This is a genomic window from Roseicyclus marinus (assembly GCF_036322625.1).
GTDB lineage: Bacteria > Pseudomonadota > Alphaproteobacteria > Rhodobacterales > Rhodobacteraceae > Roseicyclus > Roseicyclus marinus_A.
The window spans coordinates 3,040,440-3,496,356 of record NZ_AP027266.1 but is presented as its reverse complement, the minus strand read 5'-3'; the positions used below and the strand labels follow the sequence as shown (position 1 = coordinate 3,496,356).

The 455,917-nt window shown below is 65.7% G+C and carries 431 protein-coding genes, 4 tRNA genes, 1 other RNA gene and 4 pseudogenes (2 of these 440 only partly in view); 220 read left to right on the top strand and 220 right to left on the bottom strand.

All coding sequences use genetic code 11. The annotated features are described in order from the left end of the window. On the bottom strand, positions 1-293 hold the 5' end (the start) of the coding sequence (locus AABA51_RS16855; RefSeq protein WP_338273258.1) for a KpsF/GutQ family sugar-phosphate isomerase. 673 nt of this gene lie to the left of the window's left edge; 293 of the gene's 966 nt are visible here — the first part of the coding sequence; the start codon lies at positions 291-293; its stop codon lies beyond the left edge, outside the window. Positions 294-388: 95 nt separating this feature from the next. Here AABA51_RS16855 and AABA51_RS16850 point away from each other — a divergent pair, with 95 nt between their 5' ends. Further along, the gene (locus AABA51_RS16850; protein WP_338273257.1) at positions 389-841 is read left to right on the top strand and encodes an NUDIX hydrolase; all 453 of its coding nucleotides are present in this window, start codon (positions 389-391) and stop codon (positions 839-841) included. Here AABA51_RS16850 and AABA51_RS16845 read toward each other — a convergent pair. Next, the gene (locus AABA51_RS16845) at positions 829-2,100 is read right to left on the bottom strand and encodes a PP2C family protein-serine/threonine phosphatase (RefSeq protein WP_338273256.1); all 1,272 of its coding nucleotides are present in this window, start codon (positions 2,098-2,100) and stop codon (positions 829-831) included. The two genes, AABA51_RS16850 and AABA51_RS16845, sit on opposite strands and share 13 nt — an antisense overlap. 153 nt (positions 2,101-2,253) lie before the next feature. Between AABA51_RS16845 and AABA51_RS16840 the strand changes: the two genes are divergently transcribed. Then, entirely contained in the window at positions 2,254-2,580 is a 327-nt protein-coding gene (locus AABA51_RS16840) for an Hpt domain-containing protein (RefSeq protein ID WP_338273255.1), read from the top strand. Between the two features lie 9 nt (positions 2,581-2,589). Here AABA51_RS16840 and ilvA read toward each other — a convergent pair whose 3' ends face one another. Together ilvA and AABA51_RS16830 are read right to left on the bottom strand one after the other, a co-directional pair. Continuing rightward, the gene (gene ilvA, locus AABA51_RS16835; protein WP_338273254.1) at positions 2,590-3,837 is read right to left on the bottom strand and encodes a threonine ammonia-lyase IlvA; all 1,248 of its coding nucleotides are present in this window, start codon (positions 3,835-3,837) and stop codon (positions 2,590-2,592) included. Between the two features lie 39 nt (positions 3,838-3,876). Then, positions 3,877-4,665 (bottom strand): hypothetical protein, encoded by a 789-nt coding sequence (locus tag AABA51_RS16830; protein WP_338273253.1) that lies wholly within the window; start codon positions 4,663-4,665, stop codon positions 3,877-3,879. A gap of 83 nt (positions 4,666-4,748) precedes the next feature. On the opposite strand from AABA51_RS16830, the gene AABA51_RS16825 reads away from it, so the two are divergent. Then, complete coding sequence (locus AABA51_RS16825; RefSeq protein WP_338273252.1) at positions 4,749-5,975, top strand: argininosuccinate synthase; 1,227 nt, start codon at positions 4,749-4,751, stop codon at positions 5,973-5,975. Between the two features lie 389 nt (positions 5,976-6,364). Here the strand turns inward: AABA51_RS16825 and AABA51_RS16820 are convergent, their stop codons facing one another. The 5 genes from AABA51_RS16820 to ilvD form a co-directional block, all read right to left on the bottom strand. Further along, positions 6,365-8,398 (bottom strand): FAD-dependent oxidoreductase, encoded by a 2,034-nt coding sequence (locus tag AABA51_RS16820; protein ID WP_338273251.1) that lies wholly within the window; start codon positions 8,396-8,398, stop codon positions 6,365-6,367. Positions 8,399-8,486: 88 nt separating this feature from the next. Then, positions 8,487-8,861: a hypothetical protein gene (locus tag AABA51_RS16815; RefSeq protein ID WP_338273250.1), complete on the bottom strand. Its 375-nt coding sequence runs from the start codon at positions 8,859-8,861 to the stop codon at positions 8,487-8,489. 14 nt (positions 8,862-8,875) lie between these two features. Then, entirely contained in the window at positions 8,876-9,649 is a 774-nt protein-coding gene (locus tag AABA51_RS16810) for a DUF6478 family protein (RefSeq protein ID WP_338273249.1), read from the bottom strand. A gap of 30 nt (positions 9,650-9,679) precedes the next feature. Then, positions 9,680-10,489: a hypothetical protein gene (locus AABA51_RS16805; protein WP_338273248.1), complete on the bottom strand. Its 810-nt coding sequence runs from the start codon at positions 10,487-10,489 to the stop codon at positions 9,680-9,682. Further along, entirely contained in the window at positions 10,470-12,203 is a 1,734-nt protein-coding gene (ilvD, locus tag AABA51_RS16800; RefSeq protein WP_338273247.1) for a dihydroxy-acid dehydratase, read from the bottom strand. Before ilvD ends, AABA51_RS16805 begins: the two co-directional genes overlap by 20 nt. A 147-nt stretch (positions 12,204-12,350) precedes the next feature. On the opposite strand from ilvD, the gene AABA51_RS16795 reads away from it, so the two are divergent. The 4 genes from AABA51_RS16795 (at position 12,351) to AABA51_RS16780 (ending at position 16,155) form a co-directional block, all read left to right on the top strand. Beyond that, on the top strand, positions 12,351-13,247 hold the full coding sequence (locus tag AABA51_RS16795) for a CPBP family intramembrane glutamic endopeptidase (RefSeq protein ID WP_338273246.1): 897 nt from the start codon (positions 12,351-12,353) through the stop codon (positions 13,245-13,247). Positions 13,248-13,389: 142 nt separating this feature from the next. Further along, entirely contained in the window at positions 13,390-14,307 is a 918-nt protein-coding gene (accD, locus tag AABA51_RS16790) for an acetyl-CoA carboxylase, carboxyltransferase subunit beta (RefSeq protein WP_338273245.1), read from the top strand. After that, a complete protein-coding gene (locus AABA51_RS16785) occupies positions 14,304-15,578 on the top strand; it encodes a bifunctional folylpolyglutamate synthase/dihydrofolate synthase (protein WP_425328823.1) in 1,275 nt (424 codons plus the stop codon). The genes accD and AABA51_RS16785 overlap by 4 nt, the downstream gene beginning before the upstream one ends. Positions 15,579-15,633: 55 nt before the next feature. Beyond that, complete coding sequence (locus AABA51_RS16780; RefSeq protein ID WP_338273244.1) at positions 15,634-16,155, top strand: hypothetical protein; 522 nt, start codon at positions 15,634-15,636, stop codon at positions 16,153-16,155. A gap of 4 nt (positions 16,156-16,159) precedes the next feature. Here the strand turns inward: AABA51_RS16780 and AABA51_RS16775 are convergent, their stop codons facing one another. Further along, a complete protein-coding gene (locus AABA51_RS16775; RefSeq protein ID WP_338273243.1) occupies positions 16,160-16,759 on the bottom strand; it encodes a HupE/UreJ family protein in 600 nt (199 codons plus the stop codon). A gap of 253 nt (positions 16,760-17,012) precedes the next feature. Here AABA51_RS16775 and AABA51_RS16770 point away from each other — a divergent pair, with 253 nt between their 5' ends. Continuing rightward, positions 17,013-17,870, top strand: a complete 858-nt coding sequence (locus AABA51_RS16770) for a DUF4394 domain-containing protein (protein ID WP_338273242.1) — start codon at positions 17,013-17,015, stop codon at positions 17,868-17,870. A 36-nt stretch (positions 17,871-17,906) separates the two neighbouring features. On the opposite strand, the gene zapE is transcribed toward AABA51_RS16770, so the two are convergent. Further along, positions 17,907-19,007 carry a cell division protein ZapE gene (zapE, locus tag AABA51_RS16765; RefSeq protein ID WP_338273241.1) on the bottom strand — a complete coding sequence of 367 codons (1,101 nt, stop codon included), beginning with the start codon at positions 19,005-19,007 and terminating at the stop codon, positions 17,907-17,909. 125 nt (positions 19,008-19,132) lie between these two features. Here zapE and AABA51_RS16760 point away from each other — a divergent pair, with 125 nt between their 5' ends. Next, positions 19,133-20,383 (top strand): MFS transporter, encoded by a 1,251-nt coding sequence (locus tag AABA51_RS16760; protein ID WP_338273240.1) that lies wholly within the window; start codon positions 19,133-19,135, stop codon positions 20,381-20,383. Positions 20,384-20,455: 72 nt separating this feature from the next. Here the strand turns inward: AABA51_RS16760 and AABA51_RS16755 are convergent, their stop codons facing one another. From AABA51_RS16755 to AABA51_RS16740, 4 genes are all read right to left on the bottom strand, one after another. Beyond that, positions 20,456-21,367, bottom strand: a complete 912-nt coding sequence (locus AABA51_RS16755) for an ornithine cyclodeaminase family protein (protein WP_338273239.1) — start codon at positions 21,365-21,367, stop codon at positions 20,456-20,458. Next, complete coding sequence (locus AABA51_RS16750; RefSeq protein WP_338273238.1) at positions 21,364-21,987, bottom strand: HAD family hydrolase; 624 nt, start codon at positions 21,985-21,987, stop codon at positions 21,364-21,366. Before AABA51_RS16750 ends, AABA51_RS16755 begins: the two co-directional genes overlap by 4 nt. Beyond that, the gene (gene fghA, locus AABA51_RS16745) at positions 21,984-22,823 is read right to left on the bottom strand and encodes an S-formylglutathione hydrolase (protein WP_338273237.1); all 840 of its coding nucleotides are present in this window, start codon (positions 22,821-22,823) and stop codon (positions 21,984-21,986) included. The genes AABA51_RS16750 and fghA overlap by 4 nt, the downstream gene beginning before the upstream one ends. Before the next feature lie 62 nt (positions 22,824-22,885). Further along, a complete protein-coding gene (locus AABA51_RS16740) occupies positions 22,886-23,836 on the bottom strand; it encodes an AEC family transporter (RefSeq protein WP_338273236.1) in 951 nt (316 codons plus the stop codon). A 101-nt stretch (positions 23,837-23,937) separates the two neighbouring features. On the opposite strand from AABA51_RS16740, the gene AABA51_RS16735 reads away from it, so the two are divergent. Then, complete coding sequence (locus tag AABA51_RS16735; protein ID WP_338276661.1) at positions 23,938-24,555, top strand: TetR/AcrR family transcriptional regulator; 618 nt, start codon at positions 23,938-23,940, stop codon at positions 24,553-24,555. A gap of 98 nt (positions 24,556-24,653) precedes the next feature. Here the strand turns inward: AABA51_RS16735 and AABA51_RS16730 are convergent, their stop codons facing one another. The 6 genes from AABA51_RS16730 to AABA51_RS16705 form a co-directional block, all read right to left on the bottom strand. Further along, positions 24,654-25,370, bottom strand: a complete 717-nt coding sequence (locus AABA51_RS16730; RefSeq protein WP_277825396.1) for an NYN domain-containing protein — start codon at positions 25,368-25,370, stop codon at positions 24,654-24,656. After that, positions 25,360-25,782: a hypothetical protein gene (locus AABA51_RS16725; protein ID WP_338273235.1), complete on the bottom strand. Its 423-nt coding sequence runs from the start codon at positions 25,780-25,782 to the stop codon at positions 25,360-25,362. The genes AABA51_RS16730 and AABA51_RS16725 overlap by 11 nt, the downstream gene beginning before the upstream one ends. Before the next feature lie 13 nt (positions 25,783-25,795). Then, positions 25,796-26,290 carry a GNAT family N-acetyltransferase gene (locus AABA51_RS16720; RefSeq protein ID WP_338273234.1) on the bottom strand — a complete coding sequence of 165 codons (495 nt, stop codon included), beginning with the start codon at positions 26,288-26,290 and terminating at the stop codon, positions 25,796-25,798. Between the two features lie 10 nt (positions 26,291-26,300). Next, a complete protein-coding gene (locus AABA51_RS16715) occupies positions 26,301-26,717 on the bottom strand; it encodes a hypothetical protein (RefSeq protein WP_338273233.1) in 417 nt (138 codons plus the stop codon). Positions 26,718-26,742: 25 nt separating this feature from the next. Beyond that, entirely contained in the window at positions 26,743-27,873 is a 1,131-nt protein-coding gene (locus tag AABA51_RS16710) for an S-(hydroxymethyl)glutathione dehydrogenase/class III alcohol dehydrogenase (protein WP_338273232.1), read from the bottom strand. Positions 27,874-28,226: 353 nt separating this feature from the next. After that, a complete protein-coding gene (locus AABA51_RS16705) occupies positions 28,227-28,547 on the bottom strand; it encodes a hypothetical protein (protein ID WP_338273231.1) in 321 nt (106 codons plus the stop codon). Positions 28,548-28,817: 270 nt separating this feature from the next. Here AABA51_RS16705 and rimP point away from each other — a divergent pair, with 270 nt between their 5' ends. From rimP to AABA51_RS16675, 6 genes are all read left to right on the top strand, one after another. After that, positions 28,818-29,351, top strand: coding sequence for a ribosome maturation factor RimP (gene rimP, locus AABA51_RS16700; RefSeq protein ID WP_338276660.1), 534 nt, complete (start codon positions 28,818-28,820; stop codon positions 29,349-29,351). 6 nt (positions 29,352-29,357) lie between these two features. After that, a complete protein-coding gene (nusA, locus tag AABA51_RS16695; RefSeq protein WP_338273230.1) occupies positions 29,358-30,992 on the top strand; it encodes a transcription termination factor NusA in 1,635 nt (544 codons plus the stop codon). Positions 30,993-31,020: 28 nt separating this feature from the next. Further along, a complete protein-coding gene (locus AABA51_RS16690) occupies positions 31,021-31,653 on the top strand; it encodes an RNA-binding protein (protein WP_338273229.1) in 633 nt (210 codons plus the stop codon). Beyond that, positions 31,650-34,136 carry a translation initiation factor IF-2 gene (gene infB, locus AABA51_RS16685; protein ID WP_338273228.1) on the top strand — a complete coding sequence of 829 codons (2,487 nt, stop codon included), beginning with the start codon at positions 31,650-31,652 and terminating at the stop codon, positions 34,134-34,136. Before AABA51_RS16690 ends, infB begins: the two co-directional genes overlap by 4 nt. 94 nt (positions 34,137-34,230) lie before the next feature. After that, a complete protein-coding gene (locus tag AABA51_RS16680; RefSeq protein ID WP_338273227.1) occupies positions 34,231-34,506 on the top strand; it encodes a type II toxin-antitoxin system ParD family antitoxin in 276 nt (91 codons plus the stop codon). Continuing rightward, positions 34,490-34,834: a type II toxin-antitoxin system RelE/ParE family toxin gene (locus AABA51_RS16675; RefSeq protein ID WP_338273226.1), complete on the top strand. Its 345-nt coding sequence runs from the start codon at positions 34,490-34,492 to the stop codon at positions 34,832-34,834. Before AABA51_RS16680 ends, AABA51_RS16675 begins: the two co-directional genes overlap by 17 nt. Here the strand turns inward: AABA51_RS16675 and tspO are convergent. From tspO to AABA51_RS16660, 3 genes are read right to left on the bottom strand one after another with little or no spacing between them, the layout of a single operon-like run. Next, positions 34,831-35,304: a tryptophan-rich sensory protein TspO gene (gene tspO, locus AABA51_RS16670; RefSeq protein WP_338273225.1), complete on the bottom strand. Its 474-nt coding sequence runs from the start codon at positions 35,302-35,304 to the stop codon at positions 34,831-34,833. The two genes, AABA51_RS16675 and tspO, sit on opposite strands and share 4 nt — an antisense overlap. A gap of 17 nt (positions 35,305-35,321) precedes the next feature. Then, positions 35,322-36,347 carry a 15-cis-phytoene synthase gene (gene crtB, locus AABA51_RS16665; RefSeq protein ID WP_338273224.1) on the bottom strand — a complete coding sequence of 342 codons (1,026 nt, stop codon included), beginning with the start codon at positions 36,345-36,347 and terminating at the stop codon, positions 35,322-35,324. Next, on the bottom strand, positions 36,344-37,897 hold the full coding sequence (locus tag AABA51_RS16660; RefSeq protein WP_338273223.1) for a phytoene desaturase: 1,554 nt from the start codon (positions 37,895-37,897) through the stop codon (positions 36,344-36,346). The genes crtB and AABA51_RS16660 overlap by 4 nt, the downstream gene beginning before the upstream one ends. A 133-nt stretch (positions 37,898-38,030) precedes the next feature. On the opposite strand from AABA51_RS16660, the gene crtA reads away from it, so the two are divergent. The 4 genes from crtA to bchO are packed head-to-tail and all read left to right on the top strand — an operon-like array spanning position 38,031 to position 42,332. Further along, positions 38,031-38,759: a spheroidene monooxygenase gene (gene crtA / locus AABA51_RS16655; protein WP_338273222.1), complete on the top strand. Its 729-nt coding sequence runs from the start codon at positions 38,031-38,033 to the stop codon at positions 38,757-38,759. Further along, the gene (gene bchI / locus AABA51_RS16650; protein ID WP_338273221.1) at positions 38,756-39,775 is read left to right on the top strand and encodes a magnesium chelatase ATPase subunit I; all 1,020 of its coding nucleotides are present in this window, start codon (positions 38,756-38,758) and stop codon (positions 39,773-39,775) included. The genes crtA and bchI overlap by 4 nt, the downstream gene beginning before the upstream one ends. Further along, the gene (locus AABA51_RS16645; RefSeq protein ID WP_338273220.1) at positions 39,772-41,481 is read left to right on the top strand and encodes a magnesium chelatase subunit D; all 1,710 of its coding nucleotides are present in this window, start codon (positions 39,772-39,774) and stop codon (positions 41,479-41,481) included. Before bchI ends, AABA51_RS16645 begins: the two co-directional genes overlap by 4 nt. Next, the gene (gene bchO, locus AABA51_RS16640) at positions 41,478-42,332 is read left to right on the top strand and encodes an alpha/beta fold hydrolase BchO (protein WP_338273219.1); all 855 of its coding nucleotides are present in this window, start codon (positions 41,478-41,480) and stop codon (positions 42,330-42,332) included. The genes AABA51_RS16645 and bchO overlap by 4 nt, the downstream gene beginning before the upstream one ends. 67 nt (positions 42,333-42,399) lie before the next feature. On the opposite strand, the gene AABA51_RS16635 is transcribed toward bchO, so the two are convergent. The 15 genes and pseudogenes from AABA51_RS16635 to bchF all read right to left on the bottom strand — a co-directional run bounded on the left by AABA51_RS16635 (position 42,400) and on the right by bchF (position 58,369). Next, on the bottom strand, positions 42,400-42,837 hold the full coding sequence (locus AABA51_RS16635; RefSeq protein WP_338273218.1) for a c-type cytochrome: 438 nt from the start codon (positions 42,835-42,837) through the stop codon (positions 42,400-42,402). 77 nt (positions 42,838-42,914) lie between these two features. Then, on the bottom strand, positions 42,915-44,126 hold the full coding sequence (hemA, locus tag AABA51_RS16630; protein ID WP_338273217.1) for a 5-aminolevulinate synthase: 1,212 nt from the start codon (positions 44,124-44,126) through the stop codon (positions 42,915-42,917). Then, on the bottom strand, positions 44,123-44,938 hold the full coding sequence (puhE, locus tag AABA51_RS16625) for a putative photosynthetic complex assembly protein PuhE (protein ID WP_338273216.1): 816 nt from the start codon (positions 44,936-44,938) through the stop codon (positions 44,123-44,125). Before puhE ends, hemA begins: the two co-directional genes overlap by 4 nt. After that, complete coding sequence (acsF, locus tag AABA51_RS16620) at positions 44,938-46,050, bottom strand: magnesium-protoporphyrin IX monomethyl ester (oxidative) cyclase (protein WP_338273215.1); 1,113 nt, start codon at positions 46,048-46,050, stop codon at positions 44,938-44,940. Before acsF ends, puhE begins: the two co-directional genes overlap by 1 nt. After that, positions 46,047-46,343: a hypothetical protein gene (locus tag AABA51_RS16615; protein WP_338273214.1), complete on the bottom strand. Its 297-nt coding sequence runs from the start codon at positions 46,341-46,343 to the stop codon at positions 46,047-46,049. The genes acsF and AABA51_RS16615 overlap by 4 nt, the downstream gene beginning before the upstream one ends. A gap of 3 nt (positions 46,344-46,346) precedes the next feature. Continuing rightward, the gene (gene puhC, locus AABA51_RS16610) at positions 46,347-46,838 is read right to left on the bottom strand and encodes a photosynthetic complex assembly protein PuhC (RefSeq protein ID WP_338273213.1); all 492 of its coding nucleotides are present in this window, start codon (positions 46,836-46,838) and stop codon (positions 46,347-46,349) included. Between the two features lie 5 nt (positions 46,839-46,843). Next, entirely contained in the window at positions 46,844-47,488 is a 645-nt protein-coding gene (gene puhB / locus AABA51_RS16605; protein WP_338273212.1) for a photosynthetic complex putative assembly protein PuhB, read from the bottom strand. A gap of 72 nt (positions 47,489-47,560) precedes the next feature. Continuing rightward, positions 47,561-48,346 (bottom strand): photosynthetic reaction center subunit H, encoded by a 786-nt coding sequence (puhA, locus tag AABA51_RS16600; RefSeq protein WP_338273211.1) that lies wholly within the window; start codon positions 48,344-48,346, stop codon positions 47,561-47,563. A gap of 28 nt (positions 48,347-48,374) precedes the next feature. Then, entirely contained in the window at positions 48,375-49,808 is a 1,434-nt protein-coding gene (locus AABA51_RS16595) for an MFS transporter (protein WP_338273210.1), read from the bottom strand. After that, complete coding sequence (bchM, locus tag AABA51_RS16590; protein WP_338273209.1) at positions 49,805-50,497, bottom strand: magnesium protoporphyrin IX methyltransferase; 693 nt, start codon at positions 50,495-50,497, stop codon at positions 49,805-49,807. The genes AABA51_RS16595 and bchM overlap by 4 nt, the downstream gene beginning before the upstream one ends. Beyond that, positions 50,497-51,420 (bottom strand): ferredoxin:protochlorophyllide reductase (ATP-dependent) iron-sulfur ATP-binding protein, encoded by a 924-nt coding sequence (bchL, locus tag AABA51_RS16585; protein ID WP_338276658.1) that lies wholly within the window; start codon positions 51,418-51,420, stop codon positions 50,497-50,499. Before bchL ends, bchM begins: the two co-directional genes overlap by 1 nt. 54 nt (positions 51,421-51,474) lie before the next feature. Continuing rightward, positions 51,475-55,038, bottom strand: coding sequence for a magnesium chelatase subunit H (locus AABA51_RS16580; protein WP_338273208.1), 3,564 nt, complete (start codon positions 55,036-55,038; stop codon positions 51,475-51,477). Beyond that, positions 55,028-56,607, bottom strand: a pseudogene (gene bchB / locus AABA51_RS16575) (ferredoxin:protochlorophyllide reductase (ATP-dependent) subunit B). Before bchB ends, AABA51_RS16580 begins: the two are co-directional and overlap by 11 nt. Beyond that, a complete protein-coding gene (locus AABA51_RS16570) occupies positions 56,604-57,887 on the bottom strand; it encodes a ferredoxin:protochlorophyllide reductase (ATP-dependent) subunit N (RefSeq protein ID WP_338273207.1) in 1,284 nt (427 codons plus the stop codon). Before AABA51_RS16570 ends, bchB begins: the two are co-directional and overlap by 4 nt. Next, positions 57,884-58,369, bottom strand: a complete 486-nt coding sequence (gene bchF / locus AABA51_RS16565) for a 2-vinyl bacteriochlorophyllide hydratase (RefSeq protein WP_338273206.1) — start codon at positions 58,367-58,369, stop codon at positions 57,884-57,886. The genes AABA51_RS16570 and bchF overlap by 4 nt, the downstream gene beginning before the upstream one ends. Positions 58,370-58,683: 314 nt before the next feature. Between bchF and AABA51_RS16560 the strand changes: the two genes are divergently transcribed. From AABA51_RS16560 to AABA51_RS16530, 7 genes are all read left to right on the top strand, one after another. Further along, positions 58,684-59,508 (top strand): cobalamin B12-binding domain-containing protein, encoded by an 825-nt coding sequence (locus AABA51_RS16560; RefSeq protein WP_338273205.1) that lies wholly within the window; start codon positions 58,684-58,686, stop codon positions 59,506-59,508. A gap of 13 nt (positions 59,509-59,521) precedes the next feature. Continuing rightward, the gene (ppsR, locus tag AABA51_RS16555) at positions 59,522-60,967 is read left to right on the top strand and encodes a transcriptional regulator PpsR (protein WP_425328849.1); all 1,446 of its coding nucleotides are present in this window, start codon (positions 59,522-59,524) and stop codon (positions 60,965-60,967) included. A 108-nt stretch (positions 60,968-61,075) separates the two neighbouring features. Continuing rightward, positions 61,076-61,999, top strand: coding sequence for a chlorophyll synthase ChlG (chlG, locus tag AABA51_RS16550; RefSeq protein WP_338273203.1), 924 nt, complete (start codon positions 61,076-61,078; stop codon positions 61,997-61,999). Beyond that, entirely contained in the window at positions 61,996-63,288 is a 1,293-nt protein-coding gene (locus AABA51_RS16545) for a BCD family MFS transporter (protein WP_338273202.1), read from the top strand. The genes chlG and AABA51_RS16545 overlap by 4 nt, the downstream gene beginning before the upstream one ends. A gap of 2 nt (positions 63,289-63,290) precedes the next feature. Beyond that, positions 63,291-64,472: a geranylgeranyl diphosphate reductase gene (locus tag AABA51_RS16540; RefSeq protein ID WP_338273201.1), complete on the top strand. Its 1,182-nt coding sequence runs from the start codon at positions 63,291-63,293 to the stop codon at positions 64,470-64,472. Next, on the top strand, positions 64,469-64,990 hold the full coding sequence (gene idi / locus AABA51_RS16535) for an isopentenyl-diphosphate Delta-isomerase (protein ID WP_338273200.1): 522 nt from the start codon (positions 64,469-64,471) through the stop codon (positions 64,988-64,990). The genes AABA51_RS16540 and idi overlap by 4 nt, the downstream gene beginning before the upstream one ends. A gap of 77 nt (positions 64,991-65,067) precedes the next feature. Beyond that, entirely contained in the window at positions 65,068-65,457 is a 390-nt protein-coding gene (locus AABA51_RS16530; RefSeq protein WP_338273199.1) for a hypothetical protein, read from the top strand. A gap of 3 nt (positions 65,458-65,460) precedes the next feature. Here the strand turns inward: AABA51_RS16530 and dxs are convergent, their stop codons facing one another. The 13 genes from dxs to AABA51_RS16465 all read right to left on the bottom strand — a co-directional run bounded on the left by dxs (position 65,461) and on the right by AABA51_RS16465 (position 78,596). Then, positions 65,461-67,380: a 1-deoxy-D-xylulose-5-phosphate synthase gene (gene dxs, locus AABA51_RS16525; RefSeq protein ID WP_338273198.1), complete on the bottom strand. Its 1,920-nt coding sequence runs from the start codon at positions 67,378-67,380 to the stop codon at positions 65,461-65,463. A gap of 169 nt (positions 67,381-67,549) precedes the next feature. Further along, the gene (pufC, locus tag AABA51_RS16520) at positions 67,550-68,650 is read right to left on the bottom strand and encodes a photosynthetic reaction center cytochrome PufC (RefSeq protein WP_338273197.1); all 1,101 of its coding nucleotides are present in this window, start codon (positions 68,648-68,650) and stop codon (positions 67,550-67,552) included. 3 nt (positions 68,651-68,653) lie between these two features. Continuing rightward, a complete protein-coding gene (gene pufM, locus AABA51_RS16515; protein ID WP_338273196.1) occupies positions 68,654-69,661 on the bottom strand; it encodes a photosynthetic reaction center subunit M in 1,008 nt (335 codons plus the stop codon). Positions 69,662-69,664: 3 nt separating this feature from the next. Continuing rightward, positions 69,665-70,564, bottom strand: coding sequence for a photosynthetic reaction center subunit L (gene pufL, locus AABA51_RS16510; RefSeq protein ID WP_338273195.1), 900 nt, complete (start codon positions 70,562-70,564; stop codon positions 69,665-69,667). 139 nt (positions 70,565-70,703) lie between these two features. Beyond that, positions 70,704-70,868, bottom strand: coding sequence for a light-harvesting antenna LH1, alpha subunit (gene pufA / locus AABA51_RS16505; protein WP_109666569.1), 165 nt, complete (start codon positions 70,866-70,868; stop codon positions 70,704-70,706). Between the two features lie 15 nt (positions 70,869-70,883). Beyond that, a complete protein-coding gene (pufB, locus tag AABA51_RS16500; protein ID WP_109666570.1) occupies positions 70,884-71,033 on the bottom strand; it encodes a light-harvesting antenna LH1, beta subunit in 150 nt (49 codons plus the stop codon). Positions 71,034-71,249: 216 nt separating this feature from the next. After that, positions 71,250-71,468, bottom strand: a complete 219-nt coding sequence (gene pufQ / locus AABA51_RS16495; protein WP_277825477.1) for a cytochrome PufQ — start codon at positions 71,466-71,468, stop codon at positions 71,250-71,252. Then, a complete protein-coding gene (gene bchZ / locus AABA51_RS16490) occupies positions 71,465-72,943 on the bottom strand; it encodes a chlorophyllide a reductase subunit Z (protein WP_338273194.1) in 1,479 nt (492 codons plus the stop codon). Before bchZ ends, pufQ begins: the two co-directional genes overlap by 4 nt. After that, the gene (bchY, locus tag AABA51_RS16485) at positions 72,943-74,514 is read right to left on the bottom strand and encodes a chlorophyllide a reductase subunit Y (RefSeq protein ID WP_338273193.1); all 1,572 of its coding nucleotides are present in this window, start codon (positions 74,512-74,514) and stop codon (positions 72,943-72,945) included. Before bchY ends, bchZ begins: the two co-directional genes overlap by 1 nt. A gap of 4 nt (positions 74,515-74,518) precedes the next feature. Then, on the bottom strand, positions 74,519-75,520 hold the full coding sequence (locus tag AABA51_RS16480; protein WP_338273192.1) for a chlorophyllide a reductase iron protein subunit X: 1,002 nt from the start codon (positions 75,518-75,520) through the stop codon (positions 74,519-74,521). Further along, positions 75,517-76,458 (bottom strand): chlorophyll synthesis pathway protein BchC, encoded by a 942-nt coding sequence (bchC, locus tag AABA51_RS16475; protein ID WP_338273191.1) that lies wholly within the window; start codon positions 76,456-76,458, stop codon positions 75,517-75,519. Before bchC ends, AABA51_RS16480 begins: the two co-directional genes overlap by 4 nt. Before the next feature lie 125 nt (positions 76,459-76,583). Then, positions 76,584-77,723, bottom strand: coding sequence for a methyltransferase (locus AABA51_RS16470; RefSeq protein WP_338273190.1), 1,140 nt, complete (start codon positions 77,721-77,723; stop codon positions 76,584-76,586). 3 nt (positions 77,724-77,726) lie between these two features. Continuing rightward, the gene (locus AABA51_RS16465) at positions 77,727-78,596 is read right to left on the bottom strand and encodes a polyprenyl synthetase family protein (RefSeq protein ID WP_338273189.1); all 870 of its coding nucleotides are present in this window, start codon (positions 78,594-78,596) and stop codon (positions 77,727-77,729) included. 116 nt (positions 78,597-78,712) lie between these two features. Here AABA51_RS16465 and crtD point away from each other — a divergent pair, with 116 nt between their 5' ends. The 6 genes from crtD (at position 78,713) to AABA51_RS16435 (ending at position 85,298) form a co-directional block, all read left to right on the top strand. Continuing rightward, positions 78,713-80,290: a 1-hydroxycarotenoid 3,4-desaturase CrtD gene (gene crtD, locus AABA51_RS16460; protein WP_338273188.1), complete on the top strand. Its 1,578-nt coding sequence runs from the start codon at positions 78,713-78,715 to the stop codon at positions 80,288-80,290. Continuing rightward, positions 80,245-81,117: a carotenoid 1,2-hydratase gene (crtC, locus tag AABA51_RS16455; RefSeq protein WP_338276656.1), complete on the top strand. Its 873-nt coding sequence runs from the start codon at positions 80,245-80,247 to the stop codon at positions 81,115-81,117. The genes crtD and crtC overlap by 46 nt, the downstream gene beginning before the upstream one ends. Before the next feature lie 99 nt (positions 81,118-81,216). Continuing rightward, positions 81,217-81,774: an ATP-dependent protease subunit HslV gene (hslV, locus tag AABA51_RS16450; RefSeq protein ID WP_338273187.1), complete on the top strand. Its 558-nt coding sequence runs from the start codon at positions 81,217-81,219 to the stop codon at positions 81,772-81,774. Continuing rightward, complete coding sequence (locus tag AABA51_RS16445) at positions 81,771-82,850, top strand: hypothetical protein (protein ID WP_338273186.1); 1,080 nt, start codon at positions 81,771-81,773, stop codon at positions 82,848-82,850. Before hslV ends, AABA51_RS16445 begins: the two co-directional genes overlap by 4 nt. Beyond that, on the top strand, positions 82,847-84,154 hold the full coding sequence (hslU, locus tag AABA51_RS16440) for an ATP-dependent protease ATPase subunit HslU (RefSeq protein WP_338273185.1): 1,308 nt from the start codon (positions 82,847-82,849) through the stop codon (positions 84,152-84,154). The genes AABA51_RS16445 and hslU overlap by 4 nt, the downstream gene beginning before the upstream one ends. A 22-nt stretch (positions 84,155-84,176) precedes the next feature. Continuing rightward, entirely contained in the window at positions 84,177-85,298 is a 1,122-nt protein-coding gene (locus AABA51_RS16435; RefSeq protein ID WP_338273184.1) for an alpha/beta hydrolase, read from the top strand. Here the strand turns inward: AABA51_RS16435 and AABA51_RS16430 are convergent. The 3 genes from AABA51_RS16430 to AABA51_RS16420 all read right to left on the bottom strand — a co-directional run bounded on the left by AABA51_RS16430 (position 85,295) and on the right by AABA51_RS16420 (position 87,598). Next, on the bottom strand, positions 85,295-85,900 hold the full coding sequence (locus AABA51_RS16430; protein WP_338273183.1) for a Smr/MutS family protein: 606 nt from the start codon (positions 85,898-85,900) through the stop codon (positions 85,295-85,297). The two genes, AABA51_RS16435 and AABA51_RS16430, sit on opposite strands and share 4 nt — an antisense overlap. Before the next feature lie 3 nt (positions 85,901-85,903). After that, a complete protein-coding gene (gene mltA, locus AABA51_RS16425; protein ID WP_338273182.1) occupies positions 85,904-86,872 on the bottom strand; it encodes a murein transglycosylase A in 969 nt (322 codons plus the stop codon). Positions 86,873-86,938: 66 nt separating this feature from the next. Beyond that, positions 86,939-87,598 (bottom strand): Tim44/TimA family putative adaptor protein, encoded by a 660-nt coding sequence (locus AABA51_RS16420; RefSeq protein ID WP_338273181.1) that lies wholly within the window; start codon positions 87,596-87,598, stop codon positions 86,939-86,941. Positions 87,599-87,727: 129 nt separating this feature from the next. On the opposite strand from AABA51_RS16420, the gene AABA51_RS16415 reads away from it, so the two are divergent. Further along, positions 87,728-88,201, top strand: coding sequence for an FxsA family protein (locus AABA51_RS16415; protein WP_338273180.1), 474 nt, complete (start codon positions 87,728-87,730; stop codon positions 88,199-88,201). Positions 88,202-88,284: 83 nt separating this feature from the next. Then, positions 88,285-88,803: a protein-export chaperone SecB gene (secB, locus tag AABA51_RS16410; RefSeq protein WP_338273179.1), complete on the top strand. Its 519-nt coding sequence runs from the start codon at positions 88,285-88,287 to the stop codon at positions 88,801-88,803. A 7-nt stretch (positions 88,804-88,810) separates the two neighbouring features. On the opposite strand, the gene dnaQ is transcribed toward secB, so the two are convergent. From dnaQ to AABA51_RS16390, 4 genes are read right to left on the bottom strand one after another with little or no spacing between them, the layout of a single operon-like run. After that, the gene (dnaQ, locus tag AABA51_RS16405; protein WP_338273178.1) at positions 88,811-89,515 is read right to left on the bottom strand and encodes a DNA polymerase III subunit epsilon; all 705 of its coding nucleotides are present in this window, start codon (positions 89,513-89,515) and stop codon (positions 88,811-88,813) included. Further along, positions 89,508-90,107, bottom strand: a complete 600-nt coding sequence (gene coaE / locus AABA51_RS16400; RefSeq protein WP_338273177.1) for a dephospho-CoA kinase — start codon at positions 90,105-90,107, stop codon at positions 89,508-89,510. The genes dnaQ and coaE overlap by 8 nt, the downstream gene beginning before the upstream one ends. Then, positions 90,104-90,940 carry a shikimate dehydrogenase gene (locus AABA51_RS16395; RefSeq protein ID WP_338273176.1) on the bottom strand — a complete coding sequence of 279 codons (837 nt, stop codon included), beginning with the start codon at positions 90,938-90,940 and terminating at the stop codon, positions 90,104-90,106. The genes coaE and AABA51_RS16395 overlap by 4 nt, the downstream gene beginning before the upstream one ends. Continuing rightward, the gene (locus tag AABA51_RS16390; RefSeq protein WP_338273175.1) at positions 90,937-91,545 is read right to left on the bottom strand and encodes a Maf family protein; all 609 of its coding nucleotides are present in this window, start codon (positions 91,543-91,545) and stop codon (positions 90,937-90,939) included. Before AABA51_RS16390 ends, AABA51_RS16395 begins: the two co-directional genes overlap by 4 nt. A gap of 524 nt (positions 91,546-92,069) precedes the next feature. Here AABA51_RS16390 and rho point away from each other — a divergent pair. Genes rho through AABA51_RS16360 form a run of 6 tightly spaced genes read left to right on the top strand, consistent with a single transcriptional unit; the run spans position 92,070 to position 98,832 of the window. After that, positions 92,070-93,341, top strand: coding sequence for a transcription termination factor Rho (gene rho / locus AABA51_RS16385; protein ID WP_338273174.1), 1,272 nt, complete (start codon positions 92,070-92,072; stop codon positions 93,339-93,341). Between the two features lie 13 nt (positions 93,342-93,354). Continuing rightward, a complete protein-coding gene (gene mnmE, locus AABA51_RS16380) occupies positions 93,355-94,629 on the top strand; it encodes a tRNA uridine-5-carboxymethylaminomethyl(34) synthesis GTPase MnmE (protein ID WP_338273173.1) in 1,275 nt (424 codons plus the stop codon). Positions 94,630-94,633: 4 nt separating this feature from the next. Then, a complete protein-coding gene (mnmG, locus tag AABA51_RS16375) occupies positions 94,634-96,508 on the top strand; it encodes a tRNA uridine-5-carboxymethylaminomethyl(34) synthesis enzyme MnmG (RefSeq protein ID WP_338273172.1) in 1,875 nt (624 codons plus the stop codon). After that, a complete protein-coding gene (gene rsmG, locus AABA51_RS16370; protein WP_338273171.1) occupies positions 96,505-97,131 on the top strand; it encodes a 16S rRNA (guanine(527)-N(7))-methyltransferase RsmG in 627 nt (208 codons plus the stop codon). Before mnmG ends, rsmG begins: the two co-directional genes overlap by 4 nt. Next, on the top strand, positions 97,124-97,924 hold the full coding sequence (locus AABA51_RS16365) for a ParA family protein (RefSeq protein WP_338273170.1): 801 nt from the start codon (positions 97,124-97,126) through the stop codon (positions 97,922-97,924). Before rsmG ends, AABA51_RS16365 begins: the two co-directional genes overlap by 8 nt. Further along, positions 97,924-98,832 (top strand): ParB/RepB/Spo0J family partition protein, encoded by a 909-nt coding sequence (locus tag AABA51_RS16360; RefSeq protein WP_338273169.1) that lies wholly within the window; start codon positions 97,924-97,926, stop codon positions 98,830-98,832. Before AABA51_RS16365 ends, AABA51_RS16360 begins: the two co-directional genes overlap by 1 nt. Here AABA51_RS16360 and hemW read toward each other — a convergent pair. The 3 genes from hemW to rph are packed head-to-tail and all read right to left on the bottom strand — an operon-like array spanning position 98,829 to position 101,309. Further along, a complete protein-coding gene (gene hemW, locus AABA51_RS16355; protein WP_338273168.1) occupies positions 98,829-99,995 on the bottom strand; it encodes a radical SAM family heme chaperone HemW in 1,167 nt (388 codons plus the stop codon). The two genes, AABA51_RS16360 and hemW, sit on opposite strands and share 4 nt — an antisense overlap. Continuing rightward, positions 99,988-100,596 carry an RdgB/HAM1 family non-canonical purine NTP pyrophosphatase gene (gene rdgB / locus AABA51_RS16350; RefSeq protein ID WP_338273167.1) on the bottom strand — a complete coding sequence of 203 codons (609 nt, stop codon included), beginning with the start codon at positions 100,594-100,596 and terminating at the stop codon, positions 99,988-99,990. Before rdgB ends, hemW begins: the two co-directional genes overlap by 8 nt. Further along, on the bottom strand, positions 100,596-101,309 hold the full coding sequence (rph, locus tag AABA51_RS16345) for a ribonuclease PH (protein ID WP_277825533.1): 714 nt from the start codon (positions 101,307-101,309) through the stop codon (positions 100,596-100,598). The genes rdgB and rph overlap by 1 nt, the downstream gene beginning before the upstream one ends. 82 nt (positions 101,310-101,391) lie before the next feature. Here rph and hrcA point away from each other — a divergent pair, with 82 nt between their 5' ends. Further along, positions 101,392-102,468: a heat-inducible transcriptional repressor HrcA gene (gene hrcA, locus AABA51_RS16340; RefSeq protein ID WP_425328848.1), complete on the top strand. Its 1,077-nt coding sequence runs from the start codon at positions 101,392-101,394 to the stop codon at positions 102,466-102,468. A gap of 29 nt (positions 102,469-102,497) precedes the next feature. After that, complete coding sequence (locus AABA51_RS16335) at positions 102,498-103,055, top strand: nucleotide exchange factor GrpE (protein WP_338273165.1); 558 nt, start codon at positions 102,498-102,500, stop codon at positions 103,053-103,055. Here the strand turns inward: AABA51_RS16335 and mutS are convergent. From mutS to dnaK, 3 genes are all read right to left on the bottom strand, one after another. After that, positions 103,052-105,688 (bottom strand): DNA mismatch repair protein MutS, encoded by a 2,637-nt coding sequence (mutS, locus tag AABA51_RS16330; RefSeq protein ID WP_338273164.1) that lies wholly within the window; start codon positions 105,686-105,688, stop codon positions 103,052-103,054. The genes AABA51_RS16335 and mutS overlap by 4 nt on opposite strands. 116 nt (positions 105,689-105,804) lie before the next feature. Beyond that, the gene (gene dnaJ, locus AABA51_RS16325) at positions 105,805-106,965 is read right to left on the bottom strand and encodes a molecular chaperone DnaJ (RefSeq protein WP_338273163.1); all 1,161 of its coding nucleotides are present in this window, start codon (positions 106,963-106,965) and stop codon (positions 105,805-105,807) included. Between the two features lie 74 nt (positions 106,966-107,039). After that, entirely contained in the window at positions 107,040-108,947 is a 1,908-nt protein-coding gene (gene dnaK, locus AABA51_RS16320) for a molecular chaperone DnaK (protein WP_338273162.1), read from the bottom strand. Positions 108,948-109,129: 182 nt separating this feature from the next. Between dnaK and AABA51_RS16315 the strand changes: the two genes are divergently transcribed. Beyond that, positions 109,130-109,765: an alpha-ketoglutarate-dependent dioxygenase AlkB gene (locus AABA51_RS16315; protein ID WP_338273161.1), complete on the top strand. Its 636-nt coding sequence runs from the start codon at positions 109,130-109,132 to the stop codon at positions 109,763-109,765. Here AABA51_RS16315 and AABA51_RS16310 read toward each other — a convergent pair. Next, complete coding sequence (locus AABA51_RS16310) at positions 109,732-110,553, bottom strand: ABC transporter permease (protein WP_338273160.1); 822 nt, start codon at positions 110,551-110,553, stop codon at positions 109,732-109,734. The genes AABA51_RS16315 and AABA51_RS16310 overlap by 34 nt on opposite strands. A 147-nt stretch (positions 110,554-110,700) precedes the next feature. Between AABA51_RS16310 and cysQ the strand changes: the two genes are divergently transcribed. The 8 genes from cysQ to AABA51_RS16270 all read left to right on the top strand — a co-directional run bounded on the left by cysQ (position 110,701) and on the right by AABA51_RS16270 (position 119,895). Beyond that, positions 110,701-111,483, top strand: a complete 783-nt coding sequence (gene cysQ / locus AABA51_RS16305; RefSeq protein WP_425328847.1) for a 3'(2'),5'-bisphosphate nucleotidase CysQ — start codon at positions 110,701-110,703, stop codon at positions 111,481-111,483. After that, positions 111,480-112,280 carry a 3-deoxy-manno-octulosonate cytidylyltransferase gene (locus AABA51_RS16300; protein ID WP_338273159.1) on the top strand — a complete coding sequence of 267 codons (801 nt, stop codon included), beginning with the start codon at positions 111,480-111,482 and terminating at the stop codon, positions 112,278-112,280. Before cysQ ends, AABA51_RS16300 begins: the two co-directional genes overlap by 4 nt. Then, positions 112,280-113,485 carry a glycosyltransferase family 2 protein gene (locus AABA51_RS16295; protein ID WP_338273158.1) on the top strand — a complete coding sequence of 402 codons (1,206 nt, stop codon included), beginning with the start codon at positions 112,280-112,282 and terminating at the stop codon, positions 113,483-113,485. The genes AABA51_RS16300 and AABA51_RS16295 overlap by 1 nt, the downstream gene beginning before the upstream one ends. A gap of 106 nt (positions 113,486-113,591) precedes the next feature. Next, positions 113,592-114,485 carry a UTP--glucose-1-phosphate uridylyltransferase GalU gene (galU, locus tag AABA51_RS16290; protein WP_338273157.1) on the top strand — a complete coding sequence of 298 codons (894 nt, stop codon included), beginning with the start codon at positions 113,592-113,594 and terminating at the stop codon, positions 114,483-114,485. A gap of 362 nt (positions 114,486-114,847) precedes the next feature. Beyond that, positions 114,848-115,735 carry a glycosyltransferase gene (locus AABA51_RS16285; RefSeq protein ID WP_338273156.1) on the top strand — a complete coding sequence of 296 codons (888 nt, stop codon included), beginning with the start codon at positions 114,848-114,850 and terminating at the stop codon, positions 115,733-115,735. Between the two features lie 12 nt (positions 115,736-115,747). After that, on the top strand, positions 115,748-116,758 hold the full coding sequence (locus tag AABA51_RS16280; RefSeq protein WP_338273155.1) for a glycosyltransferase family 2 protein: 1,011 nt from the start codon (positions 115,748-115,750) through the stop codon (positions 116,756-116,758). Next, a complete protein-coding gene (locus AABA51_RS16275; RefSeq protein WP_338273154.1) occupies positions 116,755-118,455 on the top strand; it encodes a beta-1,6-N-acetylglucosaminyltransferase in 1,701 nt (566 codons plus the stop codon). Before AABA51_RS16280 ends, AABA51_RS16275 begins: the two co-directional genes overlap by 4 nt. A gap of 3 nt (positions 118,456-118,458) precedes the next feature. Beyond that, the gene (locus AABA51_RS16270; protein WP_338273153.1) at positions 118,459-119,895 is read left to right on the top strand and encodes a nodulation protein NodH; all 1,437 of its coding nucleotides are present in this window, start codon (positions 118,459-118,461) and stop codon (positions 119,893-119,895) included. A 3-nt stretch (positions 119,896-119,898) separates the two neighbouring features. On the opposite strand, the gene AABA51_RS16265 is transcribed toward AABA51_RS16270, so the two are convergent. The 9 genes from AABA51_RS16265 to AABA51_RS16225 all read right to left on the bottom strand — a co-directional run bounded on the left by AABA51_RS16265 (position 119,899) and on the right by AABA51_RS16225 (position 127,938). Then, positions 119,899-120,363, bottom strand: a complete 465-nt coding sequence (locus AABA51_RS16265; RefSeq protein ID WP_338273152.1) for a PTS sugar transporter subunit IIA — start codon at positions 120,361-120,363, stop codon at positions 119,899-119,901. Between the two features lie 77 nt (positions 120,364-120,440). Further along, positions 120,441-121,016: a ribosome hibernation-promoting factor, HPF/YfiA family gene (hpf, locus tag AABA51_RS16260; protein WP_338273151.1), complete on the bottom strand. Its 576-nt coding sequence runs from the start codon at positions 121,014-121,016 to the stop codon at positions 120,441-120,443. Between the two features lie 224 nt (positions 121,017-121,240). Further along, a complete protein-coding gene (gene lptB, locus AABA51_RS16255; protein WP_338273150.1) occupies positions 121,241-122,002 on the bottom strand; it encodes an LPS export ABC transporter ATP-binding protein in 762 nt (253 codons plus the stop codon). Next, complete coding sequence (locus AABA51_RS16250) at positions 121,999-122,496, bottom strand: LptA/OstA family protein (RefSeq protein WP_338273149.1); 498 nt, start codon at positions 122,494-122,496, stop codon at positions 121,999-122,001. The genes lptB and AABA51_RS16250 overlap by 4 nt, the downstream gene beginning before the upstream one ends. 9 nt (positions 122,497-122,505) lie before the next feature. Continuing rightward, positions 122,506-123,102, bottom strand: coding sequence for an LPS export ABC transporter periplasmic protein LptC (gene lptC / locus AABA51_RS16245; RefSeq protein WP_338273148.1), 597 nt, complete (start codon positions 123,100-123,102; stop codon positions 122,506-122,508). A gap of 7 nt (positions 123,103-123,109) precedes the next feature. Further along, on the bottom strand, positions 123,110-123,721 hold the full coding sequence (locus AABA51_RS16240; RefSeq protein ID WP_338273147.1) for a ribonuclease D: 612 nt from the start codon (positions 123,719-123,721) through the stop codon (positions 123,110-123,112). A 154-nt stretch (positions 123,722-123,875) separates the two neighbouring features. Beyond that, entirely contained in the window at positions 123,876-125,990 is a 2,115-nt protein-coding gene (locus AABA51_RS16235; RefSeq protein ID WP_338273146.1) for a Hint domain-containing protein, read from the bottom strand. 281 nt (positions 125,991-126,271) lie between these two features. Beyond that, complete coding sequence (locus AABA51_RS16230) at positions 126,272-127,042, bottom strand: LytTR family DNA-binding domain-containing protein (protein WP_338273145.1); 771 nt, start codon at positions 127,040-127,042, stop codon at positions 126,272-126,274. A gap of 50 nt (positions 127,043-127,092) precedes the next feature. Beyond that, positions 127,093-127,938 carry a LytTR family DNA-binding domain-containing protein gene (locus AABA51_RS16225; RefSeq protein WP_338273144.1) on the bottom strand — a complete coding sequence of 282 codons (846 nt, stop codon included), beginning with the start codon at positions 127,936-127,938 and terminating at the stop codon, positions 127,093-127,095. 125 nt (positions 127,939-128,063) lie between these two features. Between AABA51_RS16225 and AABA51_RS16220 the strand changes: the two genes are divergently transcribed. After that, entirely contained in the window at positions 128,064-128,849 is a 786-nt protein-coding gene (locus AABA51_RS16220) for a helix-turn-helix transcriptional regulator (protein WP_338273143.1), read from the top strand. Positions 128,850-129,661: 812 nt separating this feature from the next. Continuing rightward, positions 129,662-145,006, top strand: coding sequence for a Hint domain-containing protein (locus AABA51_RS16215; RefSeq protein WP_338273142.1), 15,345 nt, complete (start codon positions 129,662-129,664; stop codon positions 145,004-145,006). Between the two features lie 341 nt (positions 145,007-145,347). On the opposite strand, the gene AABA51_RS16210 is transcribed toward AABA51_RS16215, so the two are convergent. From AABA51_RS16210 to AABA51_RS16200, 3 genes are all read right to left on the bottom strand, one after another. Continuing rightward, positions 145,348-145,434, bottom strand: a tRNA-Leu gene (locus AABA51_RS16210). A 73-nt stretch (positions 145,435-145,507) separates the two neighbouring features. Continuing rightward, entirely contained in the window at positions 145,508-148,762 is a 3,255-nt protein-coding gene (locus AABA51_RS16205; protein ID WP_338273141.1) for a translocation/assembly module TamB domain-containing protein, read from the bottom strand. Then, the gene (locus AABA51_RS16200; protein ID WP_338273140.1) at positions 148,762-150,543 is read right to left on the bottom strand and encodes an autotransporter assembly complex protein TamA; all 1,782 of its coding nucleotides are present in this window, start codon (positions 150,541-150,543) and stop codon (positions 148,762-148,764) included. Before AABA51_RS16200 ends, AABA51_RS16205 begins: the two co-directional genes overlap by 1 nt. A 182-nt stretch (positions 150,544-150,725) precedes the next feature. Here AABA51_RS16200 and AABA51_RS16195 point away from each other — a divergent pair, with 182 nt between their 5' ends. Further along, on the top strand, positions 150,726-151,715 hold the full coding sequence (locus AABA51_RS16195; protein ID WP_338273139.1) for a complex I NDUFA9 subunit family protein: 990 nt from the start codon (positions 150,726-150,728) through the stop codon (positions 151,713-151,715). On the opposite strand, the gene AABA51_RS16190 is transcribed toward AABA51_RS16195, so the two are convergent. After that, positions 151,706-152,509 carry an undecaprenyl-diphosphate phosphatase gene (locus AABA51_RS16190; protein WP_338273138.1) on the bottom strand — a complete coding sequence of 268 codons (804 nt, stop codon included), beginning with the start codon at positions 152,507-152,509 and terminating at the stop codon, positions 151,706-151,708. The two genes, AABA51_RS16195 and AABA51_RS16190, sit on opposite strands and share 10 nt — an antisense overlap. 211 nt (positions 152,510-152,720) lie before the next feature. Between AABA51_RS16190 and AABA51_RS16185 the strand changes: the two genes are divergently transcribed. From AABA51_RS16185 to gltB, 3 genes are all read left to right on the top strand, one after another. Beyond that, positions 152,721-154,157, top strand: coding sequence for an NAD(P)-dependent oxidoreductase (locus tag AABA51_RS16185; RefSeq protein ID WP_338273137.1), 1,437 nt, complete (start codon positions 152,721-152,723; stop codon positions 154,155-154,157). 111 nt (positions 154,158-154,268) lie between these two features. Next, on the top strand, positions 154,269-155,105 hold the full coding sequence (locus AABA51_RS16180; RefSeq protein ID WP_338273136.1) for a hypothetical protein: 837 nt from the start codon (positions 154,269-154,271) through the stop codon (positions 155,103-155,105). Then, positions 155,092-159,630: a glutamate synthase large subunit gene (gltB, locus tag AABA51_RS16175; protein ID WP_338273135.1), complete on the top strand. Its 4,539-nt coding sequence runs from the start codon at positions 155,092-155,094 to the stop codon at positions 159,628-159,630. The genes AABA51_RS16180 and gltB overlap by 14 nt, the downstream gene beginning before the upstream one ends. 215 nt (positions 159,631-159,845) lie before the next feature. Here the strand turns inward: gltB and serB are convergent, their stop codons facing one another. Continuing rightward, positions 159,846-160,721 (bottom strand): phosphoserine phosphatase SerB, encoded by an 876-nt coding sequence (gene serB / locus AABA51_RS16170; RefSeq protein ID WP_338273134.1) that lies wholly within the window; start codon positions 160,719-160,721, stop codon positions 159,846-159,848. 126 nt (positions 160,722-160,847) lie between these two features. On the opposite strand from serB, the gene AABA51_RS16165 reads away from it, so the two are divergent. After that, entirely contained in the window at positions 160,848-162,320 is a 1,473-nt protein-coding gene (locus AABA51_RS16165) for an alpha/beta hydrolase (RefSeq protein WP_338273133.1), read from the top strand. 69 nt (positions 162,321-162,389) lie between these two features. Here AABA51_RS16165 and AABA51_RS16160 read toward each other — a convergent pair whose 3' ends face one another. From AABA51_RS16160 to AABA51_RS16145, 4 genes are read right to left on the bottom strand one after another with little or no spacing between them, the layout of a single operon-like run. Next, entirely contained in the window at positions 162,390-162,926 is a 537-nt protein-coding gene (locus AABA51_RS16160) for a pyridoxamine 5'-phosphate oxidase family protein (protein WP_338273132.1), read from the bottom strand. After that, the gene (locus tag AABA51_RS16155; RefSeq protein ID WP_338273131.1) at positions 162,919-164,010 is read right to left on the bottom strand and encodes a lipocalin-like domain-containing protein; all 1,092 of its coding nucleotides are present in this window, start codon (positions 164,008-164,010) and stop codon (positions 162,919-162,921) included. The genes AABA51_RS16160 and AABA51_RS16155 overlap by 8 nt, the downstream gene beginning before the upstream one ends. Further along, positions 164,000-166,405: an FtsX-like permease family protein gene (locus AABA51_RS16150; RefSeq protein WP_338273130.1), complete on the bottom strand. Its 2,406-nt coding sequence runs from the start codon at positions 166,403-166,405 to the stop codon at positions 164,000-164,002. The genes AABA51_RS16155 and AABA51_RS16150 overlap by 11 nt, the downstream gene beginning before the upstream one ends. Before the next feature lies 1 nt (position 166,406). After that, a complete protein-coding gene (locus AABA51_RS16145) occupies positions 166,407-167,075 on the bottom strand; it encodes an ABC transporter ATP-binding protein (RefSeq protein ID WP_338273129.1) in 669 nt (222 codons plus the stop codon). 125 nt (positions 167,076-167,200) lie between these two features. Here AABA51_RS16145 and AABA51_RS16140 point away from each other — a divergent pair, with 125 nt between their 5' ends. After that, on the top strand, positions 167,201-168,013 hold the full coding sequence (locus tag AABA51_RS16140) for an alpha/beta hydrolase (RefSeq protein ID WP_338273128.1): 813 nt from the start codon (positions 167,201-167,203) through the stop codon (positions 168,011-168,013). Here the strand turns inward: AABA51_RS16140 and AABA51_RS16135 are convergent. Further along, complete coding sequence (locus tag AABA51_RS16135; RefSeq protein WP_338273127.1) at positions 167,998-168,432, bottom strand: MarR family winged helix-turn-helix transcriptional regulator; 435 nt, start codon at positions 168,430-168,432, stop codon at positions 167,998-168,000. The two genes, AABA51_RS16140 and AABA51_RS16135, sit on opposite strands and share 16 nt — an antisense overlap. 368 nt (positions 168,433-168,800) lie before the next feature. On the opposite strand from AABA51_RS16135, the gene AABA51_RS16130 reads away from it, so the two are divergent. From AABA51_RS16130 to AABA51_RS16110, 5 genes are all read left to right on the top strand, one after another. Then, positions 168,801-169,982, top strand: coding sequence for a phosphoserine transaminase (locus tag AABA51_RS16130; RefSeq protein ID WP_338273126.1), 1,182 nt, complete (start codon positions 168,801-168,803; stop codon positions 169,980-169,982). Positions 169,983-170,123: 141 nt separating this feature from the next. Continuing rightward, entirely contained in the window at positions 170,124-171,719 is a 1,596-nt protein-coding gene (serA, locus tag AABA51_RS16125; RefSeq protein WP_338273125.1) for a phosphoglycerate dehydrogenase, read from the top strand. 93 nt (positions 171,720-171,812) lie between these two features. Next, positions 171,813-172,286 carry a MarR family winged helix-turn-helix transcriptional regulator gene (locus tag AABA51_RS16120; RefSeq protein WP_338273124.1) on the top strand — a complete coding sequence of 158 codons (474 nt, stop codon included), beginning with the start codon at positions 171,813-171,815 and terminating at the stop codon, positions 172,284-172,286. 25 nt (positions 172,287-172,311) lie between these two features. Continuing rightward, on the top strand, positions 172,312-173,487 hold the full coding sequence (locus AABA51_RS16115) for an acetyl-CoA C-acyltransferase family protein (protein WP_338273123.1): 1,176 nt from the start codon (positions 172,312-172,314) through the stop codon (positions 173,485-173,487). A 71-nt stretch (positions 173,488-173,558) separates the two neighbouring features. Then, positions 173,559-175,385, top strand: a complete 1,827-nt coding sequence (locus tag AABA51_RS16110; protein ID WP_338273122.1) for an ATP-binding protein — start codon at positions 173,559-173,561, stop codon at positions 175,383-175,385. On the opposite strand, the gene AABA51_RS16105 is transcribed toward AABA51_RS16110, so the two are convergent. Then, entirely contained in the window at positions 175,354-176,364 is a 1,011-nt protein-coding gene (locus AABA51_RS16105; protein WP_338273121.1) for an asparaginase, read from the bottom strand. The genes AABA51_RS16110 and AABA51_RS16105 overlap by 32 nt on opposite strands. A gap of 161 nt (positions 176,365-176,525) precedes the next feature. Between AABA51_RS16105 and AABA51_RS16100 the strand changes: the two genes are divergently transcribed. Then, the gene (locus AABA51_RS16100; protein ID WP_338273120.1) at positions 176,526-177,056 is read left to right on the top strand and encodes an invasion associated locus B family protein; all 531 of its coding nucleotides are present in this window, start codon (positions 176,526-176,528) and stop codon (positions 177,054-177,056) included. 82 nt (positions 177,057-177,138) lie between these two features. After that, entirely contained in the window at positions 177,139-178,335 is a 1,197-nt protein-coding gene (gene rlmN / locus AABA51_RS16095; protein ID WP_338273119.1) for a 23S rRNA (adenine(2503)-C(2))-methyltransferase RlmN, read from the top strand. Between the two features lie 100 nt (positions 178,336-178,435). Here rlmN and AABA51_RS16090 read toward each other — a convergent pair whose 3' ends face one another. Beyond that, complete coding sequence (locus AABA51_RS16090; RefSeq protein WP_338273118.1) at positions 178,436-178,621, bottom strand: hypothetical protein; 186 nt, start codon at positions 178,619-178,621, stop codon at positions 178,436-178,438. A gap of 147 nt (positions 178,622-178,768) precedes the next feature. Continuing rightward, positions 178,769-179,365, bottom strand: coding sequence for a L,D-transpeptidase (locus AABA51_RS16085; RefSeq protein ID WP_338273117.1), 597 nt, complete (start codon positions 179,363-179,365; stop codon positions 178,769-178,771). A gap of 184 nt (positions 179,366-179,549) precedes the next feature. Between AABA51_RS16085 and AABA51_RS16080 the strand changes: the two genes are divergently transcribed. Beyond that, positions 179,550-180,107 (top strand): CAP domain-containing protein, encoded by a 558-nt coding sequence (locus AABA51_RS16080; RefSeq protein WP_338276652.1) that lies wholly within the window; start codon positions 179,550-179,552, stop codon positions 180,105-180,107. 6 nt (positions 180,108-180,113) lie between these two features. Here the strand turns inward: AABA51_RS16080 and AABA51_RS16075 are convergent, their stop codons facing one another. The 5 genes from AABA51_RS16075 to mtgA form a co-directional block, all read right to left on the bottom strand. Continuing rightward, positions 180,114-180,620, bottom strand: a complete 507-nt coding sequence (locus tag AABA51_RS16075) for a L,D-transpeptidase family protein (RefSeq protein WP_338273116.1) — start codon at positions 180,618-180,620, stop codon at positions 180,114-180,116. Positions 180,621-180,681: 61 nt separating this feature from the next. Next, positions 180,682-181,548, bottom strand: coding sequence for an SDR family oxidoreductase (locus AABA51_RS16070; protein ID WP_338273115.1), 867 nt, complete (start codon positions 181,546-181,548; stop codon positions 180,682-180,684). After that, complete coding sequence (gene queG, locus AABA51_RS16065; protein WP_425328846.1) at positions 181,545-182,519, bottom strand: tRNA epoxyqueuosine(34) reductase QueG; 975 nt, start codon at positions 182,517-182,519, stop codon at positions 181,545-181,547. Before queG ends, AABA51_RS16070 begins: the two co-directional genes overlap by 4 nt. Before the next feature lie 53 nt (positions 182,520-182,572). Next, positions 182,573-183,238, bottom strand: coding sequence for a glutathione S-transferase family protein (locus tag AABA51_RS16060; RefSeq protein WP_338273113.1), 666 nt, complete (start codon positions 183,236-183,238; stop codon positions 182,573-182,575). A gap of 55 nt (positions 183,239-183,293) precedes the next feature. Continuing rightward, positions 183,294-184,070, bottom strand: a complete 777-nt coding sequence (gene mtgA, locus AABA51_RS16055; protein WP_425328822.1) for a monofunctional biosynthetic peptidoglycan transglycosylase — start codon at positions 184,068-184,070, stop codon at positions 183,294-183,296. 223 nt (positions 184,071-184,293) lie between these two features. Here mtgA and AABA51_RS16050 point away from each other — a divergent pair, with 223 nt between their 5' ends. Continuing rightward, a complete protein-coding gene (locus AABA51_RS16050) occupies positions 184,294-185,199 on the top strand; it encodes a LysR family transcriptional regulator (RefSeq protein ID WP_338273111.1) in 906 nt (301 codons plus the stop codon). 103 nt (positions 185,200-185,302) lie between these two features. On the opposite strand, the gene AABA51_RS16045 is transcribed toward AABA51_RS16050, so the two are convergent. Genes AABA51_RS16045 through AABA51_RS16035 form a run of 3 tightly spaced genes read right to left on the bottom strand, consistent with a single transcriptional unit; the run spans position 185,303 to position 187,733 of the window. Further along, on the bottom strand, positions 185,303-186,313 hold the full coding sequence (locus tag AABA51_RS16045) for an OmpA family protein (protein WP_338273110.1): 1,011 nt from the start codon (positions 186,311-186,313) through the stop codon (positions 185,303-185,305). Next, on the bottom strand, positions 186,273-187,001 hold the full coding sequence (locus AABA51_RS16040; RefSeq protein WP_338273109.1) for a GNAT family N-acetyltransferase: 729 nt from the start codon (positions 186,999-187,001) through the stop codon (positions 186,273-186,275). Before AABA51_RS16040 ends, AABA51_RS16045 begins: the two co-directional genes overlap by 41 nt. A gap of 3 nt (positions 187,002-187,004) precedes the next feature. Then, entirely contained in the window at positions 187,005-187,733 is a 729-nt protein-coding gene (locus AABA51_RS16035; protein WP_338276651.1) for a competence/damage-inducible protein A, read from the bottom strand. 184 nt (positions 187,734-187,917) lie between these two features. Between AABA51_RS16035 and map the strand changes: the two genes are divergently transcribed. Together map and radC are read left to right on the top strand one after the other, a co-directional pair. Next, positions 187,918-188,730: a type I methionyl aminopeptidase gene (gene map, locus AABA51_RS16030; protein ID WP_338273108.1), complete on the top strand. Its 813-nt coding sequence runs from the start codon at positions 187,918-187,920 to the stop codon at positions 188,728-188,730. 35 nt (positions 188,731-188,765) lie between these two features. Then, positions 188,766-189,551, top strand: coding sequence for a RadC family protein (gene radC, locus AABA51_RS16025; protein WP_338273107.1), 786 nt, complete (start codon positions 188,766-188,768; stop codon positions 189,549-189,551). A gap of 28 nt (positions 189,552-189,579) precedes the next feature. Here radC and AABA51_RS16020 read toward each other — a convergent pair whose 3' ends face one another. The 4 genes from AABA51_RS16020 to secA all read right to left on the bottom strand — a co-directional run bounded on the left by AABA51_RS16020 (position 189,580) and on the right by secA (position 194,807). Then, positions 189,580-190,830, bottom strand: coding sequence for a phosphate ABC transporter substrate-binding/OmpA family protein (locus AABA51_RS16020; RefSeq protein WP_338273106.1), 1,251 nt, complete (start codon positions 190,828-190,830; stop codon positions 189,580-189,582). Between the two features lie 50 nt (positions 190,831-190,880). After that, positions 190,881-191,183, bottom strand: coding sequence for a hypothetical protein (locus tag AABA51_RS16015; protein ID WP_338273105.1), 303 nt, complete (start codon positions 191,181-191,183; stop codon positions 190,881-190,883). Beyond that, positions 191,180-192,001, bottom strand: coding sequence for a hypothetical protein (locus AABA51_RS16010; RefSeq protein ID WP_338273104.1), 822 nt, complete (start codon positions 191,999-192,001; stop codon positions 191,180-191,182). Before AABA51_RS16010 ends, AABA51_RS16015 begins: the two co-directional genes overlap by 4 nt. A 112-nt stretch (positions 192,002-192,113) precedes the next feature. After that, on the bottom strand, positions 192,114-194,807 hold the full coding sequence (gene secA, locus AABA51_RS16005) for a preprotein translocase subunit SecA (protein WP_338273103.1): 2,694 nt from the start codon (positions 194,805-194,807) through the stop codon (positions 192,114-192,116). 222 nt (positions 194,808-195,029) lie between these two features. Between secA and AABA51_RS16000 the strand changes: the two genes are divergently transcribed. Genes AABA51_RS16000 through mutT form a run of 3 tightly spaced genes read left to right on the top strand, consistent with a single transcriptional unit; the run spans position 195,030 to position 197,666 of the window. Next, complete coding sequence (locus tag AABA51_RS16000) at positions 195,030-195,869, top strand: peptidylprolyl isomerase (RefSeq protein WP_338273102.1); 840 nt, start codon at positions 195,030-195,032, stop codon at positions 195,867-195,869. Positions 195,870-195,880: 11 nt separating this feature from the next. Further along, complete coding sequence (gene argJ / locus AABA51_RS15995; protein ID WP_425328821.1) at positions 195,881-197,245, top strand: bifunctional glutamate N-acetyltransferase/amino-acid acetyltransferase ArgJ; 1,365 nt, start codon at positions 195,881-195,883, stop codon at positions 197,243-197,245. Positions 197,246-197,267: 22 nt separating this feature from the next. Next, positions 197,268-197,666, top strand: a complete 399-nt coding sequence (gene mutT, locus AABA51_RS15990; RefSeq protein WP_338273100.1) for an 8-oxo-dGTP diphosphatase MutT — start codon at positions 197,268-197,270, stop codon at positions 197,664-197,666. Between the two features lie 49 nt (positions 197,667-197,715). Here mutT and hemH read toward each other — a convergent pair whose 3' ends face one another. Together hemH and AABA51_RS15980 are read right to left on the bottom strand one after the other, a co-directional pair. Then, a complete protein-coding gene (gene hemH / locus AABA51_RS15985; RefSeq protein WP_425328820.1) occupies positions 197,716-198,792 on the bottom strand; it encodes a ferrochelatase in 1,077 nt (358 codons plus the stop codon). Between the two features lie 11 nt (positions 198,793-198,803). After that, the gene (locus tag AABA51_RS15980; RefSeq protein ID WP_338276647.1) at positions 198,804-199,658 is read right to left on the bottom strand and encodes a methyltransferase domain-containing protein; all 855 of its coding nucleotides are present in this window, start codon (positions 199,656-199,658) and stop codon (positions 198,804-198,806) included. A 57-nt stretch (positions 199,659-199,715) separates the two neighbouring features. On the opposite strand from AABA51_RS15980, the gene AABA51_RS15975 reads away from it, so the two are divergent. From AABA51_RS15975 to AABA51_RS15965, 3 genes are read left to right on the top strand one after another with little or no spacing between them, the layout of a single operon-like run. Beyond that, positions 199,716-200,441, top strand: a complete 726-nt coding sequence (locus AABA51_RS15975; protein ID WP_338273099.1) for a double zinc ribbon domain-containing protein — start codon at positions 199,716-199,718, stop codon at positions 200,439-200,441. Positions 200,442-200,480: 39 nt separating this feature from the next. Continuing rightward, the gene (gene grxC, locus AABA51_RS15970) at positions 200,481-200,741 is read left to right on the top strand and encodes a glutaredoxin 3 (RefSeq protein ID WP_338273098.1); all 261 of its coding nucleotides are present in this window, start codon (positions 200,481-200,483) and stop codon (positions 200,739-200,741) included. Positions 200,742-200,799: 58 nt separating this feature from the next. Continuing rightward, the gene (locus AABA51_RS15965) at positions 200,800-201,243 is read left to right on the top strand and encodes a MarR family winged helix-turn-helix transcriptional regulator (RefSeq protein WP_338273097.1); all 444 of its coding nucleotides are present in this window, start codon (positions 200,800-200,802) and stop codon (positions 201,241-201,243) included. 33 nt (positions 201,244-201,276) lie between these two features. Here the strand turns inward: AABA51_RS15965 and ubiG are convergent, their stop codons facing one another. Further along, entirely contained in the window at positions 201,277-202,023 is a 747-nt protein-coding gene (ubiG, locus tag AABA51_RS15960) for a bifunctional 2-polyprenyl-6-hydroxyphenol methylase/3-demethylubiquinol 3-O-methyltransferase UbiG (RefSeq protein ID WP_338273096.1), read from the bottom strand. Positions 202,024-202,092: 69 nt separating this feature from the next. Here ubiG and pip point away from each other — a divergent pair, with 69 nt between their 5' ends. Both pip and AABA51_RS15950 read left to right on the top strand, forming a co-directional pair. Further along, positions 202,093-203,082 carry a prolyl aminopeptidase gene (pip, locus tag AABA51_RS15955; RefSeq protein WP_338273095.1) on the top strand — a complete coding sequence of 330 codons (990 nt, stop codon included), beginning with the start codon at positions 202,093-202,095 and terminating at the stop codon, positions 203,080-203,082. A 101-nt stretch (positions 203,083-203,183) separates the two neighbouring features. After that, positions 203,184-203,588: a hypothetical protein gene (locus AABA51_RS15950; RefSeq protein ID WP_338273094.1), complete on the top strand. Its 405-nt coding sequence runs from the start codon at positions 203,184-203,186 to the stop codon at positions 203,586-203,588. Here AABA51_RS15950 and AABA51_RS15945 read toward each other — a convergent pair. The 5 genes from AABA51_RS15945 to gpmI form a co-directional block, all read right to left on the bottom strand. Continuing rightward, entirely contained in the window at positions 203,531-206,497 is a 2,967-nt protein-coding gene (locus tag AABA51_RS15945) for an error-prone DNA polymerase (RefSeq protein WP_338273093.1), read from the bottom strand. The genes AABA51_RS15950 and AABA51_RS15945 overlap by 58 nt on opposite strands. A 76-nt stretch (positions 206,498-206,573) precedes the next feature. Beyond that, a complete protein-coding gene (locus AABA51_RS15940) occupies positions 206,574-207,047 on the bottom strand; it encodes an RNA pyrophosphohydrolase (RefSeq protein ID WP_338273092.1) in 474 nt (157 codons plus the stop codon). A 4-nt stretch (positions 207,048-207,051) separates the two neighbouring features. After that, positions 207,052-208,386, bottom strand: a complete 1,335-nt coding sequence (locus tag AABA51_RS15935) for a S41 family peptidase (RefSeq protein WP_338273091.1) — start codon at positions 208,384-208,386, stop codon at positions 207,052-207,054. Positions 208,387-208,403: 17 nt separating this feature from the next. Continuing rightward, complete coding sequence (locus AABA51_RS15930; protein ID WP_338276645.1) at positions 208,404-209,534, bottom strand: murein hydrolase activator EnvC family protein; 1,131 nt, start codon at positions 209,532-209,534, stop codon at positions 208,404-208,406. Next, complete coding sequence (gene gpmI, locus AABA51_RS15925) at positions 209,534-211,060, bottom strand: 2,3-bisphosphoglycerate-independent phosphoglycerate mutase (protein ID WP_338273090.1); 1,527 nt, start codon at positions 211,058-211,060, stop codon at positions 209,534-209,536. Before gpmI ends, AABA51_RS15930 begins: the two co-directional genes overlap by 1 nt. Positions 211,061-211,125: 65 nt before the next feature. Between gpmI and AABA51_RS15920 the strand changes: the two genes are divergently transcribed. After that, positions 211,126-214,839, top strand: coding sequence for a glycosyltransferase (locus AABA51_RS15920; RefSeq protein WP_338273089.1), 3,714 nt, complete (start codon positions 211,126-211,128; stop codon positions 214,837-214,839). On the opposite strand, the gene AABA51_RS15915 is transcribed toward AABA51_RS15920, so the two are convergent. The 5 genes and pseudogenes from AABA51_RS15915 to AABA51_RS15900 form a co-directional block, all read right to left on the bottom strand. Further along, entirely contained in the window at positions 214,829-215,452 is a 624-nt protein-coding gene (locus tag AABA51_RS15915) for a calcium-binding protein (protein ID WP_425328845.1), read from the bottom strand. The two genes, AABA51_RS15920 and AABA51_RS15915, sit on opposite strands and share 11 nt — an antisense overlap. 15 nt (positions 215,453-215,467) lie before the next feature. After that, a pseudogene (locus tag AABA51_RS17165) lies at positions 215,468-215,803 on the bottom strand (calcium-binding protein); the annotation flags it as partial. Positions 215,804-216,165: 362 nt separating this feature from the next. Further along, a pseudogene (locus AABA51_RS17160) lies at positions 216,166-216,327 on the bottom strand (calcium-binding protein); the annotation flags it as partial. A gap of 1,251 nt (positions 216,328-217,578) precedes the next feature. Continuing rightward, positions 217,579-218,232, bottom strand: coding sequence for an ABC transporter ATP-binding protein (locus AABA51_RS15905; protein WP_338273086.1), 654 nt, complete (start codon positions 218,230-218,232; stop codon positions 217,579-217,581). An 11-nt stretch (positions 218,233-218,243) separates the two neighbouring features. Continuing rightward, positions 218,244-219,515, bottom strand: a complete 1,272-nt coding sequence (locus tag AABA51_RS15900) for a sugar transporter (RefSeq protein ID WP_338273085.1) — start codon at positions 219,513-219,515, stop codon at positions 218,244-218,246. Between the two features lie 182 nt (positions 219,516-219,697). On the opposite strand from AABA51_RS15900, the gene AABA51_RS15895 reads away from it, so the two are divergent. Continuing rightward, a complete protein-coding gene (locus AABA51_RS15895) occupies positions 219,698-220,426 on the top strand; it encodes an ABC transporter permease (protein ID WP_338273084.1) in 729 nt (242 codons plus the stop codon). A gap of 9 nt (positions 220,427-220,435) precedes the next feature. Here AABA51_RS15895 and rlmH read toward each other — a convergent pair whose 3' ends face one another. Both rlmH and rsfS read right to left on the bottom strand, forming a co-directional pair. Then, complete coding sequence (gene rlmH / locus AABA51_RS15890; protein WP_338273083.1) at positions 220,436-220,906, bottom strand: 23S rRNA (pseudouridine(1915)-N(3))-methyltransferase RlmH; 471 nt, start codon at positions 220,904-220,906, stop codon at positions 220,436-220,438. A gap of 13 nt (positions 220,907-220,919) precedes the next feature. Continuing rightward, positions 220,920-221,342 (bottom strand): ribosome silencing factor, encoded by a 423-nt coding sequence (rsfS, locus tag AABA51_RS15885; RefSeq protein WP_338273082.1) that lies wholly within the window; start codon positions 221,340-221,342, stop codon positions 220,920-220,922. Positions 221,343-221,653: 311 nt separating this feature from the next. Here rsfS and AABA51_RS15880 point away from each other — a divergent pair, with 311 nt between their 5' ends. The 4 genes from AABA51_RS15880 to mscL all read left to right on the top strand — a co-directional run bounded on the left by AABA51_RS15880 (position 221,654) and on the right by mscL (position 228,704). Continuing rightward, positions 221,654-225,109 (top strand): chromosome segregation SMC family protein, encoded by a 3,456-nt coding sequence (locus tag AABA51_RS15880; RefSeq protein WP_338273081.1) that lies wholly within the window; start codon positions 221,654-221,656, stop codon positions 225,107-225,109. A 72-nt stretch (positions 225,110-225,181) separates the two neighbouring features. Next, positions 225,182-227,590 carry a phenylalanine--tRNA ligase subunit beta gene (pheT, locus tag AABA51_RS15875; RefSeq protein WP_338273080.1) on the top strand — a complete coding sequence of 803 codons (2,409 nt, stop codon included), beginning with the start codon at positions 225,182-225,184 and terminating at the stop codon, positions 227,588-227,590. 78 nt (positions 227,591-227,668) lie between these two features. Beyond that, positions 227,669-228,118 carry a YtoQ family protein gene (locus AABA51_RS15870; RefSeq protein WP_338276643.1) on the top strand — a complete coding sequence of 150 codons (450 nt, stop codon included), beginning with the start codon at positions 227,669-227,671 and terminating at the stop codon, positions 228,116-228,118. Between the two features lie 157 nt (positions 228,119-228,275). Continuing rightward, a complete protein-coding gene (mscL, locus tag AABA51_RS15865) occupies positions 228,276-228,704 on the top strand; it encodes a large conductance mechanosensitive channel protein MscL (protein WP_338273079.1) in 429 nt (142 codons plus the stop codon). 60 nt (positions 228,705-228,764) lie between these two features. Here mscL and ald read toward each other — a convergent pair whose 3' ends face one another. Continuing rightward, positions 228,765-229,883 carry an alanine dehydrogenase gene (gene ald, locus AABA51_RS15860; protein WP_338273078.1) on the bottom strand — a complete coding sequence of 373 codons (1,119 nt, stop codon included), beginning with the start codon at positions 229,881-229,883 and terminating at the stop codon, positions 228,765-228,767. A gap of 115 nt (positions 229,884-229,998) precedes the next feature. Here ald and AABA51_RS15855 point away from each other — a divergent pair, with 115 nt between their 5' ends. Beyond that, the gene (locus AABA51_RS15855) at positions 229,999-230,481 is read left to right on the top strand and encodes an Lrp/AsnC family transcriptional regulator (RefSeq protein WP_338273077.1); all 483 of its coding nucleotides are present in this window, start codon (positions 229,999-230,001) and stop codon (positions 230,479-230,481) included. Between the two features lie 21 nt (positions 230,482-230,502). Here AABA51_RS15855 and AABA51_RS15850 read toward each other — a convergent pair whose 3' ends face one another. Together AABA51_RS15850 and AABA51_RS15845 are read right to left on the bottom strand one after the other, a co-directional pair. Further along, complete coding sequence (locus AABA51_RS15850; protein WP_338273076.1) at positions 230,503-231,552, bottom strand: ABC transporter ATP-binding protein; 1,050 nt, start codon at positions 231,550-231,552, stop codon at positions 230,503-230,505. Between the two features lie 17 nt (positions 231,553-231,569). Next, a complete protein-coding gene (locus tag AABA51_RS15845) occupies positions 231,570-232,358 on the bottom strand; it encodes an IclR family transcriptional regulator (protein WP_338273075.1) in 789 nt (262 codons plus the stop codon). Positions 232,359-232,505: 147 nt separating this feature from the next. Between AABA51_RS15845 and AABA51_RS15840 the strand changes: the two genes are divergently transcribed. From AABA51_RS15840 to AABA51_RS15800, 9 genes are all read left to right on the top strand, one after another. Then, the gene (locus AABA51_RS15840) at positions 232,506-233,759 is read left to right on the top strand and encodes an ABC transporter substrate-binding protein (RefSeq protein WP_338273074.1); all 1,254 of its coding nucleotides are present in this window, start codon (positions 232,506-232,508) and stop codon (positions 233,757-233,759) included. 155 nt (positions 233,760-233,914) lie between these two features. Next, positions 233,915-234,832, top strand: coding sequence for a carbohydrate ABC transporter permease (locus AABA51_RS15835; protein ID WP_338273073.1), 918 nt, complete (start codon positions 233,915-233,917; stop codon positions 234,830-234,832). Between the two features lie 12 nt (positions 234,833-234,844). Further along, the gene (locus AABA51_RS15830) at positions 234,845-235,693 is read left to right on the top strand and encodes a carbohydrate ABC transporter permease (RefSeq protein WP_277825760.1); all 849 of its coding nucleotides are present in this window, start codon (positions 234,845-234,847) and stop codon (positions 235,691-235,693) included. Continuing rightward, positions 235,690-237,030, top strand: a complete 1,341-nt coding sequence (locus AABA51_RS15825; RefSeq protein ID WP_338273072.1) for an alpha-glucosidase/alpha-galactosidase — start codon at positions 235,690-235,692, stop codon at positions 237,028-237,030. Before AABA51_RS15830 ends, AABA51_RS15825 begins: the two co-directional genes overlap by 4 nt. Beyond that, positions 237,027-237,791: an SDR family NAD(P)-dependent oxidoreductase gene (locus tag AABA51_RS15820; protein WP_338273071.1), complete on the top strand. Its 765-nt coding sequence runs from the start codon at positions 237,027-237,029 to the stop codon at positions 237,789-237,791. The genes AABA51_RS15825 and AABA51_RS15820 overlap by 4 nt, the downstream gene beginning before the upstream one ends. Beyond that, positions 237,788-238,711 (top strand): 2-dehydro-3-deoxygalactonokinase, encoded by a 924-nt coding sequence (locus AABA51_RS15815; RefSeq protein WP_338273070.1) that lies wholly within the window; start codon positions 237,788-237,790, stop codon positions 238,709-238,711. Before AABA51_RS15820 ends, AABA51_RS15815 begins: the two co-directional genes overlap by 4 nt. Next, positions 238,708-239,331: a 2-dehydro-3-deoxy-6-phosphogalactonate aldolase gene (locus AABA51_RS15810; protein WP_338273069.1), complete on the top strand. Its 624-nt coding sequence runs from the start codon at positions 238,708-238,710 to the stop codon at positions 239,329-239,331. The genes AABA51_RS15815 and AABA51_RS15810 overlap by 4 nt, the downstream gene beginning before the upstream one ends. Further along, positions 239,328-240,188 (top strand): SMP-30/gluconolactonase/LRE family protein, encoded by an 861-nt coding sequence (locus AABA51_RS15805; RefSeq protein WP_338273068.1) that lies wholly within the window; start codon positions 239,328-239,330, stop codon positions 240,186-240,188. The genes AABA51_RS15810 and AABA51_RS15805 overlap by 4 nt, the downstream gene beginning before the upstream one ends. 2 nt (positions 240,189-240,190) lie before the next feature. Further along, complete coding sequence (locus tag AABA51_RS15800; protein ID WP_338276641.1) at positions 240,191-242,110, top strand: beta-galactosidase; 1,920 nt, start codon at positions 240,191-240,193, stop codon at positions 242,108-242,110. Here the strand turns inward: AABA51_RS15800 and AABA51_RS15795 are convergent. The 8 genes from AABA51_RS15795 to AABA51_RS15760 form a co-directional block, all read right to left on the bottom strand. Further along, complete coding sequence (locus AABA51_RS15795) at positions 242,107-243,033, bottom strand: isopenicillin N synthase family dioxygenase (protein ID WP_338273067.1); 927 nt, start codon at positions 243,031-243,033, stop codon at positions 242,107-242,109. The genes AABA51_RS15800 and AABA51_RS15795 overlap by 4 nt on opposite strands. After that, positions 243,030-243,656 (bottom strand): NAD(P)H-dependent oxidoreductase, encoded by a 627-nt coding sequence (locus AABA51_RS15790; RefSeq protein WP_338273066.1) that lies wholly within the window; start codon positions 243,654-243,656, stop codon positions 243,030-243,032. Before AABA51_RS15790 ends, AABA51_RS15795 begins: the two co-directional genes overlap by 4 nt. Continuing rightward, positions 243,656-244,237 (bottom strand): NAD(P)H-dependent oxidoreductase, encoded by a 582-nt coding sequence (locus AABA51_RS15785; protein WP_338273065.1) that lies wholly within the window; start codon positions 244,235-244,237, stop codon positions 243,656-243,658. Before AABA51_RS15785 ends, AABA51_RS15790 begins: the two co-directional genes overlap by 1 nt. A gap of 156 nt (positions 244,238-244,393) precedes the next feature. Then, complete coding sequence (locus tag AABA51_RS15780; protein ID WP_338273064.1) at positions 244,394-245,806, bottom strand: FAD-binding oxidoreductase; 1,413 nt, start codon at positions 245,804-245,806, stop codon at positions 244,394-244,396. Beyond that, entirely contained in the window at positions 245,807-247,087 is a 1,281-nt protein-coding gene (locus AABA51_RS15775; RefSeq protein ID WP_338273063.1) for a cytosine deaminase, read from the bottom strand. Next, positions 247,084-247,947, bottom strand: a complete 864-nt coding sequence (locus AABA51_RS15770) for an ABC transporter permease (protein ID WP_338273062.1) — start codon at positions 247,945-247,947, stop codon at positions 247,084-247,086. The genes AABA51_RS15775 and AABA51_RS15770 overlap by 4 nt, the downstream gene beginning before the upstream one ends. Next, a complete protein-coding gene (locus AABA51_RS15765) occupies positions 247,944-248,738 on the bottom strand; it encodes an ABC transporter ATP-binding protein (RefSeq protein ID WP_338273061.1) in 795 nt (264 codons plus the stop codon). The genes AABA51_RS15770 and AABA51_RS15765 overlap by 4 nt, the downstream gene beginning before the upstream one ends. A 70-nt stretch (positions 248,739-248,808) precedes the next feature. Beyond that, a complete protein-coding gene (locus AABA51_RS15760) occupies positions 248,809-249,807 on the bottom strand; it encodes an ABC transporter substrate-binding protein (protein ID WP_338273060.1) in 999 nt (332 codons plus the stop codon). Positions 249,808-250,056: 249 nt separating this feature from the next. Between AABA51_RS15760 and AABA51_RS15755 the strand changes: the two genes are divergently transcribed. The 3 genes from AABA51_RS15755 (at position 250,057) to AABA51_RS15745 (ending at position 251,771) form a co-directional block, all read left to right on the top strand. Beyond that, complete coding sequence (locus AABA51_RS15755; RefSeq protein ID WP_338273059.1) at positions 250,057-250,473, top strand: RidA family protein; 417 nt, start codon at positions 250,057-250,059, stop codon at positions 250,471-250,473. Positions 250,474-250,530: 57 nt separating this feature from the next. Then, positions 250,531-250,607, top strand: a tRNA-Met gene (locus AABA51_RS15750). A 462-nt stretch (positions 250,608-251,069) separates the two neighbouring features. Beyond that, positions 251,070-251,771: a glycosyltransferase family 2 protein gene (locus AABA51_RS15745; RefSeq protein ID WP_338273058.1), complete on the top strand. Its 702-nt coding sequence runs from the start codon at positions 251,070-251,072 to the stop codon at positions 251,769-251,771. Between the two features lie 119 nt (positions 251,772-251,890). On the opposite strand, the gene AABA51_RS15740 is transcribed toward AABA51_RS15745, so the two are convergent. Further along, positions 251,891-252,556: a GntR family transcriptional regulator gene (locus AABA51_RS15740; RefSeq protein ID WP_338273057.1), complete on the bottom strand. Its 666-nt coding sequence runs from the start codon at positions 252,554-252,556 to the stop codon at positions 251,891-251,893. A 145-nt stretch (positions 252,557-252,701) separates the two neighbouring features. Between AABA51_RS15740 and dctP the strand changes: the two genes are divergently transcribed. From dctP to AABA51_RS15715, 5 genes are all read left to right on the top strand, one after another. Next, positions 252,702-253,688, top strand: coding sequence for a TRAP transporter substrate-binding protein DctP (gene dctP / locus AABA51_RS15735; RefSeq protein ID WP_338273056.1), 987 nt, complete (start codon positions 252,702-252,704; stop codon positions 253,686-253,688). Positions 253,689-253,789: 101 nt separating this feature from the next. Continuing rightward, positions 253,790-254,338, top strand: a complete 549-nt coding sequence (locus AABA51_RS15730; RefSeq protein WP_338273055.1) for a TRAP transporter small permease — start codon at positions 253,790-253,792, stop codon at positions 254,336-254,338. After that, entirely contained in the window at positions 254,338-255,651 is a 1,314-nt protein-coding gene (locus AABA51_RS15725) for a TRAP transporter large permease (RefSeq protein WP_338273054.1), read from the top strand. Before AABA51_RS15730 ends, AABA51_RS15725 begins: the two co-directional genes overlap by 1 nt. Continuing rightward, positions 255,651-256,910 carry a malonyl-CoA decarboxylase gene (locus AABA51_RS15720; protein WP_338273053.1) on the top strand — a complete coding sequence of 420 codons (1,260 nt, stop codon included), beginning with the start codon at positions 255,651-255,653 and terminating at the stop codon, positions 256,908-256,910. Before AABA51_RS15725 ends, AABA51_RS15720 begins: the two co-directional genes overlap by 1 nt. A gap of 22 nt (positions 256,911-256,932) precedes the next feature. Then, complete coding sequence (locus AABA51_RS15715; RefSeq protein ID WP_338273052.1) at positions 256,933-258,468, top strand: malonate--CoA ligase; 1,536 nt, start codon at positions 256,933-256,935, stop codon at positions 258,466-258,468. On the opposite strand, the gene AABA51_RS15710 is transcribed toward AABA51_RS15715, so the two are convergent. Continuing rightward, a complete protein-coding gene (locus AABA51_RS15710) occupies positions 258,465-259,526 on the bottom strand; it encodes a phosphotransferase family protein (RefSeq protein WP_338273051.1) in 1,062 nt (353 codons plus the stop codon). The two genes, AABA51_RS15715 and AABA51_RS15710, sit on opposite strands and share 4 nt — an antisense overlap. Then, positions 259,505-260,713 (bottom strand): acyl-CoA dehydrogenase family protein, encoded by a 1,209-nt coding sequence (locus AABA51_RS15705; RefSeq protein WP_338273050.1) that lies wholly within the window; start codon positions 260,711-260,713, stop codon positions 259,505-259,507. Before AABA51_RS15705 ends, AABA51_RS15710 begins: the two co-directional genes overlap by 22 nt. A 113-nt stretch (positions 260,714-260,826) precedes the next feature. Here AABA51_RS15705 and pncB point away from each other — a divergent pair, with 113 nt between their 5' ends. Continuing rightward, positions 260,827-262,119 carry a nicotinate phosphoribosyltransferase gene (pncB, locus tag AABA51_RS15700; RefSeq protein ID WP_338273049.1) on the top strand — a complete coding sequence of 431 codons (1,293 nt, stop codon included), beginning with the start codon at positions 260,827-260,829 and terminating at the stop codon, positions 262,117-262,119. Here pncB and AABA51_RS15695 read toward each other — a convergent pair whose 3' ends face one another. From AABA51_RS15695 to dapA, 9 genes are all read right to left on the bottom strand, one after another. Beyond that, the gene (locus AABA51_RS15695) at positions 262,120-263,160 is read right to left on the bottom strand and encodes a hypothetical protein (protein WP_338273048.1); all 1,041 of its coding nucleotides are present in this window, start codon (positions 263,158-263,160) and stop codon (positions 262,120-262,122) included. It lies immediately after the preceding gene. A gap of 515 nt (positions 263,161-263,675) precedes the next feature. Continuing rightward, positions 263,676-264,095, bottom strand: coding sequence for an alternative ribosome rescue aminoacyl-tRNA hydrolase ArfB (gene arfB / locus AABA51_RS15690; protein WP_338273047.1), 420 nt, complete (start codon positions 264,093-264,095; stop codon positions 263,676-263,678). Positions 264,096-264,403: 308 nt separating this feature from the next. Beyond that, positions 264,404-265,027, bottom strand: a complete 624-nt coding sequence (locus AABA51_RS15685; RefSeq protein ID WP_338273046.1) for a queuosine precursor transporter — start codon at positions 265,025-265,027, stop codon at positions 264,404-264,406. A 79-nt stretch (positions 265,028-265,106) separates the two neighbouring features. Next, complete coding sequence (locus AABA51_RS15680; RefSeq protein WP_338273045.1) at positions 265,107-266,282, bottom strand: aromatic amino acid transaminase; 1,176 nt, start codon at positions 266,280-266,282, stop codon at positions 265,107-265,109. 11 nt (positions 266,283-266,293) lie between these two features. Continuing rightward, complete coding sequence (locus AABA51_RS15675; RefSeq protein WP_338273044.1) at positions 266,294-266,860, bottom strand: GNAT family N-acetyltransferase; 567 nt, start codon at positions 266,858-266,860, stop codon at positions 266,294-266,296. Continuing rightward, the gene (sseA, locus tag AABA51_RS15670) at positions 266,857-267,708 is read right to left on the bottom strand and encodes a 3-mercaptopyruvate sulfurtransferase (protein WP_338273043.1); all 852 of its coding nucleotides are present in this window, start codon (positions 267,706-267,708) and stop codon (positions 266,857-266,859) included. The genes AABA51_RS15675 and sseA overlap by 4 nt, the downstream gene beginning before the upstream one ends. A gap of 174 nt (positions 267,709-267,882) precedes the next feature. After that, positions 267,883-268,356 carry an SsrA-binding protein SmpB gene (gene smpB, locus AABA51_RS15665; protein ID WP_338273042.1) on the bottom strand — a complete coding sequence of 158 codons (474 nt, stop codon included), beginning with the start codon at positions 268,354-268,356 and terminating at the stop codon, positions 267,883-267,885. A gap of 17 nt (positions 268,357-268,373) precedes the next feature. Then, positions 268,374-268,856 carry a TrmO family methyltransferase domain-containing protein gene (locus AABA51_RS15660; RefSeq protein WP_338273041.1) on the bottom strand — a complete coding sequence of 161 codons (483 nt, stop codon included), beginning with the start codon at positions 268,854-268,856 and terminating at the stop codon, positions 268,374-268,376. After that, a complete protein-coding gene (gene dapA / locus AABA51_RS15655) occupies positions 268,853-269,722 on the bottom strand; it encodes a 4-hydroxy-tetrahydrodipicolinate synthase (RefSeq protein WP_338273040.1) in 870 nt (289 codons plus the stop codon). The genes AABA51_RS15660 and dapA overlap by 4 nt, the downstream gene beginning before the upstream one ends. A gap of 152 nt (positions 269,723-269,874) precedes the next feature. Between dapA and AABA51_RS15650 the strand changes: the two genes are divergently transcribed. Continuing rightward, complete coding sequence (locus AABA51_RS15650) at positions 269,875-271,821, top strand: lytic transglycosylase domain-containing protein (protein ID WP_338273039.1); 1,947 nt, start codon at positions 269,875-269,877, stop codon at positions 271,819-271,821. 166 nt (positions 271,822-271,987) lie between these two features. Here AABA51_RS15650 and AABA51_RS15645 read toward each other — a convergent pair whose 3' ends face one another. Then, a complete protein-coding gene (locus AABA51_RS15645) occupies positions 271,988-273,658 on the bottom strand; it encodes a serine hydrolase (RefSeq protein ID WP_425328819.1) in 1,671 nt (556 codons plus the stop codon). Positions 273,659-273,924: 266 nt separating this feature from the next. On the opposite strand from AABA51_RS15645, the gene hemF reads away from it, so the two are divergent. Further along, a complete protein-coding gene (gene hemF, locus AABA51_RS15640; RefSeq protein WP_338273038.1) occupies positions 273,925-274,806 on the top strand; it encodes an oxygen-dependent coproporphyrinogen oxidase in 882 nt (293 codons plus the stop codon). Positions 274,807-274,838: 32 nt separating this feature from the next. On the opposite strand, the gene AABA51_RS15635 is transcribed toward hemF, so the two are convergent. Then, entirely contained in the window at positions 274,839-275,894 is a 1,056-nt protein-coding gene (locus AABA51_RS15635; RefSeq protein ID WP_338273037.1) for a glycosyltransferase family 4 protein, read from the bottom strand. A 216-nt stretch (positions 275,895-276,110) separates the two neighbouring features. Between AABA51_RS15635 and AABA51_RS15630 the strand changes: the two genes are divergently transcribed. Next, positions 276,111-276,704, top strand: coding sequence for an outer membrane protein (locus AABA51_RS15630; RefSeq protein ID WP_338273036.1), 594 nt, complete (start codon positions 276,111-276,113; stop codon positions 276,702-276,704). A gap of 3 nt (positions 276,705-276,707) precedes the next feature. Here AABA51_RS15630 and AABA51_RS15625 read toward each other — a convergent pair whose 3' ends face one another. Beyond that, positions 276,708-277,874, bottom strand: coding sequence for an NAD(P)/FAD-dependent oxidoreductase (locus AABA51_RS15625; RefSeq protein ID WP_338273035.1), 1,167 nt, complete (start codon positions 277,872-277,874; stop codon positions 276,708-276,710). 167 nt (positions 277,875-278,041) lie between these two features. Next, complete coding sequence (gene hemE, locus AABA51_RS15620; RefSeq protein ID WP_338273034.1) at positions 278,042-279,088, bottom strand: uroporphyrinogen decarboxylase; 1,047 nt, start codon at positions 279,086-279,088, stop codon at positions 278,042-278,044. A 106-nt stretch (positions 279,089-279,194) separates the two neighbouring features. Between hemE and hemC the strand changes: the two genes are divergently transcribed. The 11 genes from hemC (at position 279,195) to AABA51_RS15565 (ending at position 291,596) form a co-directional block, all read left to right on the top strand. Next, complete coding sequence (hemC, locus tag AABA51_RS15615; RefSeq protein WP_338273033.1) at positions 279,195-280,157, top strand: hydroxymethylbilane synthase; 963 nt, start codon at positions 279,195-279,197, stop codon at positions 280,155-280,157. Positions 280,158-280,285: 128 nt separating this feature from the next. After that, complete coding sequence (gene rfbC, locus AABA51_RS15610) at positions 280,286-280,858, top strand: dTDP-4-dehydrorhamnose 3,5-epimerase (RefSeq protein WP_338273032.1); 573 nt, start codon at positions 280,286-280,288, stop codon at positions 280,856-280,858. Next, complete coding sequence (rfbB, locus tag AABA51_RS15605; protein WP_338273031.1) at positions 280,855-281,895, top strand: dTDP-glucose 4,6-dehydratase; 1,041 nt, start codon at positions 280,855-280,857, stop codon at positions 281,893-281,895. Before rfbC ends, rfbB begins: the two co-directional genes overlap by 4 nt. Positions 281,896-281,898: 3 nt before the next feature. After that, the gene (locus AABA51_RS15600; RefSeq protein ID WP_338273030.1) at positions 281,899-282,588 is read left to right on the top strand and encodes a sulfotransferase family 2 domain-containing protein; all 690 of its coding nucleotides are present in this window, start codon (positions 281,899-281,901) and stop codon (positions 282,586-282,588) included. Next, the gene (gene rfbD / locus AABA51_RS15595) at positions 282,585-283,442 is read left to right on the top strand and encodes a dTDP-4-dehydrorhamnose reductase (RefSeq protein ID WP_338273029.1); all 858 of its coding nucleotides are present in this window, start codon (positions 282,585-282,587) and stop codon (positions 283,440-283,442) included. Before AABA51_RS15600 ends, rfbD begins: the two co-directional genes overlap by 4 nt. After that, positions 283,443-284,309, top strand: a complete 867-nt coding sequence (rfbA, locus tag AABA51_RS15590; protein ID WP_338273028.1) for a glucose-1-phosphate thymidylyltransferase RfbA — start codon at positions 283,443-283,445, stop codon at positions 284,307-284,309. A 47-nt stretch (positions 284,310-284,356) separates the two neighbouring features. Continuing rightward, a complete protein-coding gene (locus AABA51_RS15585; RefSeq protein WP_338273027.1) occupies positions 284,357-286,873 on the top strand; it encodes a glycosyltransferase in 2,517 nt (838 codons plus the stop codon). Further along, positions 286,870-287,691, top strand: coding sequence for a sulfotransferase family protein (locus AABA51_RS15580; protein ID WP_338273026.1), 822 nt, complete (start codon positions 286,870-286,872; stop codon positions 287,689-287,691). Before AABA51_RS15585 ends, AABA51_RS15580 begins: the two co-directional genes overlap by 4 nt. A gap of 90 nt (positions 287,692-287,781) precedes the next feature. After that, positions 287,782-290,229, top strand: coding sequence for a heavy metal translocating P-type ATPase (locus tag AABA51_RS15575; RefSeq protein WP_338273025.1), 2,448 nt, complete (start codon positions 287,782-287,784; stop codon positions 290,227-290,229). Beyond that, the gene (gene cueR, locus AABA51_RS15570) at positions 290,226-290,624 is read left to right on the top strand and encodes a Cu(I)-responsive transcriptional regulator (RefSeq protein WP_338273024.1); all 399 of its coding nucleotides are present in this window, start codon (positions 290,226-290,228) and stop codon (positions 290,622-290,624) included. Before AABA51_RS15575 ends, cueR begins: the two co-directional genes overlap by 4 nt. Before the next feature lie 51 nt (positions 290,625-290,675). Beyond that, entirely contained in the window at positions 290,676-291,596 is a 921-nt protein-coding gene (locus tag AABA51_RS15565) for a DMT family transporter (RefSeq protein ID WP_338273023.1), read from the top strand. 49 nt (positions 291,597-291,645) lie between these two features. Here AABA51_RS15565 and AABA51_RS15560 read toward each other — a convergent pair whose 3' ends face one another. The 3 genes from AABA51_RS15560 to nudC all read right to left on the bottom strand — a co-directional run bounded on the left by AABA51_RS15560 (position 291,646) and on the right by nudC (position 293,966). After that, positions 291,646-292,119 (bottom strand): hypothetical protein, encoded by a 474-nt coding sequence (locus tag AABA51_RS15560; protein WP_338273022.1) that lies wholly within the window; start codon positions 292,117-292,119, stop codon positions 291,646-291,648. Between the two features lie 18 nt (positions 292,120-292,137). Beyond that, entirely contained in the window at positions 292,138-292,872 is a 735-nt protein-coding gene (locus tag AABA51_RS15555) for a sulfotransferase family 2 domain-containing protein (RefSeq protein WP_338273020.1), read from the bottom strand. Between the two features lie 116 nt (positions 292,873-292,988). Beyond that, complete coding sequence (nudC, locus tag AABA51_RS15550; RefSeq protein WP_338273019.1) at positions 292,989-293,966, bottom strand: NAD(+) diphosphatase; 978 nt, start codon at positions 293,964-293,966, stop codon at positions 292,989-292,991. 157 nt (positions 293,967-294,123) lie between these two features. Here nudC and AABA51_RS15545 point away from each other — a divergent pair, with 157 nt between their 5' ends. From AABA51_RS15545 to ffs, 5 genes are all read left to right on the top strand, one after another. Further along, on the top strand, positions 294,124-296,040 hold the full coding sequence (locus AABA51_RS15545; protein ID WP_338273017.1) for a bifunctional 2',3'-cyclic-nucleotide 2'-phosphodiesterase/3'-nucleotidase: 1,917 nt from the start codon (positions 294,124-294,126) through the stop codon (positions 296,038-296,040). A 166-nt stretch (positions 296,041-296,206) separates the two neighbouring features. Continuing rightward, the gene (locus AABA51_RS15540) at positions 296,207-297,220 is read left to right on the top strand and encodes an ABC transporter substrate-binding protein (protein WP_416914703.1); all 1,014 of its coding nucleotides are present in this window, start codon (positions 296,207-296,209) and stop codon (positions 297,218-297,220) included. Between the two features lie 153 nt (positions 297,221-297,373). Beyond that, positions 297,374-298,198, top strand: coding sequence for an ABC transporter ATP-binding protein (locus AABA51_RS15535; RefSeq protein ID WP_338273015.1), 825 nt, complete (start codon positions 297,374-297,376; stop codon positions 298,196-298,198). Next, complete coding sequence (locus tag AABA51_RS15530; RefSeq protein WP_338273013.1) at positions 298,195-298,962, top strand: ABC transporter permease; 768 nt, start codon at positions 298,195-298,197, stop codon at positions 298,960-298,962. The genes AABA51_RS15535 and AABA51_RS15530 overlap by 4 nt, the downstream gene beginning before the upstream one ends. A gap of 44 nt (positions 298,963-299,006) precedes the next feature. Further along, positions 299,007-299,105, top strand: an RNA gene (ffs, locus tag AABA51_RS15525) — signal recognition particle sRNA small type. A 26-nt stretch (positions 299,106-299,131) separates the two neighbouring features. On the opposite strand, the gene AABA51_RS15520 is transcribed toward ffs, so the two are convergent. Then, positions 299,132-299,497, bottom strand: a complete 366-nt coding sequence (locus tag AABA51_RS15520) for a hypothetical protein (RefSeq protein WP_338273011.1) — start codon at positions 299,495-299,497, stop codon at positions 299,132-299,134. 109 nt (positions 299,498-299,606) lie between these two features. On the opposite strand from AABA51_RS15520, the gene AABA51_RS15515 reads away from it, so the two are divergent. The 6 genes from AABA51_RS15515 to AABA51_RS15490 all read left to right on the top strand — a co-directional run bounded on the left by AABA51_RS15515 (position 299,607) and on the right by AABA51_RS15490 (position 304,858). Further along, a complete protein-coding gene (locus AABA51_RS15515; protein WP_338273009.1) occupies positions 299,607-301,373 on the top strand; it encodes a DNA polymerase III subunit gamma/tau in 1,767 nt (588 codons plus the stop codon). 18 nt (positions 301,374-301,391) lie between these two features. Next, on the top strand, positions 301,392-301,745 hold the full coding sequence (locus AABA51_RS15510; RefSeq protein WP_338273007.1) for a YbaB/EbfC family nucleoid-associated protein: 354 nt from the start codon (positions 301,392-301,394) through the stop codon (positions 301,743-301,745). Positions 301,746-301,748: 3 nt separating this feature from the next. Further along, the gene (gene recR, locus AABA51_RS15505) at positions 301,749-302,348 is read left to right on the top strand and encodes a recombination mediator RecR (RefSeq protein WP_338273005.1); all 600 of its coding nucleotides are present in this window, start codon (positions 301,749-301,751) and stop codon (positions 302,346-302,348) included. A gap of 48 nt (positions 302,349-302,396) precedes the next feature. Beyond that, a complete protein-coding gene (gene trhA, locus AABA51_RS15500; RefSeq protein WP_338273002.1) occupies positions 302,397-303,053 on the top strand; it encodes a PAQR family membrane homeostasis protein TrhA in 657 nt (218 codons plus the stop codon). A gap of 117 nt (positions 303,054-303,170) precedes the next feature. After that, positions 303,171-303,932 (top strand): electron transfer flavoprotein subunit beta/FixA family protein, encoded by a 762-nt coding sequence (locus AABA51_RS15495; RefSeq protein ID WP_338273000.1) that lies wholly within the window; start codon positions 303,171-303,173, stop codon positions 303,930-303,932. Further along, positions 303,932-304,858, top strand: a complete 927-nt coding sequence (locus AABA51_RS15490) for an electron transfer flavoprotein subunit alpha/FixB family protein (RefSeq protein WP_338272998.1) — start codon at positions 303,932-303,934, stop codon at positions 304,856-304,858. The genes AABA51_RS15495 and AABA51_RS15490 overlap by 1 nt, the downstream gene beginning before the upstream one ends. A gap of 52 nt (positions 304,859-304,910) precedes the next feature. Here AABA51_RS15490 and AABA51_RS15485 read toward each other — a convergent pair whose 3' ends face one another. After that, a complete protein-coding gene (locus AABA51_RS15485) occupies positions 304,911-305,732 on the bottom strand; it encodes a DUF6473 family protein (RefSeq protein ID WP_338272996.1) in 822 nt (273 codons plus the stop codon). Positions 305,733-305,954: 222 nt separating this feature from the next. On the opposite strand from AABA51_RS15485, the gene AABA51_RS15480 reads away from it, so the two are divergent. After that, complete coding sequence (locus AABA51_RS15480) at positions 305,955-306,830, top strand: 3-hydroxybutyryl-CoA dehydrogenase (protein WP_338272995.1); 876 nt, start codon at positions 305,955-305,957, stop codon at positions 306,828-306,830. Positions 306,831-306,925: 95 nt separating this feature from the next. Here the strand turns inward: AABA51_RS15480 and AABA51_RS15475 are convergent, their stop codons facing one another. The 7 genes from AABA51_RS15475 to AABA51_RS15445 are packed head-to-tail and all read right to left on the bottom strand — an operon-like array spanning position 306,926 to position 312,435. Further along, complete coding sequence (locus AABA51_RS15475) at positions 306,926-307,825, bottom strand: lysophospholipid acyltransferase family protein (protein WP_338272993.1); 900 nt, start codon at positions 307,823-307,825, stop codon at positions 306,926-306,928. A 44-nt stretch (positions 307,826-307,869) separates the two neighbouring features. Continuing rightward, entirely contained in the window at positions 307,870-308,151 is a 282-nt protein-coding gene (locus AABA51_RS15470) for an HPr family phosphocarrier protein (protein ID WP_338272991.1), read from the bottom strand. Between the two features lie 3 nt (positions 308,152-308,154). Next, a complete protein-coding gene (locus AABA51_RS15465; RefSeq protein ID WP_277828123.1) occupies positions 308,155-308,544 on the bottom strand; it encodes a PTS sugar transporter subunit IIA in 390 nt (129 codons plus the stop codon). Continuing rightward, positions 308,541-309,473 (bottom strand): RNase adapter RapZ, encoded by a 933-nt coding sequence (gene rapZ / locus AABA51_RS15460; protein ID WP_338272990.1) that lies wholly within the window; start codon positions 309,471-309,473, stop codon positions 308,541-308,543. The genes AABA51_RS15465 and rapZ overlap by 4 nt, the downstream gene beginning before the upstream one ends. Positions 309,474-309,489: 16 nt before the next feature. Then, positions 309,490-309,981 (bottom strand): HPr kinase/phosphorylase, encoded by a 492-nt coding sequence (locus tag AABA51_RS15455; RefSeq protein ID WP_338272988.1) that lies wholly within the window; start codon positions 309,979-309,981, stop codon positions 309,490-309,492. Positions 309,982-309,990: 9 nt separating this feature from the next. Next, positions 309,991-311,703: a sensor histidine kinase gene (locus AABA51_RS15450; RefSeq protein WP_338276636.1), complete on the bottom strand. Its 1,713-nt coding sequence runs from the start codon at positions 311,701-311,703 to the stop codon at positions 309,991-309,993. Positions 311,704-311,733: 30 nt separating this feature from the next. Beyond that, complete coding sequence (locus AABA51_RS15445; RefSeq protein ID WP_338272985.1) at positions 311,734-312,435, bottom strand: response regulator transcription factor; 702 nt, start codon at positions 312,433-312,435, stop codon at positions 311,734-311,736. 319 nt (positions 312,436-312,754) lie between these two features. Between AABA51_RS15445 and AABA51_RS15440 the strand changes: the two genes are divergently transcribed. Both AABA51_RS15440 and AABA51_RS15435 read left to right on the top strand, forming a co-directional pair. Continuing rightward, positions 312,755-314,353, top strand: a complete 1,599-nt coding sequence (locus tag AABA51_RS15440) for a phosphoenolpyruvate carboxykinase (protein WP_338272984.1) — start codon at positions 312,755-312,757, stop codon at positions 314,351-314,353. Positions 314,354-314,372: 19 nt separating this feature from the next. After that, positions 314,373-314,918: a DUF3859 domain-containing protein gene (locus AABA51_RS15435; protein ID WP_338272982.1), complete on the top strand. Its 546-nt coding sequence runs from the start codon at positions 314,373-314,375 to the stop codon at positions 314,916-314,918. A 4-nt stretch (positions 314,919-314,922) separates the two neighbouring features. Here the strand turns inward: AABA51_RS15435 and AABA51_RS15430 are convergent, their stop codons facing one another. Then, positions 314,923-315,696 (bottom strand): sulfite exporter TauE/SafE family protein, encoded by a 774-nt coding sequence (locus tag AABA51_RS15430; protein WP_338272980.1) that lies wholly within the window; start codon positions 315,694-315,696, stop codon positions 314,923-314,925. A 178-nt stretch (positions 315,697-315,874) separates the two neighbouring features. On the opposite strand from AABA51_RS15430, the gene AABA51_RS15425 reads away from it, so the two are divergent. Both AABA51_RS15425 and thpR read left to right on the top strand, forming a co-directional pair. Beyond that, positions 315,875-317,560, top strand: coding sequence for an acyl-CoA dehydrogenase family protein (locus AABA51_RS15425; RefSeq protein ID WP_338272976.1), 1,686 nt, complete (start codon positions 315,875-315,877; stop codon positions 317,558-317,560). An 83-nt stretch (positions 317,561-317,643) separates the two neighbouring features. Continuing rightward, positions 317,644-318,183, top strand: a complete 540-nt coding sequence (thpR, locus tag AABA51_RS15420; RefSeq protein ID WP_338272974.1) for an RNA 2',3'-cyclic phosphodiesterase — start codon at positions 317,644-317,646, stop codon at positions 318,181-318,183. On the opposite strand, the gene recO is transcribed toward thpR, so the two are convergent. Beyond that, a complete protein-coding gene (gene recO / locus AABA51_RS15415) occupies positions 318,165-318,929 on the bottom strand; it encodes a DNA repair protein RecO (RefSeq protein WP_338272972.1) in 765 nt (254 codons plus the stop codon). The genes thpR and recO overlap by 19 nt on opposite strands. Before the next feature lie 65 nt (positions 318,930-318,994). On the opposite strand from recO, the gene AABA51_RS15410 reads away from it, so the two are divergent. Next, positions 318,995-319,612 (top strand): Pr6Pr family membrane protein, encoded by a 618-nt coding sequence (locus tag AABA51_RS15410; RefSeq protein ID WP_338272971.1) that lies wholly within the window; start codon positions 318,995-318,997, stop codon positions 319,610-319,612. A 96-nt stretch (positions 319,613-319,708) separates the two neighbouring features. Here the strand turns inward: AABA51_RS15410 and AABA51_RS15405 are convergent, their stop codons facing one another. Next, positions 319,709-320,038 carry a DUF1491 family protein gene (locus tag AABA51_RS15405; RefSeq protein ID WP_338272969.1) on the bottom strand — a complete coding sequence of 110 codons (330 nt, stop codon included), beginning with the start codon at positions 320,036-320,038 and terminating at the stop codon, positions 319,709-319,711. A gap of 3 nt (positions 320,039-320,041) precedes the next feature. Next, positions 320,042-320,947, bottom strand: coding sequence for a GTPase Era (gene era / locus AABA51_RS15400; RefSeq protein WP_338272968.1), 906 nt, complete (start codon positions 320,945-320,947; stop codon positions 320,042-320,044). A gap of 183 nt (positions 320,948-321,130) precedes the next feature. Between era and argC the strand changes: the two genes are divergently transcribed. Next, positions 321,131-322,045 (top strand): N-acetyl-gamma-glutamyl-phosphate reductase, encoded by a 915-nt coding sequence (argC, locus tag AABA51_RS15395; RefSeq protein ID WP_338272966.1) that lies wholly within the window; start codon positions 321,131-321,133, stop codon positions 322,043-322,045. Positions 322,046-322,047: 2 nt separating this feature from the next. Here the strand turns inward: argC and AABA51_RS15390 are convergent, their stop codons facing one another. The 10 genes from AABA51_RS15390 to folK form a co-directional block, all read right to left on the bottom strand. Next, a complete protein-coding gene (locus AABA51_RS15390) occupies positions 322,048-322,809 on the bottom strand; it encodes an NAD(P)H-dependent oxidoreductase (protein ID WP_338272964.1) in 762 nt (253 codons plus the stop codon). Between the two features lie 150 nt (positions 322,810-322,959). Further along, on the bottom strand, positions 322,960-323,643 hold the full coding sequence (gene rnc / locus AABA51_RS15385; protein WP_338272963.1) for a ribonuclease III: 684 nt from the start codon (positions 323,641-323,643) through the stop codon (positions 322,960-322,962). Continuing rightward, on the bottom strand, positions 323,640-324,425 hold the full coding sequence (lepB, locus tag AABA51_RS15380; protein ID WP_338272962.1) for a signal peptidase I: 786 nt from the start codon (positions 324,423-324,425) through the stop codon (positions 323,640-323,642). Before lepB ends, rnc begins: the two co-directional genes overlap by 4 nt. Before the next feature lie 180 nt (positions 324,426-324,605). Further along, a complete protein-coding gene (gene acpS / locus AABA51_RS15375) occupies positions 324,606-325,058 on the bottom strand; it encodes a holo-ACP synthase (RefSeq protein WP_338272960.1) in 453 nt (150 codons plus the stop codon). Further along, complete coding sequence (locus AABA51_RS15370; protein WP_338272958.1) at positions 325,055-325,543, bottom strand: hypothetical protein; 489 nt, start codon at positions 325,541-325,543, stop codon at positions 325,055-325,057. The genes acpS and AABA51_RS15370 overlap by 4 nt, the downstream gene beginning before the upstream one ends. A gap of 87 nt (positions 325,544-325,630) precedes the next feature. Next, positions 325,631-326,374 carry a pyridoxine 5'-phosphate synthase gene (locus AABA51_RS15365; protein WP_338272956.1) on the bottom strand — a complete coding sequence of 248 codons (744 nt, stop codon included), beginning with the start codon at positions 326,372-326,374 and terminating at the stop codon, positions 325,631-325,633. A gap of 32 nt (positions 326,375-326,406) precedes the next feature. Further along, the gene (locus AABA51_RS15360; protein ID WP_338272954.1) at positions 326,407-327,048 is read right to left on the bottom strand and encodes a DUF2062 domain-containing protein; all 642 of its coding nucleotides are present in this window, start codon (positions 327,046-327,048) and stop codon (positions 326,407-326,409) included. Between the two features lie 79 nt (positions 327,049-327,127). After that, positions 327,128-329,251: a RelA/SpoT family protein gene (locus tag AABA51_RS15355; protein ID WP_338272952.1), complete on the bottom strand. Its 2,124-nt coding sequence runs from the start codon at positions 329,249-329,251 to the stop codon at positions 327,128-327,130. A gap of 31 nt (positions 329,252-329,282) precedes the next feature. Then, positions 329,283-329,636 carry a DNA-directed RNA polymerase subunit omega gene (gene rpoZ / locus AABA51_RS15350; protein ID WP_338272950.1) on the bottom strand — a complete coding sequence of 118 codons (354 nt, stop codon included), beginning with the start codon at positions 329,634-329,636 and terminating at the stop codon, positions 329,283-329,285. Between the two features lie 47 nt (positions 329,637-329,683). After that, positions 329,684-330,346, bottom strand: coding sequence for a 2-amino-4-hydroxy-6-hydroxymethyldihydropteridine diphosphokinase (folK, locus tag AABA51_RS15345; RefSeq protein ID WP_338272949.1), 663 nt, complete (start codon positions 330,344-330,346; stop codon positions 329,684-329,686). Between the two features lie 105 nt (positions 330,347-330,451). Between folK and AABA51_RS15340 the strand changes: the two genes are divergently transcribed. Next, positions 330,452-331,021 (top strand): NYN domain-containing protein, encoded by a 570-nt coding sequence (locus tag AABA51_RS15340; protein WP_338272947.1) that lies wholly within the window; start codon positions 330,452-330,454, stop codon positions 331,019-331,021. A gap of 51 nt (positions 331,022-331,072) precedes the next feature. On the opposite strand, the gene AABA51_RS15335 is transcribed toward AABA51_RS15340, so the two are convergent. Then, positions 331,073-331,543 (bottom strand): c-type cytochrome, encoded by a 471-nt coding sequence (locus AABA51_RS15335; protein WP_338272946.1) that lies wholly within the window; start codon positions 331,541-331,543, stop codon positions 331,073-331,075. Positions 331,544-331,683: 140 nt separating this feature from the next. Between AABA51_RS15335 and ispH the strand changes: the two genes are divergently transcribed. From ispH to AABA51_RS15310, 5 genes and pseudogenes are all read left to right on the top strand, one after another. Next, the gene (gene ispH / locus AABA51_RS15330; protein ID WP_338272945.1) at positions 331,684-332,634 is read left to right on the top strand and encodes a 4-hydroxy-3-methylbut-2-enyl diphosphate reductase; all 951 of its coding nucleotides are present in this window, start codon (positions 331,684-331,686) and stop codon (positions 332,632-332,634) included. A gap of 55 nt (positions 332,635-332,689) precedes the next feature. Next, a pseudogene (locus AABA51_RS15325) lies at positions 332,690-333,304 on the top strand (LysE family translocator). A 39-nt stretch (positions 333,305-333,343) separates the two neighbouring features. Further along, positions 333,344-333,793, top strand: a complete 450-nt coding sequence (locus AABA51_RS15320; protein ID WP_338272944.1) for a DUF3429 domain-containing protein — start codon at positions 333,344-333,346, stop codon at positions 333,791-333,793. Positions 333,794-333,802: 9 nt separating this feature from the next. Next, positions 333,803-334,252, top strand: coding sequence for a ribonuclease HI (rnhA, locus tag AABA51_RS15315; RefSeq protein WP_338272942.1), 450 nt, complete (start codon positions 333,803-333,805; stop codon positions 334,250-334,252). Further along, positions 334,249-334,872 carry a trimeric intracellular cation channel family protein gene (locus tag AABA51_RS15310; protein WP_338272940.1) on the top strand — a complete coding sequence of 208 codons (624 nt, stop codon included), beginning with the start codon at positions 334,249-334,251 and terminating at the stop codon, positions 334,870-334,872. The genes rnhA and AABA51_RS15310 overlap by 4 nt, the downstream gene beginning before the upstream one ends. 69 nt (positions 334,873-334,941) lie before the next feature. Here the strand turns inward: AABA51_RS15310 and AABA51_RS15305 are convergent, their stop codons facing one another. The 4 genes from AABA51_RS15305 to def (AABA51_RS15290) are packed head-to-tail and all read right to left on the bottom strand — an operon-like array spanning position 334,942 to position 337,143. Next, entirely contained in the window at positions 334,942-335,208 is a 267-nt protein-coding gene (locus AABA51_RS15305; protein ID WP_338272938.1) for a hypothetical protein, read from the bottom strand. Continuing rightward, complete coding sequence (gene fmt / locus AABA51_RS15300; protein ID WP_338272936.1) at positions 335,205-336,119, bottom strand: methionyl-tRNA formyltransferase; 915 nt, start codon at positions 336,117-336,119, stop codon at positions 335,205-335,207. Before fmt ends, AABA51_RS15305 begins: the two co-directional genes overlap by 4 nt. Next, positions 336,119-336,595, bottom strand: coding sequence for a peptide deformylase (gene def / locus AABA51_RS15295; protein ID WP_338276634.1), 477 nt, complete (start codon positions 336,593-336,595; stop codon positions 336,119-336,121). Before def (AABA51_RS15295) ends, fmt begins: the two co-directional genes overlap by 1 nt. Before the next feature lie 23 nt (positions 336,596-336,618). After that, entirely contained in the window at positions 336,619-337,143 is a 525-nt protein-coding gene (def, locus tag AABA51_RS15290; protein ID WP_338272934.1) for a peptide deformylase, read from the bottom strand. A gap of 140 nt (positions 337,144-337,283) precedes the next feature. Here def (AABA51_RS15290) and AABA51_RS15285 point away from each other — a divergent pair, with 140 nt between their 5' ends. The 5 genes from AABA51_RS15285 to AABA51_RS15265 all read left to right on the top strand — a co-directional run bounded on the left by AABA51_RS15285 (position 337,284) and on the right by AABA51_RS15265 (position 341,802). Continuing rightward, positions 337,284-338,453 carry a MalY/PatB family protein gene (locus tag AABA51_RS15285; RefSeq protein WP_338272932.1) on the top strand — a complete coding sequence of 390 codons (1,170 nt, stop codon included), beginning with the start codon at positions 337,284-337,286 and terminating at the stop codon, positions 338,451-338,453. A 281-nt stretch (positions 338,454-338,734) separates the two neighbouring features. Further along, the gene (locus tag AABA51_RS15280) at positions 338,735-339,694 is read left to right on the top strand and encodes an L-malyl-CoA/beta-methylmalyl-CoA lyase (protein ID WP_338272930.1); all 960 of its coding nucleotides are present in this window, start codon (positions 338,735-338,737) and stop codon (positions 339,692-339,694) included. Between the two features lie 84 nt (positions 339,695-339,778). Continuing rightward, on the top strand, positions 339,779-340,267 hold the full coding sequence (locus AABA51_RS15275; RefSeq protein ID WP_338272928.1) for a hypothetical protein: 489 nt from the start codon (positions 339,779-339,781) through the stop codon (positions 340,265-340,267). 30 nt (positions 340,268-340,297) lie between these two features. Continuing rightward, complete coding sequence (locus AABA51_RS15270; RefSeq protein WP_338272926.1) at positions 340,298-341,260, top strand: acetyl-CoA carboxylase carboxyltransferase subunit alpha; 963 nt, start codon at positions 340,298-340,300, stop codon at positions 341,258-341,260. Continuing rightward, on the top strand, positions 341,257-341,802 hold the full coding sequence (locus AABA51_RS15265; RefSeq protein WP_338272924.1) for a CIA30 family protein: 546 nt from the start codon (positions 341,257-341,259) through the stop codon (positions 341,800-341,802). The genes AABA51_RS15270 and AABA51_RS15265 overlap by 4 nt, the downstream gene beginning before the upstream one ends. A gap of 124 nt (positions 341,803-341,926) precedes the next feature. On the opposite strand, the gene AABA51_RS15260 is transcribed toward AABA51_RS15265, so the two are convergent. The 5 genes from AABA51_RS15260 to AABA51_RS15240 are packed head-to-tail and all read right to left on the bottom strand — an operon-like array spanning position 341,927 to position 345,580. After that, the gene (locus AABA51_RS15260) at positions 341,927-342,703 is read right to left on the bottom strand and encodes a 23S rRNA (adenine(2030)-N(6))-methyltransferase RlmJ (RefSeq protein ID WP_338272921.1); all 777 of its coding nucleotides are present in this window, start codon (positions 342,701-342,703) and stop codon (positions 341,927-341,929) included. A 1-nt stretch (position 342,704) separates the two neighbouring features. After that, positions 342,705-343,304, bottom strand: coding sequence for a pyridoxamine 5'-phosphate oxidase family protein (locus tag AABA51_RS15255; RefSeq protein ID WP_338272920.1), 600 nt, complete (start codon positions 343,302-343,304; stop codon positions 342,705-342,707). After that, on the bottom strand, positions 343,291-344,016 hold the full coding sequence (locus AABA51_RS15250; protein ID WP_338272918.1) for a lysophospholipid acyltransferase family protein: 726 nt from the start codon (positions 344,014-344,016) through the stop codon (positions 343,291-343,293). The genes AABA51_RS15255 and AABA51_RS15250 overlap by 14 nt, the downstream gene beginning before the upstream one ends. Then, positions 344,013-344,915, bottom strand: coding sequence for a cell division protein FtsX (locus AABA51_RS15245; RefSeq protein ID WP_338272917.1), 903 nt, complete (start codon positions 344,913-344,915; stop codon positions 344,013-344,015). The genes AABA51_RS15250 and AABA51_RS15245 overlap by 4 nt, the downstream gene beginning before the upstream one ends. After that, positions 344,912-345,580, bottom strand: coding sequence for a cell division ATP-binding protein FtsE (locus tag AABA51_RS15240; RefSeq protein ID WP_338272915.1), 669 nt, complete (start codon positions 345,578-345,580; stop codon positions 344,912-344,914). The genes AABA51_RS15245 and AABA51_RS15240 overlap by 4 nt, the downstream gene beginning before the upstream one ends. 194 nt (positions 345,581-345,774) lie before the next feature. Here AABA51_RS15240 and AABA51_RS15235 point away from each other — a divergent pair, with 194 nt between their 5' ends. Next, entirely contained in the window at positions 345,775-346,674 is a 900-nt protein-coding gene (locus AABA51_RS15235) for a zinc-ribbon domain-containing protein (RefSeq protein ID WP_338272914.1), read from the top strand. 7 nt (positions 346,675-346,681) lie between these two features. Here the strand turns inward: AABA51_RS15235 and AABA51_RS15230 are convergent, their stop codons facing one another. Both AABA51_RS15230 and lysA read right to left on the bottom strand, forming a co-directional pair. Next, positions 346,682-349,249: a TIGR02302 family protein gene (locus tag AABA51_RS15230; RefSeq protein ID WP_338272913.1), complete on the bottom strand. Its 2,568-nt coding sequence runs from the start codon at positions 349,247-349,249 to the stop codon at positions 346,682-346,684. A gap of 37 nt (positions 349,250-349,286) precedes the next feature. Further along, positions 349,287-350,552: a diaminopimelate decarboxylase gene (lysA, locus tag AABA51_RS15225; RefSeq protein ID WP_338272911.1), complete on the bottom strand. Its 1,266-nt coding sequence runs from the start codon at positions 350,550-350,552 to the stop codon at positions 349,287-349,289. Positions 350,553-350,674: 122 nt separating this feature from the next. Here lysA and AABA51_RS15220 point away from each other — a divergent pair, with 122 nt between their 5' ends. Continuing rightward, positions 350,675-351,649 carry a quinone oxidoreductase family protein gene (locus AABA51_RS15220; protein ID WP_338272910.1) on the top strand — a complete coding sequence of 325 codons (975 nt, stop codon included), beginning with the start codon at positions 350,675-350,677 and terminating at the stop codon, positions 351,647-351,649. 80 nt (positions 351,650-351,729) lie between these two features. On the opposite strand, the gene AABA51_RS15215 is transcribed toward AABA51_RS15220, so the two are convergent. Beyond that, positions 351,730-352,035, bottom strand: a complete 306-nt coding sequence (locus AABA51_RS15215) for a DUF2834 domain-containing protein (RefSeq protein ID WP_338272909.1) — start codon at positions 352,033-352,035, stop codon at positions 351,730-351,732. Positions 352,036-352,121: 86 nt separating this feature from the next. After that, positions 352,122-352,442, bottom strand: coding sequence for a hypothetical protein (locus AABA51_RS15210; RefSeq protein WP_338272907.1), 321 nt, complete (start codon positions 352,440-352,442; stop codon positions 352,122-352,124). A gap of 377 nt (positions 352,443-352,819) precedes the next feature. Between AABA51_RS15210 and AABA51_RS15205 the strand changes: the two genes are divergently transcribed. The 3 genes from AABA51_RS15205 to AABA51_RS15195 all read left to right on the top strand — a co-directional run bounded on the left by AABA51_RS15205 (position 352,820) and on the right by AABA51_RS15195 (position 357,109). Further along, a complete protein-coding gene (locus AABA51_RS15205) occupies positions 352,820-354,472 on the top strand; it encodes an electron transfer flavoprotein-ubiquinone oxidoreductase (RefSeq protein WP_338272905.1) in 1,653 nt (550 codons plus the stop codon). A gap of 88 nt (positions 354,473-354,560) precedes the next feature. Then, on the top strand, positions 354,561-356,270 hold the full coding sequence (locus AABA51_RS15200; protein WP_338272903.1) for a tetratricopeptide repeat protein: 1,710 nt from the start codon (positions 354,561-354,563) through the stop codon (positions 356,268-356,270). Next, complete coding sequence (locus AABA51_RS15195; RefSeq protein WP_338272902.1) at positions 356,267-357,109, top strand: 4-(cytidine 5'-diphospho)-2-C-methyl-D-erythritol kinase; 843 nt, start codon at positions 356,267-356,269, stop codon at positions 357,107-357,109. The genes AABA51_RS15200 and AABA51_RS15195 overlap by 4 nt, the downstream gene beginning before the upstream one ends. Here AABA51_RS15195 and AABA51_RS15190 read toward each other — a convergent pair. Continuing rightward, positions 357,102-358,103, bottom strand: a complete 1,002-nt coding sequence (locus AABA51_RS15190) for a polyprenyl synthetase family protein (protein ID WP_338272900.1) — start codon at positions 358,101-358,103, stop codon at positions 357,102-357,104. The genes AABA51_RS15195 and AABA51_RS15190 overlap by 8 nt on opposite strands. Positions 358,104-358,179: 76 nt before the next feature. Between AABA51_RS15190 and AABA51_RS15185 the strand changes: the two genes are divergently transcribed. From AABA51_RS15185 to AABA51_RS15175, 3 genes are all read left to right on the top strand, one after another. Then, the gene (locus AABA51_RS15185) at positions 358,180-358,395 is read left to right on the top strand and encodes a DUF2007 domain-containing protein (protein WP_277828018.1); all 216 of its coding nucleotides are present in this window, start codon (positions 358,180-358,182) and stop codon (positions 358,393-358,395) included. Further along, complete coding sequence (locus tag AABA51_RS15180; protein WP_338272897.1) at positions 358,392-359,156, top strand: tRNA1(Val) (adenine(37)-N6)-methyltransferase; 765 nt, start codon at positions 358,392-358,394, stop codon at positions 359,154-359,156. The genes AABA51_RS15185 and AABA51_RS15180 overlap by 4 nt, the downstream gene beginning before the upstream one ends. An 87-nt stretch (positions 359,157-359,243) precedes the next feature. Next, entirely contained in the window at positions 359,244-359,408 is a 165-nt protein-coding gene (locus AABA51_RS15175; protein ID WP_338272896.1) for a YdcH family protein, read from the top strand. A 360-nt stretch (positions 359,409-359,768) separates the two neighbouring features. Here AABA51_RS15175 and phbB read toward each other — a convergent pair whose 3' ends face one another. The 3 genes from phbB to AABA51_RS15160 all read right to left on the bottom strand — a co-directional run bounded on the left by phbB (position 359,769) and on the right by AABA51_RS15160 (position 362,845). Continuing rightward, positions 359,769-360,491: an acetoacetyl-CoA reductase gene (gene phbB, locus AABA51_RS15170; protein WP_338272894.1), complete on the bottom strand. Its 723-nt coding sequence runs from the start codon at positions 360,489-360,491 to the stop codon at positions 359,769-359,771. A gap of 134 nt (positions 360,492-360,625) precedes the next feature. Next, entirely contained in the window at positions 360,626-361,801 is a 1,176-nt protein-coding gene (locus AABA51_RS15165; protein ID WP_338272892.1) for an acetyl-CoA C-acetyltransferase, read from the bottom strand. A gap of 153 nt (positions 361,802-361,954) precedes the next feature. Next, complete coding sequence (locus tag AABA51_RS15160; RefSeq protein WP_338272890.1) at positions 361,955-362,845, bottom strand: EAL domain-containing protein; 891 nt, start codon at positions 362,843-362,845, stop codon at positions 361,955-361,957. A gap of 110 nt (positions 362,846-362,955) precedes the next feature. Here AABA51_RS15160 and AABA51_RS15155 point away from each other — a divergent pair, with 110 nt between their 5' ends. Beyond that, on the top strand, positions 362,956-363,513 hold the full coding sequence (locus AABA51_RS15155) for a DNA-3-methyladenine glycosylase I (RefSeq protein WP_338276632.1): 558 nt from the start codon (positions 362,956-362,958) through the stop codon (positions 363,511-363,513). Between the two features lie 115 nt (positions 363,514-363,628). Here AABA51_RS15155 and AABA51_RS15150 read toward each other — a convergent pair whose 3' ends face one another. Continuing rightward, positions 363,629-364,183, bottom strand: coding sequence for a TlpA family protein disulfide reductase (locus AABA51_RS15150; protein WP_338272889.1), 555 nt, complete (start codon positions 364,181-364,183; stop codon positions 363,629-363,631). Positions 364,184-364,212: 29 nt separating this feature from the next. On the opposite strand from AABA51_RS15150, the gene argH reads away from it, so the two are divergent. From argH to AABA51_RS15130, 4 genes are all read left to right on the top strand, one after another. After that, positions 364,213-365,604, top strand: a complete 1,392-nt coding sequence (gene argH / locus AABA51_RS15145) for an argininosuccinate lyase (RefSeq protein WP_338272887.1) — start codon at positions 364,213-364,215, stop codon at positions 365,602-365,604. Then, positions 365,601-365,774 carry an argininosuccinate lyase gene (locus AABA51_RS15140; RefSeq protein WP_338272886.1) on the top strand — a complete coding sequence of 58 codons (174 nt, stop codon included), beginning with the start codon at positions 365,601-365,603 and terminating at the stop codon, positions 365,772-365,774. The genes argH and AABA51_RS15140 overlap by 4 nt, the downstream gene beginning before the upstream one ends. Positions 365,775-365,865: 91 nt before the next feature. Further along, positions 365,866-366,333, top strand: a complete 468-nt coding sequence (gene greA / locus AABA51_RS15135; RefSeq protein ID WP_338272885.1) for a transcription elongation factor GreA — start codon at positions 365,866-365,868, stop codon at positions 366,331-366,333. Between the two features lie 34 nt (positions 366,334-366,367). After that, a complete protein-coding gene (locus AABA51_RS15130) occupies positions 366,368-367,378 on the top strand; it encodes a hypothetical protein (RefSeq protein WP_338272883.1) in 1,011 nt (336 codons plus the stop codon). A 100-nt stretch (positions 367,379-367,478) separates the two neighbouring features. On the opposite strand, the gene AABA51_RS15125 is transcribed toward AABA51_RS15130, so the two are convergent. After that, complete coding sequence (locus tag AABA51_RS15125; protein WP_338272882.1) at positions 367,479-368,345, bottom strand: molybdopterin guanine dinucleotide synthesis; 867 nt, start codon at positions 368,343-368,345, stop codon at positions 367,479-367,481. A gap of 97 nt (positions 368,346-368,442) precedes the next feature. Here AABA51_RS15125 and AABA51_RS15120 point away from each other — a divergent pair, with 97 nt between their 5' ends. From AABA51_RS15120 to AABA51_RS15100, 5 genes are all read left to right on the top strand, one after another. Continuing rightward, positions 368,443-369,150, top strand: coding sequence for an AzlC family ABC transporter permease (locus AABA51_RS15120; RefSeq protein ID WP_338272881.1), 708 nt, complete (start codon positions 368,443-368,445; stop codon positions 369,148-369,150). Next, complete coding sequence (locus AABA51_RS15115; RefSeq protein ID WP_338272880.1) at positions 369,147-369,476, top strand: AzlD domain-containing protein; 330 nt, start codon at positions 369,147-369,149, stop codon at positions 369,474-369,476. Before AABA51_RS15120 ends, AABA51_RS15115 begins: the two co-directional genes overlap by 4 nt. Positions 369,477-369,569: 93 nt before the next feature. Further along, positions 369,570-370,619 carry a sodium-dependent bicarbonate transport family permease gene (locus AABA51_RS15110; protein WP_338272878.1) on the top strand — a complete coding sequence of 350 codons (1,050 nt, stop codon included), beginning with the start codon at positions 369,570-369,572 and terminating at the stop codon, positions 370,617-370,619. Positions 370,620-370,725: 106 nt separating this feature from the next. Then, positions 370,726-371,598, top strand: coding sequence for a LysR family transcriptional regulator (locus AABA51_RS15105; RefSeq protein ID WP_338272876.1), 873 nt, complete (start codon positions 370,726-370,728; stop codon positions 371,596-371,598). A gap of 304 nt (positions 371,599-371,902) precedes the next feature. Then, positions 371,903-372,391 carry a hypothetical protein gene (locus tag AABA51_RS15100; protein ID WP_338272875.1) on the top strand — a complete coding sequence of 163 codons (489 nt, stop codon included), beginning with the start codon at positions 371,903-371,905 and terminating at the stop codon, positions 372,389-372,391. A 72-nt stretch (positions 372,392-372,463) separates the two neighbouring features. Here AABA51_RS15100 and AABA51_RS15095 read toward each other — a convergent pair whose 3' ends face one another. Next, complete coding sequence (locus AABA51_RS15095; RefSeq protein ID WP_338272873.1) at positions 372,464-373,294, bottom strand: prephenate dehydratase; 831 nt, start codon at positions 373,292-373,294, stop codon at positions 372,464-372,466. Positions 373,295-373,400: 106 nt separating this feature from the next. On the opposite strand from AABA51_RS15095, the gene AABA51_RS15090 reads away from it, so the two are divergent. The 5 genes from AABA51_RS15090 (at position 373,401) to AABA51_RS15070 (ending at position 379,959) form a co-directional block, all read left to right on the top strand. Beyond that, complete coding sequence (locus AABA51_RS15090) at positions 373,401-373,928, top strand: c-type cytochrome (RefSeq protein WP_338272872.1); 528 nt, start codon at positions 373,401-373,403, stop codon at positions 373,926-373,928. 182 nt (positions 373,929-374,110) lie between these two features. Continuing rightward, positions 374,111-376,012 carry an extracellular solute-binding protein gene (locus AABA51_RS15085; protein WP_338272871.1) on the top strand — a complete coding sequence of 634 codons (1,902 nt, stop codon included), beginning with the start codon at positions 374,111-374,113 and terminating at the stop codon, positions 376,010-376,012. Positions 376,013-376,018: 6 nt separating this feature from the next. Further along, the gene (locus AABA51_RS15080) at positions 376,019-377,176 is read left to right on the top strand and encodes a microcin C ABC transporter permease YejB (RefSeq protein WP_338272867.1); all 1,158 of its coding nucleotides are present in this window, start codon (positions 376,019-376,021) and stop codon (positions 377,174-377,176) included. A 7-nt stretch (positions 377,177-377,183) separates the two neighbouring features. Continuing rightward, positions 377,184-378,356: an ABC transporter permease gene (locus tag AABA51_RS15075; RefSeq protein ID WP_338276630.1), complete on the top strand. Its 1,173-nt coding sequence runs from the start codon at positions 377,184-377,186 to the stop codon at positions 378,354-378,356. A gap of 22 nt (positions 378,357-378,378) precedes the next feature. Then, complete coding sequence (locus AABA51_RS15070) at positions 378,379-379,959, top strand: ABC transporter ATP-binding protein (protein WP_338272866.1); 1,581 nt, start codon at positions 378,379-378,381, stop codon at positions 379,957-379,959. Positions 379,960-380,241: 282 nt separating this feature from the next. Here the strand turns inward: AABA51_RS15070 and hemN are convergent, their stop codons facing one another. Continuing rightward, positions 380,242-381,597 carry an oxygen-independent coproporphyrinogen III oxidase gene (gene hemN / locus AABA51_RS15065; RefSeq protein ID WP_338272865.1) on the bottom strand — a complete coding sequence of 452 codons (1,356 nt, stop codon included), beginning with the start codon at positions 381,595-381,597 and terminating at the stop codon, positions 380,242-380,244. Positions 381,598-381,687: 90 nt separating this feature from the next. Here hemN and fnrL point away from each other — a divergent pair, with 90 nt between their 5' ends. Beyond that, the gene (fnrL, locus tag AABA51_RS15060) at positions 381,688-382,431 is read left to right on the top strand and encodes a transcriptional regulator FnrL (protein ID WP_338272864.1); all 744 of its coding nucleotides are present in this window, start codon (positions 381,688-381,690) and stop codon (positions 382,429-382,431) included. 67 nt (positions 382,432-382,498) lie between these two features. Here fnrL and AABA51_RS15055 read toward each other — a convergent pair whose 3' ends face one another. Further along, positions 382,499-383,338 carry a universal stress protein gene (locus tag AABA51_RS15055; protein WP_338272863.1) on the bottom strand — a complete coding sequence of 280 codons (840 nt, stop codon included), beginning with the start codon at positions 383,336-383,338 and terminating at the stop codon, positions 382,499-382,501. Positions 383,339-383,533: 195 nt separating this feature from the next. On the opposite strand from AABA51_RS15055, the gene ccoN reads away from it, so the two are divergent. The 9 genes from ccoN to ccoS all read left to right on the top strand — a co-directional run bounded on the left by ccoN (position 383,534) and on the right by ccoS (position 392,193). Further along, entirely contained in the window at positions 383,534-385,135 is a 1,602-nt protein-coding gene (gene ccoN, locus AABA51_RS15050; protein WP_338272862.1) for a cytochrome-c oxidase, cbb3-type subunit I, read from the top strand. Between the two features lie 14 nt (positions 385,136-385,149). Next, entirely contained in the window at positions 385,150-385,878 is a 729-nt protein-coding gene (gene ccoO / locus AABA51_RS15045) for a cytochrome-c oxidase, cbb3-type subunit II (protein WP_277827963.1), read from the top strand. Between the two features lie 13 nt (positions 385,879-385,891). Beyond that, positions 385,892-386,110 (top strand): cbb3-type cytochrome c oxidase subunit 3, encoded by a 219-nt coding sequence (locus AABA51_RS15040; protein ID WP_338272859.1) that lies wholly within the window; start codon positions 385,892-385,894, stop codon positions 386,108-386,110. After that, the gene (ccoP, locus tag AABA51_RS15035; protein ID WP_338272857.1) at positions 386,107-387,021 is read left to right on the top strand and encodes a cytochrome-c oxidase, cbb3-type subunit III; all 915 of its coding nucleotides are present in this window, start codon (positions 386,107-386,109) and stop codon (positions 387,019-387,021) included. Before AABA51_RS15040 ends, ccoP begins: the two co-directional genes overlap by 4 nt. Before the next feature lie 272 nt (positions 387,022-387,293). Next, positions 387,294-387,752, top strand: coding sequence for a hypothetical protein (locus AABA51_RS15030; RefSeq protein ID WP_338272856.1), 459 nt, complete (start codon positions 387,294-387,296; stop codon positions 387,750-387,752). A 180-nt stretch (positions 387,753-387,932) separates the two neighbouring features. Then, positions 387,933-389,354 carry a cytochrome c oxidase accessory protein CcoG gene (ccoG, locus tag AABA51_RS15025; RefSeq protein ID WP_338272855.1) on the top strand — a complete coding sequence of 474 codons (1,422 nt, stop codon included), beginning with the start codon at positions 387,933-387,935 and terminating at the stop codon, positions 389,352-389,354. After that, positions 389,351-389,836 (top strand): FixH family protein, encoded by a 486-nt coding sequence (locus AABA51_RS15020; protein WP_338272853.1) that lies wholly within the window; start codon positions 389,351-389,353, stop codon positions 389,834-389,836. The genes ccoG and AABA51_RS15020 overlap by 4 nt, the downstream gene beginning before the upstream one ends. A 7-nt stretch (positions 389,837-389,843) precedes the next feature. Further along, complete coding sequence (locus tag AABA51_RS15015; RefSeq protein WP_338272851.1) at positions 389,844-392,027, top strand: heavy metal translocating P-type ATPase; 2,184 nt, start codon at positions 389,844-389,846, stop codon at positions 392,025-392,027. Positions 392,028-392,034: 7 nt separating this feature from the next. Continuing rightward, positions 392,035-392,193 carry a cbb3-type cytochrome oxidase assembly protein CcoS gene (ccoS, locus tag AABA51_RS15010; protein WP_277827952.1) on the top strand — a complete coding sequence of 53 codons (159 nt, stop codon included), beginning with the start codon at positions 392,035-392,037 and terminating at the stop codon, positions 392,191-392,193. A 61-nt stretch (positions 392,194-392,254) separates the two neighbouring features. On the opposite strand, the gene AABA51_RS15005 is transcribed toward ccoS, so the two are convergent. Further along, positions 392,255-393,127, bottom strand: a complete 873-nt coding sequence (locus AABA51_RS15005) for a DMT family transporter (protein ID WP_338272849.1) — start codon at positions 393,125-393,127, stop codon at positions 392,255-392,257. After that, positions 393,124-393,804, bottom strand: a complete 681-nt coding sequence (mnmD, locus tag AABA51_RS15000) for a tRNA (5-methylaminomethyl-2-thiouridine)(34)-methyltransferase MnmD (RefSeq protein WP_338272848.1) — start codon at positions 393,802-393,804, stop codon at positions 393,124-393,126. Before mnmD ends, AABA51_RS15005 begins: the two co-directional genes overlap by 4 nt. 66 nt (positions 393,805-393,870) lie before the next feature. On the opposite strand from mnmD, the gene AABA51_RS14995 reads away from it, so the two are divergent. Next, a complete protein-coding gene (locus AABA51_RS14995; protein ID WP_338276627.1) occupies positions 393,871-394,905 on the top strand; it encodes an NAD(P)/FAD-dependent oxidoreductase in 1,035 nt (344 codons plus the stop codon). Here the strand turns inward: AABA51_RS14995 and AABA51_RS14990 are convergent. Further along, positions 394,902-395,441 (bottom strand): NADPH-dependent FMN reductase, encoded by a 540-nt coding sequence (locus tag AABA51_RS14990; protein ID WP_338272846.1) that lies wholly within the window; start codon positions 395,439-395,441, stop codon positions 394,902-394,904. The two genes, AABA51_RS14995 and AABA51_RS14990, sit on opposite strands and share 4 nt — an antisense overlap. A gap of 55 nt (positions 395,442-395,496) precedes the next feature. Here AABA51_RS14990 and AABA51_RS14985 point away from each other — a divergent pair, with 55 nt between their 5' ends. Next, complete coding sequence (locus AABA51_RS14985; RefSeq protein ID WP_338272845.1) at positions 395,497-397,119, top strand: thiamine pyrophosphate-binding protein; 1,623 nt, start codon at positions 395,497-395,499, stop codon at positions 397,117-397,119. A gap of 257 nt (positions 397,120-397,376) precedes the next feature. Beyond that, the gene (gene leuC / locus AABA51_RS14980; protein WP_338272844.1) at positions 397,377-398,780 is read left to right on the top strand and encodes a 3-isopropylmalate dehydratase large subunit; all 1,404 of its coding nucleotides are present in this window, start codon (positions 397,377-397,379) and stop codon (positions 398,778-398,780) included. Positions 398,781-398,841: 61 nt separating this feature from the next. Here leuC and AABA51_RS14975 read toward each other — a convergent pair whose 3' ends face one another. Together AABA51_RS14975 and AABA51_RS14970 are read right to left on the bottom strand one after the other, a co-directional pair. Then, positions 398,842-399,075 (bottom strand): Flp family type IVb pilin, encoded by a 234-nt coding sequence (locus tag AABA51_RS14975; protein WP_338272843.1) that lies wholly within the window; start codon positions 399,073-399,075, stop codon positions 398,842-398,844. A gap of 113 nt (positions 399,076-399,188) precedes the next feature. Continuing rightward, entirely contained in the window at positions 399,189-400,400 is a 1,212-nt protein-coding gene (locus AABA51_RS14970; protein WP_338272842.1) for an MFS transporter, read from the bottom strand. 148 nt (positions 400,401-400,548) lie between these two features. Here AABA51_RS14970 and leuD point away from each other — a divergent pair, with 148 nt between their 5' ends. The 8 genes from leuD to AABA51_RS14930 all read left to right on the top strand — a co-directional run bounded on the left by leuD (position 400,549) and on the right by AABA51_RS14930 (position 407,119). Then, the gene (leuD, locus tag AABA51_RS14965) at positions 400,549-401,154 is read left to right on the top strand and encodes a 3-isopropylmalate dehydratase small subunit (RefSeq protein ID WP_338272841.1); all 606 of its coding nucleotides are present in this window, start codon (positions 400,549-400,551) and stop codon (positions 401,152-401,154) included. Between the two features lie 209 nt (positions 401,155-401,363). Then, positions 401,364-402,209 carry a hypothetical protein gene (locus AABA51_RS14960; protein WP_338272840.1) on the top strand — a complete coding sequence of 282 codons (846 nt, stop codon included), beginning with the start codon at positions 401,364-401,366 and terminating at the stop codon, positions 402,207-402,209. A gap of 14 nt (positions 402,210-402,223) precedes the next feature. Then, positions 402,224-403,243: an endonuclease/exonuclease/phosphatase family protein gene (locus AABA51_RS14955; RefSeq protein ID WP_338276626.1), complete on the top strand. Its 1,020-nt coding sequence runs from the start codon at positions 402,224-402,226 to the stop codon at positions 403,241-403,243. A gap of 72 nt (positions 403,244-403,315) precedes the next feature. Beyond that, a complete protein-coding gene (gene leuB / locus AABA51_RS14950) occupies positions 403,316-404,419 on the top strand; it encodes a 3-isopropylmalate dehydrogenase (protein WP_338272838.1) in 1,104 nt (367 codons plus the stop codon). A gap of 1 nt (position 404,420) precedes the next feature. After that, complete coding sequence (locus tag AABA51_RS14945; RefSeq protein WP_338272836.1) at positions 404,421-405,164, top strand: SDR family NAD(P)-dependent oxidoreductase; 744 nt, start codon at positions 404,421-404,423, stop codon at positions 405,162-405,164. 42 nt (positions 405,165-405,206) lie between these two features. Next, complete coding sequence (locus AABA51_RS14940) at positions 405,207-406,169, top strand: DMT family transporter (protein WP_338272834.1); 963 nt, start codon at positions 405,207-405,209, stop codon at positions 406,167-406,169. Between the two features lie 66 nt (positions 406,170-406,235). After that, positions 406,236-406,312 (top strand) — tRNA-Pro (locus AABA51_RS14935). Between the two features lie 102 nt (positions 406,313-406,414). Beyond that, the gene (locus tag AABA51_RS14930) at positions 406,415-407,119 is read left to right on the top strand and encodes a ribonuclease activity regulator RraA (RefSeq protein ID WP_338272832.1); all 705 of its coding nucleotides are present in this window, start codon (positions 406,415-406,417) and stop codon (positions 407,117-407,119) included. Positions 407,120-407,272: 153 nt separating this feature from the next. Here AABA51_RS14930 and AABA51_RS14925 read toward each other — a convergent pair whose 3' ends face one another. The 4 genes from AABA51_RS14925 to AABA51_RS14910 all read right to left on the bottom strand — a co-directional run bounded on the left by AABA51_RS14925 (position 407,273) and on the right by AABA51_RS14910 (position 412,667). Then, positions 407,273-408,148 (bottom strand): dimethyl sulfoxide reductase anchor subunit family protein, encoded by an 876-nt coding sequence (locus AABA51_RS14925; protein ID WP_338276624.1) that lies wholly within the window; start codon positions 408,146-408,148, stop codon positions 407,273-407,275. A gap of 1 nt (position 408,149) precedes the next feature. Continuing rightward, positions 408,150-408,896: a 4Fe-4S dicluster domain-containing protein gene (locus AABA51_RS14920; RefSeq protein ID WP_338272831.1), complete on the bottom strand. Its 747-nt coding sequence runs from the start codon at positions 408,894-408,896 to the stop codon at positions 408,150-408,152. Next, the gene (locus AABA51_RS14915; protein ID WP_338272829.1) at positions 408,893-409,726 is read right to left on the bottom strand and encodes an alpha/beta fold hydrolase; all 834 of its coding nucleotides are present in this window, start codon (positions 409,724-409,726) and stop codon (positions 408,893-408,895) included. The genes AABA51_RS14920 and AABA51_RS14915 overlap by 4 nt, the downstream gene beginning before the upstream one ends. Before the next feature lie 115 nt (positions 409,727-409,841). Then, complete coding sequence (locus tag AABA51_RS14910) at positions 409,842-412,667, bottom strand: molybdopterin oxidoreductase family protein (RefSeq protein ID WP_338272828.1); 2,826 nt, start codon at positions 412,665-412,667, stop codon at positions 409,842-409,844. A 168-nt stretch (positions 412,668-412,835) separates the two neighbouring features. Here AABA51_RS14910 and AABA51_RS14905 point away from each other — a divergent pair, with 168 nt between their 5' ends. Continuing rightward, complete coding sequence (locus AABA51_RS14905; RefSeq protein WP_338272827.1) at positions 412,836-414,071, top strand: Coenzyme F420 hydrogenase/dehydrogenase, beta subunit C-terminal domain; 1,236 nt, start codon at positions 412,836-412,838, stop codon at positions 414,069-414,071. A 170-nt stretch (positions 414,072-414,241) separates the two neighbouring features. Here AABA51_RS14905 and AABA51_RS14900 read toward each other — a convergent pair whose 3' ends face one another. Continuing rightward, a complete protein-coding gene (locus tag AABA51_RS14900) occupies positions 414,242-415,429 on the bottom strand; it encodes a cupin domain-containing protein (protein ID WP_338272826.1) in 1,188 nt (395 codons plus the stop codon). 192 nt (positions 415,430-415,621) lie between these two features. On the opposite strand from AABA51_RS14900, the gene AABA51_RS14895 reads away from it, so the two are divergent. Next, positions 415,622-415,927, top strand: coding sequence for a hypothetical protein (locus tag AABA51_RS14895; RefSeq protein ID WP_338272824.1), 306 nt, complete (start codon positions 415,622-415,624; stop codon positions 415,925-415,927). 63 nt (positions 415,928-415,990) lie between these two features. On the opposite strand, the gene AABA51_RS14890 is transcribed toward AABA51_RS14895, so the two are convergent. Both AABA51_RS14890 and AABA51_RS14885 read right to left on the bottom strand, forming a co-directional pair. Then, entirely contained in the window at positions 415,991-416,692 is a 702-nt protein-coding gene (locus AABA51_RS14890) for a winged helix-turn-helix domain-containing protein (protein WP_338272822.1), read from the bottom strand. Next, positions 416,664-416,954, bottom strand: a complete 291-nt coding sequence (locus AABA51_RS14885; protein WP_338272820.1) for a hypothetical protein — start codon at positions 416,952-416,954, stop codon at positions 416,664-416,666. Before AABA51_RS14885 ends, AABA51_RS14890 begins: the two co-directional genes overlap by 29 nt. Positions 416,955-417,135: 181 nt before the next feature. On the opposite strand from AABA51_RS14885, the gene AABA51_RS14880 reads away from it, so the two are divergent. Together AABA51_RS14880 and AABA51_RS14875 are read left to right on the top strand one after the other, a co-directional pair. After that, the gene (locus AABA51_RS14880) at positions 417,136-417,753 is read left to right on the top strand and encodes a ribonuclease HII (RefSeq protein ID WP_338272818.1); all 618 of its coding nucleotides are present in this window, start codon (positions 417,136-417,138) and stop codon (positions 417,751-417,753) included. Positions 417,754-417,852: 99 nt separating this feature from the next. Continuing rightward, positions 417,853-418,956, top strand: a complete 1,104-nt coding sequence (locus AABA51_RS14875) for a site-specific DNA-methyltransferase (RefSeq protein WP_338272816.1) — start codon at positions 417,853-417,855, stop codon at positions 418,954-418,956. A gap of 185 nt (positions 418,957-419,141) precedes the next feature. Here the strand turns inward: AABA51_RS14875 and AABA51_RS14870 are convergent, their stop codons facing one another. Further along, complete coding sequence (locus tag AABA51_RS14870; RefSeq protein WP_338272814.1) at positions 419,142-420,098, bottom strand: L-threonylcarbamoyladenylate synthase; 957 nt, start codon at positions 420,096-420,098, stop codon at positions 419,142-419,144. Between the two features lie 135 nt (positions 420,099-420,233). Here AABA51_RS14870 and AABA51_RS14865 point away from each other — a divergent pair, with 135 nt between their 5' ends. The 4 genes from AABA51_RS14865 (at position 420,234) to AABA51_RS14850 (ending at position 423,851) form a co-directional block, all read left to right on the top strand. Continuing rightward, entirely contained in the window at positions 420,234-421,928 is a 1,695-nt protein-coding gene (locus AABA51_RS14865; protein ID WP_338272812.1) for an acyl-CoA dehydrogenase, read from the top strand. Next, positions 421,925-422,950, top strand: a complete 1,026-nt coding sequence (locus tag AABA51_RS14860) for an MBL fold metallo-hydrolase (RefSeq protein ID WP_338272810.1) — start codon at positions 421,925-421,927, stop codon at positions 422,948-422,950. Before AABA51_RS14865 ends, AABA51_RS14860 begins: the two co-directional genes overlap by 4 nt. Positions 422,951-423,057: 107 nt before the next feature. Further along, positions 423,058-423,204, top strand: a complete 147-nt coding sequence (locus AABA51_RS14855) for an aa3-type cytochrome c oxidase subunit IV (RefSeq protein WP_425328818.1) — start codon at positions 423,058-423,060, stop codon at positions 423,202-423,204. Then, complete coding sequence (locus tag AABA51_RS14850) at positions 423,204-423,851, top strand: hypothetical protein (protein WP_338272809.1); 648 nt, start codon at positions 423,204-423,206, stop codon at positions 423,849-423,851. The genes AABA51_RS14855 and AABA51_RS14850 overlap by 1 nt, the downstream gene beginning before the upstream one ends. 92 nt (positions 423,852-423,943) lie before the next feature. Here the strand turns inward: AABA51_RS14850 and rpsU are convergent, their stop codons facing one another. Further along, entirely contained in the window at positions 423,944-424,150 is a 207-nt protein-coding gene (rpsU, locus tag AABA51_RS14845; RefSeq protein ID WP_277827904.1) for a 30S ribosomal protein S21, read from the bottom strand. 117 nt (positions 424,151-424,267) lie between these two features. On the opposite strand from rpsU, the gene AABA51_RS14840 reads away from it, so the two are divergent. Both AABA51_RS14840 and AABA51_RS14835 read left to right on the top strand, forming a co-directional pair. Further along, positions 424,268-424,957, top strand: coding sequence for a COQ9 family protein (locus tag AABA51_RS14840; protein WP_338272808.1), 690 nt, complete (start codon positions 424,268-424,270; stop codon positions 424,955-424,957). 77 nt (positions 424,958-425,034) lie between these two features. After that, complete coding sequence (locus tag AABA51_RS14835) at positions 425,035-426,015, top strand: NAD(P)H-quinone oxidoreductase (protein ID WP_338272807.1); 981 nt, start codon at positions 425,035-425,037, stop codon at positions 426,013-426,015. Positions 426,016-426,114: 99 nt separating this feature from the next. Here the strand turns inward: AABA51_RS14835 and AABA51_RS14830 are convergent, their stop codons facing one another. Together AABA51_RS14830 and AABA51_RS14825 are read right to left on the bottom strand one after the other, a co-directional pair. Next, positions 426,115-426,720: a CDP-alcohol phosphatidyltransferase family protein gene (locus AABA51_RS14830; protein ID WP_338272806.1), complete on the bottom strand. Its 606-nt coding sequence runs from the start codon at positions 426,718-426,720 to the stop codon at positions 426,115-426,117. 57 nt (positions 426,721-426,777) lie between these two features. Further along, positions 426,778-427,482: an HAD family hydrolase gene (locus AABA51_RS14825; RefSeq protein ID WP_338272805.1), complete on the bottom strand. Its 705-nt coding sequence runs from the start codon at positions 427,480-427,482 to the stop codon at positions 426,778-426,780. A 92-nt stretch (positions 427,483-427,574) separates the two neighbouring features. Between AABA51_RS14825 and clpS the strand changes: the two genes are divergently transcribed. The 3 genes from clpS to AABA51_RS14810 all read left to right on the top strand — a co-directional run bounded on the left by clpS (position 427,575) and on the right by AABA51_RS14810 (position 429,833). Further along, complete coding sequence (gene clpS / locus AABA51_RS14820; protein WP_338276620.1) at positions 427,575-427,919, top strand: ATP-dependent Clp protease adapter ClpS; 345 nt, start codon at positions 427,575-427,577, stop codon at positions 427,917-427,919. 78 nt (positions 427,920-427,997) lie between these two features. Next, the gene (locus AABA51_RS14815) at positions 427,998-428,990 is read left to right on the top strand and encodes a class I SAM-dependent methyltransferase (protein ID WP_338272804.1); all 993 of its coding nucleotides are present in this window, start codon (positions 427,998-428,000) and stop codon (positions 428,988-428,990) included. 30 nt (positions 428,991-429,020) lie between these two features. Next, positions 429,021-429,833, top strand: a complete 813-nt coding sequence (locus AABA51_RS14810) for an SDR family NAD(P)-dependent oxidoreductase (protein WP_338272802.1) — start codon at positions 429,021-429,023, stop codon at positions 429,831-429,833. A 373-nt stretch (positions 429,834-430,206) separates the two neighbouring features. On the opposite strand, the gene AABA51_RS14805 is transcribed toward AABA51_RS14810, so the two are convergent. Then, positions 430,207-430,992, bottom strand: a complete 786-nt coding sequence (locus tag AABA51_RS14805) for a DUF1013 domain-containing protein (RefSeq protein WP_338272801.1) — start codon at positions 430,990-430,992, stop codon at positions 430,207-430,209. A 130-nt stretch (positions 430,993-431,122) separates the two neighbouring features. Between AABA51_RS14805 and AABA51_RS14800 the strand changes: the two genes are divergently transcribed. The 3 genes from AABA51_RS14800 to AABA51_RS14790 all read left to right on the top strand — a co-directional run bounded on the left by AABA51_RS14800 (position 431,123) and on the right by AABA51_RS14790 (position 432,977). Then, entirely contained in the window at positions 431,123-431,758 is a 636-nt protein-coding gene (locus AABA51_RS14800; protein ID WP_338272799.1) for a ribonuclease T2, read from the top strand. A gap of 188 nt (positions 431,759-431,946) precedes the next feature. Continuing rightward, entirely contained in the window at positions 431,947-432,480 is a 534-nt protein-coding gene (locus AABA51_RS14795) for a permease (protein WP_338272797.1), read from the top strand. Continuing rightward, positions 432,477-432,977, top strand: a complete 501-nt coding sequence (locus AABA51_RS14790; protein ID WP_338272796.1) for a hypothetical protein — start codon at positions 432,477-432,479, stop codon at positions 432,975-432,977. Before AABA51_RS14795 ends, AABA51_RS14790 begins: the two co-directional genes overlap by 4 nt. A 335-nt stretch (positions 432,978-433,312) precedes the next feature. Here the strand turns inward: AABA51_RS14790 and AABA51_RS14785 are convergent, their stop codons facing one another. The 4 genes from AABA51_RS14785 to AABA51_RS14770 all read right to left on the bottom strand — a co-directional run bounded on the left by AABA51_RS14785 (position 433,313) and on the right by AABA51_RS14770 (position 436,005). Continuing rightward, complete coding sequence (locus AABA51_RS14785; RefSeq protein ID WP_338272794.1) at positions 433,313-433,885, bottom strand: cob(I)yrinic acid a,c-diamide adenosyltransferase; 573 nt, start codon at positions 433,883-433,885, stop codon at positions 433,313-433,315. A 3-nt stretch (positions 433,886-433,888) separates the two neighbouring features. Beyond that, positions 433,889-434,095, bottom strand: coding sequence for a twin transmembrane helix small protein (locus AABA51_RS14780; protein ID WP_277827877.1), 207 nt, complete (start codon positions 434,093-434,095; stop codon positions 433,889-433,891). Between the two features lie 57 nt (positions 434,096-434,152). Beyond that, positions 434,153-434,974, bottom strand: coding sequence for an SDR family NAD(P)-dependent oxidoreductase (locus AABA51_RS14775; protein ID WP_338272791.1), 822 nt, complete (start codon positions 434,972-434,974; stop codon positions 434,153-434,155). Between the two features lie 80 nt (positions 434,975-435,054). Beyond that, positions 435,055-436,005 carry a tyrosine-type recombinase/integrase gene (locus AABA51_RS14770; RefSeq protein WP_338272789.1) on the bottom strand — a complete coding sequence of 317 codons (951 nt, stop codon included), beginning with the start codon at positions 436,003-436,005 and terminating at the stop codon, positions 435,055-435,057. A gap of 223 nt (positions 436,006-436,228) precedes the next feature. Between AABA51_RS14770 and AABA51_RS14765 the strand changes: the two genes are divergently transcribed. Continuing rightward, on the top strand, positions 436,229-437,329 hold the full coding sequence (locus AABA51_RS14765; RefSeq protein WP_338272787.1) for a porin: 1,101 nt from the start codon (positions 436,229-436,231) through the stop codon (positions 437,327-437,329). A gap of 383 nt (positions 437,330-437,712) precedes the next feature. Here AABA51_RS14765 and AABA51_RS14760 read toward each other — a convergent pair whose 3' ends face one another. Next, complete coding sequence (locus AABA51_RS14760) at positions 437,713-438,210, bottom strand: SH3 domain-containing protein (RefSeq protein WP_338272786.1); 498 nt, start codon at positions 438,208-438,210, stop codon at positions 437,713-437,715. A gap of 133 nt (positions 438,211-438,343) precedes the next feature. On the opposite strand from AABA51_RS14760, the gene parC reads away from it, so the two are divergent. Continuing rightward, positions 438,344-440,659 carry a DNA topoisomerase IV subunit A gene (gene parC / locus AABA51_RS14755; protein WP_338272785.1) on the top strand — a complete coding sequence of 772 codons (2,316 nt, stop codon included), beginning with the start codon at positions 438,344-438,346 and terminating at the stop codon, positions 440,657-440,659. 179 nt (positions 440,660-440,838) lie between these two features. Here the strand turns inward: parC and AABA51_RS14750 are convergent. Together AABA51_RS14750 and gndA are read right to left on the bottom strand one after the other, a co-directional pair. Further along, positions 440,839-440,914: transfer RNA gene (locus AABA51_RS14750), tRNA-Trp, on the bottom strand. Positions 440,915-440,972: 58 nt separating this feature from the next. After that, entirely contained in the window at positions 440,973-442,388 is a 1,416-nt protein-coding gene (gene gndA / locus AABA51_RS14745) for an NADP-dependent phosphogluconate dehydrogenase (RefSeq protein ID WP_338272784.1), read from the bottom strand. 120 nt (positions 442,389-442,508) lie between these two features. On the opposite strand from gndA, the gene AABA51_RS14740 reads away from it, so the two are divergent. Continuing rightward, positions 442,509-443,198 carry a lysophospholipid acyltransferase family protein gene (locus tag AABA51_RS14740; RefSeq protein WP_338272782.1) on the top strand — a complete coding sequence of 230 codons (690 nt, stop codon included), beginning with the start codon at positions 442,509-442,511 and terminating at the stop codon, positions 443,196-443,198. A gap of 155 nt (positions 443,199-443,353) precedes the next feature. On the opposite strand, the gene AABA51_RS14735 is transcribed toward AABA51_RS14740, so the two are convergent. From AABA51_RS14735 to AABA51_RS14725, 3 genes are all read right to left on the bottom strand, one after another. Then, on the bottom strand, positions 443,354-444,013 hold the full coding sequence (locus tag AABA51_RS14735) for a CatB-related O-acetyltransferase (protein ID WP_338272780.1): 660 nt from the start codon (positions 444,011-444,013) through the stop codon (positions 443,354-443,356). 165 nt (positions 444,014-444,178) lie between these two features. Continuing rightward, the gene (gene tuf, locus AABA51_RS14730) at positions 444,179-445,354 is read right to left on the bottom strand and encodes an elongation factor Tu (RefSeq protein WP_338272748.1); all 1,176 of its coding nucleotides are present in this window, start codon (positions 445,352-445,354) and stop codon (positions 444,179-444,181) included. Positions 445,355-445,482: 128 nt separating this feature from the next. Further along, entirely contained in the window at positions 445,483-446,220 is a 738-nt protein-coding gene (locus tag AABA51_RS14725; protein ID WP_338272778.1) for a hypothetical protein, read from the bottom strand. Positions 446,221-446,349: 129 nt separating this feature from the next. Here AABA51_RS14725 and AABA51_RS14720 point away from each other — a divergent pair, with 129 nt between their 5' ends. Then, positions 446,350-447,720 (top strand): cytochrome P450, encoded by a 1,371-nt coding sequence (locus tag AABA51_RS14720; protein WP_338272776.1) that lies wholly within the window; start codon positions 446,350-446,352, stop codon positions 447,718-447,720. Positions 447,721-447,757: 37 nt separating this feature from the next. On the opposite strand, the gene AABA51_RS14715 is transcribed toward AABA51_RS14720, so the two are convergent. Continuing rightward, complete coding sequence (locus AABA51_RS14715; protein WP_338272774.1) at positions 447,758-449,092, bottom strand: methyl-accepting chemotaxis protein; 1,335 nt, start codon at positions 449,090-449,092, stop codon at positions 447,758-447,760. A gap of 81 nt (positions 449,093-449,173) precedes the next feature. Continuing rightward, positions 449,174-449,926, bottom strand: coding sequence for an FkbM family methyltransferase (locus AABA51_RS14710; RefSeq protein WP_338272772.1), 753 nt, complete (start codon positions 449,924-449,926; stop codon positions 449,174-449,176). 142 nt (positions 449,927-450,068) lie between these two features. Between AABA51_RS14710 and secE the strand changes: the two genes are divergently transcribed. From secE to rpoB, 9 genes are all read left to right on the top strand, one after another. After that, entirely contained in the window at positions 450,069-450,260 is a 192-nt protein-coding gene (gene secE / locus AABA51_RS14705) for a preprotein translocase subunit SecE (protein ID WP_277822116.1), read from the top strand. A 208-nt stretch (positions 450,261-450,468) separates the two neighbouring features. Then, positions 450,469-451,002 (top strand): transcription termination/antitermination protein NusG, encoded by a 534-nt coding sequence (gene nusG / locus AABA51_RS14700; RefSeq protein ID WP_338272769.1) that lies wholly within the window; start codon positions 450,469-450,471, stop codon positions 451,000-451,002. Positions 451,003-451,185: 183 nt separating this feature from the next. After that, positions 451,186-451,638, top strand: coding sequence for a 50S ribosomal protein L11 (gene rplK / locus AABA51_RS14695; protein ID WP_338272768.1), 453 nt, complete (start codon positions 451,186-451,188; stop codon positions 451,636-451,638). Between the two features lie 3 nt (positions 451,639-451,641). Beyond that, on the top strand, positions 451,642-452,343 hold the full coding sequence (gene rplA, locus AABA51_RS14690; RefSeq protein WP_338272767.1) for a 50S ribosomal protein L1: 702 nt from the start codon (positions 451,642-451,644) through the stop codon (positions 452,341-452,343). Positions 452,344-452,608: 265 nt separating this feature from the next. Then, positions 452,609-453,379, top strand: a complete 771-nt coding sequence (locus AABA51_RS14685) for a hypothetical protein (protein ID WP_338272765.1) — start codon at positions 452,609-452,611, stop codon at positions 453,377-453,379. Positions 453,380-453,409: 30 nt separating this feature from the next. Further along, positions 453,410-453,760, top strand: coding sequence for a hypothetical protein (locus AABA51_RS14680; protein ID WP_338272764.1), 351 nt, complete (start codon positions 453,410-453,412; stop codon positions 453,758-453,760). 384 nt (positions 453,761-454,144) lie between these two features. After that, on the top strand, positions 454,145-454,657 hold the full coding sequence (gene rplJ / locus AABA51_RS14675) for a 50S ribosomal protein L10 (RefSeq protein WP_277822103.1): 513 nt from the start codon (positions 454,145-454,147) through the stop codon (positions 454,655-454,657). Between the two features lie 64 nt (positions 454,658-454,721). Next, positions 454,722-455,099 carry a 50S ribosomal protein L7/L12 gene (gene rplL, locus AABA51_RS14670; RefSeq protein ID WP_338272761.1) on the top strand — a complete coding sequence of 126 codons (378 nt, stop codon included), beginning with the start codon at positions 454,722-454,724 and terminating at the stop codon, positions 455,097-455,099. 256 nt (positions 455,100-455,355) lie between these two features. Then, positions 455,356-455,917, top strand: the start of a protein-coding gene (gene rpoB, locus AABA51_RS14665) for a DNA-directed RNA polymerase subunit beta (protein ID WP_338272760.1). 3,575 nt of this gene lie beyond the right edge of the window; 562 of the gene's 4,137 nt are visible here — the first part of the coding sequence; it begins with the start codon at positions 455,356-455,358; its stop codon lies off the right edge, out of view.

Below are 455,917 nucleotides of genomic sequence, written 5' to 3'. Positions count from 1 at the left end.
ATCGTCAGATCGCCCGGTGTGACCATGCCAAGGTCGCCGTGGCTGGCCTCGGCCGGGTGGACGAAGGCCGACGGCGTGCCGGTGGAGGCGAAGGTGGAGCTGATCTTGCGCGCGATATGGCCGGATTTGCCGATGCCCGACAGGATCACGCGGCCACGGGTGGCGAGGATCGCCTCGACCGCGGGGGCGAAATCATCGGGGAGCGCGTCGGCCATGGCGGTGACGGCTTCGCCCTCGGTCCTGAGGACGCGGGCGGCGGTGGCGCGGATGGCGGCGATCTGATCCTCGGTCATGGCGGTCCCTTAGCCCAAGGCGCAAGGCTTGGCGAGAGGGGGATAGGCGGGGGGCGCGGGGTCTGGCAGAAGGGGGCGAGAGAACGGAGAGCGCGATGAACCGACGTTTCGGAGACTGGCCCGAGCCGGGCCGCCCCTATGTGCCCCGGCCCGGCGTCTATGCGGTGATCGCCTCGGGCGACGGGATATTGGCGACATTCCAGGAAGAGCCCCGGCCCGAGCTGCAATTGCCGGGGGGCGGGATCGATCCTGGCGAGCAGCCGCTCAGGGCGCTCTATCGGGAGGTGCTGGAGGAAACCGGCTACGCGATCCATGCGCCGCGCAAGCTGGGGATGTTTCACCGCTACACCTACATGCCTGAATACGATCTGTTCGCGCTGAAGCTGTGCCATGTCTACCTGGCGCGGTTGGGTCCGCGACGGGGGGCCCCGAGCGAGCCGGGGCATACGGCGGTGTTCCTGCCCTGGGACGTGGCGGCGGAGCGGCTGGCGGTGTCGGGCGACCGGCATTTCCTGCGGGTGGCGCGGGCGCTGGTTCAGCCGCGATAATCGATCACCACGGCGGAGGCGTCATCGGCCAAAGCCTCGGTCCCGGCGAAGGCGGACAGGTCGCGGTCGAGCGCTGTCAGGAAATCGGGGCCGGTCAGCGCGGCGTGGCGCGTCATGAGCGCGGCAAGGCCCGGTTCATCGAGCGTCGTGCCATCGGTGCCGGGGCATTCGGTCAGGCCATCGGAATGGATCACGAGCCGGTCGCCGGGGGACAGTGTCAGCTCGAGGGTGGTGTAACGGGCATCCTCCACCAGGCCGATGGGCAGGCCGCCCGCGCCCAGAAGCGCGACATCGGCCCCGGCGCGCAGGAGCATCGGGTGGGGATGGCCCGCCTGCACCATCCGCATCCGGCCCGTGGCAAGGTCGAGAAAGCCGAGGCAGAGGGTGAAATACCGTTCCCCGCCCATTTCGCGCAGGATCATGCGGTTGAGCCGTTCGGCGGCGAGATCGGGGGACAGCGGCAGATAGCGGCCATCCGCGCCGCGCGTCAGGGCGATGTTCTGGTCAGGGGTGGCGGCGCTGAGCATGCCCGCGACACGGGCGGCGATCATGGCGGAGGCGACGCCGTGGCCGGCCACATCAAGGCCGAACACCCCGATCAGGCGGTCATGGACGGGAAACCAGCCCACCATGTCGCCGCCGATGGGGCCGGAAGGTTTGAGCCAGAGCGACACATCGGCCCCGGAAAAGCGGCGGAACCGGTCCTGCAACTGGGCCTGTTGCAGCCTGCGCGCCTCGTCCAGGTCACGGTCGAGGGTGGTGTAGAGCGCGCGGATTTCGCCCAGCGCCTCGGACAGGCGGCGGTTCTTGTCGACCATGTCGCGCTGCATGGCAACGATGCGCGCGCCCGCGTTCATCCGGGCGCGGAGTTCCGGGGCGCGGACAGGCTTGGTCAGGAAATCATCGGCGCCTGCGGCCAGACCTTCGGTCAGGGCGTCCTGTTCGGAGCGGGAGGTGAGGAGGATCACGTAGGCATAGCCTTCGCGGCGCATGGCGCGCAGGCGGCGGCAGAAATCGGGGCCGGTCAGGCCCGGCATCATCCAGTCGCTGAGGATGAGGGTGATGGAGGGGTCCATCGCCACATCGAGCGCGTCGAGCGCGCTGTCGCATTCCACCACCTGATGCCCCCAGCGCCGCAGGAGCGCAGAAAGCATCATCCGCTGGGCGCGGCTATCCTCGATCACCAGAACGCGGCCGGGCAGGGTGGAGCCCGGCGCGGGGGTGGCGGTGGGCCAGCTCTGGAAAGGGCCGTGGTGCAACGTGGTATCCTGCGCAAAGGCGACAGGGTTCCATGCGCGGCAAGTCCTTAACGGGGGATGAAGGACACAATCCGATCCATCGCGGATCGCGGCGGTAAGATTGTGTTAAGGATAGGGATCGCATCCTGCGCCGGTCGGCCAAGGAGCGCGCGCATGATCGACAGGGCCCGTCTGGACGGATTGCGGCAGGATATCGGGGAAGAGGATTTCGCCGATCTTGCCTGTGTCTTCGTGGCCGAGATGTCGGATCACCTGGACCGGCTGGGGGGCGATCCGGCCAGCGCCATGGCAGAGGATTTCCATTTCCTGCGCGGCAGCGCCGCCAATCTGGGGCTTGCGGCGATGGCCGATGCCTGTGCCCGGGCGGAGGCCGCCTGCAAGGCGGGGACTGCCCCCGATATCGCCGCCATCGCGGAGATTTTCGCCCTGTCGCTGGATGCAATCGCCCCCGATATCCCCGGTCTGGCCAGCGCGGCCTGAGCCGGGGGATCAGATCAGGAAATCGGCCAGAACCTCGTCCGCCGTGATGTCGCGGAAGCCGAACCCGCGCGAGGTGACGCGGGCGATCATCGGCTCGAAATTCGCGGCATCATTGGTTTCGATCCCGATCAGCACCGAGCCGAAATTGCGGCTGTTCTTTTTCAGGTATTCGAAGCGGGCGATATTGTCGTCCGGCCCCAGCAGATCGAGGAAATCGCGGAGCGCACCGGGGCGCTGCGGCAGGCGCAGAATGAAGTATTTCTTGAGGCCCTGCCAGTTCTGGGCGCGTTCCTTGACCTCGGGCAGGCGTTCGAAATCGAAATTGCCGCCGGAGGTGACGCAAACGACCGTCTGGCCCGCGATCTGTTCGCGCATCTGGGCCAGCACATCGACGGAGAGCGCCCCGGCGGGTTCCAGAACGATGCCCTCGATGTTCAGCATTTCCTGAATGGTGACGCAGATCCGGTTTTCGGGCGCGATCAGCACATCGGCGGGCGACAGTTTGCGCAACACCTCGAAGGTGCGGTCGCCGATGCGGGCGACGGCGGCCCCGTCGACGAAGGTGTCGGTGATCGGGATGGTCTGGGGCGCGCCGGTCTTGAGCGCGGCGGTGAGGCTTGCGCCGCCCGCCGGTTCCACCAAGGTGACCTGCGTCGCCGCCCCCACGGCATCGAGATAGGAGATCATCCCCGCCGACAGCCCGCCGCCGCCCACGGGCAGGATCAGGCGGTCAGGGGCCGTGCCCAGTTCATCGAGCATCTCGACCGCGACGGAAGATTGCCCCTCGATCACATCGGGATCGTCGAAGGGCGAGAGGAAATGCGCACCGGTGGCGTCGCATTCCGCCTTGGCCGCGGCCAGCGTTTCGTCGAAGAAATCGCCCGTCAGCACGATCTCGACCCGGCCCGCGCCGAAGGTCCGGGTTTTCAGGATTTTCTGTTCGGGCGTGGTGACGGGCATGAAGATGCGCCCGGTCACCCCGAAATGGGCGCAGACAAAGGCCACCCCCTGCGCATGGTTGCCCGCGCTGGCGCAGACGAAGCGCGAGGCCGAAGGATCGACGGCCAGAAGCTTGCGCATGGCGTTGAAGGCGCCGCGCAGCTTGTAGGAGCGGACCGGGGACAGATCCTCGCGCTTGAGCCAGATATCGGCCCCGAAGCGTTCGGACAGGTGCAGGTTGCGCTGCAGGGGCGTGGGCGGGAAGAGATCCCGCAGGGCAAGGGTCGCGGCGCGGGCGTGATCGGCGAAATCGTTCATGATCACCGGCCTGCCGGAAAGCCCCGTCCCTGTCCAGTGTCAGTTGAGCTGACGCCCCTCGACCAGATTGCCGTAGAGCGTGGTCATGAGCGCAAGATTGATAAGGAGCTGGAGCCAGGTGAGGGCGGCGTTGAGGATCTGACCGGGAAGCGACAGGATTGTCTGATCCTGCATCATCCCGAACATATGGGCGGTGACGGTTTGCCCGAACAGCAGCAGGACCAGCTGTTGCGCGATCCCCGCGACCAGCGCGATCACGATCAGCGGCAAGAGGATCTGGCTGGCGACGGGGCGTGTCACCGCCCAGCTTTCCCGCAGGCTCATGGGCGCGCCGAGCGCTGCCGCCGGCAGGACAAGGCCGATCCGCGTGGCGACCCAGGTGGCGAGAAAGACAAGACCGATGCCAAGGACAAGCGCCACGGCAGAGGATTGGGTGACAGCCGCGATCAGGCCCACGACCAGCGAGCCGCCCATCACGGCGAGGATCACCACGACCCCCACGGCGATGGCGCGCCCGAGATAGGACAAGATGCGGTCGCCGCGCCAGGGCGGGATCAGGCCATTGCCCATTTCCTCGAGCAGGACATAGCGGTGCCAGCCGACCGCCGCCCAGGCATAGGCGATGACCGTCCCGACCAGGAGAAGCAGAAGACCGATGAGCGTGCCGCCGCCGAACCCGTGGCCCATGCCCGCCGCCGTGCCGCCGGTGAGCGCGAGGAACCCCGCGATGGGCAGGATGAACAGGGTCAGCGTGAGCCGTGCCGCCTGTCGCAGGTTGCCAAAGACCTGCTGCACGACATGGCGCAACAATTGGTAGCCGTAATCCATCACGCCCTCCGGTCACCTTGCCCATGGAGTGAAAACCCGGTATCGCCCGCGCGGTCAATCCGAAAGCCGATGGAGCCTGCCCCATGTCTGCACCGAAGAAGGTCGTTCTTGCCTATTCCGGCGGTCTCGACACCTCGATCATCCTGAAATGGTTGCAGACGGAATATGGCTGCGAGGTCGTGACCTTCACCGCCGATCTGGGCCAGGGCGAGGAGCTGGAGCCCGCGCGCAAGAAGGCCGAGATGCTGGGCATCAAGCCGGAAAACATCTTCATCGAGGATCTGCGCGAGGAATTCGTGCGCGATTTCGTCTTTCCGATGTTCCGGGCCAATGCGCTCTACGAGGGGCTCTACCTGCTGGGCACCTCGATCGCGCGGCCGCTGATTTCCAAGCGGCTGGTCGAGATCGCGGCGATGAAGGGGGCCGATGCGGTCAGCCATGGCGCGACCGGCAAGGGCAATGACCAGGTGCGGTTCGAGCTGTCGGCCTATGCGCTGAACCCCGAGATCAAGGTGATCGCGCCCTGGCGGCTGTGGGACCTGACCTCGCGCACCAGGCTGTTGGAATTCGCCGAGGCCAACCAGATCCCCATCGCCAAGGACAAGCGCGGCGAGGCGCCCTTCAGCGTCGATGCGAACCTTTTGCACACCTCCTCCGAGGGGAAGGTGCTGGAAAACCCCGGCGAGGAAGCGCCCGATTACGTCTACCAGCGGACAATCCATCCCGAGGATGCGCCCGATCAGGCGGAGATGGTGGAGATCACCTTCGAGCGCGGCGATGCGGTGGCCATCGACGGCGTGGCCATGTCGCCCGCCACGATCCTGACACGGCTGAACGAGCTGGGCGGCAAGCATGGGGTGGGGCGGCTCGACCTCGTGGAAAACCGCTTCGTGGGCATGAAATCGCGCGGCATCTACGAGACGCCCGGCGGCACGATCCTGCTCGAAGCGCATCGCGGGATCGAGCAGATCACGCTCGACAGCGGGGCGGGCCACCTGAAGGACTCGATCATGCCGCGCTATGCGGAACTGATCTACAACGGCTTCTGGTTCTCGCCCGAGCGGGAGATGCTGCAGGCGCTGATCGACAAGAGCCAGGAGCACGTGTCGGGAACGGTGCGCGTGAAGCTCTACAAGGGATCGGCGCGGACGGTGGCGCGCTGGTCGGACCGGTCGCTCTATTCCGAGGCGCATGTGACCTTCGAGGAGGATGCAGGCGCCTATGACCAGAAGGATGCGCAGGGCTTCATCCAGCTCAACGCGCTGCGGCTGAAGCTGATCGCGGCGCGCAACCGGCGGCTCAAGGGCTGAGCCCCGAACCCGCCGCCCGTGGCAGGCTGCGGGAGCCTCCGGCGGGAGTTTTCCGGCCAAGATGAAGGGGCGGGCGCGCTTGCCCCTGTAAACCGCGCGTTAAGGTTAATGGGCGAGATTGGCCCTGCGCCGATAGCTGGAGAGCGATTCGGCGTCCAAGGTGAAGAAGCCCCGTGACCCGGACAAAGCGGTAGCCAATCCGCCAAGGCCGGGCGCGGGGTGACACCCTTCGCGTCCTTTTTCATCTTGGCAGAAAAACTCCGGGGGAGTCGCCCAAGGGGCGACGGGGGCAGAGCCCCCTCACTAAGGAATCGTCGCCTCTGGCGACTGGGGCAGAGCCCCCTCACTAAGGAATCGTCGCCTCTGGCGACGGGGGCAGAGCCCCCTCTTTACAGCGCCGCCGCGAGCCGAGCGCCCTGGTCGATGGCGCGTTTGGCGTCAAGTTCGGCGGCCACATCCGCGCCGCCGATGACGTGACAGGGGATGCCATGCTCGATCAGCGCATCGGCAAGGCTGCGGTTCACCTCTTGTCCCGCGCATAGCACCACGGTGTCGACCTCGATCAGGGTCGGGTTTTCGCGCGTTTCGCCGAAGGTGACATGGAGGCCCTGCGCGTCGATCCTTTCGTAATTGACGCCGGTGACCATCCTGACCCCTTTCATCTTGAGGCTGGCGCGGTGGATCCAGCCGGTGGTCTTGCCCAGCCGTTTGCCGGGCTTTTCGGCCTTGCGCTGGAGCAGCACGACCTGTCGGGCCGGTGCCTCGGGCCGGGGGCCTTCGGGGGCGAGGCCGCCGCGATGACGGGCGGGGTCGGCGACGCCCCATTCGCGGCGCCAAAGCTCGGGCGCGGTGGTCGGGCTGTCGCCCGAATGGACGAGGAATTCGGCCATGTCGAAGCCGATGCCGCCCGCGCCCACGACGGCGACGCGGGGGCCGACCGGGGCCTTTCCGGCCAGCACATCGACATAGGAGAGCACGTTCGCGCCATCCTGGCCGGGAATGCCGGGGTCGCGGGGGATGACGCCGGTGGCGATCACCACCTCGTCGAAATCGCGCAGGTCGGCGACACTGGGCGCGGTGCCGAGGTGCAGCGCGATATTGCGACGGTCGAGCATCGTGGCGAACCAGTCGACGAGGCCGATGAATTCTTCCTTGCCGGGAATGGTCTTGGCCATGTTGAGCTGGCCGCCGACCTCTGCCGCCTTGTCCCAGAGCGTCACGGCATGGCCGCGTTCCGCGGCGATGATAGCGGTGGCCATGCCCGCCGCCCCTGCCCCCACCACGGCGATGCGTTTGGGCGCGGGCGCGGGATCGTAGCGCAATTCGGTTTCGTGGCAGGCCCGGGGATTCACGAGGCAGGAGGTGAGACGCCCCGAGAAAGTGTGATCGAGACAGGCCTGGTTGCAGGCGATGCAGGGGGCGATTTCGGCGGCGCGGCCTGCCATCGTCTTGGCCACGAAATCGGGATCGGCGAGGAAGGGGCGGGCCATGGACACCATGTCGGCGCAGCCCGTGGCCAGAACCTCTTCGGCGATTTCGGGGGTGTTGATGCGGTTCGAGGTGATGACGGGGATGCCCACCTGGCCCATCAGTTTCTGCGTGACCCAGGCGAAGGCCTTGCGCGGGACGGAGGTGGCGATGGTGGGGATGCGCGCCTCGTGCCAGCCGATGCCGGTATTGAGGATCGTGGCGCCTGCCGCCTCGACGGCTCGCGCCAGTTGGACCACCTCGTCATGGGTGGAGCCGTCGGGGATCAGGTCGATCATCGAGAGGCGGTAGATGAGGATGAAATCGGGGCCCACGGCGGCGCGGGTGCGGCGCACGACCTCGACCGGCAGGCGCATCCGGTTCTCGAAAGCGCCACCCCAGCGGTCCGTGCGCTTGTTCGTATGGGTCACGAGGAACTGGTTGAGGAAATACCCCTCGGACCCCATGATCTCGACCCCGTCATAGCCGGCCTCGCGCGCGCGGGTGGCGGCGGTGACGATGTCGGTGATCTGTTTCTCGATCCCCGCCTCGTCCAGTTCGCGGGGCGGAAAGGGGGAGATGGGGGATTTGACCGGGGAGGGGCCGACGCAATCGGGGGAATAGGCGTAGCGCCCGGCATGGAGGATCTGCATCGCGATCTTGCCGCCCGCGTCATGGACGGCATCGGTGACGATGCGGTGATTGGCGATGTCTTGGGACGTGAAGAGGCCAGCCGCGCCGGGGAAAACGCCGCCCTCGCGGTTGGGGGCCATGCCGCCGGTCACGATCAAGCCGACCTGGCCGCGCGCACGTTCGGCGTAGAAGGCCGCGACGCGGGGCCAATCGCCGGTTTCCTCGAGCCCGGTGTGCATGGAGCCCATGAGCACGCGGTTCCTGAGCGTGGTGAAGCCCAGGTCGAGCGGCGCGAGGAGATGGGGATAGGTGGCCTGTGTCATGCGTCCCTCCCTGCGTGACGGATTGACGTGCAGGTAACCGGGATGCGGCGCGCATGTCACGCGGAACGCGGCGTCAGGGGGGTCCGGATCAGCGCCCTGCGGTATCGGCGCAATGGCGGCGGAAGGCGTGTTTGAGCATTTCGAGCTCGTCGCGCAGGAGCGCGAGTTCGGCGCGGATATCCTCGTCCAGCGCATCGCCGGACAAGAGCGTGATCCGGTCCAGAACCTGCCCCGATCCGGTGGCGCGCAGGGTGATGACCTGCACCCCCGCGCCCAGAACGGTGGCGGGCAGGTCGAGCATTACTCGATGGCGGTTCGGCACACCCTCTTCGGCGGAAAGTTCGGCCACGGCGATGATCTTGCCCTGGTGCACCGCTTCGAGGCCGGGGGGGCCGGCCGCGTCGAGAAGCGCCTCGTAACGGCCCCCCTGGAAACGGACGCGGGTCAGCAAGATGTCGGACATGGCTTTACCCGGTCTCAGATATCGGCGCGCGGGGCGCGGACCACGACCATGTCGAGGATCGCGATGCGGTTCATTTCCGGGCTTTCGAGGATCAGGTCGAGCCAGGCCTTTTCGATGCGCTTTTCATTGATCTTGGTATAGGCGAGATCGAATTCGGCGCGGCCCCTGTCCTCGTGGAAGGTGAGCTGGCGGACGATCTGTTCCTGGTTGGGGCCATGCTGGACGTTGAGCCGGGCATAGACCTCGATCGGGTGTTCGCGGGTCATGCGCAGGTCGACGGACAGGACATGGTGCCGGGTCAGGCCCTGGATGGCGCTTTCGGGCAGGTCCTGCACCAGCGAGATGAAGGAGCCGTCGAAGCGGTAGACCTCGAAGACGAGGGCGAAGAGCGGGCCGCGCAGGTCCGGCGGCGCCGGGTCCTGCCGCAAGAGGAGATCGGGGTTGGCCGCATCGTGGAACAGGGTCATCCCGCTGCCGACGGGATGGGGCGAGGCGGGGCGCAATTGCCCGCGCGGCGCGAGTTTCTGCCGCCAGGGGGCGGCGCGGGCGGCCCAGTCACATTGTTCGGGGCGGTCGATCCCTTCGTCGGCATTGCCGCGCAGCTGCAATTCGATCTGCGCGCGGGAGGCCAGCGTGTCGATGCGGTCGCGTGTCGTGACCATGTCGGCATGAAGCGTGGCGAGATCACGCGCCGGCAAGAGACCGGGCATCTGGAGGGCGCGCGCCCAGCGGGCCAGCGTTCGCGACATGCCGAAGCGATCCAGGAATCCGAAGCCTTCGTTGCCCATCACACACCATACTCGATACTGAACCAGACCTTATCCCAGAATGCGCCGAATCAGCCCGACGTTAAAGAGGCGTCTGCCCTCGGGCGGAACATCGGTGCCGGGGAGAGACGCCGGGGCGGCGGGAACGGGGGGGATCGCCTGCGGATCGCTGCCAAGGGCGGGCGGGATATTCGCCTGTCGGACGGCCGCCACGAAGCCGCGCAGGGTTTCGAGGCTTTCCTCGCGGGAGAGCGCGCGATCCTCGAGCGCGATGACCGAAAGCGTGGCCAGCCGGTTGCCGATGTCGAGATAGGCGCGCCAGTAATCGGGCTGCACGCCGTCGATGGCGCCTGCGCTGGTGTCGGTCGCATGCAGAAGGAAGACCTCGCCCTCGATCTGGGTTTCGAGGATGGTGACGCTTGCGGGATCGCCTGCGCGGCTGATCAGGCGCAAACCGTCCTCGGAGCGGAAGAAGGCATCCAGATCGGCCATGCTGTCGGCAAGCCGCCCCCCGCCAGAGGGTGCGGCGACAGCGGCGGTCAGGACGGCGGGGGTGGCGGGTTGCACCACCCGGCGGGAATTGGCGATGGCGGCGCAATTGCCCAGAAGGACGAAGCCCGTGTCCTCGCTGTTGCGGGTGGCGGTCGGGTCGACGCAATAGCCCTCGGGACCGGTGACGACGACCAGGTCCTGGGTCACCGCGACCTGGGTCGGGGCATTGGCCCCGGGATCGAGAAGAAAGCCGCCGCCGCAGCCCGCAAGGAGGGCCATTGCGACAAGACAGGCCGCCGCGCGGGCGGCCTGTCGGGGCCGGTCGGGGACCGGCCTGGGTTCGGTGCGATCAGAGATCGGCGTAGACATGTTTCTCGTGGGTGCCACCCGGATGGGTGACAGCGCCCTTGACCGCAGGGCCGACGAGCTGGGCGTATTTCCACAGCGCGCCGGTGGCGTAGATCGTTTCGCGCGGGCCGGCCCATGCCTTGCGGCGGGCGTCCAGCTCGTCATCGGACAGCGCCACGGACAATTCGCCGGTGATCGCGTTGATGGTGATCATGTCGCCGTCTTTCAGCAGGCCGATGGGACCGCCCACCGCCGCCTCGGGGCCGACATGGCCGACGCAGAAGCCGCGCGTCGCGCCCGAGAACCGGCCATCGGTGATCAGCGCCACCTTCTTGCCCATGCCCTGACCCGAGAGCGCGCTGGTGGTGGCCAGCATCTCGCGCATGCCGGGGCCGCCGCGCGGACCCTCGTTGCGGATGACGATGACCTCACCCTCCTTGTAGGCGCGGCTCTTGACGGCTTCGAAGGCGTCTTCCTCGCATTCGAAGACGCGGGCGGGGCCGGTGAAGACCTGCTGCTCGGCGGACATGCCCGCGACCTTCACGATGGCCCCGTCGGGCGCGAGATTGCCCTTGAGGCCCACGACACCGCCCGTGGGCGTGATCGGCGTGGCCGCGGGGTGGATGACCTTGCCATCGGCTTCGCGCTCGATCAGGTCGAGTTCCTCGCCCATGGTGCGGCCCGTGACGGTCATGCAATCCTCGTGGATCAGGCCGATCTTGCGCAGCTCCTTCATCACGACGGGCACGCCGCCCACCTCGTAGAGGTCCTTGGCCACGTATTGGCCGCCGGGCTTCATGTCGACGAAATAGGGCGTGTCCTTGAAGATCTCGCAGACATCGAAGAGGTCGAAATCGATCCCGGCCTCATGGGCGATGGCGGGCAGGTGCAGGCCCGCATTGGTCGAGCCGCCGGTGCAGGCCACGACGCGGGCCGCGTTTTCCAGCGATTTGCGGGTGACGATGTCGCGCGGGCGGAGGCCCGTGGCGAGCAGTTTCATCACCGCCTCGCCCGAGGCGATGCCGTATTGGTCGCGGGATTCGTAGGGTGCGGGCGCGCCCGAGGAATTGGGCAACGCAAGGCCGATCGCCTCGGAGACGCAGGCCATGGTGTTGGCGGTGAACTGGCCGCCGCAAGCGCCCGCGCTGGGGCAGGCGACGCGTTCGATGATCGCCAGCGCCTCGTCCGAGAGATTGCCCGCCTGATGCTGGCCCACGGCTTCGAACACGTCCTGAACGGTGATGTCCTTGCCATCGAGCCGACCCGGCAGGATCGAGCCGCCATAGATGAAGACGGAGGGCACGTTGAGCCGCACCATCGCCATCATCATGCCCGGCAGCGACTTGTCGCAGCCGGCCAGACCGACAAGCGCGTCATAGCAATGGCCGCGCATGGTCAGTTCCACGGTATCCGTGATCGCATCGCGCGAGGCGAGCGAGGAGCGCATCCCCTCGTGCCCCATGGCGATGCCGTCGGTCACGGTGATCGTGGTGAATTCGCGCGGCGTGCCGCCGGCCTTTTTCACGCCGACCTTGACCGATTGCGCCTGACGGCTGAGCGCGATGTTGCAGGGCGCGGCCTCGTTCCAGCAGGTGGCGACGCCGACGAAAGGCTGGTGGATTTCCTCGTCATTCAGCCCCATGGCATAGAAATAGGACCGGTGCGGGGCGCGCGCGGGCCCCTCGGTCACATGGCGGCTGGGAAGTTTGGATTTGTCTAGCTTGCCCGACGACATGGCTTGGGCTCTCCCTTTGGTATCTGCGTGAAGGCTGGCACGTTGCCCCCGGAATAGACGCGGGGGGCGGGCCAGACAAGCGCGATTGCCGCCGCTGCCTTGGCCATCTAAAGTGCGCCGCAGCAAAAGCCGCAAAAGGCAGGATCGATGCAGTACGCCGCCCATGCGGATTTCGTGGCCCCCGCACGCAGACATCCCGCGCTCTGGCGGCTTGGTGCCGGGCTGGTGCTGGTCACGGTCGTCTATGTCCTGGGTGTCGCGGTCATTTTCGGTCTTTTGGTCGCGGTGGCCGGGTTCGAGGGCGCGACGCGGTGGATGGGCCGGATGGCCGCCGCCGAAACCCCGACCGCGACGCTTCTGGTGCTGTCGACCTTTGTCGGCATGGGTCTTGGGCCGATGCTGGCCGCGCGGCTGTTGCATCGGCGCAGTCTGGCCTCGCTGTTCGGGCCATGGGCGCGGCTGTTGCGCCATTTCGTCATCGCCGCCCTGATCTGCGCGCTGCTGAACGGGCTGACCGCGCTGATCCCCACGGGTCTGGTGCCGGTCGAAAACCTGCAACCGGGGCTTTGGGCGGCGTTCCTGCCCTTGGCGCTGGTGAGCATCCTCGTGCAGACCGGGGCCGAGGAAATCCTGTTCCGGGGCTATCTTCAGACGCAGCTGGCGGCGCGCTTCGCCTCGCCCGTGATGTGGATGGTGCTGCCGTCGGCGCTGTTCGCGCTCTTGCACTATCAACCGGGGATCATGGGCGAGAACGCGTGGATCGTGGTTGGCGCAGTGTTCGTTTTCGCGCTCTGTGCCGCCGATCTGACGGCGCGCACGGGAACGATCGGCGCGGCCTGGGGCTTTCATTTCGCCAACAATGCCGTGGCGATCCTGTTCCTGGCGCTGGAGGGTCCGTTGTCGGGACTGGCGCTTTACACCCTGCCGATGGACAGCGTGCCCGCCGCCGAGCTGCGCCCGATGCTGGTCACGGGCATTGGGGTGACGCTGGCGATCTGGCTTGCCATCCGCTTTGCCACCCGCCCCCGTTTCTCCGTTTCGTAAATATCCCGGGGGAGGCACCCGGAACGGGTGACGGGGGCAGAGCCCCCTTGTCGGCAGGACAGCGCAAAGCCCGCGATCCGATTGCAACCCTGCCCCGTCTCCCTTATCTGACCCCCTGTCACGGAATGGCGCGGAGCCCCGCATGAACTGGATCACCAATTACGTCCGGCCCCGGATCAACTCGATCTTCTCGCGCCGCGAGATGCCCGAGAACCTGTGGACGAAATGCGACGAATGCGGAACCATGCTGTTCCATCGCGAATTGTCCGAGGCGCTGAACGTCTGCACCGGCTGCGGCCATCACATGGCGATCACGCCGCGCGCCCGGTTCCAGGCGCTGTTCGACGGCGGCATCTTTGCCGAGGTCGCGGTGCCCAAGCCCATCGACGACCCGCTGAAATTCCGCGACCAGAAGAAATATCCCGAACGGCTGCGCAGCGCGCAGAAATCCACCGGCGAGGCCGAGGCGATGCTGGTCGCCGAGGGCAAGATCGGGCGCACCCCCATCGTGGCGGCGGCGCAGGATTTCAGCTTCATGGGCGGGTCCATGGGCATGTATGTGGGCAATGCGATCATCGCGGCCTGCGAACGGGCCGTGGCGCTGAAACGCCCGCTGGTCCTGTTTTCCGCCGCGGGCGGCGCGCGGATGCAGGAGGGCATCCTGTCGCTGATGCAGATGCCGCGCACCACCGTGGCGGTGCAGATGCTGAAGGAAGCGGGCCTGCCCTATATCGTGGTCCTGACGCATCCCACGACCGGGGGCGTGACGGCATCCTATGCGATGCTGGGCGATATCCAGATCGCCGAACCCAATGCGCTGATCTGTTTCGCGGGGCCGCGCGTGATCGAACAGACGATCCGCGAAAAGCTGCCCGAAGGGTTCCAGCGCGCGGAATACCTGCTCGACCACGGGATGCTGGACCGTGTGACGCCGCGCGCGCAGTTGCGCGACGAGCTGATCACGATCACACGGATGCTGATGGGGCTGCCGCCCGCCGTGGCCGGTGACCTGCCCGCGCCCGACAGCGCGGACGCGGCACAGGTTGCGGTCAAGCCGTGAGCGCGACGGATTCGGGCATCCTCCTTGACCGGATGATGTCGCTGCACCCCAAGGTCATCGACCTGACGCTGGACCGGATGCATCGCCTCCTTGCGGCGCTGGATCATCCCGAGCGGCGGGTGCCGCCCGTGATCCATGTGGCGGGCACCAACGGCAAGGGATCGACCCAGGCCATGATCCGCGCGGGGCTGGAGGGGGCGGGGCTTACCTGTCACGCCTATACCTCGCCGCATCTGGCGCGGTTCCACGAGCGGATCCGGGTGGCCGGCGCGCTGATCGAAGAGGCGCGGCTGGTCGAGACGCTGGAGCGGTGTCTGGCGGCCAATGGGCAGGATCCGATCACGTTTTTCGAGATCACGACGGCGGCGGGCTTTGTCGCCTTTGCCGAAACACCCGCCGATTACACGCTGCTGGAGGTGGGCCTGGGGGGACGGCTGGATGCGACCAATGTCATCGACCAGCCCGCGCTGTGCGTGATCACGCCGGTCGACATGGACCATCAGCAATACCTGGGCGAGACGCTGGCGCAGATCGCAGGGGAAAAGGCCGGGATCATCAAGCGCGGCGTTCCCGTGATCGTCGGCCGGCAACAGGATGCCGCGCTCGAGGTGATCGAGGCGCAGGCGACGCGGCTGGGCGCGCCCGTCATCGCGCATGGCCAGCATTGGCATGTGCGCGAGGAAGCGGGGCGGCTGGTGTTCGAGGATGAAGCGGGGCTTCTGGACCTGCCCAAGCCCGCGCTGTTGGGCGCGCATCAGGTCGAGAATGCAGGCATGGCGCTGGCCGCGCTGCGCGCGCTTGGCATGGGAGAAGCCGCCTGCGAGGCCGCCATGACCGATGTGACATGGCCCGCGCGGATGCAACGGTTGCGCCACGGCCCCCTGGTCGCGGCGGCGCCGGGGGTCGAGCTGTGGCTTGACGGCGGGCACAATCCGCATGCGGCCGATGCGATCGCGGCCCTGTTGGCGGGATTGCCCGAACGGCCCACCCATCTGATCTGCGGGATGCTGAACACCAAGGATGTGACGGGCTACATGAGGCCGCTGGGCAAGGTGGCGCAAAGCCTTCATGCCGTGTCGATCCCCGGTCAGGCCGCGACCCTGCAAGCGACCGAGACCGCCGCCGCCGCGCGCCGCGCCGGGTTGGAGGCCCATGAGGCCGAGAGCGTCGCCGCAGCCCTTGCCACCATCACGGCCGAGGACCCGCAGGCGCGGGTGCTGATCTGTGGGTCATTGTACCTGGCGGGCGAGATCCTGAAGGACAACGGCTAGACATCCGTAAGGATCGGGGCTTGACGGAAGGGGTGCCCGGCTCGACCTTTGGGGCATGTTGAACAAGCTTGTCGCCCTGTCCGCCATCGCCCTTGTCGCCGCCCAGCCCGCTGCCGCGAGCGCCCGGTTCCAGTTCTGCTGGATCGGGGCGAATGGTTACACGATGGAGGGCCAGATCGAATTTCCCGAGGCGCTTCTGAACACCGGGATCATCAACGAGACGCAGGTGACGGGCTTTCGCATCCAGGGGTTTCGCGACGGTCTCCCCATCGGCTTCTGGTCGCTCGAGATGCTGACGCCCGAGACCTCGTGGGAGCTGCATTTCGACACGCGCAGCCTGATGTTTCCGACCGGGGGCAGCCGCAGCCAGCAGACCTACCAGGAATGGAACGCCAATGGCGAGGTCAACGATTGCGGCGCGGAGGGTGGTTTCGGCTTCAACGGCGGGAATTGGGCGCAGGATGTCTGCATCGACAACACCTGGATCGAGGCGAGTTCGATCGATCCCTTCACGCCCTTGCAAGCCTATGGGATGGACGTGCGGCTGAATTGCGACCCGTCCATCCCGGTCAGTTGAGGCCTCAGGCAGCCCCGAGAAGGAAAGCCGCGCCGGTCAGGGCGATGAGCCCACCCGCAGCGCGCATCGCCATCCGCCCCGCGCCCGAGCGCGCGGCAAGGCCCAGACCCAGCCCCGCGAGATGCAGGAGCATCGTGCCAAGGACGAAGCCCGCGCCATAGGCAAGCGGGCCATAGCCCCCCGGCATCTCGGTCCCGTGGGCATGGCCGTGGAACAGGGCGAACACCCCGACGAGCGCCACGGAGACAGACAGCGGCGCACGCAGGCCGAAGGCGACGAGCAATCCAAGCACCACGCCCGAGGCGGCGATCCCGGCCTCGACCCCCGGCAGGGCGATCCCCGCCATCCCGGCAAGCGCGCCCAGCGCCATCACGAGCGGAAAGGCGAGAGGCAGCGCGTACAGCGCGCGACCACCGAGCGAGGCCGCCCAAAGACCCACGGCCAGCATCGCGACAAGGTGATCCCACCCCAGCATCGGATGGAGGAAACCACCCATGAGGCCGGAATGACCGGCATGGCCGGTATGGGCCATCGCCTGCCCGGCAAGCGTGGCAAGGGGAAGGGCGAGGATCAGGGCGGATTTGAGGGAAACGGGTCGCGGCATCGGGCTCTCCAGCGTTCAGGTGGGTCGAGGCTACGCCGGGGGCCTACCCGGTCAAGACAGGCGCGGCGTGGGGGCTGGTGCAGCATCGGACAGGCGCATGGAAATTCATCGCAGCGCCGCATTTTTCCGCACCTTGGAAACCGAATTCTTTCGCGGGGCTGAAACCTCGGGCCGGTTTGCGCCGTGGTTGGGGTATCGCGGGGCGCGCAGAGGCCGTCCCGTTCCGATCCAGATGACCTGAAAGGATGACGTGATGACCCGACGCACACTCACCACCGCCGGATTGCTGACCGCGCTGGCCCTGCCCGCCCATGCCGATGGGCATATGAGCCTGATGGGCCATGCGTTGGCCAATGAGGGGGCCACGCTCTTGGTGATGGAAGACCTGTCGATGCCGGGCGAGGTGATGGCCCATGACCTTGCCATGCCGGTCGATGCCATCGCCTATCGTCCCGTGACCGGCGAGCTGTTGGGTTACACCAACGGCGCGGTCTACAGGATCGACCCGATGTCGGGCGCGATGACCGATCTGGGGGCGACCGTGATGGAGGGTGCCATGGTCGCGGAGGGCGCGATGGTAGGCTTCGATTTGAACAACGCCATCGACGCGGTGCGCGTGGTGTCCTCGGCGGGCGACAACCTTGTCTATTTCCCCGAAGGTTTCGGCGACAATGACGCCCGCGCCGGATCGCTGCGGCGGTTCACCGATCTGGCCTATGGGATGGGCGATGCCAATGCGGGCGCTGCGCCCATGATCTTTGCCAATGCCTATACCAATGCCATCGCCGGCATGACGGCATCGGGCACGCTGCAATATGCGCTGGATGCGGCAACCGATGCGCTGGTGACGCTGGCCAACAATGACGGGACGCTGATGACGGTCGCACCCGTCACGGTGGAGGGCATGGCCGCCGATCTGTCCGGCATGGGCGGGTTCGACATCGTGTCGCCCGAGGAAGGCACCGACATGGCCTATGCCGTGCTGCAGATGGAAGGCGGGGCCAATGCCGGGCTTTATGCCATCGACCTGTCCACCGGCGCGGCCAGGATGCTGGCCGATCTGGGCATGGGCGGCATCACGGGCTTTGCCGTATCCATGTCGGCGATGTGATGACGGCACGGGCCGGTTCCCGATGGGATCGGCCCATCAGCCCAGCGCGTCGCGCCCCGTGCCCCATTCGGCCCCCTGCATCTCGCGCAGGCGGCTTGCGGTGCGTTCGAATTCGAAACTGCCCGCGCCTTCGAGATAGAGGCGTTCGGGCACATCCTCGGCGGTGCAGATGAGCCGCACATGCCCCTCGTAGAGCGCGTCGATCAGCGTGACGAAGCGTTTTGCCTCGTTGAACTTGGTCGCGTCGAGCCGCGGGATGCCTTCCAGCACCAGCAGTTTCACCGCGCCGACAAGGGCAAGGTAATCGGCGGGGCCAAGCGGCTGGCCGCACAGATCCCAGAAGGATGCCCGCGCCATCCCCGCCCAGTAGCGTGGCAGACGCACCTCGCGGCCCTTGACCTCGAGGCACAGCTCCTCCTCCCGGCCGCCGGTCAGATCGCGCCAGATCTCGTTGATCCGCTCGGTCGCAGGCGCACCAAGGGGCGAGAAATAGACCGGTGCGCCGGACAGCCGATCCTGCCGGTAATCGGTCATCGCCTCGAGCTGGTCGACCTCAAGCCGATCCTCCAGAAGTGCGATGAAGGGCAGGAACAGCTGCCGGTTCAGACCATCCTTGTAGAGATCCCTGGGGTGACGGTTCGACGTGGTGACGATCACGACACCGGCGGCGAACAATTTCTCGAACAAGCGGCCCACGATCATCGCGTCCGCGATATCGGTGATCTGCATCTCGTCGAAACAGAGAAGCTTCAGGTTCTTGGCGATCCCCTCGGCCACGGGTTTGATCGCATCATCCACCCCGGTCTTGCGCGCCTCGTGGAGGGCGGCCTGCACCTCCTGCATGAAGGCGTGGAAATGGACGCGGCGCTTTTGCACGGTGGGGGCATGCTGAAAGAACAGGTCCATCAGCATGGATTTGCCGCGCCCGACCCCACCCCAGAGATACAGACCCTGCTTGCCCTCGGGCATTTCGACCTTGCGGAAGCGCGCGAAAAGACCCGTTTTCGGCTTTGGCAGGGTTTCAAGCCGGGCGCGCAGATCCTCCAGCCGCAACAGGGCGGCGCGCTGCGCGGGATCGGGGCGCAACAGGCCCTCGGCCACGCGGGTGTCGTAGATCGCTTGCAGATGCTGTCCCATGGCGCGTTGCCTACAGCCATTTCCGCGCGGGGTTAAGCACCTGTTGTCAGGATCATCACCCATCCTGAATTGACGCCGCCCGCCCCCCGTGCATCTTGCAGCACGCGACAGGGGAGCCGTGCCAGATGACCCGCCAGGACAGCCTTTTCACGCCGGTGCTGATCGGCGGATGCCTGATCATCATGATCGGCTTTGCCATCCGCGCCAGTTTCGGCGTGTTCCAGATCCCCATCGCCGAGGAATTCGGCTGGTTGCGCGCGGAATTCAGCCTCGCCATCGCGATCCAGAACCTGGCCTGGGGCATCGGGCAGCCGATCTTCGGTGCCATCGCGGAACGGTTCGGGGACAGGCGCGCCATCGTGCTGGGCGTCTTGATGTATGCGGCCGGGCTGGTGTTCTCGGCCTATGCGATCACGCCCGGACAGCACCAACTGCTCGAGATCCTCGTGGGCTTCGGCATCGCGGGCACGGGGTTCGGCGTGATCCTCGCCATCGTGGGGCGGGCGGCATCCGACAAGAACCGCTCGGTCGCGCTGGGCATCGCCACCGCCGCCGGATCGGCGGGACAGGTCATCGGCGCGCCCCTGGCCGAGGGGTTGTTGAGCGTCTTCCCGTGGCAAACGGTCTTCCTGATCTTCGCGGGCATGATCCTCTGCGCGCTTTTCGCCCTGCCGCTTCTGCGCGCACCCGCCCGCGCCACCAAGGCCGAGATCGAGGAGACGATGGGCCAGATCGTGGGCAAGGCCGTGCGCGACCCGTCCTTTGCCCTCATCTTCATCGGTTTCTTCTCCTGCGGCTACCAACTGGGCTTCATCACGGCGCATTTCCCCGCCTTCGTGACAGAGTTGTGCGGGCCCATCGACCCCGGATCGATGCTGGCGGGCATCGGGATCACCACCACCTCGGCGCTGGGGGCCTTTGCCATCGCGCTGATCGGGCTGGCCAATATCGCGGGCACGATCATGGCCGGATGGCTCGGCAACCGCTTTCCCAAGCGCTACCTGCTTGCTGCGATCTACGTGGGCCGGACGCTGGCGGCGGGGCTCTTCATCCTCTTCCCGATCACGCCCGAGACGGTCATCGCCTTTTCGCTCGTGATGGGGTCGCTCTGGCTTGCCACCGTGCCGCTGACCTCGGGGTTGGTCGGCTATATCTACGGGCTCAGATACATGGGCACGCTCTATGGCCTCGTCTTTTTCTCGCACCAGCTGGGCAGCTTCCTTGGCGTCTGGCTGGGGGGGGCGCTCTACGATGTCTACGGCGATTACACGGCGGTCTGGTGGATCGGGGTGGCGGTCGGCGCGCTCTCGGCCATCGTCCACCTGCCGATCCGGGAAACGCCCCTCAAGGATCGCGCCCCCGCTCTCGCGGCGTGATCCCCTTCATCTTTCCGCAAATATGCTCGGGGGTGCGAGGGGGCAGACAGCCCCCTCGAAAATCCCGATCCCTCAGCCCATGCAATCGAGGATGTAGCGCGCCACCATCAGGTCCAGATGCGCGCCGCCGCCGTTCTTGAACAGCGTGATCTCGTCCCCGGATCGCCGGGCAAACGCCCCGGAGGCCAGGTCGTAGTAATCGGCCAGAACATCGCCCTCGGTGATCGCGCCACTGGCCAGCGGGATCTTCAGCTCGCCGATATGGCCGATGGTCGTGTCCCGGCTGTCGACGAAGATGCGCGCGCGCTCAAGCGCCTTGTCATCGGCCTCGCGCATGTCGGGGCGATAGGCGCCGATCAGGTCGAGATGCTGACCGGGCTGCAACCAGTCACCGGAAATCACGGGTGCTGTCGCCATGGTGGCACAGGTGATGATATCCGCGGCCCGCACCGCCGTTTCCAGGTCGCGCACCTGTTCGGTATCCGGAAAATCCGCCACCATGCGCTCGGCGCTGACGGGGGTGCGGTTCCAGATCTGGAACCGCACCCCCGGAAAAGCCGCGCCATAGGCCTGCCGCAGGGACCGGCCCACCGTGCCAGCCCCCACGATCAGGATCACGCGGCTGTCAGGCCGGGCAAGAATGCGCGCGGCACACAGGCTGTCACCCGCCGTCTTCCACTTGGTCAGGAGATGGAAATCGACGATGGCCGCCAATGTCCCGTCCAGATCGGAATAGACCGCCGCCGACCCGTTCACGGCGGGCTTTCCCACGGGGACGTTGCCCGGAAAGATCGTCGCCGTCTTGACCAGCTGGCCCAAGCCGTCGATCCACGCCGCCCGGCTCAAGAGCGTGTCCTTGCCGCGATAGAGAAAGATATCCGCGATCTCGGCCCTTGGGCGCGCATGCCCCGCTTCGATCGCATCGCAAAGCGCCAACCAGTCGAGCCGCGCCTCGGCCTCGGGTCCGATCATCTGCACGCTCATGCCACCTCCTCCGTCTCGGGCAAGAGCCCCGCCGCGACCAGCCGCGCGGCCCAGCCTTCGGGCCCGTCGAAAAGATGCGTCTGCCAGCCCCGCGCCGCTGCCGCCGCGATATTGTCGGGCCTGTCATCGGCAAAGAGCAGCGCGCCGGGCGCGACCCCGGTGTCGCGTTCAAGCCTTTCGTAGATCGCCGCATCGGGTTTCATCACGCCCAAATGCCCCGAGATGAATTCGGCATCGAATTCTTTCAGGAAATCATAGACGCCTTGCGCCGTCGCATAGGTATCGACCCCGAAATTCGACAGGGCAAAGACCGGCACACCCCGCGCCCGGAGCCTGCGCAAAAGCGCGACCGAACCGGGGATCGCAGGGCTGCACATCTCGACCCAGCCCTCGCGCCAGGCCAGGATCTCGGCCCGCCACTCGGGATGGGCATCTGCCATCGCCGCGACCTCGGCGGCAAAGGGCGCGCCCAGATCGACGCGCAGGTTCATCGCGTGCAGATCGACTGCGGCGAACAGCGCCTTGCGCCGCTCCGGCCCGATCAGACGATCATAATGGCGTTCGGGGTGCCATTCGACCAGCACATTGCCGATGTCGAAAACCACGGCTGCAGGCGTCATGTGCGGACCCCGTAAAGCGCTTCGGCGTGAAAGGTCACGTGATCCTCCATGAAGCTCGAGACGAACCAATAGCTGTGATCGTATCCCGGTTGCAGGCGCAGGGTGGCATGCTGGCGGCGCGCCGCCATCGCCTCGGCCAGGACTTCGGTCCTCAAGAGATCGCCGAATTGATCCGCCGTCCCGGTGTCGATCAGGATCGGCCCGGCAAAACCGCGCTCGCGCATCAGCACGCTTGCGTCATGCGCCTCCCACAGGGCGGTGTTGGAACCCAGATAGGCGGTGAATTGCTTCTGGCCCCAATCGCTTTCCATCGGGTTGCAGATGGGCGCAAAGGCCGAAACGCTGGCGAAGCGGTCGGGGTGATGCATGGCGATGGTCAGCGCGCCATGGCCGCCCATGGAATGACCGGTGATCGCCTGCCGCTCTTCGTCGAGCGCGAAGCGGTGAAACAGCGCCTGCGGCAATTCCTCGGTGATGTAGCTCCACATCTGGAAATGCTCGGCCCATGGGTCCTGCACCGCGTTCAGGTAGAACCCCGCCCCCTGCCCCAGGTCATAGGCCGGATCGTCGGGCACGCCCGCCCCCCGGGGCGAGGTGTCGGGGAAAACCAGCGCGATCCCCTGTTCGGCGGCCCATTGCTGCGCGCCCGCTTTCTCCATCGCATTGGCATGGGTGCAGGTCAGGCCCGAAAGATACCACAACACAGGCACCGGCCCGTCCTCCGCCTCGGCGGGCAGGAACAGGCCGAATGTCATGTCGGTGCCCGTCGCCTCGGACGCATGGCGATAGACGCCCTGCGTCCCGTCGAAACACCGGTTTTCCGAGATCGTTTCCATCGCGCCCTCCTGTTGCGGCCCGCCCAAGGCGTAGCGCGGCCCAAGGCCCGACCGCAAGCGGATCAGCCCCCCGGCACGATCCCCGCCATGCCCGAGACCCAGGCGATCACGGCGGACACCGTCAGGATGCTGAGCGCCGTCGAGATCAGGATCGAGGCCGAAACGCGCTGCGGCGCGACCCCGTAATGCTGGGCAAGGATATAGACATTGCCCGCCACCGGCAGGGAGGAGGCGGCGATCATCACCGCCGCGTCAAACGTGTCGACCGGAAAGAGCCAGAGCGCGGCAAAACCCACGGCCAGGGGATGCAGGACGAGCTTGCAGAAACTGAGCCAGCCCGCGACCTGGATGCGTTCGGCCGATTTGCCCGCCAGCGATGCACCGATGGCAAAGAGCGCGCCGGGCGTGGCCGCCGCCCCCAGGATGCCCAGGAATTCGTTGACCGGCCCCGGCACGGCCCAGCCCGTCCCCGACCAGGCCAGGCCCAGCGTCATGGAGACGATCATCGGGTTCTTGATCAGCCCCATCCCCACGGTCTTGAGAATGCCGAGCGACATCCGCCCATCCCGGCTGCCCGTGATCAGGATCACGATGATCGAGGAAAACACGATCAGGTCGAGCGACAGGACCATCAGGACAGGACCCGCCGCCGCCTCGCCCAGAAGCACGATCAGCATCGGCACGCCGAGAAAGCCGGTATTGCCGATCACGGCGCATTGCGCCTCCACCGCCGCTTCCTCGATCGAGCGTCTGCGCAGGAACGCCACGGCGGTGGCGATCGCATAGACCACGAAACAGCCCCACAGATAGGCGGCGACAAACCACCAATCGAAGATCTCCGCGAGGGACAGGTTCGCGGCAAAGCGGAACAGCATCGCCGAAAGCGCGAAATAGAACACGAATTTCGTGAGATAGGCCGCAGCCTCGGCCGTGAAAAACCCGGTCCGGCAGGCCTGGTAGCCCAGCCCGATCAAGGCAAAGAACGGCAAGGTCTTGAGAAAGATCTCGAACATGGGCCTTGGCTAATCCGCGCCTCGATCAGAGTCCATGTGCGAAGTCCTTGCCGCAACTGAACCGGATGGTTTACATTGTCACGACAAGCGGGGGGACAGGGATGAACGCCGAGGCGCAGATCAAGAAGGGGCGCAAGTTCGACCAGGTGGTCGAAGGCGCACGCAGCGTCTTTTTGCGCGAAGGCTACGAGGGTGCCAGCGTGGACGAGATCGCCCGCGATGCCGGTGTGTCCAAGGCCACGCTCTACAGCTATTTCCCCGACAAGCAGCACCTGTTCCTCGCGGTTCTGGAAATCGAATGCGCGCAACAGGCCGAAATCGAATTCCTGATGGATGCGGGCGATCTGAGCGTCGAGGAAACGCTGCATGTGATCTGCAAGGCGCTGATCACCTTCATCCTGTCCCGCTTCGGGCAGGACATGTTCCGCGTCTGCGTCGCCGAGGCGCAGCGCTTTCCCGACCTGGGGCGCACCTTCTACGACAGCGGACCCAAGAAATGGGGCCGCAAGATCGCCCAATATCTCGACAGCCCCAAGGCGCGCGCCACGCTCGCCATCGAGGATAGCGCGCTGGCCGCCGACCAGCTGGCCCAGCTTTGCCGCGCCGACCTGATGCTCAAGGTGCTCTTCGGCATCGAAAAGAACCCTCAAGAGACGGAAATCGACCGCGTCGCCGCCGAGGCGGTGAAAACCTTCCTCGCCCGTTACCGCAGGGCCTGACCCGTCAACCTTTCATCAAGGTTAACGGCCCCCCTTCATCTTGGCCGAAAAACTCCGGGGGGAGGCCGCAGGCCAGGGGCAGAGCCCCCAACAACGCCTCAATCCAGACGACGCACCAGCAACTGGTTGCCCGCGCCGCGCTTGACCTCCAGCATCTTCAGGCTCTGCACCAGGTCCGACAGCTTGCGCTTGCCATAGGTCCGGGTGTCGAAATCGGGGTTGGCGGCGGTGATGAACTGGCCGATCTGGCCCAGCGAATACCAGTCGTCATCCTGTTCGATCCCGTCCATGGCGCGAAAGATCAGGTCGCGCGCCTCGGTCAGGGGGAGTTTGTCGGGGCTCTTGCCCTCGGATTTCTCGTCCTTGGGATCGGCGGGCAGGATGTTCTCGACAAAGATGAACCGTTTGCAGGCCCGGCGGAACGCCTCGGGGGTCTTTTGCTGGCCGATGCCGTAGACCTCCAGCCCCTGTTCGCGCAGGCGCTGCGCGAGGCGGGTGAAATCGCTGTCGGAACTGACCAGGACGAAGCCGTCGAACCGGCCGGTGTGCATCAGGTCCATCGCGTCGATCACGAGCGCGATGTCGCTGGCGTTCTTGCCCACGGTATTGGCGGGCTGGTGATGCGGCACGATGCCGAATTCGGCCTGGACCGCCGACCAGCCCTTCATGTGGGTCGAGGAGAAATCCCCGTAGATGCGCCGCACGCTTGCCTCGCCAAAGCCCGCGATCTCGTCGAAAATCGCGCGGGCATGCTTGTGGCTGGTGTTGTCGGCGTCGATCAGGACCGCCAGCAGCGGTGTCTTGTCATTGGCCATCGGGAAATACCTCCGGCCCCAGCCTGTCACATCGCGTCCGGCCCTGCCAGAGCGCGCGGAGCGCCTCGCCCCGGGCGGCATTCGTGTCGGGCAGGTAGAGGGTACCGGTCTCGTTCACGGCCGCGACCGATGTCTCCAGCATGGCATGGCCGCACAGGTGGATCCCAAAGGGTCGTCCGATGGCCTGCGCTGTCGTGGCCGCGAGCGTCTCTGCCGCCTCGGGGGTCAGGCGCAGGAAGATATCGGTGATCCCGCCGCTTTCGGACAATTCGACCGCCACGATGTCCCAAGGCCGAAGGATGATCTCTTGTCCGCCAAGCGTGTAGGTCACGACGGGATCAGGGGGATCGAGCGCGCGCAGGGTGTCGGAGGCGGTCTGCCCATGGGCCAGCGCTGGCAGGGCCAGGGCCACCAGGGCAAACGCCCTAGACAAGGGACCGGAACATGACGAGCGCATCGACATAGCCTTGGGTCGGGTGGTGAAAGGCGGCGGGCAGGCGGCCCACCGTTTCGAACCCGGCGCGGGTCCAGGTGTCGATGGCGCGGGTATTGGTCGAAACGACGAAATTGTATTGCATCGCCCGGTAACCCTGCGCGCGGGCCTCATCCAGCGAGTGGGCCAGCATGGCGCGGGCCACGCCGCGCCCGCGTGCCTCGGGGGCCGTGATGTAGCCGCAATTGCAGACATGCGCGCCGCCCCCGGCCTGATTGGGGCGGATATAATAGGTGCCAAGCGCGCGGCCCCCGGCCTCGGCCAGAAAGGCGGTCTTTTCCGGCGCAAGCCAATAGGCCACCGCATCCCCGGCCGAGATGTCGGGGTCGATCGTATAGGTGTCGCCCGCGCGGAAGACCGGCAAAAGCAGGTCTTCCAGCGCCGTGGCATCATGGCTGTCCGCGCGGCGGATCGTCAGGTCGGACAATTGCTGCGCCCTATTTGGTGGCGCCGCCCAGCGTGGTGCCGCCAAGGGTGGTGCCCCCGCCGGCGACGATCTCGTCCCAGATGTCGCCCAGCCGATCGGCGATCAGTTCCCGCGCATCGCTGTCGTCATCGGTGTTGTGCAGCACCATCAGGGGCGAGACCAAGCCGGCCTCGTCCACGCAGACGAAGAGGGCGTCGACAACTTCGCCGCGCAGGTCGTAGCCGCCGACCGTCCATTCCGAGCGCCCCGTGAACCCGGGCGCACCGAACCGGCTTCGGTAGGTCTCGATCGTCGTTTCCGCATAGTTCATGCAGATGCTACGGCTGTTGACCGCGTTGAAATCGATCACCGACCAACCTTCGGCAGAGGCTGCCGAGCCGATCATCAGGGCAAGGCAGACCCCGCCGCCCCATCGCTGTGTCATCATCCCCGTATTCCTTTCGTCCCTGTCATCAATAGATCACGACCGAGCGGATCGATTTGCCCTCGTGCATCAGGTCGAAGGCGGTGTTGATCTCGTCGAGGCTCATTGTGTGGGTGATCATGCTGTCGATCTCGATCTTGCCGTCCATGTACCAGTCGACGAATTTCGGCACATCGGTGCGGCCCTTGGCACCGCCGAATGCGGTGCCTTTCCAGACGCGGCCGGTGACCAGCTGGAAGGGGCGGGTCGAGATCTCGGCCCCGGCGGGGGCCACGCCGATGATCACGGATACGCCCCAGCCGCGATGCGAGCATTCCAGCGCATCGCGCATCACCCTCACGTTGCCGGTTGCATCGAAGGAATAATCCACGCCGCCGATCTGGTCGGCGCCCCGCTTGGTCAGGTTGACGATTTCCTGCACCACGGAGCCTTCGATTTTCGACGGGTTCACGAAATGGGTCATCCCGAACTTGCGCGCCATCTCGGCCTTGCTGTCGTTCAGGTCAACGCCGATGATCATGTCGGCCCCCGCCATCCGCAGACCCTGGATCACGTTGAGCCCGATACCCCCAAGGCCGAAGACGGCGGCGGTGGACCCGATCTCGACCCCGGCGGTGTTGATCACCGCCCCGATGCCCGTGGTCACGCCGCAGCCGATGTAGCAGATCTTGTCGAAGGGCGCGTCCTCGCGGACCTTGGCCAGCGCGATCTCGGGCATCACCGTGTGATTGGCGAAGGTCGAACAGCCCATGTAATGGTAGATCGGCGTGCCATCGAGCATGGAGAACCGCGTGGTGCCGTCGGGCATCAGGCCCTGGCCTTGGGTGTTGCGGATCGCGGTGCAGAGGTTCGTCTTGCCCGAGAGGCACGACGGGCATTGCCGACATTCCGGCGTGTAAAGCGGGATGACGTGATCGCCGGGTTTGAGCGTGGTCACGCCCTCGCCCACTTCCAGCACCACGCCCGCGCCCTCATGGCCGAGGATCGCGGGAAAAAGCCCCTCGGGATCGGCGCCGGAGCGGGTGAATTCGTCGGTATGGCAGATGCCGGTGGCCTTGATCTCGACCAGAACCTCGCCGGCCTTGGGACCGTCGAGATTGACCTCCATGATTTCGAGCGGCTTTCCGGCTTCCAATGCGACGGCGGCACGGGTGCGCATGGTGTGATCCCTTCCTGATGTCGTGTTTTGCAGCGACCTTGGGACAATCCGGGGTGCAGTGCAACGGAGGAAACACGAGGGATGAGGGGGAATGCCGGAGGCCCGCGCGCAAAAAACGATTCCGGGTCAAACACTTAGTAAATAATTGAATTTCTTGACGAAAGGCAGCGAAAGAGATACCTTTGAGCTACTCGGGGGATGCGGTGAAATATCTGCTGACCGTGACACCGGACTTGTCCGGGCGTTGATTGGGGGTGCTTAGCAGGCCCCTCCCCGAGCGGCCCTCCGGTCAACTGGGGGGCCTTATTTCTTTTGCAGACTGGACGAGCTTGCGCAGAGATGCCGGCCTGAGGTCATGCGCGCTGATCAAGAACAGGCGTTCGGAGTTGCGCACGTTCTTGAGCGTCATCTTGAAATGGGTCTGGCTTGCCGGGATCACGCGTGACAGCAGTAACGATATGGAAGCGTCCGGCGCGCTTGTCGCCGTAGATCAGATCGCTGGCAAAGGCCCACGACAGATCTTCGTATTCCGACAAGGGGATATCGGGGTGCCGTGCGTATTGCTTGAGCAGGGTTTCGCGGCTCAACCACACATGCGGATGACGCGCGCCGACACGCGCGGCATGACGCCTTGGCACCCGCCCAATCAGCACTGGTCCGACGATCTCGCCCAAGAGAAGCCTGACGATATCCGGGTGAGACGCGTGCAAAGCTGAAACTCGAAAAACACCGGTGGCAATTCAAGTCTATCGGTACCGGTTCGTCAATGCGCCCAGCCCTTGCGCCGCGCCCCGATTCCCCCTATATGGCCTTCAACAGCGGCGCCCCCGGGTCCAAACCGGATGGCACCACCGGACAAGTTCGACGGGCCGCGCGGCCCGTTTTTTCGTTTCTGGAGACCCCTTTTGTCGGAGCTGATCGCCAAGACCGCCATCGACCGGCGCATGGCCGAAATCCTGACCCCCGTGATCGAGGGTATGGGGTTCGAGCTGGTGCGCATCCGGCTGATGGGCGGTCAGACCAAGACCTTGCAGATCATGGCCGAGCGCCCCGGCGGCGGGATCGAGGTGGATGAATGCGCCGAGATCTCCACCGCCGTCAGCGCGGTGCTGGATGTCGAGGACCCGCTCGAGGATGCCTATACGCTGGAAGTGTCGAGCCCCGGCATCGACCGCCCGCTGACCCGGCTCAAGGATTTCGAGACCTTCGAAGGCTACGAGGCCCGGATCGAGACGACCGAGATGATCGACGGGCGCCGCCGCTTCAAGGGCGTGCTGGCGGGCGTCGAGGGCGAAGAGGTTCTGTTGAACATCGAGGAAGGGACCGTGGGTCTGCATTTCGACTGGCTGTCGGATGCGAAACTGGTCCTGACCGACGAGTTGATCAAGGAGATGCTGCGGCAGAGGAAGGCCGCGGGCATCATCGACGAAACCCAGTTTGACGATATCGAGGAAGAATCCTCGGACGCTGAGGAGTAACGCAAGATGGCCATCACGTCAGCCAACCAGCTGGAACTGTTGCAGACCGCCGAGGCCGTGGCCCGCGAAAAGATGATCGACCCGTCGCTGGTCATCGAAGCGATGGAAGAGAGCCTCGCGCGCGCCGCCAAGTCGCGCTACGGGGCCGAGCTCGACATCCGCGTCGCCATCGACCGCAAGACCGGCCGCGCGCGTTTCACCCGCGTGCGCACCGTCGTCGCCGATGACGAGGTCGAGAACGAAAAGGCGCAGCTGACCGTCGAACAGGCCAAGCCCTGGCTGGCCGATGCCAAGATCGGCGACACGATCATCGACGAGATCCCGCCGGTGGAAATGGGCCGGATCGCCGCGCAATCGGCCAAGCAGGTCATCTTGCAGAAGGTGCGCGAGGCCGAGCGCGACCGCCAGTACGAGGAATTCAAGGACCGCGCGGGCACCATCATCAACGGTGTCGTCAAGCGCGAGGAATACGGCAATGTCATCGTCGACATCGGCCGGGGCGAAGGCGTGTTGCGCCGCAACGAAAAGATCGGCCGCGAAGCCTATCGCAACGGCGACCGCATCCGCTGCTACGTCAAGGATGTGCGCCGCGAGCCGCGTGGGCCGCAGATCTTCCTGTCGCGCACGGCACCCGAATTCATGGCCGAATTGTTCAAGATGGAAGTGCCCGAGATCTACGACGGCATCATCGAGATCAAGGCCGTGGCCCGCGATCCCGGGTCGCGTGCCAAGATCGGCGTGATTTCCTATGACAGCTCCATCGACCCCGTTGGCGCCTGCGTCGGTATGCGCGGCAGCCGCGTTCAGGCCGTTGTGAACGAGCTTCAGGGCGAAAAGATCGACATCATTCCGTGGAATGAGGATCCCGCGACCTTCCTCGTGAACGCGCTGCAACCCGCCGAAGTGACCAAGGTCGTGATCGACGAGGATGCCGAGCGGATCGAGGTCGTCGTGCCCGACGAGCAGCTGTCACTGGCGATCGGTCGTCGCGGTCAGAACGTGCGTCTTGCCAGCCAGCTGACGGGTCTGGATATCGACATCCTCACCGAGGAAGAGGAATCCAAGCGCCGTCAGGCCGAGTTCGAGGAACGCACCAAGCTGTTCGTCGACACGCTGGATCTGGACGAATTCTTTGCCCAGCTCCTGGTCTCGGAAGGCTTCACCTCGCTCGAGGAAGTGGCCTATGTGGACATGGACGAGCTTTTGGTGATCGACGGCGTCGACGAAAGCACCGCCGAGGAATTGCAGGCCCGCGCCCGCGACTACCTCGAGGAGCAGAACAAGCAGGCGCTCGCAAAGGCCAAGAGCCTCGGGATGGAAGAGGCCTTGCTTGAATTCGACGGCCTGACCCCACAGATGCTGGTGGCGCTGGGTGAGGACGGCATCAAGACGCTGGAAGATTTCGCGACCTGCGCCGATTGGGAACTGGCCGGCGGCTGGACCACGGTGGACGGCGCGCGCGTCAAGGATACCGGTCTGCTCGAACCCTTCGACGTGAGCCTCGAGGAAGCGCAGAACATGGTCATGACCGCCCGCGTCAAGCTGGGCTGGGTGTCGATCGAAGAACTGGAGGCCCAGGCCGCGGCCGAAGCTGCGGAAGAGGGCGACGAAGAAGATCTCGACGAGGAGGCGGAGGGCTGAGGCCCTCCCCCTGGAGGACGCACGGGACATGGGCCGTGGCGGAGCACAGACAGACAGGGCCGATGGCCCGGAGCGCCGCTGCATCGCCACCGGCGAGGTTCAGCCCAAACACGGGTTGATCCGCTTTGTCGTGGGTCCTGACGGAATGGTCGTGCCCGATCTCGGCGAGAAATTGCCGGGACGCGGCATCTGGGTTGCCTCCGAACGCGCGGCGCTGGAACTGGCGGTGAAGAAGAACCTCTTTTCCCGCGCCGCGAAACAGCCTGTCACGCTGCCCGATGGCCTTGTCGATATCCTCGAGGCTGGGCTGGCACGGCGGCTGACGGACCTGATCGCGCTCAGCCGCAAGGCGGGTGAAGCCGTGGCCGGGTTCGAAAAGGTGAAAGACTGGTTGGCGACCCGGAAAGTCGCCGTCCTGCTTCAGGCCACCGATGGGTCCGAGCGGGGTAAATCGAAGCTGTGGACGCCCACCGGCGCCCGCTATTTCAGCGTCCTGACCGCCCGGGAATTGGGTTTGGCATTCGGACGCCAAAGTGTGATACATGGCGCGCTTGCCGCTGGCGGTCTTGCCCCTCGTGTTGTAGAGGGTGCCGCGAAACTGCAGGGCCTGCGCAAGGCAGACGGCGGAGTGACCGCCGGGAAAGACGAACGGAACGCATGAGCGACACGGACGGAAAGAAACCCCTTGGCCTCTCTGGTGGTGCGCGGTCTGGCCGCGTGAGCCAGAGCTTCTCGCGCGGGCGCACCAAAAGCGTCGTGGTCGAGACCAAGCGCAAGCGCGTTGTCGTGCCGAAACCCGGCGCGCAATCCGCGGCTGCGCAGAATGCCGAGGGTGGCAAGCGCGAAAAGTCGCTGCCCGATGCCGAGCTTGAACGCCGCCTGAAAGCGCTTCAGAACGCCCGCGCCCGCGAGGTCGAGGACGAACAGCGCCGCCAGCAGGAAGAACGCGAACGCGAAGAAGAACGCGCCCGCCGCCGCGCCGAGGCCGAAGCCAAGGAACGCGAGGATCGCGAGCGCGAAGAGATGCTGCGCGCCAAGGAAGAGGAAGACGCCCGCCGTCTTGCCGAGGAAGAGGCCCGCCGCAACGCGCCCAAGGAAGCGCCGAGCGACCCGGCAGCCGTGGAAGCGGCAGCCGCCGCCACACCCCGTGGCGGAGCAAGTAAACCCGCGCCGCAACCCGTCCGCCGCAAGGCCGAGGACGAGGATCGTGGCGGCAAGCGGGGCGGTGGCGAACGCGATGGCCGCCGCGCAGGCAAGCTGACGCTGAACGAGGCGCTCACCGGGGGCGAAGGCGGCCGTCAGCGCAGCCTCGCCGCGATGAAGCGCAAGCAGGAGCGCGCGCGCCAGAAGGCGATGGGCGGTCAGCAGGACCGCGAAAAGATCGTGCGCGACGTGCAATTGCCCGAAACCATCGTGGTCAGCGAATTGGCCAACCGGATGGCGGAACGCGTGGCCGATGTGGTCAAGGCGCTGATGCAGAACGGCATGATGGTCACGCAAAACCAGGTGATCGACGCCGATACCGCCGAACTGATCATCGAGGAATTCGGCCACCGCGTGCAGCGCGTCTCGGATTCGGACGTGGAGCATGTCATCGACTCGGTCGAGGACAAGGCCGAGGATCTGAAGCCGCGTCCGCCCGTCATCACGATCATGGGCCACGTCGACCACGGCAAGACCTCGCTCCTGGACAAGATCCGGCAGGCGAATGTCGTGTCGGGCGAGGCCGGCGGCATCACGCAGCATATCGGTGCCTACCAGGTGAAGACCGAAAGCGGCGCGGTTCTGACTTTCCTCGATACGCCCGGCCACGCGGCCTTCACCTCCATGCGAGCCCGTGGCGCGCAGGTGACGGATATCGTGGTTCTGGTGGTTGCCGCAGACGATTCGGTGATGCCGCAGACGATCGAGGCGATCAACCACGCCAAGGCCGCCAAGGTGCCGATGATCGTGGCGATCAACAAGATCGACAAATACGAGGCAGACCCCGACAAGGTCCGCGCCGAACTGCTCCAGCACGAAGTCATCGTCGAAAAGATGTCGGGCGAAGTGCAGGACGTCGAGGTGTCCGCCCATACCGGGCAGGGCCTGCCGGAGCTGCTTGAGGCCATCGCGCTTCAGGCCGAGATCCTCGAGCTCAAGGCCAACCCCGACCGCCCCGCCGAAGGCGCGGTGATCGAGGCGCAGCTTGACGTGGGCCGTGGCCCCGTGGCGACCGTGCTGGTCCAGAAAGGTACGCTGAAACAAGGCGATATCTTTGTCGTGGGCGAGCAGTGGGGCAAGGTCCGCGCGATGGAGAACGACAAGGGCGACCGGGTGAAGATCGCCGGTCCGTCGGTTCCCGTCGAGGTTCTGGGTCTGAACGGAACGCCCGAAGCGGGCGACGTGCTGAACGTGGTCGAAACCGAGGCGCAGGCCCGCGAGATCGCGGAATACCGGGCGCAGGCCGCCAAGGACAAGCGCGCGGCGGCAGGTGCCGCCACGACGCTCGACCAGCTTCTGGCCAAGGCCAAGGCGGACAAGAACGTGGCCGAACTGCCCATCGTGGTGAAGGCCGACGTGCAGGGCTCTGCCGAGGCCATCGTCCAGGCGATGGAAAAGATCGGCAACGACGAGGTGCGCGTGCGCGTGCTGCATTACGGTGTGGGCGCGATCACGGAATCCGACATCACGCTGGCCGAAGCCTCGGGCGCGCCGGTGATCGGCTTCAACGTCCGGGCCAATGCGCCCGCACGGACGAGCGCGAACCAGAAGGGCGTGGAGATCCGGTATTATTCGGTGATTTACGACCTGGTCGACGATGTGAAGGCCGCTGCTTCGGGTCTGCTGGGTGCCGAGATCCGCGAGAACTTCATCGGCTACGCGCAGATCCGCGAAGTCTTCAAGGTCTCGGGTGTGGGCAATGTCGCGGGCTGTCTGGTGACCGAGGGCGTGGCCCGCCGGTCGGCCGGTGTGCGCCTTCTGCGCGACGATGTCGTGGTCCACGAGGGCACGCTCAAGACGCTCAAGCGCTTCAAGGACGAGGTCAAGGAAGTGCAATCCGGGCAGGAATGCGGGATGGCCTTCGAGAATTACGACGACATCCGCAAGGGCGATGTCATCGAGATCTTCGAACGCGAAGAGGTCGAACGCTCGCTGGCGTGACCCTTTGGTCGTTTTCGGGAATCGGGTGCCTTCGGGCGCCCTTTTTCTTTGCGCCCCTCTCAGTTATACTACTCAGTAGCACCAAGGAGCCGCCATGACCGTAAAGACCTCCGTTTCGCTGAGTGATCAACAGGCCGCCTTTGCCCGCCAGCTGGTGGAAGAAGGCCGATATGCCAGCATCAGCGCCGTGATCCAGCATGGGCTGGACCGTCTGCAGATGGAACGCGAGGCCGAGATGGCCGACGTAGCGGCGCTGAGGGCGGTTTTGCAGGAACGGGCGAAGGGGCCATTCGTTGCCATGGAAACACCCGGAGAACTGACGCGGAAGGTCATGGAGCGCTGGCGGGCAAGGCGTGAACTACAGGATTGAGCGTCAGGAGGCCGTCGAGTCGGACCTCGTTTCCATATCGGATTTCCTGCTCCGAAGTTTTGAGGCTTTCGGTCATTCTGCCGAAGAGGCAGAAGCCATAGTCTTAGAGAGGCTCGAAGGATTCCTGCACGCTCTTCAAGGACTCGCCAAGGCACCATATCGTGGATCGTTGCGACCAGAAATGGGCTTGGGGATCCGCAACGTGACGATGGATCGGTTCATCGTCTATTTTGACGTGAACGAAGACATGCGGGTCGTGAGGATCCTCGCCATCTTCTACGGAGGGCAGGACCACACGCGCAGGATGCTGGCGCGGATGCTGCGTTAAGCGGCAGGTTCGCTCATCCCGCCCCGGTTCCGCATCCAGACGCTGCCGTTCAACGCGCCCGCGATGGTGACCCAGGCGAGGTAGGGCACGAACAACGCGCCCGCGATCCAGTCGAGTTGCCAGAAGGTGACCATGGTTCCCGCAACCGCGATCCAGAGACCCAGCATGACGACAAATCCCGCGCGGATGCGGTGCAGGCCGAAAAAGACCGGCGTCCAGAGCGTGTTGAAGGCGATCTGCATCGCCCAGAAAGCCATGGCATAGGCGCTGCCCTCAAGAGGGGCGACACGGGCCGCGGCAAAGGCCGAGGAGATGTAGAGGATCGTCCAGACCACGGGGAACACCCAATCGGGTGGGGTCCAGGATGGTTTGGACAGCGCGCGATACCACGCGCCCGGCATGAACATCGAGCCGGTCGTGGCCGCAGCCCCGCAGGCCGCCAGGAATATCGCGAACAAAAGCCAATCCATGATTGGCAGATAGGGCCTCAGGCGGTCCGCGCCAAGGCACCCTGCGCGCGATCGCGTGCTTCGAGTTGGGAAAGGACGGAAATGACGCTTTCGCCCCAGCCCGATTTCAAGGTGTCGGGATGGGCGGCGGCCTCGACCAGAAAGGCGGTCTCAGTCAGGGGTTTGGCGAAAAGCACGGGATTGGTCGGAAAGACCGTAACCAGACCGGCCCGCACCACGGACAAACCCAGAAGCCCGAGTTTCTGCGCGCGGGTCGTATAGGCGCGAGCGCTGACGCTGTCATGACCAGCCCGGGCAAGGTTCCGCCCGATGGCGTCGTAGCAATGGCGCGCGGCAAAGATGCCGGGGCGGGCCGACAGGGGCAGCGCGCCGATCCCGGCCTCGGACCGGAGGTAGAGGCGGTTCGCCTCGGCCAGAAGGCGGCGCACGAGGCGGCGCATTTCGGGGCCGGGGCGCGGATCGGCAAGGAAGGCGTCAAGGTCGAGCCCCGCCTCCTTCATCCAGTCGGTGGGGAGGTAGAAGCGGCCTGCGCGCGCATCCTCACCCACGTCGCGGGCGATGTTGGTCAGCTGCATCGCTACGCCCAGATCACAGGCACGCGCCAGCGCGCGGGGGTCGCGGACGCGCATCAGGACGCACATCATCGCCCCCACCGCAGAGGCGACGCGGGCCGAATAGCTGCGCACATCGGACAGGGTGGCATAGCGGCGTTCCATGCCATCCCATGCCAGCCCTTCGAGCAGCGCCTCGGGCAATTCGCGGGGCATGTCGAAATCTTCGACCAAGGCGGCAAAGGCGCGGTCGGCGGGCGCGTTGCGGGGGCGGCCCGCGTAGACCAGATCGAGCCTGTCGCGGAGCGCGAGGACAGCGGCAGGTTTGTTGGTGCCGAAATCGACCTCGTCATCCGCGACGCGGCAAAAGGCGTAAAGCGCCAAGGCCGGATCACGGACGCGGGCCGGCAAAAGCCTTGAGGCCGCGTGGAAGGAATAGGACCCTTCACGGATCGCGTTGCGGCACCAATCCAGATCGCCTGCCTGCATCATTCGGCGGCCACCTTGGTCGGGGCCACGACGTAGGGACGCGGCGCATCGGGAACGAGCTGGGTCAACACCTCGGACGAGGTGACGACCGAAGGGATGCCGGCACCGGGATGGGTGCCCGCGCCGACGAGGAACAGGTTGCCGAATTCCTCGGAAATATTGTGCGGGCGGAACCATGCGGATTGGAAGATGCGCGGCTCGAGGCTGAAGCCCGCACCATGGGGGCTGAGGTAGCGGGTCTGGAAATCGGTGGGCGTGAGGATATGGCTGGCCGAGAGATGATCCTCGAAGCCGGGGATCAGGTGATCGTTCAACACGCCCGCAAGGTTGCGGCGATAGGTTTCGCGCATCTCGTCCCAATCGACGCTGTCCGCGCCATGCAGGTTGGGAACCGGGCTGAGGGCATAGAATGTATCATCGCCCTTGGGTGCGACCGACGGATCGGTGACCGAAGGGCGGTGCAGGTAGATCGACATGTCATGGGCAAGGTGGCGCTTCATGAAGATGTCATTGAGCAGACCCTTGTAGCGCGGGCCGTTCAGGATCGTGTGGTGGCCCACATCGGCCCATTTGCCCGCCGTGCCCTTTGTCCCGAAATACCAGACGAAAAGACCCATCGACCAACGGGAGCGGCTGAGCCGCGCCTTGGTCCAGCGGCGCTTGGTCTGGTTGCGCAGGAGATGGTCATAGGTCGTGCCCGGATCGGCGTTCGACACGACGATATCGGCGGCAAGCCGTTCGCCATCCGCAGTGATCACGCCATCCGCGCGGCCCGCGGTCACGGTGATCTCGTCCACCTCGACCCCGCGGCGGACGGTGCCGCCCTGATCCTCGATCACGCGCACCATGGCATCGGCCATCGCCTGCACCCCGCCCATCGCGTAATGCACCCCGAATTCCTTTTCGAGGTGGCTGACGAGGATATACATAGAGGTCACATGTGTCGGATCCCCGCCGATGAAGAGCGGGTGGAACGACAACGCCATGCGGAGGCGCGGGTCGCGGACGCGGGCGGCGGCATGGCCATAGACGGACCGATCGGCGCGCAGTTTCACGAAACCGGGCAATTCGCGGATCAGGTCCATCAGCTTGTTCATCGGGCGGCGGCCCAGCCCCTCGAACCCGAATTGGTAGCGTGTCTCGCTGTCCTTGAAGAATTTCTTGTAGCCGGGCACATCGCGCGGCGAAAGGCGGTGCACCTCGTCGATCATCGCCTGCTCGTCCTGCCGGACGGTAAAGACGGAGCCGTCGCGCCAGCGGATCTCGTAATAGGGATCGACGGGGCGCAGATCGACATCCTTGCGGAAATCGCGGCCGCAGTCGCGCCAGAGCTGTTCGAAGACCTGCGGGACGGTGACGATGGTGGGGCCGAGATCGAAGCGATGGCCGTTCTGCGTGACGGACGAGCCGCGCCCGCCCACCCGGTCGAGTCGGTCCAGAAGCGTGACCTGGTAGCCCTTGGCCCCCAGCCGCATGGCGGCGGACAGGCCACCCAGCCCCGCCCCGATGACGATCGCGCTGGAGGGGCCGGAGGATTTCGGTCGGTCGGTCATCCGGGGCCTCAACTGTCTAGTCAGATTTACATTATGGCACAGAAGGCGGGATTGCCAAGACAATCCTGTGTCGCATTGCCTTTTCTTCTGGCCAAGAATATGTCAGACTAAGTTGACACATGGAGGACCGGCCATGCAATCCGTCACCTTGAGCCTGTATCGCTTCGGGCCCGTGCGCGCGCGCCTGTGGGCCTTGGCGCAGATGGCGACCGCACGATTCGCCCTGAAAGCGGTGCGCGACATCGGCACGGTGAAGCTTTGCGGTTCGGGCGTGGGCGAGGGGTTTACCCCCATTCCCGACACCTCGGTCTATGCGATCTTGGCCACATGGCCCGACCATGACACGGCGCGCCGCGCGATGTTCGGTACACAGGTGTTCCGTCGCTACGCGGAGATGGCCGACGAAAGGATGACGGTTTTCCTGACGCCAGCCTCGGCCCGTGGCCGGTGGGACGGCAAGGCCCCGTTCACCCCGCAGGACATCACGCTGGACGGGCCGGTTGCCGCGCTGACGCGGGCGACGGTCAAGCTGCGGAGCGCCGGACGGTTCTGGAAACAGGAACCCGCGATCTCGCGCGCCATCGGGCAGGACCCGAACGTGCTGTTCAAGATCGGCATCGGGGAATTGCCGCTGGTGCGGCAGGCGACATTCTCGGTCTGGCCGGATGTGGCGAGCATGGCCGCATTCGCCCGCGCCGATGGCCCCCATGCCAGCGCCATCCGCGAGGTGCGCGAGGGCAAATTGTTCAAGGAAGATCTCTACGCCCGGTTCCGGGTCGATGCGGTCGAAGGGTCATGGGGCGGCGTGACGCCGGACCTGACCCACCCCAATCCCCAAGAGATGAAGGTCGCCGCCGAATGAAGGATCTTGCACGCATGGGCCCGTTCCCCTTTTCCGCCATCGTGGGGCAGGAGGACATGAAACAGGCCATGATCCTGACCGCCATCGACCCCGGCATCGGGGGTGTTCTGGTGTTCGGGGACCGTGGCACGGGCAAATCCACCGCTGTCCGGGGTCTTGCCGCGCTGTTGCCACCGATTTCCGCCATCGCGGGCTGCCCGGTGAATTCGGAACACGAGGGGCAGATCCCCGATTGGGCCAAGGTCACAGACCGCGACGTGGTGGAAAAGCCCACGCCGGTGATCGACCTGCCGCTGGGGGCGACCGAGGATCGGGTGGTGGGCGCGCTCGATATCGAAAAGGCGCTGACGCTGGGGGAAAAGGCGTTCGAGCCCGGCCTTTTGGCGCGGGCCAATCGCGGATACCTTTATATCGACGAGGTGAACCTGTTGGAGGATCATCTGGTCGATCTGCTGCTCGACGTGGCGCAATCCGGTCAGAACGTGGTGGAGCGTGAGGGCCTGTCGATCCGGCATCCGGCGCGTTTCGTGCTTGTCGGGTCCGGCAACCCCGAGGAAGGGGAATTGCGGCCGCAATTGCTGGACCGGTTCGGCCTGTCGGTCGAGGTGACAAGCCCCAGGGATATCGACACGCGGATCGAGGTGATCCGGCGGCGCGATGCCTATGACCGCGACCCGGTGGGATTCGTCACGGAATGGCATGGGGCCGACATGGATCTGCGCGCCCGGATCGTGGCAGCGCGGTCTGCGCTGGGCCATGTGGAGGCGGGCGAGAATCGCTTGCGCGATTGCGCGGAATTGTGCGTGGCACTGGGGTCGGACGGGCTGCGCGGGGAATTGACGCTGCTCAGGGCGGCACGGGCGCTGGCGGCCTTTGGCGGTGATGGGCAGGTTACGCGGGACCATCTGCGGGCGGTTGCGCCTTCGGCCTTGCGCCACCGGCTGCGGCGCGATCCGCTGGACGAGGCGGGATCGACCACACGCGTGAGCCGCGTGGTGGAGGAGGTTCTGGGGTGAGCGGGGGCGAAGAGCGCTGGCAAAGGGTCAACCTTGCGCTGGCCTGCTTCGCGCTGGACCCCGCGGCCCTTGGCGGCATCTGGCTGCGCGCCCGGGTCGGGCCGGTCAGGGACCGGGTTCAAGATGCACTCCATACCGCCTTGCAGGGTCTGAATCTGCGGCGGATTCATCCCGGTATCGGGGATGATGCGCTGTTCGGCGGCGTCGATCTGTCGGCGACATTGGCCGAGGGCCGCGTGGTCCGGACCAGGGGTCTGTTGGGTGATCCCGCCGTTCTGGTGATGCCGATGGCCGAACGGGTGAAACCGGGGCTGGCGGCACGGCTGGCCGCAGCGCTTGACGCACGCAAGGGCCTGTCGCTGATCGCGCTCGACGAGGGGGCGGAGCCGGAGGAACGGCTGTCTTCGGCCCTTGCGGATCGGTTGGCGATTCATCTCGATCTGGCACAACAGGGTCTGACGGCCTCGCCCGAACTGGCGCTGGACATGGAGGCGCTGGCCGAGGCGCGGGCGCTTTTGCCCCGCGTGACGGTGCCGGACAGTGCCATCGCGGAACTGGCCGAGGTGGCGGCACGGCTGGGCATAGGGTCGCTGCGCGCACCCTTGCAGGCGCTGGCCGTGGCCCGCGCAAGTGCCGCGTTGTCAGGCGAGGATTGCATCGAAAGCGCCGATCTGTTGCTGGCGGTGGAGCTGGTTCTGGCCCCCCGCGCGACACAGATCCCCGAGACGGAGCAAAGCGCGCCCGAAGACAGCCCCGAGGATGCGCCTGAACCCCCGCCCGAGGCAGAGGACAAGCCCGAGACGGAGCAGGACGAGGACAGGATCGACCTGCCCCCCGCCGAGATGCTGCTGGAAGCGGCCAAGGCGATGCTGCCCCCCGATCTATTGGCGCGGCTGGCTGCCGGGCGCGCGGCACGGTCCAGCCCATCGGCGAGCGGGTCGGGGGCTGCGAAAAAGGGCAACCATCGCGGGCGCCCCCTGCCGTCGCGCGCGGGGCGTCCCGGTGGCGATGCGCGGGTCGACCTGGTGGCGACCTTGCGCGCGGCGGCGCCGTGGCAACCGATGCGCCGCAAGCTGGCGGATCAGCCTGACCGCTTGCATATCCGCATGTCCGATATCCGCCTGCGCCAGTTCGAGGAGACATCGGACCGCGCGATCATTTTCGTCGTCGATGCCTCGGGATCGGCCGCATTGGCGCGGTTGGGCGAGGCCAAGGGCGCGGTGGAGCTTTTGTTGGGCGAAGCCTATGCCCGGCGCGATCACGTGGCGCTCGTGGCTTTTCGCGGCGAGGGGGCGGAGGTTTTGCTGCCGCCGACGCGGTCGCTGGTGCAGACCAAGCGGCGGCTGTCGCAATTGCCGGGGGGTGGCGGCACGCCGCTGGCCGCCGGGCTGAAGGCGGCGCTGGAGCTGGCGCTTTTGGCGCAGGGCAAGGGGATGACGCCATCCGTCGCGCTCTTGACCGATGGGCGGGCGAATGTCGACCTGTCGGGCAGTGCCGACCGGGCGCAGGCGGGCGAGGATGCGACGGCCATGGCCCGCGCGATCCGGGCGCGTGGCTGGCCCGCGATCGTCATCGACACCGGGCTGCGGCCCACACGGGGCCTTGATGCCCTGGCGCGCGAGATGGGCGCACCCTACCTGCCGCTGCCGCGTGCGGATGCGCGCAGCCTGTCGGCGGCGGTGGATGCGTCGCTGACCCCGGCATGAAGGACGAGCTGCCGCCGCCCGATTGGCCGGGGCGTTCGGCCAGCCGGATCGTCGCCGCCAAGCCGCATCGCTGGCATGTGCAGGTGACGGGCGAGGGGCCCGATGTGCTGCTGTTGCACGGCGCGGGGGCATCCTCGCATTCCTGGGCGGCGCTGATGCCCCATCTGGCCGATCGGCATCGGGTGATCGCGCTGGACCTGCCCGGCCATGGCTGGACCCGCAGCCCGCGTGGGCGTGCGCGGTTGGGCGATGTGGCCAGCGATATCGCAGCGCTTTGCGTTCAGGAGGGATGGTCGCCCGATCTGGTCATCGGACATTCCGCCGGGGGTGCGATCAGTCTCGAACTGGCACGGCAGGGTCTGTTGCAACCCCGCCAGCTGGTCGTCGTGAATGGCGCGCTCGAGAATTTCCGGGGCGCGGCGGGCGTGCTGTTTCCGGTCATGGCCAAGGTTCTGGCGCTGAACCCGTTCACCGGGCTGTTGATCAGCCAGGGAGGGCGGTCGGTGCAGCAGGTGCGATCGATCCTGTCGAGCGCGGGCAGCACGCTCGATGATGCGGGATTGGCGCGTTACGCGCATCTGATCCAGCGCCGCGCGCATGTCGACGGGACGCTGGCCATGATGGCGCAATGGTCGTTGGACGATCTGAACCGCGCCCTGCCCGATATCGCGGTACCGAGCCTGTTTCTGCATGGCGAAAAGGATGGCGCGGTGGATCTGTCCGTCGCACGGCGCGCCGCATCGGTCATGCCGGCGGCGGAACTGATCACATTGCCCGGTGTCGGGCATCTGGCGCAGGAGGAAGTGCCGGACCGCGTCGCTGCCGAAATCCGGCGGTTCACGGACAGGTAATCTGAAAAAAGGAAAGGGCACCGCGAGGGTGCCCTTGTCCGATGTCATGCCGTCAGTTTGGGTTCGCTCACTCTGCCGCGAGCGACACGAGATAGGCGTAGAGGTTGCGGGCGTCTTCCTCGGAGCGGACGCGGAAGGCCATCGCACCCCGCGCGCCGTTGTCGCCGGTGGCTTCGCGGATGTAGCCGGTGGGATCCTGCACATAGGCGACGAAGCTTTCCTCGTCGATGATCACGCCGGCTGCGTTCAGAGCCTGCATGCCCGGCGACCAGCGGAAATCATCGCCGGTGGCCCAGGCTTCGCCTGCGATGCCATAAAGGTTCGGGCCGGTGCGGGCGTTGCGGCCAGCCAGCGTTTCGCCTGCGTCGTTCTGGACGACGTGGCAGGCCACGCACTGGCGGAAAGCGGCTTCGCCGGCTGCAGCGTCGCCGGTTGCGTCCTGCGCGAATGCCATCGGCGCGGAGAGGAGCGTTGCCGCCGCAGCGAGCACGAATTTGCGACTCATGGGGTATCTCCCTTCAGATTGGTCCCGGCGCACATAACTATGTCATTTCCGCCGGGGTCCAGTGCTTTTTGACGGATTTATGCCACGGCATGCGCGATTGCGCATTGTTTCCAAAGGGTCTTGAGCGCCATCACGAGGTATTCGATGTCCTCGTCGGTATGGAGCGGGCCGGGCGTGAAGCGCAGGCGTTCGGTTCCCTTGGGGACGGTGGGATAATTGATCGGCTGCACGTAGATGCCGAACTGGTCCATCAGGATGTCCGCAAGCATCCGGCATTTCACCGGGTCCTTCACCATCACGGGAATGATGTGGGAGGGGTTGCGCTCATGCGGGATGCCCTCGGCGTCGAGCCGGGCGCGCAGGCGGGCAACCTGCCGCTTTTGCAGGTCACGCTCATAGGAGCTTTCCTTGAGATGCCGGATCGAGGCGGTGGCGGCCGCGGCCACGGCGGGCGGCAGGGCGGTGGTGAAGATGAAACCGCTGGCGAAGCTGCGGATGAAATCGACAAGGGCATGGCTGCCGGTGATGTAGCCGCCGACGACGCCATAGGCCTTGCCCAGCGTCCCCTCGATCAGGGTGATGCGGTCCATCAGCCCTTCACGTTCGGCAACACCGCCGCCGCGCGGGCCATACATGCCCACGGCATGAACCTCGTCGATATAGGTCATGGCGCCGTGTTTCTCGGCCACTTCGACGATTTCGCGGATCGGCGCGATGTCGCCATCCATGGAATAGACGGATTCGAAGGCCACGATCTTGGTCGCGTTGGCGGGCAGCGCCGCAAGCTTGCGGTCCAGATCCTCGGGGTCGTTGTGTTTCCAGATGACCTTTTGGCAGCGCGCGTGGCGGATGCCCTCGATCATGGAGGCGTGGTTGAGTTCGTCGGACAAGATCACCGCATTGGGCAGGCGCGACCCAAGCGTCGACAGCGCGGCCCAGTTGGAGACATAGCCGGAGGTGAACAGAAGCGCCGCTTCCTTGCCATGAAGATCGGCCAGTTCCGCTTCGAGCTGGCGGTGGTGCCAGGCGTTGCCCGAGATGTTGCGGGTGCCGCCCGCACCGGTGCCGCATTCCTCGACCGTCTCGATCATCGCCTCGATCACCTTGGGGTGATGGCCCATGCCGAGGTAATCATTCGAGCACCAGACGGTGACTTCGTCCTGGCCGTGGGAATGGTTTTTCACGCGGGGGAAATTCCCGCACTGGCGTTGCAGTTCGGCGAAGATGCGGTAGTTCCCCTCCTGCTTGAGTTGATCGAGCTGGGCTTGGAACAGCTTGTCGAAGTTCATCGTACATCCTCGCTTGTCTTCATGGCTTGGGTATTGGGCGCGGGCGGCTCGGGGAGCATCCAGCGCCAAAGTTTCTGATCGGGAAGCGGGAGCACCATGAACCAGTGTTCCAGCAGGGCGAGCGCGGCCAGCGCGCCGAGAAGGGCGAAACCGATGACATCGGCCTGAGCCTCGGCGAACCAGACGCGTTCAAGGAAACAGGCGACCGCAAAGCTGAGGCCCGTGATGGAAAGCGGAAAGAGCCAGTTCATCCGCGCGATTCGGAAATGGCTGGGCAGGTGGTTCAGGTGTTCGGGGATGAATTCCACGTTGATCTTGCGGACCCCGAGGTAAAGGTTGAGCTTGGCCGAGATGCGGGCGGCAAAGAGCAGGGCAAAGGTCCAAATGCCAAAGCTGTTTTCCGCGCCGTAGCTGGCCACGATCATCGCCAGAAGCGTGAAGGCCAGGAGCATCTCGTGATAGGCGATGGTGCCCCAGGCGCGGATGAAACGTTCCCATTCGGGCACGCCCGCGCGCAGGGGTTGGCGCACCGGGCCGGTGATCACACCGGTCAGGAACGCCAGTTCGATCCAGCCCCAGAGCGCCAGCGCCGACAGGAAGGCGACATAGACACCCATGATCGACCCGTTGCCGAGCGTGTCGAGAAAGCCGAAGCCCCCAAGGATCAGGAAGGGCAGGTTCCAAAGCACGGCCCAAAGCCGCGCCTTGGCGCCTTCGTGATCGACACGGCGCACGGTCATCAGGATCGCCCCGGTGGAGAACCACCAGAGAAACAGGGCCACAAGGGCGGCGATCCAGGGCGAGGTGAGCATCAATAGGCGGGCTCCAGCCGGGTGGAGACAGGAACCTGATGCTTGACCGCCGGGATGGTGAAGAGCCCGACAAAGGCGATCGCCGCCCGCGTCGAGGCCGACACCCGCTTGAAGACATTCCCGGTCTTTTTCGCGTCAGCCAGATCGACATTGGCGCGCTGCAGCGCCTCGAGCCCCTTTTGCCAGCGCGGATGGTCGATATCGAGCGTGATCGGAAAGACCTGTTTCGAGATCGTCGAGGTCTTGGTGAAGACCTCGTGCGCATACCAATCGGGGTCGACGCCCAGCGCCTTGTGGAAGGCGGGCCGCTGGTGGTCGCGGACATACATCGTGGCATAGACGGCGGTCAGGAAGAACTTGATCCACAGCACGTTGACGCCGGAGGTCAGTTTCGGATCGGTCTTCATCAGAAGCGCGAAGGCTTCGCCGTGGCTGAACTCGTCGTTGCACCATTCCTTGAACCACTTGAAGATCGGGTGGAACCGATGCTCGGGGTTCGCCTCGAGGTGGCGGTAGATGGTGATGTAGCGGGCGTAGCCGATCTTTTCCGACAGGTAGGTGGCGTAGTAGATGAACTTGGGCCGGAAATAGGTGTATTTCTTCTTTTGAGTCAGAAAGCCGAGGTTCACGGCGATCCCCGCCTCGCGCAGGGCATCGTTGATGAAGCCCGCATGCCGCGCCTCGTCGCGCGCCATGAGCTGGAACAGCGTCACGATATCCTCGTTGTTGCCGCGCCGCTTCATCTCCTTGTAGAGAACGCAGCCCGAAAACTCGGCGGTGCAGGAGGAGACGAGGAAATCGATGAATTCGGCCTTGAGCTTGGGCTCCATGCCGTCCCAATCGATATGATCCCAGTCTTCGTTCTTTTTGAAATGGCCCTTGTTGGGGTCGCTTTTCATCTGGTCGATCAGCTTGTCCCAGTCTTCGCGCACGCCCGAGACATCGATGGCGTCCATCTCGTCGAAATCGGTCGTGTAGAAGCGCGGGGTCAAGAGCGTGTTCTGCATGGCAAGGGCGGTCGCACCCTCGCTGTCGACCACGCCCTGATGGTTGTCGGCGGCCAGCGCCTCTTCGACGGTGGCGGCGTCGGCGGAATGGGTCAGGTCTTTCATAGCGTGACCTCCTCGCTGAAGGAAAATTCACAGAGTTCCATGAACTCGAAATCGCCGGTCATGCGCGTCCAGAGCTGTTCGAGCTTGCTGGCGCGGGCGATGCGGGCGATGCGCTGTTCGCGCACGACCTCGCCATAGGGCGCCATGACGGGCGGGCCCTGAACCTGAACCTCGTCACCGGGGTTGATCACCGCCCCGTTCAGGAATTTCACATGCGCATGCAGGCTGTCGAAGCAGTGGCTGACCTCCACTTCGCAGGGCGCGGTTTCAAAGTCTTTCGTGAGCCATCCCATGGGTCATTCCTCCAGCAGGCGGGCAAAGACCGCCTCGTTGCTTGCCCCGAACCCGAACAATTCTGCCCGGAAGTCGGTCAGGTCATCCCGAAGCCCGATGCGTCCGTCTGAAAAACGCACCAACCGGATGGGCTCGGACGGGGACAGGCCGACGGCCCCCCGTTCGCGTTCCAGCACGCGGTAGATCCCGGCGACAAAGCCGCCTTCGGTGGGGCCCAGATCGGCGATCAGGGACCCGTCGACATCCAGAACGCGGGCGGACCCGTCCATCTGGCCGAAAATGCGGATGATCCGTTCCTGCACCACGGGCACCTCGGCCTCGCTGGGCGGCATCGCCTCGAGCGGGCGGTCGGTGAGACGGGCATAGGCCACGATGATCAGGACCGAGATGCACAGCGCGAACATGGCCCGCACGAGGATCGTGGGGACCATTTCCTTGTCACGTTCGACAAGCTTCTGTTCGGCCTTGGTGTAGCTGCGGGTGAATGTGGGCATGGCGCTTACTCCGCAGCGACCGGCCGGGCGGCCGGAACGCGTTCGATGACAGGCTCGGAAACGGCGGTTTCGGCCGCTTCGGACAGGATGGCTGCGACCTTGCGCGCGTCGGGGATGCAGCGCAGCGCGGGTTGCGTGTGCTTCATCTTCCACGGGCGGACATGCGGCCATGTCATGATGTAGGAGAGCCGCGCGCCGTCATCTTCCATCAGCTCCAGCGCGATGGAGCCATGCCCATCCTTGCGCAGCCCGAGCGACGCATTGGCAATCTTTCGGAAAGGAAGGTTAAGGGTCATCGTCAGCGCCGCCCCGATGCGCATGGCGACGCGACGGTTGGTGATGGTGTAGACCGTCGCCTTGGCCTGCATCACGGCGACGACCAGCAAAAGCGCGCAGACGATCAGCCCGAGAACCAGAAAGAACGATGCAGCGGTCGCGGCATCGGCCCAGGTTTCGGTGGCGGCACCGGCAACGGTGCGCCAGGCGAAGAGGAAGGTGAAATAGCCCGCAACCCACCAGAAGCTGAGGCTTTCGGTCAGAAGCGGCCACCAGGCAGGTTGACCCTGCCAGAGGATGTGTTCGCCTTCGGGCAGCGCCTCGGGGAGACCCCGGACGGGTTCGACGGCGAAATCGTCGTGATCATGCGGCATCGGTCGTTTCTCCTTCCTCGGTCGGTCGGTAGGACCGGCGCACGGGGTCTGGCCGCGCGCCGGGTCTTGGGGTCACAGGAGCGGATCGATCCGGTCTTGCGACGCGTAGAGGATGCCTGCTCCGTAGTAGGCGGAGATCTTCTCTTCCTCGAGCAGGGTGATCTGGGTGGACGACTTGGTGAGGGGAACAGCGGCGAAATGCTTTCCGTAGATCGCGTTGATCTTCACCTTGCCGCCCCAGATCCGGCAGAAATGGATAGGCACAAGGCGCGTGCCGCCACCATGATCCGCATCGAGTTCGATCTCGAGGTAGCGGACCAGCTGTTCGGGCGCGTCGACCCACATGTCGCTGATCGTGCCGACCACGGCACCGTCGCCCGCGACAACAGGCATGCCGCGCGGATCGCTGCCGGCCGAGACGCGGAAGCTGTCGGTCTGGCCCATCGGCACGATCTTGGCATGGCCGTGGCCGTCAAGCTCGGGCACGTCGCGGCGCGGGGTCCAGGCCCCCGATCCGACACCGGCCAGCATCGCATCGCCCACGGGCTCGTAGGGATAGCCGTTGCTGGCGTTATGCGCGGCCTTGGTCAGCGGCAGGTCGGCGCGGCGATGCGCGGCCTCGTTCTCGGGCGAGGGCACGGTGACCTCGCCCCTACCATGCATCAGTTTGAAGGTCTTGGGATCGGGAACCGGGAAGGGGCCCTGGTTGGGCGCGGCGGTCCCGTCCTCGTTCTCGAGCGGGTAGCCTTCGCGCATGTTCTCGGTCTGCAGGTAGTAGATCAGCAGGGCGAAGAAGATCCAGAACAGCCAGATCGAGAGGCTGGCGAGATCGAAGTTGCCGAAGAATGCGTTTTCCATTGGATGTATCCTCTTGGTCTCGGCGGTTTCAGGTGGGCAGGTCGGCGAGCCCGATCTTGCCGGCCCCCCCTTCCCTCATGTCGGTCGTTGCGGTGCGCACCAGCGGCCCGAGAGCCACCAGCGTGATGAAAAGGAACAGGATCTCGACGTGGTAGACGACCGAGTAGCCGGTCGCCGGATTGTCGAGGGCAGCGCCCAGATGCCCCTGGGTCGCGGCGGTATTCACAAGGTCGCGGATGCCGCCGCCGATGGCGGTGGACAGGCCCGCCGCCGTGGCCTGCGCGGCGCCCCATGCGCCCAGCGCGAGGCCTCGGCCCGCCTTGCCCGCAGGCATGGTCATGGCCGCCGTCAGCGTGGCGACAGAGAAGAGCCCGCCACCGAACCCGATCAGCGCGGCCCCGGCAAAGAACAGCGGCGCAGAGCCCCAGGGATTGGCGAAGATCACGGCGGAAAAGGCGGCAAGACCGGCAAGGATGCCGCGCGCGCCCATGCGGTAGGGGTTGATCCCGGAGGAGAGCCATTTCGCGGCCAGCGCGAAACCGACCAGCGCACCGGTGGCCCATGTCGCGGTCAGAAGCGTGGTGGAAGACACCGACAGGCCCAGGATCTCGCCGCCATAGGGTTCGAGCAGCACGTCTTGCATGTTGAAGGCGATGGTCCCGAGGAACACGACCGCCAGAAGCCGCCCGGCGGTTCCGCCCGCGGCGTAATCGGCCCAGGCATCGGCGAAGCTGGGGTCATCGGCTGCCGCGCGCTGGGCGCGGGTCATGGGCTGCACGCGTTCCTGTTTCCAGAGCGCGATGACGTTGAGGACGACGGTAACGACGGCGGTGGCCTGCACGACCTGGATCAATTCGATGGGCGTGAATTCCTGCAGGAACCAGCCGATCACGATCGAGGATACGGCCATGCCCACCAGCAGCATCACGTAAAGGAGCGCCACGACGCGGGGGCGCGTTTCATCGGTCGCGCGGTCGGCGGCAAGGGCCAGACCCGCCGTCTGGGTCATGTGCATCCCCAGACCCGTCATCAGGAAGGCGATGCCGGCGAGCGCCTCACCGGCGAAGGGGATGTCGTAGCGCACCTGCGTGACATCGCCGCCCAACACCAGAAGGGCGGCGGGCATGATGGCGAGGCCGCCGAATTGCCAGAGCGTGCCGAACCAAAGATAGGGAATGCGTTTCCAGCCGATGGCCGATTTGTAGGTGTCGGACTTGAACCCCAGAAGCGCGCGGAAGGGCGCGATCAGCACGGGCAGCGCGACCATGGAGGCGACGAGGAAGGCGGGCACCTGAAGCTCGACGATCATCACGCGGTTGAGCGTGCCGAGCAGCAGGACGGCGGCCATGCCGACGGAGACCTGGAACAGCGACAGGCGCAGGAGCTGCGACAACGGGAAGTCGTCGGACGCGGCATCGGCGAACGGCATGTAGCGGATCGAGATGCGCTTGAGCAGGCTCATGTCCGATACTCCAGACATGTCGAGATGTAGAAGCCGCGGCTGACGCGCTCGATCTCGGAAATCGATCCTGTTGCGCCGTTACGGGTCGCTTCATGCGACAGGCGGCGGGGGTTGTGCGGGATCATCGTGGGCGAGCGGTCCGAGCGGGGGAAGAGCTTGCCCAGGCCCCAGAAGGCCATGAGGAAGGCCGTGCGCGGGGCCACGGTGAAGACGATGCTGTCCGACACGCGCGGGCACAGATGCGCCAGCGCGCGGCCCAGATCGGGGGCCTCGTAATAGATCATCGAATCCATCGCCATCACGTGGTCGAAGGACCCCAGTTCGGTCGACAACATGTCGCCGGAGGTAAAGGTGACCTGCGGGGCCAACCCCTCGGGCAGGCGCTTGGCCGCGATCTCGACCAGCGCGGGAGAGATGTCGATGGCCACGACCTCGGCCCCGCGGCGGGCCAATTCCTCGGTCATGGCACCGGTGCCGCATCCGGCATCGAGCACACGCTTGCCGGTCAGATCGGAAGGCAGGCAGGACAGCATGATCGCCCTCATCCTGTCCCGCCCTTCACGCACGGTCTGGCGGATGCCGGACACGGGCGCATCAGAGGTCAACCGCTCCCACGTTTTCGTGGCGGTGCGGTCGAAGTATTCTTCGACCCGGTCGCGCGTGGCGCCGTATGTCGGCGTTGCGACCATCAATCGAACCCCAGCAATTCAAAGATGTGGCGGTCTTCCAGCGGCGAGGGCGAAAGCGGCTCTGTCCCGGCCCACAGGGTCTGTGCCAAGCGGATGTATTCGGCGCGGCACTGCACGATGTCCTCGTCGTCGGGCATTTCGAACAGGGTCTTTTTCTTGAGCCGCGAGCGGCGGATCGCATCCACATCGGGCATGTGCGCGATGCGGTTGAAGCCGACCTCGGCGCAGTAGCGATCCACCTCGTCGGTGGCTTTCGAGCGGTTGGCGATACAGCCTGCGAGCCGCACGTTGTAGTTTTTCGACTTGGCCTGCACGGCGGCGATGATGCGGTTCATCGCGTAGATGCTGTCGAAATCATTGGCCGTGACGATCACCGCGCGGTCGGCATGCTGCAGAGGGGCGGCAAAGCCGCCGCAGACCACGTCGCCCAGAACGTCGAAGATCACGACATCGGTGTCTTCCAGCAGGTGGTGCTGTTTCAGAAGCTTGACCGTCTGGCCCACGACATAACCGCCGCAGCCGGTGCCGGCGGGCGGGCCACCGGCCTCGATGCACATGACGCCGTTGTACCCCGTGGTCACGAAATCCTCGGGGCGGAGTTCCTCGGCATGGAAATCGACCTCTTTCAGGATGTCGATGACCGTCGGCTGAAGGTGGCCGGTCAGGGTGAAGGTGCTGTCATGCTTGGGATCGCAGCCAATCTGGAGCACCTTTTTCCCGAGCTTCGAGAAAGCAGCGGACAGGTTCGACGAGGTGGTGGATTTCCCGATCCCGCCCTTGCCGTAGACGGCAAAGACCTGCGCGCCTTCGATCTTCATCTCGGGATCGAGATGGACCTGAAGCGAGCCTTCGCCATCCTCGCCCTTTTTCAGGACGGGGGGTGCGCCAAGATCGCGTTTGGCCAGACCTGCGGCCTCGCGCATGTTGGCGCGGGCGGCGGGGGGCTGTCGTTCGTCCAGCATAATCTCGGTCCTTCCCTATTCGGCCGCCACGTTGAGACCCTCGAGCGTATCCTCGAGCTCGTCCGCGCCAGCCTGAAGCGCGGCCAAAGTGGCCTCATCGGGTTGCCAGTAATTCCGTTCGAACGCCTCGATCAGGCGGTTCGCCATGCGGGCGGATGCCTGCGGGTTCAGCGCAGCCAGACGGCGGCGCATGTCTTCGTCGAGGACGAAGGTTTCGGTCAGGCGCTGGTAGACCCAAGGGTCCACCTGGCCGGTCGTGGCCGACCAACCCATCGTGTTGGTCACCTGCGCCTCGATCTGGCGCACGCCTTCGTGGCCGTGTTTCAAGAGCCCTTCGAACCACTTGGGGTTCAGGCTGCGCGAGCGTGTTTCCAGCGCCACCTGTTCCTTGAGCGTGCGGACCTTGCCCTCGCCCCGGGTCTGGTCGCCGATGAACACCGGCGCCTCGACCCCGCCCTTGGCGCGTTTCACCGCGCGGGAGATGCCGCCCAGGGTGTCGAAATAATGATCGACCGTGGTGACGCCCAATTCGACCGATTCAAGGTTCTGATAGGCCAGATCGACATCTTTCAGCGCGGCCTGAAGCAGGCCTGCGTTCTTGTGCGCCTTGCCGTCCATGCCATAGGCAAAGGATTTCCGCGCCTGGTAGGCGTCGGCCAGTTCGTCCTCTTCACCCCAAGCGCCGCTATCGACCAGGGCGTTGACGTTCGAGCCATATGCCCCTTCGGCATTGGAAAAGACGCGTAGGGCCGCTTCCTGCATGGCCACACCCATCTGGGCGGCATAGTCGAGCGCATGGGCGCGAATGAAATTCATGTCGGTCGGTTCATCGGCGGTCGCGGCCTTGAAGGCGGCTTCGGCCAGCATCCGGGTCTGCAAGGGGAGCAGATCGCGGAAGATGCCCGACAGCGTCATCACCACGTCGATGCGCGGGCGGCCAAGTTCCGCCAGGGGGATCAGATCGGCCCCGCACAGCCGCCCATAGCCGTCGAAGCGCGGCTTTGCTCCCATCAGGGCGAGCGCCTGCGAAATCGGGCCGCCATCGGATTTGATGTTGTCCGATCCCCAGAGCACCAGCGCGACCGAGCGCGGCATCTCGCCGGCTGCATCGATCAGGCGCTGCGCCTGTTTCGCGCCATCCTGAAGCGCAAAGGCCGTGGGCATGCGGAACGGGTCGAAGGCATGGATGTTGCGCCCGGTGGGCAGAACCTCGGGCGAGCGGATCAGGTCGCCGCCCGGCACGGGTTCGATGTAATGGCCCGACAGCGCGCGCATCAGGCCGGTCAATTCCGTTTCCTGCCGCAACAGATGTTCGATCCGCTTGCGGGTGTCGGGGTCGGTCTCGGCCATGACGCGCAGGTGTTCCTGCAATTCGGCCTCGGCCATCGGGCGGCCCACGACATGCAGCCCGTCGGGGATCAGCGCATCCTCGGTTTCCAGCAGCGTCAGCCAGAGCCTGTCGGGATCGCGTTCGACCAGGTCTACGGCCTCGGCCTGGGTGGCGATGAGGGTGGCGAGGTCATCGCGTTCATGTGCATCAGGGGCAAGCGACCGCCAGCGCGTCAGGCTGTCCTTGAGCTCGGACAGACCCTTGTAAAGACCAGCTGAGGCCAAGGGCGGCGTCAGATGCGTGATCGTCACCGCGTTGGAGCGGCGCTTGGCCAGCGTCGCCTCGGACGGGTTGTTGGAGGCGTAAAGATAGACATTCGGCACCTCGCCGATCAGCCGGTCGGGCCAGTCGCGCGCGCCAAGCCCCGCCTGCTTGCCCGGCATGAATTCCAGCGCGCCATGCATCCCGAAATGCAAGAGCACATCGGCCCGGTAGGTGTTGCGCAGCCAGAGATAGAACTGGGTAAAGGCATGGGTGGGGGCAAAGCCGCGCTCGAACAACAGGCGCATCGGGTCGCCCTCGTAGCCGAAGGTCGGCTGGACACCCACGAAGACATTGCCGAACTGCTGGCCCAGGATGAAAACACCGCGCCCATCGGATTGCACCTTGCCGGGTGCGGGGCCCCAGACCGCCTCGATCGCCTTCAAGGGGGGCGTGTGGCGGACGATCGTGTCGGCATCGACATGGGCCGCGACATTCGCTTCCTGCCCGTATTGCTTGGCATTTCCCTGCAGGATCGCGGCGCGCAGGGCATCGACGCTTTCCGGAACCTCGACCGCGTAGCCATCGGCCTTCATCCTCGTGAGCGTGTTGAACAGGCTCTCGAAGACGCTGAGATAGGCGGCGGTGCCGATCGCGCCCGCATTGGGCGGGAAGCCGAAAAGCACGATCCCCACCTTTTTCTCGGCATTCGCCTTGCGCCGCAACAGCGCCATGCGACGGGTCTTTTCGACAAGGCTGTCGATGCGTTCGAGACAGGGCGCCATCGCCTTGGTGTCGGAGGTGCGGGGGCAATTGTTGGAACAGCCGTGGCAACCTTCGGCCCCGTGGCGACCGCCGAAAATGGTCGGGTTGGTCGCGCCGTCGATCTCGGGCAGGGCGACCAGCATGGTGGTTTCGACCGGCCCCAGACCGCCACCCGATTCGGCCCATTGGCCCAGCGTCTGGAATTCCAGCGCATGGGCAGCGATGTAGGGCAGATCCAGCCCCTTCAGCACCTCGACCGCGGCCGCGCTGTCATTGTAGGCGGGTCCGCCAATCAGGCTGAACCCCGTGAGAGAGACCAGCGCGTCGATGCGTCCGCCGGTGAAATAGGCATCAATGGCCGGACGCCCGTCGAGACCGCCGGCAAAGGCAGGGATCACGGCCATTCCCGCCGCCTGCATCCGCCGGATGACTCCGTCGTAATGCGCCGTATCGGAGGCCAGCACGTAGCTGCGCATCATCAAAAGCCCCACGGTCGCGACCGGGTTTTCCGGCTGCGGCAGGGCGGCGGCATCGGTGGTGATGCGATGACCGGGCAGATCGGGGTGATAAAGCCCCACCTCGGGGTAATCGATGGGAGCCGCGGCCTTGGCGCCCTTGAACGCGCGATCGGTCGCGTAGCTTCCGATCAGGAAACGCACCATCTGTTCGACATTGTCGTCCGACCCACCCAGCCAATACTGCATGGTCAGGAACCAGGCGCGCAGATCCTGCGCCTTGCCGGGAATGAATTTCAGGATCTTGGGCAGGCGGCGCAGCAGTTTCATCTGCTTTTCGCCGGAATTTGCCGACGGTTCCTTGGACCCGCGCAGCTTTTTCAACAGCTTCATCGGCCCGGTCGCGGGCTTCATCATGTCCAGATCGCCCATCCGGGTCAGCTGGACGACCTCGCGCGCGGAAATCACGCCGATCATCGCGTCACAGGCATCGCGGCGGGCCTGCAGATCGGGCAGGATCGCGGTGATATGTTCCTCGATGAACAAGAGATTGGCGACGATGATGTCGCCATGGCGCACGGCGATCCGCGCCTCTTCGAGTGCCGCCGGGTTCTCGGCCCATTCGGCGGCCGCATGGACAGAGACGTTCAGCCCCGGAAACTCGTCTGCAAGCCGCGCGCTCACCCGCGCCGCAGGGCCAGCCGCATGGCTGTCGAGCGTGACGATCACGACCCGGTAGCCGGGGATATGATCGCCGTCACCGCGCATAATGGGCCTTGGCCTCGTAGAGCGTATCGACGCTGATCTGGGTCACGCCCCGTTCGGCGGCGAATTTCTCGGTGTTGCGCTTGGCCTTGCCGCGCACGAAGAACGGAATCTTTTTCAGCTCACGCTCGGCATCGGCGAGCCAGACCATGACGTCGCTGCCGGTTTCCACCGGCGCGGGCGCATCCGTCTTTGCTTCCGAAATACTCCGGGGGGAGTCAGCTTCGCTGACGGGGGCTGGCCCCCCTGCGACGCGCGCGGCGCATGCCCACCGTGATGGCTGGCGCCGGCTTCGTCGTGAAACTCGAAATCCTCGCGGAACATCGACAGAAGATGTTCCTCCAGCCCCATGACCAGCGGATGGATCCAGGTGTCGAAGATGACATTTGCCCCTTCCCAGCCCATCTGGGGGGAATAGCGCGCCGGGAAATCCTGCACATGGACGGGGGCAGAAATCACGGCGCAGGGAATGCCAAGGCGCTTGCCGATATGCCGCTCCATCTGGGTGCCGAGGATCATCTCGGGGGCGGCATCCTCGATGGCTTTCTCGACCTCGAGGTAATCGTCGGTGATCAGCGCCTCGAGACCGAATTCCTTGGCCAAAGCCCGGATCGGCCGCGCGAATTCACGGTTGTAGCAGCCAAGGCCCACCACCTCGAACCCCATCTCGTCCCGCGCGATGCGGGCGGCGGTCTGGACATGGGTCGCGTCACCGAACAGGAAGACGCGCTTGCCGGTCAGATAGGTCGAGTCGACCGATTTCGACCACCAGGGCTGGCGCAGGCGGCCCAGGTCCTTTTTCGGCTCTACACCGCAGATCCGGGCCACTTCGGCGACAAAATCATGGGTGGCGCCCACCCCGATGGGCACGGTTTTCGTGAAGGGAATGCCAAGCACCCGTTCCATGTGGCGGGCCGCCGTTTCGGCATGTTCGGGATACATCAGGATGTTGATGTGGGCCGCGCCCAGCCGGGTGAGGTCATGGGGCGTCGCGTCGAAGGGGGCCACGACATTGATGCCGATCCCCATCTCTTCGAGGAGCGCCTTGACCTCTTCGATGTCGTCGCGATGGCGGAAACCCAAGGCCAGGGGGCCGATAAGGTTCGCGGTGACATGGGGCGTCTTTTCGACGGGACCGGCCAGCGCCTTGACGAGTTGGTAGAAGGTCTCGTCCGTGCCGAAGTTTTCCTTGCGCTGGTAGCTGGGCAGTTCAAGGGCGATGACGGGCACCGGAAGAGCCATGGTTTCCGCCAGCCCGCCCGGATCGTCCTGGATCAATTCGGCGGTGCAGGATGCGCCCACGATCAGCGCCTGCGGCTTGAAGCGGTCATAGGCGTCCTGGCAGGCCGTCTTGAACAGGCCCGCCGTATCTTCGCCCAGATCGCGCCCTTCGAAGGTGGTGTAGCTGACCGGCGGGCGATGGTTGCGCCGTTCGATCATGGTGAACAAAAGGTCGGCATATGTGTCGCCCTGCGGGGCGTGGAGCACGTAATGCAGACCCTTCATCGCGGTGGCGACGCGCATCGCGCCGACATGCGGCGGACCTTCGTATGTCCAGACGGTGAGTTTCACGCGCGCTCCTCCAGTTTCAGGAGGGCACGGCGGCGCAGCGGGCGGCTGAAGAGACCCGCCAGGTCACCGGCCTGATCGTAGAAATGGACCGGCGTGAAGACGAGTTCGATCGCCCATTTCGTCGTCAGCCCCTCGGCCTCGAGCGGGTTGGCAAGGCCGAGGCCGCAGACGGTCAGATCGGGGCGGGCGGCGCGCACGCGGTCGAGTTGTTTCTCGACATCCTGGCCTTCGGAAATGGTGGGGCCGGCCGGGATCAGATCCATGTCGGGGCCGACAAGACCCTTGTGGATGAAGGGCTGGCCGATCTCGACCGCCTCCATCCCGCATTCCCGTGTCAGAAAGCGCGCGAGCGGAATTTCGAGCTGGCTGTCGGGGAGGAAGAAGATCGACTTGCCGCGCAGATGTTCGGAGGCATTGGCGATGGCTGTCCGCGCGCGGGCACGGGGGGCCGCCGTCACGGCCTCGAAGGTCGCGTCGTCGACACCGAATTCATCCGCAATGGCCTTGAGCCAAAGCGTCGTGCCCTCTTCGCCGAAGGGGAAGGGTGCCTGGATCATGCGCGCGCCGCGCCGTTCGAGGGCCGCCGCCGTATCGCCAAGGAACGGCTGGAGGCAGGCAAAGACCGTGTTCGGGCCGACGCCGGGCGCATCGGCGCTGCGCGGGGCGGGCAGGACATGGATCGGGCCGATGCCCATCTTGGTCAGAAGATCGACGGCCTGATCCTCGACCACATCGGGGAGCGCGCCGACGAGCAGCAATTCGCGGGCCTGGGTCGCGGGAAGGACCGGGACCATGGAGGCGAGGCAAGCATCCTCCCCCTGGGTGAAGGTCGTTTCGATCCCGCTGCCGGAATAGTTCAACACGCGCACATGGGGGGCGTGTTCTTTCGTCAGACGCTCTGCGGCGCGGGCGAGGTCGAGCTTTATCACCTCGGACGGGCAGGAGCCGACGAGAAAGAGCTGCTTGATGTCGGGACGACGCGACAAGAGGCGCGCGACCTCTCGGTCCAGTTCGTCATTGGCATCTGCCAGACCCGCAAGATCCGTTTCCTCGAGGATCGCGGTGCCGAAACGGGGTTCGGCAAAGATCATCACACCGGCCGCCGATTGCAGGAGATGCGCGCAAGTGCGCGAGCCCACGACGAGGAAGAAGGCATCCTGCATCTTGCGGTGCAGCCAGATGATGCCGGTCAGCCCGCAAAAGACTTCGCGCTGGCCGCGTTCCTTTAGGATCGGGGCATCGCGGCAGGTGCTGGCGGGGATGTTGGCGGGTCGGTTCACAGGCGGCCCTCCGCGTCGAGGCGCGCCATGCGCAGTTTCCAGACGAACTGCGCCGCATTGATCACGTAGGCCGTGTAAGCGGCGAGCGCGATCCACATCTGATCGGCATGGGGCCAGCCCGCGACAAGCGCCCAGACATAGGTCAGGTGCAGCGCGATCACGAGAAAGCTGACCACATCCTCCCAGAAGAAGGCATGGGCAAAGAGATACTGGCCGAAGACGACCTTTTCCCAGATCGCACCGGTGACCATGATCGTGAGCAGCACGGCCGTCTTGGCGATGATCGACCAAGTCGCGGCGTCATAGCCTGCGCCGGTGAGCATGAAACGGATCACCAGGGCCAATGAAACAAGAAAGACGAGGAATTGAACCGGCGCGAGAACGCCCTGGACGGTCGTCCATATCGTCGCGTCGCGTCTGGCGCGCTCCTCGGCGGTGTAAAGTTGCCGTGACGGAGAAGATGTCAGGGTTTCGCTGGTCATGCGAATGTCGATTCCTCTGGGCGATAGGGAAAAACTAGCCCCCACAGCGGGAGAGTGTCAACTAAAACTTACACATCAAATGGACACCTGCAAAGACAGTCATGGTTGGAAACGGTGGCGTTTCGCCCCGAAATTCCCAAGAAATTTTGGCTTGTCGGAAGTTGGAAAGCGCCGACTGGCCCTTGAAGACCGCCTGCTGTCAATTTACTTTGACAGGAAGGCCGGTTTGCGCGACAGTTGCGCAGGCCAATTGCTGCCCGACCGACGCATGGCCATAGAAAGACGTCGGAGGGGGGCGCAAGCGGTGGCATCACATGAAAGACGACGCGCATAACAAGGCGACGACGAGCCTGGCGACCGACGGCGCCGAGGTGCGGCTTCTGGCGCGCCGCGCGATCGCCGTGCTGGCGGCCAATGGCAGCGGGCGCAACGACGGCTTGGCGCGGCGGCTCGAGCAGCTGTTCGACGCCTTCGTTTCCGCCGACGAGCAACAGCGCCACGACATGCTCTTGCGGCTCAGGCAAGATGGCGTGTCGACGGATGACATCATCGACCACATCATTCCGGCGGTTGCGCGCCTGATGGGCGAGCGCTGGGCCGGGGATGACATCAGCTTTGCGGATGTGACCATCGGAACCGCCCGCCTGCAGGAGGCGGTGCGCGCGTTGGGCTGGCATGACAAGAGCCGCCAGAAGATCCAGGAGACCGCGCCGCTTTTGTTGCTGATCATTCCGCGGCCCGAACATCATACGCTGGGGGCCTTTGTTCTGGCCGACCAGTGGCGGCGCATGGGCTTTCGCGTCGATATCGCGATGGACCAGCATCCGCGCCAGATCGCGGAGCGGTTGCGCAAGCGCCGCTATGCCATGATCGGGATCACCGCATCAGGGCGCAGGACGCTTGCATCGGCAAGGGAATTGGTGGACATAATCCGCGTTACCGTAGCGCGAGCGACGCCCATATTTATCGGTGGTTCCATTCTTGACCGGGACGTCGATGTTCTCGCCATTACCGGAGCAGACCACACCGCGCGCGACGCGGGAACGGCGTTGCGGAAATGCGGACTGGTAGACGCGGGGTGGGAGGCCCCGTCACTTGAAACGTCCGGGAATGTCGGCACCCGACAGGAACGGCGGTAGGGGCATGGATCGCATGAACACGCGCGGATCGGATTTTCTGGGTCAGCCGTCCGCTCCGGCCATCGGGCCGGAGCAGTTCAACGAGATCGTCACGACCGCAGCGGACCTCGCCATCGTGCTGGATACGCAAGGCACGGTGAAATCCGTGATCGTCAATCCGCTGAACCCGACGCTGGGGCGGCTGGACCACTGGAAAGACCGCGACATCCGCGAATTCATGGCCGAGGACAGCCTGTCCAAGCTGGAGACCCAGCTGGAAGCCTATCGTGCGGGCAAGAAGGGCGTGGTCGATGCCATCGAGGTCAACCATTACGATAACGCGAATTGGGAATTCCCGATCCGTTACACGCTGCACAATACCGGCAATCCCGACATCATCCTGATGCTGGGTCGCGATCTGCGCCCGATCGCGGAACTGCAGCACCGGCTGGTCAAGGCGCAGCTGGCGCTGGAAAAGGATTACGAGACCCATCGCGACTACGAAACGCGCTACCGGGTCATCATGGAGGCATCGCGCGATGCGCTGGTTCTGGTCGATGTCGCCTCGGGGCGGATCGTCGATCTGAACGCGGCGGCGGCGCAGGTTCTGGGCGCGGATGCCGATGCGCTGACCGGCAGCGCCTTTACCCAGGAATTCGACGGCCGCCGGAGGGGCGAATTCATCGAAGGGCTGGTTCTGGCCGCCACCGACGATTCAAGCGGTGCCGTGCCGGTCAAGACGCGGCGTGGCAAGCTGGACGTGGCGATCCATCCGATCGTGTTCCGCGCGGCGGGCGACAAATCGCTCTTGTGCCGGATCGAAACCGCGCAGAGCGCCGAGACGGTGGCTGCCGAATTGTCGAGCACGCTGGCACAGCTGTTCCGCGAAGGCCCCGATGCCATCGTCATCACCGATGCCATCGGCACGATCCGTGCGGTCAACGACGCCTTTCTGAACCTGACGGACGTTGGCAGCTCGGGCGAGGTGAAGGGCAAGTCCCTGTCCGAGTTCCTGTCGCGCGGCAGTGTCGACCTGAAAGTGCTGACCGACAACGCGACGCGCGCGGGCAAGATGCGGATGTATGCCACCCGGCTTGAGGGGGCCTTTGGCTCGCAATTGTCGGTCGAGATGTCGGCGACACACCTCAACAGCGGCGGCGTTACCGGCTTTGCCTTTGTCATTCGGGATACGTCGCGGATGGAGGTTGTCCGCGATCCTTCGGCTTCGGTCATTCCGGGGCCGGGGCCCGTGTCGGATGACGCGATGCGCAACGTGATGGACCTGGTGGGATCGGCCCCGCTGAAGGATATCGTGGCCGCAACCACGGATGTGGTCGAAAAGATGTGCATCGAGACAGCGGTCGAACTGACTGACAACAACCGTGTCGCAGCCGCCGAGATGCTGGGGCTGTCGCGGCAATCGCTCTATGTGAAGCTGCGCAAATACGGCCTGTTGAACAAGAACGATCGCGCCAACTGAGCCGCGAGCGACTTTCCGGATAATCCGTCCATCAACGGCCTGCGCTGCGGGGCGTCTACATTCCTTTACACTTGCCGACTCGCGGACTGTCAGGCTATGTTTACACTCATGAGTGTAACGACCGACCTCACCCCGCCGACATCCAACCGCAGCCTGCCCGAGCCGAGGGCGGTCCTGACGCTGCTGAAACCGATCACATGGTTTCCCCCGATGTGGGCTTATCTGTGCGGCGCGGTTTCAGCCGGGGCTTCGCCCGCCGGGCATTGGGTGGCGGTGATCCTTGGGGTCATCCTTGCCGGGCCGATCGTCTGTGGCATGAGCCAGGCGGCGAATGATTGGTGCGATCGGCATGTCGATGCGATCAACGAGCCGCATCGCCCGATCCCGTCCGGGCGCATTCCGGGGCGTTGGGGTCTGTGGATCGCCATCGCCATGTCTGCCTTGGCAGCTGTCGTCGGCCTGGCGCTTGGGCCGTGGGGCTTTGCCGCGACGCTCGTCGCCATCGCTGCGGCCTGGGCCTATTCGGTCGAGCCGATCCGCCTGAAACGGTCGGGTTGGTGGGGTCCGGGGCTGGTCGGCCTGTCCTATGAAAGCCTGCCGTGGTTCACGGGCGCCGCCGTCCTGTCGATGGGCGCGCCTAGCTGGCCGGTGGTCATCGTGGCGCTGCTTTATGGCATCGGCGCGCATGGCATCATGACGCTCAACGATTTCAAGGCGCTGGAAGGCGACCGGCAGATGGGCGTCAATTCCCTGCCCGTCACGCTGGGGCCGGAACGGGCGGCGAAACTGGCCTGTATCGTCATGGCCGTGCCGCAGGTGATCGTGTTCGGGCTGCTCTTCTTCGTCTGGGACCGCCCGGTGCATGGGCTGGCCATCGCCGTTTCCCTGATCGCCCAAGCCTATGCGATGCAGGTTCTCTTGCGCGATCCAAAGGGAAAGGCACCCTGGTACAATGGCGTGGGCGTCACGCTTTATGTGTCGGGCATGATGGTCACGGCCTTTGCCGTCCGCACACTGGAGGCTTGGCCGTGACGCTCAGCTGGCTCCAGATCATGCGCCTTGGCCTTGTGCAGATGGCGCTTGGGGCCATCGTGGTGCTGACGACATCCACCTTGAACCGGCTGATGGTGGTAGAGCTTGCCCTGCCCGCCGTTCTGCCGGGCGCGCTGGTGGCGCTGCATTACGGCATCCAGATCACGCGCCCGCAATGGGGCTACAAATCCGACACCGGCGGCAAACGGACACGCTGGATCATCGGTGGCATGGCGATCCTTGCGCTGGGCGGTTTGTCGGCGGCCTTGGGCGTCGTGCTGATGGAGATGCAGGCGACGCTGGGCCTGGTCGTGTCGATCCTCGCCTATGCGGCCATCGGGGTCGGCGTCGGGGCCTCGGGTACGTCGCTCCTGGCGCTTTTGGCCACGGCGACAGCACCCGAGCGGCGACCGGCGGCAGCGACGATCACATGGCTGATGATGATTTTCGGCATCGCGATGACGGCAGGCGTGTCGGGACAATTCCTTGACCCCTATACGCCGCTGCGACTGATGGAGGTTGTGGGCGTCGTCATCCTTGGTGCCTTTGTCCTTACCTGTCTTGCGGTCAGGGGGATCGAGCGCCGCGTCGTCGCGCGGCCCGAAGGCCCCAGCGCCCCCTTCCTCGAAGGGCTGCGAGAGGTCTGGGCCGAGCGCAAGGCGCGCATGTTCACGCTGTTCGTTTTCCTGAGCATGACCGCGTATTTCATGCAGGAACTGATCCTCGAGCCCTATTCCGGCCTCGTCTTCGGCTTCACGCCGGGGCAATCGACCACGCTGTCGGGGGCGCAGAATGGCGGCGTCTTCCTCGGCATGGTCGTGGTGGGCGTCGCGGGTACGGCGCTACGGCTCTTCACGCTCAAGACCTGGGTGGTGGTGGGCTGCATCGGGTCGGCGGCGGCGCTGATCGGGGTGTCGATGCTGGGCCAGATCGGGCCATCCGCACCGCTGTTGCCCGCCGTCATCGGCTTGGGCTTTTTCAACGGCATGTTCGCGGTGGCCGCCATCGGCAGCATGATGGCGCTGGCAGGCCAGGGCCGCGATGCGCGCGAAGGCACGCGGATGGGCCTGTGGGGCGCGGCGCAGGCCATCGCCGCAGGCTTTGGCGGACTGACAGGCGCGGCGCTGGTCGATGTCGCCCGCCTGATGATGGATGACGCCAGCGCCTTTGGAACCGTCTTTTCGATCGAAGCCGTTCTCTATCTCGCCTCGGCCCTGATGGCCCTGCGGGTGATGGAGGGCAGGATATCCATGTCGCCCGGGTCCCGCGCGACAGTACCGGGGGAATGACCATGAAATACGATGTCGTCGTCGTGGGAGGCGGCCCGTCGGGTGCCACCGCTGCCGAAGATCTGGCGCGCTCTGGCCACAAGGTGGCGCTGATCGACCGGGCGGGGCGGATCAAACCCTGTGGCGGCGCGATCCCGCCGCGTCTGATCCGCGATTTTCAGATCCCCGAGGAACAGCTGGTCGCCAAGATCACGACCGCGCGGATGATTTCCCCCACCGGTCGCCGCGTCGATATCCCGATCGAGAACGGGTTCGTGGGCATGGTCGACCGCGAGCATTTCGACGAATTCCTGCGGGTCCGCGCGCAGGAGGCGGGCGCTGTGCGCGTCACCGGAACCTATACCAAGATCACCCGCGACGACGACGGCACCCATGTGCATTACCGCGACAAGGCGAGCGGAGAGGATCGGCAACTGACCACCAAGCTTGTCATCGGGGCCGATGGCGCACGGTCGAACGTGGCCCGGACCGAGATCAAGGACGGCGACAAGATCCCCTACGTGATCGCCTATCACGAGATCGTCGAGGCCCCCGGCCCGCGCGGCGATTATCACCCCGACCGCTGCGACGTGGTCTATGACGGGCGCATCAGCCCGGATTTCTACGGCTGGGTGTTTCCGCATGGCAAATCGGCCAGTATCGGAATGGGCAGTTTCCTGAAGGAAGTGGATCTGAAGCAGGCCACCGCCGATCTGCGTGAGGCATCGGGTCTGGCCGATTGCAAGACGATCCGGAAAGAGGGGGCGCCGATCCCGCTCAAGCCGCTGGATCAATGGGACAACGGGCGTGATGTCGTGCTGGCGGGCGATGCGGCGGGCGTCGTGGCCCCGTCTTCGGGCGAGGGGATCTATTACGCCATGGTCGGCGGCCGCGTGGCCGCCATTGCGGCGGCGACCAAGCTTCAGACCGGGATGATCAAGGACCTGCAACTGGCGCGCAAGCTGTTCATGCGGGAGCACAAATCGGTGTTCAAGGTGCTGGGCGCGATGCAGAACGCCTATTACAAATCGGACGAACGCCGCGAACGCTTCGTGAGCCTGTGCCATGACATCGACGTGCAGCGACTGACCTTTGAGGCCTATATGAACAAGGAACTGGTCAAGGCGCGTCCGCTTGCGCATATCAAGATCGGTATCAAGAACCTTGCCCATCTGACGGGGCTGGTGGCCCCGACGCGCGTATGACCGACATGATCCCGGCCTGGGTGAACGGCACATTGACCCCGGTGGAAAAGCTGGAAGCCCATCAAAAGGGCATCCGGCACAAGGCGATTTCCGTCTTTTTGATGCGCGGGGACAAAGTGCTGCTGCAAAGGCGAGCGATGGGGAAATATCACACGCCTGGGTTGTGGGCAAATACCTGCTGCACCCATCCCCATTGGGGCGAAGCGGCCCTTGATTGCGCCACGCGGCGGCTCGATCAAGAGCTTGGGATATCCGGAATTCCGTTGGTTTTCCGCGATACCGTCGAGTATCGCGCCGATGTGGGCGGCGGCCTGATCGAGCATGAGGTTGTGGATATCTTTGTGGGCGAAATGCCTGCCGGGCAGGAACCCACGCCCAATCCCGACGAGGTGATGGATACGATCTGGCAACCCCTGCCGGACCTGATGCGCGCGGTGATCGATCGCCCCTCGGGCTTTACACCGTGGTTGCAGATTTATCTGCGCGACCACGCCGGGGTGATTTTCCAAAGCGCCTGAAGATCCGGGCTGGACCCTGCGCGCAAGCCGGGTCACCTTGCGCCCCGCATCGACACCGGTTTTCGCGGAGCCCGCACATGACCCGTTTCTGGATCGTCCTGATCTGCCTGAGCCTGTTTGCGCCCATGGCGCGGGCCCAGAGCCTGATCGCGGAATATTACACGCTCATCGGACCCGGTGATTTCCGGAACAGCTCGGGTGCGCCCCTGGGTGATTTTGGCGCGATGCTGCAACAGGACCGCGCCAACCTGCACCGGTTCGGCAGGCCGGATCGCGCGGATCAATGGGACCCCGTTTTCGGCGATGCCGCCAATCGCGCGCTGATCCCGCGGATCTGGCAGGTCGCGCCCGGGTTCGAGTTCATCCCCGGTTTCGTGATGTCGGGCCAGCCCCGGTTCCTGCTGATCCGGGTCTTTGGGTATGGCACCACGCCGCAGGTGATGGTGGTCTACGACGGGGCCGGTTGATCCTTAGGCCCGGGCCTTTTCCGACAGGCTGGCCACGCCCAGCGCCGACAGGGCGGCATCGGCGATTTGCTGCGCCGACAGGCCCGCATCCTCGTACATCTCGGCGGGGCTTGCCTGATCGATGAAACGGTCGGGCAGGTGCAGGGTGCGGATCGCCGCGCCATGATCCAGCTGGCCCGTTGCGGCCAGATGGTGCAGCACGATGGCGCCAAAGCCCAGCATGGCACCCTGTTCCACCGTGATCACGGCAGAATGGCCCGCCATCAGCTGATCGACCAAGGCGGTATCGAGCGGCTTGGCGAAACGGGCATCGGCGATGGTCACGCTCAACCCCCGCGCCTCGAGCGCGCGGGCGGCATCCGTCGCTTCGGCCAGATGGGCGCCAAAGGACAGGATGGCCACGTCACGCCCCTGTTGCAGGATGCGGCCCTTGCCGATCTCCAGCACCTCGCCCACATCGGGCATCGGCACGCCGGTCCCCTCACCGCGCGGATAGCGGAGCGCGATGGGGCCGCTGTCATGGGCGGTTGCGGTGGCCATCATATGGACCATCTCGGCCTCGTCGGCGCAGGCCATGACGGTCATGTTGGGCAGTGCCGCAAGAAAACCGATATCGAAAGCCCCGGCATGGGTCGGGCCATCAGCCCCCACCAGCCCTGCGCGGTCGATCATGAAGCGCACGGGCAGGTTCTGCAGCGCCACGTCATGGACGACCTGGTCGTAGCCACGTTGCAGGAAGCTGGAATAGATCGCGCAAAAGGGGCGCATCCCCCCGGCGGCCAGGCCTGCGGCAAAGGTCACGGCGTGCTGTTCCGCGATGCCCACGTCGAACACCCGCCCCGGCATCGCCTTTTGCAGGATGTTGAGCCCCGTGCCACCCGGCATGGCAGCCGTGATGCCGACCACCCGGCTGTCGGTTTCGGCATGCCGTTTCAGGCATTCGCCAAAGACATTGGTATAGGCGGGCGCGTTGGGGGTGGATTTCTTCTGCACCCCGGTCGCGACATCGAACTTGTTCACACCGTGATAGCAATCATCCGACAGTTCGGCGGGGGCATAGCCCTTGCCCTTGACGGTGACGGCATGGATCAGAACCGGCCCGGTCGCCCGCGCCTTGGCGCTGCGCAAGACGTTAAGAAGTTGGCCCATGTCATGGCCATCGACCGGCCCGATATAGGTGAAGCCCAGATGTTCGAACAAGGTTGCGGATTTCTGTTGGCCCGTGACCAGTTCCCGCGCGCGTTCGGCCCCCTGCCGCAGCGGCTCGGGCAAATGGGCCGCGACTCCATCGGCGATATCCTTGAGCGCGGCGAACGGCGAATTCTTGGCAAGACCGGCCAGGTAGCTCGACATGGCCCCCGTTGGTGGCGCGATCGACATGTCGTTGTCGTTCAGGATGACGAAAAGGCGCCGCCCGATATGGCCCGCGTTGTTCAGTGCCTCATAGGCCATGCCGGCACTGATCGACCCGTCGCCGATCACGGCGATGGCATCGCCCGTGGCCTGCCCCATTTCCCGCGCCATGGCAAAGCCCAGGGCCGCGGAAATACTTGTAGAAGAATGCGCCGCGCCAAACGGGTCGTAGTCGGACTCGGCCCGTTTGGTGAACCCCGACAGCCCGTCCTTTTGGCGCAGGGTGCGGATGCGGTCGCGCCGCCCAGTGACGATCTTGTGCGGGTAACATTGGTGGCCGACATCCCAGACGAGCTTGTCATAGGGGGTGTTGAAGACGGCATGGATCGCCACGGTCAGTTCCACCACACCCAGCGACGATCCCAGGTGCCCGCCGGTTTCCGACACGGCCGAAATCGTTTCGGCGCGCAGTTCGTCGGCGCATTGCTTGAGTTCGGCATCGGTCAGGCGGCGCAGATCCGCCGGATAGGTGACGCGGTCGAGGACGGGGGTGTGGGGTCTGTCGGTCATTTGTGCTGGTCCTCCCGAACCGGCGGTGGAGACGAAAAAACCGCGAGCAGGGTCTGAACCTGCCCGCGGCGAGGAACCTCACGAAGGGACGTAAGGAAAGGTCGAAACCGGGGGCGGGGCGTGGCCGCGCCCCCGGTCGGATCTGCTATGGGCCGGGGCCCGCATCGCCCTACTCGAAGGCCGAGTAGTCGGGCATGTCATCCACCACGGCCAGCTCGGGCCAGTTGTGGATCACGTTCAACCCGTTGAGCGGCTGCTGTTCGCCCTGGTGGCAGGTGCGGCAGGCCAGTTTGGGCCCATCCGCATAGACCGGGCCCAGCCGTTCAGGCGGCAGGACGGTTTCCAGCGGCAGGATGTACTGCTCCAGCGTTTCCTGAACCATCAGGATGCCCAGGCTGGCGGTGGCCCATTGCGGGGTCACCTGCGAGGGATCGTAGAAGGCGCGGGTGTTGTGGCAGAAGGTACAGTTCACCCCCAGCGAGTTGGCGAAGTAGTTCATCCAGGCATAGGTCATTTCGGCCTGCTGGATGAGCGGGCTGCCCGGCGGGTTTTCGGCCCGGCTGACAAGGTCATGGACCTGCGCCACACCATATTGCCCGTTCTCGTCCTGAAGCAGGAAATGCTCGAGGTAGGTCGAGGGCAGCGAGGTGAAGTTGGAGGTCATCGTCACCCGGTTCTGGATCGCGGGCCAGCCGGCAACGTTGGAATTGACCGGCCCGACGCGGAACCAGATGTTGTTCGGGACAGGCTGGCCGCGGTGGCAGGTGTAACAGGTCACCCCCACCTCGGCATTGGCCTGAACGTGACCCGCCCAGTTCTGGTTGATGTTCTGCGTCATCTCGATCATCGAGTAGGCGAGTGCGGTCTGGTAGCTGTCATTGCCCGGTTCCAGAAGGTCGGGAATGCCGGTCCAGGACCGCATCGCCTCGAGCAGGCGTTCGTAGTTTTCCACGGTGACATTGGCCAACGCGGGGGGAACGCCTTCGAGAACGTCGATCGCCATCTGCGAATCGGCGGTCGGAACCACCGGCTCTGAGGTGACGAAGCCATCCACATCCGGGTAGACGGCCAGGTCCGACACGAATTCCGACACATGCATGCCTGTGCCGCGCGGACCGGTCTGCATCTGATCCGTGGCGAAGGGTTGCCCCCAGGCCACGATCATGGCTGCAACAAAGATCGCCGATCCCGCGACACCCACCGCGATGGCGGGGCCGAAGATATTGGTCGGATTGTCCTTGTTCCAGTTGTCAAACCACTTGGGAAACATGGCTCAGTTACCTCCCGGCGCGATGCCACCGAAATCCGCATAGGTGCCGTAGGCTTCGTAGCCGTAAGCGCCCAGGTATTCGGGTGCGAAGTTGTGTTCGATGGCCCAGATGAACCAATTGTCCACGACAGTGCCGGTCAGAAGGATGCCGATGCCGCCAGTGATCGGGGTCAGGACCGCGAACCACCAAGCCCAACGGTGAATGCCTTCCATCGTGGCGTTGAAACCCATGGTCCAGCGCCAGAACAGACCCGCCCGCTCGGATGCCGTGCCACGGTCATAGATCTGCTCCAGTTCCCGGTCGCCACCATAGCGGGAGACGGCAAGGATGGTCGCGCCATGCATCGCAAACAGCAGGACGGAGCCATAGAGGAACACGATCGAAAGGGCGTGGAACGGGTTGTAGTAGAGGTTCCCGTAGCGGATCGAGAAGGCCGTGGTCCAGTCAAGGTGCGGGAAGATGCCATAGGGCACCGCCTCGCTCCAGGATCCCATCAGGACGGGACGGAACAGGCCGAGGACAAGGAAGAGCCAGATCGCCGCCAGAAAGGCCCAGGCGATATGCTTGCCCATCTTGTGCTGCGCGGCCAGGAGATAGGTCCTGAGCCACCAGCTCATCACCGAGATCAGCAAGAAGAAGCTGGAGATGATGTACCAGCCACCGTCATTGAGCGGCGGCATGGAAAGCCCGTATTCCGGTCCCGGAGGTTCGAGCGCCAGCCAGAACAGCTGCCGGACGAATTCGGGAATGGACCAACCAACCTGGCTCAGCATGTTGAGGCCAACGATGTTGAACCAGAGCGTGCCGGTGGCAAGGCTGATCAGCCCCGCCCAACCGAGGTAGATGGGACCGATCTGCGCGTTGCCGATCCAACCGATCAGGGTCGAAAAGGTCGCCTTCCTGGTCCGGTCGCCACCCAGGATGTTCTCGCCGGTCTGGGCCATGCCCATCTCGGGCTCGCCCTGCACCTGCACCTGGGTGAAGATGTTCTGATATTCAAAGTAAGCCATGGCTCAGTTTCCTCCCACGACTGCGGCGGCGTTGGAGCCGTAGGTCGCCATGCCCGTGCTGTCATAGACGACACCGGGGTCCGGCCAGATCGGCAGGGTCAACCACCAGTTCCACCATTCGGGCCAGCCGGAGGTCCAGACCGGGCCGGAGATGATGATGCAGACCGCGCTCCAGAAGCCCGCGTTCAGCGCCAGAAGCAGACCGACGCGGTGGATGCCCAGCGTGCCGATCGAATAGCCGATGAAATCGCGGAAGAACGTGTCCTCGTGATCCGGGGTCTTGGCTTCCTCGCCCTTCTCGGGGTTGGCTGCCGACAGGATCAGGCCACCATGCAACGCGAGCGCGAAGGTCGTCGCGAAGAAGAAGGTGACGGCGATCATGTGTGCCGGATTGTAGTGGAAGTGCAGGTAGGCATAGCCGACGTTCGAGACCCAATCGAGGTGGCTGAAGATCCCGTAGGGAAATCCATGACCCCAGGCGCCCATCAGCAGCGGGCGGAAGACCACCAGCGTGACATAGGCGAAGATCGCGAAACCGAAGGCAAAGGGCACGTGATAGCCCATGCCCAGCTTGCGGCTGATCTCCACCTCGCGCAGCGCCCAGGACACGAAGGCCCCGACCGCGCAGAAGGTGATGATCTGCCAAAGACCGCCCTCCATGAGCGGCGCGAACCCGAGCCCATAGCTCAGGTCAGGGGGCGCGATATTGATCGTCCAGGGGTTGAAGTTGCCATCCATGGCAGCTCCCCAGAAGATCAGGATCGTCCCCAACAAGGCGAAAAAGGCTGTCGTCACTCCGAAGAAGCCCACGTAAAACGGGCCCACCCAGAAATCGAACAGATCGCCGCCAATCAGCGTCCCTCCGCGGACGCGATATTTTTTTTCGAAGCTTAGCAAAGCCATGCGTCTGTCTCCGCGTTCGGCGGCGTCAACGGGCAGCGCCGGTCAGCCGTCAGTCAAGTCATTCGGATCGCTGCGGGCGAAGCGGTCACGGCACCGCCCGCAGCAGAGATGACCCGCGCCCAAAGGCGCGGGCAGCAGGTCAACCGCCGAAGCCAGCGGTTGCAGCTGCGGACTCGAACCAGTTCAGGCCCGACGACAGAACCACCAGGTGGATCATCGCCGCGAGAAGGAACAGGAAGACGCCCTGGGCCACGAAAACGCGGCGGGGGTCAAAAATGAGCCAGATCTTGTAGAACTTAGCCATGTTGTTGCTCCTTCCTCAGAACCAGGGTGCCCAGATGTACGTGGCGAGATGAGCCACCAGGGCGACGGCCGAGAACAGCCAGAGCCCGCTCATGTACACCGCGTGCAGCTCTTGCGCCTGCTCGTCGGTAAGACCCGTGAAGGACAGGTCGGAATTATCAGCCATTAACTTTCCTCCGGAACGTTAGACCGATGCCGCGAACCCCGCGGCCGGGCCCCGGCAAGGCCTCATTGCCCTGCCGGCCATCCACCCCACCCCGCGTTGCCCCGGGATGTGGCGAATTTCGTGTCGGCTCCGGTCGTCACGCCGAGTGTTTCGTGTGGCCCGTCCTTGCCCCCCTGTGGTCTGACGACAGGGTCTGTTGGGCAGGTCGGAGCCTTGTCAGGCCGAAAAGATCATCGGTGTGATGATCCGCGCCTGGCTCCAGGCGCGCTTGATCGGTCCCTTGTCGGTCATGTTGCCTGCGCGGATCGCTGCGAGCGCCCATGTGATGGTCGCCAGCGGCAGCGTCGCGAGGAAAATGATCCCGAAATAGATCATGAACTCGGTCTTCGGCGGTTTGTGCCGGCTGACCGGATGGTCAGAGGTGAAGTCCGTCATCTTTCCTCTCCCTCATTGAGATCGAAACCCGTAGGGGCGAGCGCCCGCACGGTATCCTTGACGACCCGCTCGGCCCCTTTCGCCAGCGCGGCCTTTTCGGCGGCGTCGCGCAGCGATTTGGCGGCGGAAATGCGGGTCAGAACCGGGTGTTCCTCGACGATGCGGTCGAGCAGCGCCTGCGCATCCGCATCCCAGGGGAAATCGCGGCGCAGCGTCGTCGGCGTGGCCTCGGCGGCATCCATCACGCTGCCCAAGGGCAGGATGTGGAAGAGCGCATCGAACAGGCTGTTGCAGACTTCTTGTATGATATAGGTCGCACCCGCATAGCCCATGAAGGGCGTGCCGGTCGCCCGCCGGATCGCAGCCCCCGGAAAGCTTGCCGGGATGAAGGCCGGTTTCGGCCCATGGCCCCCGGCCATCTCGGCGAGATACATCTTTTCGTTGATCGAGCCCATCAACACGAGGGGTCGCTTGCCATGCACCATGGCGCGAACCTCGTCATTGTTGGTCTTGCGCCCGGCGATCCGCGCCACGGCAAAAGCGCAAGGCAGGCCCATGTCGGTCTCGAGGAACTGGCGCACACCGCGGGCATAGGTTTCATTGGCCACGATGCCGAAGCTTGCCGTGGCAAAGAAATCCTGCGTCACCGACCGCCAAAGATCCCAGACCGGCTTGATCGTCGAATGCTTTTCGCGCGCGATGAAGGGCTCGGGGTCCAGCCCCAGCAATTCACCCAGCTTGCGCAGGAATTTCGTGGTGGATTCGATCCCGATGGGGGCTTGCAGATAGGGCTTGCCCAGAACCTCGGCCAAGCCGCGCCCGAATTCGCGATACATCACGATGTTGACGTCGGCATTCACGAGGTTGCGCATCTCGGCCAGGTGGCTGCCCAGGGGCATGACCATGTTGACCTCGGCCCCGATGCCTTCGACCAGACGCCGGATCTCGGCCAGGTCGGAGGGCATGTTGAACGTGCCATACATCGGCCCAAGGATGTTGACGCGCGGCGCGGCCCCTTCCTCGCGCTTTTTCTCGGGGGGCATCCGGCCCTTGGTCATGCCGAATTCGGTAAAGATCCAGGTCATGGCGCGGTCGGCGCTTTCCCATTGATCCTCGTCGATGGTGCGCGGCAGGAAACGCTGGATATTAGTGCCCATGGGCGTCACGCCGCCGCCGATCATCTCGGCGATGGAACCCGTCACAACGACCGAGGGAAGCGCAGGGTCCAGAACCTCCCACGCGCGTTTCATCGCGCCCTCGGTTCCGTCGCGCCCCAGTTCTTCCTCGCCCAGACCGGTGGTCACGATGGGCAATTCATGGGGGGGCAAGGCATCCGTATAATGCAGAACACTCGTCACCGGCAGATTTTCACAACCGACGGGGCCATCGATGATGACCTGCAGCCCCTTCACCGCGGTGAAGGCATAGACCGACCCCCAGTAGCCGCCGGCGCGATCATGATCCTGGATCAGCATCAGATCATCTCCTCGGCCTTGGCGGCGCGCGCCAGCTTGTCGAGTTTCTTCTGATGCTGTGCCCGGAAATCGGGGCGCAGGTTCGGTTCGCCTTCCCAGATGCCGGCGGTATCGCCTTCGCCCACACCGGCGAAGAACTCGCGCATGTGGTCCATGCGGTCCTTGTTGGCCATGGCGGCGTTGACGACCTGGCCAAGCGACCCGGCACCCGCCGGTCCCATCAGGGGACGTGCGGAAATCAGGTTCGTGAAATAGAGCGAGGGAATGCCCAGCTCCTTGCCCTTTTGCACCACGGGGGTGGTGCCGATGGCGAGATCGGGCTTGATCGCCTCCATCGCGGCGCAATCATCCTCGAGGCTGGCGCGGAACTTGACCTTGACGCCGCGCGCCTCAAGCCATGCCACATCGGGTGCCGACCATTTGGTCTTGGGGCAGGCCGAACCGACATAGGGAACTTCGGCGCCGCTTTCGATCAGCAAGCGCGCAACCAGCAATTCGGAACCCTCGTAGCCCGAAAGCGTGATGGTTCCCTTGATCGGGTTCGCGGCCAATCCCGCCTTGATCGCGGGCAGGAAGGCATTCTTGGCGGCGGCCAGCTTGTCCTCGGTCACGCCATAGGCGTCGGCAATCGCGTCAAGCCATTCGGCCGTGCCATCCAGACCCACCGGGGCAGATCCCACGATCGTACGCCCGGCCGCTTCGAATTCGCGGATGGCGGCGGTGTAGAACGGGTGGATGGCGGCGACGACTTGACTGTCGAGCGCAGAATAGAGCTCGCGCCACTCACGGCAGGGAACGACCGGACCTGCCGCCAGACCGAGTGGCGCGAGCATCCCTCCAATACCCAAAGGGTCTGCAGGGAACATTTCGCCCAACAGGGTCACTGTCGGACGATCGGATTTGCCCGAAACGGGGGCCTGGACGGGGCCAGCCTCCACCTCTTTGCGGGCATAGTTCAGCATCGCGCCGGCCAATACATCCTTGGCCTCGGCGTGTGTGGGGATCCCGAAACCAGGCACATCGATGCCCACGATCCGTACCCCGTTGATCTCATTGGGCAACAGCCGCAGCGGCACACCCGACGCGGTGGGCACGCACAGGTTCGTGACCACGATAGCGTCATACCGGTCAGGGTCGGCCATGTCGTGGACCGCTTCGCGGATATCCTCGAACAGCTTGCCGGTGACGAGGGTTTCCGAATTGAACGGCACATAGCCGACAGACCGGCGCGCACCGTAGAAATGCGACACGAAGGTCAGGCCATAGACGCAGCAGGCCGAGCCCGACAGCACGGTCGCGGTGCGGCGCATCCGCAGGCCCACGCGAAGCGAGCCGAAAGCCGGGCACATCGATTGCGGCTTGTCATGCGGGCCCTGGGGATAGTCCTTGGCGTATTGATCGAGGATCTCGGACTTGCCCGCCATGCGGGCAGCCTTTTCCATCTCGGCCGCCCCGGCATGACACCCCATGCCGTCGCCCCCTTGCGGCGGGTTGCCCGTGGCTTCGACACGCGCCTCGCCGCGGATGACCTCCACCTCGGCGCTGTCGTCGTATCTGATTTCCTCGGTCATCCGCTCACGCCTCGTCGTAGATGACTTCGAGGGACGGCTTGAGAACCGCATTCTTGCCACGCATGTCCGCGTCGCTTGCCGGTTCCAGCGTGATGCCCGCGCCCGTTTCGGATCCGTCGAACAATTCGAGCAGCTGGTCCTGCGTCAGGGCGATGGGCTTCATCGGTGGGGCAACGGCCACGTTGTCGCCAAGGGCGGCAAAGAGCGCGCCCCACTGGCTCTCGGCCGTGCCGACGATCTGGTAATTCGCGGATTTCTTGCGCAGGTCGTCATCTTGCGGAATCGAGGCCAGGACCGGGATGCCCACCGCCTCGGCGAAAGCCTGCGCCTCGCCCGAGCCGTCATCCTTGTTGATCACCAGGCCCGCGACACCGACATTGCCGCCAAGCTTGCGGAAATATTCGACCGCCGAGCAGACATTGTTGGCCACATACAGCGACTGAAGATCGTTGGAGCCGACGAGGATCACCTTTTGCGCCATGTCTCGCGCGATCGGCAGGCCGAAGCCGCCGCAGACCACATCGCCCAGGAAGTCGAGCAGCACGTAGTCGAAATCCCAATCGTGGAAGCCAAGCTTTTCCAGCAATTCGAAACCGTGGATGATCCCGCGCCCGCCGCAACCGCGACCGACCTCGGGCCCACCCAGTTCCATCGCGAAAACACCGCCGCGCTTGAAGCAGACATCGCCGATCTTCACTTCCTCGCCCGCCAGTTTCTTCTGGGTCGAGGTTTCGATGATCGTCGGGCACGCCTTACCACCGAACAAAAGGCTGGTGGTATCCGATTTGGGGTCGCAGCCGATCAACAGCACGCGCTTGCCCTGTTCGGCCATCATGTGGCTGAGATTGGCCAGCGTGAAGGACTTGCCGATACCGCCCTTGCCGTAGATCGCGATGATCTGGGTTTTCTTGGTCGGCTCGCCCTGCGGCACCTCGAGCGTCGGCTCATGGGCTTCTTCGCGCAACTTGGCATCATAATCGCGCAGGTTCGGAACATCGAGGCTCATGCGGCGTTCTCCCAGTTCAAGATCATCTTCAGGCAAGCCGGGTCTTCGAACGCGGTCTGATACGCACTCTCGGCCTGCTGGGCGGGGACGGTATGGGTGATGAGACCCGCAAGGCTCAGCGCCCCGTGGTCGATCAGGTCGCGAGTGGCGACCAGGTCTTCGCGTGTCCATTCGGCGGCGATGCGGAACCGCGCCTCCCGCAGGAAGGCGGGCGGAAAGGCGAATTGCAGCGGCTCGGGATAGAAGCCGGCCAGCACGATCTCGCCACCCTTGGCAAGGCGTCCGACCATCGTGTCAAGCAGCGATGACACGCCCGAGGCGTCATAGATGCAGCCATAATCGCGGCGTGGATCGTCGTCGGGATGGATGACATTGTAGCCGGTCGCGCCGGATTGGCGGTCGGCATTGATCTCCCAGACGGTCGGCGCATCGCCCCCTGCCGCAAGGGTCAGACGGGCCAGCAGACGACCAAAGACGCCGTGGCCGATGATCAGCTCGGGCAGCTTGGTGTTCAGACCCGCCAGCGCATGACGCGCCGTCGCGGCCAAGGCCAAAAGCGCGCCCTCGGCCCCAAGGCCAGCGTCGATGCGCACGACACGGTCGGCCCCCGTCACCAGCCGACGGGCAGCGCCACCGAACAGTCCCTTGACCTCGCCATAGCAATTCGCGCCGGGGACAAAGACGATATCGCCAGGCTTGTAGCCGGTGCCCTCTGCCGCCTCGACCACTTCGCCTGCGGCCTCGTAACCGGGGACAAGCGGGTAGCCCATGCCGGGAAAGGGGGGCATCTGGCCGGACCAGAACAGCTTTTCCGTGCCTGTCGAAATCCCGGAATGACGCACCTCGACCACCAGATCGCCGGCGGCGGGATCAGTCAGCGTCACCTCACCCAATCCTAGGGTTTTGGGGCCTTGCAAGATGACGGCGGTGGTTCTCAAGGTCGTGCGTCCCGGTGTTTGCAGGGAGGGATGTGAAAGAATCCCAAACCTGCGGCATTCTGACTGTCAGTTTAACCTGACACTCTGCTATGTCAATCTCAATAGACATAGCTGTCCGTTTTTCCTTACAGTTTCCGGCCCTCGACCACCGAAGTGATGAAGGGGCGGGCCGTCTTGCGGATACGGATGTCGGTGAAACCGGCAGCTTCAAGATGTCGGGCAATCTCGGCGGCGCTGCGCGCGCGACCGGTGCCCATGGCAAGGCAATAGAGACCGAAATAGGCATCCCCCGCCCGCGCCGGATGATCGCCGCCCGACATCGGCTCGCTCACGATGATCCGGCCATTCTCTGGCAGGGCGGCATGCGCCTTGGTCAGCAATTGGCGGATGGTGGCGTCGGTATGGTCATAAAGCACGCGGATCAGGCTGATCGCATCCGCACCCTGCGGCAGCGCGTCGGTCCGGAAACTGCCGCCGGTGATCTGCACGCGGTCGGTCAATCCGGCCTCGGCAAACCGGCGGTTCGCCGGATCGATCACCACGGGCAGGTCGAAAAGATGCAGGTTCAGGCCAGGATAGGCCGTGCCCACCGCAGTGAGAAAAGCCCCGGTTCCCCCGCCAAGGTCCAGAAGCGTGCCGATCCCCTTGAGGTCCAGCACGCGCAACGCCTCTTCGGCCACCAGCGTCTGGCTTTGCGCCATCAGTTCCGAATAGGTCGCGGCGGTATCTTGGTCGATCTGGCCACCCGCGCCAAAGACATAGGGCCAGAAAGCCGCCAGTTCTGTCGCAGGCGCGTCGCGGAAAAAGGCGACCGGATCGGCCATGTCGCGATACAGCACATCATGGTGTCGGATCATCTGAGCCAGCCCCGGAATACCGGGCAGCGCCGCGCCCAAGCGGCCCAGCGCATAGCGCCCGTCGCGCTGGCGTTGCATCAGGCCCAGCGCGGCGGCGGCTTGGCACAGAACGCGCATACGGTCGGGGTTGATCCCGGTGCGCAGGGCCAACCCCTCGACACTGCGCGGTTGTGTGGACAGGTGATCGGCCAGGTCCAGCTGGACGAAAGCCATCAGAACCTGACTGTGCAGGAAGCCTGCGACCAGATCGAACAGCGCCTCGCCATCCTTGCGGGCGATGCGCGCGGCGACCGGCGTCCGCGCGGCCCAGGATTGGAACCGGCGCGACCGCATCAGGCCGGTTTTCCAAGCATATAGCCTGTCCCGCAGGCGCGGGCGGTCAGGATCGGTGTGGTCGGCCAAGGCCATGCGTCACGCGATATGCTGAGCGGGAAGGACTGGCGTCAGCCGCTCGGCGGTCTTGCGCACCATGTCGCACAGCATCGCCTCACCCGGACAAGACGGGATGGAGGCGATGGCCCCCGACAAGATATCCTCCAACCGCCGGATCGCACCGCGCACACCCAGTTCGGACACGGCATTGGGCCGCCCGTTGATCTCGTCCTGATGGGCGGGCTTGCCCAGCGTCGCCTCGTCGTAAAGCGCGTCGCGCAGATCGTCGGCCACCTGGAAAGCTTCACCGATGCGCGCGCCCAGTTCGGTCCAGGCGTCTGGTTCCTCTCCGGCGGCGGCGGCCCCCATGCGGGTTGCAGCGGTGAACAGGGCGCCTGTCTTGGCGCGGTGATAGGCGCGCAGGTCGATCTGCGCCTCGCTTTCCCATCCCTGACCGGCGCAGATACCGCCGGGCATGCCGCTCGATTCCCCCAGGATGCGGATCAGCTCGATCGCGCGGGCGGGGTCCAGAACAGCGGCGCGCGCCAGAACCTCGAAAGCCATGATGATCAGGCTGTCCCCCGTCAGCAGCGCCAGGGGTTCACCATAGGCGCGGTGAACGGCGGGCTTGCCGCGCCGGATATCGGCATTGTCGAAACAGGGCATGTCGTCATGCACAAGGCTTGCGCAATGGATCAGCTCGATCGCGGTGGCGGCGGCATCGGCGACGCCGGGGCGGTCATCGCCACAGGCCAGCGCGACGGACAGGCAGATGGTGGGGCGGATGCGCGCGCCGCCGGGGCTGACCGCATAGTCCAGCGCCGAGGCAAGGCGGGGCGGCGCCGATCCCGCCTGACCCAGCCGGATGGCACCGGACATGGCGGCTTCGATCCGGGGTTTCAGGGACATGGGCACGCCTTTCCGCTATGAAAGAATCTGACCTGATGGACAGATGTGATGTAAACTAGAGTGGACAAACGCCTTTTGACTGTCAATATAAACTGACACTTGTTCGGGAGAATGCCGTGACACATGCCCCGCTCCGGGCCCCTCTCAGGGCTGTCGTGATCGGCGCTGGCATTGGCGGATTGTCCGCCGCGCTCCGGCTGTCCCATGCCGGGCTGTCGGTGACGGTCGTCGACATGGGCGACGGCCCCGGCGGCAAGATGCGCACCCGCGACAGCGTGGCGGGGCCCATCGACATCGGACCGACCGTCATGACCCTGAAAGGCGTGTTCGAGACGCTTTTCACCGATGTCGGCACCCGCCTCTCGGATCATGTGACGCTTGTTCCCGACGATATCCTTGCGCGGCATCACTGGCGCGACGGCTCCAGCCTCGACCTGTTCCACGACTCAGGGGAGAGCGCCCGGGCCGTCCGTGCCTTTGCCGGGGTTGAGGGCGAGCGGCAATTCCGCCGCTTCTCGGATCGCGCCCGAAAGCTTTACGAGGCTTTCGAGGGGCCGGTGATGCAGGCCGCCAAACCCAGCCTGACCGCCCTGACGGCCCATGTTCTGAAAAACCCCGCCCTGATCCCCGCGATGGCCCCGGGCCGAAGCCTTGCCGCGACACTGGCCGCGCAATTCACCGATCCGCGTTTGCAGCAATTGTTCGGGCGCTATGCCACCTATGTCGGCGGTTCCCCCTTCCAAAGCCCCGCCGTTCTGGGCCTGATCTGGCACTCCGAGGCCAATGGCGTCTGGCGGGTCCAAGGCGGGATGAACAAGCTGGCGCAAGCGATCTGCAAACTCGCGCAGGACAAGGGCGCTGCCTTCCGCTTCAACACCCGTGCCGACCGCATCGAACAACAGGCAGGCCGGGTCACGGCCGTGCATCTATCCGACGGAACCCGCCTGCCCGCAGATCTGATCCTGTTCAACGGCGATCCCAAGGCATTGGTGGACGGCCACCTGGGCCACGGCCCCGCCACGGCCGTTCCGCGCAAATCGGTGGCCGACCGCAGCCTCTCCGCCTTTGTCTGGGGCTTTGCCGCCGAACCCGCGGGCGTCGATCTGGCCCATCATAACGTGTTCTTCTGCGCCGATCCCAAGCGTGAATTCGACGATCTGGCCGCGGGCCGGATGCCCGAGGACGGCACGCTTTACGTCTGTGCGCAGGATCGGGGCGGCCCCGCCCCCACAGGCCCCGAACGCTTCGAGATCATCCTCAACGGCCCGCCCGGGCACCCCTCGACCCCGGAGGACGCATATACATGCCGCACACGTACATTCGAGACACTGGCCCGGATGGGGCTGAGGTTTTCCCCGACGCCGGACATCACGGCGCTGACGATGCCCGCGGATTTCGACCGGGCCTTTCCCGCGTCGGACGGTTCCCTTTACGGGCTTTCCCCACATGGGATGATGGCGACATTCCAGCGTCCGACGGCGCGCACGAAACTGCGCGGCCTCTATCTCGCGGGGGGCGGGGCGCATCCGGGGGCGGGAATTCCCATGGCCTGCCTCTCAGGGCAGCACGCGGCCGCGGCGATCTTGAGCGACCTTGCTTCGATCTCGACGTCCCGGCCGATGGCTACGCCTGGTGGTATGTCGACGGGATCAGCGACGATGGGGACCGCGCGATCTCCATCATCGGCTTCATAGGGTCGGTTTTCTCGCCCTGGTATCGCTGGTCGGGGCGCAAGAACCCCGCCGATCATTGCTGCCTGAATGTCGTGACCTACGGGCGCGGCGGGCGCTGGACGATGACGGATCGCGGGCAAGATGCGCTTGGCCTGTCGCGTGACCGGCTGCAGATCGGACCATCGGCCATGGTCTGGGCAGGCGATCACCTGCGCATCGAGATTGCTGAGATGTCGACGCCTCACGCCCAGATGGTGACGGGCGAGGTCATCGTGCGGCCCAGCGCCCTGACACAGGTGGAAATGGCCCTGACGCCGGACGGCGCGCATGTCTGGCGCCCCTTCGCGCCCAAGGCCGATATCGAGGTGCGGCTGAACCGCCCCGGCTGGACCTGGACGGGCCACGGTTATTTCGACGCCAATTTCGGCACCCGCGCGCTCGAGGCCGATTTCAGCTATTGGACATGGGGCCGCTTTCCGCTCCGGGATGGCGCGGCCTGTTTCTACGACGCCCAGCGCCGGGATGGGTCCGAACTGGCCGCCGCGATCGGCTTTGCCGAGGATGGAACGCCACGCGCGATCGATATGCCGCCCAAGGCGCGCCTGCCCCGCCCCGGCTGGATGGTCCGCCGCGAAACGCGGGCGGATGCGGGCCACCAACCGCGCCAGGTCAAAGCGATGCTCGACGCGCCCTTCTACAACCGCGCCGCCGTGCAGACCCGCATCAACGGCGAGGATACGGTCGGCGTTTTCGAGGCGCTCGACCTGGACCGGTTCCGGGGCCCGTGGCTGATGCCCATGCTGGCGGTCCGCGTTCCAAGGCGGCCGGGATGGCCGGGGTGGGTTTGAGGATGCCGGGCTGAAGCCCAGCCTACGGCGTTCGGCTCTCGGGTGGTTGCGGGCACAGGGTCCGCCCGCCATATAGGTCCAGACAGCGACGGAGGCCCCATGGCAGACAGCGATTTTCCCGGCTGGCACGGCACAACGATCATCGGCGTCCGCAAGGGCGGGCAGGTGGTCGTTGCAGGCGATGGGCAGGTCAGCCTAGGCCAGACCGTGATCAAGGGCAGCGCCCGCAAGGTGCGCCGCCTGTCCCCCGGCGGGTATGACGTGGTGGCGGGGTTTGCAGGCTCCACCGCCGATGCTTTCACCCTTCTGGAACGGCTCGAGAAAAAGCTCGAGGCGACACCGGGCCAGTTGCAGCGCGCAAGTGTCGAACTCGCCAAGGATTGGCGGACCGACAAGTACCTGCAAAAGCTCGAAGCGATGCTGATCGTCACCGATGGGCGCGAGCTCTACATCATCACCGGCGCGGGCGACGTGCTGGAACCCGAACATGATGTGGCCGCCATCGGATCGGGCGGCAATTACGCACTCGCCGCCGCCCGCGCGATGATGGACACGGAGAAAGACGCCGAAACCATCGCGCGCGATGCCATGGCGATCGCCGCCGACATCTGCGTCTACACCAACGGCAACCTGACCGTGGAAAAGATCGGCGGATGACCGGGATCACCCGCGACGACATCCGCGCCGCCGTCACGGCGGGCGTGATGACCGAGGCGCAGGCGGCGGCCCTTGTCGTCCTGTCCGAACAGCGGTCGGGCGTGCGCAAACATGTCGACGGGCTGGATGAACCCTTCGAGCTTTTCAAGGGGTTCAACGAAGTCTTCATCGTCGTGGGCCTCAGCATCCTTTACCTTGGCTTTGCCGGGGTCACGGGAATGACGATCCTTGGCACCACGCAGGGCTATATCCTTGGGATGGTCTATGCGGTGGTGGGCCTTGGCGGCACGGTCGCGCTGGCGCGGTATTTCACCATCAAGCGCCGGATGGTCGCCCCCTCCATCGCGCTGGCGGTCATTTTCGCGCTACTGGCCGCGCAGTTCGGCTTTGCCTTTGCCGCGATGCTGGACATGACGACGCCCGGATCGCTGACCACGGCGGCGGGGCTGTCGGCCCTGTTCCTGTCGACCTATTACGCGATATTCCGCGTGCCCTTCACCATGGCGCTGATCGCACTGTCGGTCTTTGCCACGACCTTCGGCTTTGCCACGCTGGGCGGGAATTTCCCCGCCGATCCCCGCGATATCTTCCTCTTGTCCGCCGATGGACCCTTTGCCGTGATGACCATCGTTCTGGGCCTGATCGGGCTGATCATCGCGCTTGGTTTCGACATGTCGGACCCGCACCGGGTGACGCGGCGCGCCTCTTCCGGGTTCTGGCTCCATGTCATCGCGGCGCCTGCGATCGTGAACACCGTGGCGCTCACGCTGTTCGACCAGGACACGCTGTTTGCCCAACTGGTGCTGGCAGGCTTTCTTGCGCTGATGGCGCTTTTCGCCGTCGTGATCGACCGGCGGTCCTTTCTCGTGGCAGGCGTCGGCTATGTCGTGGCGCTCGCCATCACCGTGGTCGAAGGGCAGGCGTTTTTCGTCATCCTGATGCTGGGGGCGGGTCTTGTCCTCCTCGGCGCGCAATGGGAGGCGCTGCGCCGATCCGTCATGCGCATCCTGCCCCGCTTTCCCGGCAAGGACCGCTTGCCGCCCTATGATCTCATGACACAGGAGTCCGCATCGTGACCGACCTGACCCCCCGCGAAATCGTCAGCGAACTGGACCGTTTCATCATCGGTCAAAAAGATGCGAAACGCGCCGTAGCCGTGGCGCTCAGGAACCGCTGGCGGCGCAAGCAGCTGGGCGATGATCTGCGCGAAGAGGTTTACCCCAAGAACATCCTGATGATCGGCCCGACCGGGGTGGGCAAGACCGAGATCAGCCGGCGCCTTGCGAAACTGGCGCGTGCGCCCTTCATCAAGGTCGAGGCGACGAAATACACCGAGGTCGGCTATGTCGGCCGCGACGTGGAACAAATCATCCGCGATCTGGTCGATGCGGCACAGGTCATGGTCCGTGACCTGATGCGCGACGATGTGAAGGCCAAGGCGCATGACGCCGCCGAAAACCGCGTGATCGAGGCGCTGGCCGGAAAGGATGCCCGCGACCAGACGCGCGAGATGTTCCGCCGCAAGCTGCGCGCGGGCGAGCTGGACGACACGATCATCGAGCTTGACCTTGCCGATACTTCGAACCCGATGCAGGGCCTCGAAATTCCGGGCCAGCCCGGCATGGGCGGGGGGATGATGAACCTTGGCGACATTTTCGGCAAAGCCTTCGGCCAGCGGATGGTGCGCAAACGGCTGACCGTCGCGGCCAGCTACGAACTCCTGATCGCGGAAGAGGCCGACAAGCTTCTGGATGACGAGACGGTGAAAAAGGCCGCGCTGGAAGCGGTCGAACAGAACGGCATCGTCTTCATCGACGAAATCGACAAGGTCGCCACCCGGCAGGACATGCGCGGCGGCGATGTCAGCCGCGAAGGCGTGCAGCGCGACCTGCTGCCGCTGATCGAGGGGGCAACCGTCTCGACCAAGCTCGGGCCGGTGAAAACCGACCATATCCTGTTCATCGCGAGCGGTGCGTTCCACATCGCCAAACCCTCGGATCTCCTGCCGGAACTTCAGGGCCGTTTGCCGATCCGGGTGAACCTCCGCCCGCTGATCGAGGGCGATTTCGTCCGCATCCTCACCGAAACCGACAACGCCCTGACCCGGCAGTACAGCGCGCTCATGGCGACGGAGGAGGTTACCGTGACCTTCACCGAAGACGGGATCGCCGCCTTGGCCAAGATCGCCGCCGATGTGAACCAATCGGTGGAAAACATCGGCGCGCGCAGGCTTTACACGGTGATGGAGCGTGTTTTCGAGGAATTGAGCTTCAACGCCCCCGACCGATCGGGCGAAGCGGTGGTCGTCGATGCGGGTTTTGTCGAAACCAATCTCGGCGAATTGACGCGCAGCACCGACCTCAGCCGTTACGTTCTGTGACATAAGCCTGTATCTGGCGGGCATGACCCATCCTGCCCTCCGTCCCCTTGCCGTTCTTGTCCTGCTTCTGGCGCTGGCCGGATGTGCGGGCCGTGCCATGGTCGCGCTTGTCCCCGATGCACTTGGCACGGGGGCCAGCGAAACCGTGCTCGTGGCCAGCACCCGCGTCTTCGAGAATGGCGATTGGGGCAGCGACCGGCTGGAAGGGCTCAGTTTCGTCGGCTTCGACGTGAACATCCCGCCCGACCGCGAACCGGGGCAGGTGGAACCGGCGCGTGACGGGCGTATCCCCGACCCGACCGAAGATTTCCTCGTGACACGGGCCGAAGCGCTGGATGGGCCCTCGGCGTTCCGCACCACCCTGCAGCGCGAGCTTGCCACCCGCCCGGCCAATGAACGCGAGGTCATGGTCTTCATCCATGGCTTCAACAACACCTTTGCCGACGGGCTCTATCGCACGGCGCAGATCCGGCATGATTTCGACATCCCGGGCGTTGCCGTCCATTACGCATGGCCCAGCGCGGGCAATGCGCTTGGCTATGCCTATGACCGCGACAGCGCGCTGTTCGCCCGCGACGGTCTGGAAACCCTCCTGCGCGAGATCGCGGCAAGCGGCTCGAACCGGATCGTGCTGGTGGCCCATTCGCTCGGTTCATCGGTGACGATGGAGGCGTTGCGCCAATTGCGGATCGGGGGGCGCGATGATGTGATCAGCCGGATTTCGGGCGTGATCCTCATGTCGCCCGATGTCGATATCGACCTGTTCCGCAGTCAGGCGATGCGGATCGATCCCCTGCCGCAACCTTTCGTCATCTTCACCTCGCAACGCGACCGCGCCTTGCGCATCTCGGCCGCCATCACCGGGCAAAGATCCCGCCTCGGCAATCTGGGCACGGTCGAGGATGTGGCCGATCTGAACGTCACCCTCATCGACATTTCCGAATTCCAAAGCGGGGCGCGCGACGGGCTCAACCATTTCACCGCCGCGAATTCGCCCGCCATGATCCAGCTGTTGCAGCAAGTCGCCGCCGTGGACCTGTCGCTTCAGGGCGATGCGACCCAGAACCTCGGCATTCTGCCCGGAACCGTCCTGACGGTGCGCAACGCGACGCAGATCTTCCTGCAACCACTAGTGCCGCGTTAACGAGATTTCCTGAGGTAGACGTAATAGGCACCGCCGCCGCCATGGCGCTGATGGGCCTCCCTTATGTCCAGCACCACGGCACCCAGCGGCGGATTGTGCAGCCACATCGGCACCTGGTGGCGCAACACCCCGCGCCGGATCGGGATCGGATCGGGTGTCTCGCGGTCCTTGCCCTTGCCGGTGATCACCAGAACCAGCCGTTTGCCCGCATCATGCGCATCGAGGATGAACCGCGTCAGCGCGGGATGCGCCTGCGACAGGGTCATGCCGTGCAGGTCGATCCGCCCTTCGGGCTTCAGCTTGCCGCGCGTCATCTTGCGAAAGGCGGCATGGTCCATCCGGACCGGCGCATGGGCCAGACGCTGCGACAGGTCGTGATCGGGGCGCGGGGGATGCGGTTTTTGCGTGGCCTTTTCCCCGATGCGGAATGCGGCAAGCCGTTCGCGGGGCAAAACCGGGTCGGGAATGCGCGTCTGGGCGGGGCTGTCGGGCTCCGCCAGCTTTGCACGAACGGGGGGCGCAAGCGGCGTGGCGCTTTGCGCGACCCTGTCCCACAATGCCTTGTCATCGGCGCTCAGGCCGCGTTTGCCGCGCCGGGGCATCGCTCAGGCGTCCGGGACGCGTTGATGCGCCATCTCGATCGGCAACAGGACTACCATCCGCCCCGGGTCACGGATCGTGCCGGCGGCCTCGCCTGCCGCATCGCCGAAACCAAAGAAAATATCGGCGCGCTGCGCCCCCCGGATCGCGCCACCCGTATCCTGCGCGATCATCAACCGATGCATCGGCGCCGCCCCGCCCTTTTCGATCCAGACCGGCGCACCCAGCGGCGTATAGGCCGGATCGACGGCAATGGTGCGCAAGGGTGTCACCGACCGGTTCATCGCCCCCAGCGGCCCAAGCGCCGGGTCGGCGATGTCGACCTCGCGGAAAAAGATATAGGACGGGTTGTGAAACAACAGCTCCCGCCCTGCAGCGGGGTTGCGCCTCACCCAATTGCGGATCACCTGCGCGGAAACCTGATGCGGTTGATATATGCCGCGGCGGATCAATTCCTGCCCGATGGACCGATAGGGATGCCCGTTGCGTCCATCATAGCCCACGCGAATGACGGACCCATCCGCCATGCGGATACGCCCCGATCCCTGGACCTGCAAAAAGAACAGTTCGACCGGGTCATCGACCCAGGCGATTTCCAGACCGCGCCCCTCCAGCAACCCGCCTTCCTCGATCTCGCGGCGGCTGACCCATTGCCCGTCGCGCGCCTCTTGCGGTGTGCGGTAGACGGGATAGCGGAACTGGGCGGTGGGCCTTGGCGATCCGTCCAGCTCGGGTTCGAAATAGCCGGTGAACAGCGCGCTTTCCTCGCCTCCGATCAGGACGGGGCGAAAGAACAGCTCGAAAAAGGTGCGCGCCTGCGGCGTTGTCTCGGCAATGGCGCAAAGCGCCTGCCAGTCTTCGCCCGGCATGTCGGCGCAGGTGTTCCGAAAAACGGACAGGGCCGCGGCGTGATCATCCTCGGCCCAGCCCTGCAGGTCGTCAAAGGACAACAGCGTGACGCTCTGTTCAGCCATGGCGGCACAGGTCCATCCCGTCAGGGCGAGCCATAGGCCCAGTATCGCGCCGCGGCCGGCCATCGCTCATCCGTCGGTAGCCACCAGTTCCCAATTCGGGTCCTTGGCGCCCATGTTGCGGGCAAAGGTCCAGACATCACGCTGACGCTTGATCTCGTTCGGATCGCCCTCGATCACCTCGCCGGCGGCATTCTTGACCACCGATGTCAGTTCGCCGACGAACCGCACCGTGATCTCGCCCACGCCGCTTGCCCGGTCGAACCGCGCGCTTTCCAGCGACAATTCCCGCACGCCGACAAAGGCCGCCTGGATCGTGAGGCCCTGTTCCTCGCGCTGACGAATGACGGCTTCAAAGGTTTCCAGCACATCGGCGGCAAGGAAAGGGCGCAATTCCTCGACGTCGCCGTTTTCGAACGCCATGAGGATCATCTCGTAGGCCCCGCGCGCACCCTGAAGGAATTCCGTCACGGTGAAACCCGGCTCGGCCAGCTTCATCGCGGCCAGCGCCTTGGCGCTGTCGCTGCCATCCTCGACGTGATCGGTGATGTCGCGATCCGGCCCGCCCTCGATCACCTCGAAATCCCGGCGCGGGTCGGGACGGCTTGGCGCACGGGCCACACTCGGTTTCTCGAACCCCTCGCGGGTGCCCAGAACGCTGCGAAGCCGCAGGATCAGGAAAATCGCGATGCCGGCCAGGACCAGCAGGGACAAAAGGGACGAATTCATCGGAAATCCTCAGACGGACGCGAACGGGGTTCTAACGGGGTAGCAAGCCACATATGTAAGGCAGGGGTAGGGTCAAGTCCATGACCGTGGGGGCGGCAATCCGCCCGTACCCCGAAAGGAGCTGATGCGATGTGGTTGTTTCTTGCCTTCCTTCTGGTGCCCCTGATCGAGATTGCCCTGTTCATCCAGGTGGGCGGCCTGATCGGGCTTTGGCCGACGCTCGCCATCGTGGTGCTGACGGCCATGGCCGGAACCATGCTCGTCCGCTCGCAAGGCGCCTTGGCCCTGTCGCAATTGCGCACCAGCTTTGAAACACTGAACGATCCGACCGAACCCTTGGCCCATGGCGCGATGATCCTGTTTTCCGGTGCGCTGTTGCTGACGCCCGGTTTCTTCACCGATGCGGTGGGTTTCGCGCTTCTGGTGCCCGCCGTCCGTGCGCTTGTCCTGCGCGAATTGCGCAAGCGTATCCGCGTCCAAAGCGTGGCACCCCGCGCGCCCTTCCGTGACCGCCCCCATGCCGAAGACGTGATCGACGGCACCTGGACGGTCGAAGAAGACAACCGCCGCCCCCCCGGTCCGTCCGGTTGGACACAGCGCTGAACCCCCGTACCACTTGGCATTGAGGCATGCGGCGCAGGCTGCTAGACCGCGCGCAACATGACCCGATCAATCCGGAGAGAGCGATGACCGAAACCAATGGCGGTTCCAACCCCGCACAGCCCGAAGGACAGGCCGCACAGCCCGTCCTGCCCAAGATGCAGGTGCTGGGACAATTCGTGCGCGACATGTCCTTCGAAAATATCGCGGCGCAAAAGGCGCTGAATGCCGCCGTGCAGCCCGATATCCAGGTTCAGGTCGCCCTCGACGCCCGCAAGCGCGAGGCCGAGGATCAATACGACGTCATCATGAAGCTCAAGATCGAGAGCCGCACCCGCGAAGAAACGCCCCAACCCATCTTCCTGATGGAAATGGACTACGGCGGCATCTTCAAGGTCGAGAACGTGGCCAACGAACAGCTGCACCCGTTTCTCTTGATCGAATGCCCCCGGATGCTCTTTCCCTTCGTGCGCCGGATCGTCTCGGACGTGACGCGCGATGGCGGCTATCCGCCCCTGAACCTCGATTCCATCGATTTCCTTGCGCTGTATCGTCAGCAGCTCGCCCAGCGCGCCGCCGCGACCCCGCGCAAGGCCGACGCCTGATCCAAGGTCAGTCGAACCGCGACCAGATCGCGCCGCCGCCCAGCTCCGCCACGAAAACGGCATGGGCGGCGCGGTCTTCCTCGCTCACCCGCGAGGGCAGGGGCGTGGGCCGTGGACGTGGACGCCAATCGGTCCCATCCGCCCGTGTCTGGGAATGGCCCTGCCCACCCTGCGCCGACAGGGCGAAATCGGGCTGACGGCCCCCCGTCAATTCCAGGTAAACATCCGCCAGGATCTCGGAATCGAGCAGCGCGCCGTGCAGCGTGCGGTTGGAATTGTCGATCCCGAACCGGCGACACAGCGCATCGAGCGATGCGGGCGAGCCCGGAAACTTTCGCCGCGCGATCATCAGCGTATCGACGGCCCGATCGCTTGGCAGGGGCGAAAAGCCGCACCATTCCAGCTCCGCATTCAGGAATTTCATGTCGAAACTGGCATTGTGGATCACCAGTTTCGCATCCCCGATGAAATCGACAAAGGCCCGGGCGATCTGCGCAAAACGCGGCTTGTCGGCCAGGAATTCCTCCCCGATTCCATGCACGGCAAAGGCTTCGGCGGGCATGTCGCGCTCGGGGTTGATGTATTGATGATAGGTGTTGCCGGTCGGAACCTGGTTCCACAATTCGACCGCCCCGATTTCCACGATCCGGTGCGCGGGCGTGTCGAAAGGGTCCAGACCCGTGGTCTCGGTATCCAGAACAATCTCACGCATCGCCATCTCCCCCGCCGCTCAACCGTTTCACCAGATCTGCCACGCTTGCGCGGGTCTGTTCCAGCGTCTTCGTCTCGATCACATGATCAGCCCGCGCGCGCTTTTCCGCATCGGGCACCTGTCGCGCCACGATCTGGTCGAACAGGGCCTCGGTCATGCCGGGTCGCGCCATGACGCGGGCGCGTTGCGTTTCGGGGTCGGTCGTGACCACCAGCACAGCATCAACGCCCGCCTGACCGCCGGTTTCGAACAGCAGCGGAATATCGAGAACCACAAGCGGTGCTTGCCCATGATCCCGGCAGAATTGCGCGCGGTCCGCCGCCACCAGGGGATGCACAACGCGTTCGAGCCTGCCAAGCAGCTCAGGATCTGTTTTCATCGCGGCGCGCAGCACGTCCCGGTCCACCGCACCACCGCGAATGGCCTCGGGCAGGATCGCGGCCACCGGCGCAACTGCCGCGCCGCCCTTGGCGTAAAGCCGGTGCACCGTGTCATCGGCATCCCAGACCGGCACGCCCAGCTCACGGAACATCGCGGCGGTCGTCGATTTCCCCATCCCGATGGAGCCGGTCAGGCCAAGCCGAAACGTCATCCCCCCAGAACCGCCTGCCGCAGCTCGTCATCGACCAATGGCGTATAGCCGAACCAGCGTTCGAACCCCGGCACGGCCTGATGCAGCAACATGCCCAGCCCATCCACCGTTTCGCAGCCCGCCGCGCTGGCCGCTTGCAGCAATTCGGTTTCCAGCGGCGCATAGACGATATCGGTCACGACGGTCGGCGGGCTCAACCGCGACAGGTCGATGGCCAGCGGTGGCTGTCCCGTCATGCCCAGGGACGTGGTGTTCACGATCAGGGCCGATCTTTCGACCAGATCGGGAATGCGCGTCCAATCCTGTGGCTCGACCCTTGCACCGAATTGTTCCTTCAACCCTTCGGCCCGCGCCCGCGTGCGGTTGGCGACGAAAACCTGCGGCGCGCCATCCGAAATCAGGGCCGAGATGATCGCCTTGGCCGCCCCGCCCGAGCCCAAAACCAGCGCCGGACCGGCCGATGCGGTCCATCCCGGCAATCTTTGCCGGATATTGGCCAAGAAACCCTGCCCATCCGTGTTGTCCGCCTGGATACGGCCATCACCCAGAAAGGTCAGCGTATTCGCCGCCCCGATCAGCGCCGCGCGATCCGTGACGGTCGAGGCCAGATCCAGCACATATTCCTTGTGCGGGATGGTGATGTTGACGCCAACGAAGCCCATGTCGGGCAGGATGCGCAACGCTTCGGCCAGATTGGCATGGGTGATGTGCAAGGGCACGTAATGACCTTTCAGGCCATAGCGGCGCAACCAATGCCCATGCAGCCGGGGCGACAGCGAATGCGAGATCGGATCGCCGATAACCCCGGCCAAGGGGATAGATGGGCGGATCATTCAAACCTCCAGCCACGCAGGCGCAAATGGGAGCAAAGCTCTAGTAACGGAAGACCAAGAACGCTGAACCAATCACCTTCGATCCGGGCGAACAACCGCGCGCCCAGCGCCTCGGCCTGGTAGGCGCCGACACAGCCTTCGACCTCGGGCCATGCGCGATCCAGGTAGCTCTCGATCTCGACGGCGGTCAGCTTGTGCATCGTCAAACGCGCAACACCCACATGCCGCCAGACTGGCTGCGCATCCTCGTAAAGAACCGCTGCCGAATACAGGTGATGGGTCTGCCCCGACAAACGACCAAGATGATCCGCAGCCTCCGCCCGGTTCGCGGGCTTGGCAAAGATCTCCGCCTTCAGCGACAGGATCTGGTCACAGCCCAGCGTCAGACCCTGACCGGCACTTTTGCGCGCCTTGGCCTCTGCCAGGGCATCCGCGACATCGCGGGGGGTCGCGCCATCAGCCACAAGAGCGGCTCGGATCGCGTCTTCGTCCACCCGCGCGATCTTCACGTCATGAGCGATTCCCACACGCGCCAGCATCTCGGCACGGATCGGCGACCCCGAGGCGAGCACCAGACGGTCGGTTGGCGATGAAAAGCTGTCCATGATCCTGTTGATAACGGAGGGGCGAAGGCCGGGACAATCCTGTTGAGAGCATCAACCCGCGCTTTTCTCACCACGATGCGCGCCGATCTGCACGTATCACGCAACACTCATGCACGGGGATAATCTGTTCAGACAGGCATCAGAGCAGTCAAAGCTTCACCCGATCATACAATCTTTTCCACAAGATCATCAAGCACCAGATCTTATCCAAGTATCTGGTTTTATTATTTAATTTTCTTCAATCCCCGATCCTGTGGCAAGAACCTGAACAGAACCATTCTTGTGCATCGCATCAGGGAAAAGATCGGGACATCCGGTTTTCCCGACTTATCCACGCCCCTAAGCCTACAATCACCTTTTCTTTCTTAATTCTTTTTTTAAGAAAGATTGGCCCGAACGCTCCTTGCTTGACAGACGGTGGCTTGACCCTTAGCTCTCGGTCAACCCTCGTCCGAGGGCTGTTTTTCCTTTCTTGCACAGAAAACGCGACTGCGCGCCTCGCTGTCCGTTTCCGGGATCTTTCCATGACAAAAACGACGCTGACGCTGGCCGAGCTCAAAGCCAAGTCGCCCAAAGACCTTCTGGCCATGGCCGAAGAGCTCGAGATCGAGAACGCCTCGACCATGCGCAAGGGTGAGATGATGTTCGAGATCCTGCGCGAACGCGCGGAAGAAGGCTGGGACATCATCGGCGACGGCGTGCTGGAAGTTCTGCAAGACGGGTTCGGTTTCCTCCGCTCGCCCGAGGCGAATTACCTGCCCGGTCCCGATGACATTTACGTCTCGCCCGACATGATCCGCCAATATTCGCTGCGGACCGGCGATACCGTCGACGGCGTCATGGTCGCGCCCAAGGACAACGAGCGGTATTTCGCGCTGGTCAAGGTCCAGAGCATCAACTTCGAAGATCCCGAACGCGCCCGCCACAAGGTCGCCTTCGACAACCTGACCCCGCTTTACCCCGATGAACGCCTGAAAATGGAAATCGAGGATCCGACGATCAAGGATCGCTCGGCCCGGATCATCGACCTTGTTTCGCCCATTGGCAAAGGCCAGCGTGCGCTGATCGTGGCGCCGCCGCGCACGGGTAAAACCGTTCTGCTGCAGAACATCGCGCATTCCATCGAAACCAATCACCCGGAATGCTACCTGATCGTCCTTCTGATCGACGAACGTCCCGAAGAAGTCACCGACATGCAGCGCAGCGTGAAGGGGGAGGTTATTTCCTCCACCTTCGACGAACCCGCGACCCGTCACGTGGCCGTCGCTGAAATGGTCATCGAAAAGGCCAAGCGCCTTGTCGAACACAAGCGCGATGTCGTCATCTTGCTCGATTCGATCACGCGCCTTGGCCGTGCCTTCAACACGGTCGTGCCCTCCTCGGGCAAGGTTCTGACCGGTGGTGTGGACGCCAACGCGTTGCAGCGCCCCAAGCGTTTCTTCGGTGCCGCCCGCAATATCGAGGAAGGTGGCTCGCTCACCATCATCGCCACCGCGCTGATCGACACCGGCAGCCGGATGGACGAGGTCATCTTCGAAGAATTCAAGGGCACCGGTAACTCGGAAATCGTCCTTGACCGCAAGGTGGCGGACAAGCGCGTCTTCCCCGCGATGGACATCCTCAAATCCGGCACAAGGAAAGAGGATCTGTTGGTCGACAAGGTGGACCTGCAGAAAACCTATGTCCTGCGCCGCATCCTGAACCCGATGGGCACCACCGACGCGATCGAGTTCCTGATTTCCAAGCTCAAGCAGACCAAGACGAACTCCGAATTCTTCGAATCCATGAATTCGTAAGGGGGCCACGGCGATGCACACGATTTTCGCCCTGGCAACCGCTCGGGGCAAATCGGGCGTTGCCGTGATCCGCATTTCGGGGCCTGACGCGCATCAGGTCGGTCAGGCCCTTTCCGGTACTCTGCCCGAACCCGGCCGTTTCGCGCTCAGAACCATCCGCGATGGGGTGGGGCTTGTCCTTGATCAGGCCCTGGTGCTGCGCTTCGACGCTCCGCACAGTTTTACGGGCGAGAACAGCATAGAGCTGCAACTCCACGGCAGCATTGCGGTCATCCGTGCGGTGGAACAGGCGATTGCCGACACAGGCCTTGCCCGCATGGCCGAACCGGGCGAATTCACCCGCCGCGCGTTGATGAACGGAAACCTCGACCTCGCCCAGGTCGAAGGTCTGTCCGATCTCATCGCCGCCGAAACCGAGATGCAGCGCCAACAGGCACAATCGCTCTTTTCCGGCGCGATGCGGGGTTTTGCCGATACCTGCCGCGCCGATCTCTTGCGCGCCGCCGCCTTGATCGAAGCCACGATCGATTTCGCGGATGAGGAAGTGCCCATCGATGTCTCGCCCGAGGTTGCCTCCCTCATCGACCGGGTGATCACAGCCATCGATGGCGAATTGTCCGGGTTTTCCGGGGCCGAACGCCTGCGCGCCGGGTTCGAGGTTGCCATCATCGGCCGCCCGAATGTCGGCAAATCCACGCTCCTGAACCGCATCGCCGGGCGTGAGATTGCCATCACCTCCGAGATCGCCGGCACCACCCGCGACGTGCTGGAGGTGCGCGTTGATCTGGACGGGCTGCCGGTCACCTTCCTCGATACCGCTGGCTTGCGCGACAGCGACGACACGATCGAAAAGATCGGTGTCGCGCGCGCCCGCGAACGGGCCGAGGGGGCGGATCTTCGCATCCTCCTCGATGATGGTCAGGATGATGCACAGGATTTCAACCTGTCCATCGATTTGCGCTACGCCACCAAATCTGACCTGACGGGGTTCGGCATCTCCGCCAAAACGGGGGAGGGGATCGATCAACTCCTCGCCGATGTCTCCGCCGCGCTTTCCAATCGCCTTGGAAATATGGGCATCGCTTCCCATGAACGCCATCGCCAAGCGCTTGTCCGCGCGCGCGATGCCCTGTCGCTTGCCCGCCGCAGCTTTGACACCGGTGATGGTGCCGAGATCTTGGCCCTTCACCTGCGCGATGGGGCGGCGGCGCTTGACTCCCTCATCGGGCGCATGGATGTAGAGAGCGTTCTCGGCGAAATCTTTGCGCAATTCTGCATCGGCAAGTGATGGAGTGTTTCACGTGAAACATGCCCCTTTCGACGTCATCGTGATCGGCGGCGGCCATGCCGGGGCCGAGGCGGCGCATGCCGCGGCCCGCGCCGGTGCCCGCACCGCGCTTGTCACAATGCGCCGTGACACCATCGGCGTGATGTCCTGCAACCCGGCCATCGGCGGCTTGGGCAAAGGCCATCTCGTGCGCGAGATCGATGCCATGGGCGGGATCATGGGCCTTGCCGCCGACCGTTCGGGGATTCAGTTTCGCCTCCTGAACCGCCGGAAAGGCCCTGCCGTGCGTGGCCCGCGCACCCAATCCGACCGCGTGTTTTACCGCGCCGCGATCCAATCCCTGTTGGCCGATCAACAAAACCTCACGATTCTGGAGGGGGAGGTTGCCGACCTCATCCTCACCGATGGCCGCATCGCCGGAATAGAACTGGCCGACGGATCACAGATTGGGGCAGGGGCGGTTGTCCTGACCACCGGCACCTTTCTGCGCGGCGTCATCCACATCGGTGACCGCAAGATGGAAGGGGGACGTATCGGCGACAAACCCTCCAACCGTCTGGCGCAGCGCCTGCGCGATCTGTCTCTGCCGCTCGGTCGCCTGAAAACCGGAACGCCGCCGCGTCTGCGGTCCTCGTCCATCGATTGGGCGCGGCTGGAACTGCAGCCTGCCGATGACGATCCGATGCTGTTTTCCTTTCTGTCGAACGCTCCGACCGTGCGGCAGATTTCCTGCGGCATCACCCATACCAACGAACGCACCCACGATCTGATCACCGCGAATCTGTCGCGATCCGCCATGTATGGTGGCCATATCGAAGGCGTCGGTCCCCGCTATTGCCCCTCGATCGAGGACAAGGTGGTCCGTTTCGCCGACAAAACCTCGCATCAGATCTTCCTAGAACCCGAGGGTCTGGACAGCGATGTCGTCTATCCCAACGGCATCTCCACCTCCTTGCCCGAGGATGTTCAACACGATTACGTCCATTCCATCGTCGGTCTGGAACAGGCGGAAATCCTGCAACCGGGCTATGCCATCGAATATGATTACGTCGATCCGCAAAGCCTGAACGCCGCGCTCGAATTGCCGATGCTGCCGGGCCTGTTCCTCGCCGGTCAGATCAACGGCACGACAGGTTATGAGGAAGCCGCGGCCCAGGGCCTGATGGCCGGCCTCAACGCCGCGCGGCAAGTAGCAGGGCAGGGGCCGATCACGCTTGGCCGCGACCGCGCCTATATCGGCGTCTTGATCGACGATCTGGTGACGCGCGGCGTGTCCGAACCCTATCGCATGTTCACCTCGCGCGCCGAATACCGCCTGTCGCTGCGCGCCGACAATGCCGATCAACGCCTGACGCCCTTGGCTGCCGATCTCGACCTGATCGACGATGCGCGCCGCCAGCTTTTCGACGCCAAACTCGACGCGCTCGCCACCGGTCGCGCGATGCTAGAGGGGGAAACCTTCACCCCCCGTGAAATCGCGGCGCAGGGCATTGCCATAAACCAGGACGGACAGCGCCGGACGGGCATGGATATCCTTGCCTTTCCCGATGTGACGCCGGACCAGATCGATCCGCTTTTGCCCGAATTCGCCGCGCTTCCCGCTGAAATCCGCACCCAACTGGCGATCGAGGCGCTCTATCGCACCTATGTCGACCGCCAGCAGCGCGATGCCGACGCCCTTCGCCGGGATGAGGCGTTGAGCATTCCCGAAACCCTGGATTACTCCGACATCGGCGGGCTTTCCAACGAATTGCGCGGCAAACTCACCCGCATCCGACCGCAAACATTGGGGCAGGCGGGGCGGATCGACGGGATGACGCCCGCAGCCCTGGCGCTGATTCTCACCCGCATCCGCCAGGACGAGCGCCTGCGCGCATGACCGAAGATGACGCAAAGGCGCGGATCGCCGCGGATGTTTCACGTGAAACGCTGGACAGGTTGGAGCTTTTCGCGTCCCTCCTGACGAAATGGCAAAAAACCATCAACCTGATCTCGCCCGCCACCCTGCCGCAGATCTGGTCGCGCCATATCCTCGATTCGGCGCAGGTGATCGACCACGCGCCTCCGGATGCCAAAACATGGGCCGATCTGGGCAGCGGCGGGGGCTTTCCGGGCCTTGTCTGCGCTGCCATCGCGGCCGAAAAAATGCCTGATCTGCGCATGAACCTGGTCGAGGCTGATTTGCGCAAGGCCGCTTTCCTGCGCGAAACGGCCCGGCAAATGGGCCTTTCCGTGGGCGTTTTCAGCCGCCGGATCGAGGATATGCCGCCCCAGGCCGCCGATATCGTCTCGGCCCGTGCCTTGGCCGCGCTCGATACGCTCTGCGGTTACGCCCATCTCCACCTGCGCCCCGGCGGCGTCGCCCTCCTCCAAAAGGGCGCGCGCCACGCCGAGGAACTTGAAACCGCGCGCCAGCGCTGGCAGATGGACGTGACCACGGTCCCCAGCGTCACCGACGCCGACGCCGTCCTGTTCCGTATCGAGAACCTGACCCATGCCTGACACCAAGCGCCCCCGCATTCTTGCCGTGACGAACCAGAAGGGGGGCGTGGGCAAGACGACCACCGCCATCAATCTTGGCGCGGCCTTGGCGGAACTGGGCGAAAAGGTCCTCATCGTCGACCTCGATCCGCAGGGCAACGCCTCAACCGGGCTGGGCGTCAGCGCCAAGGACCGCGAAAACACCACCTACGAACTGCTGCTCGAAGATGCCCCCCTGGCCGATGTCATTCGCCCCACGGGCGTTGACCGCCTCCATATCGCGCCCGCGACCACCGATCTCAGCTCCACCGATGTCGAGCTTGGCACACAGGAAAACCGCGTCTTCCTGCTCAAGGATGCCTTGTCCTCCGACGCGGCCATGGTCTTTGACTATATCCTGATCGATTGCCCGCCCTCCCTCAGCCTTCTGACGGTCAATGCGCTCGTGGCCTGCGATGCCGTCCTTGTGCCGCTCCAGGCTGAATTTTTCGCCCTTGAAGGGCTGTCTCAGCTGATGCTCACCGTCCGCGACGTGCGCGAAACCGCCAATCCCGGCCTGCGGATCGAGGGCGTTGTGCTCACCATGTATGACCAGCGCAACAACCTCAGCCAACAGGTGGAGGCGGATGCCCGCGCCACCTTGGGCGAATTGGTCCTGTCCACCCGCATCCCCCGCAACGTCCGGCTGAGCGAGGCACCGTCCTACGCCATGCCCGCGCTTGCCTATGACCCCCAATCCAAGGGCAGCCAAGCTTATATGGATCTCGCGTCCGAGATCCTGTCGCGCCACGCCAAACGCAAGGAACCCGCCTGATGGTCAAAAGACGCGAACGCAGCGGTCTGGGGCGTGGTTTGTCGGCGCTCATGGCCGATATCGAAACGCCGGCGACGACCAGCGCCGATGCCACGCCGCGCACCCCGCGCGACACGCGCCGCGTGCCCATCGACCGCATCCGCCCCAATCCCGACCAGCCCCGCCGCAGCTTTGCCGAAGGCGCGTTGCAGGAACTGGCCGCCTCGATCCGCGAAAAGGGCGTGATCCAGCCCCTGATCGTGCGCCCCGACCCGGCCAAGGCCGAAAATTTCCAGATCGTCGCGGGCGAACGCCGCTGGCGGGCTGCGCAACTGGCGCAACTCCATGATCTGCCCGTGATCATCCGCGATTTTGACGATACCGAGGTGCTCGAGGTCGCGATCATCGAAAACATTCAGCGCGCCGACCTGAACGCGCTGGAAGAAGCCCAAGGCTATCGTCAGCTGATCGACCGCTTCGGCCATACACAGGATCAACTGGCGCAAGCCATGGGCAAAAGCCGCAGCCATATCGCCAACCTGATGCGGCTTCTGGCGCTGCCCGACCCGATCCAGGACATGCTGCGCAACGGCGATCTGACCGCCGGTCACGCCCGCGCGCTTCTGACGGCCGATGATCCGCTGGCCCTGGCGCGCAAGGCCGTGGCCGAGGGATGGTCCGTCCGTGACGTCGAAAAGCACGCGAAATCAAAGGCTTCAACGGAAAGCACCACCCGGATCCGTGCCACGGTCGGGCGCGGAACAGACAAGGATGCCGATACATTGGCGCTCGAGGGTGATCTGAGCGCCACGCTCGGCATGCCCGTCAGCATCGACCACGACACCGCCTCGGGCGCGGGGCGCGTCTCGATCCGTTACGCCGATCTCGCGGCGCTCGACGATCTGATTGCCCGCCTGTCGCGTGGTTAACCCGCCTCGGCCAGCAACTCGCGCAGCACCGCGTTCAACACCCGCCGCCCATCCAGCGTCGTGGTGATCCGACGCTCCGTGACCTCGATCATCCCCAAGGATTCGAGCCTGTTCAGCACATCAGGGTCGAAATCCGCCCCGTTCATCGCCACGAACCGCGCCCTGTCCATCCCCTCGGACAGGCGCAGTGCCATCATCGCGTATTCTTCGGCCCGTTCGCGCCCGCTCACCGCATCGCGCAGCGTTTCGCCAGTCCCTTGCGTCTCCACCCGGCGCAGCCAGCCAAGGGGCGACAATTCCGTCTCGGTCGCCATCCGCCGTCCGCCCAGCGTGATCCGCCCATGCGCGCCCGGCCCGATCCCGGCGTAATCGCCACCGCGCCAATAGATCAGGTTGTGGCGCGATTGCGCCATGTCGCTGGCGTGGTTCGACACTTCATAAGCGGGCAATCCCGCCGCGTCGCACATGTCTTGGGTCAGATCATACATCGCGGCGGCGGTGTCATCCTCGACCAAGCCACCCAAACGCCCGATGGCATGCCGCTCGCCAAAGGCCGTGCCATCCTCGATCGTCAACTGGTAGAGCGACAGGTGATCGGCAGCCAAGGTCAGGGCTTCGGCCAATTCCGCTCGCCAATCCTCCAACCCCTGGTATTGCCGCGCATAGATCAAATCGAAACTGACACGCGGAAACACGTCGCGCGCGATCGCATAGGCGTTTCGACCCTCCGCCGCCGAATGGAGACGCCCCAGACGCTTCAGATCCACATCGCTCAGCGCCTGCAAGCCCATCGAAACCCGGTTCACACCCCCATCGCGAAAGGCGCGGAACCGTCCCGCCTCGACCGAGGTCGGGTTCGCCTCCAACGTCACTTCCAGATCATTGGCAACCGGCCAGGCCCGTTTGATCACCTCCAGCATGGCCGCGACCGTATCGGGCGCCATCAGCGATGGTGTGCCGCCGCCGAAATAGATGCTGGTCAGCCGCCTGCCCGGCAACTCGGCAGAAACACGTTCAATTTCAGATAGATAGGCGGATTTCCACCGCGCCTGGTCGATCTCGGCCGCGACATGGCTGTTGAAATCGCAATAGGGGCATTTCGCCTGGCAAAAGGGCCAGTGGATATAAAGACCGAAACCACCGGCCTCCCAATCTTCAGCCACCGAAGACCTGCTTCAGCTGTTCGACCGCCTTGGCGCGATGGCTGATCTTGTTCTTTTCCCAGCGATCCATCTCGCCAAAGGTCACGTCATAGCCTGCGGGCTGGAAAATCGGGTCATAGCCATGCCCCTGGTCGCCCCGCATCGGCCAGACGACGCAGCCCTCCATCACGCCGGGAAACACCTCGTCATGCCCATCGGGCCATGCCAGCACCAGCGTGCAGCAGAACCGCGCCGTGCGGGGGTGGGCCGCGCCCTTGGCCTCCAGCAGATCATGGGTTTTCCGCATCGCCATGACGAAATCGCGGCCATCGGGGGTTTCCGCCCAATCGGCGGTATAGACACCGGGCGCGCCATCCAGCGCGTCGATCTCGATCCCGCTGTCATCCGACAGGGCGGGCAGGCCCGTGGCCTTGGCCGCCGCATGCGCCTTGATCCTGGCATTTTCGACGAATGTCGTGCCGGTTTCCTCGGGCTCGGGCAGACCATGATCGGCGGCAGAGGACACGGTGATCCCGTAAGGCGCCAAAAGCGCCTCCATCTCCTCCAGCTTGCCGCGATTGTGTGTCGCGATCAGCAGATGGTCGCCCGTGAACCGCCGCATCAGGATGTCGCCGCCTTCTGCGCCTTGACCAGCGCCGCGATGCCGCTTTCGGCCAAGCCATACATCTCGTCGAATTGCCCGCGAGAAAACGCCGACCCTTCGGCGCTGGCCTGAACCTCGACCAGGGCACCGCTGCCCGTCATCACGAAATTCGAATCCGTCCCCGCCTCGCTGTCTTCAAGGTAATCGAGGTCCAGCACCGCTTGCCCCGCATAAATCCCGCAAGATACGGCCGCGATGTGATCCGTGATCGGGTCGCTGACGATATCGCCGGCCTTGATCAGCTTGTTCACCGCCAGCCGCAGCGCGACCCAACCGCCCGTGATCGACGCGCAGCGCGTTCCGCCATCGGCCTGGATCACGTCGCAATCGATGGTGATCTGCCGCTCGCCCAATGCCGACCGGTCAACGCCAGCGCGCAGCGCGCGCCCGATCAACCGCTGGATCTCCTGCGTCCGTCCCGATTGCTTGCCCGATGCCGCCTCGCGGCGCATCCGCGTATGGGTGGCGCGCGGCAGCATCCCGTATTCCGCCGTCACCCAGCCAAGGCCGGTATTCTTCAGAAACGGCGGCACCCGTTCCTCCAGCGTCGCAGTGCAAAGCACATGCGTGCCGCCGCAGCGGATCAGGCACGATCCCTCGGCATGGCGCGTGACACCCGTCTCGATGGAAATCTCGCGCATTTCGTCTAGGTTTCGGCCGGAAGGACGCATAAATATCTCCCTGATCTACCCCTGCGGGATAGTCCGCGCGCCGCCTCGGACGCAAGCCCGAATGGATCGAACGACCATGACGATGACCGACCGCAAGACCAGCAGCCAGACCGTGATGGGCGATCTCAACGACCGCTCCCGCGAGGTGTTTCGCCGCGTGGTCGAGGGATATCTCGAAACCGGCGCGCCCGTGGGCTCGCGCACCCTGACGCGCAGCCTCTCGGAACAGGTGTCGGCGGCCACGATCCGCAACGTGATGCAGGATCTCGAATATCTGGGCCTCCTGGACAGCCCCCATATCTCCGCCGGGCGCGTGCCCACCCAGCTTGGCCTGCGCATGTTCGTCGACGGGTTTCTCGAGGTGGGCGAGTTGGCCGCCACCGACAAGCAAAGCCTCGATGATACGCTCGGCTCCAACGTGGGCGATGTCGCGGCAGCCCTCGACCGGATCGGCGCCGCCCTGTCGCAGGCGACCCATGGCGCCAGCGTCGTTCTGGCCCCGAAACGCGAAGCGCCGATCAAGCACATCGATTTCGTCTCGCTCGCCCCCGACCGCGCCCTTGTGGTCTTGGTGTTTTCGGATGGCCATGTCGAAAACCGCCTGTTCCAGCCGCCCCCCGGCCACACCCCCAGCGCGATGCGCGAGGCGGCGAATTACCTCAACGCCCATCTGGCCGACCGCACCTTGGGCACGCTCCGCGCCGAAATGCAGCGCGAGGTGGATCAACGCCGCGCCCAGATCGACGAGATTGCCAACCACCTGATCGAGGCGGGCCTCGCCGTCTGGGACAGCGACGGCAACGATCAGGGCCGTTTGATCGTGCGGGGCCGCGCGAATCTCCTCTCCGACGCCGCCGAGGCCGAAGAGCTGGACCGCATCCGCCACCTCTTTGACGATCTCGAACGCAAGCGCGACATCGCCGAATTCCTCGAACTGGCCGAATCCGGCGACGGGGTCCGCATTTTCATCGGCTCCGAGAACAAGCTTTTCTCACTTTCGGGTTCCGCTCTGGTCGTCTCTCCCTATATGAACGCTGACCGAAAGATCGTGGGCGCGGTCGGGGTCATCGGCCCGACCCGTCTGAACTACGGGCGTATCGTCCCGATCGTGGATTATACGGCGCAACTGGTCGGCAAACTGATCGCCGACCGGGGATAAAAGCCGCAAGGAAGGGTGAAGAGGCACGCATGTCCGACGCGAAACAAGATCATGTCGCAGAACAGGAATACGCCGAAGAGGCCGCAACCGCCGAGGTCGATCTGACCGAGGATCTGCCGGTTGACGAAAACGACGCGCTGCGCGCCGAAAATGCCGAGCTCAAGGATCGTCTGCTGCGCACGCTGGCCGAATCGGAAAACGTGCGCAAACGCGCCGAACGCGACCGGCGCGAGGCCGAGAAATTCGGCGGCTCCCGCATCGTCCGCGATCTTCTGCCCGTCTACGACAACCTGCGCCGCGCGCTGAACAGCGCCAGCGATGCCGCGGGCGATGCCGACAGCGCGCTTCTCGAAGGGGTGGAACTGACGCTGCGCGAATTGCTCAAGGTGATGGACAAGCACGGCGTCACCCTGATCGCGCCCGAGGTCGGCGACGCCTTCGACCCCAATACGCACGAGGCGATGTTCGAAGCCCCCGTTCCCGGCACGAAAGCGGGCGACATCCTGCAAGTCATGACCGAAGGTTTCATGCTGCACGACCGCCTGATCCGTCCCGCGCAGGTCGGCGTGTCCTCCAACCCCGGCTAAGCCTTTTCCGCCAGATCCTTGAGATCATAGAGAATTTGCAGCGCCTCGCGCGCGGTCAACTCGTCGGGGTGTATCTCCTTGAGACGCGCCTCGACCGCCGATCCCTTCGCCGCTTTCGGCGCGGGGGCAGGGACGGCGGCAAACAGCGGCAGATCGTCGATCACCGCCTTTCGGTCGCCGCCTTCCCGCTCGCCCTTTTCCAGCGCCGTCAGCACGGTTTGCGCCCGCGCGATCACCCGCTCGGGCAGACCGGCCAGCTTTGCCACCTGTACGCCATAGGATCGGTCGGCGGCCCCTTCCCGCACCTCGTGCAGGAAAATCACCTCTCCCTCCCATTCGCGCACCGCAACCGTGGCATTGCGCAACCCCTCAAGCCGCGCGGCCAGATTGGTCATCTCGTGGTAATGCGTGGCGAATAGCGCGCGACAGCGGTTCACCTCGTGCAGATGTTCCAGCGTCGCCCAGGCGATGGACAGCCCGTCATAGGTCGCCGTTCCCCGTCCGATCTCGTCCAGGATCACCAGCGCCCGCTCATCCGCCTGGTTCAGGATCGTCGCCGTTTCCACCATCTCGACCATGAAGGTCGACCGCCCCCGCGCCAGGTCATCCGCCGCGCCGACCCGGCTGAAAACCTGGCTCACCAGCCCGATTTCCGCCCGCTCGGCAGGCACGAAACTGCCCATTTGAGCCAGAATCGCGATCAAGGCGTTCTGCCGCAGATAGGTGGACTTCCCCGCCATGTTGGGGCCCGTCAACAGCGTGACGGCGGCACCGTCGCCCATCGGCGACAGGCGGCAATCATTGGCGACAAAAGGCGTTCCGCCCTGCGCCAGCGCCGCTTCGACCACCGGATGCCGCCCGCCCACGATGTCGAAGGCGCGATCTTCCCGCATCTCGGGCCGGGTCCAGTTCCCCTCGACCGCCCGCCGCGCCAGGGCGGATGCAAGATCCAGCTCCGCCAGCGCTCGCGCCGTCGCACCCACGGCATCCTGGGCCGCCAGAACCGCCTCGCGCAGCGACTGGAACAGCGCGCGCTCGATCTCCTGCACCCGGTTGCCCGCATTCAGGATCTTGGTTTCCAGCTCCGACAGCTCCAGCGTGGTGAACCGCACCGCATTGGCCGTGGTCTGCCTGTGGATGAACCGCTCGGACAAAGGGGGCGACAGCATCTTGTCGGCATGGGTCGCCGTCGTCTCGATAAAATAGCCCAAGACGTTGTTATGTTTGATCTTCAGCGACGAAACCCCCGTCGCCTCAATGTATTCCGCCTGCATCGGCCCGATCACGCCGCGCCCCTGGTCGCGCAGGTGGCGCACCTCGTCGAGCTCCGCGTCATAGCCCTCGGCAATCGAGCTTCCGTCGCGCAACTGCACCGGCGGCTCTGCCACCAGCGCGCGGTCCAACAGGTCGGCCAAATCGGCATCTCCCGCCAAACCCTCGCGCGCCTCGGCCAGCATCTGCGGCAGGTCCTGGTCCCGCATCGCGGCCTGCAAGGCGCTCGCCCCCATCAACCCGTCGCGGATCGCGGCCAGATCGCGCGGCCCGGCCCGGTCCAGCGCCAGCCGCGACAACGCCCGATCCAGATCGGGGATACGCCGTAACCGACCCTCTATTTCGTCTCTAACCAGCCTGTCAGACACGAAATAAGACACTGCATCATGCCGCGCCCGGATCACGGCCAGATCCGTCGACGGCCCCGAAAGCCGCCGCTCCAACAGCCGCGCACCGCCTGCCGTCAGCGTCCGGTCGATCACCGACAGGACCGTATTTGCACGGCCCCCCGACAGCGCATGGGTCAGTTCCAGGTTCCGACGCGTCGCCGCATCCAGCTGCAAGACCTGGCCCGCATTTTGCCGCCGGGGCGCATGCAACAAGGGCAGGCTGCCCTTTTGCGTCAGCGACAGGTAATCGATGACGGCCGCCATTGCCGCCACCTCGGGGCGCGAAAAACTCCCGAACCCTTCCAGCGAGGCGACACCGAACACATCCCCGATCCGCCCCTCGGCCCGGCTGTCGAAACTGGTGGGGGCCAGCAGCGTCACCGCCGCGCCGATCTCTTCCATCGCGGCGATCCGTTCGGGCGGCATTCCGTCCGACACCAGCACTTCGCGCGGCATCAACCGCGCCAGCTCCGGTCCCAGCCGCACGGGCGGGCAGGGCATCACCTGGAAATCCCCGGTCGAGATATCGCACCACGCCAGCGCGCCCTCGCCCCTTATCTCGGCATAGGCGGCCAGGTAATTGTGCCGCCGCGCTTCCAAAAGCGTATCCTCGGTCAGCGTGCCGGGCGTGACCAACCGCACCACGTCGCGCCGCACCACGGCCTTGGACCCGCGTTTCTTGGCCTCGGCCGGGTCTTCCATCTGCTCGCAGATGGCCACCCGAAACCCCTTGCGGATCAGCGTCAGCAGGTAGCTTTCGGCGGAATGCGCGGGCACCCCGCACATCGCGATGTCCTCGCCCAGATGCTGGCCGCGCTTGGTCAGCGCGATATCGAGCGCTGCAGCCGCCGCCACGGCATCGTCAAAGAACATCTCGTAGAAATCGCCCATCCGGTAGAACAACAGCGCATCGGCATATTGCGCCTTGATCTCCAGATATTGCGCCATCATCGGCGTCACTTGGGCCGTCATTCCGTTCCCCCTTGCAAGCCTGCAAAGCCTACGCAAGCTGACCCTGGGATTGAAGCGCAAACGCATGAAAAAGGCCCCGACAGAGCGGGGCCTTTTCCTGTTTCCTGCCCGGTGCCTTACCCGGTCATCCCGTCCCAAAAACTCTTCACCTTGTCGAAAAACCCGGTCGCATTGGGATTGTTCGACTTGGCGCTGATCTCCTCGAATTTCTTGAGCAGCTCTTTTTGCTCTGCCGTCAGGCTGACGGGCGTCTCGACGGCCAGCTCGATATACATGTCGCCGATGCCGGGGCCCCGCAGCTGCGGCATCCCCTTGCCACGCAACCGCATCTGCCGCCCCGATTGCGAGCCTTCGGGCACCTTCACCCGGCTGCGCCCGCCGTCGATCGTGGGCACCTCGATCTCGCCCCCAAGCGCTGCGCGCGTCATCGACACCGGCACCCGGCAGAACAGGTCGATCCCATCCCGCTGGAACAGCGCATGCTCCGAAACCTCGATGAAGATATAGAGATCGCCCGACGGCCCGCCGCGCATCCCGGCTTCGCCCTCGCCCGACAGGCGGATGCGCGTTCCGGTCTCGACACCCGCCGGAATATTCACCGACAGTGCGCGGTCCTTCTGCTGACGGCCCGCGCCGCCACAGGTCCGGCACGGGTTCTTGACGATCTGGCCCATCCCCGAACAGGTAGGGCAGGTCCGTTCCACCGTGAAAAAGCCCTGCTGCGCCCGCACCTTGCCCATGCCCGAACAGGTGGGGCAGGTGGTGGGCTCGGCCCCCGCCTCGGACCCGGTGCCGTTGCACGACCCGCAGGCGACGGATGAGGGCACCGTGATCTGCTTGTTCAGACCCGCAAACGCCTCCTCAAGGCTGATCCGCAGGTTGTAGCGCAGATCCGATCCCCGGCTTGCCCGGCTGCGCCCACCGCCACCGCGCTGGCCGCCCATGAAATCGCCGAACAGATCCTCGAACACATCGGAAAAGGCGCTGGCGAAATCGCCCTGACCGGGCCGTCCGCCATAGCCGCCCGCGCGCCCGCCGCCCGCCATGCCCCCGTCAAAGGCCGCATGGCCGAACCGGTCGTAGGCGGCTTTCTTGTCGGCATCCTTCAGCACGTCATAGGCTTCGTTCACTTCCTTGAACTGGGCCTCGGCATCGGGTTTGTCGGCGTTGCGGTCGGGGTGAAGCTCTTTCGCCTTGGTGCGATAGGCTTTCTTGATCTCGTCGGCGGACGCGCCTTTCGAGACCCCGAGCACCTCGTAGTAATCGCGCTTTGCCATCTTGTCCCTTCCCTGGAACAGGCGCGCCGGCCAAGGTCGCCCCCGGCCGGCCGCAAGAGGGTCACATCACGCGATCACCCGCGCTTGCGGTCGTCGTCGAGATCTTCGAAATCCGCATCGACGATGTCGTCGTCCACGGGACGTGCCGCATCCGGGTCGTCATCTTCGCCCGCTTCTGACTGCGCCTTGTAGATCGCCTCGCCCAGACGCATCGCCGCTTCGGTGACGTTCTGGATGCCGCTCTTGATCTTGCCGGCGTCTTCCGTCTCCAGCTGCTCCTTCAGCGCCTTGATGGCCAGTTCGATCGCCTCGATCGTGGACGGGTCGACCTTGTCGCCATGCTCTTCCATCGACTTTTCGGTCGAATGGATCAGGCTTTCGGCCTGGTTGCGGGTTTCCACCAGCTCGCGGCGCTTCTTGTCGGCGTCGGCGTTCTCTTCCGCCTCCTTGACCATGCGCTCGATATCCTCGTCCGACAAACCGCCCGAGGCCTGGATGGTGATCTTCTGCTCCTTGCCGGTGCCCTTGTCCTTGGCGCCGACCGACACGATGCCGTTGGCGTCGATGTCGAAGGTCACCTCGATCTGCGGCACGCCGCGCGGGGCGGGCGGGATGTTTTCCAGGTTGAACTGGCCCAGCATCTTGTTGTCCGCCGCCATTTCGCGTTCGCCCTGGAACACGCGGATGGTCACGGCATTCTGGTTGTCATCCGCCGTGGAAAAGATCTGCGCCTTTTTCGTCGGGATCGTGGTGTTGCGGTCGATCAGACGGGTGAACACGCCGCCCAGCGTCTCGATGCCGAGCGACAGCGGCGTCACGTCCAGGAGGACCACGTCCTTCACGTCGCCCTGCAGCACGCCCGCCTGGATCGCCGCACCCATGGCCACGACTTCGTCGGGGTTCACGCCCTTGTGGGGCTCCTTGCCGAAGAACTTGGTCACCTCTTCGATGACCTTGGGCATGCGGGTCATGCCGCCGACCAGAACGACCTCGTCGATATCGCCCTTGGACAGGCCCGCATCCTTCAACGCGGCCGCACAAGGCTTCATCGACTTGGTGATCAGATCGCCCACCAGGCTTTCCAGCTTGGCGCGCGTCAGCTTCATCACCATGTGCAGCGGCTGACCGTTCTTGCCCATCGAGATGAAGGGCTGGTTGATCTCCGTCTGGCTCGACGACGACAGCTCGATCTTGGCCTTTTCCGCCGCTTCCTTCAGACGCTGCAGCGCCATCTTGTCCGAGGTCAGATCGACGCCGTTCTCTTTCTTGAACTCGTCGGCCAGGTAATTGACGATCCGCATGTCGAAATCTTCACCACCCAGGAACGTATCCCCGTTGGTCGATTTGACTTCGAACAGGCCGTCGTCGATCTCCAGGATCGTAATGTCAAAGGTGCCGCCACCAAGGTCATAGACCGCGATGGTGCGCGTTTCCTTCTTGTCCAGACCATAGGCGAGCGCAGCTGCCGTCGGCTCGTTGATGATCCGCAGCACCTCGAGGCCCGCGATCTTGCCCGCGTCCTTGGTCGCCTGGCGCTGGGCGTCGTTGAAATAGGCCGGAACCGTGATGACGGCCTGCGTCACTTCCTCGCCCAGGTAGCTCTCGGCGGTTTCCTTCATCTTGGTCAGGATCTGTGCCGAAACCTGGCTCGGCGAATATTTCTCGCCGCGCACCTCGACCCAGGCGTCGCCATTGCCGCCGTCGACGATCTTGTAGGGGACAAGCTTCTTGTCCTTCTCCACCTCCGCATCGCCCAGACGGCGCCCGATCAGGCGCTTGACGGCAAAGATGGTGTTTTCGGGGTTGGTCACGGCCTGACGCTTGGCGGACTGGCCGACAAGACGTTCATCTTCCGTGTAGCCCACGATGGAGGGCGTGGTGCGCGCCCCTTCGGAATTCTCGATGACGCGCGGCTGGCTGCCATCCATGATGGCAACGCAGGAGTTGGTGGTGCCGAGGTCGATACCAATCACTTTGGCCATGTCGGTCGGGTCCCTTTGCTTCAAGCGAACGGGCGGTGGCGGGTCCGTTATGGCCCCCGGTGCCGCCCTCGTGATGGTGTTGATATGGCCGGGGCTGCACGCCCGACCGGTTCGCTGGGTATATAGGGAGGTGGATTTGCCCCTGCAAGCGCTGGGCAGGGCCGGAAAACAGGGGAAAAACCATGCAAACCACGGTTGATCTGAACGGGGTGACGATATGGCCCGGTTGGCTGGCCCCCGATGAACAGGCCCGATTGGTGCAAGATATCCGCGCGGTGGCCGCCGCCGCCCCCTTCTTCACCCCCGAAACGCCGCGTGGGCAAAAGATGTCGGTGCGCATGACGGCTGCGGGCGATTATGGCTGGATTTCGGATCGCCGCGGCTATCGCTACGCCTCCACCCATCCCTCGGGACAGACCTGGCCGCCGATCCCGGCCTCCGTTCTGCGGGTCTGGGATGCGCTCTCGGGGACCGACCGCCGCCCGCAATGCTGCCTTGTGAACTGGTATTCCGAAACCGCCCGCATGGGCCTGCACCAGGATCGGGACGAGGCCGATCTGACCCAGCCGGTTCTGTCCATCTCGCTCGGCGATGACGCGCTTTTCCGGGTGGGCGGCACCGAACGCGGTGGGCCCACGCGCTCGATCTGGCTCCGCTCGGGCGATGTGGCGCTTTTGTCCGGCCCCGCGCGCCTGGCCTATCACGGCATCGACCGTGTGCGCCCCGGGTCGTCGACGCTGTTGCGCAACGGGGGCCGGATCAACCTGACGCTCCGCGTCGTCGATCAGCGCCCCGCGTTCCAGCTGTCGGATGCATAGCGCCGCGTATAGGCTTCGCCCATCATGCCGATCACCAGCAGCACCAGCGTGGCATAAACCGGATACTGCCAGTTCGAATGGTGCGGAAAATAATTCACGAATGTGAACCCCCGCGCCTGATCGATGATGTGGAACAGCGGGTTCCAGTCGAAAAGCCCGATGACGGCGGTGGGCATCATGTTCGCCACGAACATCTTGCCCGACGCGATCATGTTCGCCCGCACACAGACCTGCTGCAAGATACCGGCGAGATCCGGCACCCAAGGTTTCAGCGCCATGAACAGCAATCCGATCACACAGCCCGAAGCCCAGGACAGGATGAACATCAGCAAGGCGCCGGGCCAGTAATGGATCGTGATCGGCTGCAGCACCGTGTGCAGCAGCAACAAGATCATCAAAAGACTGACGGTCTGTGTGTATAGAACGCTCAGCGCCGAGGACAGGATCGCCACCAACGTGTTCATCGGCGCGTGCTGCATCAGGGCCGAGGTCGAATTTTCCGCGCCCGTGATCGCCTGCACCGACTTGATATGCGTGAGATACGCAAAGATGCCGGTCAGCAGGTAGAGCATGAAATCCCCGCGCACCGACGCGCCGCGCTGCCCGAGAAAGGTGAGCATTACGTAGAAAGCCGCAAGAAACAGCAGCGACTGGATCAGGCTCATCACGATCGCCATGATTGCGTAGCGATGCGTTTGCCGCACCTTTCGCGCCCCGGCGTGAAAGGAATTTTCCAGCATCGCCATGGCAAGGCTGAAGGTCGAATGACTGCGGCGGCTCTCGAACATGACGGTCTGCAACTCTTTAACTTGACCCGCTCTCGCGTGATCCCCCGCGCGGCCCGCTCTTGCCCCGGACCCTGCGCAGGAGGATAACGCCCCAAGCCAATGCCACACAATCGCGGCCAAATGGAGGCGAAATTGCAGTATGATCGCATGATGCGGGTTTTCCGCGCCGCAGCCCTCGAGGCGGGCGAGCGGATCTTGCAGATTTACGAGGCCGATGATTTCGCCGTGAAGGCCAAATCGGATCAAAGCCCCGTCACCGAAGCCGACGAAGCCGCCGATGCCCTGATCTCCGCCCGGCTGCGCGCCGAATTTCCCGATCTGCCCCTCGTGACCGAGGAACAGGCCGCCAGCCACGATCTGTCTGCCGACAGTTTCCTGATCGTCGATCCGCTGGACGGCACCAAGGAATTCATCCAGCGCCGGGGCGATTTCACCGTGAACATCGCCTGGGTGGACAAAGGCGTGCCCCTGCGCGGCGTCGTCTATGCGCCCGCCAAGGGGCGTTTGTTCTACACCGATGCCGATGGCACCAGCGTCGAGGAAACCGGCCCCTTCGATCCCGAAACCCCCGGTCCCGTCACCCCGATCCGCGTGGGCCAGCCCGACAATGCCGCGCTGATGGTCGTCGCCTCCAAATCGCACCGCGATGCGGCGACCGATGACTATATCTCCCGCTATGGCGTGGCCGATCTCAAAAGCGCGGGCTCCTCGCTCAAATTCTGTCTCGTCGCCACCGGCGAGGCCGATCTCTACCCCCGTCTCGGACGCACGATGGAATGGGACACGGCGGCCGGCGATGCCGTCTTGCGCGGCGCGGGCGGCCACGTGGTCCGCTTCGAGGATCATCAACCATTCGTTTACGGGAAGCCCGGTTTTGGTAATGGTTTCTTCATAGCCTTTGCCCCCGGCGTGGAGCTGAAACCGGCATGAGCACCGTCTGCATCATCCCCGCCCGCTACGCCTCCAGCCGCTATCCGGGCAAACCGCTAGCGACCCTGCGCGGCGCTACAGGGTCTGAAAAGACCCTGATCGAACGCAGCTGGCGCGCCGCCTGCGAGGTCGCGGATTTCGACGCGATCCATGTCGCCACCGACGACGACCGCATCGCCGATCACGCGAAATCCTTTGGCGCAAAGGTCCTGATGACCTCGACAGAGGCGCGCAACGGCACCGAACGCTGCGCCGAGGCGCTGGAACAGCTTGGCGATGACGTTGAAATCATTGTGAATCTTCAGGGCGACGCGCCCCTGACCCCGCCTTGGTTCCTCTCCGCGCTCGTCGCGGGCCTGCGCGCCGATCCCGATGCCGCGCTCGCCACGCCCATCCTGCGCTGCGACGGCGAAACCCTCTCCGCGCTCAAGGCCGATCGCGCTGCGGGCCGTGTCGGCGGCACCACCGCCGTGGCGGATGCCGCGATGCGCGCGCTCTATTTTTCCAAGGAAGTCATACCCTTCACCGGGTCCGCCTATGCCGATGACGCGCCGACGCCCGTCTTTCACCATGTCGGCGTCTACGCCTATCGCCCCGACGCCTTGCGCGCTTACCCCACCTGGCCGGTCGGTCCGCTGGAGACGCTCGAGGGGCTCGAACAGCTCCGCTTTCTCGAGGCGGGGCAGGTCGTGCGCTGTGTCGAAGTGGCCGCACAGGGTCGAAAATTCTGGGAACTGAACAACCCCGAAGACGTCCCCCGGATCGAGGCGATGCTGGCCGAGATGGGCCTTCCCTGATGCCAGCCCCGCGGCTGAGCGTGATCGTCGTCAGTTGGGCGCGCCCCCGCGCGCTCGCGCGCTGTCTGATCGCCCTGTCGCAGCTCCGCTCCACCCGGTTCGAAGTGATCGTCGTCGCCGATGAAGATGGCTTGGCGGTTGCCCGTGCCTTGCCCTTTTCGGAGCGGATAACCTATCTGGAACAAAAGGTTGGCAACATCTCTGCCGCGCGAAACCAAGGGATCGCCGCCGCTGCGGGCGAGATCGTCGCCTTTGTCGACGATGATGCCGTGCCGGAACCGGATTGGGCCGAGACGATCCTTTCGGCCTTTGCCGACCCCGGTCTGGCAGCCGTGACGGGACCCGTGATCGGTCGCAACGGCATTTCCTTGCAATGGGGCAGGATGGCCGTGGATCGCTTGGGCCGCGACCGCTGGCTTGCCGCAGGCGAGGCGCCGGGTCCGGGTGAAACGGTGAAGCTGCACGGCACGAACATGGCCTTTCGCCGCGAGATTCTGGCTCTAAGCGGCGGTTTCGACCCTGTTTTCCGATTTTACCTCGACGAAACCGACCTTGCCCGGCGTCTTGTGCAAGCGGGCCAATCGCTGCGCCATGTTCCGGGAATGCGCGTCCACCACGGTTTCGCCAAAAGCCCCCGCCGCCGCGCTGACCGCATCCCGACGGATCTGACCGATATCGGCGCGTCAAGCGTGATTTTCCTTAAAAAACATGCGCCTGATGCGCTAGAGGGTGCTGTTGACCACCTAATCGAAGATCAGCGTCTCCGCCTCATGCGGCTGGCCCGCGCGCGCAAGATCGGCCCGACCGAGATCCGCCACCTGACCCAAAGCCTGAGATCCGGCATCGATGAGGGGCGAACCCGCGATCTGCCATCCGTGGTCGCCATTCCCGCGACCTCTCGCAGCTTCGTGCCATTGCGTGACGACCTTCCGCCCCCCATGTCGTTTCATGACGGCTGGTGGCACAAGGCGAAGGCGCTGTGCGCTCAAGCGGCAGACCAGGTTGCCCAAGGGAACCCGACAGCCCTTGTTTTGTTGGAGCCGACACCCCGCAAGCATCGGATCGTCTTTACGGATGGTGGATGGTGGGAACAGTCCGGCGGGCTTTTCGGTCCGAGTGACCGCACGGAACGCCGGGTTCAGTTGTGGCGCTACCGGGATCGCATCGCGCACGAAAAGGCGCGCCTGTTCGCGCCCGGTGACTGACAACCGTGGGTCGCGCTGTATCTTTCGTTAACCGCCGATCCGGGTTAAGGGCTAAACATGGCTGCGATACAGGCGTAGACGTAGCAAGCTGAGAACAGGAAAAGACATGAAGCGGCGCGTAACGAAAGCGATTTTCCCGGTTGCCGGTCTTGGAACACGGTTCCTGCCCGCGACGAAGTCCATCCCCAAGGAAATCATGACCTTGGTCGATCGCCCGCTGATTCAATACGCCATCGACGAGGCGCGCGCCGCAGGGATCAAGGAATTCATCTTTGTCACCAGCCGCGGGAAATCCGCGCTTGAGGATTACTTCGATGCCGCGCCCGAGCTCGAAAGCTCCTTGCGCAAGAAGGGCAAGAAGGACCTCTTGGAGGCGCTGAAGGCGACCACGATGGAATCGGGGGCCATCGCCTATATCCGGCAGCAAAAGCCGCTTGGGCTTGGTCATGCCGTATGGTGTGCGCGTCGGTTGCTGGCGAATGAGCCCTTTGCCGTCATCCTGCCCGATGACGTGATCGCGGCGGAAACTCCCTGTTTGCAACAGATGGTCGAAGCCCATGCCGAGATCGGCGGGAACATGGTCGCCGCCATGGAAGTGCCGGCCGACAAGACCCACGCCTATGGTGTTCTGGACATCAAGGAAGACATGGGATCGGTCGTTTCAGTCAAGGGCATGGTGGAAAAGCCCGCTTCGGGCACCGCGCCCTCGAACCTTGCGGTGATCGGGCGGTACATCCTGACGCCCGAGATCATGAACAACCTGAACCGGATCAAGACCGGGGCCGGCGGCGAGGTGCAATTGACCGACGCCATCGCGCAGGAAATCGCGACCTCCGACAATGTGTACGGGTTCCGGTTTCGCGGACAGCGCTTTGATTGCGGGTCCAAATCGGGCTTTCTTCAGGCGACGGTCGCCTTTGGCCTCGCGCGGGAGGATCTGCGCGATGAATTCAAGGATTTCCTCGTCGATCTCGTCGCATCGCGCAACGCGGCGCAATAGCCACCTTCCGCAGGCCGGGCATGTCTGATCCGGGCGGGATCGCGACGTGGTTGGATGTGACCCGGCTGGTCAGTCGGGCTGGACGGGGCGTGTTGACTGGTGTCGACAGGGTCGAATTCGCCTGGTTGAAGCATCTGACCGCCGAACGCCGTGCGGACACCCGGTATCTTGTCCGCTCAACGCGTGGCTACTTGCTCCTCGATCATCGGGGGGCGGAGCGTCTTTTGTCTTTCTTTACCGGAAGCCCGCTTCCCGACCGGGGCGACCGTATTTCCCGTCTTTTGGGAAAAGGGTCTGATCCGCGGCATAGGGTCGAAGCGGCGCTTCGGCCCCTGGCGCTTGACCGGGCTTTGCCAGTGGGGTTGGGTCGCCTGATCGCTCGGGCGGGTGATGGCCGGTTCACCTATCTCAACCTCGGTCATTCGAACCTGTCGCGCGCCACTTTGGGCGCGTTCGCAGCCGCGCCTGCGGCGCGTGTTGCGGTTCTGATCCATGATCTGATCCCGATCACGCATCCCGATCTGGTGGCCGATGACATGCCGCGCCGGTTCGCCGCCCGGCTCGAGACCGTGCGGCGCCATGCCGATCTGGTCATCTGCAATTCGGAAGCGACCCGGAGCGATCTGGAGGATCATTGGCAGCGCTATTTGGCCAGCCCGCCGAGCATCGTCGCGCCCTTGGGTATCGAGCCGCAGAAGCGCTGCGAAGGGCCGCGCGATCCGCGCCATTTTGTCATGCTGGGCACGATAGAGCCGCGCAAGAACCATGCCCTGATGCTGGATGTCTGGGAGCTTTTGGCGCGGGACCTGCCGCAGGACCGGATGCCGGAGCTGCACATCATCGGCCCCACAGGCTGGAAGGTCGAAGATCTGATGGCCCGCTTGGCCCATCATCCGTTGCGCGGTCGGTTCCTTCACCTGCACGGCCCCCTGCCCGAGGCGGAGGTTGCCGCGCATCTGTCCCGCGCCGTCGCCCTGCTTTTTCCATCGCTTGCCGAAGGGTTCGGCTATCCCCCGATCGAAGCGGCCCTGGCCGGGGCGTTGCCCATATGCAGCGATTTGCCCGTGTTTCGTAAAACATTGGGCGATTGCGCCGTTTACCATGATGCCCGTGATGCGTATCTATGGTCGGAAACCATCAAAAGACACTGTCTTGGTATCGAAATATTACCTGTTTTGCCCCAACCACGGGTAAGCTCATGGGGTGAACATCATCAAACGGTAGCCCGTGCCTTGGCCGGGATCGCGTAAAAGGGGCAAGTGATGAAGGCGGTGAGACGGTATGCATTGCGCCTTGAGCGCAAGAAATACCTTGTCCGCGCCTGGCGCAAAAGCCGTTCGTTGCGTGTGGTCGCCGACCGGACGGATAGCATCGCGCCCAATGACGTTCTGTGTTTCTGCACCCTGCGCAATGAACGTGTCCGTCTGAAGTATTTCCTGAATTACTATCGTGATCGCGGGATTTCGCATTTTCTGTTCGTCGATAACGACAGCAATGACGGGTCGCGCGAATTCCTGGCGGAACAGCCGGATTGTTCGGTCTGGACGACCCCCGCCAGCTACAAGCGGTCGCGGTTCGGCATGGATTGGATCAACCGCTTGTTGCGGCTTTACGGGCATAAACGCTGGTGCCTGATCGTCGATCCCGATGAATTCCTTGTCTATCCATTCAGCGATACGCGGCCCATTCCCGCCCTGACCGATTGGCTTGACGCCTCCTCGATCAAGAGCTTCGGGGCGATGATCCTCGACATGTATCCCAAGGGTCCGCTTACGGCGCAGCCCTATTCCGACGGGCAGGACCCGTTCGAGATCGCTTGCTGGTTCGATCCGGGAAATTACGTGATCCAGCGCAACTGGGCCTATGGCAACCTGTGGATCCAGGGCGGTCCCCGCGCGCGGGCCTTTTTCCAGGAACAGCCTGCCAAGGCCCCGGCGCTGAACAAGATACCGCTCGTGAAGTGGCACAAGAGCTATGCCTTTGCCAGTTCGACGCACATGTTGCTGCCGCGTGGCCTGAACCTTGTCTATGACGAGTGGGGCGGGGAAAAGACCTCGGGCGTGCTGCTGCATGCCAAGTTTCTGGACACGTTCACCGCGAAAGCCGCCGAAGAGCTGGAACGCCGCCAGCATTATGCGGCATCGGCGGAATATCGGGCCTATCACGCGGGTCTGAACGAAAACCCCGATTTCTGGACCAAGTGGTCGGAACGCTACATCAACTGGCGCCAGCTGGAGATCCTCGGCCTCATGTCCAAGGGAAACTGGGCATGAGCAGTCTTGGCTTCATCATGCTGTGCCATACCGCGCTGCACCGGGCGGCGCAGGTGGCGCGGCATTGGGCCGAGCGGGATTGCCCCGTCGTCATCCACGTCGACAAACAGGTCGCGCGCGACAGTTTCGAGGCGTTTCGCAAGGATCTGGCCGATCTGCCCAATGTGCGGTTCACGCGCAGGCTGCGCTGCGAATGGGGCACCTGGTCGCTTGTCGCGGCATCGCAGGGCGCGGCCGAGATATTGCTCAACGAGTTTCCCGATGTGCGGCATGTCTATCTTGCGTCGGGGTCGTGCCTGCCGCTCAGGCCGGTCGATGAATTGCAGGCCTATCTTGCCGCGCGGCCGATGACCGATTTCATCGAAAGCGTCACGATCCGGGATGTCGACTGGACCGTGGGCGGTCTCAATGACGAGCGTTTCAAGTTCCGCTTTCCCTTTTCGTGGAAACGTCAGCGGTTCTTTTTCGACCGGTTCGTCGAAATTCAACGCCGGTTCAAGATGGAGCGCCCGATGCCCGAGGGCGTCTCACCCCATCTGGGCAGTCAATGGTGGTGCCTGACCCGGCAGACCCTGTCCGCAATCCTCGAAGATCCGCGCCGCCGGGAGATCGAGAATTTCTTCAAGCTCGTCTGGATCCCGGACGAAAGCTATTATCAGACCTTGGTGCGGAATTATTCCCGGTCCATCGAAAGCCGCTCCCTGACGCTGTCCAAGTTCGATTTCCAGGGCAAGCCGCATGTCTTTTATGATGATCACCTGCATCTGCTGCGGCGGTCGGATTGCTTTGTGGCGCGCAAGATCTGGCCCAAGGCCAACCGCCTGTATGCGACCTTTCTCAACGATGACGTGACCGGCACCCGCATGGCGGAACCCGCGCCGGGCAAGATCGACCGCGTCTTTTCCAAGGCGCTGGAGCGTCGGACGCGCGGGCGGCCCGGTCTTTACATGCACAGCCGCTTTCCGAACCCCGATTGGGAAAACGGAAAGACAGCCGCGCCCTATTCGGTGTTTCACGGTTTCAACGACCTGTTCGAGGATTTCGAGGGTTGGCTGACCCGGCGGATCGGCTCCGCCGTCCATGGCAACCTGTTCGATCCGATGCGCGTCCGATTTGCCGGCGATGTTCCGATCTACAACGGATGCCTGTCGGCCAATGCCAAGCTGCGCGACTACAACCCCGAGGCGTTCCTGACCAACCTGATCTGGAACACGCGGGGTGAGAGGCAGGTTTTCATGTTCGGACCTGCCGACAACCAGCGCCCGGGTGCCTTCATGGCCATCGACGCCAATGCCCAGATCTCGGTCATTTCGGGGGCGTGGGCGGTGCGGTTGTTCCAGTCCAACCGCAATTTCTCGGAAATCCGGGCGGAAGCGGCCTTGATGCAGCGCCGGGAGATCGAATTCGTCAACACGTTGCGCCATGTGCGCAGCCGCGCGGATATCCGCATCTGGACGCTGGCGGAATTCATCGAAGAACCGATGGAGAACCTTCAGGGCATCCTCGACGCGATGGAGGGCGCCAATGCCCTGCGCCTGACGGCTGCGCCGCGCATGGTCAACCTCAGTGGCTTCGGGACCTTTCTGCAAGCCCTGAAGAACCAGGGTCTGAACCCCGTGACGGTCGGCGATTTCCCGCAAAGCGATGGCACGCATCGCCCGCCTGCTGATCGAAACAGACCCTATCTGGTGCGTTGAACCATGGCCCGTCGCCGTTTTGATGCCTTTGTGCTTTTCGCCGAGATGCGGACAGGGTCGAACTACCTCGAAGACAGCCTGAACGCGCTGCCCGACATCACCTGTCACGGCGAGGTCTACAACCCCACCTTTCTTGGTCATCACAACCGGTTCGAGCTGTTCGGGTTCGACATGGCCCGCCGCGAGACCGATCCCGTGGGCCTGCTCGATGCGATGATCGCCCAGACGCAGGGCTTGCCCGGATTTCGGTTGTTTCACGACCATGACGACCGGGTGGTCGAGCGCATCCTGCCCGATCCCCGCATCGCCAAGGTGATCCTGACGCGCAATCCGCTCGACAGCTATGTGAGCCGCAAGATCGCAACGGCCACGGGCCAATGGCGGCTGACCGATGCCAAGAACCGCAAAGAGGCCAAGATCGTCTTTGACGTCGATGAATTCGCCGAGCTGATGGATCGGCTGGCGCGATTCCAGGATCGGTTGCGGCGCGGGCTACAGGTGACGGGCCAGACGGCCTTTCACATCCGTTACGAAGATATCAACGATCCCGATGTTCTGAACGGGCTTGCCGGGTTCCTCGGATCAGAGGGACGGGTGGACAGCGCCTCGAAAAAGCTCAAGCGCCAGAACCCCGGCGACCTGGCCGACAAGGTCGAGAATTACGACGAGATGGTCGAAGCCTTGCGCGATGTCGATCGTTTCGGCCTGACGGCCAGCCCGGATGCCGAACCGACACGTGGCGCGGCGGTGCCGGGTTTCGTGGCCCATCCGACGGCGGGGCTTTTGTTTCTGCCGCTCAAGGGGGCGCCGGAACAGGCCGTGCTCGACTGGATGGGCGAGATCGGCGGGGTGGGGCGCGACGCGCTTTTGCGCCGCCTGTCGCAAAAGGAATTGCGGCAATGGATGAAGGACCATCCCGGCTATCGCAGTTTCAGCGTTCTGCGCCATCCGGTGAAGCGCGCCTACAATACGTTTTGCCGGTTCATCCTGCCCGATGACCGCGCCGCGTTCGAGGATGCGCGCAAGGTCATGCGGCAACGCTACAACCTGCCGATCCCCGGAAAGGCCCCGGGCCCGGATTGGACCGTCTCCCAGCAAAGGGCGGCGTTTCAGGCGTTCCTCGAGTTTCTCAAGCCAAACCTCGATGGGCAGACCAGCGTGCGCATCGATGCGGCCTGGGCTTCGCAGGCGGCAATCCTTCAGGGGATGGCGCAGGTTCTGACGCCCCATGCCCTGATCGCCGAAGAGGATATGGCGAGCGCCTTGCCGGAATTGGCGCGCGCGGTGGGGGTCGCCGATACGCCCGCGCCCCGCGCCGAGGTGATTCCCGGCGCGATCCCCTTGGATGACATCTATGACGGCAAGATCGAAAAGGCGGCGATCGACGCCTACAGGCGCGATTACCTGACGCTGGGTTTCCCGCGGTGGAACCGGCGGTAGGTGTCAGGCGGCCTGGATAGATTCGTGATCGGTCAAAAGGGTATGCAGGGTCGCCGGATCGGCATTCGCCCGCAGCTTGGCGCACAAGGCCGGGTCGCGCAGCGTCCGCGATACCAGCGCCAGGGCCTTGAGGTGGTCCACACCGCTGTCTGCCGGGGCGAAGAGCGCAAAGACAAGATCGACAGGCTGGCGATCGGCGGCATCGAAATCGATCGGCCGCTCGAGCCGCAGGAATGCGCCGTGAACCTCTGTCAGGTCGGAGAGCCGCGCGTGCGGCAGCGCGACGCCATGGCCCACGCCCGTCGGCCCAAGGCTTTCACGTTCCTGCAGCGCGTCGAAGATCTGGCTGCTGGGCAGGCCGATCAGGTCATGCGCCTGATCGGCGATGGCCTGCATCAGGCGCTTCTTGCTGGTCACGTCGCTCAGCACCTTCACGGCGCGCGGCTTCAACAGCGATGACAGGTTCATCCCATCCCTTTCGAGACCCGCGATCCGGGGTCTGGTGCCGGCGGCGTGGGCTCACAAGCGCCACGCCGCCGAGGTGGTCATTCCATACGGGGGTCTACCCAGCCGACGTTTCCGTCCTCGCGCCGGTAGACGACATTCACCCCGCTGTGCTTTTCGTTCCGGAACACCAATACGGGCGACCCGGACAATTCCATCTGCATCACCGCTTCACCGACGCTGAGCGAGGGGATCTTTGTCTCCATCTCGGCCACGATGATCGGTTGCAGGTCGGCGGGCTCGTGATCTTCCTCGTCATGGCCCGACGCGGCGAGCACATACATCGGCGCGTCAAGGGTTTCAACGGGCTGCTGGCGATCCCGGTGATGATCCTTGAGCCGGCGCTTGTAGCGGCGCAGCTGCTTTTCCATCTTTTCGCTGGTGGCGTCGAAGGCGGCGTAGATTTCGTGCGCATGGCCCTTGGCCGAGGCCGTCAGGCCGGTGGACAGGTGGACGGTCGCTTCGCACACGAATTCCGGACCGGATTTCGAGAAGATCACGGTCGCATCGGTCGGACGCTCGGAATATTTGCCGACGGCTGCGCCGAGCGTGTCCTTCACATGGGTCTGCAGCGCTTCGCCGATGTCGATCTGTTTGCCACTGATTTGATAGCGCATGGGTCCTCCGCACCTCGGGCACGCGGGGTGCTGGCCCGATATGGGCGGCCTGCCCCGCGCGAAAGGATGTCCGGTCCGATTCGATTATGGTCGATCCAAGGGCCGGTTTCGCGGCCCCGCATCCGGGTTCCGGACGCATGGATCAGGGATGAAGCAAACGCGAACATCACCACCATTAGGCGACGGCATGGGGCGGGTTGTCAACGTAAAGCAGAAGCCACCCGTCACGAGATCCGGAAGCTCTGCCCAAGGTAGACACGCCGCACCGTTTCATCGCGCACAACCTCGTCGGCGGTGCCCGATTTGATGATCGTGCCCTCGTGCAGGATGTAGGCGCGATCGACGATTTCCAGCGTTTCGCGGACGTTGTGATCGGTGATCAGAACGCCGATTCCCCGCGTCTTCAGATCCTGCACGAGATGGCGGATATCGCCCACGGCAATCGGATCGACACCGGCAAAGGGTTCGTCCAGCAGCACGTAGCGGGGATTGGAGGCCAGGCAGCGCGCGATTTCGGCCCTGCGCCGTTCGCCCCCCGACAGGGACAGCGCCTGCGCACGGCGCAGATGCCCGATCGAGAATTCCGACAGCAGATCCTCGAGCCGGTCCTGCCGCGTCTTGCGGTCCGGTTCCACCACCTCGAGAATCGCCATGATGTTGTCTTCGACCGACAGGCCGCGAAAGATCGACATTTCCTGAGGTAGGTAGCCGATCCCGGCGCGCGCGCGGCGATACATCGGAAACAGCGTGACATCCTGCCCGTCGATGGTGACCGTGCCGCCGTCGGGCGTGATCAGCCCCGCAATGCAGTAGAACGATGTGGTCTTGCCCGATCCGTTCGGGCCCAGAAGCGCCACGACCTCGCCCCGGGCCAGCCGCAGCGACACGTCGCGGATGACCGGGCGTTTCCGGTAGCCCTTGCGCAGCTTTTCGACCACGAGGCCCTGACCGCCATCGGTCACCTTGAGATCCGGGCGCTCTGTCACTGTCCGCCTTCCAGGACGGTGCGCACGCGACCGTCGACTGTTCCGATGCCGGTGGTCATGTCGACCTCCATCCGGTCGCCCGCGACCGTGCTGGGGCCCTGTGTCACCAGAACATTGCCGATCATGGTCAGGTAGGCGGTCTGCACCTCGTAGATGGCTTCATCCCCCTCGGCGGCGTCGGTTCCGCGGGTCACCAGAACACCGCCTGTCGCCACCACATCCTCGACCTGTCGATTGCCATCCGTGACGGTGTAGATGACCTCGATCCGGCGTGCGACCATGCGCAGGTCACCCTGCACTACGATCACATTGCCCTCGAAAATGGCGTTACCGGTGGTTTCGTTCACGCGCAGCGTATCCGCCGTAACCTCGACCGGTTGCGATGAATCATGCGGAACGCCGCCGAAGCCCACCGCGACCTGTGCGCCTGCGGGGGCGGCAAGGGCGATGAAGGCGGCAAGAAGGGCCGGTCTCGTGATCAGGCGCGGCAACATGGCTTTTCCTCAATCTCCCGGTTCGTATAGCAGCCGAACGCCGCCGTTGAAACTCAGGAAAACCGCGCCTTCCGGGCCGACCATTTCCATCGCGCCCGCCTCGATCAAAAGCCCCGGCGCTGTCAGCACGACCGCCCCGGGCGCCACAAGATGCAGCGTGTCCATGGCGAATGTCGCCTGCGCTGTGTCCATCTGGTAGCCCTGCGTCGTCAGGGCATGCACCGACCCTTCGAGCACGACAAGTTGTTGGCCCATGAAGAAATCGCCCTGGTCCGCCGTCAGCAAAAGCTCTGACTCCTCGGACAGGATCACCCGGCTTTCGACGGCCGTCATGGCGATGGTGTTGGGGTCGTCGACTGCCGAGGCGGCGGTATCGCCCACCAGCGTCACCTCGCGCCCGTCATCGAGCGTTCCGGCAAAGCGCGGCCGCGACAGGCGCTGTTCGCGCAGCAATTGTTCGACATCCAGATCCGTGTAGGGCAGTGCCGCATCGGGATCGGGCGTGCGGGACAACAGGAACAGCGTCGACAAAAGCGCAAGCGCCGCGAGCGGCAGGGCCACCTTAAGCCAGGCGACGATCGTCGAATATGTGTTCGCCCCCGCCATCCGGACCCTAATGGGCGAAGATGTCGATCTCGGGCCAGCCCGCAAGATCCAGCTTGGCGCGGGTCGGCAGGAAGTCGAAACAGGCCTGCGCCATTTCGGTGCGGCCCTCCCGCGCCAGCATCGCGTCCAGCGCGGTCTTGAGCTTGTGAAGATAGAGAACATCGGACGCGGCATAGGCCTTTTGCGCCTCGGTCAGGGTCGCGGCGCCCCAATCCGATGTCTGCTGTTGCTTGGAAATGTCGACCTCGACCAGTTCCTGCAACAGGTATTTCAGCCCATGCCGGTCGGTGAAGGTCCGCACGAGTTTCGAGGCGATCTTGGTGCAATATACGGGTGCCGCCAGTGCACCAAAGGCGTGATACATCACCGCGATGTCGAAACGGCCGAAATGGAACAGCTTCAGAACCTCGGGGTCGCGCAACATGCGGGCAAGGTTCGGGGCCTCGGTCTGGCCCTTTTCGACCTGCACCAGATGTGCGTCGCCATCACCCGAGGACAGCTGCACCACGCAAAGCCGGTCCCGGTGCGGGTTCAGCCCCATGGTTTCGCAATCGATGGCAACGATGGGCCCGAGATGGAGCCCGTCCGGCAGATCGTTCTGGTAGAGGTGAATTGCCACGATGTCGTCCTTTTCAACCGCTGTCGGTGCATCCAAGGCCCGTTGGCGGTGCGTGTCGTGCCCGCAGGGGAGCCCCCTGCGCAAGATCACCCCAGATCGCATATCGAAAGGTTCAGGGCAATATCGCCGGGCCCGCGCCAAGCCGCGCCCGGGTTCACCCCGAAAGCCGACAGCCGACGAGGGGTTTGTTGTTCCGGATATGGCGGGCCACCAACCGGCGGCAGGCCGATCCCTTGGGCAAGGGGCGGGCGGGGATGGAACGGGGCCGCTTGCTTGCGCCGAGCTCTGGAAAGAGGGTGAAAAGCTCGTCGCGGCATTCTTGCGGGATCGCCTTCAGCGCCTCGGGTCCGGTGAAGAGCGTCTCTGCCTCCAGCCCTTCGGCACGCACGACCTCGTGGCGGTCACACATGAAATGCCAGTAGTCGACGCCACGGCCGTCTTCGATCACGTCGACCCCGTCCAGCTCCAGCAGCTGGCGTGCCGCGACCAGCACCTCGGGGCTGCCGAACATGCGCTGGGCTACCTTCGAGCGCACGAGAATGCGGTGCTGTGGCGAGACGATAAGGTCCCGGCGCGGCAGGTCGGGGCCCAAGACGCCCGCCCGGATGCGGATCGGGCGCAGATGGGGCGCGCCTGCCAGATCGCCCGCCGACAGACGCCGCACCGCAAGCCAACGCACCGGCTGCATTCCGTGATCGGCGGTCAGGACCATATCGCCGAGCCGCAGATCCTGCACCGGCACCTCGCCCCGTTCCGTCTGGATCAGCGTGCCACGTGCAAAGCAGATCACCCGCTCGATCTCGGTGAAGTTGACCGTCACCGTCTGGCCGCTGGAATTCAGATAGGTCAGCGTGCCGCTTTCGCTGCTCTTGTCGCCGCCGGTCCAGGTGATCGAGAAATTGGTCAATCCATCGAGGCTGAGGGCATCGCCGCCTTCATCCTCGTCGCTTTCGCCCCCGGTGACGCTGATGGCGGTGGTGCCGGACAGGGACGGATCGAAGCCGATGGTATCGTCGCCCGCCCCGGCATCGACGGCATCGCCCGCGCCCGCGATCAGCAGGTCATCGCCCGCTTCGCCGAACAGCGCGTCGTTGCCTGCGCCGCCGGTGATGACGTCATCGCCCGCACCGGCAAAGACGAAGTCATTGCCCGCGCCCGCGTCGATCGTGTCGTTGCCGCTGCCCGTGAAGATCAGGTCATCGCCGCCACGGGTTTCGACATTGATCCCGCTGGTCGCGAGGACCCCATCGATGGTGTCGTTCTCGTCCGTCGCGATGACGCGCTCAATCTCGATGAAGGTGAGATCGGTCCCGGTGTCGGTGTCGATCCCGTTGACCGTGCCCCCTTCGCCATTCGTGCCATAGGTGATGCGCAGCGCGTCGAGGCTGACCGACAGGTCCAGCACATCGCCCGAGGTTTCGCCCGTCTCGCCGCCCGCGATGGTCATGTTGTCGTTAATGCCGATGACGCCGGGATCGAGGAAGAACGTGTCGTCCCCTGCGCCGCCGAAAGCCGTATCGAACCCGTCGATGACGATCTGGTCGTTGCCGTCGCCCGCGTCGATCAGGTCGGTTCCGGCATTGCCCCGGAGCTGGTCATTGCCGGCCCCGCCGATCAGCGTGTCCGCGCCATCCCCGCCGACCAACAGGTCATTGCCGTCGCCGCCGATCAGGCTGTCGTTTCCGACGCCCCCGAACAGCGTGTCATTGCCCTCGCCGCCGCTGAGCGTGTCGTTGCCGCTGCCGCCGTCAAGGCTGTCGGTCCCGGTGCCGCCAAAGAGCTGGTCATCACCAAGCCCGCCCAACAACGTATCGTTGCCGCCGCCGCCCGACAGGCTGTCGTTGCCGCTGCCGCCGTCGAGCCGTTCGTTCACCGCGTCATTGCCGATCACGGTGTCGTTCTGGCTGCCGCCCACGACCACTTCGATGCCGGAATAGGTATTGCCGAACGTGTCCGTGCCGGTCTGAAGGTTGATGTTGAAGGCGAAAGCATCGACGGCGGTTCCGGCGATCTGGTAGGTGTCGATCCCATCCCCGCCCGAGAAGCTGTCGCTGCCGAACCCTGCAAGCAAGGTGTCGTTGCCGAAGCCGCCCAGAAGGGTGTCGTTGCCTATTCCGCCGTCCAGCAGGTCATTGCCCGCGCCACCGTCGACGAGATCCGCGCCATCTCCGGCCGAAACGACATCATTGCCCTCGAGCGCAAGGATCGTGTCGGCACCACTGGTGCCGTTCAGCGTGTCGTTGCCTGCCGTTCCGACGATAAAGGCCATTTATCGGGTCCTTTTTGGGCGCAGGATCGGGCTGGCGGTCACGGGATGTGCCGCATCGCTTTTCATCTGCTCCATGGCGCCACGCATCGTGCCGAATTCTCCACCCATGATGATGCGCGGACCTTTGGCCTTCGTCGTTCGCACGAGCGGGCGGGGGGACACGCGTTTCGGAGTTCACTAAATCGTCTGAATGGGGCGGAAATCAGGCGTATCGTTGACGGAAGGGATATAATTTTCCCCTAACGCAGGGGGCCTGCACGTTAACGGATGGTAAAGCGGATTCAGGTTTTTTCGCGTGCCACGAGCTGAAGCCAGTTTTCGAATTCCTGCTGGCGGGACCTGGCGACGGGCAGGCGTCGACCGTCCGGCAGAACCACCAGAAGGGTCCGATCCTCACGGATGACATTCGTGGCGACCTTGAGCGAAACCCAGACGGACCGGTGGATCTTGAACCCGAGGTCGACGGGCAATTCGGCGACCGCCCCGCCGAACCGGCGATCGACGAAGAGGCTTCGGCCGAGGCCGGTCACCTCGATCCCGTTGTCGCGGGCGGAGATCGTTTCAAGCTCTGACACCGGAAGGTCGGTTCCCCGAAAGAAGATCTCGAGCCCCGGTGCGCGGTCCGGCGCGGGGCTGGCGCTTTGGTAGACTTCGGGGAACAGGATGCGATCGGCCCATGCGATGTAGACATAGGCCCCGACCTCGAACAGCAGGAAGCAGAAGAGCGCGAAGCGGATGATCTCGCCGGCGTCAAGCTCGATGCCGAGCAGGAATGCGACCGGAACCAGGACGGCGCAGGATTGCACGGTGACGATCAACATGACGAGCGCTTCGCTCATCGTGCTGCGCTTCAGGCGCATCGAGGCCCGGAAAACCACGACAGTCCAGAAACTGTAGGCAACGCTGAAGACGACGAAGCCGATGGCCCAGAAGATGATCTGAACCGTGACCGGTGCCGCCGACAGGGCCGTTGCCGGATGCCTGAGTGCGGCGAGCACTCCGAACAGGGACATATAGGCGAGGAAGCGCGGGGAGCGCGTCACATGCGCCACGCGATCTTCACTGGTCGGGATGGATGGGCCCAGTATGTGCTTTGACCGGATCATCGCGCCCCGAGCCCCGCACGCGCGTCTTCGACCGCGGAGCGGCGGTCGCGTGCGACCGGCACCGTGTCGCCGGACAGGGTCTGCATGAACAGGCTGCGGCCCTTTCGCGTCACGGGTCCGAGTTGCCCGTAGGCGACCCAATGGCTGCGGTGGACCGCCATGCCATGCGTTTGCAAGGCGGCCTCGGCATCGCGGAACCGGCAATGGATGCGGAGTTGTTCCGTTTCCGTGTGCAGAACGACGAAATGATCGTCGCTTTCGGCACGCAACACGGCTGCGGGATCCACAAGCCGCGATCCGACCTGCACGCGCCCGGCGCTTTCGGCCCCGGCGTCGTCCGAAGGCGCTTCCGGCGCGTCGCGGTCGATGGCGGGCATCACGTAGAGCATCAGGATGTTCACGACGACTTCCCAAAAGACGATCCCGATCATCAGCTTCAGGGCGAGGTCCCGTTGGACAAGGATGCGGTCGCCGACAAGGACCACCGCCAGAGCCTCGGACGCGAGGGTCACGAGGATGGCCGTCGGGATCGTGACAAGGGGTTCATGGACATGACGCCAGCCCCGCCGGATCGCGAATTTCTGCGCCTCGGACAGCAGAGCCGGAAAGATGATGAGGAAGACCGCGACCGAAAAGGCATTCAGAAGGAGCCGGGCCCAGATCGGGATATGGCCGAGCGCCTGATCGCCTGCGTTGGTCGCCAAGAGCAGGGCCAGGATCATCAGCGTGGTCACGACCGCCTTGTGGTGGACCAGATCTGCCAATTCACGAACCGAGAGAGCGCAGGGAGACCCGTTCACGAAGCAAAGGGCCAGTTCACGGTCTGATGGTTCTGCTTTCATCGGCTGCGTGGTCCCTATTGCTTTACGCTGCGCAATCGCGCGGCGAAGCTTTCGTCACGTCCGTTAATGCCCGTTGACGCCTAGGGCAACGGTGTTGCGGCGCATTGTGTTAAGGATCGTGATTCATGGTGACGCGTTCAAGACGGTTCGGATCGGATGTCCCGGACCAGACTGTGAAGGTCGATGCGCCGTCGGATGATCTGTCGCCCTCGTCCCGTGTCCTGCTTGCCGTCGAGAAGATCGCGGCGCTTGGGCCCATGACCTACGAGGCGCTCAGGCGCGAGTTGGGGATTTCCAAGACGGCGACCTGGCGGCTTGTCGCGACGTTGAAGGAAAGCGGTTGGGTGCGGCTGCGGCATGGCGGGCGGGTGATCGAGCTTGATCATCGCCTGGATGACATCTTTGCCGCCGCGCATTTCGCCGATGCGGAATTCGCACCGCTGACCGATGCGATGACCATGGTCGCGCAAGCGCATGGCGTTCATGTCGACCTGTTCGCGACGGATGCGAAGGGCGCGATTGAGCTATACGAGACGACCCGCCGGATGACGGCGGCGGCCCATCCGATCGATACGGAGGACGAGACGCTTTGGCTGGCGGTGCTTGCGGCCATGACGGGACCCCAACTCGACCGATATCTGCAGCAGGCCAGCCATACGATGGACCCCGACGCCTTGCGCGGCTTGGCGCGGCGATACAGGTCGGGTGATCCGGCCCGCCTGTATTGGGGCGGGGATGGCCGGGTTCTATTCGTTTCTGTCCGTGGGTCCATGGGAACGCCTGCGGCCCTGAGGTTCGGGGCGCGCGGCGCAGGGGTGCGCCGAGAGGATCTGATCGCGGCATTTGATGCGTTGCGCGGGCAGGTGCCTGCGTTGGTGGGTGTTTCCAGGGAATCGACAGTCGGTGCCTAGCTGCGCCACAGCGCTGCGTCCCGGTCATCTTGACGGACAAGAGCCTCGATTTCTTGGACCGGAAACCGGAACCAAGCCGAAGATTTCGCAGCTGGGCGGAGGGTTCGCGGGCGGAATCCTTGTTCCGGTTTTCGGAACCGGTCTGCTCAAGCGGTGGATTTCCATAATCGCGTCAGACTATTTCCAGACCGGAAACCAAAGCGGCGGCAGTCATCGTGGTTAACATCTAACTATTTGTAAAAATTTTAGAAAATGTGTTTTCGTCCCTTGCCGCAGAGGCGTCTGTCCGGCCCCTCAGGGGCGACAGGACGCAGGTCAGGGCCGCTCGATCTGAATTCGGGAATGAAAACATTGGACTCGCGATCGATTGCGCGGCATCTCGAAAGAGACAAGGATTACACATCTCGATAGTCGTGGCGTTAGATTCGGTCTGAAGGACCTGAAAAAGCCAGAATCATCGGCGAGTGTTGATCCTTATCAAGTGAACCCGTCGCCAGGGTTGGGGGACCATGGCAGCGGGATGTGTGTGTAACCGGCTGCCCGGCCCTGTGCAGGAAGACATCGCAGGATGACCGTTATTCGTACTGGCCCCCGCGCCACCTTTGCCGATCGCTTTGCCCATGGTGCCGGAATGTCCTGGCCGGGCGCATGGATCGCATTCCCCTTTACCGGACAGTCAGCCTCTGCATCGCCGGCGCCACGCGCCGTATCCGCTCCCTTGCCGTGCGCCACCGGAACGCCCCGTCGTCCGGTCGCAGCGCCGGCCCTTCCCCCAATCGCAACGCTGATCTGCCAGCGCGAGGAGATCTGACATGGCCCTTTTGAATTTCATCTATGTCGGGAAATTCCTGGACCTCGACCCGTTTGAAGGCCTTGGCGACATCGCGGCCGAGAACCAGCAGCAGCTGACCGGACAGGTCTTTACGCCGCTTCAGATCACGACGCTGGACGCGACCGACCTGGGCACCGGGCAGCTGTCGATCGAGGGTCCTGCAACGGGCTTTGGCGCGCGGCCGCAGCAGACGGTCACCTACAACACGGGGTCGGGCACGGTCACCGAGCGGCTCGATTCGAACGTCGGCGCGGTCGATGTCGAGGTCACGCGCGCGGATGGCAGCACGGTTCTGACGCGCGCCTCCTTTGCGCAGATGACCAACGGGGACCTGTTCGTCGCCGATTGGCAGGGCGATGGCTCGATGTCGAACCTGGGCGAGATCACCTCGATCCGGGTTGTTCGCGTTCTGAACACGGCCCATGACGAGATCTGGTTCTACCAGTCGATCGAGGGGACGACCGTCGCCGCAGCACCGCCGCCGCCGCCGCCGACCGGGAATACGCCGCCTGCCTTCACCAACCTGGTGAATGGCCAGACGATCAACATCGCCGAGAACACGACATTCGTCGTGGATGCGAATGCGGCCGATGTGAACGGCGACACGCTGACCTTTTCCATCGCCGGTGGCGCGGATGCGGGCCGTTTCACCATCGACCCGAATACCGGCGTCCTGAGCTTCACCACGCCCCCCGATTTCGAGGGGCAGAACAGCGCCGTCGGCAATGACGACATCTATGACGTGACGATCCGCGTGTCGGACGGTCAGGGTGGCCAGCAGGAGGTTTCGCTGCTGGTCAATGTCCTGGACGTGGCCGAGGGCGGCGTGATCGGGGATGGGGTCGTCAACGGCACGGGCCTGCGGGACATCATGAACCCCGGCTTTGTCGATGCGCAGGGCGACATCATCGACGGTGCGGACGGTCTGAACGACACGATCTTCGGTGGGGCAGGTCTCGACAGCATCGACGGCGGCGCGGGTGACGATTTCATCAACGGCGGCGACAACACCGGTGGGGACAGGCCGTCGCCGGTCGTGGCCCCCTTCGAGGCGCTTTATGGCGGTGACGGAAACGACACCATCATCGTCGGGGCCGAAGACGCCGCCTATGGCGGGTCCGGCATGGACATGTTCATCGTCGACCGGACGCAGCTGACAAGCGCTGGTGGCAATGTCGGCGGCAGCCTTGTCGTCGGTGGCGAAACCGGCAACGATTTCGACACGCTTGACCTGCGGAATGCGGGCAACTGGCGGTTCGGTCAATTGACCACGAATGGCAACGGGCAGCCCGGCTTCAACGGGATCATCGACCTGCTGGATGAAAACGGGGTCGATACCGGCCAGAACATCCAGTTCTTCGAGATCGAGAATTTCCTCGGGACGCCGTTCGATGGCACGACGCCCCCCCCGCCCTCGCCGACCGGCGACGGTGTCGTGGATGGCACCTCCGCACGGGACATCATGAACCCCGGCTTCGTCGACGCCCAGGGCGACCAGATCGACGGCACCGATGGTGTGAACGACACGATCTTTGGCGGTGCCGGTCTGGACAGCATCAACGGCGGTGCGGGCAACGATTTCATCGACGGTGGCGACAACACCGGGGCAGACAGGCCCTCCCCGCTCGAGGCCCCGTTCGAGGTGCTGGACGGCGGGTTCGGCGACGACACGATCGTCGTCGGCGCCGAAGACGCCGCCTATGGCGGCGAGGGCGACGACACATTCATCGTCGATCGCACGCAGCTGGACAGCTTTGGCGGCACGACGGGTGGCATGCTTGTCGTCGGCGGCGAAACCGGCAACGACTTCGACACGCTCGACCTCCGCAACGCCGGCAATTGGCGGATCAGCCAGCTGACCACGAACGGCAACGGTCGACCGGGGTTCAACGGCAACATCGACCTTCTGGACGAATTCGGCAACGACACCGGCCAGAACATCCAGTTCTTCGAGATCGAGAACATTCTCGGGACCGAGTTCGGCACCAATGCCGCGCCGGTCTTTACCAACCTGGTGAACGGCCAGACGATCAACGTGGCTGAAAACACGACATTCGTCGTGGATGCGAATGCGAGCGATGCGGATGGCGATCCGCTGCAATTCTCCATCATCGGCGGTGAGGATCAGGCGCGCTTTGTCATCGATATCGGCACGGGTGAGCTGAGCTTTGTCACCCCGCCCGATTTCGAAGGGCAGAACAGCGCCAGCGGCGATGACATCTACCAGGTCACGATCCGGGTTTCGGACGGGCGCGGTGGCCAGCAGGATCTGGCGCTGAACGTCAATGTCACCGATGTGAACGAGGCCGTTCCCGATGGCACGGTCAACGGCACATCCGGCAACGACAACCTGCCCATCGGTTTCGTCGATGCGCAGGGCGACCAGATCGACGGCGCGGATGGTCTGAACGACCGGATCGAGGCGGGCGCTGGCGACGACACGATCCAGTATGGCGCGGGCAACGACACCGTCTTTGGCGGTGACGGCAATGACGTCATCGACGATGCGCCGGGCTTTGATTCCACTCCTGACGCAAGCTTCGTCGATGGCGGTGCGGGCAATGACGTCATCTTTGGCACGGCGGGCAACGACACCCTGCTCGGCGGGGCTGACAACGACTTCATCGGGGCTGACAGCGGCAACGATTCGCTAGATGGCGGCACCGGCAACGACACGCTGGAGGGCGGCAACGGCTCCGACACGCTGATCGGCGGCGATGGCCTCGATTCCATGCGTGGCGAGGCGGGCGACGACGATTTCCTTCTGGGTGCGGGCGACCGGGCCGAAGGGGGTCTGGGCGACGACGAATTCCGCATCGACCGCAACCTGCCCGGCACCGGCCAGATCACGATTTTCGGCGGCGAGGGCGGCGAGGATTTCACCGACCCGACCAATGGCGGCACGGGCGACGTGCTGGACCTGCGCGGGCTTGGCCCGGTCACGGTGACATTCACCGGGCCGGAATCCGGGACGGCGGTCTACACGAACAGCGCGGGCGAGCCCGTCTCCATCACCTTTGCGGAGATCGAGCGCGTTCTGACCGATCCGCAGCCCGACAACGTGGTCGACGGCACATCCGGCAGTGATTTCTTGCCGATTGGGTTTGTCGATGCCGACGGCGACCAGATCGACGGCGCAGATGGTCTGAACGACCGGATCGAGGCGGGCGCTGGCGACGACACGATCCAGTATGGCGCGGGCAACGACACCGTCTTTGGCGGTGACGGCAATGACGTCATCGACGATGCGCCGGGCCTCGATTCTACCGCTGACGCAAGCTTTGTCGATGGCGGCGCGGGCAATGACGTTATCTTTGGCACGGCGGGCAACGACACCCTGCTCGGCGGGGCCGACAACGACTTCATCGGCGGTGAAGGCGGCAACGATTCGCTTGATGGTGGCACTGGCAACGACACGCTGGAGGGCGGCACCGGGGCCGACGTTCTGACGGGCGGTGCAGGCAATGACAGCCTTTCTGGCGGGACGGGCAATGACACGCTGACCGTCGGCGCGGGGGATATTGCACTCGGCCAGGACGATGCCGACACCTTTGTCGTCGACCGGACGCAGCCGGATGCCAATGGCCTGACCGGCGCGAACATGACCGTCGATGGCGGCGCGGGCGGCGTGGATGCCGACGTGCTGGACCTGCGGAATGCAGGCAATTGGCGCATCATCAACCAGGTGCCGGATTCCGACGGGAATGGCACCAATGGGACGGTGGAATACCTGGATGGTGCGGGGACCCCGACCGGTCAGGTCCTGAACTTCACCAATATCGAGACGATCCTCGGCTCGCCCTTCGTCCCGGCCAACCAGCCGCCGGTCTTTACCAACGTGAGCAATGGTCAGACGATCAACGTCGCCGAGAACACGAATTTCGTGGTGGATGCCGATGCCACGGACCCCAATGGCGATACGCTGACCTTTTCCATCGCCGGTGGCGAGGATGCGGCGCGGTTCACCATCGATCCGACGACGGGTGCCCTGTCCTTCGTCACGCCCCCGGATTTCGAGGGGCAGAACAGCGCCAGCGGCGATGACATCTACCAGGTCACCGTCCGCGTGTCCGATGGCCGTGGCGGCCAGCAGGATGTGGGCCTGAACGTCAATGTCACCGATGTGTTCGAACCGCCGGCGAACGAGCCGCCGGTCTTTACCAACCTGACCAATGGCCAGACGATCAACGTGGCCGAGAACACGACCTTTGTCGTGGATGCCGATGCGACGGACCCCAATGGCGATCCGCTGACCTTTTCCATCGCCGGTGGCGAGGATGCGGCGCGGTTCACCATCGATCCGACGACGGGTGCCCTGTCCTTCGTCACGCCCCCGGATTTCGAGGGGCAGAACAGCGCCAGCGGCGATGACATCTACCAGGTGACGATCCGCGTGTCCGATGGCCGTGGCGGCCAGCAGGATGTGGGCCTGAACGTCAATGTCACCGATGTGTTCGAACCGCCGGCGAACGAGCCGCCGGTCTTTACCAACCTGACCAATGGCCAGACGATCAACGTGGCCGAGAACACGACCTTTGTCGTGGATGCCGATGCCACGGACCCCAATGGCGATCCGCTGACCTTTTCCATCGCCGGTGGCGAGGATGCGGCGCGGTTCACCATCGATCCGACGACGGGCGCCTTGTCCTTCGTCACGCCCCCGGATTTCGAGGGGCAGAACAGCGCCAGCGGCGATGACATCTACCAGGTGACGATCCGCGTGTCCGATGGCCGTGGCGGCCAGCAGGATGTGGGCCTGAACGTCAATGTCACCGATGTGTTCGAACCGCCGGCGAACGAGCCGCCGGTCTTTACCAACCTGACCAATGGCCAGACGATCAACGTGGCCGAGAACACGACCTTTGTCGTGGATGCCGATGCGACGGACCCCAATGGCGATCCGCTGACCTTTTCCATCGCCGGTGGCGAGGATGCGGCGCGGTTCACCATCGATCCGACGACGGGTGCCCTGTCCTTCGTCACGCCCCCGGATTTCGAGGGGCAGAACAGCGCCAGCGGCGATGACATCTACCAGGTCACCGTCCGCGTGTCCGATGGCCGTGGCGGCCAGCAGGATGTGGGCCTGAACGTCAATGTCACCGATGTCGTCGAAGGCCCCGGCCCGGATGGCGTCGTCAATGGCACGGCGGGTGCCGACAACCTGCCCGTGGGCTTCATCGATGCGCAGGGCGACCAGATCGACGGCGCCGATGGTCTTGATGACGTGATCGACGCGGGCGCGGGCAATGACACCGTCAATGCGGGGCTCGGCAATGACACGGTCGATGGCGGGCTCGGCAATGACACGCTCCTTGGCAACGTCGGCAACGATATCTTGCTTGGCGGTCAGGGCGATGACTTCATGGGTGGCCAGGAGGATAACGACAGCCTGGATGGCGGCGATGGGAATGACCGTCTGTTCGGCGGTTTCGGTAACGATACGCTGACGGGCGGCGCGGGCAATGACACCCTGTCGGGCGATTTCGGCGACGATACGCTCATTGTTGGCGCGGGCGACAGCGTCCTGGGCGGCGATGATGCCGACACGTTCATCGTGGACCGGACGCAGCCGGACGCCAACGGCCTGACGGCCGCGAACATGACCGTCGATGGCGGCGCGGGTGGTGTGGATGCCGACGTGCTCGACCTGCGGAATGCAGGCAATTGGCGCATCATCAACCAGGTGCCGGATTCCGACGGGAATGGCACCAACGGGACGGTGGAATACCTGGATGGTGCGGGCAATCCGACCGGTCAGGTCCTGAACTTCACCAATATCGAGACGATCCTCGGCTCGCCCTTCGTTCCGACGAACCAGGCGCCGCTGTTCACCAACGTGACCAATGGCCAGACGATCAACGTCGCCGAGAACACGAATTTCGTGGTGGATGCGGACGCGTTCGACCCCGATGGCGATCCGCTGACCTTCTCCATCGCCGGTGGCGAGGATGCGGCGCGGTTCACCATCGATCCGGCGACGGGTGCCTTGTCCTTCGTCACGCCTCCGGATTTCGAGGGGCAGAACAGCGCCAGCGGCGACGACATCTACCAGGTCACCGTCCGCGTGTCCGATGGCCGTGGCGGCCAGCAGGATGTCACGCTGAACGTCAATGTGACGGACGTGGCCGAACCTGATGGCACGATCGACGGTCTGAACACGGGCGAGAACATGCCCGTGGGCTATGCGGATGCGGATGGCGACCTGATCACCGAGGGGGCGGATTCGATCCTTGCCAATGGCGGCGACGATACGGTCGGCGCGGGTGGCGGCAACGACACGGTCGATGGCGGCACGGGCAATGACGTGCTCGACGGCGGCGCGGGCGATGACAGCCTGCTCGGCGGCGATGGCAATGACACGCTGGTCGGCGGGATCGGCGATGACGTGCTTGACGGCGGTGTCGGCAACGACAGCCTCGACGGGGGCGCTGGCAATGACGCGCTGACCGGTGGTGACGGCACGGATACGCTGGTCGGTGGCGACGGCGACGATCTGCTGACCGGCGGTGCGGGCGACGACGATTTCATCCTTGGCGCGGGCGATGTGGCGCAGGGCGGCGACGGCGACGTCCGCATCGACCGCAACCTGCCCGGCACCAACCCGATCCTCGTTTTCGGCGGCGATGGCGGTGAAGACTTCACCGACCCGACCAATGGCGGCACGGGCGACGTGCTGGACCTGCGCGGGCTTGGTCCGGTCACCGTGACCTTCTCCGGGCCGGAAGCCGGGACGGCGACCTATACGAACAGCGCGGGCCAGCCCGTCACCATCACCTTCTCGGAGATCGAGCGGGTTCTGACCGACGCCAACGGCACGGTCGACGGCACGCCGGGCAATGACAACCTGCCCATCGGCTTCACCGATCCGCAGGGCGACCAGATCGACGGCGCGGATGGTCTGAACGACCGGATCGAGGCGGGTGCTGGCAACGACACGGTCGATGCGGGCCTGGGCGATGACACCGTTGTCGGCGGCACGGGCAATGACAGTCTGCTCGGCAATGTCGGCAATGACAGCCTTTTGGGTGAAGATGGTGCCGACATCCTGATCGGTGGCGATGGCAGCGATACGCTCGACGGCGGTGTCGGCAACGATGGCCTTGAGGGCGGAGACGGTGCGGATACGCTGCTCGGCGGCGACGGTGCGGATACGCTCAGTGGCGGTGACGGGGCCGACTTGTTGGCCGGTGGCGCGGGCGACGACGATTTCGTGCTTGGCGCGGGCGACGTGGCGCAGGGCGGCGACGGCGACGACGAGTTCCGCGTGGACCGTACCCTGCCCGGCACCGGTGTGATCAGCGTGGTCGGCGGCGAGGGCGGTGAAGACTTCACCGACCCGACCAATGGCGGCACGGGCGACGTGCTGGACCTGCGCGGGCTTGGTCCGGTCAGCGTGACCTCCACCGGCCCGGAATCCGGGACGGCGACCTATACGAACAGCGCGGGCCAGCCGGTCACCATCACCTTCTCGGAGATCGAGCGGGTTCTGACCGACGCCAACGGCACGGTCGACGGCACGCCGGGCAATGACAACCTGCCCATCGGCTTCACCGATCCGCAGGGCGACCAGATCGACGGCGCGGACGGTCTGAACGACCGGATCGAGGCGGGCGCTGGCAATGACACGGTCGATGCGGGCCTGGGCGATGACACTGTTCTGGGCGGCACGGGCGACGACTCGATCTTTGGCAATGCCGGGAACGACTCGATCCTCGGCGGGATCGGGACCGACACGCTTTCGGGCGGCGATGGCAACGACACGCTGATCGGCGGCACGGAGGCCGACACGATCAACGGCGGGGCCGGCGATGACGTGACCTATGGCGACAACGCCACGGGTCTTGGCACGCTGACCATTCCGCAGCAGATCGCCGATCAGGATGGCGCGGGCGGGAATGACCTGTTCCTCGGCAGCCTCGGCGCGGACCAGAGCTGGGGCGAGGGCGGCAACGACACGATCGTGATCGGCAGCGCGGCGGATGGCGCGGGCGACGTGGTCGTGGGCGGCAATGGCCCGGATCAGAACACCGACAATGACGTGCTCGACCTGCGCGGCGCGGGTCCGGTGACGATCACGGCGACGGCGGATGCGACCGATGCGGGCGCACAGCAGGGCACGGTCACCTTTGCCGATGGCTCGACGCTGCAGTTCTTCCAGATCGAGACGATCCTGCGCGATGGCGACGGCGTTGTGGATGGCACGCCCGGACCGGATGCGCTGGTTCCCGGCTTTGCGGATGCGCAGGGCGACGTGGTCGATGGGGCCGATGGTCTGAACGACGTGATCGCCGCCGGTGCGGGCAATGACACGGTGGATGCGGGCCTGGGCGACGATACCGTCCTGGGCGGCACGGGCGATGACTTTGTCGCGGGCAATATCGGCAATGACAGCCTGTCGGGCGATGCCGGCAATGACACGCTTGCGGGCGGTGCCGGTGACGACACGATGTCGGGCGGTGACGATGCCGACGTGCTTTTGGGCGCGGACGGCAATGACAGCCTGTCGGGCGATGCTGGGCCCGATACGCTGGCCGGTGGCCTTGGGGCCGATACGGTCGCAGGCGGCGCGGGCGATGACGACATCGCCGTGGGCGGTGCCGATCAGGCCTTTGGCGGCACGGGCGACGATGTCTTCACGCTCGATGCCTCCGATACAGCGCCGGATGTGAATGCCACGATCGATGGTGGCACCGATGGCCTGTCGGGCGCGCCCGACGATGCGGCCAATGGCGATGCGGGTGACGTGCTCGACCTGTCGGGCGTGTCGGCACCGCTGACCGTGACGCTGGGCACGAACCCCGAGACGGGGACGGTCAACGGCCTTGATGCCGATGGGACGCCCGACATCACCTTTGCCGAGATCGAGCAGGTGCGGACCGGCACCGGCAATGACACGGTGAACGGGGCCGCGGCGACCGCGCCCATCGCGGTCGATACCGGTGCCGGCAATGACAGCGTGACCGGCGGCGCGGGCGATGACGTGATCGCGGCCGGCGACGGCAACGACACGGTTGCGGCTGGCGGCGGCGATGACATCGTCGATGCAGGTGCGGGCGACGACGTGGTCGACGGCGGCGCGGGCAATGACATCATCCTCGCGGGTGCTGGCGACGACAACGTCACCGGCGGCGATGGGGCCGATACGCTGCAAGGCAATGACGGGGCCGATACGCTTGCGGGCGGGCTTGGCAACGACAGCCTGTCGGGCGGTGCGGATGCCGATGTGCTGTCCGGCAACGAAGGCAATGACACGCTGGACGGCGGCACGGGCGATGACGTGCTCGACGGCGGCGCGGATGCCGATGTGCTGTCGGGTGGCGATGGCAATGACAGCCTGTTGGGCGGTGCCGGCAACGATACGCTGGCGGGCGATGCGGGCAATGACACGCTCGATGGCGGCGCGGGCGACGACAGCCTGGGCGGCGGCACGGGCAATGACAGCCTGGTCGGTGGCGACGGCAGCGACACGCTGTCGGGCGGCGACGGGTCCGACACGCTGATTGGCGGGGCCGGGGCCGATACGCTGGCCGGTGGCGCGGGCGACGACGACTTCCTGATCGGCGCGGGCGATCTGGCGCAGGGCGGCGATGGCGACGATGTCTTCCTCGTCGATCCGACGCTGGCGGGCACGGCGGCGATCACGGTGACCGGCGGCGAAGGGGCCGAAGATTTCATCGACCCGACCAATGGCGGGACGGGCGATGTTCTCGACCTGCGCGGCCTGACCGATGTGTCGGTGACCTATACCAACCCCGATCCGATCACCGGTGTGTCCGAGGCGGGGACGGCCACGTTCCGCAACACGGCAGGCGATCTGGTCACCATCCAGTTCTCCGAGATCGAGCAGGTTCTGACGGCCGCCAATGGCGTGGTCGACGGGACCGGCGGCGGGGACAACATGATCCCCGGCTTCACCGATCCGCAGGGTGACCAGATCGACGGGGCCGATGGCAATGACGATGTCATCGCATCGGGCTCCGGCAATGACACGGTCGATGCGGGCCTTGGCAACGATACGGTCGATGCAGGCGACGGCGATGACGTGGTCGCGGGCAATGTCGGCAATGACAGCCTGTCGGGCGGTGCCGGGGCGGATACGCTGCTCGGCGGCGACGGGATCGACACGCTGGCGGGGGGCATCGGCAACGACAGCCTGTCGGGCGGCGCGGATGGCGATGTGCTGTCGGGCGATGCCGGGGCCGATACGCTGGACGGCGGGCTTGGCAACGACAATCTCGACGGCGGGGCCGACAATGACGCTCTGTTCGGCGGCGACGGCAACGACACGCTTGCGGGCGGCGATGGCAACGACAGCCTCGATGGGGGCGCGAATGACGACCTTCTGACCGGTGGGACGGGCAACGACTTCCTGTCGGGTGGCGACGGGGCCGATGTTCTGTCGGGCGAGCTGGGCGATGATCTGCTGTTCGGGGATGCCGGGGCCGACAATCTCTCGGGCGGCGATGGCAGTGACGTTCTCTTTGGCGGCGCGGACAATGACACGCTGTCGGGCGGGATCGGCGACGACATCCTGTCGGGCGAGGCGGGCAACGACACGCTGCTTGGCGATGCCGGCAATGATGCGCTGTCGGGCGGCGATGGCGATGACAACCTGTCGGGCGGCGACGGGTCCGACACGCTGTTGGGCGATGAGGGCGCGGATATCCTTTCGGGCGGGAATGGCGACGACGATTTCCTCGTCGGCGCTGGCGACCGGGCCGAGGGGGGCGCGGGCGATGACGAGTTCCGCATCGACCCGAGCCTCAGCGGCACGGCCCAGATCACCATCATCGGCGGCGAGACCGGCGAGGATCTGACCGACACGATCAACGGCGGTTCGGGCGATGTGCTGGATCTGCGCGGCCTGACCAACGTGACGCTGACGCGGACCACGCCGGAAGCGGGCACCGCGACCTATCAGAACGCGGCGGGCCAAACCGTCACGATCCAGTTCAGCGAGATCGAGACGGTTCTGCTCGACACCAATGGCGTGATCGACGGCACCGCCGGGTCGGACAACATCACCCCCACCTCGGGACCGGGCGGCACGCCCTTTGCCGACAGCCAGGGTGACCAGATCGACGGTCTGGATGGCGACAATGACGTGATCGATGCAGGCCAGGGCAACGACACGGTCGATGCGGGTCTCGGCGATGACACGGTTCTGGGTGGCATCGGCAACGACAGCCTGTCGGGCAATGTCGGCAACGACAGCCTGTCCGGCCAGGATGGCAATGACACGCTGTCGGGCGACACCGGCGCGGATACGCTGGCTGGCGGTCTTGGCGACGATGTCCTCTTTGGCGGGGCTGACAACGACAGCCTGTCGGGTGACGAGGGCGCGGATACGCTGTCGGGCGGCGCAGGCGACGACACGCTTTCGGGCGGTGCGGATGCCGACAGCCTGTCGGGTGGCGATGGCAATGACAGCCTGTCGGGTGATGCTGGGCCCGATACGCTGGCCGGTGGCCTTGGGGCCGATACGCTGTCGGGCGGCGCGGGCGATGACGACATCGCCGTGGGCGGTGCCGATCAGGCCTTTGGCGGCACGGGCGACGATGTCTTCACGCTCGATGCCTCCGATACCGCGCCGGATGTGAATGCCACGATCGATGGCGGCACCGATGGCCTGTCGGGCGCGCCCGACGATGCGGCCAATGGCGATGCGGGTGACGTGCTCGACCTGTCGGGCGTGTCGGCACCGCTGACCGTCACGCTGGGCACGAACCCCGAGACGGGCACGGTCAACGGCCTTGATGCCGATGGGACGCCCGACATCACATTTGCCGAGATCGAGCAGGTGCAGACCGGCACCGGCAATGACACGGTGAACGGGGCCGCGGCGACGGCGCCCATCGCGGTCGATACCGGTGCCGGCAATGACAGCGTGACCGGCGGCACGGGCGATGACGTGATCGCGGCCGGCGACGGCAACGACACGGTTGCGGCTGGCGGCGGCGATGACATCGTCGATGCAGGTGCGGGCGACGACGTGGTCGACGGCGGCGCGGGCGATGACTTCATCCTCGCGGGTGCTGGCGACGACAACGTTACCGGCGGCGACGGGGCCGATACGGTTGCGACTGGCGACGGCAACGACACGGTCGATGGCGGCACGGGCAATGACAGCCTGTCGGGCGGCATCGGCAATGACAGCCTGTCGGGCGGGATCGGCAACGATACGCTCGTCGGCGACGAAGGGGCCGATACGCTTCTGGGCGGTGACGGGGGCGACAACCTGTCGGGCGGTGCCGACAACGACAGCCTTGATGGCGGTCTGGGCGATGACATTGTTTCGGGCGGGTCGGGCAACGACACGCTGGTCGCAGGTGCGGGCAATGACGCGCTTGCGGGTGACGATGGCGACGATCTCTTCGTGCTCGGCCCCAACTTTGGCAGCGACACGATCACGGGCGGCGAGACCGGCGAGGTCGCGGGCGACACGATCGACACCCGCCCGCTTGGCGAAGGTGTGGCGGTCACGCTGACCACGCCCGAGTCGGGCACGATCGCGGCCAGCTCCGGCACGGCGACCTTCTCGGAGATCGAGAATGTCCTGCTCGGCACCGGCAATGACACGGTCATCGGCTCGACCGGCGACGACACGATCGACACCGGCGCAGGCGATGACAGCGTCACCGCGGGCGGCGGCAATGACAGCGTGGTTGCGGGGATCGGCAATGACACGGTCGATGCGGGCGCGGGCGACGATACGGTCGATGCCGGTGCGGGCAACGACTCGGTCCGGGCGGGCGACGGCAATGACAGCGTCACGGCGGGCGATGGCAACGACACGGTCGATGCGGGCGCTGGCAATGACACGGTCGATGGCGGCACGGGCAATGACAGCCTGTCGGGCGGTGCGGGCAATGACAGCCTGCTCGGCGGTGATGGGTCCGACACGCTTGCGGGCGGTGTCGGGGCGGATACGCTGGACGGCGGCGCGGGCGATGACGTCATCGCGGTCGGCGGTGCAGACCAGGCCTTTGGCGGATCGGGCGACGATATCTTCAGGCTCGACCCGATCGATCTGGCGGGCGAAGTTGCCGTCACGATCACCGGCGGCGAGACGGGCGAGGATCTGACCGATCCGACGAATGGCGGCGACGGCGATGTGCTGGACCTGTCCGACAGCTTCGAGCCGGTTCTGGTCACCTTCGGCACCAACCCGGAAAGCGGCACGGTCAACGGGATCGATGTCGAGCCGGGCGTGGACATCACCTTTGCCGAGATCGAGAAGGTCATCACCACGGACCTCGACGATACGATCGATGGCGGAACCTCGACCGGACCGATCGATGTCGATGCCGGAACAGGCGACGACGCGGTCACCACCGGCAGCGGCAATGACAGTGTCGCGGCGGGCGACGGCAATGACACGGTCAACACCGGTGCGGGCAACGACACGGTCGATGCGGGTGCGGGCGATGACCTGGTCCGGGCGGGCGATGGCAATGACAGCGTCACCGCAGGCGATGGCAATGACACGGTCGATGCCGGATCCGGCGACGATACGGTCGATGGCGGCCTGGGCAATGACAGCCTGAACGGCGGCGAGGGCAACGACAGCCTTCTCGGCGGCGCAGGCAGCGATACGTTGACGGGCGGATCGGGACCTGGCAGCGACACGCTGATCGGCGGCGCGGGCGATGATGATATCGTCCTCGGCGCAGGCGACCGCGGCGAAGGTGGCGAGGGCGACGACGAGTTCCGGTTCGACCCGACCCTGCCGGGCAATACCGTGATCACCGTGATCGGTGGCACGGGGGGCGAGGACCTGACCGACCCGACCAACAACCCCGGCGGGCGCATCGGCGACGTGCTGGACCTGCGCGGTCTCGGCCCGGTCACCGTCACGAACACCGGGCCCGGTGCGGGCACGGCGGTCTTTACCAATGCTGCGGGCGATCCCGTCACGATCAACTTCAGCGAGATCGAGACGATCATCACCGATGCGGATGGCACCGTCGACGGTCTGGACACGGGCGAGAACATGCCCGTGGGCTATACCGACGCCGATGGCGACCAGATCACCAATGGCGATGATGTCATCAACGCCAATGGTGGCGACGACACGGTCGATGCGGGCGGCGGCAATGACACCGTCGACGGCGGTGCCGGCAATGACGAGATCCTCGGCGGCTTCGGCGACGACAGTCTTTCGGGCGGCGAGGGTGGCGACGACCTGCTGGGCGGCGCGGGCAACGATACGCTCGACGGCGGCGCAGGAGACGACTTCATCGTCACCGGCAGCGCCGGCGGCACCCTGCCGGTGGGCAACCCCACCAGCAACGATGGGCCGGGCAACGTCAACCTCGCCATCGGTGGCGATGGCAACGACACGATCATCGGCAGCGTCGGGCTCGATATCCTGTTCGGCGATGCGGGCAACGATCTTGTCTTCGGGGCCGGGGGCGATGACCTGATCTCGGGCGGGGCGGGCAACGATACGCTCGTCGGCGGCCAGGGGGCGGACAACCTGACGGGCGACGACGATCGGGACACGTTCATCGTGAGCGGCGGCGTCGAGGCGGCGGGCGACACGATCGACGGCGGCTCGGGCGGCGACGACTTCGACACGCTCGATCTGGGCTCCTCGCGCTGGCGCATCGTCAACCGTGTCACCGACAGCGACGGCAATGGTGAGGACGGGACGGTCAACTACCTGGACGCGGCCGGGAACATCACCGGCAGCCTGACCTTCACCAATATCGAGCAGATCATCTGCTTCACCCCCGGCACGCTGATCGCGACGCCGAAGGGCGAGCGCCCGGTCGAGGACCTGAAGCCGGGCGACAAGGTGATCACGCGTGACGACGGCATCCAGGAACTGGCCTGGGTCGGGGCACGCAAACTGGGTGCCGCCGAACTGGCCCAGTCGCCGAAACTGCGCCCGGTGCTGATCCGGGCGGGGTCTCTCGGCCATGGGTTGCCCGAGCGTGACATGCTCGTCAGTCCGAACCACCGGATGCTGATCTGCGGCCCCGAGGCGGAACTGATCTTCGACGAACACGAGGTTCTGGTCGCGGCCAAGCACCTGACCGGGATGCCGGGTATCGTGAACCAGGAGGTCGGATCGGTCACCTATGTCCACGTGATGTGCGAACGTCACCAGGTGGTGCTGGCCAACGGGTCCTGGACCGAAAGCTTCCAGCCGGGCGACATGGCGATGGAAGGGATCGACGCTGCACAGCGCGACGAGCTGTTCACGATCTTCCCCGACCTGTCCATGCCGGAAGGACGCGCCGCTTATGGCGCCGCCCGCAGGGTGCTGAAGGCCTACGAGGCACGGCTGCTCACCGCGGCCGGCCCGAACCGGGGCTGAGGTCCCGTTCGACCCCGCGGCTGGGGGGCTGGCCGCGGGGCAATCCGTTCGGCAAGGATTTTCCGGACGAAGAAGCGCCCGCCATTTCGTGCGGGCGTTTCTGCTTGCCTCATATGTCCATCATGGCTTTTGGATCGGGCGTGCCTCTGCCCGATCAACCCGCCGCGAAACGCATGCATTCGCGCACGTGCGAGACCCGTTCAGGGCCCGCGCGACAGGCACGGCACATCGAAACCTTGCGGCCATGCCGGGAGGCAGGTCGCCTGCTGTTCGAAACATCTATCCGGCGGGAAGATCTTTGACCTGTAACCCCCGGAAACCATCGTGTTTCTCGGGGATCTTGGTGCCCAGGAGAGGACTCGAACCTCCACGACCGTTAAGTCACTGGTACCTGAAACCAGCGCGTCTACCAATTCCGCCACCTGGGCAGGTGTCGTGAGGCGGGCTGATATAGCCGCGCCGAGGGGCTGTCAACGGCACAAACGCGTCAAAGATGGCGGATCAATAATCCCGTTCGAAAAACACCCCGAGCCGCGAGGTTCCGTCGCTTTCGAATGTGCCGCGCGCGGTGATGTCCGGGGTCAGATCGATGTTGAGCGACAGGCCGGTCGTGCCACCCTGGGTCACGGTCACATCGGTATAGACATTGTCCGACAGGTACCGCCCGGCCCTGAGCGCCGCATTCCCTGTCTCGTCTGTCTGAAGATCGAGGTCATCTACCCCCAATCCCTCGCGAAGCGTTGCGAAAATCCCGGATTGGCTGGACCCACCCGCCAAGGATGCAGCGGCATCGGCCATCTGCAACAGCTGCACGGGCGACAGGGCCGCGACGGACCGCCCGAACAGGAGTTGGGCCAGAACCTCATCCTCGGGCAGTGCCGGGCTGGAGGTGAAGCTGATCTGGGGGGCCGTCACCCGCCCGATCACGTTGACGCCGATGGTGTAGCCCCCGCTGCGCGAGCTTGCCAGAAGCCGGATGAACGGATCGAAATTCCCCTGAAGGCTGGCCGATCCATCGGTCAGGTCCAGCCGCGTGCCCAGAATGGACAGACGCCCCCGGATCAGATCGAATCGTCCCGAGGGGATGACATCTGCGGTTGTGCCGCCGATCCGCAAGGTGCCGCCCAATTCGGCGTCCAGCCCCCGGCCCCTGAGAAAGATGCGCCCGGGAGCCGTCATCGTCAGGTCCAGCGCGATCCGTTGTGATCCGCCCGCGCCGTCATCAATAGGCCCAAGCCCTGCGGCAATCCGCGTGCGCCGTTCGGGGCCGGTTTCCCCGACATGGGTGATCGGCGGTATGGGGGCCGCGCCGCCCAATCCGCTTTCGGGAATGCGCAGCTCCGTTTCGCCCAGCGTGACCGTGCCACCGACACGCAAGGCACCGGTCAAGGGACCGTCGACCGTGATATCGGCCGTGTCGATCAGCGCCGAATACAGGGTCGGATCGACAAGCCGCAGGGCGCGACCCGACAGGGTGATTTGTGCCGGGAAACCGGGCCCTGTCAGCGCGATGTTTCCGACGACGCCCAAGGTTCCGCCCGTGGCAAGGCTTGCATCGGCATCAAGGCTCAATCGCCCGCCCGAGAGCCTGCCGTTGACGGCAACCCCGTCAAGCGATGTCTGGAGAAGAGGCAAGGTGACGCGCGCACCATTTGTGCCGAGCTGACCGGTCACATTGGCAAGCGTCGGTGCACCGCGCAGCGCAAGATCGAAGCCCAGCGTGCCGTTGATGCTGCGCGGTGCAAGGGCGCGGTTGGCAAGGCCGAGCGGCAGCTGTCCCGTGGCGACAAGATCGACCGTGCCGGAATCGGGCGTGGCCGTGCCGGTGATCTCTGCGGCGATGCCTGCCGCGCTTTGGACCTGCGCATCGATCCCGAAGGGCGCAGCCGTCCCGACCCCGCGCGTGAGGGTCAGTGTCGCATCGACCGGCCCGCGCAGGGCATCGGTGAAAAGCCCGATATCGTTGAGCCGCGCCGTGGCGGAGACATCCGTGCCGCTGGCCGCCAACCGCCCCGCCGCATCCAGCGAAAGCTCGGCGTTGCCAAGGCGCAGGTCCCGCAGCGTCAGACCTGTCTCGTCCCGCCGCGCCGAGATTTCCAGCATTGTCTCCCCCGCCAGCAGCCGCGGCGGCAGGCCATCGGCCAGCATCAGATCGGTGCCCGTTCCCGTCATCGACAGGTCGAAGCCGCCTGACAAAAGCTCAACCTCGGCAGTCACGCTGGCGCGCAGGGACCCGGCCAGCGGCTGACCCGCCAGAGGGGCGAACCGGTCAACATCCGCCGCCGTGGCCCGAAGATCGGTCGAAAGGGTGAGGCGGTTCTCTTCCTGCAGGAGCGAGGCCATGCCCGTCAGAGCCAGATCGCCAGCTTCGGCCACCAGATCGTCGAGTGCGAGCGGCGCACCCTCGCGCCAGGACAATCGCGCCTCGAGCTGTGCGGCCGGACCCAGCGCCCTTGCCAGCGCGGGGTCGTCATGCGCGATCCCCATGATGTCGAGGGTAAGGGGTGTGTCGATCGTGACGCCCTGGTCCGTCTGAACGATGCGGCCACTTGCATCCAGCGCGATCCCGTCGATCTGCAGGGTCCCGAGGTCCAGATCATCGACGCCGATCTTGGCGGTATAGGTGTCGCGCTGGGTCGCATCATGGGTCAGGTGCAGGTCGACGGATCGCACCGTCACCGGGTCCCCGCCCAGGGGCAGGCGCACCATGTCGCCGCCAAGGGGATCGGCGATCCGTCCGGTCAGGTCGAAGTCGCGCGGCACGCCCCCGGGGGCAAGCGACAGGCTGCCCTCAAGCGTCATCGATGCGGCTGATAGCAACAGGTGATCCAGTTCGACGCCCCCATCGGCCAAAAGGCGCAGCTGGGTCTGCAACTGCACGTCGGGGCCGAAAAAGCCCCGGTATTCCGGCAAGAGCAGCGGGGTGATATCCCCCGCCAGATCGGCAGCGATCCGGCGTTCCCCGGTGTCTGTCGCCACGGCGGTTTCGATCTGCCCGGCAAGGCGCGGCTGGCCATCGCTTTGCAGCGCGATATCGGCGACGAAATCGTCTATCGGGCCAGCGCCTGTGACCGAAAGACGGACGGACGGCCCACCCGGCAATCCCAGCACGGTCGCAGCGATGCCGCCCGGATCCTCCTCGACCAGCAGCGCAAGCTCGAGATTGCGCGTCGCGTTGCCATAGGATGCGTCAAGATCGAAGACGCCGTGCGGACCGTCCAGCCGTTCGAGTTCGAGGGCCGCCGCGCCCTCCCCGCCGGACAGCCGGGCGCTGCCCGCGATCGACAGGGCGACGGGACTACCCAGGATGTCTTCGCCGAGCGTCACTTCCCCGATGGTGACCTCGTCAATGGCGATTCTGACCGGCAGGTCAGGCAGGGAAAATGGCTGTGCCTCTGCCGGGGGCAGATCGGGGCCGCTGTCGGGGCTGTCGGGGCGGCGTGCCACCTCCAGCCGCTCCGCGCTGAGCCGGTCGATCTGCAGGGCGCCGCGCAACAGGGCGCTGCGCGACCATGTCAGTTGCGCGTTTTCCAGTGTGAGCCAGATGCCGCGATCATCCGCGATGGTCAGCAGGTCCATCTCGGCCGTCGAGGACAGCGCACCGCGAAAGCCCCGGATCGAGACGGACCGGGCCCCATCCGACAATTGGTTTTCGAGGAAGCGAACGATCCGCGAGCGGTCGTCGTCTTCCTGCGCGTGACCGATGCCCGGCAGCGCGAAGCACATCAGAAGCGGAAGGATCAGAAGCCACCGCATCAGAACGCCTGCCCGATGCCGATGTAGAGATAGGCCTCGCGTCCGGCGCTGTCGCCGGAGGCAGGTGTGGCCAGATCCACCCGAATCGGCCCGAAGGGGGTTGCGTAGCGCAGGCCGATCCCCACGCCCGCATGCCAATCCGACGCCCCATCCCCCAGGGCGCCCGCGCTGATGTAGCCGGCATCGGCAAAGCCCACGATGCCGAAATCCGTATCGCCGATGTCGTGGCGCAGCTCGCCCGACAGGCCAAGGAACCCGCGCCCGCCGCTGGGCCGCCCGCCCTGGAGCGCGCCAAGCGACCGGTAGGCCTGACCGCGGACCGTGCCCGACCCGCCCGAATACAACAGGTCATCGGGCGCGATATCGACTAGATCGCCACCGAACAGCCCGCCGACCTGCACCCGTGCGGCAAGCCGCGTGCGCTCGGCCTCGCCGAAGCCGCGATAGCCGCGCCCGTCGAGCGTGACGCGCGCCCCGCCCGTGCCGGAGATCACCTGGAACGGGGTCAGCGTCAGCTCCGCATAGGCCCCGCCGCGCGGATCGACGGGATCGTCGCGGTTTTCATAGGTGGCGCTCAGGGGCAGGGTGAAGCGCAGGATGCTGCGTTCGCCCAAGCCGTCGTCGATCACCGAATAGCTCAGCCCGATACCGCCCTCGACCGTCACCGTGCGCGACAGCTGATGTGTCAGGGAGGATTCCAATCCGAACCCTTCGATGGTGTAGCGCGGTTCCTGCAGATAGATCAGCGCCGTTTCCACCGCCCATGTCGTATCCGGCGTGATCGTTGCGGGCCGTTCGAACCTGCCGCGCAATTCCGCGTCGATCCCGTCGCCTTCAAGTTCCTGGATCCCCGAGATCTCGAGATCGAAGCGCAGCCGTTCCGCCCCGCCCAAAAGGTTGCGATGCAGCCAATATGCGCTGAGCTGCAAGCCCTCGTCGCTGCCGACCTCTGCCCCGAAACCCAGGCGGCGCAGCGGGGCCTCGGCCAGAATGGCGTCGACATCGGAAATGTCGCCCGTGCGCGGCTGTTGCAGACGCAGATCGACGGCGGCGAATGTCCCGGTGTCGCGCAGCCGTTCCTCGGCGCGCTCGAGGGCTGCGGGGGTATAGACCTCTCCGGTCGGAAGCCCCGCGATTTCCACGATGCGGTCCATGCGCATCCGGTCCTGCCCTTGTGGCACCAGATCGCCGAAGGTGATGACCGGGCCGGGCGCCATGGCGATGGCGACATCAAGGATCGCGGCGGGATTTCGCGCCGTGATGCGCTGCGCGCCCACTTGGGCAAAGGCATGGCCGCGCGCGGCCCATCCGTCGATCGCTGCCCGCGTCGTAGCCTGCAACAGCGGCGTGGTCACCGGCTGATCCGGTGCGAATCCATCAGGCAGGATGGTGTTCTCGGCCAGCGGCCCGATCTCGGCCCGGCCCAGCCGGAACGGCGGACCGGTCTCGATCTCGATCTCGACACGCGCCACCTGCGCCGGTGCGGCAAAGGGCGAAATGTCGGATGCCTCGCGTCCATCAAGCCTGATCGCGATCACGGGCGCGAAATACCCGTGTTCGTAGAGAATGCCGATCAACCGCCCGTAATCGGCACGGGCCGCAGCGGTGATATCGTCGCCTGTCCGCTCTGTGCCCTCTTCGGGGCTGCGCAGCAAAAGCGCATTGGCCCGCAGGCGGTCGACCAGGTCCTCGGGGGCGCCGGGGGCGCGCAGCAACACGTCCTGGGCGATGGCAGAAGGCACAAGACCCAACAGGGCGACCGTCGCTAGGACGGCGCGCATCAGGGCAAGGGTCGGGCGTGGCAGCGCACTCAACATACCCCTGACCTAGCCTTGTTGGCCCATACTGGCCAGCCGCTTTGCAGGGATGCGACGAAACAGGCGAAAGACCGGGACGATTTGCGCCTTGTCGCTGCGCCGCCCCGCTTCTATCACCCGTTTAACGCGACCGAAGGACATCTGACATGTCGAAACTCGTCACCATTTTCGGCGGCTCGGGCTTTGTGGGCCGCTACATTGCCCGCCGCATGGCCAAGGAGGGTTGGCGCGTCCGCGTCGCCGTCCGTCGCCCGAACGAAGCCTTGTTCGTGCGCCCCTATGGCGTTGTGGGACAGGTGGAACCCGTTCTGGCCAATATCCGCGACGATGACTGCGTGCGCTCGGCGCTGCGCGGTGCGGATGCGGTGGTCAATTGCGTCGGCATCCTGGCCGAAAGCGGAAAGAACAAGTTCAACAACGTCCAGCAGCACGGTGCGGCCCGCATCGCGCGCATCGCCGCCGAAGAGGGCGTGGCGCGGATGGTCCATATCTCGGCCATCGGCGCGGATACTGGCAGCGACAGCGAATACGCCAAGACCAAGGCCAAGGGAGAGGCGGCGGTTCTGACCGCCATGCCGCAGGCCGTGATCCTGCGCCCCTCCATCATCTTCGGGGCCGAGGATCAATTCTTCAACCGGTTCGCCGGAATGACCCGTCTGGGTCCGGTTCTGCCGGTCGTGGGCGCCGACACGCGGTTCCAGCCGGTCCATGTCGACGACGTGGCGCGGGCGGCCGTGATGGGCGTTCTGGGTCAGGCCAAGCCCGGCATCTACGAATTGGGCGGGCCCGAGGTGGCAAGCTTCCGCCAGCTGATGGAGCGCATGCTGCGCATCATCCAGCGCCGCCGCCTGATCGTGAATGTCCCCTTTCCCGTCGCCATGCTGATGGGCGGTGCCTTTGACCTGTTGCAGGCCGCGACGCTGGGCCTGGTGCGCAATGGTGTTCTGACCCGTGACCAGGTCCGCAACCTGCGCCGCGACAATGTCGTGACCGAGGGGCGGATGGGCTTTGCCGATCTGGGCATTACCCCGGTCGCGATGGACCCGGTGCTGGAGGATTACCTGTGGCGCTTCCGCCCGGGTGGCCAATATGCGCAGATCAAGGAAACGGCCCGCCACCTGCGCGGTCAGGAATAGGCGATCCCCAAAAGCACCACGCCCAGGATCACGCGATAGATCACGTAGGGCGTGAAGCTGACGGATTTGAGCAGACGCATCATGACGACCAGCGCGGCCAGCGCGGCGGCAAAGGCAAAGACCGCCGCGATGGCCCCGTCGCGCGCGGTCTGCGCGTCGGCCGTGGCGATGACCTCGCCCCCCAGCAAGATGCCCGAGGCGGCGATGGTCGGGATCGACATCAGCATGGAAATCCGCGCGGCGCTTTCGCGGTCATAGCCCATGAAGCGCGCGCCCGTGATGGTGATGCCCGAGCGTGACGTGCCGGGGATCAGCGCCACCGCCTGCCAAAGGCCAAGGAGCACGGCATCGCGCAAGGACCATGATTCTGCGTGCTTTTCCTGTGGCCCGCGTTGATCGGCCCAGTAGAGCACGATCCCGAAGACCAGCATCGTCCAGCCGATCACGGCGACCGACCGCAGCGCATCGGACAGGCCCGTCACATGCAGGACCAATCCCGCGACGATCACGGGAACGGTGGCGATCACCAGCAGGAAGGCAAGCTTTGACCCCGCCGTGTCGATCCGACCGGTCAGCATCCGGGGAATGCCGGCAAGCCCCATCCGCACGTCGCGCCAGAAATAGAGGATGACCGCGCCCAGCGTGCCGACATGGACCGCAACGTCGATCACCTGTCCCTGGTCGGCCATGCCGGTGAGATTCGGCAAAAGCACCAGATGACCCGAGCTGGAGATCGGCAGAAACTCGGTCACGCCCTGGATCAGGGCCAGAAGCAACAGGTTCCAGAGCGCCATCACCAAAACCTCAACGAAAAAGAAAAAAACCTAAGGTTCTGGTATGACATGATAATTTTCTCGATAGGTCCGTTTTGTGACCTTGTTTAGGTCCAGATTTCAGGGCTTTTGCCTGGTGGTGCCCAAAGAATCTGCAAATAGGTAAGTATTGTTGTCTTTTTATCCCCGTGCGCTCTTTGTATAGGGGCGCAGCTAGGATGGGAGATGTTTCGTGGCCAAGCAACCCATGTTGAAATTCGTGACCGTCGACAAAGAGATGCCCGAGAAGCGTCCGCCGAATCTACGCCGGGAAGATTTCGGAGAAATTTACGGCGAATATGCGCGTGACAAGGCGTCGGAACAGGCGGGGCGGTGCAGCCAGTGCGGCGTGCCCTATTGCCAGTCGCATTGTCCGCTGCACAACAACATTCCTGATTGGCTCAAGCTGACCGCCGAAGGGCGGCTGCAGGAAGCCTATGAGCTGAGCCAGGCGACCAACACCTTTCCCGAGATCTGTGGCCGGATCTGCCCGCAGGACCGTCTGTGCGAAGGCAATTGCGTCATCGAGCAATCGGGCCATGGCACCGTCACGATCGGGTCGGTCGAGAAATACCTGACCGATACCGCCTGGGACGAAGGTTGGGTGAAGCCCATCGCGCCGTCGGTGGAACGCCCTGAATCCGTTGGGATCATCGGTGCGGGCCCCGGTGGTCTGGCCGCGGCCGACATGCTGCGCCGGGCCGGTCTGCAGGTCACGGTCTATGACCGCTACGACCGCGCGGGCGGGCTGATGACCTATGGCATTCCCGGATTCAAGCTGGAGAAGGATGTCGTGATGCGCCGCATCGCGCAGCTGGAAGCGGCGGGGATCGAGTTTGTCCAAAATTGCGACGTCGGCAGCTCGATCAGCTTTGACGCCATTCGCGGCAAGCATGATTTCGTGGTCATCGCGACCGGCGTCTACAAGTCGCGCGACCTGAACGCACCGGGTGTGGGCGCTGCGGGCATCGTGCGGGCGATCGACTATCTGACCGCGTCCAACCGCAAGAGTTTCGGCGATGAAGTGCCGGAATTCGAGAGCGGCGAATTGAACGCCAAGGGCAAGCGCGTCGTCGTGATCGGCGGTGGCGACACGGCGATGGATTGCGTGCGCACGGCGATCCGGCAGGATGCGGTCAGCGTCAAATGCCTGTATCGCCGCGACAAGGCGAACATGCCGGGAAGCCAGCGCGAAGTCGCCAATGCCGAGGAAGAAGGCGTTGATTTCGTATGGCTTTCCACGCCCAAGGGTTTTGCCGGCGGCGATGCCGTGGATGGCGTGATGGTGCAGAAGATGCGCCTGGGTCAGCCGGATGCGACGGGCCGTCAAAGCCCCGAGATCATTGAGGGCGCGGATTACGTCGAGGGCGCGGATCTTGTCATCAAGGCGCTGGGCTTCGAGCCCGAGGATCTTCCGACGCTTTGGGGTTGCCCGGAGCTGGAAGTGACGCGCTGGGGCACGATCAAGGCCAATTTCCGCACCCATGAAACCCAGATCCCCAATGTCTATGCCGTGGGCGATATCGTGCGGGGCGCGAGCCTTGTGGTCTGGGCGATCCGGGACGGGCGCGAGGCGGCCGAGGCGATCCTCGAGAAGCTGGCGGTCAGCGGCGCGGTCGCGGCGGAATGAGCGTTACGATCACGGCGTGCATCCGTAGGGATGCTGTCGTGATCGCGTAGTTACAGATGCACGACAGGCGCGGATGACCCGGTTCGGGATATGTCAGGAAGATTGACGGATATGACGACGAGAGCACAGCAGGGGACGACAGGCGCGATTTTCGCGCTGGCCTCCGGCTGCGCGCTTGCCGTCTTTACGCTTTCTTCACCAGAACCTGCATCGGCGCAGGGCGAGCCCGAGCTGTTCCAGGTGCCGCCCGGATGCACCGCCTTTCTGACGGTTCAGGCGCGGGGCTGCATGGTCAGCCATCACTGGACCTGCGAGGCCGATCCGCCGGGCACGCAGTGGCGCGCCTCGCTCGACGAGGACAGCGCGTTCTACCTGAGCTTTACCGATGCGGAATTCCGGTGGCTGCGCAGTTGGGATCTGCGCGGTGGCGGGTCCACCATCCTGGTCGAGCCCGAGGAAGACCCTGCAAGCCTGAGCGAATTGCTGGAAACCGGCAGCGACACGATGGTGTTCAGCACGGTCACGACCTCGAATTTCGGGACGTTCCAGCGCGATTACACCGGGTTCGACCGGCTGACCGGGGACGAGATCACCGTCGATGGCCGGACGCTGGCCGTGACCGAGTTTTCCTATCAATACCCGTCGGATGGGGGCACGCGCCGCGTTCAGGGCAACCAGTTCGTCCATGAAGGCTGGCGATTGTTCTTTGGCGGTCTGGAAACCGTGACCGACGCCAGCGGCGAAAGCTTCGAATACAACAGCAGCCCGATGGAATTCGCCGAACCCGGCGAGCCGGGCTTTTTGACGCTGCAACCGATCTACGATTGCGGCGAGATGTTCAGCGGCTTGCCCCGCTCTGACCAATCGATTTCCGACCAGATTTTCCGGGTCCTCGCGCATGAGGCGATGCCCGGCCCGAACGGAGGGACTGACCATGACGACCTATGACGCCACCTGGGTTGCAGCCGAGGAAGCCAAGCGCCAGTGGATGGCCGAGAACAGCCTGTACCGCGACGAGGATGAACATTCGTCCTGCGGTGTGGGGCTTGTCGTGTCCATCGACGGGAAACCGTCGCGCAAGGTCGTGGAAAACGGGATCAACGCGCTGAAGGCGGTCTGGCACCGGGGCGCTGTCGATGCCGATGGCAAGACGGGCGACGGTGCGGGCATCCATGTGCAGATCCCGGTCCAGTTCTTTTACGACCAGGTCCGCCGCACCGGGCATGAGCCGCGCAAGGACGAGCTGATGGCCGTGGGCCAGGTTTTCCTGCCGCGCACCAATTTCGCGGCGCAGGAAACCTGCCGGACCATCGTGGAATCCGAAGTGCTGCGGATGGGCCATTACATCTATGGCTGGCGCCATGTGCCGGTGGATGTGTCGGTTCTGGGGGACAAGGCCAATGCGACCCGCCCCGAGATCGAGCAGATCATCATCTCGAACGCCAAGGGCGTGGATGTGGAGACCTTCGAGCGGGAGCTTTACGTCATCCGCCGCCGGATCGAGAAAGCCGCCCAGGCCGCAGGGATCAAGGAATTGTACCTGTGCAGCTTTTCGTGCCGGTCGATCATCTACAAGGGCATGATGCTGGCCCAAGACGTGGCCGAATTCTATCCCGACCTGAAGGACGAGCGCTTCGAGAGCGCATTCGCGATCTATCACCAGCGCTATTCCACCAACACCTTTCCGCAGTGGTGGTTGGCGCAGCCGTTCCGGATGCTCGCGCATAACGGCGAGATCAACACGCTCAAGGGCAACGTCAACTGGATGAAGAGCCACGAGATCCGCATGGCCTCGACCTATTTCGGGGAGATGGCCGAGGATATCAAGCCGATCATCCCGCAAGGCTCGAGCGATTCGGGCGCGCTGGATGCCGTGTTCGAGGTGCTGGTGCGCGCGGGCCGGATCGCGCCCATGGCCAAGACGATGCTGGTGCCCGAGGCCTGGTCGAACACCGCGACCGAGCTGCCCAAGGCGTGGCAGGACATGTATTCCTACTGCAATTCCGTGATGGAGCCCTGGGACGGACCCGCCGCGCTGGCCATGACCGATGGGCGCTGGGTTTGTGCGGGTCTGGACCGGAACGGTCTGCGGCCCATGCGCTATGTCGTGACGGGTGAGGGGATGCTGATCGCCGGGTCCGAGGCCGGGATGGTTCCGGTGAACGAGGCGACCGTGGTGGAAAAGGGCGCGCTTGGCCCGGGCCAGATGATCGCGGTCGACATGACCGAGGGCAAGCTGTTCCACGACACCGAGATGAAGGACAAGCTGGCGGCCTCGCGCCCCTTTGGGGATTGGGTCGGCAAGATCGTGGACCTGGCCGCCGAGACCGAGGGCGCGAGCGAAAGGACGCTGTTCGAGGGCACCGAGCTGCGCCGCCGCCAGGTCGCGGCGGGCTATACGCTGGAAGAGCTGGAGCAGATCCTTGCGCCCATGGCCGAGGATGGCAAGGAGGCGCTGGCCTCGATGGGGGACGACACGCCGGCGGCGGTTCTGTCGAGCATCTACCGCCCGCTGTCGCATTATTTCCGGCAGAATTTCAGCCAGGTGACCAACCCGCCCATCGACAGTTTGCGGGAATACCGGGTGATGAGCCTCAAGACCCGGTTCGGCAACCTCAAGAACGTGCTGGATGAGGACTCGAGCCAGACCGAGATCCTGGTCCTGGAAAGCCCCTTTGTCGCCAATGCCCAGTTCGAGGCGATGGTGCGCCATTTCAACGCCGAGCATGTCACGATCGACTGCACCTTCCCGGCGGGGGGCAAGCCCGATGCGCTGCGCGAGGGGCTGGAGCGGATCCGCCACGAGGCGGAAGATGCCGTGCGGTCCGGCGCGGGTCACATCATCCTGACCGATCAGGAGCAGGGTGACGGGCGCGTGGCGATGCCGATGATCCTTGCCACCAGTGCGGTGCATTCGTGGCTGACGCGGCAGGGGCTGCGCACCTTCTGTTCGCTGAACGTGCGGTCGGCCGAATGCATCGACCCGCATTATTTCGCGGTCCTGGTGGGCTGTGGGGCGACGACGGTCAACGCCTACCTGGCGCAGGATTCGATTGCCGACCGGATCAATCGCGGCCTGATCGAGGGCACGCTGACCGAAGCCATGGCGCGCTATCGCGCCGCGGTCGATGCGGGCCTGCTCAAGATCATGTCGAAGATGGGGATTTCGGTGATTTCCTCGTATCGGGGGGGTCTGAACTTCGAGGCTGTGGGCCTGTCCCGTGCGATGGTCGCGGAATATTTCCCCGGCATGCTGTCGCGCATCTCGGGGATCGGGGTCAGCGGTCTGCAGAAGAAGGCCGAGGAGGTTCACGCCAAGGGATTCCTGCGCGGCGAGGGCGTGTTGCCCATCGGCGGGTTCTACAAGGCGCGGCGGTCGGGCGAAAAGCACGCCTGGGAAGCGACCTCGATGCACATGCTGCAAGAGGCCTGCAACCGCGCGTCCTATAGCCTGTGGAAGCAATATTCCGAGAAGATGCGGAGCAATCCGCCGATCCACCTGCGCGATCTGCTGGACATCAAGCCGCTGGGCGCGCCGGTGCCGATCGAGGAGGTGGAAAGCATCACCTCGATCCGCAAGCGGTTCGTGACGCCGGGGATGAGCCTTGGCGCGCTGTCGCCCGAGGCGCACAAGACGCTGAACGTGGCGATGAACCGGATCGGCGCGAAATCGGATTCGGGCGAGGGCGGCGAAGATCCGGCGCATTTCGTGCCGGAGCCCAATGGCGACAACCCGAGCGCCAAGATCAAGCAGGTCGCATCGGGCCGGTTCGGCGTGACCGCCGAATACCTGAACCATTGCGAAGAGCTGGAGATCAAGGTCGCGCAAGGGGCCAAGCCCGGCGAGGGTGGCCAGCTGCCCGGCATGAAGGTGACGGAACTCATCGCGCGTCTGCGGCATTCGACCAAGGGCGTGACGCTGATTTCGCCCCCGCCGCATCACGACATCTATTCGATCGAGGATCTGGCGCAGCTGATCTATGACCTCAAGCAGATCAACCCGCGCGCCAAGGTGACGGTGAAGCTGGTGGCATCGAGCGGCGTCGGCACGATTGCCGCCGGTGTCGCCAAGGCCAAGGCGGATATCATCCTGATCTCGGGCCACAACGGCGGCACGGGGGCCAGCCCCGCGACCTCGATCAAATATGCGGGTCTGCCCTGGGAAATGGGTCTGACCGAGGCGCACCAGGTTCTGGCGATGAACAACCTGCGCGACCGGATCACGCTGCGCACCGATGGCGGTCTGCGCACCGGGCGCGACATCGTCATGGCCGCGATGATGGGAGCCGAGGAATACGGGATCGGCACCGCCGCCCTGATCGCCATGGGCTGCATCATGGTGCGCCAGTGCCAGTCCAACACCTGTCCCGTGGGGGTCTGCACGCAGGATGAACGGCTGCGGGCCAAGTTCACCGGCAATGCGGACAAGGTGGTGAACCTGATCACCTTCTACGCGCAGGAGGTTCGGGAAATCCTTGCCTCCATCGGGGCGCGGAGCCTCGATGACGTGATCGGGCGCGCCGACCTGCTGACGCAGGTGTCGCGCGGGGCGGCGCATCTGGATGATCTGGATCTCAACCCGATGCTGATCACCGTCGATGGGGCGCAGAAGATCAAGTACGACCGCAACAAGCCGCGCAATGTGGTGCCCGATACGCTGGACGCGCAGATCGTGGCCGATGCGAGCCGGTTCTTGCAGGATGGCGAGAAGATGCAGCTGTCTTATGCGGTGCAGAACACGCTGCGCACCATCGGGACGCGGACCTCGAGTCATATCGTGCAGGCGTTCGGGATGCGCAACGCGCTGCAGCCCGACCATCTGACGGTCAAGCTGCAGGGGTCGGCGGGGCAATCGCTGGGGGCCTTTGCCGCGCCGGGGCTGAAGCTGGAAGTGACGGGCGACAGCAACGATTATGTCGGCAAGGGTCTGTCGGGGGGCACCATCGTGGTCAAACCCGTGCAGGACAGCCCGCTGGTCGCGCATGAGAACGTGATCATCGGCAATACGGTGCTGTACGGGGCGACCGATGGCTACCTGTTTGCCGCCGGTCGTGCGGGCGAGCGGTTCGCCGTGCGCAATTCGGGGGCCAAGGTCGTGGTCGAGGGCTGCGGGTCGAATGGCTGCGAATACATGACCGGCGGCGTTGCCGTCATTCTGGGTCGGATCGGGGCCAATTTCGGCGCCGGGATGACCGGGGGCATGGCGTATCTGTATGACCCCGAGGGGATCGCGCGGGTGAACATGAACCTCGAGACGCTGGTGACCTGCCCGGTCACGGTGGCGCATTGGGAGAACCAGTTGAAGGGTCTGATCGAGGCGCATCTGCGCGAGACCGGATCGCGGCGCGCGGCCGATATCCTCCAGCATTGGGAGATGGAGCGCGGCAATTTCCTGCAGGTTTGCCCCAAGGAGATGCTGGACAAGCTGTCCCATCCGATCACCCAGGAGGCGGCGGCCGTTCCGGCGGAGTAACCGCGCGCCTCATCGGCCATGCGGCCTTTTCGGCGGGGTCATCGCGTGGGTGCGATGGCCCCGTCGGCGTTCCGGGGGGAGGGTTCTTGCAAGGAGGCCGTTTGCTGGCAAGTCTGCCCGCAAACAGGCCTGTTCCAGCCTGTGCGAGTCGTCCAGCGCGTCAAGGACAAGCCGCCCTTGGCGGTGCCTGCGGCATCCTTGACCCGCTGGCCAACTCACGCGGTGACGAAATCGGTCTTTGCGTAGCCCTGGATATAGAGAAGCGTGGTCAGGTCGCCGTGGTTGATCGCATGGGCGGCCTGTGCCTGCACCACGGGTTTGGCATGGACCGCGACCCCCAGCCCTGCGCGCGTGAGCATGCCGAGGTCATTGGCCCCGTCGCCGATGGCGAGCACATCGCCCTCGGTGATGGCGAGTTTCGTGGTCAGATCCTCGAGCGCTGCGACCTTGGCCTCGCGGCCCAGGATCGGTTCGGCGACCGTGCCGGTCAGTTTGCTCTGATCGACATGGAGGGTGTTGGCGCGGTGTTCCTGAAAGCCGAGCTTTTCGGCCACGGCGGCGGTGAAGGCGGTGAAGCCCCCCGAAACAAGCGCGGCATAGGCCCCGTTGGCGCGCATCGTGGCGACAAGCGTCGCGCCGCCGGGCATCATGGTGATGCGGGTGGCCAGAACATCGGCGATGACGGTTTCGGGCAGGCCCGCGAGCAGCGCCACGCGTTCCTTCAGCGCCGCCTCGAAATCCAGTTCGCCGTTCATGGCGCGCGCGGTGATGGCCGCGACCTTTGCCCCGATGCCGGCGGCGGCGGCCAGTTCGTCGATGCATTCCTGCTGGATCATGGTCGAATCCATATCGGCCAGAAGCAGTTTCTTGCGGCGGCCCGCGCTGGGCTGGCAGACGAGATCGACGCCTTCGGCGCTCAGGCTCGCGCGGATCTCGTCTAGGTTCCGGGGCGGTTTGGGCAGGCTGAATTCGGCGGCGGAATTGGGGTCGAGCCAGATGGCATCGCCGCCGCCGAGCGCGTCGCGCAGCGCACGGACCAGCGCCGGGTCGAGGATCATCGCGGGATTCGTGACAAGCGTGAGGGTGAACATCGCTGGGTCGCTCCGGGGTTTCGGCGGCATAGACCATGAAGCGGCGACGCTGGCCAGTGGCTTTGGCTGTTGGCGGGGCAAGGCGTGCTGCTATGTGTCGGGGAGGTTGGTGTGACGGGTGGCGGCATGAAACAGGCGATCGTGGCAGGCGTGGCGGTGCTGTGCATCGCGCTGGGTCTTTGGGGGCTGGAAGCGCCGCGCGCGGGGCTTGCCATCTCGCAGGACCGCGTGGGCGAGACGCCCGTCACCGTGATGCGCCTGCCCGAGGCGGAAGGGCCGGTGGTGGTCATCGCGCATGGCTTTGCCGGATCGCGGCAGTTGATGGCCGCCTGGCAGCTGAGCCTTGCGCGGGCGGGGTTCATCACCGTCAGTTTCGATTTCGAGGGGCATGGCCGCAACCCGGTGCCGATGTCGGGCGATGTAAGCAGCATCGACGGGACGACACGGTTGTTGATGGCGGAAACCGCGCGCGTGACGGATTACGCGGTGGCTCTGCCCGGTGCGGAGCCGCATGTGGCGCTGGTGGGGCATTCCATGGCCTCGGACATCGTGGTGCGACAGGGGCTGGCCGATGCGCGGGTCGCGGCGATCGTGGGCATCTCGATTTTCAGCCAGGCGGTGACGGCGGAGGAACCGGCCAACCTGTTGATGCTGAACGGGGCCTGGGAAGGCGCGTTGCGCGGGGAAGCGCAGCGGGTGATGGCCGATCTGGGCGCGACCGAGGGGGAGACGGTCGGCACTCCGGGAGAGGGTTTCGCCCGCCGGGCCGAGGCCGTGCCGTTTGTGGAGCATGTGGGGGTGCTGTATGCGCCCGCAGGGATCGAGAGCGGCATCGACTGGATCGCGGCAAGTTTCGGGATGGTGCCGCAGGCGGGCGCGGTGGCGCTTGGCCCCTGGATCATCCTGACCCTGTTCGGAATCGTGCTGCTTGTCCTGCCTGCGGCGCGGCTTTTGCCCGAGGGGCCGGCGCCCTGGCACCCGGAGCGGGGGATGTTCTGGGCGCTGGCGGTGTTGCCCGCGCTGGTGGCACCGGGTCTGCTCAGCCTGTTCGAGACAAGATTCCTGCCGGTTCTGGTGGCCGATTACCTGGCGCTGCACCTGGCGCTTTATGGCGCGCTGGTGCTGGGTGGGGCGGCCTGGGCCGGGGGGATGCCTGTGCGGCGGGGGATCTGGCTGGGGCTGGGCCTGGCGGTTTACGGGATCGTCGTCTTTGGCGGGATCATGGATCGCTACGTGGGCAGTTTCGTGCCGCATCCGGGCCGGTTGGCGGTGATCGCCGCGATCTTGCCGGGGGCGGTTCTGGCGATGCTGGCCGATGCGGTCTTGTCGGAGGCGACGCGCGCCGCGCTGTGGCGGCGGGTGGTGGCGCGGGGGATGTTCCTGATCTCGCTCGGGATCGCGGTGGCGCTGGATTTCGAGCGGTTGTTTTTCCTGATCCTGATCCTGCCGGTGATCGGCTTGTTCTACCTGAGCTACGGGATGATGGGGCGGTTCCTGGGCAAGCGGACCGGATCGGTGGTGGCGGTTGGTGTCGGCCTGGGGGTGATCCTGGGCTGGGCGCTGGGCGTCACATTCCCGATGTTCGACCCGGGTGTGTGAGCGGGGAAAGGGGGCTCTGCCCCCGCCCCTTCGGGGCTCCCCCGGGATATTTTTGAAACAGAGAAGAGATCAGGGGGCGATCCATTGGCCCTGCCAGTCGCTGTCGGCGCGGTAGCGGGCGCGGCGGTGCGGATCGGTCAGGAGAAGCGCGTCGATGTCCGTCAGGTGGCAGAGGATGCGGGTGAAGCGCGCGGGATCGCCGGTGCCGGGACCCGTGTCGCCGGACAGGGGCGTGCCGGGGGCAAGGCCGCCGTAATTCGTCTGAGCCTCGGGCGGGAGAGTGGCGAAGATCGCGGGATCGCCGGGGGCGAGCCTGGCCATGGTACGGGCGCGGATCTGGAGCCGGGCCTTGGGCAGCCAGACATGGAGGGCGGCACGGGGGTCGGCCGTGATCTGCGCGGCCTTGGGGCTGGCGGCATCGGTGTGGAGTTCGAGAAGGCAGGCCGCCCGGTCGATCCGGCGCAGGACGAGAGTGCGCAGCTCGGGCCCCTCGGGGCCAAGCGTGGCGAGCGTGGGATGGCGCGCGGGGTGGTGGCGGTCGGCGATGCCACGGGCGAGATGTTGCCAAACCGTCTCTAACAAGCCGTGCAGGGTCTGATCATTCATATCCCGTCATCTCCAGGTAGCCGCGGCCGGGGTGTGTGCCCTGCATCCGGATGGGTCCTTCCCAATAGGATACGGAGACATCCATCCAGGATTGCGGGTTCAGGGCGGTGGTGGTCACATCGAGGCCGCGATCGGGCAATGCGATGCGCCATTCGGTCGGCACCTGCCGCCCCGCGACTTCGCTGGTGGCAAGCGGCGTCATCGTCAGCGCGCCGTCAGGATAGCTTTGGCTGGTGCCGTCGGGGTCGATCCATGTGGCGGCGGTATAGGCCGAGCCATCGGTCTGGCGCAGGGTGAAGCCCATCAGCCGCGCGCCCGTGTCGAATTGGAGCGAGACCCAATCCCAGCCTTGCTGCTGTTCCGACAAGGGTTGGGAGGACCATTCGCGGTCAAGCCATGCGGAGCCGGTGACGGGGATATCCCCCTCGGGCAGGGAGAGCGTGCCGGTGACGCTGTAGAAGGGTTGCGAATAGTAATAGCTGGCCTGTCCTTGGGCGGATTTCACGGAAAAGCCGCCCTCGCCATGGAACACGAGCGGGCCGTTGGCGACAAGGTCGAGCGCATAGGCGAAATCATCGCCGCGCGCGGTGACCTGCAGGGCATCGAGCGCATCGGCGGCTTGCACGTCGGTCGCGGTCATCTGCCAATCGTCGATCCATGCGGAAAAGGGCGCGGGCTGCGCCCCGGCCTGACCGATGCCGCCGCGCGCGAGGCGTTCGGCGCTGAAATGCGCCCGGGGCGTGGTCAGGCCCGCGTGACCCATCCAGAGCTGCGGAGCCTCCCACCCCTGCGCGGTGCGCGGGGCAAGGGCGGAGCGGAAGAGCGTCCATTGCACGCCGTAATCGGTGCCGTCCGGGCCGGTCAGGGTGGCGGTCAGGTACCACCATTCGATGCGGTAATCGGGGTGCGGTCCGTGATCTTGCGGAAAGGTGAAGCTGGCGGGGCGCTGGGGCACGGCGAAGCCATCGGCGGCGGTGCCGAGCCCGGCGAAGCCCTGCGCCCGGAGCGGAGAGGCGAGAGCGACGAGGGCGGCAAGGGCTGCAAGGCAAAGGGCCTGCGTTTTGGCGTGGATGCTAGCGTTCATGGGCAAAGACCTTGAGCAGGGTTGCGGGCGCCGTGCGGGACAGCCGCCATGCCGGCAGGGCGGCGGCGAGGGTGGCGGCCAGAAGCGCCAGACCGAAGAGCCGAAGCCAATCGCCGGGGAACAGCGACATGGGCAGGCGCCAGCCGAAGGCTTCGACGTTCACGATGGCCAGAAGCACCCAGGCAAGGCAGAGCCCCACGGGCAGCGCCAGGACAAAGGTCAAGGTGGCAAGGATCAGGCTGCGCAGGATCTCGAACCGGGCAAGCCGCGCCCGCGTCAGGCCAAGCGCCCAGACCGGGGCGAGTTGCGGCAGGCGCATCCCCGCCAAGGTCAAAAGGCTGGTCAAAAGCGCGAAACCCGCCACGCCGAGCGTCAGGATGTTGAGCGCATCGGTGATCCGGAACGTCTGTTCGAAGACCTGAAGCGAGAAACGCTTGATCTGGGCCTGGTTCACGACCGCTTCGGTCGGCAGGCCGAAGTCTTCCCGCAGGGCGGTGGCCAGCGCCGGGGCGCTTTCGGGGGCGATGCGCAGGGCAAAGCGGGTTTGCGGGACGTCAGGAAACGTGTCTGCAAAGCGGTTCAGACCCAGAATGGCCTGGGCTGCCGGGTTGCCGTAATCGGAATAGACACCGACGATGGGCAGGGTGAGGCCGGGGGCGAGCGCCAGGTCATCGCCCAGCTCCAGATCGGTGAAGCGGGCGAGTTGTTCGTTGATCAAGACGCCCGTGCCGGCCGCGAGCCTGTCCCAAGTATCGGGGAGGGCCTGCAACAGGGGCCAGTTTTCGCGGAAGGTGGCATGGTCGGCCTGGCCGAAGATCTCGCCCGGGCGACCGGCGAGGGGCTGGTCGATGCTGGTGATGGGCAGGATCGCCGTGACCTGACCGTCGAGAAAGGCGCGCAGGCGCAGGCTTTCCTCGGGCGTGGCGGTGGTGACGTAAAGTTCGGGGGCAAGGCGCTGGTCGAGCCAACCGGTGAAGGTGCCGCGAAAGGACCCGACCATGGTCGAGACGCCGATATTGGCGGCCAAGGCCAGCAAGAGCGCCATCAGGGCAAGGGACAGGCCCGGCAGCTGCTGGCGCGTGTCGGCAAAGAGCCATTCGGCCAGCGCGCCCCGCGCCCGGTGGCTGGCGAGCCGCAGGATCAGACCAAGCGTTGCGGGCAGGATCAGCGCGGCCCCCAGCAAGAGCGCCGCGAGCGTGGCAAAGCCCGCCAGGAGCGAGCCGCCCCAGAGCGCAAGGCCAAGGCCAAGCGCCAGCAAGGCCAGCGCCGCGCCCGCCTGCCTGCGCATCGCGCGGGCTGATGCCATGGCCCAGGCGCGGGGATTGGCGGGGGCAAGGATGGGCATGGCGGCTGTCCGCCGCAGCGCCTGCGCGCCCGCGAAACCCGCGCCCGCCAGCGTCATGCCAAGGGCGGCCAGGGCCCAGACAGGGTCGAACCCAAGTGTTCCGGGGATTTCGGCACCATAAAGCCCGCGCAGGGTGCCCGCGACGCCCGGCATCAGCGCCGCCGCGATGGCATAGCCGAGGACGAGGCCCAGAAGCCCGGAGAACAGGGCCAAAAGCGCCAGTTCGACACTGAGCGCAACAAGGGTCGTGCGCAGCGGCAGGCCAAGGGCGCGGAGCGTGCGCAGGGTCGCGCGGCGTTGTTCGAAGGCAAGGCCGATGGCGGCATGAACGATGAAGAGACCCACGGCAAAGGACAGGAGGCCGAAGGCGGTCAGGTTCAGGTGGAAACTGTCGGTGAGGCGGCTGATGTCGGTGGCGCTGTCGGGGGGCTGCAGCCGGAGGTTTGACGCCTGTTCCAGCGGGGGCAGGCCCGCGGGCTGGGTCGGGGCCACCAGCAGGTAGCTGGGATCGTCCTGCCCCAGAAGGCGCGCGGCGGTCGAGATGTCGGTGATCGCGGCACCGGGCGGAATGCCCCCGCGCGTCACCTGCGGCGGCAGGCCGGATGGCAGCGGGCCGGATGCCGTCTCGGGCGAGATGAGCAAGAGGCCCGGCGCGGTGAAAAAGGCGGCCAGATCGAGTGAGTCGTCCTGCAGGGCGGGGGCGGAAGCCTCGGGCGGGGCGGTGAGGGGGTCGATGCCCAGAAGGCGCAAGCGCGCCTCGGTGCTGCGCAATTCGCCCGAGATCACGGGAGAGACCAGATAGCCCGCGCGGCGCAGGGCGAGATAGGTCTCGAGCGGCAGGGGGCGGCCATCCTGGGTCACGAGGCGCGCAAGCCGGTCCTGTCCCAGCGTGGCCGCAGCCTCGGCATAGCTGGCGCGGGCCTCGGTGTTGATGGCCTGCACTCCGGACCAGAGTGCGGTGGCGAGCGCGAGGCCCGCGATCAGCGCGGCAAGCTGGCCGGGATGGCGTCGCCAATGGGAAAACAGGGTCGAAAGAGCCGTGTAGAGCATGTCACGGACCCGGTGGCGGGTCGGTCAGGCGGCCCCGTGACAGGTGCAGGCGGCGGTCGAGCCGCGCGGCGAGCCGGGTGGAATGGGTGACCATCATCAGCGCTGCGCCGGTTTCGCCGACGAGCTCGAGCAGCAGGTCGAGCACGGCATCGCCCGTTGCCTCGTCCAGGTTGCCGGTCGGCTCGTCGGCAAGGATCAGCGCGGGGCGGTTGGCAAGCGCGCGGGCGATGGCCACGCGCTGTTGCTGGCCGCCGGACAATTCCTCGGGGTAGCGGGTGGCAAGCCGGTCTATCCCGAGGCGCTGGGCCAGCATGGCGCAATGCGCGGGGTCGTGGCGGCCGGACAGCCGGGCCTGAAAGGCGATGTTGCCCGTCACGGTGAGGGAGGGGATCAGGTTGAATTGCTGGAAGACAAGGCCGATACGGTCGCGGCGGATGCGGGCGCGGGCGGCATCGTCCAGCGTGGTGATATCCACACCGTCGAGCGCGATGCTGCCCCCGTCCGGTTGGTCGAGGGCTGCGGCCAGGTGCATCAGCGTGCTTTTGCCCGAGCCGCTTTCGCCCGTCAGCGCGAGCGTCTGGCCAGCGTCGAGCGCAAGGGACACGCCCCTGAGCACGTCGATCGGCCCATAGGATTTGGTCAGTTTGTCGATGGTCAGCAAGATGCCCATGGCGGTCTACCTAGCAGCCGTGCGCCCCAGTGAAAGGGTCGGATGCCTGCGGCAAACAGCCGGTCGGGAGTGTTGCATCCGGGCGCGGCTTCGGCCTTGGTAGCGGCAAGAGGGAGGGAACCGCCATGAAGATCACCGATTGGGACGATGCCTATGCCAATGCCGCGCATATTCCGGGGGCGGAGCGGTTCCTGAGCGAATGGCCGGTGCGGACCGAAACCCTGCGCGCCAAGGTTGCGCCGGTGATCCTGCACTATGGGGAGGGGGCGCGGCAGGTGATCGATCTCTATCGACCCGAAAGTGCCGTGCAGGGTCTTACGATCATCGTTCACGGTGGCTACTGGATGCGGTTTTCACCCGATGAATTCGGCTTTCTGGCCGAGGGGCCATTGGCGCATGGGCAAGCGGTGGCGATGGTGCGCTACACGCTCGCCCCCGAGGTGCGGATCGCCGAGATCACGGCCGAGGTCGCCGCCGCCGTCGCGGTCGCGGCACGGGAGGTTCCGGGCCCGATCCGGCTGACCGGGCATTCGGCGGGTGGGCATCTGGTGACGCGGATGGTCTGCGCCGATGTGTTGCCCGAGGAATTGGCGCGGCGGATCGTGCATGTCGTGTCGGTGTCGGGGGTGCATGACCTGCGCCCGCTTTTGCGGACACAGATGAACGCGACCCTGCGGCTTGATCCGGCGGAGGCCCTGGCCGAAAGCCCCGCCCTGTTGATCCCGCGCGAGGGGATCCGCGTGACCTGCGCCGTGGGTGGGCAGGAGCGGCCGGAATTCATCCGCCAGAACGATCTGCTTGCGAATGTCTGGCAGGGGCTTGGGGCCGATATGGGGGCGCTGCATCTGCCGGGGGTGCACCATTTCGACGTGATCGACGCGCTGGCCGACCCCGACGGGGTGCTGACCCGCTGTCTGCTGGATCAGAGCCGGGCGTAAAGCTCGCCTATGGCGGTCTTGAGGCAGGCGCGATCCTCGGGGCCGAGATCGTCGAGAATGGTTGATTCGACATCCCGTGCGGCGACGCGCAGGCGCGCCACTTCCTCGGTGCCCTTGTCGCTGAGTTGGACCACCAGCCGCCGCCGGTCCGCCGTGTCGCGGACGACGTGGATCATGTCGAGGTCTTCCAGCCGCCGCTGTGCCCGGCTGACCCGGGCGGCATCCATCGCCGTCAGGCTGCACAATTCATGGCTGGAACAGGGTTGATGCGCGGGCAGCGCCATCATGATGCGCCATTCCGGAACCTGAAGGCCGGTTGCCCCCATGATGCGCTGAAAGGCGCGCGAGGCGATGACCGACATCTGAAAGGGCAGGAAGTCGGTCAGGTCGAAGGAAAGGGTTTGGGCCTGGTCTCTCACGCGCCTACCGATTGTGCCGGAGTTAGGTCTTACATCTTTGAGTTTAGCGCGCCGTCATGTCGATCGGCAAGCATAATGTCAGACTTGATGGACATCTAAGCTGTTTGATCGACTGGACAGTGACAACTACCTACGGTTGCAACGTGTACAGAAGACTCGCCGACAGGCCATGGACGCGATGCCGCAGGCGCGCAAACCGGCGCTCTGTCGCGCAAAGTTTCCGATGGTGAACGGGCATCGCCGCATCCGGTCGGAAACCGACCATTCGACCGCATTTTCCGTCTTGTCGCTGTGTCGCAAGCCCCGTATGTGCGGCGGTGGGACACCCCTCCCCAACGAGGGGCGTATATCTGTGAGGGTATCACATCATGGCACTTGAACACTCGGCGTCACACGGCGCCGTGCGCAAACCTGAACACCGGCCGGTCAATCCGCGGTTTTCTTCTGGACCCTGCGCAAAACCCCCCGTTTATTCGTTGGACCTGCTTGCCGATGCGCCGCTTGGGCGCTCGCATCGCGCGGCTGTCGGCAAGGCCAAGCTGAAGGCCGCCATCGAGCTGACGCGCGAGATCCTGGGCGTTCCGGCCGATTACCGCATCGGGATCGTGCCCGCGTCGGATACGGGTGCCGTGGAAATGGCGATGTGGTCGCTGTTGGGCGCACGGCCCTGCACTATGATCGCATGGGAAAGTTTCGGCGAAGGCTGGGTTTCGGACGCGGTCAAGCAGCTGAAGCTGGATGCCAAGGTGCTGAAGGCCGACTACGGCCATATCGTGGATTTCGCCGAGGTCGATTTCGACACGGATGTCGTGTTCACCTGGAACGGCACGACCTCGGGCGTGCGGCTGCCGGGTGGCGATGCGATCCCGGCGGATCGCGCGGGCCTGACCATTTGCGACGCGACGAGTGCGGCTTTTGCGCAGGATCTGCCGTGGGACAAGCTCGATGTCACCACCTTCTCCTGGCAGAAGGTGATGGGCGGCGAGGCTGCGCATGGCATGCTGATCCTGAGCCCCCGCGCGGTGGAGCGGCTAGAAAGCTACACCCCCGCATGGCCGATGCCCAAGATTTTCCGCATGACCAAGGGCGGCAAGCTGATCGAGGGGATTTTCGTCGGCGAGACGATCAACACGCCCTCGATGCTCGCGGTCGAGGATTACCTGGTCGCGTTGAACTGGGGCAAATCCATCGGCGGTATGCCGGCGCTGATGGCGCGGGCCGATGCCAATGCGAAGGCGATTTTCGAATTTTGCGCGGCGCGCGACTGGATCGACAACCTGGCCGTTGATCCGGCGACCCGGTCCAACACCAGCGTTTGCCTGAAATTCACCGATCCCCGGATCGCGGACGGCGCGGCATTCGCCAAGGCGGTGGCCAAGCGGCTGGAGGCCGAGGGCGTGGCGCTGGACGTGGGCGCCTATCGCGACGCGCCTCCGGGCCTGCGGATCTGGTGCGGGGCGACGGTCGAAACCTCGGATATCGAGGCGATGCTGCCCTGGCTTGACTGGGCGTTCCAGACCGAGATCGCGGCACTGGCCCAAGCGGCGTGAGCATCGGTGCGCCGTGACGGGCGCATTGTCTCCCTTTTTCCGAAATCGCAGGTGCGCCTGAAGGCGCACCCTACCCGACATCCCCAATCCGTAGGGTGCGCCTTCAGGCGCACCGCGACCCCATCATAAAGGACCAAACCCATGGCCCCCAAGGTTCTCATCTCCGACAGCCTGTCGGATGCAGCCGTCCAGATCTTCAAGGATCGCGGGATCGACGTGACCTTTGACGCGTCGATCGGCAAGGACAAGGACAAGCTCCTGTCGGTCATCCATGAATACGACGGCCTGGCCATCCGGTCGGCCAGCAAGGTCACCGAAAAGATCATCGCCGCGGCCACCAACCTCAAGGTGATCGGCCGCGCGGGCATCGGGGTCGACAATGTCGACATTCCAGAGGCGTCGAAAAAGGGCATCATCGTGATGAACACGCCCTTTGGGAATTCGATCACGACCGCCGAACATGCCATCGCGATGATGTTCGCCGTTGCACGGCAAATCCCCGAGGCCAATGCCTCGACCCATGCGGGCAAGTGGGAAAAGTCGCGCTTCATGGGCGTCGAGCTGACCGGCAAGGTGCTGGGCGTGATCGGTGCGGGCAATATCGGTTCGATCGTCTGCGACCGCGCGCGGGGCCTCAAGATGAAGGTCGTGGCCTATGATCCCTTCCTGTCGGAAGAGCGCGCCAAGCAGATGGGCGTGGCCAAGCTGGAACTGGAGGATCTGCTGGCGCAGGCCGATTTCATCACGCTGCACGTGCCCTATACGGAAAAGACCGCCAACATCCTGTCGGTCGAGAATCTGAAGAAGACGAAAAAGGGCGTGCGGATCATCAACTGCGCGCGCGGCGGCCTGGTGGACGAGGCGGCGCTGGCGGAATTGATCAAATCCGGCCATGTCGCGGGTGCGGCCTTCGACGTGTTCAAGGAAGAACCGGCGACGGAAAACCCGCTGTTCAACCTGCCCAATGTCGTCGTCACCCCGCATCTGGGCGCGGCCACGACCGAGGCGCAGGAAAACGTCGCGCTTCAGGTGGCCGAACAGATGGCCGATTACCTGCTGACCGGCGCGGTGTCGAACGCGCTCAACATGCCGTCGGTCACGGCGCAGGAGGCCGCGATCATGGGGCCGTGGCTGAAGCTTGCCGAACATCTGGGCGCATTCGTCGGCCAGCTGACCGACGAGCCGATCCAGTCCATCGAGGTAGTCTATAACGGCATCGCCAAGGACATGAACCTCAAGGCGCTGAATTGTGCCGCCATCGCGGGCGTGATGAAGGCCACGAACCCCGATGTGAACATGGTGTCTGCCCCGATCATGGCCAAGGAGCGGGGTGTCGAGATTTCGACCACCACGCAGGACAAGACCGGCGTTTTCGACGGCTATATCCGGCTGGTCGTGACCACGCCCACGCGGATGCGGTCCATCGCGGGCACGGTGTTCTCGGACGGCAAGCCGCGCTTCATCCAGATCAAGGGCATCAACATCGATGCCGAGATCGGGCAGCACATGCTTTACACCACCAACAAGGACGTGCCGGGTATCATCGGGACGCTGGGCCAGACCCTGGGCGAGAATGGCGTGAACATCGCCAATTTCACCCTTGGCCGGTCGGTGCGCGAGGGCGAGGCCATCGCGCTGTTGTATCTCGACGAACAGCCGCCCGTCGCGGTTCTGGACAAGCTCAAGGCCACGGGCCTGTTCCAGCAGGTTCGCCCGCTGCAGTTCGACGCGGCCTGATCCGCTGCGACCCCTTGGGCCTGCCGCATGCTTGCGGCGGGCCCTTCTTTTGCGCATGGTTTGGTGCATGTGCAACGATCTGGCGGGGTGAAGATGCCCGATCCCTTCGTTCTGGACGGTTTTTTGCCCTATCGCGTGGCCGTCACTGCCGGGCGGCTCAGCCGCGAATTTTCCCGTGTCTACCAGGAACGCTTTGGCCTGAGCCGGGCGGAATGGCGCGTCATGGCACATCTGAGCCAGGAGGCCGAGGTGTCGGTGCGCGAGATCCATGCCCGCGTCGACATGGACAAGTCCAAGGTCAGCCGCGCCGCCACAAGGCTGGAGGAGGCGGGGATCGTCACCAAGCGCATCAGCGAGCATGACCGGCGGCTGGTGGTTCTGGCCCTGACCGACAAGGGGACCGCGATGATGGCCGAGCTGGCGCAAGCCGCACAGGCCTATCACGCGGAGCTGATCGCGCGGCTGGGGCCGGAGGCGGCGGGGTTCGTCGCGGCGCTCGAGCTTTTGATGGGCGAGGGGGAAACGCAGCGTCACGCTGGCCAATCGGGTGAAAGACAGGGCCAATAGGCCCGAACAAGGGAGGGGAAAGACCATGGACGAGATCGTCATCCTGTCGGGCGCACGCACCGCCATCGGGACATTCGGTGGATCGCTGGCCGCCGTGCCGCCGACCCGGCTGGGCGCCATCGTGGCCAAGGCCGCGCTGGAGCGGGCCGGCGTCGAGGGTGGGCAGATCGGCCATGTCGTCTATGGCCATGTGATCAACACAGAACCCCGCGACATGTATCTGTCGCGGATCGCTGCGATGGAGGCGTGCATTCCCGACACCACGCCTGCGATGAACGTGAACCGGCTGTGCGGATCGGGCGCGCAGGCCATCGTTTCGGTCATCCAGTCGCTTGCCATGGGCGATGCGGCATTCGGCCTCGCGGGCGGTGCTGAAAGCATGTCGAACGGTCCCCATATCCTGCCCGCCGCGCGGTTCGGGCAAAAGATGGGCGATGTGCGCGCGCTCGACATGATGATCGGGGCGCTGCATTGCCCCTTTGGCACCGGGCATATGGGCGTGACGGCGGAAAACGTCGCGGCCGAACACGGGATCAGCCGCGCAGATCAGGATGGTTTCGCGCTGGAAAGCCAGACCCGTGCGGCCCGCGCGATTGCCGAGGGGCGCTTTGCGTCGCAGATCGTGCCGGTCGAGGTGCAGGTCAAGCGCGAGACGGTTGCCTTTGCCACGGATGAGCATCCCAAGGCCACGAGCCTCGAGGCGTTGGCGGGGCTGCGCCCGGCCTTTCAGAAGGATGGCAGCGTCACGGCGGGCAATGCGAGCGGGATCAACGATGGGGCAGCCGCGCTGGTTCTGGCGCGCGGCGATGCGGCGGAGGCGGCGGGCCTGACCCCGCGCGCCCGCGTGATCGGCTATGCCCATGCGGGTGTCCGGCCCGAGGTGATGGGGATCGGCCCGGTGCCCGCGGTCGAAACCCTGCTCAAGCGGACGGGCCTGAAGATCACGGATTTCGACGTGATCGAATCGAACGAGGCTTTTGCCGCGCAGGCGCTGGCGGTGAACAAGGGTCTTGGGCTTGATCCGGCCCGCGTGAACCCCAATGGCGGGGCCATCGCGCTGGGCCATCCGGTGGGGGCGACCGGCGCGATCATCACGGTCAAGGCGCTGCATGAACTGGAGCGGATCCAGGGCCGTCGGGCGCTGATCACCATGTGCATCGGCGGCGGGCAGGGAATCGCGCTGGCCATCGAACGGATCTGAGGCCGGATTAACCGATCGTTCAGCACTTCCCGCCACCCTGTCTGCAACAGGCAGGGCGGTGCGGGACGGCCATGAGCATCGAGGGATTCGACAGCCGGTTGGCGCGGGAACGGCGGGGGCGGCTTCAGGCCGAGCGCCTGCTCGCGCAACGATCGGAGGAATTGTATTCCGCCCATCGCAAGCTGGCGGAACATGCCCATGCGCTGTCCCATACCGTGATCGAACAGCGCGCCGCGCATGCCGATCTGGTGGGGCGGTCGACGCAGGCGCAGGCGGCGCTGGCTTTGGCCACCGAAAAGGCCGTCGTGGCCGAACGCAGGCTTTGGGATGCGCTGAGCGCGGTCGAGGGCGGCTTTGCCATGTTCGACCGCGATTTGCGGCTGGTCATCGCCAATCCGGCCTGGATGCGCGCCTTTGACGGGGTGGCCGATGTCGCGCCCGGTGCCAGCTACGAGGCGATCTTGCGCGTGTCGGTCGAGGAGGGGCTGGTCGATCTGGGCGATACCACCCCGGAGGAGTGGATCGCCCGCATGATCGCGCGGTGGCAGATGCCGACCATTCCCCCGGTCGATATCCGCCTGTTCAACGGTATCCATATCCGCCTGATCGACAAGCGCACGCCCGAGGGGGATCTGGTCAGCCTTGCCGTCGACATCACCGACACGATCCGGCGCGAACGCGATCTGGAACGCGCGCGCGATGCCGCCGAGGCCGCCGCGCGGGCGAAATCCGCTTTTCTGGCCAATATGAGCCATGAGATCCGAACGCCGATGAACGGCGTCGTGTCCATGGCCGAATTGCTGCGCGACACCGCCCTGACCGAGGAACAGGCGCTTTACGCCGATACGATCCGCAATTCGGGCGAGGCGCTGTTGGTGATCATCAACGACATCCTCGATTATTCCAAGATCGACGCCGGCAAGCTGGTGCTGCACTCCGAAGGGTTCGATCTGCGGCAGACGATCCTCGAGATTTTCCAGCTGATGCGCCCGGGGCTCGAGGGCAAGGCGCTGGAGTTGCGGCTGGACCATGACGGCGATCTGCAAGGTGGCCTGATCGGGGATCGCGGGCGCATCCGGCAGATCCTGACGAACCTGATCGGCAATTCGGTGAAATTCACCGATGCAGGCCATGTCACGGTCCGGGTGCGGGCGGCAAAGGCCCCGCATCCGCAAGGCAAGGTTTCGATCCGCGTCACGGTGGAGGATACGGGGATCGGCATCGCGCCCGAGATGCAGGCCCATATCTTTGGCGAATTCAACCAGGTGGAGACGGATGCCACCCGGCGGTTCGACGGCACGGGGCTGGGTCTTGCCATCACGCAAAGGCTGGTGGCGCTGATGGGGGGCGAGATCTGGCTCACATCCGAGCCGGGCAAAGGGTCCGTCTTTGGCTTTGCGATCCCGCTGGGGATCGACCCGGCGCAGGTGCCGGAGCCGCCCCGCCCGGAGGTGCCGCCGCCCAGACCGGCGCGGCTGCGGGTTCTGGCGGCGGAGGACAACAAGACCAACCAACTGGTCTTTCGCAGCATGCTCAAGGGAATCGATCTGGACCTGGAACTGGTGGAAAACGGCTTTCTCTGTGTCGAGGCCTACAAGCGCAGGGTGCCGGACCTGATCTTTACCGATATCTCCATGCCCGAGATGGACGGGACGGAGGCCGCGCAGGCGATTCGCGCCATCGAGGCCGGGCTTGGCCTGCTGCCCGTGCCGATCATCGCCATGACCGCCCATGCGCTGGAGGGGGACCGCGCGCGCATCCTTGCGGCGGGGATCGATGGCTACATGACCAAGCCGCTCCGGAAATCCGACCTGCACATGATGATCCGCACCCATGCGCCCGAGGCGCTGGGCAAGATCAGGGGGCTTATGGCCGCCAATCCGCCAGCGCCGGGGTAAGCCGGTAGTGCCCGGTTTCCGTGCCGCGCCAGTTGCGGATGGGGCCGTGCCTGTAGGTCAGCGCGACGGGATCCTGCGCATCCAGCACACCCAGCGCCGACAGGATCTGCGTGATCGCCGCCTCGGAGGCGCGGGTGGTGCCATCGCTGATCTTGAGCGCGACGCCGATCCGCCGTTCGGGGATGATGGCGGCGAAGACCGCCTCGGCCCCGGTCTTGATCGCGGCGCGCTGGCCCATGACGCGCATCAGTTTGGTGCAGGCGCGGCCTTCGCCGGCGACAAGTTCGGGATGGGCCATCATCGCCTCGCGCAGGCGGACCATGGCATTCCGGCGGGTATCGGCCCCGTCGCGGGCGGCGGCAAACATCGCAAGGGCGCGGGCAAACCCCTTGAGCGAGCTTGCGAAATTCGGGGCGGAACAGCCGTCGATCCCGTAGCCGGGGGTGGTTTCGTCGGTCACATCCTCCCATGCCGCGCGGACGGCGCGCTGCACCGGGTGATCGGGGTCGATGTATTCCGGCCCGGCGTGCAGGTGCTTGGTCAGGGTCAGAAAGCCCGAATGCTTGCCAGAGCAATTGTTGTGCCGCTGGCCGGGGCCGCATTTCGTGCAGATCAGATCGTCACGGGCCGGTTCATCGCTGGGCCATTGCACGCCGCAGCGCAGATCGGCCTCGGACAGGCCGAGATCGGACAGCCAGCGCGCGACCCGGTCGGTATGGATCGCGGCGCCTTGATGCGAGGCGCAGGCCAGCGCCAGATGCTCGGGTGTCAGCCCATGGGCATCGGCCGCACCGCTTTCGATCAGCGGCAGGGCCTGCACCATCTTGGAGGAGGAGCGCGGCAGGATCGTGCCATCGACATCGCCCAATCCCCAGATCAGGCCGCTGTCGGCATGCCAGACCGCGACATGCCCGTGGTGCACGCTTTCGCAAAAATCCCCCCGCCAAACCTCGACCAGACGCTCTGCCGCTTGGGCCATGATGCCACCCCTTTCACATCCCGGCGATTTTCCGCCGCCGGGGCTTTTGCTGAACGGCAGTTTCCTTTAATCTGACTGTGGATAAGGTTTGCCGCCCCAATCTTATTGAATCAAAAACCGGGTGCAGACCAGAGGCAGACGAGAGCGGAGGCTCTGAACACATGAGACATGGGCTGGTCGGTGTGCTGGCGGGACTGGCGTTGAGCGTCGCCGCAAGCGGTGCCTTGGCGCAGGAGGAATCCACCAATCGCGTGAATGCGGCCACGGATTGGTCGGTATTCGTCGAGGATGATCCGACGCAATGCTGGGTCGTTTCGACCCCGCGCGAAACGGTCAATACCCGCGACGGGCGCGTGGTGTCGGTGAACCGGGGCGAGATCCTGATGTTCGTCAGTTTCTGGCCCGGTCAGGATCGTCTGGGCGAAGTGTCGTTTACCGGCGGTTATCCTTTCGCGGATGGATCGACCGTGACGGTCGAGATCGGGGATGCAAGCTTCGAACTGTTCACCGAGGGCGAAATGGCCTGGGCCGCCTCGCCGCAGGATGATCAGCGGATCATCACCGCGATGAAGCGGGGTGCCGATGCGGTGCTGACGGCGCGATCCTCGCGCGGGACGCAGACGCAGGACACGTTCTCGCTGATGGGCTTTACCGCCGCCGTCGAAGACGCCGAGACGCGCTGCGCGAACTGACCCTTTCGGGCTTCGCGGGCAAAACGCTTTGCCTCTGGCGGGGGATGCCTATATGTGCCCCCAGTTCACGAAGGATTGCCCGATGACCGCGGATACCGCCGCCACTGCGCCTGTCACGCAGGATGTGCTGACCATTCCCCGCAAGCTGCCCGACGGGCCGGTCAACCTGATCGGCCTGACCCGCGAGGGCATGCGCGCGGCCCTGATCGAGGCCGGGACGCCCGAAAAGCAGGCCAAGATGCGGGTCGGTCAGATTTGGCAATGGCTGTATCACTGGGGCGTCCGCGATTTCGACGCGATGACGAACCTGTCCAAGGCCTATCGCGCAGAACTTGCCGAACGATTCGTGATCGAGATGCCCGAGGTGGTGCGGCGCGACATCTCGGCGGACGGGACGCGCAAATACCTTGTGCGGATCGCGGGCGGTCACGAGGTCGAGGTCGTCTATATCCCCGAGGAAGATCGCGGGACGCTGTGCATTTCCAGCCAGGTCGGCTGCACGCTGACCTGTTCCTTTTGCCATACGGGCACCCAGAAGCTGGTGCGCAACCTGACCGCCGGTGAGATCGTGGGGCAGGTGATGATGGCCCGCGACGATATGGGCGAATGGCCGGAACCGGGCGAGGGTATGGGCCTGCGCCCGCGGCTGATTTCCAACATCGTGCTGATGGGCATGGGCGAGCCGCTCTACAATTTCGAGAATGTGCGCGACGCGATGAAGATCGCCATGGATGGCGAGGGGATCGCGCTGAGCCGTCGCCGGATCACGCTGTCGACATCGGGCGTGGTGCCCGAGATCGCCCGCACCGCCGAGGAAATCGGCTGCATGCTGGCTGTGAGCTTTCACGCCACCACCGACGAGGTGCGCGACAGGCTGGTGCCGATCAACAAGCGCTGGAACATCGCCACCCTGCTCGACGCGCTGCGCGCCTATCCCAAGGCCAGCAATTCCGAGCGCATCACCTTTGAATACGTGATGCTGAAGGGCGTGAACGACACGGATGAGGATGCCCGGCGGCTTGTCCGGCTGATCGCGGGGATACCGGCCAAGATCAACCTGATCCCGTTCAACGAATGGCCCGGTGCCCCCTACGAGCGGTCCGATTGGGAGCGAATCGAGCGGTTCGCCGATATCGTCTACAAGGCGGGCTACGCGAGCCCGATCCGCACCCCGCGCGGCGAGGATATCATGGCAGCCTGCGGTCAGCTGAAATCCGCCACCGAGCGCGCGCGCAAGTCGCGGGCACAGATCGCGGCGGAAACCGGCACGGCCGGCTGACCGGTCGTCCCTTCACGCGCGCCACCGCAAGGTGGTGTACGAAATGAAAAAGACGGCCCCAAGGGACCGTCTTTTCCGAAACCAATCGACTTTCGTCGTATCAGTTGTTGGCTGCGACCGCTGCTGCGATCAGGATCAGCGCCAGCACCGGAACCAGGATGCCGCCAGCCGAGGAAGAGGTATCTTCCACGATGACAACGGGTTCGATGACGGGCTGAGCAACGCCGCCTGCGATCGCGCCGGTGGCAACGAGCGACAGAGCAGCTGCGAGAGCGAGTTTCTTCATTGTATCCTCCAAGATACGCCCATTTCACGCACTATGCGCAAGGTCAGGGCACCCAAGACTGTACCTCGTACGATTTCTTTAAGCAGCAATGCAATGCGATTGCAATCCGTCGGAAATCGGCCTGAGCGTAGCATTGCCACCTTGTCGTCAAATTAGCAACACTTGGGTGCCAAGCCGCGCATGGCTGAAAAGTTCAGCAATATGTTCATTGTAGAGACCGACGCAGCCATTGGATGAGCGGCGTCCGATCTTGCGCGTATCATGGGTTCCGTGAATGCGATAAAATTCCCAACTGAGGTACAAGGCATGGGTTCCCAGCGGATTGTCGGGACCTGGCGGCACATATTCGGGCCATTCGGGGTTGCGCGCGCGCATCGCCGGGGTCGGACGCCAGGACGGGCCTTCGACCTTCCGCACCACTTCGGTCCGGCCACGCCGGGTCAGATCCTCGGACATGGGGACGGATGTGGGATACAGGCGGTAAATGCTGCGATCCTCGTTCCAGAAATGCAGCGCCCGCGAGGTCAGATCGACCAGGATCGCGCCATTGCGCGTGTCGTTGAAATAGGGCCGCCAATCCAGCGTCCGAAAGCTGGAAATGTTGCGCCGAACGCCATCGCCCGCAGCTGTTTCGAATTCCGTGCTGTCGGGGGTGTTCTGTGCCAAGGCGGGAGCCGCGATGCCGCTGGCCACGCCACCAAGAACCGTGCGGCGGCTGATGCCGCGCCGATCCGGACCGCTCATGATGCCTGCCTCCTTGTCGCCGGGGGCTGTTTTGATCTGCCTCGGGCGCAAGGATACCACGAAACCCAACGATCCGATCCGGGCCTTGCGTCGATTTGGCAACGCATGTGGTGGATCGGTCGCAATGGCCGCGCGCGCAGTTGTAAACCGAATCGCAAAAGTTTTCCTTCACACCATGGAAACCATGATTGCGCGAAGGTCTCTTTTGTTGTCCGGTGCCGGGTTCGTGGCGCTGTCCGCCTGCGGCGATCCGCTGGCCTCGGTTGCGCTTGGGCCTGATGGCAGCCCCTTGCCGGTGCTCTACCGGATCGATCCGGCGGATACGGCGCGAATCCAGTTCCGGATGCTCGACAGCGTGAATTCGCTGCGCGCGGCTGCCGGGGCCATGCCCTTGCAATTGAATGCCGAATTGACCGCTGCGGCGGCCACCCATGCCCGGGACATGGCGTTGCAGAACCGGCCCTGGCATTTCGGATCCGATGGGTCGTCACCCATCGATCGGGCGCGCACGGCGGGCTACCGTGGCACGGTTCTGGGCGAAAACATCTCCGAAACCTACGAATCGGAGCTTGAGACCATCGCCGCCTGGATGGCGCAGCCCGATACCCGCGATGTCATCACCGATGTGCGCGGGCGCGATCTGGGTGTCGCCTATTTCCAGGAAGACAGCGGCAAGATCTGGTGGGTTCTGGTCGTGGGCGATGGCGGGCTTGGTGGCCCTGCCAATGCGCCCGCCGGGTGACCCGTATCAGGCGTAAAGGTCGATGACCGTGCCGTCGCGCACCATCGCGTAGATGTCGCGCATTTCGCGGTTCGTCACGCTGATGCAGCCCGCCGTCCAATCCTGGGCGCGGCGGAATTCGCGCGGGGTGCCATGGATGAAGATGTCGCCCCCCGGGCTGACGCCGCGGTCGCGGGCCTGCGCGCGATCCTCGGCATTGGGGTAGCTGATGCCGATCGACAGGTAATAGGCGCTGTTGGGATTGCGGCGGTCGATGATGTAGCGCCCTTCGGGGGTGCGGCCGTCGCCCTCGGTCGTCTTGTGGCCGGTGGGCGCGAAACCCAGCCCGATCCGGTAATCGGCCAGAACCGTTTCGTGATGCAGAAGATACATCTGCCGCGCGGCCTTGTGCACCTCGATCCGGGTCACTTCCGGGCCGTCATAGGTGATGAAACGCGACGGTTCGCAGCCCGCGACAACGGCGGAGGCCGCCATCAGGGAAAGCGTGGAACGACGCGTCAGGTAAGCTGCCATGGAACTGCTCGAACAGGGGGTTTTGATCCGGCGCATACACCAGAAACCGCCCCCTGCGTAGTCACGATTTCGCGCGATCGCTCGCCAGCATCGCGGCCAGCCCCGCCCTGTAATCGGGATAGCGCAGGCGCACGCCCAGATCCTCCTTGATGCGGCTGTTATCGACCCGTTTGGATTCGGCGTAAAAGCTTGCGGCCATGGGCGAAAGCGTCGCCGGATCGAAGGGCACGGCAGGCGGCAGCGGCAGGCCCAGCAATTCGGCGGCGTGGCCGATCACATCCTGGGGCGGGGCCGGATCGTCATCGCAGACATTGTAGATCGCGCCGGGATCGGGCCGCGCCATGGAGGCGGCCAGAACCTGCGCGATATCCTCCACATGGATGCGGGAAAACACCTGCCCCTCCTTGATGATGCGTCGCGCGCTGCCGTCACGCACCTTTTCGAAGGGGCCGCGCCCGGGGCCGTAGATGCCCGCAAGCCGAAAGATGTGCAGCGGCAGGCCGTGGTCGCGGTGCAGGTCCTGCCATTCCCCCTCGGCGGCGATGCGTGCCTTGCCCCGCGCGGTCGAGGCGGTCAGGGGCGTCGTCTCATCCACCCAAGCACCCGCATGGTCGCCATAGACGCCGGTGGTGGACAGGTAGCCGACCCACGTCAGCCGCGCGGCCGCAGCGATGAAGGCGTCGCGGGTTTCGGCAAGCACCGGATCGCCCGCATCCTCGGGCCCGGCGGTGACCAGGACATGGGTCGCCCAGTCAAGGTCCTGGGCCATGTCGCTGCCCGGAAAGAGGCGCACAATCAGACCCTGTGCCGCCAGTTTGGCCGCTTTTTCCGCGCTGCGTGTGGTCACGCGCAGATCCCCGGGGGCAAGGGCCAGATGCGCCACCAGGTGACGGGCGCTATAGCCATGGCCAAAGATCAAAAGCTTCATCGCACTCTCTCCACCGCCCAACGCGCGGCATCCGCCACCGCCGCGTCAGGGTCATCCGTAAGGCTCTGCGCGGCGGGTTCGAGCCGTTTTTCCCCCGAATTCCCGATGGCATAAAGCACGTTCCGGACGAACCTGTCGCGCCCGATCCGCTTGATCGGGCTACCCGAGAACATGGTCCGAAAGCCCGCGTCGTCGAGCCGGGCCAGATCCTCCAACGGGGGGGAGGTGAGCTCGGGACGGGCGGCATAGCGGGTTTCCTGCGCGGCTTGGGCGAATTTGTTCCACGGGCAGATCGCCAGACAATCGTCGCAGCCATAGATCCGGTTGCCCATCAGGGGCCGCAATTCGGGGTCCACGGGGCCTTTGTGTTCGATGGTCAGATAGGAAATGCAGCGCCGCGCATCCAGTTGAAAGGGCGCGGGAAAAGCCCGCGTCGGGCAGATGTCCAGACAGGCGGTGCAACTGCCGCAATGTTCGACCTCGGGCGCATCGGGGGGCAGGTCGATGGTGGTGAAGATCGCGCCCAGAAAGAACCAGTTTCCCAGATCGCGGGACAGGAGATTGGTGTGCTTGCCCTGCCAGCCAAGCCCCGCGGCCTGCGCCAGCGGCTTTTCCATCACCGGGGCGGTATCGACGAACACCTTGATCTGGTGGTCGGGCGCCTGATCCAGCAGCCAGCGCCCCACCCGTTTCAGCCGCTTCTTGACCAGGTCGTGATAGTCCCTGTTCTGCGCGTAGACACTGATCGTGGCGCAGTCCCGGCGTTCCAGCGCCTGCAAAGGGTCGGCTTCGGGCGTGTAGAGATCGGCGAGCATGATGACCGACCGCGCCTCGGGCCAGAGCGCTGCGGGATCGCCACGCCAACCCATCCGCTCGGCCATCCAGCCCATCTGCCCATGCCGTCCCTTGCCGACGAATTCGGCCAGACGTGCGGCGGCCTCCGGGATCGCATCGGGGCGACAGATGCCCATCTTGGCGAAGCCCGCCGCGCGGGCCTCGATCGACAGGGCCTGTTTGAGCCCGCTCAAAAGTCCAGGTTCGCGTAATGGGGTGGCTGGATGAAGCCCGGGATCTGGTCGGCCAGGATCGACCGGAAAGCCGGGCGCGATTTCACCTTGGCATACCAATCCTTGACGATGTCCGAGCGGTTCCAATCCACGTCCGAGATGTAATCGAGGCAGGACAGATGCGCGGCGGCGGTGAAATCGGCGAGCGTCATCTTGTCCCCCGCCAGCCAGCGCCGGTGATCCAGAAGCCAGGCCATGTAGTCGAGGTGATACTTGATCTGCTGCGCGCCGGTCTTGACCGCCTTGCCGTCGGGATAGCCGCCGCGCATGATTTTCTTGTTCACCCGTTCATAGACAAGGTTCGCCGTCACCTCGTGATGGAACTTGTCGTCGAACCAATGCACGATTCGGCGGACTTCGGCGCGGGCCTTGGGGTCCGAGGGCATCAGCGGCGGTTCGGGCCGCGTTTCCTCCAGATATTCGCAGATGGCATTCGATTCGGTCAGATGCATCCCGTCGATCTTGAGGACCGGCACCTTGCCCGCCGGATTGCGGCGCAGGAATTCGACCGACGGTTCCCAGTATTTCTCGTCGACCAGTTCCACCTCGATCCGCTTTTCGGCCAGCACGAGGCGGACCTTTCTGCAGAACGGGGAAAGGGCAAAATGATAGAGACGCGCCATGGAATGCTCGATTATGTCGGGTTGCGCCTTCTATGGCGCAAAATATGGGCCGGATTCAATTCGCAAAGCAAGCATCGCGCCCATCGCGGGCAATGGTGGCCGCCCCATCGGCGATGGAGGCCGCCCGCCTGTCGACAAAGGCGGAGGGCTGGCCCGCATCACGCCCCTGCGGATCGGGCAGGACCGCCGCCAGAAGCGCGGCCTGGCGCGGTGTCAGGTCGGCGGCCGCAACGCCAAAGTGGTGGCGGGCCGCCGCCTCCGCGCCAAAGACGCCTTCGTCGAATTCGGCCACGTTCAGATAAACCTCGAGCACGCGGGGCTTTGGCCAGAACAATTCCATCACCGGCGTGATCGCCGCCTCCAGCGCCTTTCGCAGCCAGCTGCGCCCGTGCCAGAGAAAGGCGTTCTTGACCGTCTGCTGGCTGATGGTCGATCCGCCGCGTTGCCCGCCATCCGCGATGGCATTGCGAATCGCGTCCATGTCGAAACCCCAATGGAGACAGAAATTGGCATCTTCGGCCGCGACCACTGCGCGTTGCAGGTGGATCGAGATATCCTCGATCGGCACCCAACCGCGTTCGATACCGCCAAGGCGGCGGCTTTCGCCCATCATGTAAAAGGTGGTCGGCACCGGCACGATTGCATAAAGCGCCGTCCAGCCAAGGATAAAGGCCACGACCGCCATCCCGGCACGCAGCATCCAGCGCCGCAGCCATTGCGCCGCGCGCTGCAAACGCGAGGCCCGCGCCCCGCCCCGGCCTCTTCCGGTGCCACGTCGCGGAGATTTTACCGCGCCTTCGGTGTCGGTCTTGCGCGCCAACCCATGCCTCATTTTCTGCTCGTTTCCTGCCAGCCTAGATCGTCAGGCCTCCCTAGGCCAAGGCTTTGGCGCATCCCGCGTGATGACGGAAAGCTTGGGGCAGGGTCGCCGATGATTATCCGATCTGCATCAACGATCCACCGAAATACCCGGCTTTGGCCTGCGCACTTCCCCAATCGCGCCTCATTTGACCGGCAGAACCGGGGGGCACAGAAAGACCGTACAGGTGAAAGCGATGGACAGACTTACGGAAATGGAGGCCTTTGCCATGGTCGTGGACCAGGGTGGCTTCACGGATGCCGCGAAGAAGATGGGGATTTCCAAATCCGCCGTGTCCAAGCATGTCTCGAGCCTTGAGGCACGGCTGGGAGCCCGGCTTCTGAACCGCACGACCCGCCGCGTCAGCCCGACGGAGATCGGATTGGCCTATTACGACCGGGCCCGCCGGGTTCTGAACGATGCGGGCGAAGCCGATGCGCTGGTCACCGCGATGCAATCCGCCCCGTCAGGCACGTTGCGCGTGTCGGTCGCCACCGATTTCGGGGTCAACCATGTTTCTCCGATCCTCGGCACGTTTCTGCACCAATATCCCGATGTGACCGTGAACATGGTGCTGAACAATCGCTATGTGGAGCTGATCTCGGAAGGGTTCGACATGGCGATCCGGGTGGGCGAGTTGGAGGATTCGAGCCTGCGCGCCCGCAAGATCTGCGAAACCCAGCGCCGCATGATCGCCGCCCCCTCCTATTTCGAGCGCTACGGTCGCCCGGAAAAGATCGACGATCTGAACGAACACAAGCTTTTGCACTATACCAACAGCGCCAATGGCAACGTCTGGAAAATCACCGCGCCCTCGGGGGAACAGCGGCAGGTGCGCACGGGCGGCTGGCTGACGGTCAATGACGGCCAATCCCTGCTGAACGCCGCGATCGGCGGGCTTGGCATCGCCTATCTGCCCAGCTTTCTTTATGCCGATCCCATGCGCGAGGGTCTGGTCGAGGATGTGATCCCCGACCTTCCCGTGGATATCCAGGGCGTCTACGCGATCTATCCGCCCGGCCGCTATACCCAGCCCAAGGTGCGGTCCTTCATCGATTTCCTTGTCGATGCCTTCAAGGATCGCGGGCCGCTGAACTGGTAGAATAGCACCCCATCATCCTTTTGCCGTGCCGGCACCCTGTATCTTGCTCCGGGGTGCCGTGCCTCACTGTGCCCGGGTCGGTTCCGCCGATCCGGGTCTTTTTTCATCCGGCAACCAGCACCGCCTCGACCCTGCGGTTCAGGGCGCGCCCATCGGGCGTGGCATTGGCGGTGCGGGGGGACAGATAGCCTATCCCCTGCGCCTCGACCTGCGCGGGGTTCACGCCCAGCCTGTCGATCAGATAGCTGCGCACGGCTGCGGCGCGGTCGCGGGACAGGGCGATATTGCCCTCGAGCGATCCCTCGGTGTCGGTATGGCCCACCAGAACGATCCGCCGCGCCGGATCCTGGTTCAGAAACCCGGCGAGCGCCTCAAGGCTGTCGAACCCGCTGTCCGACAGCGCCGAGGCACCGGTGGAAAAGCTGACATCCTCCAGCGTGACCGCGCCATGATCGAGCAGGGTGGTGATGACATCGCCATCGACCCTGACCGGCGGTGCAGGGATGCGTTCGACCGGCGTTTCCGCCGCTGCGACGCCTTCGATGACGCGGGCCAGATGCGCATAACCCAGCTGCCCCCCTTGCGAGAGGGTCAGGGCCAGATGCTCGATCCCGCCGTCGGGCCCTTGGCGCATGGCGGACAGATACTGGAACCGGCCAAGGTCGACATGCATCTCGGGGCCTTGGGCAATCGGCAGGGCAAAGCGGAAATCGAAGCCGCCGCATTGGATGTCGGCGCAGGCAAAAAGGATGTCGTAGCCTTGGGCGGTCAAATCGGCGCGGATCCGTTCGGCCAGTTCCGCCGGGTCCGACGCCGCGCGGGGCAGGGTCCAGATCTCATCGACCAAGCTGCCCGAGGCATTGATGACCGGCACGTCCTGACCATCGTGCGGCCCGGTGGCGATGCCATAGCCCGACACGCTCGATTGATCGTGCAAGATCCGCTCTGCGCCCTGTGGCCAAGCCAAGCCCTGCGCATGGGCGCCGGCGGACAGCCCCGCGCACAGCAGGCCAAGCGGCAGGATCAACAGGGTCAGGGGGCGCGGCGCGCGGCCGGGATGGGTCATGGGCCGGTCAGGATCGCTGGGATCGATAATGGTAGTGTCCCACAGCATGGAACCCCAAGGAAGCGTAAAGCCCGAGCGCCGGCTGGTTTTCGCCGGTCACAAGGATCGCCATCGTCACCGCCCCCTCTGTCTGCGCCCAATCGGCGGCGGCGCGCATCATCGTGGCGGCCAACCCCTTGCGCCGATGCGCGGGCGCGATTTCCAGCGCATGGAGCATGGCACATCCCTGGTGGATGGCGACGAAAGCGGTCCCGGCGGGCTTGTCATTCGTCCGCCCGAAAAAGGACATGCGCGGCCCGGTGACGCGCTCCATCACCGCCAGCCGCGCGGGCCCGATGCCGCCCTTGGCCCAGATCTCGGTCTGGATGGCCAGCGGCGGCCATGTGGCGAAACAGGTCACGGGGGGCGGCGCTGCGGCCAGATCGGCACAGGGCATCACCATCGCCTGCGTCGTGTCGCGCAGGATCAGGCCGCGCGCCGCGAGCCGAGCGTCGAGCGCGTCTTGATGATCGAGAACCTGGAACAGGGGCGGTTGGCCGAAGTCTGCCAGCGCGGCGATGGCGGCGTCGATCTCGGCCTCGGTCGCGTCTGTTGCGGCAGGGTCGGTCAGCCGCGCCGCGCTGACGCGCTGGCCACCGCCCGCACCCGATGGCACGGTAAAGGGGCCGACCCGCTGCGTCCGGGCCGGGGGCCAGGTCGCCGCGATGACAGGCACCAGATCGGCGATGCCGCCCATACCCTAGCCTGCCGCCGGAAAGAGCCGGTGCAGCTCGGCCATCACCCGGTCGACCGCCGCGCCATCCTGGCTGCGGACGACGATGTTGGATCCATGCACCCCGTCCCGGTGGAACGGATAGGAGCCGATGGACACTTCGGGATGATCGGCGGCCAAGCGGCCCAGGGGTTCGGCGATATCGCCCTCGCCCCGGACCACGCGCAGGGATTGCGACAGCATCGGCGGCCCGCCCGTCAGCGTCGGCATCACGCTGGCCACCATCGCTTCGAAGATCGTGGGGACGCCTGCCATCACATGCACATTGCCGATGGTGAAACCGGGTGCGGCGGAAATCGGGTTGTCTATCAGCGCAGCGCCCTCGGGGATGCGGGCCATGCGCAGGCGGGCGGCGTTAAGCTCTTGCCCCTGCCGGTCGTAATGCGCCTGAAGGATCGCGCGCGCATCGTCGCGGATGTCGATCGCCGCCCCCATCGCATCGGCCACGGCATCGGCGGTGATGTCATCATGGGTGGGACCGATCCCGCCCGAGGTAAAGACATGGTCATAGGCCGAAGACAGGCTCTGCACGGCCTGTTTGATCCTGTCATGCTCATCCGCCACGACGCGGGCTTCGGCCAGCCTGATGCCGTGGTCGGTCAGCGCGCGGGCCAGGAAATGCATGTTGCTGTCGCGGGTGCGCCCGGACAGGATCTCGTCGCCGATCACCAGCATCGCGGCTGTGGGGGTCTGCATCATCCGGCCTCTGCTTGTTTCTTCCTGCCGGATCGGTATAGGCCCCTGCCGGTGCGCTTTCAAACCCTCCGCGCGACACGGGCGGTCGGGACGGGCGCCTACAGGCATGTCAGGCAGGCCTGACTGGAAATTGTCACGCGATGCGCTTAGTTTAGCGAGTGACAGAGGTTCGGAGGTCCGGAGTTTGGACGATTTCAAGGGCCGTCTGACGAAAGACGGCATTCGCATACACGGATCGGAAGATTTTGCCGGGATGCACCGCGCAGGTGCGCTTGCGGCCCGTATCCTCGACGACATCGCGCCGATGGTCGTTCCCGGCCAGACCACCGAGGCGCTGGACGCCGCCATAGAGGCCATGGTGACCGAGGCCGGGGCGACATCGGCCACCATCGGCTATCGCGGCTACAAGCACGCCTCCTGCATCAGCGTGAACCACGTGGTCTGCCACGGCATTCCCGGCCCCAAGGTGTTGAAAGAGGGCGATATCCTCAACATCGACGTGACCGTCATCGTGGAAGGCTGGTTCGGCGACACCAGTCGGATGTATGTCGCCGGAAAGATGGGTCGAAAGGCCGAGCGCCTGATCCAGGTCACTCATGATGCCCTGATGAAAGGGATCGAGGCGGTCCGCCCCGGCAACACATTCGGCGATATCGGCTACGCGATCCAAAGCTTCGTCGAGGCGCAGCGCATGTCGGTCGTGCGCGATTTCTGCGGCCATGGTCTGGGGCAGGTGTTCCACGCGCCGCCGAACGTGCTGCATTATGGCCGCCCCGGCACGGGCCCGCGTCTCGAGGAAGGGATGTTCTTCACGATCGAGCCGATGGTGAACCTTGGACGGCCCGAGACCAAGGTTCTGGCCGATGACTGGACGGCCGTGACCCGCGACAAGAGCCTGTCCGCGCAGTTCGAGCATTCCATCGGCGTGACCGCCACCGGGGCCGAGATCTTCACCCTTTCGCCCGGCGGCCGGTTCCATCCGACCTGGACCGAATAACGTTTCGTTAATCTTTCTTGGCAAGGATCGGGCGCATGTCCGATCAGCCCTCCTTTTCCTTTGGCGAGCTGTCGCCCCGGTTCGTGCCGGAGGCGACGGTCCCGTCGCCCGCCCTTGGGCGCAAGGCCGCTGGCCCGTCCAAGGGGGCGGAGCTGCATCGCCATGCCCACCGCGACCGGCTGCGCCAGCGTTTCAGCTCGGGTGGGGCGGATGCCGTGCCCGATTACGAATTGCTGGAAATGATCCTCTACCGGGCGCTGCCACGGGGCGACACCAAACCGCTCGCCAAGGCGCTCTTGAAACGTTTTGGCGACATCAACCATGTTCTGGCCGCCCCGCCCGCCCGCCTGAAGGAGGTGGAGGGTGTGGGCGAGCGCGTGGTGTTCGAGCTCAAGCTGATGGAGGCGGTGGGTCATCGCATGGCGCGCGCCCGCGTGCTCAAACGGCCGATCCTGTCGTCCTGGGATGCGCTGCTCGACTATTGCCAGACGGCGATGGCGCATCGCGATCTGGAACAATTCCGGGTGCTCTACCTGGACCGCAAGAACGTGTTGATCGCGGATGAGGCGCAGGCCGACGGCACCGTCGACCATGTCCCCGTCTACCCGCGCGAGGTGGTCAAACGCGCGCTGGAACTGAACGCCTCGGCGTTGATTCTCGTGCACAATCACCCGTCCGGGGACCCTTCGCCCAGCCGGGCCGATATCGACATGACCAATGCGATCCGCGATGCCGCAGAGGTGCTGGGGCTGGTCATCCATGACCACCTGATCATCGGCAAGGCGCGGCAGGTCAGTTTCCGAAGCGAGGGGTATCTGTAACCGCCTTGCAGGCGGCCAGATTGCGGGCTCAGGGCGCGGCGCGATCCACCCAGACCTCGACACGCCGATTCACGGCGCGGCCCCAATCGCTGTCGTCGCAGGCCATCGGCATCGCCTCGCCAAAGGCGTCGACGGCGAATGCGACCCGGTCGGGATCGGCGGCTTCGGCGGCAAGGCGCACGGCCTCCAGCACGCTTTCCGCCCGGCGCAGCGACAGCCGCAGGTTCACGGCAGCCGGTCCTTCGCCATCCGAAAAGCCGACAAAGGTCAGGCGCTGCCCGTCGAAGACGCCCTGTTCGATCGCTGCGGCGAGCCGCGCAACCGCCGCGCGCGACTGCGCATCCAGATCGACCGACCCATCCGCAAAGCGGAAGGTGGCGGACAATCGCTCCGATCCATCTAGCCGCGCCACCAACCGCTGCAGATCGGTCAGCGATACCTCGCCCCCGGCGGCGGCAACGGCATTGGCAAGTCGCCGACCCTGAAGCGATACCGGTGTCCGGGTGAGCGTCTGGTTCACGAAGCCCGCCCGCGCCACGATCCGTTCGGCGGCCGCCGTTTCGGTCCAGTCGAGGAAATCACGCACCAGCTGCGGCAGGCGACGCGGCGCCAGGTAGAGCAGGACCGGGGCGGTCAGGGGATAATCCTCGGCGCGGACGGAATTGGCATCTGCGGATTGCGAAAATCCGCAAGACCCCGCCAACGGAAGGCTGCGCGCTCCGCCCCGGGCGGATTGCGTGGTGATCCCGATGGCATAGGCATCGCGCACCACGGCGGTGGCCAGCGCGCTGGCGCTGTCGTGGCGGATGATCGCCGGGCTGGACACGAAATCGCTTTGTCCTGCGAACATGCGATCCTCGAAGAATTGCGCCAGCCCGAAATCTGCCCGCAGCAGGTGGAGCGAGATCGGGGCATCGGGGCCGCCAAGGTCCCGCCAATTCACGATCTGCCCCGAAAACACATCCGCCAGCTGCGTCAGGGACAGGGCGGACAGCGGGTTTTGCGGGGAGACCACGGGCACCAGCGCATCAAGGCCGATCACCCGCACCCGTCGGATCAGCGCGGGATCATCGGGCGATGCGGCCAGATCGGCGCGGCGCTCGGCCTCCGACGCTTCGCGCAGGCTGATGGCCATGTCCGTTTCGCCATTGAGCAGGGCCAGAAGGCCCGTATCGCTCGTGCCGGGCATGACATGGAAAATCGCCGCGATGCCACCATCGGCCCGTGCCAGCGCATAGCGGATTCCGCCCGGCACCTGTTCGGGCGGTTGCAAACTCATCCCCCGGCCTTGCGCAAAGCCTTGCAGCAATTGGGGCAGCAACCCCTCGGTCACGGTCGCCTCGCCGCGATGCGCGCCTCGGCCACGAAGCCGCCCAGATCGGGGCAACCGGGCCCGGCGCAGCGCACACCTTCGGCGGCGACGGTCAGGGGGCCATAGACCGTTTCCAACCGGTAATAGGCCCCGTCATAGGCGATCAGGTTTCCTTCGAGCGTCACGCTTCCGTCCTGCGAGCGCAGTTCCACATCCTGCGCCCAAAGCGCGGGGGACAGTGTCAGGGACAGGCAGATCAGGACGGCCCGCAGGACCGCCGCAAGGGGAAAGGGCATGGTGGCGGCGCGACTGAGCCTCAATTGGCGGGGAGTCTCGGGGGCTGAAAGAGATTTTGCAACATGAGAAACTCTCCCGTCGCCTCGCAGCCGGGCAGGGTCAGGGCGATGTCGGCCATGGTCACCGGCCCGCCGCCAAGGCTTTGCAGGCTGCGCGCGACGATCGGTCGACCACATGAGGTCGCATCGACCGCGATCTCGGCCCGGATCAGCAGATCGTCTTGCAGCGCTGCCGGTGTGGTCAGCACCTGGGCCAGATGCGGCGCATCGAGCGTGGCATCCCCCAAGCGGCTCAGAAAGCTCTCTGTTTGCGTGGTGCGCGCGGCGATCATCGCGGGATTGTCCCCGGCCTCGCCATGAAGCGTGATGGCATGTGGGCCGGTCCATGCGATGGCGGCGCGCGCGTAATCCCCAAGATCGGGCAAGCCTGTTTCGGCAGTGGCATTGGCACCGCTCTCGAGCGATACGGCAAAGCGGGCGGGGCTTTCAAAGGCCGGCACGTCAAGCGTCAACAGACCCAGCGCATCGGTCCTGGCGCTGATGCGAAGCGCCATATGGGTGATCTCGACCCGCGCATCCGGGCGACAGGGGTCCATCACGTCAAGGGCCACCATCGCCCCCGGCAGCGGCGCCGCCGTGACACTCAGCCCGCAGGGCAGACCCCAGGCGCTTCGGGCGATGCTGGCCACGGGCTGCGGGGCCGGGTCCGGGGTCAGCACCACCATGGCGATCTCGGGTCCGCGTGACGGCTCGATCAGGTCGATATAGGGCATCGCCGCCGTCGCGGCCCCGCCAAGCGCTGCGATGACCGATGATCTGAGCAAGAGCTTTCGCACGGACATGTCCCACCCCCGTTCCGGTGACGGGCCAAGGGTGAAGCGCGAATATGGCAAGATCGCGGTCGAAACCGCGATGCTTCAGGGAAATCCGGTCAAAACCGAACGGGCCGTCCGATCAGGCCAGGCGCCCGTGGCAATGCTTGAACTTCTTGCCCGACCCGCAGGGGCAGACATCGTTCCGGCCCGGGTTGCCCCAAGTCTCGGGGTTGGTTTCGTCGAACCCTTCGCGCGCGGCTTCGGGCGTTTCGGCAGCCGCAGGTTCCAGAGCGCGCTGGGCCGCCTGTTGCTGCGCCTGAAGCTGGCGGATCAATTGTTCCTGCTGCTCGGGGCTGAGCGGCTGGATCCGCGCCAGTTTGGTGGTCACGTCACTGCGCAGCCCGTCCAGCATCGATTCGAACAGCTGGAAACCTTCGGTCTTGTATTCGTTCAGCGGGTCGCGCTGGGCATAGCCGCGGAAGCCCACGACCGAGCGCAGATGTTCCAGCGTCAGCAGGTGATCGCGCCATTTCTGGTCGATGGTCTGCAATAGAACCTGCTTTTCGATGGACCGCATCTGTTCGGGTCCGAATTGCGCTGCTTTCGACGCCATATAGGCATCCGCCGCGTCGCGCAGCCGTTCCTCGACCACGTCCTGATCGACGCCATCCTCGGCGGCCCAATCGGCAAGCGGCACGTCGATGCCCAGCGTCTCGCGGACGGCGCGGGTCATCTCCTCGACCTCCCATTGGTCGGCGTAGGATTTGGGCGGCATGTAGGTGGCGACCATGTCCTCGATCACCTGGTGGCGCATGTCGCGCGCGACCTCGGCGATATCTTCGGCGGCCATGACCTCGCGGCGCTGGCCAAAGATGACCTTGCGCTGGTCGTTCATCACGTCGTCGAATTTCAGCAATTGCTTGCGGATGTCGAAGTTGCGCCCCTCGACCTTGGCCTGCGCACGTTCGAGCGACTTGTTCACCCAGGGGTGAACGATCGCCTCGCCCTCTTTCATGCCGAGCGTCGACAGCATCTTGTCGAGCTTGTCCGAGCCGAAGATGCGCATCAGGTCATCTTCGAGCGACAGGAAGAAGGAGGACCGCCCCGGATCGCCCTGCCGGCCCGAGCGCCCGCGCAGCTGGTTGTCGATACGGCGGCTTTCGTGGCGTTCCGTCGCCAGAACGTAAAGACCGCCCGCATCCTTGACCTTTTGTTCATCGGCGCGGTGTTCTTCCTCGATCCGGGCGCGGATCGCGGCATGATCGCCCGTGGGGTCGGCGGCGATGGCTTCCATCACCTTGAACTCGACATTGCCGCCCAGCTTGATGTCGGTGCCCCGGCCCGCCATGTTCGTGGCGATGGTGATCGCGCCCAGCTTGCCCGCATCGGCGACGATCTGCGCCTCCTGCTCGTGCTGGCGCGCATTGAGGATGTTGTGGGGCAGCTTGGCGGCGGCCAGCATCTTGCCCAGCATCTCGGATTTCTCGATGGAAGTGGTGCCCACCAGAACCGGCTGGCCCTTGGCATGCGCCTCGCGGATGGTTTCGACGATGGCCTCGTATTTCTCGCGCGCGGTGCGGTAGACGGCGTCGTCATCGTCGATGCGCGCGACCGGCACGTTGGTGGGGATCTCGACCACACCCAGCCCGTAGATCGCCATGAATTCCTCGGCCTCGGTCGCGGCGGTGCCGGTCATGCCCGCCAGCTTGCCGTAAAGGCGGAAGTAATTCTGGAAGGTGACGCTGGCGAGCGTCACGTTCTCGGGCTGGATCTGGCAGCCTTCCTTGGCCTCGATGGCCTGATGCAGACCCTCCGACAGGCGGCGGCCCGGCATCATCCGGCCGGTGAATTCGTCGACCAGCACCACTTCGCCGGAGCGGACGATGTATTGCTGATCCTTGTGGAACATCTTGTGGGCGCGCAACGCGTTGGTCAGGTGGTGCACGATGGTCGTCGACTCGGGGTCATAGAGGCTTTGCCCCTCGGGCAAGAGACCGACCTCGTGCAGCTTGTCCTCGAGGAAATCGTTGCCCTCGTCGGTAAAGCTCGCGTTCCGGGCCTTTTCGTCGAGGGTGTAGTGATCCTCGACCAGCTCGGGGATGATCTTGTCGATGGCGATATACAGGTCCGACCGGTCCTGCGTCGGGCCGGAAATGATCAGCGGCGTCCGCGCCTCGTCGATCAGGATGCTGTCCACCTCGTCGACGATGGCGAAGTTGTGATCGCGCTGCGCCATGTCGGACAGGCTCGCGCGCATGTTGTCGCGCAGATAGTCAAAGCCCAGCTCGTTGTTGGTCGCATAGGTGATGTCGGCGGCATAGGCCGCGCGCTTTTCCTCGTCAGGCTGGCGCGGATAGACGACGCCCGTGGTCAGGCCCAGGGCGCCATAGACCTTGCCCATCCATTCGGCGTCGCGCTTGGCGAGATAGTCGTTGACCGTGACGATATGCACGCCCTTGCCGGTCAGCGCGTTCAGATAGGCGGGAAAGGTCGCGACCAGCGTCTTGCCCTCGCCGGTCTTCATCTCGGCGATATTGCCCTGATGCAGGAAGATACCGCCGATCAGCTGCACGTCATGCGCGCGCAGGCCAAGCGCGCGGCGCGCGGCTTCGCGGCAATTGGCAAAGGCTTCGGGCAAAAGATCGTCAAGGCTTTCGCCACCCGTGGCGCGGCTGCGCAATTCCTCGGTCTTGGCGATGATCTCGGCATCGGTCTTGGCCTGATGCTCTGCTTCCAGCGCGTTGATCTGCGCGACCAGCGGGCGGACGGACTTGACCTTGCGGTCGTTCGGGCTGCCGAAAACCTTTTTCGCCAGCGAACCCAATCCAAGCATATGACGCGCCTTCTACCGGGGCCCATGTCGCGATTAGCCGCGCGGGCCGGAATATCTCAAACGATCGTGTGGGGCATCCGGGTTGTTCGGCCCATCGCGGCGGTCTATCAACGGCGACAACAGGTCAGGGCCCCGATGCGATCCGTCAAGCGACATAAGGGTCCACCACAAGGGTGTCAACGCGGGCTGGCCTGCCCACGACCAAGCAAAAGGACGCGTTCCATGAAGAAGTTTCTCGCCACCGCCGCCCTGTCGGCCCTCGTCGCGCTGCCGGTCGGCGCACAGGATGCCCCGACGGCCGATACGGTTCTGGCGACCGTGAACGGCACCGACATCACGCTGGGCCACCTGATTGCGATGCAGCAGATGCTGCCGCCGCAATACCAGGAACTGCCGGACAACGTGCTGTTCGACGGTCTTCTGGAACAGCTTGTCCAGCAGCAGATCCTTGCCGATGTCGCCGATGACGAGATGACCGCCCGGATGGAACTGGGCCTTGCCAATGAACGCCGCGCCTTCCTTGCCGCGATGCTTCTGGACCAGATCGGCATGGCCGACCTGCCCGAGGAAGAGGTTCAGGCCGAATATGACGCGCAATACGGCAGCGCCGGTTCCGTCACCGAATTCAACGCCAGCCATATCCTCGTCGAAACCGAGGAAGAGGCGCAGGCGCTCATCGCCGAACTGGGCGAAGGCGCCGATTTCGCCGAACTGGCGCAGGAACGCTCCATCGGGCCGTCGGGTCCGAACGGCGGGCAATTGGGCTGGTTCACCGCCGGCATGATGGTCCCCACCTTCGAAGAGGCGGTTTTCGCCCTGTCCGTGGGCGAGGTCTCGGCCCCTGTCGAAACGCAATTCGGCTGGCATGTGATCTTGCTCAACGACACCCGCGATCAGGCCCCCCCGGCCCTCGAAGAGGTCCGCGCCGAGCTTGAGGACGGTCTGCGCCGCGCCCGCGTCGATGCGGCCATCACCGAGCTTTCGGAGGCCGCAGCGGTCGAGCGCCCGGAACTGGACATCGATCCGTCGGTCATCCGCAACCTCGATCTGATCACGAACTGACAGCAGCCTTTTTGGGGAAAACCGCCATGGCGAAGGCAAAGGACGACAAGAAGAAAAAGGCCAAGTCCAAGGACAAGGCCGAAAAAGGGACCGCCAAGAAGACCAAGACGGCAAAGCCTGCGGGCAAGGCCCCGCTCAAGGTCTCGCCGCTGGCCCCTGCGTCCTTCCCCGATCTGCCCGTCATCGACGGTGTCCGCTTCGCCGCTGGCGAGGCGGGCGTCCGCTACCAGAACCGCACCGATGTGATGCTGGCAGACATCGCGGCGGGATCGACCATCGCGGGCGTCTTTACCCGGTCGGCCACGCGGTCGGCCGCCGTGCTGGACGGTCAGGCGAAACTTGCCGCCCTGCCCGGCCGGTCCAAGAAAGGCTTCGCCATCGTCGTCAATTCGGGCAATGCCAACACCTTCACCGGTGAACGCGGCGCCAGCGACGTGGCCCTGATCTGCGAGGCGGCGGCGGCCGCGCTCAAGATCCCGGCGGCGCATGTCTTTACCTCGTCGACGGGCGTCATCGGTGAACCGCTGCCCGCCGAGAAGATCACCACGATCCTCCCCGTTCTGGCCGACGGGCTGGACGAAGGGAAAGCCGCCGTTGCCGCCCGCGCCATCATGACCACCGACACGTTCCCCAAGGGGGCCGTGGCCGAGGTCGAGATCGCGGGCAAGCCGGTGAAAATCGCCGGTTTCGCCAAGGGGTCCGGCATGATCGCGCCCGATATGGCGACCATGCTGGGCTACATCTTTACCGATGCCGCGATCACGCAGGATGCGCTGCAGGCGATGCTGTCGGCCACCACCAAGACGAGCTTCAACGCGGTGACGGTGGACAGCGACACCTCGACCTCCGACACGGTGCTGATGGCCGCGACGGGCCGCGCCAATCACCCGCCCATCACCTCGGCCAAGTCGAAAGAGGGGCGCGCCTTTGCCGCAGCCCTTGGTGCCGTGATGCGGGATCTGGCGCTTCAGATCGTGCGCGATGGCGAAGGGGCCACCAAGCTTGTCGAGGTGCAGGTCACCGGCGCGAAATCGGCGCGTGACGCCGACCGCGTGGCCCGCGCCATCGCCAATTCGCCCTTGGTCAAGACCGCCATCGCGGGCGAAGATCCCAATTGGGGCCGCATCGTCATGGCGGTGGGCAAATCCGGGGCCATGGCCGACCGCGACCTGTTGACCATCCGATTCGGCGATCTGGTCGTGGCCGAAAAGGGCTGGCGGTCCGAAAGCTATTCCGAGGCCGATTGCGCCGCCTACATGAAGGGCCAGGAACTGGTGATCGGCGTCGACATGGGGCTGGGCCGGGGGGCGGCGACCGTCTGGACCTGCGATCTGACCCACGCCTATATCGACATCAACGCCGATTACCGGTCGTGACGGTCGGAACGGGGCGCAGCCGATGAAGATCATTCTCGTTGCGGCGGTGGCCCTGATCGACCGCGATGGCCGCGTGTTGCTGGCCCAGCGCCCGCCGGGGAAATCCATGGCGGGCCTGTGGGAATTTCCGGGGGGCAAGGTCGAGCAGGGCGAAACCCCCGAACAGGCCCTGATTCGCGAATTGCGCGAGGAATTGGGCATCGACACATGGGCGTCCTGCCTTGCGCCGCTGACCTTTGCCAGCCACGCCTACGCGGATTTCCACCTGCTCATGCCGCTCTTTGCCTGCCGCAAATGGGAAGGGATACCCCAGGCGCGCGAGGGTCAGACCCTGGCTTGGGTGGATAAATCGCACCTCCGCGACTACCCGATGCCGCCGGCCGATATTCCGCTGATCCCGATCCTGCGCGATTGGCTCTGATCCGGTCGGGCAAACCGGACAGCTCTTATCGGGGTGGCCGCCTGACGCGTCAGGCCAGCCAGCCCTTCAGGTTCTCTTCCACGACAGCAGCCAGCGCATCGATATGCGCCGCATCGTCGTTGAGGCAGGGGATATAGGTGAATTCCTCACCGCCCGCGTGCTCGAAGCTTTCCTTGATCTCTTCGTTGATCTCTTCCAGCGTTTCGATGCAATCGGCGCTGAAGGCCGGGGCCACGACCGCGATCCGCTTCTTGCCTGCCTCGGCCAGCCGCGCGACTTCCTCGACGGTATAGGGCTTCAGCCATTCCTCGGGCCCGAACCGGCTCTGGAAGGTGGTGACGATCTCGGTCTTGTCCCAGCCCAGACGCTCTTGCAGCAGGCGCGAGGTTTTCTGGCACTGGCAATGGTAGGGGTCGCCCTCCATCAGGTAGCGCTTGGGCACGCCGTGATAGCTGGCCACCAGCACATCGGGCCGGTTTTCCAGGCCCGCATAGGCACGTTCGACCGATTGGGCCAGCGCCTCGATGTAAAGCGGGTTCTCATAATAGGGTTCGACCGTGCGCACGATCGGCTGCCACTTGATGTTCTCGAGGCTGCGGAAAAACTCGTCGCAGGCCGTGGCCGAGGTCGCGCCGGCATATTGCGGATAAAGCGGGAAGAACAGGATCTTGGTGCAGCCCTGGGCCACCAGCGCATCGACCTTGGACTTGGTCGAGGGGTTGCCATAGCGCATGCAGTAATCGACGACCACGTCATCGCCGTAACGCGCCTTCATCTTCTCGGTCATCAGGCGCGTCTGCGCCTTGGTGATCGTCATGAGGGGGCTTTCGTTCAGCTCCTCGTTCCAGATCGACTTGTAATTCGCGCCCGACGAAAACGGTCGCTTGGTCAGGATCACAAGCTGCAACAGCGGCTGCCAGATCCACGGGCTGTAGTCGATGACGCGCCGATCCGACAGGAATTCGTTCAGATACCGCCGCATCGGCCAATAGCTGTAGTGATCCGGCGTTCCCAGATTGGCCAGCAGCACGCCCACCTTGCCGAATTTCACCCGCGGGTGATCGGAAGGGGCGTGGGGCAGATCGGTCGCGGGCTGTTGGGCTTGCGTCTCGGACATCATGTTCATCTGTGGCGGCCTCAATCGTCGGTCGGGTGTAGGACCGGCAATGCGGTCTCGTCAAACTCCGATGTCCCCAATGCGGCGGCAAGGCGCGCCTTGGCGCTGCCGGGGCGGAGCGGTTTTTGCTGGCTCTCGTGCGGGGACCACCCCGAGAGAAAGATCAACTCGAAAGTAGCGCGAATGCGGCCTTGGCCACCCTTGGCCGGGAACCGCGCGGCATAAATCTCGGCCATTCGGTGAAACAGGGCCCTGCGCGCAGGCACCCGGTGCCGGTCGGCCAGGGCGTTCGTCTCGCCCATGGCGCGCAGATCGGCCATCAGGGCAAAGGCATCGGCATAGGTCACGGTCCTGGGCAGGCGGTCGGCCACCGGCAGCGACAATCCCGCCCGCTGCAACAGCGCGCCCATGTCCCGGATTTCCGCCATCGGCGCCACGCGCGGGCTCAGACCGCCCAGGACCTCCGTTTCGGCCAAGGCGAGCGCCTGCCGCAGCTCCACCAGCGTTTCGCCACCAAAGGCCACCGACAGGAACAATCCGTCGGGCCGCAGCGCGCGGCGGCATTGCACGATCTGCCCCACCGGGTCATCGGCCCAATGCAGCGCCATCGCATGGATCACCAGGTCATGCGCGCCCGGCTCCAGGTCCAGCACCTCGTCCGGCGCGACCAGACGCGCCTCGGGCAGCAATGCCTTCCAGACGCCTGGAAAAGCGGTCACGATCGCAGGCGACGTAAACCTTCTGTTAACGTCGATGAGCCTTTCCTGAAGCTCGGCCATGGCCTCGTCATGCAGGAAGCCCGCGACATCCAGACGGGCACGCGCCCGCGCCCGCTCAAGGCGGGGCCGGTCCACAAGGCGGTTGTGGTTGGGCATGTCTGGCACGATCGGCTGCGTCCTGGTCGTCTGTGCTGCGCTACTTAGGGGGGTAGGATGAGATTGCAAACGCTGTTGCATGCGGTCTTTCCGCCCGCCTGCCTGTGCTGCGAGGGGCGGGTCGAAACCGATTTCGCGCTTTGTGGTGCCTGCTGGGCCGATACGCCCTTCGTGCTGGGGGCGGCTTGCGATCTGTGCGGTGTCGGTTTGCCGGGGCAAAGCAGCCTGTCCGGGCCGCTCATCTGCGAGGAATGTCACCGCATCGCCCGACCCTGGTCGCGGGGCCGCGCCGTGCTGCATTACGCGGGAAACGGGCGCAAGCTGGTCCTTGGCCTCAAACATGCCGACCGGGCCGAGGTGGCGCGCGCCGCAGGACCATGGATGGCGCGGGCGGCGGCGGATCTCTTGGCCGATGCGCCCCTGATCCTGCCCATCCCCCTGCATTGGCGGCGTCTGGCGCAGCGCCGGTTCAACCAATCCGCCCTGCTGGCGGCCGCATTGGCGCGGGCCAGCGGATGCGACTGGCTGCCCGATGCGCTTTTGCGGGCGCGCCACACGCCGTCGCAGGACGGGCGCGACCGGGACGGCCGCTTTGCCAATCTCGATGCCGCCATCCGGGTTGCCCCGCGCCGTGCCGCTGCTGTCGTCGGTCGGAACATCCTGCTTGTCGATGATGTGATGACCTCGGGCGCGACCTTTTCCGCGGCGGCCCAGGCTTGCCATGCAGCGGGCGCCGGACAGGTTTGCGTGATGGCACTGGCGCGCGTCGCCCGGGATGCCTAGATCATGTCCACCGCGACGACTTCAGAGGATGGCCACCCGATGCCCCGGATCGAAATCTACACCTCGCCGCTTTGCGGCTATTGCCACGCGGCCAAGCGGCTTCTGGCCGACAAGGGCGTCACCTATACCGAGATCGATGTCGCCCGCGACCCCGCCAAGCGGCAAGAAATGATGGGCCGCGCCAAGGGACGGCACACCGTGCCCCAGATCTTCATCGGCGATACCCATGTCGGTGGCTATGACGACATGGCCGCGCTGGATCGCAACGGCAAGCTCGATCCGCTTTTGTCCGCATCCTGAACCACTTGCGACCCTTCGCCCCTTGCCAGAGGGGCAAGGGCGATGGCCTACTGCCCGCATGGCATCCCCCGATGATCCCCTGTCCGTCGCGTTGTTCAGCGAAATGTTCATGGCCGACCAGCTCGCCCGGAACAGGCTCAGCCGTGCCTTGCCCAAGGGAATGGAACTCAGCCATTTCTCGGTGCTGAACCACCTGATGGCCTCGACCGGGGAAAAGACGCCGGCGCAGCTCGCGCGGGTGTTTCACGTCACGCGCGGAGCGATGACGAACACGCTCAACCGGCTGGAATGGGCGGGCTACATCCACATCCGCCCCGATTGGGACGACGCGCGCCGCAAGATGGTATCGATCAGCCCCGCAGGTCGCCGCGCGCGTGATGCCGCGCTTTCGGCCATCGCGCCCATCCTGTCGGACACCGTGCGCGAGATCGGGGCCGACCGCGTCCGGCAGGCTATCCCCGTGATCCGCGAAATGCGCCTGCGGCTGGAAAACGACAGCTGACGCGGCCTTGGCCCGAAACGCGCCGACCGGGGTCTAGCCCCGCTTCAACGACGCCGTGACATAGTTCACGCTCAGATCGCGGTCGGAAATCGACCAGCTCCACAACAGCTTGTTGAAAACGAAACCCTTGCGGTCCACCGGGTCCAGCCCCGCCTGCCGGATCAGGTCGTACAATTCGTCGGGCGTGATGAATTTCTGCCATTCATGCGTGCCCTTGGGCAGCCAGCGCATGACATATTCCGCCCCGATGATCGCCATCAGAAAGCTTTTGGGGTTCCGGTTGATCGTGGAACAGATCATCAAACCGCCCGGTTTCAGCAATTGCTGGCAGGCCGTGAGGTAGGCGAGCGGGTCGGCCACATGCTCGACCACCTCCATGTTCAGCACCACGTCGAATTCTTCGCCCGCGGCGGCCAGCGCCTCGGCGGTCGTCACGCGGTAATCGATGGTCAGCCCCGATTGCTCGGCATGGATCTGCGCCACCGGGATGTTGCGCGGCGCGGCATCCGCGCCCACCACCGTCGCCCCCAGCCGCGCCATCGGTTCCGACAGCAAGCCCCCGCCGCAACCGATATCGAGGATGCGCAGCCCCGCGAACGGCATTTGCCCTTTCAGGTCGCGCCCGAATTCCGCCGCGATCTGGCGCGTGATGTAATCCAGCCGCGTGGGGTTGAGCATGTGCAACGGCTTGAACTTGCCGTTCGGATCCCACCATTCGGCTGCCATCGCCTCGAACTTGGCGATTTCGCCGCTGTCCACGGTTTGATTGACCTCTGCCATGGCAAATCCCTTCACATTCTGTCACTTTGGCCCCGACGGACCGTCCCTAGCGGTCTATATAGGAGCGGCATGGACAAGTTCTCCGGCCAAAAGCGCGCAGCCGCGCATCTCTTTCCGCCGATCGACCCGTTCGATCAGCGCATGATGGATGTGGGCGATGGGCATCACATCTATGTCGAACAATGCGGCAATCCCGATGGTGCGCCTGTCGTGGTCCTGCATGGCGGTCCCGGCGGCGGATGCAGCCCGGCGATGCGTCGCTATTTCGACCCCGCGCTCTGGCGGATCGTGCTCTTCGACCAGCGCGGCTGTGGCCGGTCCCGGCCCCATGCCAGCGTGCGGGCCAATACGACATGGCATCTGGTCGCCGATATCGAGCGTATCCGGACGGCGCTGGGCATCGACCGCTGGGCGGTGTTCGGCGGCAGCTGGGGCGCGACGCTTGGCCTTGTCTATGCCGAAACCCATCCCGACCGGGTCGCCTATCTCGCGCTGCGCGGGGTCTTCTTGTCGATGCAGCGCGAGCTTGACTGGTTCTACGGCGGTGGCGCGGGGCAATTCTGGCCCGAGCAATGGGCGCGGTTCTGCGCCCTTATCCCCGAGGAAGAACGCGGCGACCTGATCGCCGCCTACAATCGCCGCCTGTTTTCGGGCGACCTGATGGTCGAAACCCGCCACGCCCGCGCCTGGGCCTCGTGGGAAAACGCGCTCGCCTCGATGGAAAGCGACGGGGGTGGCGGCGAAAGCCCTGCGGAATATGCCCGCGCCTTTGCGCGCCTCGAAAACCATTACTTCGTGAACAAGGGCTTCCTCGAGGAGGATGGCCAGATCCTGCGCGATCTCTACCGCATCGCGCAGGTGCCCGGCACGGTGGTGCAGGGCCGCTACGACATGATCTGCCCGCCCTTGTCGGCCCACAAGCTCGTCGCGGGCTGGCCCGCCGGCAGGCTCCACATGATAAAGGCCGCAGGACACGCCCTGTCCGAACCCGGCATCAGCCAGGAACTGGTGCGCCTGATGAGCCAGGTGGGCGAAAAGCGGGATCGCTACGGGATGTAGTTCCATGGACCATTTGTATGGCGCGTAGTGGTGCTTCCGAAAGCAGCAGGCTTCTTTTGATAAATTTTCCTTGGCCTAGTTGGGTTTATGGGAAGTATGAGTTGAGTTTTGCATTTAATGAAGCGGTGCAAGCGGTAGATCGTCAGTCTCAGTACCTTGAGGTTCATCCGCTTTTTCAGGAACGGCCGCGCTTGATTGGCCTTTCCAGAACTGAAAAGCGCTCAGTGGTTGTTTTGGATGATGGTGAAAGAACTCTTGGTGAGGCTCGGCTGAGAGCTGGATTGCTTGCGAAAGGTGGCAATTGTCTTTTTTCTTGGATCTGTGAAACGTATCGATATCGTCGAGCGTGGCGTGATGAACTGACGGCCGAGATGGACGGGGAGCGCGCTGGCGCCTTTGTTTTACCTACGCGGGAAAAGGACCTGATTTGTAGGTTTCGCAGGCATGATCAGGTGTTGATGCTGTTTTCAGGAAACTTCGTTGCCCGGTTATCTCGGTGCTCTTGAAATGAATTTGACCTTGCCAGCAACCGCCGGTCGATCCCCGGGCTGAGCCGGTCGCGGATCAGCGCCACCGGGTGTGACCGGAGCGTCAGGCGCATCGCCACGTAATCCTCCACCACCTCTTCGCCCTCGGTCATCCTGGGCAGGTGAACGGCGGGTTCCACGATCCCCTCTCCGTCCAGATCGCCCGAAAACAGCGGCAATTTCCGCTTCGGCACCAGCGCGCGGGCCGCCCAAAGCGCATCGCGCCGCGAAATCCCCAAGGTGGCAAAGGCATCGGCCTCCGCCAATATCGTCAGCGTCCTGGCCGCCAGGCCTGCGCGCCGCCATACATCCTCGACCGCCGTGTAGCCATTGCCGCGCGCCGCCGTCAGCCAATCGGCCTCGTCCTCGCGCATCGCCTTGATCTGCCGGAACCCCAGCCTCAGCGCCAGCGCGCCGGTTTCCGTCCGTTCCATCACGTTGTCCCACCGCGACCGGTTGATGCAGACGGGCCGCACCTCCACCCCGTGCTGCCGGGCATCGCGCACGATCTGGGCCGGGGCGTAAAAGCCCATCGGCTGGGAATTCAGCAGCGCGCAGGCGAAGATGCCGGGATGGTGCCGTTTGAGCCAGCTCGAGGCATAGACCAAAAGTGCGAAACTCGCCGCATGGCTTTCGGGGAATCCGTAACTGCCAAAGCCCTCGATCTGGGAAAAGCAGCGTTCCGCGAAATCCGCGTCATAGCCATTGGCGCGCATGCCCCGCAAAAACCGGGTGCGAAACTCCGACACGCTCCCATGCTTCTTGAAGGTGGCCAGCGACCGGCGCAGCCTGTCCGCCTCGTCGGGCGAAAAGCCTGCGCCGGTGATGGCGATCTGCATCGCCTGTTCCTGGAACAGCGGCACGCCCAGCGTCTTGCCCAGCACGCGGCCCAATTCGTCCGAGGGGAAACTGACCTCCTCCTCCCCGTTCCGGCGTCTTATGAACGGATGCACCATGTCGCCCTGGATCGGCCCGGGGCGGATGATCGCCACCTGGATCACCAGGTCGTAGAAACAGCGCGGGCGCATCCGGGGCAGGAAATTCATCTGCGCCCGGCTTTCCACCTGGAACACGCCCAACGTGTCGGCCCGGCACAGCATGTCGTAGACGGCCGGGTCCTCGGGCGGCAGGGTGGCCAGCGTGTAATCGGCCTGATGGTGCTGGCGGAGCAGGCCAAACGCCTTGCGAATGCACGACAGCATCCCCAGCGCCAGGATATCGACCTTGAGGATTCCCAGCGCGTCGATGTCATCCTTGTCCCAGCAGATGACGGTCCGATCCTCCATCGTGGCATTCTCGATCGGGACCAGCTCGTCCAGCCGCCCTTCGGTGATGACAAAGCCGCCCACATGCTGGCTCAGATGCCGGGGAAAGCCGATGATCTCCTCGATCAGCTGGATCGTCTGCTTCAGGCGCGGGCTGTCGGGGTCCAGCCCGATCTCGCGCATCCGGGCGATCTCGGGCCCGTGTTTCGACCATGATCCCCAGATCTGGGACGACAGCGCCGACAGCACATCCTCCGACAGGCCCATGGCGCGGCCCACCTCGCGCACCGCGCGCTTGCCGCGATAATGGATCACCGTGGCGCAGAGCCCCGCGCGGTGGCGACCGTAGCGCGCATAGATGTGCTGGATCACCTCTTCGCGGCGCTCATGCTCGAAATCCACGTCGATATCGGGCGGCTCGTTGCGCGCCTCGCTCACGAACCGTTCGAACACCATGGTGCCGATCTCGGGGCTGACGGATGTCACCCCCAGCGCATAGCAGGTGATCGAATTGGCCGCCGATCCGCGCCCCTGGCACAGGATGCCGCGCGACCGGGCAAAGGCGACGATATCATGGACGGTCAGGAAATAGGGCTCGTAGCCCAGTTTCCCGATCAGGCGCAGCTCATGCTCCAGCTGCTTTTGCGCCCGCTCGGGGATGCCCTGCGGATAGCGCCAGTTCAGCCCCGCCTGCGCCAGCCGCTGCAACCGTTCGGCGGCGGTTTCCCCATCCGCGATTTCCGACGGGTATTCGTAGCGCAGGCTGGCGATGTCGAACCGCAGCCTTTCGGCCAGTGTCGCGGCGTGGTCCACCGCCCCCTCATGCCCCTTGAAGATGCGCCGCATCTCCGCCTCCGACCGCAGGCGCTGTTCGGCATTGGCCTGCGCGGCGGTGCCCAGATCCTCGATCCGCAATCCCTCGCGGATACAGGTCAGGATATCGGTCAGCCGCCGCCGCGCCCCGTGGTGCATGATCGGCCGGGCCGAGGCGAGCGTGGGCAGACCCAAGGCTTCGGCCAGCCGCGCGCCGCGATCCAGCCGTGCCGCATCCTGCCCGTCATAGGCGGGCGCGATCAGCAGGTGCAGCCGCCCCTCCATCCCGTCGATCAACCGCGCCGCCGCCTGCCGCCAGTCGGCGCCGGGCCGGTCGGGCGCATGCAGCAACAGCTCAAGCCCCTCGGGAAATCTCAGGATATCGTCCAGATCCAGCAGGCAATCGCCCTTGTCCGCCCTCAACCGCCCCGCCGACAGGATGCGGCACAGGCTCGCCCAACCTGCCCGGTCGCGCGGCAGGGCGGTCAACCTCATCCCGTCTTCCAGCACCAGGCAGGCGGCGGGCAACAGGCGCGGCACATGGTCGATGGGCGCGCGCGGGGGATCGGGCAGATGCGCGGGCTTGGGCGGGCCTACGGGATCGGCGCGCGCCGCCTCGGCCTCCGCGATCTCCTCGCGGATCTTCTTCAGCTCCGACCAGGCCCGCACCACGCCCGCCACCGAATTCACATCGGCGATGGCAATCGCCTCCAACCCCAGAAGCGCTGCCCTGCGCGCATATTCCTCGGGATGCGACCCCCCGGTCAGGAACGTGAAGTTCGAGGTGATGGACAGTTCGGCGAATCCCATGACCCGCAGTATATTCACGTTTTGTTCTAATTTGGAGTCGCGTCTCACCGCTACATTCGGGCAATCTGGGGTCGCCCTAGCTTACCCCGAACTCCGCCAGCACCGCCTCGTAGATCGGGCGCTTGAACGGCACGATCAGCGACAACAGCTCCGCCCCCCGCATCCAGCGCCAGTCGGAAAATTCCACATCCTCGTGGCTCAGGTCGATCACCTCGTCGCCCGCCTCCAGCCGCATCAGCACCCATTTCTGGGTCTGGCCGCGATACTTGCCGCGATAGGGCAGAACCTCGGCGGGCAGGTCATAGGGAAGCCACTCCGCCGTCTCGGCCAGAACGGTGACATGCTCGGCGCCCACCCCCGTCTCCTCGCGCAACTCGCGCAGGGCGGCGGCGATGGGCGTCTCGCCCTTGTCGATCCCGCCTTGCGGCATCTGCCACGCGGGCTCGGCCATGTCCGACCGCTGCCCGGCAAAGACCCTGCCATCGGCATGGATCAGCACCACCCCCACGCAGGGGCGATAGGGCAAGCGGGCGATCTCCTCGGGCGTCACGGGATCAGTTGCCGCGCGGGCCCAGAGCGTTCAGGCCGGTCAGGATGTCGATGGCATAGGCCAGCTGGTAATCCTCGTTGCGCAGCGTGGCCGTGGCCTCGGCGATGGCCTGCTCCTCTTCCAGCTGGCGGCGCTCGTCCTCGGTCAGGGTGGAATTCTGGATCGCCCCGCGCAGGCTGGCTTCGTTGCGGCGCGCCGGGCCGGCTTCGGCCTCTTCGTCTACCTCGACCGGATCGCGCTGTTCGACCAGGATGTCGGGCGCGATGCCCAAGGCCTGGATCGAACGCCCCGACGGCGTGTAGTAAAGCGAGGTGGTCAGCCGCATCGCGCCATCCCCCGCCAGCGGCATGATCGATTGCACCGATCCCTTGCCGAAGGTGTTGGTGCCCACGACCACGGCCCGGCGGTGATCCTGCAACGCGCCCGCCACGATTTCCGAGGCCGAAGCCGAACCGCCATTCACCAGCACGACCAGCGGCAGCCCCTCGATCAGGTCACCGGGCGTCGCATTGTAACGATCGCCATCGGCCGGGTCGCGGCCCCGCGTCGACACGATCTCGCCCTGGTCGAGGAACGCATCCGACACCCGGATCGCCTGGTTCAGCAAACCACCCGGATTGTTGCGCAGGTCCAGAACCACGCCGTTCAGGTTGTCGAGCCCCCCGACCTCTTCGATCATCTCGGCCAGCCCCTCCTGCAGGTTGGGGAAGGTCTGGTCGTTGAAGGTGGAAATGCGCAGGACGGCAGTATTGCCTTCCAGCCGGTAGCGCACGGCGGTGAGCCGGATCCGGTCGCGCACGATGGTGATGTCAAAGGGTTGGTCGACCCCTTCGCGCACGATGGTGATGACGATCTCGGACCCCACCGGCCCGCGCATCATGTCCACCGCCTGTTCCAGCGTCAGACCCAAGAGCGCCTCGCCATCGACATGGGTGATGAAATCGCCCGCCTCGACACCGGCGGCCATGGCGGGCGTGTCGTCCATCGGCGTGATGACGCGCACGAATCCGTCCTCTTGCGTCACCTCGATGCCCAGACCGCCGAATTCGCCGCGCGTCTGCACCTGCATGTCGTCGAAATCGCTGGGCGGCAGATAGCTCGAATGCGGGTCGAGCGAGGTGAGCATCCCGTTGATCGCCGCTTCGATCAGGGCGGCCTCGTCGACCTCTTCGACGTAATTGGCGCGGATGCGTTCGAAGATGTCGCCGAACAGGTCGAGCTGTTCATAGACCGAGGCATTGGCCCGGTCCTCCTGCGCGATCAGCGGCCCGGCCACCTGCGTGCTCAGCAAGACGCCGCCCGCAATGCCCCCGATGGCCGCAATGATCAGCTTGTTCATGGTCGTCATCCTTCGTTTCAGTCGCGCCCGGTGGCCGCGAACCACGGTGCCGGATCAATCGGCGCACCGTCCTCCCGCACCTCGATATAAAGCGTTTCCGTCAGCTCCGCGCCACCACCTTGCGCGGATGACAGGATCAATTCTTCGCTCTCCGGCCCCGGATCGCCGGGCATCAGGCCCAGCGCACCGCCCGAAGCTACGATGTCGCCGGGGACAACGTAAAGGGTCCCGATCCCCGCCAGGATGATCAGATAGTCGGCCTGTGGTTCAAGGATAATGACATTTCCGTAATCGGGCAGCGGTCCCGCATAGCGGACCGAGGCCGCCCAAGGTGCCGTGACCAGCGCCCGTGGGCGCGTGGCCTGAACCAGACCGGGCCGCGTGACGCCCGCGCCATCCGCCTCGCCGTAGCTCCGCAGCACCGTGCCCAAGACCGGCATGGCCAGCGTGCCGCGCGCCGCCACGAAATCGGGCAGCTCGATGCCCCCGTCCGCCCCGTCGCGCGACAGGACGGCGGCCAAGGCATCGAGCGAATCGACACTGTCCAGCAATTCGGTCATCGCGGTTTCGTCGCGGATGATGTTGTCGGGCAGCATCCGACGGTCCGCGATGGCCTGGCTCAACTGGGTGCGCGCGGCCTGCATCCGGTCCAGCGCCAGCGTCAACTGGTCCACCGCCTCGTCCTGCAACCGCCGCAGCGTGGCCAGGTCTTCCAGCTGCATCCGCAGCGCGCGAGCTTCCTCGGCCACGGCGGGCGTGACCTCCGACAGGATCATCCCCGACCGCGCCGTGCCCAGCGCGCCGGCCGGATGCATCAGCAACAGCGGCGCGGGCGCGCCCTCGATGCCCTGCAACACGCCCAGAAGCCGCGACAGTCGGTCCCGCTCCGCCTCGAAGACGGTCAGGATCGTCTGTTCCCTCAGCGCAGCCTGCCGCATCCCCTCGCGCAGCGCCAAAAGCCCCTCCTCGTAGGCGCGCACCGTCTGGGTCAGCGCCTCGACCCGGTCACGGGCACCTTCGGCCTCCAGCAGGGCGAAAGCCGCCTGTTCCAGCATCTCGGCCGCGCGCTCGGCGCTGGCCACGACATCGGGTTCGGCCCGCGCCGGTGCGGCAAGCAGCACAAGGGCGACACAGACAGCGCGCAGCATCATGCGATCAGCGTCCGCCCCGTCATCTCCGACGGTTGCGGCACGCCCATCAGGTGCAACAGCGTCGGCGCCAGATCGGCCAAGATGCCGTCGCGCAGGCCCGCGCCCGCAGGCCCACCGACAAGGATCACGGGCACCGGGTTCAGCGTATGCGCCGTATGCGGCCCGCCCGTCTCGGGGTCGATCATCGTTTCGCAATTGCCGTGATCGGCGGTCAGGATCATCGCGCCTCCCGCCGCCTCCAGCGCCGCCAGCGCGCGGCCCAGCCCCGTATCCACCGCCTCGCAGGCGCGCATCGCGGCCCCCAGATCGCCGGTATGGCCGACCATGTCGGGATTGGCGTAATTCACCACGATCAGATCGTAGCCCGCGCCGATGGCCTCCACCAGGTGATCGGTCACTTCGCCCGCCGACATCTCGGGTTGCAGATCATAGGTCGCCACCTTGGGCGAGGCCGCCATGTAGCGATCTTCGCCCGGAACGGGGGGCTCCTTTCCCCCGTTCAGGAAAAAGGTGACATGGGGGTATTTCTCGGTCTCGGCGATGTGGAATTGCCGTAGCCCCTGCTTGGCCACCCATTCAGCCAGCGTGTTCACGATCTCCTGCTTGGGAAACATCGTGATCATGTAGGCATCATGCGCCTTGGAATAATCGACCATCCCCAGCCGTGCGGCCAGTGCCGGGCGCGGGCCGCGCTCGAACCCGTCGAAATCCGGGTCCCCGATGGCGGCCAGGATCTCGCGCGCCCGGTCGGCCCGGAAATTGACGAAAAACAGCCCATCCCCCTCGGCCATCCCGGCATAGTCACCGATCACGGCGGGTTCGATGAATTCATCGCTCTGCCCCGTCGCATGCGCGGCCCCGATCGCGCCCTGTGCCTCCTTGGCCGCAACGCCCTTGCCCTCGGCCATGGCGCGATAGGCGCGTTCCACCCTGTCCCAACGGTTGTCGCGGTCCATGGCGAAATAGCGCCCGATCACGGTCACGATCCGCGCGCCTTGGGGCAATTCCGCCTCCAGCCGCGCGATCTGCTCGGGGGCCGATGAGGGGGCCACGTCGCGGCCATCGGTGATGGCATGGACCAAGACCTCCAGCCCCGCCTCGGTCAGGGCGCGCGCGGCGGCGATGATATGGCTCTGGTGCGAATGCACCCCCCCGGGCGAGGCAAGGCCCGCCAGATGCGCCCGCCCCCCGCTCGCCTTCAGCGCCGCGATGAACTCGGCCAGCGCGGGCTTGGCCCGGAAACTGCCATCCTCGATCGCCAGATCGATCATCCCCAGATCCATCGCCACGACCCGGCCCGCGCCGATATTGGTATGCCCGACCTCGGAATTGCCCATCTGCCCCTCGGGCAGGCCCGCGGCCCGGCCATGGGTGATCAGCGTCGCATGGGGGCAGGTCGCCATCAGCCGGTCCATATGCGGCGTGGCCGCCAGACGGGGGGCATTGCCCGCCTCGGTCGGACCGATCCCCCATCCGTCGAGAATGCACAGGACAACGGGTTTCGGCACGGTTTGCTCGGGCATGGCGGGCTCCTTCGCTTGCGGGTTGTAGGCACCCGCCCCCCCGCTTGCAAGGCGGCAGGGGCGGGGTGCGTGACAGGCCGCGCGGCTTTGGCTATGCAGGTCGCGTAACGATTTCCACGGTACCGAATGCGATGATCTCCCGCGAAACCTCCAGGGTTCTGCGCCGGCTTGGTGGCCGTGTTGCCCGACTGACCGGGGGCGATGCCGCCTTCGATTGGCAGGCGTGGTATCGGCGCGCCCTGCGCAAGGGCAGCACCGCTGACCTGTTTGCCCGTCATGATAACACCGCCCTTCTGGCACGCGGCTTCTGCGTCGGGGCATATCTCGCCCGCAATCCCGATGTGGCCGATGCCGTCGCCAGCCCCGGAGAGGCAGTGTTCCACTACCTCGAATTCGGCCATGCCGAAGGCCGCAAGGCAGATCCCGACACATGGGATGCGGGTTTTGTCCGTCGCTGGCATGGTCTTGACCTGCCCCCCGATCTTCCCGTCGCCAATGTCGTTGCCCGACTGGCCGCAAAAGGTGTCCCGCCCGACGCCCTTCACCTGTCCGAATCCCATCTCTGGCTGGCGCGGGGGCTGCATGGCCCCGTGCTGTCACGCATATTCGAGCACGAAGTCTATCGCGCCTTGGCCGAGGCTGCTGGGCATTCCCTGCCCAGCGCCGACCGGTTCGATGCCATCGCGCATTTCTGCAACACGGGTCTTTCAGCGGGTATCCCACCCCATCCCGACCACGTGCTGGACGCCGAATTCTACCGTGCGGCCCTCGCCTTAGCCGATATCGACCTGCCAGGGGCCACGGACCTGCCAAGCCTCCGCCGCCACTGGGCCCGGATCGGGATGCGCGCAGGCGCCCATGCCAATGCCCGCGCATGGTTCAGGATGCGCACGGATCTCGACCTGCCGCCCGCGATCCTTGACCGCATCGCCGATTTCCGCGCCGCATCCGCCGATCTGTCCCCGGTTGCCAGCTTGCCCGAAACACTTGCCCATCTCGACACGGTCCCGATCCCCGGTGCGGCTGTTTTCGATGCGGCTGATCCCGAAACGCGTGGCTTCTTGATCGACCTTGCCCGGCGCAAACGTCACACCGGCGATACTGCCACCGCCGAATGGCTTTTGGCCCGCGTGATCAACGCAAATCCCGGCGATCCGCGCGCCTGTCTCGATCTGGCCGACATGATCTACGCGCAGAACCGGATCCCGACGGAAATCCAGCTACGCCGCGCCGTGCCGTCCGATTTCGACATCGGCTCGAATGCCGTCACGCTTGCCGAACGTCTCGCCGGCGAAGGCCGGCTCGAGGAAGCGCTCGATCTCTGCGACCGCCTGCCCGACACGCTCTTTTCCGACGTGGCCCTGCGCCGCCGCCGCCGGGCGCTTGGGGCCGCGATTTTCGACCGGATCTGGTCCGACCTTTTCGGACAGCTGCTACGGCGATCCGTGCCCGATGTGCAGAATCTGCTCGCCCGTGCGCTCACCCTGCGCACGCCGCCCTATACGTCACCCCGGCGCAGCGCGCCGATCCGCCGTGTCGCCCTCCTTGCCAATGACGATCTCTATCAATGCAAGCTCTACCGCGCGGACCAGAAAATCGACCAATTGCGCGCAGCGGGTTTCACCGCCGATCTCTACCTGCAAAGCCTCGACATCGACCGCCTGCATCAAAGGCTCGAGGCGTATGACGCGGTCATCTTCATGCGCGGCCCGGCCTTTCCCCCGATCATCGACCTGATCGCGGATGCCGCCCAGCAGGGGCTTGCCACCTTCTATGATTGCGATGACCTGATCTTTGACGCGGGTCAGTTCCCGCCACCGCTATCGACCTATGCCGGTCAGATCACAGCCCATGATCACGCGGCCATAGCTTGCGGCGTGCCCCTGTTCCGCCACGCCATGGCGATGTGCGATCATGGCATCGCCTCCACCCCGACCCTGCAACAGGCCATGTCCCCCATCGTGCGGAGCGGGCAGGTTTTCCTGCACTCCAATGCCATCGGCCTGCCGCATCTCTCCGCCATGGCCGCCGCCACGCCGCACGGTCGACGCGACAAGCTGGTGATCTTCTACGGATCGGGCACCAAGGCGCACAAGGCCGAGTTCGCCGAGGTTCTGGAACCCGCCTTGGCCGAGGTTCTGGCGCAGCGTCCCGGCATGGTGGAATGCCGTCTCATCGGTGATTTTCCGGAATTCCGACATCTCGATCCCCGCCATCCCGATATCCGCCTGATCCCGCCAATCTGGGATTTCGAAGCTTTCTGCGCCGAGCTGTCCCAAGCCGACATCAACCTGTCCGTGCTGTTTCCTTCGCCCCTGACCGACGCGAAAAGCGAGATAAAATGGATGGAAGCCGCGCTTTTCGGCATTCCGTCGGTCGTCAGCCCCACCGCCACGCATCGCGCTGTGATCGAGGAGGGGCAAACCGCCCTTTTTGCCGCCGACAAGGCCGGATTTGTCTCCGCGATCCTGCGCTTTGTCGATGATGCCGACCTGCGCCACCGCATCGGCCAGACCGCGCGCGATCACGTTCTGCGAGACTACGCGCTCGATGCGATGGGTGCGCGCCTTGGCGCGATGTTCGAGACAGTGCGCCCACCCTTGCCTGCGCCAAAGATCCGGCTCCTTATCGTCAATGTCTTCTATCCGCCGCAGGACATCGGGGGCGCAACACGGGTTGTGCAAAACAGTGTCGCGGGTTTGTTGCACCTTTACGGGACCCGCTATGAGATCGACGTGATCACCACGCTCGAAGGTGGCGAAACACCCCATGAAATCCGCTGCTTCGCCCGCGATGGCGCGCGCATCTGGACGGTTACGGCCCGCTCCGGCATCCGCACGATGGATGTGACCGATCACAAGATGGGCGATGTCTTCGATCGGCTTCTCGACCGTATCCGCCCTGATCTGGTGCATCTGCATTGCATTCAGCGCCTGACCGCCTCGGTGGCAGATCGCCTCAGGCATCGAAACCTGCCCTATGTCATCACGCTCCATGACGGGTGGTGGCTGTCGCCCAACCAATTCGTTGTGTCCGATGATGGCCGGCCCGAGCTCTACGACCTCGCCGCGCCTGACGGCGACCTGCCCGACCGTGCGCGGATCACAAGACGGGGCTTGCGTGGGGCATCGGGACTTCTGGCTGTCTCAGATAGTTTCGCGGAGCTTCACCGCAAAGCGGGAGTGGAGCGGGTGGAAACTCTCGAAAATCCCGTTTCTCCCCTTCCCGAACCAATTCGACAGCCCGGCCCACCGGGGCGTCTGCGCCTTGGGATGATCGGCGGTGCCTCCCGGCACAAGGGATATGCCCTTCTCCGTGCCGCGATCCATGCGCGGCGTTTCGCGAACCTCGATCTCGTCGTGGTCGATCATGCCCTGCCTGTCGGTCAGATGCGGCAGCGGATCTGGAACGGCACGCCCGTCACCTTTCTGCCGCGCACGCCGCTTGACCGCGTGGGCGAGATATACGGGCGGCTGGATGTCCTTCTGGCCCAGTCGATCTGGTCCGAAAGCTACGGGCTGGTCACGCGGGAGGCGCTGGCGCTTGGTCTCTGGGTCATCGCTTCGGATCGCGGGGCCATCGGTCAGGATGTCAACCACGGCGAAAACGGCTTCGTGATCGATGTCGGCGATCACCGGGCACTGGCCGACTGTCTCGGCCTGCTCGATGCCGATCCCGACCGTTTCCGCAGGCCGCCAGCGACCCGGCCCGCCCTACCAAGCCCCGAGGACCATGCAAAAGCGCTTGACGGGATCTACCGCCGCATCCTCAAAAGATGAAATCCCCATCATCCAGATCGGCAAGTGCCACCCGCGCCAGCCAGATGGAATTGCCCCCGCCCGTATCTATCAGAACGCCGCCCGCTGCGGCCGTAACCGCGCCCGCAGCCTGCAGCGCGCCGTAGCTCGCGCCTGACAGCGCCGTGATGCCCGACAGGTCTATCCGTTCGACACGGCCTATCGCATCGAAATCCTCGATCGTGTCGCGCCCGTGCCCATCGGCAAAGACAAAGATGTCGGCATTGAAATTGCCCCACAGACGATCGTTGCCCGCCCGGCCCTCGATCCGGTCAAAGCCACTGCCTCCGAACAGCCGCTGGTCGCCGTCCCCGCCGATCAAGGTGTCGTTCCCAGACCCACCCCAGAGCACGTCATTGCCCTGATCCCCTTGCACCACGTCGTTTCCGCTGCCACCCCAGAGCCGGTCACTGCCGTCGCCGCCGACAAGCCTGTCATCGCCTGCATCGCCGTACAGCCGGTCGGCCAAAGACCCGCCGTAAAGCAGATCGTTTCCGCCGCCTCCTCGCAAAAGATCAAACCCTGTCCCGCCGAACAGCGTGTCATCTCCGTCGTCGCCGAAAAGTATGTCCCGGTCGCCCTGCCCATCCAGCATGTCGTCACCGGCGCCACCCCACAGGCGATCGCTTCCGCTGCCCCCCCAAAGCCGGTCATCGCCTGTTTCCCCCAGCAGGGCATCTGCCCCGCTGTCACCGCGCAATGCGTCGTTGCCGTCCCCCCCGATCAGAGAATCGTGTCCGGTCCCCCCGAAAAGCCAGTCATTCCCTATGCCGCCGTCCAGCGTGTCGTTGCCCACATCGCCGTAGAGTTGATCGGCCAGTGCATCCCCGAACAGCAGGTCATTGCCACTCCCGCCATAAAGGCGATCAAACCCCGCCCCCCCCTCCAGCCGGTCATTGCCCACCCCGCCGTACAGACTGTCATTGCCCGCGCCCCCCAGCAGCACATCCTCTCCCCCTCGCCAAACAGCGTGTCGCCGCCCCCCGCGCCCTCCAGCACATCCGCCACAGCCGTTCCGACAAGATACCGGTCGCTGTCCGGATCGGCCTCGGTCAGGACCGGTCGCCGCTGCGGCCCGGCCAGGACCGCCGCCCGCACGTCATGGTCCGACAGGCTGCGCCGGTTCATCGTCTCGATCACCAGCGTCTCGTTGCGCCATGTCACCAGGGCCCCCAGCGCCGTGGACTGGATGCTCAACCCCGCCGGATCGTAAAGGAACGGCCAATCCGACAGGTCCAGCCGGTCGGTCCCCCGCTCGAAGCTCACGATCGTGTCGACCTGCCCATCCGCCCTGAGCACGAAAATGTCGCGCCCGCCGCCGCCCGACAGCGTGTCGCGTCCGTCCCCATCCTCCAGGATGTCGGCGCCATTGCCTCCCGCAAGACTGTCATCCCCCGCGTCCCCGATCAGGATGTCGTCCTGCGTCGTCCCCACCAGCGTGCCGCCCTGCGCGGCTGCCTCCGCCACCATCCCGTTGCCGCGCGTATCGACCGAGACCTCGGTCACGCCGGCACGCATCTCCGAGGCGACGAAGACCCGCAGCCCTGCCTGATCGGTGGTGGCGCGGATCGCCGCGACATTCTCCAGCCCCGCTGCCGCCCCCGCCGTGACCTGGTCGACCAGCACAAGCCGCCCACTGGGCAGCATCACGAACAGCGACAGCCCGTCATCCCCACCGGCCGCCAGCACATAGGTGACACCATGCGCGGTCTGCACCTCCAGGCTCTGGATCATGCCAAAGCGCGTGTCCTGCGTGTCCAGCAGGTGATCGACCGCGACAAGGCTGCCATTGGCGCGCAACTCCATCACCGTGATCGCGCCCGATTGCCCGATCCCGTCCGACGGGGCCGACCCCAGCAGCACGAAATGCCGCCCCCCGATCTCGGCCGTGGCAAGAGCGCTCGGCGTCATGATGCCGATGCCTTCCTCCACCCCGAGACTGCCTGTCGCGACCAGCCCCTCGGCCCCGATCCGGAAGGCGCTGACGCCGCGCGCCGTCAGGCTCGCACCCAGCAGGAAATCCTGTCCCGCCACCCGGACCGTTTCCATGGCAAAGACCGAACTGGCATAGGCGGCCTGCGCGGCCCCGACCGCGAATCGCGCGCTCAGCTCAAGCCCCCCCGACAGGCTGTAGCCCCTGAGCGCCTCCTGCCCCTGGTTGGCCAGCACCAGCATGGACCCGCCCAATTGATCAACGCTGAGCAGCGCACCATTCGACGCACCGATCCCGCCGATGCTGACCAGCCCGCCGATCCCGCCATCCCCCGCCAGCGCATAGGCCGCAAGGCTTCGGGATTGCGCAGTCTCGGCCACCACCACATGCGGCCCGCCCGGCGTCTCCAGCAGCGTCATGCCGCCCAGCACACCGGGTGCAAGATCGGTGGGGAAATAGGCGAAATCCAATAGCTCCAGCGCCCCGCCGTCACCCAGCCGATAGGCGGTCAACCCTCCGCTCGGCCCCGACAAGGCGTACAGCACCTGCCCCCCGGCCGTGTCGCGGATCAACAGATCGCTGATTCCCTGGTCCAGCCTCGGCAGGTTCGTGAGGGTGCTGCCCCCCGGAACGAGTATCGGCATCCGGCGCTCCGTCGCGGTTCTGACGGGCAGAGCCTCGCGCGCAGACGGGATCGCGGCGCGGTGGGATTATGGTGCAATCGGGGAAAACCCCGCGCATTCTTCGCAAGGCATTTACCCTGTCTGCGCGGCCGGACGGGGCAGGGTTCAGTCCATGTTGCGCTTGTGCAGCGCGATTGCCTCGTCGAGATCGTCGAAAACCTGCAATTTTCCCCGCTCCAGCACGATGGCCGCGTTGCAGTATTCCTTCAGCTCGCCGAGGTTGTGGTTCACCATGATCGCGTCCGAATTCTGCATCCGGTCCTGAAACAAGGCCGCGCTGCGCGACCGGAACGCGGCATCGCCCGCGCCCGTCACCTCGTCGATCAGATAGGTGTCGAACTTGATTCCCATCGACAGCCCGAAATTCAGCCGCGACCGCATCCCCGACGAATAGGTCCGCACCTCCATGTGGAAATGCGCGCCCAGCTGGGCGAAATCCTGCACGAAATCGACCAGTTCCCCGGTGTCCACACCATAGACCCGCGCGATGAACCGCACGTTCTGCGCCCCGGTCAGGTTCGGATGCACCGCGCCCGCCAGCCCCACGGGCCAGGATATCGTGCCATCGGTGACAACCCGGCCCCGGTCGGGCCGCATGTTGCCCGCGATGATCTGCATCAGCGTCGACTTGCCTGCCCCGTTGCGCCCCAACAGCGCCAGCGACCGCCCCCGCTCCAGCGTCAGGTTCAGGTCGTCGATCACCAGCTTGCGCTGGCCGTTCACGTCGAATCCCTTGGTCAGGTGCTCGAAGCGGATCATCGCGGGGCAGCCTATTGCCGGTCGCGGATGCTGTAATAGACCAGCGCCATGATCGCCCATCCCAGCACAAGGAACATCAGCGACAGGCCCAGGATCGCCTCGCGGCGCGGAAATCCCGCGCTTTCCGGCAGGCTCGGGCGGATATAGACGGCCAGGTATCGGCTCTGGCGCGCGCTGTTGGTGCGCGCCACGTCCAGCGCGGTCAGGGCCGCGCGATAGGCCTGTTCCGCGAATTCGCGATCCACCGTCAGACCCTCGAATTGCGCCATCAGCGTCGGGTAATCCTCGCCGTCGATGCCCACCTCGTCGGTGACGAAATTCGCGCGCTCCTGCCTTATGCGCGCGTCGATCACCTCGATCCGGCGCATCGCCTGCACCAACCTCGGGTCGCTGGGATTGGTCGTGTTCTCCGACAACAGGTCGAAATCGATCAGCGCCTCGGCCAATTGCTGCTGAAGGTTGTTCAGCACCCCGCTCCGGCCCTGGATGTCGCTTTGCGGATCGACGATCTGGGTCCGGGTTCGGAAGGCCGTCAGCGCCTCCCGCGCCATGCGCAGCCGCGCGATGGCAGCTTCCAGGTCCGCTTCGGCAAAGCGCATCGCATCCGCCCGCGCCTGATCATTCAACTCGTTGATCAGGCGTTGGCTTTCCTCGACGATGGCCTGCGCGATGGTATGGGCCGTCACCGGGTCGAAGGCCAGGACCTCGACATCGATCAAGCCGCTGCTGCGGGTATAGGATACCCGGACAACCCTTTGCCAATGATTGACCAGCGCCTCGATCGGGGCGTCCGGCTCCAGCGCGAAAACCGGGTCGCGCCGGTATGGGGCGGCGTAATGCCCGACAAGGTCCATGCGGTCGTTCAGCCGCTGCACCAATTCCCGACTGGTGATGAATTCATACAGGATATCGCCATCTGACGTGGCGCTCGCCGCGCCGCCGAACCCGGCCAGCCCCCCCAGAAGATCGGTCGCGGCCCCGGCCTCCTCGGCGCGCACCGTGAACCCGGCGGTCGAGGCGAACTGATCCTGCGCAAAGGTGTAAAGATAGACCGCGATCACGAAAAGCGGGACGGTCACCACGACCAGAAAGGACAGCATCAACCCGAAATGCCGCCGCCTCAGCCGCGCGGGCCCCGCATTGGGCCGAAACATCGGCCTGCGGGGCAGGGCAGCCGGTGCCGCATCGGGATTTTGCTGCCGTGCCGCCCCCGCGCCGCCATGGCCCGGGCGGACGACGGGGCCAGCCTGCGCGGCTTGCGGCGGTCCTGCTGTTTCGGCCAATACTCCGGCCCCACTGATCCTGTTTGAACTTAAGTTGAAGCTCATACATATTTCGAGAGGACAAGACCAGAAGATAGGACCGCACGCTGCCTTCCTCCACCCCGCTCCCGCCCCGCGCTCCCGTGGGTGTGGCCTCTTCGGCGAACCGCTCCTTTGCAAGTGGTCGGGCCGTGGTCGCGCTCATGCTGCGCGAGATGTCGACGCGCTACGGGCGCTCGCCGGGCGGCTATGTCTGGGCCGTGGCCGAACCCGTGGGCGCCTTGATCGTGCTCTCGGTGGTCTTCGCGCTGATGCTGCGCTCGCCGCCCTTGGGCAATTCCTTCCTGCTCTTCTATGCCTCGGGCTATCTGCCCTTCACCGTCTATGCGACGATTGCCGCCAGCGTGCAGGTCTCGATCAACTTTTCCCGCCCGCTCCTGATGTATCCCGCCGTGTCATGGATCGACGCGATCCTCGCCCGTTTCGCGCTCAACCTGCTGACCAGCGTCACCATCATGGTGATCGTGCTCTTCGGCGTGCTGGAATTCACCTCGGCCTCCGCCAACCTCGTCTTCGGCCCGATGATCCTCGCCACGCTGCTGGCGGCGCTTCTGGGCCTTGGCATCGGGTCGCTGAACTGCCTTCTGACGGGGCTCTTCTCGGCATGGGGCAGCATCTGGGGCATCATCACCCGCCCGCTCTTCCTCGTCGCGGGGGTGATCTTCATCTACGAAAACATGCCCGAGTCTGTGCAATCGGTGCTGTGGTATTTCCCGTGGATCCACGTCACGGGCCTGTTTCGCACCGGCGTCTATCCCACCTATGCGCCCGATTACATCTCGATCCCCGTGGTGATGACCTGGATCATGATCCCGCTCGCGCTGGGCCTTCTGCTCCTGCGCCGCTACCACCAGGACATCCTGAACCGCTAGGCCCTTTCGCTAGGCCCTGTGATACGGCCCGCCCGACAGGATCGAGGCGGCGCGGTACATCTGTTCGGCCAGCATCACCCGCACCAGCATATGCGGCCAGACCATCCGCCCCAGCGAGATCGAAAGCCCCGCCTCCGCCACCAGGTCGCGCGCCAATCCATCCGCGCCCCCGATGCAGATCGCCAGATCGCCCTGCCCGCCATCGCGCAGGCCCGCCATCCTTTCCGCGAAACCGGGCGAGCTCAACAGCTCCCCCCGCTCGTCCATCACCCACAGGACCGCGCCCTTGGGCAGCGCCCGGCGCAGCAGCTCGGCCTCCGCCGCCATGCCGCCGCCCTTGCGGTACTCAACCTCGATCACCCCCCCAAGGCTCAGGCCAAGCGCCCGGCCCGTGCGGTCGAACCGTGTCAGGTAATCGTCGATCAACGCGCGTTCCGGCCCGCCGCGCAGGCGTCCGACGGCGCAAAGATGCACGCGCAAGACCCGTCCGCCGCTATTGCGCGGCGCCGGTCGGCATCCACATCTTCTCGAGCTGGTAGAACTCGCGCACCTCGGGGCGGAAGACATGGACGATCACGTCGCCCGCGTCGATCAGCACCCAATCGCCGATGTCCTTGCCCTCGATCTTGCAATGCAGGCCGAACTCTTCCTTCAGCCGCTCGACCAGCTTCTCGGAAATGGCCGCCACCTGCCGCGACGACCGACCCGAGGCGATCACCATGAAATCGGCGATCGAGGATTTGCCGCGCAGGCTGATCTGCACGACCTCTTCGGCCTTGTCGTCGTCAAGAGAAGCAAGGATTCGCGCCAGCAGCGCTTCGCTGGTGGGCGCATCGGATCGGGCCTCGGGTGCGGGCCCTCGGGGCGCGGTCTGGGCAACCGCATGGGTTTGTCCGGTCAGGACGGTATCCTCCATCTGGCTGCGCCTGTGAAATCCCGGCGCCGGATGGGGCAAAAATAGCATCGCCCGCATGAATTCTCAACGCCGCCGCATCGCAAGATGGGCGGGCGTGACATCCGCGCTGCCTTGCACCCATCCCGATGCCGCGTCCAGACACGAGATATGCGTGGCTCCGCCCAAATCCCGCTCAATACTGGGCAGAACGCATATATCTTGGGGATAATCCGCCCATTTCATCCACATCCTGTGTTGTTTCGTTGACTCACGCCCCGGACCGCAGGCTAGGATGCGGGTCCAAGCGACGCCCGACGGCAAGGATTCTGCCCATGCGCTTCACCCGGCTACGGCTCAACGGCTTCAAAAGCTTCGTGGATCCCACCGATCTCGTGATCCGGGACGGCCTGACCGGCGTCGTCGGTCCCAATGGCTGCGGCAAATCCAACCTGCTCGAGGCGTTGCGCTGGGTCATGGGCGAAAACCGCCCCTCTGCCATGCGCGGCGACGGGATGGAGGATGTGATCTTCAACGGTGCCGCCACGCGCGGTGCCCGCAATTTCGCCGAAGTCGTCCTGCAGATCGACAATACCGAACGCCTCGCGCCTGCGGGTTTCAACGACAGCGACACGCTCGACATCACCCGCCGCATCACCCGCGATGCGGGCTCGGCCTACAAGCTGAACGGCAAGGATGTGCGCGCCCGCGACGTGCAGATGCTCTTTGCCGATGCCTCCACCGGCGCGCATTCCCCCGCGCTCGTGCGGCAGGGCCAGATCTCCGAATTGATCAACGCCCGCCCCAAGGCCCGCCGCCGCATCCTCGAAGAGGCCGCGGGCATCTCCGGCCTCTACCAGCGCCGCCACGAGGCCGAATTGAAACTCAAGGGCGCGGAAACCAACCTCGCCCGCGTCGATGACGTGCTCGAACAGCTCGCCGGTCAACTCGCCACGCTCGCCCGTCAGGCGAAACAGGCGCAGCGCTACCGCGAAATCGGGGCCGATCTGCGTCAGGCCGAGGGGCTGCTTCTCTGGCTGCGCTGGCGCGATGCCCAGGATGGCGTCGAACGCGCCGAAGCCGTCCTGCGCGAGGCTTTGGGCAATGCCGCAAGGTCCGAGGCCGCAGCTCTCCAAGCCGCCGCCGCCCGCGAGAAAGCCGAGGCCAAGCTTCCCCCCCTGCGCGAGGAAGAGGCGATCGCGGGCGCGATCCTGCAACGCCTGCTCCTTGAGCGGGACAATCTCGACGGCGAAATCGCAAGGGCCGAAGAGATGATCCGCACCCTCGACGCCCGCCTCGACCAGATCACCCGCGACATCGACCGCGAAGGGGCGCTCAATGCCGATGCCGGCGACAGCATCGCCCGGCTGGAGGAGGAACGCCAAACCCTCCTCGCCGAACAAGATGGCCATGACGACCGTCTTGCCACCGCCCTTGCCGCCGCTGACGAGGGCGCGACCGTGCTCCGTGCCCGCGAGCAGGACCTTGCCGACGCGACCGAGGAAGCGGCCCGCCTCTCCGCCCGCCACCAATCCGCCGAACGCCGCGTGACCGAGGCCGAGAAAGCCCGCGCGCGCCACGCGGCCGAGGCGGAAACCGCCACGAAAAACGCGGCCGAGGCCGAAACCCGCCTCTCCGCCATCACCCGCGATGTGACCGCGGCCCAAGATGCGCTGGCCGCCGCCCGCGATCTGGCCACCCGCGCCGAAGAGACCCTGACCGAAACCGAAGCCGCCCGCAGCGATGCCCAGACCGCCGAGGCCGAAGCCCGCGCCGCCCGCGCCGAGGCCGAGGGCCGCGCCGGAACGCTCGACAGCGAAGTGACTGCGCTCACCCGCCTTCTCGACCGCGAACGCGGGCAGGGCGACCAGATCCTCGACCGCATCACCGTCGCCAAAGGTTTCGAAGCGGCGCTGGGTGCCGCCCTCTCCGATGATCTGAAGGCTGGCGAGGCCACCGCCCCCGGCGCGACCGGCTGGACCGGCCTTGCCGCCTATGAGGCGCCCGCCCCCCTCCCGTCCGGCGCACGGCCTATAACCGAGGTGGCGAACGGCCCCGCCGTTCTGGCCCGCCGCCTGTCTCAGATCGGCCTTGTCGACCGGGCCGAGGGCGCGCGCCTGCAACCGCTCCTGCAGCCCGGCCAACGCCTCGTCAGCCGCGAGGGGGATCTGTGGCGCTGGGATGGCTATTCGGTCGCCGCCGCCGATGCGGTCTCCACCGCCGCGCGGCGTCTGGAACAGGTCAACCGCCTGACCGAGCTTCGCGCCGAAGCGGTCGAGGCCGCCAATATCGCCGCAGGCACCCGCGCCGCCCATGACCTGCTGGCAAAACGCCTCGCCGACCTGACCGAGGCCGACCGCGCCGCCCGCGCCGCCCGCCGCGATGCCGATACGCGGCTCGCCGATGCCTCCCGCGCGCTCAGCCGCGCCGAGGCGGATCGCAGCGTCCTTCAGGGCAAGCTCGAAACCCTGCAAGCCGCCGCCGCCCGCCACACGGACGAGGCGCGCGCCGCCGAAACCGAGCTGTCCCGCGCCGAAGGCGCCCGCGCCGAGCTGGAGGATCTGGGCGCGGCCCGTGCCCGGCTCGAGGATATCCGCACCACCGTCGAAGCCGCGCGGATGACCATGCTCGCCCGCCGCACCGCCCATGACGAGTTGAAGCGCGAGGGCGAACGCCGCAAGGCCCGCATCGTCCGCATCATCGAGGATGTTGCGAGCTGGCAAAAGCGTCTGGACAGCGCCGCGGGCCGTCTGGCCGATCTCAACCGCCGCCGGTCGGAAACCGAGGCCGCTCTGGTCGAGGCGCGCGTCAAACCCGGCCAGCTCGCCGCCACCCGTGACACGCTCGCCGAAAAGATCACCCAGGCCGAAGCGCGCAAGGCCGCCTCCGCCGATGCGCTCTCCGTGGCCGAAGGGGTGGTCCGCGACGCCATCGCCGCCGAACGCGATGCCGAGCGCACGGCGTCAGAGGCCCGCGAGGCCCGCGCCGCCGCCGAGGCCCGCCGCGATGCCGCGCGCGAAGCCGCCGAAGCCGCCGCCCACCGCATCGGGGAAGAGCTTGAAACCACGCCCACGGGCCTGCGCGAAAGCCTGGGCGACCTGCCCGAACCCATGCCCCCCTCCGAGCAGATCGAGACCGAGGTGCAGCGCCTGCGCCGGGGTCGCGACGCGCTGGGCGCCGTCAACCTCCGCGCCGAGGAAGACGCCGCCGAGGTTCAGGCCGAACATGACACGCTCGCCACCGAAAAGACCGACCTGGAACAGGCCATCGCCAAGCTGCGCTCGGGCATCGCCAGCCTGAACCGCGAGGGGCGCGAGCGTCTCCTGAAAGCCTTCGACGAGGTGAACACCAGTTTCGCCCGCCTCTTCACCCATCTTTTCGGCGGCGGCGAGGCGCGTCTGGTTCTGGTCGAAAGCGACGATCCGCTCGAGGCCGGTCTCGAAATCCTCTGCCAGCCGCCGGGCAAAAAGCTCTCGACCCTCTCGCTCCTGTCGGGCGGCGAACAGACCCTGACCGCACTCGCGCTCATCTTCGCCGTCTTCCTTGCCAACCCCGCCCCCATCTGCGTGCTGGACGAGGTCGACGCACCGCTCGACGACGCCAACGTGACCCGCTTCTGCGACCTGCTCGACGAAATGACCCGCCAGACCGCGACCCGCTTCCTCGTCATCACCCACCACGCGGTGACCATGGCGCGGATGGATCGCCTGTTTGGCGTCACCATGGGCGAACAGGGCGTGTCGCAACTGGTCTCGGTGGACCTGAAAAAGGCCGAACAGCTGGTCGCCTGACGGGTTTTCCCCGGTGGACACCGCGCGCAGAGACGCTAGAACGCGCTCAACCCCGCGACGGAGCCCAAGCCGATGAAATTCACCCTCTCCTGGCTCAAGGACCACCTCGAGACGGACGCGACCGTTGACCAGATCGCCGAGGCCCTGACCGATCTCGGCCTCGAAGTCGAAGGCGTCGAAGATCGCGCAGCCCGGCTTTCCCCCTTTACCATCGCCAAGGTGGTCAGCGCCGAACAGCACCCCGATGCCGACCGCCTGCGCGTCTGCATGGTCGAAACCGACGAGGGCGTGAAGCAGATCGTCTGCGGCGCGCCCAATGCGCGGGCGGGCATCACGGTCGTCCTCGCCAAACCCGGCGATTACGTCCCCGGCATCGACACCACGCTGGGTGTGGGCAAGATCCGGGGCGTCGAAAGCCATGGCATGATGGCCTCCGAACGCGAACTGGAACTGTCGGACGAACATTCCGGCATCATCGAATTGCCCAGCGGTGAGGTCGGCCAGAAATTCACCGATTGGCTGGCCGCAAACGACCCGGCCAAGGTCGATCCCGTGATCGAGATCGCCATCACCCCCAACCGTCAGGACGCGCTGGGCATCCACGGCATCGCCCGCGACCTCGCCGCGCGCGGCCTTGGCCGGCTCAAACCGCATGATCCCCAGCCAGTCCCCGGCAGCTTTCCCTGCCCGGTCGCGGTCACAATCGATGCCGACACGCTCGATGTCGCCCCCCATTTCGCGGGCCGCGTGATCCGGGGCGTGAAAAACGGCCCCAGCCCGAAATGGCTGCAGGACCGGCTCCGCGCCATCGGCCTGCGCCCGATTTCCGCGCTGGTCGATGTGACCAATTTCTTCACCTATGACATGAACCGCCCGCTGCACGTCTTCGACGTGGACAAGATGCAGGGCGGCTTGCGCGTGCATCGCGCCACGGGCGGCGAAACGCTCCTCGCGCTCGATGGCAAGACCTACACGATGCGCGCGGGCCATACGCTCATTTCCGACGCTCGCGGCCCCGAAAGCCTTGCGGGCATCATGGGCGGCGAGGAAACCGGCTGCACCGAGGAAACGGTTACCGTCTTCCTCGAAAGCGCCTGGTGGGACCCGATCCATGTCGCCCTGACCGGCCGCGACCTGAAAATCCATTCCGACGCCCGCTACCGCTTCGAACGCGGCGTCGATCCCGATTACACCCTGCCGGGGCTCGAGGCCGCGACGCGGATGATCCTCGATCTGTGCGGCGGCGAGGCGTCGGACGTGGTCGAAGCGGGCGCGCCCGTGAAAACCGCGCGCAGCTATCCGCTCGATACCGCCCGCGTCATCTCGCTCGTCGGCATGGACATCCCCAAGGCGGAACAGGTCCGCATCCTGACCGCGCTCGGCTTCTCCGCCACCGGCGCGGGCGATGTGCTCGAGGTCTGGGTGCCGTCCTGGCGCCGCGATGTGCAGGGCGAGGCAGATCTTGTAGAAGAAGTCGCGCGCGTCGCCTCCCTGACCAAGCTCGAACCCAAACCCATGGCGCGCGCCCGCGCGGGCGTGCCGAAACCCGTCCTGACGCCCGGCCAGCTCCGCGAACGCGCCGCCCGGCGCACGGCGGCGGCGCTGGGCTACAACGAATGCGTTACCTATTCCTTCATCGATCAGGCCTCTGCCGCGCTGTTCGGCGGCGGCACCGATGACGTGATGCTGGAAAACCCGATCTCCGCCGATCTCAGCCACATGCGCCCGCAGCTCTTGCCGGGTCTGTTGCAGGCCGCCGCCCGCAACCAGGCGCGCGGGATGCAGGACCTGGCGCTGTTCGAGGTCGGCCATGCCTTCCACGGCGGCGAACCGGGCGAACAGCACCTTCAGGTCGCGGGCCTTCTGGTGGGTCAGACCGGCCCGCGCGACCCGCATGGGGCCCGGCGCGGCGTCGATGTCTTCGACGTGAAAGCCGATGCCGAGGCCGTGCTGGCCGCCATCGGCGCCCCCGCCAAGGTCCAGATCCTGCGCGGCGGCCCCGATTGGTTCCATCCCGGCCGCCATGGCGTCATCTGCCTTGGCCCGAAAAAGGTGCTGGGCATCTTTGGCGAATTGCACCCCCGCATCCTCAAGGCGATGGATGTGAAAGGGCCTGCCATGGCCTTCACCCTCTTCCCTGCCGAGGTGCCCTTGCCCAAGACCACCAGCGCCAGCCGTGGCGCGGTCGAGATGTCGGGCTTCCAGGCCGTCGAACGCGATTTCGCCTTCGTCGTCGATGGGGCGGTCGAGGCGTCCGTGCTCGTCAATGCAGCCGCCGGGGCCGACAAGGCCCTGATCGAGGATGTGCGCGTCTTCGACGAATTCATCGGTGGCAGCTTGGGCGAGGGGCGGAAATCCATCGCCCTGACCGTGCGCCTGCAACCGCGTGACAAGACCCTGACCGAGGACGAGATCGAAGCGGTCGCCGCCAGGATCGTGGACAAGGTCACCAAGGCTTCGGGCGGCACGCTGCGCGGATAAGGCGATTATTCGTACGAATAATCGCAGGACCCGAATTTTCGTACGAAAATTCGGCACAACGCGACTTGGAAAGGAAACATCATGCTGACCGTTTATCTCTCGGGGGAAATCCACACCGACTGGCGCGACGAGATCGCAGAGGCCGCCCATGGCCTCGATGTCACCTTCACCGCCCCCGTCACCGATCACGAGGCCAGCGATGATTGCGGCGTGGCGATCCTCGGCGCGGAACCGAACAAGTTCTGGCATGATCACAAGGGCGCGAAACTCAACGCGATCCGCACCCGCCACGCGATCGAGACCGCCGATGTCGTCGTTGTCCGCTTCGGCGAGAAATACCGCCAGTGGAACGCCGCCTTCGACGCGGGCTATGCCGCGGCGCTCGGCAAACCCCTGATCGTCGTCAGCCTGCCCGACCAGCAGCACGCGCTGAAGGAAGTCCATGCCGCAGCGCTCGCCGTCTGCGACCAGCCCGTGCAGGTCGCCCGGATCCTGCGCTACGTCATGACGGGCAAATTGCCCGGCTGACCCACTGTTGCCGGCGCGACTCGCCTGCCCGGTCTCCTTCGGGCCGCCCTGCATCGTTTCTTGCGGTTGCAAGGGCTTTGGTTTTCCCTGTCACCGGGCGCAGGCGGCATCACGATCCAGGCGGCGCCCGTGTGAACGCAACAGGTGGGACGACCAAATGATCAACGAGTTCAAGGATTTCATCGCGCGCGGCAATGTCGTCGACATGGCCGTGGGTATCATCATCGGCGCGGCTTTCACCGCGATCGTGTCGTCGTTGGTGGGCGATCTGATCAATCCGATCATCGCGCTTCTGACGGGCGGCATCGACTTTTCCGGGTGGTTCTACGCGCTGAACGGCGAAAGCTATCCCTCGCTCACCGCCGCGACCGAAGCCGGCGCGCCGGTCTTCGCCATCGGGAAATTCGTCATGGCCGTGATCAATTTCCTGATCATCGCCTTCGTCGTCTTCATGCTGGTCAAGATGGTCAACCGCATCAAGGATGCCGCCATCAAGAAGGAAGAAGCCAAGGCCGAAGCCGCGCCCGCCGGTCCGACCGAGCTCGAGGTGCTGCTCGAAATCCGCGACGCGCTCAAGAAATCCTGAGCCAAGGCTCAGCCGGGACCAGGAAAGGGCCCGCCGCCGTGGCAGGCCCTTTTGCAAGGTTCAGCCCTTCACCACCAGCGCGGGCGCGATCACGTCGATCTCCAGCGCGCGGCCCACGGCGGCATTGGTCAGCTGCCCCTCATGGGTGTTCAGCCCCGCCAACAGCCCCGCATCCTCGCGGCAGGCCTGTTTCCAGCCCTTGTCGGCCAGCGCGATCATGTAGGGCATGGTCGCATTCCCCAGCGCGATGGTCGAACTGCGCGCCACGGCCCCCGGCATGTTGGCCACGCAGTAATGCACGATCCCATCCACCTCGTAGATCGGGTCCTGATGGGTCGTTGCGCGCGAAGTTTCGAAACATCCGCCCTGGTCGATGGCCACATCCACGATCACCGCGCCCGGTTTCATCGTCGCAAGCTGCGCGCGCGTCACCAGCTTGGGCGCCGCCGCACCGGGGATCAGCACCGCGCCGATCACCATATCGGCCCGCGTGATCAGCTCGGCGGTCGCCTCCGCGCTGGCATAGCGCGTCTTGAACGTGCCGCGATAGACATCGTCCAGGTAGCGCATCCGGGGCAGGGACCGGTCCAGCACGGTCACATCCGCGCCCATCCCCGCAGCGACCCGCGCGGCCTGCGTGCCGACCACGCCGCCGCCGATCACCACGACCTCGGCCGGGCCGACGCCGGGCACACCGCCCATCAGCACGCCGCGCCCGCCATTGGCCTTTTGCAGCGCCCAGGCGCCCACTTGCGGCGCAAGCCGTCCCGCGACCTCCGACATCGGCGCCAGAAGCGGCAAGGTTCCCGCCGCATCCGTCACCGTTTCATAGGCGATGGCCGTGACGCCCGAGGCCAGCAGGTCCCGCGTCTGGTCCGGGTCGGGCGCAAGATGCAGGTAGGTGAACAGGATCTGCCCCCGCCGCAGCTGCGCGCGTTCGACGGCCTGCGGTTCCTTGACCTTCACCACCATATCGGCACGGGCAAAGACCTCGGACGCGCTTGCCACGATCTGGGCACCCGCCGCGCGATAGGCGCCATCGTCGAACCCCGCGCCAAGCCCCGCGCCGGTTTCCACGATCACCGCGTGACCATGACCTGTCGCCTCGCGCGCGGCGGCGGGCGTCAGGCCGACGCGAAATTCCTGCGGTTTGATTTCCTTGGGGCAGCCGATCAGCATGGGATTTCCTCCGGGTCTCCTGTGACGCCATGATGCGCCCGGCCCGGTGAAATTGCTTTGAAGTTTTGCCCGAATTCCTTAACCTTTTCGCAAGAAACTCCGCCGGAAATTAAGAATGACGCAAGACTTTCGCGCCGCTGTAGAGCTTGACGACATGGACCGCGCCATCCTGCGGGTGTTGCAACGGCATGGGCGGATGACCCATTCCGACCTGTCCGAACGGGTCCATCTTTCGCCGTCGGCCTGTCACCGCCGGGTGCAGCGGCTGGAACAGGCGGGCGTGATCGCGGATTACGTCGCGCTGCTCAATCCGCGCGCGGTCGCGCGGGTGACCACTGTTTTCGTTGAGATAAAGCTGCAAGGCCAATCGGACGAGATCCTCGACGCTTTTGAGAAGGCCGTCGCGCGCGTGCCCGATGTGCTGGAATGTCACCTGATGGCCGGCTCGGCCGATTACCTGCTCAAGGTCGCCGCACGAGACAGCGAGGATTTCGCCCGCATCCACCGCCAGCATCTCGCCCGCCTGCCCGGTGTGGCGCAGATGCAATCGAGCTTCGCGCTGAAAACCGTGTTCAAGACGACGGCATTGCCCGTGTGATGGTGCGTCTGAAGGCGCACCCTACCGCAGACGCAAGCCATTCTCAGCATTGAAGAAAAACGCCTTTGCCGGATCAATGCGCAGGCCCGTGCGGCTGCCCGGTTTCGGCGCGGATTGGTCATGCGCCTCCACGATCAGCTTCGTTCCGTCGGATGCCTTGAGGTAGTGGTAGCTCACGCCGCCCAGCTGCTCGCTCAATTCCACGACATGGCTGTCGCCCTCGGCCAGGAACAGGTGATTGGGCCGCAGCCCCACGGTCACGGCACCCGCCGCATTGCGCGGCGCGGCCATCGTCACATCGCCAAGACCCGGCACCCGCAACCCGCCCTTGTGCAGCGTTCCGTCAAAGAAATTCATCGCCGGGCTGCCGATGAACCCCGCGACAAACCGGTTGTCGGGATCGTTGTAGAGATCGAGCGGCGCGCCCACCTGTTCCACCCGGCCCGCGCGCAACACCACGATCTTGTCGGCGAGTGTCATGGCCTCCACCTGATCATGTGTCACGTAGATCATCGTCGCGCCGATTTCCTGATGCAGGCGGGCGATCTCCACCCGCATCTCCACCCGCAATTCGGCGTCGAGATTGGACAGCGGCTCGTCGAACAGGAACACTTCGGGTCCGCGCACGATGGCCCGCCCGATGGCCACGCGCTGACGTTGCCCGCCCGACAGCGCCTTGGGCTTGCGGTCGAGATAGTCGCCCAGCTTCAGGACGCGGGCGGCCTCGTCGACCTTGGCCTTGACCTCCGCCTTGGGATGGCCCGTCATCTTGAGGCCAAAGCCCATGTTTTCGGCCACGGTCATGTGGGGATAAAGCGCATAGGTCTGGAACACCATGGCCACGCCCCGCTCGGCGGGGTCCAGCCGCGTGACATCGCGCCCGCCGATGGAAATCTTGCCGTCGCTTGTGTCCTCCAACCCCGCAACCATGCGCAAAAGCGTGGATTTTCCGCATCCCGAGGGGCCGACGAAGACGCAGAACTCGCCGTCTTCGATCGTCAGGTCGACGCCATGGATCACCTGCGTCGCGCCGTAGCGTTTCACCACCTGTTCCAGTTTCAGACCTGACATGGCCCCGTTCCCCCCTGTTATTCCGCCGCGTCCGGAAAGCGCCAATCCTGTGCTTCCGCCGCGATCGCCTCTGCCGCGGCGCGGATGCGGGGCAGATGTGTTTCCAAAGCATCCAGCGTCGTGCGCGCGGTCGAGGACGTGACCGACATCGCCCCCAGAACCCGGCCGCCACGCGTCAGGATCGGATGGGCGATGCAGATGATTCCCGGTTCATGTTCCTCGCGGTCATAGGCATAGCCCCGCGCCCGGATCGCGGCCAATTCGGCGCGCAACGCCGCCTCGGTCGTGTAGGTGTGATCGGTGAAGCGGTGAAAGCTTTGCTGGGCGATCACCTGTTTCAGCTGATCCTCGGGCAGAAAGGCGATCATCGCCTTGCCGACGCCGGTGCAATAGGCTGGCCCGACCTTGCCGGCGGCCGAATACATCTCGATCGGTTGGCGGGCGTTGCGCTTGTCGACGTAAAGCACCTGCGCCCCGTCAAGCTGCGCCAGATGGACGGTTTCGCCCACCGCATCGGACAGCGCATCGACATGGACCCGCGCGATCGGCGCGAGCGAAAAGGTCTGCCAGGCCGCATGGGCCAAGCGCACCAGCCGCAGACCCGGCGCATAGGTTTGGCGGTCAGGGTCGAAATGCAGCATGCCCTGCTTGGTCAGCACCTGCACGAAACGATAGAGCGTCGCCTTTGGATAGGGGGACCGGTCGAGCAATTCGGCAAAGCGCACGGGCCGACCGAAAGCGGCGATTTCATCCATGACGGCCAATGCCTTGGCGACCGTGCCATCCCCCTGGCCGCGTTCCGTCATGATCTTTCCCCTCCGGTGGTCCCGCTCTGTCCGGCGGGTTTGCTGTTGACAAGCCTAGGCCGACTTGGCGTAGGATTTCAACATAAGAAACTAGGTTTCAAATAATGAAACCAAATTGACCAGTCAAGGATCACCAGGGAGGATATCATGCGATCCATCTTCAAGACCGGCGCGGCCGCGCTTGCGGTCACCACCATGCTTGCCGGAACGGCTTTCGCGCAGGAGCTTTCGGGCGTTCTGCGCATTTCCTCGGACATGTCGAACCCCGGTCCGCGCGCCGTGATGGAGCAGCTGGCCGCCGAATTCGACGAGATGCACCCCAACCTGACCGTGGATCTGACCATCGTGGACCGCGAGGCGTGGAAGACGCAGATCCGCAACGCCCTGTCGGCCGATCCGCCGGATGTGGTGAACTGGTATGCCGCGAACCGGATGGGGCCCTTTGTCGATGCGGGCCTGTTCATGGACATCACCGATTGGTGGGATGCGGGCGATTTCGCCGGGCTGGAATCGGTACGGGGCGCGCTGACGCAGGACGGGCGCGTCTGGGGCATTCCCTACACCTATTACCAGTGGGGCGTTTACTATCGCGAAGACATCTTCAACGAACTGGGCCTGTCCGAACCCGCGACCTGGGAAGAGGAACTGGCCAATTGCCAGGTGATCGTCGCTTCGGGCCGTGCCTGCTACACGATCGGCACCCGCTTCCTTTGGACGGCGGGCGGTTGGTTCGATTACCTCAACATGCGCACCAACGGGTTCGATTTCCACATGGCGCTGGCGCGCGGTGAAGTGCCGTGGACCGATGACCGCGTGCGGGCGACCTTCGCCAACTGGCGGCAGCTGATCGACATGGGCGGCTTCATCGCCGACCACCAGAACTACAGCTGGCAAGAGGCGTTACCCTTCATGATCAACGGCGAGGCCACGGCCTATCTGATGGGCAATTTCGCGGTCGACCAGCTGCGCAACGGCGGGCTGACCGATGACCAGCTCGACTTCTACCAGTTCCCGATCATCACCGAGGGCCTGCCGCAGGGTGAGGATGCGCCGACCGATACGTTCCACGTCGCTGCCGGTGCGCAAAACGTGGAGGCCGCCCGCGCCTTCTTGCAATATGTAGCCTCGGCCGAGGTGCAGACGCGGATCAACGGGCCCGAAGGGCTGGGCCAATTGCCGGTCAACGCCAATGCCAGCGTTGCGGATGACGAATTCATCCAGCAGGGCTTCACCATGTTGAGCCAGAACGCCCAAGGCGGGATCGCGCAGTTCTTTGACCGCGACTGGCCGGCGGAAATGGCGTCGATCGGGATGGAAGGCCTGCAGGAATTCATGGTCTTCCCCGACAACCTCGACGATATCCTCGACCGGCTCGAAGCGGCGCGCCAGCGGGTTTATTGATCTGAGGGATGGGTGGGTTTCACCCACCCTACGCTGCGGATTGCCTGATGGTGGGTTTCACCCACCCTACGTTGCACCCTCTCCGTAGGGTGGGTGCAACCCACCAATCAACCAAACCACCAACCCACCAACCCCATCCGACCGGAGCGCCGGACATGACCGACACCAGCCGCGACACGGCGACATGGATGCAGCGCAACCGCATGACGGTGACGCCGATCCTGTTCCTGTTGCCGGGGCTGTTGTTCTTTGCCGTCTATGTCATCATCCCGATCTTCCAGAGCTTTCAGATCTCGCTCTACGATTGGGACGGTTTGGGCGCGGCCACCTATGTTGGCCTCGAGAATTACCGCGAGCTTGGCACCGACCGGAATTTCGAGATTTCGCTCTGGAACAACGTGAAATGGCTGGCGCTGTACCTGCTGGCCATCCCCTTGGGCCTGTTCATCGCGCTGTTCCTGAACCAGACGGTCGTGGGCATCCGTCTTTACAAATCGCTGTTCTTTTTCCCCTTCGTGCTCAGCCAGGTCGTCGTGGGCCTCGTGTTCAGCTGGTTCTACCTGCCGCGCGAGGGGCTCTTGAACGCGGCGCTGCAATTCTTCGGGCTTGGCACGGTCAACATCCTGGGCGACCCGGATCTTGCCACCTATGGCATCATCGCTGCGGGGCTTTGGCCGCAGACGGCCTATTGCATGATCCTGTATCTCACCGGCCTGAACGCCGTGGACCCCGAACAGGTGGAGGCCGGGCGGCTGGATGGCGCCAAGGGCTGGAAGATGCTGTGGTATGTCATCCTGCCCCAACTCAAGCCTGCGACCTTCATCGCCTTTGTCGTGACGATCATCGGGGCGCTGCGCAGTTTCGACCTGATCTCGGTCATGACGAATGGCGGGCCGTTCGGGTCCACGCGCGTCCTGTCCTTCTACATGTTCGAACAGGCGCTGGGCGAATACGGGTTCCGCATGGGCTATGGATCGGCCATCGCGGTGGTCTTGTTCCTGATCATGCTCGTCTTCATCGGCTATTTCCTGTGGCAGATGTGGCGCGACGAACGCGCCGCGCGGCACGGGTAAGGGGGCAGGGCGATGTTTCCCACACCGATCGAAAAACGCTCGCGCGCGGCGCAGATCACCTACCAGTCGCTGTTGCCGCTGGCGCTGATCCTGTGGCTCTTGCCGCTCATCGCCGTGATGCTGTTCTCGATCCGCCCGTTTTCGGATTTCGGCGCGGGCAATTACTGGGGCATGCCGTCGAGCTTCGAGTTCTTCACCAATTACGGGCGGGTGTTCTTTGAAAGCGACATGCCGCGCTACCTGATGAATTCGGTGCTGATCACGGTGCCGACGGTGGTGGGGGCGGTGGCGCTGTCCTGCATGACGGGCTTTGCGCTGGGCATTTACCGGTTCCGGGGCAACCTGTTGATCTTCTTCATGTTCATCGCGGGCAATTTCGTGCCCTTCCAGATCCTGATGGTGCCGGTGCGTGACCTGACGGTGAACATGGGGCTTTATGACACCAAGCTGGGGCTTGTCCTGTTCCACATCGCGTTCCAGACGGGGTTCTGCACGCTCTTCATGCGCAATTTCATCCGCGCGCTGCCCTATGAGCTGATCGAGGCCGCGCGGGTCGAAGGCGTGGCGGAATGGCGGATCTTCTGGTTCGTGGTCCTGCCCTTGATGCGACCCGCCATCGCGGCGCTGGCGGTCCTGGTCTTCACCTTCATCTGGAACGATTATTTCTGGGCGCTGGTGCTGACGCAGGGGCCGGGGGCGCAACCCGTGACGGCGGGCATCACATCCTTCAATTCGCAATACGTGGCCCAATACCACCTGATGAGCGCGGGCAGCATCGTGGCGGCGATCCCGCCTGTGGCGATCTTTTTCCTGATGCAGAAGCATTTCATCGCGGGCCTGACACTCGGAGCGGTCAAATGACGAAACTCGCCTTCATAGGCGCGGGGTCCACGATCTTCATGAAGAATATCGTGGGGGACATGCTGCATGTCCCGGCCCTCAGGGATGCGCGGATCGCCTTGATGGACATCGACCCGCAGCGGCTGGATGAATCCCGGATGGTGGCGGAAAAGATGATCGCGACCATGGGCACGGGCGCCGTGGTCGAGGCGACGACGGATCGTGCCCGCGCGCTGGATGGGGCCGATTTCGTCGTCACGGCCTTCCAGATCGGGGGCTATCGCCCCTCCACCGTGATCGATTTCGACATCCCCAAGGCTTACGGGTTGCGCCAGACCATTGCCGATACGCTGGGCGTGGGCGGCATCATGCGGGGCCTTCGGACCGTGCCGCATCTTTGGGCCGTGGCCGAGGATATGGCGCGGCTTTGCCCCGATGCGACGCTGTTGCAATACGTCAACCCGATGGCAATCAACACCATGGCGCTGGCCGAACGCTTTCCGCGGCTGAAACAGGCGGGGCTTTGCCATTCGGTGCAGAACACGGTCGAGGAATTGGCTTACGATCTGGACCTGCCCGCCCACGACATCCGCTACCGGGTGGCGGGGGTGAACCATGTCGCCTTTTTCCTGCGGCTGGAACATCAGGGCCGCGATCTCTATCCCGCGCTGCGGGATGGATACCGCACTGGCCGCCTGCCCAAGACGCCGATCCAGCGCCCGCATTGCACCAACAAGGTGCGCTACGAAGTGATGGAGCATCTGGGCTATTTCTGCACCGAAAGCTCGGAACATCTGGCCGAATACGTGCCGTGGTTCATCAAGGACGGGCGCGAGGACATCATCGCCGACATGGGCATCCCGCTGGATGAATACCCCGCGCGTTGCGAAATCCAGATGGCGGAATGGGCCGCGCAGGCCAAGGCGCTCAAGGCCGCGGCCGGGATCGAGGTCAGGAAATCCCACGAATTCGCCGCCGAGATGATGAATGCCATCGTGACCGACACGCCCTATGTCGCCTATGCGAACCTGCCAAATCGGGGCCAGATCCCGCAATTGCCGTTGGGGGCGGCGGTGGAAACGCCCGCGCTGGTCGATGGCAACGGGGTTCAGCCTTCGGTCGTCACCGATATCCCGCCGCAACTGGTCGCGCTGATGCGCAGCCAGATCAACGTGCAGGAACTGGTCGTGCGCGCGCTGATGGAGGAGAACATCGAACACGTCTACCACGCCGCCTACATGGACCCGCATACAGCGGCCGAACTGGACCTGCGCCAGATCCGCAGCCTGATCACGGATCTTCTGGCGGCGCATGGCGACATGCTGCCGGAATTCGCGCGGACGCGGAGGGCGGCATGACCGCGATCTACCCCGATCTTGACGGGCAATCCGTCTTCATCACCGGCGGCGGCTCGGGCATCGGTGCCGCCCTGACCGAAGGTTTCTTGCGGCAGGGGTGTCGCGTCGCCTTTGTCCAGCGCTCGGATGCCACGCCCTTTTGCGATGCGATGGAGGCGGCGACGGGCCGCCGTCCGCATGCGATGCGCTGCGACATCACCGATATCCCCGCGCTGCAAGCCGCCATCGCCGAGGCCTCTGCCGTCAACGGGCCGGTCACGGTCCTGGTGAACAATGCCGCCAATGACCAGCGCCACACCACCGCCGAAGTGACCGAAGATTTCTGGGACTGGTCGCAGGCGATCAACCTGAAATGCTATTTCTTCGCGGCCCAAGCCGTCATCGACGGCATGCGCGCTGCGGGCGGCGGGGCCATCATCAACGTCTCGTCGATTTCCTACATGATGGGGAATGCGGGCTATCCGGCCTATACAACGGCCAATGGCGGGATCACGGCGATGACCCGCAGCCTTGCCCGCGAATTCGGGCCCGATCGCATCCGGGTGAATGCGCTGATGCCGGGTTGGGTGCTCACGCAAAAGCAGCTCGACAAATGGGCCAAGCCCGAGGATCTGGCCGCGCATATGGAAAGGATGTGCCTCAAGGAACATCTGGTTCCCGAGGATATCGTGGGGGGCATGTTGTTTCTTGCCTCCGATGCCTCGCGGGCGATGACGGGACAGGCGCTGGTGATCGACGGCGGCGTGGTGACGACAGGATGAGCGGAAGCGCGACATATGCCGACTGGATCGCGGTCGATTGGGGCACCACCCATCTGCGCGCCTGGGCCATCGGGGCCGATGGCAGCATCCGGGCCGAGGCGGTGTCGTCCAAGGGGATGGGCGCGCTTGCGCGGGACGGGTTCGAGCCGGCGCTACTTGATCTTGTAGAAGATTGGCTTGGAGGTGGAAAAACCCCGGTTCTCGCCTGCGGCATGGTCGGCGCGAAACAGGGCTGGGAAGAGGCGCCCTATGTCCCGATCCCGGCAAAACCCGCCGAGCTGGTGCCGATGCGCGCCACCGCCCCCCGCGACCCAAGGCTGTCGCTTGCCATCGTGCCCGGTCTGAAACAGGCAAACCCGCCCGACGTGATGCGCGGCGAGGAAACGCAGATTGCCGGGTTTCTTGCCCGTGAGCCCGGGTTCGACGGCATCCTGTGCCTGCCCGGAACCCATACCAAATGGGTGCATCTGAGCGCGGGCGAGGTCGTCAGTTTCCAGACCTGCATGACAGGCGAGATGTTCGACCTGCTCGCCCGCCAAAGCGTCCTGCGCCATTCCGTGGCGGGGGAGGCGCTGGACCCGGAAACCTTTGCCGGGGCTGTGTCCGACACGCTGTCGCGGCCCGAACGGCTGGCGCAGCGGCTGTTCACGATCCGGGCCGATGCCACGCTGAATGGCACGGGTGCCACCGTGTCGCGCGCGCGCCTGTCCGGCGCCTTGATCGGTGCGGAACTGGCGGCCACCCGGCCCTATTGGCTGGGCCAGCAGGTCGTGGTTGCGGGGGCACCGGCACTGGCCGATCTTTATGCCCGCGCGCTTGCCACGCAGGGGGCGTCGGCCCGCGCGCTCGATGCCGCGCCGCTGACCTTGGCCGGGCTTGCCCGCATCCGCGCCACCCAGAAGGAAGCAAGCCTCGCATGACACCCGACCGCAACCTGATCGCCATCCTGCGCGGCCTCACCCCGGAGGAGGCCCTGCCCGTCGGCGAGGCCTTGCTTGACGCCGGCATCACCCGGATCGAGGTGCCGCTGAATTCGCCGCGCCCGCTCGACAGCATCCGCCGCCTTGCCGATCATCTGGGCCAGCATGCCTTGATCGGGGCGGGCACCGTTCTGGCCCCCGACGAGGTGCGCGAGGTCGCGGATGCAGGCGGCCGGCTGATCGTGTCGCCGAATTTCGACACCGACGTGGTGGCCGAAACCAAGCGTCTCGGCCTGTTGAGCTTTCCCGGCGTTCTGACCCCGTCCGAATGTTTCGCGGCGCTCAAGGCGCGTGCCGATGGGCTCAAGATCTTTCCCGCCTTCCAGATGGGGATCGACGGCTTGGTGGCGATCCGCGCTGTTCTGCCCAAGGGTGCGCAGCTCTACATGGTGGGTGGCATCGGCCCCGAGGCGTTTGCCGATTGGCTGGGCGCGGGGGCGAATGGCTTTGGCCTCGGATCGTCGCTCTACAAACCGGGGCTTTCGGCGTCAGAGGTGGGCGCGCGCGCCCGCCGCATGGTCGCCGCATGGGACGATGCGACCAGGGGTGTCGCGGTATGAGCCTGGCCGTCTTCGACGACCGTCCCTGCATCCTTGGCGAAGGGCCGCTATGGCATCCCGGGCGCGGGCAAGTGTTCTGGTTCGACATCATGGGCAAATGCCTGATGACCCGCGATGCCTCGGGTCCGCGCGATTGGCTGTTCGACCGCCACGCTTCGGCCGCCGGATGGGTCGATGACGACACGCTCCTGATCGCGACCGAAACCGACCTGTGCCGCTTTTCCCTGTCGACCGGTCAGGCCGCGCCCCTTGTGGCGCTGGAGGCCGACAATCCCCGCACCCGGTCGAATGACGGACGCGCCGATCCGATGGGTGGCTTCTGGATCGGCACGATGGGCAAGGCGGCCGAGGCGGGCGCGGGGACGCTCTACCGCTATTGTCGGGGTGAGCTGCGCTGCCTGCGCAAGGGCATCACCATCCCCAATGCCACCTGTTTCGCCCCCGATGGCCGCACCGCCTATTTCGCGGATACGGCAGACCATATCGTCTGGCGCATCACGCTGGATGCCGAGGGCTGGCCCATGGGGGATTGGCAGGTCTTTCTCGATCACCGGGACAGCGGCCTCAACCCCGATGGCGCGGTGGTGGATGCCGATGGGCACCTGATCGTCGCAGAATGGGGCGCATCCCGCGTCGCGCGCTATGCGCCGGATGGAAATCTTGTAGAAGAAATTGCCCTGCCCGTGCCGCAACCCTCCTGTCCGGCCTTGGGCGGCGGCGATCTTTCCACGCTCTACGTCACAACCGCCCGCCAGGGGCTCTCTGCCGCAGCGCTCCATGCCGCGCCGCTTTCGGGGCAGACCTTTGCCATCGCCACGGGCTGGCGCGGACAGGCGGAACACCGGGTGATCCTGTGAGCCTGAAACGCACCCTTGGAACCTGTTACTATCCCGAACACTGGCCCGAGGAGATCTGGGCCGAAGATGCCGCCCGCATGGCCGATCTGGGCCTGACATGGGTCCGGATCGGGGAATTCGCCTGGTCGCGGCTCGAACCCGCCCATGGCGATCTGCGGCTCGACTGGCTGGAACGCGCCATCGACACGCTGCACCGCGCAGGGCTCAAGGTGGTCTTGGGCACGCCCACCGCCACGCCGCCGCGCTGGATGCTGGACCGCCACCCCGACATGCTGGCCGTCGACGCCGATGGCCGCCCGCGCGGCTTCGGGTCCCGGCGGCATTACTGCTTTTCCCACGACGGCTACCGGGCCGAGGCGCTGCGGATCACCGCGATCCTCGCCAAACGCTTCGGGCCCAAGGTCGAGGCCTGGCAGACCGACAACGAATACGGCTGCCACGATACGATCCTGAGCTATTCGGATGCCGCGCGTCACGCTTTCCGCGACTGGCTCGCGCAGAAATACCAATCGCCCGAGGCATTGAACCGCGCATGGGGCAATGTGTTCTGGTCGATGGACTATGACAGCTTCGACCAGATCGACCTGCCCAACCTGACCGTGACGGAACCGAACCCGGCCCATACGCTCGATTTCCGGCGCTTTTCCTCGGACCAGGTGGCGCGGTTCAACGCCGGTCAGGTGGCCGCGATCCGCGCCCATTCCACCGCACCGATCAGCCACAATTACATGGGCCGCATCGTCGAATTCGACCATTTCACGCTGGGTCGCCAGATGGAAATCGCCACGTGGGACAGTTATCCCTTGGGCTTTCTCGAAGACCGGCTCGAAGAACCACCCGAGGTCAAGCGCCACTACGCCCGTCAGGGCGACCCGGATTTCCAGGCCTTTCACCATGACCTCTACCGCGCCGTCGCTGCGCAATTCCCCTCGGGCGACCTGCCGCGCTGGTGGGTGATGGAACAACAGCCGGGCCCGGTGAACTGGGCCCCGCACAACCCCGCGCCCGCACCCGGCATGGTGCGGCTCTGGACGTGGGAGGCCTTTGCCCATGGCGCGGAATGCGTCAGCTATTTCCGCTGGCGGCAGGCCCCGTTCGGTCAGGAACAATATCACGCAGGCCTCCTGCGCCCCGACAGCGTGCCCGCTCCCGGCTACCACGAGGCGGCCGAGGTCGCGCGCGAACTGGCCACAGCCCCGATGGTCGAGATGGCGCAGGCCCCCGTCGCGCTGGTCTTCGATTATGCCTCCGCCTGGGCCTGGGCGGTGCAGCCGCAGGGGCAGGGCTGCGATTATTTCCGGCTGGTATTCGAGATCTATCGCGGCCTGCGGAAACTGGGCCTTTCGATCGACATCCTGCCGCCCGATACCGCCCGCCTCAACGGCTACAGGCTGGTGCTGGTGCCCGCCGTCGTGACCCTGTCCGAGCCCTTGAAACGGGCCCTGGCCATGACCGGGGCGCAGGTCCTGATCGGGCCCCGCAGCAATGCCAAGACCGCCGCGCTGTCCATTCCCTTGCCCTTGCCGCCCGCTCTCCCCGGCCTCGATGTCACCGTATCGCGGGTCGAGACGTTGCGGCCCGACATGCCCCTACCGATGGCAGGCGCGGGTCACGTCACGCTCTGGCGCGAAGAGCTGGAGGGCGGGGCCGAGGTGCTCGACCGCGACGCCGACGGGCGCCCGGTCACCATGCGCGCCGGAAACCTCACCTATCTGGGCGGTTGGCCCGATCCGGCCTTCCTGCGGCACCTTGTGATCCGGGCTTGCGATGCGGCGGGGGTCGCAACGCTCGACCTGCCGCCGGACATAAGGGTGCGGCAGGCCGGCAAAACGCGCTTTGTCTTCAACCACGGCCCCGGCCCCGTGACCTTCGACGGTGTCACCCTGCCGCCCGCAGGCGTGCTGCGCCAAGGACCAGCCTAGCCGCCCACTGTCTCGGTATAGGTCGCATCGAGCCGCGATTGCAGGTAATCGGCTGCGCGGATCGGCGCGTATTTCGGCGCGCCCGTTCCGGGCAGGGCCGCGACGATCACATCGGGGTTCGCTTCGACGAACATCGCGACCGACCGGCGTTGGCGCTTGGGCCGCAGCACCCGATGCGGTGTCGAGACATAGATGTCGTTGGTCCACCGCATAAGGCAATCGCCGATATTGACCACATAGGCGCCTTGCACATGGGGCACGTCGATCCAGTCCCCCCCGCGCGGTTGCACCTGCAGCCCCGGTTCCCCGTCGGTCAAAAGCAGCGTCACCACCCCGTAATCCGAATGCGCGCCCGCCCCGATTTCGCCCGCAGCCCCGGTTGCGGGCGGGTAATGCAGCACCCGCAGCGCGGCCAGCGGTTCGTGGAACATCGTGTCGAAATGATCCTCGGGCAGCGACAGGTCCAGCGCGATGGCCCGGCACAACCGCACCCCAAGCGCCAGCGCCGCATCGTAATAGGCGAGCATCGTGTCGCGGAACCCCGGCAGCTCGGGCCATTGGTTCACGCCGCGAAACGGCTCGCCCGCCAGAACGCGCGGATCGACCGGGTCCATGTCATAGCCGATATTGAAGCTTTCCTTGCGATCCTTCTGGCCGCTCGTCTCATCGAGGCTTTCCAGCCCGTCATGCGCCCAACCGCGATAATGCGGCGTCTTCAGGATCGAGACCTTCTCCTTCTCCGCCAGCGGCAGGCCGAAAAAGGCATCGGCCTGCGCCAGAACGCCCGCCTGCAAGGCAGGATCGATCCCGTGCCCCGTGAGCAGGAAAAACCCCGGCCCCCGCGCCGCCGCCCCCAGATCGGCAACGAACCCGTCGCGGTCCGTCCCGCTCGAAAAGCGGTTGAAATCCAGAACGGGGATCATGCTGCGGCCTCCGTCATCCTGGCGCTTCCCCCAAGGAACCGATCCATCTTTGTCGCGACCCGATCCAGATGCCGCTTCCGGCTCTCGGGGGTCGAACTGTCCATCAGGTAATGCGCGGCGAAAACGGTCTTGCACCCTTTCGCGCACAAAAGCCGCACACCGCGCAGCAGGGTCCGCCGCCCCGGCGCGCCGATGAGCCGCGTCAGCCACCAGCTTGCGCCACAGGTCGTGAACACGCCCAGCCGCGTCACCTGCGTCAGGCCGGGGCGGATGTTGGCATTGGCCGCATCGGGCATCAGAAAGGCAACGCCGGGCAGCATCACGCGGTCCAGCCAACCCTTGATCATCGCGGGCAGGCCATACCACCAGGTCGGATAGACAAAGATCAGCGTGTCGCACCATTGCAGATCGGCGACATGGCTCTCGACGGGGGCCCGGTTCTCGGGCTCGGCTTCATAGCCCGCGTGTTCGCCCGGCGACAGAACCGGGTCGAACCCTTCGGCATAAAGATCCCGCAGCCGGATCTCCGCCCCTGCCGCAGCCAGCCGGGCCAGAACGACATCGCGGACCGCTTCGGTAAAGCTTGCCCGTCTCGGGTGGCAATAGATCACCAGCGCCCGCATCAGAAGGTCTCCATCTCCCGGCCCACGCGCGCCAGGAACGCGGCCCGCGCGCCATCGCTCGCCCGGTTCATGTCATACAGCGCCAGATAGCGCAGCTTGTCGGGGCGGCAGACATGCCAGACCGCCCGCGTCACCGATTTGCGCGGCGGATCGCCCACCAGCATCGCCCGCATCCGCGTGCCGCCATAGGTGGTGACGGCGGCCAGCTTGCGGATATGCGTCAGGTTCGGTTTCACGCGGCCCCCCTCCAGCCGAAAGGAAACACCGGGCAGGAACACCCTGTCCAGAAATCCCTTCAGGATCGCAGGATAGCCGAAATTCCACACCGGAAAGACCATGACCAAGGCATCGGCTGCGCGCAGACGTTCGACATAATCGGCCACCGGCGCGATATTCGCGCCGACCTCGTGATAGCCGCGCCGCTCCGCTTCGGTCAGGACGGGGAAAAACCCTTCCCGGTTCAGATCGCAGTCATCCACGTCCCAGCCCGCCCGCGTCAGCCGCTCCACCACGCAGTCATGCAGCGCCGCCGAAAAACTCTCGGGGCAGGGATGCGCGAACAACACCAATGCACGGGCCACGGGTCGCCCCCTTTCATCTTGGCAGGAAAACTCTGGGGGGTCCGGGGGGCAAAGCCCCCCGGCGGGTCGGCTCGCGCAGCGAGACGAACCCCTTGGGTTCCGCCCGTTCCCGGCTCGACAGGTCCGGACCATCCGTCAGCTGCGCCGAACCGCTTCTCACTCCGCCGCCTCGGGCTTGGGCGTCATCGCGGGATAATGATACATCCCGGCATAGTCGAAATCGGGATTGTCCCAGGTGACCATCTTGCCGGGGTTCAAAAGCCCCTTGGGATCGGCCTCGCGCTTGAAATCGAGCTGGCGCTGATCGGCCGATTGCCGCCCGCCTTCCTCCAGCGTGTAGCGATGCGGGTTGAAGATCAGCGCGCCCGCCTCCTCGTGCATCCGGACGATCTCGTCCAGCCGCTCCTTCGTGGTGAATTTCACAAGGCTCAGGCCCGCAAAGGCGATCTTGCCCTCCATCCGGATCGCTTCCAGGTGCTGCAACACCTCGGGGCTCAAGGCATCGCGCATCTTCTCGATCAGGCCCAGATGCTCGGGGAACCCGTAGCGCACCTGCAGATAGGTGATGGACGGGTCCACCTTCAGCGCCCTCAGCGTCGTGTGGTTCCAGCCGTATTCGAAAACCGGGCCGGGCGTTTTCGGCCAATCATGCGCATCCGACCGGTAGATCATCCGCGCCTCGGGGTGCCGTCCCAGAAAGGTCAGGAACCCGTCCATCGACTGGGGGGCGACCATCAGGCCGATCAGCGTGTCATCCGCCTCGATATGCGGCTTGACCCTGCTGAAATAATCATGGGGTGCAGGGGCTTCGTAGACGCTGGCCAGTTTCAGCAAGATCCCGTCCTGGTTGGCCAGCTTGTCGGTAAACCGCGCGGCCTCCATGAAATCCTTGGTCGCGACGAACACATCGATCCAGTCATAGGCGGGGGCCAGCGGCAGCTCCAACTCGGTGATGATCCCGTTCGTGCCATAGGCATGGCTGACGCGGGCCAGCTCCTCGCCCCGGAATTCGAGGATGCGGGGCTCTTCCTCCATCGTCACGACGCGCAGGCGGATGATGTTGCCCAGATCGCGCAAGGACCCCCAATGGACCGATCCCACGCCGCCCGACCCGCCCGCGATGAAGCCGCCGATCGTCGCCGTCGCCCATGTGGACGAGAACATCCGGATCTCCTGCCCCGAATGCTCCTTGCAATGGGCATCCAGATCTTTCAGCAAGATCCCCGGCTCGCAGATCACGCGGCCCGGATGAACCTCCTTGACCTTGTCCAGATGGCGCAGATGCATGACGCAGCCGCCGCGCATCGGCATGGCCTGTCCGTAATTGCCCGTGCCGGCACCCCGCGTGGTGACGGGCACGTCATGGGCGTAGCAGACGCGCAGCACCTCGATCACCTCGGCCTCGGATTTCGGGTTCACCACGAAATCGGCTTCCAGATGATCCATCGCCTCTTTCAGGACCGGCGAATACCAAAAGAAATCGCGGCTTTTCGCGCGGATCGTGGCCGGGTTTTCATCCTGCTCGATATGGGCGAGGGCGGCCTTCGCGGCGGCGACATTGGGGTGCATTCAGGTCCTCATCAATTCGTCGAGTTCGGAATAATCGGGCAGGGTCCGGTCGATCTGGCGCCCGGCGCGCAGGACGATCCGGTCCGATTGCGGGCGCGCGAACAGCTCGGTCCAGCTGCGCGCCTTGACGATCACCAGGTCGGCGGGCGCGCCGATCGCAAGGGAGGGCGCCTCGAACCCGCAGGTGGCGGCCGGATCGGTCACGAAACTGGTGGTCCAATCGTCGCGCGAATGATCCAGATGGCCGATCCGCGTCGCCTCGCGCATCACTTCCAGCATGTCCATGTCGCCATAGGCGTAGAACGGATCGCGCGTGTTGTCCGAGGCAAAGCTGACCCTGATGCCCCGCGCCCGCATCTCGTGAACCAGCGTGATCCCCCGCCGACGGGGCGTGCGGATCGCCCCCTGCGGCGTGCGGTCCTGAAGGTAGAGATTGCACATCGGCAGGCTGACCACGTCGATACCGGCCCGCGCCACCAGGTCGAGCGTGTCCATCGCGCGGCCCTCGTCCTGAACCGACAGCGAACAGCAATGCCCGACGACGACACGCCCCGAAAATCCTGTCTCGATCTTCAGCTCGGCGATATCGCGCAGCGTCTCGACACCGGCGTCCATCGTTTCGTCGACATGGAAATCCGCGTTCAGGCCGCGCGCCTCGGCCTGCGTGAAAAATCCCCGGATGCGGTCGCGCAGATCGGGCACCGGATAGGTGACCATGCCCAGAACGCCACCCTGCGTCGCCGCCACCAGGTCGGCGGTATGGCCAAAGGGGCCGCTGTCATCCGTCCACTTGTCGCAGCCGATCAGGCAGGCGGCCTGCAGCGCGATCCGCCCCGCCCATTCGGCCTGCATCTCTCGGAAAACGGGCCAAGTGATGTCGTCTTGCGGCGCGGCGCTGTCCAGATGGGTGCGGATCGCGCCCGTGCCATGGGCATAGGCACAGCGCAGCGAAAATCCCATGCGCGCGCGCAGGTCGGAGGCAGTCCAGCGCGCGGCGCTGTCGGCGCGCACGGTCGTCAGCGCCCCCATGAAACTGCCGTCGGGGTTGGGGCTGCGGGGCCAGATATGGCCCTTGTCCAGATGCGTGTGCATGTCGACAAAGGCGGGAAAGACCATCGCGCCCTGCATGTCGACGGCAATGGCCTGCGGCTCTCCGATCCGCCCGCCCGAAATCGAGATATCGGTGCGCACCAGATCGCCCGTCTGTCCGATCAGACAGGCCGGGACCGTGACATTGGCCAGCGTCACGTCGCCATGCGGCAGATGCGTGAAATCCATCATCCCTCCTTGCGCAAGGCGCTTTCGTGCCATTTGCGCAGCAACAGGTGGGACAGGACGCTGAGTGCGGCAAAGATGAAGACACCCATCGCCGCGACCAGGGCCAGCGCCGCGAACATCCGCGCGATGTTCAGGCGGTAACCCGCCTCCTGGATGCGAAAGGCTAGCCCCGATCCGATCCCGCCCGTGCCAGCGACCAGTTCGGCCACCACCGCCCCGATCAGCGACAGGCCGCCCGCGATCTTCAGGCCGCCAAGAAAATAGGGCAGGGCCGAGGGCAATTGCAGGTAGCGCAGCCTCTGCCACCGGTTCGCGCCATAGATGCGGAACAGGTCGCGCAGGTTGTGGTCCACGCTGTTCAGCCCCAGCGTCGTGGAACTGAGCACCGGAAAGAACGCCACCAGCCACGCGCACAGCAGCATCCCCGCGATCTTGCTGTCGACATAGATGAAGATCAGCGGCGCGATCGACACCACGGGCGTCACCTGCAAGATCACCGCATAGGGATAGAATGACAGCTCCAGCATCTTGGACTGGTTGAACAGGATGGCGAGCCCCGCACCCCCCACCACGGCCATGACAAGGGCCGCCAGCGTGATCCAGCCGGTCAGATAGGCCGCTTCGATCAGCATCCCCCAATCGGTGACAAGGCTTTCCCAAACCCGATCCGGCCCCGGCAGGATGTAATGCGGGATCTCGTTCGCGGTCACGATCCAGCCCCATCCAAGGATGGCAAGGCACATGATCACCACGGGCAGCGCCCATTTCGCCAGCCGCTCGATGCGGGCGGCGCGGGCGCGGCGGATTTCGTCTTCGTCCCGCGTTCCGGCAAGGGCAAGACTGCGGTCATCGGCAAGGCTCATACGGGTTCCCCCATCGCTTCGCGCAACGCGTCCGAGGCGCGGCGGGCATGGCCCGCATATTCGGCCGAGGTGCGGAACGCCTCGTCGCGCGGATAGGGCGCATCGACCGTCACCTCGCTCAAGACGCGGCCGGGCCGTGCGGCCATCACCACGATCCTGTCCGACAGGAACACGGATTCAAAGACCGAATGGGTCACGAAAATCACCGTGCACCCGATCTTGGACCGCAATGTGAGCAGATCGTTGTTCAGCTTGTGGCGCGTGATCTCGTCCAGCGCGGCAAAGGGTTCGTCCATCAGGATCAGCCGCGGGTTGGTGACGATGGCGCGCGCGATGGACACGCGCATCTTCATGCCGCCCGACAATTCGCGCGGATAGGCGTTCAGGAATTTCTCAAGGCCCACCAGCCGCAGCACCTCCAGCACGTCATCCTTGACTTCGCCGTAGGATTTGCCCTGCAAGCGGAACGGCAGCCAGACATTCTGCGCCACCGTGGCCCAGGGCATCAGGGTCGGTTCCTGGAACACGACGCCCAGATCGCCCTGACCCTGCCCGCCTTCCCAGTCTACCTTGCCGCGCGTCGGGTGCATCAGGTCGGAAATGATCCTGAGCGCCGTGGATTTGCCGCAGCCCGATGGCCCGAGCAGCGAGATGAAATCGCCCTGGTTCACCTCGAGGTTCATGTCGCGCAACGCGATCACGTCGCCATTGAACACCTTGTCCACATGGCTGAGCCGCAACAGCGGCGGGCGCTGCCCGAGCGGCAGGATATCGTGGTGGCGGACGGCCATGATGCCTCGGCTGGCTAATCGTCGAAAACGGGGCGGCCCGTGGATCGGACCGCCCGATGTCCCTGTCGGCTCACTGCGGGCGCAGGTCGAGCCCCAGACCCTGGTTCACGAATTGCGTGGTATAGGCCGATTGCCAATCCAGCCCCGCCTCGACCACGCCCGCCTCGACCATCGCTTCGTAGAAGCCGCCGATCGTCTCGTCCGTCATCGCCCCGATGCCCAGCGTCAGCGCATCGCCCGAATCCACGATGCCGTATTCCAGCATCTTGCCGATGGCGTAGTCGATCTTGTCCTGCGTCATGTCGGGATTGGCGGCGAGGATCATCTCGTTGGCGGCTGCATTGTCGCCATAGAGGTAATTGTACCAGCCCAGGATCGAGCCTTCGACGAAGCATTCCACCACTTCGTGGCTGTTCTCGATCGTGCTCGCCATGGTCTCGATCGTGGTGGCATAGGTCGCGTAACCCGCATCCGCGATCAGGAACACGTTGGGGGTAAAGCCGCCCTCGCGTTCCACCAGGTAGGGTTCGGACGACAAGAAGCCCTGCATCCCCAGCTGCGTATCGGCAAGGAAGGGCGCGGGATTGAACGTGTAGGGCTGGCGCTGCTCCACGGTGAACCCATGGGCCGCGATCATCCACTGGTAATACGAGGTGAACCCGTTGTCCCCGATCAGCAGCGTGAGGTCGCGCAGCTCTTCCCAGCTGTCCGCGACACCGGGATGGGCCAGGATCACTTGCGGGTGTTTCTGGAACGTGGCGGCGACGGCCACCACCGGCACGCCTTCTGCCACCGCGTTGAACGCCTGCAGCAGGTCGCCGCCCATGTGGAACTGGATCCGGTCGGCCATCAAGAGCGCGCGGTTGTTCACCTGCGGGCCGCCCGACACGATGGTCACGTCCAGCCCGCATTCGGCATAGGTGCCATCCGCGACCGATTGGTAGAACCCGCCATGCTCGGCCTGCGCCAGCCAGTTGGTGCCGAAGGTGACCGGCGTAAGGTCTTGCGCGCTGGCCGTCCCTGCGGCCGCAAGGCCCGCGATCAGCGCAAGTGTCGAAGTGCGGAACATCCCTGTTATCTCCCCGGTGAGGTGGCTTTTGACTGTCCTCACCGTAGAAGCCGCCCTTGCCCGGTGAAGGAGAAGCGCAGGCTCTTGCTGCACCGCCGCGTGATTGCGCCTGTTTTTCCGCCATTCCGGTCGATCCTGCCCAAGTCTTGCGCAGCCGCGATACGGGCACCCCTCGTGGACACTGGACAGCCGGCCTGTCGGCGCGTTGGGTGACTCGGGTCAGCTTCCCCTCGCGCCCCGGATATCGTGATGACAGACCGCCCGCAGCCCTCCGCGCTTCTGCCCAGCTCCATCCGCCCCCCTTTCGCAGCCTATGCGCATGGCACCCATGTGCCTGCCGGGGCCGAATGGGTCCTGACCTCGGGGCAGCTCGGCATCGCGCCCGATGATACGATCCCCGCCGATGTCCGGGCGCAGGCCGAATTGTGCTTTGCCGCCTGCGAGGCGATCCTTGCCGCAGCCGGGTTCACCCGCGCCGATACCGTGCGGATCAACGCCTTCGTCACCGACCGCGCGCATATGGCGGGCTACATGGCGGCGCGCGATGCGTGGTGCGCGGGCTTGCCGCGGCTGCCGGCCTCGACACTGGTCATCGTCTCGGGCTTCACCCGCCCCGAATTCCTCGTCGAGGTCGAGGTGACGGCCGCGCGCCTCACATCCGCATGACCCCCGCTTTTTGAGGTTGACGGAGGCAGGCTCCTGTCATACCTCCCGCCACGGTTTGGCGGAGTAGCTCAGTTGGTTAGAGCAGCGGAATCATAATCCGCGTGTCGGGGGTTCGAGTCCCTCCTCCGCTACCAAGATCACCCCGAGATAAGCATGCAAATCCAAAAGGTGGCGCCTCGGCACGGTCGCTCGGCCCCTATGCGGGCAGGCATGGTCGCCGCCCGTATCGCAATCGGCGCGGCTTCGGGTCGAAACGCCATACTTCACACGCGGACCCCGCCGCCAAACGGCGCGCCCACCTGCGGGCGCTGGGTGCGCTTGGTTCCTGATCTCTCGAAATTGACCTTGCAATGCAAGTCGCGTCTAATTAGACCGCACGACAAATAATGTCTCTTTGATTTCATACTATTATTTCGACTCGTAAAAGTCTCTATGACTGAATTGGAAATAATTTTCGGAGGGTATTTTTAAAAATGATGTTGTGTCCAATTTTTTCAATAAGCCTCGACAAGGCTCACTTGATGCATGAGGGGTTTCAAAAAGACTATTATTTCTGGGTCCTGGTCGTCGGATGACCTATTGAGGAGAATGGCTTGGTGGATGTCTCGATCGTGATCCCCTTCAAGTTCGGGGCAAAATACGCCTTCTCATCGCTCTTGAGTTGCCGGCTCGCGATGCGCGGAAAAAATGCCGAAATCGTCCTGTGTCTGGACAGCCCGAGTGATGATGAGCGTGATCTCCTGCAGCGCCAGATCCGCAAGGCAGCCGCCCCCGTCAAGCTTGTCGAAAACACCGGTTCCGGCATTTCAGCGGCCATCAATTCGGGGATCGACGCCGCAAGCTCCGAATTCATACTCCGCCATGATATCGACGATTTGATGCTGCCCAAGCGCCTTGATTATTGCAAGGAGGGCTTCGATCGTGGCTTTGATTTCATCTTCGGGTCCGCCCTTCGTTTTCCCAAACCCAAGCGCCTCACCGTTCCCGCGAACCTGGCCGAGGCGCGCTTGCGGTGCCTTTACGAAAATCCCTTCATGCATCCTGCTTCCGCCTATACGAAGAAAGCGATCGGTGACATCGGTGGCTATGATCCCTATTTCGACGGGATCGAGGATTTCGAGCTGTGGAGCAGGGTGCTCTGGTCATCTTGCAATATCGTGACCGATCAAAGACTTCATGTCCTGTATCGCAAGCATAAAAAGCAATATTCGAAATCCAGGAATGCCAAGGTCACCAACCTGAAACGCATCGAGGTTTTCGAAAAGAACCGGATCAGAACAATCGCCTCCGACACCTGACATCGGAAGATCCAGTCTCGGGCCATGTCCCGGTTTCGGAACTCATGCTTGCCCCGCGCTTGACCAAGACTTTCCGGTTCGGAAATGGCGCGCATTGGGCAGTGGGGGCAATCCCGCCCTCAGGCGCGGCGCAGCCCGGAATCGCGGTAGCTGGCCATCAGGTCGTTGAACCGCTCGCCCTGCACGGCGACATGGCCGCGCAGCGTCTCGCCCGCCGTCTGGCTGTCGCCCGTGCGCAGCGCCTCCAGGATGCGGCGGTGCTCGTCCAGCGATTGCCGCAGCCGCCCGCGCGAATGCAGCTGCATCCGCCGGAAGGGTTGCAGGCGGCGGTGCAGCCGCTCGGCCTCGGCGGCCAGGAACCCGTTGCCGCTGGCCTCGTAGATCAGGTGGTGGAACCGCTCGTTCTCTCGGTAATAGGCATCCGCATCGCCCGCGGCGACCGACGCCTCGCAGGCCGTCACCGTCTGTTCGATCCGCTCCAGCATCCGGTCGCTCAACCGCCGCGCCGCCAGCCGCCCGCACAGCGCCTCCAGCTCGGCCATCACCTCGAACATCTCGACCATCTCGTCAAAGGCCGGATGCCGCACAAAGGCGCCGCGATGCGGGATCAGCTCGACCAGCCCCGATGCCGCCAGCCGCTGGAACGCTTCGCGGATCGGGGTGCGCGACACCGCGAAACGGTCGCAAAGCCGCGCTTCGTCCAGCCGTTCGCCGTCGCGAAATTCCCCGGTCAGGATCGCCTGTTCCAGCTGTTCGCGTAGCGTGTCTGCGATGCGTTCGGACATGGCACCGACCTTATCCAACAGGTCGAATGCAAGCAATGCCCATTTCGTATACGAAAGCCTTGACATCGCACACGTCTATGCTACCTCTGTCGCAGGTTTCGGCAAAACGGAGGTTGCCGCGGCCATGTTCAAAGGGGGGTTTTCCATGAAGCTCAAGGCAAGCGCCGCACTCGCGGCCGCAATGATGTTTGCAGCAGCCGCTGCCAATGCACAGACCGAACTGCGCCTGTCGCACCAGTGGTCGACCGGCGATGTCCGTCACCAGGTCGCGCAGATGATCGCCGACGAAGTCGCCGCCGCCAATGTCGGCCTCGAAATCACGATCTACCCGTCGGAATCGCTCTTCCGCGCCCGCGAACAGTACAATCCGCTGTCGCGCGGACAGGTCGACATGATCGTCTACCCGCTCTCCTATTCCGGCGGCCAGCGTCCCGAATACAACCTGACCCTGATGCCCGGCCTCGTGCGCAACCACGACCACGCCGCACGCCTCAACGAAAGCCCCTTCATGGAGCGGATCGAGGCGCTGATGGCCGAGGATGACGTGATGGTCCTCGTGCACGGCTACCTTGCGGGCGGCTTCGCTTCGACCGGCGACTGCATCACCCGGCCCGAGCATGTGAGCGGCCTGACCACCCGCGCCGCAGGCCGCGCCTTCGAGGAAATGCTGGCCGCCGCAGGTGCCTCGATCAGCTCGATGGCCTCGTCCGAAATCTACAACGCGATGCAGACCGGCGTTCTTCAGGCGGTCAACACCTCGTCCTCGTCCTTCGCGTCCTTCCGCCTTCAGGAACAGGTCGCCTGCTACACGCCCGCAGGCGATTACGCGCTGTGGTTCATGTATCAGCCCGTGCTGATGAACCTCTCGACCTTCGAGGGCCTGACCGAGGAACAGCAGGCCGCCCTGACCGCTGCCGCCGCCAATGCCGAAGCCTGGTATCTCGAACAGGCCAAGGCCGAGGATGCGGCCTCTGTCGCGGTCTTCCGCGAAGCCGGCGTCCAGATCGCCGAAATGACCGAGGATGATTTCAACGCCTGGCTCGCCCTGGCGCAGGAAAGCTCCTACCCGTCCTTCGTGGCAACGGTCCCGAACGGCCAGGAACTGCTCGATCTCGCCCTGTCGGTCGAGTGATCGCATCGGGGCGGCGCATCGGCGCCGCCCCAATTCCTTGTCCAGCGGGCCCGCGTCACCGCCGCCCGCACATCCCACCCAGCACGCGCCGGAGGTCCTCGATGGCGACCCTTCCTTCAGCCGGGGCCGCGCGCACCGGAAACAACCTGTTCCTGCGCATCGTGGCCGGCCTGTCGACGCTCTGCGGCTGGATCGCCGCCGCCATGATCCTCAGCGCGGTCCTGATCACCTGCCAGATGATCTTCATCCGCTTCGTGCTCGGCCAGTCGACGATCTGGCAGACCGAGGCGGTGATCTACCTCGTGCTTGCCTCGACGCTTCTCGGCCTGCCCTATGTGCAGCTGATGCGCGGCCATGTGAACGTCGACCTGATGCCGCTCTGGACCAAGGGTCCGATGCGCAAGGCGCTGGCCTTCCTGGTGCTGGGGTCCTCCATCGTGATCATCGGCGTGATGGCCTTCTACGCCTACGAGATGTGGCATTTCGCCTGGGCGCGCGGCTGGCGGTCCGAAACCGTATGGGCCGTCCGTCTGTGGATTCCCTATCTCGCCATGCCTGTCGGCTTCGGCCTCTACCTGCTGCAACTGGGGGCAGACATGTACGCGCTCGCCTTCGGGATCGAGAAACCCTTCGGGCTGGAGGATAACTGATGGATCCGCTCACTCTTGGCCTGCTGGTCGCGGCCGTCACCATCCTCGTGCTCTTTTCGGGCGTGTCCGTCGCCGCCGGTCTCCTGATCGTGGCGGGGGGGTTCCTGCTCGTCTTCGACGGGATGCGCTCGCTCGAACTCATGCCCGAGATCTTCTTCGGCAAGCTCAATTCCTTCGCCCTGCTCGCCATCCCGATGTTCATCATCATGGGGGCGGCCATCGCCTCGACACGGGCAGGCGCCGACCTTTACGAGGCGCTTGAACGCTGGCTCACCCGCGTTCCGGGCGGTCTTGTCATGTCGAACCTCGGGGCTTGCGCGCTCTTTTCGGCCATGTCGGGCTCCAGCCCCGCAACCTGCGCCGCCATCGGCAAGATGGGCATCCCCGAGATGCGCAAGCGCGGCTATTCCGACGAAGTGGCAGCAGGCTCCATCGCGGCGGGCGGCACGCTCGGCATCCTCATTCCGCCCTCGGTCACGATGATCGTCTATGGCATCGCGACCGAAACCTCGATCGGGCGGCTGTTTCTCGCGGGCGTCATGCCGGGGCTTTTGCTGGTCGGCCTCTTCATGGCCTGGTCCGTGTTCCACACCTGGCGCTACGGCAATGCCTCGGTGCTGGCGACCCGCGTCTACAGCATGCGTGAGCGGCTCGAGATCCTGCCCCGCGTCATCCCCTTCATCGTGATCATCGTCGGCGTGCTCTACGCCATGTATGGCGGCATCGCGACGCCCTCCGAAACGGCGGCGGTGGGCGCGCTGTTGTGCCTTCTGATCGCGATGATCATCTACCGGCTTTGGTCGCCCGCCAAGCTTTGGGGCATCCTGCGCGACAGCACGCGGGAGTCGGTGATGATCCTCTTCATCATCGGGGCGGCGGGCGTGTTCAGCTACATGCTCTCGTCGCTCTACATCACCCAATCCATCGCGGAATGGATCTCGGCGCTCGACGTGAACCGCTGGGTTCTTCTGGGCGTGGTGAACGTGTTCCTCCTGATCGCGGGCTTCTTCCTGCCGCCCGTCGCCGTGATCCTGATGGCCGCGCCGATCCTGATGCCGATCATCCTCGCCGCCGATTTCGACCCCTACTGGTTCGCGGTGATCCTGACGATCAACATGGAAATCGGCCTTATCTCGCCGCCCGTGGGTCTCAACCTCTACGTGATCAACTCCATCGCGCCCGATATCCCGCTGAAAAAGATCCTCGTGGGCTCGCTGCCCTATGTCGGCTGCATGGTGCTGGCCATCGTCATCCTGTGCATCTTCCCCGGCATCGCGACCTGGCTGCCCGATCTGGTGATGGGGCCGATCTGATGGGACGCAGCTGGGCGCTCGGCGATCTGCTCTCGACGCTGTTCGAGCGTCGCGCGCCCACGGGGGCCGCCTCGGGCGATGCCCCCCTGCCGGACCTGTGCCGCGCCCTGATGTCGGGGCGGGGCGAAGTGTCGGGGATGAAGCTTGCCGCCGCCGCCCTCTCCCGCTGGCGCGCGGCGGATGCGGCGGAACGGCTGGCCTTCTTCCGCTTTCTCGCCGACGAGATGGACGTTGACCCAGTCGCCCTGGGCGAGGCCGCCCGCGCCTATGAGGGCAGCCGCGACACCGCCCATCTCACGGCACTCCTGACGGCCGCCGAACCCCCGCGACAGGAATTGCTCCGCCGCCTCAACCAGGCGCCGGGCGGCACCGCCGATCTGGTGGCGATGCGTGTCGCCCTGATGAAGGCCGCCGAGGAGGAACCCGGCCTTGGCCGCGTCGACCTCGATTTCCGGCATCTCTTCGCCAGCTGGTTCAACCGTGGCTTTCTCGTCCTGCGCCGGATCGACTGGGACAGCCCCGCCGCCCTGCTGGAACGCCTCATCGCCTATGAAGCCGTCCACGAAATCCAGAGCTGGGATGACCTGCGCCGCCGCGTCGCCCCCAAGGATCGGCGCTGTTTCGCCTTTTTCCACCCGGCCCTTCCCGATGATCCCCTGATCTTCGTGCAGGTGGCGCTCACCCGTGGCATCCCCGGCGCCATCGGGCCGATCCTGTCCAAGGACCGCGAACCCCTCCCGCCAGCCGAGGCCGATACCGCGATCTTCTATTCCATCTCCAATTGCCAGGCGGGCCTGCGCGGCATCTCCTTCGGCAATTCGCTGATCAAGCAGGTGGTCGAGGTTCTGGGCGCCGAACTCCCCCAGCTGTCGACCTTTGCCACGCTCTCGCCCATTCCGGGCCTCGTGCGCTGGCTCGACGACACCGGCATCGCCCATCCCGTGGGTCCCGCAGAGGTCCGCGCGCTTGCCGCCCGCTACCTGCTCGAGGCCAAGGCCCGCGATGGCCAGCCCCGCGATCCCGTCGCGCGCTTCCACCTCGACAACGGGGCCGAGGTTCACGCCATCCACGCCGATGCCGACCTCTCGCCGCGCGGCCAATCCCAAAGCCTTGGCGCGATGGTCAATTACCGCTACGACCCCGCCCGGGTCGAAGACAATCACGAAACCTATGCCACCGCCTACCACGTCGTCGCCACGCGCGAGGTCAAGGCGCTGGTCACGCCCGGTGCGGATCGCGCCCGTGGCACACGCGACTGAAACCGGAGGCGCAGGGCACCCCATGCCAAACCCGCTGTTCGACACGCTTTTCGCACCGCTTGCCACGCGCGAGGGCGCATTCCTTCTGACCGGCGACGGGTCCACGATCACCGGCCCCGATTTCCTCGCCACCATCGCGCGGCTGGCCCATGTCCTGCGGGAAACGGGCGTCGCCCCCGGCGACCGCGTCGCGGCCCAGGTGCCCAAAACGCCCGAGGCGCTCGCGCTCTATGGCGCGGCCGTGGCCGTGGGCGCGGTCTTCTTGCCGCTCAACACCTCCTACACCGGGGCCGAGATCGACTATTTCATCTCCGATGCCCGGCCCACGCTCTTCGTCTGCGATCCGAATGCCGAAGCCGCTCTTGCCCCCATCGCCGCCCGGCATGGCGCGGCGCTCCTGACGCTCGGGGCCGATGGCCGGGGCACCCTGACCGACCGCGCCGCCGCCGCGACCGCTGATCTGGTCCCCACCGACCGCGCGCCCGATGATCTGGCCGCGATCCTCTACACCTCCGGCACCACGGGCCGGTCCAAGGGCGCGATGCTGACGCAGGACAACCTCCTGTCCAACGCCAGCGCGCTGGCCGCCGAATGGCGGTTCACGGGCCGCGACGTGCTGCTCCATGCGCTGCCGATCTTCCACACCCACGGGCTCTTCGTGGCCACCCATGTCTGCCTTGCCAGCGGGGCCTCGATGATCTTCCTGCCCGGCTTCGACGCGGACGAGGTGTTCCGCCTCCTGCCGCAGGCGACGACGCTGATGGGGGTGCCGACCTTCTACACCCGCCTTCTCGACGATCCCCGCCTCACGCGCGAGGCGGTGGCGCATATGCGCCTCTTCGTGTCGGGCTCCGCGCCGCTTCTGGCCGAAACCCACGCAGGCTTTGCCGCGCGCACGGGGCACGCGATCCTCGAACGCTACGGCATGACCGAAACCAACATGAACACCTCCAACCCCTATGACGGCGCGCGCCGCCCCGGCACCGTGGGCCGTCCCCTTCCGGGGGTGGAGGTCATCGTGACCGACCCCGCCACCGGCGCGCCCCTGCCCCAGGGCGAAATCGGCATGATCGAGGTGCGCGGCCCCAATGTCTTCAAGGGCTATTGGCAGATGCCCGAGAAAACCCGCGAGGAATTGCGCGAGAACGGCTTTTTCATCACCGGCGATCTCGGCCGCTACGATGAAGACGGCTACCTGTCGATCGTGGGCCGCCAAAAGGACCTGATCATCACCGGCGGCTACAATGTCTACCCCAAGGAGGTGGAGCTGATCCTCGATGATCAACCCGGCGTTCTGGAAAGCGCCGTGATCGGCGTCCCCCATCCCGATTTCGGGGAGGCGGTTCTGGCCGTTCTCGTCCCGGCCAAGGATGCGATCCCCGATCTGGCCGCCATCGACACGGCGCTGCGTGCGAGCCTTGCCCGCTTCAAACAGCCCAAGGCGCTGGAAATTCTCGACAGCCTGCCGCGCAACAAGATGGGCAAGGTGCAAAAGGCCGAATTGCGCGCGCGCTTCGCGGATCGCTTCGCCCTGACCGCCAAACGCGCCGAGGGTTAAGCCGCGCTCCCCGCCGGGCGCTCGATCACCTCCAGCGCCCGGATGGCAAAGCGTTCGGCCAGGGGGCCAAGCCGGGCTGCATCCTCGCCCGCCGCCGATCCCGCCCGCGCCCTGTCCGCGATGCCCACGAAAATCACGGCAAAGCGAAACAGCGCAAAGGCGATGTGAAACGGCAAAAGCGGCCCGGTCCCCGGCGCATGGGCCTGGTATTCCGCCACGAATGCGTCGCGCTCGGGGATGCCGCCCGCGCGCCACCCCGTGCCCAACAGACCGCGATATTCATCGGGTCCGCTGTGCCACGGGATCACGCAAAACCCCAGATCGGCCAAGGGATGGCCCAGCGTCGACAATTCCCAATCCAGAACCGCGATCACGCGCGGCTCTGTCGGATGCCACATCAGGTTGCCGACCCGGAAATCCCCATGCGCGATGGCAACCGCCCCGTCATCCTCGGGCATGTTCTCGGGCAGCCATGTGACCAGCCGGTCCAGCGCCGCGATCCTCGGCCCGGGGGAGGCGGCATATTGCCCGCTCCACCGCGCGATCTGGCGGGCGAAATAATTCCCCGGCTTGCCGTAATCACCCAGTCCCACCGCCTCGGGCCGGACCGCATGCAACCGCGCCAGCGTGTGCGCCATGTCCAGGTACATCGCCCGCCTGTCCGCAGGGTTCACGCCGGGCAGATTCGTATCCTCGAACACCCGCCCCTCCAGCCGCTCCATCACGTAGAAGGGCGTGCCAAGGATGCTTGCATCCTCCTCCAGCCACAGGGCGCGGGGCACCGGCACTTCCGTCCCTTCCAGCGCGCGCAGCACGCGAAATTCCCGCTCGATGGCATGGGCCCCGGGCAGGATCGGCCCCTCGGGCTTCTTGCGCAGCACGAACCGCGCCCCGCCCCAATCGACAAAGAATGTGGGGTTCGACTGCCCGCCGCCGATCCGCTGCAGCGCGGGCAATCCCGCACCCGGCAGCCGCTTGCCCAGCCAATCGGCCAGCGCGCCCGTGTCGAGCCCTGCGTCGATCCCCGTGGCCCCGCTCACGACCCGGTCACATCCCATGACCAGAACCCGCGCCCCTCGTCGCCCAGATGCCGGTTCAGCACCATCTGGTGGACCTCGTCCGCGCCATCGACCAGCCGCGCCTGCCTTGCGTAGCGATAGATCCATTCCAGCACGGTATCTTGCGAATAGCCCCGCGCCCCGTTGATCTGGATCGCCACATCCGCCGCCTTGTGCAGCAGGTTCGCGACATGGATCTTGGCCATCGAAACCTCTTTCCTCGCGAACCCGCCCCGATCCAGCTCCCAGGCCGCCTTCATCACCAAAAGCCGCCCGACCTCGATCCCCATGGCCAGATCGCCCAGCTTGATCTGGATGCTCTCCCGATCCGCCAGCCTGATGCCGAACCCCTGCCGCGTCTCGGCATAGTCGCGCGCGATCTCGACGCAGCGCTTCGCCAGCCCCAGCCAGCGCATGCAATGCGTCAGCCGCGCAGGCCCCAGCCGCATCTGCGTCAGCTTCAGCCCCAGACCCTCGCCCAGCAGCACGCGGTCCTCGGGCAGCACCAGCTCCTCGTAGACCAGCTCGCAATGCCCGCCATGCTCCTCCGGTCCCATGATCGGAATGCGCCGTTCTATCCGCCAACCCGGATCGTCCCGATGATGCAGGAACGCCGTCAGCCCCCGCCGGGGATCATCCGACGTGCGCGCCATCAAGATGAAATGCTCCGCCTCCGCCGCGCCGGTGATGAACCACTTGTGCCCCCGGATGACGTAATCCCCGCCCCGCTTTTCCGCCCGCGTCAGCATCATGCCGGGGTCCGACCCGCCCCCCGGATGCGGCTCGGTCATGGCGAATGCCGACCGCACCCGCCCCTCGACGATCGGTGTGAGCCACCGCGCCTTCTGCGCCTCGGTCGCGGCCTGTTCCAGCACCATCATGTTGCCATCGTCGGGCGCCGCAGAATTGAACACCACCGGCCCGAAGATCGAGCGGTTCATCTCCTCGTAGCAGACCGCCATCCCCATCCGGCCCAGCCCCTGCCCACCGCTCTCGGGGCGCAGCTGCAGGCACCACAACCCCTCGGCCTTCGCCTTGGCGCGCAGCGGCTCCAGCCAGTCATGGGCGATGTTGCCATGCGCGTCCCAGGCCTCGGCCCGCGCCTCGACCGGCAGGATCTCCGCTTCGACGAATTCCGCGATCCTCGCGCGGAACTCCTCGACCCTTGGTGAAATGGTGAAATCCATGGCGCGTCCCTCCCCGACCCGTCAGCTCTCAACCGCTACCACCGCCCCCGCGCGCTGGACAAGCCCCGCCCCCCTTGCTCTAACCTGCCGCGACCAAGCGACCGGAGGCCGACATGGTGGACATCGCCACCCGCGTCTACAACCACAAGTGGAAGATCGACCCGATCGTCCGCTCCCTCATCGACACCGATTTCTACAAGCTCCTGATGTGCCAGTCGGTGTTCCGCAACAAACCCGACACGACCGTCACCTTTTCCCTCATCAACCGCACCACGCGCATTCCGCTCGCCAACCTGATCGACGAAGGCGAACTTCGCGAACAGCTCGACCATATCCGCACCCTCCGCCTGACGCGCGGCGAAAGCACCTGGCTGCGCGGCAACACCTTCTACGGCAAGCGCCAGATGTTCCGCCCCGATTTCATGGAATGGTTCGAGGCGCTCCAGCTCCCCCCCTACCACCTCGAACGCGTCGGCGATCAATACGAGCTCACCTTCGAAGGCAAATGGCCCGAGGTCATGCTGTGGGAAATTCCCGCCCTCGCCGTCCTGATGGAGCTCCGCTCCCGCGCGACCCTCGCGCATATGGGCCGCTTCGAGCTGCAGGTGCTCTATGCCCGCGCCATGACCAAGCTCTGGGAAAAGGTCGAGCGCCTGCAAAGGATCGACGGCCTGCGCATCGCCGATTTCGGCACCCGCCGCCGCCATTCCTTCCTCTGGCAGGATTGGTGCGTGCAGGCGATGAACGAGGGTCTGGGCAATGCCTTCGCCGGCACCTCCAACTGCCTCATCGCGAAAAACCTTGATCTCGAGGCGATCGGCACCAACGCCCACGAACTCCCCATGGTCTATGCCGCTTTGGCCGAAACCGACGAGGCCCTCTCCCGCGCCCCCTATGACGTGCTGTCCGATTGGCACGAGGAGCATTCCGGCAACCTCCGCATCATCCTGCCCGACACCTACGGGACCGAGGGTTTCCTGTCCCGCGCCCCCGATTGGCTGACCCAATGGACCGGCATCCGCATCGACAGCGGCGACCCCGCCCGCGGGGCAGAGGTCGCCATCCGCTGGTGGCAATCCCGCGGCGAGGATCCTCGCGAGAAACTGGTGATCTTCTCCGACGGTCTCGACGTGGACAAGATGGCCGCGCTCCACGCCCAATTCTCCGGTCGCGTCCGGGTGTCCTTCGGCTGGGGGACGCTGCTCACCAACGACTTCCGCGGTCTCGTCGCCGACGACGCGCTTGCCCCGTTCAGCCTCGTCTGCAAGGCTGTCGCGGCGAACGGCCGTCCCACGGTCAAGCTGTCGGACAACCCCGAAAAGGCGATGGGGCCGGAGGCGGAGATCGCCCGGTACAAGCGGGTGTTCGGCGTGGGCGAGCAGGAGCGGGTTGAGGTGGTGGTTTAGTTAGAGCAAGCTGCCTTGATCATGGAAGCCAGATTGAGAGCGTCTATTTTCTACAAACTCACCAAGTTCTGTCGGGCTTAGCTCTTTCGATATGGGTTTGTCGTTGAATCGAATGACCTTCAAAACATACCTTTCTCCCTTTCTTCCGTCAGTTACCTTGATTGCAACTTGCGCAACGAGCTCATCAATGACGTTTGAATCAAGACCCCCACTGTTTGCGAGCTCCCAAAAAGCGTCGTCAATGATGACAAAGTAAACTACTCCACCCTCTCGATCTCTGCCCTTCCACTTTCTACGGCTGTCGTAGCGGTCCCAATTCGGAGAGCTTACGCGGTAGGTTACAGTTTCGAGAATCCATTCATCTGGCTCATCTTCGCGCTTGGTATGGATTTGATATTTGCCGAAGTCTTCCCTTCTTATTGGCGCCTCTCGTTCGTGCCCAAATCCAATGCCATTAATTTGAATATCGACCTCTACATGCTGAAACAACTTGGTTTTTGCATTGAAAGCATCCGCATACTGCTCCGGGTTAATCCCTGCAGATACCAAATCGCGCGTGGTATTTGAGGCAAAATGTTGACCAACCTCCACGACCGCAGAGGTTAATTCAACGACTTGTTGCAGCTCAAAATCTGGTCCTTCCTGCTGAAGGGTGGGTGCTGATTCATCCGCTTCGGAAGAAAGCATTTCTCGCAGCTCTTCCCCAAGTTGCTGAGACCATTCTTCAGGGGATTGTCCTGTTAGTCCGTTTATGAAGCCTCTTCCAATCTCCCATCCGCCAGTGCCCAATATGCCACCCATGCCGGCAACAACTACAACACCGAGAACCTGGCGCAAGGATCCTTCTTCCGGTGGAAGGACATATACTTGAATAACTATTTGCTGACCGAATATCTCCTCAGCAAGTATGTGAATTAAAATCTCGTATTGTTTGGCGACGCCGATGAAAGTATCAAGTCGAACTCTACTTTCTTGTACATCGTAGTATATTGGAAGGGAAAGTACTGGCCTTCCGGCGGGATCAAAGCCAACTAAACGCATACTGCTCACCAGTGAGAAAGTTCGTCCTGATTATGATGAAACGTATATAAATGAAAGTTCAAGCAAATACTTACCTAACTTTAAGGAGCAAGCGTAGGGTGGGGTTCCACCCCACCATTGTGAGCCTCTACACCACACCCCGTAGGCCGGGCTTCAGCCCGGCACCGTAGGGTGGGCAATCCTGCCCACCAAACCGGCCCCACCACCCGCGCTGCGTGGTGGGTGCAACCCACCATTCCCGCCAACCACCCGCGCGCATGGTGGGCAAATTGCCCACCCTACACCGCCGCATCCACGCCCCGATACATCCCCCCCCCCACCACCGTCACCGCCGCCGCATCCTCGCTTGAGCCCACCACATGGCTCCCCGCCAAGGCCCGCCGCAACCCCGGCCCACCTCGCGGCGTAGGGTGGGCAATCCTGCCCACCAAACCCCCGCCACCAAACCGCCGCCACCAAACCGTCGCCCACAAAACCGTCCACCACCCGCGCGCGTGGTGGGCAAATTGCCCACCCTACTCCTCCACCTTCCCCCGCCCCGCCTTCACCTCGCCGCGCACCTTTTTCGCCTTGATCCGCCGTTCCACCGACCCCTTGGTCGGCCGCGTCGCCCGCCGCACCTTGGGCGCGACCAGCGCCGCGCGCACCAGCTCGGCCAACCGCTCCCGCGCGATCTCCCGGTTGCGGGCCTGGGACCGGGTCTCCTCCACCTGGATCACCACCGCCCCCTCCTTGGTCCAGCGCCGCCCGGCCAGCCGCCTGAGCCGCCGTTTGACCGGATCGGGCAGATGCGGGGACCGTTCCGCCTCGAACCGCAATTCGACCGCTGTCGACACCTTGTTCACGTTCTGCCCACCGGGCCCGGAGGAGCGGGTAAAGCTCTCCGTCATCTCCCAATCGGCCAGCGTGATCGTGTCTGTGATGCTCAGCGGCATGTCGGGCGCCTGTAGCTACGGATGCCCTACACAATCACTACCGTGTCACGACGGAAACCCTATGCAGGGCTCCGGCCAACGAAAAAGGGCCACCCCAAGGGGCGGCCCTTTCGAAAGATCAGGAGGCGGTCCGGTTAGGACTTAACCAACCTTGCAAGGGCGAATTCACCCGAGGATTGCCTCAGGCGCGCACCTCCCAAGCTGTCCCGACACCGTTCTCCAATACCCTTCTAGACACTGGATCACCTCCTTTCGCTTGGTTGCTGTTACGTCCAGCCTGCCACAGATTTTGCGGTTGTCAAAACAATTCACGCAACCTGTGCCACGAATTTCCGCGTGAGCAACCGGAACGGGATCAGCGCGACCATGGCGATGGCCAGCTTGACGCCCCAATCCGCCACCGCCAGCGACACCCACAAGGGCGCGACAGGACCCCAGCCCAACAGCGGCACCATCTCCCCCGCCCAGGACACATCGTTACCGGGCTCGAGCCACGTTAACGTTCCGCTAAAGGCGATGGAGAAAAACAGCGCCGTATCGATGGACGAGCCGATTATGCTCGAAAAAACAGGCGCTTGCCACCAGGCCCCGTTCCTGAGCCGGTCGAAGATCGCCACGTCCAGGAGCTGCGCGGTCAAAAACGCGATCCCCGATCCCACGGCGATGCGCAACGTGACCAGCGGCCCGAACTCGCCCATGATCTGCGTGCCGATCAGCGAGCATCCGACGCCGACCAAAAACCCAACAAAAACAACGCGCCGCGCGGCCTGCACGCCGTAAACCCGGTTCATCACATCGGTGACGAGAAAGGCCAAAGGATAGGTGAACGCGCCCCATGTCAGCCAATTCCCGAACAGGAATTGAACGAGGATATTCGAGGCCAGGACAACGGCAGCCATCGCCAGGATGCCCGGCAAGTACTTGGTATTCATGATGTATTTCCGTTTTTACAAGGTGGTCGGAGACTTGGCCCCAAAAGGGCAGAGCCGCCCCCTACACCCCAAACCGGATTTACGCAAGCACCTCGGCCAGCGCCGCCGCAACCCGCGGGATCGCCGCCGCCGTCAGCCCCGCGACATTCATCCGCCCGTCCCCGACCAGGTAAATGCCGTGCTTTTCCCTCAGGATATCAACCTGTTCCGGGCTCGCCCCGATCAGCGAAAACATCCCCCGATGCGCCGCCAGGAACCCGAACCGGTCCGATCCTGTCGCCCCCCGCAGCGCCTGCGCCAAGGCCCGCCGGTTGCCGGCCATGACCTCGCGCATCCCCTCCAGCTCCGCCCGCCACGCATCGCCAAGGGTTTGATCCGACAAGATATCTTGCACCACCCGCGCGCCATGATCCGGCGGAAAGGCAAAATTCTGCCGGTTCATCCCCGCCAGAACCCCCTCCGCCGCCGCCTTGGCCTCCGTCACGATCAGGACAACGCCGACACGTTCCCGGTACAGCCCGAAATTCTTGGAACAACTCGCCGCGACAAACACCTCCGGCAGCGCTTCGGCCAATAGCCGAACCCCCGCCGCATCCGCCTCCAACCCGTCGCCAAACCCTTGGTACGCCATATCGACAAAGGGAATGGCCCCCGTCCTCGCACAAAGATCGGCCAAGGCGCGCCAATCCGCCAAAGCCGGATCGACGCCCGTCGGATTGTGGCAACAGCCATGCAGCAAGATCAGATCGCCGCGCCGCGCCTCCGCCAGATCGGCAAGCATCCCCTCCCGGTCCAGCGACCCGCTGGCCGCATCGTAATAGCGATAGCTCCGCCGCTTCTGGCCCAGGTGATCGATGATCGCGGGATGATTGGGCCATGTCGGATCGCTGATCCACACCGTCGCCCCGGGCTGCAAACGGTGCACGCTCTCCAGCACCTGCCGCACCGCAGCCGTGCCGCCCGGCGTGCCCGCGCCCGCGACCCGCGCCTCCGGCACCGCATCGCCAAGGATCAGGCGCCGCATCGCCTCGATGAAGCCCGGATCGCCGCGCAGGCCGACATAGCCCTTGCTCTCCTGCCGCTCCCAGATCGCGCGCTCGGCCGCCTTCACCGCCGCCATCACGGGCGTTTTCCCCTCGGGCGAGCGATAGACGCCCACACCCAGATCCACCTTGTCGACCCTCGGGTCGGCGGCGAACATCCCCATCAGCCGGATGATCTTGTCGGGTTCGGGGGGCGTCACGGTTTCGAACATGGAAGGCTCTTTCAGGAAAACAGCGACGGATCGCGATCATGCACCAGAACGCGCCGCCGCTCCTCGCGCGCCACGGGTCGAAAGCCCAGCTTCTGGTACATGGTCAGCGCGCGCGGATGGTCCAGCGTGCAGGTGTTCACCGTCATGCGCGCAACACCCTCCCGCGCCCAACCCGTCGTGATCGCGGTTTGCAGCAGTGCCTTGCCCCAGCCCTGTCCGACCGCCTGCGGCACCAACCCGAAATAGGCCAGATCGCAGACGCCTTCCTGCCGCCAATCCAGCATGAAGAACCCCTGCGGCCATCCATGGCCCATCGCGGTCCAGATCACGACCTCCGGATCGCGGACAAAGGCCTGCAGGGCCGCCGGGTCCGTCTCGGCCTCGTCGAACCGATCCTGCCATTCGTAATCGCGGCCCACCGCGTCATAGAGCGTCAGGAAATACCAGACCGGCGGATCGATGGCGCGTTCCAACCGGATATGCTCGGGCAGACGCGGCGCGCTCCAGTCGGGCCGCGCATCCATCTGCAGATAGGTGATCGTGTAGGAAACCTCGGTTCCCGCCGGGATCAGGCTCATCCGGTCTCGACCTGAAGCTGCTCGAACTGGCCCCATTCCGACCACGACCCGTCATAGAGCGAGACATCGGCATTCCCCAACCGATGCAGCGCCAGCATGACGATGGCCGCCGTCACGCCCGACCCGCAGGTGGTGATCGTCCGCTTGCCCACATCGACACCCGCGGCCTCGAAAATCGCGCGCAGCTCGTCATTGCCCTTCATCGTGCCATCGGCGTTGAGCAGGCTCGCGTAATGCACGTTCTTCGACCGCGGGATATGGCCCGACCGCATCCCCGGGCGCGGCTCCGGCTCTTCGCCCCGGAACCGTCCGGGGGACCGCGCATCGACGATCTGCCAATCCCCCAGCTTCGAGGCGGCGGCGACCTGCGTCACATCCTTCACCAGATGCGCCTGCCGCTGCACCGTGATGTGGCGGTCGCGCAGGATCGGGGGCATGTCCTCCAGCGGGCGGCCCTCGGCCTTCCACTTGGGCAGGCCGCCATCCAGAACCGCGATATCGGTCTTGCCCATCAGGCGGAAATTCCACCACACGCGTGCCGCCGAAAACAGGCCCATCGCGTCATAGACCACCACCTGGTGTCCATCGCCCACGCCCATGGCGCGCATCCGGCTCACGAATTTCTCGACCGGTGCCGCCATATGGGGCAGGGCGCTGCGCGCATCGGCGATCTCGTTGATGTCGAAATAGCGGGCGCCGGGAATATGGCCTGCGGCGTATTCCGCCTTGGGGTCACGATCGACGCCCGGCAGGAAATAGGTGGCATCGAGGATCCGCAGATCCGGGTCTTCCAGATGCGCCTCCAGCCATTCGGTCGAGACAAGCGTCTTTGGGTCGTCAGCGGCCATGACAGGGCCCTCCGCGCAAAAGGCATCGTTCCGACGCCTAGCCCTACTTGCCCCGCGCCCGCCGCGCAAGCGCCGGGGCATCGCGGACCCTCCCCTTCATCTTGGCAAAAAACTCTCGCCGGAGGCGTTCATGACCCCGCCGATGCGGGCCAAAGGCCCAAAGAGGCGCCCGCCTCAATTCTGCTTCAACAGACGCGCCTTCTGCCGCTGCCAGTCGCGCTTGGCGCTCGTCTCGCGCTTGTCGGCCAGCTTCTTGCCCTTGGCGATGCCGAGCTTCAGCTTCACCAGGCCCTTGTGGTTGAAATACATGACGATGGGCACCAGCGTCATGCCCTCGCGCTGGGTCGCGCTCCACATCCGCGCCAATTCGCGGCGGCTGGCCAACAGCTTGCGCCGCCGCCGTTCCTCGTGGCCCCAGGTCTTGGCCTGCGCATAGGGCGCGATATAGCCGTTCACCAGCCACAATTCCCCGCCCTCCACCGCCGCGTAGCTTTCGGCGATATTGGCGCTGTTCACCCGCAGGCTCTTCACCTCCGACCCGGTCAGCACGATCCCGACTTCCAGATCTTCCTCGATCGCGTAATCGAACCGCGCCCGCCGGTTCTCGGCGATCACCTTGTAGTTCTTGTTGTCGCTGTCCTTGGCCATTGCGCCGATATAGGCGGTCAGCGCTCCGGGTGCCAGCCCGGCGGCACATCCACGCTGTCGAACCACGGCTTGATGTCCAGCACCGGCGTCCCGTCCCAGGCATCCGTCGCATCGATGCCCAAAACCCCCGCTTCCATGTCGATCGAGGTGATCACGACAGTTCCCAACGCAATGGGATTGGGCCTGACGGGGCTGCGCAGCGCAAAGGTTCCCTTGATCCCCCGGTCATGGTGGGGGTTCTGGATCAACAGGTCGCGCTCGCCCCGGTCCACCCAATACAAGAGCTGGATCGCCTGTCCCACCCGCAACCCGGTCAGCGCGGGCGCATAGACGGGGTCCAGCTCCACCCGCGCGCCCTGTCCCGTCTCTCGCGCCAGCCGCAGGTTCTTGGGCGCGGTGCCCTTGCCCCAGGGCGACCGGATGCGCCCGACAAAGGTGATCCCCGCCTCGGCGCGCGTGGCGGGGTCGAAGGGCAGGGCGATCTCGCCCTCCCGCCTCACAAGATGCCCGCGTGCCGCATCGCCGCCGCCATCTGCGCCTTGGTCGCCTCCGACAGGCCGGTCAGCGGCAGCCGCACCTCTTCCGAACAGCGCCCCAAAAGCGACAGGCCGTATTTCGCCCCGCAGACGCCCGGTTCGGTGAAAATCGCCTCGTGGAGCGGCATCAGCTTGTCCTGATAGGCCAGGGCCGCCGCGTAATCGCCGGCCAGCGTCGCCGCCTGCATCTCGGCGCAAAGCCTTGGCGCCACATTCGCCGTCACGCTGATGCAGCCGACGCCGCCCTGCGCGTTGAAGCCCACGGCCGTCGCATCCTCGCCCGACAGCTGCACGAAATCCGTCCCACAGGTCATGCGCTGCTTGGGCACGCGGCTCAGATCGCCGGTCGCATCCTTCACGCCCACGATATTGGGCAGCTTGGCCAATTCGCCCATCGTCGCGGGCAGCATGTCCACGACCGACCGGGGCGGGATGTTGTAGATGATGATCGGCATCCCGATCTCGTTCAGCGCCGAGAAATGCGCGATCAGCCCCTTTTGCGTGGGCTTGTTGTAATAGGGCGTCACGACCAGCGCTGCATCCGCGCCCACCGCCTTGGCATGTTCGACGAACCGGATCGCCTCGACCGTGTTGTTGCTGCCCGCCCCCGCGATCACCGGCACGCGGCCCGCCGCGGTCTGCACGACCGCCTCGATCACCTGCTCATGCTCGGCATGGGTCAGCGTCGGGCTTTCCCCGGTCGTGCCCACCGGCACCAGCCCGGTCGATCCTTCGGCGATCTGCCACTCCACCAGCCGTTTCAGCGCGTCGAAATCCACCGCGCCGTCCTTGAACGGCGTGACCAGCGCAGGCATCGAGCCCTGGAACATGACACGCATCCTTTCGTCGAGAGAAACCGCCGGCATCCCCGGTCGGCAAATTCGCGCGGACACTAGCGATGGCGCGCGGGAATGCCAAGTTCGTGTGTTGCACCCTCGGCGGCTGGCCCTATCCTCGGGGCCGACACGCGATAGGATACCGAATGATGCGACATCTCCTGCTTTGCCTTGTTCTCGTGCTCGCGCCGCTCCCGGCCCGTGCCGACCAGCAGGCAGAGGCGTTGGGCCTTGCCCTTGCCGCCTTGTCGCGCGGTGATCTCGACCTTGCCGCACAGGCCGCAGCCCCGATCACCGATCCCGTCGCGCGCGACATCGTCGAATGGACCCGCCTGCGCCGGGGCGGGGCCGATTGGGCCGATCACATCGCCTTTCTCGACCGCAATCCCGATTGGCCGGGCCTCGATTACCTCCGCTCGCAGGGTGAGCCGTCGATCCCCGAAAACGCCGATCCCGCCCGCGTGCGCGCCTATTTCGCCACCACCCCGCCCACCACCGGCGCGGGCGCGCTGGCGCTGGCCCGCGCGCATCTGGCCACCGGCGACCAAGCCGCCGCCGAGGCCGAGGCGATCCGCGCCTGGACCACCATCACCATGTCGGGGGATGAGGCTGCGGCGCTCCGGGCGGCCTTTGGCCCGGTCCTGAACGCGGGCAGCCACCACATCGACCGGCTCGACCATCTCCTGTGGGAAGGGGCGGCCGAACGCGCCCGCGCCATGTTCCCCCTGGTCCCCCAAGGCTGGCAGGCGCTGGCCGAGGCGCGTCTGGCGCTGCGCGCGCGCCAACCCGGTGTCGATGCCCTGATCGAAGCGGTTCCCGCCGATCTCGCCGATGATCCGGGTCTTGCCTATGAGCGCTTTCTGTGGCGCATCGGCGCGGGTTTCTGGGACACGGCGGGCGACTTGATGGCCGAGCGGTCTGGCTCCGCCGCAGCCTTGGGCCGCCCGCGTGCCTGGGCCGACCGCCGCGCCGATCTGGCGCGCGACGTGATGCGCGAGGGGGCATTCGAAACCTGCTACGCCTATGCCGCCAACCATCATCTCGACCGGGCCGAGGATTACGTCGATTTCTCCGAACTCGAATGGCTCGCGGGCTATTGCGCCTACCGTCTGGGCCGCAATGACACCGCCATCACCCATTTCACCGCCTTCCGCGATGCCGTCTTTTCCCCCATCTCGATGGGGCGCGCGGGCTATTGGCTGGGCCGCGCCCACGAGGCCGCAGGCAATGCCGCGCAAGCCGCCGAAGCCTATGCGCTGGGCGCGCGCTACCAATCGAGCTTTTACGGACAATTGGCGCAGGATCGCGCCGAATTGCCCGTCGATCCCGCCTTTCTCGGGACCGAGACCTACGGCGATTGGCGGCAGGCGCCCTTCACCGGCTCCGAGGTCTTTCACGCCGGTCTCCTGCTCTACGAAGCGGGCGAACGGACGCTCGCCGCGCGCTTCCTCACCCATCTGACCGAAAGTCTCCCGCGCGATCAGGCGGGGATGCTGGGCGATTTCGCTCTCGACCTGGGCGATGCCTATCTGGCGGTCCTGATCGGCAAACGCGCCGCACAGGCGGGCGATGAAATCATGCGCCCCTATTACCCGGTCGTCCCCGCGCTGGCCGAGGCCGATCTGCCCGCGCCCGCGCCTTTCATCCTCGCCATCGCGCGGCGCGAATCGGAATTCAACCCGGCGGTGGTCAGCCCTGCGGGGGCGCTGGGCCTGATGCAGGTCATGCCCGGCACCGCGCGCGATACGGCCCGCGATCTGGGCCTCGACTATTCGCAGAACCGCCTGCTCGACGATCCCGCGCACAATGCGCTGATCGGCTCGACCTTTCTGGCCGGTCTTATCGAACGCTACGACGGCAACCCCGTGCTCGTCTCAGCCGCCTATAACGCGGGGCCAGCGCGGGCGGCGGAATGGATCGAGCGGTTCGGCGATCCGCGCCAGGCCCAGGACGTGGTGTTCTGGATCGAGGCGATCCCCTTCACCGAAACCCGCAACTACATCATGCGCGTGACCGAAAGCCTCGCGATCTACGAGGCGCAGCTGACCGGGCGCTTGCCCGAACTGGGGCTGGCCGAACGGCTGTCACGCTAGCGCATGTTGCGCAAAAGTGGGCACCGGTTTTGTGCATCCAGAACATGCGACAGAAAACGCATGTTGCGCAAAACTGGGCACCGGGCCTGAACCTTGGCCGAACATGCAATATCAAGGGTTGCCGCAGGTCACCTGACAAAGCCTGCGCGCGACCCGCGCCACGGCGTCAGGATGCCGGGCCGAAGGTTTCGCAGGGTATCCCGCGCGCGGTCAGCCGTGCACAGGCGCGCGCGGCCTGATCCTCGGTCATGCCCTGGAACCGGGGCTCGTAGCCGCCGTTGCGTTGCACCACGCGGCGCAGGGATTGCTCGAAACTCGTGACCTCGCTGAGCGCGGTCCGCAACAAGAGCCTTTCGGCGGCATGATGCGAGGGTTGCGGCCCCAGCGACACGCCGAACAACCGCTCCCCCGAGGAAGACGCCCGCGTGACGATCTCGGGCCCGGTCGGCTGCGCGGGGCCTGTCGGTACCTGCGCCGGACGCGGCGGCACGGCAAGGCTCGCAACCTGCGTGACCGGCTGGTCGGACGGGGCGGGGGCAGGGGCGGGTGCCTCTGCGACCTCGATCACCGGGCCGCTGTCTTCGGGCCGGGGTTCGGGGGCGCTTTCCGCCAATTCCGGTTCTTCGCTTGTCTCAAGCGCGGCCTCGGCCAGTTGCGCTGCCGCTCCGGCCCCTTCGACCGGCGGCGCGCTCTCCTCGGGCAAGGCTTCGGCCTGCGGCTCGACCTCCGGCACGGCGGCAAGGATCGTATCCGGGCGCGGCGCAGGCGTCATGCCGGTCGGGACATCGCTCTCGCCGTCGGGCTCGGCCGCCATCGCCTCGCCCACCGCCTGTTCGATCGCCTGCAACAATTCCGGTGCCGGGGGGGCGCTTGCCACCAATGCGGGCACCGCGCCCGGCCGTTGCAGGGGCCGGATCGAGCGTGACACAAGCCCGCTGGGCCGCGTGACCTGACCAATGGGCCCATCGGGGTCCCCGTCATTGTCATAGACCGGCAGCGACGGGCGGCGCTCGGTCGCCCGTGCCGGGGCCTGCGCAAAGCCAAGGTCCAGCAATTCCATGATCCGCTGGTTGCGCCAGGCTGCCGATTGCCCGCCGAAAACCGTGGCGATGATCCGCACGTTGCCCCGTTCCGCCGAGGCGACAAGGTTGAACCCCGCCGCGCGGGTGTAGCCCGTCTTGATCCCGTCCGCGCCGCGATAGGCGTCCAGCACCGCGCGGTTCGTGTTGCGGATGCGCGCGATCCCGGCATCCTCCTCCCGGCGGGAGAAGATGTTGTAATATTCCGGGTAATCGTAGAACAACCGCCGCCCCAGGATCGTCATGTCATGCGCGGTCGACAGGTGGCCCTCTTCGGTCAGGCCATGGGCATTGCGGAACGTGGTCCGCGCCATGCCGAGCGCGCGGGCGGTGCGGTTCATCCGCCGCGCAAAAGCCGCCTCGGACCCCGCGATCGCCTCTCCGATGGCCGTCGCCGCATCATTGCCCGACCGGATCGCGGCGGCGCGGATCAGGTAGCGGAAGCGGATCGTCGATCCGGCCCGCAAGCCCAACCGCGACGGCGGCTCCGACGCGGCGTGCTGCGAAATGCGCACCTGCGTATCCAGCGTGATCTCGCCCAGCCGGATCGCCTCGAAGGCGATATAGAGCGTCATCATCTTGGTGAGGGATGCCGGGTGCAGACGCGTGTCGGCATTGCGCGAATGCAGCACCTCGCCCGTGCGCGCATCCATCACCATCGCCGCATAGGGCGCGGCGCGCAGCGGCAGGGCCGTCAGCGTCACGACGCACAACGCGATCAGCCCCAAAAGGGCCGCAAGGGTCGGTCTATGGTGCACGGAGCCTGCTCGCTCTGCCTCGGGGTGCCGTCTGTTGCGGCGGTTAACGGAAGATTATGCCATTTTCTTGTTGAAATCCATCGGATGCGCCGAAAAAAAGCCGAATCTATCGAAAGATGTGAGACCCGCTCGATATAGTGTCCCGGTCGCGGCGTCCCACATCATCCATGCCCCCCTGCGGCAATACACGCAAAAGGCGAAACGGCGCGTGGCATCGGCGCTCCGCCTCTGGTAGAACCGGCCCGAGACGAGAGAGGACCGCCCCCGTGAAGGACAATTACGACGACCGCAAAACCCGCGCCTCCGCGTGGTTCCGCAGCCTCCGCGACGATATCGTCGCCGCCTTCGAGGCGCTCGAGGACAGCCACGGCGGCGACCAGCCCGCAGGCCGGTTCGAGGTGACCGAAACCAAGCGCCATTCCGACGACGGCTCCGATGCCGGCGGCGGCCTGATGAGCGTGATGCGCGGCGGCCGCGTCTTCGAAAAGGTCGGCGTGAACGTTTCGACCGTCTATGGCCAGCTGGGCGATCGCGCCGTCGCCGCCATGTCCGCCCGCAAGAACATGGACGGGCTGCGCGCCGATCCCACCTTCTGGGCCTCGGGCATCAGCCTTGTCGCCCACATGCAAAACCCCCACGCGCCCGCCGTCCACATGAACACCCGCATGTTCTGGACACCCGTGGCCCATTGGTTCGGCGGCGGCTCCGACCTGAACCCCGCCATCGAATATGCCGAGGATACCGCCCATTTCCACGGCGTCCTCAAGGATCATTGCGACCGCCACAGCGCCGATGCCTATGACCGCTACAAGGCCTGGGCCGACGACTATTTCTACGTCCCCCACCGCCACCGCGCGCGGGGCGTGGGCGGCATCTTCTACGACGATCTCAACACCGGCGACTGGGAGGCCGATTTCGCCTTCACCCAGGATGTGGGCCGCGCCTTCCTTCCGGCCTTCGTGCCTTGCGTCGAACGCCGCCGCCACCTGCCCTGGTCCGATGCCGACCGCGAGGCGCAGCTGGTCCACCGCGGCCTCTATGCCGAATACAACCTCGTCTATGACCGCGGCACCAAGTTCGGGCTGGAAACCGGCCATGACGCCAATGCCGTCCTGATGAGCTTGCCGCCCATCGCGAAATGGACCTGACAGCGACCTGACGACGACCTCAGCGGGCGGGCCTAACCCGCCAACAGCTTGCGGTAGATCGCGGTGATCGCCGCGGCCTCGCCCGCGATGTCGAACCGCGCGACCGCATGGGCCCGCGCATCCTCGCCCTGGAGCAGCATCTCGGCCGGGTTCTCCAGGTATCCGCGCACGGCCCCGGCCATTGCGCCGACATCCTGCGGCGCGATCAGCGCCCCGGTCCGTCCCGGCACCACCAGTTCCTCGAAGGCGCCGACCCGTGTCGCCACCACCGGCACGCCGCAGGCCATCGCCTCCAACGGCGTCAGCCCGAACCCCTCCCAGCGTTGCGGCGCGACGAACAGGTCCAGCGCCCGGTACCAATCCGCGATCTCGTGGACCGGCACCTCGGGCTTGAACAAGATGCGATCCTCCAGCCCCGCGGCCAGAACCTGTTCCCGCAACCCCCGCTCATAGGCGCGATGCTTTTCGGTCGCGCGCCCCATCACGATGGCACAAGCGCCCGGGAATTCCGGCAGCACCTCGATCATCGCCTTGACGAAATCGCCCGTGCCCTTCTGCGCCCGGATGCGCCCGAAACAGCCGATCAGCGGCCCGGCAGGCAGGCCCATCCGCGCGCGCAGCCCCGCGCGATCCCCGGCCGGGGCGAATCCCGTCAGGTCGATCCCGTGCAAGATCACGTCCGAGGGCCGTTCAAGATATTCCGCCGTCCGCCGCGAGGTGGAAATCACATGATCCATCTGCCCGATCAGCCACTTGCTGTAGCGCGTGTGACGCCGCTGCGAGGCCGAGGTGAACAACAGCTTCAGCCGCTTGCCCAACACCCGCTTGAGCAAGATGCCCGCCAGCATCTCGGAATTGCGCCGCGCATGCCAGACCCGCGCCCCCGACGGCCCCTCCCGCGACATGGTCAAGAGCGCCCGCATCGGCACCTGCGGCACATGCGGCGGCAGGGCAGGGGCCACGGCGGCAATCGCGATATCGCGCGCCTGCAACGGCACCAGCCGCACGACCGTCGCCGTCACGCCCGACAGGCGTTTCTTGAAATTGGGGGCCAGCACGTCGATCGTGGAAAGGTCGGGATGATCCATGGAGGCTAGGCCTAGCCCGCGCCGACCCCGCGAACAAGCGGGGACCTGCCGACACCACGCATCGGCCATCGGCGGATTGCAGCGCTTCACGCGCCCCTCCCGGTTTCGTGTCCGCCGCGCCGGTTGAACACCACCCCACGCTTCATAGCCTGAAAGACAACCGCCTGCGTGCCGGGTGGTCCCAACGACAATGAAACCACAAGGAGTGCAGATATCATGTCCCGTTCAACCCTGCTCGCCGCTGGCCTTTCGAGCTTTGCCGCCCTGCCTGCCTTTGCCGGCGGCCTTGCCGAACCCGCGCTCGCCCCCGTCGCCGTCGCACCGGTGCCCGTCGTCTCGACGATGGACTGGACCGGCCCCTCGGTCGGTGTGCAGCTTGGCTATGGCGATGTCTCCACCTCGGGGGCCGCGGCCCTCGACGGCGATGATGTCCTCTATGGCCTGCGCGCCTATTACGACTTCGACTTCGGCGACTACATCCTCGGCGGTGGCCTGCAATACGACAGCACCGACATCGCGCTGGGCAGTGTCACCACCGTCGATTCGGTCACCCGTCTGGGGGCCCGGGCCGGTATCGACCTTGGCCAGAACTGGGCCTACGGCACCGCCGGTTGGGCACGCGCCGAAACCTCCGCCGCCACGGTGGGCGACAGCAACGGCTGGTTCGCGGGTCTGGGCTACGAGGTCTTCGTCGCCGACAACGTGACGCTCGGTGCCGAACTGCTCTACCACGACTTCAGCGATTTCACCCTCGCAGGCCTCGAAGCCGATGCAACGACCGCAGCGCTTTCGGTCAATTTCCGCTTCTGATCCTCACGCGAAAACCGGCGCGAAATCCGTGCCAAGACCCTCGGCGGCCACGTTGCCGCCGAGGGCCGCCACAGCCCCCAGCCGCCCCAGCTCATCGGCGCATTTCGCCGCCGCGCCATTGCCCCCGGTGAGCAACGTCGCCCGGTCATCGATCCGCGCGACATAGGGATATCCCGTCTTGGTGAAGGTGACGGCACAGGGCAGGGTCAGCACCCGTTCGATCCGCATGTCGGGCATGACCCTGACCAGATCGGCCAAAAGCGATTGCCCGGCTTCTGCGCCGCCATTCGTCTTGAACCACGCGTTCAGCCCATCGCCGCTATGTGCCTCGGGGCTCGTCCATTCGCCCCCGATCTTCACGTAGATGCGCCCGTTCGGGTAGCGGATCGGCGGCAACAGGTAGCGGTCGGTCGGGTCGTTCTCCGGCACCCAGATCAGGCTCGGCGTATCCTTGAGCCTTTCCGCCTCGGTTTCCGAAATCTCGGCCAGCACCACGGTGCGCTGGAACACCCGCATCGCGGGCCGCGCCATGCCGAGCGGCGCGGCCGTGGCCCAACCGCCTGTCGCCACCACCACATGCTCCGCACTCAGGGCCCGCCCATCGGCAAGCGTGACCGTGCCGCCCTCGCGGTCGACCACATGGCGTGTCACGACCTCCGCCCCCGCCTCCAGCGCCAGCGCCTCATGGGCGCGGCGCATCGCACGCGGGTCGACATGGCCGCCCAGCGGGTCGAACACACCCCGGCTGCCGTCGGGCAGGGCGAACATGGGAAAGCGCTTGGACAGCGCCGCGCCGTCGAGCGGTTCATGCACCAAACCCAGCGCCCGGGGCGTCTCGTGGAACCCGGCGGTGAAACCCGCCATCGCGCCGTGGTCCAACCCCGCCATCACCCCGCCGCATTCCGTGTAAAAGCCGATGCCCGTCCGCGCCTCGATCTCGCGGTAGCGCGCCAGCGACCGGCTCGACAGCCGCGCCCAGACCGGATCATGGGCGATGGTGCGCGTGATCCGTCCCGCATCGTGGAAACTGCCAAAGGGTCCGTCATGCCGCGCCGGGTCGCTCGGCTCGTCCGGTCCGACCAGCGTCACGCGGCACCCCGCCTCGGCCAGATACCGGGCACAGGCGGTGCCCATCAGGCCCCGACCGATCACCACGAAGTCCACGCGCATCCCCTGCCTCCGTCCCACTCCGACGATCGGCTCCGAGACTGACGTGAAAACATCGTGAAAGGCGAGGGGGGCCGTTCACCTTTCGGCAGGAAAGACGCCGCGATCTCAACCTTTCGGTAGGGATTGCGCGGCGATCTTTACCGCCCGTTTACCTCCCCGTCGCCCGATCACCCCCGGATCGTCTCCAGCAGCAGGTGCACGTTCTCCGGATCGGCATCCGGCGTGATCCCATGGCCAAGGTTGAAGATATGCGGCCCGCCCTTCAACGCATCCACGATCCGGCGCGTTTCCGCGACCAGCGCCTCGCCGCCCGTGACCATGTGCTTGGGGTCCAGATTGCCCTGGACGCAGCCATCGGGTTGCAGGTTCTCGGCCGCCCAAACCGGATCGATCTTGGTGTCGATCGCCAGCCCGTCGGCGCCTACAGCCTTGGCAAAGCCCACATATTTCTCGCCCGCCTCGCGCGGGAAGGCGATGACCGGCAGATCCTTGTGCCGCCGCTTCAACTCCGCCGTGATCCGTTTCGCAGGCTCCAGCGCATAGCGGTCAAAGGCCTCGCCCTTCAGCGATCCGGCCCAGCTGTCGAAGATTTTCACCACTTCCGCCCCGGCCTGCACCTGCATGTCGAGGTATTCGATCGTCGCTTCCGTCAGCAGGTCGATCAGCGCCTCGAAGGTCGCCTTGTCCCCCTCGCGCAGCGCGTGCGCCGGTGCCTGGTCGGGCGTTCCGCGCCCCGCGATCATGTAGGTCGCCACCGTCCAGGGCGCGCCGGCAAAGCCGATCAGCGTCGTTTCCTGCGGCAATTCGCGCGACAGGATACGCACCGTCTCATAGACCGGCGCCAGATGCTCGTGGATATCGTCCTTGCCTTTCAAGGGCTTGAGCCCTTCGGGTCCGGTGATCGTGGACAGGCGCGGGCCTTCGCCCGTCTCGAACCACAGATCGGCCCCCAGGGCCTGCGGGATCAGCAGGATATCGGCGAACAGGATCGCCGCGTCGAAGCCGTAGCGCCGGATCGGCTGCAGCGTCACCTCGGCGGCAAGCTCGGGATTGTAGCACAGGGACAGGAAATCGCCGGCCTGTGCGCGGGTCGCGCGATATTCCGGCAGGTAGCGCCCGGCCTGCCGCATCAGCCAGACGGGCGGCACATCCATCGCCTCGCCCGCCAGCGAACGCAGGAGTTTCTTCCGGGCCGTCTGGGGCGCGTCAAACATGGGGATTGTCCTTCGGTCGGTCTTTGGACAGGAATTGTCCGCGCCCGTCAGTCTGTCAACCCGAGGGTGATTGTCAAGCAAAGTTGACAGGTGTAGAAGGATCGACATGACGACCAACCTGCCGACCCCCGCCCAACCGCTGCGTATCGGAACCCGTGGCTCGCCCCTCGCCCTGGCGCAGGCGCATGAAACGCGGTCGCGTCTCATGGCCGCCTTCGACCTGCCCGAGGGCGCCTTCGAGATCGTGGTGATCAAGACGACAGGCGACGACCGCACCCTGATCGACGCCGACATCGCGCTCAAGACCTTGGGCGGAAAGGGACTTTTCACCAAGGAAATCGAAGAGGCGATGCTGGACGGCTCCATCGACATCGCCGTCCATTCGATGAAGGACATGCCGGTCCTGCAGCCGCCCGGCCTGCTGCTCGATTGCTATCTCCCGCGCGAAGATGTGCGCGATGCTTTCGTGTCACTTTCCCATGACAGCCTGGCCGATCTGCCCCAGGGCGCCCGCGTCGGATCGTCCTCCCTGCGGCGACGTGCCCAGCTTGGGGCGCGCCGTCCCGACCTTCAGGTTGTGGAGTTCCGCGGCAACGTGCAGACCCGGATGAAGAAACTGGGCGATGGGGTGGCCGATGCGACCTTCCTCGCCATGGCGGGCCTGCGCCGTCTGGGCCTGACCGATGTGGTGAAATCCGCGATTGCCGTCGAAGACATGCTGCCCGCCGTGGCCCAGGGTGCCATCGGCATCGAACGCCGCGCCGACGATCTGCGCGCTGCCGCGATGCTGGAGGCCATCCACCACGGTCCCACGGGCCAGCGGCTTGCCGCCGAACGCGCCTTTCTCGCCGGTCTCGACGGGTCTTGCGAAACCCCCATCGCGGGCCTGGCCGAGCTGGATGGCGGCACGCTGCGCCTGCGTGGCGAGATCTTGCGCCCCGACGGGTCCGAGGTTCTGACCGATGACCGCAGCGCCCCGATCGAGGATGGCGCAGCCCTTGGTGCGGCCATGGCCCGCGATCTGAGGGCGCGCGCGGGCGAGGGATTCTTCGACTGGATCGCCGCCTGACCCAAAGGGGTGGCGTTCCGAACAAACTGCTCTTAATTGTGTTACCGAGCGAAATCTTCGTGATTTCGTCTTTAGTTGTGTGCCATTGGGCGGTATGTTCATGTCCAAGATATCCAGGCCCTGCGCAGATGCAGGTTGAGACCACGCCCCTCCCCGGCCTTCTGGTGATCACGCCGGCGCGGTTTGGCGACCATCGCGGGTTTTTCGCCGAGACCTGGAGCCGGGAAAAACTTGGCGCCCATGGCGTCACCACCGATTTCGTTCAGGACAACCATTCGCTGTCCGCGCAGGTGGGCACGCTGCGGGGCTTGCATTTCCAGCGCCCGCCCCGCGCGCAGGCCAAGCTGGTGCGCTGCGGGCGGGGGGTGCTTTTCGACGTGGCCGTCGATATCCGGCGCGGCTCGCCCAGCTACGGCCAGTGGTTCGGGATCGAGCTGAGCTTCGAGAACGGCAGGCAATTGTTCATCCCTGCGGGCTTTGCCCATGGTTTCGTCACCCGCACCCCGGATACCGAGATCATCTACAAATGCTCCGACAGCTACGCCCCCGAGACGGAGGGCGCGCTGGCCTGGAACGACCCGGACATCGGCATCGACTGGGGCCTTGGCGAGACCGCGCCGATCCTGTCGGCCAAGGATGCGGCGGCGGGGGCTTTCGCCGCCTTCGACAGCCCCTTCACCCATGACGGTGCGGCATCATGAAGCTGATGGTGACGGGCGGCGCGGGGTTCATCGGTTCGGCCGTGGTGCGGCTTGCCGTGGCGCGCGGGCATGCGGTCGTGAATGTCGACAAGCTGACCTATGCCGCCTGTCTCGACAATGTCGCCCCCGTTGCCGCCTCCAACCTCTACAGCTTCGAACAGGCCGATATCTGCGACCGCGCCGCGATGGACCGGATCCTGGCCGATCATCGCCCCGATGCCATCCTGCATCTGGCGGCTGAAAGCCATGTGGACCGCTCCATCGACGGGCCGGGCAGCTTCATCGACACGAACATCACCGGCACCTACAGTCTGCTCGAGGCCGCGCGCAGCCATTGGACCCGTCAGGGCAAGCCCGATGGCTTCCGCTTCCACCACATCTCGACCGACGAGGTTTACGGCACCTTGGGCGAAACGGGCCTCTTCACCGAAGACAGCCCCTATGCCCCGAACAGCCCCTATTCCGCGTCAAAGGCCGCCTCCGACCATCTCGTCCGCGCTTGGCACGAGACCTATGGCCTGCCGGTCGTGATGACGAATTGCTCGAACAATTACGGGCCCTACCACTTCCCCGAGAAACTGATCCCGGTCGTGATCCTGAACGCGCTGGCGGGCAAACCCATCCCGGTCTACGGGCGGGGCCTGAACGTGCGCGACTGGCTTTTTGTAGAAGATCACGCCGATGCGCTGCTTCTGGTCTGCGAAAAGGGCAGGGTGGGCCGCAGCTACAACATCGGCGGCAGCAACGAACGGCGCAACATCGATCTGGTCCGCACGATCTGCGCGCTCCTTGATGACCGCCGCCCGACCCATGCGCCGCATGACCGGCTCATCACCTTCGTCGAGGATCGGCCCGGCCACGACCTGCGCTACGCCATCGACGCCACTCGCATCCGCGACGAACTGGGCTGGCAGCCGTCGGTCACGGTGGAGGAGGGGCTGGCGCGGACGGTCGACTGGTATCTCGCCAACGAAGACTGGTGGCGCGCGTTGCAAGCCCGCGATGGCGTGGGGCAGAGGTTGGGGAAGGTGGGCTAGGTCATGCCGCTTGCCTTCGTTCAGGGTAAACTTCTGCATTTCGCGCATGTGCCCCGCTGCGCCGGGACAGCGGTCGAGAATTACCTTCATGCGCGTTTCGGTCGGCTGGCCTTTCTGGATCGGCAATTCAATGCGCTATCACCGGCTGAACGCTGGTCCCAGACATCGCCGCAGCATGTCGAGAGCGCGGCCTTCGACCGGATCATTCCCCGGCCTTGGATCGCGCATCGCTTTGCCGTCGTGCGTCACCCGCAGGCGCGCATTCTGTCGGTATTCCGCTTTCAGCGCGATATCGAACGTCGGATTCCGCCGCGCCTCGGTTTCGTGGATTGGATCACGCGGATCGCGGCCTCTTTGGCAGAGCGCCCCTTCCAATTCGACAATCATGCAAGGCCCGCAACCGATCTTGTGCCGACCGATGCCGTGGTGTTCCGGCTCGAGGATGGGCTGACCCCGGTCATCGATTGGCTGGATCAGATCGAAGGCGCAAAACGCGGCCCGCGCGACATCGCGCCCGCCAATGTCCTTGAGAAAGTGCGCGATCATTTGGGCCGCAAGGCGCTGCCCGAGCCGCAGATTTGCGAGGAGTCGCAAGAGGCCATCGCCCGGATCTATGCGGCGGATTTCGAAAGGTTCGGGTATCTTCCCGCTGCCCCCGGTGCCGCGGCACCCATCCCGGAGGATCGCCCATGATCCTCGTCTTCGGCACCACGGGTCAAGTCGCCACAGAACTGCGCGCGCTGGCCCCCGTCTTGGCCCTTGGCCGCGACGCCGCCGACCTGACCGATCCCGCCGCCTGCGCCGCCGCGATCGAGGCGCACCGCCCTAGCGCGGTGATCAATGCCGCCGCCTATACCGCCGTCGACCGCGCCGAGAGCGAGGAGGATCTCGCCACCACGATCAACGGCGATGCCCCCGGTGCCATGGCGCGGGCCTGTGCCGATCTTGGCATCCCCTTCGTCCATATCTCCACCGATTACGTCTTTGCGGGCGATGGCCAAAACCCGTGGCAGCCAGAGGATCCCACCGGGCCGCTCGGGGCCTATGGCCGCTCCAAGCTTGCCGGCGAAACAGCCGTGCGCGCGGCGGGCGGTGCCCATGCGATCTTGCGCACATCCTGGGTCTTTTCCGAACACGGCTCCAACTTCCTCAAAACCATGCTGCGGCTCGGGGCCGAGCGCCAGGTGCTGAACGTCGTGGCCGACCAGATCGGCGGGCCCACACCCGCCCGCGCCATCGCCGCCGCTTGTCTCTCCATCGCCGATCAACTGGCCGAGACCCCCACCAAGACCGGCACCTACCATTTCGCAGGCGCGCCCGACACGTCCTGGGCCAGTTTCGCCCGCGCCATCATGGCGGTGGCCGAACTCCCCTGCCGGATCGTGGATATCCCCTCCAGCGCCTATCCGACGCCTGCGACACGCCCCGCCAATTCCCGCCTCGATTGCAGCGCCACAACCGTCGTCTTCGGCATCGACCGGCCCGATTGGCAGGATGCGACGCGCGCGATCGTCACCTCCCTGACCCAGCGCAAAGGCACAGCCTAGATGACACGCAAGGGCATCATCCTCGCCGGCGGGTCCGGCACGCGGCTTTACCCGATCACCATGGGCCTGTCGAAACAGCTTTTGCCGATCTACGACAAGCCGATGATCTATTATCCGCTCAGCGTCCTGATGCTGGCGGGCATCCGCGAGATCGCGATCATCACCACCCCGCAGGACCAGGACCAGTTCCGCCGCACGCTGGGCGATGGCAGCCAATGGGGCCTGTCGCTGACCTATGTCCCGCAACCAAGCCCCGATGGGTTGGCGCAGGCCTATATCCTCGCCCGCGATTTCCTGAACGGCGCGCCTTCGGCCATGGTTCTGGGCGACAACATCTTTTTTGGCCATGGCCTGCCCGAGATCCTGGCCGAGGCCGATGCGCGGACCCATGGCGGCACGGTCTTCGGCTATCGCGTGGCCGATCCCGAACGCTACGGCGTGGTGGATTTCGCCCCCGACGGATCGGTGCGCGCCCTGATCGAGAAACCGGCCGATCCGCCATCCCCCTTTGCAGTGACGGGTCTCTACTTTCTCGACGGCACGGCCCCCGACCGCGCGGCACAGGTAACGCCCTCGGCGCGGGGCGAGCTGGAGATCACCAGCCTTCTGGAAAGCTACCTCCACGATGGCACATTGCGCGTGACCAAGATGGGGCGCGGCTTTGCCTGGCTCGACACGGGCACCCATGCAAGCCTGCTTGATGCGGGCAATTTCGTGCGCACGCTGGAACAACGCCAAGGCATGCAGACCGGCAGCCCCGACGAGATCGCCTTTGCCCAAGGCTGGATCACCGCCCAAGACCTCGCCACCCGCGCCGCCCTGTTTGGCAAGACCGATTACGGACGCTATCTCGTGTCCCTGCTGTAACTGTAACCCGCGTAACGATCACACCAGTCCGAAGGAGCCGGTTCCCGGTGTTCTTCCGCCTCCACGCCCTGTTCCTCAGATATGTCGCCCACCATGCCGACCGGCTTGGGGGCTTCAGCCTGTCGCGGCACGGGGGCAAACCGCTTGGCCATGTCGAACAGATCCGCCGCATGCCCGGTGCGATCTGCCTGATCGGCTGGACGGCCGCGCCCTACCTGCGCGTGAGCTGGCCGGGGGGCGAGATCACCGCGATCCCGTCCATCCAGCGCGCCGACGTGATGCGACGCTGGGGCTATCCGCTTGAAACCGGCTTCCAGATCGAGGTGCCCGAGGGCCAGCGCCCGCTGACGCTGCATGTCCCAAGATCATCGGGGGACGAGATCGCCTTGCCGGTGCCCCATCCCTCCGATCCGCCCACGCCTGCCGCCCTGCGCCGGTTGCGCCGGGCCTTTCTCCTGGGATTGCTGCGCGCCACCCCGGCGCTCTTCACCTGGATGGCCACCCATAACCCGGCCGCGCGCATCCGCATCAAGCAGGTTCTGGGTCTGGAAACGGTGGCCGAGGGTCTGCCGCTCGATCCGCGCTATTTCGCCCCCGCAACCCCACCCCGCGCGCTCGATCCGGTCACGATCATCCTGCCGGTGCACAATGCCTTCGAGGTGCTGCGCGAAACGCTGCGCCGGGTCGCGGACCATACCGATGTGCCCTGGCATCTCGTCTTGATCGACGATGCGTCGACCGACCCCCGCGTGCGCCCCTTCCTGCGGGCTTGGGTCGATGACCACAGGGGACAGGTGACGCTGATCGAACTGGACCGGAACCTTGGCTTCGTGGGCGCGGTCAACCGCGGCTTCGAAGAGGCCGAAGATCACAGCGGCCATGTCGTCTTGCTCAATTCCGACGCCCATGTCCCCGAAGGCTGGGCCTCGCGGCTGATCGCGCCCTTCCAGCAGGACAGCACCATCGCCTCGGTCACGCCGATGTCCAACGATGCCGAGATCTTCTCGGCCCCCGTGATCTGCGAGGCGACGCCCCTGCCCGAGGGCATGATCGACCGCATCGATGCCGTGGCCCAAAGCCTGTCCGTGCCGGGCCGCCTGCCCTCGACACCCACCGGCGTGGGGTTCTGCATGGCGATCAGCAGCCGCTGGTTCAGCCGCCTGCCGCGCTTCGATCCCGAATTCGGGCGCGGCTACGGCGAAGAGGTGGATTGGTGCCAGAAGCTGCGCGAACGCGGCGCGCGCCATGTCTGTCTTCCGACGCTTTTCGTCGAACATCGCGGCGGCCAGAGCTTCGGGATCGAGGCGAAGAAATCCATGGTCCCGCGCGCCAATGCCCTGATCGCCCGCCGGTATCCCGCCTATGACACCGAGGTGCAGGCCTTCATCGGCAGCGATCCCTTGCGCACGCCGCGACTGGCGCTTGCCATCGCCGTGGCCGGGGAGCTTGGCCTCGACGCCCTGCCTTTGTTCATGGCCCATTCGCTGGGCGGGGGCGCCGAACATGCGCTGGCCGCCGAAATCGACGCCCGGACCGCCCAAGGACATCATGCCTTGGTCCTGCGGGTGGGCGGCTCGACGCGCTGGCAGCTGGAATTGCATGGGCCATCCGGCATCCTGTCGGCGGCAACCAGCGATCTTGGCCATATCCGCCGCCTGCTCGACCCTGTTCCCGCCCTCAGGATCATCTATTCCTGCGGTGTCGGGGATCGTGATCCGGTCAGCCTGCCCGATGCGCTCCTGTCGCTGCGCCGCCCCGGACATCCCGACACGCTCGAGGCGCGCGTGCATGATTACTTCATGATCAGCCCCTCCTATTGCCTGCTCAATGCCGACGGCAGCTATCGCGGCCCGGTGCGGGGCGATTGCAGCGACCCCGCCCACCGGGCGCGCCGCCCCGACGGGACCCACGTGACCCTGTCGCACTGGCAGGGGAAATGGCACCATCTTCTCCGGGCCTGCGTCGAGGTGACGGTGTTCTCGGATTCCAGCCGCCAGCATCTCTTGCAGGTCTATCCCGATCTTGCCGAAAGGATCGTCTACCGACCCCATGCGGCCGTGGTCCGGATCGAGCGGATGCTGCCGCCGACCGCCACGGGGCCGGGAACACTGGGCGTGCTGGGCAATCTCAATCGCCAGAAAGGGGCCGCTGTCCTGTGCGCGCTGTCGGCGCGTCTGGCGCGGCAGGGTGGGCCACGGACCGTTCTGATCGGCAACATGGACCCGGCCTTTTCCCGCCCGCCCAGCCTGAAACTGCACGGAACCTATGACCGCGCCGACATCCGCCACCTGGCCGAACGCTACGGTGTGACGGCATGGCTGGTCCCCTCGATCTGGCCCGAGACCTTTTCCTTCGTCACCCACGAGATGCTGGCCACGGGCCTTCCGGTCTATGGCTTCGACATCGGCGCGCAGGGCGAGGCGCTGCGCCGCGCCCCGAACGGCATCGCGGTGCCCTTCGACCCGGACGGCGACCATGTCGCGACGCTTTTGGGGGTGATCACAGGCCCCGGTGCCCGTCAGGGCATCCCGATCAACGCAGACACAAGAGAAGCAGCTGAATGACCGACCCTCACCTTGTCTCCGACACGTTCCCCGCCGATGATCGTCCGCTTTTCATCGTGGGCTCTGTGCGGTCGGGCACCACCCTGTTGCGCAACCTCCTGCGCCGGGTGCCGGGCTTCATCTGCCCCGAGGAAACGCATTTCTTCCGCTGGTCCGAACCGTTCCGCACACCGCACAGCTACCAACCGCATCGCAACAGCGCCCTGCTGCGCAAGCACCGCGAGATGGATGGCGTCCCCGAAGAGGTGTTTCAGGCGCTCCTGGTCGACAGCCGCGACAAGGTCGAATTGCAGCGCGGCTACATCACCGCCTTCGCCCGGGCAAAGGGTCTGACCGGTCCCTACCGCTGGTTCGACAAGACACCGCAGAATTTCTTCGGGGCGCCCCTGATCGCCCAACTGATGCCCAAGGCCCGGTTCCTCCACCTCGTGCGAAATCCGCTGAATGTCGTGGCCAGCCTCGTTCTGGGGCGTCAGGTCAAGGTCACAGACATCCACGGCGCCTGCAATTACTGGATCGAGGCGGTGCAGTTCATGACCACGGTCGAGGCCGCCTATCCCGCGCGCGTGCTGACCGTCCGCTACGAAGATCTGGTCACCGATGTGCCGGGCGTCTTGGCGCGTATTCTTGACCATGCCGATGTCTCGGCCCCTGCGGGTCTTTATTCCGCGGCTGACGTGCATGGCGAACGAAACCTCTGGCGTCGGGCGCTGGTCGACGGTCTGGCCGAAGTGGTGCTGGAACGCTGCGGGGATTTGGCCAAGCGCCATGGCTATGACCTCTCCGCCGATCTTGCATTCGGCAGCAGGCTTCGCTGAGCCCAACACCGCCTGCGTCATTCATTCCGCATCCCCTCCTTGACCTTCCAGCAACGGGAACCCCTATCTGTCCCCGTGGAAGGACAGCCCATGCCCAAAGACACGACCGCCCCCGCCCTCCGCCGCTACAGCGTCGACAACCTGACCTGCGGCAGCTGCGTCGCGCGTGCCGAAACCGCCCTTGCCGCCGTTCCGGGCGTCGAAAGCGCCGTGGTCAACCTTGCCACGCGGCGGGCCGACCTGCGCATCGGGGCGGGCTTTGATCCTGCCGCCCTTGCAACCGCCATGACCTCTGCGGGCTATCCGGTGCATCCCGTCGATGGCGTCGCCCTGCGTGCCAGCGTCGGCAACCTGAATTGCGGCGGCTGCGCCTCGCGCGCGGAAAAGGCGCTCAACGCCCTGCCCGAGGTGCTGGAGGCGCAGGTGAACCTCGCCCTCAAGCGCGCCGATATCCGCCTGACCGATGCCGGGGATTGGCCCGTCGTTCAGGCCGCGATGGACAAGGCGGGCTATCCCGTCGCCGATCTCGACCCGCCCCGAACCGACAGCCCCGATCCCGAGCCCGAAGCTGTGGACGAGGCAGCCCCGATGCGCCGCGCCTTCGGGATCGCCGCCGCCCTGACGCTCCCTGTCTTCGTGATGGAAATGGGCGGCCACCTGGTCCCCGCCTTCCACCATTGGCAGATGGCGACCTTCGGCACCTTCCCGCTGCACCTCGTGCAGTTCCTGCTCACGACCGCCGTTCTGGCCGGTCCGGGCCGCGTCTTCTTCCGGCTCGGCGTTCCGGCGCTTTTCAAGGGCGCGCCCGAGATGAACAGCCTCGTGGTGCTCGGCACCTCTGCCGCCTGGGCCTGGTCGGTGCTCGTCACCTTCGCCCCCGGCATCATCCCCGAAACCGGCCGTTTCGTCTATTTCGAGGCGGCGGCCGTCATCGTCACCCTGATCCTGCTTGGCCGCTGGCTCGAGGCGCGCGCCCGGGGTCAGGCCGGGGCGGCGATCCGGGGCCTGATGGCGCTCCGCCCCGACACCGCGCATCGCATCACCGATGGCACCGAGACCGAGGTGCCGCTCGCCGATCTCGGCCGGGGTGACCTGATCCGCCTGAAACCCGGCGAACGCGTGGCCGTCGACGGCACCGTGACCGAGGGCGAAACCCATATCGACGAGGCGATGCTGACCGGCGAACCCCTGCCTGTCGCCAAGCGCGCGGGCGATCCGGTGACAGCGGGCACCGTGAACGGCACCGGCACGATCGTCTACCGCGCCACCGCCGTGGGCACCGATACCGTGCTGGCCCGCATCGTCGCCATGGTCGAGGATGCGCAGGCCACCCGCCTTCCCGTGCAATCGCTGATCAACCGCGTCACCGCCGTCTTCGTGCCGGTCGTTCTGGTCATCGCGGCGCTTGCCGCGCTTGGCTGGCTGATCTGGGGCCCCGATCCGGCCAAGGCGCTGGTGATCGGCGTCTCCGTCCTGATCATCGCCTGCCCCTGCGCCATGGGTCTGGCCACGCCCGTCTCCATCCTGGCCGGCACGGGCCGCGCCGCCGAACTGGGCGTGCTCTTCCGCAAGGGGGACGCCCTGCAGAACCTGTCGCGCGTCGATCTTGTCGCCTTCGACAAGACCGGCACCCTGACCGAGGGGCGGCCCAGTGTCACCGCCATCCTGCCCACGCGCGATTGCGATGCCGACACGCTCCTGACGCTGGCCGCCGGGGCCGAAACCGCCTCCGAACATCCCCTGGCCCGCGCCATCCTGGCCGAGGCAAAGGCCCGTGGCCTGACCCCCGCCCCCGTCGACAGGTTCGAGGCCGTGACCGGCGGCGGCGTCACCGCGACCCTTGAGGGCGAAACCCTCCGCGTCGGCTCCCGCGCCTTCCTGCAACAGACCGGTGTCGCCGTCCCCCCCACAGATCCCACCCCCGTGACCGAGGTTCATGTCGCGCGCGGCGCGCTCTATCTGGGGCATCTCGCCCTGTCCGATGCCGTCAAACCCGATGCCGCCCGCGCCATCGCGGCCCTGACCGCGCGCGGCACGCGTGTCGCGCTCCTGTCCGGCGATGCCGAGGGGCCGGTGAATGCGCTTGCCCGTGATCTCGCCATCCCCGAGGCGCATGCCCGCCTGTCGCCCGCCGACAAACGCGCGCAGGTCGCCGCATGGCGCGCTGCAGGCCACCGCGTCGCCTTCGTCGGGGACGGTCTCAACGATGCCGCCGTTCTGGCCGAGGCCGATGTCGGCATCGCGCTGGGCACCGGCACCGATGTGGCGATCGAGGCGGGCGATGTCGTGCTCGTCTCGGGCGCGCCCACCGGCGTGCTCACCGCGATCGAGGTCTCGCGCCGCACCCTGCGCAACATCGCGCAGAACCTTGTCTGGGCCTTTGGCTACAATGTCGCGCTGATCCCCGTCGCCGCCGGTCTTCTGGCGCTTGCGGGCGGTCCCTTCCTCAACCCCATGCTCGCGGCGGGGGCCATGGCCGCCAGTTCCGTCCTCGTGGTTCTGAACGCCCTGCGCCTGCGCCGGATGGAGGCCGCATGAACATCGGAGAAGTCGCCGAAGCCGCGGGCCTGCCCGCCAAGACCATCCGCTATTACGAGGATATCGGCCTGATCACCCCGCATCGGGCCGAAAACGGCTATCGCCGCTTCACCCAGACACATCTGCACAAGCTCGCCTTCATCGCCCGGGCGCGGGGTCTGGGCTTTTCCATCGACCAATGCCGCACGCTTCTGGCGCTCTACGAGGATCGCGAGCGGGCCAGCGCCGATGTCAAGCATCTGGCCGAAACCCACCTGTCCGAGATCGACGCCAAGATGGCCGAACTGGCCGAAATGCGCCGCACGCTTGCCCAGCTGATCCATGCCTGCGCGGGCGATCACCGCCCCGATTGCCCGATCCTGTCGGGTCTGGCCGCCCCCCTCGACAGCGATTGAACCCCGCCGGGGGCGCGCGTAGGGTCGGGGCAGAACCCCATCCGGTGCGCCATGTCCCCGCTACGCGGCATCCTCCTGAAAATCCTGTCGGTCTGCGTTTTCGTGGCCATGGCCTCGATCATCAAGGCGACCTCCGACACGGTGCCGCCGGGGCAGGCGGTGTTCTTCCGCTCGCTCTTTGCCCTTCCCGTGATCGGCATCTGGCTGGCGATGCGGGGGGAATTGCACACCGGCCTGCGCACGACAAACCCCATGGGCCATGTCTGGCGCGGTCTGGTCGGCACGACCTCCATGGGTCTGGGCTTTGCGGGTCTGGGTCTTCTGCCGCTCCCCGAGGTGACGGCCATCGGCTATGCCGCGCCGATCCTCGTCGTGATCTTCGCCGCCATGTTCCTTGGCGAAGAGGTGCGGCTGTTCCGCCTGTCCATGGTCGCCCTGGGGCTGATCGGCGTTCTCGTCGTCCTCAGCCCGCGCCTGCAGGTCGATCCCGCCACCGTCACCACGCGCGAAACGCTGGGGGCCGTTGTCGTGCTTCTGTCCGCTGTCTGCGCGGCGTTGGCGCAGGTTTTCGTGCGCAAACTGGTGCAGACCGAAACCGTCTCGGCCATCGTCTTCTATTTCTCGGTCACAGCGACCCTTCTGGCGCTTCTGACCCTGCCTTGGGGTTGGGTGCTGCCCCCGCCCGATGTCGCGATGCTTCTGGTTCTGGCGGGGCTTCTGGGCGGGGTGGGGCAGATCCTTCTGACGACCAGCTACCGCCATGCCGATGCCTCGCTGATCGCGCCCTTCGAATATACCTCGATGATCCTGGCGGTGGTGGTGGGCTACACGGTCTTTGGCGAGGTGCCGGGCGCTGCCACGCTTGCGGGCGGCGGCATGATCGTGGTGGCCGGTATCCTCATCATCCTGCGCGAACGGCAGTTGGGCCTCGAACGCGCCCGCCAGCGCAAGGCCGGTCCGACCCAGCCGTGATCTTGGCGCCTGTCGCGCAAAACCGGTTCCGACTTTTGCGCGACAGGCCCTAATCCCGCTTGGCCTTGCGATACTCCGCCTCGACCGCGTTGCCCTGCCGCGCGATGATCCCCTGAAGCCGCTGCATCACCCGCCCCCGCGCCAGCTTCATCGTCTGCAGGATCAACCGCGCCGTCAGCGTCTGTGCCGACAGGTCCAGCACCGTGGCCACGCGCGTCGTCTCGGGCGTGAGCGCGACAAAGCTCATCTCGTGTAGGCAGGCCATGCCGCCGATCCGGCTTTCGATCAGGCAGATCTCCTCGGGCACGAACCGCGTGATCCGCGCGCTCAGGGGGCGGACCTTGCCGCGCACCTTGACCTCGCCGCGCCATTCCGCGCCTTCGCAGGGCTCCGTCCAGTTGCCCACGCGGGTCACCGTGGCACCGCGCCCACGTGCATCCGCCTCCAGCCCGGAAAAATCCGTCATCCTGACCCAGACCAGCGGTCGGGGGGCGTCGACATCCTCGGAAACCTTGAACTTCATCGCCTGCGATCCGCTGTCTTACTTCGCGCCAATGGCCTGCCGTTCCGGCATGTCCTTGCCCCGCACCGCCCCGCTGTCGCGCTCCAGCAGATGCGCATAGGGGGCCCAATAGTCGGGCATCAACTGAAAGGCGATGTCGTGGCGGCAGATCTCCAGGATCTCGATCTGCAGATCTTCGCTCAACCCCTGGAAATCGAGCTTTGGCCCGCCCGTCTGCAAGCGCGGCATCACGGCCTGCGTGCCGCATTCGGCATTCACGAAATCGACCAGCTCGCCCACCTTCTCCAGCCGGAAGATCCGCTCGAAATAGCCCGGATCATTGCCGATGAACTTCTGCTGTTTCAGGAAATGCCGTGCCAGCGGTTTCGAACAGCGCAGGTAGCCGATGTAATTCTCGACAAAGGTCTCGATGTCGGGATCGGGCGGCAATCCCTCGCGCAGCAGGTCGCGGCCGGCCGCCTCGATGCTCAATTCGCGGTAATGCAGCACCCGGTTGGAATAGCCCGACAGGAACCGCCGGACCGGGTCACGCACCAGCGCAAAGCGCCGATACCCCTCCAGCTCGGAATGATCGATCCGGTTGAACCGGTAATTCGCGGCCAGCATGTTGGCATCCACCCGCGCGCCCTGCACCGAGTAATCCCTGAAGGCAAAGCCGTTTTCGGCATGGAACAGAAAGGCCCTCAGCGACGTTCCCCCCGATTTGGGCGAAAAGAAAAAGGCCATCCGCTGCGCGGGCATGGTGTATGGCATATCCTGACCTCTGCTCGATCATTATTTTTAGTTCGTGTTTTGTCTTAAGATAGCAGAGACATGCCGCAGCGGGCAACCGTGACGGCAGGATGGTCCCGGATTTTTGCCGCGCAGCCCTAGTCGAGCCGGTCGGCCAGCCAGTTTTCCAACAGGAAATGCGCGATCGCGCCGCGCCGCGCCGGCCGGATCTCGGGATGCTCGCCCGCAAAGACCTGCAACAATTCGCTCCGCGTCACCCAGCGCGCGGCCTCGATCTCGGCGGGGTCGATGGCGATCTCCTCGCTGATCGCCTCGCCCCGGCAGCCGATCATCAGCGATGCCGGAAAGGGCCAGGGTTGGTTGGCCAGGTAGTCCACCCGCCCCACGCGCACCGCGGTTTCCTCGAACACCTCGCGGCGCACCGCGGCCTCGATCGTCTCGCCCGGTTCCACGAACCCCGCCAGAAGCGAGAACATCCCCTCCGGCCATCCCGGCGACCGTCCCAGCAACACCCGCTCGCCCCGCGTGATCAGCATGATCACCACCGGGTCCGTGCGCGGGAAATGATGCGCGCCGCAATCGGGGCACAGCCGTTGCCATCCGCCCTCGGTCATCGCGCTGGCCACACCGCAGCGCGAACAGAACCCATGCGACAGGTGCCAGTTCCCCAGCGCCCGCGCCGTCGCGGCCAGTTCCGCGTCGCGCGCTGTCAATGTCGTCATGATCGCCCGCAATTCCCGGAATGCGCTGCCCTCTGGCGCTCCCGGGTGCAGCTGGACCGTCGGGTCCAGAAAGGCGCCGATCTGCGCCTCGTCCACCGGTTCGGGCGGCGTCCAGCCCGAGATGTCCATCGCGAAAATGGCCTGCCCCTCGATCCGCCCGAGAAAGATCGCCCCCTCCTCGGCATCCCGCAGGATCGGGTCTTCGGCCCCAAGCCGCACCAGCCTGCAGGCCCCCTTCGCCGGGTCGCCCGCCACCAGCGGCTTGCCGCGCCACAGCACGATGACCTGTCCGCCCTCGGCCAGATTGCGCGCCAGCGTGGCCGCATCCTTGCGCTCCGCCGCGCAACGGTCGAGGTCCGAGCCACCGAAGGTCACCGTTTCCGCCAATCGCATCTGCCCGTCCTTTCGGCACCAATCTCGCCATGTCTATGGCCTGTCCGCCACAACCAACGCAATGACCTGTGGAAAACCGCACGATCATCGGCTAGGGCCTTCGCCGCGTGGCCAGTCTGCGCAATCCTTGCCGGGGACACGCAGAATTGGAAACGGGATGACCGTCATCGGGACACGGTCGGACAGGCGTGAGACCACGGCGGCGGGCCGTCGCGGTCTGCGCCTTCGCATTCTCGCGACCTCCGATCTCCACGCGCATCTCTTGCCGTTCAACTATTTCGCCGACCGTCCCGATCACGGGGTCGGCCTGTCGGGTCTGGCCGGGCTGATCCAGCGTGCCCGCGCCGCCTGTCCCAACACGCTGCTCTTCGACAATGGCGACACGCTGCAGGGCGCGCCGCTTGCCGATGCCGCCCTGGCCGACCTGATGCCGCGCGGACAGGACCATCCGATGATCGCCGTGATGAACGCGCTGGGCTATGACGCCGCGACGCTCGGCAACCATGATTTCGATTTCGGCCTGGGTGCCCTGCAACAGGCGCTCTCGGTGGCGCGCTATCCGGTCGTTCTGGCCAATGTCGACTGGCTCGACGCCGATCCCGGCCCGGTGCAACGGCGCAAGATGCTCGAGCGGACCGTGACCGATGCCGCAGGCAATGGCCACCCGTTGCGGATCGGCGTGACCGGGGCCGTGCCGCCGCAGGTCATGCGCTGGGCCCGCGCCCACCTCGAGGGGCGCATCGCCGTCCACGACATCCTGCCCGCCGTCCGGCGCGAGGTCGCGGCCCTGCGCGCCGAAGGGGCCGATCTCGTGATCGTTCTGGCCCATTCCGGCATGGGCCATGACACCGACCCCGCCGATGGCGAGAACGTGGGCCGCCTCCTGTCCCGGATCGACGGGGTGGATGCGGTGATCGCGGGGCATACGCATCGCGCCTTTCCGCGTCCCGGTGACGCGACCGGACCGCTCGGCGGCACGCCCTTGGTCCAGCCCGGGTGCTGGGGGTCCCACCTTGGGCAGATCGATCTCGATCTTGGCCCCGCCACCGCCGGATCGACCGCGCGCTGGCGCGTATTGGGGTCCGAAGCCGCCCTGATCCCGCTGGCCGGGATCGGGGCCGAAGATCGCGCCGACCTCTGGCAACGGCTCAAACCCATGCCCGGCCTGCAACGGCAGATCCTGCGCAGCCACCGCGCCACCCGCGTCTATGCCGCGCGGACCCTTGGCCGGACGGCGGTGCCACTCGAAACCTATTTCAGCCTGATTGCGCCTTGCGCCGCGACACAGGTGATCGCCGATGCGCAGCGCGCCGCCATCGCGCCGGTCCTGCGCGACCGCCCCGACCTGGCCCATCTGCCCCTGGTTTCCGCGACCACGCCATTCAAGGCCGGCGGGCGGGGCGGGCCCGCGCATTACACCGATGTGCCGGCGGGTCGGGTCCTGTTGCGCCATGCCGCCGATCTTTACGGCTTTTCCAACGGCCTGATCCTGCTCAAGGCCACCGGGGCGCAGCTGCGCGAATGGCTCGAACGCAGCGCTTCGGCCTTTTTCCGCGTGGTGCCGGGTCCTGCCGATCTGCCCCGGCCGCTGATCGACCCGGCCTTTGCCAGCTACAATTTCGACCGGCTCGACGGCCTGCGCTACGAGATCGACCTCAGCCAGCCCGCCCGCACCAGCGCCGAGGGCGATGTCACCCATGCCGGTCCCGGCCGCATCCGCAACCTGCGCCTCTCCGATGGCAGGCCCCTTTGCGACACGCAGACCTGTCTGGTCGCGACCAGCGCCTATCGGGCGGCGGGGGGTGGCCGCTTTTCCGCCGCGCAAGCCTGCGAAACCATCCATGAAAGCACCGATCCGGTCCGCAACGCGCTGATGGCCCATTTCGCGGCCCATCAAGATGGGCTCGATCCCGTGGTCGAACCCAGTTTCACCTTCACGCCGCTCGGCGGTGCGCCCGTGATCCTCCACACCGGGCCCGGCGCCGCCGCCTATCCCCAGCGCATCCGGGATCTTGGCCTCGTGCCCGATGGCGTCGAAGACGACGGTTTTGCCCGCTACCTGATGAAGATTTAATCAGATCAGGGCACTTCGCAAAAAAATCGTGCAAGCAAGGGTCGGTTTGTGCATTCATTCCGCAGGTGCCTGTTTGTCGGGCACTTTGCCGTCGACGCGCTCATGACCAGTCGCTGAGGTGCCGGACGCCGAAACGACCGAGCTGCCAAGCCGAAGGAGATATCGCTTGCTCACCCGTGCCATTCCCACCCTCGCCGCTGCCCTTGTCGCGGCCACCCCGCTCGCCGCACAGGATACGACCATCAACTTCGCCCTCGACTGGCGGTTCGAAGGTCCCTCCGCGCCCTATTTCCTCGCCATCGACAACGGCCATTTCGCCGCCGAAGGGCTCGAGGTGAACGTGACCGCGGGCGAAGGGTCGCTCGACGCGATCCCCAAGGTCGCCTCGGGCGCCTTCCCGATGGGCTTTGCCGATATCAACAGCCTTGTCCGCTTCCTCGACCAGAACCCCGGCGCGCCCGTGATCGGCGCGATGATGGTCTATGACAGCCCGCCCTTCTCCATCGTGGGCCGCGTCAGCCAGGGCATCAGCGGGATCGAGGATCTCGAAGGCTCCACGCTCGGTGCACCGCCGCCCGATGGCGCATGGGCGCAATTCCCCATCCTCGCCGCCGTGAACGGTATCGATGTGTCCACCATCACCGTGGAACCGGTGGGCTTCCCCACCCGCGAACCGATGCTGGCCGAAGGCAATGTCGATGCCGTGACCGGTTTCAACTTCTCCTCCTACCTGTCGCTCGCGCGTCTGGGCATTCCCGAGGATGACATCACGACGATCCTCTTCGCCGATCACGGGGTGGAGCTTTACGGCAACGCGGTCATCGTCAACACCGACTTCGCCGCCGCCAACCCCGAGATCGTGACCGGCGCGCTGCGCGCCATCGCGCGCGGTGTGGCCGATGCCGCCGCCGATCCGGCTGCCGGTGCCGCCGCCGTCATCGCCCGCAACCCGGCCGGTGACGTGGACCTGGAAACCCGCCGTCTGCAACTGGCGCTCGACGCCAACATCCTGACGCCCTGGGTGATGGAAAACGGTCTGGGCGGCATCGATGCCGACCGCATGGCAACCGCCATCGAACAGCTGCGCCTGACCTACGAGTTCCAGAACGAGCCCGACGCCAGCCTCTACTTCACCGACGCCTACCTGCCCGAGGCCGAGGTGCGGATGATCTCGCGCTGATCGTCTGATCCCGAAACGCCCGCCGGGCCGGTTTTTCGACCGGTCCGGCGGGTTGCGCTTGTAGTTACGGATGCACGACGCGATCCCTACGCGACCACGACAAGATCACGACAGGCTTTCCGCCCCGCCGTTCATCATGCAAAGGCCCGCCTGATGCAGACTCCCCCCTCCGCCAACATGATCGAATTGCGCGGCGTCAGCCACGCCTACAAGACCAAGGCAGGCCCGCTTCCGGTTCTCGACAACCTGAACATGGCGGTTCCCGAAAACAGCTTCTGCGCCGTCGTCGGCCCGTCGGGTTGCGGTAAATCCACGCTGACGCGGCTCGTGTCCGGCCTCATGAAACCCAATACGGGCGAGGTCTGGCTGCACGGCAAAAAGGTCACCAGCCCCCGCCCGACCGTCGGCATGGCCTTCCAGAATCCCGTGCTTCTGGAATGGCGCACGATCTTGCAAAACATTCTTTTGCCAATGGAAATCGTGAAATCGCCCATGTCCAAGGCCGAGGCCGTGGACCGCGCCCATCACCTGCTGGACCTCGTCGGCCTGACCGGTTTCGCGGAAAAACGCCCCTCGGAATTGTCCGGCGGCATGCGCCAGCGCGCCAGCCTCTGCCGGTCGATCATCCACAAGCCCGATGTGCTGATCCTCGACGAACCCTTCGGCGCGCTCGACGCCTTCACGCGTGAGGATCTGTGGTGCACCATGCACGACCTGCGCCGCGAGGAACCCTTTACCTGCCTCTTGATCACCCATGACCTGCGCGAAAGCGTTTTCCTTGCAGATCAAGTGGTTGTCATGTCCGGCCGCCCCGCCCACGCGCAATTCGTGCTCGATGTCGACATACCGGGACCGCGCAGTCTCGATGATCTCTACGGTCCCAAGGCGGTCTCGATGCTCGCCACTTTGCGCCACCAGATCCAGGTCGCCCAAGGCCGCGCGACCGAGGCAGACGCCCCGCAGGAGGCACAGGCATGAACGATACCTTGCGCAAGATCCTGGCCCCCACGGTCTTCATCATCGGCATCCTCGCCGTTTGGGAATGGGCGGTCTGGTACAACAACCTGCCCGATTTCCGCATGGCCAGCCCCTCGGACCTGATCCCGCGCTACATCCGGTTCTGGGACCTGTTCCTGATCAAGTCATGGGAAACGCTGTGGCGCACCGTGGCGGGCTTGGGCCTTGCCGTCGTCTTCGGCACGCTGATCGGCATGATCATGGGCTTTTCGCGCTTCGCCCGCGAAGGGCTCTACCCGATCCTCGTTGGGTTCAACGCGATTCCCAAGGCGACCGTGGTGCCCATCGTGGCGCTGATGTTCGTCGGTCAGCACGATTTCAACACGGTTCTCATTGCCTTCCTGATCTCGTTCTTCCCCATCGCGGTCTCCGTTTCCATCGGCCTGTCGACGCTCGAACCCGAATACCGCGACATCCTGCGCAGCCTTGGCGCGTCGAATGTCACGATCTTCTGGAAGATCGCGCTGCCCAAGACGCTGCCGGAATTCTTCGGCGCGCTGAAGGTGGCGGTGACGCTGGCCTTCATCGGCACGAACCTGATGGAAATCGTCTCGCCGCATGGCCGGGGCTTGGGCGATCTGTTCGATTCGGGCCGGATCAGCGCGGATTATCCGCTGATGTTCGCCGTCCTGTTTGCACTGGCGGCTTTGGGTATCTTGTTGTTCTACTTCGTGGTTTTCCTCGAGCGGATCTTTGCGGGCTGGGCCGAACGCAGCCCCGGCTAAGGCCTGCCCTTGCACCATGGCGTGGATTTTCCTACATCCCTGATCGAGAGGTTGGCGCGGGCAGGCGCCTCGCCAACCTGGTCAGGTCCGGAAGGAAGCAGCCACAACGAGCCCCGCTTGGGTCGATGTCCAGCCTCTCACCCAGCCACCTGCCGATGGGCAGGTCGCTTTACATGCGGCTTGGCATGGCCGGGGCAAGCGATGACCCCATGGTCGAGACCAGCAGGTAATTCAGGAATATTCCCAACAACACCGCGAGCACGAAATAAAGCGTCGCCCCCTCCAGCAGCACGCGTTTGCGTGCCGTCATCTCGTGCCTACGCCATTGCCACAGCAAGATGCCGCAGATCGCCGCAAGGATGTGAAAGGTGCCGAAACTGGCCACGATGGAGGGCCCGAGGCTGGCCATCAGCCCGCGCAGACCGCCGGGCCAAACCACGCCCCCGACCCAGAACGCCAGCGCGCAACCGGCCATGACCCAGAAAAACAAGGCCATCGCATTCACAAGGATGCCGGGGGGTTTGTGTTCTGCCATTCTCGTCTCTGTCGTTGGCCTCAAACGGGCGTGCGCTTTGCGCTTCACCATGGACCTTGCCGCGCCGCTTCACTAGGGTTTCTTGCGATCCGAACCGCACCGAGGCTCCATGACCGACACACCCGACACCGGCTACCAGGTTCTGGCGCGGAAATACCGCCCGGCGACCTTTGCCGACCTGATCGGGCAGGAGGCGATGGTCCGCACGCTGAAGAATGCCTTCGAGGCGGACAGGATCGCGCAGGCCTTCATGCTGACGGGTATCCGCGGCACCGGCAAGACGACCACCGCACGCATCATCGCCAAGGGCCTGAACTGCGTCGGGCCGGACGGGTCCGGCGGGCCCACGACCGATCCCTGCGGTGTCTGCGACAATTGCCGCGCCATCGCCGAGGGCCGCCATGTCGACGTGATGGAGATGGACGCCGCATCGAACACCGGCGTGCAGAACATCCGTGACGCGATCATCGAGACGGTGAGCTACCGGGCGGCACAGGCGCGCTACAAGATCTTCATCATCGACGAGGTTCACATGCTCTCGACCAGCGCCTTCAACGCGCTGCTCAAGACGCTCGAGGAACCGCCACCGCATGTGAAATTTCTCTTTGCGACCACGGAAATCCGCAAGGTTCCGGTGACGGTCCTGTCGCGGTGCCAGCGCTTTGACCTGCGCCGGATCGAGCCCGAGGTGATGATCGCCCATCTGAAAAAGGTCGCCGCCAAGGAAAACGCGCAGATCGCCGAAGATGCGCTGGCGCTGATCACCCGCGCCGCCGAAGGGTCGGTGCGCGACGCGATGAGCCTCCTTGATCAGGCGATCGCCCATGGCGCGGGGGAAACCACCGCCGATCAGGTGCGCGCGATGCTGGGTCTGGCCGACCGGGGCCGCGTGCTCGATCTGTTCGAGGCGATCATGCGCGGCGATGCGGCGGGGGCCTTGGACGAATTGGGCGCGCAATATGCCGACGGGGCCGACCCGGTCGCGGTCCTGCGCGATCTGGCCGAGATCACGCATTGGCTGAGCGTCATCAAGATCTCGCCCGAAGCGGCCGAGGATCCGACGATTTCGCCCGAGGAACGGATGCGCGGCCGGTCGCTGGCCGACCGCCTGCCGATGCGGGTTCTGACGCGGATGTGGCAGATGCTGCTGAAAGCGCTGGAAGAGGTCAGCCTGTCTCCCAATGCGATGATGGCCGCCGAAATGGCCGTGATCCGCATGACCCATGTGGCCGATCTGCCCACGCCCGGCGATCTGGTGAAAAAGCTGCAATCGACGCCCGCGCCTGCCGGGGGCAGCGGCCCCGCCCGCCCCATGGGCAATGGCGGCCCGGTTCATGCGCCGCGCGCACAGGCGACACCCGTGCCGCGCGGCGGTGGCGGTGGGGCGCAAGCCGCGCTTCAGCCCGAGCCGGGGCCGGACCTGTCGCTGTACCCGACCTTTTCCAGTGTCGTCGCCCTGATCGAAGAGGCGCGCGACATCAAGCTTCTGGTCGAGCTCAAGACCTGCCTCCGCTTGGTGAGCTATGCGCCGGGCCGGATCGAGTTCCAGCCGACCGAGAACGCTCCGCCGGACCTGTCACAGCGGTTGGGGCGGGCATTGACGCTGGCGACCGGGGCGCGCTGGGTCATCTCGCTTGCCAATGAGGGCGGCGGCCCGACCATCGCCGAGGCGGAACAGGCCCAGCGACATGCGCTGGAGGCGGAGCTGGAGCAGCACCCGCTCTTGCAGGCGGTCAAGGCGGCCTTTCCCGAGGCCAAGATCGCCGCCATCCGCACCCGCGCCGAACTGCAGGCGCAGGCGCAGGCCGAGGCGCTGCCGGAATTGCCCGACCCCGACGATCTGCCCGAGGATTGGGACCCGTTCGACGATGAATGATTTTTGGAGACATAGGACATGCTGAAAGGTTTGGGCGGTCTGGGTGGTCTTGGCGACATGGCCAAGATCATGAAACAGGCGCAGGAAATGCAGACCAAGATGGCTGAAATGCAGGAGAATCTCTCCTCCATGACGGTCGAGGGCGTCTCGGGCGCGGGGCTGGTCAAGGCAACCGCCACCGCCAAGGGCGAGCTGGTCGGGCTTGATATCGACCCGTCGATCTTCAACCAGGACGACAAGGAAGTGGTCGAGGATCTGATCCTTGCCGCGATCAAGGATGCCCAGACCCGCGCGCAGGAAAAGAGCCAGGAGGAACTGGCGAAGCTGACCGAGGGCATGGGCCTGCCGCCGGGCATGAAGCTGCCGTTCTGAGCCATGCCCGACGCGCCCAGGGACATCGAGGCCCTGATCGAGATCATGGCCCGCCTGCCGGGGCTTGGCCCCCGGTCGGCGCGGCGTGCGGTCTTGCACCTGATCAAGAAACGGGGACCGTTGATGCGCCCCTTGGCCGAGGTCATGACCCGCGTGGCCGATACCGCGCGGGAATGCCTGAATTGCGGCAATATCGGCACCGGTGATCTGTGCCCGGTCTGCACCGACGACAAACGCGTCAATGGCCAGATCTGCGTGGTCGAGGATGTGGCCGATCTTTGGGCGATGGAACGCGGGCAGGCCTTTGGCGGGCGCTATCACGTGCTGGGCGGCACGCTGTCCGCGCTTGACGATATCGGGCCCGAGGATCTGCGCATCCCGCGTCTTGTCGACCGCGTGACCTCTGAGGCCGTGACCGAGGTGATCCTTGCGCTCAACGCCACGGTCGATGGCGTCACCACGGCCCATTACATCGCCGATGCGCTGTCGGGGTCGGGGGTTTCCGTCACCTCGTTGGCCCAGGGCGTGCCCATCGGGGGCGAGCTTGACTATCTCGATGACGGGACGATTTCGGCGGCCCTTCGCGCGCGCAAGGCGGTGTGACACGGCGTAACGCTTGCTTTCCGGCGGAATCGGTTCAGCCTGTCGGCCATGAGCCATATCGCCGGAAACCGCCCCTATAGCCGGGCCGAATACATTTCGGATGCCATCGTCCATGCCTCGGGTATTGGTGCGGCCCTGATCGGGGGGCCGTTCCTGATCGCCTTGGCGGTGCTGTGGATCGGCGATGCGGGGATCGTCACCGCCGTCGCGGTCTATGTGCTGACGGGCCTTGCGATGTGGAGCGCATCGGCGGCCTACAACCTGTTGCAGCATCCGGCCTGGGTCGAGCGGCTGCGCCGGATGGATCAATCGGCCATCTATCTCAAGATCGCGGGCACCTACACGCCCTTTGCCGCCCTGGCCGCGGGACAGGCCGGGTTTTTGGCGGGCATCTGGACGGTCGCGGGCATCGGCGCGGCGCTCATCCTGTTTTCAAGCCAGCTGAAATGGCTGGCCATTCCCCTTTACCTCGGGATGGGCTGGGCGGGTGCATTCTGGGGCGGGCCGCTGGTTGCGGGCCTCAGCCCCCTCGGCTTTTGGCTCTTGGTTGCGGGCGGCGTCACCTATTCCTCGGGGATCGCCTTTCTGCTGTGGGAAAGGCTGCCGTTTCACAACACGATCTGGCATGTCTTCGTCTTTCTGGGCTCTCTGGCCTGCTATGCCGCCATCGCCGCAGAGCTCTGGCAAAGGGCCGTTCCGATCTGACGCGGCGTCTCTGGTTGCCACCGCGTCGATTTTGACCTGTCTTTGCCCGGCCTAAGGCTCTAATTCCTGTCTCAAGGTTCGTGAGGCGCGTCCGCGCCCGAAAGAGGAGAGAACGCGATGAAGGTACTCGTACCGGTCAAACGCGTGATCGATTACAACGTGAAGGTCCGCGTCAAGGCGGATGGGTCCGGTGTCGATCTCGCCAACGTCAAGATGTCGATGAACCCGTTCGACGAGATCGCGGTCGAGGAAGCGATCCGCCTGAAGGAAGCCGGGAAGGCCGAGGAAGTCATCGCCGTGTCGATCGGCGTCAAGCAGGCGCAGGAAACGCTGCGCACCGCATTGGCCATGGGGGCGGATCGCGCGATCCTCGTCGTCGCCGCCGATGACGTGCATCAGGATATCGAGCCGCTGGCCGTCGCCAAGATCCTTGCCAAGGTCGTGGCCGAGGAAAACCCCGGCCTCGTGATCTGCGGCAAGCAGGCCATCGACAACGACATGAACGCCACCGGACAGATGCTGTCGGCGCTTCTGGGTTGGTCGCAGGCGACATTCGCCAGCGAATTGGCGGTCGACGGCGACAGCGCTGTCGTGACGCGCGAGGTCGATGGCGGTTTGCAGACGATCAAGGTCAAGATGCCCGCCATCGTGACCGTCGACCTGCGCCTGAACGAGCCGCGCTATGCCTCGCTGCCCAACATCATGAAGGCAAAGAAAAAGCCGCTCGATGAAAAAACCGCCGCCGATTACGGCGTCGATGTCACGCCGCGCCTGAGCGTCGTCAAGACGACCGAGCCGGGCACGCGCAAGGCGGGCGTCAAGGTGGGCTCGGTCGACGAGCTGATCACGAAACTCAAGGACGAAGCGGGGGTGATCTGATGGCTGTTCTTCTGCTGGCCGAGGTGACCTCGGGCGAATTGAACATGGACGCGACCGCCAAGGCGGTGACGGCTGCCGCGAAACTGGGGGATGTGACGGTGCTGTGCGCCGGGGCATCGGCCAAGGCGTCGGCGGATCAGGCGGCGACCATCGCGGGCGTGGCCAAGGTGCTCTGCGCCGAGGGTGACAGCCTTGGCCATCGTCTGGCCGAGGCGACCGCCGATCTGATCGTCAGCATCGCGGGCGACTACAGCCACATCTGCGCGCCCGCCACCACCGATGCCAAGAACATCATGCCGCGTGTCGCGGCGATGCTCGATGTCATGGTGATCTCGGATGCGATGGGGATCGTCGATGTCGACACGTTCGAGCGCCCGATCTATGCCGGCAACGCGATCCAGACGGTGAAATCGACCGATGCGAAAAAGGTCATCACCTTCCGCACCACCGGTTTCGAGCTTGCCGCTACGGGCAATTCCGCGCCGGTGGCGATGGTCGATGCGCCTGCGTCGACGGGCCTGTCGGCTTGGGTCGAGGACAAGGTTGCGGCCTCTGACCGGCCGGAACTGACCAGCGCGGGCATCGTCGTTTCGGGCGGTCGCGGCGTCGGGTCCGAGGAACAATTCGCCCTGATCGAAGGTCTGGCCGACAAGCTGGGCGCGGCGGTCGGCGCATCGCGCGCGGCGGTCGATTCGGGCTATGCCCCGAACGATTGGCAGGTGGGCCAGACCGGCAAGGTGGTCGCGCCCGAGCTGTACATCGCCGTCGGCATTTCCGGCGCGATCCAGCACCTGGCCGGGATGAAGGACAGCAAGGTCATCGTGGCGATCAACAAGGATGAAGAGGCCCCGATTTTCCAGGTGGCCGATTACGGTCTTGTCGCCGACCTGTTCGAGGCGGTGCCGGAGCTGACCTCCAAGCTCTGACAAGCTGTTGATTCAAAAGCAAAAGCCGCCCCTGTCACGGGGGCGGCTTTTTTCATGGGCGAAGCAGCGGGGCCAGCAGGCTTGCGGCCATCTCATGCGCTTCGGGTCCGGGAAGGAGCCGCGCGACGCTTTCCTCTCCCCCCGCAAAGAACATGCCCCGGGTTCGTTGACCCGGCGGGCAGGGCGGGGCGGTGGCGACGCTGACCGAGGCGGCGTGGGCCGCCACCGCCTGTATCATCGCGGGCGTTACGAAAAGCGGATCGGGCCCCAGATGCAGGCCGTCATCCGGCGTTTCGGGGGCGCGGCGCGACAGCCAGAGCAGGTGAACAGGCGCAGGCGCGCGGGCCAGAAACCCCAGCATCCGCGCAACCCATGCCTCGCGCAATTCCGCCTCGACCACGCCGAAACGGTCGCGCGACAGGCCGCGCAGATGGGTCAGAAGATGGCGGGTGAAGTGGAAATCGGTGAAATCCACGTCGCGGTAGAGCGTGCGCAGCATGGTTGTCGCGCGGATGAAGCGGTCGTTGCGGCGCGGATGGACGGCATAGAAGCGGTTGCTCATGTTCTGCGCCCCGGTGATCTGCAAGACGATCGCGCGGGCCTTGCGGGTCGCGGCGCGGATGGCGGGATCGGTCAGGATCACGTCGAGACCCGCGTTCGGAACACCCATGTTCACGACCGGGCCGGGCAGCGTTTCGGCAAGGCGCGTGGCATAGGGCGCGTGGATGAAGCGCCCGAAGGTTTCGGCCCCGCCCAGACACAGGACAAAAGGTGTATCCAGATCCTGCGCAGGCCCGCGAAAGCGCAGGACCGATCCCGGATAGGCCACGGCGGCATAATCGAGGGGAAGGTTTCCCCTGTGTGCGTAACTCATTCCCCGTCTCTCCCGAAGTCCAGACGACTCACCCGGGGATGACTTTGGCCGCTGGCTCTTGCCAAAGTCCTAAACCCCTTATTCGAATATATTTTTCCGAAAATGCGAGGCTCGGCAGCGCGCTTGCGTCGCGGTGGGGCAGGCTTGTCTCGGGCCACCAGTCGCGCCTATGCTGCGCGCGAGAAGCGGGCGGTCATCCGCCGTGCAGGGCAGGGAAAGCGCATGGAAATCAGGTCGATCGGGGTTGTTGGCGCGGGGCAGATGGGCAACGGCATTGCCCATGTCTGTGCGCTGGCGGGCTATGACGTGGTCATGACCGATATCAGCGCCGAAGCGTTGAACAAGGCTATCGCCTTGATCGAGCGCAATATTTCCCGGCAGGTGGGGCGCGGAAAGGTGACCGAGGCCGAGATGGCCGAGGCCATGGCGCGCATCCGCACCACGACGGTTCTGGCCGAGGTGGGGCCGAGCGATCTGATCATCGAGGCCGCGACCGAGCGGGAGACGGTGAAACAGGCGATCTTCGAGGATCTGCTGCCGCATCTCAGCCCCAAGACGATCCTGACCTCGAACACCTCGTCGATCTCGATCACGCGGCTGGCAAGCCGCACGGACCGGCCCGAAAAGTTCATGGGGTTCCATTTCATGAACCCGGTGCCGGTCATGCAACTGGTTGAACTCATTCGCGGAATCGCCACGGATGAGGAAACGTTCGCGGCCTGCAAGGCGGTTGTGGACCGGTTGGGAAAAACGGCTGCGACGGCCGAGGATTTCCCCGCTTTCATCGTCAACCGCATCCTGATGCCGATGATCAACGAGGCGGTCTATACGCTTTATGAGGGCGTGGGGAATGTCACCTCGATCGACATGGCGATGAAGCTGGGCACCAATCACCCGATGGGGCCGCTGGAATTGGCCGATTTCATAGGGTTGGACACCTGTCTGGCGATCATGAACGTGCTGCATGACGGCTTGGCGGATACGAAATACCGGCCCTGCCCGCTCTTGACGAAATACGTCGAGGCCGGGTGGCTGGGCCGCAAGACGCAGCGCGGCTTCTACGATTACCGGGGCGAGGTGCCCGTGCCGACCCGTTGACGGGCGGGGCAAAGGGTTAAGGCAGGGTAAAGATTCCGGGGCAGAAGTTACCGGAATCCTGCGAGCCGCAGGGCCGGTTTACCGATTGTCAGGGATTATTGCGCGTCCGGGTCGTCGCGCAGCGACAGGGTGCGTTGGCGCAGCCACGCCATGAACTCGCGCGGCTTGGCGATACGCTCTTCCCATTGGTCGGGCGTGATCGGATGGCCGATCACGGGCGCTTGCGGCTTGTCGAAGCTGTGCACGACCTCGTGGATCAGGAGGCCCTGACGCAGGATCGGAGAAATCCGGTTCGCGACCTGGTACCAGCGCGAATTCGCGCCGGTGAAATAGAGCGGCACGATGGTGGCGCCGGATTTGCGGATCATCTTGGCGGTGAAGACGTTCCATTCCCCCTCGACCGCCGGACCCCACATGCTTTCGGAGGCGGCGACCGCGCCGGACGGGAAAAGCGCGATAAGGCCCTTTTGTTCGAGATGGCCCATCGCTGCGGCGCGCATCTGGAGCATCTTTTCCTGCGCGTCGGGTTCGTGCGGGAAGGGCACGGGGATCATGTAGCTGGCCGCCGATTCGTCGAGACCGGTCAGAAGCGCGCGCGTCAGGATGCGGTAATCGGGTCTGCGCCGCCCGATCAGGTCGGCAAGGATCATCCCGTCCACGAGCCCGTGGGGGTGGTTGGCCACAAGAACCACCGGCCCCTCGGCCGGGATGCGGTCGAGCTGGTGATCCGGGGTCTGCAGGTCGATCCCCATCACCTTCATCGTGGCCGGCCAAAACGCCTGCCCCTTGAATTCGCCCATCTTTTCGAACTGGCGGACGCGGCGGATGATCGTCAGCTTGCCGGTCGCCCATTCGATCGCCTTGATCGTGTGGCGGGTCCAGAAATTGTCGAAGCTGTTGGCATAGGTCAGGCTGCGCCTGTCATAGACACGGTCGGGCCCCGGCCGCAGCGCCGGTCGCGGCGCAGAAATATTTCGGGAACTCGTATCGGTCACGCGCCCTTGTCCCATCCGGTCGGTTGCCGTCGTCTGCCCCGGTGTCAGCTGCCTTCGCCGAAGCGGTCCGCGACAAGAGCCGCAAGCGCATCGGCGAGCTTTTCCGCCTCCGGGCCGGAGGTTTCGACCTCAATAGAGGTTCCCATGGAGGCTGCCAACATCAAAAGCCCCATGATCGAGTCGCCGGCGGCACTCAGCCCATCGCGGCGCACAATGGCCTTTGCGTCATGGGCTTCGACCACTTCGACGAAGCGGGCCGAGGCGCGGGCATGAAGCCCCTTGATGTTGATGATGTCGAGGTGGCGGATCACGTTCTGGTCGGACATGCCTCAGGGTGCTCCGTCGAAACTGTTGATGTAGCGCCGACCGGCTTCGGCGGCGCGGGCCACGGCCTCTTCCACGTCGAGATCGCGGGATTTCGCCAGCTTGATCAGCATCGGCAGGTTCACCCCGGTCAGGATCTTGCGGTTCTGCGGCCGACAGGCCGTGAGCGACAGGTTGGAGGGCGAGCCGCCGAACATGTCGGTGACGACCACCACGCCCGATCCGTCATCGACCGCATCGGCCGCATCGCAGATTTCGCGGGTGCGCGCGGCGCGGTCATCCTCGGGGCCGATGGAAATGGCGATCATCGCGGCCTGTGCGCCCACGACATGTTCCGCCGCCCGCTTGAGTTCGGGTGCCAGCCCGCCATGGGCAACGATCACGATGCCGATCACGTCCTTGTCGCCTCTGGACCTTCTGGCTTCGCACCTGTCCCCGCGGCGCGTCGCTGTTCCACTTCCCTGTGACGTTTAGACACCGGCCACCCCTTTTCCGCAAGGTGCGCCGACAGGATTTCGGTCATTGCCACCGATCGGTGTTGCCCGCCGGTGCACCCGAAGGCGATGGTCAGGTGGCTTTTGCCCTCGGCCTCGAAGGCCGGCAGGAGCAGATCGGCCATGGCGATCACCTGGTTGCGGAAGGCGGTGAAACGGGGATCGGTGGCGATGTAGGCCTGCACCTCGGGGCTGCGGCCATCCTCGGGGCGGAGCGCCGCATCCCAATGCGGATTGCGCAGGAAGCGGCAGTCAAAGACCAGATCCGCGCTCGTGGGCAGGCCGCGCTTGTAGGAAAACGAGGTCAGCGTGATGGCCAGCCGTCCGGCGCCATCGGGGGCGAAGAGGCGCGTGATCTCGGCGCGCAGGTCATGGGGCGTGAGGCCGGAGGTGTCGACCAGAACGCTGGCGGCTTCGCGCACGGGGACGAGGAGCGCCAGTTCGCGGGCGATGCCCTGCGCGGGGTCGGCCTCGGGGGCGAGGGGATGGCGGCGGCGGGTTTCGGAATAGCGGCGCTGGAGCACATCGGCGGCGCAGTCGAGATAGAGGAGATCGGGCGACAGGCCGGGCGTGGCGGTGAGCCGGTCAAAGGCCGCCACCAGCCCCGCGGCGGAATAGTCGCGGTTGCGCGCGTCGATGCCGAGGGCGAGGGGGCGGTCGGGCGGCGGCCCTTCGAGAAGGCGGGGCAGGAGGCCGAGGGGGATGTTGTCGATCGCCTCGAAGCCCAGATCCTCGAGCGCGTTGATCGCGGTGGACCGCCCCGCGCCCGAGGGGCCGGTGACAAAGACCACGCGCGTCGCGGCGGTGTCGGGTCGGGTTGCGGAGGTCATCGGCTGCGCCGTCGGATCAGGGTTCGGCGCGACCAAGCCGCGCCATCAGGAATAGGGCTGGCGCAAGGGTGTGGTTCCCGGCCCCCAGGATCAACGGATAGCGGCCATCGCCCGTCGCGACGTAGCGTCGCGGCGGCAGGCGGTGCGGCTCTGCCCGGTCGAGGTCCACGAGGATCGTGAGGGGGGCTGTTGCCCGTGTCGGGCCCGCGCGCAACAGGCCGATGCCGCGCGCCTCGATCAGGTCTTGCGCCGTGTCGGGGCGGCGGAGGCGGGGCGGGTCGGTGTCGGGGTCGAGCCAGAGGCCGTCATCGGCGATGAGGGTCGCGCCCATGGCGATGAGGGACAGGGCGAGGCTGGATTTCCCGCTGCCGGGTACCCCGAGGATCGCGATGCCCGCATCCCCGATGGCGATGCCTGTGGCGTTGAGCCAGATCGCAGCGCCGTCACGCCCTGCGGCCCATTTCTCCAAAGGCTCGATCTGGTCGGGATGGGTCGGATGCTCGGGCATCGCCGCCGGTCAGATCGGCAGGCCGACGACGAAACGGGCACCCAGCGGTTCGGAGCCGGCATCGGCATCGGCGGCGGTGGGGCGGATATTCTCGGCCCAGATGACGCCGCCATGCGCCTCCACGATCTGTTTGGAGATCGCGAGGCCGAGGCCGGAATGATTGCCGAACTGCTGTTCGGGCCGTTCGGAATAGAACCTGTTGAACACTTTGGTCAGCGCCGATTCGGGGATGCCGGGGCCGGTATCCTCGACCACGATGAGCACCCGGTTTTCGCGGCGTCGCGCCCAGAGCCGCACCGCATCGCCAGTGTCGCAGAAAGAGATGGCGTTGGACAAGAGGTTGACGAAGACCTGGGCCAGCCGCCCCTCGAGGCCGGAGATGCGGATCGGGTCGGGGGGCAGGTCGGTGATGAAATCCACGCCTTTCCGCCCCGCTTCCTCGCCATGGTAATGGGACAGGTTCTGGAGCGTGCGGACGAGGTCGAATTCCTCCTCCTCCTCCTTGACCAGTTCGCTGTCAAGGCGGGAGGCGTTGGAGATGTCGGAGACCAGCCGGTCGAGGCGCTGCACGTCGTGTTCGATCACCTCGAGCAGGCGGTTGCGCTGATCCTCGGTCTTGGCGAGGCGCATGGTGCCGACGGCCGAGCGCAGGCTGGCCAGCGGGTTCTTGATCTCGTGGCTGACATCGGCGGCGAATTGTTCGTTGGCGTCGATCCGGTCGTAGAGCGCGCTGACCATGCCGCGCAGCGCGCCCGACAGGCGGCCGATTTCATCGGGACGGCCGGTCAGGTCGGGGATGCGGACGCGCGTCGGGCTCATCTTGCGGGCGTTCTTGTCGCGGCCCAGTTCGGCGGCGGCGGCCAGATCGGCGAGCGGATGCGCGATGGTGGAGGCGAGAACGAGGCTGAGGACGATGGAGACCAAGAGCGCCACGACGAACATCTGGAGCATCTGTTCGCGTTCGGCGCGGGCGAGGTGGTCGATTTCCCCGGCGGCGGTGGTGATGACGACGATGCCAAGCTGCCCGTCGGGCGCGAACACGGGGGTGGCCGCGGCATAGAGCGTGCCCGAGGCGATGGTGCCGCGGCTGAGCACGGTCGCGCCATCGGCCGTGGCGGGCAGGAGCGAGGCGGCCAATCCTTCGGCGGTCTGAACGGGCTGGGGGGTGCCCGCGCCGGTCAGGAGCCGCGAGAGGCCGGACCAGACGGAATTGAGGAAATCGGTGATCAGGAGCGTATCGGGCTGGCGCGGGTCGAGCCCGCGGACGGGACGCGCGGGGTTGCGCGCGACCATGGCGGTGGAGGTCACGAGCCGGTCGGGCAGGGCATAGACGAAGACATCGATCCCGTCGGACAGGTTCATCGCGCCAAGGATATTCGCCGCGTCGCGCCCGTCATTGGCGGCCAGATCGGTGCCGCCGGTGGCCGTCATCGACGCCTCCAGCACTTCGGCGATCAGCTGCACCTCGACCGCGAGGGCGCGTTCGCGCTGGGCGACCATGCTTTCGCGGAACGGGTTGAGATACATGACCCCGGCCACCAGCACGACCATGGCCAGCACGTTGAAGAGGATGATCTTGCGCGCGAGCGGGGAGCGGTTGAGCGAGATGAGGCCGCGCCGGGCGCGGGCGGCTTTCAGCTCGGTCTCGACCGAGCTGTGGGGACGGTCCCAATCCTCGCCAAGAACGATGTCTGCCCGGGCCTTGGCGCGGCGGTTGGTCATGGAGAGATCGGCGGGCACGGGCCTTGGGCCTTATTCTTCGTTGTAGCGGTAGCCGATGCCGTAAAGCGTCTCGATCGCCGAGAAATCATCGTCGACGGCCCGCATCTTCTTGCGCAGCCGCTTGATGTGGCTGTCGATGGTGCGGTCGTCGACATAGACCTGTTCGTCATAGGCCACATCCATCAGCTGATCGCGGCTTTTGACGAAGCCGGGGCGCTGGGCGAGCGCCTGCAACAGCAGGAATTCGGTGACGGTGAGCGAGACATCCTTGCCCTTCCAGGTGACGGCGTGGCGCAGCGGGTCCATCGTCAGTTCGCCGCGCTGCATCACCGCGCTTTCCTCGGGCGTGCCGGCGGCATCGGAGGCGATGGCGTCCTGCCGGCGGAGGATGGAGCGGATGCGTTCGACCAGAAGGCGCTGGGAAAAGGGTTTCTTGACGTAATCGTCGGCGCCCATGCGCAGGCCCATCAGCTCGTCGATCTCGTCATCCTTGGAGGTGAGGAAGATCACCGGCATCCGGCTTTTCTGGCGGAGGCGCTGAAGCAGGTCCATGCCGTCCATGCGCGGCATCTTGATGTCGAACACACCCAGATCGGGCAGGCGGCGGTTGAAGGCATCCAGCGCGGATTGCCCGTCGTTGTAGGTTTCGACATCGAAACCTTCGGCCTCAAGAGTCATGGAAACGGACGTCAGGATATTCCTGTCGTCATCGACGAGTGCGATCCTCGGCATTGTGGTACCCTTTACTGCTCGACACTTGTTTTTTCGTTATTCTCCCTGTTCGATGGCGGAGAATCAATCTTTAATCTCCGAATCGCGCCCAAAGTTGCCTTGTGAATAGGGGCTGGGTGGTGAAGCAGTGGTTAAACTGCCACAGCAAACACAGGCCTGTGGCGGTTGGCGCTGGCCGGGTCGCGAAAGAAAATTGCCGCTTGGTTGCGCTAACTGTGCGAAACCGTCCTGTTCAGTCTCAAAATCGTCATGTTATAGGCGGCCATGGCGCGGCGGGTCCTGCCGCAGGAAAGCCACGATCGATCCGGGAGCATCGACTATGACCACCGCACGCGTGAATCCTTCGCAGACGCTGGAAGCCCAAGGGATGACCGGGCTGGGCGCCGTGCATTACAACCTGCTGGAGCCTGCGCTGATCGAAGCCGCCATCGCGCGCGGCGAGGGACGGCTGGGCAAGGGCGGCACGCTTCTGGTCACGACCGGAAAGTTCACCGGCCGTTCGCCCAAGGACAAGTTCGTGGTCCGCACCCCCGAGGTCGAAGACAAGATCTGGTGGGAGAACAACAAGGGCATGACGCCCGAGGCCTTTGACCACCTCCATGCCGACATGCTGGAGCACATGAAGGGCCGCGAGTATTACGTGCAGGATCTGTATGGCGGTGCCGACCCGGCGCATCGTCTGGATGTGCGCGTGGTGTCGGAGCTGGCGTGGCACAACCTGTTCATCCGCCACCTGCTGCGCCGTCCCGAAGCCTCGGAGCTGGCGAGCTTCGTTCCCGAATTCACCATCATCAACTGCCCGAGCTTCAAGGCCGATCCCGAGCGGCACGGCTGCCGCACCGATACGGTGATCGCGCTGAATTTCGACAAGAAACTGATCCTGATCGCCAACACCGAATATGCGGGCGAGAACAAGAAATCGGTTTTCACGCTGCTCAACTACATCCTGCCCGGCAAGGGTGTGATGCCGATGCATTGCTCGGCCAACCATGCCACGGACGATCCGGCCGATGCGGCGGTGTTCTTTGGCCTGTCGGGCACCGGCAAGACGACGCTGTCGGCCGATCCGGGCCGGACGCTGATCGGCGATGACGAACATGGCTGGTCGGACAGCGGCATCTTCAACTTCGAAGGCGGCTGCTATGCCAAGACGATCAACCTGCGCGAGGAGGCGGAGCCGCAGATCTATGCGACCACCCGCACCTTTGGCACGGTGATCGAGAACATGGTCTATGACGCCGAGACGCTGGAGCTGGATTTCGACGATGACAGCCTGACGGCGAACACGCGCTGCGCCTATCCGCTGGACCAGATCGCCAATGCCTCGACCACGGGTCTGGCCGGGCATCCCAAGAATATCGTGATGCTGACCTGCGACGCCTTCGGCGTGCTGCCGCCCATCGCGCGGCTGACGCCCGCGCAGGCGATGTATCACTTCCTGTCTGGCTTCACCTCCAAGGTGGCGGGGACCGAGCGCGGCGTGACCGAGCCGGAGCCGACCTTTTCCACCTGTTTCGGCGCCCCCTTCATGCCGCGCCGGCCCGAGGTCTATGGCAAGCTGTTGCAAGACAAGATCGCCGCGCATGGCGCGACCTGCTGGCTGGTGAACACCGGCTGGACCGGCGGGGCCTATGGCACCGGCAGCCGGATGCCGATCCGCGCCACGCGCGCGCTGTTGACCGCCGCGCTGGACGGGTCGCTGAACAAGGTCGAATTCCGCCGCGATCCGAATTTCGGCTTCGAGGTTCCGATGGCCTGCAACGGTGTCGATGCGGCGCTTCTGGACCCGCGCGGGACCTGGGCGGATGCGGCGGCCTATGACCGGCAGGCGCAGAAACTGGTGCAGATGTTCGCCGACAATTTCGCGCAATACGTCCCCTATATCGACGATGACGTTAAGGCTGCCGCGATTTCCTGAGGGATTGCGCCGGGGGCCCGTGACGGGCCCTCGGTTTCTCGGTCTGTCGGTATTGGCGTTCAGCCTTGCCGCAAGTGCGGTGGCCGAGGTGCGCCCAGTTCCGTTCAAATCCTACCTGATCGACCGCTTGAGCTATGGCGTCTATTGCGCCGATCCACCCGTGGCGCTTGAAGAGGCGCCGGGAACGGCGGCGGGTGTGGTGAACGTGGTGCCCGGCCTGCCGGAGTTTCGCGTCGAGACAACCGTCGTTCCCGCCGAGATCGGCATCGCCTTTGGTCTTGTGGTCGAGCCGCGCGCGGGCGTCGTGCTGGACCCGGTGACGGTTACGATCACCCATCCGCCCTATCCTGACAGCGGGGTCGAGGTGGAGCAATGGATCACGGTGATCGAGGGGCCGAGCCTTGTGGGTTTTGCCTTTGAGCTGGAGAGCGAGTTGGTGACGGGACGCTGGAGTTTCGAAGGCGCGCAGGGCGAGGAGCTGTTGTTCGTGATCGAATTCGACGTGGTGCCGCCCGCGATGCTGCCCGACCTGGTGCAGGGCTGCGGCGGGGCGATGCTGTCGTAAGGGATCAGCCCATCAGCCCCCGCCGCACGAGGTTGACACCCGCCACGACCAGAACGACCAGCGTGGCCCGGCGGAACAGGACCGGGTTCATCCGGTCCGACATCCAGAAGCCCAGCCGCATACCCAGGAAAGCGGGGATCAGCAGTGCGGCGGACCAAGGGGCCGTGACGCCGTTCAACACGCCCGATTGCAGGTGCCCCAGGAACAGCGTGACCGAGCCGAGGCCGTAGACCACGCCCTGCACCAGCATCTGTTTCGCCTTGGGCGTATCGAGCGCGATGAGATAGAGCACCGTGGGCGGGCCCCAGGTGCCTGTCAGCCCCCCGATCGTGCCCGAGATCAGGCCCACGATCCATTCCGAGGGCCGCCGCCACGCGGGCGATATGTGGAACCGCACACCGACAAGCTGGATCAGCGACAGGATCACCACCGGCACGCCAAGCACCAGGTAGAAGGTCTGGGTCGGGATCATCGTGACGAATTGCGCCGCGATCAGGATCATCACGCAGATGACCGCGATATAGCGCCAGAATTCGCGCAGGGCGGCGCGCGCCTCGGCCCAAGAAAAGCGCATGACCTGAAGGAGGTTCGACATCACGATGGGCAGGACGATGCCCGCCACCGCCACGAGCGGATCGAGAAAGATCGACAGGCCCGAGATCATCACCAGCGGCATGGCAAAGCCGATGGCACCCTTGACGAAGCCCGCCACGAGGGTCACGCCACAGGCCGCCACGAAGGCCCAGAGCGGCATGAGATTGAAGGTGTCCTGCAGCATGATCGCCCCTTTTCGAGGCTGTCATAGCCTTGTGCCGGGGATGCTGCATCGCAAAAATCACCGCGACATTTTCCTGCGCGACTGCGACAAAGTTGGTATTTTTGTTGCGCTGCATGTGCAAAGGCCCTAGATCGAACCGGGACAAGACAGGCCCGATGACGACGGAAGGAGACGGACCATGCCCCGCGACGGACAGATCACCGACGAGACCCAGACGATCCTTTCCGATCTGCTGGGGCTGACCGCTGCCGCCGTCGCCCCGGCCGAGGCGCTTTTGGCCACGGCGCGGGCCCGCGTTGCGGCGCTGGTCACGGTCGAGGGGCGGGTTTCGGGCAGCGCCATCGAGGAGAACCAGACCGCCGCGCATGGGCTGGCCTGGATGGCCACCTATGTCGAATCGCTGCGGCAGATGCGGGCCTGGGCGGGCCGTCTGGAGGAGCAGGGCAAGTTCGGCGAGGTCGAGCAGCTGATCTTGCAGATCGCGTTCGGCGAATACCTCTGGCAGCTCTATGGCGGCATCCAGATGAACCAGGCCGAGATCGTGCGGCCGCAGGATCTGGGCCTGAGCCAGGAGGATCAGCGCGGGCTGATGACGCCCGAGGTCATGGTGCTGACCCGATCGGGCAACACGCAGGTCGCCCGGATGCGGCTGGTCGCGCTGATGCAGGAGCGCCGGGCCGAGATCACGGTCGGCGCCACGGGGCTTGACGACGAGCTGGAGATGATCCGCGAGCAGTTCCGCCGCTACAGCGTCGACAAGGTGGAGCCCCATGCCCATGAATGGCACCTGAAGGACGAGCTGATCCCGATGGAAGTGATCGGGGAGCTGGCCGAGATGGGGGTTTTCGGCCTGACCATCCCCGAGGAATACGGCGGTTTCGGCCTGTCCAAGGCGTCGATGTGCGTGGTGTCCGAGGAATTGTCGCGCGGCTATATCGGGGTGGGTAGCCTTGGCACCCGGTCCGAGATCGCCGCCGAGCTGATCCTTGCGGGGGGGACCGACGCGCAGAAGGAGAAATGGCTGCCGGGTCTGGCCAGCGGAGAGATCCTGCCCACGGCGGTCTTTACCGAGCCAAATACCGGGTCGGATCTGGGTGCGCTGCGCACACGGGCGGTCAGGGACGAGAGCGGCGATTGGGTGCTCAAGGGCAACAAGACCTGGATCACCCATGCCGCGCGGACCCATGTGATGACGGTTCTGGCGCGCACCATCCCCGATACGACCGACTATCGCGGCCTGTCGATGTTCCTGGCCGAAAAGACGCCGGGCGACGATGCCAACCCTTTCCCCGATGCGGGGATTTCGGGCGGGGAGATCGAGGTTCTGGGCTACCGGGGCATGAAGGAATACACCGTCAATTTCGACGATTTCCGCGTCAAGGGCGAGAACCTGTTGGGCGAGACCGAGGGGCAGGGGTTCAAGCAGCTGATGCAGACCTTTGAATCGGCGCGCATCCAGACGGCGGCCCGCGCCATCGGCGTGGCGCAATCGGCGCTGGACGAGGGGATGCAATATGCCGAGGACCGCAAGCAATTCGGGCGCGCACTGATCGAGTTTCCCCGCGTGGCGAGCAAGCTTGCCATGATGGCGGTCGAGATCATGATCGCGCGGCAGCTGACCTATTTCTCGGCCTGGGAAAAGGACCATGACCGGCGCTGCGACCTGGAGGCCGGGATGGCCAAGCTGCTCGGCGCGCGGGTCGCCTGGGCCTGTGCGGACAATGCGCTGCAGATCCATGGCGGGAACGGGTTCGCGCTGGAATACAAGATCAGCCGCATCCTGTGCGATGCGCGGATCCTGAACATTTTCGAAGGGGCGGCCGAGATCCAGGCGCAGGTGATCGCGCGGCGCCTGTTGGGGTGAGGGTTCGGTGCGCCCGGTCGGCGGGCGCACCATCCCCGAGGCCTTGTGGGCGCAGCTTTCCCGAACCCGGTGACGGAGACCTCATGCGCGCCTTTCTCGCCATCCCGATCCCGGAGGATGTGGCGGGTGATCTGATCCGGCTGCAATCCTCGGTGCCTTTTGGCCGTGCGGTGCCGGAAGAAAACCTGCACCTGACGCTGGACTTTCTGGAAGATGCGCCCGAAGCCGCGCTGGAGGATCTGCACGATCTGATGACGGGTTTGCGCGCGGGCGCGGTCGATATCCGGTTCACGGGGCTCGACAGTTTCACCGAAGGCGCGCGGGGGCTTGTCTTTGCCGCCGTCGAGCGGACCGAGGCGCTGCAGGCCCTTCACGACCGGATCGCCAGCCTGTGCCGGGCGGCGGGGCTGGACCTGCCGCGCCGAAGGTTCCGGCCCCATGTCACGCTAACGCGCGCCAATCACAGGCCCGATGGCACGGCCCGCGACCGGTTGACGGCAAGCCTTGGGCCTGTGCCCGGCCTGCTGGGGTTCACCGCGCGGGCTGTCACGCTCTACCAGTCGAGCCTGACGCCGAGGGGCGCTGTCCATGACCCTTTGGTGGTCTATCCGCTGGGCGGCTGAGTGCGACCTTGATCCCCGCGCGGTTGCGCGCGAAGAGCGATCAGATCGACAAGGCGCTGGCGCGCGGGGGGCAGGGGTTTGTCGCCGAGCGACGGGGCGAGGTGACCTGACAGGAAATGCCCGGTCGTCCGCAGGCCCGCCACCACGCCCAGGGGATCGCCCCCGGCCATTCCCAGAAGCGCTGCGGGCAGCGGCAGGAGGCGGTCGGCCCATTCCCCCGCCCCGGCAGCGGAGACCGCCCGCCCCGTGCGCGGCGAGACATAGGCGAGCCCCTGCGTCGCCCCGGTGACGGCACAGGCCGAGAGGTCGAGGCCGAAGCCCGTTTCCTCCAAAAGCGCCAGTTCCCATGTCAGATAAGCCTCGGGCCAGCGGTCGGCCCCCAGCCCGTCGAGCAGCACGAGGGTGCGGGCGTAAAGGCCGGGATAGGCATGGCGTTCGGGCAGCGCGAAGGACAGGAGCGCGCAGACCGCCGACAGGCCCGCAAGCGACAGGCGGTCCTCCATCGCCTCGGCGGCGCGGCCCCGGACCAGGTCGATGCCATAGGCCCCCAGATGCGTATCGAGCCGCGCCCGCCATGTCGCGTCGAGCTGCGCGCCCGGCTGCAGGAGCGGGGCCATCTTGCGCGAGGCGCCGCCCTTGAGCACGCCCATGTGCCGGCCGCGATCTTCGGTGAACAGGTCGAGGATCGCGGCATGTTCCCCATGCCGCCGCACCCCCAGCAAGATCCCTTCGGCACGCCATTCCATGGCTCTGGCATATGCGCCGGGCAGCACGCTTGTCCATTGCCGGGCAGCATGGCAGGCTTTGCGGCATGTTCCCGGAGCTGTCCCGCACCGCCCGTCGCACGGCCCTGTTGATCGCGCTTGTCTCGGCGGTCTCGCTGGGGATGCAGGCCTTGTACCTGATGGATGCGCTGGAGCTGGGGCTGGCCGCGACGCTGTGGGACATGGCGCGGTATTTCACGATCCTGACGCATGGGCTGGTGGTTGTGACCTTTGCCGTCATCTCGCGCCCGTTGCGGGGCGGGGTGTCGGGGCCGTGGCTTGCGGCGCTGACCCTGTCGGTGGCGATGGTGGGGGCGGTTTATCACCTGCTGTTGTCGGGGCTGGTGGAATTTTCCGGGATCGGATGGTGGGCGGACCACGGTTTGCACAGTGTCGTGCCGGTGGCGCTGTTCCTGTGGTGGCTGGTCCATGCGCCCAAGCGGCGGCTTGTCTATGCGGATCTGCCGATCTTTGTCCTGTGGCCATCGGTCTATGCGACCTATGCGCTGTGGCGCGGGTCATTGGATGGGGTCTATCCCTATCCGTTCATCGACCTGCCCGTGATCGGAGAGGTCGCGGCGGCGGTGAACATGGCGGCGCTTTTGGTTTTGTTCCTGCTGGGCGGCGTGGGGATGATCGCGGTGGGGCGGTACGCGGATCGGTAGGGTTGTGGTGGGTGCCGCATCTTGGTGCGCCTGAAGGCGCACCCTACCCAAGGTGGTGTGTAGGGTGCGCCTGTCACGGCGCACCGTTGAACCCGATCACGCCAAGCCCGGCTCGTCCAGCAGATGACGTCCGGCGCGGTCTTCCACCTCGATCACCCAGAGGTCGGGGTCGAAGCCGCGTTGCCGTGTGATGGCGGCATCCACATCCCCTTCGGGCCCGCGCGCCAGTTCCATCCAGACAGCCTGGCCCGTCATCAGGTCGGTCCGGCGCTGAAACGCCACCGCCTGCCCGTCAAGCGTGCTGCATTTGACTAGCACCGCCCCCGCCGTCGCATCGCCGCGCGCCACGACAAAGGCCGGGATATCGGCCAGCCTGAGCCGCGTCAGATAGGCCTGCACCCAGAATTCGGCGGTCAGCCGCGCCAAGCCTCAGTTCCCGTCGCGGAAATCGAGGCCCATCTCGGTATAGCGTTCCGCCTCTTCGAGCCAGTTGGGGCGCACTTTCACCTGCAAGAACAGGTGGACGCGGCGGCCCATGAATTCCTCCAGCTCTTCGCGGGCGGCCTTGGAGACGGCCTTGATCGTCTCACCGCCCTTGCCCAGAACGATGCCCTTGTGGCCGTCGCGGGCGACATAGACCACCTGGTCGATCCGGGCGGAGCCATCCTTGCGCTCTTCCCAATGTTCGGTCTCGACCGTCAGCTGGTAGGGCAATTCCTCGTGCAGGCGGAGGGTCAGTTTCTCGCGCGTCATTTCGGCGGCGATCATGCGCATCGGCAGATCGGCGATCTGATCCTCGGGGTAGAGCCAGGGGCTTTCGGGCATGGCCGCGGCCAGCCAGTCGCGCAGATCCTCGACCCCGTAACCGCGTTCGGCCGAGATCATGAAGGTCCGTTCGAAGGGGAAGGCCGCGTTCATCTCCTCGGTCAGTTTCAGGAGAACGGGGGCCTCGACCCGGTCGATCTTGTTGATGGCCAGAACCACGCGGCGGCCCGTGGCCTTTTCGGTGAGCGTGGACAGGATCGTCTCGACGCCATCGGTCTTGCCGCGATGCGCCTCGATCAAAAGGACGATGACATCGGCATCCGCCGCCCCGCCCCAGGCGGCGGCGACCATCGCGCGGTCGAGCCTGCGGCGGGGGCGAAACAGGCCCGGCGTGTCGACGAAGACGATCTGGCTGTCGCCCGCCATGGCCACGCCGCGGATGCGGGCGCGGGTGGTCTGCACCTTGTGGGTGACGATCGAGACCTTGGCCCCCACCATGCGGTTCAGGAGCGTCGACTTGCCGGCATTGGGCTCACCGATCAGGGCAACGAAACCGGCGCGGGTGGTCATGGGCATATCCTTGGGGCGGGTGTCTGGGCCGTCGCCTTAGCCGATTGCGGACCATATGGCCATGGTGCAGAGGCGCGCGGGCGGTTTCATCAGCATTCGTGATGGGTACCGTTTCCAATCCGCACTTGCGGCAAGGCCGGGTAACCCGGTATCCGGGCGGCGACCAGCGCAAGGGGCAGGGCCATGGCGGCAAAGGTATTCATCGACGGCGAAGTGGGCACGACGGGGCTTCAGATCCGCGCGCGCCTCGAGACGCGGGATGACATCACGCTCATTTCGCTGTCCGAGGAAAACCGCAAGTCGCGGCTCGCGCGGATCGGGGCCTTTGCCGAGGCCGATGTCGCGATCCTGTGCCTGCCCGATGCGGCGGTCCACGAGATCGCGCCGGATCTGGCGCATCAGCCCTGCCGCGTCATCGACGCCTCGACCGCGCATCGGGTGCATCCCGATTGGGAATACGGATTTGCCGAGCTGGACGCCGGCGCGCGCGACCGGATCGCGGCGGCGAAATACGTGTCGAACCCCGGCTGCTATTCCACCGGGGCCATCGCGCTGCTCAAACCCATGGTTGCCGCCGGCGTCATCGCGTCGGACCATCCGGTCACGATCAACGCGATTTCGGGCTATTCGGGAGGCGGCAAATCCATGATCGCCGAATTCGAGACCGGGGCCATTTCCGGCGGCTTCGTCTATGGCACGGGCCAAAAGCACAAGCATCTGCCCGAGATCGTGGCCCATGCCGGTCTGACCCGGAAACCGATCTTCGTGCCGCAGGTGGGCCAGTTCGCCCAAGGGATGATCGTGCAGGTTCCGCTGCATCTGCCCCCCGGCGGTCCCGCTGCAGCGATGGAGGCCCTGGCGGCCCATTACGCGGGTCAGCGTTTCGTGCGTGTCGTGGCACGTGAAGAGCTGGGCGACAGGATCGATCCGCAGCGGATGAACGACACCAACGTGATGGAGCTGAGCGTCGATGGCGATCCCGAGACCGGGGCGACGGTGCTGATCGCGGTCCTCGACAACCTCGGCAAGGGGGCATCCGGGGCTGCGGTGCAGAACCTCAACATCCTGCTCGGGCTGGACGAAGGGACGGGTCTCTGACCCTAGCCATCGTGCCGGATGAAGGGCCAATGGCTCGGCGCATCGGGCCTTAGCCGTCCGTCGGCATCGAAATCAGCGTCGGCGTTGAAGGGCATCAGGGGGCGTTGCGCAAGATCGGCCAGGATCCGGCCTTGAGCGGCCAGAACCTGCGTCAGCCGGGCCTCGAGCGCCCGCTTGCGCGCGCCCTCGTGATAGCCGTGCACGCCATGGACGATCAGGGGCTCGGCCACCTCCATCCCGCAATAGCGCAGCGTATGGGCCAGCGGCCAGAGCAGGAGCCGGGTTTCGCCCTCCTTGCCGTCGGGGCCTGCCTCGGTCTCGCGCGCGCCGGTGGTGACGCAGAACAGCGCGCGCTTGCCCCGCAGCAGCCCGGTGTCGAAGCGGCGGTCCACGTCATGCAGCAGTCCATGCACCAGCGCCCGGTCGCACCAGCCCTTGAGCATGGCAGGCGGCGCGAACCACCAGATCGGGAAGTGAAAGACGATCCTGTCTGCGGTGCGGATCTTGTCGACCTCCGCCGCGATGTCGGGCGGCAGATCGCCCGCGGCTGCCGCCTGTTCCTGTGCCTTGAGCGCATCGAAAGGCGCAGGCGGCGCAGCGTAGCGGCCCGGCCCCTCGGCAGGATGAAACCCCATGCCGTAGAGATCCGACCATAGAACGCGGTCGCCTTGCGCCGCAGCTGCCGCCGCGCTCGCCTCGGCCCATGCGCCACAGAAGGACCTGCGCTCGGGATGCGCCAGCACGATCAGGGTTGTCCGTTCCACGACCATTTCCCTTCTCTGTTTCAAAAATATCCTCGGGGGGAGCGCGAGAGGGGCAGACAGCCCCCCCCTCGCCTGCCTTTCCATCCCTTCGGGATGCGCGGGGGCAGACAGCCCCCCTCGCACGGGTCGCCGCCCCAAGGCGGCTAGATCCTAACCCCGCTCCAGCCGGTCCAGCAGCGCGCGGGCGGCGGCCTGTTCGGCCTGTCGCTTGACGCGGCCCTCGGCGGTGACGGCGGTGCCGTCCGACAGCCGCGCCTCGACCTGGAAGAGGGGGGCGTGGTCAGGGCCGCTGCGCGAGACCTCGGTATAGACGGGCGGGGTCATGCCGCGGGCCTGTGCCCATTCCTGCAGCGCGGTCTTGGCGTCGCGCGCATCCTCGGCCACGCCGGCCACGCGGGCGCCCCAGAGCCGCAGGATGACGGCGCGGGCCGCGTCGAAGCCGCCATCCATGTAGACGGCGGCGATCACCGCTTCCATCGCATCGCCCAGAAGCGCGGTCTTGCGCCGCCCGCCGGTCGACATCTCGGATTTGCCGAGCCTCAGGACCGCGCCCAGGTCGATCTCGCGGGCGACATCGGCGCAGGTTTCCTTGCGCACCAGCGCGTTGAAGCGGGGGGCGAGTTGGCCTTCGCGGGCCTGGGTGTCATGGGCCAGAACCGCCTCGGCCATGACGAGGCCCAGGACCCGGTCGCCCAGGAATTCCAGGCGCTGGTTGTCGGGGCGGGTGGGCGAGCTGAGCGAGGAATGGGTCAGCGCGCGCGTGATCCATTCCGGGTCGGCGAAGTCATGGCCGAGCCTTGTGCAGAAATCGGTCAGGTCGCGCGACAGTTTCACTCGACCGCCCGGAAGAAGCGGTCCGACCGCCAGGTCCAGAAATAGACCATGCGCTGTCCGGCGGAGGAGAACATGATCCGGTCCGCGCGGCCGAGGATGTTTTCCATCGGCACGAAGCCCACGCCGCCCACCGATTGCGGGAAGCGCGAATCGACCGAATTGTCGCGGTTGTCGCCCATCACGAAGACATGATCCTCGGGGACGGTGAATTCGGGCGTGTTGTCTGCGCGGCCGCCGTCGGCGATGTTCAGGATCGAATGGCTGACCCCGTTCGGGAGCGTTTCGGTGAAGCGTTCCTTGAGGCAGATCGCGCCTTCGCCCACCGGGCCGTTGGAGCAGCGCGGCGGCAATTGCTGCGGGCCCTGGCGTTCGTAGGCTTCCTCGAAGGGCGGTTCGGGGGTCAGTTCGACCGGGGTGCCGTTGATGTGCAAAAGCCCGTCGATCACCTGGATCCGGTCACCGGGCAGGCCGATCACGCGCTTGATGAAATCGCTGCCCTCGGTCGGGTGGCGGAAGACCACGACATCGCCGCGGTCGGGCAGGCTGCCGAAGATGCGCCCCTCGAAGGGGCACATGGAGAAGGGGCAGGAATGGCGCGAATAGCCATAGGCCATCTTGTTGACGAAGAGGAAGTCGCCGATCAGGAGCGTGTCCTTCATCGAGCCCGAGGGAATCCAGAAGGGCTGGAAGAAGAGCGTCCGAAAGACGCCCGCGATCAGGAGCGCGTAGACGATCGTCTTGACCGTTTCCCAGATACCGTCCGATTTGGCCGCTGCCGCCATGATCCGTCCTGCCTGTCCGTTGCCGCGCCTGTCGCCGCTTGCGGCGGGTTTGGGCCAGCCCCCGGCGCAAGTCAAGGAAGCAAGCGGATTTCGGCGGGCGCTTGCCCGGCCTGGGGCGAGTGGCCGCGTCGCGCCGTGCATATTTTTGGAAAGATGAAGCCGGGAAGGGCGCGCGGGGCGTCAGCTGAGCGTGCGGGGCGGCGGCAGGGCCGATCCGGGGCGGAGGCTTTCCTCGGGGCTGGGCAGGGCCTCGATCACCACATGGGCCTGGGCCCAGGGATGGTCGTCGGTCAGGCTGACGTGGATGATGGCGGTGTAGCCCTCGGGCGTCATCTGGTCGAGCCGTTCCTTGGCCCAGCCGGTGACCTGCATCACCGGTTGGCCCGAGGGCAGGTTCGAGACCGCCATGTCGCGCCAGGCGATGCCCATGCGCAGGCCGGTGCCGAGCGCCTTGGAGCAGGCTTCCTTGGCGGCCCAGCGTTTGGCGTAGACGGCGGCGGGATCGCTCATACGTTCGGCGCGGTGGCGCTCGGTGTCGGTGAAGACGCGCGCGCGGAACCGGTCGCCGAAACGGTCGAGCGCGGCCTGGATCCGTTCGATATTGGCGAGGTCGGTTCCGATGCCGAGGATCATCGCGCGCTCACTTGGCCCGTGGCCTGGTTGATGGTGATCTCGACCGCCGGGATCGGCTGGCGGAAATCGGGGAAACTTACGGGCACGCGCAGGGTCAGGCCGCGCGCGGGATCATAGGAGGCCGTCGTCCGGGAGACGAGCGCCTCGGCGAAGAAGGGATTGGCGGGATCGGCGTGAAGGACCGCCGTGCAGACCCGCGTCGGATAGGGATCGCCGGGCAGGGGATGCAGGATGCCGATGACGGCACCCGCCGCCATCGTGGGTGCGACATAGGCCTCGAACAGGCGGATCGCGCCCTCGGCATAGCTGCGGCTGTAGCTGTCCCAGGGCTCGGAGATCATGGTGATGTCGATCAGCCCCTCGCAGGGGCGGATCGCCTGTCCGATGGCCTGCTGCCCGAGGGAGAGCGAGGTCACGAGGCCGAGGGCCAGGGCCGTCAGGAGCGGGGAAATGTGCAAGGGGCCCTCCGGCGGCAGGGAATCCACGTGGCGGGGTTCAGATTTGCGCAACTTTTGGGCAAGAGCAATCGGGGAACGCGCCCCGCCTTGCGCCGCGCGGCATCGGGCGGGCTGTCAGCCGCGCGCCTTGTCCATGGCGGCGCGCATCGTGGCGATGGCCTGGGGCAGGCCGACAAAGACCGCCTCGCCGATCAGGAAATGGCCGATGTTGAGTTCGCGCACCTCGGGGAGGGCGGCGATGGGGGCGACGGTGTCATAGCTCAGACCATGGCCCATGTGGACCTCGAGCCCCAGATCGGCGGCCTGTTTCGCGCCATCGATCAGGCGCGCGAGTTCGGCGTCGCGGGCGGCGAAATCCCCCTCGGCGTGGAAATCGCAATAGGCCCCGGTATGGAGTTCGATGACCGGTGCGCCGATCCGGGCGGCGGCGTCGATCTGGGCGGGATCGGCGGCGATGAAGAGCGAGACGCGGCAGCCCGCATCGCGCAGCGGCGCGATGTAATCGCCCATCCAAGTAGCATTCGCCGCAACCTCGAGCCCGCCTTCGGTGGTGCGTTCCTCGCGGCGTTCGGGGACGATGCAGGCGGCATGGGGGCGGTGCGACAGGGCGATGGCCTGCATTTCGGGGGTGGCGGCCATTTCGAAATTCAAGGGGATGGTGATCGCGCCCATGATCGCGCCGATATCGGCGTCGCGGATGTGGCGGCGGTCTTCGCGCAGGTGGGCGGTGATGCCGTCGGCCCCGGCCTGTTCGGCCATCACGGCGGCGCGCACCGGATCGGGCAGGGCGCCGCCCCGCGCGTTCCTGAGCGTTGCGACGTGGTCGATGTTCACGCCCAAACGGAGACGATCCGCCATGGTCCCGATCCCTTCTTGTTGCGAGATGCAGCCTAGCGCTTTGCGGGGGCCGCGCCAGCCTGTGCGCGCAGCTTTTCCATCTTCTTTCGCAATCTGGCTGTTCGCCGTTTCTGATAGGCGTGGATCACCGGGACGCTGAGGTAGTAGCAGATCACGCCGCAGATCAGGCCGGGGATGATCGCGCCGATCATCCAGGGAAAGAAGACATCGTCATAGAAGCGGTGGAGTTCGTCCCAATGCGCGGTCTCGGGGGTGAAGATCGCGATGACATTGTGCCAGAGATCCCCCGCCGCCGCGCCGAATTTCGAGAAGATCGAATCGTCGAGACTGCCGCGCATGCTGGTGCCGAGCATCCAGTGCCCGGTCTGGAGCGAGATCCAGGCGATGGGGACATAGGTCAGCGGATTGCCCAGGAAGGTGGCCAGGAGGGCTGCGAGGATCGAGCCGCGCATCACCATGGCCAGAAGACCCGCCACGACGAAATGCAGACCGAAGAAGGGGGTAAAGACGGTGAAGGCCCCGGCAAAGACGCCGCGGGCGATCTGTTCGGGGGTGCCGGGCAGGCGGCGCATGCGGTGCTTGACGTATTGCGCGGCGCGGACCCAGCCGCCACGGGGCCAGAACGCCTCTGTGACGATGCGCAGGATCGAGCGGGAATCGCGGCGCTTGAACACCAGCCTCGTCTTTCCTTCCTGACGGGGCCGCGAACGGCACCCGTCCCCTTTCGCTGGACCCGTCGCGCCCCCCCTCGTCTCAAGGGCGGCGTTCGAGGTCCCGGAACCGCTGCAGGCTGGCCACGTCGCTGTCAAGTTCGACCGCCATCATGACCGCATGCAGATGTTCCGCATTGCGCACGTCCACGTCGATCAGAAGCCGGAAGAAATCCGGCTTGCGGTCGATGAAGTGCAGGTCGGAGATATTGGCGTTCTGTTCCCCGATCAATGTGCAGATCCGTCCCAGGGCGCCGTTGGTGTTGGACAGCGTGACATCGATGGTCACGTTGTGGACGGCGGCATGGCGGCCTTCGGACCAGTGCAGGTCGATCCAGCGTTCGGGGGCGGTGTCGAAGGCGGCCAGCGCGCCGCAGTCGATGGCATGCACGATGGGCCCGCGCCCGGCATAGGTGATGCCCACGATCCGTTCGCCCGGAACGGGTTGGCAGCATTGCGCGCGGCGGATCTCGGTGCCCGAGGGCAGGCCGATGACGGCGCGCACGGCTTCGACCTCGCCCTGTTCGGTGCGGCCGGCAAGCTCGGGGTAGATGCGGGCCACGACGCGGCGGGCGGACAATTCGGCCGATCCGATCCGCGCCAGCAATTCGTCGCCATCCTTGAGGCCTATGGCGCGGGCGGCGGTGTCGAGCGCCTTGTCGGTGGCCTTCTTGCCGAATTGCTCGAAGGCGACGCGCGCCAGTTCGCGACCCAGCTTGATGTAGCGTTCGCGGTCTTCCTCGCGCAGCATGCGGCGGATCGCGGCCTTGGCGCGGCCCGTGACCACGATGTCGATCCAGCTGGCTTGCGGGGTCTGGCCCTCGGCGGTGATGATCTCGATCGACTGGCCGTTTTTCAGACGCGTCCAGAGCGGCACGCGCAGGCCGTCGACCTTGGCGCCCACGCAGGAATGGCCGATCCGCGTGTGGATCGAATAGGCGAAATCGATGGGGGTCGCGCCCTTGGGCAGTTTCACCACGTCGCCCTTGGGGGTGAAGCAGAACACCTGGTCGGAATACATCTCGAGCTTGACGTGCTCGAGGAATTCTTCGTTGTCCTCGGCGGTCTCGAAGCGTTCGGTCAGACCTTCGAGCCATTTGGCCGGGTCGACGGCAAAGGGGTTCTGGACCCGGACGCCGTCGCGGTAGGACCAATGCGCGGCCACGCCCGATTCGGCCACGTCATGCATCTGGCGGGTGCGGATCTGCACCTCGACCCGTTTGCCGTCGCGGCCCGACACGGTGGTGTGGATCGAGCGGTAGCCGTTCGATTTGGGCTGGCTGATGTAATCCTTGAACCGCCCCGGAACCGCGCGCCAGCGCTGGTGGATCGCGCCGAGGATGCGGTAGCAATCATCCTCGGTGCCGGTGATGATGCGAAAGCCGTAGATGTCGGAGAGGCGCGAAAAGGCGAGATCCTTTTCCTGCATCTTGCGCCAGATCGAAAAGGGTTTCTTGGCGCGGCCAAAGACATCGGCCTTGAGCCCGTGCTTGTCGAGCACGGCCTCGATATCCTCGGTGATGCGGGGGATGACGTCGCCGGTTTCCTTTTGCAGCGTCACGAAGCGTCGCATGATCGAGGTGCGCGCCTCGGGGTTCAGGACGCGGAAGGACAGGTCCTCCAGCTCCTCGCGCATCCATTGCATGCCCATCCGGCCCGCAAGCGGCGCGTAGATGTCCATCGTCTCATGCGCCTTCTTGGCCTGCTTTTCCGGTTTCATGTGCCGGATCGTGCGCATGTTGTGCAGGCGGTCGGCCAGTTTCACGAGGATCACGCGCAGATCCTTGGACATGGCCATCAGGAGCTTGCGGAAATTCTCGGCCTGTTTCGATTCGCGGCTGGAGAGTTCCAGGTTGGTCAGCTTGGTGACGCCATCGACCAGTTCGGCCACGTCATGGCCGAAGAGCGTCTCGATCTCGGTATAGGTGCCCTTGGTATCCTCGATCGTGTCGTGCAACAGCGCCGTGGCGATCGTGGCATCGTCCAGCCGCTGTTCGGTCAGGATGGCGGCGACGGCGACGGGATGGGTGAAATAGGGCTCGCCCGAATGGCGTGTTTGCCCCTCGTGCATCCGCTGCGCATAGGCATAGGCGCCCCTCAGGAGCGCCTCGTTGGTTTTCGGGTTGTAGTTGCGGACAAGCGAAAGAAGGTCGTCGGCGTCGATCATTCTTGTCCCAGCCCGCCGGTGGCCATGGCGGTCAGCGCTGGCCCTGTGCTTCCATGAGGGCGCGCAGCATCTGCTCTTCGCTCATGTCGTCGCGCGCGGGGCGATCCGCCTCCACACCCTGAAGCAGCGCCATCGCGTCTTCTTCGGGTTCGTCGACCTCGATCTGGGTCTGGTGGCTTTCGATCAGGCGCTCGCGCAGATCGTCGGCGCCTTGCGTTTCCTCGGCAATCTCGCGCAGGGCCACGACGGGGTTCTTGTCGTTGTCGCGGTCGATGGTCAGGGCCGAGCCGGACGCGATCTCACGGGCGCGGTGGGCGGCAAGCATGACAAGCTCGAAGCGGTTGGGAACCTTGTCGACGCAATCTTCAACGGTGACGCGGGCCATGCGAAGGCACCTCCAGAATCTGCTCGGGAGCGGAATAAGCGTCCCTGTTATCCCCGGATGCCCCGGAACACAAGCCCGGAACAGGGGTTCTGAGCACTGGTTGCGGGGGCATCCTGCCCCGCCCAGGGAATGGGGGTGATCTCGGCCCGTTCGGCGGCAGGGCGCGCGGCCAGCATGGTGGCGATGTCCAGACCCGTGGCGGGGTGGTGCCAATCGGGGGCGATATCGGCCAGGGGCACCAAAACGAAGCTGCGCTCGGCCAGCCGGGGATGGGGCAGGATCAGGCGGTCGGGCAATTCCTGCGCCGCGCGCTCGGGCGGGAGAGCCGCCCAATGCGCCTGTGTCTGCGCATCGGGGCGCAGCATGTCGCCAAGCGCCACGAGGTCGAGGTCGATGACCCGCGCCCCCCAGCGTTCGGCGCGCACCCGGCCCAGTTCGGTCTCGACCTCATGCAAAAGGGCCAAGAGCGCCTCGGGGGTGTCGGACCAGCGAAATCCTGCCGCCGCATTCACGTAATCGGGGCCGGAACCCGCAGGAAAGGCGGGCGTGCGAAACAATCGGCTTGTCTTGATGTCGGAAACGCCCTTCTCTGAAAGGTGGAGAAGGCTCTTTTTCAGGGTTTGCGCGGGGCTGTCAGTGTCAGTGTTCAGGTTCGCTCCCAAGGCGATGAGGGCCAAGGCGGGTGGTTGAGTGTTTCTCTTCGGTTGCACGTTTCTTGCCCATCTCTATTTTGGCGCACCTTGGTGCCATGCGTTCGGCAGGTTCACTCCCTGCCAATTTCCGGCGTGGGCACCGACACAGCAAGGAAGTTGCAAATGTTTTATCGTGATGAACGGTTGGCGTTGTTTATTGATGGCTCCAACCTCTATGCTGCCGCCAAGGCCTTGTCTTTTGACATAGATTACAAGCTCTTGCGTCAGGAATTCATGCAGCGTGGCAAATTGTTGCGCGCATTCTACTACACGGCGCTTTTGGAGAACGAGGAATATTCCCCGATCCGCCCCCTCGTGGACTGGTTGCATTACAACGGGTTCACGATGGTGACGAAACCGGCCAAGGAATTCACCGACAGCCAGGGACGCCGCAAGATCAAGGGCAACATGGATATCGAGCTGACGGTCGATGCCATGGAAACGGCCGATCACGTCGACCATATCGTGCTGTTCTCGGGCGATGGCGATTTCCGCCCGCTGGTCGAGGCGTTGCAGCGCAAGGGGTGCCGGGTGTCGGTCGTGTCCACGATCCGCAGCCAGCCGCCGATGATCGCCGATGACCTGCGCCGTCAGGCCGACAATTTCATCGAGCTCGACGAGCTGCGCGAAGTCATCGGCCGCCCCCCGCGCGACGATCGCGCCTCCTCACAGCGGGAAGAGGCCGAGGTCTGAGGCCAAGGCGCCTGTCTTGTGGGCGGGCCCCGATACAGCGGGGCCTGCCCGTCACCGCAGCACGGAGCGTGCGTTGATCTCGTCATGGATGGCGATGACCTCGGGCGGCCATGTCGATTTGATGTAGCTCAGGACGGCGATGATCTCGGCCTCGGTCAGGATGTCGCCATAGCCGATCATGTCGCTTTGGTAGCCGCCCCCGACGATGGCCGCCGTGCCGCGCGTGGTGATGTCGATCAGTTGCGCGTCGGGGTGGTGCCAGGTGTGGCCGGTCGGATCATGCGGCGGGGCGGGCAGGCGGCCATTGGCGCGTCTGACCTGCCAATCGGGTTGCCCCTCCAGCTCTGCGCCATGGCAGGCTGCGCATTGCGCCTCGTAGATCGCGGCCCCTTGGGCAACCACGGCGGCATCCCGCCAGGGCAGGATCTGGCCCGGCTGTTCGGTCGCGCCCGCAGGCCACAAGAATGCTGCGCCCGCCGTCAAACCGCAGATTGTGGCCAGGCCGATGATGGATGCGCGCATGATGTTCCCTCCTGTGTCGGGGCGGGGAATTGCAGCTTCCCCCTGCTGGAAGGCAAGCCCCCGGACTGGACGGGCGGCGCGTTTGGTCTTAGCTGTGGTGTCACGTTGACCTGACACGCAGTTTCCGCCCGAGGCCGCCCATGACCAAGCCGCCGCTGACCATCCACCTTGCCGCGCCGCGCGGGTTTTGCGCAGGCGTGGACCGGGCGATCAAGATCGTCGAGATGGCGATCGAGAAATGGGGCGCGCCGGTCTATGTCCGACACGAGATCGTCCACAACAAGTTCGTCGTCGACGACCTGCGCGAGAAAGGGGCCGTTTTCGTCGAGGAGCTGGAAGATTGCCCGCCCGACCGCCCGGTGATCTTTTCCGCCCATGGCGTGCCGAAATCGGTGCCGCTTGAGGCCGCGCAGCGCAACATGGTCTATGTCGATGCGACCTGTCCGCTGGTCTCCAAGGTCCATATCGAGGCGGCGCGGCACCACGACAACGGCCTGCAGATGATCATGATCGGCCATGCGGGCCATCCCGAGACGATCGGCACCATGGGCCAATTGCCCGAGGGCGAGGTGCTGCTGGTCGAAACGGTCGAGGATGTGGAAAAGGTCACGGTCCGCGATCCCGCGCGGTTGGCCTTCGTCACCCAGACCACGCTGTCGGTCGATGACACGGCGGAAATCGTCGCGGCCCTGCAGGCGCGCTTCCCCGCCATCGTCGGCCCGCACAAGGAAGACATCTGTTACGCCACCACCAATCGGCAGGAAGCGGTCAAGGCCATGGCACCCCTGGCCGATGCGATGCTGGTGGTGGGTGCGCCCAATTCGTCGAATTCCAAACGTCTGGTCGAGGTCGGCGCGCGCGCCGGCTGCCGCTATGCGCAGCTCGTGCAGCGCGCCACCGATATCGACTGGCGCGCGCTGGAGGGGATCGGGTCGCTGGGCATCACCGCCGGGGCCAGCGCGCCCGAGGTGCTGGTGAACGAGGTCATCGACGCCTTCCGCGAGCGGTTCGAGGTGACGGTGAAGCCCGTCGTGACGGCCGAGGAAAACGTGGAGTTCAAGGTGCCGCGCGTGTTGCGCGAACCGGCCTGACGCCCATGCCGCGCCCCAAGGGGCCGTTCATCCCGCCGATGCGAAAGGCGTTCCCATGCTGTCCACCCAGTTCCTGCTGACCGCCTTCGTCGTCGTCCTCGCCCCCGGCACGGGCGTCATCTACACGCTCGCCGTGTGATTGGGGCGCGGGCGGGCGGCATCGGCCTGGGCGGCGTTGGGCTGTACGCTCGGGATCGTGCCGCATCTCCTGGCGGCGACATTGGGATTGGCTGCCGTGCTCCATACCTCCGCCGTGCTCTTCAACGTCGTGAAATTCGCGGGCGTGGCCTATCTTCTCTATCTCGCATGGTCCGCCCTCCGGTCGGGCGGTGCGCTGCGGGTCGAACCGCGGACGCAAGTCGAACCGGGCCTTGCCGTCGCCCGCCGCGGGGCGCTGATCAACGTGCTCAACCCGAAGCTCTCGATCTTCTTCCTGTCGCTCCTGACGCCGTTCCTGTCGGGCAATCCCGACACCGTCACGCACGAAACCCTGATCCTCGGCGGCGTCTTCATGGCGATGACGCTGACGGTCTTTCTTGTCTACGGCGCCTTTGCGGCGGCCGCACGCGACAGGATCCTCGGGTCCGCGCGGGTGATGGCCTGGCTCAACCGGTCCTTTGCCGTGATCTTCGCCGCGCTGGCGGGCCGCCTTGCGCTGGAACGCGCCTGAACCCTTGCCTGGGTCCGCGCGGCAAGGCAGATAGCGGCCATGACGCGCATTCCGACATCCGCCCTGATCCTCGGCCTGTCCGGCCTGATCCCGTTCCTTTACGGGGCGGTCACGGTGCTTTTGCCCGGCACGGCGGAATTGGGCCGGGCCTGGAGCGTCTATCACGCAGGCCCCGCGCTGTTGCAGATCTACGGGATCGTGATCCTGTGCTTCATGGCGGGCGTGATCTGGGGATTCGCCGCGCGGGCCGAGGGGCGGCAGGCGACGCTGTTCTACATCCTCTCCGTCCTGCCCGCGCTGTTCGTCTTTTTCACCGCCTTCGCACCGCCGCGCCAAAGCCTGTGGATGCTGATCCTCGCCTTCGTGGCGCTTCTGGCGATCGATGCCAGCGCCGCGCGGCAGGGTATAGCGCCTGCGTGGTGGATGCGGCTGCGCCTGATGCTGACCGGCGTCGTCGTGATCTGCCTTGCCATCGGGGCGCTGGCATGAGGGGGGCGCATGCCTGATCTGTTCGCCTATACGGATGGGGCCTGTTCCGGCAATCCCGGCCCGGGCGGCTGGGGTGCCCTGTTGCAGGCCAAGGAGGGCGAGAGCGTCCTCAAGGAACGCGAGCTGAACGGCGGCGAGGCCGATACCACGAACAACCGGATGGAGTTGCTCGCCGCCATCGCCGCGCTCGAGGCGCTGGAACGCCCCTCCGCCATCACCATCGTCACCGACAGCGCCTATGTGAAGAATGGCGTGACCGGCTGGATCCATGGCTGGAAGCGCAACGGCTGGAAAACCTCCACCAAAAAGCCCGTCAAGAACGAGGATCTCTGGCGCCGCCTGGACGAGGCGCAGGCGCGCCACCGGGTCACCTGGGAATGGGTCAAGGGCCATGCCGGCCACCCCGAGAACGAACGCGCCGACGAATTGGCGCGGGCGGGGATGAAGCCTTTCAAATGAGCATCCTGACCGCGCTCGATTACGCCTCGGTGCTGGTCTTCGCCCTGACCGGCGCGCTGGTCGCCTCGCGCGCGCAGCTCGACATCGTGGGCTTCGCCTTTCTCGCCAGCCTGACGGCGATGGGCGGCGGCACGGTGCGCGACCTGCTTCTGGACCGCAACCCGGTCTTCTGGATCGCCGATCCGACGCCCCTGGCCATCGCCTGCGCCGCCGCCGTCCTCGTCTTTTTCACCGCCCATCTCCTGGAAAGCCGGATGGCGGTCATCACCTGGCTCGATGCGCTGGCGCTTCCCATCGCCGTCGCAGCCGGGGTGCGGGCGGCGAGCGAAACGGGGCAAAGCGTGCCGATCATCCTGATCATGGGGATTGCCACGGGCTGTTTCGGCGGGCTCTTGCGCGACATCGTCGCCAACGAGGTGCCGCTCCTGATCCGCACCGGGAAACTCTATGTCACGGCTGCTTTCGCGGGGGCGGCGGCCTATCTCGTGTCGGGGATCTTCTGGCCATCCGACATGCTGTCGCTCGCCGCCTGCATCCTCGTCTGTTTCACGCTGCGCGCAGGATCGCTGCTCTTTGGCTGGCAGATGCCGGTCTACAAGCCGCGCCCGCCCCGCACCTGACAGGCTGCGGCTTCATCTTTCCAAAAATATGCAAGCCTTAACGGTGCCGCCCCGCACCGCTGCCCGGGGTCAGCGCCGCTTGCGGCCCTGCCGTTTGCGATTGGCATATTCCGTCGGGATCAGGATCAGCGCTGCCGCCGAGCCAAGGATCGCCGTCACCCCCGGCGAGCCGAGGCTGAAGCCAAAGAGCGCGCGCAGAAAGTAAAGAACCAGAACCGCACCAAAGGCGATCAGGACAGAGGGGATGATGCCGTTATGCGTCCAGCCCCATTTCTCGAAGAGAAAGGCCACGATACCGGCCAGCATGAGCGAGCCGAAAAACGAGAACAGGATCATGGCTCACCTCCCAACACCACACCGGGCGCGATGCGCGCGCCTCTCAAGAACGCCTCTGCCGTCATCCTGGGCTTGCCCTCGGGCTGAACCTCGGTGATCTCGACCGCGTCTGTCCCGCAGGCCACGGTGAGACCCGACAGCACCTGCCCCGGTTTGCCCGCCCCTCGCGCGGGACGGCTGCGCAGGATCTTGACCCGCTTGCCCCCGATCATGGTCCAGGCCCCCGGAAAGGGCGACAGCCCCCGGATCTGACGGTCTATGTGGGGTGCGTCCTGCGTCCAGTCCAGACGCGCCTCGGCCTTGTCGATCTTTTGCGCATAGGTGACGCCCGCGTCCGGTTGCGGCTGTGGGTCCAGATCGTCGAGCCGCGCCAAGGCATCGGTGATCGCCTCTGCCCCGAGCCTCGACAGCCGGTCGTGCAAGTCGCCCGCCGTCTCCTCTGCGCCGATGGGGATGGCGCGGCGCAACAGGACCGGGCCCGTGTCGAGGCCTGCCTCCATCTGCATGATGCAGACGCCCGTTTCCGCATCGCCCGCCATGATCGCCCGCTGGATCGGCGCGGCGCCGCGCCAGCGCGGCAACAAGCTGGCGTGGATGTTGAGGCAGCCGCGCCGGGGCGCATCGAGCACCGCTTGCGGCAGGATCAGGCCATAGGCGACGACCACCGCCACATCGGCCCCGAGCGCCGCGAATTCCGCCTGCGCCTCGGGGCTCCGCAAGCTTTTCGGGTGCCGGATGGGCACCCTCATCGCCTCGGCGCGGGCCTGAACCGGGCTCGGCCGTTCGGCCTGCCCCCGTCCGGCGGGGCGTGGCGGCTGGGTGTAGACGCAGGCGATGTCATGGCCTGCGGCCACCAGCGCGTCGAGCACCGGGACCGAGAAATCGGGCGTTCCCATGAAGACGATCCGCATCACCGCGCCCCTTTTCGTGCCCGTTTCAACAGCATGTCGCGTTTCATCTTCGACAGGCGGTCGAAATACATGCGGCCTGCCAGATGGTCGATCTGGTGCTGCACGCTCGTCGCCCAGAGGCCGGTGAAATCCTGGCGCACGCGGATGCCGTGATGATCGGTGAAGGCCACGCTCACGGTTGCGGGGCGCGTCACCCTGGCCCAGACGCCGGGCAGGTTGGGGCTGGCTTCCTCGTGGTCGTTCATCGCCTCGGATGCCGTGATGACCTCGGGGTTGGCCATGCGGATCGCGCGGCCGCGTTCCTCGCTGGCATCCACCACGGCAAGGCGCAGCATCACGCCGATCTGCGGCGCGGCAAGGCCCACGCCGGGCATCGCCTCCATCGTCTCGATCATGTCGTCCCAGGTCGCGCGGATATCGTCGGTGAGCGCGCCCACATCGGCGGCGGGCGTGGCGAGCCGCTTGTCGGGCCACATGACGAAGGGGCGGCGCTGGCCCGTCACGCCTTTTCCCGCGCGCGGTCCTTCTTCAGCTTGACCATCTTGCGGGTGATCAGCTGGCGCTTGAGCGGCTTGAGGTAATCGATGAAGAGAATGCCGTTCAGGTGGTCGATCTCGTGCTGGACGCAGGTGGCCCAAAGGCCGTCGAAATCCTCCTGCCGTTCCTTGCCGTCGCGGTCGATCCAGCGCACCGTCACCTCGGCGGGGCGTTCGACATCGGCATATTGGTCGGGGATCGACAGGCAGCCTTCCTCGTAGACGTTCAGCGCGTCGGATTCCGCCACGATCTCGGGGTTGAACATCGCGATGGGGCGCGGGGCCTCTCCCTCGCCCTTGACGCAATCCAGAACGATGACGCGGGCGTCCACGCCGATCTGCGGCGCGGCAAGGCCGATGCCGGGCGCGGCATACATGGTTTCGAGCATGTCATCGGCAAGCTGGCGCAGATCGTCCGACAGGTCGGGGATGGCGGGCGCCACCTTTTTCAGCCTTGGGTCGGGATGGATCAGGATCGGGCGTTTCATGGCCGTTCATTTAGGCCAAGCGCGCCCGCCCCGCAATAAGCGCGGTCCAGGGTCGTCACACCCAAGGCGGGCAGGGCTTGCGCCTGCCGCCTCAGGCGGTAGCGTGGCGCGGTTCGCAACCCAGACGGAGCCAAACCCCAATGTCCTTTGACGAGATCATCGACCGCCGTGGCAGCCATTGCGTGAAATGGGACATGATGGAGACGCTCTATGGTGTCTCGCCGCAGGACGGGATCTCGATGTGGGTGGCCGACATGGAATTCCGCCCGCCCGCCTGCGTGCAGGATGCGCTTCAGGCGATGCTCGATCACGGGATCTACGGCTATTTCGGCGATGACAGCGCCTACAAGGGCGCGATCATTTGGTGGATGCAGAACCGGCATGGCTGGACGGTCGAGCCGGAGTGGATCTTTTCGACCCATGGCCTGGTGAACGGGACGGCGATGTGTCTTGACGCCTTCACGAAAGAGGGCGACGGGATCGTGCTGTTCACGCCGATCTATCACGCTTTCGCCAAGGTCATCCGCGCCTCGAACCGCGACCTGGTGCAATGCGAAATGCCCATCGTCGAGGGGCAATACGTGCTCGATTTCGACGCCTGGGATGCGCAGATGCAGGGGCATGAAAAGATGCTGATCCTGTGTTCGCCGCACAATCCCGGCGGGCGGGTCTGGACAAGGCAAGAGCTTGAATCCGTGGCGGAATTTGCCAAGCGGCATGATTTGTTGATCGTGTCGGACGAGATCCATGCCGACCTTTTGATGCCCGGTCTGGCGCATGTTCCCATGGCGCGGATCGAGGGGATCGCGGATCGGCTGATCATGATGACGGCGGGGACCAAGACCTTCAACATCGCGGGCGCGCATGTGGGCAACGTGATCATCGCGGACGAGGGCCTGCGGGCGCGGTTCGGGGCGCGGATGCTGGCCTTGGGCCTGTCGCCCAATTCCTTTGGCCTGCACATGATCACGGCGGCCTATTCGCCCGAGGGGGCGGCATGGGTCGATGATCTTTGTGCCTATCTAGCTGAAAACGCGCGGGTTTTCGATGCGGGGATCAATGCCATTCCGGGGCTGAGGTCGATGCCCCTGCAATCCACCTACCTGGCTTGGGTCGATTTTTCCGGCACCGGCATGACGCGGGAGGAATTCACCGCGCGGGTGGAGCAGGAGGCGAAGATCGCCACGAACCACGGGCCGACATTCGGCAAGGGTGGAGACAGTTTCCTGCGCTTCAACATCGCGGCGCCGCGCAGCGTGGTGGAGGATGCGGTGGCGCGGATGCAGCGGGCGTTCGGGGACCTGCAATAGCCCGGACAGGGTTAGCGGAATGTTGACGAGGCGGGGCGAAGGTTAAGGAAGTCCTGACGAAACCGGGCAGATGTTGACGGGATGTTGACGTTGCCAAGGGGGTGTTGGGGGTTTGGTAACCATCGGTTGTAGCCAGGGGGTGGTGCGCCTGAAGGCGACCCTACGGAATTGGACGGAGGGTGGGGGGCATTACGCCGCAGCGCGGCGCTTGCATGCTGCGGCGCAATATCATATCGATCGGCGCAGCATAAACGAAACTTCCTTGCGCAAGGTGCCTGATCATGAGCTTCCGTCTGCAACCGCCGCCCGTCGCCCGCCCGAACCGCTGCCAGCTCTTCGGGCCCGGCTCGCGCCCGGCGATCTTCGAGAAGATGGCGGCGAGCGCGGCTGATGTGATCAACCTCGACCTCGAGGATTCCGTCGCACCCGATGACAAGGCGGAGGCGCGCAAGAACGTGATCGCGGCCATCGGCGACGTGGATTGGGGCAAGAAGACGCTGAGCGTGCGGATCAACGGGCTCGACAGCCCCTATTGGTACCGCGACGTTGTCGATCTGATGGAACAGGCGAGCGAGCGGCTGGACCAGATCATGATCCCCAAGGTCGGCTGCGCCGCCGATATCTACGCGGTGGATGCGCTGGTCAGTTCGATCGAGGCGGCGACGGGCCGCAAGAAGCGGATCGCCTTCGAGGTCATCATCGAAAGCGCCGCGGGCATCAGCCATGTCGAGGAGATCGCGGCGGCGAGCCCCCGCTTGCAAGCGATGAGCCTTGGCGCGGCCGATTTCGCGGCTTCGATGGGGATGCAGACGACCGGCATCGGCGGCACGCAGGACAATTATTACATGCATCGCGCGGGCCAGAATTACTGGTCCGATCCGTGGCATTGGGCGCAGGCCGCCATTGTCGCAGCCTGCCGCACCCATGGTGTGCTGCCGGTCGACGGACCCTTTGGCGATTTCTCGGATGACGAGGGGTTCCTGGCGCAGGCGCGGCGGTCGGCCACGCTGGGCATGGTGGGCAAATGGGCGATCCATCCCAAGCAGGTGGCGCTGTCCAATTCGGTCTTCACCCCGTCGGAGGCGGCTGTGACGGAAGCGCGCGAGATCCTGGCGGCGATGGAAGAGGCCAAGGCGAGCGGGCAGGGGGCAACCGTCTACAAGGGGCGGCTTGTCGATATCGCCTCGATCAAGCAGGCCGAGGTGATCGTGAAACAGGCCGAGATGATCGCGGCGGGCTGATCCGCCCGTCTTTCGCGGCGGCGTTAGCGTCGCCTTAAACCTTTCGCGCGAGACTGGTCCCGTGATGATCAACGGGGGCCTTCGATGCGGTTCGATCCTGGTCTGGCGCTGGGTTGCCTGGGCGCGGTTGCGCTTATGGCGATTTTGATCGTGGAGATGCCCACGGTTCCTGTCGCGCTTGCCGGGGCCGATTTCGGCTGGCCTGGCCTTGTCGGGTGTCTGGCCGTTGCGCTTGTCATGCGCTGGCAGATCGGCGGCATCGGGCGGATCCCTGATGCGGTGCGTCTGGGGTTGGCGGAGGGCGTTGGCTGGGTCGGGGCGCGGATCGCAAGGGCCGATGGCAGGCGCGGCTTGTGCGCCCGTCCGGCGCTGGCCCGGGCTGATGTCGGGACGCCTTGCATCGGCGGCGCCGCCCCCCGCGCCGCTGGCGGGGTGGAGGCTGATCTGCCGCGCGCCCCTGCTTTCATCGTCTGCCCGGTCGCAGTGTCGCGGCTGGCCCGTTTGCGGGAGGGGGCAGGCCCGGTCCCCGCCTGTCGGGCTTGGTTGCAATGGGCGCGCGGCAAGGTCATATAGGCGCCCAGAGCGACCATATGGGGCGGCCGGATGACCACCTATCTCGACTTCGAGAAACCGCTTGCCGAGATCGAGGGCAAGGCCGAGGAATTGCGCGCGCTGGCACGGCGCAACGCGGAAATGGACGTGGAGGCCGAGGCCGCCGCGCTGGACCGCAAGGCCGCCGACATGCTGCGCGATCTTTACAAGGACCTGTCGCCCTGGCGGAAATGCCAGGTCGCGCGCCACCCTGACCGGCCGCATTGCCGCGATTACATCAAGGCGCTGTTCACCGAATACACGCCGCTGGCCGGTGACCGGAATTTCGCCGATGACCATGCGGTGATGGGCGGGCTGGCGCGGTTCCGCGATACGCCCGTGATGGTGATCGGCCACGAGAAGGGCCATGACACCAAGACGCGGATCGAGCGCAATTTCGGCATGGCGCGGCCCGAGGGCTATCGCAAGGCCGTGCGCCTGATGGAGATGGCCGACCGGTTCGGCCTGCCCGTCGTGACGCTGGTCGACACGCCCGGCGCCTATCCCGGCAAGGGAGCGGAGGAGCGCGGCCAATCCGAGGCAATCGCGCGGTCGACCGAGGCCTGCCTGACCATCGGTGTGCCGCTTGTGTCGGTCATCATCGGCGAGGGCGGATCGGGGGGGGCCGTGGCCTTTGCCACCGCGGATCGGCTCGCGATGCTGGAACATTCGGTCTATTCGGTGATCTCGCCCGAGGGCTGCGCCTCGATCCTGTGGAAGGATGCGGAGAAGATGCGCGAGGCGGCCGAGGCGCTGAGGCTGACCGCGCAGGATCTGCTGAAGCTCGGTGTCTGCGACCGGGTGATCCCCGAGCCCATGGGCGGTGCGCAGCGCGACCCCGGCGCGAGCCTGTCCGCCGTGGGCGATGCCATCGCGGCGATGCTGGGCGAGATCGGCACGCCGGGGCGTGCGGCGCTGGTCAAGGCGCGGCGGCGCAAATACCTGGATATGGGGTCCAAGGGTCTGGCTGCGTGATCGCCCGCCGCGCGGTGATCGCGGCGGCGGCTTGTCTCTTGGCGCGACCTGTTGCGGGGCAAGGGATATTCGTGATGGCCGATGCGTGGATCCCGGCGGATGCTGTCGACTGGCGCTACCTGGGCGACAGCGTGATGGGCGGCGTGTCGCGCGGGCAGGCGCGGCTGGAGGGAACTGTGCTGCGGCTGAGCGGCACTGTCTCGACCGAGAATCGCGGCGGGTTCATCCAGGCGCGCACAGAGCTGCCGGAGGGGTTGCCGGAGGCGGCGAGGGGTCTGCGCCTGCGGGTGCGGGGCAATGGCGAGCGCTATTTCATCCATCTGCGCACGACCCGCACCGCCCTGCCGTGGCAGTATCATCAACAGGGGTTCGAGACCGGGCCGGATTGGGCCGATGTCACCCTGCCGCTTGCGGGTTTCGCGCCCTCGGGGCGGATGATGGCGGGGGGGCTGCGACCTGCAGAGGTGCGGTCGCTGGGGCTGGTCGCCTATGGGCGCGACCATGAGGCGGATGTGTCGTTGGCGGGGTTCGGCGTTTTCTGATCCCCGGTTTCGCCGCGCCTTGCGCGTCGACCGGGGCGAGGGGGCGCTGCCCCCTCGCGCTCCCCCGCGAAGGGGGCTGTCTGCCCCCTTCGATCCCCCGAGAGTTTTTCGGCCAAGATGAAGCTCAGAGCGCGGCGAAGAACGGGGTGAGGCGTGTGGTTTCCTCCGCGAGACCGAAGGGCGGGTTCACCACGAAGAGCCCCGAGCCGGTCATGCCGTGGCCGGGGCGGGCCGGGGGGAAGCGGACCTCGTGCGAGAGCGCTTCGGGGAAGGTTGCGCGCAGGCTGCGGACCATGGGGAGTTGCAGGCCGGAAGTGAGGATCGGATACCAGAGCATGATCACGCCCACGTTCCATTTGCGGTGCAGTTTGGCGACCAGGTCGGGGATGCGGTCGTAATCGGTTTTCACCTCGTAGCTGGGGTCGATCAGCAAGAAGCCCCGGCGCGGGTCGGGCGGGGTGCGCGAGAGGACCATGGCGGCGCCGTCTTCCTGGACGACCTGGGTGTAGCGGTCGGGCAGGGCGGCGCGGAGGGCGGCGTTTTCGGCCGGGTGCAATTCGGCGAGCGTCATGCTGTCGAAGGGGCGGAGGAGGGCCGCGGCGATGAGGGGGGAGCCGGGATAGGCGGTGTCGCCATGGGTCTGCCGGATCTGGGCCAGCGCCCGGGCATAGGGGTGATCGGGGACAAACCACGGGGCGGCGCGCGCGATGCCCTGCGCCGCCTCGCCGGTTTTCAGCGCCTCGGCGCTGTCGAGATGATAGAGGCCCCGGCCCGCATGGGTTTCGAAATAGGAGAGCGGCTTGTCCTTTTGCACCATGCGGTCGAGGGCAATGGCCAGCGCCGCGTGCTTGTGCACATCGGCGAGGTTTCCGGCGTGATAGGCGTGTTGGTAGGAGAGCATCTTACCACATCCGTTTCGGGGCTTCGTCCGGGTAGGTCCGGTCATAGGGGTCTGCGTCGAAGGCCGGGTCCTGTTCGGCGATGAACTGGCCCGCCGTGGGCAGGCCCGCGCTGTCGTCGCGCGACCAGAGGCCCGCGCGCATCACCGCCTTGGCGCATTGGAAATAGACCTCGGTCGCGGTGAGGACGATCACCACCCTGGGGTGTTTGCCGCGCTGTTCGAAGGTTGTCGTCACCTCGGGGTCGGCGGTCAGGACGGCCTGTCCGTTGACGCGGACCACGGTCGTGGAGCCGGGCACAAGGAAGAGGAGCGACACCCGCCCGTCGCGCAGGATGTTGCGCAGGGTATCGAGGCGGTTGTTGCCGCGCCAATCGGGCAGGAGGAGGGTCTTGTCATCCGCGATGCGCACCACCGGGCCGTCATCGCCGCGGGGGCTGGCATCGGTGCCATCCGGGCCGACGCTCGACAGGATGCAGAAGCGGGAGGTTTCGATCCAGCGCCGGTAGAGCGGCGTCAGGCGATCCGTGACCTTTGTGAGCGAGGCGGGCACGGGCGCGTCGTAGAGCGCGTCGAGGGCTGCGATATCCTCAAGGATGCGCATGGAAGCCCGCCTCTGCCATCAGCCGGTCGGAGGCGGTTTCCACCTCGGTCTCGAGCCGGGACATGAAGCTGTCGCGGTCGAGGCCCGGCGGGATCTGTGGCAGGAACTCGACCACGGCCAGGCCCGGTTTGCGCAAGATGCCGTGGCGCGGCCAGAAGACGCCGACATTGGTGGCCACCGGCACGCAGGGCTGGCCCAGTTGTTCGTAGAGGGCGAAGGTGCCCACCTTGTAGGGGGCCTTGACGCCGGGCGCGACGCGGGTGCCCTGCGAATAGATGATCAGCTGGCCGCCCTGTTGCTTGCCGGATTTCACATCGGCCAGCATCTTGGCGATGGCGGCCCCGCGTTTGCCCCGGTTGACCGGCACGGAGCCGATGCGGAGCGCGTATTGGCCCAGAAGGGGGGCGAACATCAGCTCGCGCTTCATGATGAATTTGCCGCGCGGGACGGCGTTGTAGATCATCATGATGTCGAGAAAGCTCTGGTGCTTGGCGGCGATCATCACCTCGCCCGTGGGGGGGGTGCCGCGCACCTCGGTCCGGAGGCCCGTCATCCAGCCCAAGGTCCGGAACACCCAGCGGCTATAGGCATGGCAGGCCGCATGCGCGCCGGCGGGCGAGATCAGCGCCCAGGGGAAGAACAGGAGCGCGAAGACCAGCATCGCGACATACATCTGCCCGATGAAGAGCAGCGATCGAAGCCATTGGATCATCTCAGACCTCCCAGCGTGCGGAACGCGGCGATGCGCGTCGCCCAGAACGCGGTGAACCCCGCCAGAAGCGGGATGAGAAGCGGCAGGAGCCAGCCCGCGCCGCGAAAGCCCAGCCCGGTGAGAAAGGCGCCTTCCTCGGCGGCGCGCGGCAGGAGGGCCACGGCGATCATGCCCAGGAGCGCGCCCACGGCCGCGCCCGTGACCGCATGGCGGGTGAAGCGGCGGACGAAGGCGCGGGCGATATAGGCATCGCGCGCGCCCACAAGGCGCATGACGCGGATCACCTGGCTGTTGGAGGCGAGCGCGGCCTGGGCGGCCAGCGTGATCATCGCCGCCGTGGAGGCAAGGATCAGCCCCATCGACAGCCAGCCCAGAAAGCGCAGGCGATCGGCCGCCTCGACCAGCGGACGACGCCAGCGGGTGTGGTCGTCGAGCACGGCGCCCGGCGCCTCGGCGGCCAGTCTTTGGCGCAGGCCGGTGGAATCGTAGCCTTCGGGGGTTTCGATGATCTCGATCAGGCGCGGGACGGGCAGGTCGGCGATGGGCAGATCGGGGCCGAACCAGGGTTCGAGCAGCGCGCGCTGTTCGTCATCGGACAGGGCGCGGGCGCTGTCGACGCCGGGGGTCTGTTCGAGCACGCTCAGGACGGCCCATGTCTGCACGTCGATCTCGGCGGCGGGGGCGGAGAGGCGGATGGTGGAGCTTTGGGCCAGCGCCTCGGACCAGCGGTCGGCCAGACGCCCGGAGGCGAGCGAGAGGGCCATTGCGAAGACGGCGAGAAAGGCCATCGCGCCGGCGACGGCCAGTGTGAGGCGGGTCGCCTGGCCGGTGCGGGGCACGACGCGGTCGGCCTGCGTTTCCCCGCGCAACAGGTCCAGAAGGTAGAGCGACAGGTTCACAGGTCGGCCCCCGCAGCATTGATGCGACCGCCCGCAAGCCGCAGCACGCGGGCCTGGACCTGTGCCTTGGCGGCGCGGATCAGCGCCATGTCATGGGTGGCGATCAGCACGGTTTTGCCCATCTTGTTCAATTCGCACAACAATTGCAGCAGGCGCAGCGACATGTCCCAATCCACGTTGCCCGTGGGTTCATCGGCAAGGATCAGGTCGGGGTCCATGATGATGGCGCGGGCAAGCGCGGCGCGTTGGCGTTCGCCGCCGGACAATTCGGGGGGGCGCGCATGGGCGCGGGCCGACAGGCCCACCCAGGCGATCAGCTCGTCGAGATTGGCATCCTGCGCCGGGCCGTCGCGCCCCGAGACCGTCAGCGGCAGGGCGATGTTGTCGCGGATCGGCAAATGGTCGAGGAATTCGCAATCCTGATGCACCACGCCGATCCGTTCGCGCATCTGGGCGATCCGGTCGCGGTCGAGCGCGCCTGCATCCTGCCCGAAGATCGCGACCGCGCCCGAGGTGGCCACCAATTCGCCGTAGCACAGTTTGAGAAACGTGGTCTTGCCCGCGCCGGACGGGCCGGTCAGGAAATGGAACGACCCCGGTGCCAACCGGAGGCTGACGGCGGACAGGATCGGGTCGCGTCCGTAGCCGAAGGCTGCGTCCTGCATCTGGATCACGGATGGTACCTCTTCAAGCAACCCGACGCCCTGTCTTGCAACGGATGGGGCGCGGTTGCAATCGGGCCGGTTGAAACCCTTGGAAAGGCCCGAGGCGATTGCTACAACATCTGTGATGAATGCATGGTGGCTTGCCCGTATCTTGGGCTGATCGTGCCGGTTTCTGAGGATGTGACGGTGAACGGATGCGGCTGACCTGTCCCAATTGCAGCGCCCGCTACGAGGTCGCCGACAGCATGATCCCGCCCGAGGGGCGGGATGTGCAATGTTCCAATTGCTCGACCACGTGGTTTCAACCGGGCCGCCGGGTGGAGCCGCCCCCCGTCGCATCGGGGGAGGGGGCAAAGGCCGCCACGGTGCAGCCGCGCAGGCCGCCGGGTGCGGGTGCGCCGCCCCCTGCGCCTTCGGTCGATGCCGCCGCGCCACAAGCGCCGGCGGGCGGGCCGGAGCCGGAGGGGACAGCCGAAGCCGCGCCCGAGTGCGCGCCCGAGGCCGAGGTTGCGCCGGGGATCGAGGCCGGGGCAAATGCGCCGCGCCGCCGGAGCCTTGACCCCGAGTTGCGCAGCATCCTGGAAGCGGAGGCCGAGCGCGAGGCGCGTTTGCGCCGGGCCGAGGCGGACCCGGTGGAAACCCAGTCCGAGATGTCGCTGGAGGAAGGCCCCGAGGATGCGTCGCGCGCAAAACAGCGTGCCGAGCTCGATGCCGCCCCCGATGCGTTCGACATGTCGCCCGCCGTGGCGGGGGCTTCGGCGCCCGTTTCGGCGCGCGACCTGTTCCCGGATATCGAAGAGATCAATTCGACCCTGCGCGATACCGGCGACCGGTCCCGCCATGATGCCGATGCCAGCGATGTCGATACGCTGGACACGCTGCCGCGCCGTCGGCGGGGGACGCGGATCGGGTTCTTGCTGGTCCTGGCCATCGCGGCGGGGGGTGTGGCGGCCTATGTGAATGCCGACAGCTTGGTGGCGACCCTGCCCCAGCTTGCCCCTGCGATGGAGGCCTATGTCGCGGCGGTGGATGGCGCGCGGTTCTGGCTGGACGATCTTGCGCGGGGGCTGGCCGCGGACGGTCCGGGCGGCTGATCCCGGGTCAGAACTGGTCGAGCAGGCGGCGCAGGTAATCGCGTTCGAGTTCGGGGCGTTCCTGTTCGGCGGAGCGGCGGCGCAATTCATCGAGCAATTCGCGCGAGCGGCGGAAGGCTTCTTCGCGGTCGGCCATCGCCTCGTCCGAGCCGAAAGCACCGGAATTGCCGGCCTGACGGCCAAGCGGGTCCTGGAGCGGGCGGTCGGGGGCCATGTTGCCATCGGCCAGGCCCTGGCCCGGGTCCTCGCCGGCCTGGTCCTGCGCCAGCGCGCGGCCCAGTTCGGTCATCCCTTCGCGCAGCGCCTCCAACGCTTCGGATTGGGCGTCGAGCGCGCCGGCCAGATCGTCCTGTTCGAGCAGGCCCTCGGCCTCTTCCATGGCGCGGGCGGCGTCATCGAGACGGCGCAACGCCTCATCGCCCGCTTCGGTGCCCGAGCCGGGAAGGCCGCCCTGCTGCTGTTCGAGCATCCGGCGCAACGCCTCTTGCCGCTCGGCGAGCGTCATGCCCTCGCCGTTTTCGCCGCCCTGTCCTGTGCCCGGCTCCTGCTGGGTGCCGGGTTGCTGGCCGTTTTCCGCCTGCCCCTCGGGGGTTTCCTGACCGGGCTGGCCCTGTCCCTGAGGCTGGCCCTGCTGCGGGCGGCCCGGGTTCAGGCGGTCCTGCAATTCGCGGAAGGCGTCGTCCGACAGCTGCTGCTGGTCGCGCAGCGTGTCCTGCAGCCCTTCCATCGCCTGTTCGCCGGGGGTGCGGGGGCCGTCGCCGCCCTCGCCGCCCTGGACCATTTCCATGTTCTCGAGCATCTGCTGGAGGGCGTTCAGCATCTCTTGGGCTTCGGCCATGCGGCCTTCCTGCATCAATTCCTCGATGCGGCGCATCATCTCTTCGAGGTCGGACATGGACATTTCCATGCGCTCGCCGCCGTCGTCGGGGCGGTCTTCGCCGGGTTGGGCGTTTTCGGCGAGCTGCTGCATGTAATCGTCCATCGCCTGCCGCAACTCGTCCATCAGCTGGGCGATTTCCTCGTCGCTGGCACCCTGGCGCATCGCCTCGGACAGGCGTTCCTGCGCCTGCCGGAGGCGTTCGAGCGCGTCGTCGAGATCGCCCACCTCCAGCTCCATCGCGGCGTTCCACAGGATTTCGGCCACCTGGTCGCGGGTGTCGGTGGAGATCATGTCAGGCGCGGCTTCGAGGCGGCGGATCGCGCTGCGCAATTGCAGGTAGACGCCCTGATCCAGCCCCGGTTCGGGCGATTGCGTCAGCGCGCGCAGGATCTGGGCGGCGCGGGGGGCGTTTTCGCGCGACCACAACAGATCGCGCCGCATCTCGATCACGGCATTGGCGAGAGGGTCGAAAAACCGCCGCCCCGGCAGGCGCGGCACGTCATGGGCGATGGTGCCGATCTGGCCCGCCGCATCGGTGACGGTCAGGGTCATCGTGACGGGCAGGTTGGCGAACGGGTGCTGGGACAGATCCTCGAGCACGACCTCGGTGAATTCGCTGCGGCTGCCGCGGAAGGGCATGGGCAGGTCGAGCACCAGCGCCTCGCGCGGTTCGGGTTCGACGCCGAGGCCAAACCGCCTGTCGGCGGCAGAGGCATCAAGCCGGATCGTCGCGGTGCCGGAGGTGACGCCGTAATCATCGGTCGCGGTGAAGCTGAATTGCATCTGGCCGGGCGGCTCGCCCTCCACCTCGCCGTCAAGTGCCACGGCGGGGGCCTGATCGGGGAGGACGGAGATGGACCAGCTGCGCCCCATCGGGCCGTTCACGGTGAAATCGCCCGAGCGTTCGACGGTCACGGATTGCGCGTAGCTATCGGCGGCATCGCTGGGCAGGGGGCCGACATCGGTGGTGATCGAAACGCTGCCCTCTTCGCCATAGCTGCGGAAGGTGATGCGCGAGCCCACGGGCGTTTCGAAACCCTCGGCAAAGATCTCGTTCAGATAGAGGGAGGGCAGACCGGTATAGACGGGGGGTTCCACCCAGCCTTCCCAGCTGGGGCCCGAGGCGATGGCAGGGCCGGTGCCGAAGCTGACCGCCTCGCCCATCTCGCCCACGCGGTCCATTGTCCCGAACAAAAGCGCCATGGCCAGCGCGGTGGCGGCGACATAGCGCAGGGCAAAGGGGTCCTGCCGCGACAGGCGCAGGTCGGGTTCGGGCGCGCGGGCGGTCGCGGCGCGGTCGGCCATGCGGCGCAGATGCGCGGCCCAGACCGATTGCGTGGCCGGGTCGCCGGCGCCCATGGCGGGGTGGTCCAGGAGGGCGGATAGCGGGCGGCCGGGCAGGGTGCGGTCGAGCCTGTCCATCGCTTCGGCGCGGCTCGGCATGCGAAAGCGCATCACTGCGCGCGCGATCAGCAGGGCCAAGATGAGACCGACAAGACCCAGCCCCGCCCAAAGCGTGGTCTGGCCCATCCGCCCCGCGATCCCGAAGGCAAAGGCCGCGACGGTCACGAACATCACCGACCAGACCGGCCAGAAGGCGCGCGTGACGCGTTCGGCCACCATCCCCGCCCGCGTCAGACGCAGGGGCCAGATCAGGCGCGACAGCACCTTTTCGGTGGCTTGGGGTTCGGTCATGATCCCTTTCGCGGGCGCGGGATGCGCCCCCACGGGCTTACACCCATGAGGGAACTGTATCCCGGTTTATGATCTCGTCAAATGTGGGCCGCGCGCGAATGACGGCCATGTGATCGTCTTTCACCAGAACCTCGGGGATCAGGGGGCGCGTGTTGTATTCGCTGGCCATGACCGCGCCATAGGCCCCCGCGCTGCGAAAGGCGACCAGATCGCCGGGGGATACGGGCGGCATCTGCCGCTGCTTGGCGAAGGTGTCGCCGGTCTCGCAGACGGGGCCGACCACGTCATAGGGGCGCTGGTCCTGCCCCGGCGCGGGTTCGACGACGGGCACGATATCGTGCCAAGCGCCATACATCGCGGGCCGCACCAGATCGTTCATCGCGGCATCGAGGATCAGAAAATCGCGCCCTTCCCCCTCTTTCACGTAGATGACGGAGGAGACGAGCAGCCCGGCATTGCCCGAGATCAGCCGGCCCGGTTCGATTTCGACCTCGACATCCAGGTCCTGGAACACATCGCGGATGAGCGCGCCGTATTCGGTGGGCAGGGGCGGTGCGCTGTTGTTGCGCTCGTAGGGGATGCCAAGGCCCCCGCCCAGATCGAGGCGGCGGATGTCATGCCCTTCGGCCCGGAGGTGCAGGGTCAGGTCGCGGACCTTTTCATAGGCCAGCCGGAAGGGTTCCAGATCGGTCAGCTGGCTGCCGATATGGACATCGATGCCCACGACCTCGATCCCCGGCAGTTTTGCGGCCATGGCATAGACGGCGGGCGCCTTGGCGATCGGGATGCCGAACTTGTTCTCGGATTTGCCGGTGGCGATTTTCTCATGCGTCTTGGCATCGACATCGGGGTTGACCCGGACCGTGATGGGGGCGGTGACGCCAAGGGCGCTTGCAACCTCGGACAGGGCCAGCAATTCGGGTTCGCTTTCGACGTTGAATTGCCGGATGCCGCCCGTCAGCGCCATGTGCATTTCGTCCCGCGTCTTGCCGACGCCGGAAAAGACGATCCGCTCGCCCGGAACGCCCGCCGCCTTGGCGCGCAGGTATTCGCCGCCCGAGACCACGTCCATGCCCGCGCCCAGACCCGCCAGATGGGCGATCACGGCCTGGTTGGAATTCGACTTCATTGCGAAGCAGACAAGGTGGTCGAGGCCCGCCAGCGCCTCTTCGAAGAGGCGGTAGTGGCGCGTCAGGGTCGCGCAGGAATAGACGTAGAAGGGTGTGCCGACCTGCTCTGCGATCTGCGGCAGGGGCACGTCCTCGGCATGGAGGATGCCGTTGCGGTAAAGAAAATGGTCCATTGCACGCGCCCCTTGGCCGGTTCCGCGCGGCAGGTAGCACGGGCCGCGCCGCGATCAAAGAGGCGTGGCGCGCCGCGCGCAGGCCCGCTAGGCTCCGCGCCGGGAAACAGGGGAGATGGCACATGGCCAAGACCGTCATCATCGAAGAACCGGGCGGACCGGACGCCTACAAGATCGTGGACCGCGAGGTGGGCGCGCCCGGACCGGGCGAGATCCGCATCCGTCACCATGCCTGCGGGCTGAATTTCATCGATGTCTACCAGCGCACGGGGCTGTACCCGCTGCAATTCCCCCATGCGATGGGGATGGAGGGCGCGGGCGTCGTCGAAGCCGTGGGCGAGGGTGTGACGCATCTGAAGGTGGGGGATCGGGCCGCCTATGCCTCGGCCCCGCCCGGTGCCTATTGCGAGGCCCGCGTGATGAAGGCCGCGCAGGTCTGCCCGCTGCCCGACGCCATTTCCTTCGAGGAAGGGGCGGCGATGATGCTCAAGGGCATGACGGTGGTCTACCTGTTCCATCGCACCACGCCGCTGGCCAAGGGCGATACGGTCCTGTTCCATGCGGCGGCGGGGGGTGTGGGCCTGATTGCCTGCCAATGGGCGAAATCCATGGGCATCCGGCTGATCGGCACGGCGGGTTCGCCCGAGAAATGCCAGCTGGCGCTCGATCACGGGGCGGATGCCTGCATCAACTACCGCGATGCGGATTGGGTGGCGCAGGTGCGCGACCTGACGGGCGGCAAGGGTGTGGATGTGGTGATGGATGCCGTGGGCAAGGATACGTTCGAGGGGTCGCTGGATTGTCTGAGGCCCCTGGGGATGATGATTTCCTTTGGCAATGCCTCGGGCCCGGTGCCGCCCTTCAACCTAGCCACGCTCGGGGCCAAGGGGTCGCTCAAGATCACGAGGCCGACCTTGTTCACGCATATCGCGGAGCATGACACCTGCCAGGCGATGGCGCGGCAGCTGTTCGACAAGGTCGCGTCGGGGGAGGTGAAGATCACGATCGAGCAGCGCTATCCCTTGGCCGACGTGGCCGAGGCGCATCGCGCGCTCGAAGGGCGCAAGACGACGGGGCAGACGGTCCTGATCCCGTGACGGGGTGGTCTGACCCGTAGGGTGGGCAATCTGCCCACCTTGAGGTTCGGGCATTTACAGGGTGGGCAGATTGCCCACCCTCACCCCTCGCGCCGCGCCTTGAGGAACAGCGCAAGCGGCAGGCCGCAGCTCACCCCGATCCCGAAGGTCGCAGGGATGACGAGCAGGAACCACCGGTCGCCGCGCACCACCTCGACCAGGGCCCAGAGCGTCAGCGCGACGGCGGCGATGGTCAGGTCATAGACGAGCGCGCTGGTGGCGTCGTTCACCCACCAGGCGTCGATCATCGGCCCGAGCGCCCAGCCATGTTCGGAAAACCACGCGTAGAAATACGTCCAGGGCAGGATCGCGCCGACGATGACGAGGATGAGATAGACGTAGCGCATGATGGATCTCCGCAGCGGCTGTGCCTTGTGACCTACCTAGGTCATGCGCCGCCGCGCTGCCACATCTTCCGCTCGGGCAACCGCGGTCAGAGATAGCCTTCGTCGGTCAGCGACATGATATCGGCCGTGGTGCCATCGCGGTAGGCGATGCAGCGCCAGCGGGCCTGCGTCGGGCCGACGCCGATGATCACCTCGGTGCCCGCTTCGGAGAAGCTGGAGCCGAGCACCACGGCCTCGGGGTTGGCGGTCACGGCGCGCACATCCCTGAGGCAGGCCGCGCGCCCCGCCTCTTCAGGGGCGTTGCCAGCAGGGGCCGCGGGCATCCGGGCCGGGCCTGGGGTTTCGACGCAGCCTGCCAGCATCGCCAGCGCCGCCGCCGTGGCGGTGAGGTTCAAAAGCTTCGACATTCCGGCACTCCTTTGTCCAGGGTCGGCGAATGCGAAAGCATCACGCGCATATGGATATCGCGTTTTGCACGATCCCGTCCGGGATCGCGGCGGCCCGGATGCGGGAAAAGCCAAGGCGCGATCCGTCGCCGTTCTGCGGCCTGCGATGATCCGCGATCAGTTTGCATCAGCTGGCGCATCGCGCAAAGGATTTTGCACGGGCGTGATCCCCGTGCCGGGGTGGGGGGCCTGCATCGGGCCTGTCGGGTCCGATCCTCCTGCGACACCGTGATGCCGCGTCACGATTGACCCGCGCCTTGCACTTGCCTACGCAGGCACGAAACAATGTTGCGCGAAAAGCCGCCCAAGCGGTCCGCCGGAAAGCCAGGGGAGCCATCATGTCCGAACCGACCCGTGAAAGCATGGAATATGACGTGGTCATCGTGGGCGCAGGCCCCGCGGGCCTGTCCGCCGCGATCCGCCTCAAGCAGATCGACGCCGATCTCAATGTCGTCGTTCTGGAAAAGGGGTCCGAGGTGGGGGCGCATATCCTGTCGGGGGCGGTGCTCGACCCGGTGGGGTTGAACCGGCTGATCCCCGACTGGAAGAAACGCGGCGCGCCGATCACCGTGCCCGTGCGCGAGGACAAGTTCTACGTGCTGGGCGAGGGGGGCGGCATCCGCCTGCCCAACAAGCTGATGCCGGGGCTGATGAACAACCACGGCAATTACATCGTGTCCATGGGCAATGTCTGCCGCTGGATGGCCCAGCAGGCCGAGGACCTGGGGGTCGAGATCTTCCCCGGCATGTCCTGTTCCCAGATCGTCTATGGCGAGAAGGGCGAGGTTGCGGGCGTGGTCGCGGGCGAGTTCGGCAAGAACCCCGATGGCACGCCGGGCGATGCCTATGAACCGGGGATGGAGCTGCGCGGCAAATACGTGCTGCTGGCCGAAGGCGTGCGCGGCTCGCTGACCAAGGAAGTTCTGGCGAAATACGATCTCCAGAAAGACAGCTGCCCCCAGAAATTCGGCCTCGGCATGAAGGAAATCTGGGAAATCGACCCCGAAAAGCACCGCGAAGGCACGGTGATGCACACGATGGGCTGGCCCCTGGGCAGCAATGCGGGCGGCGGGTCCTTTATCTATCACCTTGAAAACAATCAGGTCTATGTCGGGTTCGTGGTCCATCTGAACTACGAGAACCCGCACCTCTATCCCTACATGGAATTCCAGCGCTTCAAGCATCACCCGATGGTGGCCGAGCTCTTGAAGGGCGGAAAGCGCATCGCCTATGGCGCGCGCGCCATTTCCGAGGGGGGCTGGCAATCGATGCCCAAGGCCGTGGCGCCCGGTGTCGCGGTGCTTGGCTGCGGTGTGGGCCTCGTGAACGTGCCGCGCATCAAGGGCAACCACAACGCCATGCTCTCGGGGATCGAGGCGGCCGAGGCCGCCGCCGCCGCGATCAAGGCGGGGCGTGCCAGCGACGAGCTGACGGCCTATGACGATTTCCTGCGCAAGGACGGCCCGATCGCCCGCGATCTCAAGCCGGTGCGCAACGTCAAGCCGCTCTGGTCGAAATACGGGCTCGTTGGCGGTGTCGTTCTGGGCGGGATGGACATGTGGACGAACAGCCTGTTGGGCCTGTCCGTCTTTGGCACGATGAAACACGGCAAATCCGATGCCGCGGCCACCGGCAAGGCCAAGGACCATGCCCCCATCGACTATCCCAAGCCCGATGGCGTGCTGAGTTTCGACCGTCTGACCAATGTCAGCTATTCGATGACCAATCACGAGGAACACCAGCCGCCGCATCTGCAGCTCAAGGATTCCAGCATCCCGATTTCCGTGAACCTGCCCGAATATGCCGAACCCGCGCAGCGCTATTGCCCCGCTGGCGTCTACGAAGTGGTGGGCGAGGGGGCCGAGGCGCGCTTCGTCGTCAATTTCCAGAACTGCGTCCATTGCAAGACCTGCGACATCAAGGATCCGTCGCAGAACATCCACTGGACCGTGCCGCAGGGGGGCGATGGGCCCAACTACCCGAACATGTGATCGCGAAACCGCGCGGTCGGGCAGGTGCTGCGCATTGCCCTTGGGGTTGCAGCGCCCTAGTCTTTGCCCGAACCGGAGGAGACCAACCATGCGCCGCCCCCTGCTGATCCTGTCCGCCGTGGCGGCCCTCGGCGCGTTTTCCCCCGCCACGGCCCAAGCGCAGGGCCAAGCGCCGGGCCAAGGATTGGCCGGGGCCTACCTGGCCGCGCGGGCCGCTGTCATGGACGGCAATCACCGCGCCGCCGCCGTCTATTTCGAAACCGCGCTGGCCGCTGATCCGGGCAATGCATTCCTGATCGGCAATGCGATTTTCGCCAATGCGGCGCTGGGCCAATGGGGGCGGGCCGAAACCATCGCCGACATGATCGACCCGGCCGAGGAAAGCTCGGACATGGTCAATCTCGTGCGCATGGTGCAGCGCCTGGCCGAGAATGATCTTGTCGCCGCCCGTGCCGCGATCGAGGCCGGACAGGGCGCGGGGCTATTCGTCGACGGGCTGGCGCTGGGCTGGATCGCGCTGGGCGAGGGGGACATGCGCCGCGCCACCGCCGCCTTTCAGGAGATCGCGCGCGATGACGGGCTGGCCGATATCGCCCTGACCCATCTGGCCCTTGCGCGCGCCGCCGTGGGCGATTTCGAAGGGGCGGATGCGATTTTCTCGGGTGATGAATTCGGCGCGCTTTCGGTGACCGAACGCTCGCTGCGGGCGCGGGCCGAGGTTCTGGTGCAGCTTGACCGCGCCGATGATGCGCTGGAATTGCTGGATTTCTTCACCAACAGCGTGCCCGATCCCGGCCTTGTCGCGCTGCGCGAGCGGATCGCGTCGCAGGTCGGCACGCCGCCCTACAGCTTCATCACCACCGCCCGTGAAGGTCTGGCGGAGGTGTTCTATTCCATCGCCCAGGCGATGGGGCGCGATGCCGGGTCCACCACCCTGCCGCTGCTCTATACCCGCGCCGCCCATGGCATCGACCCCGCCCATACCGAGGCGCTGATCCTGGCGGGCCAGCTGTTGAGCGAGGCGCAGCAATACGCGCTGGCCGCCGATGCCTTTGCCGAGGTGCCGGGCGACGACCCGCAATATGTCGAGGCGCAGCTTGGCCGCGCCGATGCCATTTTCGATGATGGCAGGCCCGATGACGCGGTCGAGGTTCTGCGCGCCCTGGCTGCCGATCATGGTGGGCTTGCCTCCGTCCAGGCGGCGCTGGGCGATGCCTATCGCCGCACCGACCGCTGCGCCGACGCGGTCACGGCCTATACGGCGGCGCTCGATTCCGTCGACATCACCCAGCGCCGCAACTGGTTTCTCTATTTTGCGCGCGGCATCTGCCACGAGGCGCTGGATGATTTCGACGCCTCGGAGGCCGATTTCCGGCAGGCCCTTGTCCTGAACCCCGAGCAGCCGCAGGTGCTGAACAACCTGGGCTATTCGCTGGTGGAACAGCGCCGCAACCTGGACGAGGCGCTTTCCATGATCGAACGCGCGGTCGAGGGCGATCCGGATTCGGGCTATATCGTCGACAGCCTGGGCTGGGTGCTGTACCGGCTTGGCCGCTTTGACGAAGCCGTGGCGCCGATGGAACGCGCCGTGGCGCTTTTGCCCAATGATCCGATCATCAATGACCATCTGGGCGATGTCTACTGGATGGTGGGTCGCCGCCGCGAGGCGCGGTTCCAATGGGAACGCGCGCTCAGTTTCGACCCCGAGGACACCGACGCCCTGCGCATCCGCCGCAAGCTCGAGATCGGGCTCGATGCCGTGCTGGTCGAAGAGGGCGGCGTGGGCGAAACGCAGTGAGGTTGCTGGCCCCCGCCAAGGTCAATCTTGCGCTGCATGTCACCGGACGCCGCGACGATGGCTATCACCTGCTCGACAGTATCGTGGTCTTTGCCGATCACGGCGACACGATCACGCTTGCGCCCTCGGCCGATCTGTCGCTGACGGTCACGGGGCCGCGCGCGGGTGGCGTGCCGACCGACCGGCGCAACCTGATCTGGCAGGCGGCCGAATTGTTCCCGCCGGGGCAGGGGGCGGCGATCACGCTCGACAAGCATCTGCCCCATGCGGGCGGGATCGGCGGCGGTTCGTCGGATGCGGCCACGACGCTCAGGGGGCTGGCGGAATTCTGGGCCCAACCGATGCCCGATGCGGCAGCGATCCTGTCGCTGGGGGCGGATGTGCCGGTTTGTGCCTTTGGCGCTCCTGCGCGCATGGCCGGGATCGGGGAAGAGATCACCCCCCTGCCGGATCTGCCGCCGCTCTGGATCGTGCTGGTCAATCCCGGCGTCGAGGTTCCGACCGGATCGGTGTTCAAGGCGCTGGCGCGCGCCGACAACCCGCCCCTGCCGGAGCTGCCTGCAGAAGGCTGGCCCGATGCCGTGGCGCTTGTCGATTGGCTGTGCCGGACGCGGAACGATCTGGAGCCGCCCGCCCGCGCCATCCAGCCCGAGATCGGGCGCGTGATCGACCGGCTGAACGCGCGGCCCGGCTGCCTGTTGGCGCGGATGTCGGGGTCGGGCGCGACCTGTTTCGCGCTATTCGCGGAGGAATTCCCGGCGCGCGATGCCGCCGCCGCCATCGCCGCCGATCAGCCCGATTGGTGGAGCGTGGCCGCGCCGGTTCTGGGCGTCAGGTAAGGCGCGCGACCACGTAATCGGCCAGATCGGCCATCATGTCGCGCAGGGGATGGTCGGGCAGAACCGCCAGCGCATCGCGGGCGCGCGCGGACCAACCCATCGCTTCGGCGCGCGTTTCCTCGAGCGTGCCGTGGCGGCGCAACAAGTCCATCGCCTGTTCCAGATCGCCGTCGCGCTGATCGCCCTTTTCGATCGTCCGTTCCCAGAAGGCGCGTTCGGTCGCATCGGCCCGCGCCACGGCCCGGATTACCGGCAGCGTCAGCTTGCGCTCGCGGAAATCATCGCCGGTGTTCTTGCCGATGGCCCCGCTGCTGCCACCCCAGTCGAGCAGGTCATCGGCCATCTGAAAGGCGATGCCCAGACCGTCGCCATAGGTGGCCAAGCCTTCGATCATCGGCTCGGGCCGTTCGGCGATCACGCCGCCCACCTCGCAGGCGGCGCGGAACAGGGCGGCGGTCTTGCCGCGGATCACCTGCAGGTAGATGTCCTCGGTTGTGGACAGGTTCATCGCCGCCGTCAGCTGCAGCACCTCGCCCTCGGCGATCACCGCTGCCGCGTTGGACAGGATGTTCAGAACCCGGAGGTTCCCGGTTTCGACCATCAACTGGAACGACCGCGCGAAGAGGTAATCGCCCACCAGAACGCTGGATTTGTTGTCCCAGAGCAGGTTGGCCGTGGGCCGCCCGCGCCGTTTCTGGCTCTCGTCGACCACGTCGTCATGCAGAAGCGTCGCGGTATGGATGAATTCCACCGTTGCGGCGAGCTTGCGGTGCGCCTCCCCCTCGTAGCCGCACAGGCGGGCGGCGGCGAGCGTCAGCATCGGGCGCACGCGCTTGCCGCCGGCCTCGACCAGATGGGCGGTCACTTCGGGGATGCGGGGGGCATGTTCCGATGCCATCCGGTCGCGGATCAGCAGGTTGACCGCCTCCAGATCATCGGCCAGCGCGGCCTGCATCCGTTCATGCGGCTGGGTTGCAGCAGTGTCGAGGCTCATGGCCACCCGTCCTTCTCGTGATCCGCCGCAAACCTCCCGCCTCGACAAGCCGGGTGGGCCTGCCTACATCGGGAACATGCTTGAAATCATGCGCAGCACCGACCCGACCGAGATCGCCTTTGCCTCGGCGCTTTTGTCCGGCGAGGGTATAGAGGTGTTCGAACTCGACGTCCATATGAGCGTGCTCGAGGGGTCTATCGGCATTTTGCCGCGCCGCCTGCTGGTGAAACGCACCGATGCCTTTCACGCCCGCACCGTCCTGCGCGACAATGATCTGCCGGTGACCGAGTGATCACGACCCGCGATGCATTCCTGGGGGGGCGGCTGCAGATCCTGCAACCGCGCGACGGGTATCGCGCCGCGACCGACCCCGTATTCCTCGCCGCCGCTTGCCCGGCGCAGCCCGGTGAGCGCGTGCTGGAATTGGGCTGCGGGGTGGGCACCGCCGCGCTCTGCCTTGCCGCGCGGGTGGGCGGGCTGCGGCTGGTCGGGGTGGAACGGCAAGAGGCCTATGCCGATCTGGCCCGCAAGAATGCCGAGGCCGCAGGCGTCACGATGGAGGTGGTCACGGCCGATCTGACCGCCCTGCCGCCCGCGCTGCGCCAGCTGTCCTTTGATCATGTTCTGGCCAACCCGCCCTATTTCACCGCCGGCGACGGAACCGGCGCGCAGGATGCCGGGCGCGAGGCCGCGAACCGCGCCGAAACGCCCCTGTCCGACTGGATCGGGGTGGCGCGTGCGCGGCTCAAGCCGCAGGGCTGGCTGACCCTGATCCACCTGGCCGAACGGCTGCCCGACTGCCTGTCGTTGCTGTGCGACGGGTTCGGGGCCGTCACCGTCCTGCCGATCCAGCCCCGACCGGGCCGCGCGGCAAACCGTGTCCTGATCCGGGCGCGCAAGGGGGCGAAAACGCCGTTCCGGCTGCTGCCGCCCCTTCTGGTGCATGACGCGGCCAGCCATCCGGGCGATCACCCCGATTTCACCGCGACGGCAGAGGCGGTTCTGCGCCAGGCCGCCCCGATCCCCTTCGATCTTTCGATACCGGGCATTTGAACTATCCCGTCGGTTGTTTTGCGTGACACGACTCGGCTTCCGTGTTGCACTTGTCATACGACCGTCATCAACGAGAGGAGGATCTCCATGTCGCTTGGGTCTCATCTGCAGGAACTGAAGAAGAAACACGCACACCTCTCCGAGAAAGTGGAACAGGCGCAACGCAGTCCCGGCATCGACGATCTGGCGATCCGCGAGCTGAAAAAGGAAAAGCTCCGCCTCAAGGAAGAAATCGCCCGTCTGGACAGCTGACGGGCAGGACAGGCCGCGCTCGGGGCCTTGGCCCGGGCGGGGCCGCTGCCGACCTCAGCCTTGCATCCGGCGAAACCCGGCCTTGCCGCTTTTGTGGCTACTCGGGTCATCATCGTTGACCTATTTCCGGCTCAAGGGGGAACAGAACCCTGACCGAAAGGATGTCTTCGATGGAAAATTTCGCTCACACTCCGGCAATCCGCGCCCAGATCGTCGCGGCCCGGCAGGAATGCGCCGCCTATTTCTGGCGCGGCGTCTTTGGCCTGTTCGCACGGCGCGCGCACTGACCGTTCCGCCGGATCGGCACGTATGAAAAAGGCCGGGGGAGATCCCCGGCCTTTCGCGTTTTGATGCGGCGCCTCAGACGAAGAACTGCGCCCCGTTGGCCGAAATCGTCGAACCGTTGATGAAGCCCGAATTCTCGGAGGCGAGGAACACCACGCAGCGCGCGATTTCCTCGGGCTCGCCCAGACGACCGGCGGGAATGCCCTTGATGATCTTTTCGCGCACCGATTCGTCGATCGCCATCACCATTTCCGTGGCGATATAGCCGGGGCAGATCGCATTGGCCGTGATGCCGAATTTCGCGCCTTCCTGGGCCAGCGATTTGACGATGCCCAGATCGCCCGCCTTGGTCGCGGCATAGTTCACCTGGCCCGCCTGACCCTTCTGGCCGTTGATCGACGAGATCACGATGACCCGCCCGAACTGACGCTCGCGCATGCCCGGCCAGACGGGGTGAACCGTGTTGAAGACGCCGGTCAGGTTGGTGTCGACGACCTCTTTCCACTGTTCGGGCGTCATGCGGTGGAACATCGCGTCGCGCGTGATGCCCGCATTGGCGACAACCACGTCGATCGGGCCCAGATCGGCCTCGACCTGCGCGATCCCGGCCTTGGAACTGTCGTAATCGGCGACGTTCCACTTGTAGGTCTTGATGCCGGTTTCCTTGGTGAAGGCGGCGGCCTTCTCGTCATTGCCGGCATAGGTGGCGGCGACCTCGTAGCCTTCCGCTTTCAGGGCCTTGGAAATGGCCTCTCCGATGCCGCGGCTGCCGCCGGTGACGAGCGCTACTCTTGCCATGGGTTCCTCCAGTCTGGCGTATCTCTTGGGTAATGGTGTTACGCGCAGCGCGTCTGATGCGCAACAAAGTTACCGATACCATCGTGACGCGCCGCAAAGAAAAAGGGCGCCCGAAGGCGCCCTGTCGCGGGATCTCAGGGGCGCTCGACGCAGAGCGCAACGCCCATGCCGCCGCCGATGCACAGCGTGGCAAGACCCTTTTTCGCGCCGCGGCGCTTCATCTCGAACAAGAGCGTGTTCAGAACGCGGCAGCCCGAGGCGCCGATGGGATGGCCGATGGCGATGGCGCCCCCGTTCACGTTCACGATGGACGGGTCCCAGCCCATGTCCTTGTTCACGGCACAGGCCTGCGCGGCGAAAGCCTCGTTCGCCTCGACAAGGTCGAGGTCCCCGACCGACCAGCCCGCCTTTTCCAGCGCCTTGCGGCTCGCGTAGATCGGGCCGACGCCCATGATCGACGGGTCAAGCCCCGCGGTGGCATAGGAGGCGATACGCGCCAGCGGTTCGATCCCGCGCCGCTCGGCCTCATCCGCCGACATCAGCAGCGTCGCCGCCGCGCCGTCGTTCAACCCGCTCGCGTTGCCCGCCGTGACCGACCCGTCCTTGGTGAAGGCGGGGCGCAGCTTGGCCATGCTGTCGAGCGTCGCGCCGTGGCGGATGTATTCGTCGCTGTCCACGATCAGATCGCCCTTGCGGCTCTTGACGGTGACACCCACGATCTCGTCGGCAAAGCGGCCGGCCTTTTGCGCGGCTTCGGCCTTGTTCTGGCTCGCGACGGCGAATTCATCCTGCATCTCGCGGCTGATCTGCCACTGCTGGGCGACGTTCTCGGCGGTCTGGCCCATGTGGTAGCCGTTGAACGCATCCCACAGCCCGTCGCGGATCATCGTGTCGATATAGGACATGTTGCCCATTTTCTGGCCCTGCCGCAGCGCCGCGGCATGGGGGGACATCGACATGTTTTCCTGCCCGCCCGCGACCACGATGGCCGCATCGCCCAGCATGATGTGCTGCGCGCCCAGCGCCACCGCGCGCAGGCCCGATCCGCAGACCTGGTTGATGCCCCAGGCCGCCGCTTCCTTGGGCAGGCCCGCATTCACATGCGCCTGGCGCGCCGGGTTCTGCCCCTGCGCCGCCGTCAGCACCTGGCCCAGGATCGTTTCCGACACGTCGGCCTTGTCGATGCCCGCGCGTTCCACCACGGCCTCGATCACGACGCGGCCCAGCTCATGGGCGGGCGTTCCGGCGAAGGAGCCTAGAAAACTGCCGACGGGCGTGCGTGCGGCCGAGGCGATGACGACATTGGTCATGGGGTGTCCCTTTCGTGGATGGCACCTTTGCCCCGCATGCCGGGACCGGGCCGGTTCATCTCCGGCTCCGTGGTAACCCCCGCGCGCCCCAAGATACAACGGACATCGTGTCTCAGCGCGCACCGTGCCCTGTGCATGACCCTGCGCCGGGCCCTATGCCGGACCCTGTCCCGATCCTTGCGCGCGCCCGCCCCCGGCCGGTCCCCTGCGCCGCCCCGCCGCTTGCCCCTCCGTCTGCCTCTTGGCCCAGGGCGGATCAAAGATCGGCGCCCCGAAATGGAACCCTTGCAGGCATCCGACCCCCGCCGCCGACAGCCATCGCGCCTCCGCCTCGGTTTCGACCGCTTCGGCGACGGTCACCATGTCGAAATGCCGCGCAAGCCCCACCAGCGCCTCGTACAGCACCTGGTTGTCGGCATCGGCATCGACATTCCGGGTAAAGGCCCCGTCGATCTTGACGATGTCGAAACTGAAATGCCGCAGATGCCGGAACGAGGTCTGCCCCGCCCCGAAATCATCGAGCGCGAACAAAATGCCCTTGTCCCGCATCTCCGCCATGAAGACGGTCACCAGCTCGGGCATCATCATCGCACTGGTTTCGGTGATCTCGAGGATGAGGCGGCGCACCGTCTCGGGCCGGTGGCGGATCGTCCGGCGCAGGATCTGCATCCACTCCGGATAGCCCACCGACCGCGCCGACATGTTCACCGACAGCCGCAGGCCGGGATGCGCATGCAGCGCCTGCAACCCCAGCCGCAGCGCCACGCAATCGATCCGGCGGCCCAGCTCCTGGTCCTCCACCGCGCCGATGAACTCGCGCGCCGGGATCACGCGCCCGGTCTCGTCCAGGATGCGGATCAACCCCTCGTAAAAGGCCACGCCGCCACTTCCGGCCCGCAACACCGGCTGATAGGCCAGCACGACATCGCCGCGCGTCAGCGCCGTGCGCACCATTCCCAGCGTGCCCCGATCCCGTTCCGCGATCGCGGCCTCCAGCGGGCTGCCAAATCCCGCCTCGACCGGTTTTCCCCGCATGTGGCCCATCTTGGCACCTCCGTCCCGCAACTTCCTTGCCTCGATGCCACCCGACCCCTTAACAAACTCCCAAGCTTCGCATTTTCAGCCAATTCTCCGGAGTTCTCGGGATGCAGACCATGGATCGCTGCGGCTGGTGCGGAACCGATCCGCTCTATGTCGCCTATCACGACACCGAATGGGGCGTGCCCGAACGCGATGGCCGCGCGCTTTGGGAAAAGCTCATCCTCGACGGGTTCCAGGCGGGGCTCTCCTGGATCACGATCCTGCGCAAACGCGACGCGTTCCGCACGGCCTTCGCCGGGTTCGACCCGGTGGAAATCGCCCGCTGGGGCGAACCCGAGATTGCCCGCCTGCTCGCCGATCCCGGCATCGTACGCCATCGCGGCAAATGCGAGGCGGCGATCACCAATGCCCGTGCCTTCCTCGATCTCGGCGGCCCCGAGGCTTTCGCCGATTTCATCTGGCGCCATGTCGACGGCACGCCGCTGCAACCCGAACGCCCCGATATAGCCGCCGTGCCCGCCTTCACCCCGCTCAGCGAACGCCTCTCGAAAGAGCTCAAGCACGCAGGTTTCCGCTTCTGCGGCCCCACCATCACCTATGCCTGGATGCAGGCGACGGGTCTCGTCAACGACCATGTCACCACCTGCCATCGGCATGCGGCGCTGCGCTGAGGCCTTGCCCTGGTTAACCCGATATCAAGGTTAACGGCCCCCCTTCATCTTGGCCGAAAAACTCCGGGGGAGACACGGCCAAAGGACGTGGCGGGGGCAGAGCCCCCTCGCACCCTCAACCGCCCGCCAACAGCGCCTCGATCAGCGCGATGGCCTCGGGGCTGTCCCAATGCGCATCGCCCCTCAGCCGTGCGATCTCCTGTCCCTGCGGGTTCAGGATCACGGTGATCGGCAGGCCGAACACCCCCATCTCGCGCGCGATCTGCTGGTTGATGTCGCGGTGCTGGGGCAGGGTCTCCACCCCGATCTCCTCGAAAAAGCGGCGGATCGCCTGCGGCGGATTGCGCCCGGTGGCCAGCGTCACCACGGCGAAATCCTCGCCCCCCAGCGCCGTCTGCAGGTTTTGCAGCGACGGCATCTCCTCGCGGCAGGGCGCGCACCAGGTGGCCCAGAAATTCAGAACGACATGCCGCCCCGCGTAATCGGCAAGCGCGCCTTCGGTCTCGTCCTCGCGCAGATAGGGCAGGCTCGATGCCGCAACCGGCGCCTCGTGCAGCACCAATCCCCGCATCTCGCCCGTCAGATAGCCCGACAGGTCCTGCCCCACGGCAGCATTTGCACAGAGGCCTGCAGCAAGGTAGAGCACCCCAAGACGCAATTTGCGGATCATCCGGGAATTCCTCCAAAGGGCCAGATCTCATGACCGATACCACCGCCAATGCCATGTGGGGCGGGCGCTTCGCCGCCGGGCCGGACGCGATCATGGAGGCGATCAACGCCTCGATCGGGTTCGACAAGCGACTTGCGCGGCAGGATATCGAAGGCTCCCGCGCCCATGCGGCGATGCTGGCGGCCACCGGCATCCTGAGTGATAGCGATGCAGAGGCGATCCGGGAAGGGTTGCTCACGGTCTTGTCAGAGATCGAAAGCGGCAGCTTCGAATTTTCCACGGCCCTTGAAGACATCCACATGAATGTCGAGGCGCGGCTGAAACAGGTCATCGGCGAACCGGCAGGCCGCCTGCATACCGCGCGCTCGCGCAACGACCAGGTGGCGACCGATTTCCGGCTCTGGGTGCGCGACCAATGCGACGCCGCCATTTCGGGGATCGAGGCGCTGATGCGCGCGCTTCTCGCGCAGGCCGAACAGGGCGCCGATTGGGTCATGCCCGGTTTCACCCATCTGCAGACCGCCCAGCCCGTCACATGGGGCCACCACATGATGGCCTATGTCGAGATGTTCGCCCGCGACCGGGGCCGGATGGTCGATGCCCGCGCGCGGATGAACGAATGCCCGCTCGGGGCGGCGGCGCTTGCGGGCACCTCCTTTCCCATCGACCGGCACATGACGGCGGAGGCGCTGGGCTTCGACCGGCCCATGGCCAATTCGCTCGATGCCGTTTCGGCCCGCGATTTCGCGCTCGAATTCCTCTCGGCCGCCTCGATCTGCGCCATGCACCTGTCGCGCTTCGCCGAGGAACTGGTGATCTGGTCCTCAGCGCAATTCCGCTTCGTGCGGCTGTCGGACCGGTTTTCCACCGGCTCCTCGATCATGCCGCAGAAAAAGAACCCCGATGCCGCCGAACTGATCCGGGCCAAGATCGGGCGCATCTTCGGCGCGAATGTCGCGCTGATGATGGTGATGAAGGGGCTGCCGCTCGCCTATTCCAAGGACATGCAGGAAGACAAGGAACAGGTCTTCGATGCCGCCGACAACCTGATGCTGGCGCTCGCCGCGATGGAGGGGATGGTGCGCGACATGTCCGCCAACCGCGAGGCGCTGGAACGCGCGGCCGGGTCCGGCTTTTCCACCGCGACCGATCTGGCCGATTGGCTCGTGCGCGTGCTGGGCCTGCCCTTCCGCGAGGCGCATCACGTCACCGGCACGCTGGTGGCCATGGCCGAGGGCGCGGGCGTCGATCTGCCCGATCTCGATCTGGCGCAGATGCAGACTGTTCATCCCGGCATCACCGCGGCTATCTTCGAGGTGCTGGGCGTCCACAATTCGGTGGCCTCCCGCATGTCCCATGGCGGAACCGCGCCCGCGCAGGTCCGCGCCCAGATCGCGCGCTGGAAGGAGATCTTGCCATGACGCCCCTTGCCGCCGCAGCACCCGTTGCACGGGTCCTTGTGGCCACAGCGCTTCTGGGATGGCTTGCCGCCTGTGGCGTGGATGGGCCGCCCGAACGCCCCGAACCGCGCCCGAGCGCCGGCATCACCGTCACAGGTACCGCCGAGATCGGTGTCACGGGCGGCAGCTGAGCGCTCTCATACCCTGTTGAACATGGGTGGCTTCGTGCCTAACCTCCCATCTTCGAGCAGTTCCTTACCCTTTTGATCCAAGGCCCATCCGATGGAAAAGATCCCGATGACCCCGCCGGGCTACAAGGCCCTGAATGACGAGCTCAAGCAGCTCAAGAGCGTCGAACGTCCGGCGATCATCCAGGCCATTTCCGAGGCGCGCGAACACGGCGACCTGTCGGAGAACGCGGAATACCATTCGGCCAAGGAAAAGCAGTCCTTCATCGAGGGCCGCATCAAGGAACTGGAGGGCATCATCAGCCGCGCCAATGTCATCGACCCCAAGACGCTGTCGGGCCCGATCAAGTTCGGCGCGACCGTCGTCCTGGTCGACGAGGATGACGTGGAAAAGACCTACCAGATCGTGGGCGAGGCCGAGGCCAATATCGAAAAGGGCATGCTCAACATCAATTCGCCGCTGGCCCGCGCCTTGATCGGCAAGGAAGAGGGCGATAGCGTCGAGGTCAAGACGCCCGGTGGTGACAAGGATTACGAGATCTTGGCCGTCACCTACGTCTGATCCCGTTTCGCGTAACCCCAGGTGTGCCCTTTTTATGCCGGACCAAGCCAAGCCCACGCCGCTCGATCTTGGCCTTTATGCAAGGGAGGCACCGGCGCGGCGCATCACCATCATCGAATTGGGGGCTGCGGCGCTCACCTGCCTGTGGCTCGTCGCGGTCATCGTGCTCAATTCCGGGGGCGATGACGGCACGCCCACGCGCTTTGCCGATGGTGTTCTGACGATCCTCGCCATCCTCATGCCCATCGCGCTGATCTGGGTCGCGGCCACCGCGCTGCGCACCGCGCGCGGCCTGCGCGAGGAAGCGGCGCGGCTGCAGGCCTCCATCGACGCGATGCGCGCGGCCTATGTCGACCAGCAGCAGCGCGCCACGATGGACCTGCGCCCCGCCGTCGTCGAAAAGCTGGAGGAACTGGTGGAAAGCACCCGCGCGGCCCAGGCCGCGGGCACGCCGATCTTTTCCTCGCTCCGCGCGCTCGCCCCCCCCGAAGAACGCGCCGCCGTGATCCAGCCCGCGCCCGTCGTGGACCTGCCCCAACCCGGCCTTGCGCTGGCCACGCCCGTGGAACGCGACCCGATCTCGGTCGCCGATTTCATCAAGGCACTGAATTTCCCCGAGAATGAACACGACAAGGAAGGGTTCAGAACGCTGCGCCGCGCGCTGGAGGATCGCGCCACCGAACGCCTGATCCGTGCCAGCCAGGATGTCCTGACGCTCTTGTCGCAAGACGGCATCTACATGGATGACCTGCGCCCCGACCGCGCCCGGCCCGAGATCTGGCGCCGCTTCGCCCAGGGCGAACGCGGTCGCGCCGTGGCGGCGCTGGGCGGCATCCATGACCGCTCCAGCCTCGTGCTGGCGGCGGGGCGGATGAAGAAGGACCCGGTCTTTCGCGATGCGGCGCATCATTTCCTGCGCCATTTCGACAGGACCTTCATGGAATTCGAAAAGAACGCGAGTGATGCCGAGATCGTGGCGCTGGCGGGTACGCGGACCGCGCGCGCCTTCATGCTGATCGGTCGCGTCGCGGGCACCTTCGACTGAGGCAGGCGGTTTCCGCGCGGAAACCGCAGGGAAAACCCGGGTTTTCCCTGCCGGAAAACTCGAGTTTTCCGCCCCGTTTTCCGCCAGGAAAACGCCCCGCTCAGTCCCCCAGCGCCGCGATCAGCTCCGCCTCGTGGCCCAGGCCCGCGATCCAGCCCTCCTCCCGGTCGCCCTCCCGCAGCATCGCGTCCAGCCGCCCCGGCCCCAGCCCCGCGAAAGCCTGCGCCAGCACCCGCACCTGCGCCGCATCGGGGATTTCGCCGGGCCATGCCCGCGCCTTGACCGCCCCGTCGATCAGCGACGGGTAGACCTCCGCCAGCACGATATCCGCCTCCCGATCCTCGAACGGGCGCACGGCCAGCCTTGCGCCGTAGCGCTCCCGCAGCGCCTGCAACCTCGGCAGGCCCAACAGGGTCTGGCTGCCCACCGATCCCGTCGTGAACAGCTTCCAGCAGGGCTGCGCGCGCGGCAACAGGCGCTCGACCCGGCGCCGCTCCTCCATGCCATGCCCGTGGCGCAGACTGCCGCGTGCGGGCAGGGCGGCACTGGCCCGTGCGGCGGGACAGCCCCAGAACGGTCCGACACCTGGAAACCTTGCGTTCATCGCCTCGGCCACATCCCACCGGTTGTTGGCATTCTGCCCGTCATCCGCGATGGCCTCGGCCAACCAGCGCCAGATCGCGAAAGGATCCTCCGTGCCGGTCAGGGCGGCGGCGAACCCCGCCGGATAGGCAAAAGGAAAATCGAACCCCGCGATGACGCGCCCGCCCCGTTCCAGCACCGCGTCGAAGCGCCCAACCAGATGCGCCAGCGCCGCGCCCCGCGTCCGGTGATAGCTCACCGCCTCCGCCTCCGGCCCGTGTTCGGCGACAAAGATCGCATCCTTGACCGGCCGCGCGGGCGAGGGTGCGGAGCGCGCCGACCAATCCACCATGAAGATCGTATCGGTCACACCCGTCCTGCCCATCACATCCCCTGATGCCGCGCCCCACGCGGCCTGAATTGCATCCCCCCGACGCCTCGCCTAGGAAGCGCCAGACCCCCTCGCAAGGCTAGCTCGCCCGATGACCCCATCCAGCCCCCGAACCGCCTTCTCGCGCGGGATTCGCACCGCGTTGCCCTTCGTCATCGTCGTGGGCCCCTTCGGCCTGCTGTTCGGCGTCGTCGGGACCGAGGCGGGGCTGAACATCGCGCAGGTGATGGGCTTCACCATTCTGGTCATCGCGGGCGCATCCCAATTCACCGCCCTGCAACTGATGGCCGATCATGCGCCCACCTTCATCGTCGTCGCCTCGGCGCTGGCGGTGAACCTGCGCATGGCGATGTATTCGGCGTCTTTCGCGCCGCACCTGGGGGCGGCCCCCGTCTGGCAACGCGCGCTCATCGCCTACATGAACGTCGATCAGACCTATGCGCTGGCGCATGCCGATTACGAGGCGCGCCCGCAGCAATCCACCGCCGAAAAGGTCGCCTTCTTCTTCGGCGCCGCCACGCCCATCATCCCGGTCTGGGTCGGGGCGACCGCGCTCGGCATCGTGGTGGGCGAGGCGATCCCGCCCGCGCTGGGCCTCGATTTCGCGGTGCCGATCACCTTCATCGCGCTGATCGCGCCTGCGCTGCGCACCATCGCCCATGTCGCCGCCGCGCTCACCTCGGTCGTCATGGCCATCCTGCTCGCCTTTTTGCCGTGGAACCTCTGGCTTCTGGCCGCGGGCCTTGCCGCCATGATCGTGGGGGCCGAGGTCGAACGCCGGATGGAGGCGCGGCGATGACCTATTCGACCACCGATATCTGGATCATCATCCTCGCGCTGGGCATCGGAACCTTCGTGATCCGGTTTTCCTTCCTCGGCATTCTGGGCGACCGGCAATTGCCGCCATGGCTGTTGCGCCACCTGCGCTACACGGCGGTGGGCATCCTGCCCGCCATGGTCACGCCGCTGATCATTTGGCCGCAGGCCACGGGCGGGCAGCTCGACCCTGTGCGCATCAGCGCCGCCATGCTGGCGCTGGCCGTGGGGCTTTGGACGAAAAACGCCATCTGGGCCATCGTGGTCGGTATGGCGACGCTTTGGGGGCTTGGCTTCATCGTTCATTAAAACAGAACGAAGCGGCCAAAGTCTGTATTTTTCTTTCAGTTACGCCTTCGCCATATCCCCGCCAACCGGAAACCGGACGCAGGGGTGCGCGCCATGGACATGATCTTCGACATCGCCGCGACGCTGGTCGCGCAATTGCAGAAACCGACGCTCGCCTTCCTGATCGGCGGCATGATGCTGGCAGCCCTTGGCAGCAAGCTCGAGGTGCCCGCCCCGGTCTACAAGTTCATCGTGTTGATCTTGCTCCTGAAAGTCGGTCTTGGCGCGGGTATTTCCGTGCGCGAGGCTGATCTGCTGGCGCTGGCCGTCCCCGCTGTCGCCGCGGCTGTCGTGGGGGTTGTCATCGTGCTGCTGGGCGCGCGGACGCTCGCGCGGACGCGGGGTGTCGCGCCAATGGACGGCATGGCCACGGCGGGTCTGTTCGGCGCGGTCTCCGCCTCCACGCTCGCGGCGGGGATGGTCATGCTCGACGCCGAGGGCATCGCCTACGAGGGGTTCATCGGGGCGCTTTATCCCTTCATGGACATCGCGGCGCTGGTCACCGCCATCCTCCTGGCCAAGGTCAGCGCCGCGCGCAGCGCCTCCGTGCAACCTGCCGGCGGCGGCACCGCGACCCTGACCATGGGCGGGGCTGGCGGCAACGGCGATCTGGTGCGCGAAATCCTTGCCGACACGTTCAAAAGCCCCGCGATCTCGGCCCTGCTTCTGGGGCTTGGCATCGGCCTTCTGGGGCGGCCCGAACAGGTCTATTCCGGCTTTTACGAGCCGCTTTTCCGGGGCTTCCTGTCGATCCTGATGCTGATCATGGGGATGGAGGCGTGGCAGCGGCTGGGCGAAATGCGCAAGGTGGCCCATGCCTATGTCGCCTACGGCATCGCCGCGCCTTTCGTGCATGGCGCGCTGGGCTTCGGCGCGGGACTGATCGCCCATCACCTCACCGGGTTTTCGGGTGGCGGCGTGGTGCTTCTGGCGGTCATGGCGGCGTCAAGCTCCGACATCTCGGGTCCGCCCACGCTGCGGGGCGCGCTGCCCGAGGCGAACCCAAGCGCCTATGTCGGCACCTCGACCGGCATCGGCACGCCCGTGGCCATCCTCTCCATCCCGGTCTGGATCGCGCTGGCCGACTGGCTGGTCGGGTTCTGAGCATGCCGCGCAAAAGCGGACACCGGTTTTGCGCGCCCCGACCATGGGTCCTGAAAGGCCCTAGAAACCCGTAGCAAACCGGGGTTTTCGTTCTACAAAGGTGAACATGGACCGGCTCAACTATCACCACCTGCGGTATTTCCGCGAAGTCGCGCACGAGGGGCACCTGACCCGCGCGGCCGAGCGGTTGAACCTGTCGCAATCCGCGCTCTCGACCCAGATCCGCCAGCTGGAGGAGCGGCTGGGTCACGCGCTGTTCGAGCGGCGCGGGCGACAGCTGATCCTGACCGAGGCCGGTCGGATCGCGCTCGATCACGCCGAACGCATCTTCGGCACGGGCGAGGATCTTCTGGCGGCGCTCGGTGACGGGGTGGGCCATGACCGCCCGCTGCGAGTGGGGGCATTGTCGACCCTGTCGCGCAATTTCCAGATGCGCTTCCTGTCGCCGGTTCTGGGAAAGGTGCCGCTCGCGCTCGTGTCGGGCTCGGGTCCCGTGCTGTTACCCCGGCTGGCGGGCCTGTCGCTTGACGTGGTGCTCTCGACCGAACCGCATGACGCCGCCGCCTATCCCGACCTGACGGCCCATCGCATCGCGGCCCAGCCCGTGGCGCTGATCGGCACGCCCGCCCGCATGGGGCAGGCCGATGCCACCGCCATCCTGGCCGAACAGCCGCTGATCGTGCCCACCGAAAGCTCGATCCGCACCGGGCTTGATGCGCTGTGCGCGCGTCTGGGCATCGTCCCCCGCATCGCGGCCGAGGTCGACGACATGGCCATGGTCCGCCTTCTGGCGCGGCAGGATACGGGCATCGCGCTGGCCCCGCCGGTCGTCATGGCCGACGAGATCGGCGCAGGCCTCCTGACCCGCCATCCCGGCGATCTGGGCATTGTCGAAAGCTTCTACGCCATCACCGCGCGGCGCAATTTCCCCCATCCCGCGCTGACACGCCTGCCGCCCGCCACCCGCTTCGACCCCTGATCGGGGGCCTTGATGCACCCGCAGGCCGGGCGGGATCGCCCCGGCCGCCCAATCCCGCCGAACCGGCTTCCCAACCTCGCGCGCCCGTGAGCATCCGTGATGCAAGGGCTTGATTTCGTGATTTTTTCACCAAGGGAGGCGCCATGCCGGCCCTGCTGTGCGGCAGAAAACCAATATGTGCACCAATGCACCGATATCACGCAAATATCCCGCTTGTGTGAATTGAATAACGCAAGCCACATCCCGATGTCTTGGTCATCGACGGCACCACGCCGTGACACGCAAAACCCGAAAGGACCAAGAGATGAAAACCGCATTTCTCGCCACCGCCGCAGCCCTCGCCTTCGCCGTTCCGGCAGCGGCCCAGACCCAATTCGAAGCCGCACTTGGCGTGACGCCGGGGGAATTTACCACGGCCGAGCTGATCCAGCTTGATCGCGCCTACGAAGAGAATGACACCAACACGATCAATTTCATCCTGTCGGGCGGTTCCAACCTGAGCCCCGAGGAAATCGAGCGCCGCGGGCTCGAACAGGCGGTCAACCGCGCCATCGAGGAAGGCGACGTGACCTTCGCTCGGAACCTTCTGGACGCGCGCGGCGTGACGCAGGACGGCACCACGGTTTCGGCGCGGGGCGGGGCGGATCTGCCGGTCTGGTTGCAGAATGTCGCCGATGATCTGCGCATCGACGCGTCCGATTTCACCCGTGGGGAGCTGATCGCGCTCGCCTTCCACCACGAAGAGGGCGACACCGGCGCCGTTCAGGGCATGATCAGCCGCATCACCCAGTGATCGACAGGGCCTGTCCCGCAGATCGAGACCCCGAGGTCCCATGGACCTTGGGGTTTCTTTCGTTCAGGGAACTCAATCCCGGACAGAGGCCGCCGGATAGGTCCCGAGGATCTTCAGGAAGCTCGTGAAATAGGCCAGTTCCTCGAGCGCCAGTTTCACGTTGGCATCCTCCGGGTGGCCTTCGATATCGGCGTAGAATTGCGTGGCGGTGAACGACCCGTCGACCATGTAGCTTTCCAGCTTGGTCATGTTCACGCCATTGGTCGCGAACCCGCCCATCGCCTTGTAGAGCGCGGCGGGAATGTTGCGCACGCGAAAGACGAAAGTGGTCATCATGTGATCGCCCCGCCGCGCCATCTCGGGCTCGCGCGCCATGATCAGGAAACGGGTGGTGTTGGTATCCTGATCCTCGATATGCCGCGCAAGGATATCGAGCCCGTAGATCTCGGCCGCCAGTTCCGAGGCCAGCGCCGCCTTGGTCCGGTCGCCCCATGTCGCCACGTCGCGCGCCGCCCGCGCATTGTCGGGGCTGACGCACCCCTTGATCTGGTGCTTGCGCAGAAATCCCGCGCATTGCGGCAACAGCACAAGATGGCTGTGCGCCTCTCGGATGTCGGACAGCTGCGCGCCCGGCACCGCCATCAGGTTGATGTGGACGCGGACGAACACCTCGTCGACGATATGCAGACCCGATTGCGGCAACAGCCGATGGATGTCGGCCACCCGCCCATAGGTCGTGTTTTCGACGGGCAGCATCGCCTGATCGGCGCGGCCCGATTGGACGGCTTCGATCGCCTCCTCGAAGGTGGCGCAGGGCAGCGCCTCGAATCCCGGTCGTGCATCATGGATCGCCTGATGCGAATAGGCGCCGGGCTCCCCCTGAAAGGCGATACGTCCTGTCATTGTTCCACCGCTGGATGTGGGCGTTTCGTCGCGCTCCCTACACCTTGCCATCATGGGGTGAAACCCCATACATACCCCCGAAATCGCGACACCGAATGGGAAGATCATGTTCGACACGATGACCATTACCAAGGCGTTCGCATCCGTCTGTGGCGCGATGCTGGTGCTTTTGTTGGGCGGCTGGGCCGCTGACAGCCTCTACAACATCGAAGCCGAAAGCCACGGCGACCACGCCACGCGCGGCTATGTCATCATCGCCGAAGGCGCTGATGAGGGCGATGCCCCCGCCGAAGAGGTGGTCGAGGTGGCCTTCGCCGATGTCTATGCAACCGCCGATGCCGGTGCGGGCGAACGCCTGTGGCGCCAGTGCTCGGCCTGCCACGCGCTGGAACCGGGCGTGAACCGCGTCGGCCCCTATCTGCATGGTGTCGTGGATCGCCCCAAGCATTCCGCCCAAGGCTTCAACTACTCGGACGCCCTGATGTCGCAAGACGGCGCATGGACCCCGGAAAACCTCTCGGCCTTCCTCGAAAGCCCGCGCACCTACGCACCGGGCACCGCCATGGCCTATAACGGCATGAGCGATGTCGAGGATCGCGCCAACCTGATCGCCTATCTCGCGACCTTCAACTAAGTCGCCAGCTTGGCTCACGGCACCGGGCCGTCCCGATGGGGCGGCCCTTTGCATGTCCGGGTGGCGCGTATAGCGCCGTGATCACGCAATCTCAACTTGCCCATGGCGGGGGCTGGTCTCTAACCTGTTCAGAACCAGATAATGGGGCACAGGCCCCTCACAGGACGAGTTCGGAGATCTGCATGTTTCACCGCTACGCCCTTGCCCGCGCGGGTTTGCCGCGCGCCCTGCCCACCACCGCCGCCGCTGCGCTGATCCTCGCCTTTGGCGCAGGCGCAGCCCCCGCACAGGATGACCTGATCGTCACCCATGGCGTTGCCACCTTCGGGATCGAGGATCTGAGCTATGCCCCAGATTTCGCGCATCTCACCTATGTGAACCCGGACGCGCCGCAGGGGGGCGAGATGTCGCTCAGCTGGTCCAGCGCGGGCGGCTCCTTCGATTCGCTGCACCCCTACACCAACCAGGGCAATCCGGCGGTTCTGGCCTCGATCTTCTTCGAATCGATGCTCGAAGGGACGCTCGACACCATCGGCCAAAGCTATTGCCTGCTCTGCGAGAGCATCGCCTATCCCGAGGATCGGTCCTACGTCATCTTCACCCTCCGCCCCGAGGCGCGGTTTTCCGACGGCACGCCGGTGACGGCGCAGGATGTGCTTTTCTCCTACGAGATTCTCCGCGACGAGGGCCTGCCCAGCTTCCGCGCCAATATCCCGCTGACCATCGCCGGGGCCGAGGTGCTGGATGACCGGCGCATCCGCTTCGACTTCAACCCCGACAGCCAGCTGCGCGGCCGGATCGAGGCGGCGGGCAGCCTGCCGGTCTTCAGTCAGGCAAGCCATATCGCCAGCGGCCTCGACTTCAACGAAAGCCGCCTGACCCCGCTCGTGGGCTCGGGGCCTTACGTCGTGGGCCGCATCGATCCGGGTCGGGCGACCGTCTTTACCCGCAACCGCGACTACTGGGGCAATGACCTGCCCATCAACCGGGGGCGGCACAATTTCGACAGCATCCGGGTCGAATACTACGCCGACAGCATCGCCGCCTTCGAAGGGTTCACCGCCGGAAACTACCTGTTCCGGCAGGAAAACTCCTCCCAGAACTGGGCCAACAGCTATGATTTCCCGCGTCTTCAGGATGGCGTGGTCATCCGCGAGGAAATTCCCCAGGGGCTGATTTCGCCGGGGCAAAGCTTCGTCTTCAACCTGCGCCGCGAGAAATTCCAGGACCCCCGTGTGCGCGAGGCAATCGCGCTCATGTTCAACTTCGAATGGACGAACCAGACGCTGTTCTTCGGTCTTTATTCGCCCATCGACAGTTTCTGGGAAAACACCCATCTGGAGGCTTCGGGCCTGCCCACGCCCGAGGAACTGGCGATCCTCGAACCCCTGCGCGGGCTGATCCCCGACGAGGTGTTCACCGAACCCGCCTTCGCCACGCCGCCGTCCGACCCCGACCGCACCTTCGACCGGCGGCAGGCACGGCGCGCAAGCGCGCTTCTGGAGGAAGCGGGCTGGACGCCGGGACCGGACGGGATGCTCCGCAACGCGGCGGGCGAAACGCTCGAGGTGGAATTCCTCAACGCCGGCCCGCTCTTTGACCGTATCATCAACCCCTATGTCGAGAACCTGCGCGCCATCGGCATCGACGCGCGCATGAACCGGGTCGACGGCGCACAGGCCAACCAACGCCAGCGCGACGCCGATTTCGACATCGTGACCGAATTCTTCCAGACGGGCTACGAACCGGGCACCGGGCTGCGTCAGCTCTTCGGCTCCATCGGGGCGGATGAAAGCCTCTTCAACGTGGCGGGTCTGGCCGATGAAGGGATCGACCGCCTGGTCGAGGTCGTGGTGCGGGCAGAGACCCGCGACGAGATGGAGGTTGCCGTCCGCGCCCTCGACCGGGTGCTGCGCGCCTATCGCATCCGCGTGCCGCAATGGTTCAACGACAGCGAATGGGTCGCCTATTACAACCACTACCGCTACCCCGAGACGCTGCCGCCCTATGGTATCGGCTTCCTCGATTTCTGGTGGGTGGACCCCGCGGCCGAACAGGCTTTGCGCGATCAGGGTGTGCTGTAACCGGATATGGGCGCCTATATCCTCAGACGTGTCCTGCTGATGATCCCCACATTGCTGGGGATCATGGTGATCAACTTCGCCCTCACCCAATTCGTGCCCGGCGGCCCGATCGAACAGGTCATCGCCCAGCTCGAGGGCGAAGGTGATGTCTTCGCCGGCATCTCGGGCGGAAACGGCGACGGCGCGGGCGGCGGTGCCCAGATCGAGACGGTGGATTATCAGGGCGCGCGCGGCCTGCCGCCGCAATTCCTCGATGAATTGCGCATCCAGTTCAACTTCGCCCGCATCGTCTGCGATGAGGGCTTCACCGGCACCCCCAGCCTGCGCGCCGAGCAATGCCGGGCCGAGGATATTCCCGGCGTTGAGCGCTTCTTCCTGATGATGTGGGATTACGCCCGCTTCGATTTCGGCGAAAGCTACTTCCGCTCCATCTCGGTCATCGACCTGGTGATCGAGAAACTGCCGGTCTCGATCACGCTGGGCCTGTGGTCGACGCTCATCGCCTATATCGTCTCGATCCCGCTCGGCATCGCCAAGGCCACGCGCGACGGCACGAAATTCGACACCTGGACCTCTGGCGTCATCATCGTCGCCTATGCCATCCCCGGCTTTCTCTTTGCCATCCTGCTTCTGGTGGTCTTCGCGGGCGGGCGCTATTTCCAGATCTTCCCGCTGCGCGGCCTGACCTCGGACGGGTTCGAGGACATGACCCTGATCCAGCAGATCGGCGATTATTTCTGGCACATCACCCTGCCGGTCCTGGCCTCCACCATCTCGGCCTTTGCCACGCTGACGCTTCTGACCAAGAATTCCTTCCTCGACGAGATCAAGAAGCAATACGTGATGACCGCCCGCGCCAAGGGCCTGCGCGAGGGGCGCGTGCTTTATGGCCATGTCTTCCGCAACGCGATGCTGATCGTGATCGCGGGCTTTCCCGCCGTTTTCGTCGGCGTCTTCTTCGGCGGCAGCCTCATCATCGAAACCATCTTTTCGCTCGACGGTCTGGGGCGGCTGGCCTTCGAGGCCGCCGTCAGCCGCGATTACCCGGTGATCTTCGGCACGCTCTTCGTCTTTGGCCTGATCGGGCTGGTGGTGAACATCCTGTCGGACCTGATGTATGTCTGGATCGACCCCCGCATCGATTTCGAAACGCGGGAAACCTGACATGGCCATGCCCGTCGAAACCCCACAGACCCAAGATCCCACGCCCCCCGCCGCACCCCCCGTCCGGCGCGGCTGGCTCTCGCCGCTCAACCGCCGCCGCTGGGACAATTTCAAGGCCAACCGCCGCGCCTTCTGGTCGCTCTGGATCTTCGCCGTGCTCTACGGCCTCAGCCTGTTTGCAGAATTCATCGCCAATGACCGGCCGATCCTCGTGCAATATCGCGGCGCCTATTACACCCCGATCTTCAACTTCTACCCCGAGACGGAGTTCGGCGGCGATTTCCGCACCGAAGCGGTCTACCGCGACATCGAGGTGCAATGCCTCATCATCTCGGGCGGGCTGGAAGATTGCTGGGACGACCCCGAAGGCGTGATCGAAACCGTGCAGACGACCGGCACCTTCAACGGTGACACCGTAGAACAGGGCTGGCTTCTCTGGCCGCTCATTCCCTACAGCTACAACACCGTCAACGATCTGGGCCGCGCGGCCCCCTCACCGCCCGATGCCAACCATTGGCTGGGCACCGACGACACCGCCCGCGACGTGCTGGCGCGCGTGATCTACGGCTTCCGCCTCTCGGTCAGCTTCGCGCTTGTCGTGACCTTCCTCACCTCCGTCATCGGCATCGCGGCGGGCGCGGCACAGGGCTATTACGGCGGCTGGCTCGACCTGATCTTCCAGCGCGTGATCGAGATCTGGAATTCCACCCCCAGCCTTTACATCATCATCATCATCTCCGCGATTTTCGTGATGGATTTCTGGCTTCTGGTCTTCCTGATGGTGCTCTTCGGCTGGACCGGCCTTGTCGGCGTGGTGCGGGCCGAATTCCTGCGGGCGCGCAATTTCGAATATGTCCGCGCCGCCCGCGCGCTGGGCGTGTCGAACGCCAAGATCATGTTCCGCCATGTCCTGCCCAATGCCATGGTCGCGACCCTCACCTTCCTGCCCTTCGTCGTGACGGGCACGATCGGCGGGCTTGCCTCGCTCGATTTCCTCGGCTTCGGCCTGCCCTCCTCGGCCCCCAGCCTCGGGGAAATGACGCTTCAGGCGAAAAACAACCTTCAGGCCACGTGGCTCGGCTTCACCGCCTTTTTCGCCTTTGCGATCATGCTCTCGCTTCTGGTCTTCATCTTCGAGGGCGTCCGCGATGCCTTCGACCCGCGAAAGACGTTCCGATGATCCATCTGCCCGGCGTGACCCGATGAAGGTGCTCGAGGTCGAAAATCTCTCGGTCCGGTTCGGCCCCACCCATGCGGTGCGCGGCGTATCCTTTCACGTCGACAAGGGCGAAACCGTGGCGCTTGTGGGCGAAAGCGGTTCGGGCAAATCCGTGACCGCGCTCTCCACCGTGTCGCTTGTCCCCGGCGCGACCGAGATCACCGGGTCGGTGCGCTATGCCGGACAGGAAATGGTCGGCGCCGATACCGCCACGCTGCGCCGCATCCGGGGCAATGACATCAGCTTCATCTTTCAGGAGCCGATGACCTCGCTCAACCCGCTCCACACGCTGGAAAAGCAGATCACCGAAAGCCTTGCCTTGCATCAGGGATTGCGCGGCGATGCGGCGCGCGCCCGCGTGATCGAGCTGTTGACCAAGGTGGGCATCCGCGATCCCGAAAGCCGTCTGGGGGCCTATCCCCACCAGCTCTCGGGCGGGCAGCGTCAGCGCGTGATGATCGCCATGGCGCTGGCCAATGGCCCCGATCTTCTGGTGGCCGATGAACCCACCACCGCGCTCGATGTCACCATCCAGGCGCAGATCCTCGACCTTCTGGCCGATCTCAAGCGCGACATGGGAATGAGCCTTTTGTTCATCACCCATGACCTGACCATCGTGCGCCGCATCGCCGATCGCGTCTGCGTCATGCAGGGCGGCGAGATCGTGGAACAGGGCCGGACCGAAGACATCTTCGCCAATCCCCGCCATCCCTATACCCGCAAGCTTCTGGCCGCCGAGGCGCGGGGCCGCCCCGACCCCGTGCCAGCGGATGCGCCCGAGATCGTGGCCACCCATGACCTGCGCGTCTGGTTCCCGATCCAGCGCGGGTTGATGCGTCGCACCGTGGGTCATGTGAAAGCGGTGAATGCCGCGACCCTCAGCGTGCGGGCGGGCGAAACCTTGGGCGTGGTGGGCGAAAGCGGCTCGGGCAAGACGACGCTGGCGCTCGCCATCATGCGGCTGATTTCGTCACAGGGGCCGGTGGTCTTCATGGGCCGCGATGTGCAGGGGCTGCATTCGCGCGACCTGCGCCCGCTAAGGCGCGACATGCAGATCGTGTTCCAGGACCCCTACGGCAGCCTCAGCCCCCGGATGACCGTCGAACAGATCATCGCCGAGGGGCTCGAGGTCCACGGCGTCGGCCGCGAGGATCGCCGCGCGCAGGTCGCCGCGATCCTGTCCGAGGTCGGTCTCGACCCCGCGATGATGGACCGCTACCCGCATGAATTTTCCGGCGGCCAGCGCCAGCGCATCGCGATTGCCCGCGCGATGATCCTGCGCCCCAAACTCGTGGTGCTGGACGAACCGACAAGCGCGCTCGACATGACCGTGCAGGTCCAGATCGTGGAGCTCTTGCGCAGCCTCCAGCGCAAGAACGCCATCGCCTATCTGTTCATCAGCCATGACCTCAAGGTCGTGCGCGCGCTGAGCCACAAGGTCATCGTGATGAAGAATGGCGATGTGGTCGAACAGGGCGAGGCCGAGGCGCTCTTTGCCGATCCGCAGACCCGCTACACCCGCGATCTTTTGACCGCAGCCTTCGGTGAACTGGGCGCGGCGTGACCTCCGCCTTGCGCGGTCCCGTGTGGTCCAACTGACCTGTCCAGGTGGTTAACCGACCCTTGCCGCGCCACGGGCCGCGCAAGGTTTTGGCAAGATATCGACCCGTCGCGCCGTCCGGCTCCCGGCGGGTTCACCTTTCGTCAACCATGCGGGCAAAAAAGGCCGTCGCGCGGTCGTCGCCGTAAAGGATCTGTCAGGATTCGGTCCCGAAAAGTCACCAAGCGTTAATGTCTTGGCCCGGATCTTTACCCGATCTTCAGACATTCCGGGGTCTTGCAGGGCTCAGATCGCCGAGGAATGCCCCTCCGCCCGCATCTCGTATTCGTCGAACCCCCGCGCGATCATCCGCGTCAGCGGCCGCCCTTCCGGCAGGATCTCGAACCCGCTCGACGAGACGCGCGTGACGCCCGGAAACTGCTCCGCGACGCTGCGTTCCAGCGCGGCAAGCTCGATCTCCGACAGGTCGTAATCCCTTAGAATCTCGGCATTTTCGATCCTGAAATCACACATCAGCATCTCGATCAGCCGCGAGCGCACACGGTCCTGTCCCTTGAAGGCATGGCCGCGCCCGGTCGCCAATTCGCCCGCGCGCACCGATTTCTGATAGGCCGCCGTCGAACTCGCATTCTGCGCAAACCCTTGCGGGAAGCGCGAAATCGCCGATGCACCCAGCCCGATCAGCACGTCGCAGGTGTCATCCGTATAACCCTGGAAATTGCGCCGCAAATGCCCGTTTCGCGCGGCAATCGCCATGCTGTCCTCGGGCCGGGCGAAATGATCGATGCCGATCTCGTCGTAATTATCCCATGAAAACAAACGTCTGGCTGTCTCGAACAGGGCCAGCCGCTGCTCTGGCGTGGGCAGCGCCTCGGTCGGGATCATGGCCTGCCGCTTGGCCATCCACGGCACATGGGCATAGCCGTAAAGCGCCACCCGATCGGGCACGAGGGACAAAAGCATCTGCACGGAATCGGTGATCTTTTCCCGGCTCTGGTTCGGCAATCCGAACAGGATATCCGCGTTCAGCGAATGGATTCCCGCCGCGCGCAACGCCTCGACCGCGTCGCGCGTCACCTCGTAGCTTTGCAGGCGCCCGATGATCTGCTGGATGTCCGGATCGAAATCCTGCACCCCGATGGAGGCGCGGTTCATCCCCGCCGCCGCCAGCGCATCGATGCGCGCCGCGTCGATCTCGTTCGGATCGACCTCGACCGAGAATTCGGAATCTTTCGTGAAATCAAAGGCATTTCGCAATGTTTGCGACAGGCCCGTCATCATCTCCGCCGACAAAAGCGTCGGTGTGCCCCCGCCCCAATGCAGCCGCGCCACCTCGACCCCTTCGGGCAACAGGCGGCCCAATGTCGCGATTTCCTGTTTCAGGGTTTCGACATAGGCCTGCACAGGCGTATCCGATTGCACGCCCTGCGTCCGGCACGCGCAAAACCAGCACAACCTTCGGCAGAACGGCACATGCAGGTATAGCGACAGGCGCGCCCCTTTGGGGATCGCGCGCAGCCAGTGGAGGAACACCGGTCCGCTCACGTCGTTCGAGAACTTCGTGGCAGGCGGGTAGCTGGTGTAGCGTGGCACCTTGGCGTCAAAAAGCCCAAGGCGACGAAGTTGATTGACCTGTTCCATTGTTGTACCGTTGCAGATGAAACGCGCCGTTTGTCCTTGATCTGGATCAAGCGAGCCCCGATCGCCGCAAGGCAGAAGGGAGCCTAACCCATGGCACAACGCCAGGTTGCATTCCCGCAGCTCGACTGCGCTGATTGTCCTATACGTCACCGCGCCGTATGCGCCCGCTGCGAGAGTGACGAATTGGAGCACCTCGAAGCGATCAAGTACTACCGCAACTACGAAGCCGGCCAGACCATCGTCTGGGCCGGTGACAAGATGGATTTCGTCGCCTCCGTCGTGCATGGCGTGGCCGCGCTGACCCAGACGATGGAGGATGGTCGGCGGCAGATGGTCGGTCTTTTGCTGCCGTCGGATTTTCTGGGTCGGCCCAATCGCGAGCATGCCTCCTATGACGTGACGGCCACGACCGATCTGCAATTGTGCTGTTTCCGGCGGCAACCGTTCCAGGATTTGCTGACCAACACACCCCATGTCAGCCAGCGCCTGCTGGAGATGACGCTCGACGAACTGGATGCGGCGCGCGAATGGATGCTGCTTTTGGGGCGCAAGACGGCGCGCGAGAAGATCGCGAGCTTCCTGTCGATCATCGCCCGGCGTGACGCCACGATCAACCAGACCGGCAACAACGGGTCACTGGCCTTTGACCTGCCGCTGACGCGCGAGGCAATGGCCGACTACCTTGGCCTGACGCTGGAAACGGTCAGCCGCCAGATGTCGGGGCTCAAGCGCGATGGCGTGATCCGGCTCGAGGGCAAGCGCCATATCGTCATTCCCGATTTCGACATGCTGATGAACGAAACGGGAGATGACGCGGATGGCGGGGTGTTTTGAGGCAGGCGCACCGTGCGGCAAAGGTGCGCCGTGATCGGCGCACCCTACCGGGGCTGATGACCGGCGCTCAATGCGCCATCAGGACCGGAACGGTCGCGTGTTCCAGCATGTTGCGCGTGGCCCCGCCAAGGATCGCTTCGCGGAAGCGCGAATGGCCATAGGCCCCCATCACCAGCATGTCGGCGTCCATGTCGGCGACATGGCGGGCGATGACCTCGGAGACGCGGGGCAGCGTCTGGGCGAGGATCGTGACCTCCACCTTCACGCCATGGCGGCTCAGCATCCGTGACAGTTCCGCGCCCGGGTCCGTGGTGTCGGAGGCGTGGCGTTCAGGTGCCACGATGCAGATATCGACCAGCGCCGCCGTCTTGAGGATCGGCAGGGCGCGCCGGACGGCTGTCATGGCCTCGGCGGATTCGTTCCATGCCACGACGACACGTCGCGGGGCCGCGGCCGGGGCCGCACCCTCGGCCAGGACGATCACCGGGGCCTGGCCCTGGAACATGGCGGATTCGACGATGACGGGCGCGTCGGAATATTTCCCCTCGCCATAGGGTTTGGGCAAGATCACCAGATCTGCAAAACGCGCCCGGCGCGCCACAAGCCCGGTAACCGAGGCCGATTGCGCCACCAAGGCATCGATGCCCCAGGACAGGTCGCTGCGCCCCAGTTCGGCGCGGGCGGCGGTCTCGATCGCGGCGGCTTCGGCCTGTGCCTGTGCGATGGTTTCGTCATGCATCAGCGCGGTCGCGCCGGCGAAATAATACCCGGTCTGGGTCCGGTCGATCCCAAGGCACAGCACATCCAGATGCGCGCCCGCTTCGGTCGCGAAGGGGATCGCGGCGGACAGAACCGCGCCCACCTCGGACGGGTCGGTCAGGATCGTCAGGATGGATTTGTAGGTCATGGAAGCCTCCCTCGATTGGCCCATCCAAGGCCTAGACCGAGACAGGGTGCCGCACCTTGACCTGCATCAACCGACCCATGAGTTGCATTTGACATGGATCAAGGCCCTGTCGCGCCCCTTCCGCGATGTGGAGGCAGATGGAACAGCTCCGGACGGCTTTCGAGTCGGAACCGGGGCAGGACGAAGGGACGATCAATGCTTGATTACGTAAAGCTGCTGATCCTTGGCCTTGTCGCGGTCTGTGCCGCGATCGCGGCCAATTATGCACGCGACGTGGCCTACCTGGTTCACGCGCTGCTGATCATGAGTGCGGCCGCCATCACGTTCATCTACGTGCTGCGCAACACCGGAGAGGCCAAGCGGCCCGTTCCGGTCGATGAATACATGGACGGCCCCGTGCGCGCGGCCGCCATCGCCACGGTCTTTTGGGGCGTGGTCGGTTTCCTGGCGGGCACGTTCATCGCCTTTCAGCTGGCCTATCCGGTGCTCAATTTCCATTGGGCCGAGGGCTATCTGAACTTTGGCCGGTTGCGTCCGCTCCATACCTCGGCAGTGATCTTTGCCTTTGGGGGCAACGCGCTTCTGGCGGCCAGTTTCTACATCGTGCAGCGGACATCTGCCGCGCGGATGTGGGGCGGCGGCCTCGCGTGGTTCGTGTTCTGGGGCTACCAGCTCTTCATCCTGATGGCGGCGACCGGCTACCTGCTGGGCTCGACCCAAGGCCAGGAATATGCCGAACCCGAATGGTTGACCGACCTGTGGCTGACGATCGTCTGGGTGGCGTTCCTGGCGCTTTACATGGGCACGCTGATGAAGCGGAAAGAGCCGCACATCTACGTCGCCAACTGGTTCCTTCTGTCCTTCATCGTCACCGTGGCGATGCTGCATGTGGTCAACAACCTGCAGATCCCGGTGTCGTTCTTTGGCTCGCGCTCGGTCACGGTGATGTCGGGCGTGCAGAATGCCATGACGCAATGGTGGTATGGCCACAACGCGGTGGGTTTCTTCCTGACCGCGGGCTTCCTGGGCATGATGTATTACTTCATCCCCAAGCAGGCCGAACGCCCGGTCTACAGCTACAAGCTGTCGATCATCCACTTCTGGGCGCTGATCTTTCTCTACATCTGGGCCGGTCCGCACCACCTGCATTACACGGCGCTGCCTGATTGGGCCTCGACGCTGGGGATGGTGTTCTCGATCGTGCTGTGGATGCCCAGCTGGGGCGGCATGATCAACGGTCTGATGACGCTCTCGGGCGCATGGGACAAGCTGCGGACCGACCCCGTGTTGCGGATGATGGTCACCTCGGTCGCGTTCTACGGCATGTCGACCTTCGAGGGGCCGATGATGTCGATCCGGGCGGTCAATTCGCTGTCGCATTACACCGACTGGACGATTGGCCACGTGCATTCCGGCGCGCTGGGCTGGAACGGGATGATCACCTTCGGGATGCTCTACTACCTGTTCCCCAAGCTGTGGAACAAGCAGCGGCTCTATTCGCTGCGCGCGGTCAGCTGGCACTACTGGCTCGCCACGATCGGTATCGTTCTCTACGCGGCATCGATGTGGGTGACCGGCATCATGGAAGGCCTGATGTGGCGTGAAGTGGATGCGCAAGGGTTCCTGGTGAATTCCTTTGCCGACACCGTCGCCGCCAAGTTCCCGATGTACGTGGTCCGTGGTCTGGGCGGGGTTCTCTACCTCACCGGGGCGCTGATCATGGCGTGGAACCTCTATATGACCGTCCGCAAGAGCGCCGTCCGCCGTGATGTCGCCGCTGCGGCCCCTGCGGAATAAGGAGGGCCCGAGAGATGGCACTTGAAGGTCACGCAAAGATCGAAACCAACGCCACCCTGCTTCTGACGCTCAGTTTCCTGGTCGTCACCATCGGGGGCATCGTGGAGATCGCGCCGCTGTTCTACCTGGAAAACACCATCGAGGATGTGGACGGGATGCGGCCCTATTCCCCGCTGGAGCTGGCGGGCCGCGAAATCTACATCCGCGAAGGCTGCTATGTCTGCCACAGCCAGATGATCCGCCCCATGCGGGACGAGGTCGAACGCTACGGCCATTACAGCCTTGCGGCCGAAAGCCAGTATGACCACCCGTTCCAGTGGGGGTCCAAGCGCACCGGGCCCGATCTGGCCCGTGTGGGCGGTCGCTATTCGGACGAATGGCATGTCGACCACTTCACCCTGCCGCAATCGGTGGTGCCGGAATCGGTGATGCCGGCCTATGCCTACCTGGCCGACAACGTGCTGCAGCCGACCTATATCGTCGACCTGATGGAGACCCACCGGATGGTGGGTGTGCCCTACACCGACGAGATGATCGAAAACGCACGGGTCGATTTCATCCAGCAGGCCACCGATTTCGGCGATGGCGGCGTGGTGGAACGCTACCCCGGCGCGCAGCAGCGCGATTTCGACGGCCAGCCCGAAGTCACCGAGATGGATGCGCTGATCGCCTACATGCAGATGCTGGGCACGCTGGTCGATTTCTCGACCTTCGCGCCCGACGAAGCCTTGGCAAGCCGGTAAGGGGGGCTGACAGATGGAAGATACATATACCATTCTTCAGATCATCGCCCGCAGCTGGGGTGCGATGTTCATGCTGCTCGTGTTCCTTGGCGTGATCTTGTTCACGCTGAGGCCGGGCAGCCGGGCGGTGCATCGCGACATCGCCGATATCCCGTTCCGTCACGATGATCGACCGGCCCGCGACACGGACACGCAGGCCCGGACCCAGCCTCTCAAGGAGGCGCGGCAATGAGCGAGCGCAACACTCAGCACCCCGAAGAGCAGAAGCTTTTGGCGGGTGACCCCGAGACCACCGGACACAGCTGGGACGGGATCAAGGAATTCAACAATCCCTTGCCGCGCTGGTGGCTCTGGACCTTTTACGCCACGATCGTCTGGGGCATCGCCTATACGGTGATGTATCCGGCCTGGCCGCTGGTGAACGGGGCGACGCCCGGCATCCTGGGCTTTTCGACCCGGGCCAACGTGGCCGAGGACATCCAGCGGTTCGAGGACATGAACGCCGACATCCGCACCCGGTTGACCGAGGTGGAGCTGGCCGCGATCACGCCCGAGGACAATCCCGACCTCTACAATTACGCGATCCAGGGCGGGGCGGCCACATTCGCCACCTTCTGTTCGCAGTGTCACGGGTCGGGGGCGGCTGGGGTTCAGGCCTCGGGCTATCCCAACCTGCTCGATGACGACTGGCTTTGGGGCGGCACCATCGACGACATCCACCTGACCATCACGCATGGCATCCGCAACACGGATGATCCGATGGCGCGCTATTCCGAGATGACCGCCTTTGACGAGATCCTGTCGGACGAGGAAGTCGCCTCGGTCGTGCAATATGTGCGCAACCTGTCGGGACAGGAGGCCGATGCGACGCTGGCGGCTGCGGGCGAGAGCGTGTTCCTGGACAATTGCGCGGCCTGTCACATGGATGACGGGACCGGCGACCGGTTCCTGGGCGCGCCCAACCTGACCGATGCGATCTGGCTTTACGGCGGATCGGAAGAGGCGATCGAGCAGACGGTGCGCTATTCCCGCTTCGGCGTGATGCCGCCCTGGTCGGCGGAAGCATCCGATGCCGGGCGTCTGTCGGAGGCCGAGGTGCGCGCCGTGGCGGTCTATGTCCACTCTCTGGGCGGTGGCGAATAAGCCCTGAGGGTCCAAGAATTCCGTCGACCCCTCCCGGTCGGCGGAACGGCACCGGTCCCGGTCCTGTTCGCGCGTTTCCTACGGGACCGGTGCCACATCCTTGCCCCTGCCTGCGCATGACGCGCTGGCGGGGGTTTTCGTTGGTATAGGGCGCCGGTGGCATATGCCTAGATTTGGCCGCGAAATTTCACCGTGATCATCGCATCCGGCCCCTAGTTTCCCCGCAATCGGAAACGATCCTTGCGGAAGGTGACATTGCGCAGAGGGCGGTGATGAAAAGGCTGGTGTTGTCCGTGGAGGCGTTCGTCGCGTCCGAATGCGGTGCCGTTACGGTCGATTGGGTTGTCCTGAGCGGCGCGCTTGTCGGCCTTGGGCTTGCGACGACGGCGGTGGTGTCGAACGGGATGGCGGATGGGGCCTCCGGCATTTCCACGCAGATGGCGGGCTACGAGATCCGCAGCGCCTTTGCCGAGGTCGAGGCCGAGACGGAGGCAGAGGCAGAGGCAGAGGGCGAACCTTTTGCGCGCAACCAATGGACCTCGCGCACGGGCAATGTTCAGGTGCTGGAAGACTGGATGGCCGGGTTCACGGATGAAAACCTGCTGGCCCACATGAACAACCAGGCGCAATACGCCGACGGGAGCCAGACGGGCCATCCCTATGACACCTATCATGACGAATACTGGGTCGCCCGCGACGAGGCGATCACGCGCGGCCTGATCGAAGCCTGATCGGGGCCTGATCCGGGCCGCCATCCAGACCGCAGCCGTGCAAACCCCGCCCCCGTGGCGGGGTTTTGCGCATTTTCGCCTTCGGGGGGGGCGGGTTTGATCCACGTCAAGGTTCGACCCGGGTGGGTTTCCTAAACCAAACTTGCGCAGGACAACCAAATACCCCGGGAGCCGTACATCATGAGTGCCACCGAAGAGCCGCAAAAGCTCTATGCTGCGCGTGAGCCTGTCTTTCCAAAGCGCGTCTACGGGCGGTTTCGGAACCTGAAATGGGTCATCATGCTGGTGACGCTGGGCATCTATTACGTGACGCCCTGGATCCGCTGGGATCGCGGGTCGGAACTGCCCGACCAGGCGGTGTTGCTGGATCTTGCGAACCGCCGGTTCTTTTTCTTCTGGATCGAGATCTGGCCGCATGAATTCTATTTCGTCGCGGGTCTTTTGATCATGGCGGGGCTGGGGCTGTTTTTGTTCACCTCGGCGCTGGGGCGGGTGTGGTGCGGCTATTCCTGTCCGCAGACGGTGTGGACCGACCTGTTCTTTACCGTGGAACGCTGGATCGAGGGGGACCGCAACGCGCGGCTGAGGCTGTGGAACGCCAAGTGGGATGTCCACAAATGGCGGCTGCGCCTGACGAAATGGGTGGTCTGGCTGCTGATCGCGGTGGCGACGGGCGGGGCTTGGGTGTTCTACTTCGCCGATGCGCCGACGCTGATGGGCCAGCTTGTCACGGGGCAGGCGGCCTCGGTCGCCTACATCACCATCGCCATCCTGACCGCCACGACCTTCGTCTTTGGCGGGTTCATGCGCGAGCAGGTCTGCATCTACATGTGCCCCTGGCCCCGCATCCAGGCCGCGATGATGGACGAGGATACGATCACCGTCGCCTATCGCGACTGGCGGGGCGAACCGCGCGGCAAGGGCAAGGACCGCGAGAATCTGGGCGATTGCATCGACTGCTACGCCTGCGTCAATGTTTGCCCCGTGGGCATCGACATCCGCGACGGCCAGCAGCTGGAATGCATCACCTGCGCGCTCTGCATCGACGCCTGCGACGACATCATGGCCAAGGTGGGCAAGCCGCGCGGCCTGATCGATTACATGGCCCTGACGGACGAGGCGAACGAGCGCGCGGGCAATCCCAAAAAGTCGGTGTGGAAGCATATCTTCCGGCTGCGCACGATCATCTACACGGCTCTGTGGTCGGCCATCGGCATCGGCTTGACGGTTCTGTTGTTCGTGCGCTCGGATATCGACGTGACCGTCGCACCCGTGCGCAACCCGCAATTCGTCGTCTTGTCGGACGGGTCGATCCGCAACACCTATGACGTGCGCATTCGCAACATGACCCATGACGAAAGCGCATTCGCCATCACGCTGGTGTCGGACCAACCCCTGCAGGTGGAGCTTGAGGGGCAGACGGGCAACACGGTCGATGTGCCGCTGAACAGCACGCATCTGCAACGGGTCTATATCATCGCCCCCGCCGGCAGCGAAGCCGCCGAGACCGAGCGGACCGATCTGCGGCTTTGGGTCGAGGATCTGAGCACCCAGACCCGCGCCTATCGCGACACGACATTCTTCGGGAGGGAAGAGCAATGACAATGGAGACCGCTGTGCAGGATACGGGCCGCAAGCTGACCGGGTGGCATGTTCTGGCCATGTTCGTGGGGGGCTTTGGTCTCATCATCGGGGTCAACCTGTTCATGGCCTATAGCGCCGTTTCGACCTTTCCGGGGATGGAGGTCGACAGCAGCTACGCCGACAGTCAGACCTTTGACGACCGCCGCCTTGCGCAGGAGGCGCTGGGCTGGAACGCAAGCGTCGAGATCCCCGGCGATGGCACGCTGGTGCTGCATCTGGTCGATGAGGTGGGGGTGCCTGTCGCCCCGGCGGAACTGACGGCCCTGCTCACCCGGCCCACCAACCGGGAGGAGGATCAGCTGCTGGAGCTCACGCGGGTCAACGGGGCCTTTGTCGCGCCGGTGGTTCTGGGCGACGGGCAATGGCGGCTGCGCCTGACGGGCGTGGCGCGGGACGGCACGGAGTATCGACACAACATCACCTTCCGCCATTTTGAGTGAGCCAAGCGTGACCGCCACCTTCGAACATGTCCGTCCCTCGGCCTGTCCGGCCTGCAACGTCGCGCCTGCGGCGGAGCATCTGGCAGAATTGCCCAAGGATGCGACGCTGATGCTGTCCCTGCCCGGCATCCATTGCGCGGGCTGCATTTCGGGGGTGGAGCGGGCGCTTCTGGCGGTTCCGGGCGTGCGCGAGGCGCGGGTGAACCTGACGCTGCGGCGCGCCGCCGTGACCGCCGGTCCCGAGGTGGAGGCCGAGACGCTGACCGCCGTTCTGGAGCGCGCGGGCTACGAGGCCCATGAGCTGGACCCCGGTGTGCTGGCCACCACGGCCGCCGACCGCGCGGGCCGCGACCTCTTGATGCGGCTGGCGGTGGCGTTTTTCGCGATGATGAACGTGATGCTTCTGTCGGTCGCCGTCTGGTCGGGGGCCGAGGGTGTCACGCGCGACATGATGCATTGGATCAGCGCGGCCATCGCCATTCCCGCCGTGATCTTTTCGGGGCGACCCTTCTACGTGTCGGCATGGTCCGCGCTGAGGGCGCGGCGGCTGAACATGGATGTGCCGATCACGCTGGCTATCGCGCTGGCGCTTGTCACCTCGTCCTACGAGACGATGCATTCGGGCGAACACGCCTATTTCGACGCGGCGGTGATGTTGTGTTTCTTCCTTCTGGGTGGTCGCTACCTCGACCATCGCACGCGCGCCTCGGCCCGGTCGGCGGCGCAGGAGCTGGCCGCGCTGGAGGTGCCGCGCGCGGTCCGTCTGGCTGCCACGGGCGAGGAAACGGTGTCGGTCGCGGAATTGGCCGTGGGCGATGTGGTGCGCGTCAGGCCGGGCGGGCGCGTGCCGGTCGATGGTCTTGTTTTGTCGGGACAATCCGAGATCGACCGCAGCCTGATGACGGGGGAAAGCCTGCCTGTTTTCGCAGGCGAAGGAAGCGTGGTCAGCGCGGGCGAGGTCAACCTGACCGGCCCCCTGACGGTCGAGGTGCGGGCCGCGGGCCGCGATACGGCGCTGCACCGGATCGCGGATCTGGTCGCGGTCGCGGAATCGGGGCGGGCGAATTACCACTCGCTCGCCGATCAGGCGGCCAAGCTTTACGCGCCTTTCGTGCATATCCTGTCGGTTGTCGCGGCCGTGGGCTGGTGGCTTTACACGCAGGACATGCGGATCGCGCTGAATATCGCGGCGGCCGTTCTGATCATCACCTGCCCCTGCGCTTTGGGTCTGGCCGTGCCGGCGGTGACAACCGCCGCCTCGGGGCGGTTGTTCCGCAAGGGATTGCTGATCAAGGACGGCACCGCGCTGGAGCGTCTGGCCGAGGCGGATACGGTCGTTTTCGACAAGACCGGCACGCTGACCCACGGTTTGCCCACCCTGCTCGATGCGGGCGCGCTGCCGCCGGAGGCGGCGCAGGTGGCCCTGGCCCTGGCGGAGGGATCGGCGCATCCCTTGGCCACAAGTCTTGCCAAAGCGTTAAGATCCGAAGGCGTTTCTTGCGCAGAAGTTAACGGGCTGCGCGAGGTTCCGGGGCATGGGGTCGAGGGCCTGTGGCGTGGTCAGGTGGTGCGCCTGGGTCGCGCGACATGGGTCGGTGCCGAGGCGCCCGAGGAGACCGCGACCTTCCTCAAGATCGGGGAGGACGCGCCCCTGACCCTGCGCTTCGCCGACACGCTGCGCGAAGGTGCCGCCGAGGTCGTGGAGGCGCTGCAGCGGCAGGGCAAGCGGGTGATCCTGATCTCGGGCGACACGAGGGGTGCGGTCGCGCGCTTTGCGCAGACCATCGGCATCGAGGAGGTCATCGCCGAGGCGCTGCCTCAGGAAAAGGCCGCGCTGGTCGCCGATCTGTCTGCCAAAGGGGCCAAGGTGCTGATGGTGGGCGACGGGTTGAACGACACGGCGGCGCTGGCGGCGGCGCATGTGTCGATCTCGCCCGCTTCGGCGCTCGATGCGGCGCGCAGCGCGTCCGACATGGTGTTGATGGGCCGCAGCCTTGCGCCGATCGCGGATGCAATCCGCACCTCGGTTTCGGCGCGGGCGCGCATCCGGGAGAATTTCACCATCGCCACGGTCTACAACGTGCTGGCCGTGCCGCTGGCGGTTGCGGGCCTGTGTTCGCCGCTGATCGCGGCCTTGGCCATGTCGCTGTCGTCGATTACGGTCTCGCTCAACGCGCTCAGGCTGAAGTGAGGCCGCGATGGATATCCTCGGACTTCTGATCCCCGTCAGCCTGTTTCTGGGCGCGGTTGGGCTTGCGGCCTTTTGGTGGATGCTGCGCAAGGGGCAGTTCGAAGACCCCGATGGCGATGCGCATCGCATCTTGCGGGATGATTACGACGACAAGCCGAAGTCGTGAGGAATGGGGTGTTGGTGGGTGATGGGCAGATTGCCTATCGGTGGTGGGCAGATTGCCCACCCTACGCTTTTTCCTTGGCGCGGGTGCGCAGGAGGGTGAAGATCCCTGCCGAGACGACCAGGGCGGCGCCGATGGCCACGTTCAATTCCAGCGTTTCGCCAAAGGCCGTGATCCCCAGCGTCGCGGCAAAGACCAGCTGCAGATAGGCGAAGGGTTGCACGGCGCTGGCCTCGGCAACGTCATAGGTCTTGATCAAGAGCCAATGGCCGAGCGCGCCGGTGACGCACAAAAGCGCCATCCAGGCCCAATCGGGCGCGGTCATCGGTTCCCAGAACCAGATGCCGACCGAGGTCATCACCACGCATCCCACCGTGCCGGTGTAGAAAAAGCTTGTCGCTGCCGAATCCTTGCGCGCGGCATAGCGCGTCATCAGCCCGTAGAGCGCGAACATGAGGGCCGCGGCCAGGGGCACCAGCGCCTCGACCTGAAAGACCCGGAAACCGGGTTGCAAGATGATGATCACGCCGATGAACCCGACCCCGATGGCCGTCCAGCGCCGCCAGCCGACCTTTTCCCCAAGGATCGGACCCGAAAGCGCCGCGATCAGAAGCGGGTAGGAGGTGAAGACCGCGTGGCTTTCCACCAGTCCCAGAAGGACGAAGCCCAGCACCATCACGCAGACCTCGACCGCCAGCAGGATGCCGCGAAAGATCTGCACGCCCGGTTGACTGGTCGCGGCGGCGGCGCGCAGGCCGCCCGCCTTGCGCGCGGCCACGGCCATCACGAAGGCAGCGAAGAACCAGTAGCGGATCATCACCACCATCAGCACGTTGTATTCACCGGCAAGATGTCGGCTGATCCCGTCCTGCATGGCGAAGACGAAGGTGGTGGCCACCATCAGCCAGATGCCGAGTTTCGTGTTCTGCGCGCTCACGCAAGTTGTCCCTTCGTCATGTGCCGTTTGCGCCCGAAGCCCGGAACGCGGGTGACGGCGAACCCCGCATCGGCCAGTGCGGCGCGCACATGGCCCGCCGCCGAATAGGTCGCAACGCTGCCGCCCGGCAAGGTATGATCGGCAACCGCGCGCAGCAGTGCGGGTTCCCACAATTCGGGGTTCCGGGCGGGCGCGAAGCCGTCGAGAAACCACGCATCGGCGCAGCCGTCCCATGCCGGCACGGTGCGGCGCGCATCGCCGGGGATGATCCGTGCAGAGAGGCGCGGCGTGTCGATCCGCCCGTCGGTGTCGAGCGCATGGGCGATGGCATCCGACAGGCCCGCCGCTTCGGGAAAGGCGGCAAGGGCCGCGCGCGCATCCGCGCCCGACAGGGGAAAGGCTTCGAAGGAGGTGAAATGGAGCGGGCCGTCGATGCCCGCCTGATCCCAGGCCAGGGCCGCCGCGACAAGGTTGAGCCCGGTGCCAAAGCCCAGTTCCGCGATATGGAAACCGGGCCGGAACCGCGCGGGCAGGTCATTTCCGGCCAGAAACACGTGCCGCGTTTCGGCAAGCCCGTTCTCGAGCGAATAGAACGGATCGTCAAAGGCGCGGGACACGGGCACGCGCAGGCCCGCGCCGGTGTCGCGCCAGTCGATATCGTGCTGTGGCTGGTCCATGCCCTGCGGCTCGTCTACATCCTGCTTGGCGCGCGCGGACACTGGGGCAAGGCAGGGGGAATGGCAATGGCCGAGATCAGGGTCTTTGGCGCGGGGATTTTCGGCCTGTCCATCGCATGGGAGGCATTGCTGCGCGGCGCATCGGTCGAAGTGGTGGACCCGTTCGGGGTCGGGGCCGGATCCTCTGGCGGGGTGGTGGGGGCGCTGGCCCCGCATGTGCCGGAAAACTGGAATTCCAAGAAGCAGGTGCAGTTCGACGCGCTCGACATGGCCGCCGAGTTCTGGGGCGGGGTGGCGGCGGCGGGCGGGCAAGATCCGGGCTATGGGCGTACCGGGCGGCTGCAACCTATCGCGGATGAGGCGGCGCTGGCGCTGGCCCGCGCGCGGGGCGAGACGGCGGGCGCGTTGTGGCAGGGGCGCTATCGTTGGGACGTGGTCGCGGCGGCGGAATTTCCGGAGCTTTTGGACAGTCCCACGGGCTGGCTGATCCATGACAATCTGACCGCCCGGATGCATCCGCGCCGCGCCTGTGCTGCGCTCGCCGCCGCGATCGGGGCGAAGGGCGGGCGGATCGGGCCGGAGGCCACCGACCGGCCCATGATCGAGGTGCGCGCCACCGGGGCGGCGGGTCTGGCGGAGCTGTCACAGGCCATGGGCCGAAACCTGGGGACCGGGGTGAAGGGGCAGGCGGCGGTGTTTCGGGCCGATCTGGGCGGGGCACCGCAGCTCTTCGCCGAGGCGCTGCATATCGTGCCCCATGCCGATGGGACGGTCGCCATCGGCTCCACCTCGGAACGCGAGTATGACGATCCGGTCAGCACCGATGGGCAGCTTGACGCGCTGATCGAGACCGCGCGGCGGCTGTGCCCGGCCTTGCGCGCGGCGCCCGTGATCGAACGCTGGGCGGGTCTGCGCCCCCGCGCCCGGTCGCGCGCGCCGATGCTGGGCGCGGACCCTGTGCGGACGGGGGCCTATATCGCCAATGGCGGGTTCAAGATCGGGTTCGGCATGGCGCCCATGGTGGCACGGATGATGGCCGACCTGATCCTCGAGGGGCGCGACACGATCCCGCCGGAATTCCGGCCCGAGGCCAGCCTTTAGCGCGTCGCCGCCTTGCGCAGATCGCCCATCAGCTCGGTCAGGAGCTTGATCGGCATCTCGTTCTTGAGCCGCCCGGCCTCGTCGAATTCGCGGTCGGGGGCGGCGATCATCACCTCGGGCCCCGGCAGGACATGGGCGCGGAACGGGTTCATCGCGTGGCGCATGGTCATCTGGCTGCGTTCGCCCCCCGCGCGCCCCGCCGCCGCCGAGAGGATCGCCACCGGCTTGTCGCGCCAGACGCCGCCCGGCACGCGGCTGACCCAATCGAGCGCGTTCTTGAGCACGCCCGACAGCGCCTTGTTGTATTCGGGGCCGACGATCACCACGGCATCGGCTGTCTTGATCTGATCCGCCAAGGTCTGCACCTCGGCCGGGATGCCCTCTGCCTCCAGGTCGCCATCGTAAAGCGGCAGGCGCAGGTTCGCGTCGGTGAATTCGGCAGGGTCGAAGATGCGCGCGGCTTCGAGCATCAGCTTGCGGTTCCATGACGCCGCGCGCAGCGATCCGCAGATCCCCAGAAGCCTCAAGCTGGACATTTCCCACACCCTCCGATCAAAACGAGCCCCGAGGCATCTAAAGCGGGAGAGCGACATGTCCAAGCGCCACGGGGGAAAAATCCTGGCCGATCAGCTGGCGATCAACGGGGTCAGGCGTGTCTTCTCGGTGCCGGGGGAAAGCTTTCTGGCCGCGCTCGACGGGCTATACGACCATGATATCCAGAACATCGTCTGCCGCCAGGAAGGCGGGGCCGCGATGATGGCCGAGGCGCATGGCAAGCTGACCGGCGAGCCCGGCGTGCTGTTCGTGACGCGGGGGCCGGGGGCGACGAATGCCTCCTCGGGGCTGCATGTGGCGATGCAGGATCAGACGCCCATGGTGGTTTTCGTGGGCCAGATCGCGCTGAAAGACCGCGACCGGGGGGCCTTTCAGGAGGTGGATTACCGGCGCTTCTTTTCCCCGCTGGTGAAATGGGCGGCCGAGGTGGAAACCACCGCGCGCCTGCCCGAATATATCGCCCGTGCGTTCCATGTCGCGCGGTCCGGGCGGCCCGGACCCGTGGTTCTGGCCCTGCCCGAGGATATCCTGTCGGCCGAGGCGGATGTGCCTGACCTTGGGCCCGCGCAGCGGCCAGAGCAGCCGGTCGATCCGGCGACGGCGCGGGCGCTTCTCGACCGTCTCCTGTCCCATGAGCGCCCGATGATCGTCGTGGGCGGGCCGGGGTGGAGCGCGCAGGCGCAACAAGACCTCGAGGCTTTGGCCGAAGCGACCGGTCTGCCCGTCGCCGTCACCTTTCGGCGGCAGGATTACATGGACAACGGGCATGCCCATTACATCGGCGATCTGGGCGTGGGGATGAACCCAAGGCTCGGTCAACGCCTGCGCGACGCCGATGCGCTCCTGATCCTTGGCGCGCGGATGGGCGAGACGGCGACCAATGGCTATACGCTGATGGACCCCGCGCAACCGGGCAAGACGATCCTGCATGTCCATCCCGACCCCGATGAAATCGGCACGGTCTACCAGCCGACGGCCAGCCTTGCCGCGCCCGCGCCCGCCGTTCTGGCAGCCCTTCGCGGCGCGAATGGCCGGATCAAGGATGCGTCCTGGACCGCGCAGGCCCGCGCCGAATACGAGGCCTGGCAGGTGCCGCAGGACACGCCCGGCGCGGTCAAGATGGAACAGGTCGTGCGCCTGGTCTCGGACCGCTACGAGGGGCGCGCGCTTTATACCAATGGCGCGGGCAATTACGCGGCCTTCGTGCATCGCTACGCGCGCTATCGCGGCTACAAGACACAAGTGGCACCCACCTCCGGCTCGATGGGCTACGGCCTGCCTGCCGCCATCGCGGCCAAGCTCGAACATCCCGATCGCCCGGTGATCTGTTTCGCGGGCGACGGATGTTTGCAGATGACCCTTCAGGAATTGTCGACCGCACGTCAATTCGGGGCGGATATCACCGTCATCATCGCCAACAACGGGCGATACGGCACGATCCGGATGCACCAGGAAAACCACTATCCGGGCCGGGTCTCGGGGACCGAGCTGTTCAATCCCGATTACGTCCAGCTTGCGCGATCCTATGGCGGGACCGGCCACCTGGTGACCGGGATGGACCAGCTTGCCCCCGCGCTCGATGCCGCCGACAGGGGCGGTCTGCACCTGATCGAACTCAAACTCGATCCCGCGATGCTCTCGACGACGAAATCGCTCTGAGCCTGCCTTCATCTTGGCCGGAAAACTCCGGGGGTCTGGGGGCAGCGCCCCCAGTTGCTGCCCCCCAACACGCCCTTGCGCCGATGGCGCTGCATCAGTAGATCACGGGGATCATGACCCTTGTCTTCGACATAGCGGATCGGGCGCGCCTGCCTTGGCGCTTTTTCGGCGCGCGCCGGTCGCGGCTGGGCGGGCTATGACGCCCTGCCGCCCTGCCTGATCCCACCTGACATTTCCGCGACCAAGGACCCGAAAAGATGACCGGCAAGACGCTCTACGACAAGATCTGGGATGCCCATCTTGTGCACGAAGCCGAGGATGGCACGTCGCTTCTGTATATCGACCGCCACCTTGTCCACGAGGTGACCAGCCCGCAGGCTTTCGAAGGTCTGCGCATGACGGGCCGCAAGGTCCGCGCGCCCGAGAAAACCATCGCCGTGCCCGACCATAACGTGCCCACCACGCAGGGCCGCGAGAACCCCGAAGAGATGCCCGAGGAAAGCCGCATCCAGGTGGCAGCCCTCGACAAGAACGCGCGCGATTTCGGCATCCATTACTATCCGGTCACCGATATCCGTCAGGGCATCGTGCATATCGTCGGCCCCGAACAGGGCTGGACCCTGCCGGGGATGACGGTCGTCTGCGGCGACAGCCACACGGCGACGCACGGCGCCTTTGGCGCGCTGGCGCATGGGATCGGCACGTCCGAGGTCGAGCATGTCCTGGCCACCCAGACGCTGATCCAGAAGAAATCCAAGAACATGAAGGTCGAGATCACCGGCAAGCTTGCGCCCGGTGTGACCGCCAAGGACATCACGCTGTCGGTCATCGGCCATACCGGCACGGCGGGCGGAACGGGCTACGTGATCGAATATTGCGGCGAGGCGATCCGCGACCTGTCCATGGAAGGGCGGATGACCGTCTGCAACATGGCCATCGAAGGCGGCGCGCGCGCGGGCCTGATCGCGCCGGATGAAAAGACATTCGCCTATGTGCAGGGCCGGCCCCATGCGCCCAAGGGCGCGCAATGGGAGGCGGCGCTCGCGTGGTGGAAGACGCTCTATTCCGACGATGACGCGCATTGGGACAAGGTCGTGACGATCCGGGGCGAGGATATCGCGCCTGTCGTGACCTGGGGCACCTCGCCCGAGGATGTGCTGCCGATCACGGCGGCCGTTCCCGCGCCCGATGACTTCAAGGGCGGCAAGGTCGATGCGGCGAAACGCTCGCTCGATTACATGGGGCTGACGCCCGGCATGGCGCTCAAGGATATCGAGATCGACACGGTCTTCATCGGGTCCTGCACCAACGGGCGGATCGAGGATCTGCGCGCTGCCGCCGAGATCCTGAAGGGCAAGAAGATCGCGGTGAAACGCGCGATGGTCGTGCCGGGATCGGGCCTTGTGCGCGCGCAGGCCGAGGAAGAGGGGCTGGCCGACATCTTCCGCGAGGCGGGGTTTGAATGGCGGCTTGCGGGCTGTTCCATGTGCCTTGCCATGAACCCCGACCAGTTGCAGCCGGGCGAGCGCTGCGCGGCCACCTCGAACCGCAATTTCGAGGGGCGGCAGGGGCGCGGCGGGCGCACACACCTGATGTCGCCTGCCATGGCGGCGGCCGCAGCCGTCACCGGGCGGCTCACGGATGTGCGCGAGCTGATGTGACGAAAAGGGGGGGCATCGCGCCCCCCCTTTTTTCATGGTCCTGGCGAGGGGCGGACGAGGGTCAGAAGACCTCGTTGTTGCCTTCTTCCGGCTGGGTTTCGGGTGTGTTTTCAACCGGGGCGGCAAAGCCGGGGGCGACCTCCATGTCAGTGAGCGCCGCACCGAGATTGTCCGAGCTTTGGGAAAAGCCGCCACCGAGCAGGGCCACGACGGCAAGTCCAAGGCCCGCCGTTGCTGCGGTCAAAACCACCCAATCCACCGTAACGGCGCCGCTTTCGTCCTTCAGAAAATGCATTGCGAATACTCCTGTTGCCACGCAGTGGGGCAAGGTTTGCAGGGCAAAAACGGTTTGTTCATGGCGGATGGATGGAGAATCCGCGCCAATCGGACGTGTCCGCCGCAGTGCTGTCAGGGCGCGCGCAGAAGCTTGCGGGTGACGATCAGCATCGCGACCGACAGGCCGATGCACCAGGCGGCCATCACGCCCGCCTGGTGCGGCACGGGCATGCCCGCGTCGATGATCACGCCCCCGATCCCCGGTCCCAGCGCGGTCGAGACGACCAGCACGGCGCTGGCGACGGCGCGCACCGATCCGATGTGATCGGTGCCGTAGGTGGCGGGCAAAAGCGTGCCCCAGACGGTATTGGTCAGGCCCTGGGTCACGCCGATCAGGCCGATGCCGATGATCCATGACAGGGGTGTCGCGCCCATGCCGATCAGCGCGATCCCGAGCCCCATCGGCAGGGCCGCGAGCGGCAAGAGCCGCGCGGGCCCGAAACGGTCGGCGATCCAGCCCGCGGCAAAGGCGGCTGCCACCTCGGACAGGGCCCAGGCGGGATAGGCGGGGGCCATGGCGACCAGCGACCAGCCCTTGATCTCGGCGATATGGACCTGGTGGAAAAAGACGACCGTCCCGACATAGCCGGGTGTCAGCATCAGGGGCACGAGCGCCCAGAAGAGCCAATGGCCAAGCGCCTCGCGCCGGTGCCAGTGTCGCCCGCCAAGACCCGGTGCGCCCGCAACGCCCCCTGTCGTGCCCTGCGGCGTGCGGTCCTGCCGCAAGAGCCAGATCAGAAGCGGCAAGATGAGGCAGAGCAGGATCGCGGCCACCACGATCCATCCGCCGCGCCAGCCGATCCAGCCCATCACCAGGACGGCGGGCAGCGGCAACAGGATCTGGCCCGTCGTGTAGCCCAGGTTGGCGATGGCCATGGCGCGGCCGCGCGTGGCCACGAACCAGCGCGCCATGGCGGTCTGTTGCATGTGGCTGAACATGCCCTGACCGCAAAAGCGCAGAAGAAAGACCGCGATGCCGAGCGTCCAGAGCGTCTGGCCCAGGGCCATCAGCAGCGCCGCACCGGCAAAGACCATGGCCACGATGGGCGCAAGCCGCGACAGCGGCACGGTATCGGCCAATCCCCCGCGCCCGAAGAGAAGGGCTGCCGAGGCCAGCGTCGCGCCGGTGTAGATCAGGCCCCATTGCCCGTCGGTCAGCCCGTATTCGGCCCGGATCTCGCCCGCGAAAAGCGCGATGAACCATGTGTGCCCAAGACAGGCGCCAAGCGCGAGCAGCACGCCGGTGGCCAGCCAGCGCCTGTTCTCGGCGAGGAAGCGGAACATCGATGCGGGCTCCGGGATCGAGGGGTGTCGGCGCAAGTCGTAGGGCCGGCCCGCGCGCTTGACCAGAGTGCGCGTGAGACAGCCCAGCACCTTGCCGCCCGCCCCCCGAGCGGCTAAAGCGGCATCGGCCCGACCGAGGAGAGGCGAAATGGAAAAATTCACCAAGCTGAGCGGCATCGCCGCGCCCATGCCGCTGGTCAATATCGACACGGACATGATCATCCCCAAGCAGTTCCTGAAGACGATCCAGCGGTCTGGTCTGGGCAAGAACCTGTTCGACGAGATGCGCTACACGCAGGACGGCCAGGAAATTCCCGATTTCGTGCTGAACAAGCCGCAATACCGCAACGCGCAGATCATCGTCGCGGGCGACAATTTCGGCTGCGGGTCGAGCCGCGAGCACGCGCCCTGGGCGCTTCTGGATTTCGGCATCCGCTGCGTGATCTCGACCAGTTTCGCCGACATCTTCTTCAACAATTGCTTCAAGAACGGCATCCTGCCCATCGTCTTGCCGCAAGAAGACGTGGACAAGCTGATGGATGACGCGCAGCGCGGTGCGAATGCGGTCATCACTGTCGACCTTGAAAACCAGACGATCACCGGCCCCGATGGCGGCGAGATTTCCTTCGAGGTGGACCCGTTCCGCAAGCATTGCCTGCTCAACGGGCTCGACGATATCGGCCTGACGCTCGAGAAGGCGGCATCCATCGACAGCTTCGAGGCGCAGGCCGCGCAAAGCCGCCCCTGGGTCTGACACCCTGCCGCGACCGGGTCGCGGTGATGCAAACGGCACACACCCGCCCCGCGAATGGGGCGGAAATGTGTCTTGATTACGTTCAAATTCTTGCGACCGCATCGCTCTTTGGGCAGGTTGTTCTCCAAAGAGTGCTTTGACTGCGCGGCTTTAGCGTTGTCGGAGAGATAATGGCGGGGAAAAGCCCCGCCGCGTTCGAGGTGGTTGCAGTGTTGTCCAGGGTCTTGGGTGCCTTGTTGCGGGCGTTGCTCGTGGTGGTCGTCATTGCGACACCATCGCTGCTGGTGCCCGGCACGACCGAAGAGGCGGCCCAGGTCGTCATGCTGATCGCGCTGGCTCTTGGCGGTTTCGTTCTGGCCGAATATGGCGCGACCTATCCCGCCCTTGTCGAATTCCGCGATGCGCCGCCCTACAACCGGGTCCGCATCCTGTCGTTGTTCGTGATGCTGATCGCGCTCAGCCTCGTGGCGCGGGGGCCGGTCGGCGGCGGGGATACGAGCCTGCTCATCGTGTTGCAGGCGCTGGGGCTGTGGCTGGGTCAATTGCTGGATTTCGGCTGGAGCCCGCTGAGGGTGGTGCTGTCCCATCTGCCGCCCGAGGCCGGAGGGGTCAGCGCGCGGCAGGTGATCGCGATGGCGGGCCTGGCCTTTGTGACGATGCTGTGCGGGTTGGCCGTCTTTGCGGTGCTGGTGCGGTGGCACCATTGGCCAAGCCGGAGCCACCCGTTCAACGTCTGGATCAACCTGCCCACCTTCGATCCGACGATGGGGGGCGACGTGGTGCCCCGACTGATCCGGGATGCGCGCGTTAACTTTTTCTTAGCGCTTGTGGCGACATTCATCCTGCCTGTGGCGGGTCTGAAGATCGCGGGGCATTTCGATCCGCTGATCCTGACCTCGCCGCGGGTGATGGTCTGGGGGATTGCCCTTTGGATGTTCCTGCCCTTGAGCATGGCGATGCGCGGTCTGGCCATGGTGCGGGTCGCCCAGATGATCCGCAGCCGCCGCGCAAGGCTGGTGGCCGAAGTGGTCGCGGACGCGCCGCAAGCGGTCTGATCCTGTTTGCCTCTGTGGTGCTGGCGGGTCTGCCCGCCGGGGCGGATGCATTGCGCATCGCCAGTTTCCACACGCAATTGACGCGCGAGGGACCGGGCCTGTTGCTGCGCGACATCCTGCGCGGTGGGGATGGGCAGGTGGCGGCCAGCGTCGCGGTGATCGCGGCGGCGGGGGCCGATGTGCTGGTCTTGCAGGAGGTCGATTTCGACGCGGATGGCCTGGCCCTGGCCGCGCTGGCCGATGCGGTGGAGGCTGCGGGCCTGTCCTATCCGTATCGTCTGGCGCTCAGGCCCAATACGGGCCGGCCCACCGGGGTCGATATCGACGGGGACGGGCGCAGCTGGCGGGCGCGCGATGCGCAGGGCTATGGGCATTTCAACGGGCAGGGGGGGATGGCGGTGCTGTCGCGCCATCCCATCGGGGCGGTGCGGGATTTCTCGGATCTCCTGTGGGCGGACCTGCCGGGGAGTGCCGCGCAAGCTGTTCTGCCGCAAGCGGCGTTGCCGGTCCTGCGGTTGGCCAGCGTGGCTGCTTGGGATGTGGCGGTGGAGCTGCCGGGTGGGCCGCTGCACCTGTTGGCGCTGCATGCCACGCCGCCGGTTTTCGACGGTCCGGAGGATCGCAACGGCTGGCGCAATGCCGATGAATTGCGGTTCTGGGCGCTGTACCTTGATGGCTGGTCGCCGGGTGGCCTGCCCTTTGCCGCGCGTGATTTCGCGGTGATCGGCACGTTGAACGTCGATCCAAGCCGGGGGGAGGGGCGGCGCGAGGGGCTGGGCGCGCTGCTCGATCATCCGCGCCTGCAGGACGTGGTGCCGCGTCGCCCCGGTGGCGGGATGGAAACCGCCGATTGGCCCGATCCCGTGCCGGGCGATCTGCGGGTGGATTACATCCTGCCCGCGGCCCGGCTGACGGTCACGGGCGCGGGCGTGCTCTGGCCCGAGGGGGAGGAGGGGGCGCTGCCCGCCTCGGTCGCGGCGATGGCGTCGGACCATCGGCTGGTCTGGATCGATCTGGCATGGCCGCCCGAGTGAGCGGGCTTGCTTGACGCCCCGTCACGGCTTGGCTAGGCGATGCTGACCAATTCAGCCAAGGGACACATGACCATGACCGACCGCTCTCTCCTGATCCTTCCCGGCGACGGGATCGGCCCCGAAGTGATGGCCGAGGTGCGGAAGGTCATCGACTGGTTCGGCACGCGGGGCATCACCTTTGACGTGTCCGAGGACCTGGTGGGCGGCTGCGCCTATGACGCGCATGGCACGCCGCTGACCGATGCCACCATGGCGAAGGCGCAGGAAGTGGACGCCGTTCTGCTGGGTGCCGTGGGCGGTCCGAAATACGACAAGCTCGATTTCAGCGTGAAGCCCGAGCGCGGCCTGCTGCGCCTGCGCAAGGAGATGGACCTGTATGCCAACCTGCGCCCGGCGCAGTGTTTCGACGCGTTGGCCGATTTCTCGTCCCTGAAAAAGGACGTGGTGGCGGGCCTCGACATCATGATCATCCGCGAATTGACGAGCGGCGTCTATTTCGGCGAGCCGCGCGGCATCATCCGCGAAGGCAACGAGCGGGTGGGCATCAACACCCAGCGCTACACCGAAAGCGAGATCGCCCGCGTGGCGCGGTCGGCCTTTGAAATGGCGCGCAAGCGGAACAACAAGGTCTGTTCCATGGAAAAGGCCAACGTGATGGAATCGGGCATCCTGTGGCGCGACGTGGTGCAGGAAATCCACGATGCCGAATATCCCGATGTCGAGCTGTCGCACATGTATGCCGATGCGGGCGCGATGCAGCTGACCCGTTGGCCGAAACAGTTCGACGTGATCGTCACCGACAACCTGTTCGGCGATCTGTTGTCGGATCTGGCCGCGATGCTGACCGGCAGCTTGGGCATGCTGCCGTCGGCGTCGCTTGGCGCGCCGATGGAAAACGGCCGGCCCAAGGCGCTTTACGAGCCGGTGCATGGCTCCGCCCCCGATATCGCCGGTCAGGGCAAGGCCAACCCCATCGCCTGCATCCTGAGCTTCGCCATGGCGCTGCGCTATTCCTTTGACCTTGGCGCGGAGGCCGAGCGGCTGGAGCATGCCGTGAACGCGGTTCTGGCCGATGGCGTGCGCACCGCCGACCTGATGGGCCCCGAGGGCGGCACGCCGGTGTCGACCGCCGCGATGGGCGATGCCATCGTGGCCAAGCTGGCCGCGAGCGTCTGAGATGCGGACCGCGCTGGTCACCGGGGCCGCGCGGGGCATCGGGCTGGCCACGGCGCGGTTGTTCCTGGAGGACGGGTGGCGCGTGGTCATGCTGGACCGCGACGCTCCCGCGCTCGAGGCGGCGGCGCAGGGTCTGGACAATGTCCTGCCCGTGGTGGCCGATGTGTCGGTCGGGCAGGATGTGGCGCGGGTGGCGCAGGAATGCGCCGGACCCGAGGGGTTGGCGGCGCTGGTCAACAATGCCGGCATCGCCGATTTCGGCCCGATCGAGGATACCGGGTTCGACCGCTGGCGGGCGGTGATGGAGGTGAACCTCGACGGCGTGTTCCGCATGACGCAGGCGCTGACGCCCGCGCTCAAGGCGGCGCGGGGGGGCATCGTCAACATCGCCTCCATATCGGGGCTGCGGGCCTCGACGCTCAGGGTGGCCTATGGCACGTCCAAGGCCGCCGTGATCCAGCTGACGCGGCAACAGGCGGTGGAGCTGGGCGAATACGGTATCCGCGCGAATTGCGTCTGCCCCGGCCCGGTGCGCACCAAGCTGGCCATGGCCGTGCACAGCCAGGACATCATCGACGCCTATCACGATGCGATCCCGCTCAACCGCTACGGGTCCGAGCGCGAGATCGCGGAGGCGATCGTTTTCCTGTGTTCGGAGCGCGCGAGCTACATCACCGGGCAGACATTGGCCGTGGATGGCGGGTTCGAGGCGACAGGCGTGGGGCTTCCGGCGCTGCGCCGCTGAGGGGCGTTTGACCTTGTGGCCCGCTCAGGCCAAGGTCGGGGCATGACCGAAGGCAGTTCCATTGTTCGCGGGGCCATGCTGGCGCTGTTGGCGTTCGGCGTCTATGCGACGCATGACGTGATCATCAAGGCGCTGGGCGGGACCTATTCGCCGGTGCAGATCGTGTTTTTCAGCGTGCTCTTCGGCTTTCCGCTCGTCACGATCATCCTTGCGCGCGACACGTCCGAGGCCAATCTGGTGCCGAAATACCCGGTCTGGGCGCTGTTGCGCACGCTGGCGGTGGTGATCACGGGGCTGACGGCCTTTTACGCGTTCACCGTGCTGCCGCTGGCGCAGACCTATGCGATCCTGTTCGCCGCGCCGCTTCTGATCACGATCTTTGCCATCCCGATGCTGGGCGAAAAGGTGGGTATCCGGCGGGGGCTTGCCGTTCTGGTGGGGCTTGCAGGCGTGATGGTGGTGTTGCGCCCCGGGTCGGAGCCCTTGACGCTCGGCCATGGGGCGGCGCTTTTGTCGGCCTTCACCGGGGCCTTTGCCGCCGTGGTGATGCGCAAGGTGGGGCGCGAGGAACGGACCGTGGTCCTGATCCTTTACCCGATGCTGGGCAATTTCGCGATCATGGGGGCGGCGCTGCCCTTTGTCTATGAACCCATGCCGCTCATCGACATGGCGGGGCTGGCGGTGATCGCGGTTCTGGCGCTGATCGGCATGCATTTCCTGATCCTCGCCTATCGTGCGGCCCCGGCGGTCGTGGTCGCGCCGATGCAATATTCCCAGATCCTCTGGGCCACGGCCTATGGGCTCATCCTGTTCGACGAGACGCTCGACACCTACACCGCCATCGGGGCGGGGATCATCATCGCCTCGGGCGTCTATATCGTGCTGCGCGAGGCACGGCTGGGCGTGTCGCGCACCACCCCCGTCCTGCGGACCAAGACGCGGCTGGGCACGCCTGTTGCCCCCCGCGTGTCCACCATGATGCGCGATGGCGATCCGGCGGAATAGGGCCGGGCGCGCTTCCTTATGCCTCTTGCAATGACGCGTCTGCGGGGCTATCCCGCGCGGCACGGTCGGAGTGTAGCGCAGCCTGGTAGCGCACCTGCTTCGGGAGCAGGGGGTCGGAGGTTCGAATCCTCTCACTCCGACCAGATCATCCACATGCGCGCAGCGCCGAAAGGCGGGATGCGGATCTTGCGGGGCACGCGGGGTCCGGCATGGATGCGCGCGGCTGTCATCGCAGAGGAGGCGACATGACCCTGGACCCCAAGATCATCGAGACGCTCAAGGGCGTGTCGACCGCGACGCTGACCACGATCCTGCTCAAGAAAGGGTTGCGCAATGTCTGGCTGCGCGGGTCGCAGCCGATCCGGCAGGGCCAGCCGCGGCTCGTGGGGCGCGCCTTTACCCTGCGCTTCGTGCCCGCGCGCGAGGATCTGGCCACGCCCGCAAGCTGGGGCGCGCCGATTTCCACCCGCGCCGCGATCGAGGCGATGCCCGAGGGCTGCATCGCTGTGGCCGATGCGATGGGCGTGACGGATGCGGGCATTTTCGGCGACATCCTGTGCAACCGCATGGTGCAGCGGGGCGTGGCCGCGCTGATCACCGATGGCGTGGTGCGCGATGCGGCGGGCGTTTTGTCGACCGGTTTGCCGGTCTGGTGCCGGGGCGTGGCGGCCCCGCCGTCTGTCGCGGGGCTGACCTTTGTCGGCTGGCAGGAACCCATCGCCTGCGGCGGTGTGGCCGTCTATCCCGATGACGTGATCGTGGTCGATGACGATGGCGCGGTGCTTATCCCCGCCGCCCTGCTGGACGAGGTTCTGGCCGAAGCCCCCGAACAGGAGCGGATGGAAGGCTGGATCATGACCGAGGTGGATCGCGGCGTGCCGCTGCCCGGGCTTTACCCGATGAACGAAGAGACCAAGGCGCGCTACCAGGCGTGGAAAGACGCGCAATAGAGCGCGTCGCGTTCATTCGCATTCACGCGTCGCACTCTAACCTTTTGGTTTCGCATGTCCGGGGAGCGCAAAACCGGTTCCCACTTTTGCGCGACATGCTCTAAGCGCTCCACCGCCCCCGGAATTGGACCGGGGGCGGCATAACCCGCCTACTCAGCCGCGCTTGCCGTAATAGAGGCCTACGACATGTTCGGCCTCGGCAAAGAAAAGCCAGCGGGACGCGGCCATGCCTGCGACATGGGACAGGACCGCAAGACCGCCGAGCAGATGGCCCGCGCCGGGGACAAGCACGAGCGCGAGCGGCAGAACGTAGCCAAGCAGCGTTGCGAGGATGCGCAGTTTCACCGCATGCTTGCGCCCCACCACATGCACCATTTCCCGAAGCAGGTAGTTCGAGCCGGTATGGGGCGGGGAAAAGGCGCGGACCTGCCCGCCCGCAAGACCCGTGGCGCTGGCGATGGTGTGGCCCGCTTCGGCAAAGCGTGTGTCGCCGACCGACCAATGGCCAAGCTGGATCATCAGCGCGAGCAAAAGCAGGATGGCGGCAGGCATCAGTTGCCCCGCCAGAAGCGCGCCGCCCGCAAGCGAGGCCGACAGGAAATGCAAGGGCGTCAGGACCTGGTTCCAGCGCGGCACGGATTTGAGCTGCGTGTAGATCATCGAGGTGGTCAGAACGGTCGCAAGCGACAGGCCAGCGCCGATCAAGCCCAAGGGGGCGACGCGCTGGCCGAGAAACACCGCGCCCAGGGCATAGAGGCCCATGGTGACAAGGGCCGCGACGGCGGCCCAAGCCTCGCGGCTGAGCCAGCTTGTGCGCCATTGGCTGAACGCCTTGAGCGCGCGTTCGGGATGGCCGAGGTGGAAGGTCGAGGCCAGAAGCCCGCCGACCGACAGCGCATAGGCGATGAGGAAAAAGACGAAGGCCACCCAGCCCGTCACGGGCGGAAAGCTCAGGCCCAAGAAGACGAGGAGGCCGAAGCCGAGCCCCGAGAGCGTGGTGAAGAGGATGACGGAAGGTGCCGGATGCATGTCAGAGCCGATCCAGCGCGCGGTCGAGCCAGCCAAGGAAGCCTTGCGGGCTGTCGGCCACGGGGTCGAGGAAAGGGGCGAGGATATCGGTTTCCCCAAGTCGGTCCTTGGGCCGGGGGGGCAGGTATTTGTTCACGGGCTTTGTCCCCATCTCGGGCATCAGGTCGAACCCGCCACGCTCCGCGACAAGCTGGCTGACGGCGCTGTCCGGGTCGGCGAGGTCACCGAAATGGCGCGCGCCCGCCGGACAGGTGCGCACGCAGGCAGGCTCCCGGTCCTCTTCGGGGAGGTTTTCGTTGTAGATGCGGTCGATGCAGAGCGTGCATTTCTTCATCACGCCGGCACTTTGATCCATCTCGCGCGCGCCATAGGGGCAGGCCCAGGCGCAAAGCCCGCAACCGATGCAATCGGTCTCGTTCACCAGGACGATCCCATCCTCGGCGCGCTTGTAGCTGGCCCCGGTGGGGCAGACGGTGACGCAGGGCGCATCCTCGCAATGCAGGCAGGATTTGGGGAAATGCACCAGTTGGGCCGCGCCCTGGTCGGGCGTGATCTCGTAGCCGTGGACGCGGTTGAGGAAGCTGCCCGAGGGATCGGCGCCGTAAGGGTCCTGATCGGAGAGGGGCGCGCCGTAATTCTCGGTGTTCCAGCCCTTGCAGGCGATGACGCAAGCCTGGCAGCCGACGCAGGTGTCGAGGTCGATGACAAGGCCGAGCTTGCGGGAGGTGTCGGGGGGCAGGCTGGTCATGGCGCGGTCTGGCAGGCTGTGGTGAAATCCGCGAGATCGGCGGCGAACCGGTCGGGGGCTTCGAGGAATGGCGCGTGGCCTATCCCCTCGTATCCGGTGAAGCGGCCCCTGGGCATGAGGGCTGCGGCCGCGCGCCCGGTTTCGGGCGAGACGACCTTGTCCGACAGGCCGTGGATGACGAGACCCGGACAGGTCATCGCGGCATAGGTCGGGCGCAGGTCGAGATCGGCGGCGAAGAGCGCGCGACGGGCATGCGCCGGGCAGAGCATGTTGAGGCCCACCATCCCGGCATAGGTTTCGCGGTCGAGCGGATCGGTCGTGCAGGCGTCGACGAAACGGGTGGTGGCGGCCAGCCTGCGGGGCAGGTCGTCGGTGTAAAGATCGCGGTCAAGGCCGGGAGAGGCGGGGCCGACCATCCAATCCTCGCGCGCGGCCCCGATGGCAAGGATGCCCCCCGCCAGAACCACGCCCGCCAGATGCGCGTCCCCATGGGTGGCGAGATGGGCCGCGATGACGCGCGAGCCATAGGACCAGCCGACAAGAACGGGCCGGGTGAGACCTGCCGCGGCGATGACGGCGGCGATGTCATCGCCCCAGAGCGCGGTATCGGTATAGGCCGCCGGATCCTCGGGTTTGTCCGATGCGCCATGGCCGCGCAGGTCGAGCGTGACGAGGTGGAAGCGGTCCGACAGGCGGTCGGTCGTGGCTTGCCAGCAGGGGCCCGCCTGCGACCAGCCGTGGATCAGGAGGACCTGCGGCGCGGCAGGGTCGCCCGTGGTGCGAAAGGCAAGGCGCGTGCCGTCGGCGGAAAGGGTGGAATGGGTCGTCATCTGGGTCCGTGGTGTGGCTGAGGGGTTTCGCCGCCTGTGGCGACGACCGGAGCGAGGGGGCTGTCTGCCCCCTCGCGCTCCCCCGAGAGTTTTCGGGCCAAGATGAAGCTGCGGGTCATTTTCCGACCTTCCACGCGAGGGTCGCGGGGCCTGTGCCCACGGGCGAGGCGAGCGACGCGAAGGCCGGTTGGGTCCTGTCTGGGGCGGGGACCTTTTCGATGCGGACGCGCAGGTCGAACCAGGCGGCCTGCCCGGTTACGGGATCGGAATTGGCCCAGCGGTGGCCATCGCCCTTGGGCGGCAGAAGCTCGTGGATCAGGTGGTTGAGCAGGAAGCCGCGCGTCGCCTCGGGCGCCCTGGGGTCTAGCGCCCAGGCGCCTGCGCGTTTGCCGATCGCGTTCCAGGTCCAGATCGTGTTGGGGTTGAGGGCGGCCATATGGGCCACGGGGACCGTGATCGCGCCATGGGGAGAGGTGACGCGGGCCCAATCGCCTTCGGCAAAGTGGTGTTCATCCCAGAGATTCGTGGGCAGGTAGAGCGGGTTTTCGCCGTGGATCTGCCGCAGCCAGGCGTTCTGGCTGCCCCAGGAATGATACATCGCCATCGGGCGTTGGGTGAGCGCATGGAGCGGATAGGCATCCTGGTCGATCGCCGATTGCTCGAAGGGTTCGTACCAGATGGGCAGGGGGTCCATCGTGGCCTTGATGCGCGCGCGCAGGTGATCGGGCGGCTGGTGGGGTCCATGCCCTTCGGCGGCAAGCTGGAAGCGGCGGAGCGGCTCGAGCCAGAGGTTGAAGAGATAGGGTTGCGGGCTGTCGTAAAGACCAAGGCCCGCCGCCCAATCCTGGTAGGCGCTGTTCCAGGGTTTGAAGAATTGCGCCTCGGGCGGGATATGGGCCTGGAAATGGCTGCCGTTCTCGATGTAGCGGGCGAGTTGGTCTGCATTGGGCGCGCCGCGCCCCGTCTCGGTGCCGTCGCCGCGAAAGCCCATCAGGGGGCCGATGCCGGGGCGGCGTTGGTGGTTGGTGATGTAATCGGCGTAATCGGCATAGACGGGGCTGCCGTCCTCCGTGACGAAACCGGGCAGGCCAAGCCGCGCCCCCAGATCGATCAGCACCGATTGGAAGCCGCGCACGTCACGGTCGGGATCGACCACGGGCCAACGGATCGCATCGGCGGCGGCCTCGGCCTCGGAAATCGGGCGGTCGAGCAGGCTGATGCAATCGTGGCGTTCGAGATAGGTCGTATCGGGCAGGATCAGGTCGGCATAGGCCACCATCTCGGAGGAATAGGCATCGGAATAGATGATGCGCGGGATGACATATTCGCCCGTATCCGGGTCGGTGTCGGTCAGCATGTCGATGACGCGCGCCGTGCCCATGGAGGAATTCCACGCCATGTTCGCCATGTAGAGAAAGAGCGTGTCGATCCTGTAGGGATCGCCCGCATGGGCATTGGCGATGACCATGTGCATCAGCCCATGGGCCGAGAGCGGGTTTTCCCAGCTGAAGGCCTTGTCGATGCGTTGGGGGTTTCCTTGCGCATCGAGCGCCAGATCCTCGGGGCCAAGGGGAAAGCCCAGGTGCGGCCCCTTGAGCGACTGGCCCGGCGTGGCGGTCGCATGGGGCCTTGGGTGCGCCTCCATCGGTTTGGGATAGGGCGGTTTGAAGCGGAAGCCGCCGGGGGTTTCGACCGTGCCGAGGAGGATCTGCAACAGGTGCAGCGCCCGCGCCGTCTGGAAGCCGTTCGAATGGGCCGAGATGCCGCGCATGGCGTGCATGGCGACGGGGCGGCCCACCATTTTCGCGTGCCGCGTGCCGCGGAAATCCGTCCAGGGCTGATCGATCTCGATCGCCTCGTCGAAGGCCACGCGGGCTAGTTCCGCGGCCAGCGCCCGGATGCGGCTGGCGGGGATGCCGCAGCGTTCGGCCACCGCCTCGGGGGCATGTTCAGGCGCGAGGTAGCGGTCGGCGAGGATCCGGAAGACGGGGCGGTGCGTGATGCCCGCGCGCCGGTAGCCATGGGCAAGATCGGGTTTCACCCCCGGCGCGTCGAAGGCCACGGGGAGGTGGCTTGCGCGGTCGAGGACCAGCGGCTTGCCCTGTGCATCGCGCAGGAAAAGGCCGTTTTCCGGGCTGTCGGGGTCCTCGTTCACCAGAAGGGGCGCGTTGGTGTAGCGGGCGAGGTAGTCGAGATCGATGCGCCCCGCCTTGAGCAGGCAATGGACGAGCGACAGGATCAAGAGCCCGTCGGTGCCCGGCGTGATGGCGAACCAATCGTCGGCCACCGCATTGTAGCCCGAGCGCACCGGGTTGATCCCGATCACGCGCGCGCCCCGCGCTTTCAGTTTGCCCAGGCCGATCTTGATCGGGTTGCTGTCGTGATCTTCGGCCACGCCGAACAGGAGCAGCAGCTTCGTCCGCTCCCAATCGGGTTGGCCGAATTCCCAAAAGGCCCCGCCCATCGTGGCGATGCCTGCGGCGGCCATGTTGACGGAACAGAACCCGCCATGGGCGGCGTAATTGGGCGTGCCGAATTGTTGCGCCCACCAGCTTGTCAGGGATTGCGACTGGTCGCGCCCGGTGAAAAAGGCCAGTTTCTCGGGCGCATTCGCGCGCAGGGGGGCCATCCAGTCCACGGCGGTTTGCAGCGCCTCGTCCCAGCTGATTTCCTCGAACCGGCCCGAGCCGCGCGGCCCCACGCGTCGCAGCGGTGCGCGCAGGCGCGAGGGGGCGTTGACCTGCATGATGCCCGCCGCACCCTTGGCGCACAGGACACCCCGGTTCACGGGATGGTCGCGGTTGCCCTCGATATAGGCGACGCGCCCCTGCTTCAGATGCACGTCGATGCCGCAACGGCAGGCGCACATGTAGCAGGTGGTCTTGCGGATCGTGTCCGAAACCCGTGGTGACAGGTCGATGTGTGGTTCCTGGTGCCCCATCCGCCCTCCCCGCGGGTTTGGTGCCGGGGGCAAGCTTTGACCGCGTCACGTGGCGGATGCAATGGGCGGGGCGCGGATTTGCGGCATCGGCGGAAAGTGTAAACTTTAATTGACAGTCTGGGCTCTGACATCGATAGTCGGTCCATCCCCTGTCCCGGACGCCAGCCCATGCCCAAGGATACATCCCGCCCCGGTCTGACCGTGCCCAGCCTTGGCGGCGGTCCGCGTCCGGGCCTTTGCACCGATTGCGGCGTCAGCCGGATGGGCGACGGGCGCGCCTGTGGGCGGGCCTGCCAGTTCATCCAGCCCGATTACGAGACGGTCGAGGCCCGTGTCCATGGCCGCACCGCCGACCCCGACCTGGGGGAGGAGGCGTTTTTCGGCGTGAGCCGCGCGATGATCCGGGCGCGCCTGACCCCGGCCGCAGAAGGCGCGCAATGGACCGGCATCACTACGGCGCTGGCCGCAAGCCTGCTCCAGCGCGGCAGGGTCGATGCGGTTCTGGCCGTGCGCCCCCATCCCGAGGATCGCTGGCGGCCCGAGCCCGTGATCGTGACCGACCCCGCCGACCTGGCACAATGCCGGGGCATGCGCATGGGCTATGCGCCGACGCTGGCCGCGCTGGAACCGGCGGTGGCGGCGGGGCATCGGCGGATCGCGGTGATCGGCATCCCCTGCCAGGTCTATGCGCTGCGCCAGATCGAGGCGGACCTGGGCCTCGAGCGGCTCTACGTGATCGGAACGCCCTGTTCGGACAATACGACGACCGAGAATTTCCACGGCTTCCTTGCGCTGCTGGATGCGCGGCCCGAGACGATTTCCTATCTCGAATTCCGGGCCGATTACCGGGTCGAGCTGCGCTTCGACGATGGCAGGCCGGATCGGTTGGTGCCCTTCCTCAAGCTGCCGATCTCGAAATTGCCGGCCGATTTCTTTCCCATGACCTGCAAGACCTGCGTGGATTACACCAACCGGCTCGCCGATATCACTGTGGGCTACATGGGGGGCGATGGCGACCAATGGGTGATCGCGCGCAACCCGCGCGGGGTGGAGATGCTCGACGCGATCCGCCCCCGCCTGGCCGAGGCGGCCCTGACCGACAAGGGCAAGCGGATCGGTGCGGTGAAAGGGTTTCTTGCCAATACCGAACGCGCCGCGGGCGGCCTGCCCCTGCGGTCCATGCCCGATTGGGCACGTCCCATCGTGGCCTTCTTGCAGCCGCGCATCGGGCCGCAGGGCCTGGAATTCGCCCGCGCACGGGTCGAGATGAAGGCGATCGAGACGATCTTGCACCTGCGCCGGGCCCATCCCGCGCGGGTCAAGAACATGGTCCCCGCCCATGTCTGGCGGGTCGCCGCGCGCTACGGCCTCGCTCCGGCCAGGGGCGAAACGCGCGAGGACTGACACCGGCCCGCCCGTGGCAGCTGCGGGAGCCTCCGGCGGGAGTTTTTTCGCCAAGATGAAGGCGCGAGACGCGGGTTTCTTCATCTTGGCCGAAAAACTCCGGGGGGAGTCGCGGCACGCGACGGGGGGCTGGCCCCCTCCACCGTCAGGCAGGCGTGCCGCGGGTCAGGTCAGTGGATGACCATCAGCCCCTCGCGGACCAGCCGGCGCACGAGCACAAGCTTGCCCGCATCGTCCAGATCCCCCGGAAGATCGCCCACACGGATGTCGCGCGCCGAGACGGCGGCCTCGAGCGTGTCGCGGGTGAAATCGGGCAATTCGATCTCGGCCCCCTGGCAGACAAGCCGCACCGTGCCGTCGGCCTCCGACGATGTCAGGTCGTGGATCAGGTGCGGGCGGGCGCTGACGCGGCTGTCGGGGGCCAGACCCTTGAGCTTGGCCATTTCCGCCATCTGCCCATGGGCGCGCGGCACGCGGCCGGTCAGGAAATCCTGCTTGAACCCGTCGAGCAGCTTGGCCAGCGGCGCATCGCGGGCGATGCGCGCGAGCATCTCTTCGAAATCGGCTTGATGACGGCCGTGGTCATGGCCGCGATTGGCGAAACCGGGCGGCAGGGCGCGGCGCAGGTCGGGGTCGCGGTGGGCCATCACGTTCACCGCCTCGACCAGCACATCCGCCCATGTGCGGCACATGAGCCCGGTCGTGATGTGCAGCGACGGCTCGCCGGTGGCCACCGCGTCATGGGCCAGCCCGCGCGGAACATAGAGCATGTCGCCCGGTTGCAGGACGAAGCGCTCGGTTTCGGGGCCGATCTCGACCTCGGCGGGGTTGAAGGCCTGCGTGGTCAGGGGCAATTCCACGGGCGTCCCGTAGAAGCGCCATTCCTTGGTGCCCGCCACCTGCAGCACCAGGACATCGTGATCGTCGTAATGGGCGCGGAAGCCCTGACTTTCGGCCTGGGTCATGTAGATGTTGGTCTGCACCCGGGCCGAGAAGACGGATTCGAGCGCGCGACAGAAGGCGGCCAGTCGCGGCAGCCGTTCATGCAGGCCCGACAGGATCACGGTCGCCCCATCCGCGAACAGCTGGTTCACCCGGACCGGATCCACGAAACCCGATTCGTAGGCGTAATCGGCCGGCGTGATATCGCCCGCGGCGCGCGTCACCGCGATCTCGGGCACTGAAAGCCCCATGGTGCTCACGACGCGGTCGATGTCGTCGAAACCCAGCAGATCGGCGTAATAGGCGGGGTCGTCGCGCGCGATGCGCAGGGGGGCCTTTTCGTAGTGGTCGGCAAAGAATGTCTCGGGGCTGACAGGCGCGATGCACCAGTCGAAGCTGCAATCGTTGGTCTGCATGAAGGCTCTCGTGCTGGTTGCAGGGGCCGTGACAGTTTGAACACGCCCATCGGCAGTCGTCCATCCCCGTCGCGGTCGGGGGCAGCTGCGCATTGACCGGTGTTGCGCGCTTTGCGACAAGGGTCTCACCGCATCGGTCCCGTGAACCCGGCGGCCAGTAGCAAGACAGCACCCCAAGAGGAGGAACGTGCCATGTCCAGCGAAGATCCCAAGAAGACAGCCCCCAAGACCCTGTCCGACAGTGACATCACCACCGTCCATCACTCCGGTCGGCGCGGATTTCTTGGCCTCATGGCGGTGGGCGGCGCGGCAGGTGCGGCTGCGGCCCTGACGGGGAACAGCGCTCAGGCGCAATCCACCGACAGCGACAATGGCAGCTGGACCGATCGCGGCGGCTGTGGTCGGGGCGGCGGTGGCATCTACACCGGGCGGACCGATGCCGACAACGGCAACATCACCGACAGCGCGGGCTACGGGCGCGGCGCACCTTATTGCTGAGACGCCATGCCTTGCGTGATCTGGCGGGGCGCGGGCCCATGGGCCCGTTGCCTTGACCGCGCCTCAGATCATGCGGATGACATCCTTGTCGATGGCCAGCACATAGCCCTTGCGGGCGATGTTCTTGATCAGCAATTCGCTGACGATCTGATTGCCCAGCGTATCGCGCAGCCGCTTGATGCGGGTCGCGCCCGCCGCCTCGTCGGCGTCGGTGTCGTGTTTGCCCGAAACCATCGCCTCGATCTGCGCGCCGGACAGCACCTCGTCATCGAGCCGTGCCTCGGCCAGCACGCTCAGCGTTTCCATCGCGGCATCGGTCAGTTTGAAGGCGAGGTTGTTGATCAGCACCACCCGTTCCTCGCGGCTGAGGATGAGCGAGGACACCTGTATCCCCTGCCGCTCGATCTGGCCGATCCGGCGGTTGAGCGTCACGATCGTCACGAGAAACACGAGACAGGCCACAAGCAGCCCCGTGGCAAAGAGCATGAGCACGAAGATCACCCAACGGTAGCTTTCCAGAACCTTGGAAAAGCTGGTGCCGGTCTGGGCCATGATCTCGAGCACGCGGGTCGCATCGGGGTCGCGCACATCGTTCAGCACGAAAACCTCGGCCACGGCGGCGTTGAACGCGTCGGCATCGGGCAGGTTCAGGAACAGGAGCACGGCGGAGGCGGCCAGCACCCCCACCACGCCCAGAACCCCGAAGAGCACGATCCGCCCGGAGGCGATCCGCGTCTCAGAAACGGAGGAAATACTCTGCGGCATCGGCCCTCCTTGTGGCGAGGCCCTGCTCATCGAAGACCGACACCACCTGCAACAACTCCCACCCGCCCTGCGCGATCCGTTCCGCGATCACGGGCGCGGCTGCCGTGACCGAACAGGCGTCTTGCGGCAGCTCGATCACACCGTAATGCAGTCTGAGCGGGTTATCCATCTTTGCCCGGTAATCCGCAAAGCAGGCGGCCAGCGCGGAATTGGCCACGACCAGCAGCATGCCCGAAAGGGGAAGAAGCCTGCGCCATCTCATCGTTGTGCTCGATCCTGTCGTTGTCAGTCGGGTCATCCGTCGCGGGGCGGACCCGATGGCGCATCGGTGCCTTGATCGGACCTGTTAAGCAATGACCGAGCGCCGGATCGGGGCTGTTATCGGATAACCGGGGCACGGGCGCGGCCCTTGTGCGGGGCAAGGGGGCGTGGGATGAACACGCATGCCGAGAAGCCATCCCGACCTGACCCATGAAGCCGCGCTGGGCGCGCGTGTCTGCGGCGTGGACGAGGCCGGGCGCGGGCCGCTGGCCGGGCCGGTCGCGGCGGCGGCGGTCGTGCTGAACCCCCATGACCTGCCCGAGGGGCTGAACGATTCCAAGGTTCTGAGCGCCGCGCGCCGCGAACGGCTTTTCGACGCGATCCAGGCCCGTGCCGAGGTCAGCCTGGCCTGGGCCAGTGTCGAGGAAATCGACCGGCTGAACATCCGCGAAGCCTCGCTCCTGGCGATGCGGCGGGCGGTGGAGGGGCTGGCGATCCCCCCCGATGCCGCGCTGATCGACGGCAATGCCTGTCCGCAGGGATTGCCCTGCCGTGGCGTGACGCTGGTCAAGGGCGATGCGCTGAGCCTGTCGGTGGCCGCCGCCTCCATCATCGCCAAGGTGGCCCGCGACCGGGTCATGGCAGAGCTTGCCCAAGCCTTCCCCGGCTATGGCTGGGAGGTGAACCAAGGCTATCCCACGGCGGCGCACCGGGCGGCCCTACTAGATCTGGGGGTTACCCCCCACCATAGACGGTCGTTCCGGCCCGTGCACAACATATTGCTGTCGGGTATCAAATAACCATTTGATTCCAATAAATAAATTGACGCCGAATCAGTTTTGGGCGACTCTGCCTCCATTCCCGCAAACGCCCGTCAGAGGCGCGGACAAGAGGCAGAGATGACAACCAAGACGAAATCCAAGGCAGCGCCCACGCTGCCGCGCAACACGATTCTGGCCGGTGATTGCATCGAGATGATGCGCGCGCTTCCCGATGCATCGATCGACCTGATCTTTGCCGATCCGCCCTACAATCTTCAGCTCAAGGGCAGTCTGCATCGTCCCAACAACACGCTGGTCGATGCCTGCGACGACCATTGGGACCAGTTCGACAGTTTCGCCGCCTATGACGCCTTTACCAAGGCCTGGCTCGCGGAGGCGCGCAGGCTGCTCAAGCCCGATGGCGCGATCTGGGTGATCGGCAGCTATCACAACATTTTCCGCGTCGGCGCGGAATTGCAGAACCAGGGCTACTGGATCCTCAACGACGTGGTCTGGCGCAAGTCGAACCCGATGCCGAATTTCCGCGGCATGCGGCTGACCAATGCCCATGAGACGCTGATCTGGGCGACCCGGACGGAGGGGGCGAAATACACCTTCAACTACGAGGCGCTCAAGGCGTTGAACGAAGGCGTGCAGATGCGCTCGGACTGGGTGATCCCGATCTGCAACGGCGGTGAGCGGCTCAAGGACGACAAGGGCGACAAGGCCCATCCGACCCAAAAGCCCGAGGCGTTGTTGCATCGCATCCTGGTGGGCACGACCAATCCCGGCGACGTGGTGCTCGACCCGTTCTTCGGCACCGGCACGACGGGGGCCGTGGCCAAGATGCTGGGCCGCGACTGGATCGGGATCGAGCGCGAGGAAAGCTATCGCAAGATCGCCGAAAAGCGCCTCGGCTCCGTGCGGCGGCTCGACAGCGGGGCGCTCGAGGTGTCGACCTCCAAGCGGCAGGAGGTGCGGGTTCCCTTTGGCCAGTTGGTCGAGCGCGGCATGCTGCGCCCCGGCGAAATGCTGGTGAATGCGCGCGGCCAGAGCGCCAAGGTGCGCGTCGATGGCACGCTGATCGCCGATGACGTCAAGGGTTCGATCCACCAGGTCGGGGCCCGGCTCGAGGGGGCGCCATCCTGCAACGGCTGGACCTATTGGCATTTCCGCCGCGACGGGCAGACCGTGCCCATCGACGTTCTGCGCCAGCAGCTGCGCGCAGAGATGCAGCCCTGATCACAGCATGAACCGTGGGCCTTGCGCGATCCGCCGCGCGGCCCGCCGCCTGACCCCGCCGGCGCCCTGGCCCGGCGGGGATTTTTGTTTTGTCGCCGCGCCTTGCGCGTCGACGGGGGCGAGGGGGCTGTCTGCCCCCTCGCGCTCCCCCGAGAGTTTTCTGGCCAAGATGAAGAGGGGGCGGATCAATCCCTTGGGGCGGCCGCGCGGCGCAGGCGGTCGTTGATGGCGCGGCCAAGCCCCGTTTCGGGGATGAGGGCGACCCGGATCGCGGGGGCCGCGCGCGCCGTGGCCAGCGCATCGGCGGTATGCAGGCAGGAAAACAGGGTCCTTGCCGCCTCGGCCAGATCGCCGCTGGGCGACAGGGTCAGATCGCCCGGTGTCGTGCCGAAGCCGATGGTGATCTCGCCCGGCTGCGGTGTGCCGCCGAGCAACAGGGGCGCATGGGGGGCATAATGGCTCGACATCTGGCCGGGGGCCTCGAGCGTGGCACCCGGTGTCGTGTCGGCGATGAGCGGGCCTGTGATCTCTTCGATCATCTCCCGCGCGAGACCCCCGTCGCGCAACAGCCGCGTGCCGGACGGCGCGGGGGCGAGGATGGTGGATTCCACGCCGACCCTGCAGGGGCCCGCATCGACGATCGCCGCGATGCGCGGCCCGAGCCCTGCCAGCACATGGGCGGGCGTGGTCGCCGTGATCCTGCCCGAGGGATTGGCCGAGGGCGCGGCCAGCGGACGACCCGTTTCGCGCAGCACCGCCTGCATCGCCGGATGGGCGGGCAGGCGCAGCGCGACCGTGGGAAGGCCCGCCGTCACGCGCGGCGAAAGCCCATGACCCGGTTTGAGCGGCAAGACCAGCGTCAGCGGTCCGGGCCAGAAGGCATCGGCCAGGGCGCGCGCCGGATCGGGAAAGGCCGCCAGGCGTTCGGCCGTGGCCAGATCGGGCACATGCACGATCAGGGGGTTGTGGCCCGGCCGCCCCTTGGCGGCATAGATGCTTGCGACGGCGGCATCATCGGTCGCATCGGCCGCCAGCCCATAGACCGTTTCGGTCGGCAGCGCGACAAGCCCGCCCTGCCGCAGGATGGCGGCGGCGCGGGCATGGCCCGATGGGCTGTCGGTCAGGATCTCGGGCGGGGTCATGGCTCTGACGTGACGTTGCGGTTGATCGGGGCGGGGGCGCGCCCCTAGCCTTGGGGCGAGAACAGGGCCAAGCGCGTAGCGCGGATCGCGCATCCGTGCAATGACGGGCCCGGAGCGAAGGGGAGGATGCCGCCGATGCCGTATCGTGCACCGATTGCCGAGTTCGAGTTCCTGTTGGCCCATGTCGCGGGCTTTGACCGCGTGGCCGCCGTGCCGCGCTTCGCCGAAGCCACGCCCGACACGGTGCGCGCGCTTTTGTCCGAGGCCGGCCGGATCTGCGAGGAGGTGCTGGCCCCCCTGAACGCCGTGGGCGACAGGCAGCCGTCGCGGCTCGAGAATGGTGTCGTGCGCACGCCCCCCGGCTATGCCGAAGGCTACCGCGCCATGGCCGAGGCCGGGATGACCGCGATTTCCGCAAACCCCGACCATGGCGGCCTGGGCCTGCCCATCACGGTCACGACCTGCGTGAACGACATGGCGGGGGCGGCCTGTCTTGCCCTGCAGATGAACACCCTGATGACACAGGGCCAGATCGAGGCGCTGGAACATCACGCCAGCGAAGAGATCAAGGCGCTCTACCTGCCGCGCCTGACCAGCGGGGACTGGTCGAGCACCATGAACCTGACCGAACCGCAGGCGGGATCGGATGTGGGCGCGCTGACGACGCGGGCCGAACCCGCCGGCGACGGCACCTACAGGATCACCGGGCAAAAGATCTACATCTCCTGGGGCGACAACGATTTCACCGGCAACGTGGTCCACCTGGTGCTGGCGCGCCTGCCGGACGCGCCCAAGGGGACCAAGGGGATATCGCTGTTCCTTGTGCCCAAGCGCATCCCCGATGCGGCGGGCGAACCGGGTGTCGCCAACAGCCTCAAGGTGGTCAGCCTCGAACACAAGCTGGGCCTGCACGGCAGCCCCACCTGCGTCATGCAATATGACGGGGCCAAGGGCTGGCTCGTGGGCGAGGAGAACCGGGGGATGGCCGCGATGTTCACCATGATGAACAACGCGCGTCTGGGTGTGGCCGTGCATGGCGTGTCGATCTGCGATGCCGCGACCCAGGCCGCCGTGGCCTATGCGCTCGACCGCAAGCAGGGCAGGCCGCTGATCGAGGGGGGCACCGGGTCCATTGTCGATCATGCCGATGTGCGCCGGATGCTGATGGAGATGAAGGCCGAAACCTTTGCCGCGCGCGCCATGGCGCTGGATCTGGCGGTATCCCTCGATCTGGGTCACGCGGGCGATGCGGGACAGGCCGCGCGGGCCGCCGTCCTGACGCCCATCGCCAAGGCCTATGGGACCGAAATGGGGATCAAGACCGCCAATATCGGCATCCAGGTCCATGGCGGCATGGGCTACATCGAGGAAACCGGCGTGGCGCAATTCGCCCGCGACGTCCGGGTCGCCGCGATCTACGAGGGCACGAACGGCATCCAGGCGATGGATCTTGTCGGGCGCAAGATGGCCGATGGGGGCGTTGCGATCCACGCGCTCATCGACGCGCTGGAGGCCGAGGCGGGCGCGCACCCCATGGGCGCGCCGGTGGTGCAGATGGCGCAAGGCCTGCGCGACGTGACCGGGGCGCTTCTGGCGATGGAGATGAACGCGCGCTTCGGCGGATCGGTGCCCTACCTGATGGGCTTTGCCCGCGTGCTGGGGGCCGTCTACCACCTGCGGGCGGCGGCAGCGGCGGGCGATGCGGCGCGGGGGGCGCTTGCCCGGTTCTACATCGACCGGCTTCTGCCCGAGGCGCAGGGCTTGTTCGCGCAGGCCCGCCAGGGTGCATCGGGGCTTTACGACCTTTCGCCCGAAGACCTGGCCGCGTGATCCAGACCCCTTTCGATACCGCCCCCGCACCGGGCGAGGCCGTGGAGGTCGCCGACGGCGTCCTGTGGCTGCGCATTCCGCTGCCGATGGTTCTGGACCATGTGAACGCCTACGCGCTGCGCGATGACGATGGCTGGACGCTGGTCGACACCGGGCTGGACAGCCGCAAGACCCGCGCGATCTGGGAGGCGGCGCTGGCCGGTCCCCTGCAGGGCGTGCCGCTGCGGCGTCTGGTCGTGACGCACCACCACCCCGATCACGTGGGCCTTGCCGGCTGGTTCCAGGCGCAGGGGGCCGAGCTCGTCATGACCCGCACCGCCTGGCTCATGGCGCGAATGCTGACGCTCGACGAACAGCCCCTGCCCACGCCCGAAACGCTGGCGTTCTGGCGCGGCGCGGGGATGGAGGCGGGGATATTCGCGGCCCGCAGCGCCGAACGCCCGTTCAATTTCTGCGACATCGTCCATCCCCTGCCGCTCGGCTTTTCGCGGCTCAGGGACGGCGACAGCTTTGCCATGGGGGGCCGCGTCTGGGACATCCGCTTCGGACAGGGGCATGCGCCCGATCACGCGACCTTCTGGAGCCGCGATGACGGGTTGATCCTCGGGGGCGACCAGATGCTGGCGACGATCTCGCCCAATCTGGGGGTCTATGCGACCGAACCGGGGGCTGACCCGGTGGGCGAATGGCTTACCAGTTGCGCGGGCTTCATGGCCCATGCGCGCGCCGATCAGCTGGTTCTGCCGGGGCACAAGCTGCCCTTTTCCGGCCTGCCCGACCGACTGCGGCAGATGATCGACAACCACGAAGGGGCGCTCGAACGTCTGATCGCGCATCTCGAAAGCGGCCCAAAAACCGCCGCCGAATGTTTCCCGCCGCTCTTCAAGCGGAAGATCGACGGGGGCACCTATGGCCTCGCGCTGGTCGAAGCCGTGGCGCATCTCAACCATCTTCTGGCCCGGGGCGCGATCCACCGCACACGGCGCGGGGATGGCGCGTGGCTCCATCACCTGTTGCGCTGAACCTGCGGCGCGATGACCGCCCGGGCCTGTGGCCAAAGGGCTGACAGGGCTTGTGGAATGCGCTATGCCGTGGCCCGAACGCGAACACGACACCCGGACCGGAGGGCATGACAATGGCCGACAACAAGCACAAGCACGGCGAGATGGACATCACCGAGCAGGAAAAGACCTTTGCCGGTTTCATGCGCATGAGCGTGAACGTGGGCCTCGTTGCCATCGGCATCGTGATCTTCCTGGCCATCTTCGCGCGCTGATGCGCCTGCGTCGGGCCCTTGCGGCGCTGGCGCTGGTCGGCGCGCTTGGCGGCTGTGCGGCCGAAAGCGTCTGGGCGCCCGATGTGGCGGTCAGCTCGGCCGCCTATCGGCCGGCGGGTGGCCCGACCGTGACGCTCATGACGATGATCTCGAACACGAGCGGGGCCGGTGGCCATTCCGCGCTGATCATCGACGGGGCGCAAAGACTGGTCTTCGATCCGGCGGGCAGCTGGCATCACCCGATGATCCCCGAACGCAACGACGTGCTGTTCGGCATGGGCGAGCCCTTCATGGGCTTTTACCTCGATTACCACGCGCGCGAGACCTATCACGTCGTGATGCAGGAAATCGACGTGACGCCCGAGGTCGCGGCGGCACTCTCGCAGGCGGTGCAAAGCCATGGCGCGGTGCCGCAGGCGCAATGTTCGCTGTCCATCAGCCGCGTCCTGAGCCGCACACCGGGGTTCGAATCGATCGGCACCAGCATGTTCCCGGCCCGCACCATGGCGCGGTTCGGCCGCCTGCCGGGCGTGCGCGAAAGCCGGATCTACGACGATGATTCGGATGACAACCTGGAACTCCTGCAGGCGCAGGCGCGCGCGGCCCAGACCCGCGCCCTCGCGCAGGAGGTTGCGGCGGGCAACTGACCCAGACCTGCGCAGACCCCCGAAAAAGCAAAACCCCCGGGCCTTGGACCGGGGGTTCTTTTTTCTACCGGCTCACGCGCCGATCAAACGCTTCAGAGAAGCCCTTCGCGCTGCAATTTCTTGCGCGCCAGCTTGCGGGCACGGCGGATGGCCTCGGCCTTCTCGCGCGCTTTCTTCTCCGAGGGTTTTTCGTAATGCTGCTTGAGCTTCATTTCCCGAAAAACGCCTTCGCGCTGAAGTTTCTTCTTCAGGGCGCGGAGTGCCTGATCGACGTTGTTGTCGCGAACACTTACCTGCATTCTGGTGTCACCACCTTCCTAAGTTAGAGTTGCATGAAAAACGCAGGAGGTGGCCGTATAGCAAAGGCCCCCTAACTTGTCTACTGTCCGAACTGCGACAGACGAAGGGGGCTTTCGATGTCCGATATCCCAGATCCCAAGGCGGCGATGATCGACGCGGCACTCATGCATGTGCCCTTTGACGGCTGGTCGGAGGCAAGCTTTCGCGCCGCCGCCGCCGATGCGGGCCTGTCCCTGCCCGAGGCGCGGGCGCTCTTTCCGCGTGGCGCGGTCGACATGGCGCTCGCCTTTCACGCGCGCGGCGATGCGGCCATGGTGGCCGCCCTTGGCGCGACCGACCTTTCGGCCCTGCGCTACAGTGACCGGGTCGCCCATGCGATCCGTACCCGGCTGGAACTTGTCGAACCCGACAAGGAAGCGGTGCGGCGCGGCCTGACGCTCTTTGCGCTGCCCATCCACGCCGCCGACGGGGCCAAGGCGCTGTGGCAGACGGCCGATGCGATCTGGACCGCGCTGGGCGACACGTCGCAGGATCTGAACTGGTACACCAAGCGCGCCACGCTGTCGGGCGTCTATTCCGCGACGGTGCTCTATTGGCTGGGCGACCAGTCGATGGACCATGCCGCGACCTGGTCCTTCCTCGAACGGCGCATCGATGACGTGATGCGCTTTGAACGGGCCAAGCGCGCGGCGCGCGAAAACCGCCTGCTCAAGCCGCTGATGGCTGGCCCCGAATGGCTGGCCAGCCGGGTCAAGGCGCCCTCCGCCATGTCCACCTCGGGCCTGCCGGGGCGCTGGCGGCGCTGAGGCGCGGCATTCCCGCCCTTGCGGCGGGGCCCCCGCTTGGTCAAGGCTCACCCCTGACGGACAGGATGGAGGGCCCCATGCCACAGACGATGCGCGCGATCGAGATCACCGCCCCCGGTGGCCCCGAGGTTCTGCAACCCTGCACAAGGCCCGTGCCCGTGCCGGGATCTGGCCAGATCCTCATCGCGGTCGATCATGCGGGCGTGAACCGTCCCGATGCGCTGCAACGCGCGGGCAATTACGCGCCGCCGCCCGGTGCCTCCGACCTGCCGGGGCTGGAAGCGGCGGGGGTGGTCGCAGCCATCGGCCCCGATGTGACCCGCTGGAAGGTCGGCGATGCGGTCTGTGCGCTCCTGCCCGGCGGCGGCTATGCCCAATACGCGCTCACCCATCAGGACCACGCCCTGCCCATCCCCGATGGCCTGTCGATGGCCGAGGCGGCGGCGCTGTGCGAAACCTTCTACACTGTCTGGACCAATGTCTTCCTGCGCGGGCGGCTCAAGGCGGGGGAACGCTTCCTTGTGCATGGCGGGTCCTCGGGCATCGGCACCACCGCGATCCAGCTCGCCCATGCGATGGGCGCGCGGGTTTTCACCACCGCCGGATCGGCGGACAAATGCGCTGCCTGCGAAGCCTTGGGCGCGGAACGCGCGATCAACTACCGCGAGGCCGATTTCGTCGAGCTCATGCAGGCGGAGGGCGGCGCGAACCTGATCCTCGACATGGTGGGCGGCTCCTACCTGCCGCGCAACGTCAGGGCCTTGGCCGATGACGGGCGGCTGGTGCAGATCGCCTTTCTCGAAGGGCCCAAGGTGGAATTGAACTTCGCGCAGGTGATGATGCGGCGGCTGACGATCACGGGATCGACGCTGCGCCCGCAATCGGATGCGGCCAAGGCCGATATCGCGGCGGATCTTTTGGCCCATGTCTGGCCCTTGCTCGCCTCCGGGCGGATCAAGCCGGTGATGGACCGGGTCTTCCCGCTCGAGGATGCGGCGGGGGCGCATGCGCGGATGGAAAGCAGCGCCCATATCGGAAAGATCGTGCTCAAGGTCTGAGGGGGGGCGGAAAACGCGCGTTTTCCGCACCGAAAAACCCGGGTTTTTCGTTTGGGAAACCTCGAGGTTTCCCGCACGTTTTGCGCGCGCAAAACGCCCCTACCCGAACGCCCGCCACCCGGCCACGAACCGCGTGACACCCGTGACCCCGCAGGCGGCCGCAAAGCCTAGCGCCAGAACCGGAAACCACGCCGGAACCAGGCAAAAGGCCGCGAAAACCGCGATGGTTTCCGCCCCTTCGGTTAGCCCGCCCAGATAGTAGATCCCCTTGCTCGGATATTCCTTGGCCGTCATCCCGCGCCCTGCCGCAACGCTGGCAAAGGCCAGGAATGACGTGCCCGAGATCACGAAACTCGCGATCAACACCGCACCGGGCAGCGCATTCGCCCCCGGATCGGCCAGAACAAATCCCAAGGGAAAGGCCGCGTAGAACACGAAATCGAGCGCGATATCGAGAAACGCGCCCCGATCCGTCGGCCCCGTCACCCGCGCGACCGCCCCGTCCAGCCCATCGGCCAGCCGGTTCAGCGCCAGACCCACAAGCGCCAGACCGAAAAACCCCAGCGCCGCCGCCCCCGCCGCCCCCAGCCCTATCAGGCATCCCGCGATGCTCAGGTGATCGGCCCGGACACCGCGCGCGGCCAGCCATTGCCCCGGCGGGGCAAGCAGGCGGCGTTGCAGGGGCAAAAGGGCGGCATCGATCATGGCCGACACTTGCCCGCCCCGCGCGCGCCGGTCAATCGCGCCCCGGTCAAACCTGCGTCACCGGGCGATGCGTTCGATCAGCGCGGGCAGCGCGCCCAGATCCGCGATCTCGTGAAACCGCGCGTGACCCTCGGGCGCCTCGGCATGTTCCAGTTCCCAGGTCAGCCCATGGGGCACGAACACACCCCATGACCCGGCCTCGAGCGCGGGCCGCACGTCGGATTTCAGCGAATTGCCCACCATCATCGCGCGATCCGCCCCATCGCCGTGGCGGGCAAAGGCACTGCGATACGTGGCCTCTGTCTTGTTCGACACGATTTCGACGGCGTCGAACATCTCTCCCAGCCCCGATTGCGCCAGCTTGCGTTCCTGGTCCAGCAGATCGCCCTTGGTGATCAGCACCAGCCGGAACCGGCCCGACAGATCCGCCACCACCTCGGCGGCATGGGGCAACAGCTCGATCGGGTGGGACAGCATCTCCTGCCCGGTGGACAGGATCTCGGCGATGACGCTCGCGGGCACGCGGCGCTGCGTCACCTCGATGGCCGTTTCGATCATCGACAGCATGAAGCCCTTGATGCCGAACCCGTAATGGCCAAGGTTGCGTCGCTCGGCGGCCAAAAGGCGCTCGTGCAGATGGTCGCGTTCGGCATGATCGGCCAAGAGCTCGGCAAAGCGGTCCTGGGTGAGGCGGAAAAACGTCTCGTTCTGCCACAGCGTGTCGTCGGCATCGAAGCCGATCGTGGTCAACGGGCCCGCCATATCCTCACCCCTCTTTTCTGAATCGCCCCGTGCCTTATATAGTGCCCCCACGCATGGGACAGACGGCAGACGTGGAGCCGAGTGGAGACGCGATGCAGATCGACGCCTGGCAGATGATGACAGACAAGCCGAAAACGGACGGCGAATCCGACGTCATCACCAAGACGAAACCCAAGACGCAGCGCCCGCCGATGTACAAGGTGCTGCTTCTGAACGATGATTACACGCCGATGGAATTCGTCGTGCACGTTCTGGAACGGTTTTTCGGCGTGTCGCATTCGCAAGCGGTCGAGATCATGTTGACCGTCCACAAGAAAGGCGTTGCCGTGGTCGGCGTGTTTTCCTACGAGATCGCGGAAACCAAGGTCGCGCAGGTGATGGATTTCGCCCGCCGCAACCAGCACCCGCTGCAATGCACGATGGAGAAAGAGGACTGAGGCGCATGTCGCGACCCGCCGGGAACCGTTCCCTCGTTTCCCGTGGACGCGATGCACATCCGATCCTCAAGGCGCGCCATGACCCCTGACAGATGGATTCTTGCGCTGGAGGCGGGCGAGATTGCCCTGCCCCCCGGCCCGGTTGTCGTCCTGCGCGCGCGCGGCGACGGCGATTTCGCAGCTCTCGGCGATGTGACCTGCGTGCAGGGATTCGCGCCCGATCACGACATGCTTTCCGCGCGCAGCCTGCGCGTGATGCCCGACCTCCCCGAGGGGGAGGCGTTTTCCACGGCACTCGTGCAGATCGTCAAGGCGCGCGCCGGCACCATGGCCAGCATCGCCGAGGCGTTGATGGTGCTGCGCCCCGGCGGGCTCCTGATGGTCGATGGCCAGAAGGAAGAGGGGATCGAGACGATCCTCAAGACGCTGCGCGCCGTCCTCGACATCGGCGGCGTCCTCTCCAAGGCGCATGGCAAGCTGATCTGGCTCACCCGGCCCGACACCCTGCCCGAGGCGGTGATGGGCTGGATGCCGGAACCGACCGAAACCGAAGAAGGCTATGTCACCGTCCCCGGCGGCTTTTCCGCCGAGGGGCCGGACCGGGGCTCGGAACTTCTGGTGGCGCTCGTGCCGCCTCTGTCGGGGCGCGTGGCCGATCTGGGCGCGGGCTGGGGCTATGTCGCGGGCGAGATCCTGTCCGAACAGGACCAGATCACGGCCATGGACCTGATCGAAGCCGATCACGCCATGCTGGAGGCCGCCGCCGCCAATATCGACGATCCCCGCGCGCGGTTTCACTGGGCCGATGTGACCCGTTTCCAGCCCGAGGGGCTCTATGACGCCATCCTCGCCAATCCGCCCTTCCACACCGGTCGCCGCGCCGATCCGGCTTTGGGCCGCGCCTTCATCGCGGCGGCGGCGCGGATGCTCAGCCCCCGTGGGCGATTTTTCATGGTGGCAAACCGCCATCTGCCCTATGAAGACGCGCTCAAGGCCGCCTTTGGCACCGGGCGGCTTCTGGGCGAGCTCGAAGGCTACAAGATCTACGAAGCGGCCAAGCCGAAACGCTGAACGCCACGCAGCCGGGGACCGGATCATTCCATGACACTTTCCATCCAGGGCAAGACCGCCATCGTCACCGGGGCCGCCAATGGCATCGGGCTCGCCATCGCGCGCCATTTCGTGGATCGCGGCGCGCGGGTCATGTTCGCCGACCGCGACAAGGCGCGGCTGGCCGATGAATGCGGCGAGACCGAGGGCGAGAACGAGAATATCCGCTGGTTCTCGGGCGATCTGCGCGAAAAGCTGACGATCGAGAACCTCGTCTCGGCCACGATCGACGCCTTCGACGGGATCGACATCCTGGTGAATGCCAGCCGCCAGATGCTGCGGACCGATGCGCTGGACGGCGGCGACAGCTCGGTTGAGGCGCTTCTGGATCAGAACATGTTCACCGCGCTGCGCCTCAGCCAGGCGGTCGCCCGCCGCATGATCTCCCGCGCCGAAGAGGAAGAGCGGACCGAGGATGCCTGCATCGGCTCCATCGTCAACCTGACCTCCATCGCGGCGCGGCAATCCCATCCCGATCTCATGGGCTATTCCATCGCCGCCGCAGCGCTCGACCAGGCGACACGCTCTCTGGCGCTGGCGCTCGCGCCGCACCGGATCCGGGTCAATGGCGTGGCCTTTGGCTCTGTCATGTCGGCCAGCCTCAAGGCGGCCCTGGCCGAGGATGGCGGTCTGCGCGACGGGATCAAGCATGCGACACCCTTGGGCCGCATCGCCGCCGCGCGCGAGGTGACGGGGGCGGTGCAATTCCTCGCCTCCGAAGGGGCGGGGTTCGTGACGGGCCAGATCGTCACCGTCGACGGTGGCCGCACGCTCCTCGACGGCGCCGGCGTCGCCGCGCATTGAGGGCCATCCCATACCTTGGGTAGGGTGCGCCTTCAGGCGCACCACCCCCACATGCCAGGCGTCCCCGTAGGGTGGGTGCAACCCACCAATGCCCCCCCACCACCCTCGCGCCGCACGTCACGGGTGCGCCTGAAGGCACGCCCTACCTACGACCGCGCCACCCCGTCCCATCTCCCGGCGTAGGGTGCGCCTGTCACGGCGCACCACCCCCACATGCCAGGCGTCCCCGTAGGGTGGGTGAAACCCACCAATGCCTCCCACCACCCTCAGGCCGCACGTCACGGGTGCGCCGTGAGCGGCACACCCCACCCCCAACGAAAAAACCCCGGACCTTCCGATCCGGGGTTTCCCGTTCCTCAACCGATCGGGCCGATTACCGACGCCGCCCGCGGCCGTCGTCATCCTCGTCCTCGTCCTCGTCGTCGTCATCCCCGCCCGCAGGCAGGTTGAACAGGCTTTCGGCGTCATACTGGCGCTGCGGCTTGTCCTCGTCCTCGTCCTCGGACGTGCCAAGGGTAAAGGTCTCCAGCCCCGAGATCGCGCTGGGGATGCGCGGTTCGGGATCCATGGCGAGGCTCGTTTCCGTCGACACGAGCTTCATCCGCTCGTCATCACTCATCACGCCGCCCTCGCGCGCCTTCTTGGCATTGGCCTTCTGCACGGCGGCATCCAGCTCCGACTGCTTGCACAGCCCCAGCGCCACCGGGTCGATCGGCTGGATGTTGTTGATGTTCCAGTGCGACCGTTCGCGGATCGCCTGGATCGTCGGCTTGGTCGTGCCCACCAGCTTGGAAATCTGGCCATCCGACAATTCGGGGTGGAATTTCACCAGCCACAGGATCGAGGCCGGACGATCCTGCCGCTTGGACAGGGGCGTGTAGCGCGGTCCACGGCGCTTTTCCTCGCCCACGGCGGCGGCATTGAACTTGAGCTTGAGCACATAGGCGGGATTCGCCTCGCCCTTGTCGATCTCTTCTTGCGTCAGCTGGTTGTTGACGATGGGGTCGAAGCCCTTGACGCCCTGGGCCACGTCGCCATCGGCGATGCCCTGAACCTCCAGCTCGTGCAGGCCGCAGAAATCGCCGATCTGCTTGAAGCTGAGCGTGGTGTTGTCCACCAGCCAGACGGCGGTGGCCTTGGCCATGATCGGTTTGTTCATCGTCATCCGTCCTTCAGATACGCCTCATCCCCTGCCGGGCGGGCCGGCGGCGAAGGGGTCCTTCGCCATTCCTCGATTTCGGGGAAGTCGGGCGGTATATAGGCGCGCAAGCGCTCAGAGGGAAGAGTAAATGACACGGGTATTGATGGTGCTGCTGATGCTGCTGGGGTCTCGGGCCTGGGCCGGGGGCGAACGCGCGGGCGATTTCGACTATTACGTCCTCGCGCTCAGCTGGACGCCCACATGGTGCGCGCTCGAAGGCGACGACCGCAATTCGCCCCAATGCGACGCGGGCCAGGGCTATGGCTTCACCCTCCACGGGCTCTGGCCGCAATACGAGGACGGCTGGCCCAGCTTCTGCCCCACCGCCGCGCGCCCGCCCTCGCGCGCGGAAACCGGCGCGATGGTCGATATCATGGGCTCCTCGGGGCTTGCCTGGCATCAATGGCGCAAGCATGGTTCCTGCACGGGGCTTTCGGCGCAGGATTACTTCCGCCTCTCGCGGCTCGCCTATGACCGGGTCACGCGGCCCGACCTCCTGCGCCGCCTCGACCGGCCCGTCCGCCTGCCCGCCCAGGTGATCGAGGACGCGTTTCTGGAGGAAAACCCCGCCCTCACCGACGAGATGCTGACCGTCACCTGCCGCGACGGGCGCGTGCAGGAGGTGCGGCTGTGCCTGACGCGCGATCTGGACCCGCGCGCCTGCGCCCCCGATGTCGCCCGCGACTGCACCCTGCAAGACGCGCTGTTCGAACCGATGCGCTGAACCGCGACCCGGCGGCCAGACCTTGCCGTCCGGCCCGGATCGTCCGATACCTTGCGCCGCGGACAGGGCGGTGCCACCCCTGATCCGGGTGGCGCGATGACGGCGGCGGCACCCAGCCCTCCACCCGATCGGGCGCAGCAACGCGGCCCGGATCGGCCTTTCCCCTGCCGTCGTGACGGAGCGCGCCTGTGCGCCTGACCCGGACCGATATCGTTTTCCTGATCCTCGCCATCCTTGGGGGCGCGGCCTGTTTCTGGCAGGGCGGCCTGCCCCTTGTGGGGGCGGGCATGGCCGAGGCGCTTGGCCTTTTGCTCATCGTTCTGCCGCAACTGGCCGCAGGGCTCCTGATGGGCGGCCTGATCTCGCGGCTGGTGAGCCGGGACAGGGTCGCGGCCCTGCTGGGGCAGGAATCGGGGATGCGGGGCCTGATGCTGGCAAGCTTCGCGGGTGCGATCACGCCGGGCGGTCCCTTCACCTCCTTTCCCGTCGTCCACGCGCTCTGGGTCGCGGGCGCGGATGCGGGGGCGCTCATCGCCTATCTGACATCCTGGGCGCTCATCGGGGTCAACCGGCTGATCGTCTGGGAATTGCCGCTCATGGGGGCGGAATTCACCCTTGTCCGCACGCTCGTCTGCCTGCCTTTGCCGATCCTCGCGGGGCTTCTGGCGCGGGCCTTGGTGCGGCTTCCGATCTTTGCCCTGCGCAAGGCGCCCGCCGAATGATCGCCGCCGCCATCGTCATCTGGACCATCGTCGGGGGGCTCGCCCTGATCGTCCATCGCAGGCAGGGCAATACCGGCCTTGTCGCCGCGGGCAAGATGGGGCTCGCGCAGGGCAAGGGCCTGGCGATCCGCCTGCCGCTTGCGATCCTTGCCGCCTCTTTCCTGATCCAGGTTCTGCCGGTCGATGCGCTCGTGCCCTATATCGGGCCGCAATCGGGGGTCATGGGCATCGCCATCGCCTCGGTCATCGGGGGGCTTTTGCCCGGCGGGCCGATGACCTCTTTCCCCATCGCGCTGGTGATCTTGCAGGGCGGCGCGGGCCTGCCGCAGATCGTGGCGCTGATCTCGGGCTGGTCGATCTTCGCGCTGCACCGGGTTCTGGCCTACGAGGCCCCGATCATGGGCTGGCGCTTTGCCGCGCTGCGGTTGACCGCTAGCCTCGTCCTGCCCCTCGCCGCAGGGCTTCTGGCCGAGGCGCTGCTCGCCATCCTCCCCTGACCGCGCTAACCGCTTTCCGCTTTTCGCCCCCGCCCCTCGGGGCCCGGGCTCCGCCCTTCCGGGTGCCACAAGGTCCACTGGACCTTGCGCCGCTTTCAGCGGTTCGCCCCCGCCCGCATGGGCCCGGGCTCCGCCCTTCCGGGTGCCACAAGGTCCACTGGACCTTGTGTCGCTTTCAGCGGTTCGCCCCCGCCCCTCGGGGCCCGGGCTCCGCCCTTCCGGGTGCCACAAGGTCCACTGGACCTTGTGCCGCTTTCAGCGGTTCGCCCCCGCCCCTCGGGGCCCGGGCTCCGCCCTTCCGGGTGCCACAAGGTCCACTGGACCTTGTGCCGCTTTCAGCGGTTCGCCCCCGGAACCCACAACACATCGTCCTTGCCGTCGTTGTTGGCGATGCGCCCCGCGACAAAGAACCAATCCGACAGCCGGTTGAGGTATTTGACCCCCTCCGCATTGATCGATTCCACCGTCCCCAGCTCCACGCTCAACCGCTCGGCCCGCCGCGCCACCGTCCGGCAGACATGCAGATGCGCCGACAGCGCCGAGCCACCCGGCAAGATGAAACTCCTGAGCGGCTCCAGCCGCGCGTTCATCGCGTCGATCTCGCGCTCCAACCGGTCGATCTGCGCCGCGATGATGCGCAACGCGGGGTAGGGGCGTTCCTCGTCCTTTTCCATGTTGGGCGTGCACAGATCCGCCCCCAGGTCGAACAGGTCGTTCTGGATCGCCTTCAGCTGATCGGCCATCTCGCCCGAGGCATGGAGCCGCGCGACACCCAGCATCGCGTTCAGCTCGTCCACCGTGCCATAGGCCGCGACGCGGGCGGAATGTTTCGCCACCCGGCTGCCATCGCCCAGCGCCGTTTCGCCCGCATCGCCCGTGCGCGTGTAGATCTTGTTCAAAACCACCATGGATCAGCCCCCCGATTGCCCGCGCACCCAGACGAAGATCATGATCAGGACCACCGCCCCGAACTGTGCGATCAACCGCCAGCGCATGAATTTGTTGGATTGTTTCGCAGCCTCGGCCGTCCCCTTGCGAAAGGAATTGATCCCCATCAGCAAGATGACGAGCACGCCCAGACAGGCCACCAGCGCGATGATCAAAAGCGGGTCTTCCACGTTTGCCGTCCCTTCGTCATGTCGAGCACCCTAGCCTAGCGCTGGCCGCGCAAAAGGCTAGAGCCGCGCGATGATCCAATCCTGCGCCGCATCGGGCAGGATGCGCGTGAGCACGGCGGCGACATAGGCGGGCGTCGTGATGTAATAGCGCCGCCGGGGGCGCGGGCTTTCCAGCGCATGGATGAGTTTCGCAACAACCGCCTCCGGCCCAAGCTCGAAGGCATCGCGCCCGGCCTCGCGGCGCGCCGTCCATTTCACCCGGTAAAAGTCGGCATGCGGCGACGCCTCCGCATCGATCCAGCGGTCGAATTGCGCCATCGACCGATCCCGGAACCCTGAGGTGACAGGCCCCGTGTTCAGGATCGCGACATGGATGCCCGTGCCGCGCAGCTCGATCCGCATCGTGTTGGTCAGCCCCTCCAGCGCATGCTTGCTTGCCACATAGGCCGCCCGCCACCGCAGCGCCGTGAACCCCACGACCGAGGAATGCTGCACGATCCGCCCACCCCCCTGCGCCCGCATGTGGCGGATCGCATGGGTGGTCAGCTCGTGCAGCCCGAACAGGTTCGAGGAAAACACCTCCTCCAACGCGCCGCGCGGCAGATCCTCGGCCGCGCCCGGCATCCCGTGGCCTGCATTGTTGAAGATCGCGTCGATCCGCCCGCCCGCCAACGCGACCGCCTCGCCAAAGCCCGCCGCGATGCTGGCGCTGTCGTGATGGTCGATGCGCACGGCGGCGAACCCTTGCGCCTGCAACGCCGCGACATCCTCCGCCCGTCGCGCCGAGGCGATGACCGTCCAGCCCCGCGCGCGCAAGCCCTCGCAGGCCGCCCGCCCGATGCCCGAGGAACATCCCGTAACCAGAATGCTGCGCGCCATGTCCAACCCCGCTCGCACCACCAGTGTGCTGCATAAACGGCTTGGCCACGGTGCTCACGCACAAAATCCGCGCGCCGCGCTCAGACCCCGGCCCCTCCCTCCACGATCCGCCCCACGATCTCGGTCCGGCTGCGCAGCTTGTTGGGCAAAAGATGCGCATAGCGCTGCGTCATCGAGACCGAGGAATGGCCCAGCAATTCCTGCACCTCGTAGAGGCTCACCCCGTTGTTGATCAGCAGGCTGGCAAAGGTATGCCGCAGGTCATGGATGCGCACATCGGGCAGCCCCGCCGCATCCCGCGCCCGGAAATAGGCCAGGTGAAAGCCGTTGTAGCAGGTGCCCGTGCGCGGGTTCGGGAACAGGTAATCCCCCGGCCCCGTGCCCAGCCCCGCGCGGTCGGTGCCCTCGCGCAGCATGCCGAGCAGGTCGAGCGCCGCCTCGCTCAGCATGATCCGCCGCGACCGCCCGTTCTTGGACACGGGCACCCGCCATGTGCCCGCCTCGAACGAAATGTCGCGCCAACGCGCCGTGCGCGCCTCGCCCTTGCGCGCGCCGGTGAGCAGCAGGAACCGGATGAAGGAGCCCAGATAGGGATGGTTGATCCGGTCGCATTCGATCAGCAGCCGCCGGATCTCGTCTTGCGACAGGAACCGCTGCCGGTAATCGCCCGTGGGCAGTTTGCGCAACAGCGGCGGGGGCCGCATGCCTTCGGGGATCGCGCCCCAATCCCGCGCGCAGCGCAACAGCCGGTTCACGAGGAATATGTGCTTGTTGATCGTCGTGTTCTTGAGCCTTTGCGCCACCTGCGCCCTGACCCATGCGTTCAGGACCAGGGGCGACATCTCGGACCAGCGCATCGGGCCAAGGCTCTCGCGCAGGTGCTTTTCATAGGTCAGCCGCGAATGCCGATGCCCCCGCGTGGTCGCTTCGCAATGGGGCATGTAATGCCGGTCGAAAAAGGCATTGAGCGTTTCGACCGGTTCGCAGAACGACAATCCCCGGATCGCGGGGCTTTCGGCATCTTCAAGCATGGCTCACCCCCTGGCCACAGGCCGGGAAAACGGGGAAACGGAAAACGCTCCTCCTGTCCCGGATATTTGACCGGGTCGGAGGCGGAAAAACCGTAAAGGCAGATACTGGTACGAAACCCGCGCGACAGCCGCGCCCAATTCCGCGTCGCGGCAGGATCGGGATAAATCCCTTTTCCTCTCCGCAAAGGCCGAATTCACGAATTCCGGAATAGGCCGGATCGGAATGAAAAACAATGGCGGATTGGAAAGCAGTATCTTCGCTACGACTGCCCTGGTGGCATTCGCAGGCGCAGGCGCAGCCGCAGCAGACGTGACGCTGACCGGTTCGGCCGAAATGGGTATCGCGGGCGGCTCGGGCACCACCGCAACCACGTTCTTCCAGACGGTCGACGTCCGCTTCTCCATGTCCGGCACGACCGACAACGGCCTGTCCTTCGGCGCCGTCATCGATCTCGAAGATGCCCGCGCAGACAGCACGGATATCGCCGGCGCATTTGCCGACTTCACCGTCTTCGTCTCTGGTGATTTCGGTCGCTTGACTATGGGCGATACCGATGGCGCATTCGACTGGGCCATGGACGACGTGAACACCGCACGCAACGCGGGCTCGATCAGCGACGCTGAAACCGGACATGGCGGCTACAACGGTAACGGCCTGTTCGACACCGGCCCGAATGCCGCAACGGCGACTACGCTGCCCAACGCTGGCGGCGCGGCTTACAACGCTCAGGTTCTCCGCTATGATTATTCTGTCGCCGGTTTTGGCGTCGCAGTTTCGGCACAGATCGACCAGAACGACGCACGCAATGGTGATGCGCAATTCCAACTCGGTCTGACCTACGATTTGGATATCTCCGGCGGCGAAGTCCAATTCGGTCTGGGCTACGTAACGGTTGCTGATGCTAACCGTACGTTCCTGAACGGCAACGTCGGAGCCGCTGGCCCGATCGCGGGCGATCAGGGTTACAGTGCGGTAGGTGTGTCGGTGCTCGCAGCACTCGACGCTGGCTTCTCTGCTGCCGTCAACTACACCGAGGTCAATGACAACGGCTATTTTGGCGGTGATGGTACGCACACAGCTGTCGGATTCGGCTATAACTTCGATGCGATTACCGTTTCGGCCAACTGGGGCGAATACGACTGGTCCACTGCCGCGTTCAGCGTCGACTCGGAAGGGTATGGTCTCGCTGCTTCGTACAACCTTGGCGGAGGCCTCTCGGCCCATCTCGGTTATGGGAAAACCGAAATCACCGCGTCGAATGGTACGGCTACTGCGCGGGGTGAATCCTCGGCTTGGTCGCTCGGCTTGGCAATGTCCTTCTGATCCACCCGGATCAATCGGAATGGAAAGAGCGGGCCATGCGCCCGCTCTTTTCTTTTTCAGCGCTTCGGGGCGTCGGCGAAGGCCGGTTTCCAATGCCTCACTCAACATGAATGCGGCGGGAAATGTGGACCCTGTCTCAGGTCCGGATAGGATTGGCATGAAACCTCCAGTGCAAATGCCCATAGGGCAATGATCGTTAATATTCGGAAATGGCCTGAATTCATGAAATGCCCTGTTTTGGCATTCCATGGATTAAGACGCTAAAATTCCGAAATTCGGATTTTCGCTCTGAATCATTCCACAATGCGATACGGGTCTTTCTTTCCCTCCCTCAAGGCATGCCCGATATTAGCCCCGACCAACCTCGCGCGGTCCAAACCCCCTCAATTCACCACCGCCACGAATTGGTCGGACATGTAGCCCTCGATCCCCGTCGCCACCGCGCGGATCAGGACCCAGCCGTTGCCATCCGCCCCGATCAGCTCGGCCCTTTCCCCCTGTCCCAGGGCGGTCAGCACCGCGCCTTGGGTCGACGGGCTGTCCCGCAGGTTCACCTGCCGCCCCGTCACCTCGACCAGCGGGGGTTCGGCCAGTCCGACAGAGGCGGACACCGTCACCGTCTCGACCGGTCGGGTCGTGGCAAGCGCGATCAGCGCACCGCCGACCGTTTCCGTCGGCGAAATGATGGCGCTGATGGGCAGGTGGCGGCCATCCGCCGTGATCAGGATGTCACGCGGTGCCTGCACGGCGCTGCCCCGTTTCGGGGTTGAATTCGGTGGATCAGCCGGGTCGGCGACACCGCTCCGCGCGGGCAGACGCTCGGGCAGGATCACGAGGCCCGCGTAAATCGCGGCCCCCAGCAGCAGGGACAATCGTAACATGAGACACCAGAACTTCCCTCATAATCAGGGTGTTATACGCAACGCTCGCACGATTCGCCGACTCCGGATTTGCCTACCCCCCCTGTTTTCCCCGCTGGACGGGCCAGCCCCGCTGGCGTATCACGACCGCTAGATGGCCGATCAGGATGACACACAAGATGCAGGGGGCGATGCCCGCCAGACGTCCGAGCCTTTGGCCCGGGCGATCGGCACGCGCTACCTGCAATATGCGCTCTCCACGATCATGCACCGCGCGCTGCCCGATGCGCGCGACGGGTTGAAACCGGTTCACCGCCGCATCCTTTACGCGATGCGCGAGTTGCGGCTTTCCTCCAACGGGGGCTTCCGCAAATCGGCCAAGATTTCGGGCGACGTGATGGGGAACTACCACCCCCACGGCGATGCCGCGATCTATGACGCCATGGCGCGACTGGCGCAGGATTTCGTCATCCGCTACCCGCTCGTGGACGGGCAGGGCAATTTCGGCAACATCGATGGCGATAACCCGGCGGCCTCCCGCTACACCGAGGCGCGGATGACAGCGGTGGCCGAGGCATTGATGCAGGGCCTCGACGAGAATGCCGTCGATTTCCGCCCCAATTACGACGGCACGCTCGAGGAACCCGAGGTTCTGCCCGCCGCCGTGCCGAACCTGCTCGCCAATGGGTCATCGGGTATCGCGGTGGGGATGGCGACCAATATCCCGCCCCACAATCTCGATGAATTGATCGCCGCCTGCCTGCATCTGATCAAGACACCCGACGCCCGCGACGAGACGCTTCTCAACTACGTGCAGGGCCCCGATTTTCCGACCGGCGGCATCATCGTGGAACCGCGCGAAAGCATGGTCGAAACCTATGCCACCGGGCGCGGGGCCTTCCGCCTGCGCGCCAAGTGGGAGGTGGAGGATCAGGGCCGCGGCACCTGGCAGATCGTGGTCACCGAAATCCCCTACCAGGTGCAGAAATCCAAGCTGATCGAGCGACTTGCCGAGCTGATCCAGACCAAGAAAGTGCCCATTCTCGCCGATGTGCGCGACGAGAGCGCCGATGATATCCGCATCGTGCTCGAACCCCGCGCGCGCACCGTCGACCCCGAGGTGCTGATGGCGACGCTGTTCCGCCAGTCGGAGCTGGAGACGCGGTTTTCGCTCAACATGAACGTGTTGATCGATGGCCGCACGCCCAAGGTCTGTTCGCTCAAGGAAGTGCTGCGCGCCTTCCTCGACCACCGCCGCGACGTGCTGATCCGCCGGTCGCGCCACCGGATGGAAAAGATCGACCACCGGCTCGAGGTGCTCGAAGGCTTCATCATCGCCTTCCTCAACCTCGACCGGGTGATCGACATCATCCGCTACGACGACGACCCCAAGGCCGCGCTGATGCGCGAGGATTGGGGCCGCGACCATGTCCGCGCCACGTCGGAACGCGACTACAAGACACCGCTGCCCGGCGATGGCGAACTGACCGAGGTTCAGGCCGAGGCGATCCTGAACATGCGCCTGCGGTCCTTGCGGCGGCTGGAGGAAATGGAGCTGATCCGCGAACGCGACGCGCTGATGGAAGAGCGCGCGGGGCTTGAGGATCTGCTGGCCTCTGACAGCCTGCAATGGAACCGGATTTCCGAGGAATTACGGGAGGTTCGCGCAAAGTTCGGGGCCAAGTCCGAAGGCGGCGCGCGGCGCACCGGTTTCGCCGAAGCGGGCGAGGTCGCCGAGGTGCCGATCGAGGCGATGATCGAGCGCGAGCCGATCACGATCGTCTGTTCCAAGATGGGTTGGATCCGGGCGATGAAGGGTCACATCGACCTGTCGACGGAGATGAAATTCCGCGACGGCGACGAGGGGCGGTTCCTGTTCCATGCGGAGACGACGGACAAGCTGTTGATCTTCTCGACGGCGGGCCGCGCCTATACGCTTTCGGCGGCCAATCTGCCCGGCGGGCGCGGTCTGGGCGAGCCGTTGCGGCTGATGGTGGATTTGCCCAACGAGGCTGAAATCGTTGATCTTTTCGTCCATCGGCCCGAGGGGAAACTGCTGGTTGCCTCCTCTGCCGGGGATGGGTTCGTGGTGCCCGAGGCCGAGATGGTGGCCCAAACCCGTGCGGGCAAGCAGGTGCTGAACCTGGGCGAGGGCGTCAGCGCCCGCGTCTGCCGCGCGATCGCGGCGGGTGACGATGCCGTGGCCGTGGTGGGCGAGAACCGCAAGCTCTTGATTTTCCTGTTGGAAGAGCTGCCGGAGATGGGGCGGGGCAAGGGTGTCCGGTTGCAGAAATACAAGGATGGCGGCCTGGCCGATGCGCGGAGTTTCGTGCTGGCGAACGGCTTGTCCTGGCTCGACCCGGCGGGGCGCACGCGGAGCGAGACGGAGCTTGCCGAATGGCAGGCCAAGCGCGCTAGCGCGGGCCGGATGGCGCCGCGCGGCTTTCCGCGGGACAATCGGTTCACCTGAGGCCAAAAGCCCCGAAACGGCTGTCAGGATGCCGTAGGGATGGCGTAGGGAACCTGTCGTGCATCCGTAACTACAGCATAGGGTCACGGAAAGCGCGCTTGATCCGTGTCGGGACACGGGCGTGATGGCGCGGACATCACGTGCCGCGCGTCGGGTCATTCATGCCATGGAACGGAAAGTGGCAGGGGCGGAGGGACTCGAACCCCCGGCCTGCGGATTTGGAATCCGCTGCTCTACCAACTGAGCTACACCCCTAGGCCGATGCGCGGGATAGGGCGGATCGCGGCGCTTGTCCAGATGTCTTGGACCAGATTCAGCCCGTCCCCCACGGTCCGTGCAGATCGGTTTCGCCGGGGCGGTCGATCCGCTCGAAGCCATGCGCCCCGAAGCGGTCGCGCAGGCCCTGGATCAGGTTCGCGGTGCCGCGCGGCTGGCGGAGCGTGTCGAACCACGACAGCCCCGAGGCGAGCGCGGGCACGGGCAATCCGGCGAGGCTGGCCGCCGCCACCACGCGTCTGAGCGCAGGCACATGGGTGCGCAGCCGGTCGGCGAAGGCGGGGGCGAAGGCCAGCTGCGCCTCGGGCGCCTCGGCCAGGGCGCGGGCCATGTCGTCGAGCATGGCGGAACGGATGATGCAGCCCGCCCGCCAGATTTCCGCGATGCGCGGCAGGGGGAGGGACCAATCCTCTTCGGTGCTGGCCTTGGCGAGGAGCGAGAAGCCCTGCGCATAGGCGATGATCTTGCCCGCGATCAGGGCGCTTTCGAGATCGGCGTCGGACAGGTCGAGCGGATCGGCTTTGCCGAAGATCCCGGCCCCACGATGGCGCAGGTCGCTGTCGCCCGACAGGACGCGGGCCGTCACCGCCGCCTCGACCGCCGGAAGGGGGGCGGCACGCCTCTGGGCGTCGATCACGGTCCAGCGGCCCGTGCCCTTTTGCCCGGCGCTGTCGCGGATCAGGTCGAGGAGGGGTTTTTCCGCCTCGGGGTCCATCGTGTCGGCCACCTCGGCGGTGATCTCGACGAGGTAGGAGGCAAGCGGCCCCTCGTTCCAGCGGGCGAAGCTCGTGGCGATCTGGGGCGCGGTCCGGTCCATGCCGTCGCGCATCAGGCCGTAGATTTCCGCGATCATCTGCATGTCGGCGTATTCGATGCCGTTATGGACCATCTTGACGTAATGGCCCGCGCCCTCGGGGCCGAGATGGGCGACACAGGGGGTGCGCTGGAACCGGGCGGCTATGAGGCGCAGGACGGGGTCGAGCGCGGCATAGGCGCGGTCGGTTCCACCCGCCATCATCGAGGGGCCGTTGCGCGCCCCCTCGGCCCCGCCCGAGACGCCCAGGCCGAGAAAATCGAATCCCTGTGCGGCCAGCGCGCGGGCGCGGCGGCCCGTGTCCTGCCAATCGGAATTGCCGGCATCGACGATCACGTCGCCCGCATCGAGATGGGGCAGAAGGGCCGCGATCTGGTCATCCACCGCCTTGCCCGCCGGCACCATCAGGATGATCCGGCGCGGGCGCGCGATGGCGGCGACGAAGCTGACAAGGTCGGGGGTGGGCACGATCATCGCGGAGAGATCGCCCGCCCCGTCGACGAAAGCGCGGGTGCGGCTTTGGGTGCGGTTGAAGACGGCGATCCGGTGACCTGTTTCGGCGATGTTGAGGGCGAGGTTCGCGCCCATGGTGCCGAGCCCGATCAACCCGATTTCCGCCGTGTCGCGCCTGTCGTCCATCTGATGTCCTCCGGTGTTCGCGGGTGCAGCCTAGTGCGCCGCAGGCGAAGGTTCCAGCGCCCGGGCCGGATTGACGCTGCGCGCGAAGCCGTTCAAGGAAACCCGAGGGAAGGGAGCCCCATGCGACAGGATACGCTGCGCCAAAGGATCGTTTCGAGCCCCGCGTTGAACCGGGCGGCGGCAGGGCTGTTCCGGCTCTGGCTGGAGCTGGTCTATCGCAGCTCGCGCCGGGAGGCGGATGGCTGGGAGGCGGTGGCGCGGCTGATCGAGACGCATGGCGCGGTGATCATCGTGTGCTGGCATCAGCGGATCATGCTGACGCCGTGGATGTTCGACCTGGCGCAGGCGCCGTGCCGGAGCCTGACCTCGGCCGGGCGGGCGGGGCGGTTGGTGGGCTGGATGCACCGCGCCTTTGGCTATGGAACGGTGCCGATGCCCAAGGGGCATTGGGGGGCCGCGCAGATGCGCGATGTTCTGCGCGGCCTGAAGGAGGGCGTGTCCATCGGCATATCGCCCGACGGGCCGCGCGGGCCTGCGCGGGTGGCCAAGGTGACGCCGATCCAATGGGCGCGCACGGCGCAGGTGCCGGTGGTGGTCTTCACCTTTTCGACCTCGCGGGCGTGGTATTGGCGGACCTGGGACAGGCTGATGTTCCCGTTGCCCTTCGGGCGGATCGCGATGCTGTGGCGGGTCTGGGACCGCGCGGTGCCGCCCCGGTTCAGCGAGGAGGAAGGCGAGGCTTTGGCCGCCGAATTGGGGGCCTTCATGGATGATGTGACGGCACAGGCCGATGCGCGGGTCGGGCGGTGAGCGGTTTGGGGCTGGTGCGCCTTAAGGCGCACCCTACGGCGAAGACCGGAACATTGGCGTAGGGTGCGCCTGAAGGCGCACCCTACAGAGATGATCGGAACACTGGCGTAGGGTGCGCCTGTCACGGCGCACCGCATGGCCGGGGCCGCCCGGCGTCAGGGGCGGATTGCCTCGAGCGCCGCAAGATCGGCGCCACAGATCGCGGCCTCGGCCGCAAGGATGCGGTCGATGGGCCAATCCCACCATGCGATCTCCAGAAGCCGGGCGATGGTCCTGGCCTCGAACCGCGGCCGGATCACCCGGGCCGGATTGCCCGCAACAAGGCTGTAGGCCGGGATATCGCCCGCAACCACCGCGCCCGCGCCGATGATCGTGCCCGAGCCGATCCGCGCGCCGGGCAGGATGGTGGCGCGGGTGCCGATCCAGACATCATGGCCGATGATCGTGTCGGGGCCCGGACCCGGCAGCGAGGGCCGCCCCGCCGCTTCCCCACCGCCGAAGATGGCGAAGGGATAGGTGGAAAACCCGTCATGCCGGTGGTTGGCCGAGGCGGTGACGAAAAGCGCGCCATCGGCGATCTGGCAAAAGCGCCCGATCACCAGTTTCTCGGGGCTGAAGGGATAGGTGTAGGGGGCGATATGGGCGGCCCAGTCCGCGGGCGGATGATGGGCCGAGGCATAGGTATAGCCGCCGATCTCGATCCTTGGGTGGTCGATGACGGCGCGCAGGTAGGTGGTGCCGGGATGGGCACTGCCATCGGGCAGGGTGACGGGATGGACGGCATCGGGCCGCGCGAAGGGGGGTGCAGAGGGCATGGAGGGACCTGTCGTCTGAGGGGGTTTCGGGCGTGAAACGGGGTCAGAGCGGGGTCTTGTCCATGTCGGCCTCCATCGCGGGATGGGGCGGACGTAGCGTATCTTGTGCCAAAAAGCAAAAGGGCCGCCCGGAGGCGGCCCTTTCTTGTCGGGTGATCCTGTGGATCACTCGATGATCTTCGACACCACGCCGGCACCAACCGTGCGGCCGCCTTCGCGGATGGCGAAGCGCAGGCCGTCTTCCATCGCGATCGGCGCGATCAGCTCGACCGTGAACTTCAGGTTGTCGCCGGGCATCACCATCTCGGTGCCCTCGGGCAGCTGAACCGTCCCGGTCACGTCCGTCGTGCGGAAGTAGAACTGCGGGCGGTAGTTCGCGAAGAACGGCGTGTGACGGCCACCCTCTTCCTTGGTCAGGATGTAGGCTTCGGCCTCGAACTTCGTGTGCGGCTTCACCGAGCCGGGCTTGCACAGCACCTGGCCGCGCTCCACGCCTTCACGGTCCACACCGCGCAGCAGCGCGCCGATGTTGTCGCCCGCCTCACCACGATCCAGCAGTTTGCGGAACATTTCCACGCCCGTGCAGGTCGTCTTCTTGGTGTCGCGGATGCCCACGATCTCGATTTCGTCGCCGACGTTGATCACGCCACGCTCGACGCGGCCGGTCACCACGGTGCCGCGGCCCGAGATCGAGAACACGTCTTCGATCGGCATCAGGAAGGGCTGGTCCACGGCGCGCGCGGGCGTCGGGATATAGGCGTCAACCGCCGCCATCAGTTCGCGGATCTTGTTCTCGCCGATGTCGGCGTCACGGCCTTCCATCGCGGCCAGAGCCGAGCCCGAGACGATCGGAATGTCGTCGCCGGGGAAGTCGTAGGAGGACAGAAGCTCGCGGATTTCCATCTCGACGAGTTCCAGAAGCTCCGGATCGTCGACCTGGTCCACCTTGTTCATGAACACGACGAGCGCGGGAACGCCCACCTGGCGCGCCAGCAGGATGTGCTCGCGGGTCTGGGGCATCGGGCCGTCGGCCGCGTTCACCACCAGGATCGCGCCGTCCATCTGCGCGGCACCGGTGATCATGTTCTTCACGTAGTCGGCGTGGCCGGGGCAGTCGACGTGCGCGTAGTGGCGCGCCTCGGTCTCGTATTCCACGTGCGCGGTCGAGATCGTGATCCCGCGTGCCTTTTCCTCGGGCGCGCCGTCGATCTGGTCATAGGCCCGGAATTCGCCGAAATACTTCGTGATCGCCGCCGTCAGCGTCGTCTTGCCGTGGTCCACGTGACCAATCGTGCCGATGTTCACATGCGGCTTGTTACGTTCAAACTTTGCCTTTGCCATGGCCCTCGCACCTTGTCCGTTCGGGGGCCGCCGCGCGGATCATGCGAGGGCCCGGTTCAACATCGCGGGCGAGGTAGTCGGGTCGCGGGGAAAAATCAAGCCGATAAAGGCATATCGGCCCGATGCGTTCAGGGCACCGAGGGGGTGCGCGGCGACACGGGCAGGATGAGGGCCTCGACCGGGGTGACGGCGGTGACGGGGGCGTCGGTTTCGGCGGGCAGCTGGGGCGGCGCGGCCGGGTCCACCGGCACCGGTTCGACCGGGGGCAGGGCCACGGCTTCGCCCGCGACGGGGGCGGCGCGGAAGGGCGGCGCATCGGGATCGACGCTGAACCATTCGGGATTTTCCAGCATCCAGCGCTGGATCTGGCGGGCGGCATTGCGCGCGAGCACCTGCATCTGTTCTTCACGGGAGCGGGCGATGCCCGAGCCGATCACGGCGGTTTCGGCAGAGGCGCCTTCGAAGATGACGATCTGTTCGGGTTCCTCGTGGAGTTTCACGCCCGCCGCGTCATCCCAGACATTGACCGAGAGCACGAGGATCGAGCGCGGGTTCATGATCAGGGGAATGCCCGGCGGGGCGAGCGCATAGCCGTCGATGGCGATGCCCAGGTGATAGAGCCTGTCGCCCTCGTAGGGGCCGAAGCGGCGCGCGATCTCGGAGGTGAGGATGGCGGTCCATTCCTCGGCGGAGGCTTCGCGGGAGGGCGGCACCTGCTGCATGTTGTCGGCGACCACGATATTGTGACCCAGCCGGAAATCGCCCATGTTCGGCAGCTCGTCCGTCAACGGATCGGGGGCCGCGCCGCAGCCGGTGAGGGCCACGAAGAGCGCGAGCGGGGCGAAACGGGTCAATCGGCGGATCATGCGAGGCTCCGGCAGCGAAAAGGCTGGGACGGGGATAGCGCAGCGCGGGGCGGGACGCAAACGCACCCGGCTGGCAGGGGGGATGTCTGACGCTATCTTGATCGGCAAGATGTCCGTCGGGGTCTTTGCATGAAGAGCGTCATACCCGATCCCCGCCTGCCGGTCGCGGCAGAGCTGCCCCGCGCCCCGATGGGGATTTTGGCCAGCTACCGCGCCGCGCGCGACAACATCTTGTCGATCATTCCCGAGGCGGCGCTGGAGGTGCCGATCCTGTCGGGACGCACGGGGCCGGATCGCTGGCACATGGTGATGGACCCGCCGTCGATCCGGCGCATCCTGCTGGAACGGGTCGAGAGCTATCCGAAATCGGAGGTGACGAAATCCATCCTGCGGCCCGCGCTGGGCGACAGCCTGTTCGTGGCCGAGGGCGATCACTGGCGTTGGCAGCGGCGGGCGGCGGCCCCTGCCTTTGCCGCGCGCAATGTCGATGCGCTGACCCCGGTGATGACGCGCGCCGCCGAGGCGGCCGTGGCGCGGATCGGGGCCGCCGTCGGGCGGCGCGCGATCAACGCGGTGGACGAGATGGTCGGCGCGACCTTTGACGTGATCGCGGATGTCACCTTGTCGGACCGGGAGGGGATCGACCGGCAGGAGGTGGGGGCGGCGCTTGATGCCTATATCGACAGCGCGGCACGGGTCAGTCTGCTGGATGTTCTGGGGTTGCCCGGTTGGGTGCCGCGCCCGGGGCGGCAGGTGGCGGTGGCGGAGCTGTCGCGGTTGCAGGGGGACATGGAGGCGGCCATTGCCCGCCGCGCCGTCGAAGGGCCCCGGCCCATCCCGGACCTGATGGACCTGTTGCTGGCGGCGACGGACCCCGAGACGGGGCGGCGCATGACCACAAGCGAGCTGCGCGAGAACCTGTTGACCTTCATCGTGGCGGGCCATGAGACGACGGCGCTGACATTGGCATGGGCGCTCTATCTCTGTGCCTTCGACCCCGAGGTGCAGGCGCGCGCGGGGGCCGAGGCGCGCGAGGTTCTGGGCGCGCGCGCGGCAGGGGCCGAGGATGTGGCGCGGCTGCCTTTCGTGCGGCAGGTGGTGGAGGAGGCGCTGAGGCTCTACCCGCCGGGGGGCTTTCTGTCGCGCACGGCGCAGGACCGCGACCGGCTCGCCGGGGCCGAAATCCGGCGGGGGGATACGGTGATGATCCCGGTCTATGGCCTGCATCGGCATCGGCGGCTGTGGGAGGAGCCCGACGCCTTTCGCCCCGACCGTTGGGCGGCGCGCGCGGAGATCGACCGCTACCAATACCTGCCCTTTGGCGATGGGCCGCGCATCTGCATCGGAGCGCGGTTCGCCATGCAGGAGGCCGTGGTCATCCTGGCCACCTTGCTGGCGCGGTTCCGGTTCCGGGCCGTGCCTGGTCGGGGCCCGCGCCCGGTGATGATCCTGACGCTGCGGCCCGAGGGCGGGGTGTGGCTGGAGGTCGAGGCCGTCTGAACGGCCCCCCGCTTTCGGCTTTGGGGGTCGGTGACGGCTATTGCGCCGCCATCAGATAGGGATGCCCGCCGAGGCCCGCCGTGTCGGACGGGGTGATGCGGAACTGCGCCACTTCGCGCGAGAGGGTTTCGGAAGCCCCCGACAGGAGCCGCGCGGCATTCGTGCTTTCGACCGCCATTTCGGCGTTTTCCTGCGTGAGCCCGTCGAGTTGCGACACCGCATCGTTGATCTGGGCGAGGGTGCTGGCCTGCGCGGCGAGGCCCGTCGCGATCCGGCCCACCGTTTCCGACAGGTTGCCGACCCCTTCGAAGACGGTGCTGATATCCTTGCCTGCGCGGTTCACGAGGCCCACGCCGTTTTCGACATGACGCGCGCTTTCGGCGATCAGCTCGTTGATCTCGCGGGCCGAATCGGAGCTGCGCTGGGCGAGTTGGCGGACTTCCTGCGCGACGACGGCAAAGCCGCGCCCGGCGCTGCCTGCGCGCGCCGCCTCGATCGCGGCGTTGAGCGCGAGGAGGTTCGTTTGCACGGCGATGGCGTCGATGGCGCTGACGATCTTGGAGATGCGGGCGGAGGATTGCTGGATCAGGCCCATCGCGTCGATGGCGTTGCGGAAGATCGCGCCGCTGCCTTCGGTCAGGTCGCGGGTGCGCTGGGCGATGCCGTCGGCCTGTTCGGCCTCGGCGGCGGCGGAGCGGACGGTCGAGGTGAGCTGTTCGACGGCGGCGGCGGTCTGGCCAAGGGCGGAGGCCTGGCTGGTCGTGCGGCCCGACAGGTTTTCGGAGGCGTCGCGAATCTCGGAGCTGATGCTGCCGACCGCGCCCGTGACCTTGCCCACGCGCCCGATCAGGGTGGTCAGGTTGCCGGAGGTGCGGTTGAAGGTTTCGGCAAGGATCGCGAGATCGGGAATGTCGCTGACCGGCAGGCGCTGGGTCAGATCGCCCTCGCTCAGGCGTTCGAGGCCCTCGGCCAGGCTTTCGACGGCGTCGCGGCGCGCGGTCACATCGGTGGCCACCTTGACGACGCGCGTGATCTTGCCCGTCGCGTCGAGGACGGGCGCATAGGTGGCCTGGATCCAGATGCGGCGGCCGGTCCGGGTCAGGCGGGGAAACTGGTCGGTAAAGATGTCGCCCGCGCGCAGGCGGTGCCAGAAATCGGCATATTCCGGGCTGGCGGCATAGCTGGGATCGACGAAGATGCGGTGATGGCGACCGATGACGGCATCGGCGGTGTAATCGAGGGCGGCGAGGAAATTCGCATTGGCCTGAAGGATCGTGCCGTCGGTGGTGAAATGAATGACGGCCTGCGTGCGATCGACCATCGCGAGCAGGGCGGCATCGGCCTCGGATAGGCCGTGATGTGTGGTGTCCATGGTGGTCGTGTCCGTCTGTCCGGGAATACTCGTTCAGAACAACGGTGGATACACGCCGAAGTTTAGTGCGGGACGGGGCGGTCAGAGCCTCCGGGCGTAGACATCGCCGGAATTGGCGGCATGGGGCAGGGCGCGGATTGTTTCGGCCATGCGGGCCGCATCGACCCAGTCGGGCAGGGTCAGGGTGTGATCCTCACCCAGGGACAGGTTGAAGCGGTAATCGCCAAGGGCTGTGGCGCGGTCGAGCGCGTCGAGGGCCGCGTCGCGCTGGATCGTGGTGATCTCGAACGAAAAGGCGGGAAGGGGGTGGGAGAGGCCCGCGAGAACCGCGGCTTCGTGGCCTTCGACGTCGATCTTGACGAAATCGGGCAGGCCATGGGCGGCGATCAATGCGTCAAGCGTGGTGACCGCGACATCCTGGGCGCTGTCCCATGTCTGACCCTCCCAGCCGGGGGCGCCGTCGGCGGCGGCGATGAAATCCTGCGACAGGGTGGAGACGGTTGGATTGGCGGTGTTGAGGAACATGCGCGCGGTGCCGGGGGCCGCGCCGACAGCGCCCGGAACCAGCGTCACGCCGGGATCGTTGCGGAACATGAGGCGCAGGGCGCGCAGGGCGACGGGCTGGGGGTCGACGGCCACGACCCGCGCGCCCAGACGCCGGAAGCTGGCCACGCGGTCGCCCACATGCGCGCCGATGTCGAAGACGAGGCCGCCGGGTTTGACGAAGGTGGCGTTCAGCGCATCCATGCGCCGGGTGCGGTCGGCATCGCGGTGATAGACCCGAAGCGACCGGGCGATACCCGTGACGGCACGCGGGCGGGATGTGTCGGGCATCGGGCGGGTCCTCGGGATCGGCTGCGGCCCTTTGGGAGATATGCGCCCGGAGGGCCACGTCCATGGGCGATGATGCGGGGGGCCGCCTTGCGCAGGGGGCGGCCCTTGCGTATATGGCGCGGGATCGACCCGGAGAATACGCATGGCCAACCCGTTCCAGTTCCTCCAGCAGACCCGCAGCGAGATCGCCAAGGTGGTCTGGCCCTCGCGCCGCGAGGTGCTGGTGACGACGGCGATGGTGTTCCTGATGGCGGTCGTTTTCGCGATCTTCTTCTTTTTCGTGGATTTCCTGATCCGGCAGGGTCTGGAACTGATCCTGACCGTTTTCGGCTGATCGCGCAGGACGCGTTCGGGCTATCGTCTGCGGGCTTGCCATCGGCGCGGGCTGGGCGTATGCACGCATGATCTTCCCCCGACATCGACAGTGACGCGCCCATGCTCTCTCCAGTCGTGTCCGGACGGAAGGCGCACCCGGCGCGGGCCGGGGAAGTGACAGTTACATCGGCGCTGCGCGCGCTGCGAGAACCAAGGGGAAATCGGCCATGGCGAAGCGGTGGTATTCCGTCAGCGTCCTTTCGAATTTCGAGAAGCGGATCGCCGAGCAGATCCGCACGGCCGTGGCCGAGAAGGGCCTTCAGGACGAGATCGAAGAGGTTCTGGTTCCCGAAGAGGAAGTGATCGAGATCCGTCGCGGCAAGAAGGTCACCGTGCCGCGCCGCTTCATGCCCGGTTACGTTCTGGTGCGGATGGAGATGACCGACCGCGCCTATCACGCGATCAATTCCATCGCGCGGGTCACCGGTTTTCTGGGTCCGCAGGGCCGCCCGATGCCGATGCGCGACGATGAGGTCAACGCGATCCTGAACCGCGTCGAGGAAGGCGAGGCCACGCCGCGTTCGACGATCACCTTCGAGATCGGCGAGAAGGTCAAGGTCAACGAAGGCCCGTTCGAGGATTTCGACGGCATGGTCGAAGAGGTCGACGAGGACAACCAGCGCCTGAAGGTGTCGGTGTCGATCTTTGGCCGGGCAACGCCGGTCGAGCTGGAGTTCACGCAGGTCTCCAAGCAGATGTAAGGGCCGGGCGGCGACACGCCGCCGGGGCTTGCATGGCGGGGCGTAACGGTCTATGCGCCCAGCCTGTCGCGCATGCGCGGCATTCCCATGTGGGAGGCGAGGTCTTCGCGAAGGCCGGACCGCACCACATCGACAAAGGCCAAGGGGCGCGCCCTGCGGCTGTTGAGAAAAGGAGAGGCCAAGATGGCCAAGAAACTTGCTGGCAAGATGAAGCTGCAAATCAAGGCGGGGCAAGCCACCCCGTCCCCGCCGGTCGGCCCCGCATTGGGTCAGCGCGGCATCAACATCATGGAATTCTGCAAGGCGTTCAACGCCAAGACCGCAGACATGGAGCCCGGCGCACCGTGCCCGACCGTGATCACCTATTACCAGGACAAGTCCTTCACGATGGACATCAAGACGCCCCCGGCGTCCTATTTCCTCAAGAAGGCAGCGGGCCTGAAGCCCGTGGGCAAGCGCAACCGTCCGCGCGGCGGTGACAAGCCCGGTCGCGTCAACATCGCTTCGATCACCGCGGCACAGCTGCGCGAGATCGCGGAGGCCAAGATGGTCGACCTGAGCGCGAATGACGTCGAATCGGCAATGAAGATCATCCTCGGCTCCGCGAAGTCGATGGGTATCGAGGTGAAAGGGTAAGCCATGGGGAAGATCGCAAAGCGCCTGCAGGCCGCCCGCGCCGCCTTTGACGGCAAGGAAGACATCTCGATCGAGGAAGCCGTCGCGCTGATCAAGGCGAATGCCTCGGCCAAGTTCGACGAGACCGTCGAGATCGCCATGAACCTGGGCGTCGACCCGCGTCACGCCGACCAGATGGTCCGTGGCACGGTGAACCTGCCCAACGGCACCGGCAAGACCGTGCGCGTCGCCGTGTTCGCCCGTGGTGCCAAGGCCGATGAAGCCAAGGCCGCCGGTGCGGATGTCGTCGGGGCGGAAGACCTGATGGAAACGATCCAGGGCGGCACGATCGATTTCGACCGCTGCATCGCCACGCCGGACATGATGCCGATCGTCGGTCGCCTGGGCAAGATCCTGGGCCCGCGCAACCTGATGCCGAACCCCAAGATCGGGACCGTCACCATGGACGTCAAGGAAGCCGTCGAGGCGGCCAAGGGCGGCCAGGTGCAGTTCAAGGTCGAGAAGGCCGGCGTGATCCATGCAGGCGTCGGCAAGGTGAGCTTTGGCGAAGAGCAGCTGGCCCAGAACATCCGCGCCTTCGTGGATGCGGTGTCCAAGGCCAAGCCGGCGGGTGCCAAGGGTGCCTATCTCAAGCGGATCTCGCTGAGCTCCACCATGGGGCCGGGCGTTTCGGTCAGCCTCGACAGCGCGACCAGCGCAGGCTGAACGCCGCCTGATCGGTGAAAAGACCTGAAAGGGCACGCCATAGCGCGTGCCCTTTTGCTTTGCGGGTCGGGGTTTTGCCCGGAATTGCGGCAGGTCATCGGGGTGCGTGACGATGATCGTGCCCGATTTGCCACAAGCGCGGACTTTAGTATCGGATTTTCCCCACTTTGGGGGAGGACATTCGTCTTTGGATTGGTGTAGCGTCGGGTCAACCACGAGTATCGAGTAGGGTTTCGCGATGTATCGCCATGTTTCGACTATCGCATTGGCTGTTGCGCTGGGTGTGTTCGGCCTGAGTGCGCAGGCGCAGGACGGGGCTTCGGTCACCGGTGGCGCCGCGCCGTTGCAGGCGCAGCCCAGCCCCTCAGCTTCACTGGCTTTCCCGTCCGTCTTCGGCGCGACCTCGGCCGTGTCGGCACCCAATGGCACCGCCTTTGCCGCGCTGAGCTATGTCACCCCGCGCGGTGGGGTGAAGTCGTCGGATGATGATGGAGATCTGAGCCTTGGCTATGCCTTTGGCAATCCGGTCAGCGGCGTCAGCGCGCAGGTGGCGATCAATGTCCTTGGCCTCGACCCGTTCGGGGATGCCGGCAGCGTCTCCCTCAGCCTGTCGCGGATGCTGCGGGCGGGCGGAAGCTCGGCCACGTTTGCGTCGGTGGGGGCGGGCAATGTCCTGCCCTGGGGTGTCGCGCGTCGGGGTGACACGACCTATGTCGCGGCCGTTTCGCATATCCAGGCGTATCAGCTCGCCAATGGCGTGGAACTGCCGGTGCAATACACCTTTGGCTATGGCAGCGCGTCGACCCTGTCGGATGACGGGCGGGGCCGGGCCGGGCCGGGCGCATTTTTCGGCGTGGGCATGGGTCTGACCCAGAACCTGTCGGGCAGCATCTCCTTCACCGAGACGCAGGTGAACATGGGCTTGAGCCTGTCGATCCCGCAACTGGCGGGTGCGGGGCTGTCGCTGGGTGTCTATGACGTGACCGACAACACCAACCGCCAGCAGGTCGCGCTGGGCCTGTCGCTGGCATTCTGAGCGCCGCGCGCTAATCCGGGGAGAATGAGCATGAGTTTTCGCAAGATCATGACCGGGCTGGCTTTTGCCGGTGCCCTCTTTGCCGCGTCCGGCGCGCAGGCCGGTGGGTCGAGCACGCCCAACGCGGTGGATGTGTTCACGCCGGGCACCACGACCGTGGTGGCCGCCGCCTTTGCCGAAGCGCGGTCCGTTCTTTTTGGCGGTGGTTCGCTGACCGAAACGCCCACGGCCGGGGGCGGCACGACGGCGACCCTGCCCAGCGGCACGACGATCACGGTGTCGGCTGGTGGCACCACGATCACCGTGACGCCTGGGGGTGGCGGTGCGCCGATCACCGTGTCCTCGTCCTTTGTCGCGTCTATCCTAGCCGGGTTTCTCTGATCCGGCGGTGCCTGCGGCGCTGCGATCGCAGGCGTGATGGTTCGGCACCGGTGCCTGCGCGCCGGTGCCGTTTTCGTTCCGGACGGAGCCATCACCCTATCTTTCGGGGCTTGGCACCCTGCGCGAATGGGTCTAGGGAGGACGCTGGCTGCAAGGGGCGATTCGTCGCCCCTTGTTGTCTTTCGTCCGAGACGGTGGGTTGGGTGTTGCACCCGTTAAATCCTGCCTGAGACGGGATCAGGTCAGACAACCGAGGGCTCGACCGTTCGAGCGCCTGGCGGTCTCTGGTTCCGTTGCGCAAGCGGACCAAAACCGCCGGAGCGATCCGGTAGAACTGAGCCGGGGCCATCCGATCATGTCGGGGCCCCAAACTGGAGTAAACCTGTGGATAGAGCCCAGAAAGAGAAAGTGGTCGAGGAACTCGGCCAGATCTTCGAAAGCTCTGGCGTCGTGGTGGTGGCACACTACCAGGGCCTCACGGTTGCCGAGATGCAGGATCTGCGTGCACGCGTTCGCGATGCAGGCGGGGCCGTGCGTGTCGCCAAGAACAGGCTCGCCAAGATCGCCCTTGAAGGCACCGATGTCGCTGGCATCGCGGACCTTCTGACGGGCATGACCGTTCTCGCCTATTCCGAAGACCCGGTCGCAGCCGCCAAGGCCGCGGACGAGTACGCCAAGGCCAATGACAAGTATGTCATCCTCGGCGGTGCGATGGGTGGGACCGTTCTGAATGCCGACGGTGTGAAGGCCGTCGCGAAGATGCCGTCGCGCGAGGAGCTCATCGCTTCGATCGTCGGCTGCATCGGCGCGCCCGCTTCGAACATCGCCGGTGCCATTGGCGCCCCTGCTTCCAATATCGCCTCCATCCTTTCGACCATCGAAGAGAAGGCGGCGTAAGCACCCGATCGAGACCCGCCGCTTGCGGCGTTGGAACCCCATACCTACATACGGAACCTGAAAAATGGCTGATCTGAAGAAACTCGCAGAAGAGATCGTCAACCTGACCCTGTTGCAGGCTCAGGAACTCAAGACCATCCTCAAGGATGAATACGGCATCGAGCCCGCCGCTGGCGGCGCCGTGATGATGGCAGGCCCCGTCGGCGACGCCGGTGCTGCAGCCGAAGAGGAAAAGACCGAATTCGACGTCGTCCTCAAGAACGCAGGCGCACAGAAGATCAACGTGATCAAGGAAGTGCGCGCGATCACCGGTCTGGGCCTGAAAGAAGCCAAGGACCTCGTGGAAGCTGGCGGCAAGGTCAAGGAAGGCGTTGCCAAGGCAGAAGCAGAAGACATCAAGGCCAAGCTGGAAGCAGCTGGCGCAGAGGTCGAGCTGGCCTGAGGCCAAAGCATATCCCCCCGGTCCATGTGGCCGGGCGGGACCCAAAAAGGCTGGGCCCGGAGAGATCCGGGTCCAGCCATCCGCGTCTTGGCAAGGGCCCCGCGGGGCGTTTTCCAAGACGGTGGCAACGGGATCGGGATTTGCCGGTGGGACGGCAAGCAGATTGATCCGTCACGTCTTGTTTCATGGTGCTGTTCCACCGAGGCCCCGGCGGTGAGAGCGGCACAGCGAAACACATCGAAAGGTGCGCGAGAGCATGGCTCAGACCTACGCAGGCCAGAAACGTATCCGCAAATTCTACGGCAAAATCCGCGAAGTGCTGGAGATGCCGAACCTGATCGAGGTGCAGAAATCCTCCTATGACCTGTTCCTCAAGTCCGGCGACGGCGAAAAGCCCGCCGACGGCGAAGGGATCATGGGCGTTTTCCAGTCGGTTTTTCCGATCAAGGATTTCAACGAGACCGCCGTTCTGGAGTTCGTGAAATACGAGCTCGAACAGCCAAAGTTCGACGTGGACGAGTGCCAGCAGCGCGACCTTACCTATGCCGCGCCGCTCAAGGTCACCCTGCGCCTGATCGTGTTCGATGTCGACGAGGACACCGGGGCCAAATCGGTCAAGGACATCAAGGAACAGGACGTGTTCATGGGCGACATGCCCCTGATGACGCCCAACGGCACCTTTATCGTCAACGGCACCGAGCGCGTGATCGTGTCCCAGATGCACCGGTCGCCCGGCGTGTTCTTCGACCACGACAAGGGCAAGACGCATTCTTCGGGGCGTCTGCTGTTCGCCTGCCGGATCATTCCCTATCGCGGCT

Coding starts and splice junctions, on each gene's coding strand:
- AABA51_RS16850 (WP_338273257.1), top strand. CDS start 389: ATGAACCGACGTTTCGGAGACTGGCCCGAGCCGGGCCGCCCCTATGTG.
- AABA51_RS16840 (WP_338273255.1), top strand. CDS start 2,254: ATGATCGACAGGGCCCGTCTGGACGGATTGCGGCAGGATATCGGGGAA.
- ilvA (WP_338273254.1), bottom strand. CDS start 3,837: ATGAACGATTTCGCCGATCACGCCCGCGCCGCGACCCTTGCCCTGCGG.
- AABA51_RS16830 (WP_338273253.1), bottom strand. CDS start 4,665: ATGGATTACGGCTACCAATTGTTGCGCCATGTCGTGCAGCAGGTCTTT.
- AABA51_RS16825 (WP_338273252.1), top strand. CDS start 4,749: ATGTCTGCACCGAAGAAGGTCGTTCTTGCCTATTCCGGCGGTCTCGAC.
- AABA51_RS16820 (WP_338273251.1), bottom strand. CDS start 8,398: ATGACACAGGCCACCTATCCCCATCTCCTCGCGCCGCTCGACCTGGGC.
- AABA51_RS16815 (WP_338273250.1), bottom strand. CDS start 8,861: ATGTCCGACATCTTGCTGACCCGCGTCCGTTTCCAGGGGGGCCGTTAC.
- AABA51_RS16810 (WP_338273249.1), bottom strand. CDS start 9,649: ATGGGCAACGAAGGCTTCGGATTCCTGGATCGCTTCGGCATGTCGCGA.
- AABA51_RS16805 (WP_338273248.1), bottom strand. CDS start 10,489: ATGTCTACGCCGATCTCTGATCGCACCGAACCCAGGCCGGTCCCCGAC.
- ilvD (WP_338273247.1), bottom strand. CDS start 12,203: ATGTCGTCGGGCAAGCTAGACAAATCCAAACTTCCCAGCCGCCATGTG.
- AABA51_RS16795 (WP_338273246.1), top strand. CDS start 12,351: ATGCAGTACGCCGCCCATGCGGATTTCGTGGCCCCCGCACGCAGACAT.
- accD (WP_338273245.1), top strand. CDS start 13,390: ATGAACTGGATCACCAATTACGTCCGGCCCCGGATCAACTCGATCTTC.
- AABA51_RS16780 (WP_338273244.1), top strand. CDS start 15,634: ATGTTGAACAAGCTTGTCGCCCTGTCCGCCATCGCCCTTGTCGCCGCC.
- AABA51_RS16775 (WP_338273243.1), bottom strand. CDS start 16,759: ATGCCGCGACCCGTTTCCCTCAAATCCGCCCTGATCCTCGCCCTTCCC.
- AABA51_RS16770 (WP_338273242.1), top strand. CDS start 17,013: ATGACCCGACGCACACTCACCACCGCCGGATTGCTGACCGCGCTGGCC.
- zapE (WP_338273241.1), bottom strand. CDS start 19,007: ATGGGACAGCATCTGCAAGCGATCTACGACACCCGCGTGGCCGAGGGC.
- AABA51_RS16760 (WP_338273240.1), top strand. CDS start 19,133: ATGACCCGCCAGGACAGCCTTTTCACGCCGGTGCTGATCGGCGGATGC.
- AABA51_RS16755 (WP_338273239.1), bottom strand. CDS start 21,367: ATGAGCGTGCAGATGATCGGACCCGAGGCCGAGGCGCGGCTCGACTGG.
- AABA51_RS16750 (WP_338273238.1), bottom strand. CDS start 21,987: ATGACGCCTGCAGCCGTGGTTTTCGACATCGGCAATGTGCTGGTCGAA.
- fghA (WP_338273237.1), bottom strand. CDS start 22,823: ATGGAAACGATCTCGGAAAACCGGTGTTTCGACGGGACGCAGGGCGTC.
- AABA51_RS16740 (WP_338273236.1), bottom strand. CDS start 23,836: ATGTTCGAGATCTTTCTCAAGACCTTGCCGTTCTTTGCCTTGATCGGG.
- AABA51_RS16735 (WP_338276661.1), top strand. CDS start 23,938: ATGAACGCCGAGGCGCAGATCAAGAAGGGGCGCAAGTTCGACCAGGTG.
- AABA51_RS16730 (WP_277825396.1), bottom strand. CDS start 25,370: ATGGCCAATGACAAGACACCGCTGCTGGCGGTCCTGATCGACGCCGAC.
- AABA51_RS16715 (WP_338273233.1), bottom strand. CDS start 26,717: ATGATGACACAGCGATGGGGCGGCGGGGTCTGCCTTGCCCTGATGATC.
- AABA51_RS16710 (WP_338273232.1), bottom strand. CDS start 27,873: ATGCGCACCCGTGCCGCCGTCGCATTGGAAGCCGGAAAGCCGCTCGAA.
- rimP (WP_338276660.1), top strand. CDS start 28,818: ATGGCCGAAATCCTGACCCCCGTGATCGAGGGTATGGGGTTCGAGCTG.
- nusA (WP_338273230.1), top strand. CDS start 29,358: ATGGCCATCACGTCAGCCAACCAGCTGGAACTGTTGCAGACCGCCGAG.
- AABA51_RS16690 (WP_338273229.1), top strand. CDS start 31,021: ATGGGCCGTGGCGGAGCACAGACAGACAGGGCCGATGGCCCGGAGCGC.
- infB (WP_338273228.1), top strand. CDS start 31,650: ATGAGCGACACGGACGGAAAGAAACCCCTTGGCCTCTCTGGTGGTGCG.
- AABA51_RS16680 (WP_338273227.1), top strand. CDS start 34,231: ATGACCGTAAAGACCTCCGTTTCGCTGAGTGATCAACAGGCCGCCTTT.
- tspO (WP_338273225.1), bottom strand. CDS start 35,304: ATGGATTGGCTTTTGTTCGCGATATTCCTGGCGGCCTGCGGGGCTGCG.
- crtB (WP_338273224.1), bottom strand. CDS start 36,347: ATGATGCAGGCAGGCGATCTGGATTGGTGCCGCAACGCGATCCGTGAA.
- AABA51_RS16660 (WP_338273223.1), bottom strand. CDS start 37,897: ATGACCGACCGACCGAAATCCTCCGGCCCCTCCAGCGCGATCGTCATC.
- crtA (WP_338273222.1), top strand. CDS start 38,031: ATGCAATCCGTCACCTTGAGCCTGTATCGCTTCGGGCCCGTGCGCGCG.
- bchI (WP_338273221.1), top strand. CDS start 38,756: ATGAAGGATCTTGCACGCATGGGCCCGTTCCCCTTTTCCGCCATCGTG.
- bchO (WP_338273219.1), top strand. CDS start 41,478: ATGAAGGACGAGCTGCCGCCGCCCGATTGGCCGGGGCGTTCGGCCAGC.
- AABA51_RS16635 (WP_338273218.1), bottom strand. CDS start 42,837: ATGAGTCGCAAATTCGTGCTCGCTGCGGCGGCAACGCTCCTCTCCGCG.
- hemA (WP_338273217.1), bottom strand. CDS start 44,126: ATGAACTTCGACAAGCTGTTCCAAGCCCAGCTCGATCAACTCAAGCAG.
- puhE (WP_338273216.1), bottom strand. CDS start 44,938: ATGCTCACCTCGCCCTGGATCGCCGCCCTTGTGGCCCTGTTTCTCTGG.
- acsF (WP_338273215.1), bottom strand. CDS start 46,050: ATGAAAGACCTGACCCATTCCGCCGACGCCGCCACCGTCGAAGAGGCG.
- AABA51_RS16615 (WP_338273214.1), bottom strand. CDS start 46,343: ATGGGATGGCTCACGAAAGACTTTGAAACCGCGCCCTGCGAAGTGGAG.
- puhC (WP_338273213.1), bottom strand. CDS start 46,838: ATGCCCACATTCACCCGCAGCTACACCAAGGCCGAACAGAAGCTTGTC.
- puhB (WP_338273212.1), bottom strand. CDS start 47,488: ATGCCGCATGATCACGACGATTTCGCCGTCGAACCCGTCCGGGGTCTC.
- puhA (WP_338273211.1), bottom strand. CDS start 48,346: ATGGAAAACGCATTCTTCGGCAACTTCGATCTCGCCAGCCTCTCGATC.
- AABA51_RS16595 (WP_338273210.1), bottom strand. CDS start 49,808: ATGAGCCTGCTCAAGCGCATCTCGATCCGCTACATGCCGTTCGCCGAT.
- bchM (WP_338273209.1), bottom strand. CDS start 50,497: ATGGTCGCAACGCCGACATACGGCGCCACGCGCGACCGGGTCGAAGAA.
- bchL (WP_338276658.1), bottom strand. CDS start 51,420: ATGCGCGAGGCCGCAGGTCTGGCCAAACGCGATCTTGGCGCACCCCCC.
- AABA51_RS16580 (WP_338273208.1), bottom strand. CDS start 55,038: ATGCGCGGTGACGGCGATCATATCCCCGGCTACCGGGTCGTGATCGTC.
- bchF (WP_338273206.1), bottom strand. CDS start 58,369: ATGACCAGCGAAACCCTGACATCTTCTCCGTCACGGCAACTTTACACC.
- AABA51_RS16560 (WP_338273205.1), top strand. CDS start 58,684: ATGAAAGACGACGCGCATAACAAGGCGACGACGAGCCTGGCGACCGAC.
- ppsR (WP_425328849.1), top strand. CDS start 59,522: ATGAACACGCGCGGATCGGATTTTCTGGGTCAGCCGTCCGCTCCGGCC.
- chlG (WP_338273203.1), top strand. CDS start 61,076: ATGAGTGTAACGACCGACCTCACCCCGCCGACATCCAACCGCAGCCTG.
- AABA51_RS16540 (WP_338273201.1), top strand. CDS start 63,291: ATGAAATACGATGTCGTCGTCGTGGGAGGCGGCCCGTCGGGTGCCACC.
- idi (WP_338273200.1), top strand. CDS start 64,469: ATGACCGACATGATCCCGGCCTGGGTGAACGGCACATTGACCCCGGTG.
- AABA51_RS16530 (WP_338273199.1), top strand. CDS start 65,068: ATGACCCGTTTCTGGATCGTCCTGATCTGCCTGAGCCTGTTTGCGCCC.
- dxs (WP_338273198.1), bottom strand. CDS start 67,380: ATGACCGACAGACCCCACACCCCCGTCCTCGACCGCGTCACCTATCCG.
- pufC (WP_338273197.1), bottom strand. CDS start 68,650: ATGTTTCCCAAGTGGTTTGACAACTGGAACAAGGACAATCCGACCAAT.
- pufM (WP_338273196.1), bottom strand. CDS start 69,661: ATGGCTTACTTTGAATATCAGAACATCTTCACCCAGGTGCAGGTGCAG.
- pufL (WP_338273195.1), bottom strand. CDS start 70,564: ATGGCTTTGCTAAGCTTCGAAAAAAAATATCGCGTCCGCGGAGGGACG.
- pufA (WP_109666569.1), bottom strand. CDS start 70,868: ATGGCTAAGTTCTACAAGATCTGGCTCATTTTTGACCCCCGCCGCGTT.
- pufB (WP_109666570.1), bottom strand. CDS start 71,033: ATGGCTGATAATTCCGACCTGTCCTTCACGGGTCTTACCGACGAGCAG.
- pufQ (WP_277825477.1), bottom strand. CDS start 71,468: ATGACGGACTTCACCTCTGACCATCCGGTCAGCCGGCACAAACCGCCG.
- bchZ (WP_338273194.1), bottom strand. CDS start 72,943: ATGCTGATCCAGGATCATGATCGCGCCGGCGGCTACTGGGGGTCGGTC.
- bchY (WP_338273193.1), bottom strand. CDS start 74,514: ATGACCGAGGAAATCAGATACGACGACAGCGCCGAGGTGGAGGTCATC.
- AABA51_RS16480 (WP_338273192.1), bottom strand. CDS start 75,520: ATGAGCCTCGATGTTCCGAACCTGCGCGATTATGATGCCAAGTTGCGC.
- AABA51_RS16470 (WP_338273190.1), bottom strand. CDS start 77,723: ATGGCCTTGGCCGACCACACCGATCCTGACCGCCCGCGCCTGCGGGAC.
- AABA51_RS16465 (WP_338273189.1), bottom strand. CDS start 78,596: ATGTCCCTGAAACCCCGGATCGAAGCCGCCATGTCCGGTGCCATCCGG.
- hslV (WP_338273187.1), top strand. CDS start 81,217: ATGGCAGACAGCGATTTTCCCGGCTGGCACGGCACAACGATCATCGGC.
- AABA51_RS16445 (WP_338273186.1), top strand. CDS start 81,771: ATGACCGGGATCACCCGCGACGACATCCGCGCCGCCGTCACGGCGGGC.
- AABA51_RS16435 (WP_338273184.1), top strand. CDS start 84,177: ATGACCCATCCTGCCCTCCGTCCCCTTGCCGTTCTTGTCCTGCTTCTG.
- AABA51_RS16430 (WP_338273183.1), bottom strand. CDS start 85,900: ATGCCCCGGCGCGGCAAACGCGGCCTGAGCGCCGATGACAAGGCATTG.
- mltA (WP_338273182.1), bottom strand. CDS start 86,872: ATGGCTGAACAGAGCGTCACGCTGTTGTCCTTTGACGACCTGCAGGGC.
- AABA51_RS16420 (WP_338273181.1), bottom strand. CDS start 87,598: ATGAATTCGTCCCTTTTGTCCCTGCTGGTCCTGGCCGGCATCGCGATT.
- AABA51_RS16415 (WP_338273180.1), top strand. CDS start 87,728: ATGTGGTTGTTTCTTGCCTTCCTTCTGGTGCCCCTGATCGAGATTGCC.
- secB (WP_338273179.1), top strand. CDS start 88,285: ATGACCGAAACCAATGGCGGTTCCAACCCCGCACAGCCCGAAGGACAG.
- dnaQ (WP_338273178.1), bottom strand. CDS start 89,515: ATGCGTGAGATTGTTCTGGATACCGAGACCACGGGTCTGGACCCTTTC.
- coaE (WP_338273177.1), bottom strand. CDS start 90,107: ATGACGTTTCGGCTTGGCCTGACCGGCTCCATCGGGATGGGGAAATCG.
- AABA51_RS16395 (WP_338273176.1), bottom strand. CDS start 90,940: ATGATCCGCCCATCTATCCCCTTGGCCGGGGTTATCGGCGATCCGATC.
- AABA51_RS16390 (WP_338273175.1), bottom strand. CDS start 91,545: ATGGACAGCTTTTCATCGCCAACCGACCGTCTGGTGCTCGCCTCGGGG.
- rho (WP_338273174.1), top strand. CDS start 92,070: ATGACAAAAACGACGCTGACGCTGGCCGAGCTCAAAGCCAAGTCGCCC.
- mnmE (WP_338273173.1), top strand. CDS start 93,355: ATGCACACGATTTTCGCCCTGGCAACCGCTCGGGGCAAATCGGGCGTT.
- rsmG (WP_338273171.1), top strand. CDS start 96,505: ATGACCGAAGATGACGCAAAGGCGCGGATCGCCGCGGATGTTTCACGT.
- AABA51_RS16365 (WP_338273170.1), top strand. CDS start 97,124: ATGCCTGACACCAAGCGCCCCCGCATTCTTGCCGTGACGAACCAGAAG.
- AABA51_RS16360 (WP_338273169.1), top strand. CDS start 97,924: ATGGTCAAAAGACGCGAACGCAGCGGTCTGGGGCGTGGTTTGTCGGCG.
- rdgB (WP_338273167.1), bottom strand. CDS start 100,596: ATGCGGCGGTTCACGGGCGACCATCTGCTGATCGCGACACACAATCGC.
- rph (WP_277825533.1), bottom strand. CDS start 101,309: ATGCGTCCTTCCGGCCGAAACCTAGACGAAATGCGCGAGATTTCCATC.
- hrcA (WP_425328848.1), top strand. CDS start 101,392: ATGACCGACCGCAAGACCAGCAGCCAGACCGTGATGGGCGATCTCAAC.
- AABA51_RS16335 (WP_338273165.1), top strand. CDS start 102,498: ATGTCCGACGCGAAACAAGATCATGTCGCAGAACAGGAATACGCCGAA.
- mutS (WP_338273164.1), bottom strand. CDS start 105,688: ATGACGGCCCAAGTGACGCCGATGATGGCGCAATATCTGGAGATCAAG.
- dnaJ (WP_338273163.1), bottom strand. CDS start 106,965: ATGGCAAAGCGCGATTACTACGAGGTGCTCGGGGTCTCGAAAGGCGCG.
- dnaK (WP_338273162.1), bottom strand. CDS start 108,947: ATGGCCAAAGTGATTGGTATCGACCTCGGCACCACCAACTCCTGCGTT.
- AABA51_RS16315 (WP_338273161.1), top strand. CDS start 109,130: ATGCAAACCACGGTTGATCTGAACGGGGTGACGATATGGCCCGGTTGG.
- AABA51_RS16310 (WP_338273160.1), bottom strand. CDS start 110,553: ATGTTCGAGAGCCGCCGCAGTCATTCGACCTTCAGCCTTGCCATGGCG.
- cysQ (WP_425328847.1), top strand. CDS start 110,701: ATGATGCGGGTTTTCCGCGCCGCAGCCCTCGAGGCGGGCGAGCGGATC.
- AABA51_RS16300 (WP_338273159.1), top strand. CDS start 111,480: ATGAGCACCGTCTGCATCATCCCCGCCCGCTACGCCTCCAGCCGCTAT.
- AABA51_RS16295 (WP_338273158.1), top strand. CDS start 112,280: ATGCCAGCCCCGCGGCTGAGCGTGATCGTCGTCAGTTGGGCGCGCCCC.
- galU (WP_338273157.1), top strand. CDS start 113,592: ATGAAGCGGCGCGTAACGAAAGCGATTTTCCCGGTTGCCGGTCTTGGA.
- AABA51_RS16280 (WP_338273155.1), top strand. CDS start 115,748: ATGAAGGCGGTGAGACGGTATGCATTGCGCCTTGAGCGCAAGAAATAC.
- AABA51_RS16275 (WP_338273154.1), top strand. CDS start 116,755: ATGAGCAGTCTTGGCTTCATCATGCTGTGCCATACCGCGCTGCACCGG.
- AABA51_RS16270 (WP_338273153.1), top strand. CDS start 118,459: ATGGCCCGTCGCCGTTTTGATGCCTTTGTGCTTTTCGCCGAGATGCGG.
- AABA51_RS16265 (WP_338273152.1), bottom strand. CDS start 120,363: ATGAACCTGTCATCGCTGTTGAAGCCGCGCGCCGTGAAGGTGCTGAGC.
- hpf (WP_338273151.1), bottom strand. CDS start 121,016: ATGCGCTATCAAATCAGTGGCAAACAGATCGACATCGGCGAAGCGCTG.
- AABA51_RS16250 (WP_338273149.1), bottom strand. CDS start 122,496: ATGTTGCCGCGCCTGATCACGAGACCGGCCCTTCTTGCCGCCTTCATC.
- lptC (WP_338273148.1), bottom strand. CDS start 123,102: ATGGCGGGGGCGAACACATATTCGACGATCGTCGCCTGGCTTAAGGTG.
- AABA51_RS16235 (WP_338273146.1), bottom strand. CDS start 125,990: ATGGCCTTTATCGTCGGAACGGCAGGCAACGACACGCTGAACGGCACC.
- AABA51_RS16225 (WP_338273144.1), bottom strand. CDS start 127,938: ATGAAAGCAGAACCATCAGACCGTGAACTGGCCCTTTGCTTCGTGAAC.
- AABA51_RS16220 (WP_338273143.1), top strand. CDS start 128,064: ATGGTGACGCGTTCAAGACGGTTCGGATCGGATGTCCCGGACCAGACT.
- AABA51_RS16215 (WP_338273142.1), top strand. CDS start 129,662: ATGGCCCTTTTGAATTTCATCTATGTCGGGAAATTCCTGGACCTCGAC.
- AABA51_RS16205 (WP_338273141.1), bottom strand. CDS start 148,762: ATGCGGTGGCTTCTGATCCTTCCGCTTCTGATGTGCTTCGCGCTGCCG.
- AABA51_RS16200 (WP_338273140.1), bottom strand. CDS start 150,543: ATGCGCGCCGTCCTAGCGACGGTCGCCCTGTTGGGTCTTGTGCCTTCT.
- AABA51_RS16195 (WP_338273139.1), top strand. CDS start 150,726: ATGTCGAAACTCGTCACCATTTTCGGCGGCTCGGGCTTTGTGGGCCGC.
- AABA51_RS16190 (WP_338273138.1), bottom strand. CDS start 152,509: ATGGCGCTCTGGAACCTGTTGCTTCTGGCCCTGATCCAGGGCGTGACC.
- AABA51_RS16180 (WP_338273136.1), top strand. CDS start 154,269: ATGACGACGAGAGCACAGCAGGGGACGACAGGCGCGATTTTCGCGCTG.
- gltB (WP_338273135.1), top strand. CDS start 155,092: ATGACGACCTATGACGCCACCTGGGTTGCAGCCGAGGAAGCCAAGCGC.
- serB (WP_338273134.1), bottom strand. CDS start 160,721: ATGTTCACCCTCACGCTTGTCACGAATCCCGCGATGATCCTCGACCCG.
- AABA51_RS16165 (WP_338273133.1), top strand. CDS start 160,848: ATGAAACAGGCGATCGTGGCAGGCGTGGCGGTGCTGTGCATCGCGCTG.
- AABA51_RS16160 (WP_338273132.1), bottom strand. CDS start 162,926: ATGAATGATCAGACCCTGCACGGCTTGTTAGAGACGGTTTGGCAACAT.
- AABA51_RS16155 (WP_338273131.1), bottom strand. CDS start 164,010: ATGAACGCTAGCATCCACGCCAAAACGCAGGCCCTTTGCCTTGCAGCC.
- AABA51_RS16150 (WP_338273130.1), bottom strand. CDS start 166,405: ATGCTCTACACGGCTCTTTCGACCCTGTTTTCCCATTGGCGACGCCAT.
- AABA51_RS16145 (WP_338273129.1), bottom strand. CDS start 167,075: ATGGGCATCTTGCTGACCATCGACAAACTGACCAAATCCTATGGGCCG.
- AABA51_RS16140 (WP_338273128.1), top strand. CDS start 167,201: ATGAAGATCACCGATTGGGACGATGCCTATGCCAATGCCGCGCATATT.
- AABA51_RS16130 (WP_338273126.1), top strand. CDS start 168,801: ATGGCACTTGAACACTCGGCGTCACACGGCGCCGTGCGCAAACCTGAA.
- serA (WP_338273125.1), top strand. CDS start 170,124: ATGGCCCCCAAGGTTCTCATCTCCGACAGCCTGTCGGATGCAGCCGTC.
- AABA51_RS16120 (WP_338273124.1), top strand. CDS start 171,813: ATGCCCGATCCCTTCGTTCTGGACGGTTTTTTGCCCTATCGCGTGGCC.
- AABA51_RS16115 (WP_338273123.1), top strand. CDS start 172,312: ATGGACGAGATCGTCATCCTGTCGGGCGCACGCACCGCCATCGGGACA.
- AABA51_RS16110 (WP_338273122.1), top strand. CDS start 173,559: ATGAGCATCGAGGGATTCGACAGCCGGTTGGCGCGGGAACGGCGGGGG.
- AABA51_RS16105 (WP_338273121.1), bottom strand. CDS start 176,364: ATGGCCCAAGCGGCAGAGCGTCTGGTCGAGGTTTGGCGGGGGGATTTT.
- AABA51_RS16100 (WP_338273120.1), top strand. CDS start 176,526: ATGAGACATGGGCTGGTCGGTGTGCTGGCGGGACTGGCGTTGAGCGTC.
- rlmN (WP_338273119.1), top strand. CDS start 177,139: ATGACCGCGGATACCGCCGCCACTGCGCCTGTCACGCAGGATGTGCTG.
- AABA51_RS16090 (WP_338273118.1), bottom strand. CDS start 178,621: ATGAAGAAACTCGCTCTCGCAGCTGCTCTGTCGCTCGTTGCCACCGGC.
- AABA51_RS16085 (WP_338273117.1), bottom strand. CDS start 179,365: ATGAGCGGTCCGGATCGGCGCGGCATCAGCCGCCGCACGGTTCTTGGT.
- AABA51_RS16080 (WP_338276652.1), top strand. CDS start 179,550: ATGATTGCGCGAAGGTCTCTTTTGTTGTCCGGTGCCGGGTTCGTGGCG.
- AABA51_RS16075 (WP_338273116.1), bottom strand. CDS start 180,620: ATGGCAGCTTACCTGACGCGTCGTTCCACGCTTTCCCTGATGGCGGCC.
- AABA51_RS16070 (WP_338273115.1), bottom strand. CDS start 181,548: ATGAAGCTTTTGATCTTTGGCCATGGCTATAGCGCCCGTCACCTGGTG.
- queG (WP_425328846.1), bottom strand. CDS start 182,519: ATGGGCATCTGTCGCCCCGATGCGATCCCGGAGGCCGCCGCACGTCTG.
- AABA51_RS16060 (WP_338273113.1), bottom strand. CDS start 183,238: ATGGCGCGTCTCTATCATTTTGCCCTTTCCCCGTTCTGCAGAAAGGTC.
- mtgA (WP_425328822.1), bottom strand. CDS start 184,070: ATGAGGCATGGGTTGGCGCGCAAGACCGACACCGAAGGCGCGGTAAAA.
- AABA51_RS16050 (WP_338273111.1), top strand. CDS start 184,294: ATGGACAGACTTACGGAAATGGAGGCCTTTGCCATGGTCGTGGACCAG.
- AABA51_RS16045 (WP_338273110.1), bottom strand. CDS start 186,313: ATGCTGTGGGACACTACCATTATCGATCCCAGCGATCCTGACCGGCCC.
- AABA51_RS16040 (WP_338273109.1), bottom strand. CDS start 187,001: ATGGGCGGCATCGCCGATCTGGTGCCTGTCATCGCGGCGACCTGGCCC.
- AABA51_RS16035 (WP_338276651.1), bottom strand. CDS start 187,733: ATGCAGACCCCCACAGCCGCGATGCTGGTGATCGGCGACGAGATCCTG.
- radC (WP_338273107.1), top strand. CDS start 188,766: ATGTCCGATCAGCCCTCCTTTTCCTTTGGCGAGCTGTCGCCCCGGTTC.
- AABA51_RS16020 (WP_338273106.1), bottom strand. CDS start 190,830: ATGAGTTTGCAACCGCCCGAACAGGTGCCGGGCGGAATCCGCTATGCG.
- AABA51_RS16010 (WP_338273104.1), bottom strand. CDS start 192,001: ATGTCCGTGCGAAAGCTCTTGCTCAGATCATCGGTCATCGCAGCGCTT.
- secA (WP_338273103.1), bottom strand. CDS start 194,807: ATGCTTGGATTGGGTTCGCTGGCGAAAAAGGTTTTCGGCAGCCCGAAC.
- AABA51_RS16000 (WP_338273102.1), top strand. CDS start 195,030: ATGAAGAAGTTTCTCGCCACCGCCGCCCTGTCGGCCCTCGTCGCGCTG.
- mutT (WP_338273100.1), top strand. CDS start 197,268: ATGAAGATCATTCTCGTTGCGGCGGTGGCCCTGATCGACCGCGATGGC.
- hemH (WP_425328820.1), bottom strand. CDS start 198,792: ATGAACATGATGTCCGAGACGCAAGCCCAACAGCCCGCGACCGATCTG.
- AABA51_RS15980 (WP_338276647.1), bottom strand. CDS start 199,658: ATGCCCAACCACAACCGCCTTGTGGACCGGCCCCGCCTTGAGCGGGCG.
- AABA51_RS15975 (WP_338273099.1), top strand. CDS start 199,716: ATGAGATTGCAAACGCTGTTGCATGCGGTCTTTCCGCCCGCCTGCCTG.
- grxC (WP_338273098.1), top strand. CDS start 200,481: ATGCCCCGGATCGAAATCTACACCTCGCCGCTTTGCGGCTATTGCCAC.
- AABA51_RS15965 (WP_338273097.1), top strand. CDS start 200,800: ATGGCATCCCCCGATGATCCCCTGTCCGTCGCGTTGTTCAGCGAAATG.
- ubiG (WP_338273096.1), bottom strand. CDS start 202,023: ATGGCAGAGGTCAATCAAACCGTGGACAGCGGCGAAATCGCCAAGTTC.
- pip (WP_338273095.1), top strand. CDS start 202,093: ATGGACAAGTTCTCCGGCCAAAAGCGCGCAGCCGCGCATCTCTTTCCG.
- AABA51_RS15945 (WP_338273093.1), bottom strand. CDS start 206,497: ATGGGATTCGCCGAACTGTCCATCACCTCGAACTTCACGTTCCTGACC.
- AABA51_RS15935 (WP_338273091.1), bottom strand. CDS start 208,386: ATGAACAAGCTGATCATTGCGGCCATCGGGGGCATTGCGGGCGGCGTC.
- AABA51_RS15930 (WP_338276645.1), bottom strand. CDS start 209,534: ATGCTGCGCGCTGTCTGTGTCGCCCTTGTGCTGCTTGCCGCACCGGCG.
- gpmI (WP_338273090.1), bottom strand. CDS start 211,060: ATGCCCGAGCAAACCGTGCCGAAACCCGTTGTCCTGTGCATTCTCGAC.
- AABA51_RS15915 (WP_425328845.1), bottom strand. CDS start 215,452: ATGCTGGATGGGCAGGGCGACCGGGACATACTTTTCGGCGACGACGGA.
- AABA51_RS15905 (WP_338273086.1), bottom strand. CDS start 218,232: ATGATCCGCTTCGAGCACCTGACCAAGGGATTCGACGTGAACGGCCAG.
- AABA51_RS15895 (WP_338273084.1), top strand. CDS start 219,698: ATGCTGCGCGAGATGTCGACGCGCTACGGGCGCTCGCCGGGCGGCTAT.
- rsfS (WP_338273082.1), bottom strand. CDS start 221,342: ATGGAGGATACCGTCCTGACCGGACAAACCCATGCGGTTGCCCAGACC.
- AABA51_RS15880 (WP_338273081.1), top strand. CDS start 221,654: ATGCGCTTCACCCGGCTACGGCTCAACGGCTTCAAAAGCTTCGTGGAT.
- pheT (WP_338273080.1), top strand. CDS start 225,182: ATGAAATTCACCCTCTCCTGGCTCAAGGACCACCTCGAGACGGACGCG.
- mscL (WP_338273079.1), top strand. CDS start 228,276: ATGATCAACGAGTTCAAGGATTTCATCGCGCGCGGCAATGTCGTCGAC.
- ald (WP_338273078.1), bottom strand. CDS start 229,883: ATGCTGATCGGCTGCCCCAAGGAAATCAAACCGCAGGAATTTCGCGTC.
- AABA51_RS15855 (WP_338273077.1), top strand. CDS start 229,999: ATGACGCAAGACTTTCGCGCCGCTGTAGAGCTTGACGACATGGACCGC.
- AABA51_RS15850 (WP_338273076.1), bottom strand. CDS start 231,552: ATGTCAGGTCTGAAACTGGAACAGGTGGTGAAACGCTACGGCGCGACG.
- AABA51_RS15845 (WP_338273075.1), bottom strand. CDS start 232,358: ATGACGGAACGCGGCCAGGGGGATGGCACGGTCGCCAAGGCATTGGCC.
- AABA51_RS15840 (WP_338273074.1), top strand. CDS start 232,506: ATGCGATCCATCTTCAAGACCGGCGCGGCCGCGCTTGCGGTCACCACC.
- AABA51_RS15835 (WP_338273073.1), top strand. CDS start 233,915: ATGACCGACACCAGCCGCGACACGGCGACATGGATGCAGCGCAACCGC.
- AABA51_RS15830 (WP_277825760.1), top strand. CDS start 234,845: ATGTTTCCCACACCGATCGAAAAACGCTCGCGCGCGGCGCAGATCACC.
- AABA51_RS15825 (WP_338273072.1), top strand. CDS start 235,690: ATGACGAAACTCGCCTTCATAGGCGCGGGGTCCACGATCTTCATGAAG.
- AABA51_RS15820 (WP_338273071.1), top strand. CDS start 237,027: ATGACCGCGATCTACCCCGATCTTGACGGGCAATCCGTCTTCATCACC.
- AABA51_RS15815 (WP_338273070.1), top strand. CDS start 237,788: ATGAGCGGAAGCGCGACATATGCCGACTGGATCGCGGTCGATTGGGGC.
- AABA51_RS15810 (WP_338273069.1), top strand. CDS start 238,708: ATGACACCCGACCGCAACCTGATCGCCATCCTGCGCGGCCTCACCCCG.
- AABA51_RS15805 (WP_338273068.1), top strand. CDS start 239,328: ATGAGCCTGGCCGTCTTCGACGACCGTCCCTGCATCCTTGGCGAAGGG.
- AABA51_RS15795 (WP_338273067.1), bottom strand. CDS start 243,033: ATGATCCCCGTTCTGGATTTCAACCGCTTTTCGAGCGGGACGGACCGC.
- AABA51_RS15790 (WP_338273066.1), bottom strand. CDS start 243,656: ATGCGGGCGCTGGTGATCTATTGCCACCCGAGACGGGCAAGCTTTACC.
- AABA51_RS15780 (WP_338273064.1), bottom strand. CDS start 245,806: ATGCACCCCAATGTCGCCGCCGCGAAGGCCGCCCTCGCCCATATCGAG.
- AABA51_RS15775 (WP_338273063.1), bottom strand. CDS start 247,087: ATGATGGATTTCACGCATCTGCCGCATGGCGACGTGACGCTGGCCAAT.
- AABA51_RS15770 (WP_338273062.1), bottom strand. CDS start 247,947: ATGAGCCTTGCCGATGACCGCAGTCTTGCCCTTGCCGGAACGCGGGAC.
- AABA51_RS15765 (WP_338273061.1), bottom strand. CDS start 248,738: ATGGCCGTCCGCCACCACGATATCCTGCCGCTCGGGCAGCGCCCGCCG.
- AABA51_RS15760 (WP_338273060.1), bottom strand. CDS start 249,807: ATGTTCCGCACTTCGACACTTGCGCTGATCGCGGGCCTTGCGGCCGCA.
- AABA51_RS15755 (WP_338273059.1), top strand. CDS start 250,057: ATGACAGACCGCCCGCAGCCCTCCGCGCTTCTGCCCAGCTCCATCCGC.
- AABA51_RS15740 (WP_338273057.1), bottom strand. CDS start 252,556: ATGTCCGAACGCATCGCAGACACGCTACGCGAACAGCTGGAACAGGCG.
- dctP (WP_338273056.1), top strand. CDS start 252,702: ATGAAGCTCAAGGCAAGCGCCGCACTCGCGGCCGCAATGATGTTTGCA.
- AABA51_RS15730 (WP_338273055.1), top strand. CDS start 253,790: ATGGCGACCCTTCCTTCAGCCGGGGCCGCGCGCACCGGAAACAACCTG.
- AABA51_RS15725 (WP_338273054.1), top strand. CDS start 254,338: ATGGATCCGCTCACTCTTGGCCTGCTGGTCGCGGCCGTCACCATCCTC.
- AABA51_RS15720 (WP_338273053.1), top strand. CDS start 255,651: ATGGGACGCAGCTGGGCGCTCGGCGATCTGCTCTCGACGCTGTTCGAG.
- AABA51_RS15715 (WP_338273052.1), top strand. CDS start 256,933: ATGCCAAACCCGCTGTTCGACACGCTTTTCGCACCGCTTGCCACGCGC.
- AABA51_RS15710 (WP_338273051.1), bottom strand. CDS start 259,526: ATGGGATGTGACCGGGTCGTGAGCGGGGCCACGGGGATCGACGCAGGG.
- AABA51_RS15705 (WP_338273050.1), bottom strand. CDS start 260,713: ATGGATTTCACCATTTCACCAAGGGTCGAGGAGTTCCGCGCGAGGATC.
- pncB (WP_338273049.1), top strand. CDS start 260,827: ATGGTGGACATCGCCACCCGCGTCTACAACCACAAGTGGAAGATCGAC.
- AABA51_RS15695 (WP_338273048.1), bottom strand. CDS start 263,160: ATGCGTTTAGTTGGCTTTGATCCCGCCGGAAGGCCAGTACTTTCCCTT.
- arfB (WP_338273047.1), bottom strand. CDS start 264,095: ATGCCGCTGAGCATCACAGACACGATCACGCTGGCCGATTGGGAGATG.
- AABA51_RS15685 (WP_338273046.1), bottom strand. CDS start 265,027: ATGAATACCAAGTACTTGCCGGGCATCCTGGCGATGGCTGCCGTTGTC.
- AABA51_RS15680 (WP_338273045.1), bottom strand. CDS start 266,282: ATGTTCGAAACCGTGACGCCCCCCGAACCCGACAAGATCATCCGGCTG.
- AABA51_RS15675 (WP_338273044.1), bottom strand. CDS start 266,860: ATGAGCCTGATCCCGGCGGGAACCGAGGTTTCCTACACGATCACCTAT.
- sseA (WP_338273043.1), bottom strand. CDS start 267,708: ATGGCCGCTGACGACCCAAAGACGCTTGTCTCGACCGAATGGCTGGAG.
- smpB (WP_338273042.1), bottom strand. CDS start 268,356: ATGGCCAAGGACAGCGACAACAAGAACTACAAGGTGATCGCCGAGAAC.
- dapA (WP_338273040.1), bottom strand. CDS start 269,722: ATGTTCCAGGGCTCGATGCCTGCGCTGGTCACGCCGTTCAAGGACGGC.
- AABA51_RS15650 (WP_338273039.1), top strand. CDS start 269,875: ATGATGCGACATCTCCTGCTTTGCCTTGTTCTCGTGCTCGCGCCGCTC.
- AABA51_RS15635 (WP_338273037.1), bottom strand. CDS start 275,894: ATGGATCATCCCGACCTTTCCACGATCGACGTGCTGGCCCCCAATTTC.
- AABA51_RS15630 (WP_338273036.1), top strand. CDS start 276,111: ATGTCCCGTTCAACCCTGCTCGCCGCTGGCCTTTCGAGCTTTGCCGCC.
- AABA51_RS15625 (WP_338273035.1), bottom strand. CDS start 277,874: ATGCGCGTGGACTTCGTGGTGATCGGTCGGGGCCTGATGGGCACCGCC.
- hemE (WP_338273034.1), bottom strand. CDS start 279,088: ATGTTTGACGCGCCCCAGACGGCCCGGAAGAAACTCCTGCGTTCGCTG.
- hemC (WP_338273033.1), top strand. CDS start 279,195: ATGACGACCAACCTGCCGACCCCCGCCCAACCGCTGCGTATCGGAACC.
- rfbC (WP_338273032.1), top strand. CDS start 280,286: ATGCAGGTTGAGACCACGCCCCTCCCCGGCCTTCTGGTGATCACGCCG.
- rfbB (WP_338273031.1), top strand. CDS start 280,855: ATGAAGCTGATGGTGACGGGCGGCGCGGGGTTCATCGGTTCGGCCGTG.
- AABA51_RS15600 (WP_338273030.1), top strand. CDS start 281,899: ATGCCGCTTGCCTTCGTTCAGGGTAAACTTCTGCATTTCGCGCATGTG.
- rfbD (WP_338273029.1), top strand. CDS start 282,585: ATGATCCTCGTCTTCGGCACCACGGGTCAAGTCGCCACAGAACTGCGC.
- rfbA (WP_338273028.1), top strand. CDS start 283,443: ATGACACGCAAGGGCATCATCCTCGCCGGCGGGTCCGGCACGCGGCTT.
- AABA51_RS15580 (WP_338273026.1), top strand. CDS start 286,870: ATGACCGACCCTCACCTTGTCTCCGACACGTTCCCCGCCGATGATCGT.
- AABA51_RS15575 (WP_338273025.1), top strand. CDS start 287,782: ATGCCCAAAGACACGACCGCCCCCGCCCTCCGCCGCTACAGCGTCGAC.
- cueR (WP_338273024.1), top strand. CDS start 290,226: ATGAACATCGGAGAAGTCGCCGAAGCCGCGGGCCTGCCCGCCAAGACC.
- AABA51_RS15565 (WP_338273023.1), top strand. CDS start 290,676: ATGTCCCCGCTACGCGGCATCCTCCTGAAAATCCTGTCGGTCTGCGTT.
- AABA51_RS15560 (WP_338273022.1), bottom strand. CDS start 292,119: ATGAAGTTCAAGGTTTCCGAGGATGTCGACGCCCCCCGACCGCTGGTC.
- AABA51_RS15555 (WP_338273020.1), bottom strand. CDS start 292,872: ATGCCATACACCATGCCCGCGCAGCGGATGGCCTTTTTCTTTTCGCCC.
- nudC (WP_338273019.1), bottom strand. CDS start 293,966: ATGCGATTGGCGGAAACGGTGACCTTCGGTGGCTCGGACCTCGACCGT.
- AABA51_RS15545 (WP_338273017.1), top strand. CDS start 294,124: ATGACCGTCATCGGGACACGGTCGGACAGGCGTGAGACCACGGCGGCG.
- AABA51_RS15535 (WP_338273015.1), top strand. CDS start 297,374: ATGCAGACTCCCCCCTCCGCCAACATGATCGAATTGCGCGGCGTCAGC.
- AABA51_RS15530 (WP_338273013.1), top strand. CDS start 298,195: ATGAACGATACCTTGCGCAAGATCCTGGCCCCCACGGTCTTCATCATC.
- AABA51_RS15520 (WP_338273011.1), bottom strand. CDS start 299,497: ATGGCAGAACACAAACCCCCCGGCATCCTTGTGAATGCGATGGCCTTG.
- AABA51_RS15515 (WP_338273009.1), top strand. CDS start 299,607: ATGACCGACACACCCGACACCGGCTACCAGGTTCTGGCGCGGAAATAC.
- AABA51_RS15510 (WP_338273007.1), top strand. CDS start 301,392: ATGCTGAAAGGTTTGGGCGGTCTGGGTGGTCTTGGCGACATGGCCAAG.
- recR (WP_338273005.1), top strand. CDS start 301,749: ATGCCCGACGCGCCCAGGGACATCGAGGCCCTGATCGAGATCATGGCC.
- trhA (WP_338273002.1), top strand. CDS start 302,397: ATGAGCCATATCGCCGGAAACCGCCCCTATAGCCGGGCCGAATACATT.
- AABA51_RS15495 (WP_338273000.1), top strand. CDS start 303,171: ATGAAGGTACTCGTACCGGTCAAACGCGTGATCGATTACAACGTGAAG.
- AABA51_RS15490 (WP_338272998.1), top strand. CDS start 303,932: ATGGCTGTTCTTCTGCTGGCCGAGGTGACCTCGGGCGAATTGAACATG.
- AABA51_RS15485 (WP_338272996.1), bottom strand. CDS start 305,732: ATGAGTTACGCACACAGGGGAAACCTTCCCCTCGATTATGCCGCCGTG.
- AABA51_RS15480 (WP_338272995.1), top strand. CDS start 305,955: ATGGAAATCAGGTCGATCGGGGTTGTTGGCGCGGGGCAGATGGGCAAC.
- AABA51_RS15470 (WP_338272991.1), bottom strand. CDS start 308,151: ATGTCCGACCAGAACGTGATCCGCCACCTCGACATCATCAACATCAAG.
- rapZ (WP_338272990.1), bottom strand. CDS start 309,473: ATGACCTCCGCAACCCGACCCGACACCGCCGCGACGCGCGTGGTCTTT.
- AABA51_RS15455 (WP_338272988.1), bottom strand. CDS start 309,981: ATGCCCGAGCATCCGACCCATCCCGACCAGATCGAGCCTTTGGAGAAA.
- AABA51_RS15450 (WP_338276636.1), bottom strand. CDS start 311,703: ATGACCAACCGCCGCGCCAAGGCCCGGGCAGACATCGTTCTTGGCGAG.
- AABA51_RS15445 (WP_338272985.1), bottom strand. CDS start 312,435: ATGCCGAGGATCGCACTCGTCGATGACGACAGGAATATCCTGACGTCC.
- AABA51_RS15440 (WP_338272984.1), top strand. CDS start 312,755: ATGACCACCGCACGCGTGAATCCTTCGCAGACGCTGGAAGCCCAAGGG.
- AABA51_RS15430 (WP_338272980.1), bottom strand. CDS start 315,696: ATGCTGCAGGACACCTTCAATCTCATGCCGCTCTGGGCCTTCGTGGCG.
- AABA51_RS15425 (WP_338272976.1), top strand. CDS start 315,875: ATGCCCCGCGACGGACAGATCACCGACGAGACCCAGACGATCCTTTCC.
- thpR (WP_338272974.1), top strand. CDS start 317,644: ATGCGCGCCTTTCTCGCCATCCCGATCCCGGAGGATGTGGCGGGTGAT.
- recO (WP_338272972.1), bottom strand. CDS start 318,929: ATGGAATGGCGTGCCGAAGGGATCTTGCTGGGGGTGCGGCGGCATGGG.
- AABA51_RS15410 (WP_338272971.1), top strand. CDS start 318,995: ATGTTCCCGGAGCTGTCCCGCACCGCCCGTCGCACGGCCCTGTTGATC.
- era (WP_338272968.1), bottom strand. CDS start 320,947: ATGACCACCCGCGCCGGTTTCGTTGCCCTGATCGGTGAGCCCAATGCC.
- argC (WP_338272966.1), top strand. CDS start 321,131: ATGGCGGCAAAGGTATTCATCGACGGCGAAGTGGGCACGACGGGGCTT.
- lepB (WP_338272962.1), bottom strand. CDS start 324,425: ATGGCGGCAGCGGCCAAATCGGACGGTATCTGGGAAACGGTCAAGACG.
- acpS (WP_338272960.1), bottom strand. CDS start 325,058: ATGATCCTCGGCATCGGAACCGACCTCGCCAATATCGAACGGATCCAG.
- AABA51_RS15365 (WP_338272956.1), bottom strand. CDS start 326,374: ATGGCGGATCGTCTCCGTTTGGGCGTGAACATCGACCACGTCGCAACG.
- AABA51_RS15355 (WP_338272952.1), bottom strand. CDS start 329,251: ATGATCGACGCCGACGACCTTCTTTCGCTTGTCCGCAACTACAACCCG.
- rpoZ (WP_338272950.1), bottom strand. CDS start 329,636: ATGGCCCGCGTCACCGTTGAAGATTGCGTCGACAAGGTTCCCAACCGC.
- AABA51_RS15340 (WP_338272947.1), top strand. CDS start 330,452: ATGTTTTATCGTGATGAACGGTTGGCGTTGTTTATTGATGGCTCCAAC.
- AABA51_RS15335 (WP_338272946.1), bottom strand. CDS start 331,543: ATGCGCGCATCCATCATCGGCCTGGCCACAATCTGCGGTTTGACGGCG.
- ispH (WP_338272945.1), top strand. CDS start 331,684: ATGACCAAGCCGCCGCTGACCATCCACCTTGCCGCGCCGCGCGGGTTT.
- AABA51_RS15320 (WP_338272944.1), top strand. CDS start 333,344: ATGACGCGCATTCCGACATCCGCCCTGATCCTCGGCCTGTCCGGCCTG.
- rnhA (WP_338272942.1), top strand. CDS start 333,803: ATGCCTGATCTGTTCGCCTATACGGATGGGGCCTGTTCCGGCAATCCC.
- AABA51_RS15310 (WP_338272940.1), top strand. CDS start 334,249: ATGAGCATCCTGACCGCGCTCGATTACGCCTCGGTGCTGGTCTTCGCC.
- AABA51_RS15305 (WP_338272938.1), bottom strand. CDS start 335,208: ATGATCCTGTTCTCGTTTTTCGGCTCGCTCATGCTGGCCGGTATCGTG.
- fmt (WP_338272936.1), bottom strand. CDS start 336,119: ATGCGGATCGTCTTCATGGGAACGCCCGATTTCTCGGTCCCGGTGCTC.
- def (WP_338276634.1), bottom strand. CDS start 336,595: ATGTGGCCCGACAAGCGGCTCGCCACGCCCGCCGCCGATGTGGGCGCG.
- def (WP_338272934.1), bottom strand. CDS start 337,143: ATGAAACGCCCGATCCTGATCCATCCCGACCCAAGGCTGAAAAAGGTG.
- AABA51_RS15285 (WP_338272932.1), top strand. CDS start 337,284: ATGTCCTTTGACGAGATCATCGACCGCCGTGGCAGCCATTGCGTGAAA.
- AABA51_RS15280 (WP_338272930.1), top strand. CDS start 338,735: ATGAGCTTCCGTCTGCAACCGCCGCCCGTCGCCCGCCCGAACCGCTGC.
- AABA51_RS15275 (WP_338272928.1), top strand. CDS start 339,779: ATGCGGTTCGATCCTGGTCTGGCGCTGGGTTGCCTGGGCGCGGTTGCG.
- AABA51_RS15270 (WP_338272926.1), top strand. CDS start 340,298: ATGACCACCTATCTCGACTTCGAGAAACCGCTTGCCGAGATCGAGGGC.
- AABA51_RS15260 (WP_338272921.1), bottom strand. CDS start 342,703: ATGCTCTCCTACCAACACGCCTATCACGCCGGAAACCTCGCCGATGTG.
- AABA51_RS15255 (WP_338272920.1), bottom strand. CDS start 343,304: ATGCGCATCCTTGAGGATATCGCAGCCCTCGACGCGCTCTACGACGCG.
- AABA51_RS15250 (WP_338272918.1), bottom strand. CDS start 344,016: ATGATCCAATGGCTTCGATCGCTGCTCTTCATCGGGCAGATGTATGTC.
- AABA51_RS15240 (WP_338272915.1), bottom strand. CDS start 345,580: ATGCAGGACGCAGCCTTCGGCTACGGACGCGACCCGATCCTGTCCGCC.
- AABA51_RS15235 (WP_338272914.1), top strand. CDS start 345,775: ATGCGGCTGACCTGTCCCAATTGCAGCGCCCGCTACGAGGTCGCCGAC.
- AABA51_RS15230 (WP_338272913.1), bottom strand. CDS start 349,249: ATGACCGAACCCCAAGCCACCGAAAAGGTGCTGTCGCGCCTGATCTGG.
- lysA (WP_338272911.1), bottom strand. CDS start 350,552: ATGGACCATTTTCTTTACCGCAACGGCATCCTCCATGCCGAGGACGTG.
- AABA51_RS15220 (WP_338272910.1), top strand. CDS start 350,675: ATGGCCAAGACCGTCATCATCGAAGAACCGGGCGGACCGGACGCCTAC.
- AABA51_RS15215 (WP_338272909.1), bottom strand. CDS start 352,035: ATGCGCTACGTCTATCTCATCCTCGTCATCGTCGGCGCGATCCTGCCC.
- AABA51_RS15210 (WP_338272907.1), bottom strand. CDS start 352,442: ATGTCGAAGCTTTTGAACCTCACCGCCACGGCGGCGGCGCTGGCGATG.
- AABA51_RS15205 (WP_338272905.1), top strand. CDS start 352,820: ATGTCCGAACCGACCCGTGAAAGCATGGAATATGACGTGGTCATCGTG.
- AABA51_RS15200 (WP_338272903.1), top strand. CDS start 354,561: ATGCGCCGCCCCCTGCTGATCCTGTCCGCCGTGGCGGCCCTCGGCGCG.
- AABA51_RS15190 (WP_338272900.1), bottom strand. CDS start 358,103: ATGAGCCTCGACACTGCTGCAACCCAGCCGCATGAACGGATGCAGGCC.
- AABA51_RS15185 (WP_277828018.1), top strand. CDS start 358,180: ATGCTTGAAATCATGCGCAGCACCGACCCGACCGAGATCGCCTTTGCC.
- AABA51_RS15175 (WP_338272896.1), top strand. CDS start 359,244: ATGTCGCTTGGGTCTCATCTGCAGGAACTGAAGAAGAAACACGCACAC.
- phbB (WP_338272894.1), bottom strand. CDS start 360,491: ATGGCAAGAGTAGCGCTCGTCACCGGCGGCAGCCGCGGCATCGGAGAG.
- AABA51_RS15165 (WP_338272892.1), bottom strand. CDS start 361,801: ATGACCAATGTCGTCATCGCCTCGGCCGCACGCACGCCCGTCGGCAGT.
- AABA51_RS15160 (WP_338272890.1), bottom strand. CDS start 362,845: ATGGGCCACATGCGGGGAAAACCGGTCGAGGCGGGATTTGGCAGCCCG.
- AABA51_RS15155 (WP_338276632.1), top strand. CDS start 362,956: ATGGATCGCTGCGGCTGGTGCGGAACCGATCCGCTCTATGTCGCCTAT.
- AABA51_RS15150 (WP_338272889.1), bottom strand. CDS start 364,183: ATGATCCGCAAATTGCGTCTTGGGGTGCTCTACCTTGCTGCAGGCCTC.
- argH (WP_338272887.1), top strand. CDS start 364,213: ATGACCGATACCACCGCCAATGCCATGTGGGGCGGGCGCTTCGCCGCC.
- AABA51_RS15140 (WP_338272886.1), top strand. CDS start 365,601: ATGACGCCCCTTGCCGCCGCAGCACCCGTTGCACGGGTCCTTGTGGCC.
- greA (WP_338272885.1), top strand. CDS start 365,866: ATGGAAAAGATCCCGATGACCCCGCCGGGCTACAAGGCCCTGAATGAC.
- AABA51_RS15130 (WP_338272883.1), top strand. CDS start 366,368: ATGCCGGACCAAGCCAAGCCCACGCCGCTCGATCTTGGCCTTTATGCA.
- AABA51_RS15125 (WP_338272882.1), bottom strand. CDS start 368,345: ATGGGCAGGACGGGTGTGACCGATACGATCTTCATGGTGGATTGGTCG.
- AABA51_RS15120 (WP_338272881.1), top strand. CDS start 368,443: ATGACCCCATCCAGCCCCCGAACCGCCTTCTCGCGCGGGATTCGCACC.
- AABA51_RS15115 (WP_338272880.1), top strand. CDS start 369,147: ATGACCTATTCGACCACCGATATCTGGATCATCATCCTCGCGCTGGGC.
- AABA51_RS15110 (WP_338272878.1), top strand. CDS start 369,570: ATGGACATGATCTTCGACATCGCCGCGACGCTGGTCGCGCAATTGCAG.
- AABA51_RS15105 (WP_338272876.1), top strand. CDS start 370,726: ATGGACCGGCTCAACTATCACCACCTGCGGTATTTCCGCGAAGTCGCG.
- AABA51_RS15100 (WP_338272875.1), top strand. CDS start 371,903: ATGAAAACCGCATTTCTCGCCACCGCCGCAGCCCTCGCCTTCGCCGTT.
- AABA51_RS15095 (WP_338272873.1), bottom strand. CDS start 373,294: ATGACAGGACGTATCGCCTTTCAGGGGGAGCCCGGCGCCTATTCGCAT.
- AABA51_RS15090 (WP_338272872.1), top strand. CDS start 373,401: ATGTTCGACACGATGACCATTACCAAGGCGTTCGCATCCGTCTGTGGC.
- AABA51_RS15085 (WP_338272871.1), top strand. CDS start 374,111: ATGTTTCACCGCTACGCCCTTGCCCGCGCGGGTTTGCCGCGCGCCCTG.
- AABA51_RS15080 (WP_338272867.1), top strand. CDS start 376,019: ATGGGCGCCTATATCCTCAGACGTGTCCTGCTGATGATCCCCACATTG.
- AABA51_RS15075 (WP_338276630.1), top strand. CDS start 377,184: ATGCCCGTCGAAACCCCACAGACCCAAGATCCCACGCCCCCCGCCGCA.
- AABA51_RS15070 (WP_338272866.1), top strand. CDS start 378,379: ATGAAGGTGCTCGAGGTCGAAAATCTCTCGGTCCGGTTCGGCCCCACC.
- hemN (WP_338272865.1), bottom strand. CDS start 381,597: ATGGAACAGGTCAATCAACTTCGTCGCCTTGGGCTTTTTGACGCCAAG.
- fnrL (WP_338272864.1), top strand. CDS start 381,688: ATGGCACAACGCCAGGTTGCATTCCCGCAGCTCGACTGCGCTGATTGT.
- AABA51_RS15055 (WP_338272863.1), bottom strand. CDS start 383,338: ATGACCTACAAATCCATCCTGACGATCCTGACCGACCCGTCCGAGGTG.
- ccoN (WP_338272862.1), top strand. CDS start 383,534: ATGCTTGATTACGTAAAGCTGCTGATCCTTGGCCTTGTCGCGGTCTGT.
- ccoO (WP_277827963.1), top strand. CDS start 385,150: ATGGCACTTGAAGGTCACGCAAAGATCGAAACCAACGCCACCCTGCTT.
- AABA51_RS15040 (WP_338272859.1), top strand. CDS start 385,892: ATGGAAGATACATATACCATTCTTCAGATCATCGCCCGCAGCTGGGGT.
- ccoP (WP_338272857.1), top strand. CDS start 386,107: ATGAGCGAGCGCAACACTCAGCACCCCGAAGAGCAGAAGCTTTTGGCG.
- AABA51_RS15030 (WP_338272856.1), top strand. CDS start 387,294: ATGAAAAGGCTGGTGTTGTCCGTGGAGGCGTTCGTCGCGTCCGAATGC.
- ccoG (WP_338272855.1), top strand. CDS start 387,933: ATGAGTGCCACCGAAGAGCCGCAAAAGCTCTATGCTGCGCGTGAGCCT.
- AABA51_RS15020 (WP_338272853.1), top strand. CDS start 389,351: ATGACAATGGAGACCGCTGTGCAGGATACGGGCCGCAAGCTGACCGGG.
- ccoS (WP_277827952.1), top strand. CDS start 392,035: ATGGATATCCTCGGACTTCTGATCCCCGTCAGCCTGTTTCTGGGCGCG.
- mnmD (WP_338272848.1), bottom strand. CDS start 393,804: ATGGACCAGCCACAGCACGATATCGACTGGCGCGACACCGGCGCGGGC.
- AABA51_RS14995 (WP_338276627.1), top strand. CDS start 393,871: ATGGCCGAGATCAGGGTCTTTGGCGCGGGGATTTTCGGCCTGTCCATC.
- AABA51_RS14990 (WP_338272846.1), bottom strand. CDS start 395,441: ATGTCCAGCTTGAGGCTTCTGGGGATCTGCGGATCGCTGCGCGCGGCG.
- AABA51_RS14985 (WP_338272845.1), top strand. CDS start 395,497: ATGTCCAAGCGCCACGGGGGAAAAATCCTGGCCGATCAGCTGGCGATC.
- leuC (WP_338272844.1), top strand. CDS start 397,377: ATGACCGGCAAGACGCTCTACGACAAGATCTGGGATGCCCATCTTGTG.
- AABA51_RS14975 (WP_338272843.1), bottom strand. CDS start 399,075: ATGCATTTTCTGAAGGACGAAAGCGGCGCCGTTACGGTGGATTGGGTG.
- AABA51_RS14970 (WP_338272842.1), bottom strand. CDS start 400,400: ATGTTCCGCTTCCTCGCCGAGAACAGGCGCTGGCTGGCCACCGGCGTG.
- leuD (WP_338272841.1), top strand. CDS start 400,549: ATGGAAAAATTCACCAAGCTGAGCGGCATCGCCGCGCCCATGCCGCTG.
- leuB (WP_338272838.1), top strand. CDS start 403,316: ATGACCGACCGCTCTCTCCTGATCCTTCCCGGCGACGGGATCGGCCCC.
- AABA51_RS14945 (WP_338272836.1), top strand. CDS start 404,421: ATGCGGACCGCGCTGGTCACCGGGGCCGCGCGGGGCATCGGGCTGGCC.
- AABA51_RS14940 (WP_338272834.1), top strand. CDS start 405,207: ATGACCGAAGGCAGTTCCATTGTTCGCGGGGCCATGCTGGCGCTGTTG.
- AABA51_RS14930 (WP_338272832.1), top strand. CDS start 406,415: ATGACCCTGGACCCCAAGATCATCGAGACGCTCAAGGGCGTGTCGACC.
- AABA51_RS14925 (WP_338276624.1), bottom strand. CDS start 408,148: ATGCATCCGGCACCTTCCGTCATCCTCTTCACCACGCTCTCGGGGCTC.
- AABA51_RS14920 (WP_338272831.1), bottom strand. CDS start 408,896: ATGACCAGCCTGCCCCCCGACACCTCCCGCAAGCTCGGCCTTGTCATC.
- AABA51_RS14915 (WP_338272829.1), bottom strand. CDS start 409,726: ATGACGACCCATTCCACCCTTTCCGCCGACGGCACGCGCCTTGCCTTT.
- AABA51_RS14910 (WP_338272828.1), bottom strand. CDS start 412,667: ATGGGGCACCAGGAACCACACATCGACCTGTCACCACGGGTTTCGGAC.
- AABA51_RS14905 (WP_338272827.1), top strand. CDS start 412,836: ATGCCCAAGGATACATCCCGCCCCGGTCTGACCGTGCCCAGCCTTGGC.
- AABA51_RS14900 (WP_338272826.1), bottom strand. CDS start 415,429: ATGCAGACCAACGATTGCAGCTTCGACTGGTGCATCGCGCCTGTCAGC.
- AABA51_RS14895 (WP_338272824.1), top strand. CDS start 415,622: ATGTCCAGCGAAGATCCCAAGAAGACAGCCCCCAAGACCCTGTCCGAC.
- AABA51_RS14890 (WP_338272822.1), bottom strand. CDS start 416,692: ATGCCGCAGAGTATTTCCTCCGTTTCTGAGACGCGGATCGCCTCCGGG.
- AABA51_RS14885 (WP_338272820.1), bottom strand. CDS start 416,954: ATGAGATGGCGCAGGCTTCTTCCCCTTTCGGGCATGCTGCTGGTCGTG.
- AABA51_RS14880 (WP_338272818.1), top strand. CDS start 417,136: ATGCCGAGAAGCCATCCCGACCTGACCCATGAAGCCGCGCTGGGCGCG.
- AABA51_RS14875 (WP_338272816.1), top strand. CDS start 417,853: ATGACAACCAAGACGAAATCCAAGGCAGCGCCCACGCTGCCGCGCAAC.
- AABA51_RS14870 (WP_338272814.1), bottom strand. CDS start 420,098: ATGACCCCGCCCGAGATCCTGACCGACAGCCCATCGGGCCATGCCCGC.
- AABA51_RS14865 (WP_338272812.1), top strand. CDS start 420,234: ATGCCGTATCGTGCACCGATTGCCGAGTTCGAGTTCCTGTTGGCCCAT.
- AABA51_RS14855 (WP_425328818.1), top strand. CDS start 423,058: ATGACAATGGCCGACAACAAGCACAAGCACGGCGAGATGGACATCACC.
- AABA51_RS14850 (WP_338272809.1), top strand. CDS start 423,204: ATGCGCCTGCGTCGGGCCCTTGCGGCGCTGGCGCTGGTCGGCGCGCTT.
- rpsU (WP_277827904.1), bottom strand. CDS start 424,150: ATGCAGGTAAGTGTTCGCGACAACAACGTCGATCAGGCACTCCGCGCC.
- AABA51_RS14840 (WP_338272808.1), top strand. CDS start 424,268: ATGTCCGATATCCCAGATCCCAAGGCGGCGATGATCGACGCGGCACTC.
- AABA51_RS14835 (WP_338272807.1), top strand. CDS start 425,035: ATGCCACAGACGATGCGCGCGATCGAGATCACCGCCCCCGGTGGCCCC.
- AABA51_RS14830 (WP_338272806.1), bottom strand. CDS start 426,720: ATGATCGATGCCGCCCTTTTGCCCCTGCAACGCCGCCTGCTTGCCCCG.
- AABA51_RS14825 (WP_338272805.1), bottom strand. CDS start 427,482: ATGGCGGGCCCGTTGACCACGATCGGCTTCGATGCCGACGACACGCTG.
- clpS (WP_338276620.1), top strand. CDS start 427,575: ATGCAGATCGACGCCTGGCAGATGATGACAGACAAGCCGAAAACGGAC.
- AABA51_RS14815 (WP_338272804.1), top strand. CDS start 427,998: ATGACCCCTGACAGATGGATTCTTGCGCTGGAGGCGGGCGAGATTGCC.
- AABA51_RS14810 (WP_338272802.1), top strand. CDS start 429,021: ATGACACTTTCCATCCAGGGCAAGACCGCCATCGTCACCGGGGCCGCC.
- AABA51_RS14805 (WP_338272801.1), bottom strand. CDS start 430,992: ATGAACAAACCGATCATGGCCAAGGCCACCGCCGTCTGGCTGGTGGAC.
- AABA51_RS14800 (WP_338272799.1), top strand. CDS start 431,123: ATGACACGGGTATTGATGGTGCTGCTGATGCTGCTGGGGTCTCGGGCC.
- AABA51_RS14790 (WP_338272796.1), top strand. CDS start 432,477: ATGATCGCCGCCGCCATCGTCATCTGGACCATCGTCGGGGGGCTCGCC.
- AABA51_RS14785 (WP_338272794.1), bottom strand. CDS start 433,885: ATGGTGGTTTTGAACAAGATCTACACGCGCACGGGCGATGCGGGCGAA.
- AABA51_RS14775 (WP_338272791.1), bottom strand. CDS start 434,974: ATGGCGCGCAGCATTCTGGTTACGGGATGTTCCTCGGGCATCGGGCGG.
- AABA51_RS14770 (WP_338272789.1), bottom strand. CDS start 436,005: ATGCTTGAAGATGCCGAAAGCCCCGCGATCCGGGGATTGTCGTTCTGC.
- AABA51_RS14765 (WP_338272787.1), top strand. CDS start 436,229: ATGAAAAACAATGGCGGATTGGAAAGCAGTATCTTCGCTACGACTGCC.
- AABA51_RS14760 (WP_338272786.1), bottom strand. CDS start 438,210: ATGTTACGATTGTCCCTGCTGCTGGGGGCCGCGATTTACGCGGGCCTC.
- parC (WP_338272785.1), top strand. CDS start 438,344: ATGGCCGATCAGGATGACACACAAGATGCAGGGGGCGATGCCCGCCAG.
- gndA (WP_338272784.1), bottom strand. CDS start 442,388: ATGGACGACAGGCGCGACACGGCGGAAATCGGGTTGATCGGGCTCGGC.
- AABA51_RS14740 (WP_338272782.1), top strand. CDS start 442,509: ATGCGACAGGATACGCTGCGCCAAAGGATCGTTTCGAGCCCCGCGTTG.
- AABA51_RS14735 (WP_338272780.1), bottom strand. CDS start 444,013: ATGCCCTCTGCACCCCCCTTCGCGCGGCCCGATGCCGTCCATCCCGTC.
- tuf (WP_338272748.1), bottom strand. CDS start 445,354: ATGGCAAAGGCAAAGTTTGAACGTAACAAGCCGCATGTGAACATCGGC.
- AABA51_RS14725 (WP_338272778.1), bottom strand. CDS start 446,220: ATGATCCGCCGATTGACCCGTTTCGCCCCGCTCGCGCTCTTCGTGGCC.
- AABA51_RS14720 (WP_338272776.1), top strand. CDS start 446,350: ATGAAGAGCGTCATACCCGATCCCCGCCTGCCGGTCGCGGCAGAGCTG.
- AABA51_RS14715 (WP_338272774.1), bottom strand. CDS start 449,092: ATGGACACCACACATCACGGCCTATCCGAGGCCGATGCCGCCCTGCTC.
- AABA51_RS14710 (WP_338272772.1), bottom strand. CDS start 449,926: ATGCCCGACACATCCCGCCCGCGTGCCGTCACGGGTATCGCCCGGTCG.
- secE (WP_277822116.1), top strand. CDS start 450,069: ATGGCCAACCCGTTCCAGTTCCTCCAGCAGACCCGCAGCGAGATCGCC.
- nusG (WP_338272769.1), top strand. CDS start 450,469: ATGGCGAAGCGGTGGTATTCCGTCAGCGTCCTTTCGAATTTCGAGAAG.
- rplK (WP_338272768.1), top strand. CDS start 451,186: ATGGCCAAGAAACTTGCTGGCAAGATGAAGCTGCAAATCAAGGCGGGG.
- rplA (WP_338272767.1), top strand. CDS start 451,642: ATGGGGAAGATCGCAAAGCGCCTGCAGGCCGCCCGCGCCGCCTTTGAC.
- AABA51_RS14680 (WP_338272764.1), top strand. CDS start 453,410: ATGAGTTTTCGCAAGATCATGACCGGGCTGGCTTTTGCCGGTGCCCTC.
- rplL (WP_338272761.1), top strand. CDS start 454,722: ATGGCTGATCTGAAGAAACTCGCAGAAGAGATCGTCAACCTGACCCTG.